397 protein-coding genes, 2 tRNA genes, 4 pseudogenes and 2 riboswitches (2 of these 405 cut by a window edge) are annotated in these 458321 nt (G+C 63.4%); of the genes and pseudogenes, 172 read left to right on the top strand and 231 right to left on the bottom strand.

The features are described 5' to 3' along the window. The 8 genes in view from ABOC32_RS06120 to ABOC32_RS06085 are tightly spaced (at most 43 nt apart) and all read right to left on the bottom strand, a layout consistent with a single transcriptional unit that may run on beyond the window. Window positions 1–501, bottom strand: the start of a protein-coding gene (locus tag ABOC32_RS06120; RefSeq protein WP_426810418.1) for a septal ring lytic transglycosylase RlpA family protein. It extends 501 nt beyond the left edge of the window; 501 of the gene's 1002 nt are visible here — the first part of the coding sequence; it begins with the start codon at window positions 499–501; the stop codon falls past the left edge of the window. Further along, window positions 501–1511: a lytic murein transglycosylase B gene (gene mltB, locus ABOC32_RS06115; RefSeq protein WP_234229135.1), complete on the bottom strand. Its 1011-nt coding sequence runs from the start codon at window positions 1509–1511 to the stop codon at window positions 501–503. The genes ABOC32_RS06120 and mltB overlap by 1 nt, the downstream gene beginning before the upstream one ends. Before the next feature lie 17 nt (window positions 1512–1528). Beyond that, entirely contained in the window at window positions 1529–2632 is a 1104-nt protein-coding gene (gene rodA, locus ABOC32_RS06110; RefSeq protein ID WP_176393885.1) for a rod shape-determining protein RodA, read from the bottom strand. A 38-nt stretch (window positions 2633–2670) separates the two neighbouring features. Then, window positions 2671–4560, bottom strand: a complete 1890-nt coding sequence (mrdA, locus tag ABOC32_RS06105; RefSeq protein WP_426810417.1) for a penicillin-binding protein 2 — start codon at window positions 4558–4560, stop codon at window positions 2671–2673. Window positions 4561–4576: 16 nt separating this feature from the next. Beyond that, window positions 4577–5044, bottom strand: coding sequence for a 23S rRNA (pseudouridine(1915)-N(3))-methyltransferase RlmH (gene rlmH / locus ABOC32_RS06100; protein ID WP_003249722.1), 468 nt, complete (start codon window positions 5042–5044; stop codon window positions 4577–4579). 9 nt (window positions 5045–5053) lie between these two features. Next, window positions 5054–5485 (bottom strand): ribosome silencing factor, encoded by a 432-nt coding sequence (gene rsfS, locus ABOC32_RS06095; RefSeq protein WP_016489366.1) that lies wholly within the window; start codon window positions 5483–5485, stop codon window positions 5054–5056. Between the two features lie 43 nt (window positions 5486–5528). After that, window positions 5529–6188 carry a nicotinate-nucleotide adenylyltransferase gene (nadD, locus tag ABOC32_RS06090; RefSeq protein ID WP_043200783.1) on the bottom strand — a complete coding sequence of 220 codons (660 nt, stop codon included), beginning with the start codon at window positions 6186–6188 and terminating at the stop codon, window positions 5529–5531. Window position 6189: 1 nt separating this feature from the next. After that, window positions 6190–7461 (bottom strand): glutamate-5-semialdehyde dehydrogenase, encoded by a 1272-nt coding sequence (locus ABOC32_RS06085; RefSeq protein ID WP_426810416.1) that lies wholly within the window; start codon window positions 7459–7461, stop codon window positions 6190–6192. 489 nt (window positions 7462–7950) lie between these two features. On the opposite strand from ABOC32_RS06085, the gene ABOC32_RS06080 reads away from it, so the two are divergent. Continuing rightward, on the top strand, window positions 7951–8619 hold the full coding sequence (locus ABOC32_RS06080) for a DNA-3-methyladenine glycosylase (RefSeq protein ID WP_426810415.1): 669 nt from the start codon (window positions 7951–7953) through the stop codon (window positions 8617–8619). Window positions 8620–8621: 2 nt separating this feature from the next. Further along, window positions 8622–9938, top strand: coding sequence for a bifunctional DedA family/phosphatase PAP2 family protein (locus ABOC32_RS06075; RefSeq protein WP_426810414.1), 1317 nt, complete (start codon window positions 8622–8624; stop codon window positions 9936–9938). Window positions 9939–10049: 111 nt separating this feature from the next. Here ABOC32_RS06075 and ABOC32_RS06070 read toward each other — a convergent pair whose 3' ends face one another. From ABOC32_RS06070 to ABOC32_RS06060, 3 genes are read right to left on the bottom strand one after another with little or no spacing between them, the layout of a single operon-like run. Continuing rightward, complete coding sequence (locus ABOC32_RS06070) at window positions 10050–10640, bottom strand: LON peptidase substrate-binding domain-containing protein (RefSeq protein WP_016501812.1); 591 nt, start codon at window positions 10638–10640, stop codon at window positions 10050–10052. Window positions 10641–10649: 9 nt separating this feature from the next. Continuing rightward, entirely contained in the window at window positions 10650–11366 is a 717-nt protein-coding gene (locus ABOC32_RS06065; RefSeq protein ID WP_426810413.1) for an LrgB family protein, read from the bottom strand. Then, a complete protein-coding gene (locus tag ABOC32_RS06060; RefSeq protein WP_426810412.1) occupies window positions 11363–11725 on the bottom strand; it encodes a CidA/LrgA family protein in 363 nt (120 codons plus the stop codon). The genes ABOC32_RS06065 and ABOC32_RS06060 overlap by 4 nt, the downstream gene beginning before the upstream one ends. A 143-nt stretch (window positions 11726–11868) precedes the next feature. Here ABOC32_RS06060 and ABOC32_RS06055 point away from each other — a divergent pair, with 143 nt between their 5' ends. From ABOC32_RS06055 to ABOC32_RS06015, 9 genes are all read left to right on the top strand, one after another. Beyond that, window positions 11869–12324: a MaoC family dehydratase gene (locus tag ABOC32_RS06055; protein ID WP_426810411.1), complete on the top strand. Its 456-nt coding sequence runs from the start codon at window positions 11869–11871 to the stop codon at window positions 12322–12324. 200 nt (window positions 12325–12524) lie between these two features. Further along, window positions 12525–13403 (top strand): 50S ribosomal protein L11 methyltransferase, encoded by an 879-nt coding sequence (prmA, locus tag ABOC32_RS06050; protein WP_234229143.1) that lies wholly within the window; start codon window positions 12525–12527, stop codon window positions 13401–13403. A gap of 42 nt (window positions 13404–13445) precedes the next feature. Then, window positions 13446–14804 carry a DUF3426 domain-containing protein gene (locus tag ABOC32_RS06045; protein WP_426810410.1) on the top strand — a complete coding sequence of 453 codons (1359 nt, stop codon included), beginning with the start codon at window positions 13446–13448 and terminating at the stop codon, window positions 14802–14804. A 201-nt stretch (window positions 14805–15005) separates the two neighbouring features. Further along, window positions 15006–16019, top strand: coding sequence for a tRNA dihydrouridine synthase DusB (dusB, locus tag ABOC32_RS06040; RefSeq protein WP_016501818.1), 1014 nt, complete (start codon window positions 15006–15008; stop codon window positions 16017–16019). Next, entirely contained in the window at window positions 16016–16336 is a 321-nt protein-coding gene (fis, locus tag ABOC32_RS06035) for a DNA-binding transcriptional regulator Fis (protein WP_003249693.1), read from the top strand. Before dusB ends, fis begins: the two co-directional genes overlap by 4 nt. 81 nt (window positions 16337–16417) lie before the next feature. After that, window positions 16418–18025, top strand: a complete 1608-nt coding sequence (purH, locus tag ABOC32_RS06030) for a bifunctional phosphoribosylaminoimidazolecarboxamide formyltransferase/IMP cyclohydrolase (RefSeq protein ID WP_086977175.1) — start codon at window positions 16418–16420, stop codon at window positions 18023–18025. Window positions 18026–18160: 135 nt separating this feature from the next. Then, window positions 18161–19456 (top strand): phosphoribosylamine--glycine ligase, encoded by a 1296-nt coding sequence (purD, locus tag ABOC32_RS06025; RefSeq protein WP_019472784.1) that lies wholly within the window; start codon window positions 18161–18163, stop codon window positions 19454–19456. Window positions 19457–19606: 150 nt separating this feature from the next. Beyond that, a complete protein-coding gene (locus ABOC32_RS06020; protein ID WP_426810409.1) occupies window positions 19607–22378 on the top strand; it encodes a response regulator in 2772 nt (923 codons plus the stop codon). Window positions 22379–22552: 174 nt separating this feature from the next. Next, on the top strand, window positions 22553–23149 hold the full coding sequence (locus tag ABOC32_RS06015; RefSeq protein ID WP_086977177.1) for a MarC family protein: 597 nt from the start codon (window positions 22553–22555) through the stop codon (window positions 23147–23149). Here the strand turns inward: ABOC32_RS06015 and ABOC32_RS06010 are convergent. The 7 genes from ABOC32_RS06010 to cobG form a co-directional block, all read right to left on the bottom strand. Then, window positions 23146–23769 carry a hypothetical protein gene (locus ABOC32_RS06010; protein WP_234226727.1) on the bottom strand — a complete coding sequence of 208 codons (624 nt, stop codon included), beginning with the start codon at window positions 23767–23769 and terminating at the stop codon, window positions 23146–23148. The two genes, ABOC32_RS06015 and ABOC32_RS06010, sit on opposite strands and share 4 nt — an antisense overlap. Continuing rightward, window positions 23762–24454 carry a hypothetical protein gene (locus tag ABOC32_RS06005; protein ID WP_426810408.1) on the bottom strand — a complete coding sequence of 231 codons (693 nt, stop codon included), beginning with the start codon at window positions 24452–24454 and terminating at the stop codon, window positions 23762–23764. The genes ABOC32_RS06010 and ABOC32_RS06005 overlap by 8 nt, the downstream gene beginning before the upstream one ends. A 59-nt stretch (window positions 24455–24513) precedes the next feature. Beyond that, the gene (locus ABOC32_RS06000) at window positions 24514–25194 is read right to left on the bottom strand and encodes a hypothetical protein (RefSeq protein WP_426810407.1); all 681 of its coding nucleotides are present in this window, start codon (window positions 25192–25194) and stop codon (window positions 24514–24516) included. Window positions 25195–25287: 93 nt separating this feature from the next. Then, window positions 25288–26985, bottom strand: coding sequence for a precorrin-3B C(17)-methyltransferase (cobJ, locus tag ABOC32_RS05995; RefSeq protein ID WP_426810406.1), 1698 nt, complete (start codon window positions 26983–26985; stop codon window positions 25288–25290). Next, on the bottom strand, window positions 26973–27707 hold the full coding sequence (locus tag ABOC32_RS05990; protein ID WP_426810405.1) for a precorrin-2 C(20)-methyltransferase: 735 nt from the start codon (window positions 27705–27707) through the stop codon (window positions 26973–26975). The genes cobJ and ABOC32_RS05990 overlap by 13 nt, the downstream gene beginning before the upstream one ends. Further along, window positions 27704–28330, bottom strand: coding sequence for a precorrin-8X methylmutase (locus ABOC32_RS05985; RefSeq protein WP_016489386.1), 627 nt, complete (start codon window positions 28328–28330; stop codon window positions 27704–27706). Before ABOC32_RS05985 ends, ABOC32_RS05990 begins: the two co-directional genes overlap by 4 nt. Then, window positions 28323–29654, bottom strand: a complete 1332-nt coding sequence (gene cobG / locus ABOC32_RS05980) for a precorrin-3B synthase (protein WP_426810404.1) — start codon at window positions 29652–29654, stop codon at window positions 28323–28325. Before cobG ends, ABOC32_RS05985 begins: the two co-directional genes overlap by 8 nt. A gap of 244 nt (window positions 29655–29898) precedes the next feature. Between cobG and cbiE the strand changes: the two genes are divergently transcribed. The 17 genes from cbiE to ABOC32_RS05895 all read left to right on the top strand — a co-directional run bounded on the left by cbiE (window position 29899) and on the right by ABOC32_RS05895 (window position 47916). After that, window positions 29899–31110, top strand: a complete 1212-nt coding sequence (gene cbiE, locus ABOC32_RS05975; protein ID WP_426810403.1) for a precorrin-6y C5,15-methyltransferase (decarboxylating) subunit CbiE — start codon at window positions 29899–29901, stop codon at window positions 31108–31110. Then, the gene (locus tag ABOC32_RS05970; protein WP_426810402.1) at window positions 31103–32197 is read left to right on the top strand and encodes a cobalt-precorrin-5B (C(1))-methyltransferase; all 1095 of its coding nucleotides are present in this window, start codon (window positions 31103–31105) and stop codon (window positions 32195–32197) included. Before cbiE ends, ABOC32_RS05970 begins: the two co-directional genes overlap by 8 nt. Continuing rightward, window positions 32194–32985 (top strand): cobalt-precorrin-6A reductase, encoded by a 792-nt coding sequence (locus ABOC32_RS05965; RefSeq protein WP_426810401.1) that lies wholly within the window; start codon window positions 32194–32196, stop codon window positions 32983–32985. The genes ABOC32_RS05970 and ABOC32_RS05965 overlap by 4 nt, the downstream gene beginning before the upstream one ends. 441 nt (window positions 32986–33426) lie before the next feature. Then, a complete protein-coding gene (locus ABOC32_RS05960; protein WP_426810400.1) occupies window positions 33427–33864 on the top strand; it encodes an NfeD family protein in 438 nt (145 codons plus the stop codon). Between the two features lie 26 nt (window positions 33865–33890). Further along, window positions 33891–34745, top strand: a complete 855-nt coding sequence (locus ABOC32_RS05955) for an SPFH domain-containing protein (protein ID WP_426810399.1) — start codon at window positions 33891–33893, stop codon at window positions 34743–34745. Between the two features lie 207 nt (window positions 34746–34952). Further along, window positions 34953–35342: a DUF2946 domain-containing protein gene (locus ABOC32_RS05950; RefSeq protein ID WP_086977194.1), complete on the top strand. Its 390-nt coding sequence runs from the start codon at window positions 34953–34955 to the stop codon at window positions 35340–35342. A 46-nt stretch (window positions 35343–35388) separates the two neighbouring features. Beyond that, window positions 35389–35874, top strand: a complete 486-nt coding sequence (locus tag ABOC32_RS05945) for a copper chaperone PCu(A)C (protein WP_426810398.1) — start codon at window positions 35389–35391, stop codon at window positions 35872–35874. Between the two features lie 22 nt (window positions 35875–35896). Continuing rightward, window positions 35897–36328, top strand: a complete 432-nt coding sequence (locus ABOC32_RS05940; protein ID WP_426810397.1) for a DUF2946 domain-containing protein — start codon at window positions 35897–35899, stop codon at window positions 36326–36328. A gap of 66 nt (window positions 36329–36394) precedes the next feature. Then, window positions 36395–38461, top strand: coding sequence for a TonB-dependent copper receptor (locus tag ABOC32_RS05935; protein WP_426810396.1), 2067 nt, complete (start codon window positions 36395–36397; stop codon window positions 38459–38461). A 58-nt stretch (window positions 38462–38519) separates the two neighbouring features. Then, window positions 38520–39887: a PepSY-associated TM helix domain-containing protein gene (locus ABOC32_RS05930; RefSeq protein ID WP_426810395.1), complete on the top strand. Its 1368-nt coding sequence runs from the start codon at window positions 38520–38522 to the stop codon at window positions 39885–39887. A gap of 221 nt (window positions 39888–40108) precedes the next feature. Further along, window positions 40109–41515: a D-serine/D-alanine/glycine transporter gene (gene cycA / locus ABOC32_RS05925; protein WP_043200829.1), complete on the top strand. Its 1407-nt coding sequence runs from the start codon at window positions 40109–40111 to the stop codon at window positions 41513–41515. A gap of 185 nt (window positions 41516–41700) precedes the next feature. After that, a complete protein-coding gene (urtA, locus tag ABOC32_RS05920) occupies window positions 41701–42966 on the top strand; it encodes an urea ABC transporter substrate-binding protein (protein WP_016395201.1) in 1266 nt (421 codons plus the stop codon). 138 nt (window positions 42967–43104) lie between these two features. Next, window positions 43105–44592, top strand: coding sequence for an urea ABC transporter permease subunit UrtB (gene urtB / locus ABOC32_RS05915; RefSeq protein ID WP_426810394.1), 1488 nt, complete (start codon window positions 43105–43107; stop codon window positions 44590–44592). Beyond that, a complete protein-coding gene (gene urtC, locus ABOC32_RS05910) occupies window positions 44592–45671 on the top strand; it encodes an urea ABC transporter permease subunit UrtC (RefSeq protein ID WP_043200835.1) in 1080 nt (359 codons plus the stop codon). The genes urtB and urtC overlap by 1 nt, the downstream gene beginning before the upstream one ends. Next, window positions 45668–46525 carry an urea ABC transporter ATP-binding protein UrtD gene (gene urtD / locus ABOC32_RS05905; protein ID WP_258654150.1) on the top strand — a complete coding sequence of 286 codons (858 nt, stop codon included), beginning with the start codon at window positions 45668–45670 and terminating at the stop codon, window positions 46523–46525. The genes urtC and urtD overlap by 4 nt, the downstream gene beginning before the upstream one ends. 145 nt (window positions 46526–46670) lie before the next feature. Next, on the top strand, window positions 46671–47369 hold the full coding sequence (gene urtE, locus ABOC32_RS05900) for an urea ABC transporter ATP-binding subunit UrtE (RefSeq protein WP_043200837.1): 699 nt from the start codon (window positions 46671–46673) through the stop codon (window positions 47367–47369). 31 nt (window positions 47370–47400) lie between these two features. Beyond that, window positions 47401–47916 carry an N-acetyltransferase family protein gene (locus ABOC32_RS05895; protein WP_426810393.1) on the top strand — a complete coding sequence of 172 codons (516 nt, stop codon included), beginning with the start codon at window positions 47401–47403 and terminating at the stop codon, window positions 47914–47916. 126 nt (window positions 47917–48042) lie between these two features. Here the strand turns inward: ABOC32_RS05895 and ABOC32_RS05890 are convergent, their stop codons facing one another. After that, a complete protein-coding gene (locus ABOC32_RS05890) occupies window positions 48043–48348 on the bottom strand; it encodes a chaperone modulator CbpM (RefSeq protein ID WP_019098566.1) in 306 nt (101 codons plus the stop codon). A 2-nt stretch (window positions 48349–48350) separates the two neighbouring features. After that, the gene (gene cbpA / locus ABOC32_RS05885; RefSeq protein WP_426810392.1) at window positions 48351–49307 is read right to left on the bottom strand and encodes a curved DNA-binding protein; all 957 of its coding nucleotides are present in this window, start codon (window positions 49305–49307) and stop codon (window positions 48351–48353) included. A gap of 164 nt (window positions 49308–49471) precedes the next feature. Between cbpA and ABOC32_RS05880 the strand changes: the two genes are divergently transcribed. Then, the gene (locus tag ABOC32_RS05880) at window positions 49472–50743 is read left to right on the top strand and encodes an Hsp70 family protein (protein WP_426810391.1); all 1272 of its coding nucleotides are present in this window, start codon (window positions 49472–49474) and stop codon (window positions 50741–50743) included. Window positions 50744–50877: 134 nt separating this feature from the next. On the opposite strand, the gene ABOC32_RS05875 is transcribed toward ABOC32_RS05880, so the two are convergent. The 3 genes from ABOC32_RS05875 to ABOC32_RS05865 all read right to left on the bottom strand — a co-directional run bounded on the left by ABOC32_RS05875 (window position 50878) and on the right by ABOC32_RS05865 (window position 53094). After that, window positions 50878–51885 (bottom strand): AI-2E family transporter, encoded by a 1008-nt coding sequence (locus tag ABOC32_RS05875; protein WP_086977211.1) that lies wholly within the window; start codon window positions 51883–51885, stop codon window positions 50878–50880. 70 nt (window positions 51886–51955) lie between these two features. Continuing rightward, the gene (locus tag ABOC32_RS05870) at window positions 51956–52243 is read right to left on the bottom strand and encodes a PsiF family protein (RefSeq protein WP_043200853.1); all 288 of its coding nucleotides are present in this window, start codon (window positions 52241–52243) and stop codon (window positions 51956–51958) included. A 62-nt stretch (window positions 52244–52305) separates the two neighbouring features. Beyond that, window positions 52306–53094 carry an AraC family transcriptional regulator gene (locus ABOC32_RS05865; protein WP_426810390.1) on the bottom strand — a complete coding sequence of 263 codons (789 nt, stop codon included), beginning with the start codon at window positions 53092–53094 and terminating at the stop codon, window positions 52306–52308. Window positions 53095–53344: 250 nt separating this feature from the next. Between ABOC32_RS05865 and ABOC32_RS05860 the strand changes: the two genes are divergently transcribed. Further along, window positions 53345–54217: a DMT family transporter gene (locus tag ABOC32_RS05860; RefSeq protein ID WP_426810389.1), complete on the top strand. Its 873-nt coding sequence runs from the start codon at window positions 53345–53347 to the stop codon at window positions 54215–54217. Here the strand turns inward: ABOC32_RS05860 and ABOC32_RS05855 are convergent. Then, entirely contained in the window at window positions 54214–55104 is an 891-nt protein-coding gene (locus tag ABOC32_RS05855; RefSeq protein WP_426810388.1) for an alpha/beta fold hydrolase, read from the bottom strand. The two genes, ABOC32_RS05860 and ABOC32_RS05855, sit on opposite strands and share 4 nt — an antisense overlap. Window positions 55105–55227: 123 nt before the next feature. Here ABOC32_RS05855 and osmE point away from each other — a divergent pair, with 123 nt between their 5' ends. Then, the gene (gene osmE / locus ABOC32_RS05850; RefSeq protein WP_027592558.1) at window positions 55228–55569 is read left to right on the top strand and encodes an osmotically-inducible lipoprotein OsmE; all 342 of its coding nucleotides are present in this window, start codon (window positions 55228–55230) and stop codon (window positions 55567–55569) included. 48 nt (window positions 55570–55617) lie between these two features. Further along, entirely contained in the window at window positions 55618–56148 is a 531-nt protein-coding gene (locus ABOC32_RS05845) for a ferritin-like domain-containing protein (protein ID WP_426810387.1), read from the top strand. A gap of 113 nt (window positions 56149–56261) precedes the next feature. Here the strand turns inward: ABOC32_RS05845 and ABOC32_RS05840 are convergent, their stop codons facing one another. Beyond that, complete coding sequence (locus ABOC32_RS05840; protein WP_426810386.1) at window positions 56262–58328, bottom strand: AsmA family protein; 2067 nt, start codon at window positions 58326–58328, stop codon at window positions 56262–56264. A gap of 340 nt (window positions 58329–58668) precedes the next feature. Between ABOC32_RS05840 and ABOC32_RS05835 the strand changes: the two genes are divergently transcribed. The 3 genes from ABOC32_RS05835 (at window position 58669) to ABOC32_RS05825 (ending at window position 61015) form a co-directional block, all read left to right on the top strand. Next, window positions 58669–58986, top strand: a complete 318-nt coding sequence (locus ABOC32_RS05835; protein ID WP_426810385.1) for a hypothetical protein — start codon at window positions 58669–58671, stop codon at window positions 58984–58986. A gap of 122 nt (window positions 58987–59108) precedes the next feature. Beyond that, the gene (locus ABOC32_RS05830) at window positions 59109–59741 is read left to right on the top strand and encodes a TetR family transcriptional regulator (protein ID WP_016501858.1); all 633 of its coding nucleotides are present in this window, start codon (window positions 59109–59111) and stop codon (window positions 59739–59741) included. 176 nt (window positions 59742–59917) lie between these two features. Then, a complete protein-coding gene (locus ABOC32_RS05825; RefSeq protein WP_426810384.1) occupies window positions 59918–61015 on the top strand; it encodes an AGE family epimerase/isomerase in 1098 nt (365 codons plus the stop codon). Window positions 61016–61133: 118 nt separating this feature from the next. On the opposite strand, the gene ABOC32_RS05820 is transcribed toward ABOC32_RS05825, so the two are convergent. The 6 genes from ABOC32_RS05820 to ABOC32_RS05795 form a co-directional block, all read right to left on the bottom strand. Further along, window positions 61134–61901 carry an SDR family oxidoreductase gene (locus ABOC32_RS05820; protein WP_019471449.1) on the bottom strand — a complete coding sequence of 256 codons (768 nt, stop codon included), beginning with the start codon at window positions 61899–61901 and terminating at the stop codon, window positions 61134–61136. Between the two features lie 693 nt (window positions 61902–62594). Next, window positions 62595–63311 carry an ABC transporter ATP-binding protein gene (locus ABOC32_RS05815; protein ID WP_043198088.1) on the bottom strand — a complete coding sequence of 239 codons (717 nt, stop codon included), beginning with the start codon at window positions 63309–63311 and terminating at the stop codon, window positions 62595–62597. Then, window positions 63308–64183: an ATP-binding cassette domain-containing protein gene (locus tag ABOC32_RS05810; protein WP_016489420.1), complete on the bottom strand. Its 876-nt coding sequence runs from the start codon at window positions 64181–64183 to the stop codon at window positions 63308–63310. The genes ABOC32_RS05815 and ABOC32_RS05810 overlap by 4 nt, the downstream gene beginning before the upstream one ends. Then, window positions 64180–65481 carry a high-affinity branched-chain amino acid ABC transporter permease LivM gene (gene livM, locus ABOC32_RS05805; RefSeq protein ID WP_233689492.1) on the bottom strand — a complete coding sequence of 434 codons (1302 nt, stop codon included), beginning with the start codon at window positions 65479–65481 and terminating at the stop codon, window positions 64180–64182. Before livM ends, ABOC32_RS05810 begins: the two co-directional genes overlap by 4 nt. 2 nt (window positions 65482–65483) lie before the next feature. Beyond that, the gene (locus tag ABOC32_RS05800; RefSeq protein ID WP_016489422.1) at window positions 65484–66398 is read right to left on the bottom strand and encodes an ABC transporter permease subunit; all 915 of its coding nucleotides are present in this window, start codon (window positions 66396–66398) and stop codon (window positions 65484–65486) included. Between the two features lie 154 nt (window positions 66399–66552). Beyond that, complete coding sequence (locus ABOC32_RS05795) at window positions 66553–67689, bottom strand: branched-chain amino acid ABC transporter substrate-binding protein (RefSeq protein WP_025752459.1); 1137 nt, start codon at window positions 67687–67689, stop codon at window positions 66553–66555. A gap of 524 nt (window positions 67690–68213) precedes the next feature. Here ABOC32_RS05795 and pncB point away from each other — a divergent pair. Both pncB and nadE read left to right on the top strand, forming a co-directional pair. Then, window positions 68214–69419: a nicotinate phosphoribosyltransferase gene (gene pncB, locus ABOC32_RS05790; protein ID WP_086977232.1), complete on the top strand. Its 1206-nt coding sequence runs from the start codon at window positions 68214–68216 to the stop codon at window positions 69417–69419. Window positions 69420–69422: 3 nt separating this feature from the next. Next, complete coding sequence (nadE, locus tag ABOC32_RS05785; RefSeq protein ID WP_426810383.1) at window positions 69423–70250, top strand: ammonia-dependent NAD(+) synthetase; 828 nt, start codon at window positions 69423–69425, stop codon at window positions 70248–70250. A 111-nt stretch (window positions 70251–70361) separates the two neighbouring features. On the opposite strand, the gene azu is transcribed toward nadE, so the two are convergent. Next, window positions 70362–70811, bottom strand: coding sequence for an azurin (gene azu, locus ABOC32_RS05780; RefSeq protein ID WP_043198099.1), 450 nt, complete (start codon window positions 70809–70811; stop codon window positions 70362–70364). A gap of 350 nt (window positions 70812–71161) precedes the next feature. Here azu and ABOC32_RS05775 point away from each other — a divergent pair, with 350 nt between their 5' ends. Then, complete coding sequence (locus ABOC32_RS05775) at window positions 71162–71749, top strand: TIGR00730 family Rossman fold protein (RefSeq protein ID WP_426810382.1); 588 nt, start codon at window positions 71162–71164, stop codon at window positions 71747–71749. A gap of 135 nt (window positions 71750–71884) precedes the next feature. Here the strand turns inward: ABOC32_RS05775 and ABOC32_RS05770 are convergent, their stop codons facing one another. The 9 genes from ABOC32_RS05770 to rnr form a co-directional block, all read right to left on the bottom strand. Beyond that, window positions 71885–74188 carry a YgiQ family radical SAM protein gene (locus tag ABOC32_RS05770; RefSeq protein WP_426810381.1) on the bottom strand — a complete coding sequence of 768 codons (2304 nt, stop codon included), beginning with the start codon at window positions 74186–74188 and terminating at the stop codon, window positions 71885–71887. A gap of 503 nt (window positions 74189–74691) precedes the next feature. Further along, a complete protein-coding gene (locus ABOC32_RS05765; RefSeq protein WP_426810380.1) occupies window positions 74692–74955 on the bottom strand; it encodes a DUF3077 domain-containing protein in 264 nt (87 codons plus the stop codon). Window positions 74956–75506: 551 nt separating this feature from the next. Beyond that, entirely contained in the window at window positions 75507–76904 is a 1398-nt protein-coding gene (dnaB, locus tag ABOC32_RS05760) for a replicative DNA helicase (RefSeq protein ID WP_426811571.1), read from the bottom strand. Window positions 76905–77017: 113 nt separating this feature from the next. Beyond that, on the bottom strand, window positions 77018–77464 hold the full coding sequence (gene rplI / locus ABOC32_RS05755) for a 50S ribosomal protein L9 (RefSeq protein WP_075804740.1): 447 nt from the start codon (window positions 77462–77464) through the stop codon (window positions 77018–77020). Window positions 77465–77484: 20 nt separating this feature from the next. Next, window positions 77485–78348, bottom strand: a complete 864-nt coding sequence (locus tag ABOC32_RS05750) for a hypothetical protein (RefSeq protein ID WP_426810379.1) — start codon at window positions 78346–78348, stop codon at window positions 77485–77487. 33 nt (window positions 78349–78381) lie between these two features. Continuing rightward, the gene (gene rpsR / locus ABOC32_RS05745) at window positions 78382–78612 is read right to left on the bottom strand and encodes a 30S ribosomal protein S18 (RefSeq protein ID WP_003249563.1); all 231 of its coding nucleotides are present in this window, start codon (window positions 78610–78612) and stop codon (window positions 78382–78384) included. Between the two features lie 28 nt (window positions 78613–78640). Continuing rightward, entirely contained in the window at window positions 78641–79066 is a 426-nt protein-coding gene (rpsF, locus tag ABOC32_RS05740) for a 30S ribosomal protein S6 (RefSeq protein ID WP_003249557.1), read from the bottom strand. A 306-nt stretch (window positions 79067–79372) separates the two neighbouring features. After that, on the bottom strand, window positions 79373–80119 hold the full coding sequence (gene rlmB, locus ABOC32_RS05735) for a 23S rRNA (guanosine(2251)-2'-O)-methyltransferase RlmB (RefSeq protein WP_016501874.1): 747 nt from the start codon (window positions 80117–80119) through the stop codon (window positions 79373–79375). Continuing rightward, the gene (rnr, locus tag ABOC32_RS05730) at window positions 80116–82701 is read right to left on the bottom strand and encodes a ribonuclease R (protein ID WP_426810378.1); all 2586 of its coding nucleotides are present in this window, start codon (window positions 82699–82701) and stop codon (window positions 80116–80118) included. Before rnr ends, rlmB begins: the two co-directional genes overlap by 4 nt. 272 nt (window positions 82702–82973) lie before the next feature. Here rnr and ABOC32_RS05725 point away from each other — a divergent pair. The 5 genes from ABOC32_RS05725 to ABOC32_RS05705 all read left to right on the top strand — a co-directional run bounded on the left by ABOC32_RS05725 (window position 82974) and on the right by ABOC32_RS05705 (window position 87214). After that, window positions 82974–83060, top strand: a tRNA-Leu gene (locus ABOC32_RS05725). 88 nt (window positions 83061–83148) lie between these two features. Then, window positions 83149–83235, top strand: a tRNA-Leu gene (locus ABOC32_RS05720). Window positions 83236–83375: 140 nt separating this feature from the next. Next, the gene (locus tag ABOC32_RS05715) at window positions 83376–84401 is read left to right on the top strand and encodes a methyltransferase (RefSeq protein ID WP_426810377.1); all 1026 of its coding nucleotides are present in this window, start codon (window positions 83376–83378) and stop codon (window positions 84399–84401) included. Between the two features lie 234 nt (window positions 84402–84635). Further along, window positions 84636–85649, top strand: a complete 1014-nt coding sequence (locus tag ABOC32_RS05710; RefSeq protein WP_264360945.1) for an extracellular solute-binding protein — start codon at window positions 84636–84638, stop codon at window positions 85647–85649. Then, window positions 85649–87214 carry an ABC transporter permease gene (locus ABOC32_RS05705; RefSeq protein WP_426810376.1) on the top strand — a complete coding sequence of 522 codons (1566 nt, stop codon included), beginning with the start codon at window positions 85649–85651 and terminating at the stop codon, window positions 87212–87214. The genes ABOC32_RS05710 and ABOC32_RS05705 overlap by 1 nt, the downstream gene beginning before the upstream one ends. Window positions 87215–87246: 32 nt before the next feature. On the opposite strand, the gene ABOC32_RS05700 is transcribed toward ABOC32_RS05705, so the two are convergent. The 14 genes and pseudogenes from ABOC32_RS05700 to ABOC32_RS05635 form a co-directional block, all read right to left on the bottom strand. Then, window positions 87247–87714, bottom strand: a complete 468-nt coding sequence (locus ABOC32_RS05700; RefSeq protein WP_426810375.1) for a DUF2867 domain-containing protein — start codon at window positions 87712–87714, stop codon at window positions 87247–87249. A gap of 205 nt (window positions 87715–87919) precedes the next feature. Then, on the bottom strand, window positions 87920–88624 hold the full coding sequence (locus ABOC32_RS05695) for a methyl-accepting chemotaxis protein (RefSeq protein ID WP_426811570.1): 705 nt from the start codon (window positions 88622–88624) through the stop codon (window positions 87920–87922). 201 nt (window positions 88625–88825) lie between these two features. Further along, window positions 88826–89038, bottom strand: a pseudogene (locus ABOC32_RS05690) (methyl-accepting chemotaxis protein); the annotation flags it as partial. 1112 nt (window positions 89039–90150) lie between these two features. After that, window positions 90151–91443 (bottom strand): adenylosuccinate synthase, encoded by a 1293-nt coding sequence (locus ABOC32_RS05685; RefSeq protein ID WP_234226687.1) that lies wholly within the window; start codon window positions 91441–91443, stop codon window positions 90151–90153. 56 nt (window positions 91444–91499) lie between these two features. Next, window positions 91500–92687 carry an ATP phosphoribosyltransferase regulatory subunit gene (locus tag ABOC32_RS05680; RefSeq protein WP_016501880.1) on the bottom strand — a complete coding sequence of 396 codons (1188 nt, stop codon included), beginning with the start codon at window positions 92685–92687 and terminating at the stop codon, window positions 91500–91502. Window positions 92688–92988: 301 nt separating this feature from the next. Further along, the gene (gene hflC, locus ABOC32_RS05675; protein ID WP_234226686.1) at window positions 92989–93858 is read right to left on the bottom strand and encodes a protease modulator HflC; all 870 of its coding nucleotides are present in this window, start codon (window positions 93856–93858) and stop codon (window positions 92989–92991) included. After that, the gene (gene hflK / locus ABOC32_RS05670) at window positions 93858–95039 is read right to left on the bottom strand and encodes an FtsH protease activity modulator HflK (protein WP_426810374.1); all 1182 of its coding nucleotides are present in this window, start codon (window positions 95037–95039) and stop codon (window positions 93858–93860) included. The genes hflC and hflK overlap by 1 nt, the downstream gene beginning before the upstream one ends. 96 nt (window positions 95040–95135) lie before the next feature. After that, complete coding sequence (gene hflX, locus ABOC32_RS05665) at window positions 95136–96437, bottom strand: ribosome rescue GTPase HflX (RefSeq protein WP_426810373.1); 1302 nt, start codon at window positions 96435–96437, stop codon at window positions 95136–95138. Between the two features lie 12 nt (window positions 96438–96449). Further along, window positions 96450–96710 (bottom strand): RNA chaperone Hfq, encoded by a 261-nt coding sequence (gene hfq, locus ABOC32_RS05660; protein ID WP_016489445.1) that lies wholly within the window; start codon window positions 96708–96710, stop codon window positions 96450–96452. A 94-nt stretch (window positions 96711–96804) separates the two neighbouring features. After that, on the bottom strand, window positions 96805–97776 hold the full coding sequence (gene miaA, locus ABOC32_RS05655) for a tRNA (adenosine(37)-N6)-dimethylallyltransferase MiaA (protein WP_086975256.1): 972 nt from the start codon (window positions 97774–97776) through the stop codon (window positions 96805–96807). Between the two features lies 1 nt (window position 97777). Further along, complete coding sequence (mutL, locus tag ABOC32_RS05650; RefSeq protein ID WP_426810372.1) at window positions 97778–99676, bottom strand: DNA mismatch repair endonuclease MutL; 1899 nt, start codon at window positions 99674–99676, stop codon at window positions 97778–97780. Beyond that, complete coding sequence (locus tag ABOC32_RS05645; RefSeq protein ID WP_086975254.1) at window positions 99676–101106, bottom strand: N-acetylmuramoyl-L-alanine amidase; 1431 nt, start codon at window positions 101104–101106, stop codon at window positions 99676–99678. The genes mutL and ABOC32_RS05645 overlap by 1 nt, the downstream gene beginning before the upstream one ends. 11 nt (window positions 101107–101117) lie before the next feature. Next, complete coding sequence (gene tsaE / locus ABOC32_RS05640) at window positions 101118–101591, bottom strand: tRNA (adenosine(37)-N6)-threonylcarbamoyltransferase complex ATPase subunit type 1 TsaE (RefSeq protein ID WP_426810371.1); 474 nt, start codon at window positions 101589–101591, stop codon at window positions 101118–101120. Next, window positions 101579–102439 carry an NAD(P)H-hydrate dehydratase gene (locus ABOC32_RS05635; RefSeq protein WP_426810370.1) on the bottom strand — a complete coding sequence of 287 codons (861 nt, stop codon included), beginning with the start codon at window positions 102437–102439 and terminating at the stop codon, window positions 101579–101581. Before ABOC32_RS05635 ends, tsaE begins: the two co-directional genes overlap by 13 nt. A gap of 65 nt (window positions 102440–102504) precedes the next feature. On the opposite strand from ABOC32_RS05635, the gene queG reads away from it, so the two are divergent. Next, window positions 102505–103569, top strand: a complete 1065-nt coding sequence (gene queG, locus ABOC32_RS05630; protein WP_426810369.1) for a tRNA epoxyqueuosine(34) reductase QueG — start codon at window positions 102505–102507, stop codon at window positions 103567–103569. A gap of 124 nt (window positions 103570–103693) precedes the next feature. Here queG and ABOC32_RS05625 read toward each other — a convergent pair whose 3' ends face one another. Both ABOC32_RS05625 and orn read right to left on the bottom strand, forming a co-directional pair. Beyond that, window positions 103694–104305, bottom strand: coding sequence for a trimeric intracellular cation channel family protein (locus tag ABOC32_RS05625; RefSeq protein WP_003249516.1), 612 nt, complete (start codon window positions 104303–104305; stop codon window positions 103694–103696). A 91-nt stretch (window positions 104306–104396) separates the two neighbouring features. Next, the gene (orn, locus tag ABOC32_RS05620) at window positions 104397–104939 is read right to left on the bottom strand and encodes an oligoribonuclease (RefSeq protein ID WP_426810368.1); all 543 of its coding nucleotides are present in this window, start codon (window positions 104937–104939) and stop codon (window positions 104397–104399) included. A 127-nt stretch (window positions 104940–105066) separates the two neighbouring features. On the opposite strand from orn, the gene rsgA reads away from it, so the two are divergent. Then, window positions 105067–106098, top strand: a complete 1032-nt coding sequence (gene rsgA, locus ABOC32_RS05615; RefSeq protein ID WP_426810367.1) for a small ribosomal subunit biogenesis GTPase RsgA — start codon at window positions 105067–105069, stop codon at window positions 106096–106098. Between the two features lie 171 nt (window positions 106099–106269). Here the strand turns inward: rsgA and motB are convergent, their stop codons facing one another. Further along, window positions 106270–107304, bottom strand: a complete 1035-nt coding sequence (gene motB, locus ABOC32_RS05610) for a flagellar motor protein MotB (protein WP_426810366.1) — start codon at window positions 107302–107304, stop codon at window positions 106270–106272. Window positions 107305–107307: 3 nt separating this feature from the next. Continuing rightward, entirely contained in the window at window positions 107308–108159 is an 852-nt protein-coding gene (gene motA / locus ABOC32_RS05605; RefSeq protein ID WP_234226678.1) for a flagellar motor stator protein MotA, read from the bottom strand. A 130-nt stretch (window positions 108160–108289) separates the two neighbouring features. Here motA and ABOC32_RS05600 point away from each other — a divergent pair, with 130 nt between their 5' ends. Genes ABOC32_RS05600 through asd form a run of 3 tightly spaced genes read left to right on the top strand, consistent with a single transcriptional unit; the run spans window position 108290 to window position 111552 of the window. After that, window positions 108290–109825: an HDOD domain-containing protein gene (locus ABOC32_RS05600; RefSeq protein ID WP_426810365.1), complete on the top strand. Its 1536-nt coding sequence runs from the start codon at window positions 108290–108292 to the stop codon at window positions 109823–109825. 44 nt (window positions 109826–109869) lie between these two features. Next, the gene (locus tag ABOC32_RS05595; protein WP_086975246.1) at window positions 109870–110679 is read left to right on the top strand and encodes a rhodanese-like domain-containing protein; all 810 of its coding nucleotides are present in this window, start codon (window positions 109870–109872) and stop codon (window positions 110677–110679) included. Between the two features lie 9 nt (window positions 110680–110688). Then, window positions 110689–111552, top strand: a complete 864-nt coding sequence (gene asd, locus ABOC32_RS05590) for an archaetidylserine decarboxylase (protein ID WP_426810364.1) — start codon at window positions 110689–110691, stop codon at window positions 111550–111552. Window positions 111553–111851: 299 nt separating this feature from the next. On the opposite strand, the gene serB is transcribed toward asd, so the two are convergent. Then, complete coding sequence (gene serB / locus ABOC32_RS05585; RefSeq protein ID WP_426810363.1) at window positions 111852–113066, bottom strand: phosphoserine phosphatase SerB; 1215 nt, start codon at window positions 113064–113066, stop codon at window positions 111852–111854. A 134-nt stretch (window positions 113067–113200) separates the two neighbouring features. On the opposite strand from serB, the gene ABOC32_RS05580 reads away from it, so the two are divergent. After that, window positions 113201–114658 (top strand): AhpA/YtjB family protein, encoded by a 1458-nt coding sequence (locus ABOC32_RS05580; RefSeq protein ID WP_086975243.1) that lies wholly within the window; start codon window positions 113201–113203, stop codon window positions 114656–114658. Between the two features lie 161 nt (window positions 114659–114819). On the opposite strand, the gene ABOC32_RS05575 is transcribed toward ABOC32_RS05580, so the two are convergent. From ABOC32_RS05575 to ABOC32_RS05530, 10 genes are all read right to left on the bottom strand, one after another. Beyond that, window positions 114820–116039, bottom strand: a protein-coding gene (locus ABOC32_RS05575; protein WP_426810362.1) for an IS3 family transposase whose coding sequence is annotated in 2 segments (ribosomal slippage) — window positions 114820–115691 and window positions 115691–116039 — 1221 coding nt in all. Because the reading frame shifts where the segments join, the coding sequence is not laid out codon by codon here. 108 nt (window positions 116040–116147) lie between these two features. Beyond that, on the bottom strand, window positions 116148–116858 hold the full coding sequence (locus ABOC32_RS05570; protein WP_426810361.1) for a PqiC family protein: 711 nt from the start codon (window positions 116856–116858) through the stop codon (window positions 116148–116150). Window positions 116859–117029: 171 nt separating this feature from the next. After that, the gene (gene parC / locus ABOC32_RS05565; RefSeq protein WP_086975241.1) at window positions 117030–119288 is read right to left on the bottom strand and encodes a DNA topoisomerase IV subunit A; all 2259 of its coding nucleotides are present in this window, start codon (window positions 119286–119288) and stop codon (window positions 117030–117032) included. A gap of 10 nt (window positions 119289–119298) precedes the next feature. After that, window positions 119299–119817 carry a retropepsin-like aspartic protease family protein gene (locus ABOC32_RS05560; protein ID WP_426810360.1) on the bottom strand — a complete coding sequence of 173 codons (519 nt, stop codon included), beginning with the start codon at window positions 119815–119817 and terminating at the stop codon, window positions 119299–119301. Further along, complete coding sequence (locus ABOC32_RS05555; protein ID WP_234226671.1) at window positions 119814–120800, bottom strand: esterase-like activity of phytase family protein; 987 nt, start codon at window positions 120798–120800, stop codon at window positions 119814–119816. Before ABOC32_RS05555 ends, ABOC32_RS05560 begins: the two co-directional genes overlap by 4 nt. Continuing rightward, a complete protein-coding gene (parE, locus tag ABOC32_RS05550) occupies window positions 120797–122701 on the bottom strand; it encodes a DNA topoisomerase IV subunit B (RefSeq protein ID WP_300028396.1) in 1905 nt (634 codons plus the stop codon). The genes ABOC32_RS05555 and parE overlap by 4 nt, the downstream gene beginning before the upstream one ends. Window positions 122702–122736: 35 nt before the next feature. Continuing rightward, window positions 122737–123345, bottom strand: a complete 609-nt coding sequence (locus ABOC32_RS05545; RefSeq protein ID WP_426810359.1) for a YqiA/YcfP family alpha/beta fold hydrolase — start codon at window positions 123343–123345, stop codon at window positions 122737–122739. A gap of 268 nt (window positions 123346–123613) precedes the next feature. Then, the gene (cpdA, locus tag ABOC32_RS05540; RefSeq protein WP_426810358.1) at window positions 123614–124411 is read right to left on the bottom strand and encodes a 3',5'-cyclic-AMP phosphodiesterase; all 798 of its coding nucleotides are present in this window, start codon (window positions 124409–124411) and stop codon (window positions 123614–123616) included. A gap of 1 nt (window position 124412) precedes the next feature. Next, window positions 124413–124865, bottom strand: coding sequence for a DUF1249 domain-containing protein (locus ABOC32_RS05535; RefSeq protein ID WP_086975235.1), 453 nt, complete (start codon window positions 124863–124865; stop codon window positions 124413–124415). Further along, window positions 124856–125473, bottom strand: coding sequence for an NUDIX domain-containing protein (locus tag ABOC32_RS05530; protein WP_086975234.1), 618 nt, complete (start codon window positions 125471–125473; stop codon window positions 124856–124858). Before ABOC32_RS05530 ends, ABOC32_RS05535 begins: the two co-directional genes overlap by 10 nt. A 185-nt stretch (window positions 125474–125658) precedes the next feature. On the opposite strand from ABOC32_RS05530, the gene ABOC32_RS05525 reads away from it, so the two are divergent. Next, entirely contained in the window at window positions 125659–126405 is a 747-nt protein-coding gene (locus tag ABOC32_RS05525) for an RsiV family protein (protein WP_174370321.1), read from the top strand. On the opposite strand, the gene cytX is transcribed toward ABOC32_RS05525, so the two are convergent. Continuing rightward, complete coding sequence (gene cytX, locus ABOC32_RS05520) at window positions 126374–127657, bottom strand: putative hydroxymethylpyrimidine transporter CytX (protein ID WP_426810357.1); 1284 nt, start codon at window positions 127655–127657, stop codon at window positions 126374–126376. The two genes, ABOC32_RS05525 and cytX, sit on opposite strands and share 32 nt — an antisense overlap. 164 nt (window positions 127658–127821) lie before the next feature. Further along, complete coding sequence (gene thiC / locus ABOC32_RS05515; RefSeq protein WP_426810356.1) at window positions 127822–129702, bottom strand: phosphomethylpyrimidine synthase ThiC; 1881 nt, start codon at window positions 129700–129702, stop codon at window positions 127822–127824. Window positions 129703–129857: 155 nt separating this feature from the next. Next, window positions 129858–129964: riboswitch (TPP riboswitch) on the bottom strand. Between the two features lie 160 nt (window positions 129965–130124). On the opposite strand from thiC, the gene ABOC32_RS05510 reads away from it, so the two are divergent. Further along, complete coding sequence (locus ABOC32_RS05510) at window positions 130125–131558, top strand: TolC family outer membrane protein (RefSeq protein WP_234226665.1); 1434 nt, start codon at window positions 130125–130127, stop codon at window positions 131556–131558. Window positions 131559–131710: 152 nt separating this feature from the next. On the opposite strand, the gene waaA is transcribed toward ABOC32_RS05510, so the two are convergent. Next, window positions 131711–132982, bottom strand: coding sequence for a lipid IV(A) 3-deoxy-D-manno-octulosonic acid transferase (gene waaA / locus ABOC32_RS05505; protein WP_426810355.1), 1272 nt, complete (start codon window positions 132980–132982; stop codon window positions 131711–131713). Window positions 132983–132993: 11 nt separating this feature from the next. After that, entirely contained in the window at window positions 132994–133884 is an 891-nt protein-coding gene (locus tag ABOC32_RS05500) for a LysR family transcriptional regulator (protein WP_043198168.1), read from the bottom strand. An 87-nt stretch (window positions 133885–133971) separates the two neighbouring features. Between ABOC32_RS05500 and ABOC32_RS05495 the strand changes: the two genes are divergently transcribed. The 4 genes from ABOC32_RS05495 to ABOC32_RS05480 all read left to right on the top strand — a co-directional run bounded on the left by ABOC32_RS05495 (window position 133972) and on the right by ABOC32_RS05480 (window position 137492). Continuing rightward, window positions 133972–134304 (top strand): DMT family transporter, encoded by a 333-nt coding sequence (locus ABOC32_RS05495; RefSeq protein WP_008095055.1) that lies wholly within the window; start codon window positions 133972–133974, stop codon window positions 134302–134304. A gap of 179 nt (window positions 134305–134483) precedes the next feature. After that, complete coding sequence (locus ABOC32_RS05490; RefSeq protein ID WP_426810354.1) at window positions 134484–135659, top strand: NAD(P)/FAD-dependent oxidoreductase; 1176 nt, start codon at window positions 134484–134486, stop codon at window positions 135657–135659. Further along, on the top strand, window positions 135656–136468 hold the full coding sequence (locus ABOC32_RS05485; protein ID WP_426810353.1) for an aldo/keto reductase: 813 nt from the start codon (window positions 135656–135658) through the stop codon (window positions 136466–136468). Before ABOC32_RS05490 ends, ABOC32_RS05485 begins: the two co-directional genes overlap by 4 nt. A gap of 55 nt (window positions 136469–136523) precedes the next feature. Beyond that, complete coding sequence (locus ABOC32_RS05480) at window positions 136524–137492, top strand: metal ABC transporter ATPase (protein WP_426810352.1); 969 nt, start codon at window positions 136524–136526, stop codon at window positions 137490–137492. A 120-nt stretch (window positions 137493–137612) separates the two neighbouring features. Here ABOC32_RS05480 and hldE read toward each other — a convergent pair whose 3' ends face one another. The 3 genes from hldE to ABOC32_RS05465 all read right to left on the bottom strand — a co-directional run bounded on the left by hldE (window position 137613) and on the right by ABOC32_RS05465 (window position 142164). Then, window positions 137613–139034: a bifunctional D-glycero-beta-D-manno-heptose-7-phosphate kinase/D-glycero-beta-D-manno-heptose 1-phosphate adenylyltransferase HldE gene (hldE, locus tag ABOC32_RS05475; RefSeq protein ID WP_426810351.1), complete on the bottom strand. Its 1422-nt coding sequence runs from the start codon at window positions 139032–139034 to the stop codon at window positions 137613–137615. 130 nt (window positions 139035–139164) lie between these two features. Continuing rightward, window positions 139165–140973, bottom strand: a complete 1809-nt coding sequence (gene msbA, locus ABOC32_RS05470) for a lipid A export permease/ATP-binding protein MsbA (protein WP_234226660.1) — start codon at window positions 140971–140973, stop codon at window positions 139165–139167. Between the two features lie 15 nt (window positions 140974–140988). Continuing rightward, complete coding sequence (locus ABOC32_RS05465) at window positions 140989–142164, bottom strand: O-antigen ligase family protein (RefSeq protein ID WP_426810350.1); 1176 nt, start codon at window positions 142162–142164, stop codon at window positions 140989–140991. Window positions 142165–142265: 101 nt separating this feature from the next. Here ABOC32_RS05465 and ABOC32_RS05460 point away from each other — a divergent pair, with 101 nt between their 5' ends. Next, window positions 142266–142871 carry a toluene tolerance protein gene (locus ABOC32_RS05460; RefSeq protein WP_426810349.1) on the top strand — a complete coding sequence of 202 codons (606 nt, stop codon included), beginning with the start codon at window positions 142266–142268 and terminating at the stop codon, window positions 142869–142871. Between the two features lie 3 nt (window positions 142872–142874). On the opposite strand, the gene ABOC32_RS05455 is transcribed toward ABOC32_RS05460, so the two are convergent. The 10 genes from ABOC32_RS05455 to ABOC32_RS05410 form a co-directional block, all read right to left on the bottom strand. Next, a complete protein-coding gene (locus tag ABOC32_RS05455) occupies window positions 142875–143966 on the bottom strand; it encodes a glycosyltransferase (protein ID WP_426810348.1) in 1092 nt (363 codons plus the stop codon). 37 nt (window positions 143967–144003) lie between these two features. Beyond that, on the bottom strand, window positions 144004–144777 hold the full coding sequence (locus ABOC32_RS05450; RefSeq protein ID WP_426810347.1) for a glycosyltransferase family 2 protein: 774 nt from the start codon (window positions 144775–144777) through the stop codon (window positions 144004–144006). A 64-nt stretch (window positions 144778–144841) separates the two neighbouring features. Beyond that, window positions 144842–145798: a glycosyltransferase family protein gene (locus ABOC32_RS05445; RefSeq protein ID WP_426810346.1), complete on the bottom strand. Its 957-nt coding sequence runs from the start codon at window positions 145796–145798 to the stop codon at window positions 144842–144844. Between the two features lie 48 nt (window positions 145799–145846). Beyond that, on the bottom strand, window positions 145847–147250 hold the full coding sequence (locus tag ABOC32_RS05440; protein ID WP_426810345.1) for a PIG-L deacetylase family protein: 1404 nt from the start codon (window positions 147248–147250) through the stop codon (window positions 145847–145849). Next, window positions 147247–148143: an antimicrobial resistance protein Mig-14 gene (locus ABOC32_RS05435; protein ID WP_426810344.1), complete on the bottom strand. Its 897-nt coding sequence runs from the start codon at window positions 148141–148143 to the stop codon at window positions 147247–147249. Before ABOC32_RS05435 ends, ABOC32_RS05440 begins: the two co-directional genes overlap by 4 nt. After that, window positions 148143–149273, bottom strand: a complete 1131-nt coding sequence (locus ABOC32_RS05430) for a glycosyltransferase (protein WP_426810343.1) — start codon at window positions 149271–149273, stop codon at window positions 148143–148145. Before ABOC32_RS05430 ends, ABOC32_RS05435 begins: the two co-directional genes overlap by 1 nt. Next, entirely contained in the window at window positions 149257–151014 is a 1758-nt protein-coding gene (locus tag ABOC32_RS05425) for a carbamoyltransferase family protein (protein WP_264360982.1), read from the bottom strand. The genes ABOC32_RS05430 and ABOC32_RS05425 overlap by 17 nt, the downstream gene beginning before the upstream one ends. A 220-nt stretch (window positions 151015–151234) precedes the next feature. Further along, window positions 151235–152071 carry a 23S rRNA (adenine(2030)-N(6))-methyltransferase RlmJ gene (locus tag ABOC32_RS05420; RefSeq protein ID WP_016501929.1) on the bottom strand — a complete coding sequence of 279 codons (837 nt, stop codon included), beginning with the start codon at window positions 152069–152071 and terminating at the stop codon, window positions 151235–151237. A gap of 185 nt (window positions 152072–152256) precedes the next feature. Continuing rightward, the gene (gene putP, locus ABOC32_RS05415) at window positions 152257–153735 is read right to left on the bottom strand and encodes a sodium/proline symporter PutP (protein WP_426810342.1); all 1479 of its coding nucleotides are present in this window, start codon (window positions 153733–153735) and stop codon (window positions 152257–152259) included. Between the two features lie 106 nt (window positions 153736–153841). Next, window positions 153842–154024 carry a hypothetical protein gene (locus ABOC32_RS05410; protein ID WP_426810341.1) on the bottom strand — a complete coding sequence of 61 codons (183 nt, stop codon included), beginning with the start codon at window positions 154022–154024 and terminating at the stop codon, window positions 153842–153844. 68 nt (window positions 154025–154092) lie between these two features. On the opposite strand from ABOC32_RS05410, the gene putA reads away from it, so the two are divergent. Continuing rightward, the gene (putA, locus tag ABOC32_RS05405) at window positions 154093–158046 is read left to right on the top strand and encodes a trifunctional transcriptional regulator/proline dehydrogenase/L-glutamate gamma-semialdehyde dehydrogenase (protein ID WP_426810340.1); all 3954 of its coding nucleotides are present in this window, start codon (window positions 154093–154095) and stop codon (window positions 158044–158046) included. Between the two features lie 402 nt (window positions 158047–158448). On the opposite strand, the gene ABOC32_RS05400 is transcribed toward putA, so the two are convergent. The 3 genes from ABOC32_RS05400 to ABOC32_RS05390 form a co-directional block, all read right to left on the bottom strand. Then, complete coding sequence (locus tag ABOC32_RS05400) at window positions 158449–158712, bottom strand: DUF3077 domain-containing protein (RefSeq protein ID WP_043198192.1); 264 nt, start codon at window positions 158710–158712, stop codon at window positions 158449–158451. 155 nt (window positions 158713–158867) lie between these two features. Next, window positions 158868–159110, bottom strand: a complete 243-nt coding sequence (locus ABOC32_RS05395) for a hypothetical protein (RefSeq protein ID WP_426810339.1) — start codon at window positions 159108–159110, stop codon at window positions 158868–158870. Between the two features lie 600 nt (window positions 159111–159710). Continuing rightward, the gene (locus ABOC32_RS05390; protein ID WP_426810338.1) at window positions 159711–160271 is read right to left on the bottom strand and encodes a hypothetical protein; all 561 of its coding nucleotides are present in this window, start codon (window positions 160269–160271) and stop codon (window positions 159711–159713) included. 382 nt (window positions 160272–160653) lie between these two features. Between ABOC32_RS05390 and ABOC32_RS05385 the strand changes: the two genes are divergently transcribed. The 8 genes from ABOC32_RS05385 (at window position 160654) to yccS (ending at window position 172683) form a co-directional block, all read left to right on the top strand. Beyond that, window positions 160654–161145, top strand: a complete 492-nt coding sequence (locus ABOC32_RS05385; RefSeq protein ID WP_426810337.1) for a hypothetical protein — start codon at window positions 160654–160656, stop codon at window positions 161143–161145. A gap of 335 nt (window positions 161146–161480) precedes the next feature. Continuing rightward, window positions 161481–163283 (top strand): acyl-CoA dehydrogenase, encoded by a 1803-nt coding sequence (locus ABOC32_RS05380; RefSeq protein WP_426810336.1) that lies wholly within the window; start codon window positions 161481–161483, stop codon window positions 163281–163283. A gap of 32 nt (window positions 163284–163315) precedes the next feature. Beyond that, on the top strand, window positions 163316–164758 hold the full coding sequence (locus tag ABOC32_RS05375) for a TldD/PmbA family protein (RefSeq protein ID WP_426810335.1): 1443 nt from the start codon (window positions 163316–163318) through the stop codon (window positions 164756–164758). After that, complete coding sequence (locus ABOC32_RS05370; protein ID WP_426810334.1) at window positions 164758–166077, top strand: TldD/PmbA family protein; 1320 nt, start codon at window positions 164758–164760, stop codon at window positions 166075–166077. The genes ABOC32_RS05375 and ABOC32_RS05370 overlap by 1 nt, the downstream gene beginning before the upstream one ends. 127 nt (window positions 166078–166204) lie before the next feature. After that, a complete protein-coding gene (gene mdtD / locus ABOC32_RS05365) occupies window positions 166205–167632 on the top strand; it encodes a multidrug transporter subunit MdtD (protein ID WP_019473080.1) in 1428 nt (475 codons plus the stop codon). A gap of 113 nt (window positions 167633–167745) precedes the next feature. Beyond that, on the top strand, window positions 167746–169083 hold the full coding sequence (gene dbpA / locus ABOC32_RS05360; protein ID WP_231995348.1) for an ATP-dependent RNA helicase DbpA: 1338 nt from the start codon (window positions 167746–167748) through the stop codon (window positions 169081–169083). Window positions 169084–169234: 151 nt separating this feature from the next. Continuing rightward, on the top strand, window positions 169235–170416 hold the full coding sequence (locus ABOC32_RS05355) for an NAD(P)/FAD-dependent oxidoreductase (RefSeq protein WP_426810333.1): 1182 nt from the start codon (window positions 169235–169237) through the stop codon (window positions 170414–170416). 83 nt (window positions 170417–170499) lie between these two features. Beyond that, window positions 170500–172683 (top strand): YccS family putative transporter, encoded by a 2184-nt coding sequence (gene yccS, locus ABOC32_RS05350; protein WP_426810332.1) that lies wholly within the window; start codon window positions 170500–170502, stop codon window positions 172681–172683. A gap of 160 nt (window positions 172684–172843) precedes the next feature. Here the strand turns inward: yccS and ABOC32_RS05345 are convergent, their stop codons facing one another. Further along, window positions 172844–173581: a substrate-binding periplasmic protein gene (locus ABOC32_RS05345; protein WP_426810331.1), complete on the bottom strand. Its 738-nt coding sequence runs from the start codon at window positions 173579–173581 to the stop codon at window positions 172844–172846. Between the two features lie 152 nt (window positions 173582–173733). Between ABOC32_RS05345 and ABOC32_RS05340 the strand changes: the two genes are divergently transcribed. Next, entirely contained in the window at window positions 173734–174186 is a 453-nt protein-coding gene (locus ABOC32_RS05340; RefSeq protein WP_086975204.1) for a GNAT family N-acetyltransferase, read from the top strand. Window positions 174187–174318: 132 nt separating this feature from the next. Here ABOC32_RS05340 and ABOC32_RS05335 read toward each other — a convergent pair whose 3' ends face one another. The 9 genes from ABOC32_RS05335 to tkt all read right to left on the bottom strand — a co-directional run bounded on the left by ABOC32_RS05335 (window position 174319) and on the right by tkt (window position 183824). Then, complete coding sequence (locus ABOC32_RS05335; protein ID WP_003249396.1) at window positions 174319–174615, bottom strand: winged helix-turn-helix domain-containing protein; 297 nt, start codon at window positions 174613–174615, stop codon at window positions 174319–174321. Between the two features lie 12 nt (window positions 174616–174627). Next, window positions 174628–175128 (bottom strand): M48 family metallopeptidase, encoded by a 501-nt coding sequence (locus tag ABOC32_RS05330; RefSeq protein ID WP_426810330.1) that lies wholly within the window; start codon window positions 175126–175128, stop codon window positions 174628–174630. Window positions 175129–175167: 39 nt separating this feature from the next. After that, a complete protein-coding gene (locus ABOC32_RS05325; RefSeq protein WP_426810329.1) occupies window positions 175168–177300 on the bottom strand; it encodes a putative bifunctional diguanylate cyclase/phosphodiesterase in 2133 nt (710 codons plus the stop codon). 215 nt (window positions 177301–177515) lie between these two features. Next, on the bottom strand, window positions 177516–178580 hold the full coding sequence (gene fba, locus ABOC32_RS05320) for a class II fructose-bisphosphate aldolase (protein WP_012274520.1): 1065 nt from the start codon (window positions 178578–178580) through the stop codon (window positions 177516–177518). Between the two features lie 100 nt (window positions 178581–178680). Further along, window positions 178681–179010: an MliC family protein gene (locus tag ABOC32_RS05315; protein ID WP_012274521.1), complete on the bottom strand. Its 330-nt coding sequence runs from the start codon at window positions 179008–179010 to the stop codon at window positions 178681–178683. 177 nt (window positions 179011–179187) lie between these two features. Next, window positions 179188–179439, bottom strand: a complete 252-nt coding sequence (locus tag ABOC32_RS05310; RefSeq protein ID WP_426810328.1) for a hypothetical protein — start codon at window positions 179437–179439, stop codon at window positions 179188–179190. Continuing rightward, a complete protein-coding gene (locus tag ABOC32_RS05305) occupies window positions 179439–180602 on the bottom strand; it encodes a phosphoglycerate kinase (RefSeq protein ID WP_426810327.1) in 1164 nt (387 codons plus the stop codon). The genes ABOC32_RS05310 and ABOC32_RS05305 overlap by 1 nt, the downstream gene beginning before the upstream one ends. 12 nt (window positions 180603–180614) lie before the next feature. Beyond that, complete coding sequence (gene epd / locus ABOC32_RS05300; RefSeq protein WP_426810326.1) at window positions 180615–181676, bottom strand: erythrose-4-phosphate dehydrogenase; 1062 nt, start codon at window positions 181674–181676, stop codon at window positions 180615–180617. Between the two features lie 150 nt (window positions 181677–181826). Then, window positions 181827–183824, bottom strand: coding sequence for a transketolase (tkt, locus tag ABOC32_RS05295; RefSeq protein ID WP_426810325.1), 1998 nt, complete (start codon window positions 183822–183824; stop codon window positions 181827–181829). A 228-nt stretch (window positions 183825–184052) separates the two neighbouring features. On the opposite strand from tkt, the gene ABOC32_RS05290 reads away from it, so the two are divergent. The 4 genes from ABOC32_RS05290 (at window position 184053) to ABOC32_RS05275 (ending at window position 188625) form a co-directional block, all read left to right on the top strand. Beyond that, window positions 184053–185045, top strand: a complete 993-nt coding sequence (locus tag ABOC32_RS05290; protein WP_426810324.1) for an ArsR/SmtB family transcription factor — start codon at window positions 184053–184055, stop codon at window positions 185043–185045. Between the two features lie 18 nt (window positions 185046–185063). After that, window positions 185064–186254: a methionine adenosyltransferase gene (gene metK, locus ABOC32_RS05285; RefSeq protein ID WP_043198231.1), complete on the top strand. Its 1191-nt coding sequence runs from the start codon at window positions 185064–185066 to the stop codon at window positions 186252–186254. Between the two features lie 145 nt (window positions 186255–186399). Next, window positions 186400–188100 (top strand): NAD-dependent DNA ligase LigB, encoded by a 1701-nt coding sequence (gene ligB / locus ABOC32_RS05280; protein WP_426810323.1) that lies wholly within the window; start codon window positions 186400–186402, stop codon window positions 188098–188100. Window positions 188101–188232: 132 nt separating this feature from the next. Then, on the top strand, window positions 188233–188625 hold the full coding sequence (locus tag ABOC32_RS05275) for a DUF1090 domain-containing protein (protein ID WP_426810322.1): 393 nt from the start codon (window positions 188233–188235) through the stop codon (window positions 188623–188625). A 128-nt stretch (window positions 188626–188753) separates the two neighbouring features. On the opposite strand, the gene ABOC32_RS05270 is transcribed toward ABOC32_RS05275, so the two are convergent. Next, complete coding sequence (locus ABOC32_RS05270; protein ID WP_426810321.1) at window positions 188754–189200, bottom strand: c-type cytochrome; 447 nt, start codon at window positions 189198–189200, stop codon at window positions 188754–188756. A 119-nt stretch (window positions 189201–189319) separates the two neighbouring features. Here ABOC32_RS05270 and mltA point away from each other — a divergent pair, with 119 nt between their 5' ends. Then, on the top strand, window positions 189320–190471 hold the full coding sequence (gene mltA, locus ABOC32_RS05265) for a murein transglycosylase A (RefSeq protein ID WP_426810320.1): 1152 nt from the start codon (window positions 189320–189322) through the stop codon (window positions 190469–190471). Window positions 190472–190582: 111 nt separating this feature from the next. Here the strand turns inward: mltA and ABOC32_RS05260 are convergent, their stop codons facing one another. Both ABOC32_RS05260 and ABOC32_RS05255 read right to left on the bottom strand, forming a co-directional pair. After that, window positions 190583–190969, bottom strand: a complete 387-nt coding sequence (locus ABOC32_RS05260) for an MAPEG family protein (RefSeq protein ID WP_426810319.1) — start codon at window positions 190967–190969, stop codon at window positions 190583–190585. Between the two features lie 27 nt (window positions 190970–190996). Continuing rightward, entirely contained in the window at window positions 190997–191830 is an 834-nt protein-coding gene (locus ABOC32_RS05255) for an EamA family transporter (RefSeq protein ID WP_426810318.1), read from the bottom strand. Window positions 191831–192130: 300 nt separating this feature from the next. Between ABOC32_RS05255 and ABOC32_RS05250 the strand changes: the two genes are divergently transcribed. After that, a complete protein-coding gene (locus ABOC32_RS05250; RefSeq protein WP_086974231.1) occupies window positions 192131–193366 on the top strand; it encodes a cation:proton antiporter in 1236 nt (411 codons plus the stop codon). 116 nt (window positions 193367–193482) lie between these two features. Here ABOC32_RS05250 and ABOC32_RS05245 read toward each other — a convergent pair whose 3' ends face one another. Beyond that, window positions 193483–193884, bottom strand: coding sequence for an acyl-CoA thioesterase (locus ABOC32_RS05245; RefSeq protein WP_426810317.1), 402 nt, complete (start codon window positions 193882–193884; stop codon window positions 193483–193485). Window positions 193885–194062: 178 nt separating this feature from the next. Next, window positions 194063–194159, top strand: a riboswitch (S-adenosyl-L-homocysteine riboswitch). 21 nt (window positions 194160–194180) lie between these two features. Between ABOC32_RS05245 and ahcY the strand changes: the two genes are divergently transcribed. From ahcY to ABOC32_RS05220, 5 genes are all read left to right on the top strand, one after another. Further along, window positions 194181–195590, top strand: coding sequence for an adenosylhomocysteinase (gene ahcY / locus ABOC32_RS05240; protein ID WP_043198243.1), 1410 nt, complete (start codon window positions 194181–194183; stop codon window positions 195588–195590). A gap of 108 nt (window positions 195591–195698) precedes the next feature. After that, window positions 195699–196544, top strand: a complete 846-nt coding sequence (metF, locus tag ABOC32_RS05235) for a methylenetetrahydrofolate reductase [NAD(P)H] (RefSeq protein ID WP_012274536.1) — start codon at window positions 195699–195701, stop codon at window positions 196542–196544. A gap of 91 nt (window positions 196545–196635) precedes the next feature. Beyond that, window positions 196636–197712 carry a hypothetical protein gene (locus ABOC32_RS05230; RefSeq protein ID WP_426810316.1) on the top strand — a complete coding sequence of 359 codons (1077 nt, stop codon included), beginning with the start codon at window positions 196636–196638 and terminating at the stop codon, window positions 197710–197712. Window positions 197713–197941: 229 nt separating this feature from the next. Then, window positions 197942–198730: a substrate-binding periplasmic protein gene (locus ABOC32_RS05225; protein ID WP_426810315.1), complete on the top strand. Its 789-nt coding sequence runs from the start codon at window positions 197942–197944 to the stop codon at window positions 198728–198730. A 217-nt stretch (window positions 198731–198947) separates the two neighbouring features. Next, window positions 198948–200840: a DEAD/DEAH box helicase gene (locus ABOC32_RS05220; protein WP_426810314.1), complete on the top strand. Its 1893-nt coding sequence runs from the start codon at window positions 198948–198950 to the stop codon at window positions 200838–200840. Between the two features lie 93 nt (window positions 200841–200933). Here the strand turns inward: ABOC32_RS05220 and ABOC32_RS05215 are convergent, their stop codons facing one another. The 3 genes from ABOC32_RS05215 to ABOC32_RS05205 form a co-directional block, all read right to left on the bottom strand. Continuing rightward, complete coding sequence (locus tag ABOC32_RS05215; RefSeq protein WP_426810313.1) at window positions 200934–201512, bottom strand: YceI family protein; 579 nt, start codon at window positions 201510–201512, stop codon at window positions 200934–200936. Between the two features lie 34 nt (window positions 201513–201546). Beyond that, window positions 201547–202098: a cytochrome b gene (locus ABOC32_RS05210; RefSeq protein WP_086974225.1), complete on the bottom strand. Its 552-nt coding sequence runs from the start codon at window positions 202096–202098 to the stop codon at window positions 201547–201549. Window positions 202099–202354: 256 nt separating this feature from the next. Continuing rightward, window positions 202355–204220 (bottom strand): flavin monoamine oxidase family protein, encoded by a 1866-nt coding sequence (locus ABOC32_RS05205; RefSeq protein ID WP_426810312.1) that lies wholly within the window; start codon window positions 204218–204220, stop codon window positions 202355–202357. A gap of 210 nt (window positions 204221–204430) precedes the next feature. On the opposite strand from ABOC32_RS05205, the gene ABOC32_RS05200 reads away from it, so the two are divergent. The 3 genes from ABOC32_RS05200 to ABOC32_RS05190 all read left to right on the top strand — a co-directional run bounded on the left by ABOC32_RS05200 (window position 204431) and on the right by ABOC32_RS05190 (window position 207258). After that, the gene (locus ABOC32_RS05200) at window positions 204431–204922 is read left to right on the top strand and encodes a hypothetical protein (protein ID WP_426811569.1); all 492 of its coding nucleotides are present in this window, start codon (window positions 204431–204433) and stop codon (window positions 204920–204922) included. Between the two features lie 79 nt (window positions 204923–205001). Next, window positions 205002–206408 carry an adenosylmethionine--8-amino-7-oxononanoate transaminase gene (locus ABOC32_RS05195; RefSeq protein ID WP_426810311.1) on the top strand — a complete coding sequence of 469 codons (1407 nt, stop codon included), beginning with the start codon at window positions 205002–205004 and terminating at the stop codon, window positions 206406–206408. Window positions 206409–206538: 130 nt separating this feature from the next. After that, window positions 206539–207258, top strand: coding sequence for a 16S rRNA (uracil(1498)-N(3))-methyltransferase (locus ABOC32_RS05190; protein ID WP_426810310.1), 720 nt, complete (start codon window positions 206539–206541; stop codon window positions 207256–207258). Here the strand turns inward: ABOC32_RS05190 and trhA are convergent, their stop codons facing one another. The 7 genes from trhA to ABOC32_RS05155 all read right to left on the bottom strand — a co-directional run bounded on the left by trhA (window position 207259) and on the right by ABOC32_RS05155 (window position 216985). After that, window positions 207259–207876 carry a PAQR family membrane homeostasis protein TrhA gene (gene trhA / locus ABOC32_RS05185; RefSeq protein WP_426810309.1) on the bottom strand — a complete coding sequence of 206 codons (618 nt, stop codon included), beginning with the start codon at window positions 207874–207876 and terminating at the stop codon, window positions 207259–207261. 238 nt (window positions 207877–208114) lie between these two features. Beyond that, window positions 208115–208588, bottom strand: a complete 474-nt coding sequence (locus ABOC32_RS05180; protein ID WP_234226625.1) for a chemotaxis protein CheW — start codon at window positions 208586–208588, stop codon at window positions 208115–208117. Beyond that, complete coding sequence (locus tag ABOC32_RS05175; RefSeq protein ID WP_426810308.1) at window positions 208581–213524, bottom strand: Hpt domain-containing protein; 4944 nt, start codon at window positions 213522–213524, stop codon at window positions 208581–208583. Before ABOC32_RS05175 ends, ABOC32_RS05180 begins: the two co-directional genes overlap by 8 nt. 23 nt (window positions 213525–213547) lie before the next feature. Further along, window positions 213548–215572, bottom strand: a complete 2025-nt coding sequence (locus ABOC32_RS05170) for a methyl-accepting chemotaxis protein (RefSeq protein WP_254912531.1) — start codon at window positions 215570–215572, stop codon at window positions 213548–213550. 47 nt (window positions 215573–215619) lie between these two features. Next, entirely contained in the window at window positions 215620–216174 is a 555-nt protein-coding gene (locus ABOC32_RS05165; protein WP_086978675.1) for a chemotaxis protein CheW, read from the bottom strand. Next, window positions 216171–216536: a twitching motility response regulator PilH gene (pilH, locus tag ABOC32_RS05160; protein ID WP_012274551.1), complete on the bottom strand. Its 366-nt coding sequence runs from the start codon at window positions 216534–216536 to the stop codon at window positions 216171–216173. Before pilH ends, ABOC32_RS05165 begins: the two co-directional genes overlap by 4 nt. Before the next feature lie 47 nt (window positions 216537–216583). Beyond that, window positions 216584–216985 (bottom strand): response regulator, encoded by a 402-nt coding sequence (locus ABOC32_RS05155; RefSeq protein WP_234226623.1) that lies wholly within the window; start codon window positions 216983–216985, stop codon window positions 216584–216586. Window positions 216986–217137: 152 nt separating this feature from the next. Between ABOC32_RS05155 and gshB the strand changes: the two genes are divergently transcribed. From gshB to ABOC32_RS05085, 14 genes are all read left to right on the top strand, one after another. Further along, entirely contained in the window at window positions 217138–218091 is a 954-nt protein-coding gene (gshB, locus tag ABOC32_RS05150; RefSeq protein WP_426810307.1) for a glutathione synthase, read from the top strand. 91 nt (window positions 218092–218182) lie between these two features. Next, window positions 218183–219088 (top strand): energy transducer TonB, encoded by a 906-nt coding sequence (locus tag ABOC32_RS05145; protein ID WP_043198277.1) that lies wholly within the window; start codon window positions 218183–218185, stop codon window positions 219086–219088. A 358-nt stretch (window positions 219089–219446) separates the two neighbouring features. Next, on the top strand, window positions 219447–220016 hold the full coding sequence (locus ABOC32_RS05140; RefSeq protein WP_426810306.1) for a YqgE/AlgH family protein: 570 nt from the start codon (window positions 219447–219449) through the stop codon (window positions 220014–220016). Beyond that, on the top strand, window positions 220016–220441 hold the full coding sequence (gene ruvX, locus ABOC32_RS05135) for a Holliday junction resolvase RuvX (protein ID WP_086978670.1): 426 nt from the start codon (window positions 220016–220018) through the stop codon (window positions 220439–220441). Before ABOC32_RS05140 ends, ruvX begins: the two co-directional genes overlap by 1 nt. 49 nt (window positions 220442–220490) lie before the next feature. Then, window positions 220491–221009, top strand: a complete 519-nt coding sequence (gene pyrR / locus ABOC32_RS05130) for a bifunctional pyr operon transcriptional regulator/uracil phosphoribosyltransferase PyrR (RefSeq protein WP_016489547.1) — start codon at window positions 220491–220493, stop codon at window positions 221007–221009. Window positions 221010–221021: 12 nt separating this feature from the next. Further along, entirely contained in the window at window positions 221022–222026 is a 1005-nt protein-coding gene (locus ABOC32_RS05125) for an aspartate carbamoyltransferase catalytic subunit (protein WP_027920654.1), read from the top strand. Continuing rightward, on the top strand, window positions 222023–223294 hold the full coding sequence (locus tag ABOC32_RS05120) for a dihydroorotase (protein WP_426810305.1): 1272 nt from the start codon (window positions 222023–222025) through the stop codon (window positions 223292–223294). Before ABOC32_RS05125 ends, ABOC32_RS05120 begins: the two co-directional genes overlap by 4 nt. Window positions 223295–223507: 213 nt before the next feature. Further along, window positions 223508–224038: an ATP-dependent protease subunit HslV gene (gene hslV / locus ABOC32_RS05115; protein WP_043198280.1), complete on the top strand. Its 531-nt coding sequence runs from the start codon at window positions 223508–223510 to the stop codon at window positions 224036–224038. Between the two features lie 76 nt (window positions 224039–224114). After that, window positions 224115–225458, top strand: coding sequence for an ATP-dependent protease ATPase subunit HslU (gene hslU, locus ABOC32_RS05110; protein WP_426810304.1), 1344 nt, complete (start codon window positions 224115–224117; stop codon window positions 225456–225458). 188 nt (window positions 225459–225646) lie between these two features. Next, window positions 225647–226024 (top strand): gamma-butyrobetaine hydroxylase-like domain-containing protein, encoded by a 378-nt coding sequence (locus ABOC32_RS05105; protein ID WP_026034461.1) that lies wholly within the window; start codon window positions 225647–225649, stop codon window positions 226022–226024. A gap of 268 nt (window positions 226025–226292) precedes the next feature. Then, window positions 226293–227972 carry a class II poly(R)-hydroxyalkanoic acid synthase gene (gene phaC / locus ABOC32_RS05100; RefSeq protein WP_426810303.1) on the top strand — a complete coding sequence of 560 codons (1680 nt, stop codon included), beginning with the start codon at window positions 226293–226295 and terminating at the stop codon, window positions 227970–227972. A gap of 62 nt (window positions 227973–228034) precedes the next feature. Then, the gene (phaZ, locus tag ABOC32_RS05095; protein ID WP_426810302.1) at window positions 228035–228886 is read left to right on the top strand and encodes a poly(3-hydroxyalkanoate) depolymerase; all 852 of its coding nucleotides are present in this window, start codon (window positions 228035–228037) and stop codon (window positions 228884–228886) included. A gap of 42 nt (window positions 228887–228928) precedes the next feature. Then, window positions 228929–230611 carry a class II poly(R)-hydroxyalkanoic acid synthase gene (phaC, locus tag ABOC32_RS05090; RefSeq protein WP_426810301.1) on the top strand — a complete coding sequence of 561 codons (1683 nt, stop codon included), beginning with the start codon at window positions 228929–228931 and terminating at the stop codon, window positions 230609–230611. Window positions 230612–230624: 13 nt separating this feature from the next. Next, complete coding sequence (locus ABOC32_RS05085) at window positions 230625–231239, top strand: TetR/AcrR family transcriptional regulator (RefSeq protein WP_086978667.1); 615 nt, start codon at window positions 230625–230627, stop codon at window positions 231237–231239. 168 nt (window positions 231240–231407) lie between these two features. On the opposite strand, the gene ABOC32_RS05080 is transcribed toward ABOC32_RS05085, so the two are convergent. Continuing rightward, a complete protein-coding gene (locus ABOC32_RS05080) occupies window positions 231408–232187 on the bottom strand; it encodes a phasin family protein (protein WP_426810300.1) in 780 nt (259 codons plus the stop codon). A 10-nt stretch (window positions 232188–232197) separates the two neighbouring features. After that, the gene (locus ABOC32_RS05075) at window positions 232198–232617 is read right to left on the bottom strand and encodes a phasin family protein (protein ID WP_426810299.1); all 420 of its coding nucleotides are present in this window, start codon (window positions 232615–232617) and stop codon (window positions 232198–232200) included. A gap of 176 nt (window positions 232618–232793) precedes the next feature. Between ABOC32_RS05075 and ABOC32_RS05070 the strand changes: the two genes are divergently transcribed. Continuing rightward, window positions 232794–237497: a hypothetical protein gene (locus ABOC32_RS05070; RefSeq protein WP_426810298.1), complete on the top strand. Its 4704-nt coding sequence runs from the start codon at window positions 232794–232796 to the stop codon at window positions 237495–237497. Between the two features lie 12 nt (window positions 237498–237509). Here the strand turns inward: ABOC32_RS05070 and ABOC32_RS05065 are convergent, their stop codons facing one another. Continuing rightward, the gene (locus ABOC32_RS05065) at window positions 237510–237785 is read right to left on the bottom strand and encodes a polyhydroxyalkanoic acid system family protein (protein WP_016712430.1); all 276 of its coding nucleotides are present in this window, start codon (window positions 237783–237785) and stop codon (window positions 237510–237512) included. 124 nt (window positions 237786–237909) lie between these two features. On the opposite strand from ABOC32_RS05065, the gene ubiE reads away from it, so the two are divergent. From ubiE to ABOC32_RS05000, 13 genes and pseudogenes are all read left to right on the top strand, one after another. Next, window positions 237910–238680, top strand: coding sequence for a bifunctional demethylmenaquinone methyltransferase/2-methoxy-6-polyprenyl-1,4-benzoquinol methylase UbiE (ubiE, locus tag ABOC32_RS05060; protein WP_043198296.1), 771 nt, complete (start codon window positions 237910–237912; stop codon window positions 238678–238680). Further along, window positions 238680–239303: a ubiquinone biosynthesis accessory factor UbiJ gene (locus ABOC32_RS05055; RefSeq protein WP_426810297.1), complete on the top strand. Its 624-nt coding sequence runs from the start codon at window positions 238680–238682 to the stop codon at window positions 239301–239303. Before ubiE ends, ABOC32_RS05055 begins: the two co-directional genes overlap by 1 nt. Then, a complete protein-coding gene (gene ubiB, locus ABOC32_RS05050) occupies window positions 239300–240922 on the top strand; it encodes a ubiquinone biosynthesis regulatory protein kinase UbiB (protein WP_426810296.1) in 1623 nt (540 codons plus the stop codon). The genes ABOC32_RS05055 and ubiB overlap by 4 nt, the downstream gene beginning before the upstream one ends. A gap of 72 nt (window positions 240923–240994) precedes the next feature. After that, a complete protein-coding gene (hisI, locus tag ABOC32_RS05045) occupies window positions 240995–241387 on the top strand; it encodes a phosphoribosyl-AMP cyclohydrolase (RefSeq protein WP_426810295.1) in 393 nt (130 codons plus the stop codon). Window position 241388: 1 nt separating this feature from the next. Then, window positions 241389–241724, top strand: coding sequence for a phosphoribosyl-ATP diphosphatase (locus ABOC32_RS05040; RefSeq protein WP_403008425.1), 336 nt, complete (start codon window positions 241389–241391; stop codon window positions 241722–241724). A 165-nt stretch (window positions 241725–241889) separates the two neighbouring features. Then, the gene (locus tag ABOC32_RS05035) at window positions 241890–242159 is read left to right on the top strand and encodes a twin-arginine translocase TatA/TatE family subunit (protein WP_426810294.1); all 270 of its coding nucleotides are present in this window, start codon (window positions 241890–241892) and stop codon (window positions 242157–242159) included. A 3-nt stretch (window positions 242160–242162) separates the two neighbouring features. Then, window positions 242163–242540: a Sec-independent protein translocase protein TatB gene (tatB, locus tag ABOC32_RS05030; protein WP_016501992.1), complete on the top strand. Its 378-nt coding sequence runs from the start codon at window positions 242163–242165 to the stop codon at window positions 242538–242540. Continuing rightward, window positions 242537–243325 (top strand): twin-arginine translocase subunit TatC, encoded by a 789-nt coding sequence (gene tatC, locus ABOC32_RS05025; RefSeq protein ID WP_043198305.1) that lies wholly within the window; start codon window positions 242537–242539, stop codon window positions 243323–243325. Before tatB ends, tatC begins: the two co-directional genes overlap by 4 nt. Continuing rightward, on the top strand, window positions 243322–244029 hold the full coding sequence (locus tag ABOC32_RS05020) for a 16S rRNA (uracil(1498)-N(3))-methyltransferase (protein WP_426810293.1): 708 nt from the start codon (window positions 243322–243324) through the stop codon (window positions 244027–244029). The genes tatC and ABOC32_RS05020 overlap by 4 nt, the downstream gene beginning before the upstream one ends. A gap of 101 nt (window positions 244030–244130) precedes the next feature. Beyond that, window positions 244131–245192, top strand: a pseudogene (locus ABOC32_RS05015) (methyl-accepting chemotaxis protein); the annotation flags it as partial. Further along, window positions 245175–246047, top strand: coding sequence for a methyl-accepting chemotaxis protein (locus tag ABOC32_RS05010; protein ID WP_426811568.1), 873 nt, complete (start codon window positions 245175–245177; stop codon window positions 246045–246047). The pseudogene ABOC32_RS05015 and the gene ABOC32_RS05010, both read left to right, overlap by 18 nt. A gap of 257 nt (window positions 246048–246304) precedes the next feature. Further along, window positions 246305–247345, top strand: a pseudogene (locus tag ABOC32_RS05005) (methyl-accepting chemotaxis protein); the annotation flags it as partial. 9 nt (window positions 247346–247354) lie between these two features. Next, entirely contained in the window at window positions 247355–248248 is an 894-nt protein-coding gene (locus ABOC32_RS05000) for a methyl-accepting chemotaxis protein (protein WP_426811567.1), read from the top strand. Between the two features lie 121 nt (window positions 248249–248369). Here the strand turns inward: ABOC32_RS05000 and ABOC32_RS04995 are convergent, their stop codons facing one another. The 7 genes from ABOC32_RS04995 to pip all read right to left on the bottom strand — a co-directional run bounded on the left by ABOC32_RS04995 (window position 248370) and on the right by pip (window position 257147). Next, entirely contained in the window at window positions 248370–249104 is a 735-nt protein-coding gene (locus ABOC32_RS04995) for an amino acid ABC transporter ATP-binding protein (protein ID WP_426811566.1), read from the bottom strand. Next, entirely contained in the window at window positions 249097–250059 is a 963-nt protein-coding gene (locus tag ABOC32_RS04990; protein WP_043200610.1) for an amino acid ABC transporter permease, read from the bottom strand. Before ABOC32_RS04990 ends, ABOC32_RS04995 begins: the two co-directional genes overlap by 8 nt. Window positions 250060–250137: 78 nt before the next feature. Then, window positions 250138–250935 carry a transporter substrate-binding domain-containing protein gene (locus ABOC32_RS04985; RefSeq protein ID WP_086978686.1) on the bottom strand — a complete coding sequence of 266 codons (798 nt, stop codon included), beginning with the start codon at window positions 250933–250935 and terminating at the stop codon, window positions 250138–250140. Between the two features lie 237 nt (window positions 250936–251172). Then, window positions 251173–253746, bottom strand: coding sequence for a glucans biosynthesis glucosyltransferase MdoH (gene mdoH, locus ABOC32_RS04980; RefSeq protein WP_426810292.1), 2574 nt, complete (start codon window positions 253744–253746; stop codon window positions 251173–251175). Next, window positions 253739–255478, bottom strand: a complete 1740-nt coding sequence (locus ABOC32_RS04975; RefSeq protein ID WP_426810291.1) for a glucan biosynthesis protein G — start codon at window positions 255476–255478, stop codon at window positions 253739–253741. The genes mdoH and ABOC32_RS04975 overlap by 8 nt, the downstream gene beginning before the upstream one ends. Window positions 255479–255741: 263 nt before the next feature. Next, window positions 255742–256179 carry a D-aminoacyl-tRNA deacylase gene (gene dtd, locus ABOC32_RS04970; RefSeq protein WP_426810290.1) on the bottom strand — a complete coding sequence of 146 codons (438 nt, stop codon included), beginning with the start codon at window positions 256177–256179 and terminating at the stop codon, window positions 255742–255744. Then, entirely contained in the window at window positions 256176–257147 is a 972-nt protein-coding gene (pip, locus tag ABOC32_RS04965; protein WP_016489576.1) for a prolyl aminopeptidase, read from the bottom strand. Before pip ends, dtd begins: the two co-directional genes overlap by 4 nt. A gap of 168 nt (window positions 257148–257315) precedes the next feature. Here pip and ABOC32_RS04960 point away from each other — a divergent pair, with 168 nt between their 5' ends. Then, entirely contained in the window at window positions 257316–262808 is a 5493-nt protein-coding gene (locus ABOC32_RS04960) for a dermonecrotic toxin domain-containing protein (protein ID WP_426810289.1), read from the top strand. 62 nt (window positions 262809–262870) lie between these two features. Here ABOC32_RS04960 and hutG read toward each other — a convergent pair whose 3' ends face one another. The 7 genes from hutG to hutC all read right to left on the bottom strand — a co-directional run bounded on the left by hutG (window position 262871) and on the right by hutC (window position 271448). Further along, on the bottom strand, window positions 262871–263674 hold the full coding sequence (gene hutG / locus ABOC32_RS04955; RefSeq protein ID WP_426810288.1) for an N-formylglutamate deformylase: 804 nt from the start codon (window positions 263672–263674) through the stop codon (window positions 262871–262873). A 10-nt stretch (window positions 263675–263684) separates the two neighbouring features. After that, window positions 263685–264890, bottom strand: coding sequence for an imidazolonepropionase (gene hutI / locus ABOC32_RS04950; RefSeq protein ID WP_426810287.1), 1206 nt, complete (start codon window positions 264888–264890; stop codon window positions 263685–263687). A 15-nt stretch (window positions 264891–264905) separates the two neighbouring features. Further along, the gene (locus tag ABOC32_RS04945; RefSeq protein ID WP_234226591.1) at window positions 264906–266309 is read right to left on the bottom strand and encodes an amino acid permease; all 1404 of its coding nucleotides are present in this window, start codon (window positions 266307–266309) and stop codon (window positions 264906–264908) included. Window positions 266310–266460: 151 nt separating this feature from the next. Beyond that, window positions 266461–267993, bottom strand: a complete 1533-nt coding sequence (gene hutH, locus ABOC32_RS04940) for a histidine ammonia-lyase (RefSeq protein WP_426810286.1) — start codon at window positions 267991–267993, stop codon at window positions 266461–266463. A gap of 108 nt (window positions 267994–268101) precedes the next feature. Next, the gene (gene hutU, locus ABOC32_RS04935) at window positions 268102–269775 is read right to left on the bottom strand and encodes a urocanate hydratase (protein WP_016502006.1); all 1674 of its coding nucleotides are present in this window, start codon (window positions 269773–269775) and stop codon (window positions 268102–268104) included. A 393-nt stretch (window positions 269776–270168) separates the two neighbouring features. Beyond that, window positions 270169–270741 carry a HutD/Ves family protein gene (locus tag ABOC32_RS04930; protein WP_426810285.1) on the bottom strand — a complete coding sequence of 191 codons (573 nt, stop codon included), beginning with the start codon at window positions 270739–270741 and terminating at the stop codon, window positions 270169–270171. Beyond that, entirely contained in the window at window positions 270738–271448 is a 711-nt protein-coding gene (gene hutC / locus ABOC32_RS04925; protein WP_169725194.1) for a histidine utilization repressor, read from the bottom strand. The genes ABOC32_RS04930 and hutC overlap by 4 nt, the downstream gene beginning before the upstream one ends. 144 nt (window positions 271449–271592) lie before the next feature. Between hutC and ABOC32_RS04920 the strand changes: the two genes are divergently transcribed. Next, a complete protein-coding gene (locus ABOC32_RS04920) occupies window positions 271593–272957 on the top strand; it encodes a formimidoylglutamate deiminase (RefSeq protein WP_426810284.1) in 1365 nt (454 codons plus the stop codon). A 122-nt stretch (window positions 272958–273079) separates the two neighbouring features. Here the strand turns inward: ABOC32_RS04920 and ABOC32_RS04915 are convergent, their stop codons facing one another. The 5 genes from ABOC32_RS04915 to ABOC32_RS04895 form a co-directional block, all read right to left on the bottom strand. Then, a complete protein-coding gene (locus ABOC32_RS04915; protein WP_234226586.1) occupies window positions 273080–273652 on the bottom strand; it encodes a lipocalin family protein in 573 nt (190 codons plus the stop codon). Further along, entirely contained in the window at window positions 273649–273903 is a 255-nt protein-coding gene (gene bamE, locus ABOC32_RS04910; protein ID WP_043200628.1) for an outer membrane protein assembly factor BamE domain-containing protein, read from the bottom strand. Before bamE ends, ABOC32_RS04915 begins: the two co-directional genes overlap by 4 nt. Window positions 273904–274196: 293 nt before the next feature. Next, the gene (locus ABOC32_RS04905; RefSeq protein WP_426810283.1) at window positions 274197–274793 is read right to left on the bottom strand and encodes a DUF924 family protein; all 597 of its coding nucleotides are present in this window, start codon (window positions 274791–274793) and stop codon (window positions 274197–274199) included. A gap of 3 nt (window positions 274794–274796) precedes the next feature. Beyond that, window positions 274797–275807, bottom strand: a complete 1011-nt coding sequence (locus ABOC32_RS04900) for a class 1 fructose-bisphosphatase (RefSeq protein WP_012274595.1) — start codon at window positions 275805–275807, stop codon at window positions 274797–274799. Between the two features lie 245 nt (window positions 275808–276052). Then, a complete protein-coding gene (locus ABOC32_RS04895; RefSeq protein ID WP_426810282.1) occupies window positions 276053–278503 on the bottom strand; it encodes a glycogen/starch/alpha-glucan phosphorylase in 2451 nt (816 codons plus the stop codon). Between the two features lie 185 nt (window positions 278504–278688). Here ABOC32_RS04895 and ABOC32_RS04890 point away from each other — a divergent pair, with 185 nt between their 5' ends. After that, window positions 278689–279093, top strand: a complete 405-nt coding sequence (locus tag ABOC32_RS04890; RefSeq protein WP_003249225.1) for a YkgJ family cysteine cluster protein — start codon at window positions 278689–278691, stop codon at window positions 279091–279093. Window positions 279094–279276: 183 nt separating this feature from the next. On the opposite strand, the gene typA is transcribed toward ABOC32_RS04890, so the two are convergent. Together typA and thiI are read right to left on the bottom strand one after the other, a co-directional pair. Beyond that, entirely contained in the window at window positions 279277–281100 is a 1824-nt protein-coding gene (gene typA, locus ABOC32_RS04885) for a translational GTPase TypA (RefSeq protein WP_016489590.1), read from the bottom strand. Window positions 281101–281228: 128 nt separating this feature from the next. After that, window positions 281229–282683 carry a tRNA uracil 4-sulfurtransferase ThiI gene (thiI, locus tag ABOC32_RS04880; RefSeq protein WP_426810281.1) on the bottom strand — a complete coding sequence of 485 codons (1455 nt, stop codon included), beginning with the start codon at window positions 282681–282683 and terminating at the stop codon, window positions 281229–281231. Between the two features lie 470 nt (window positions 282684–283153). Between thiI and glnA the strand changes: the two genes are divergently transcribed. The 3 genes from glnA to ntrC all read left to right on the top strand — a co-directional run bounded on the left by glnA (window position 283154) and on the right by ntrC (window position 287435). Then, window positions 283154–284560 carry a type I glutamate--ammonia ligase gene (gene glnA, locus ABOC32_RS04875; protein ID WP_043200634.1) on the top strand — a complete coding sequence of 469 codons (1407 nt, stop codon included), beginning with the start codon at window positions 283154–283156 and terminating at the stop codon, window positions 284558–284560. A gap of 356 nt (window positions 284561–284916) precedes the next feature. Then, complete coding sequence (glnL, locus tag ABOC32_RS04870; protein ID WP_016489593.1) at window positions 284917–286002, top strand: nitrogen regulation protein NR(II); 1086 nt, start codon at window positions 284917–284919, stop codon at window positions 286000–286002. After that, window positions 285999–287435 (top strand): nitrogen regulation protein NR(I), encoded by a 1437-nt coding sequence (ntrC, locus tag ABOC32_RS04865; protein ID WP_019470638.1) that lies wholly within the window; start codon window positions 285999–286001, stop codon window positions 287433–287435. The genes glnL and ntrC overlap by 4 nt, the downstream gene beginning before the upstream one ends. Window positions 287436–287869: 434 nt before the next feature. On the opposite strand, the gene ABOC32_RS04860 is transcribed toward ntrC, so the two are convergent. Then, window positions 287870–288307 carry a hypothetical protein gene (locus tag ABOC32_RS04860; RefSeq protein WP_426810280.1) on the bottom strand — a complete coding sequence of 146 codons (438 nt, stop codon included), beginning with the start codon at window positions 288305–288307 and terminating at the stop codon, window positions 287870–287872. Here ABOC32_RS04860 and trmL point away from each other — a divergent pair. After that, a complete protein-coding gene (gene trmL / locus ABOC32_RS04855; RefSeq protein ID WP_012274606.1) occupies window positions 288306–288767 on the top strand; it encodes a tRNA (uridine(34)/cytosine(34)/5-carboxymethylaminomethyluridine(34)-2'-O)-methyltransferase TrmL in 462 nt (153 codons plus the stop codon). The two genes, ABOC32_RS04860 and trmL, sit on opposite strands and share 2 nt — an antisense overlap. A 163-nt stretch (window positions 288768–288930) precedes the next feature. On the opposite strand, the gene secB is transcribed toward trmL, so the two are convergent. The 3 genes from secB to ABOC32_RS04840 are packed head-to-tail and all read right to left on the bottom strand — an operon-like array spanning window position 288931 to window position 290125. Further along, window positions 288931–289416, bottom strand: coding sequence for a protein-export chaperone SecB (gene secB / locus ABOC32_RS04850; protein ID WP_016489596.1), 486 nt, complete (start codon window positions 289414–289416; stop codon window positions 288931–288933). Between the two features lie 39 nt (window positions 289417–289455). Continuing rightward, window positions 289456–289710: a glutaredoxin 3 gene (grxC, locus tag ABOC32_RS04845; RefSeq protein WP_003249204.1), complete on the bottom strand. Its 255-nt coding sequence runs from the start codon at window positions 289708–289710 to the stop codon at window positions 289456–289458. A 1-nt stretch (window position 289711) separates the two neighbouring features. After that, window positions 289712–290125, bottom strand: a complete 414-nt coding sequence (locus tag ABOC32_RS04840) for a rhodanese-like domain-containing protein (RefSeq protein WP_284353155.1) — start codon at window positions 290123–290125, stop codon at window positions 289712–289714. A 206-nt stretch (window positions 290126–290331) separates the two neighbouring features. Here ABOC32_RS04840 and gpmI point away from each other — a divergent pair, with 206 nt between their 5' ends. From gpmI to ABOC32_RS04820, 4 genes are all read left to right on the top strand, one after another. Continuing rightward, window positions 290332–291867, top strand: a complete 1536-nt coding sequence (gene gpmI / locus ABOC32_RS04835) for a 2,3-bisphosphoglycerate-independent phosphoglycerate mutase (protein ID WP_426810279.1) — start codon at window positions 290332–290334, stop codon at window positions 291865–291867. 228 nt (window positions 291868–292095) lie between these two features. Then, entirely contained in the window at window positions 292096–293412 is a 1317-nt protein-coding gene (locus ABOC32_RS04830) for a murein hydrolase activator EnvC family protein (protein ID WP_426810278.1), read from the top strand. A gap of 78 nt (window positions 293413–293490) precedes the next feature. Beyond that, window positions 293491–294807 carry a S41 family peptidase gene (locus tag ABOC32_RS04825; protein ID WP_016502020.1) on the top strand — a complete coding sequence of 439 codons (1317 nt, stop codon included), beginning with the start codon at window positions 293491–293493 and terminating at the stop codon, window positions 294805–294807. A gap of 8 nt (window positions 294808–294815) precedes the next feature. Then, window positions 294816–295583 carry a divergent polysaccharide deacetylase family protein gene (locus ABOC32_RS04820; RefSeq protein WP_426810277.1) on the top strand — a complete coding sequence of 256 codons (768 nt, stop codon included), beginning with the start codon at window positions 294816–294818 and terminating at the stop codon, window positions 295581–295583. Window positions 295584–295588: 5 nt separating this feature from the next. Here the strand turns inward: ABOC32_RS04820 and ABOC32_RS04815 are convergent, their stop codons facing one another. Both ABOC32_RS04815 and ABOC32_RS04810 read right to left on the bottom strand, forming a co-directional pair. After that, entirely contained in the window at window positions 295589–300259 is a 4671-nt protein-coding gene (locus tag ABOC32_RS04815) for a dermonecrotic toxin domain-containing protein (RefSeq protein WP_426810276.1), read from the bottom strand. 157 nt (window positions 300260–300416) lie between these two features. Continuing rightward, window positions 300417–302363: a BCCT family transporter gene (locus ABOC32_RS04810; RefSeq protein ID WP_258910841.1), complete on the bottom strand. Its 1947-nt coding sequence runs from the start codon at window positions 302361–302363 to the stop codon at window positions 300417–300419. Between the two features lie 536 nt (window positions 302364–302899). On the opposite strand from ABOC32_RS04810, the gene betI reads away from it, so the two are divergent. From betI to trxC, 7 genes are all read left to right on the top strand, one after another. Continuing rightward, complete coding sequence (gene betI, locus ABOC32_RS04805) at window positions 302900–303556, top strand: transcriptional regulator BetI (protein WP_016502023.1); 657 nt, start codon at window positions 302900–302902, stop codon at window positions 303554–303556. A gap of 39 nt (window positions 303557–303595) precedes the next feature. Beyond that, a complete protein-coding gene (gene betB / locus ABOC32_RS04800) occupies window positions 303596–305068 on the top strand; it encodes a betaine-aldehyde dehydrogenase (RefSeq protein ID WP_426810275.1) in 1473 nt (490 codons plus the stop codon). A 77-nt stretch (window positions 305069–305145) separates the two neighbouring features. Then, window positions 305146–306843, top strand: coding sequence for a choline dehydrogenase (betA, locus tag ABOC32_RS04795; protein WP_234226569.1), 1698 nt, complete (start codon window positions 305146–305148; stop codon window positions 306841–306843). Between the two features lie 262 nt (window positions 306844–307105). Beyond that, a complete protein-coding gene (locus tag ABOC32_RS04790) occupies window positions 307106–308848 on the top strand; it encodes a potassium/proton antiporter (protein WP_110745140.1) in 1743 nt (580 codons plus the stop codon). A gap of 35 nt (window positions 308849–308883) precedes the next feature. Further along, the gene (gene mscK / locus ABOC32_RS04785; RefSeq protein ID WP_426810274.1) at window positions 308884–312192 is read left to right on the top strand and encodes a mechanosensitive channel MscK; all 3309 of its coding nucleotides are present in this window, start codon (window positions 308884–308886) and stop codon (window positions 312190–312192) included. 45 nt (window positions 312193–312237) lie between these two features. After that, window positions 312238–313698 (top strand): protein adenylyltransferase SelO, encoded by a 1461-nt coding sequence (selO, locus tag ABOC32_RS04780; RefSeq protein ID WP_426810273.1) that lies wholly within the window; start codon window positions 312238–312240, stop codon window positions 313696–313698. A 131-nt stretch (window positions 313699–313829) separates the two neighbouring features. Beyond that, the gene (gene trxC / locus ABOC32_RS04775; RefSeq protein ID WP_426810272.1) at window positions 313830–314264 is read left to right on the top strand and encodes a thioredoxin TrxC; all 435 of its coding nucleotides are present in this window, start codon (window positions 313830–313832) and stop codon (window positions 314262–314264) included. Here the strand turns inward: trxC and ABOC32_RS04770 are convergent. The 3 genes from ABOC32_RS04770 to ABOC32_RS04760 form a co-directional block, all read right to left on the bottom strand. Beyond that, window positions 314261–314431, bottom strand: a complete 171-nt coding sequence (locus tag ABOC32_RS04770; RefSeq protein ID WP_426810271.1) for a hypothetical protein — start codon at window positions 314429–314431, stop codon at window positions 314261–314263. The two genes, trxC and ABOC32_RS04770, sit on opposite strands and share 4 nt — an antisense overlap. 337 nt (window positions 314432–314768) lie before the next feature. Continuing rightward, the gene (locus tag ABOC32_RS04765; protein ID WP_012274623.1) at window positions 314769–315542 is read right to left on the bottom strand and encodes a ParA family protein; all 774 of its coding nucleotides are present in this window, start codon (window positions 315540–315542) and stop codon (window positions 314769–314771) included. 76 nt (window positions 315543–315618) lie between these two features. Then, a complete protein-coding gene (locus ABOC32_RS04760; RefSeq protein WP_132844982.1) occupies window positions 315619–316518 on the bottom strand; it encodes a LysR family transcriptional regulator in 900 nt (299 codons plus the stop codon). A gap of 165 nt (window positions 316519–316683) precedes the next feature. Between ABOC32_RS04760 and ABOC32_RS04755 the strand changes: the two genes are divergently transcribed. Continuing rightward, window positions 316684–317871, top strand: a complete 1188-nt coding sequence (locus ABOC32_RS04755; RefSeq protein ID WP_426811565.1) for an MFS transporter — start codon at window positions 316684–316686, stop codon at window positions 317869–317871. 81 nt (window positions 317872–317952) lie between these two features. On the opposite strand, the gene ABOC32_RS04750 is transcribed toward ABOC32_RS04755, so the two are convergent. From ABOC32_RS04750 to pilM, 11 genes are all read right to left on the bottom strand, one after another. After that, entirely contained in the window at window positions 317953–318300 is a 348-nt protein-coding gene (locus ABOC32_RS04750) for a YgiW/YdeI family stress tolerance OB fold protein (RefSeq protein ID WP_426810270.1), read from the bottom strand. Window positions 318301–318417: 117 nt separating this feature from the next. After that, window positions 318418–319482: a uroporphyrinogen decarboxylase gene (gene hemE, locus ABOC32_RS04745; RefSeq protein WP_426810269.1), complete on the bottom strand. Its 1065-nt coding sequence runs from the start codon at window positions 319480–319482 to the stop codon at window positions 318418–318420. A 129-nt stretch (window positions 319483–319611) separates the two neighbouring features. Beyond that, a complete protein-coding gene (locus ABOC32_RS04740; RefSeq protein WP_016502038.1) occupies window positions 319612–321030 on the bottom strand; it encodes an FAD-dependent oxidoreductase in 1419 nt (472 codons plus the stop codon). Between the two features lie 123 nt (window positions 321031–321153). Next, on the bottom strand, window positions 321154–325599 hold the full coding sequence (gltB, locus tag ABOC32_RS04735) for a glutamate synthase large subunit (protein ID WP_426810268.1): 4446 nt from the start codon (window positions 325597–325599) through the stop codon (window positions 321154–321156). Window positions 325600–325972: 373 nt separating this feature from the next. Then, window positions 325973–327577: an SPOR domain-containing protein gene (locus ABOC32_RS04730; protein WP_426810267.1), complete on the bottom strand. Its 1605-nt coding sequence runs from the start codon at window positions 327575–327577 to the stop codon at window positions 325973–325975. Window positions 327578–327592: 15 nt separating this feature from the next. Next, a complete protein-coding gene (gene aroB, locus ABOC32_RS04725) occupies window positions 327593–328690 on the bottom strand; it encodes a 3-dehydroquinate synthase (RefSeq protein WP_426810266.1) in 1098 nt (365 codons plus the stop codon). A 97-nt stretch (window positions 328691–328787) separates the two neighbouring features. Continuing rightward, window positions 328788–329306, bottom strand: a complete 519-nt coding sequence (gene aroK / locus ABOC32_RS04720) for a shikimate kinase AroK (protein ID WP_024717571.1) — start codon at window positions 329304–329306, stop codon at window positions 328788–328790. Window positions 329307–329310: 4 nt separating this feature from the next. Further along, window positions 329311–330579, bottom strand: coding sequence for a type IV pilus secretin PilQ (locus ABOC32_RS04715; RefSeq protein WP_426810265.1), 1269 nt, complete (start codon window positions 330577–330579; stop codon window positions 329311–329313). Continuing rightward, the gene (locus tag ABOC32_RS04710; RefSeq protein WP_426811564.1) at window positions 330503–331504 is read right to left on the bottom strand and encodes a pilus assembly protein PilP; all 1002 of its coding nucleotides are present in this window, start codon (window positions 331502–331504) and stop codon (window positions 330503–330505) included. Before ABOC32_RS04710 ends, ABOC32_RS04715 begins: the two co-directional genes overlap by 77 nt. 11 nt (window positions 331505–331515) lie before the next feature. Further along, window positions 331516–332052, bottom strand: coding sequence for a PilN domain-containing protein (locus tag ABOC32_RS04705; RefSeq protein ID WP_426810264.1), 537 nt, complete (start codon window positions 332050–332052; stop codon window positions 331516–331518). Continuing rightward, a complete protein-coding gene (gene pilM / locus ABOC32_RS04700; RefSeq protein WP_426810263.1) occupies window positions 332049–332930 on the bottom strand; it encodes a type IV pilus biogenesis protein PilM in 882 nt (293 codons plus the stop codon). The genes ABOC32_RS04705 and pilM overlap by 4 nt, the downstream gene beginning before the upstream one ends. A gap of 190 nt (window positions 332931–333120) precedes the next feature. On the opposite strand from pilM, the gene ABOC32_RS04695 reads away from it, so the two are divergent. Continuing rightward, window positions 333121–335574, top strand: coding sequence for a penicillin-binding protein 1A (locus tag ABOC32_RS04695; protein WP_426810262.1), 2454 nt, complete (start codon window positions 333121–333123; stop codon window positions 335572–335574). Window positions 335575–335978: 404 nt separating this feature from the next. On the opposite strand, the gene ABOC32_RS04690 is transcribed toward ABOC32_RS04695, so the two are convergent. The 3 genes from ABOC32_RS04690 to rpmE form a co-directional block, all read right to left on the bottom strand. Beyond that, window positions 335979–337247, bottom strand: coding sequence for a malic enzyme-like NAD(P)-binding protein (locus tag ABOC32_RS04690; RefSeq protein WP_086978618.1), 1269 nt, complete (start codon window positions 337245–337247; stop codon window positions 335979–335981). Between the two features lie 178 nt (window positions 337248–337425). Then, the gene (locus ABOC32_RS04685; RefSeq protein ID WP_426810261.1) at window positions 337426–338247 is read right to left on the bottom strand and encodes a thermonuclease family protein; all 822 of its coding nucleotides are present in this window, start codon (window positions 338245–338247) and stop codon (window positions 337426–337428) included. Between the two features lie 2 nt (window positions 338248–338249). Next, window positions 338250–338465, bottom strand: a complete 216-nt coding sequence (gene rpmE, locus ABOC32_RS04680) for a 50S ribosomal protein L31 (RefSeq protein WP_016489630.1) — start codon at window positions 338463–338465, stop codon at window positions 338250–338252. A gap of 167 nt (window positions 338466–338632) precedes the next feature. On the opposite strand from rpmE, the gene ABOC32_RS04675 reads away from it, so the two are divergent. From ABOC32_RS04675 to ABOC32_RS04665, 3 genes are all read left to right on the top strand, one after another. Next, complete coding sequence (locus ABOC32_RS04675) at window positions 338633–340852, top strand: primosomal protein N' (RefSeq protein WP_426810260.1); 2220 nt, start codon at window positions 338633–338635, stop codon at window positions 340850–340852. A gap of 120 nt (window positions 340853–340972) precedes the next feature. After that, entirely contained in the window at window positions 340973–342709 is a 1737-nt protein-coding gene (gene argS / locus ABOC32_RS04670; RefSeq protein WP_086978615.1) for an arginine--tRNA ligase, read from the top strand. A 1-nt stretch (window position 342710) separates the two neighbouring features. Next, window positions 342711–343409: an SPOR domain-containing protein gene (locus ABOC32_RS04665; RefSeq protein WP_043200705.1), complete on the top strand. Its 699-nt coding sequence runs from the start codon at window positions 342711–342713 to the stop codon at window positions 343407–343409. A gap of 127 nt (window positions 343410–343536) precedes the next feature. Here the strand turns inward: ABOC32_RS04665 and ABOC32_RS04660 are convergent, their stop codons facing one another. Continuing rightward, entirely contained in the window at window positions 343537–343953 is a 417-nt protein-coding gene (locus ABOC32_RS04660) for an NINE protein (RefSeq protein WP_426810259.1), read from the bottom strand. A 166-nt stretch (window positions 343954–344119) separates the two neighbouring features. Between ABOC32_RS04660 and ABOC32_RS04655 the strand changes: the two genes are divergently transcribed. Continuing rightward, window positions 344120–344746: a C40 family peptidase gene (locus ABOC32_RS04655; protein ID WP_426810258.1), complete on the top strand. Its 627-nt coding sequence runs from the start codon at window positions 344120–344122 to the stop codon at window positions 344744–344746. Window positions 344747–344858: 112 nt separating this feature from the next. Here ABOC32_RS04655 and ABOC32_RS04650 read toward each other — a convergent pair whose 3' ends face one another. Then, window positions 344859–345857: a type IV pilus twitching motility protein PilT gene (locus ABOC32_RS04650; protein WP_426810257.1), complete on the bottom strand. Its 999-nt coding sequence runs from the start codon at window positions 345855–345857 to the stop codon at window positions 344859–344861. A gap of 65 nt (window positions 345858–345922) precedes the next feature. On the opposite strand from ABOC32_RS04650, the gene ABOC32_RS04645 reads away from it, so the two are divergent. The 9 genes from ABOC32_RS04645 to ABOC32_RS04605 all read left to right on the top strand — a co-directional run bounded on the left by ABOC32_RS04645 (window position 345923) and on the right by ABOC32_RS04605 (window position 352481). Beyond that, on the top strand, window positions 345923–346609 hold the full coding sequence (locus tag ABOC32_RS04645; RefSeq protein WP_043204306.1) for a YggS family pyridoxal phosphate-dependent enzyme: 687 nt from the start codon (window positions 345923–345925) through the stop codon (window positions 346607–346609). Window positions 346610–346647: 38 nt separating this feature from the next. Then, complete coding sequence (gene proC, locus ABOC32_RS04640; RefSeq protein WP_426810256.1) at window positions 346648–347466, top strand: pyrroline-5-carboxylate reductase; 819 nt, start codon at window positions 346648–346650, stop codon at window positions 347464–347466. A gap of 10 nt (window positions 347467–347476) precedes the next feature. Beyond that, the gene (locus ABOC32_RS04635) at window positions 347477–348067 is read left to right on the top strand and encodes a YggT family protein (protein WP_016502058.1); all 591 of its coding nucleotides are present in this window, start codon (window positions 347477–347479) and stop codon (window positions 348065–348067) included. A gap of 88 nt (window positions 348068–348155) precedes the next feature. Next, entirely contained in the window at window positions 348156–349295 is a 1140-nt protein-coding gene (gene metX / locus ABOC32_RS04630) for a homoserine O-succinyltransferase MetX (protein WP_016502059.1), read from the top strand. A gap of 7 nt (window positions 349296–349302) precedes the next feature. Next, on the top strand, window positions 349303–349923 hold the full coding sequence (gene metW / locus ABOC32_RS04625; protein ID WP_003249106.1) for a methionine biosynthesis protein MetW: 621 nt from the start codon (window positions 349303–349305) through the stop codon (window positions 349921–349923). Between the two features lie 22 nt (window positions 349924–349945). After that, window positions 349946–350380 carry a DUF4426 domain-containing protein gene (locus ABOC32_RS04620; RefSeq protein WP_426810255.1) on the top strand — a complete coding sequence of 145 codons (435 nt, stop codon included), beginning with the start codon at window positions 349946–349948 and terminating at the stop codon, window positions 350378–350380. Then, window positions 350377–350973 carry an RdgB/HAM1 family non-canonical purine NTP pyrophosphatase gene (rdgB, locus tag ABOC32_RS04615; protein WP_426810254.1) on the top strand — a complete coding sequence of 199 codons (597 nt, stop codon included), beginning with the start codon at window positions 350377–350379 and terminating at the stop codon, window positions 350971–350973. The genes ABOC32_RS04620 and rdgB overlap by 4 nt, the downstream gene beginning before the upstream one ends. Continuing rightward, window positions 350970–352145 carry a radical SAM family heme chaperone HemW gene (gene hemW / locus ABOC32_RS04610; RefSeq protein ID WP_426810253.1) on the top strand — a complete coding sequence of 392 codons (1176 nt, stop codon included), beginning with the start codon at window positions 350970–350972 and terminating at the stop codon, window positions 352143–352145. Before rdgB ends, hemW begins: the two co-directional genes overlap by 4 nt. A 9-nt stretch (window positions 352146–352154) precedes the next feature. Further along, window positions 352155–352481, top strand: coding sequence for a DUF3392 family protein (locus tag ABOC32_RS04605; RefSeq protein ID WP_086978608.1), 327 nt, complete (start codon window positions 352155–352157; stop codon window positions 352479–352481). Window positions 352482–353112: 631 nt separating this feature from the next. Here the strand turns inward: ABOC32_RS04605 and trmB are convergent. From trmB to ABOC32_RS04585, 4 genes are all read right to left on the bottom strand, one after another. Beyond that, entirely contained in the window at window positions 353113–353835 is a 723-nt protein-coding gene (trmB, locus tag ABOC32_RS04600) for a tRNA (guanosine(46)-N7)-methyltransferase TrmB (RefSeq protein ID WP_060516925.1), read from the bottom strand. A 9-nt stretch (window positions 353836–353844) separates the two neighbouring features. Then, window positions 353845–354657, bottom strand: a complete 813-nt coding sequence (locus ABOC32_RS04595) for a thiazole synthase (protein ID WP_003249091.1) — start codon at window positions 354655–354657, stop codon at window positions 353845–353847. Window positions 354658–354711: 54 nt separating this feature from the next. Continuing rightward, window positions 354712–354912: a sulfur carrier protein ThiS gene (gene thiS / locus ABOC32_RS04590; RefSeq protein WP_033692437.1), complete on the bottom strand. Its 201-nt coding sequence runs from the start codon at window positions 354910–354912 to the stop codon at window positions 354712–354714. A 102-nt stretch (window positions 354913–355014) separates the two neighbouring features. Continuing rightward, entirely contained in the window at window positions 355015–355386 is a 372-nt protein-coding gene (locus ABOC32_RS04585) for a DUF423 domain-containing protein (RefSeq protein WP_086978606.1), read from the bottom strand. A gap of 64 nt (window positions 355387–355450) precedes the next feature. Here ABOC32_RS04585 and mtgA point away from each other — a divergent pair, with 64 nt between their 5' ends. After that, window positions 355451–356161, top strand: coding sequence for a monofunctional biosynthetic peptidoglycan transglycosylase (mtgA, locus tag ABOC32_RS04580; RefSeq protein WP_234226520.1), 711 nt, complete (start codon window positions 355451–355453; stop codon window positions 356159–356161). A 191-nt stretch (window positions 356162–356352) separates the two neighbouring features. Here the strand turns inward: mtgA and rpoH are convergent, their stop codons facing one another. From rpoH to ftsY, 4 genes are all read right to left on the bottom strand, one after another. Further along, a complete protein-coding gene (rpoH, locus tag ABOC32_RS04575; protein WP_016502070.1) occupies window positions 356353–357207 on the bottom strand; it encodes an RNA polymerase sigma factor RpoH in 855 nt (284 codons plus the stop codon). A gap of 111 nt (window positions 357208–357318) precedes the next feature. Beyond that, on the bottom strand, window positions 357319–358344 hold the full coding sequence (ftsX, locus tag ABOC32_RS04570) for a permease-like cell division protein FtsX (RefSeq protein WP_426810252.1): 1026 nt from the start codon (window positions 358342–358344) through the stop codon (window positions 357319–357321). Further along, window positions 358341–359012: a cell division ATP-binding protein FtsE gene (gene ftsE / locus ABOC32_RS04565; RefSeq protein WP_012274659.1), complete on the bottom strand. Its 672-nt coding sequence runs from the start codon at window positions 359010–359012 to the stop codon at window positions 358341–358343. The genes ftsX and ftsE overlap by 4 nt, the downstream gene beginning before the upstream one ends. Before the next feature lie 2 nt (window positions 359013–359014). After that, window positions 359015–360673: a signal recognition particle-docking protein FtsY gene (gene ftsY, locus ABOC32_RS04560; RefSeq protein ID WP_426810251.1), complete on the bottom strand. Its 1659-nt coding sequence runs from the start codon at window positions 360671–360673 to the stop codon at window positions 359015–359017. Window positions 360674–360904: 231 nt separating this feature from the next. On the opposite strand from ftsY, the gene ABOC32_RS04555 reads away from it, so the two are divergent. Genes ABOC32_RS04555 through ABOC32_RS04540 form a run of 4 tightly spaced genes read left to right on the top strand, consistent with a single transcriptional unit; the run spans window position 360905 to window position 365410 of the window. Then, window positions 360905–362260, top strand: coding sequence for a M16 family metallopeptidase (locus ABOC32_RS04555; RefSeq protein ID WP_043204395.1), 1356 nt, complete (start codon window positions 360905–360907; stop codon window positions 362258–362260). Beyond that, the gene (locus tag ABOC32_RS04550; RefSeq protein ID WP_426810250.1) at window positions 362253–363743 is read left to right on the top strand and encodes a M16 family metallopeptidase; all 1491 of its coding nucleotides are present in this window, start codon (window positions 362253–362255) and stop codon (window positions 363741–363743) included. Before ABOC32_RS04555 ends, ABOC32_RS04550 begins: the two co-directional genes overlap by 8 nt. Further along, window positions 363743–364357 (top strand): 16S rRNA (guanine(966)-N(2))-methyltransferase RsmD, encoded by a 615-nt coding sequence (gene rsmD / locus ABOC32_RS04545; protein ID WP_426810249.1) that lies wholly within the window; start codon window positions 363743–363745, stop codon window positions 364355–364357. Before ABOC32_RS04550 ends, rsmD begins: the two co-directional genes overlap by 1 nt. Before the next feature lie 60 nt (window positions 364358–364417). Further along, window positions 364418–365410, top strand: coding sequence for a hydrolase (locus tag ABOC32_RS04540; protein ID WP_426810248.1), 993 nt, complete (start codon window positions 364418–364420; stop codon window positions 365408–365410). 128 nt (window positions 365411–365538) lie between these two features. Here ABOC32_RS04540 and ABOC32_RS04535 read toward each other — a convergent pair whose 3' ends face one another. Next, on the bottom strand, window positions 365539–366393 hold the full coding sequence (locus ABOC32_RS04535; RefSeq protein ID WP_426810247.1) for a sulfurtransferase: 855 nt from the start codon (window positions 366391–366393) through the stop codon (window positions 365539–365541). Window positions 366394–366427: 34 nt separating this feature from the next. Next, window positions 366428–367093, bottom strand: coding sequence for a TetR/AcrR family transcriptional regulator (locus ABOC32_RS04530; RefSeq protein WP_234226735.1), 666 nt, complete (start codon window positions 367091–367093; stop codon window positions 366428–366430). A gap of 151 nt (window positions 367094–367244) precedes the next feature. Here ABOC32_RS04530 and ABOC32_RS04525 point away from each other — a divergent pair, with 151 nt between their 5' ends. The 5 genes from ABOC32_RS04525 to ABOC32_RS04505 all read left to right on the top strand — a co-directional run bounded on the left by ABOC32_RS04525 (window position 367245) and on the right by ABOC32_RS04505 (window position 371741). Next, window positions 367245–368675 carry a coniferyl aldehyde dehydrogenase gene (locus tag ABOC32_RS04525; RefSeq protein ID WP_426810246.1) on the top strand — a complete coding sequence of 477 codons (1431 nt, stop codon included), beginning with the start codon at window positions 367245–367247 and terminating at the stop codon, window positions 368673–368675. Between the two features lie 10 nt (window positions 368676–368685). Further along, complete coding sequence (locus ABOC32_RS04520) at window positions 368686–369171, top strand: twin-arginine translocation pathway signal protein (RefSeq protein WP_426810245.1); 486 nt, start codon at window positions 368686–368688, stop codon at window positions 369169–369171. 20 nt (window positions 369172–369191) lie between these two features. Beyond that, window positions 369192–370790: a GMC family oxidoreductase N-terminal domain-containing protein gene (locus ABOC32_RS04515; protein WP_426810244.1), complete on the top strand. Its 1599-nt coding sequence runs from the start codon at window positions 369192–369194 to the stop codon at window positions 370788–370790. 111 nt (window positions 370791–370901) lie between these two features. Then, entirely contained in the window at window positions 370902–371381 is a 480-nt protein-coding gene (gene coaD / locus ABOC32_RS04510; protein WP_016502083.1) for a pantetheine-phosphate adenylyltransferase, read from the top strand. Between the two features lie 108 nt (window positions 371382–371489). Next, complete coding sequence (locus ABOC32_RS04505) at window positions 371490–371741, top strand: YfhL family 4Fe-4S dicluster ferredoxin (RefSeq protein ID WP_016502084.1); 252 nt, start codon at window positions 371490–371492, stop codon at window positions 371739–371741. A 135-nt stretch (window positions 371742–371876) separates the two neighbouring features. On the opposite strand, the gene mutM is transcribed toward ABOC32_RS04505, so the two are convergent. Next, a complete protein-coding gene (gene mutM / locus ABOC32_RS04500; RefSeq protein ID WP_300027995.1) occupies window positions 371877–372689 on the bottom strand; it encodes a bifunctional DNA-formamidopyrimidine glycosylase/DNA-(apurinic or apyrimidinic site) lyase in 813 nt (270 codons plus the stop codon). Window positions 372690–372692: 3 nt separating this feature from the next. Then, window positions 372693–373511, bottom strand: a complete 819-nt coding sequence (locus ABOC32_RS04495; protein WP_426811563.1) for an HDOD domain-containing protein — start codon at window positions 373509–373511, stop codon at window positions 372693–372695. Window positions 373512–373935: 424 nt separating this feature from the next. On the opposite strand from ABOC32_RS04495, the gene ABOC32_RS04490 reads away from it, so the two are divergent. Then, complete coding sequence (locus ABOC32_RS04490) at window positions 373936–375132, top strand: class I SAM-dependent rRNA methyltransferase (RefSeq protein ID WP_132844928.1); 1197 nt, start codon at window positions 373936–373938, stop codon at window positions 375130–375132. 271 nt (window positions 375133–375403) lie between these two features. Beyond that, the gene (ilvD, locus tag ABOC32_RS04485; RefSeq protein WP_426810243.1) at window positions 375404–377245 is read left to right on the top strand and encodes a dihydroxy-acid dehydratase; all 1842 of its coding nucleotides are present in this window, start codon (window positions 375404–375406) and stop codon (window positions 377243–377245) included. Between the two features lie 174 nt (window positions 377246–377419). On the opposite strand, the gene ABOC32_RS04480 is transcribed toward ilvD, so the two are convergent. Next, window positions 377420–378475: a haloacid dehalogenase-like hydrolase gene (locus ABOC32_RS04480; protein ID WP_426810242.1), complete on the bottom strand. Its 1056-nt coding sequence runs from the start codon at window positions 378473–378475 to the stop codon at window positions 377420–377422. A gap of 244 nt (window positions 378476–378719) precedes the next feature. Between ABOC32_RS04480 and ABOC32_RS04475 the strand changes: the two genes are divergently transcribed. Then, on the top strand, window positions 378720–380111 hold the full coding sequence (locus ABOC32_RS04475; RefSeq protein ID WP_059394485.1) for an L-cystine transporter: 1392 nt from the start codon (window positions 378720–378722) through the stop codon (window positions 380109–380111). A 218-nt stretch (window positions 380112–380329) separates the two neighbouring features. Next, window positions 380330–380551: a hypothetical protein gene (locus ABOC32_RS04470; protein ID WP_154100763.1), complete on the top strand. Its 222-nt coding sequence runs from the start codon at window positions 380330–380332 to the stop codon at window positions 380549–380551. Between the two features lie 66 nt (window positions 380552–380617). Here the strand turns inward: ABOC32_RS04470 and ABOC32_RS04465 are convergent, their stop codons facing one another. Further along, complete coding sequence (locus ABOC32_RS04465) at window positions 380618–381133, bottom strand: dihydrofolate reductase (protein WP_426810241.1); 516 nt, start codon at window positions 381131–381133, stop codon at window positions 380618–380620. A 54-nt stretch (window positions 381134–381187) separates the two neighbouring features. Here ABOC32_RS04465 and ABOC32_RS04460 point away from each other — a divergent pair, with 54 nt between their 5' ends. Continuing rightward, window positions 381188–382579 carry a DUF2868 domain-containing protein gene (locus ABOC32_RS04460; RefSeq protein WP_426810240.1) on the top strand — a complete coding sequence of 464 codons (1392 nt, stop codon included), beginning with the start codon at window positions 381188–381190 and terminating at the stop codon, window positions 382577–382579. Next, window positions 382572–383969: a GTPase/DUF3482 domain-containing protein gene (locus ABOC32_RS04455; RefSeq protein WP_426810239.1), complete on the top strand. Its 1398-nt coding sequence runs from the start codon at window positions 382572–382574 to the stop codon at window positions 383967–383969. Before ABOC32_RS04460 ends, ABOC32_RS04455 begins: the two co-directional genes overlap by 8 nt. Window positions 383970–383997: 28 nt before the next feature. On the opposite strand, the gene ABOC32_RS04450 is transcribed toward ABOC32_RS04455, so the two are convergent. The 7 genes from ABOC32_RS04450 to ABOC32_RS04420 form a co-directional block, all read right to left on the bottom strand. After that, window positions 383998–385245, bottom strand: coding sequence for an IS256 family transposase (locus tag ABOC32_RS04450; RefSeq protein WP_426808794.1), 1248 nt, complete (start codon window positions 385243–385245; stop codon window positions 383998–384000). A 169-nt stretch (window positions 385246–385414) separates the two neighbouring features. After that, window positions 385415–385963 carry a phosphonate degradation HD-domain oxygenase gene (locus ABOC32_RS04445; RefSeq protein ID WP_426810238.1) on the bottom strand — a complete coding sequence of 183 codons (549 nt, stop codon included), beginning with the start codon at window positions 385961–385963 and terminating at the stop codon, window positions 385415–385417. 114 nt (window positions 385964–386077) lie between these two features. Continuing rightward, complete coding sequence (locus tag ABOC32_RS04440) at window positions 386078–387103, bottom strand: putative 2-aminoethylphosphonate ABC transporter substrate-binding protein (protein WP_426810237.1); 1026 nt, start codon at window positions 387101–387103, stop codon at window positions 386078–386080. Between the two features lie 18 nt (window positions 387104–387121). Continuing rightward, window positions 387122–388846, bottom strand: a complete 1725-nt coding sequence (locus ABOC32_RS04435; protein WP_426810236.1) for a putative 2-aminoethylphosphonate ABC transporter permease subunit — start codon at window positions 388844–388846, stop codon at window positions 387122–387124. A 1-nt stretch (window position 388847) separates the two neighbouring features. Continuing rightward, the gene (locus ABOC32_RS04430) at window positions 388848–389906 is read right to left on the bottom strand and encodes a putative 2-aminoethylphosphonate ABC transporter ATP-binding protein (RefSeq protein ID WP_426810235.1); all 1059 of its coding nucleotides are present in this window, start codon (window positions 389904–389906) and stop codon (window positions 388848–388850) included. A gap of 217 nt (window positions 389907–390123) precedes the next feature. Further along, complete coding sequence (locus ABOC32_RS04425; RefSeq protein ID WP_426810234.1) at window positions 390124–390993, bottom strand: LysR family transcriptional regulator; 870 nt, start codon at window positions 390991–390993, stop codon at window positions 390124–390126. A 9-nt stretch (window positions 390994–391002) separates the two neighbouring features. After that, window positions 391003–393255 (bottom strand): heavy metal translocating P-type ATPase, encoded by a 2253-nt coding sequence (locus ABOC32_RS04420; RefSeq protein WP_426810233.1) that lies wholly within the window; start codon window positions 393253–393255, stop codon window positions 391003–391005. Window positions 393256–393338: 83 nt separating this feature from the next. On the opposite strand from ABOC32_RS04420, the gene cadR reads away from it, so the two are divergent. Continuing rightward, window positions 393339–393782 carry a cadmium resistance transcriptional regulator CadR gene (cadR, locus tag ABOC32_RS04415; RefSeq protein ID WP_043198837.1) on the top strand — a complete coding sequence of 148 codons (444 nt, stop codon included), beginning with the start codon at window positions 393339–393341 and terminating at the stop codon, window positions 393780–393782. Window positions 393783–393912: 130 nt separating this feature from the next. Here the strand turns inward: cadR and ABOC32_RS04410 are convergent, their stop codons facing one another. From ABOC32_RS04410 to ABOC32_RS04400, 3 genes are read right to left on the bottom strand one after another with little or no spacing between them, the layout of a single operon-like run. Next, entirely contained in the window at window positions 393913–394884 is a 972-nt protein-coding gene (locus ABOC32_RS04410) for a thymidylate synthase (RefSeq protein ID WP_426810232.1), read from the bottom strand. Window positions 394885–394932: 48 nt separating this feature from the next. Beyond that, window positions 394933–395742, bottom strand: coding sequence for a prolipoprotein diacylglyceryl transferase (gene lgt / locus ABOC32_RS04405; protein ID WP_016489681.1), 810 nt, complete (start codon window positions 395740–395742; stop codon window positions 394933–394935). 16 nt (window positions 395743–395758) lie between these two features. Beyond that, a complete protein-coding gene (locus ABOC32_RS04400; protein WP_016502104.1) occupies window positions 395759–396541 on the bottom strand; it encodes a sulfite exporter TauE/SafE family protein in 783 nt (260 codons plus the stop codon). A 129-nt stretch (window positions 396542–396670) separates the two neighbouring features. Between ABOC32_RS04400 and ABOC32_RS04395 the strand changes: the two genes are divergently transcribed. Beyond that, on the top strand, window positions 396671–397417 hold the full coding sequence (locus ABOC32_RS04395) for an NRDE family protein (RefSeq protein WP_426810231.1): 747 nt from the start codon (window positions 396671–396673) through the stop codon (window positions 397415–397417). 134 nt (window positions 397418–397551) lie between these two features. On the opposite strand, the gene ptsP is transcribed toward ABOC32_RS04395, so the two are convergent. Then, a complete protein-coding gene (gene ptsP, locus ABOC32_RS04390) occupies window positions 397552–399831 on the bottom strand; it encodes a phosphoenolpyruvate--protein phosphotransferase (protein ID WP_426810230.1) in 2280 nt (759 codons plus the stop codon). Window positions 399832–399853: 22 nt separating this feature from the next. Next, the gene (locus ABOC32_RS04385; RefSeq protein ID WP_003249017.1) at window positions 399854–400333 is read right to left on the bottom strand and encodes an RNA pyrophosphohydrolase; all 480 of its coding nucleotides are present in this window, start codon (window positions 400331–400333) and stop codon (window positions 399854–399856) included. 141 nt (window positions 400334–400474) lie between these two features. Between ABOC32_RS04385 and ABOC32_RS04380 the strand changes: the two genes are divergently transcribed. Next, a complete protein-coding gene (locus tag ABOC32_RS04380) occupies window positions 400475–401131 on the top strand; it encodes an HAD family hydrolase (protein ID WP_426810229.1) in 657 nt (218 codons plus the stop codon). 129 nt (window positions 401132–401260) lie between these two features. Here the strand turns inward: ABOC32_RS04380 and ABOC32_RS04375 are convergent, their stop codons facing one another. Then, window positions 401261–401686: a DUF2269 domain-containing protein gene (locus tag ABOC32_RS04375; RefSeq protein ID WP_426810228.1), complete on the bottom strand. Its 426-nt coding sequence runs from the start codon at window positions 401684–401686 to the stop codon at window positions 401261–401263. 148 nt (window positions 401687–401834) lie between these two features. After that, window positions 401835–403349, bottom strand: coding sequence for a threonine ammonia-lyase, biosynthetic (gene ilvA / locus ABOC32_RS04370; protein ID WP_086978573.1), 1515 nt, complete (start codon window positions 403347–403349; stop codon window positions 401835–401837). Between the two features lie 135 nt (window positions 403350–403484). Here ilvA and rpiA point away from each other — a divergent pair, with 135 nt between their 5' ends. Beyond that, window positions 403485–404159 (top strand): ribose-5-phosphate isomerase RpiA, encoded by a 675-nt coding sequence (gene rpiA / locus ABOC32_RS04365; RefSeq protein WP_016502110.1) that lies wholly within the window; start codon window positions 403485–403487, stop codon window positions 404157–404159. Between the two features lie 134 nt (window positions 404160–404293). Here rpiA and ABOC32_RS04360 read toward each other — a convergent pair whose 3' ends face one another. The 4 genes from ABOC32_RS04360 to ABOC32_RS04345 all read right to left on the bottom strand — a co-directional run bounded on the left by ABOC32_RS04360 (window position 404294) and on the right by ABOC32_RS04345 (window position 408473). Then, entirely contained in the window at window positions 404294–405196 is a 903-nt protein-coding gene (locus tag ABOC32_RS04360) for an SdiA-regulated domain-containing protein (RefSeq protein WP_426810227.1), read from the bottom strand. Between the two features lie 89 nt (window positions 405197–405285). Then, window positions 405286–406206 carry an SdiA-regulated domain-containing protein gene (locus tag ABOC32_RS04355; protein ID WP_426810226.1) on the bottom strand — a complete coding sequence of 307 codons (921 nt, stop codon included), beginning with the start codon at window positions 406204–406206 and terminating at the stop codon, window positions 405286–405288. A 182-nt stretch (window positions 406207–406388) separates the two neighbouring features. Beyond that, on the bottom strand, window positions 406389–407054 hold the full coding sequence (locus ABOC32_RS04350; protein WP_086978570.1) for a fumarylacetoacetate hydrolase family protein: 666 nt from the start codon (window positions 407052–407054) through the stop codon (window positions 406389–406391). A 21-nt stretch (window positions 407055–407075) separates the two neighbouring features. Beyond that, window positions 407076–408473 (bottom strand): FAD-binding oxidoreductase, encoded by a 1398-nt coding sequence (locus ABOC32_RS04345; protein ID WP_426810225.1) that lies wholly within the window; start codon window positions 408471–408473, stop codon window positions 407076–407078. Between the two features lie 171 nt (window positions 408474–408644). On the opposite strand from ABOC32_RS04345, the gene serA reads away from it, so the two are divergent. Beyond that, window positions 408645–409874 (top strand): phosphoglycerate dehydrogenase, encoded by a 1230-nt coding sequence (gene serA, locus ABOC32_RS04340; protein WP_016489694.1) that lies wholly within the window; start codon window positions 408645–408647, stop codon window positions 409872–409874. Window positions 409875–410039: 165 nt separating this feature from the next. Here the strand turns inward: serA and ABOC32_RS04335 are convergent, their stop codons facing one another. Further along, window positions 410040–410516 carry a DUF4399 domain-containing protein gene (locus tag ABOC32_RS04335; protein ID WP_426810224.1) on the bottom strand — a complete coding sequence of 159 codons (477 nt, stop codon included), beginning with the start codon at window positions 410514–410516 and terminating at the stop codon, window positions 410040–410042. A gap of 223 nt (window positions 410517–410739) precedes the next feature. On the opposite strand from ABOC32_RS04335, the gene ABOC32_RS04330 reads away from it, so the two are divergent. Next, on the top strand, window positions 410740–411228 hold the full coding sequence (locus ABOC32_RS04330) for a transporter substrate-binding domain-containing protein (protein ID WP_043198861.1): 489 nt from the start codon (window positions 410740–410742) through the stop codon (window positions 411226–411228). A gap of 105 nt (window positions 411229–411333) precedes the next feature. Here the strand turns inward: ABOC32_RS04330 and ABOC32_RS04325 are convergent, their stop codons facing one another. Together ABOC32_RS04325 and ABOC32_RS04320 are read right to left on the bottom strand one after the other, a co-directional pair. After that, the gene (locus ABOC32_RS04325) at window positions 411334–411825 is read right to left on the bottom strand and encodes a DUF523 domain-containing protein (RefSeq protein WP_426810223.1); all 492 of its coding nucleotides are present in this window, start codon (window positions 411823–411825) and stop codon (window positions 411334–411336) included. Beyond that, window positions 411812–412444 (bottom strand): 2OG-Fe(II) oxygenase, encoded by a 633-nt coding sequence (locus ABOC32_RS04320; RefSeq protein ID WP_426811562.1) that lies wholly within the window; start codon window positions 412442–412444, stop codon window positions 411812–411814. The genes ABOC32_RS04325 and ABOC32_RS04320 overlap by 14 nt, the downstream gene beginning before the upstream one ends. A gap of 113 nt (window positions 412445–412557) precedes the next feature. On the opposite strand from ABOC32_RS04320, the gene ABOC32_RS04315 reads away from it, so the two are divergent. Further along, window positions 412558–413310, top strand: a complete 753-nt coding sequence (locus ABOC32_RS04315) for a DUF2059 domain-containing protein (protein ID WP_086978564.1) — start codon at window positions 412558–412560, stop codon at window positions 413308–413310. On the opposite strand, the gene ABOC32_RS04310 is transcribed toward ABOC32_RS04315, so the two are convergent. After that, window positions 413311–414237 (bottom strand): alpha/beta hydrolase, encoded by a 927-nt coding sequence (locus ABOC32_RS04310; protein ID WP_426810222.1) that lies wholly within the window; start codon window positions 414235–414237, stop codon window positions 413311–413313. Window positions 414238–414448: 211 nt separating this feature from the next. Between ABOC32_RS04310 and ABOC32_RS04305 the strand changes: the two genes are divergently transcribed. Beyond that, the gene (locus ABOC32_RS04305) at window positions 414449–415018 is read left to right on the top strand and encodes a DUF6436 domain-containing protein (RefSeq protein ID WP_426810221.1); all 570 of its coding nucleotides are present in this window, start codon (window positions 414449–414451) and stop codon (window positions 415016–415018) included. Here ABOC32_RS04305 and ABOC32_RS04300 read toward each other — a convergent pair. Next, window positions 414997–415563, bottom strand: coding sequence for a sugar O-acetyltransferase (locus ABOC32_RS04300; protein WP_426810220.1), 567 nt, complete (start codon window positions 415561–415563; stop codon window positions 414997–414999). The genes ABOC32_RS04305 and ABOC32_RS04300 overlap by 22 nt on opposite strands. A gap of 86 nt (window positions 415564–415649) precedes the next feature. On the opposite strand from ABOC32_RS04300, the gene ABOC32_RS04295 reads away from it, so the two are divergent. After that, a complete protein-coding gene (locus ABOC32_RS04295) occupies window positions 415650–418013 on the top strand; it encodes a penicillin acylase family protein (protein ID WP_426810219.1) in 2364 nt (787 codons plus the stop codon). Between the two features lie 119 nt (window positions 418014–418132). Here the strand turns inward: ABOC32_RS04295 and ABOC32_RS04290 are convergent, their stop codons facing one another. From ABOC32_RS04290 to ABOC32_RS04205, 18 genes are all read right to left on the bottom strand, one after another. Next, window positions 418133–419005, bottom strand: a complete 873-nt coding sequence (locus ABOC32_RS04290; protein ID WP_426810218.1) for a transporter substrate-binding domain-containing protein — start codon at window positions 419003–419005, stop codon at window positions 418133–418135. Next, the gene (locus tag ABOC32_RS04285; RefSeq protein ID WP_426810217.1) at window positions 419002–419775 is read right to left on the bottom strand and encodes an amino acid ABC transporter ATP-binding protein; all 774 of its coding nucleotides are present in this window, start codon (window positions 419773–419775) and stop codon (window positions 419002–419004) included. The genes ABOC32_RS04290 and ABOC32_RS04285 overlap by 4 nt, the downstream gene beginning before the upstream one ends. Continuing rightward, window positions 419772–420431: an amino acid ABC transporter permease gene (locus ABOC32_RS04280; protein WP_027609997.1), complete on the bottom strand. Its 660-nt coding sequence runs from the start codon at window positions 420429–420431 to the stop codon at window positions 419772–419774. The genes ABOC32_RS04285 and ABOC32_RS04280 overlap by 4 nt, the downstream gene beginning before the upstream one ends. Continuing rightward, the gene (locus ABOC32_RS04275; protein WP_043198873.1) at window positions 420412–421077 is read right to left on the bottom strand and encodes an amino acid ABC transporter permease; all 666 of its coding nucleotides are present in this window, start codon (window positions 421075–421077) and stop codon (window positions 420412–420414) included. Before ABOC32_RS04275 ends, ABOC32_RS04280 begins: the two co-directional genes overlap by 20 nt. 180 nt (window positions 421078–421257) lie before the next feature. Continuing rightward, window positions 421258–422043, bottom strand: coding sequence for a MetQ/NlpA family ABC transporter substrate-binding protein (locus ABOC32_RS04270; protein WP_234226424.1), 786 nt, complete (start codon window positions 422041–422043; stop codon window positions 421258–421260). Between the two features lie 175 nt (window positions 422044–422218). Beyond that, a complete protein-coding gene (locus ABOC32_RS04265; protein WP_086978556.1) occupies window positions 422219–423049 on the bottom strand; it encodes a sigma 54-interacting transcriptional regulator in 831 nt (276 codons plus the stop codon). Window positions 423050–423113: 64 nt separating this feature from the next. Beyond that, window positions 423114–423695 (bottom strand): alpha/beta hydrolase, encoded by a 582-nt coding sequence (locus ABOC32_RS04260; RefSeq protein WP_043198880.1) that lies wholly within the window; start codon window positions 423693–423695, stop codon window positions 423114–423116. Window positions 423696–424000: 305 nt separating this feature from the next. Next, window positions 424001–424402, bottom strand: a complete 402-nt coding sequence (locus ABOC32_RS04255) for an ExbD/TolR family protein (RefSeq protein WP_012274719.1) — start codon at window positions 424400–424402, stop codon at window positions 424001–424003. 1 nt (window position 424403) lies between these two features. Further along, window positions 424404–425123, bottom strand: a complete 720-nt coding sequence (locus ABOC32_RS04250) for a MotA/TolQ/ExbB proton channel family protein (protein ID WP_016502132.1) — start codon at window positions 425121–425123, stop codon at window positions 424404–424406. A gap of 30 nt (window positions 425124–425153) precedes the next feature. Next, window positions 425154–425954: an energy transducer TonB gene (locus ABOC32_RS04245; protein WP_426810216.1), complete on the bottom strand. Its 801-nt coding sequence runs from the start codon at window positions 425952–425954 to the stop codon at window positions 425154–425156. Between the two features lie 383 nt (window positions 425955–426337). Then, entirely contained in the window at window positions 426338–427327 is a 990-nt protein-coding gene (locus ABOC32_RS04240; RefSeq protein ID WP_426810215.1) for a sulfate/molybdate ABC transporter ATP-binding protein, read from the bottom strand. 3 nt (window positions 427328–427330) lie between these two features. Then, window positions 427331–428203, bottom strand: coding sequence for a sulfate ABC transporter permease subunit CysW (gene cysW, locus ABOC32_RS04235; RefSeq protein WP_043198884.1), 873 nt, complete (start codon window positions 428201–428203; stop codon window positions 427331–427333). Between the two features lie 11 nt (window positions 428204–428214). Continuing rightward, window positions 428215–429033, bottom strand: coding sequence for a sulfate ABC transporter permease subunit CysT (gene cysT / locus ABOC32_RS04230; protein ID WP_043198886.1), 819 nt, complete (start codon window positions 429031–429033; stop codon window positions 428215–428217). A 198-nt stretch (window positions 429034–429231) separates the two neighbouring features. Then, a complete protein-coding gene (locus tag ABOC32_RS04225; RefSeq protein ID WP_426810214.1) occupies window positions 429232–430239 on the bottom strand; it encodes a sulfate ABC transporter substrate-binding protein in 1008 nt (335 codons plus the stop codon). A 48-nt stretch (window positions 430240–430287) separates the two neighbouring features. Further along, window positions 430288–430470 carry a sulfur starvation response protein OscA gene (gene oscA / locus ABOC32_RS04220; protein WP_016489716.1) on the bottom strand — a complete coding sequence of 61 codons (183 nt, stop codon included), beginning with the start codon at window positions 430468–430470 and terminating at the stop codon, window positions 430288–430290. A 259-nt stretch (window positions 430471–430729) separates the two neighbouring features. Continuing rightward, a complete protein-coding gene (locus ABOC32_RS04215) occupies window positions 430730–433783 on the bottom strand; it encodes an efflux RND transporter permease subunit (RefSeq protein ID WP_426810213.1) in 3054 nt (1017 codons plus the stop codon). Beyond that, window positions 433780–434847 (bottom strand): efflux RND transporter periplasmic adaptor subunit, encoded by a 1068-nt coding sequence (locus ABOC32_RS04210; RefSeq protein ID WP_234226418.1) that lies wholly within the window; start codon window positions 434845–434847, stop codon window positions 433780–433782. Before ABOC32_RS04210 ends, ABOC32_RS04215 begins: the two co-directional genes overlap by 4 nt. Continuing rightward, on the bottom strand, window positions 434844–435932 hold the full coding sequence (locus tag ABOC32_RS04205; protein WP_426810212.1) for an efflux RND transporter periplasmic adaptor subunit: 1089 nt from the start codon (window positions 435930–435932) through the stop codon (window positions 434844–434846). The genes ABOC32_RS04210 and ABOC32_RS04205 overlap by 4 nt, the downstream gene beginning before the upstream one ends. A 327-nt stretch (window positions 435933–436259) precedes the next feature. On the opposite strand from ABOC32_RS04205, the pseudogene ABOC32_RS04200 reads away from it, so the two are divergent. Then, window positions 436260–436710: pseudogene (locus ABOC32_RS04200) on the top strand (REP-associated tyrosine transposase). A gap of 107 nt (window positions 436711–436817) precedes the next feature. Here ABOC32_RS04200 and ABOC32_RS04195 read toward each other — a convergent pair. The 7 genes from ABOC32_RS04195 to ABOC32_RS04165 form a co-directional block, all read right to left on the bottom strand. Next, entirely contained in the window at window positions 436818–437711 is an 894-nt protein-coding gene (locus tag ABOC32_RS04195) for an ABC transporter permease subunit (RefSeq protein ID WP_012274731.1), read from the bottom strand. Then, window positions 437708–438628 (bottom strand): ABC transporter permease subunit, encoded by a 921-nt coding sequence (locus ABOC32_RS04190; protein WP_019473406.1) that lies wholly within the window; start codon window positions 438626–438628, stop codon window positions 437708–437710. The genes ABOC32_RS04195 and ABOC32_RS04190 overlap by 4 nt, the downstream gene beginning before the upstream one ends. After that, entirely contained in the window at window positions 438625–439767 is a 1143-nt protein-coding gene (potA, locus tag ABOC32_RS04185) for a polyamine ABC transporter ATP-binding protein (protein WP_264361148.1), read from the bottom strand. Before potA ends, ABOC32_RS04190 begins: the two co-directional genes overlap by 4 nt. A 60-nt stretch (window positions 439768–439827) precedes the next feature. Next, window positions 439828–440922, bottom strand: coding sequence for a polyamine ABC transporter substrate-binding protein (locus ABOC32_RS04180; protein WP_043198901.1), 1095 nt, complete (start codon window positions 440920–440922; stop codon window positions 439828–439830). Window positions 440923–441080: 158 nt separating this feature from the next. After that, window positions 441081–442178 carry a polyamine ABC transporter substrate-binding protein gene (locus ABOC32_RS04175; RefSeq protein ID WP_086978546.1) on the bottom strand — a complete coding sequence of 366 codons (1098 nt, stop codon included), beginning with the start codon at window positions 442176–442178 and terminating at the stop codon, window positions 441081–441083. A 169-nt stretch (window positions 442179–442347) separates the two neighbouring features. Then, window positions 442348–443709, bottom strand: coding sequence for an aspartate aminotransferase family protein (locus tag ABOC32_RS04170; protein WP_426810211.1), 1362 nt, complete (start codon window positions 443707–443709; stop codon window positions 442348–442350). A gap of 48 nt (window positions 443710–443757) precedes the next feature. Beyond that, window positions 443758–445116: a glutamine synthetase family protein gene (locus ABOC32_RS04165; protein ID WP_043198908.1), complete on the bottom strand. Its 1359-nt coding sequence runs from the start codon at window positions 445114–445116 to the stop codon at window positions 443758–443760. A gap of 574 nt (window positions 445117–445690) precedes the next feature. On the opposite strand from ABOC32_RS04165, the gene ABOC32_RS04160 reads away from it, so the two are divergent. Continuing rightward, a complete protein-coding gene (locus tag ABOC32_RS04160) occupies window positions 445691–447067 on the top strand; it encodes a glutamine synthetase family protein (protein ID WP_043198911.1) in 1377 nt (458 codons plus the stop codon). A gap of 149 nt (window positions 447068–447216) precedes the next feature. On the opposite strand, the gene argA is transcribed toward ABOC32_RS04160, so the two are convergent. Both argA and argE read right to left on the bottom strand, forming a co-directional pair. After that, the gene (argA, locus tag ABOC32_RS04155; protein ID WP_043198913.1) at window positions 447217–448515 is read right to left on the bottom strand and encodes an amino-acid N-acetyltransferase; all 1299 of its coding nucleotides are present in this window, start codon (window positions 448513–448515) and stop codon (window positions 447217–447219) included. Window positions 448516–448639: 124 nt separating this feature from the next. After that, window positions 448640–449782, bottom strand: a complete 1143-nt coding sequence (gene argE / locus ABOC32_RS04150) for an acetylornithine deacetylase (protein ID WP_426810210.1) — start codon at window positions 449780–449782, stop codon at window positions 448640–448642. Between the two features lie 115 nt (window positions 449783–449897). On the opposite strand from argE, the gene ABOC32_RS04145 reads away from it, so the two are divergent. Beyond that, window positions 449898–451265, top strand: coding sequence for a CYTH domain-containing protein (locus ABOC32_RS04145; RefSeq protein WP_426810209.1), 1368 nt, complete (start codon window positions 449898–449900; stop codon window positions 451263–451265). Window positions 451266–451437: 172 nt separating this feature from the next. On the opposite strand, the gene ABOC32_RS04140 is transcribed toward ABOC32_RS04145, so the two are convergent. Further along, window positions 451438–451908 (bottom strand): Lrp/AsnC family transcriptional regulator, encoded by a 471-nt coding sequence (locus ABOC32_RS04140; protein WP_043198918.1) that lies wholly within the window; start codon window positions 451906–451908, stop codon window positions 451438–451440. Between the two features lie 126 nt (window positions 451909–452034). On the opposite strand from ABOC32_RS04140, the gene ABOC32_RS04135 reads away from it, so the two are divergent. From ABOC32_RS04135 to ABOC32_RS04125, 3 genes are all read left to right on the top strand, one after another. Then, window positions 452035–452340 carry a hypothetical protein gene (locus tag ABOC32_RS04135; protein ID WP_426810208.1) on the top strand — a complete coding sequence of 102 codons (306 nt, stop codon included), beginning with the start codon at window positions 452035–452037 and terminating at the stop codon, window positions 452338–452340. A 216-nt stretch (window positions 452341–452556) separates the two neighbouring features. After that, complete coding sequence (locus ABOC32_RS04130; RefSeq protein ID WP_426810207.1) at window positions 452557–454230, top strand: GspE/PulE family protein; 1674 nt, start codon at window positions 452557–452559, stop codon at window positions 454228–454230. Window positions 454231–454318: 88 nt separating this feature from the next. Next, window positions 454319–454633: a DUF2388 domain-containing protein gene (locus tag ABOC32_RS04125; protein ID WP_060493205.1), complete on the top strand. Its 315-nt coding sequence runs from the start codon at window positions 454319–454321 to the stop codon at window positions 454631–454633. Between the two features lie 119 nt (window positions 454634–454752). Here ABOC32_RS04125 and gcvP read toward each other — a convergent pair whose 3' ends face one another. The 3 genes from gcvP to gcvT form a co-directional block, all read right to left on the bottom strand. Further along, a complete protein-coding gene (gene gcvP, locus ABOC32_RS04120) occupies window positions 454753–457626 on the bottom strand; it encodes an aminomethyl-transferring glycine dehydrogenase (protein ID WP_426810206.1) in 2874 nt (957 codons plus the stop codon). Window positions 457627–457819: 193 nt separating this feature from the next. Further along, window positions 457820–458203: a glycine cleavage system protein GcvH gene (gene gcvH, locus ABOC32_RS04115; RefSeq protein ID WP_426810205.1), complete on the bottom strand. Its 384-nt coding sequence runs from the start codon at window positions 458201–458203 to the stop codon at window positions 457820–457822. Between the two features lie 51 nt (window positions 458204–458254). Then, window positions 458255–458321, bottom strand: the final stretch of a protein-coding gene (gene gcvT, locus ABOC32_RS04110) for a glycine cleavage system aminomethyltransferase GcvT (RefSeq protein ID WP_426810204.1). The gene runs 1016 nt beyond the window's last position; the window shows 67 of its 1083 coding nt (coding positions 1017–1083); its start codon lies off the right edge, out of view — the gene reads right to left on this strand; the stop codon is at window positions 458255–458257.

Below are 458321 nucleotides of genomic sequence, written 5' to 3'. Positions count from 1 at the left end.
GATGATGCGGTCGGAATAGAACGGGCCACGGTCATTCACCCGCAGGATCACGCTACGGCCGTTGGCCAGGTTGGTCACCCGCACATAGGCCGGCAGCGGCAAGGTCTTGTGCGCCGCGCTCATGCCATACAGGTCGTACAGCTCGCCGTTGGCAGTGTTCTGCCCATGGAACTTGGTGCCGTACCACGACGCGGTTCCCTCGGCGCGGTAATTGCGCGAGTCCTGCATCGGGTAGTAGGTCTTGCCCAGCACCGTGTAGGGGTTGGCCTTGTAGTTGCCGGTGTGCACGGTCGGCGTGGCGTCGGGGATCTTGTTCACATCCACGTCCCACCACGGTGCGCCGTCCTTGTGGGCCCGGTTGATGTCCAGCCCCGGCTGGGTACGCACGACGTTGCCACTGCTTTGCTGGGTCGGGCGGCTGGATGAGCAGCTGGCCAGCACCACACCAACGGCGAGGCAGGTCAACAGCTTGAAGGAATTGGCAGAGATGATTGCGCGCATTACTTGACGCCCCGTGCTTGAACCAGCTGTTGCGCAAGCTGATGCACCGCCATGGCATACATCACGCTGCGGTTATAGCGAGTGATCGCGTAGAAATTCTTGAGCCCCAACCAGTACTCGGGACCGTTGTCGCCCTCAAGACGGAAGGCAGTAACCGGCAGATCATCGCGCAGCGAATCATGAACCGACCAGCCAAGCGCGCGCAACTCCCCTACCGTCTTCACCGGCTCGATGCCGGTGGTCAGGCCTTGGTCGGCACGTGCACCGTCCACCCAGGCGCGACTGACCACGCCCCCGCCCGCCACCCAGCCATGGCGCTTGAAGTAGCTGGCGACGCTGCCGATGGCGTCGTCGGGGTTGTTCCAGATATTGATGTGGCCATCGCCGTCGAAGTCCACCGCGTAGTTGCGAAAACTGCTAGGCATGAACTGCGGCAGGCCCATGGCGCCGGCATAGGAACCTTTGAGCGTCAGCGGGTCGAGCTGTTCATCACGGGCCAGCAGCAGGAATTCGCGCAGTTCCTTGCGGAAGAACTCGGCCCGCGGCGGGTAGTCGAAGCCCAGGGTCGACAGCGCGTCGATCACCCGGTAGTTGCCGGTGTTGCGGCCAAAGAACGTTTCCACGCCGATGATCGAAACAATGTACTGCGCCGGCACGCCGTATTCCTGTTCGGCACGGGCCAGCACGGCCTCGTGCTGGCGCCAGAAGTCCACACCACGGGCAATGCGCGCGTCGGTGAGGAACATCGGCCGGTAGTCCTTCCACGGCTTGACCTTTTCGGCCGGGCGCGAGATGGCGTCGAGGATCGACTGCTTGCGCTGCACTTCACGGAACACGCCCATCAGCTGCTCAGGGGCAAAACCATAGTCGCGGCTCATTTCGCCAACAAACTCGGCCACCTGCGGTGAGCCTTGGTAATCGCCGGCATGGGCCAGCTGTACAGCGCCGAACAGGCCCACCGCGCCGATCCACGGCGCACAACGGGCAGCCCAGTTACGCACTGCTTGCATGAAATTCTTCACCTTATTCAAACCTGTGCGATCCACTTGCGGTGCGTGTGGATCGACATGAGAACGCCAAACGCTGAAAGCAGCGTCACCAACGATGTTCCGCCATAGCTGATGAAGGGTAGCGGCACGCCCACCACGGGCAGGAGGCCGCTGACCATCCCGATATTGACGAACACGTATACAAAGAAGGTCATGGTCAGGCTGCCCGCGAGCAGCTTGCCGAACAGGGTCTGCGCCTGGGCGGTGATCATCAGGCCACGGCCGATCAGCAGCAGGTAGACAATCAGCAGCAGGCAGATGCCGACCAGGCCGAACTCCTCGCCCAGTACGGCGATGATGAAGTCGGTGTGGCTTTCCGGCAGAAAATCCAGGTGCGACTGGGTGCCGAGCAGCCAGCCCTTGCCGAACACCCCGCCCGAGCCGATCGCCGCCTTGGACTGGATGATGTTCCAACCCGTGCCCAACGGGTCGCTTTCCGGGTCGAGGAAGGTCAGCACCCGCTGCTTCTGGTAGTCGTGCATGACGAAGAACCACATCGCCACCGCCACCGGCACCGCCGCCGTCAGCACACTGAGGATCCAGCGCCAGCGCAGGCCCCCCATGAACAGCACGAAGGCGCCGGAGGCGAGAATCAGCAGCGCCGTGCCCAGGTCGGGCTGGCGCACGATCAGGATGAACGGCACGCCGATCAGCACCAGGCTGATTGCCACGTGCTTCAAGTGCGGGGGCAAGGTGCGCTTGGACAAGTACCAGGCGATGGTCGCCGGCATGATGATCTTCATGAATTCCGAGGGCTGGAAGCGGATCACCCCGGGGATGTTGATCCAGCGCGTGGCCCCCATGGCGTTGTGGCCCATCACGTCCACCACCACCAGCAACAGCACCCCGGCCAGGTAGGCCAACGGCACCCAGCGGGCCATGAAGCGGGGTTCCAGCTGGGCGATGACGAACATCGACACCAGGCCGATGCCGAACGAGGTGGCCTGCTTGAGCAGCAGGTCCCAGTTCTTGCCACTGGCCGAATAGAGTACGAACAGGCTGCCGGCCGCGAGGGTCAGCAGAATGACCAGCAAGGGGCCGTCGATATGAATGCGCTGCAGAAAGCTGGCGCGCCGACGCATCACATCCTCACTGGAGAGCATGCGATCGAAATTGTTCATCACAGGGCCGACTCCTGGGTAACGGTGGCAGGCGCGAACTCGGACTTGAGCCGGCCGTTTTCGTCGAGCAGCCAGGCGTCCATGATCTGGCGTACCACGGGCGCAGCGACACCCGAGCCGGACTCACCGTTCTCGACCATCACCGAAACCACGATCTTCGGGTTATCGGCCGGGGCAAAGGCGACGAACAGGGCGTGGTCACGGTGGCGCTCCTGCAGCTTGTTGCGGTCGTACTTCTCGCCTTGCTTGATCGCCACCACCTGGGCGGTACCGCTCTTGCCGGCAATGCGGTACTGGGCGCCGGCGGCCGCCTTGCGCGCAGTACCGCGGGCGCCGTGCATCACCTGCTCCATGCCATGGGTGACCTTTGCCCAATCGGACTTGTCACGCAGCACTATATTTTCCATCGGGTTGTCATCCACAGGCGCCTGGCCTTCGATGGTCTTGGCCAGGTGCGGGCGGTTCCACACGCCCTTGTTGGCGATCAGCGCAGTGGCCTGGGCCAGCTGCAGCGGCGTGGCCTGCATGTAGCCCTGGCCGATACCGAGAATCAGGGTTTCACCGGGGAACCAGGCCTGGCGGCGGGTGGCACGCTTCCATTCGCGCGACGGCATCAACCCGGCAGACTCCTCGAACATATCGAGGGAAACCCGCTGGCCGATGCCGAACCTGTTCATGTAGCTGGACAGCCGATCGATGCCCATCTTGTGCGCAAGGTCGTAGAAGTAGGTGTCGTTGGAACGCATGATCGCGGTGTCCAGGTCGACCCAGCCATCGCCGGAGCGGTTCCAGTTACGGTACTTGTGGTCGTAGTTGGGCAACTGGTAGTAGCCCGGGTCGAACACCCGGCTGCTGGCATTGACCACACCACTGTCCAGGCCAGCGATGGCCACCGCCGGCTTGATGGTCGAACCGGGCGGATACAGGCCACGCAGCACGCGGTTGAACAGCGGGCGGTCGATCGAATCGCGCAGTTCGGCATAGGCCTTGAAGCTGATGCCGGTGACGAACAGGTTGGGGTCGAAACTTGGCTGGCTGACCATCGCCAGCACCTCGCCGGTACGTGGGTCGAGTGCCACCACCGCGCCGCGCCGGCCACCCAGGGCGGCCTCGGCGGCTTCCTGCAGCTTGATGTCCAGGCTCAGTACAATGTCCTTGCCCGGTTTCGGGTCGGTGCGCTTGAGCACCCGCAGCACGCGGCCTCGGGCGTTGGTCTCGACTTCCTCGTAGCCGACCTGGCCGTGCAGGTCGTCTTCGTAGAAGCGCTCGATGCCGGTCTTGCCGATATGGTGGGTGCCGCTGTAGTTCACCGGGTCGAGGGTTTTCAGCTCTTTCTCGTTGATGCGCCCCACATAACCCACCGAATGGGCGAAATGCGCACCCTGCGGGTAATGCCGCACCAACTGGGCCACCACTTCCACGCCTGGCAGGCGGAACTGGTTCACCGCCACCCGGGCGATCTGCTCTTCGTTGAGCTCGAACAGGATCGGCACCGGTTCGAACGGCCGGCGCCCTTGACGCATGCGCTTCTCGAACAGGGCCCGGTCGTCGGCCGGCAGCTCCAACACTTCGACGATGGTGTCCAGCACTTCCTGCCAGTTACCCGCACGTTCGCGGGTCATCGACAGGCTGAAGCTGGGCCGGTTGTCGGCAACGATCACCCCGTTGCGGTCGAAGATCAACCCGCGGGTCGGCGGGATCGGCTGCACGTGCACCCGGTTGTTCTCCGACAGCGTCGAGTGATAGTCGTACTGGATGATCTGCAGGTAGTACAGCCGCGCGATCAGCACGCAAATAAGCAGCATGATCGCCACCGCGCCGACCACGACGCGGTTGCGCACCAGGCGGGCGTCTTTCTCGTGGTCCTTGAGGCGGATCGGCTGCGACATCTGACTGCTTACAGGCTCATTTGTGGTAAGGGTGCCCGGACAACACGGTCCAGGCGCGGTAGATCTGCTCGCCGATGAGTATCCTTACCAACGGGTGCGGCAAGGTCAGCGGCGACAGCGACCAGCGTTGCTCGGCGCGCGCGCAAACCTCAGGCGCCAGGCCTTCCGGGCCGCCCACCATCAAATTCACCGTACGCGCATCCAGGCGCCAGCGGTCCAGCTCGGTCGCCAGCTGCTCGGTGCTCCAGGGCTTGCCATGGACCTCGAGGGTGACAATGCGTTCCCCAGGCTGAACCTTGCTCAGCATGGCTTCGCCCTCCTGACGGATCAGGCGGGCGACGTCGGCATTCTTGCCACGGGTGTTCAGCGGGATTTCCACCAGCTCCAGCGACAGCTCGGCGGGCAGGCGCTTGGCATATTCATGCCAGCCTTCCTCGACCCACTTCGGCATGCGCGAGCCGACCGCGATCAGGCGCAGACGCACGACGCTTCCTTATTCCCGGTCTTTGATCTTGTCATCGAAGTAGGCGCTGGCGTTTTCCGGGCTGTGATGCTTGGCATCAGCAGCACGGCTCTGCTCGGCACCCGCCCACAGACGCTCCAGGTCGTAGAACTGGCGGGCAGCGGCGGTCATCATGTGCACGATGACGTCATTCAGGTCCAGCAGCACCCAGTCGCTGTCGCCCTTGCCTTCTTCGCCCAGCGGCTGTGCGCCTTGTTTCTTGACCGCTTCACGGACCTTTTCCAGCATCGCGTTGATCTGGCGGTTGGAGGTACCGGTGGCAATGATCATGTAGTCGGTCAGGCTGTGCTTCTCGCGCACGTCGATGACCTGGATGTCCTGGGCTTTGACGTCTTCCAGAGCGCTAATGGTCAGTTTGACCAGTTCTTCGCCACTGATGCCATTGGTTTTCTGCTTGCTCATATAAAACTCGTTCAACTCGTTGGATGAGGCGCCAGAGGCACCGTCAGTTAGGCGCACGATACAGTTCGTGCGCCTCGATGTAGGCCAGTACGGCGTCCGGCACCAGGAACCTCACCGATTTGCCGCTGGCCAGCAGCTGTCGGATCTGTGTAGCCGACACCGCAAGCGGCGTCTGCCAGACGAACGAAATATTTCCCGCCGGGCCGGACATGGCGGCGGGATCGCTCTCCGAGCGCGCAGCCAGCAGGTTGCGCAGCTCGTCAGGGGGTTCAACGTCGGCATCCGGGCGTTGCAGCACCAGGATGTGACAATGTTGCAGCAATTCTTCCCAGCGGTGCCAGCCAGGCAGGCCACAGAAGGCATCCCAGCCCAGTACCAGGAACAGCTGGTCGTTGCCGGCCAGTTCGGCGCGGATCGATTCCAGCGTATCGATGGTGTACGACGGCTTGTCCCGCTCCAGCTCGCGGGCATCGACGCTCAGGCAAGCAACGCCCTGGACCGCTTCGCGGACCATGGCCAGCCGATCCTGCGCGGCTACCTGCGGGGTGTCGCGGTGCGGCGGCCGGGCGTTGGGCAACAGGCGCAGCTCGTCCAGCCCCATGAACTCGGCCACTTCCAGCGCGCTGCGCAGGTGGCCGATGTGCACGGGGTCGAAGGTGCCGCCTAGAATGCCGATGCGCCGGACTGCCTGGGCCTTGCTCAACTCAGCAGGACCCCTGGCCGCGCAGCTGGCCGTCGCCGATCACTACGTACTTCTCGCAGGTCAGGCCTTCCAGGCCGACCGGGCCACGGGCATGCAGCTTGTCGGTGGAAATACCGATTTCCGCGCCCAGCCCGTACTCGAAGCCGTCAGCGAAGCAGGTCGGGGTGTTGAGCATGACCGACGCCGAGTCGACCTCAGCCATGAACTGGCGGGCTTCACCCTGGTGTTCGCTGATGATCGAGTCGGTGTGGTGCGAGCCATAGTGGTTGATGTGCTCGATGGCCTGGTCCAGGCCATCGACGACACAGATCGACAGGATCGCGTCCAGGTACTCGGTGTGCCAGTCGTCTTCAGTGGCCGGTTTGGCCTCGATCAGCGCGCGGGTACGCTCGCAGCCACGCAGCTCCACGCCCTTCTCCTGGAAGCGGCGGGCCATTTCCGGCAGGAAGCGCTCGGCCACCTGCTGGTCGACCAGCAGGGTTTCCATGGCGCCGCAGATGCCATAGCGGTAGGTCTTGGCGTTGAAGGCCACGTTCCAGGCCTTGTCCAGGTCGGCATGCTGGCTGACGTAGATGTGGCAGATACCGTCCAGGTGCTTGATGACCGGGACGCGGGCATCGCGGCTGATGCGCTCGATCAGCCCACGGCCGCCACGCGGCACGATGACGTCGACAAATTGCGGCATGCTGATCAGCGCACCCACGGCTTCGCGGTCGGTGGTCTCGACCACCTGCACCACCGCGGCCGGCAGGCCTGCGGCAGCCAGGCCACGCTGGATGCAGGTGGCGATGGCGCGGTTGGAATGGATGGCTTCGGAGCCGCCACGCAGGATGGTCGCGTTACCCGACTTCAGGCACAGGCTGGCGGCATCGATGGTCACGTTCGGGCGCGACTCGTAGATGATCCCGATCACCCCCAACGGCGCGCGCATCTTGCCGACCTGAATACCGGATGGGCGGTAGCTCATGTCGCGGATGGCACCGACCGGGTCCGGCAGGCTGGCTACCTGGCGCAGGCCGGTGATCATGCCGTCGATGCGCGCAGGGGTCAGCGCCAGGCGGTCGAGCAGCGCCGGCTCCAGGCCACTGGCGCGACCGGCGGCCAGGTCCAGCTCATTGGCGGCAGTCAGTTCGGCGCGGGCAGCATCCAGCGCATCGGCAGCGGCTTGCAGGGCGCGGTTCTTCTGCGCGGTGCTGGCACGGCCGATCACCCGGGAAGCCTCACGGGCAGCGCGACCCAAACGGGTCATGTAGTCAAGAACGGACTCAGTCATGGGTTCGGTGTCTTGGCGAAGGGGAAATCGGCTGATTATAACTGCCGCGCAGGTGTACGCCCAGCGGCGGGTGGCGGATGGTAGGAAATGAGGTGTTCGTCTTTGGCTTTTCTGCGCCTGGGAGATCGAGCGCCGCCCGCGCGGCGCATCGCGAGCTGCGCTCGCTCCTACGTTTGTTTCGGGCCAGTCACGCCTGCACCAACGCGCGCGACCGCCTTGTTTGTACGACACGATATCGAGCCATGCGCCAAGGCGTTCGCGCGCAAATCCCGCAGGAATAATTGGCCCGAAACAAACGTAGGAGCGAGCGCAGCTCGCGATGCGCCGCGCGGGCGGCGCTCGATCTCAACGACAACGAATAGCCCAAGGCGAGCAAACCGAAACCCCACCAATGAAACATACAGATACCATTCAATCGCAACCCCGGTTCAGCCTTGATTAAGCCATTCATTGCTATCATCCCCGCCTCCCCAGCCACGAACTGCCCGCATGCCAGCCCTGCCCGACAGCTTTTTCGACCGTGATGCCCAGACCGTGGCCAAGGCCCTGCTGGGCAAGGTAATCCGCCACCGCCACGGCGACCTGTGGCTGGCTGCGCGCATCATCGAGACCGAGGCCTACTACCTGACCGATAAAGGCAGCCACGCCTCGCTTGGCTACACCGAAAAGCGCAAGGCGCTGTTTCTCGATGGCGGGCACATCTACATGTACTACGCCCGTGGCGGCGACTCGCTGAACTTCAGCGCCCAAGGCCCGGGCAACGCGGTGCTGATCAAGTCTGCCTATCCTTGGCAGGACGCCCGCTCGGGCCCGAACAGCCTGGCGCAGATGCAACTGAACAACCCCGACGCCAGCGGCAAGCTGCGCCCGGATGAGCGCCTGTGCGCCGGCCAGACCCTGCTGTGTCGGGCCCTGGGCCTGAAAGTGCCCCACTGGGACGCCCGGCGCTTCGACGTCGACCGGCTGTATGTGGACGATTGCGGCAACGCCGTACCCCGGGTGATCCAGACCGCAAGGCTGGGCATCCCGCACGGGCGCGACGAGCACCTGCCCTACCGCTTCGTCGACGCCGAGTACGCCCGGTTCTGCACGCGGAACCCGTTACGTCGCGGCCAAGTCGAAGGCCGTGACTTCTTCATTCTCGAACAAGGAAGCTGAACATGGGCCAATGGCTCGACAGCCTGACCGGCTGGCTCAGCGCCAACCCGCAGTGGCTTGGCGTGGCGATTTTCCTGATAGCCTGCATCGAGTGCCTGGCCATTGCCGGCATCATCGTGCCTGGTACCGTGCTGCTGTTCGCCGTGGCGGTCCTGGCCGGCAGTGGTGCCTTCACCCTGGGCGAAACCCTGCTACTGGGTTTTCTGGGTGGCTTGCTGGGCGATGCCTTGTCGTACACGGTGGGCAAGTACTTCCACCAGAACATTCGCCGACTGCCATTGCTGCGCCATCACCCTGAATGGATCGGCAGCGCCGAAACCTACTTCCAGCGCTACGGCATCGCCAGCCTGCTGGTGGGGCGCTTCATCGGGCCGCTGCGGCCCATGTTGCCAATGGTCGCCGGCATGTTCGACATGCCCCTGCCGCGCTTCATCGCCGTCAGCCTGGTGGCCGGCGCCGGCTGGTCGGTGGCCTACCTGCTGCCAGGCTGGGCCACCGGCGCGGCCATGCGCCTGCCGCTGCCGGAAGGCTTCTGGCTGGATGCCGGCATCATCGCCGGCACGCTGGCCGTACTGATCGGCCTGAGCCTGAACAGCAGCCTGCGTGACCAACGCCACGGCACCCGGCTGGTCGCCGGCCTGAGCTTCATCGCCCTGGCCGGGGTATTCCTCGGCTGGCCGTACCTGCACGAATTCGACCAGGGCGTGATGACGTTGGTGCAGGAGCACCGCAGCCAGGTCATCGATGGCGCCGTGGTGCTGGTGACCCGACTGGGTGATTTTCGTACCCAACTGTTTCTTGGCGGGCTGCTGACCGGTCTGCTGCTGCTTGCCCGCCAGTGGCGGCACGCATTTTTTGCTGCTGGCGCGCTGATGGGCACGGCAATCGCCAACGGTACGCTGAAATGGCTGTTCGCCCGCGCACGGCCGGAAGTGCTGACCGACCCACTGACCAGCTACAGCATGCCCAGCGGGCACAGCTCGGCTTCGTTTGCGTTCTTCCTGGTGATGGCGGTACTGGCAGGGCGCGGCCAGCCGCCGCGGATGCGCCTGACCTGGGTGATGCTGGGTTGTATTCCCGCGCTGGCGATTGCCCTGTCACGGGTGTACCTGGGCGCGCACTGGCCGACCGATATCCTGGCGGGGGCCCTGCTGGCGTGCTGCGTGTGCGCGCTTAGCCTGGCAGTGGTGCAGCGCCAGCAGACCCTGCCGGCCCTGCCGCTGCGGGTGTGGTGGCTGGTATTGCCGGCCTGCATCGCGCTGCTGGCGTTTTTTGCCATGCATGCGCTGCCGCAGGCTTTGCTCAGGTACCAATATTGATGTCGCCTGCCCCGGCCTCTTCGCAGCACAAGGCTGCTCCTACAGGCTAACGAGCCCCCTGTAGGAGCAGCCTTGTGCTGCGAAGAGGCCGGTACAGGCAACAAATCACTGTCATGCAAACAGCTCACCCTGAATCCGCTCCAGCAATTTCTGAATCTCGCCCAGCCGCTGTTGCGGCGAGTCGAGGGTCAGCAGGTCCAGCTTGTCTTCTTCCATGAACGGCAGCAGGTACGCCAGCTGGTTGGCCAGCGCCTGGCGCCCGTCCACCGGGCGCGGCATGTCCAGCGCCTCGACCATCGGATGCTCACCCAACGCCACCAGCAGCGCCAGCAGGTCGTCATCGGCCTCAAGCAGCGGGCTGTCGGCCTGCTCCGGCAGCCATTGCACCTGCCCCACCAGCAACTGGTCCTTCTGCACCTCGGTGCTTTCCAGGTTGAAGCGCCGTACGCCCTCGACGCGGATACCCAGCAAACCGTTGTCCTGCTGCACGAAGTCGCGGATCACCGCTTCACAGCCGATCGACGCGACCATCGGTGGCGCCTTGCCAACCTGCTCGCCCTCCAGGATGCAGACCACCCCAAAGCCTTCGCCCTGCTTCATGCAGCGCCCGATCATGTCCAGGTAGCGCGCCTCGAAAATCTGCAAATCGAGAAAGCAACCCGGGAACAGCACGGTATTGAGCGGAAACAGCGGTAGTGTCATCACAACTCCTCAAGCCACCAGGCTGACTGCCAGCGGCAGGAACACTGCCGTGGCTACCCCCATCAAGCTCATCGCCAGCGCGGCAAAAGCGCCGCATTCGTCACTTTCCTGCAGGGCGACCGAAGTACCCACAGCATGCGCGGTCACACCCAACGACATGCCGCGCGCCTCAGGGCTGTGCACGCCGAAGCGGCTCAGCAGCGCCGGGCCGAAGATCGCGCCGATCACCCCGGTGATCAGTACGAACACTGCCGCCAGGGCCGCCACACCGCCAATCTGCTCTGCCACCAGCATGGCGATTGGCGAGGTCACCGACTTGGGCGCCATGGTCATCAGGATCATGTGTTCTGCACCGAACCACCAGCCTAGCAACAGGCAGCAGAGCGTGGCGAACAGGCCCCCGATTACCAGCGTAGTAAATGTGGGCCAGAACAGCTGCCGGATACGCCGCAGGTTGAGATAGAGCGGCACAGCCAGTGCCACAGTGGCGGGGCCCAGCAGGATGTTCATGATTTCGGTGCTTTTGCGGTACTCGCTGTATTCGATGTCGCACAGCAGCAACACGCCGATGACCAGCAACATCGACACCAATACCGGCTGCAGGAAGATCCAGCGGGTTTTCTCGTAGGCCGCCAGCACCACCTGGTACGCACCGAGGGTGATACCGATACCGAACAAAGGATGGTGCACCACGGCATCCAGCGCGCCTTGCCAGTCGAGCATCATGGCTGCTCCTCGCGCTTGCCCTGGCGGTGGATGAGCTTTTGCATCAGCACACCCACAAACACCAGCGTCAACAGGCAGGAAATCAGCAAGGCACCGGCAATCGCCCAGAAGTCGGCGGCGATGTCCTTGGCGTATACCATCACCCCCACTGCCGGCGGCACCAGCAACAGCGGCAGGTAGCGCAGCAGGCTGCTGGCCGCCTCGTTCAGCGGTTTGCCCACCTCACCGCGGGCCATAAGGAAGAACAACAGCAGCACCAGGCCGATGATCGGCCCCGGCAGAAACGGCACCACCAGGTGGTTGATCGCCGTCCCCAGCAGCTGGAACAGGACCAGCCAGGTCAAACCACGCAACAGCATAAGCTTCTCCCTCGGGCATGGCCGCCATTATAAGCACGCACGGCTATATACCGATATTCGCCGAAAAGCAGACAACTTGACTGAAACGGTTCGCCGTGCTGATCTTGCACTTTCGTACCAACTGACAACCTGGAGAGTCCGCGATGCCCTATGTACCGGTTACAGAGCTTTCGCAATACGTTGGTAAGGAACTGGGGCGCTCCGCCTGGCTGAAAATCGACCAGCAGCGCATCAACCTGTTCGCCGAGGCGACGGGCGATTTCCAATACATCCATGTCGACCCCGAAAAAGCGGCAAAAACCCCGTTTGGCGGCACGATCGCCCACGGTTTCCTGACATTGTCACTGATCCCCAAGCTGATCGAGGACATCCTGGTCCTGCCAGAAGGGCTGAAGATGGTGGTGAACTATGGGCTGGACAGCGTGCGCTTCATCCAGCCGGTCAAGGTCAACAGCCAGGTCCGGCTGAAGGTGGAACTGGCCGAGGTGGTGGAGAAGAAGCCGGGGCAGTGGCTGCTCAAGGCGATTGCCACGCTGGAAATTGAAGGTGAAGACAAGCCTGCCTATATAGCCGAGTCGCTGTCGCTCTGTTTCGTCTGATTTATCGCCGGGGGCGCTATGCGCCCCATTCGCAGCACAAGGCTGCTCCTACAGGGGTATGCGATCTCCTGTAGGAGCAGCCTTGTGCTGCGAATGGGCTGCACCGCAGCCCCCGATCCACAAATCCCCCGCACTCGCGTAAACTGCCAGCCTTCGCGCAGCCTAGGGCTGCCCCTGTCGATTTACCAAAGGTGCCCGCCATGCCCTGGCTGCAAGTACGCCTGGCCATCAGCCCGGAACAAGCCGAAACCTACGAAGATGCCCTGCTCGAAGTAGGCGCCGTCTCGGTCACGTTCATGGACGCCGAAGATCAACCGATCTTCGAACCAGACCTCAACACCACCCCGCTGTGGTCGCACACCCACCTGCTGGCACTGTTCGAGGCCGATGCCGAGCCCGAGCAGGTGTTTGCCCACCTGCGCCTGCTGACCGGCGCCGAGCTGCCACAGCACCAGGCCGAAGTGATCGAGGACCAGGACTGGGAGCGCAGCTGGATGGACAACTTCCAGCCCATGCGTTTCGGCCGCCGCCTGTGGATCGTGCCAAGCTGGCACGAGGCCCCGGAAAAGGACGCCGTCAACCTGCTGCTGGACCCGGGCCTGGCCTTCGGCACCGGCACCCACCCCACCACGGCCCTGTGCCTGGAATGGCTAGACGGCCAGCAACTCGAAGGCACCCAGGTGCTGGACTTCGGCTGCGGCTCGGGCATCCTGGCCATCGCCTCGCTGCTGCTGGGCGCCCGTGAAGCGGTCGGAACCGACATCGACGTGCAGGCCATCGAGGCTTCGCGCGACAATGCCCAGCGCAACGGCATCGCCGATGAAAAGCTGGCGCTGTACCTGCCCGAGCACATGCCGGCCATGCAGGCAGACGTGCTGGTCGCCAACATCCTCGCCGGCCCGCTGGTGTCACTGGCGCCGCAGTTGTCCGGCCTGGTCCGCCCAGGTGGCCTGCTGGCGCTGTCCGGCATTCTGGCCGAACAGGGCGAGGAGGTGGCCGCGGCCTACGCCGCCGACTTCGAGCTGGACCCGATCGTCGTCCGCGACGGCTGGGTGCGCATCAGTGGTCGCCGCCGCTAAGCGGGCCTAGAATATCTTTCTGCACAGCTCCCGGATTGCCGCATGACCGACAGTTTCGTCACCCAGTGCCCGCATTGCCAGACCAGCTTTCGCGTCACCCACCATCAGTTGAGCGTGGCCCGCGGCGTGGTTCGCTGCGGCCATTGCCTGCAGGTGTTCAATGCCGCCAAGCAACTGCTGGAGCAGAACCGTGCCAGCGCACCTGAGGTGCCGGTACCGGCGCCTGTGCCAGCGGCACCTGCCGAGCCCGTGGTCGAGCCGCAGATTACGCCCGAGCCTGTCACCCGCGAGCGCAGCATCACGCCTGACGAGGACTGGGCACTGACCGCCCAGGCCCTGGACGCACTCGACCTCGACCAGGAACTGGCCCGCCTGGAGCGCCGTGGCCAGCCGGCCACGGCACGCCCCGCCAACCTGGATGGCGGGCTGCAGGCGCGGCGTGACGAACTGCAACCGGACGAGCATGCGGACGACCTGTTCGGCAACGCAACCGATGAGCCGTTCGAGCCACAAACACCGGCAGAGCCCGCACCTGTGCTGCTGGAGCCGCAGCCCTTGGAGCTGGACCTGGGGCCTGTACCCGGCGACCGCACCGAGCCGACCCTGGGCCGTAACCTTGACCTGGACATCGATGACGAGCCGCCCGTACACCGCGCAGCCGACATCGATGACCAGCCCGCCTTCAGCGAACCGCTGCGCCCCCGTGATGACGAAATCCCGGAAAAAGGCCTGAGCGCCCGCGACGATGAACCGCTGGCGCTGCACCTGTCGGCGCGTGACGACGACCCTGTCGAGCCGCTGCCGGGCGAGCGCCTGGAGCCAGGCCTTGCCAGCAAGCCCGAGCGCCCGGCGCGCAAGGAGCCGCTGGTCGATGTAGTCGACGACCCGCTGCAACTGGGCTGGGAAAAACCCGCGCCCAACTGGGGCAAGCGCCTGCTGTGGGGCTTCCTCACCCTGCTGGCCGCTGGCCTGCTGGCGTTCCAGTATGTGTGGTTCCACTTCGACGAAATGGCCCGCCAGGACCAGTACCGGCCGTTCTTCCAGCAAATTTGCCCGATTGTCGGGTGCCAGGTGCCGACCCGCGTCGATATCGCAAGAATCAAGAGCAGCAACCTGGTGGTGCGCAGCCACCCGGACTTCAAGGGCGCACTGATCGTCGATGCGATCATCTACAACCGTGCACCGTTTGCCCAACCGTTCCCGCTGCTGGAACTGCGTTTTGCCGACCTCAATGGCCAGCTGATCGCCAGCCGGCGCTTCAAGCCCAGCGAGTACCTGTCTGGCGAGTTGGCCGGGCGTGGCGACATGCCAAGCCAGACGCCGATCCATATCGCCCTGGACATCCTCGACCCGGGGCCGAAGGCCGTGAACTACAGCCTCAGCTTCCGTTCGCCGGACTAAGCGACAAGCGGCAAGCTTCAAGCCACAAGACAAGCGAGCCGATAGCCGGTCCGCTCCCTCTTGCAGCTTGGAGCTTGCTGCTTGCAGCTCCCCCGATTGTTCAGATTTTATCCAAATCCATCTTTATCCGGTCACCGAGAGCGGGTATCATGCCCACCCTTTTTCGAACTCCAAGATTCGGCCCCACAACAGGGATCACCTATGTCGGCGGTACGCATCGGCCCATACACACTACGTAACAACCTGATCCTCGCGCCCATGGCCGGGGTCACGGACCAGCCTTTCCGTACACTTTGCAAGCGCCTGGGCGCGGGCATGGTGGTGTCGGAGATGGTCTCCAGCGACATGAGCCTGTGGAACAGCCGCAAGTCGAGCCTGCGCCGCATCCATGAAGGTGATCCCGAGCCTCGCTCGGTGCAGATCGCCGGTGGTGATGCGCAGATGATGGCTGCGGCAGCAAAGGCCAACGTCGAAGCGGGGGCCCAGATCATCGACATCAACATGGGCTGCCCGGCAAAAAAAGTCTGCAACAAAGCTGCAGGCTCTGCTTTATTGAGAGATGAAGCCTTGGTCAGCGAGATCCTCCACGCCGTGGTCGGCGCTGTGGACGTCCCGGTGACCCTGAAGATCCGCACCGGTTGGGACCGGGCAAACAAGAACGGCCTGAACGTGGCGAAGATCGCCGAACAGGCCGGCATCCAGGCGCTGGCGGTGCATGGCCGCACACGCGCCGACCTGTACACCGGCGAAGCCGAATACGACACCATCGCGGCCATCAAGCAAGCGGTGTCTATCCCGGTCTTTGCCAATGGCGATATCACTTCGCCAGAAAAGGCCCGGGCGGTGCTGGATGCCACCGGGGTCGACGGCCTGTTGATCGGCCGGGCTGCCCAGGGGCGGCCATGGATCTTTCGCGAGATCGAGCATTACCTGCGCACTGGCGAATACCTGCCAGCGCCGCAACTGGACGAAGTGGAACGCATCCTGCTGGAGCACTTGGCCGCGTTGCATGCCTTTTATGGCGATGTGATGGGCGTACGTATCGCCCGCAAGCACGTTGGCTGGTACCTGGCAACACGACCCGGCGGCAAGGAGTTTCGCTCCCGGTTCAACGCTTTGGAAGACACACAAGCGCAGTGCGCCAACGTTCGTGCGTTTTTCAGCGAGCGTCGACAGAGCCTTGAGACAGAGGACGGACAAGGGGTGGCCGCATGACGATGATGACCGAGAATTTTGTGAGTGGAACAACGCCCGTGAGCGACAACGCCAACCTGAAACAGCACCTCAACACGCCAAGCGAAGAGGGCCAGACCCTTCGCGACAGCGTCGAGAAGGCGCTGCACAACTACTTCGCCCACCTGGAAGGCGCGACCGTGACGGACGTGTACAACCTGGTGCTCTCCGAAGTGGAGGCGCCCCTGCTCGAAAGCGTGATGAACTACGTCAAGGGCAACCAGACCAAGGCCAGCGAGATGCTCGGGCTGAACCGAGGCACCCTGCGCAAGAAGCTCAAGCAGTACGACTTGCTGTAAGCCAGAATCCCAACCAGAAAAGGCGGCTCCCTGAACAGAGGCGCCTTTTTTGCAGACTCCACCGCGTTATTGGAACCCGAAATGACCGACCAGACTACCCGCCTGCCAGTCCGCCGCGCCCTGATCAGCGTCTCCGACAAGACCGGTATCCTCGAATTCGCCCGTGAGCTGCAGCAGCTCGGTGTCGAGATCCTGTCCACCGGCGGCACCTACAAGCTGCTCAAGGACAACGGCGTAAACGCGGTGGAAGTGGCCGACTACACCGGCTTTGCCGAAATGATGGATGGCCGGGTCAAGACCCTGCACCCGAAAATCCACGGCGGCATCCTCGGCCGTCGCGGCACCGACGACGCCATCATGAACGAGCACGGCATCAAGCCGATCGACCTGGTTGCGGTCAACCTGTACCCGTTCGAAGCCACCATTTCCAAGCCTGGCTGTGACCTGCCGACCGCCATCGAGAACATCGACATCGGCGGCCCGACCATGGTCCGTTCGGCAGCCAAGAACCACAAAGACGTTGCCATCGTGGTCAACGCCAGCGACTACGCCGGCATCGTCGAAGGCCTGAAGGCCGGCGGCCTGACCTACGCCCAGCGCTTCGACCTGATGCTCAAGGCGTTCGAGCACACTGCCGCCTACGACGGCATGATCGCCAACTACATGGGCACCATCGACCAGGCCAAAGAGACCCTGAGCACCGAAGAGCGCAGCGAATTCCCGCGCACCTTCAACAGCCAGTTCGTCAAGGCCCAGGAAATGCGCTACGGCGAGAACCCGCACCAGAGCGCGGCGTTCTACGTAGAAGCCAAAAAAGGCGAAGCCAGCATTTCCACCGCCATCCAGCTGCAGGGCAAGGAGCTGTCGTTCAACAACGTGGCCGACACCGACGCCGCGCTGGAGTGCGTGAAGAGCTTCGTCAAGCCAGCCTGTGTCATCGTCAAGCACGCCAATCCGTGCGGCGTGGCCGTTGTGCCTGAAGACGAAGGCGGCATCCGCAAGGCCTACGACCTGGCCTACGCCACCGACACCGAGTCGGCCTTCGGCGGCATCATTGCCTTCAACCGCGAACTGGACGGCGAAACCGCCAAGGCCATCGTCGAGCGCCAGTTCGTCGAAGTGATCATCGCCCCGAAAATTTCCCAGGCTGCCCGCGACGTGGTGGCTGCCAAGCAGAACGTACGCCTGCTGGAGTGCGGCGAGTGGCCCGCTGAGCGCGCTGCCGGTTGGGACTTCAAGCGCGTCAACGGTGGCCTGCTGGTGCAAAGCCGCGATATCGGCATGATCACCGCAGACGACCTGAAGATCGTCACCAAGCGTGCCCCGACCGAGCAAGAGGTCCACGACCTGGTGTTTGCCTGGAAAGTGGCCAAGTTCGTCAAGTCCAACGCCATTGTCTACGCCAAGCAGCGCCAGACCATCGGCGTCGGCGCTGGCCAGATGAGCCGCGTCAACTCCGCCCGTATTGCTGCAATCAAGGCCGAGCATGCTGGCCTGCAAGTGCAGGGCGCAGTCATGGCATCGGATGCGTTCTTCCCGTTCCGTGATGGCATCGACAATGCGGCTAAAGTGGGTATCAGCGCCGTGATCCAGCCGGGTGGTTCGATGCGTGATGCCGAGGTGATTGCTGCCGCTGATGAAGCCGGCATCGCCATGGTCTTTACTGGCATGCGCCACTTCCGCCACTAATCAAGATGGCCGGCCGTACCTCGGCCCCTGTGGGAGCGGGTTCACCCGCGAATGCGATGTTGGGCTTACCGCCGCATTCGCGGGTGAACCCGCTCCCACAGGGGGCGAAGTACGCCGCCAAACAGAGGTTTTGACATGAAAGTTTTGATCATCGGCAGCGGCGGCCGTGAGCACGCCCTGGCCTGGAAAGTTGCCCAGGACCCACGCGTCGAGAAAGTCTTCGTTGCCCCAGGCAACGCCGGCACCGCCATTGAAGCCAAGTGCGAGAACGTCGCCATCGACGTATGCGCCCTGGAACAACTGGCCGACTTCGCCGAGAAAAACGTCGACCTGACCATCGTCGGCCCGGAAGCACCGCTGGTCATCGGTGTAGTGGACCTGTTCCGCAGCCGTGGCCTGGACTGCTTCGGCCCAACCAAGGGTGCGGCCCAGCTGGAAGGCTCCAAGGCCTTCACCAAGGACTTCCTGGCGCGTCACAAGATCCCGACCGCCGACTACCAGAACTTCACCGAAATCGAGCCGGCTCTTGCCTACCTGCAAGAAAAAGGCGCGCCGATCGTGATCAAGGCCGACGGCCTGGCTGCGGGCAAAGGCGTGATCGTCGCCATGACCCTCGAAGAAGCCGAAGCCGCCGTGCGTGACATGCTGGCCGGCAACGCCTTCGGTGAAGCCGGTTCGCGTGTGGTGATCGAAGAGTTCCTCGACGGCGAAGAAGCCAGCTTCATCGTCATGGTCGACGGCCACAACGTGCTGCCCATGGCCACCAGCCAGGACCACAAGCGCGTCGGCGACCAGGACACCGGCCCGAACACCGGCGGCATGGGTGCCTACTCCCCTGCCCCGGTCGTTACTGCCGACGTGCACCAGCGCGTGATGGACCAGGTGATCTGGCCAACCGTGCGCGGCATGGCCGAGGAAGGCAACGTGTACACCGGCTTCCTGTACGCTGGCCTGATGATCGACAAGGCAGGCAACCCCAAGGTCATCGAGTTCAACTGCCGCTTCGGCGACCCAGAAACCCAGCCGGTCATGCTGCGCCTGGAATCGAGCCTGGTGCTGCTGATCGAAGCCGCCTTCGCCAAGGCGCTGGACAAGGTCGAAGCCCAGTGGGACCCGCGCCCGAGCCTGGGCGTGGTGCTGGCAGCCGGTGGTTACCCGGGCGACTATGCCAAGGGCGACGTGATCAGCGGCCTGGACGCAGCAGCCAAGATCGAAGGCAAAGTGTTCCATGCCGGTACTTCGCTCAAGGACGGCCAAGTGGCCACCAACGGCGGGCGCGTGCTGTGCGCCACGGCAATGGGCAGCACGGTTGCCGATGCGCAGCAGCAGGCTTACCGCCTGGCCAAGGAAGTAAGCTGGAACGGTAGCTTCTACCGCACTGACATCGGCTACCGGGCCATCGCCCGCGAGCGCGGTGAGCACCAGCAGTAAGCACTACCGGAACGCCGTGCCGCCCAGGGCTGTCAATCGCCCGGCGCACGGCATCCGGCTCGTCGACAAGGCCCGGTACGGGCCTTGCCTTGGACTTGGCGCGCCGCGCATAGTTAGTACCCGGCACATCGGCTAAGAAGGGATTTCGTAGTGCGTCGGCTTCGGATTGCCTCAGCTCTTATCGTCACCTTGCTGACCTTGCTCTGCATGTTCCCGGCTGCAGCCGAACATGACGGAGGCTGGACCGTCTTGCTCGACGAACAGGCCAACCTGCAACTGAGCGATGTACGCTCGGAGCGCTACCGCAACCAGTTCAGCCCGCTGGTACTTGGCGACCTGGATGCCGCCCTGCCGGAACAGGCCTTGTGGCTGCACTACCGCCTGGAACCAGGCGACCAGGAGCAACTGCTACGGGTATTCGCACCCGACCTTTCTGGCCTTGATCTCTACGCCCTCGAAGGCGACCAACTTCTGCGTCAGCTGCACCACGGGCGCCAGGCCGGCAATGCCAGCCCGACCCTGCGTGGCAGCGACCATGTACTGCCCCTGCCCAACAGCAAGCAACCGCTGGATATATACCTGCGCCTGGTCTCCGAGCACCAGTTGCGCCCGGCCATCAGCCTGGAACCTGCGGCCGTAGCCGCCTCGGACGAGAGCCAGCCACTGCTGTTCGGCATGCTGTTCGGCGGCCTGATCATGTTGATCCTGCACAACCTGATCCGCTTCCTTTACAGCCGCTCCACCACCACCCTGATCCTGGCGCTGTACCACGGCCTGATGCTGCTCAGCGGCCTGATCCTGCTGAACCTCAGCGGCCCCTGGTGGCACGTCTGGCACAACGCGCAAACCCCGGCCGCCTACCTGACACTGGTACTGGCCGGCCTGTCGGGGCTGTATTTCACCCAGCACTTCTTCAACCCGTGCAAGTCACCGCGGCTCAACCGCCTGCTGCAGGGCGAAATGCTGGTGGTCGGGGTCAGCGGGCTGGTGCTGTTGTTCGTCGACACCCTGCCCCTCAACCTGATGACCTACGCCCTGATGGCCTTGGGCAGCGTGAGCATGCTGCTGGTCAGCAGCTACCACTGGTACCGGGGTTACGCACCCGCGCGCCTGTTCAGCCTGGCCATGGTGGTGTTCAACCTGGGCGGCCTGGTGCTGCTGCCGGCACTGCTGGGCCTCACCCGCACCTCGACCCCGTGGCTGCTGTGCGTCCTGCTGGGGCTGGCCGTGGCCAGCGGCCTGCTGCTCAACCTGGCGGTCAGCGAGCGCCTGCGCCGCATGAGCGAGGAGCGCTTCAGCGCCAGCCGCGCCCTGGCCGCCAGCGATGCCGAAATAAACGCCAAGGCCGAGTTCCTGGCCAAGATCAGCCACGAAATCCGCACCCCCATGAACGGCGTGCTGGGCATGACCGAACTGCTGCTGGGCACACCGCTGTCCGTCAAACAACGTGACTACGTGCAGACCATCCACAGCGCCGGCAACGAGCTGCTGACGCTGATCAACGAAATTCTCGACATTTCCAAGCTGGAGTCCCGGCAGATCGAACTGGATGACGTGCAGTTCGACCTCAATGCGCTGATCGAAGACTGCCTGAACATCTTCCGGGCCAAGGCCGAACAGCAGAACATCGAGCTGATCAGCTTCACCCAGCCGCAAGTACCGCGGGTGATCAGCGGCGACCCGACACGCCTGCGCCAAGCCTTGTCGAGCTTGCTGGAAAACGCCCTGAAAAACACCGACCAAGGCGAGATCCTGCTGGTCGTGGCGCTGGACCAACGGGGTGAGCTACCGCGCCTGCGCATCGCCGTGCAGGACAGCGGCGAGCCGCTGGCCGCCGCAGACCGCGAAGCCTTGTTGCAGGCCGAGCTGCACAGCCACCACTTCCTGTCCAGCAACAAGCTGGGCGGCCACCTTGGGCTGGTCATCGCCAAACAGCTGATCGGCCTGATGCAGGGCGAGTTCGGTATCAAGAGCAGCACCGGCATGGGCAATACCCTGTGGCTGACCCTGCCGCTTGACCCTTCTCGCCTGGAACAACCCCCGGCCGACCTCGACAGCCCGCTGCGCGATGCCCGCGTGCTGGTAGTAGACGACAATGACACCTGCCGCAAGGTGCTGGTCCAGCAGTGCAGCGCCTGGGGCATGAACGTCAGCGCGGTGCCGTCGGGCAAGGAAGCCCTGGCCCTGTTGCGCACCAAGGCGCACCTGCGCGACTACTTCGATGCCGTGCTGCTGGACCAGAACATGCCCGGCATGACCGGCATGCAGCTGGCCGCCAAGATCAAGGAAGACCCGAGCCTGAACCACGACATCCTGGTGGTGATGCTCACCGGCATCAGCAATGCACCGAGCAAGGTCATCGCACGCAACGCCGGGGTCAAACGCATACTTGCCAAGCCGGTGGCCGGCTACACGCTGAAGACCACCCTGGCCGAAGAACTGGCCCAGCGCGGCCGCGATCAGGCGGTTCCGGCCAGCCTGCCCGGCATCCCGCAGGCACTGGACCTGCCCGGCGACTTCCGCGTGCTGGTCGCCGAGGACAACAGCATTTCGACCAAGGTGATACGCGGCATGCTTGGCAAGCTGAACCTTGAGCCTGACACCGCCTGCAATGGCGAAGAGGCCCTGCAGGCGATGAAAGCCCAGCGCTATGACCTGGTGCTGATGGACTGCGAGATGCCGATTCTGGACGGTTTCTCGGCCACCCAGCAGCTGCGCGCCTGGGAAACCGCCAACCAGCGCCAGCGCACCCCGGTGGTGGCGCTGACTGCGCACATTCTGACAGAACACAAGGAACGCGCCCGTCTGGCGGGCATGGACGGGCACATGGCCAAGCCGGTCGAGCTCTCGCAGTTGCGCGAGCTGATCCAGTACTGGGCCAACCAGCGCGAAGCCAAAGCAGACCCGGCGCACACTTCCTGATCTGTAGTGCCTGTACTGGCCTCATCGCCGGCAAGCCAGCTCCCACCTCGATCGCATCGTTCTCAAGCCATGTGCAGTACCTGTGGGAGCTGGCTTGCCGGCGATGAGGCCAGTAAAGACAACCACAATGCTGCTGATACACTTTCCGTCAACTTCCCTGCAAGGGGCTACCCCATGCTCCATGAGTTGTTCAGCGTCTACCTGAAAATGCTCGTGCTCTACAGCCCGTTCTTCGTGCTGTCGTGCTTCATCAGCCTGACCCGCGGCCACTCCAGCAAGGAGCGCAAGCAACTGGCCTGGAAGGTAGCCTTTGCGGCACTGGTCGCCAGCGTGCTGCTGTACCTCTTCGGGCGGGCGATCTTCGGCATTTTCGGGATCACCGCCGACGCCTTCCGCATCGGCGCTGGCAGTGTGCTGTTCATCTCGGCATTGGGGATGGCCCAGGGCAAGCCGGCGGTGCAGGCCGACAATGTGCAGCAGGATGTGACCATCGTACCGCTGACCATCCCCCTGACCGTCGGCCCGGGCACCATTGGTGCCCTGCTGGTGATGGGCGTCGGCCAGCCGCATTGGGACGACAAGTTGCTGGCTATCATCAGCATCGCCCTGGCCAGCTTCACGGTCGGCCTGGTGCTTTACCTGTCACACGGTATCGAACGCATTCTCGGTGACCAGGGCCTGCAGATCGTCAGCCGGCTGATGGGGCTGTTCGTCTGTGCCCTGGCGGCGCAGATCATCTTTACTGGGATCAAAGGCTACATGCTGCTTTAGAGGGCGTAATCCAGAATGCGCTGCAAAGAGACCTGCACGACGCGGTCCTGAACCTTGGGCAAAAAACTGTGCTCGAACGCCAGAAGGTTGAAGCGGATCAACTCCGCCCGTACGTTGCGATGGCTGCGCTTGCGGCTGATGAAACCAGCACTGAATGCCGAGCGCACATCGGTCTCATGGTAAAGGACCATATCCAGGCGATTGGCACCCGCGGGTGCACAGGGCAATAACTGAAAATGCTGGCGTTCGTAAGCACGTCGCTCAAGCTCCTGCAGCACCGACGGGTTGGCCAGCAGCTTCTGCATGGATATACCGATTGCCGAGGCAAAGTGCTCGCCAGCCGTTGCGGCAATGGTTTCCAGCACCTGGTCGGCCTGCCTGGCGCGGCGTTGGTCCGGCCAATGAACCTGCTCGGCAGACACGGCATCCCAGCCCATGTATTTGAGCTGGTTGCGGTAGTAGGCAAACCAGTCCTCGACCAGCCCTTCCCTGTACGCCGTCTCGGTAGCCCGTTCAGCCATCGCCAGGGCCAGTTTCACCTTGTTTTTCTGCGTGGCAGAAATGCCCGGCAAGAACGAGACGATCCCCGCGCCGATCACGGCAGATGTGGCATCACTCATGGTGTGCTCCCGTTACCGGCGCATGAGGGTCGAAGCGGTAATCCCCTTGTGCATCCTTGGTTTTCATCAACGCCTGCAGCTCATCGCGCTGGCGTTGGAAGCGCCCGTTATCCAGCGCCAGCGAAACCCCGTTGAACTCCGCCTCCCCTTGCAGCACTCGCTCGCGAAGCAATGTGTCCAGCGGGATACCGGAAATCAACGTGTCGACTTGCATCGAGATACTGCAAAGGTCCAGCACCGGCCCGGGCTTGAGCAGGCCCAGTTCGATGACAAGCTTCGATCCCTGCGCCTGGTCCTGCGTACTGAATTTCAGCAAGTGGCCGAAACCCTCCACTGACCGGCTCAAGCCCGTCTTCACCGCTGCCAGCACGGCCTCGTGACGGATCGAGCGCATTCTCAGCCATGCCTCGAGTGGCTGTACCGGCGCGCTGCGCACGGGCTGGCCCAACTGCTTGAGGTCGTGGGTACTGGCCAGTTTTATCCAGCCCAGTTGACGGTACGCGTCCCTGTAGGCGGCATACCAACGCTCATGGTCGTCAAAGCGCGACCCGGCATTCTTGTTGGCCAACAACTGTGCGTAAAGTATCGAGTCGAACGCAGCCTGGCGTTGTGCCTCGACAGCCCCCGTGGAATACAGCAATGCCGTTCCGCCAATCAACATCAGCTGCTCAACTGCACTATTCATGGTCTTGTCTCATCACAAATAAGTGAACAAGGCGGCGTCGGTGCAACGCCGCCGCGCCATCAGATGTCGTATTGCAGAACGTTCTCGACGCTGCGCACGCCGAGTTTGTTTTCCACGGTTTCGCGGACTTTGTCGTAGACGAAGGTGTTGAGCGTGAGCACAGCCGTGCCGGCGTAGTACTCGGTCTTGTCCAGCTTCCACTGGATACCCAGCACGTCACCGTCCACGTTCGGCGCCGACGCCTGGATGCAGCTCACCACCATGACCACATCGTTGTTTTCGGTTTCGATGCAAGCGGCCAGGCCGACCATGCCCCTGGCCTTGTTCTTGCGTTTGTGATCGATAACCTTGGCGTCATTTTCGAGCGTGGTCAGCTTGTCGAAAGCGCGCTTCGCCAACTCGCCCAATGCCGTACCGCCAAACATGGCATTGCCCGCCGCTCCGATTGCCCTTACAGCGACGGCACCTACGGTGACAGAAAGGTCTGCCGAGGTTTCCAGCTCGAAGGTGCGTCGCGGGATGGTAAAGCCAAGATCACGCATGACATCAACGAATTTGTCGTACCACTCGCGGCTCTGCTTTTCTGCATCAAAGGCTTTGTCGGCCACCAAGGTGGCAAAGTGGAAGGCATTCTTCACATCGTGACGGTTTTGCGCAGACATGCCTGCACCGTAGGCAAGCAGGTTGCCTTCGATCAGGACGACAGTGTTGGAGGCAGTGACTTGTGTTTCATCGGACATGTGGAAACTCCTTGATGGTTGCCCTTTGAGTCAGGGGCAACCACCTTAGCCAGCGCGCTCGCCATGCAACGCGCTGAAGGGTTTCCGGAGCAACTAGCTTGCCGTGGGGTACCAACGCGGCGTGTAGGCCCACACCCCACCCGACAGGCGAGGAAACACGCAGGTTGTAGAGGAGCCGACCAAGACCATGGTGCGCATGTCGACCATTTCTGGCAGCAGTTCAGCCAAGGTGACTACCTTCAGCGTCTGCCCCGGCCTACCGATGTCACGGCCAAGGACTACAGGCGTGTTCCCCTCGCGGTGCCGACGCACTACCTCCAGCGCCACCCCTAGCTGGTGCGGCCTGGACTTGGAAATCGGGTTGTAGAAGGCCAGCACCAGGTCAGCCTGGGCTGCCAGGTCCAGGCGTTTTTCGATGATCGACCAAGGCTTGAGGTTGTCCGACAGCGACATCACGCAGAAGTCATGGCCCAGCGGTGCGCCGGCCTGGGCGGCCGTTGCAAGCGAAGCCGACACGCCCGGCAGGATCTCGAGGTCGACGCGATGCCACGCCGGGTCACTGGATTCGTGCAAGGCTTCAAGCACTGCGGCGGCCATGGCGAACACGCCCGGGTCCCCCGACGACACCACCACCACCGAACGGCCCTGGGCCGCCAGCTCGAAGGCATGCCGGGCGCGCTGCATCTCTTCACGGTTGTCGGTGCAGTGCATGATCTGGTCGTCACGGAACGGCCCGGCCATGCGCACGTAGGTTTCGTAGCCAAGCACATCTTCGGCCTGCGCCAGCTCGGCCTTGACCGCCGGCACCATCAGCTCGGCAGCACCTGGGCCCAGGCCGATGACGGCCAGCCGACCACGGCGGCGGCCAACCTGCGCCACCTCTACCGGGGCGGGCGCCACGGCAATGACCACATCTGCCTGCTCGATCAACTGCGCACCGGGCAATGCCGCGGCAAGCATGCCGACCACGTCGTGCGGCTTGGCAGCGAAGCGCAAGGCAACACCCAACGCCTGCGCGGCCTCGTGCAGGGCGCTGTCAGCCATCGCTTGCTCGTCCGCCAGCACGCAGGCGACGGATGGCTCGGCGATGCCGGCCTGCTGCAATGCAGCGCGAATACCGTGCAGGTTGCCAGCTGCGACACCCACTACCACCGAGCGCGGGTGGATCAGCAGTTCGTCGCGCTTGGCCGGGCGGGCCTGATGCCCCACATGGATGGTACGCAGCGCCGCTTCGCTGGCAGGCAACTGCGCCTGTTGCAGCCACGGTGCGTCGCCTTCGATGCGTACCGACTCGCCAGCCAGCAAATCAGAAACAAAGCGCTTGCCTTGCTCGATATCCGCCAGGGCATACCCTTGCGGCGGGTTCAGCAGGCAAGTGCCGAAACGCAGCTCGCCGCTGGTGGTGATCGCTGCGGCAACGCCCAGTGTTTCGGCGATTTCGCGTGCCATCACGTTCACGCCGCCCAGGCCACCCAGCAGCGGCACCACCGCACTGCCGTCCTCGGCCACGGCCAGTACCGGCGGCTCGCTGCCTTTCTCGCTGAGCAGGGTGGCCAGGCTGCGGATGACAATGCCCGCAGCGCACAGCGCGATGATCGGCGTGTCCTGCTGGTACAGCCCGCGCAGGGTATCGCCGAACGAGGCGTACGACTGGTCGGCACCCTCGACACGCCCCTCCAGGCCATGGATGGCGGCCTGTGGATAACACTGCTGGATACGCTGCGCCGTCGCCAGGCTGCCCGGGCCGAGAATGACGATTGCCGGTGCCTTGTGCATGCTCATCCCTGCCATTTTTCCCCCGGCACGATGATCAGCGAGAAGTACGGCGACGACTGCGGGTCGACCTGGTCCAGCGGCACGATCTTCTGGTTGGCCATGGTGGCCCGTTCCACATACAGCGCACGCCCGTCCAGGCCCAGTTCGGCCAGCACGTCGCGGACTTTGGGGAAGTTGCGGCCAAGCTTCATGATCACCGCTGCATCGGCGTCGGCCAGGCGGCGCTTGAGCTCATCGGCCGGCAGTACGCCAGACAGCACCGACAGGCTCTGGTTGCGGTACACCAGCGGCGCGCCCAGTACCGAGGCGCCACCGAGCATCGAGCAGACGCCAGGGATCACTTCGGCGTCATAGCGCTGCGCCAGGCGGTCGTGCAGGTACATGTAGGAACCGTAGAAGAACGGGTCACCTTCGCAGATCACCGCCACGTCGCGACCGGCATCCAGGTGCTCGGCCACCTGCACGCTGGCTTCGTCGTAGAAGTCGCTGATCACCTGCTCATACGACAGCGGCGCCGGCAGGGCCTCGGTGGTGACCGGGTAGACCAGCGGCAGCAGCGTCTGCTCGGCTTGCAGGTGCGCCTCGATGATGCCGAAAGCGTTGCCACGCTTGCCCTTGGCCACGAAGTAACCGACCACCGGCGCTTCGCGCAGCAGGCGCAGGGCCTTGAGGGTGATCAGCTCAGGGTCGCCCGGGCCCACGCCCAGGCCCAGCAGTCGTCCACGCGGCGCCATCATTCCACCTCCGTGGCGAGGGCGTTGACCGCGGCGGCGGCCATCGCACTGCCCCCCAGGCGGCCTTGCATGATCACGAACGGCACACCACGGCTGTCGGCGGCGAGCATCGCCTTGGACTCGGCTGCACCGACGAAACCGACCGGGAAGCCCAGAATCAGCGCCGGCTTGGGGGCGCCAGCGTCAATCATTTCCAGCAGGTAGAACAGCGCGGTAGGCGCGTTGCCGATCACCACCACACTGCCTTCCAGGTACGGGCGCCACAGCTCCAGGGCTACGGCAGAGCGGGTATTGCCGGCGTCCTTGGCCAAGCCTGGCACGCTAGGGTCGCGCAGGGTGCAGATGACTTTGTTGTCTGCTGGCAGGCGGGCCCGGGTGATGCCTTCGGCCACCATGTGCGCATCGCACAGGATCGGCGCGCCGTTGAGCAGGGCTTCGCGCCCGGCCCGGCCGGCACCTTCGGAGAACTGCAGGCCATCGATGGCATCGACCATGCCGCAGGCGTGGATCACGCGCACGGCGAGCTTTTCGAGGTCTGCGGGGATCCGCTCGAGTCGGGCTTCCTCACGGATGATCCGGAAGGAATTGCGATAGATCTCCTGACCATCGCGGATGTAGTCAATCATCAAGGTGCTCCGTCGGCAGGTCGAGCATGGCGCCTGCTTCATTCAAGGTAAGGTCGGTGGCGCGCAGGGTACCGAAGCCCGGCTGCTGCGGGTCACGCAAATAGAGGTCATAACGGCCCGGCGAGCGGGCCAGCAGGGTGGCCGGGGCAACATGGGCCACGGCGCAGGAACGGGGGCAGCCAGACAAGTGCACGCTGGCGGGCACGCCAGGGCCCAGCAGCGCGGCCAGGGCAACCGCGTCGGCCTTGGTCTCGCCAAGGGCCTTGGCGCAGCCGCTGGCACCGGTGCAGGCGCTGATGCGCGCCAGGGGTTCATGGTCGTGGCACAGCAGGCCCAGCGCAGACAGCTCGGCCTGGACCTGGTCGATGTGGTGTGCTTGCAGGTTGGTCAGCACCAGGCTTTGCCAGGGGCTCAGGCGCAGGCTGCCGTCGCCCCGCTCACGGGCAATGCGCGCGGCACCGCGCAGCATGGCCGGGGTCAGGCGGCCTTGCGGCGGGGCTACGCCAAGGGCCACACCCTGCGCCTGCGGTAGCTTGCCCAGCCACGAGGCGTGATGCTGTTCACGGCGCCAGGCAAGCACGGCGGCATCGCGGCGGATATCCAGGCCAAGCCCTTCGACGAAATCGGTCGCCGAGTACACCTCAAGCAACTGGCGCATGCGCGACTGCGCCTGGGTTGCCAGGTCGAGAAAGCGTTCCAGCACCGCGCGCACCAGCGCCAGGCCTTGCGCCAGCGGCACCGCGCCGAGCACCTGGCCATCCGCCGGGCAGCCCGCAAGGCCAAACGCCAGCCAGGTCTGCTGCTCCAGGCGCAGGGCAGATAGCCACAGGTCGTGGGGGTGTTCGAGCATGGCCAGGCGTTCACCGGCATCCAGCTGCACGGCGAACTTGGCCGACAACTGGTGAAAGCGCGGGGTCCCTTCCAACAGGTCGAGGATCTGCCCTGCCAAGGGCCGGGCGTCCAGCAGCATCGCCGGGTCATGCCCGGCCAGCGGGCTGAGCATCAGGTTGCGCACATCGTCACCGGCCGCGTCGCGCGGGCCCAGGCCGGCGGCGAGCAATGTCTCGACCAGGGCGCGATGCTCGTTACCAATGCCGCGGATCTGCAGGTTGCCACGGTTGGTGGCCTCGATCACGCCGCCGGCGAAGCGCTCGGCTGCCGTCGCCACCGCTTCGGCCTGGTCGGCCAGCAGCAGGCCACCCGGCAGCTTGATGCGGCAGATGCCGCCATCACGGGCACTGACAATGCGCCACAACCCCGGGCAGGCCGAGGGGCGGGGCGAAACGTTGGGGGCAAGGGCCTGCGTCAAAGGGGCGTCCGGCAATCTGTGAAAATGCGCTTGAGTGTAGAAGGCGCGGTATTATGCCTGCTTTGTCCGGCGGCATGAAAAGCCGGTGGTCGAGCATCCTCAGCGATTGAGGAAAAATTCCGGACCGCGCCGCCTTCTTCGCGGGCTCGCCCGCTCCCACAGGATCACCGCTGCCCACAGAGGCTGCGGTGATCCTGTGGGAGCGGGCAAGCCCGCGAAGGGGCGCGAAGCGGCCCCAAAAACTGGCGGAATGAATTACATGGCACCCTGGCTGACAGTAGTAGGCATCGGCGAAGACGGCTTCAGTGGCCTGGGCAAACAGGCCCGGCGCGCGCTGCTGGGCGCTGCGCGGGTCTTCGGCAGCCCGCGCCAGCTGGCCCTGCTGCCGCGCTGCGTGCCCGGCGAGCGGCTGGGCTGGCCAAGCCCGTTTTCCTTAGCCCCGGTGCTGGCCCTGCGTGGCGAGCCTGTGTGCGTGCTGGCCAGCGGCGACCCGATGTTCTACGGCGTCGGCGCCAGCCTGGCGCGCCAAGTACCCGCCGATGAAATGCGCGTGCTGTCGATGCCCTCCTCCTGCGCCCTGGCCGCCGCCCGCCTGGGCTGGCCGTTGCAGGAGGTGCAGGTGGTGTCGCTGGTGGCCCGCCCCTTGGCGGCGCTGAATGCCCACCTGCACAGCGGCGTGCGCCTGCTGGTGCTGAGCAACGATGGCGACAGCCCGGCGGCCATCGCCGCGCTGCTCCGCGAGCGTGGCTTCGGGCCAAGCCGCCTGCGGGTTTTCGAACACCTGGGTGGCCAGGAAGAACGCGAGTTGGCCGGCACCGCCCAGGACTGGCCGCACGTCGATACCGCAGCGCTCAACCTGGTGGCCATCGAGTGCCTGGCCGCGCCCGATGCCCCACGCCTGCACCGGCTGGCCGGGCTGCCGGACAGCGCCTTCCGGCACGACGGCCAGCTGACCAAACGCGATGTCCGCGCCATCACCCTGGCGCGCCTGGCGCCCCAGCCCGGCGAGCTGCTGTGGGACGTGGGCGCGGGCTGCGGCTCGATCGGCATCGAATGGATGCGCGCCCACCCGGCCTGCCGCGCCCTGGCCATCGAGGCCGACGAAGGCCGCCAGGCTTTCATCGAACACAACCGTGACGCGCTGGGTGTACCCGGCCTGCAACTGGTCTGCGGCAAGGCGCCTGCGGCACTGCAAGGCCTGGAGCCGCCCGATGCAATCTTCATCGGCGGCGGCGTCACCCGCGAAGGCGTGCTGGACCTGTGCTGGGCAAACCTGCGCCCCGGCGGGCGGCTGGTGGCCAACGCAGTGACCTTGCAAAGCGAACTGGCCCTGGCGCATTTTCGCGAACAGCACGGTGGTGAGCTGACCCGTATCCATGTCGCCCATGCCCAGCCCCTCGGCGCGTTCGACACCTGGCGCCAGGCGCTGCCGATCACCCTGCTGGAAGTGGTGAAACCCGCCGATGCGTGAAGAAACCCGTGAACAGCCCGCGCCCCTGCGCAGCGGCCTCACCACCGGCAGCTGCGCCACCGCCACCAGCCTGGCAGCCGCTCGCTTGCTGCTGAACGGCGAAAGCAGCGACGCCGTCAGCATCACCCTGCCCAAAGGCAAGGTGGTGCAGATGCGCCTCGAATTCTGCCGCCTGATTGGCGAACGCGCCGAAGCCGGCACCCTCAAGGATGCGGGCGACGACCCGGACGTGACCCACGGCGCCCTGCTCTACAGCCAGGTACGCCTGCTGGGCGAACCGGGTATCCGCTTTGTCGCCGGCACTGGGGTCGGTACCGTGACCCGCCCGGGGCTGGTGCTGGCGGTGGGTGAACCGGCCATCAACCCGGTGCCACGGCGCATGATCACTGAGCACCTGCAACGCCTGGCCGAAGAATGCGGCTACCTCGGGGGCTTCGAGGTCACGGTCAATGTGCAGGGCGGCGACCAACTCGCCCTCAAGACCATGAACCCGCGCCTGGGCATCCTCGGCGGGCTGTCGATCCTCGGCACCAGCGGCATTGTGCGGCCGTTCTCCTGTGCGGCCTACATCGCCTCGATCCACCAGGGCATCGACGTGGCCCACACCAACGGCTACACGCACATCGCCGCGTGCACCGGCAACGCCAGCGAAGACACCATGCGCCGGGTCTACGGCCTGCCGGAAATCGCCCTGATCGAAATGGGCGACTTTGTCGGCGCAGTGCTCAAGCACCTGCGCAAGGTGCCAGTGCCACGCCTGACCCTGTGCGGTGGCTTCGGCAAGATCAGCAAACTGGCCGCGGGGCACATGGACCTGCACAGCCGCCATTCCAGCATCGACCTGCCGCAACTGGCCGGCTGGGCTGCAGACGTGGGTGCTGACGAAGCGCTACAGGCGGCCATCATCGGCGCCAACACCAGCCAGCAAGCGCTCGCGCTGGCTCATGCGGCTGGCGTTGCCCTCGGTGACGCGGTGTGTGCCCACGCCCTGGCCTTCGCCCGCAGCGTTGTGCCGGCGCAGGTGCACGTTGAAGTGTTCGCCATCGACCGCCAGGGCGGCATCGTTGGCCAGGCAGGTGTGCAATGACCGCGCGCATCCTGCTGCTGGGTGGTGTGACCGAGGCCTTGGCCATCGCCCGGCGCCTGGGCCCGCAGCATGTCTACAGCCTGGCGGGCATCGGCCGCGTGCCGCAGGACCTGCAATGCCAAGTACGGGTCGGGGGCTTTGGCGGTGCCGAGGGCCTGGCCAGCTACCTGCACGAAGCGGGCATCACCCTGCTGATCGACGCTACCCATCCCTACGCCGCGCAGATCAGCCGCAATGCCGCCAGTGCTGCACGCAGTGCCGGCATCCCGTGCTGGGCCTTGCGCCGCCCGGCCTGGCAGGCGCAAGCGGGCGACGACTGGCGCGAGGTCGAGGACTGGGCAGGGCTGATCGAAGCACTCAAGCCGTTTCGCAGGCCGCTGTTCACGTTGGGGCGTGAGCCACTGCAACATCTGGACGAGATTCCGCCGGAGCAGTTCTGGACCTTGCGGGCGCTGGAGGCATACGCTGGGAACGAACGGTGCGAAGTCATTGGTGCGCGAGGTCCATTCCACATCGAAGATGAGCGCAGCCTTTTTGATGAGCGGGGTATTGATGTGCTGATCAGCAAGAACAGCGGCAGCGTGGCGACGGAACCGAAACTGGAAGTGGCTCGAGAACGGGGGGTTCCGGTTCTCATTTTGAAGCGTCCGCTATTACCTGGCGTGGATTGCGATTTCGATTCTCAGGAATTGCTGGTGGCTGCATTGGAACGCTTCGATGATGACGCCCGCGCAGACTTCATGGTCACCCGCGATCAACCGGAAGAGCAAAAGCGGGAAGATTTGTAGGTCGCTGCACTTTCTGCTCGGTACGACGACAGTTATTTATCGCCCTCAAGATCGAGCGCCGCCCACGCGGCGCATCGCGAGCTATGCTCGCTCCTACGTTTGTTTCGGGCCAATTATTCCTGTGAGCCTTTCGCGCGAACGCTTTGGCGCATGGCTCGATATCGCGTCGTACAAACAAGGCGGTCGCGCGCGACTGATACAGGCATGACTGGCCCGAAACAAACGTAGGAGCGAGCATAGCTCGCGATGCGCCGCGCGGGCGGCGCTCGATCTCATAAGCGCTGCATACCTGTCGACAAACACCCGTCAGCCTTACACCTTTTCTATCAGCCCACAGCCATTATCAGAACACTCCTACAGCCCAATCGGTCTCACCTGAATAGCCTTCGCACACCCCACTGAATTAAGCTTTAGCCCCCTCCCCCGGAAGGTTTCACCCATATGGAAATGCAATGGTGGATCTGGCTGGTCTTCGGCATCGCGCTGATCCTGCTCGAACTGGTCCTGCCGACGTTCTTCATCCTCTGGTTCGGCATCGGTGCCGTGCTGGTCTCGCTCATCTCGCTCGCTGCACCCAGCCTGCAACTGGACATGCAGGTCCTGCTGTGGGTGCTGCTGTCATCCGCCACCACTGCGCTGTGGTTCAAAGTGGTCCGGCGCAAGCAGCCAGACGTGCGCTGGACCGCCGACAGCGTGATCGGTGAAGTGGGCTTGCTGACTGCGGGCGTTTCGGAATTCCAGAAAGGCCGCGTGCGTTTCCAGAAGCCGATCCTGGGCAGCGAAGAATGGACCTGCATCGCCGACAGCGAGATCCCGGTCGGTGAGCGGGTGCGCCTTACCGCCATCGAAGGAAACACCGCCCGCGTCATCCGGGCCTGAACCTGCACTAAAAGGAATTTCGCATCATGACCAGCCTCATCGTCGTCGCCGCCATCGCCTTGTTCGTCCTGATCACCGTGTTCAAGGGGGTACGCATCGTGCCCCAGGGCGAGGAATGGATCGTCGAACGCCTGGGCCGCTACCACAGCACGCTCAAGCCCGGCCTGAACATCCTCATCCCGTACATGGACGTGGTTGCCTATCGCCTGCCGACCAAGGACATCATCCTTGATGTGCAACAGCAGGAAATCATCACCAAAGACAACGCCGTGATCGTCGCCAACGCCCTGTGCTTCGCTAAAGTGGTCGACCCGCAGAAAGCCTCCTATGGCGTGCAGAACTTCTCGTTCGCCGTCACCAGCCTGACCATGACTTCGCTGCGCGCCATCGTCGGTGCCATGGACCTGGACGAAGCGCTGTCCAGCCGCGAGCAGATCAAGGCACGCCTGCGCGAGGCGATGTCGGAGCAGACCGAGGACTGGGGCGTGACCGTGCGCTCGGTGGAAATCCAGGACATCAAGCCTTCGGAAAACATGCAACTGGCCATGGAACGCCAGGCGGCGGCCGAGCGTGAGCGCAAGGCCGATGTGACCCGCGCCGAAGGCGCCAAGCAGGCAGCAATCCTCGAAGCGGAAGCACGCCTGCAGGCGGCCAGGCTGGATGCCGAAGCGCAGATCAGCCTGGCCGAGGCCTCGGCGCGGGCGATTTCGCTGGTCAAGGAAGCGGTAGGCAACGAGACCGTGCCAGCCATGTACCTGCTGGGCGAGCGCTATATCGGGGCCATGGAGAACCTGGCGGGCAGCAACAATGCCAAGGTGGTGGTGTTGCCGGCTGACCTGCAAGAGACCGTGCGCGGGTTGATGGGCCGCAACAAGGCCTGAGATTGATTTTACCTTCTTCGCGGGCACGCCCGCTCCCACAGGTACCCCGCAGCTCTCAAGGTTGTTGGTAATCCTGTGGGAGCGGGCGTGCCCGCGAAGCAGGCGACACCCGTTCAACTGCCCACCTGCGTCACTTCACCGCACCCCGCCATTTTTACCTATACTCCGCCTTACAATACCCGCCACGATTCCTGACCGGATCTCTCCATGCCCCCACGTCGGCACATCGCCTGGATAGCCTGCCTTGCAGTGCTGTTCAACCTGCTGGCCATGCCGCTGGCCTCTGCCGTGCCCAAGGGCCCGGCCGAGCAGCTGCTGTGGGGGGCTTTCTGTTCCAGCATGGCCAACAAGGCCAAGGTTGATGTCCAGGCCCTGGCCAAGATCGACCTCGGCCCGCAAAGCGACGACAGCGCCAGCATGATGAATTGCTGGTGCTGCTCGGGCGCCGCACCGCTGCTGGCCCTGCCCGGCTACCCGCCGCAGCTGCACAACCCGCCAACACGGTTTGCCGGCCTGCTGCCGCCCCCCGCCGACTACCAACCCACGCCGCGCCAGCTCTGGCCTGCGTTAAACCCCCGTGCCTCTCCGCTGGCCTGAGTTCATCACGCTGTCTGCCTGAACCTGAACAGAACGGAGATTCACCATGCTCAAGCACGCCCTCGTCATGGCCGCCCTGCTGCTGCCCGGCGCCTTTGCCAATGCCCACGAATACAGCGTGGGCGACCTGCACATCGCCCACCCCTGGTCGCTGCAGTTGCCGCCCAACGCCCCGAATGTCGCCGCGTATTTCGTGGTGCACAACAATGGCACGGCCGATGACCGCCTGCTCAGCGTCGACAGCCCCATCAGCAATGATGCGCAGCTGCACGAGCATGCCATGAGCGCCAGCGGTGCCATGAAGATGCAGCAAGTACCCAGCGTGGTCGTGCCTGCCGGCAAGGACCTGACCTTCGCCCCCAGCGCCTACCATGTGATGCTGATGCAGCCCACCGACCGCAGCCTGCTCAGCGACGGCAAGCGCTTCCCGTTGACCCTGCATTTCGAAAAGGCCGGCGACATTACCGTCGAAGTGGCCGTGCAGAAGCAGGCGCCAGCGGACCAGCCGCAAAGCCACGAACACGCACACTGACAACTGCTGACAGGCACTCGCCATGAGCCTGCCGCGCAACAGCATCAGCCGTACCACCCGCCCTGACCGCAGGCGCGCCGGTGGCGGATGGCTGAGCCTGTTCGCCATGTGGATGATCTTCATCGGCCCGCTGATTTCGCAGTCGATGCCGATGGAGCACCACGCCGGCATGAGCATGCCGATGGACATGCCGATGGCGGCTGCCCATCAGCATGGCGGCGACAGCCATCACGGCCACGGCGGCGATGGCCAGTTGCACGTGATGTGGGAAAAGTGCGGTTACTGCAGCCTGTTGTTCAATTGCCCGGCCCTGCCCCAGGCCCTCAGCCCCCTCAGTGCCGGCAGCGTCGTCCCCTCCACCCACCTGCTTGCGCCAACACACCAGGGCCATGCCCGGCAGGCTGTATTCCCCGGTGCGCGCAGCCGCGCCCCGCCTTCCTCGATCACCGTCTGAACCGACATTTTGCGCACGGAGCCAGGAGGCTTCGCGCTAACTCATGACTGATCGACTGGAATCATTATGTCCGGCTGCACCCCTGTTTTTGCCTTGTCCCTGCGTGGGACCATCGCCGCCATATGCGGCTCGCTGCTCGCGCCCGTGGCCCTGGCCGCCGACCCTGGCCATGAAGGCCACGCGCACGACGCACCCGAGCTGAGCCCGACGGTGATCACCGCCGTGGCCCCGAGCTCGCCGCTGACCGTGGTCACCAACCCGAAAGACCCGCGCCAGCCCGTGCCGGCCAGCGACGGCGCCGACTACCTGAAGACCATTCCCGGCTTCTCGGCCATTCGTGCCGGCGGCACCAACGGCGACCCGGTATTGCGCGGCATGTTCGGCTCGCGCTTGAACATCCTCACCAATGGCGGCCTGATGCTGGGCGCCTGCCCCAACCGCATGGACGCACCCACCTCCTACATTTCGCCGGAAACCTACGACCGCCTGACCGTGATCAAAGGCCCGCAAAGCGTGATCTGGGGCCCGGGCGGCTCGGCAGGCACCATCCTTTTCGAACGCGAACCGGAGAAGTTCGGCACCCTCGGCAGCCGGGTAAACGCCAGCCTACTGGCCGGCTCCAACGGCCGCTTCGACAAGGTGCTGGATGCCGCCGCCGGCAACAACCAGGCTTACGCCCGCTTCGTCGGCAACCAGTCACGTTCGGATGACTACCACGACGGCAACAACGACACCGTGCCGTCGCGCTGGGAAAAATGGAACGGCGATGTCGCCCTCGGTTGGACGCCCGACCAGGACACCCTGCTGGAGCTCACCGCGGGCAAGGGCGATGGGGAGGCCCGCTATGCCGGGCGCGGCATGGACGGCTCGCAGTTCAAGCGCGAAAGCCTGGGCCTGCGCTTTGAAAAGTCCAACCTCGGCGAGGTGCTCGACAAGGTCGAGGCACAGGTCTACTACAACTACGCCGACCATGTGATGGACAACTACAGCCTGCGTACTCCGTCGGGCAGCGGCATGATGGGCATGCCGATGGTGAGCAACGTCGACCGCCGCACCCTGGGCGCACGCATCAAGGCCACTTGGCGCTGGGCTGACGTACAACTGATCAGCGGCATCGACGCGCAGACCAACGAACATCGCCAGCGTGGCGGCATGGGCGTGGACGCACACAAGGGCCAGGCCTGGACCAAGGACGCCGACTTCCACAACTACGGCGCTTTCAGCGAACTGACCTGGTACGTCAGCGGTGAGGACCGGCTGATTACCGGCGCCCGCCTGGACCGCGCCTCGGCCCGTGACTTCCGTCAAGGCAGCGCCACTGAAGGCGATACCCGCGCCGACACCCTGCCAAGCGGTTTCATCCGCTACGAGCACGACCTGGCGGCCATCCCGGCCACCACCTACATCGGCCTCGGCCATGCCCAGCGCTTCCCCGATTACTGGGAGCTGTTCTCGCCCAAGCTGGCACCGCCCGGTGCAGCCAACGCCTTCGACGGCATCAAGCCAGAGAAGACCACCCAGCTCGATTTCGGCATCCAGTACCGCACCGAGCGCCTGGAAGCCTGGGCTTCGGGCTATGTCGGGCAAATCCGCGACTACATCCTGTTCGACTACCGCACCGGCATGATGGGCATGAGCACTTCCCAGGCACAGAACATCGACGCCCGCATCATGGGCGGCGAACTGGGCGCCGCCTACCAGCTGACCGAAAACTGGAAGGCCGACGGCACGCTGGCCTACGCTTGGGGCAAGAACAGCAGTGATGGCAAAGCGCTACCGCAAATGCCACCCCTGGAAAGCCGCCTGGGCCTGACCTACAGCCGCGATGTGTGGAGCGTCGGCGCACTGTGGCGGCTGGTGGCCGCGCAAAACCGCATCGCCGAGAACCAGGGCAACGTGGTCGGCAAGGACTACGACAAGAGCGCCGGCTTCGGCGTGTTCTCCCTGAACGGCGCCTACAAGGTGAACAAAAACCTCAAGCTCAGCGCGGGGGTCGACAACCTGTTCGACAAAACCTACGCCGAGCACTTGAACCTGGCCGGGAACGCCGGGTTCGGCTACCCGGCTACCGATCCACAGCCGGTCAACGAGCCAGGCAGGACCTTCTGGACCAAGGTCGACTTCAGCTTCTGACAACAACCACGGGCGCAGCTTCGGTTGCGCCCATCTGCTGGTCAAACAGGAGGTTCCCATGAGAGGAACACGCATCAATTTCTATAACCTGGCCTGGCGTTGGCACTTTTATGCGGGGCTGTTCGTGGCCCCGTTCATGATCCTGTTGGCGATCACCGGGATCATCTACCTGTTCAAGCCGCAGCTCGACCCGCTGCTGTACCGCGACCTGATGGTGGTCGAAGCCGGCCACCACCGACAGGGCGCCGATGCGATGCTGGCCGAAGTGCGCCAGGCCTACCCCAAGGGCCACGTCGGCCAGTACCTGCCGCCCATCAACGCCGAGCGCAGTGCGCAGTTCGTGGTGCATGACGGCGGGCGCGAACTGAACGTGTTCGTCGACCCGTACAGCGGCAAGGTGCTCGGCGAGCAGGACGGCAAGCAGAACCTGCAGGCCATCGCCCGCGCCCTGCATGGCGAGCTGATGGTCGGCACGGTCGGTGACCGCCTGGTGGAGCTGGCTGCAGGCTGGGGCATCGTGCTGGTGGTGTCGGGCCTGTACCTGTGGTGGCCGCGCGGTCGTAACGGCGCTGGCGTACTGTGGCCCAGGCTGTCGGCACGCGGTCGGCTGTTCTGGCGCGACCTGCACGCGGTTACCGGCTTCTGGGGTTCGGCCTTGCTGTTGATGATGCTGGTCAGCGGCATGACCTGGACCGGCCTGTGGGGCAAGCAGTACGCCGATTTGTGGAACCGCTTCCCGGCGGCCATGTGGAACGACGTGCCCAAGTCGGACCAGCAGGCGGGTGAGCTTAACAACGCACACCGCCAGACCGTGCCCTGGGCGATGGAAAACACGCCGATGCCACAGTCCGGCGCACACGCCGAGCACGCCGGGCACCACATGATGTCGGACATGCCCGCCGCGCCCCAGGTGAGCGTGCAGCAGGTCGAGGACATCGCCACCTCGCGCCAGGTCGAGCCGGGCTACAGCATTACCCTGCCGACCACGGCAGACGGGGTGTTCACCATTGCCGTGTTCGCCGACGACCCGCGCAACGACGCCACCCTGCATGTCGACCAGTACACCGGCAAGGTGCTGGCCGATGTGCGCTGGCAGGATTACAGCCCGGTCGCCCGCGCCACCGAGATGGGCGTGATGCTGCATGAGGGCAAGATGTTCGGGGCGTTCAACCAGATCGTCATACTGCTGGTGTGCCTGATGATTCTGCTGGGGTCGGTGAGCGGGCTGGTGATGTGGTGGAAGCGCCGGCCTGAAGGCGGCCTGGGCGTACCGCCGCTGCGCCATGACCTGCCGCGCTGGAAGGCGGCGGTGGGGGTGATGCTGGTGCTGGGGGTGATGTTCCCGCTGGTGGGGGTGTCGATGGTGGTGATGTGGGTGGTGGATAGCCTGGTGGTCAGGCGCCGCCGGGTTCTGGCCAGCGCCTGAGTTCTGTACTGCCTGTACCGGCCTCTTCGCGGGTGAACCCGCTCCCACAGGTTCTGCGCCAGACCTGTGGGAGCGGGTTCACCCGCGAAGAGGCCAGTGCAGGTTGTCGAACTATTCCTACGAAACGCAGGCTGCTATCGAAAAATCGTGGCGATCTGTCGCGATCTCGAACTGGAACGACCGTGTTAGCCTAGCCGGCGACTTTCAAGGGAATGCAGCTTATGACCGCAACTTCACCAAAACCACAAGAAGAGCAGCACCTGCAACGCAACCTGACCAACCGCCACATCCAGCTGATCGCCATCGGCGGCGCCATCGGCACCGGCCTGTTCATGGGCTCGGGCAAGACCATCAGCCTGGCGGGTCCCTCGATCATCTTCGTCTACATGATCATCGGCTTCATGCTGTTCTTCGTCATGCGCGCCATGGGCGAACTGCTGCTGTCGAACCTCAACTACAAGTCGTTCATCGACTTCTCCGCCGACCTGCTCGGCCCCTGGGCCGGTTACTTCACCGGCTGGACCTACTGGTTCTGCTGGGTGGTCACCGGCATTGCCGACGTGGTCGCCATCGCCGCCTACACGCAGTTCTGGTTCCCCGACCTGCCACAGTGGATACCGGCGCTGACCTGCGTGGGGCTGCTGCTGTCGCTGAACCTGGTGACGGTAAAAATGTTCGGCGAGATGGAGTTCTGGTTCGCCCTGGTCAAGATCGTCGCCATTCTCGGCCTGGTCGCTACCGGCCTGTACATGGTCATCACCGGCTTCACCTCGCCCAGCGGGCGCACTGCACAGCTGGCCAACCTGTGGAATGACGGCGGCATGTTCCCCCATGGCCTGATGGGCTTCTTCGCCGGGTTCCAGATTGCCGTGTTCGCCTTCGTCGGCATCGAGCTGGTGGGCACCACCGCCGCCGAAGCGAAGAACCCGGAGCGCACCCTGCCACGGGCGATCAACTCGATCCCGATCCGCATCATCGTGTTCTATGTACTGGCGCTGATCGCGATCATGGCCGTGACGCCTTGGCGCGACGTGGTACCGGGCAAGAGCCCGTTCGTTGAATTGTTCGTGCTGGCAGGCCTGCCGGCGGCGGCCAGTATCATCAACTTTGTGGTGCTGACCTCGGCGGCTTCGTCGGCCAACAGCGGCGTGTTCTCCACCAGCCGCATGCTCTTCGGCCTGAGCCAGGAGGGTGACGCACCCAAGGCCTTCGAGAAACTGTCGAGCCGCTCGGTGCCGGCCAACGGCCTGTACTTCTCCTGCACCTGCCTGCTGCTGGGGGCGGTGCTGATCTACCTGGTACCGAACGTGGTCGAGGCGTTCACGCTGGTGACTACCGTTTCGGCGGTGCTGTTCATGTTCGTCTGGACGCTGATCCTGCTGTCGTACCTGAAGTACCGCAAAAACCGCGCGGCGCTGCACCAGGCGTCGAAGTACAAGATGCCGGGCGGGCGTTTCATGTGCTACGTGTGCCTGGTGTTCTTTGCCTTCATCCTGGTGTTGCTGAGCCTGGAGGCGGATACGCGCTCCGCTCTGGTGGTGACGCCGATCTGGTTCGTGCTTTTGGCGGTGACCTACCAGTTCGTACGCAGCAGGCGCCATCCGCGCACGGCAGTGCGTAACGGCTGATGGCCTCGGGGCCGCTGTGCGGCCCCAATCCTGTGCACACAAATATTTCAGGCACCAACCTGGACCTCGCAAACGCCCCAACACCTCGCACAACCCCTCTATTACGCCAATTTCGCCACTAGGCACACCCCTTGCAACGCCCCTCCCCGCTTGCCCAACACATAAAAACTCAGCGGAGAGAGCACATGAAGCGTCGCAGTCTGATCAAGGCTTTTACCCTCAGCGCATCGATTGCGGCGATGGGCCTGAGCTGGAGTATCCAGGCCGCCGAGACCATCAAGGTTGGCATCCTGCATTCGCTGTCGGGGACCATGGCCATTTCCGAGACCTCGCTCAAGGACATGGCGCTGATGACCATCGACGAGATCAACGCCAAAGGTGGCGTGAACGGCAAGATGCTTGAGCCGGTGGTGGTCGACCCGGCGTCCAACTGGCCGCTGTTCGCTGAAAAGAGCCGCCAGCTGCTGACCCAGGACAAGGTCGCGGTGGTGTTCGGCTGCTGGACCTCGGTGTCGCGCAAGTCGGTGCTGCCCGTGTTCGAAGAGCTCAACGGCCTGCTGTTCTACCCGGTGCAGTACGAGGGTGAAGAGATGTCGCCGAACGTGTTCTACACCGGCGCCGCCCCCAACCAGCAGGCCATTCCTGCCGTTGAATACCTGATGAGCGAAGACGGCGGCAGCGCCAAGCGCTTCTTCCTGCTGGGCACCGACTACGTCTACCCGCGCACCACCAACAAGATCCTGCGCGCCTTCCTGCACAGCAAAGGCGTGGCCGACAAGGACATCGAAGAGGTCTACACGCCATTCGGCCACGCCGATTACCAGACCATCGTTGCCAACATCAAGAAGTTCTCCGCCGGCGGCAAGACGGCGGTGATTTCCACGGTCAACGGCGACTCCAACGTGCCGTTCTACAAGGAACTGGCCAACCAGGGCCTGAAGGCCACCGACGTGCCGGTGGTGGCCTTCTCGGTGGGCGAAGAAGAGCTGCGCGGTATCGACACCAAACCATTGGTGGGCCACCTGGCCGCCTGGAACTACTTCGAGTCGGTGGATAACCCGGTGAACCAGAAGTTTGTTGCCGACTGGAAAGCCTACGCCAAGGCCAAGGGCCTGCCAGGCGCTGACAAGGCGGTGACCAACGACCCGATGGAAGCCACCTACGTGGGCATCCACATGTGGGCGCAGGCCGCCGAGAAGGCCAAGTCCACCGATGTCGACAAAGTGCGTGAGGCACTGGCCGGGCAGAGCTTCAAAGCGCCGTCGGGCTTCACCCTGACCATGGACAAGACCAACCACCACCTGCACAAGCCGGTGATGATCGGCGAGATCCAGGATGACGGGCAGTTCAGTGTGGTGTGGGAAACCGAGCAACCGCTGCGGGCGCAGCCTTGGAGCCCGTTCATTCCGGGCAATGACAAGCGCCCTGATTACGCAGTGAAAGGTAACTGAGTGCACTGGGGCCGCTATGCGGCCCATTCGCGGGCTTGCCCGCTCCCACAGGTCCCCACTGCCCTCTGGACCGGTGAAATACCTGTGGGAGCGGGCAAGCCCGCGAAGAATCCACCACTGTATTCCAGGATTACCCGCATGCTCAGACTCCTGCTCACCCTGCTCCTGCTACTGCCCCTGGCAACCCAGGCCAGCGAGGGCGAATTCTTCCTCACCGCCAAGCCCGCCGAGCAAGCCAGCCTGCTCGAAGGCTGGGCGGCGCAACCCGATGCCGCGCGCCTGCCGCTACTGGAAAACCTGCGCCAAGGCCGCATCGCCGAGGGCGACACCCGCAAGGTACGCCTGAACAACCGCCTGCGCGGCCTGATCGACAACGCCCTGGCCAGCCACCAGTTGCTCAGCGACAACAGCGACACCCGCCTGATTGCCGCCCAACAACTGCAAAAAAGCGCACAACCCGCGCAAATGGCCTTCCTCGACCGGCGCTTCGCCAGCGAGCCGGATGCCGCCGTACACGCCGCCCTCGGCCTGGCCCTGGCCAACCTGCAACTGGGCGCCAGCGAGCCAGCGGTACGCCTGGCCGCCGTGCGCCTGCTGGGCGAAACCGGTGACCCGGTGGCCCGCACCCGCCTTGAAGCGCTGCTGCAACCCGGCGCAGAAGCCGACCCGGGCGTGCGCACCGCTGCCGAAACCAGCCTGGCCCAGGTCAAGCGCAAGCTGCTGGTCGGCGAACTGCTCGGCCAGGCCTTCAGCGGCCTGTCGCTGGGCTCGATCCTGCTGCTGGCGGCGCTGGGCCTTGCCATCACCTTCGGCCTGCTGGGGGTGATCAACATGGCCCACGGCGAGATGCTGATGCTCGGCGCCTACAGCACCTACATGGTCCAGGTGCTGGTGCAGCGCTACGCCCCGGGTGCCATCGAGTTCTACCCGCTGATTGCCTTGCCGGTGGCCTTCGCTGTCAGTGCCGGGGTCGGCATGGCGCTGGAACGCACCGTGATCCGCCACCTGTACGGCCGCCCGCTGGAAACCCTGCTGGCCACCTGGGGCATCAGCCTGATGCTGATCCAGGCCATCCGCCTGCTGTTCGGCGCGCAGAACGTCGAGGTGAGCAACCCGGCGTGGCTGTCGGGCGGCATTCAGCTGCTGCCCAACCTGGTGCTGCCGTACAACCGCCTGGTCATCATCGGCTTCGCCCTGGCCGTGGTGCTGCTCACCTGGCTGCTGCTCAACCGCACGCGGCTGGGCCTGAACGTGCGCGCGGTCACCCAGAACCGCAACATGGCCGCCTGCTGCGGCGTGTCCACCGGGCGCGTCGACATGCTCGCCTTCGGCCTGGGCTCCGGCATCGCCGGGCTCGGCGGCGTGGCCCTGAGCCAGGTCGGCAACGTCGGCCCGGACCTGGGCCAGAGCTACATCATCGACTCGTTCCTGGTGGTGGTGCTGGGCGGTGTCGGGCAACTGGCCGGCAGCCTCTGGGCCGCGTTCGGCCTTGGCATCGCCAACAAACTGCTGGAGCCGCAGATCGGCGCCGTGCTCGGCAAGATCCTCATCCTTGCGTTGATCATTCTGTTCATCCAGAAGCGCCCGCAAGGCCTGTTCGCCCTCAAGGGACGGGTAATCGACTGATGAACCAGCCTCTGCTTGTCACCGCTACGCAAAAGGCCGGGCCGCGCCTGACCCTGGCCATCGGCGCCCTCGTCGTGCTGCTGTTGCTGGCCCTGCCGCTGCTGTCCCTGCTGCCGGCGGATCACGCCCTGCAGGTGTCGGCCTACACCCTGACCCTGGTCGGCAAGATTCTCTGCTACGCCATCGTCGCCCTGGCCCTGGACCTGGTCTGGGGCTATGCCGGCCTGCTGTCGCTGGGGCACGGCCTGTTCTTCGCCCTGGGCGGTTACGCCATGGGCATGTACCTGATGCGCCAGGCGGCCGGTGACGGCCTGCCGGGGTTCATGACCTTCCTGTCATGGACCGAGCTGCCGTGGTACTGGGCCGGTACCCAGCATTTCGCCTGGGCCCTGTGCCTGGTGGTGCTGGCACCCGGGCTGCTGGCGCTGGTGTTCGGGTTTTTCGCCTTCCGCTCGCGGATCAAGGGCGTGTACTTCTCGATCATGACCCAGGCCCTGACCTTCGCCGGCATGTTGCTGTTCTTCCGCAACGAAACCGGCTTTGGCGGCAACAACGGCTTCACCAGCTTCCGCACCATCCTGGGCTTCGACATTGCCGCCCAGGGCACCCGCGCGGTGCTGTTCCTGCTCACCGTCGGCCTGCTGCTGGCCAGCCTGTACCTGTGCTGGCGCCTGACCCGCAGCAAGTTCGGCCGCCTGCTCACTGCGGTGCGCGACGCCGAGAACCGCCTGATGTTCTGCGGCTACGACCCGCGCGGCTTCAAGCTGCTGGTGTGGGTGCTCAGCGCCGTGCTGTGCGGCCTGGCGGGCGCGCTGTACGTGCCGCAGGTGGGCATCATCAACCCCAGCGAAATGTCGCCGACCAACTCCATCGAAGCCGCCGTGTGGGTGGCCCTGGGCGGGCGCGGCACGCTGATCGGCCCGCTGCTCGGCGCCGGGCTGGTCAATGGCATGAAGAGCTGGTTCACCGTGGCCTTCCCGGAGTTCTGGCTGTTCTTCCTCGGCGCGCTGTTCATCCTTGTCACCCTGTACCTGCCCAAGGGCGTGGTCGGCCTGTTGAAGAAAAGGAGCCAGCCATGAGAGGCGTGCCCCCGGTCCACCCGGAATTCATGCTGGAGCCTGTGTTCGACAACCTCGGCGCCGGCCGCGATGCCATCGGCCTGGGCCAGAGCCGCAAGGCCGGCCTCGACACCCGCCACGGCACGGTGCTTAGCCTGGAAGACATAAGCGTCAGCTTCGATGGCTTCAAGGCGCTCAACGGGCTGAACCTGTACATCGGCGTGGGCGAGCTGCGCTGCATCATCGGCCCCAACGGCGCCGGCAAGACCACGATGATGGACGTGATCACCGGCAAGACCCGCCCCGACACCGGCAGCGCCTACTTTGGCGACACCCTCGACCTGACCCGCATGAGCGAATACCAGATCGCCCAGGCCGGCATTGGCCGCAAGTTCCAGAAGCCCACGGTGTTCGAGGCACTGACGGTGTTCGAAAACCTGGAGCTGGCGCTGAAGACCGACAAGTCGGTGTGGGCCAGCCTGGCCGCGCGGCTGGGCGGTGAGCAACGCCAGCGCATCGAAGAAGTGCTGACCACCTTGCGCCTGCTGCCCCTGGCCCAGCGCCAGGCCGGCTTGCTGTCGCACGGGCAGAAGCAGTTTCTGGAGATCGGCATGCTGCTGGTGCAGGAGCCGCAGTTGCTGCTGCTGGATGAGCCGGTGGCCGGCATGACCGATGCCGAGACCGAGTTTACCGCCGAGCTGTTCAAGGGCCTGGCTGGCAAGCATTCGCTGATGGTGGTGGAGCATGACATGGGCTTTGTCGGCAGCATCGCCGACCATGTGACCGTGCTGCACCAGGGCAGTGTGCTGGCAGAAGGGTCGCTGGAGCAGGTGCAGGCGGATGAGCGGGTGGTCGAGGTGTACCTCGGCCGCTAGACATGGATACCTGTACCGGCCTCTTCGCGGGTAAACCCGCTCCCACAGGTACGGCGCAGGTATCAAGACTTACGCGGTCCCTGTGGGAGCGGGTTTACCCGCGAAAGGGCCGGCATAGGCAATGCAAAATTCCCAGGAACCACACATGCTCAAGATCGACACCCTGCACCAGTACTACGGCGGCAGCCACATCCTGCGCGGCCTGTCCTTCGAAGCCAAGGTCGGCGAAGTCACCTGCCTGCTGGGCCGCAACGGCGTGGGCAAGACCACCCTGCTGCGCTGCCTGATGGGCCTGGTACCCGCCCGCGACGGCAGCATCGAATGGGAAGGCAAGCCGATCACCAGCCTCAAGCCCCAGCAACGGGTCCAGGCCGGTATCGCCTATGTGCCCCAGGGCCGCGAAATTTTCCCGCGCCTTACCGTCGAGGAAAACCTGCTGATGGGCCTGTCACGCTTCCCGGCCCGTGAAGCCCGCGAAGTCCCCGCCTTCATCTACGAACTGTTCCCGGTGCTGGAGCAGATGAAACAGCGCCGGGGCGGCGACCTGTCGGGCGGCCAGCAGCAACAGCTGGCCATCGGCCGCGCCCTGGCCAGCCGCCCGCGCCTGCTTATTCTCGATGAGCCGACCGAAGGCATCCAGCCCTCGGTGATCAAGGAAATCGGTGCCGTCATCCGCCGCCTGGCACAGCGTGGCGACATGGCGATTCTGCTTGTGGAGCAGTTCTACGACTTTGCCGAAGAACTGGCCGACCAGTACCTGGTCATGGCCCGTGGCGAGATCGTGCAGCACGGGCGCGGCGAAAACATGCAAGCTGAAGGTGTGCGCGGGCTGGTAACCATTTAATCTGCGAGCAACGACCCTGCGAGACGCTGTCATGAGTTACGAAATCCGCGACGCCCTGCCCACCGACGTGCCGGGCATCCTCGACATCTACAACGACGCGGTGCGCAACACCACGGCGATCTGGAACGAAACCCCGGTGGACCTCGGTAACCGGCAGGCCTGGTTTGAAGCCCGAGCACAGCAGGGCTATCCGATTCTGGTGGCGGTGGATGAGACGGGTGTACTGGGGTATGCCTCGTTTGGCGACTGGCGGCCGTTCGAAGGGTTTCGCAACACCGTGGAGCACTCGGTGTATGTGCGTAGCGATCAGCGCGGCAAAGGGCTGGGGCCGGTGTTGATGGCAGCGCTGGTGGAGCGCGCGCGTGGTTGTGGCAAGCATGTGATGGTAGCGGCCATCGAGAGTGGCAATGCGGCGTCGGTGCGCCTGCATGAGCGGCTGGGCTTCGTGGTGACAGGGCAAATGCCGCAGGTGGGGGTGAAGTTTGGCCGCTGGCTGGACCTGACCTTCATGCAGCTGGTGCTGAACCCCGGAGCCGAACCGACCTGAGATTGATGTTGCCTGTACTGGCCTCTTCGCGGGTAAACCCGCTCCCACAGGGACCTCACATGTCTTGGGCAATGTGGGATCCCTGTGGGAGCGGGTTTACCCGCGAAGAGGCCGGGCCTGCAAACCTCACATCTGGGTAAACCTGCCCAGCCGCTGGCGCAGCATGTTGTTCTCGCTGCGCAACTGCTGCACTTCCTGCAGCAGTTCCAGCGCCAGCGCCACCCCTTCCCACTCCAGTTCCAGCTCCTGGTGCAGCTTCGCCGCGCGCTTGGCCACCAACGGCGCCTGATCGTCGAACAACCAGTCCTCAGGCGTTCGCCCGGAGGGTTCGACAATGCCGTGTTCGACGATCTCGATCACGCAGTCCGCCGTGACATCGGCTTCCTGACACAAGGTACGCATGTCCAGTTGAACGATCAGGGTGCTGCTCATGATCACTTACTCCATTGTGTCCTCGGGTTGAACGCCGCTTTCTCGGAAAGCTTGGTCCACAGTTCGCGGGCAGCCTCGTCGGAGGTCGGCGGCATGACCACTTTCAGTTGCGCGTAAAGGTTGCCGCGCTCGCCGCTCTTGTTCGCCAGGCCCTTGCCCGGTACGCGCAGGCGCTGGCCGCTCTGGCTGTCGGGGCGGATGGTCAGGTTGATCTTGCCTTCCAGGGTCGGTACCGCCACCTTGGTGCCCAGGGCCGCCTCCCACGGTGCCAGCGGCACGGTGATGATCAGGTCATGACCTTCGACATCGAACAGCGGGTGCGGTGCCATGCGGATGGTCAGGAACAGGTCGCCATTGGCCCCGCCACCACTGCCCGGCGCGCCCTGGCCTTTAAGGCGGATACGCTCGCCGTCCGTCACACCGGCCGGAATCTTCACGTTCAGGGTCTTGGTGGTGAAGCCGGTGCGTTGGCCCAAGGCATTGGTTTGCGGCACCTGGAAGCTGATCTGCTTGGACTCCTTGCTCAGGGTCTCTTCAAGGAACACCGCCAGTTCAAGCTCCACATCCTGCCCTCGCCTGCCGGCACTACGTTGCTGCTGCCGGGCACCACCGAAGGGGTTGCCACCCCGCCCACCGAAGACCGAGCTGAAGAAGTCGGAGAAGTCGCCGCCCTCGAAGCCGCCACCGCCACCGCCACGGCTCTCCCAGCCCGGTGGTGCCTGGAACGGCCGGCCATGCTGGCCGCCATACTTGCGAATTTCGTCGAACTCGGCACGTTTCTGCGCGTCGCCCAGCACTTCGTAGGCCTCGTTGGCCTCCTTGAACTTGTCCTCGGCGTCGCGCTCCTTGCTGACATCGGGGTGATACTTGCGCGCAAGCTTGCGGTACGCGGCCTTGATCGCCTTGTCGTCCGCCGTGGGCTCTACGCCGAGTATCTTGTAATAGTCTTTGAAGTCCATCTGTGGATCACCAATGTGAATGTGCGTGTTGCAACAGAAGATAGGGGTCAAGCATAGCCTTTCAAGACCGCCTTGGGTTTGCGCCATGGCAGACGACTGGTCTTGATTCTGTAGCCAAGTGGCATAAACTGCGCGGCCGTTTTCGCTCCGGAAGCTGATTTCCCATGTCTGACGTATCCCCGGCCCGCGCCCTGGGCATCGACTTTGGCACCTCCAACTCCACGGTCGGCTGGCACCGCCCTGGCGTGGAGTCGCTGATTGCCCTGGAAGACGGCAAGATCACCTTGCCCTCGGTGGTGTTCTTCAACATCGAAGAGCGGCGCCCGGTATATGGCCGCCTGGCACTGCACGAATACCTGGAAGGCTACGAAGGCCGCCTGATGCGCTCGCTGAAGAGCCTGCTGGGCTCCAAGCTGATCAAGCACGACACCAGCGTGCTGGGCAGTGCCCTGCCGTTCAAGGACCTGCTGGGCATGTTCATCGGCGAGCTGAAAAAGCGCGCCGAAGCCGCCGCTGGCCGTGAATTCGACCAGGTGGTACTGGGCCGCCCGGTGTTCTTCGTCGACGAAGACCCGGCTGCCGACCAGGAGGCCGAGGACACTTTGGCCGACGTGGCGCGCAAGATCGGCTTCAAGGATGTGTCGTTCCAGTACGAGCCGATTGCCGCGGCCTTCGACTACGAGTCGGGTATCGGCCGTGAAGAACTGGTGCTGATCGTCGACATTGGCGGTGGTACTTCGGACTTCACGTTGATCCGCCTGTCGCCCGAGCGCCACCTGATCGCCGAACGCCAAAGCGACATTCTCGCCACCGGCGGCGTGCACATCGGCGGTACCGACTTTGACAAACAGCTGAGCCTGCAGGGCGTGATGCCGCTGTTCGGCTACGGCAGCCGCATGAAGAGCGGCGCGCTGATGCCCACCAGCTACCACCTCAACCTGGCCACCTGGCACACCATCAACGCCCTGTACTCGCAGAAGTCGCAGCTGGCGCTGGGCAGCATGCGCTACGACATCGAGGACAGTTTCGGCATCGACCGCCTGTTCAAGCTGATCGAGCAGCGCGCCGGGCACTGGCTGGCGATGGAAGTGGAGGCCAGCAAGATCGAGCTGACCGAGCAAGACAGCCGCCACATCGACCTGCGCCGTGTCGAGCCCGAGCTGACCGCAGTGCTGACCCGTGCGCTGTTCGAAGACGCGATCGAAGGCCTGCTGGAGCGCGTGCGCGGCAGTGTGACCGAGCTGCTGGCCAAGGCTGGCGTGAGCGAAAGCCAGGTGGACACGGTGTTCTTCACTGGCGGCTCCAGCGGCATTCCGGCGCTGCGCAACAGCGTGTCGGCGATGCTGCCGAATGCGCGGCATGTGGAAGGCAACATCTTTGGCAGCATTGGTAGCGGCCTGGCCATCGAGGCGCGCAAGCGTTACGGGGCAGCCTGATTCATCTGGTTAGCCTGTACTGGCCTCTTCGCGGGTAAACCCGCTCCCACAGGGATCGCACAGTATCCGAGACTTGTGCAGTCCCTGTGGGAGCGGGTTTACCCGCGAAAGGGCCGGTGCAGGCTGAAGCAGAATCAGACCAGCTCTTCGCGCTTCAGCTCACTCTTCAGGTAGGCATAGTAGATCGGCCCCGCCACCACCCCGGGCAGCCCGAACGCCGCCTCGAACACCAGCATCGCCAGCAGCAGTTCCCACGCCTTGGCACTGATCTGCCCGCCAACAATCCGCGCGTTGAGGAAGTACTCGACCTTGTGGATGACGATCAGATAACCCAGCGCCGCCGCTGCCACCCAGATCGACAGCGACAGGCCCACGATGGTGATCAGGGTGTTGGACATCAGGTTGCCGATCACCGGCAGCAAGCCCAGCAGGAAGGTCAGCACGATCAGCGTCTTGGTCAGCGGCAGGTGCACGCCAAACAGCGGCATCACCACCGCCAGGAAGATACCGGTAAAGGCCGTGTTGAGCAGCGAGATCTTGATCTGCGCGAAGACGATGTTGCGAAACGCCTTCACCAGCAGGTTCAGACGCTCGAACAGCGCCGCCGCCAGGGGCTTGCGCCGGGAAACATCGGGAATACGCTGCAAGGCGATGATCGCGCCAAGGATCATGCCGATCAGCAGCGTCACGAACATGTGCGCCATGCCCTTGCCCACCAGCTGCAAGTCGCTCAGGTGGCTTTTGATCCAGTCACCGATGGCCACCTTGAACTCAGCGGCACTGGCGGGCAGGTAGCCCTCGATGAACGGTGGCAACTGGCCGCGGGCGCGCTCGACCAGGGCCATGAACTTGTCCAGCGAGGCGCCGGGGTTTTCCGCCTCGTGCAGCAGGAAGCTGAAGGCACCGGCAATCAGCAGCGTCAGGGTAGTGACCACCAGCGTGCCGAGCAGCGCCACGGCCAGCCAGCGCGCGCGTTGGCCGGCCAGCAACGGTTGCAGGCGCGGGGTCAGCATGTTGACCAGTTCGAATACCAGCAGGCCGGCTAGCAGGCTGGGCAGCAACTTCAGGGGCAAAGCCAGCAGCAGCCCGCCCATGACGATGATCAGGCTGGCCAGGGTGATCTGACGGGGGGTAAAGGTCATACAGCCTCGACGGCAGACAGCGGGAATGCCCGCAGTCTGCCAGCCTTATGCCTGCAGGCATAGGCGCGGGTCATTTCTTCTTCAGGCAGTCGCTCATGAAGGCCTTGCGCTCATCACCCTTCAGGGTCTTGGTGGTGGCGTCGGCGTTGCAGGTTTTCATCTTCTCTTGCTGGGTTTGCGGTACGTCTTTCTTCAGGCAGGTGCTCATGAAGGCCTTGCGTTCATCGCCCTTGAGGGTTTTGGCAGTGGCGTCGGCGTTGCAGGTTTTCATTTTTTCCTGCTGCGCGGTATTGGCCGCGAAGCCTTGGGCGCTGAACAACACCGCCAACACCAGCAATGGAATTTGCAGCACTTTCATGGAGTGGTCTCCTTGGCTCCGTGCCCGACGCACGGGGGTCGAGCTGAGTGTAGCCAAGAATTTCAGCGCCCCGCCCGTGCCTGCCGGCGGTACTGCTCGGGCGTGCACTGGGCCTGGCGCTGGAACATGGCGATAAACGCCGACGCGCTGCTGTAGCCAAGGTCGAAAGCAATGGCCTGAATCGGCAGGCCGGCCTCCAGCGCTTCGATGGCCCGCAGAAAACGCAGGCGCAGGCGCCATTCGCCAAAACTGATGCCCAGTTCGCGCAAAAACTGGCGGGCCAGGGTGCGTTCGCTGACATGCACGCGGGCAGCCCAATCGGCCAGCGGGCGGTTGTCACCAGGCTCGGCACTGAGGGCGTCGAGCACCTGGGCCAGGCCATCGCTGTGGGCAAACGGCAGGTAGCAGGCCTGGGTAGGCGCCAGCAGCAGCTGGTCGAGCAGTACCTGCACCAGGCGCTGGTCGCGCTCGTCTTCGGCCACCTTCAGGTCGCGCCGGGCGAAGTCGCCGAGGATGGCCTTGAGGATATCGCTGATCATCAGGCTGCACGGTTTCTGTGGCAGAGCAGTGCACAGGCTGCGGTCGAGGTAGATGGAGCGGTAGACGATGGCCTGCGGGTTGTAGCAGCCATGCGCGGTATCGGGCGGTACCCATACGGCGTATTGCGGCGGCGACAGGAAACGCTGGCCGGCCACATCCAGGTGCATCACGCCGTGAGCGGAGTAGTTGAGCTGGCCCCAGGCATGGCAGTGCACGGCGCTGTGGGTGTCGGCAACGAACTCGTCGTGGCGAAAGTACACCGGGGCCGGGAGCTGGGTGAACTGGGGGATATCGAGGTATTTGCGCTGCATGCTGTCTGCTTTGCGGGGCGGGTTGTCTGGATAGGAGTATAGGCTTATGGACAGACAGCTGATAATGATTGGTACCGGGGCCTGCAGACACACTGCCCCCTGTAGGAGCAGCCTTGTGCTGCGAAGAGGCCGGCACCGCCATTAAAGATCTTTCGCCCACACTGGCCCTTTCGCAGCAGAAGGCTGCTCCTACAGGGACCGCGCAAGCAGTGCGACTCGCCCCAAAACCGCCATACCGAGTACCCGCAACATGAATTACCTGTTCCCCCTCACCGCCATCCTCATCTGGGCCGGCAACACCGTGGTCACCAAGATGTCCGCCGGTGCCATCCACCCTGCCGAGATCGGCTTCTATCGCTGGCTGCTGGCCGGCTTGCTGTTCACCCCGTTCCTGCTGCCCGCCATGTGGCGCAACCGTGCAGCCATCCGCCCGCACCTGGGCAAGGTGCTCGTGCTCGGCGTGTTGGGCATGGCGATGTATCAGAGCCTGGCCTACTTCGCCGCCGGCATCACCAGCGCCACCAACATGGGTATCATCCTCTCGTTGATGCCGCTGATGTCACTGGCACTGTCCATCGCCTGGCTGGGCCAGCGCCTGAGCTACGGCGCCCTGCTGGGCGCGGTGGTGTCATTCTTCGGCGTGCTGGAAGTGGTCAGTGCCGGCCACCCCGCCAGCCTGCTGGAACACGGCCTGAACAGCGGTGACCTGTTGATGCTGGTGGCCACCCTGGCCTACGCGCTGTACAGCTTCCTGCTGAAAAAATGGCAGTTGCGCCTGCCACCGCTGCAGTTGCTGTACTTGCAGGTGCTGGTGGCCATCGTGGTGCTGCTGCCGCTGTTCCTGCTGTCGGACAAGACCGGCCTGAGCAGCCGTAACATCGGCCTGGTGCTGTACGCCTGCGTGCTGGCCTCGATGATTGCGCCGCTGCTGTGGATGCAGGCCGTGCATCGCCTGGGGCCAAGCCGCACCACGCTGTTCTTCAACCTGCTGCCGCTGGTCACCGCGCTGATCGCCGCCGTGGTGCTTGACGAGCAACTGGCCAGTTACCACTTGGTCGGTGGCGTGCTGACCCTGGCCGGTGTGGTGCTGGCCGAGCGCTGGACCACGCCGATACGCCGCTAAAGCCCGGCAGCCTTGAGCCGGGCGGCGTGCTCGGTGAACAGCCGCACCGGCTCGGCGCCCTTGCCCACGGCGCCGAGCGACTGGTTGACGATATCCAGGTGATCGAGCGGGTAGTCGTCGCCGATCACCTGCCCCAAATGCGAACTGAAACGCCCGACCATGCCGTCGCAGTGGCCCTTTTCCTTGACGAAGCTGCGGGCGAACAGGCGACAGAATCGGTTGCTGCCGTCAAAGCGGTTGCGCCCTTGGTCGGTCAGGCCGGGCTGCAAGGTGCCGGACCACGAGTAATAGCGCACGCCATTGACCTCATAGGCCCCTTCCCCGCCCCATATGTCCGGCAGGCCCTGTGGATAAGCCTGGTTGAACAGCGCGACCCCGTCGCTGGTCAGCGATTGGTGCGAGGCATGCACATCGACCGGCAACCGGTCGCGGCGCCAGCCGGTTTCCAGCCACACCAGCAACACGGCAAAACCATGCAGCACGGCCTTCAGGATGCGCCCCTGAGGTGAGTCTCCGGGTGCCGTGCGCTCCAGGTGGTCGGCCAGTTCCGAGCCGTGGTTGGGGCCGGCCACCGAGGTGACCGACGCCACCCGCCCAGGCCGCTTCGCCGCTGCATACCGTGCGCTCAGGGCGCCCTGGCTGTGGCCGATGAGGTTGACCTTGTCGGCACCGGTGCGCTGGCAGATGTCTTCGATGATCGCCAGCAACTGCTCGCCGCGCACCTCGCTGGAATGCAGCGGCGAAACCTGGACCGGGAACACCTGCGCCCCGCCCTTGCGCAGGGCCGGCACGATGCCGAACCAGTAGGGGTAGAGCACTACCCGGACAAACCCGAGCATGCCCGGCACCAGCACCAACGGGTATCGCGTGGCCAATTCCTGCTGCATTGCCCCAGCCCCTTTCCGTGGACGACCGGCCAACACTACAGCGCCAATCATGACCATCGCAATCGAACTCCCGGCGCGCGCTGTGGTTCCAAACCACACAGACCCTTTGCAAGGAGCGGGACCATGTACAAGCAGACCCTGGCAATCCTTCTGGCAAGCGCCACCCTGGCCGCCTGCGGCAGCCGCCCGGAAAACCCGGTGGACTACGTCACCTATCGCGACGAACCGCTGGTCAAGCAGGTGGAGCACGGCATGACCATGCAGAAGGTCATCGCCATCGGCGGCAGCCCGTCGAACGTGATCGACCTGCCGCACGGGGGTACCTGCAACGACTACATCCTCAACCGCGACGGCAAGCAACAGCCCTACTACGTGCGTTTCGACGCCACCGGCCATGTCGATGCCAAGGGCTTCAAGACCTGTAAACAACGCCAGGAGGACAGCGACGCCGTCCATGGCGCCTAAGTCTGTGCCTCACCCTCACCTACCGTACTGATCTGTGTGGAGATAACCATGAGCAACGTTGAACTGACCGATGTGAAAACCCTGCGCGAGCGTGCCCGCCAACATGTCGAGCAAGGCGCGGTGACCGAGGGTTATCATGCCGATCGCGAGGAAATCCTGCGCCTGCTGAACGAGTCGCTGGCCACCGAGCTGGTCTGTGTACTTCGCTACAAGCGCCACTACTTCATGGCCAGCGGCATCAAGGCCAGCGTGGCTGCCGAGGAATTTCTGGAGCATGCCAAACAGGAAGCCGAACATGCCGACAAGCTGGCCGAGCGTATTGTGCAGTTGGGCGGCGAGCCGGATTTCAACCCCGACAACCTGACCAAGAATTCCCATGCCCAGTATGTGGCGGGGAATTCGTTGAAGGAGATGGTGCTGGAAGACTTGGTGGCAGAGCGGATCGCCATTGATAGCTACCGCGAGATCATTCAGTACATCGGCGATAAAGATCCGACTACGCGGCGCATCTTTGAGGACATCCTGGCGCAGGAAGAAGAGCACGCGGACGACATGTCCGACCTGCTGCAAGGGCTGTAATCGTAAGGGGCTGCTTTGCAGCCCATTCGCGGCACAAGGCCGCTCCTACAAGGGATCGCGTACCCCTGTAGGAGCGGCCTTGTGTCGCGAATGGGCCGCAAAGCGGCCCCCTGCTATTTCCGCCCTTTCACCGCAGCCGGCGCCTTGCCGGCCTTCATCTGCTGCAACAGCGGCGTGCACTGATTAGGATCATCCCCACTGCTAGGCGCAATCAGCGCCAGCAACCCTGCCGCCGGCCCGGCCACCACACCCAGCGCCACCATTCCCGCACCACGTAGCGCCAGCGGCACCGCCTGCACGCCGGCGTTGGGCTTGGCAAACGGCCCGCGCACATACAGCGGCGAACGCAGCGAGAACAGCCGCAGGCCTTTCGATTCCGGGGTCACCTTCAAGTCCAGCTGCTCGGAGCCAAAATTGGCCGTGCCGTTGATGTAGATGATTGCGTTCTCGGTATCGAAGATGAACAGCCGCGTAGTCGCCAGGCCATCCTTGATCCCCACGTCAGCCGCCGCGCAATTGATCTTCACATCCTCATCACCAAACAGCTTGCCGACCACGTAGTTGCCCACGTTCAAGCCGGCGATCTCCATCAGGCTGCGGCTGATCGCGCCATCGTTGATCAGCATGCGCAGGTCGCCATTGGCTGTCCCCAGCAACGCCGCCACCGAATTGCCACGGCCGCTGATGTCGGCATCGCCGTTCAGCTCACCAAAGCTGGTCTGCATCGGCGCGAAAGTGGGGAACAGCTGCTTGAGCTTGAAGCCTCGGGCAGTCAGCTGGGCGCGGCCCTGCAAGGGCACGCTGCGACCGTCCAGGCGAATTTTGGAGGCCAGGTTGCCGCCGGCCACGCCAAAACGCAGGGGCTCCAGGCGCAGCAGGCCGTCTTCAAGCATCACGTGGGCCGACAGGTCATTGAACGGCAGCTGCGTGCTGTGCACGATGCGCTTGCCGGCGAAGGTGACGTCGGCGTCCATCGCGCGCCAGCGCTCGGTGCGGAACTCTTCTACCGGCAGCACCTTGCCCGTAGGCTGCTTGCTGGCACCCCCACGGGCCTTCTGCTCGGCGTTGGAGTCGGCGCCGATCAGCGGCGCCAGGTCCTTGAACAGCAATTGGTTGGACACCAGGTTGCCGGACAGCTTGGGCCGTGGCTGGCTGGCGACGAAGGCCAGGTCACCGTGAATGTCGCTGTCACCGATCTTGCCGTTGAAGCCCTGGTAGTTGAACGTCGCGCCTTGCGCGGCATGCAGGTTGGCGCTGAGGCGACCGTCGGTCGAGTAGGCCGGGGTGTCTGGCAGGGTTACCCCGGTCAATGGGTAGAGGTTGCCCAGGCTGGCACCGGACAGGCGCAGGCGCAGGTCGAGCGCGCCCAGGTTACGTGGGTCGATCAAGGTGCCGGCGAGCACCACATGGGTGTCGGCGATGCGCACGTCGGCTTGCAGCGGGAATGGCTGGCTGGCGTCCTGCAAGGCCAGCAAGCCGCCGATCTTGCCGGTGCCGGACACCGGCTGTCCTTTGTAACGGCCCTGGGCCTTGAGCCCGAAGGCGTAGTCCTGTGCACCGCCGGCCTTCTCGGCGCTGGCCTTGCCGACAATGTCGCTGAACGGGATCGGCTTGCCCAGCGGGTCGATCTGCACCTTCATGCTGGTTTTCAGGGTCTGGTCGTCGAAGCTGACATTCCCCTGGTCGAAACCGATCGCTCCGATATCCAGCTGCCATTTGGAAGGTTCTGCGTTTTCATCCTTGGGGCCGAAGTCGAACGTCCAGTTGGCACGGCCATCGGCCAGGCGAGTGAGGCTGGCAGTGGGCCTGGTCAGGTCGATGCGCGGGATGCTGATCTGCTGGAACAGCAGCGGCAACGGCGCCAGGCGGAACTCCACGCGCTCCAGGCCGACCATCTTCGGCTCCTTGAGCCACTCCGGGTTGCCCAGGGTCAGGTCTTCGGCAATGAAATGCGGCCATGGCACCCACGCACGCCAGCCACCCTCTTCAGGCTCGGTACGCCAGTGAACGGCCAAGTTGCCGTTGATTGCGAAAGGCCGGTGCAGGGCCTCGGAAACCTTTTCGTTGAGCAGGGGCTTTACGCGGTTCCAGTCAAAGGTGGCGATCACCACCACCAGAATCGCCAGCAGGGTGAGCAGGGTGGCGAGGGTCCAGACGAGGATTCTGGCGGGACGCGTCATTGCGTGATTCTCCTTGCGGCATGGCACAAAACGGGTGCAGCGATGGCAGTCAATATGTCGGACTGTGGAAAACCCGTGGGGTTTTATCGAGAGCGGCATGATAGCGAAGTTTTCCTGGCCTTTTGCTCAGCAATACGTCGCGCCAGGCGGTGCCTGCTACCCGGCAACAGCCCAGCCAGATCGTCGTCAGCCGTTCTGTAAGGCGCTTTCCAGAGCGGTTGCAAACCTCTATCAATGCGGTCGATTGTTACCATTACCCGTATGAACTTCTCTCTGGCGTTACCGAGCGTAGCATTGGCTCCGTACCCACTTTCCAGCCCCCGAGAGGAGCACCGAAATCATGAAACGCCATCTGCTGACCCTTACCCTGTCCATCCTGGCTGCCAACGCTTTTGCCCTGCCAGCCGACGACCAACACCTGACCGCCGAATCCCGCTCCAGCGCTGCCGAGATCGCCCAGCCGCTGAAAACCGTTGCCGAAGGTGGTTCTGATCGCCTGATCGAACGCAGTGGCCGCGTTGCCGAAGGTGGTTCTGATCGCCTGATCGAACGCTCTGGCCGCGTTGCCGAAGGTGGTTCTGATCGCTTGATCGAACGCAGTGGCCGCGTTGCCGAAGGTGGCTCCGATCGCCTGGTTGAACTCAGCCGTGTGAGCTGATCACCATGGCCCAAAAGAACAACCTGGGTCACACCGCTTGCTCCCCTCCAGGCCCGGTCCATTGACCGGGCTTTGTTTTTTTATCTAGAGTGCCCAGCCTTACCGTCACAGAAGCCCGCACCATGCTGCCGCGCGCCGAACAGAAACTACAGACCCGCCAGGCCCTGCTCGATGCCGCCTGCCTGCTGATGGAGAGTGGCCGTGGTTTCGGCAGTATCAGCCTGCGTGAAGTGGCGAAGACGGCCGGCATCGTGCCCACCGGCTTCTACCGGCATTTTCCCGACATGGACGCCCTGGGTCTGGCCCTGGTGGCCGAAATCGACACCACTTTCCGCCAGACCATCCGCCTGGTGCGCCAGAACGAATTCGAACTGGGCGGCATCACAGACGCTTCGGTGCGCATTTTCCTCGACGTGGTAGCTGCTCACCGCGCGCAGTTCCTGTTCCTGGCCCGCGAGCAATACGGTGGCTCACAGGCCGTGCGCCAGGCCATTGCCCGCCTGCGCCAGGACATCAGCGACGACCTGGCCACCGACCTGGCGCGCATGAAGCGCTGGCAGCACCTGGACAACGCCGCGCTGGCAGTGATGGCCGACCTGGTGGTGAAGACCGTGTTCGCTACCCTGCCCGAGCTTATCGACAGCCCCGAATCGGGTTATCCACAGGCGCTGACGGCGCAGGAAAAGATCACCCAGCAGCTGCGCTTCATCTTTGTCGGCGCACGGCACTGGCAGGGGCTCGGCAACCCGGGTTGATGGGTTGCCTGTACCGGCCTTTTCGCGGGTGAACCCGCTCCCACAGGGACGGCAGCGAACCTGAGGGCAGCGCAATACCTGTGGGAGCGGGTTCACCCGCGAAGGGGCCGGCACAGGCTACCGAAAACCCCAGTTCTGCTACCATGGCGCCCTGCCCGACAGCGACGAGCGCCGAAATGTCCAACCCCCGCCCCACCCTGCCTGAACTGGCCCGCTTCACCCAGCACTTCGCCGAGTGCATCGTGCCGTTGTGGCAAGGCCCGGGCTGGAATGTCGACATGGCCCTGCCCTACGAGGCCCTGGACGCCCAGCACCAACCGTTGCCGGCGCAGCGCTACCGGGCCATGGCCTGCGCACGCCAGCTGTACCTGTTCAGCAGCCGTATCGGGCAACCGGGCGCGGCCGAGCGCGCGGCGGCGTTGTTCCGCTCGCTGCAAAAGCACTTCCACGATGCCGAGCACGGTGGCTGGTTCTACAGCATCGATGCCCAGGGCAAGCCGCTGGACCGGCGCAAGGACCTGTACACCCACGCGTTCATCGTCTTTGCCTGCGCGCACTACTGGGGCAAGGTGCGCGAAAGCCTGGTGGAATCCACCCTGAATGCTGCGCTGGATATCATCGACCAGCAGTTCGCCCGAGACGACGGCCTGTACGAAGCCAGCCTGGGCGAAGACTGGGCCGACCTTGGCAGCGGCCCGCTGCAAAACCCGCAGATGCACCTGGCCGAGGCGTTTTTGCAAGTGCTGGCGGTGCGTGACGATGAGCATACCCAGCAGTCGCTGCTGCAGCTGTGTGAAGCGCTGCAGGCGCACTTCGTCGAACCGGCCCATGGCCTGATGCTGGAAAAGCCACGCGGGGCTGTGGATAACTGGTTCGAACCGGGGCACCAGTTCGAGTGGTTCTACCTGCTGCACACCTCGCCGCTGCTGCGCGACACGCCGCTGCATGCGTCCATCGACCGGGCTTTCGGCTTTGCCGAGCAGTACGGGGTGAAGGATGCGGCTGTGCTGGCGATGCTGGATGTGGATGGCCGTGTGCTGGATGCCACACAGCGCATCTGGGCACAGGCGGAATACCTACGGGCGCTCGTGCTGCGCGCGGGGAGCGAGGCGAAGCTGGTTGAACAGTTGCAGGCGCTGGAAGCGCGGTTCTTGCGGGAAGCGGGCTGGTATGAGTGCCGGGATGGTGAGGGCAACGTCAGCCGGCATGATATGCCTTCTACTACGCCCTACCATCTGGCGACTTGCCTGGAAGGGTTGCAGCGCCTGAGCTGACGCTTTCGCAGCACAAGGCTGCTCCTACAGGTATTGCGCAGGTTTCAGAGGCACCGCTTTCCCTGTAGGAGCAGCCTTGTGCTGCGAATGGGCCGCAAAGCGGCCCCGCTTTCCTGAATCAGCCCTTGACCGAACGGTCGATGGAGAACCCTGCCCAATCCTGGCTCACCGGCATCAGTTCCAGGCTGTTGATGTTGATGTGCGCCGGCTGGTTGAGGATCCAGAAGATGGTCTCGGCAATGTCCTGCGGCTGGATCGGCTCGGCACCGGCGTAGGTGGCGTCATACTTGGCCTGGTCACCGCCGAAACGCACCAGCGAGAACTCGCTTTCACACAGGCCCGGCTCGATGTTGCTCACGCGCACGCCGGTGCCGCGCAGGTCGCAGCGCAGGCTCAGCGAGAACTGGCCGACGAAGGCCTTGGTGCCGCCATACACGTTGCTGCCCGGGTACGGGTAGTTGCCCGCCACGGAACCCACGTTGAGGATCGACGCGCCGCGGCCATGGGCAATCAGGCGTGGCAGCAGCAGGCGGGTGGTGTACATCAGGCCCTTGATGTTGGTGTCGACCATGGTTTCCCAGTCGTCCAGGCTGCAGTTCTGCGCCGCGTCCACCCCCAGGGCCAGGCCAGCGTTGTTGACCAGGCCGCGAATCTTTTCGAACCCGGCCGGCAAGCTGGCGATGGCCTGCTCCATGGCCTTGCGGTCACGCACGTCGAGCACCAGGCCGTGCACTTCGGTCTTGGCCGACAGTTCGGCGCACAGGGCGTCCAGGCGCTCCTTGCGGCGGCCAGTGAGCACCAGCTTCCAGCCAGCTTCGGCAAAGCGGCGGGCGGTGGCCTCGCCGAATCCGGAAGTGGCACCAGTGATGAATACGGTGGACGTCATGCTCTGTTCCTCACGGTAGGTTGTCATCGGCAGCTTCGCAGCATGCCCGCGCCGCGCGCTGTCAGCAAGCCGTTCAAGGCGCTGTTCATTTTTTGTTCATATCCGGCAAACCCTTGCGGCAGAAGGCCCGCCGCCAGCTATGCGCATGTTATCCACAAGGCTTTCCCCACGGATTGGGGGCAACTTGTCCACCGTGCGGAACCCTTTCAGCGATGTGTGGTCGGTGGATATCTTTTCGGTGATGGCGCCAGGCTTTCAAGCATGCCGCCTGTAGCGGTCTGTCCAAGGTTTTTACACAGAGTTATCCACAGGGCTGACTTTGATTTAGGCGGGCTTTCAGGACTGTGAAAAACTTCGGAAAACCATCCACAAGGCGTATGTGATCAAAAAATGATCGCATCGCTACAGGGCTTGGTATCAAAGGGCTGGAGCGAGGTGCCACCATGTTTTCCACAGGCGGTTCCACATTATCCGTGGACAAGATTCAGCCTGTGGAAACAAGGGCTTGCGAGGGGATATTGACAGGTATCGAGAGAGAGGCGTGGCAAGTTGTCCACATTGGAAACGGGGCTGCTGTGCAGCCCATCGCCGGCAAGCCAGCTCCCACAGAGATCGCACACACTTTGAAGGCAGCGCAGTACCTGTGGGAGCTGGCTTGCCGGCGATGGGCCGCAAAGCGGCCCCGGTTGCAACTCAGTGGCCGCCAAGATAGGCGTTGCGCACTTCCTCGTTGACCAGCAGCTCCTGCCCGGTGCCAGTCATGCGGATCTCCCCGTTGACCATCACATAAGCCCGGTCGGACAGCTTCAACGCATGGTTGGCGTTCTGCTCCACCAGGAAGATGGTCATCCCGGTCTTGGCCAGCTCACGCAGGGTCGAGAAGATCTGCTTGACCACGATCGGCGCCAGCCCCAGCGAGGGCTCATCCAGTAACAGCAACTTCGGCCGGCTCATCAGCGCCCGGGCAATTGCCAGCATCTGCTGCTCGCCACCGGACATGGTCATGGCCCGCTGGGTACGCCGTTCCTTCAGCCGCGGGAACAGCTCGTACATGCGCTGCATGTCTTCAGCGGCATGCTTGTCGCCGATGGGGATGGTGCCCATCATCAGGTTTTCCTCGACGGTCATGTCGGGGAACACCCGGCGCCCTTCCGGCGACTGGGCAATGCCGTTGGAAGCAATGTAGTGCGAGGACTTGCGGGTAATGTCGGTGCCGCGATAGACGATATGCCCGGACGCCGCCCGCGGCTGGCCGAAGATCGACATCAGCAGGGTCGACTTGCCGGCACCGTTGGCCCCGATCAGGCTGACCGTCTCGCCCTCGTTGATGTGCATCGAAACCTTTTTCAGCGCCTGGATCGGCCCGTAGAACACGTCCAGGTCCTTCAGTTCGAGAATGGGTGCACTCATACCAGTTCCTCTTCGTCTGCACCCAGGTAGGCGGCGATCACCGTCGGGTTGTGGCGGATTTCCTGCGGCGCGCCTTCGGCAATCACGTTGCCGTGGTCCAGCACCACGATATGGTCGGAAATGCTCATGACCATGCCCATGTCATGCTCGATCAGCACCACAGTGATGTCGTGCTCGTCACGCAGCACGCGGATCATGCGGCTGAGGGCCTCGGTTTCCTGAGGGTTCAGGCCCGCCGCCGGTTCGTCCAGGCAGATGATCTTCGGCCGCGTGCACATGGCCCGGGCAATTTCCAGGCGGCGCTGCTGGCCGTACGACAGCTCGCCGGCCAGGCGGTTGGCGCAGTCGACCAGGTCGACCACTTCCAGCCAGTAGAACGCATGGTCCAGCGCGTCACTTTCGGCCTTGCGGTAGGCCTTGGTGTTGAGCACCCCGGCCAGCAGGTTGCGGTTGACCCACATGTGTTGGGCCACCAGCAGGTTCTCCACCACCGACATTTCCTTGAACAGGCGAATGTTCTGGAAGGTGCGCGCCAAACCTGCGCGGTTGACCAGGTGGGTGCCGCCGAACATCTTGTAGTACAGGCGGTTGGCAAAGCGTGCCGGGGACACGAAGTCCGCTGCCTGGAAGCGCTCGCCAAGCAGCTGGATGACGTTGGTGTGGCTGCCACGCACATTCAGCTCGATGCGCCCGCCACTGGCCTTGTAGAAGCCGGTCAGGCAGTTGAACACCGTGGTCTTGCCGGCGCCGTTGGGGCCGATCAGGGCGAAGATCTGGTTGCGCCGAACCTTCAGGCTGACATCACTGAGCGCCTTGATGCCACCGAACTGCATCATCAGGTTGTCGACAGAGAGAATGATATCGTCGCTCATGGCGCCACTCCTTTACGCGGGGTCACACCGGTACGGCTGATGCGGATCAGCCCACGCGGTCGCCAGATCATCATCAGCACCATCAGCACGCCGAACAGCAGCACCCGGTATTCGGAGAAGCTGCGCAGCAGCTCCGGTGCCACGGTCAGCACGAACGCTGCGATCACCACGCCCACGGTCGAACCCATGCCACCCAGCACGACAATGGCGAGTATCAGCGCCGACTCGAAGAAGGTGAACGACGACGGGTTGACGAAGCCCTGGTAGGTGGCGAAGAACACCCCGGCCAAGCCGGCAGTGGAGGCGCCCAGGGTAAAGGCCGAAAGCTTGACCAGCACGTGATTCAGGCCCATCGAGCGGCAGGCGATCTCGTCTTCGCGCAGCGCTTCCCAGGCGCGGCCTACCGGCATGCGGGTCAGCCGGTGCTTGATGTACAGCACGGCCAGCACCACCAGGAACAGTACCGCGTAGATGAACACGAACTTGAGGTTGGCGTTGTAATCGAAGCCGAAGAACTCGTGGATCGGCACCCCGCCATCCTTGGCCCGGCGGCCGAACTCCAGGCCGAAGAAGGTTGGCGAAGGCGCCGGCATGCCGTTGGGGCCACCGGTGAACGACAGCCAGTTGTTCAGCACCAGGCGGATGATCTCGCCAAAGCCCAGGGTCACGATTGCCAGGTAGTCACCGTGCATGCGTAGCACCGGGAAGCCGAGGATGCACCCCGCCAACGCGGCGGCGATGGCCGCCAGGGGCAACACGCTCCAGAAACCCAGGCCGAGGTACTGGTAACCCAGTGCCAAGCCGTAGGCGCCAATGGCATAGAACGCCACGTAGCCCAGGTCGAGCAGGCCAGCCAGGCCGACCACGATGTTCAGGCCAAGGCCCAGCAACACGTAGATCAGCCCGAGGATGACCACGGTCAGCAGGTACTTGTTGGCGAAGATCGGGAAGACGATGGCAATCACCACCAGCGCCGGGATGATGTAGCGCAAGCGCGACTTGTAGTCCGGCGCGTTCACATGCACGCCCGAGCCACCGCTATCAAAGCCCTGGAGCATGCGCACACCAGCGGCAGTCTGCAGGTACAGGCTGAGCAGGAAGCGCCCCAGCATCACCCCGCCGACCAGCCAGGCCACCCGGCGCGGCTCGGCATTGAAGGTGTAGCCGTCGAGCACCACGCCGACGACCGGGCCAAACACAATGAGTGCCAGCAGGCCGGCGACGAGGGTCTCCAGCAGGCTGCGTTTAAGGTCGAAACCCTTGGTTTCGGAAGCAGAGGCAGTTTTGGCAACGGACATGTTCACACCTTAGCCACGAGCGGGCGACCCAGCAGGCCTTGTGGGCGGAAGATAAGGATCATCACCAGCAGCGAGAAGCTGAACACGTCCTTGTAGTCGGAGTTGATCAGGCCAGAGAACAGCGACTCGGAAATACCCAGGATGATGCCGCCGAGCATGGCGCCAGGCAGCGAGCCGATACCGCCGAGCACCGCGGCGGTGAACGCCTTGATGCCGATGATGAAGCCGGCATAGAAGTCGAAGGTGCCGTAGTTCATGGTAATCAGCACACCGGCCAGGGCGGCCATTACTGCACCGATGACGAACACGTACGAAATCACCCGGTCGGTGTTGATGCCCAGGATCGAGGCCATCTTGCGGTCTTGCTGGGTGGCACGGCACATGCGGCCGAGCTTGGTGTACTTGATCACGTAGGTGAGCAGGCCCATGCCCACGAAAGCGGCAATCAGGATGAAGATCTTGGTGTAGGTCAGTTGCACGAAGCCGGTACCGACTTCGACACGCAAGGCACCTTCAAGCAGGGTTGGCACGCCTTGCTGGCGGGCGCCCTGGCTGATCTGTGCGTAGTTCTGCAGGATCAGCGAGATGCCGATGGCACTGATCAGCGGTGCCAGGCGGGTGGAGTTGCGCAGGGGTTTGTAGGCGATGCGTTCGATGGTGAAGCCATAGACGCCCGTGACGACGACGGTGAACAACAGCGTACCCAACATCAGTAGCGGGAACGACTCGACGCCGAAATAGGCCAGCAATGCCAGGCTGATTGCCGCGAGGTACGCGGAAATCATGTACACCTCGCCGTGCGCGAAGTTGATCATGCCGATGATGCCATAGACCATTGTGTAGCCGATGGCGATCAGGCCGTAGACCGACCCGAGGGTCAGGCCGTTGACCAGTTGCTGCAGGAAAATACCATCCATAACGCAATCTCACCTGATTGAGATTGCACGAGCGCCGACCACGGCGCGGGCCACCGGTGCGGGGCCCTCGCAGCGCAGAACTGTGCAGATCTACGAATAAAGACAGGTACAGCGGGGCTTGGGCCCGGGCATCAGCCCGGGCCGTGGGCCGTTATTATTTTTGTTTTTCCAGCTGGTGGTATTTACCGTCTTTGTCCCACTGGTAGACCACGTAGTCGGACACGGTCAGGTCACCCTTGCTGTCCCACTTCTTCTCGCCCATGACGGTCTTGACCGGGTTGGCCTTGAGCCACTTGGCCGCGTCTTCGCCCTTGTTCGACTTGGCGCCATTGAACGCAGCAGCCAGGGCTTCCAGCGAGGCGTAGGCGTAAAGGGTGTAGCCTTCAGGTTCGGTACCGGCCTTGCGGAACTCCTCTACCACCGCCTTGCTGTCGGGCAGCAGGCGTGGGTCGGCGCCGAAGGTCATGTACACGCCATCGACGTATTGCGCGCCGCCGGCAGTGGAGACCAGTTCGTCGGTGACGATGCCGTCATCGGACATGAACTTGACGTCCTTCAGGCCCTGCTCGCGCAATTGGCGTACCAGCGGGCCGGCCTCTGGGTGCAGGCCACCGAAGTAGACCACGTCGGCACCGGTGGAGCGGATCTTGGTGACCACGGCGCTGAAGTCTTTCTCGCCACGGGTCAGGCCTTCATACAGCACAGGCTTCACGCCGCGTTTTTCCAGCTGCGCCTTGGTCGCGTCGGCCAGGCCCTGGCCGTAAGTGTCCTTGTCGTGGAGCACTGCGACTTTCTTGCCCTTGAGCACGTCGACGATGTAGTCGCCAGCGACGATACCCTGCTGGTCGTCACGGCCACACATGCGGAACATGGCGCTGAGGCCGCGCTCGGTCACTTGTGGGTTGGTCGAGCCCGGGGTAATGGCGATGATGCCCGCTTCGTCATACACCTCAGAGGCTGGAATGGTGTTGGAAGAACAGAAGTGCCCCACTACGCCGATCACCTTGTCCTGATCGGCCAGGCGGTTGGCCACAGCCACGGCCTGCTTCGGTTCGCAGGCGTCATCGCCTTTGACCAGGACGATTTTCTCGCCGTTGACGCCACCGGCGGCGTTGATCTTGTCGGCCGCTGCCTGCGCACCTTTCATGTACTGCTCGCCAAACGCTGCGTTAGCCCCGGTCATTGGGCCCGCTACACCGATCTTGACGTCGGCCTGAACATACGAAGAAACACCTAGGGCCGTAGCTACAGCCAGAGCCAGGAAACCTTTCTTGTAAAACGTCTGCGACATGAGGTGGTGCTCCTAGAGTTTTTTTTGGTTGGCACTACAACTTCTCAACCCTGTGCTCAGAGCAAGGGCCGTGCCATAGGTTTTGTCTTCCGGGAAAACACACTGCGCAGGTGCACCGCAGGCGACCGACGGCCTTTTCTTTATTGAGCGTGCAACCGTCTGCCGCGCGGCAGGCGCCACCACACGTACAGACAAGGAGCAACCGCCATGTGCCATCATTGCAACCCTGGCAAGTGTTTACGTGCAACCGCCCTGTAACAGCGGACGTCACCGAAGTGCACACCGCTGGTGCGCGACTGCTACAGGCGGCACCGTTTGAAGGCTAGCCGGTGCACGGAAAAACACCTCTGTTTTGGCTGTTCCGGCCTCTTCGCGGGCTCGCCCGCTCCCACAAGTATGGCATTGGCCTTGGACTCAGCGAAGTGCCTGTGGGAGCGGGCAAGCCCGCGAAGAGGCCAGAACAGCCACACACGATGCAAAGGCTGGCACAATGTCGGCCATTCGCCGCTTCCGGAGCCCCATTGATGAGCGAGAGCGCATTCGCCGAGCGCATCGTGCACAACCTGCTCGACACCGACTTCTACAAACTCACGATGATGCAGGGCGTGCTGCACAACTACCCGGACGCCGACGTCGAATGGGAATTCCGCTGCCGCAACGGCGAGGACCTGCGCCCCTACCTGGGCGAGATCCGCCACCAGCTCGAACTGCTCAGCGACCTTACCCTGGATGATGGCCAGCTGGCTTTCCTCGAACGCATCAGCTTCCTCAAGCCCGACTTCCTGCGCTTTCTGCGCCTGTTCCGCTTCAACCTGCGCTATGTGCGTATCGGCATTGAAAACGACCAGCTGTTCCTGCGCCTGAAAGGCCCGTGGCTGCATGTGATCCTGTTCGAAGTGCCACTGCTGGCGATCATCAGCGAAGTGCGCAACCGCCAGTTGCACCCGCACATGCGCCTGGCCGAAGCCCGCGACCAGCTGTACCGCAAGTTCGACTGGCTGCGAGCGCATGCAAGCGACGACGAACTGGCCAACCTGCAGGTAGCCGACTTCGGCACCCGCCGGCGCTTTTCCAGCCGTGTGCAGGAAGACGTGGTACGGGTGCTGCGCGACGACTTCCCGGCCCGCTTCGTCGGTACCAGCAACGTCGACCTGGCATGGAAACTGGATATCAAGCCGCTGGGCACCATGGCCCACGAGTGGATCATGGCCCACCAGCAGCTCGGCCCGCGCCTGATCGACAGCCAGATCGCCGCGCTGGACTGCTGGGTGCGCGAGTACCGCGGCCTGCTCGGTATCGCCCTGACCGACTGCATCACCATGGATGCCTTCCTCGGCGATTTCGATTTGTACTTCGCCAAGCTGTTCGACGGCCTGCGCCACGATTCGGGCGAGCCGGTGGCCTGGGCGGAGAAGGCCATTGCCCATTATCAGAAACTGGGTATCGACCCGATGACCAAGACCCTGGTGTTTTCCGACGGCCTCAACCTGACCCGCTCACTGGAGATCTTCCGAGCCCTGCGCGGTCGCATCAACGTCAGCTTTGGCATCGGCACCAACCTGACGTGTGACATACCGGGTGTGGCCCCAATGAACATCGTGCTTAAAATGACCGACTGCAACGGCGCGCCAGTGGCCAAGATCTCGGACGAAGCCGCCAAGACCCAGTGCCGTGACGAGAACTTCGTCGCCTACATGCGCCACGTATTCAAAGTCCCCAGCAAGGAGTAACCCATGCAAGCGGTTCAGCAAGAGATTGCCCAGGCGCTGAAGGTACAGCCGCCGTTCGCCGACGCTACCGCGCTCGAGGCCGAAGTCGCCCGGCGCGTGGCATTCATCAAGGATTGCCTGGCCAACGCCCGGCTCAAGACCCTGGTGCTGGGCATCAGCGGCGGTGTCGACTCGCTGACTGCCGCCTTGCTCGCCCAGCGCGCCGTGAATGAACTGCGCGCCGACACCGGCGACAAGGCCTACACCTTCATCGCCGTGCGCCTGCCCTACCAGGTGCAGCATGACGAGCATGACGCCCAGGCCTGCCTGGACGTGATCAAGGCCGATGAAGTGCACACGGTGGACATCGCCCCGGCAGTCCGGGCATTGGCGACTGAAGTGGTGGAGTTGAAGAACGGCTCGCCGACGCTGGTGGACTTCGTGGTGGGCAACGTCAAGGCGCGCACGCGCATGGTTGCCCAGTACACCATTGCCGGTGCCCGCGCAGGCCTGGTTATCGGCACCGACCACGCCGCCGAGGCGGTGATGGGCTTCTTTACCAAGTTTGGTGATGGTGCCTGCGACCTGGCGCCGCTGAGCGGGCTGGTGAAGAACCAGGTACGGGCCATTGCACGCAGCTTTGGCGCACCGGAGGCACTGGTGGAGAAGGTGCCGACGGCCGACCTTGAAGACCTGGAACCGGGCAAGCCGGACGAAGCGTCCCATGGCGTGACCTACCAGCAGATCGACGCCTTCCTGCATGGGTTGCCGGTTGACCAGGCAGCGTTCGACATCATCGTCGCCACCTACCGCAAGACCCAGCACAAGCGCGAACTGCCGTTCGCCCCTTGATCAGGCTGTAGTAAGACCTGTGGGAGCGGGTTCACCCGCGAATGCGTCGGTGAAGTCACCATTGCATTCGCGGGTGAACCCGCTCCCACAGTGTTCGGCGTCAGCCTTCGATTACTTGACTACCACCTTGCCTTTCATCATCGAGATGTGGCCCGGGAAGGTGCAGAAGAAGCTGTAGTCACCACCGGCTTCCAGCTTGGAAGTGTCGAACTTCACTTCGGTTTCTTTTTCCGGCGCGCCGATCATCGCGGTGTGGGCGATGATGTTGGCGTTATCTTCTTTCAGATAACCCTTTTCGATGCCCTGGCTCATGCCTTCAGTGGCAATGCCCTGCATGTCGGCTGTCTTGCTGATCACCAGGTTGTGACCCATGACGTTCTTCGGCAGGTTGCCGGAGTGGGTCAGTTTGACGGTGAATTCCTTGCAGCTCTTGTCGACGGTGAATTCCTTGGTGGTGTAGGACATCTGGTCCGTCGATTCGACAGTCACCGAGCATTCGGCTGCAAAGACAGAGGCGCTGGCGAGGGTCAGCAGGGATACCGCTACAGCTTTCGCAAACATCATGAATCTCCTTGGCAGGGTTTTATCAATTGCGAGACTGCCTGAAACCGCTCGGCCCCTTTCTGATATGAGTCAAGGGGGGCGTCAAGAGGCCAGCCAGTAGAATTGTTCAATGGATTGTATACAACCAATCTAAGAGCACATCATGCCCTTTTAATAGACGATGGGACAACCTCTCATTTAGGAGCAATACCAAATGCCCATCTCTGCATTCATCAACAGCCTGCTCGCCGCCTACGCCCACGGAGCCACGGGCGCCATCTGCGACTTCTCCCGCCCGGAATGAACGCGGCCTTGGAAGCGACGGGCATGCGCCGTAACCTGTCCACCTGAGTGACAGGAGATGAGCAATGCCCGTACGTTCCGTTTGTGTGTTCTGCGGCGCCAGCATCGGCGCCAACCCTGCCTACCGTGAAGCAGCCATCGCACTTGGCCAGGCCATTGCGCGTCGCGGCCTGACCCTGGTCTATGGCGGCGGTGCGGTGGGCCTGATGGGCACCGTTGCCGACGCGGCCATGGCGGCCGGTGGCGAAGTGATCGGGATCATCCCCGAAAGCCTGATGAACGCCGAAATCGGCCACAAAGGCCTCAGCCGCCTGGAGGTGGTCGACGGCATGCATGCACGCAAGGCACGCATGGCCGAGCTGAGCGATGCCTTCATCGCCCTGCCGGGTGGGCTGGGTACGCTGGAAGAATTGTTCGAAGTGTGGACCTGGGGGCAACTGGGCTATCACGCCAAGCCGCTGGGGCTGCTGGATGTGAACGGCTTCTACGAGAAGCTGGGCGGGTTCCTCGACCATATCGTCGAAGAAGGCTTTGTGCGGCCGCAACACCGGGCGATGTTGCTGCTGGGGCAGCAGCCGGACGCGCTGCTGGACGGCATGGACAACTTCGTTGCGCCGGTGGCGCCGAAGTGGGTCGACAAGAAGCCTGATTGACCTTGAGATCCAGGGCTGCTTTGCAGCCCAATCGCCGGCAAGCCAGCTCCCACAAAGATTGCACAAAGCCCAAAGCTTGCACTGTACCTGTGGGAGCTGGCTTGCCGGCGATTGGGCCGCAAAGCGGCCCCAAATTCAGCGCGGGATGACCGGCTGACGCGGCTTCTTACCCTTGCCACCACCGCCTTTAGCCGCTTCCTTACGCTCCTTGGCCGCCTGCTGGTTCCGCGCAAACGCGTCGGCCTTGGCCTTCTCACGCTTGTCCCACGGCTTGCTGCCATCGCTGCCACGCGGTGGCAGGCCGGTGTGCTGGGTCAGGATCTTCTGCTCCTTGCCCACCTTGTGGCTGCCCGCCGGCGTCGAGTTCTTGCGGCGCGCGCTCTGGTACGTATCCGATTGCGGCTGGTGCAGCGGGATCAGCTGGTGCTTGCCCGGCCCGATCAGGTCGGCACGCCCCATACGCTCCAACGCTTCACGCAGCATCGGCCAGCCCTTCGGGTCGTGGTAGCGCAAGAACGCCTTGTGCAGGCGGCGTTGCTCGTCGCTCTTGACGATCTCCACCCCTTCACTCTTGTAAGTCACCTTGCGCAGCGGGTTCTTGCCCGAGTGGTACATGGCCGTGGCCGAGGCCATCGGCGACGGGTAGAACGCCTGCACCTGGTCGGCGCGGAAGCCGTTGCCCTTCAGCCACAGGGCCAGGTTCATCATGTCTTCGTCGGTGGTGCCCGGGTGCGCGGCGATGAAGTACGGGATCAGGTACTGTTCCTTGCCCGCCTCTTTCGAGTACTTCTCGAACATACGCTTGAAGCGGTCGTAGGAGCCGATACCCGGCTTCATCATCTTGTCCAGCGGGCCACGCTCGGTGTGCTCCGGGGCAATCTTCAGGTAGCCGCCCACGTGGTGGGTAACCAATTCCTTGACGTACTCCGGCGACTCCACGGCCAGGTCGTAACGCAGGCCAGAGGCAATCAGGATTTTCTTCACACCTGGCAGGGCACGGGCCTTGCGGTACAGCTCGATCAGCGAACTGTGGTCGGTGTTGAGGTTTTCGCAGATGCCCGGGAACACGCACGACGGCTTGCGGCAGTGCTTCTCGATTTCATGGCTCTTGCAGGCGATGCGGTACATGTTGGCGGTCGGCCCACCAAGGTCGGAGACCACGCCGGTGAAGCCCGGTACCTTGTCGCGCATCTCTTCGATCTCGTGCAGGATCGACTCGTGCGAGCGGTTCTGGATGATGCGGCCTTCGTGCTCGGTGATCGAGCAGAAGGTGCAACCACCGAAGCAGCCACGCATGATGTTCACCGAGAAACGGATCATCTCGTAGGCCGGGATGCGCTCCTTGCCATAGGCCGGGTGCGGCACACGGGCGTAGGGCATGCCGAACACGTAGTCCATTTCTTCGGTGGTCATGGGGATGGGTGGCGGGTTGAACCACACATCCACTTCGCCGTGCTTCTGCACCAGGGCGCGGGCGTTACCCGGGTTGGTCTCCAGGTGCAGCACGCGGTTGGCGTGGGCATAGAGCACCGGGTCGTTACGCACTTTTTCAAACGACGGCAGGCGGATTACCGACTTTTCCCGGGTCACGCTCGGGCTGTCGAGGATCTGCACGACCTTGGCTTCGTTCGGGTCTTCCTGTTCACCCTTGGCCTGCTCGATGGCGCAGGCCTGGGTGTCCTGGGTGTTCACGTACGGGTTGATGATCTTCTCGACACGGCCCGGACGGTCGATACGCGTGGAGTCGATCTCGTACCAGCCTTGCGGGGTATCGCGGCGCACGAAGGCGGTGCCACGGATGTCCGTGATGGTTTCGATCGTCTCGCCATTGGCCAGGCGCTGGGCCACCTCGACCACCGCGCGCTCGGCGTTGCCGAACAACAGGATGTCGGCGCTGGCGTCGATCAGGATCGAGTGACGCACCTTGTCCTGCCAGTAGTCGTAGTGGGCGATACGGCGCAGCGAAGCCTCGATGCCGCCGAGTACGATCGGCACGTGCTTGTAGGCTTCCTTGCAACGCTGGCTGTACACCAGGCTGGCGCGGTCCGGACGGCTGCCGGCCAGGCCACCAGGGGTGTAGGCGTCGTCGGAACGGATCTTCTTGTCCGCGGTGTAGCGGTTGATCATCGAGTCCATGTTGCCCGCGGCCACGCCGAAGAACAGGTTCGGCTCGCCGAGCTTCATGAAGTCGTCTTTCGACTGCCAGTTCGGCTGGGCAATGATGCCCACACGGAAGCCCTGGGCTTCCAGCAGGCGGCCGATGATGGCCATGCCGAACGACGGGTGGTCGACGTAGGCATCACCGGTCACGATGATGATGTCGCAGGAATCCCAGCCGAGCAGATCCATCTCCTGCCTGCTCATTGGCAGGAAAGGTGCTGGCCCGAAGCATTCGGCCCAGTACTTGGGATAGTCGTAGAGTGGTTTGGCTGCTTGCATGTCAGTGACCGGTTCTGGTGTGCAGGGAAATCGCGGGCGCGGAATATAGCACAAATTTTGACCAAATCCGACTGTCTTCGTGGGGATTGGTGGGTTGGGCGACCATTGGGTGTGGGCTGCCAGGTGCCTGGCTTGGGGTTGGCGGTGAGGTCGCCAAGTGTTCGGCGCAGCAGTTTCAGCGCCTGTGAGATCGAGCGCCGCCCGCGCGGCGCATCGCGACGCAAGGCCGCTCCCACATTTGTTTCGGGCCAGTCTCTCCTGTGCCTTTGGCGCGCGTACCCTGGATGCATGGCTGGAGATCGATAAAGAGCGACTGCGTCCCCTTCAATTCCGCATGGAACAAACAAGGCGGACAGCGGTGGTTCACAGGATGGACTGGCCCGAAACAAATGTGGGAGCGGCCTTGCGTCGCGATGCGCCGCGCGGGCGGCGCTCGATCTCATAGGCGCAGAAAATGTTGTGGCGAACACCTGTCAGCCCTCATGTGATCCGAAGGCGACCACTCACTGCCTCATGCCCAACTCAGCATCATCCATCAGTGCCTTGGCCATCGCACTCAGGTAATGGGCAGCCCATATCATCATCGGCTTCTCATCCATCAGCCCGGTGATGGTCAGCTCGCGCACATAGCCCATCAATTCCGACGATTGCTCGCGAGCGTCCCTGCTGGGAATGCCTGGCTCGATACGGAACAGTGGATGGGTGCCGTTTTCGCCTTGGTAGAAAGTGGTCTTGCCGACGGTGAACTGGGTGTCTTCTGCTGTCATTGTTCGATCCCCTGAAAATTCTCTAGTGACTGGGCGGGCCCTTTCGCGGGTAAACCCGCTCCCACAGGTACTGTGCAAAACTTGAAAGCTGTGGTGATCCTGTGGGAGCGGGTTCACCCGCGAAAGGGCTCGGCCAGGCGCACTATCAATCGAGCCTTACAGTGGGCATCTGCCTCTGAATAGAGCCGTCTTCAAGGAAAGGGGAACGAGGGGTGAACCGGGAATAATCTTGAGCATGGCGTAATCTCGTCTGATTCCGAAAGGACAGCCAAGACATCACTTGCATTTGATGGGTGGCGGCTACGTACGGGTCTGCAAGACCGGACAGACGAGAACCGGCAGATCCGAAGAAGATCGCTCAGGACGCCGGCCTAGCGGGTGCTCGCACATAACCTACATTGCATTCACAGGCCCTGTAGGAGCGGCCTTGTGTCGCGATGGGCTGCAAAGCAGCCCCTGGATTTCAGCACAGGTGCAAAATTGCCGGGGCTGCTACGCAGCCCATCGCGACGCAAGGCCGCTCCTACAAGGGCCCCCGCTAGCTCAATGAGTTACTCGTCGTCGTCGAAGTTGTACATGCCCGGCGCAAGGTTCTCGAAGCGGGTGTACTTGCCGATGAATGCCAGGCGGACGAAGCCGATGGGGCCGTTACGCTGTTTACCGATGATGATTTCGGCAATGCCCTTGTGCTCGGTTTCCGGGTGATACACCTCGTCACGGTAGACGAACATGATCACGTCGGCGTCCTGCTCGATTGCACCGGACTCACGCAAGTCGGAGTTGATCGGGCGTTTGTTTGGCCGTTGTTCAAGGGAGCGGTTCAGCTGTGACAGTGCTACGACCGGGCAGTTGAACTCTTTGGCAAGGGCCTTGAGGGAGCGAGAAATCTCGGAAATTTCGTTGGTCCGGTTATCACCACCGGAGCCCGGAATCTGCATCAACTGCAGGTAGTCGACCATGATCAGGCCGATATCGCCGTGCTCACGCGCCAGGCGGCGCGTCCGCGAACGCATCTCCGAGGGGCTGATGCCCGCGGTATCGTCGATGAACAGCTTGCGGTCGTTGAGCAGGTTGACTGCCGAGGTCAGGCGCGGCCAGTCGTCGTCGTCCAGCTGGCCGGAACGCACCTTGGTCTGGTCGATCCGGCCCAGGGACGACAGCATACGCATGATCAGCGATTCACCTGGCATCTCGAGGGAGAACACCAGCACAGCCTTGTCGCTGCGCAGCACGGCATTCTCGACCAGGTTCATGGCAAACGTGGTCTTACCCATCGAAGGTCGGCCGGCGACAATGATCAAGTCCGCCGGCTGCAGGCCGCTGGTCTTCTCGTCCAGGTCGGTGTAGCCGGTGGAAACACCGGTAATTTCGCTGTCGGAGTTGAACAGCGTATCGATGCGGTCGATGGCCTTGGTCAACAGCTCGTTGACGCCTACCGGGCCGCCGGTCTTGGGCCGCGCCTCGGCAATCTGGAAAATCTGCCGCTCGGCGTCGTCGAGGATTTCCTCGGCGTTGCGACCTTGGGGGTTGAAGGCATTGTCGGCAATATCGGTGCTGATGCTGATCAGCTGGCGCAGCGTGGCCCGCTCGCGAATGATCGCGGCGTAGGCCTTGATGTTGGCCACCGATGGCGTGTTCTTGGCCAGCTCCGCCAAGTAGGCCAGGCCGCCGACCTGCGTCGAAACGCCTTCCTTGTCCAACTGCTCGTGCAACGTGACCACGTCGAACGGGTGGTTGAGGTCCACCAGCTTATGGATGGCACGGTAGATCAGGCGATGGTCATGCCGATAGAAATCGCCATCCGATACCTGGTCCAGCACCCGCTCCCAGGCGTTGTTGTCCAGCATCAGGCCACCGAGCACGGCCTGTTCGGCCTCGATGGAATGCGGCGGCACCTTCAGGGCTGCGGTTTGCAGGTCAAGCTGTTCGGAGGTGGTGATCTCGTTCATGGCCACGAAGAAATTCTGGAGGATGAAAAAGACAAAGGGCACGGCCTGTACAAAACAGGACCGTGCCCGATGTTAACCGCCTGACCCTCAAGGAGCCAGCCAGTTAGCGCAGCTTAGGCAGCTACGACGACCACACGTACGGTGGCTTCAACGTCGCTGTGCAGGTGCACGGCTACGTCGTATTCGCCAACCTGACGGATGGTGCCGTTCGGCAGACGAACTTCAGCTTTGGCCACTTCAACGCCGGAGGCGGTCAGGGCGTCAGCGATGTCGTGGGTGCCGATCGAACCGAACAGCTTGCCTTCGTCGCCAGCGGTGGCAGTGATGGTCACTTCCAGCTCGGCCAGTTGGGCAGCACGGCTTTCAGCCGAAGTTTTCTTGTCAGCAGCTGCTTTTTCCAGCTCGGCGCGACGTTCTTCGAACGCAGCCAGGTTGGCGGCGTTGGCAACGGTGGCCTTGCCGAATGGCAGCAGGAAGTTACGGCCGTAACCAGCCTTAACTTTTACTTTGTCGCCCAGGTTGCCCAGGTTAGCGACTTTTTCCAGCAGGATCAGTTCCATTTGGTAAAACCTCTTAACTTTTAACCTTCACCGTTCGCGGAGTCATTCCCCTTGGGGGACTTGCGACCGCGAAAATCAATCAGGCTGTCGACAATGGCCAAAACCACCAGAAACGGATAAATCAGCTGCATGATCAGCGGGAGCGTCACGTACATGCCCACCAGCCAGAAACCGGCCAGTCGGCCCTGTGCCACCAGCCCGTGCATCAAAGCGATGCCGGCCAGTACCAGTACCAGGCTTGACGCCGATGCCAGGACGATGAACTGCGGTCCGATGAACGGAGCCACCACCATCACTGCCACCAAGACCGCCATGGTCTGTTTTGGCAGCTTCAGGGCGCGAAACTCGCGACCGAAGCCTCCAGGGTTGTACAACGCTGCCTGCCAGTAGCGCGCCAGCACCAGGGCCAGCACACTGAACAATTGCACCGTCACTGCTGTGGAAGCGACCAGCACAGGGCGGATCAGCTCACCGGAGAGCACGGGTTGCCCCTCGATTTTCGGCATGGCTTCGGCAAACGCCTTGGCCAGCACATCGAAGGTTTGCGCCAGCGCCAGATCGAGCACGAGGCTGAAAGCCACGGCGAACACGGCACTGACCACCAACACCCGGCTCCAGGGATGCTCGGCTCGCAACAGGGCGGCCAGGCTCAGGGCTCCTGCAATCACCAGAAAGGTGATGGGATCGCCCATGACCCACACGGCCAACCCGGCCAGCAGGCCGCCGGCGATGACCGTTGTAGCATCCTTGAAACCACGCCGCAGCAGCACAAAGCTGCATGCAGCGGCACTCAACCAGAACAGCAGCGGCAGTACCGCGCTGATGACCACCACGAGGGTGGCCTGCACACGACCGCGCATGATGAAACTTGCTAACGCTCGCATGCTAATCCCTTACTGCTTGTCGACGACCCGGTCTCAGCGGCCGTGGCTGTCGGTGTAGGGCAGCAGGGCCAGGAAGCGGGCGCGCTTGATAGCGGTAGCCAGCTGACGCTGATAACGAGCTTTGGTACCGGTGATGCGGCTTGGAACGATCTTGCCGGTTTCGGATACGTAAGCTTTCAGGGTGTTGAGATCTTTGAAGTCGATCTCTTTCACGTCTTCAGCAGTGAAGCGGCAGAATTTACGACGACGGAAGAAACGTGCCATTTAATAGGCTCCTCTAAAGGTCCGTGGATTACTCGTCAGCGTTATCGCTGGAGTCGCTGTCATTGCTGTCGTCGCCTTCGGCGGAGTCAGCATGCTCAGGACGCTCACGACGCTCACGGCGCTCGCTGCGGTTTTCTTCAGCCTTCAGCATCTCGGACTGGCCGGTAACGGCTTCGTCGCGACGGATGACCAGGTTACGGATAACGGCATCGTTGTAGCGGAAGTTGTCTTCCAGCTCGGCCAGGGCCTTGCCGGTGCACTCAACGTTCAGCATCACGTAGTGAGCCTTGTGAACATTGTTGATTGCGTAGGCCAGTTGACGACGGCCCCAGTCTTCCAGGCGGTGGATTTTGCCACCGTCTTCTTCGATCAGCTTGGTGTAACGCTCAACCATGCCGCCGACTTGCTCGCTCTGGTCCGGGTGAACCAGGAAGATGATTTCGTAATGACGCATGAATGCTCCTTACGGGTTAGTAGTCTGCCAGCGAATCTGGTCAGACAAGGAGTGAATGACACTGTATGTCTTGCACGGAGGGGAGGCACATGAGCGCCTGCCAGCTCGGCAAGGGGCGCAATTGTAGAGAAGGCGTGGCGCACAAGCAAGGCAATTGGCGAATATTTGAACAGCCTGAAACATATTCACAGGCTACCGGCCCTTTCGCGGGTAAACCCGCTCCCACAGGGACCCCACCGCCTTGAAAGCCAGTGAAAACCCTGTGGGAGCGGGCTTGCCCGCGAATAGGCCGGTACAGGCCGAAGATCAGCGCTTGGCCTGACGCTGGCGCACAGCCTCGAACAGGCAAACCCCGGTCGCCACCGAAACGTTCAGGCTGCTGACGCTACCGCCCATCGGCAACTTCACCAGGAAGTCGCAATGTTCGCGGGTCAACCGGCGCATGCCTTTGCCTTCGGCGCCCATGATCATCACCAGAGGCCCGGTCAGGTCCTGCTGGTAGATTTCCTGCTCGGCCTCGCCGGCGGTACCCACCACCCACAAGCCACGCTGCTGCAGCTTCTCCAGCGTGCGCGCCAGGTTGGTCACGGCCACCAGCGGAATCACCTCTGCCGCGCCGCACGCCACCTTGCGCACCACAGGCGTCAGGGTCGCCGACTTGTCCTTGGGCACCAGCACCGCCGTGGCACCGGCCGCATCGGCCGTGCGCAGGCATGCGCCGAGGTTGTGCGGGTCGGTGACACCGTCCAGCACCAGGATCAGCGGCGGCGTTTCGGTGCGTTCGAGCAACTCTTCGAGCATCAACTCGCCCCACACCTGGCTTGGGCTCACCTCGGCGACGACGCCCTGGTGCACGCCTTCAACCCAGGCATCCATCTCACGGCGCTCGGCCTGGCCAACTTGCACGCGGTTTTCCGCAGCCAGCGCCAGCAGTGTCTGCAAGCGTGGCTCGCTGCGCCCTTCCGACAGCCAGATCTGCTTGACCCGCTTCGGATGGTGCTTCAGCAATGCCTGCACGGCATGCACGCCGTAGATCTTTTCCAGCTGACTCATGACTTGCTCTTGCTCTTGCGTGGCGCACCGGACTTCGGCGGGCCTTTACGGTGCTTGGTCGGCTTGCCGGCGGGCTTGCCACCTTTGTCCGACTTGCTGCTGGACGCGCTGCCGGTGCGGGCATCGCTCATCAGCGCCTTTTTCATTTCACGGCTCTTGCGCACTTCGGCGTTACGCTGCACGGCGTCTTTCGGGAAATACGCCTCGGAGGTTTCGCTCTTGCGGCTGCGCGGCTTCGGTGTGGCCTTGGCTTCGACCGGTGCTGGCTCGGGCTTGTCGGCTTTGTCGGCAGCCGGCGCGGCGCCGCGCTGCTTGCGGCCGATCGGCGCAGCCAGCGTCTTGTCGGCCACTTCGAAGTCGATCTTGCGCTCGTCCAGGTCAACACGCATGACCTTGACTTCAATCGTGTCGCCCAGGCGGAAGCTGCGCCCGGTGCGCTCACCGGACAGGCGGTGGTGGACCGGGTCGAAGTGGTAGTAGTCGCCCGGCAGCGCACTGACGTGCACCAAGCCTTCCACATAGATGTCGGTCAGCTCGACGAACAGGCCGAAACCGGTCACCGCGGTGATCACACCCGGGAAGGTTTCGCCCACGCGATCCTTCATGTACTCGCACTTGAGCCAGTTGACCACGTCACGGGTGGCTTCATCAGCCCGGCGCTCGGTCATCGAGCACTGCTCGCCAAGCTGCTCGAGGGTGTTCTCGTCGTACGGGTAGATGCGCGCCTTGGGGATGCTCATGGCGCCGGCACGCTTGACGTGCGGGGTGTCGACCTTGGAACGGATGATGCTGCGGATGGCGCGGTGCACCAGCAGGTCCGGGTAACGGCGGATCGGCGAGGTGAAGTGGGTGTAAGCCTCGTAGTTAAGGCCGAAGTGGCCGTTGTTCTCGGTGCTGTACACGGCCTGGCTCAGCGAGCGCAGCATCACCGTCTGGATCAGGTGGAAATCCGGGCGCCCGGCGATGCTCGCCAGCAGGGCCTGGTAATCCTTCGGCGACGGGTCCTTGCCTTTGTGCAGGCTCAGGCCCAGCTCACCCAGGAAGGCACGCAGTTTTTCCAGGCGCTCCGGCGGCGGGCCGTCGTGCACGCGGTACAGGGCCGGCACGCCGTGCTTCTGCAGGAACTCGGCGGTGGCCACGTTGGCCGCCAGCATGCATTCCTCGATCAGCTTGTGGGCCTCGTTGCGCACGGTCGGGCGGATTTCCGCGATCTTGCGCTGGTCACCGAAGATGATGCGGGTTTCCTGGGTCTCGAAGTCGATGGCACCCCGGGTGTGACGGGCATCCAGCAGCACCTTGTACAGGTTGTACAGGTTCTTCAGGTCCGGCACGACATCCTTGTACTCCTCGCGCAGCGCCTTGCCCTCGCGGGTGCGGGCGTGCTCGAGCATGCTGCTGACCTTGTTGTAGGTCAGGCGGGCGTGGGAGTGGATGACGCCTTCGTAGAACTGGTAGTCGACCATCTGGCCGGCTTTGTTCATGGTCATTTCACAGACCATGGCCAAGCGATCGACGTGCGGGTTCAGCGAGCACAGGCCGTTGGACAGCTCTTCGGGGAGCATCGGCACCACGCGCTCGGGGAAGTACACCGAGTTACCGCGTTGCTGGGCCTCGACGTCCAGGGCCGAGCCCAGGCGCACATAGCTGGACACGTCGGCGATGGCCACATACAGGCGCCAGCCACCGGAGAACAGGCGCAGCTTGCCCAGCGGTTCGCAATAGACAGCGTCATCGAAGTCGCGGGCGTCTTCACCGTCGATGGTGACGAACGGCAGGTGACGCAGGTCGACGCGCTTCTCTTTGTCCTTCTCTTCGACTTCGGAGCGGAACTTGCGCGCTTCCTTGACCACATCTTCGGGCCAGACGTGCGGGATGTCGTAGCTGCGCAGGGCAACGTCGATTTCCATGCCCGGTGCCATGTAGTTGCCGATGACCTCGACCACATCGCCTTGCGGCTGGAAGCGCGGGGTTGGCCAGTGGGTGATCTTGATCTCGACGAACTGGCCAATCTTCGCGCCGCCGTTACGCCCGGCGGTCACCAGCACTTCCTGCTGGATCTTCGGGTTATCCGGGGTTACGTAGCCAATGCCGCCTTCTTCGAAGTAGCGGCCGACCACGCTTTCGTGGGCACGGGAGATGACCTCGACGACCACGCCTTCACGGCGCCCGCGGCGGTCGGTCCCGGACACTCGCGCCAGCGCGCGGTCGCCATCGAAGGCCAGGCGCATCTGCGACGGGCTGAGGAACAGGTCATCGCTGCCATCATCAGGGATGAGGAAACCAAACCCGTCGCGGTGGCCGGAGATACGGCCGCAGATCAGGTCGAGCTTGTCTACCGGGGCATAAGTGCCGCGCCGGGTATAGATAAGCTGGCCGTCGCGTTCCATGGCACGCAGACGGCGGCGCAGGGCTTCGATCTGGTCTTCTTCATACAGACCAAACTCTTTCGCCAGCTCCTCGCGCGCGGCGGGCTCGCCACGGTCGGCAAGGCGCTGCAGGATCAGCTCACGGCTGGGAATGGGGTTGTCGTATTTTTCCGCTTCGCGAGCGGCCTCGGGATCGAGGGATTGCCAATCGGCCATCAGAAGGGGTTCACCTTGGGGTATATAGATAGGAATTCTGGCATAGGCCTATTGAAACCGGAAATGTCTGGCTTGGACAGCCCCCACTGCTGTGCTTCCAGAGCAGTAATAGGCCTGTGGAATCAACAAGTTGAATTTTTTGAAATTTTTTTTGATTGGGGGGTTTACAGCCCTGGGGAGCGTCCGTATAGTGCGCACCACAACGACGGACAACCCCGACGTTGTAGTAGAGATGAACGGCGCTGTAAAGCATCTTGTAATCTCGAATGTGTGCCCAGGTGGCGGAATTGGTAGACGCGCTGGTTTCAGGTATCAGTGACCGCAAGGTCGTGGAAGTTCGAGTCTTCTCCTGGGCACCAAATATTTTCAAGTAATAGATGACCAAGGATCTGTTACTACTGTATGAAAGCGAACAATAGTCGCCTTCATCAGATGATGCAAAGCTTTGCCCAGGTGGCGGAATTGGTAGACGCGCTGGTTTCAGGTATCAGTGACCGCAAGGTCGTGGAAGTTCGAGTCTTCTCCTGGGCACCATACAAAAACCCACTAGCTTGCTAGTGGGTTTTTTCTTGCCTGCGTTTTTTGTCCATCCCTCCCTCCCTATCATCTCTTCCATTGCAATCCAGAATGATTCCTATCTAGGATTGAGCTTTCTCTCATGGAGCGAGCGAACGATGAGCATGGACCTGACCACCCCTCACCCGCTGCAGGCGTGTTGGGACCTGCAATTGGCGGGCCTCGCCGCCGATGCCCTGCGCGTGGCACTGACGATCAACCTGTTCGACCACCTCGAGCAATACATCGCCCCGGCTCAGCTGGCTACAGAGCTGGACCTGGAAACTTTCAATACTGGCTACCTGCTGGAAATGCTCTGGGCCCAAGGCTTGCTCGAGCGCGACGAACGGGGCAGGCACTACCGCAATGGCGAAACCGCCCGACGCTTTTTGACTCGAAGTGCCAGCGACTACTGCGGCGACGCCCTGCTCTTCCGCCATCAGGTGCTACGCCAGGCTGGCCAGCCACTGGAGCAAGCACTGCGCAATGGCTTGCCACCCGCATCAGCCCCCACCCCGGAAATGGCTCAACGCTGGGCCGAGGCGGCTCGCGTGCAGATTACCCAGGAGCAGCAGGCGGTTACTGTGGATGTGGCGCGCGCGCTGATCGAACGCTTGCCGCAGGCACCGCGCCTGCACCGGATGCTGGACCTGGGCGGCGGGCCGGGCCTGGTTACCATCGCCCTGGCCCGGCAGCTACCCGATTTGCACGGTGTAGTGTTCGACTTTGCCGAGACTGCGGCAGTGGCCCAGGAAAATATTGTTCGCGCCGGGCTGGAGAAGCGCCTTGGGGTCATTGGCGGGGATCTGGATCGTGGTGATTTTGGCAGTGGCTATGACCTGATCTGGTGTTCGTCGGTATTCCACTTTGCCCATGATCTTGACGGGTTGCTGCGACGGCTGCACACGGCGCTGAACCCAGGCGGGGCACTGGTGTGCTGCCATGCCGAGGTACCGGAAGACAAACAGACTGCGGCGCGAGTACTGCCTTATTACCTGCATATGCGCATGCAGGGGCGGCATGTATTGCCAGCCGGGGGGTTGGCCGAGCGGTTGCGCCACACGGGGTTTGTCGACGTGCGGCAGGAAGATGGCCTGAGGTACCCGGTTGCTCCGGTCACTGCGGTGATTGCCAGCAAGGTGTAATCCTGTTCCGGCCTCTTCGCGGCTAAAGCCGCTCCCACAGGGCCACCACAAACCTTGCGAGCTATACAGTACCTGTGGGAGCGGCTTTAGCCGCGAAGAGGCCGGCACAACCAGCGCACCTTCAGAACCCTGCACCATGGTCTGCCCATGAATTTCTCGTCACGCGGCCACTTGAGAAACAATTTCGTTTACCATTGTTTCCAAATATGTAGCCGTAAGCGAGGAAGTACCCGCATGACGATCCGCCCGCAACCGCTGATGCGCACCTTGGCCGCCGCCGTGCTGAGCCTGGTCATCGGCGCTCCGGCCGCCATGGCAGACGCACCGGTCACCCTGACCATGTACAACGGTCAGCACAAGGAAATCGGCGAAGCCATCGCCAAGGCCTACGAGGCCAAGACCGGTATTCACATCGACATTCGCAAGGGTAGCAGCAACCAGCTGGCCAGCCAGATCATCGAGGAAGGCGACCGTTCGCCGGCCGACATCATCTACACCGAAGAGTCCCCGCCCCTGAACAACCTGGGCGAGCTGGGCCTGCTGGCGAAGATCGACGACGCCACCTCGAACATGATGCCCAAGGAGTACGTTGGCGCCAACGGCACCTGGATGGGCATCACCGCCCGTACCCGCATCGTGGTGTACAACCCGAAGAAGGTCGACGAAAAAGACCTGCCAACCACGGTGATGGACTTCGCCAACCCTGAGTGGGAAGGCCGCGTCGGCTACGTACCCACCAGTGGTGCGTTCCAGGAACAGGCCGTGGCCATCCTGAAAATGCACGGCCGTGAAGCCACCGAGGAATGGCTGACCGGCCTGAAAGCCTTCGGCAAGACCTACACCAACAACATGGTCGCCCTCAAAGCAGTGGAAAAAGGCGAAGTGGCTGCGGTACTGGTGAACAACTACTACTGGTACGCACTTGAACGCGAACGCGGCAAGCTGGACACCAAACTCTACTACCTGGCCGACGGCGATGCCGGCAACCTGGTGACCATTTCCGGCGCGGCCGTGGTCAAGGCCAGCAAGCACCCGAAAGAAGCCCAGGCCCTGCTCAACTGGATGGCCAGCGAAGAAGGCCAGCGCGTGATCACCCAGACCACCGCCGAGTACCCGCTGCACAAGGGCATGGTTTCTGACCGTGGCCTGAAGCCGTTCGACGAGCTGCGCCCGCCGAAGATCTCGCCGGCCGACCTGGGTAACGCCGAAGAAGCCATCGAGCTTGAGCGCGAGGTCGGCCTGCTCTGATGACTGCCGCCCTGTCCGAACCGGCGCCGGTACGCTTCGTACCGCGCCGCAAGCGCCCCTCCATCTGGGTGGTGCTGCCTGTGCTGTTCCTGGTGGCGATGAGTTTGCTGCCACTGGCGTATGTCGCCATCAAAGCCTGGGAAGCCGGCTGGCGCGAAGCCTTGCACCTGCTGTGGCGCCCCTTTGTCTGGGGGCTGATGCGCAACACCCTGATGCTGATGGTCGGGGTGACGCTGACCTGCATGGTGGTCGGCCTGGCGCTGGCCTGGCTGCTGGAACGCAGCAACCTGGCCGGCCGTCGGCTGTGGGGCGTGGTGCTGTGCCTGCCATTCGCCGTGCCGTCGTTCGTCAGCAGCTTCACCTGGGTGTCGCTGAGTTCGGACTTCGAAGGGCTCGGCGGGGCGATCATGGTCATGGCCTTGTCCAAGTACCCGCTGGTGTTCCTGCCGGTGGCCGCGACCCTGCGCAACCTCGACACCTCCCTGGAGGAATCGGCGCGCACCCTGGGTTGCAGCCGCTGGGGCGTGTTCAGCAAGGTCACCCTGCCACTGCTGTGGCCGTCGATGCTCGGCGGTGCGCTGCTGATTGCCCTGCACATGCTGGTGGAGTTCGGCGCCTTGTCGATCCTCGGCCTGCAAACCTTCACCACCGCGATCTACCAGCAGTTCGAACTGGAGTTCAGCAACGCCAACGCGGCCATGCTGTCTGCAGTGCTGCTGGCGATGTGTCTGGTGATGCTGTGGCTGGAACTGCGGGTGCGCGGCAAGGCCCGCCATGTACGCATTGGGCAGGGTGTGGCACGCCGCGCGCAACCCGTGCGGCTGCGTGGCTGGGCAGTACCGGCACAGCTGCTCTGCGTGGCCCTGGCAGTGCTGGGCAGCGGTATTCCGCTGGCCATGCTCGGCTACTGGCTGAGCGTGGGTTCGTCGGCAGCGTTCCCGGTGGGGGCCATCTCCAAGGCGCTGTTCACCTCGCTGTCGGTGTCGCTTGGTGGTGCCGGCTTCTGTGTACTGCTGGCCCTGCCGATCAGCTTCCTGGTGGTGCGCTACAAGGGTCGGCTGGCGATCTGGGCCGAGCGCCTGCCGTACCTGCTGCATGCGCTGCCCGGCCTGGTGATTGCCCTGACGCTGGTGTTCTTCGCCCTGCACTACGTGCCGGCGCTGTACCAGACCACTGCATTGCTGCTGCTGGCCTATGCGCTGCTGTTCCTGCCGCTGGCGCAGTCGCCAGTGCGCACCGCGCTGAACAAGGCCTCGCCAACGCTGGAGGAGGCCGCACGCACGCTGGGTGCGAGCAGCTTTGCGGCGTTCTGCCGGGTAACCCTGCCGATCATCTTCCCGGCCATGGCCGCGGCTTTCGCGCTGGTGTTCCTGGATGCCATGAAGGAGCTGACTGCCACGCTGCTGCTCAGCCCGACCGGGATGACCACGCTGGCTACCGAGGTGTGGGCGCATACGGCCAACGTCGAGTTCGCGGCAGCGGCGCCTTATGCGGCACTGCTGATCGTGGTGTCGGGGCTGCCGGTTTATCTGCTGACTACGCGGATGTACCTGAACAAGGCGTAACCTTCTTCGCGGGCGTGCCGGCGATGAGGCCATCAGATGTTACGCAGCATCCGGCGCACGATTGGCCCATGCGCCTTGCCGACGGGCAGCATGTAGAGGCGGCCGAAACGATTGAAGCACTGCACCGAGGTGGTCACATTCAAGCGTTGCCGGCCCTGCCCTGCTTCATCCAGATCCATGCTCACCATCACCGCCAGGTGCGTATCACGCGAGGTCAGGACCAGTTGCTGGTCGCTGATTGCCTCGACGGTAAAGAAATCCAGCAGCTCACCCACCGCCGGCACCCGCTCGGGGTTGCGCGATGAGAAACCGTGGATAGTGGCAACGTTGAACCGGCGCGAGATGAAGTCGCGCAGGCGGAAGGCCATGGCCAGCCAGCCCGGAACGTCCGAGGTCATGGCGCAGTAGGCCTGGAGGGCGGTCATGGGTGCGGTGACGCAGATGCCATCGCTATGAAGAAAATCCAGTTCGGCCGGAGCGGCGACCAGTTGGGCGGACATGAACAACTCCCTTTGCCATGTGTCGCCGCCATCATAGCAACACCGCTTTGCCGAAACCCAACCGCTTTAAGCAGACACACAAGCCTGCACCAACCCTGTGGGAGCGGGTTTACCCGCGAACACCGGCGAAGCCGGTGCCATCCACCGCGCCGCCCTCTTCGCGGGTGAACCCGCTCCCACAGAGATCGGGATTCACCCGCGAATTTTATGCGCGGAATTGGCCAAGGCTTGCCCGTAGCTGCGCGGCCAGGTCATCCAGCACCTTGCTGCTGGCCGTGGTCTGCATCACCACTTCCGCCGAACGCTCGGCCTGGGCATGGATCGTCTCCACCCGCCCACGCACTGCCTGCGCCCCGCTCGCCTGTTGCTCGGCTGCGCGGGTGGCCAGGCCAATGGCCGCATGCACCTGCTCCACCGCTGCCTGCACAGACTGCTGCCGCCGCTCGTTGTCGCGCAGCACCAGCAGCCCTTCGCTGGCCTTCAGCCCGGCCTGGCTGATGGTCGCCACGGCCTCCTTGGCACCCTTCTGCAGCGCGGCGATGTGCGACTGGATATCCCCCGTGGAGCTTTGCGTCTTGCTCGCCAGCGCCCGCACCTCATCGGCCACCACGGCAAACCCGCGCCCGGTCTCACCTGCCCGAGCGGCTTCGATGGCCGCGTTCAGCGCCAGCAGGTTGGTCTGCTCGGCAATGCCGTGAATCACCGTCAGCACCACTTCGATCTGCTCGCTTTGCTTGGCCAGCCGCTCGATCACCTGGGAGCCCGCTTCCACCTGGCCTGCCAGGTTTTCGATCAAGCCTGCGAGTTGGGTCGAAGTGCGGCTGTTTTCGTCGGTGGCCTGGCGGATGTCCACCACCTGTTTCAAGGCCGCCTGCATCGCATGGCTTTCGGCCTGGGCTTCGTCGGCCATGCTCGAAAGGTCGCGCAGGCTGGCCGCCACCTCATCGCGCTGCAGTGCCGCAGCCGCATCGGCGCCGGCATTGCGCTGGGCCATCGCGCCAATCTCCACACCGGTACGCTGCGCCACCTCGCCCGCCTCACGCACGATCGGTTGCAGCTTGTCGACAAAGCGGTTCACCGCCGAAGCCATGTCGCCAATTTCGTCGCGGCTGTCGAGCGGCACGCGCTTGGTCAGGTCGCCCTCGCCCGCCGCCAGGTCGTCCAGGGCAGCAATCAACAGACGCAGCTTGCTCAGCACGCGGCGGCCAAGCACCACAGCCACCACCAACAGCACACCGAGGCCGACCAGCACCAGGCCCAGGCCAATGCGCCAGCGCAGTTCGGCAGCGGCATCGCGCACGGTCTGTGCGGTATTGGCCTGCATCGCGGCAGCACTGCCTTGCGCCTTCTCCAGGCGCTCACGCAGGGTTTTGCCGCTGTCGGCAGCAGCACCCACCAAGCTGTCGCCAACCAGTTGCTCACCGCTGGCAATCAGCGCCGCGAAGCGCTGGTCCAGGGCCTTGAGCTCCTGGTCGATACCGGCCGTGGAAACCCCCATCACCACCTTGCCGATTTCTGCGCCATTGGGGTTGATCGAAGCTTCGACAAAGTACACCGCCGGGTCGCGCCGGGCGGCCTCGATCACTTTGTCCAAAGCGCGCTCGCCCTGGCCCTTGTCCATCAACGCCTGGTTGATCGGGTTTTGCCGGTTCAGGTAACGGGTCAGGTGCTGGCCCTGGGCATCGTCGTAAACCACGAACAGCACGTTGGGGTTGCGCTGGGCACGCCGGGCAAAGTCGGAGAGCACTGGCACATCGTTGTCCCAGATTGCCCGCGGCGCAACCGAAGCCAGCAGCTCGGCCATGTCGTTGGCGGAGTCCTTCAGGTTCTTTTCCAGGGTGCTGCGCAGTTGCTGCTGTTCGCTTTTCAGGCGCTCCGACAACCCGGCGCTCAGGCGCTGGCGGGTGCTGCTGGACAGGCCGTCGAGGCCCGAGCGCACATCTTGCCCGGCTTGCTCCAGGTCATTGGCCAGCTGGCGGCTGTCGTTGCCCAGGCGTTCGCCAAGGTCGGCCTCCAGGGCGGTGACCGTGCTTCGGGTGAGCGCAACGGCAACCAGCACCTGCACCAAAAGAGCGATACCAAGGGCAACAAACACAGGCCGCAAAAGGCGGCTTCGTAACAGTGAGAGGATGGCAGACACGGTGTAACCCTCGTGTTTTCTGGCGCCACTATTTTGATGGCATCTACAGAAACTTCTTACAGCAAGGGTTGTGCCGGGGACAGGAGGGATAAACGCCAAGGTTCAGCAAGGTGGTTATCTGTGCCGGCCCTTTCGCGGGTAAACCCGCTCCCACAGGGTCACCCCATATTCCGAGATCTGTGGTGATCCTGTGGGAGCGGGTTTACCCGCGAAGGGGCCAGTACAGGGATACCCCACAAATGAAAACGCCGCAGCCCCTTTCAGGGCCACGGCGTCAGATCAGCCTGGAGGGCAGATCAGGCGAACGGATGACGCAGCACGATGGTCTCGTTGCGGTCCGGGCCGGTCGAAATGATGTCGATCGGCGCGCCAACCAGCTCTTCGATGCGCTTGATGTAGTTACGCGCAGCTTGCGGCAGCTCTTCCAGGGTTTTTGCACCCAGGGTCGACTCGCTCCAGCCTGGCATCTCTTCATACACCGGCTCCAGGCCGATGTAGCTGTCGGCATCGGAAGGCGCGTCAATGACAGCACCGTTCTCGTTCTTGTAGCCAACGCAGATGTTGATGGTTTCCAGGCCGTCCAGTACGTCCAGCTTGGTCAGGCAGATGCCCGAGATGCTGTTGACGTCGATGGCGCGACGCAGGATGACGGCATCGAACCAGCCGCAACGACGGGCACGGCCAGTGGTGGAACCGAACTCGTGGCCACGCTTGGCCAGGGTAGCGCCGGTCTCGTCGAACAGTTCGGTCGGGAACGGACCGGAACCCACGCGAGTGGTGTAGGCCTTGGTGATACCCAGGATGTAGTCCAGGTACATCGGGCCAACGCCGGAACCGGTGGAGATACCGCCAGCAGTGGTGTTGGAGCTGGTGACGTACGGGTAGGTACCGTGGTCGATGTCCAGCAGCGAGCCCTGGGCACCTTCGAACATGATGTCCTTGCCGGCGCGACGCAGGTTGTGCAGCTCGGCGGTGACGTCGAGCATCATCGGCTTGAGCTGTTCAGCGTAGGCCATGCACTCGTCCAGGGTTTGCTGGAAGTCGATGGCCGGCTCTTTGTAGTAGTTCACCAGCTGGAAGTTGTGGTAGTCCAGCAGCTCACCCAGCTTGGCAGCGAAACGCTCGCGGTGGAACAGGTCGCCCACACGCAGGCCGCGGCGCGCGACCTTGTCTTCGTAGGCTGGGCCGATACCACGGCCGGTGGTGCCGATCTTGGCTTCGCCACGGGCTTTTTCGCGGGCCTGGTCCAGGGCCACGTGGTACGACAGGATCAGCGGCGCAGCCGGGGAGATGCGCAGGCGCTCGCGCACCGGTACGCCCTTCTCTTCCAGCTTGGTGATTTCGCGCATCAGGGCGTCCGGGGCAACGACCACGCCGTTGCCGATCAGGCACTGTACGCCTTCACGCAGGATGCCGGACGGAATCAGGTGCAGAACGGTTTTTTCACCGTTGATCACCAGGGTGTGACCCGCGTTGTGGCCACCCTGGTAGCGCACTACGGCGGCAGCATGTTCGGTCAGCAGATCGACGATCTTGCCTTTGCCCTCATCACCCCACTGGGTGCCCAGGACGACGACATTCTTACCCATTACATTGGTCCTCATTCACGCAAACTTGGTTGCCGGCCTGTTGCCGACGCAGAAACTCACTGGGCCAGCGGCAGAACCTGCCAGCGCCCGTCTTGCTGAATCAATTGCCGATCACAATCCGCCTCGAGAGCAGCACTCAACGGCTGGCCAGGCAGGGCCTGGACCACACGCTGGCCCTCGTTGCGCAACTGGCAGACTTGCTGCCAGAGGGCCGCGTCGCCACTGTCCGGCATCCAGATGCCGCCCGTTGGCAATACGACCTCCGCTCGCCCCAGTGTGACCAGGGTCTTCAAATCCGTGGAGAAACCGGTGGCCGGGCGTGCCCGGCCAAAGTCGGCGCCGATGTCGTCGTAGCGCCCGCCCTGGGCGATCGATTGACCCTCGCCCGGCACGAACACCGCGAACACCACGCCGGTGTGATAGTTGTAACCGCGCAGCTCGCCGAGGTCGAAGTACAGCGGCAGGTCCGGGAAGCGCGACGCCAGGCGATCAGCAATCGACAGCAGGTCGTCCAGCGCCGCCAGCACGCCGGCCGGGGCACGGCCCAGGCGCACGCGGGCTTCGGCCAGCACTTCACGGCCACCGCACAGTTCGACCAGTGCGCGCAGCATGTTGCCCAGGTCTTTCGGCAGGTCGGCGGTCAGCGCCTGCACTTCGTCGACGGCCTTGCGCTGCAGGGCGTCGAACAGCTGCTGCTCGACCGCACCGGACAGGCCGGCAGCACGGGCCAGGCCGCGGTAGATACCGACGTGGCCCAGGTCCATGTGCACGTCCGGCACGTCGGCCAGTTGCAGCGTGGCCAGCATCAGGCTGATGACTTCCACGTCGCTGGTCGGGCTGGCATCGCCATACAGCTCGGCGCCCAACTGGATCGGGCTGCGCGAGGTGGACAGTGCACGCGGCTGGGCGTGCAGCACGCTGCCGGCGTAGCACAGGCGGCTCGGACCTTCACGGCGCAGGGTGTGGGCGTCGATGCGCGCCACCTGCGGGGTGAAGTCGGCGCGGAAGCCCATCAGGCGGCCGGACTGCGGGTCCACTACCTTGAAGGTGCGCTGATCCAGGTCCTGGCCGGCGCCGGTGAGCAGCGACTCCAGGTACTCGATATGCGGGGTGACGACCAGCTCGTAGCCCCAACTCTGGAACAGGTCCAACACCTGACGGCGCGCGATCTCGATGCGCGCAGCCTCAGGTGGCAGTACTTCCTCGATGCCATCTGGCAGCAGCCAGCGGTCTACCGTTGCCATTACGCCTTTTCCCCTCTGGTCCGGGCGGCTAGCCAGCAGGCGAGCCGTCAGTAAAGCCGGTATCGCGCACAGCAGCGGGCAGCACTGATCCCAGCGCAGCCACCGTACCCGATACCCTCGAATTGCCTTGCGAGCTGACCAAACCGTCAACTGGCGCTGTGCCAATCAACCTTTCAGACGCAAAAAAGCCGGGAAATTTCCCGGCTGCCTCATCATACACCCCTTTTCATTCAGGATGCACCCCGCCTGGTGTTTTAGCTGCCAGGCGGGGCGCCGCTGCATGAAAATCAGGGCCTGAGCATCACGGCCTGCTCTTGTCCAGGTAACGGAAGAACTCGTTCTTCGGGTCCAGGACCAGCACGTCGCTCTTGCTCGAGAAGCTCTCGCGGTATGCCTGCAGGCTACGGTGGAACGCATAGAAATCAGCGTCCTGGCTGTAGGCCTTGGCATAGATGGCGGCCGCCTGGGCGTCGCCGTCACCACGGGTTTCTTCTGCTTCGCGGTAGGCCTCGGCCAGCAGCACACGGCGCTGACGGTCGGCATCGGCACGAATACCTTCAGCCAGCTCGTTACCCTTGGCACGGTGCTCGCGAGCTTCACGCTCACGCTCGGTGCTCATACGGTCGAACACGCTGCGGTTGACTTCCTTCGGCAGGTCGATGGCCTTGACGCGCACGTCGACCACCTCGATACCCAGCTCCTTGTTGGCCATGCGGTTCAGCGATGCAGTGATGTCAGCCATCAGTGCGTCACGTTCACCGGAAACCACCTCGTGCAGGGTACGTTTACCGAACTGGTCGCGCAGGCCGCTTTCCAGACGACGCGACAGACGCTCGTCGGCGATCTGCTTCATGCCGGACGTGGCGGTGTAGAAGCGCTCGGCATCCTTGACGCGCCACTTGGCGTAGGCGTCGACCATCACCGCTTTCTTCTCCAGGGTCAGGAACCGCTGGGTCGGGGCGTCGAGGGTCATGAGGCGGGCGTCGAACTTGCGCACCTGGTTCACGTACGGAATCTTCACGTGCAGGCCTGGCTGAACATCTGCCTGGACCACCTTACCGAAGCGCAGCAGTACCGCACGCTCGGTCTGGGACACGATATAGAAGCTGTTCCAGGCAACGATGCCCAGAACGACGGCGGCGATCAGGGCGATCAGCGATCTATTGCTCATCAGCGGCTCTCCCTAGTACGCAGCGGCTGCTGTTGCTGTTGCAGGTCCTGCGCCGCACGGGCGGCCGCATCGTTGACCGATGGCGACACGCTGGTGGTTGGCGCGGACGGGTTGCGGCTGCCTTCGACCATCTTGTCCAGTGGCAGGTAGAGCAGGTTGTTCTGCCCGTCCTTGGTCGCCACCATGACCTTGCTCGAATTGCTGTAGACCTCTTGCATGGTCTCCAGGTACAGACGCTGACGGGTCACGTCAGGTGCCTTGTGGTACTCGGTAACCAGCTTGGTGAAGCGGTCGGCCTCACCCTTGGCCCGGGCGATGACTTCGTCGCGGTAACCGTTGGCGTCCTCGATGATGCGCTGGGCCTGACCACGGGCTTCCGGCACCACGCCATTGGCGTAGGACTCGGCCTGGTTGCGGGCACGCTGCTCGTCTTCGCGGGCACGGATCACGTCGTCGAAGGCTTCCTGCACTTCACGCGGGGCTGCCGCGCTCTGTACGTTGACCTGGGTAACGGTGATACCGGTACGGTAGTTGTCGAGGAAGCGCTGCAGGCGTTCGCGGATATCCACGGCCATCTGCTCACGGCCTTCGGTCAGTACCTGGTCCATCGAGGTGGAACCCACCACGTGGCGCAGGGCACTGTCGGTCGCGTGCTGCAGGCTTACCTCAGGCTGGTCGACGTTAAGCACGAAGTCCTGCAGGTTGCTGATCTTGTACTGGACGGTCAGCGGCACCTCGACGATGTTCTCGTCTTCGGTCAGCATCTGGCCCTGTTTGGTGTAGGCACGCTCACGCGTGACGTTTTCCATGTACTTGCGATCAATCGGCGGGAAGTAGATGTTCAGGCCGGGACCGACCGTCTCATGGTACTTGCCGAAGCGCAGCACCACGGCCTGCTCCTGCTCGTCGACCACGTACACGGCACTGTACAGCCAGATGGCAGCCAGTACCGCCAGGCCGATGCCCAGCAGGCCCAGGCCACCGCCCTTGCCGACATTGCGGTCAGGGCCGCCACGTTTCTTGTTGCCGCCGAACATGCCGTTCAGGCTGTCCTGCAGTTTGCGGAAGGCCTCGTCCAGATCCGGCGGACCTTTCTTGTCACCACCACCGCCACCGCCACCACGGCGGCCGCCCCAGGGATCCTGATTGTTCGAGTTGCCACCCGGCTCGTTCCAAGCCATAGCGCTCTCCATCTGATAAAGCAAAGACGCGCCCACGGCGCGCCGTCCAATGCTACAGAATGCCTGTCACTGCTGCCCGGCGACCTCGTCGAGCATTTATTGCAAAGTGTGTTGCCGGACAAACACTTGCGGCTCCATGCCTTCGCGGCTGACCAGGCGATTCAATTCGACCATGGGCAGTCGCACGCTCAGCAGGCTGCGCCCTTCTTCATCATGCTCTTCACTCTGCACGGCACCCAGTGCAAAGAATTGCGCGCGCAAGCGGGCAAAACGCTGCTCCAGGCACAGGGTACCAACAAACAGATCATTTCCCAGCAACTCGGCAATCGCCTGGCCAACCAGCTCCAGGCCACGCCCATCGCGTGCCGATACCCAGACCCGCTCCGGCTTGCCATCGGCATTGCGCTGGATCTGCGGCTCGACATCTTCGAGCAGGTCGAGTTTGTTATACACCTCGAGGATCGGCAAGCCTTCAGCGCCAATCTCGCCCAACACGGCCAGCACCTGTTCGATCTGCTCCATGCGCTCTGGCTCATGGGCGTCGATCACATGCAGCAGCAGGTCGGAGTTGCTCGACTCTTCGAGCGTAGCCCGAAATGCCTCGACCAGCTTGTGCGGCAGGTGGCGAATGAAGCCCACGGTGTCGGCCAGCACGATCGGCCCCAGGTCGTTGAGCTCGAGCCGGCGCAGGGTCGGGTCGAGGGTGGCGAACAACTGGTCCGCGGCGTACACCTCGGATTCGGTCAGGGCGTTGAACAGCGTGGACTTGCCGGCGTTGGTGTAACCCACCAGCGACACTGAAGGGATATCCGCGCGCTTGCGCCCGCGACGCGCCTGCTCACGCTGGCTGCGTACCTTCTCCAGGCGTGACTTGATCTGGCGAATGCGCACCCGCAACAGGCGGCGGTCGGTTTCCAGCTGGGTTTCACCCGGGCCACGCAGGCCGATACCCCCTTTTTGTCGCTCAAGGTGGGTCCAGCCGCGCACCAGCCGCGTGCTCATGTGATCAAGCTGGGCCAGTTCGACCTGCAGCTTGCCTTCATGGGTACGCGCCCGTTGGGCGAAAATATCGAGGATCAGCCCGGTACGGTCGAGCACACGACACTCGAACACACGTTCAAGGTTGCGCTCCTGACTGGGCGTGAGGGTGTGATTGAAAATCACCAGGTCTACCTGTTCGGCATGGACCAGGTCGTGCAATTCCTCGACCTTGCCGCTGCCAATCAGGTATTTAGCCGTAGGCTGATGCCTTGTCACTGTCACCAGCGAGACGATATCCGCCCCGGCCGACAATGCCAGCTCCCGAAACTCCTGCGGATCTTCGCGCGCCTCAGGGTTCTGACCTTCCAAGTGAACGAGCAACGCCCGCTCACCACCACCGTGGCGCTCAAAGAACAATGCAGGCTCCTATCAGGCGTTGCCTGGCTCGCTGTCGCCGAGGTCGGAATCGGACGGGCTTGGCAGGCGAACCGGACGGGCAGGCACGACAGTCGAAATAGCGTGTTTGTAGACCATTTGGCTGACGGTGTTCTTCAGCAGTACCACGAACTGGTCGAACGATTCGATCGAGCCCTGCAGTTTGATGCCGTTGACCAGATAGATCGATACCGGAACCTTTTCTTTTCTCAAGGTATTCAAGTAAGGGTCTTGTAGCGAATGCCCTTTTGACATATGCCGCACTCCTGTAAGGATAAATAATAGAAAATCAAGAAAATCGATAAATTAGGCCGCCCCTTCGCAAGAATAGACGGCAATCAGCAGGGACTCAGCTCAATATGGAGATGGCCCCAAGGTATTTCAAGGTGCGGGACAGATTGTCGCAGGCCATGCTGTCAAGCCAGTGCACATCAGGCCAGCCACGCAACCAGGTGAACTGCCGCTTGGCCAGCTGCCGGGTCGCAATGATACCGCGTTCTCGCATCTCATTCTCAGTCAGCGTGCCGTCCAGGTAATCCCAGACCTGCCGATACCCCACAGCCCGTATAGACGGCAGCCCGGTGTGCAAGTCACTTCTGGCTCGCAGCGATCGGACCTCGTCAACGAAGCCCTGTTCCAGCATCTGCGAAAATCGTAACGCAATTCGCTGATGCAAAATGTGACGATCTGTAGGAGCAATCGCTAAACTCGCGACAGTATAGGGCAAATGTCCGCCAGCGCCTGCGTCTGCGCCGCGACTTTCCGCGAATTGACGCTGGCGATGAGCCGTCATGCTCTCGCCGCTCACCCGGTACACCTCCAGCGCGCGAATCAACCGTTGCGGGTCGTTGGGGTGGATGCGTGCCGCCGATTCCGGGTCGATTTCGGCCAACTGGCGGTGCAGTTCGGCCAGCCCCAGCGCCTCGGCCTGGGCTTCCAGGTCGGCTCGCACCGCGGCGTCAGCTGCCGGCATGTCGGCCAGGCCATCGATCAACGCCTTGTAATAGAGCATGGTGCCGCCCACCAGCAGCGGAATCTTGCCCCGTGCGGTGATGTCGGCCATGGCCTCCAGGGCATCGGCGCGAAATTGCGCGGCCGAATAGCTCTCGGCCGGGTCGCGGATGTCGATCAGCCGGTGCGGGTGCGCGGCGAGAATTTCTTTCGACGGCTTGGCCGAACCGATGTCCATGCCGCGATAGACCAGCGCCGAGTCGACGCTGATCAGCTCGCACGGCAGCACTTTGGTCAGTTCGATAGCCAGGTCGGTCTTGCCGGCCGCCGTCGGGCCCATCAGGAATATTGCAGGGGGCTTGCCGCTCATTTCATCGACCGCGCAGGAAGAGTTTGTCCAGGTCGTCCAGGCCCATCTGGGTCCAGGTGGGACGGCCATGGTTGCACTGGCCACTGCGCTCGGTGTTTTCCATGTCGCGCAGCAGGGCGTTCATTTCAGGGATTGCCAGGCGCCGGTTGGCGCGCACGGCGCCGTGGCAGGCCATGGTGCCGAGCAGTTCATTGAGGTGCGCCTGGATACGGTCGCTGGTGCCGTACTCCATCAGGTCGGCGAGCACATCCTGCACCAGGCGGTTGGCCTCGGCCTGCTTGAGCAAGGCCGGGATCTGGCGGATCGCCAAGGTCTCGGGGCCCAGGCGCTGCAGCTCGAAGCCCAGGCGCTGGAACCACTGCGCATGTTCTTCGGCGCAGTCCGCTTCCCGCTGGCTCAGGGCCAGGGTTTCAGGCACCAGCAGCGGCTGGCCGCTAAGGCCTTCGCTGGCCATGGCCACCTTGAGACGCTCATACATGATGCGCTCGTGGGCCGCGTGCATGTCCACCAGCACCAGGCCAACGGCGTTCTCGGCCAGGATGTAGATGCCCTTGAGCTGCGCCAGTGCATAGCCCAACGGGGGAATGTCACCCTGGCTTTCGGGCAGCGCGGTTACCGGTGCCGCTGCGCCTTCCAGCGGTTTGTAGAACTCGCGATACACCGCCTGCGCCTCGGCGGCCGGCACGGGCTGCGAAGGGCGTGGGGTGTATTGATACTGATAACCGGCGCCACTGCCGCCATTGGAAATCGCATGCTGCGGCGCCTGGGGCCGCTCAAGCACTGGCGAGGCCAGGCGCATTTCGCCCTGCGGGCCGAACTCTCCAGCCTGCTGGCCAGTGGGGCGGACCATTTCAGGGACGGCGGCAGGCGCAGCCAAATGGTCTTCCGGGCGCACATCGGCCAGCGCGCGGTGCAGGGTGCCATACAGGAAATCGTGCACCGAGCGCCCCTCGCGGAAGCGCACTTCGTGCTTGGTCGGGTGCACATTGACGTCGACGCCGTTGGGCTCCAGCTCAAGGAACAGCACGAATGTCGGGTGGCGACCATTGAACAGCACGTCACGGTAGGCCTGGCGCACCGCGTGGGCGACCAGCTTGTCGCGCACCGCGCGGCCATTGACGAAGAAGTACTGCAGGTCTGCCTGGCTGCGTGAGAAGGTCGGCAGGCCGACCCAGCCCCACAGGCGCAGGCCGTTGCGCTCGACGTCAATCGGCAGCGCCTGCTCCATGAAGCCCGGGCCGCAGATGGCGCCCACCCGCCGCGCCCGGGCGGTTTCATCGTGGGCCTCGTGCAGGCTGAGGATGCTCTTGCCGTTGTGACGCAGGTGGAAGCCGACGTCGAAACGCGCCAGCGCCAGCCGGCGAATGACTTCCTGCAGGTGATCGAATTCGGTTTTCTCGGCCTTGAGGAACTTGCGTCGGGCCGGGGTGTTGAAGAACAGGTCGCGCACTTCCACCGAAGTACCCACCGGGTGCGCCGCCGGCTGCACCCGCGGGGTCATGTCACGGCCTTCGGTTTCCACCTGCCAGGCTTCGCTGGCACTGGCAGTGCGTGACGTCATGGTCAGGCGCGCCACCGAGCTGATCGAAGCCAGCGCCTCGCCACGGAAGCCCAGGCTCATCACGCCTTCAAGGTCTTCCAGCTCACGGATCTTGCTGGTGGCGTGACGCGCCAGGGCCAGCGGCAGGTCGTCAGCAGAAATACCACTGCCATCGTCCCGCACTTTCAGCAGCTTGATGCCGCCCTGTTCCACTTCCACGTCAATGCGCCGGGCACCTGAGTCCAGGCTGTTTTCCAGCAATTCCTTGGCCACGGAGGCAGGCCGCTCGACGACCTCGCCGGCGGCAATCTGGTTGGCCAATCGCGGGCTGAGCAGCTCAATGCGCGAACCACCACTCATTATTGCGCGGCCAAGGTTGTGGCGGGCACATCAAGGCGCTGGCCAACTTTCAGCTCATCGGTCTTGAGGCTGTTGGTGCTGCGCAAGCTGGCCACGCTGACCTGGTAGCGCACGGCGAGCATCGCCAGGGTTTCGCCTGGGCGCACCGTGTGCTCACGTGGGCCGGCGGCAATCTTGCCGGTGTCGCGCAGCCAGGCGATGTAGGTGCCCGGCGGCGGGTTTTGCTGGAAGTACTGGCGCACACCGGTATGGATCGAACGGGCCAAGGCCTGCTGATGGCTGGCGGTGGCCAGCTTGGCCGCTTCGTTGTTGTTCGAGATGAACCCGGTTTCAACGAGGATCGACGGGATGTCCGGCGACTTCAGCACCATGAAGCCGGCCTGTTCCACACGCTGCTTGTGCAGCGAAGTGACACGGCCCATGTTGCCCAGCACTTTCTGCCCCACGTTGAGGCTAGAGCTGAGCGTGGCAGTCATCGACAGGTCCAGCAGCACGCCGGCCAGCATGCGGTCTTTGTCATCGAGGCTGACGTTGCCGGCACCGCCGATCAGGTCGGAACGGTTTTCCGTGTCGGCCAGCCAGCGCGCGGTCTCGGAGGTGGCGCCGCGGTCAGACAGTGCGAACACCGAGGCGCCAAAGGCAGCGCGCGACGGTGCGGCGTCGGCGTGGATCGAGATGAACAGGTCGGCGCCCTTCTTGCGGGCGATTTCCGTGCGTTTGCGCAGCGGAATGAAGTAGTCGCCCGTACGGGTCAGCTCGGCACGGAAGCCCCTTTCGCTGTTGATCTGGCGCTGCAGCTCTTTGGCAATCTGCAGCACGATGTCTTTTTCATGCTGGCCGCGCGACCCGGACGCACCCGGGTCTTCGCCACCGTGGCCGGCGTCGATGGCAACCACGATTTCACGCTTGCCGCTCGGTACCGGCGGCAACTTGATGGCGGGCTGGGCCGGGGATACCGGCACCGCTGGCGTGGTCGCCGGCGTCTGTACCGGCGCCGGGGCCGGCGGCGGCGCGCTGGCCGCAATGGCGTCGGCTTCCTGATCGTACAGGTCGACTACCAGGCGATTGCCGTATTGGGCATTCGGCGCCAGCGTGAAGCTTTTCGGGGTAACCGACTTTTTCAGGTCGACCACCACGCGCAGGTCGGTCGGGGTGCGCTGGGCCGAACGCACGCTGCTGATCGGCGTGTTGGAGGTGGCCACGTTCAATGGCGCGGCCAGGGTTGCGCCATTGATGTCGATAACCAGGCGATCAGGCGCGCTCAAGGTGAAGACGCTGTGCTGCACGGGGCCAGACAGGTCGAAGACCAGCCGCGTGTTGTCTGGCGCGCGCCACAGGCGCACGCTCTTGACTTGAGTGACGGCCAGAGCCTCAACGGTCACCGTTGTCAGCAGCAGACCAACGATGGCGACCAGTGCGCGTATGCGCATACCTACCCCACTTACTGTTTATAGTGTTTGGCCAGTGCCATGCACCAGGCCTCGCCGCGAGCCCCCTGCGGCGAAAGGATCAGCGAGCGTCCGCCCGCTTGGGGGCTTATGGTAATGGTCAGGTCAGGCTTTGGCAAAACGCCCGCACCCTTTTGTGGCCACTCGAACAGGCACAGCGGGTCGCCCTCGAAATAGTCACGAATACCCATGAACTCCAGTTCCTCCGGATCGACCAGGCGATACAGGTCGAAATGGAAGGCTCGCACCTCACCGATTTCGTAGGGTTCGACCACGGTGAAGGTCGGGCTTTTCACTGCACCCGTATGGCCCAGGCCACGGATCAGCCCTCGGGAAAGCGTAGTCTTGCCCGCACCCAGGTCGCCTTCAAGAAAGATCACGCCGCGACCGCCGGTCACATCGGCCAGTGCTGCACCGAACTTGACCGTGGCGTCTTCATCGGCCAGAAACAGGGTTATGCCAGACACGCAGAATGCTCCTCCAGTAACTCACGAATGACCGGCGCCAGATCACTGGCCGCCAGGCCTCTACCTTTCACACCCAGCCGCTCGCCCGCACAGGCATGCAGCCACACCCCCAGGCCAGCGGCCTGCCAGGCATCCAGCCCTTGGGCCAGCAACGCCGCCAACACACCGGTCAGCACATCGCCAAAGCCGGCCCCGGCCATCGCCGGGTGGCCCCGCTCGCACAGCATCAACTGCCCGGCCGGGTCGGCCACCAGGGTGCCCGCCCCCTTGAGCACGCACACGCTGTGGTAACGGCGCGCCAGCTTGCGCGCAGCGCCCTGGCGGTCGGCCTGCACCGCCTCGGTGGAAATGCCCAGCAAACGCGCCGCCTCCCCCGGGTGCGGGGTGAGGATGCTGCCACTGGGTAGGGCGAGGGGGGTACGCGCCAGCAAATTCAGGGCATCGGCGTCCCACACCTGCGGCCGCTCGGCGTTGGCCACTGCCGACAGCAGGCTACGCCCCCACGCCGCCTGCCCCAGCCCCGGGCCCACCACCAGCACCGAGGCGCGCTCCAGCACGCCCACCAACTGGTTGGCCGAGCTGACGCCCAGGCACATGGTTTCGGGCAGGCGGGCCAGGCTCGCGCCGACATGCTCGGGGCGCGTCGCCACGCTGACCAGCCCGGCGCCACAGCGCAGGGCGGCTTCAGCGCTCAACAACACAGCGCCGCCTGTGCCCAGGTCACCACCGACCACCAGCACATGGCCGAAGTCGCCTTTATGGGCATGCGCAGGCCGCGTCGGCAGGTGCGCGACGGTCACGCTGCTGAGCAATTGCGGGGCATGGCTGGGGTGTTTGGTCTGCGGCATGGGGTCAAAGGCTCCAATGTCTGGCAGAATTATACGCACCTGAGCCCGTATTGCCTTGCCCATCCATGTCCAGCTGCACACCTGACCTCGCCCAACTGGCCCAATCGATCAAGATTTGGGGCCAGGAACTCGGTTTTGCCCACGTTGGCATCGCCGGGGTCGACCTTGGCGAACACGAACACCACCTGCAGCGCTGGCTCGATGCCGGCTACCAGGGCGAAATGGAGTACCTGGGCGCGCACGGCAGCAAGCGCTCGCACCCCGACCAACTGATCCCCGGCACGGTGCGGGTGGTCTCGCTGCGCATGGACTACCTGTCTGGCGACACACAGATGGCGCAGCGCCTGGCACAACCGGAAAAGGCCTACATATCGCGCTATGCGCTGGGCCGGGACTATCACAAGCTGGTGCGCAAGCGCGTGCAGTTCCTGGCCGACCGCATCCAGGAGGCCATCGGCCCGTTCGGTTACCGCGCATTCGTCGATAGCGCCCCGGTGCTGGAGAAGGCCCTGGCCGAACAGGCCGGGCTGGGCTGGATCGGCAAGAACACCCTGCTGCTCAACCGCAAGGCGGGCAGTTACTTCTTCCTTGCCGAGCTGTTTGTCGATTTGCCGCTGCCGGTGGACGAAGCGACTACCAGTGAGCACTGCGGGCGCTGCCAGGCCTGCCTGGACATCTGCCCGACCCAGGCGTTTGTCGGGCCCTATGTGCTGGATGCTCGTCGCTGTATCTCATACCTGACCATCGAGCTGAGGGGCGCGATCCCTGTCGAGTTGCGCGCAAAGATGGGCAACCGGGTGTTCGGCTGCGATGACTGCCAGATCGTCTGCCCGTGGAACCGCTTTGCCAAGCACAGCCAGGAACAGGACTTCCAGCCACGCCATGGGCTGGAGAATGCCGAGTTGGCGGAGATGTTCCTGTGGGATGAGCGCACCTTCCTGCGCAAAACCGAGGGTGGGCCGTTGCGGCGGGCGGGCTATGAGCGATTCTTGCGCAACCTGGCGGTGGGGTTGGGCAATGCGCCTTCCACCATTCCAGTGATCGAGGCGCTGAAGGCCCGGCGCGGGGATGAATCGGAGCTGGTGCGCGAGCATGTGGAGTGGGCGCTGGCCCGGCATAACACTCAGTAGCCACATGCCCTCTGTGGGAGCGGGTTCACCCGCGAACACCGGCGGAGCCGGTGCCATACACCGAGTTGCATTCTTCGCGGGTGAACCCGCTCCCACAAGGACTGCATCAGGCCTGAAAAATGACCTATTGCTGGTCGTTGTAGTGAAACTTGGGCATTTCCCAGTGGAAGCGAATCGCCAATAGCCGCACCAGGAACCCGCCAAACAAGGTCAGCAGCATGGCCTGCTCTGCCGGCACCTTGAAATACACACACCCCAGGTAGAACCACGCCGCCGCAAACGACACGCTGGCATACAGCTCGCGGCGGAACACCAGTGGAATGTCGTTGCAGAAGATATCCCGCAAGATCCCGCCAAATACCCCGGTGATCACCCCGCTGATCGACGCCACCAGCATGCCCTGCCCCATCTCCAGCGCGGTCATGCAGCCGATCAGGGTAAAGGCCACCAGCCCCAGGGCATCGAGCACCAGGAACAGCGAGCGCAGGCGGCGCATCATCGGGGCAATGAAAATGGTCAGCAACGCAGCAAAGCTGGTCAGCACCAGGTACTCCGGGTGCTTCACCCAGGTCAGCGGGTAATGCCCGAGCAGCACGTCGCGCACCGAGCCGCCACCCAGGGCGGTGACGCAGGCAATCAGCACCACGCCGAACCAGTCCATGCCGCGACGCCCGGCAGACAACGCGCCGGTCATGGCTTCGGCGGTGATAGCGATGAGGTAGAGCATCAACAACATGGCGCGGGTCCGTGCGAGAAAGGCGCGCAGTCTAACCAGTTGCCCAGGGCACCAAAAGGGGGCGCAGATACAATATCTGCGCCTTTCCGGCTCACACCTTGATGAAGTGCTCGCGGTAGTGGCGCAGTTCGGCGATCGATTCGCGGATATCGTCCAGCGCCAGGTGGGTGTTGCCCTTCTTGAAGCTGTCACGCACGTCCGGCGCCCAGCGCGCGGCCAGCTCCTTCAGGGTGGAGACATCCAGGTTGCGGTAGTGGAAGTAGTTTTCCAGGTTGCGCATGTGACGATAGAGGAAGCGACGGTCCTGGCAGATGCTGTTGCCGCAGATCGGCGACTTGCCTTTCGGCACCCACTGCTCGAGGAAGGCGATGGTCTGCACCTCGGCTTCAGCCATGCTGACCTTGCTCTCGCGCACGCGCTGGGTCAGGCCCGAAGCACCGTGGGTGCGGGTGTTCCATTCGTCCATGCGCGCCAGCACTTCGTCACTGTGGTGGATGGCGATCACCGGCCCTTCCGCCAGGGTGTTCAGCTCGCTGTCGGTGACGATGGTGGCCATCTCGATGATGACATCGCTGTCCGGATCCAGGCCGGTCATTTCCAGGTCGATCCAGATCAGGTTCTGTGGGTTTTGCATGCAGGGCTCCTCATATAGGCCGTCATATTAGCCTAGTGGCCAAAGCACGCCCATTCGTCCAGCGCCTGGCGTGCTAAACTGCCAGCCGTTTTCAATGCCCTACCCGGGCCTTTCTCACGGTACCTTCATGGCCAAACGCCAGCTCAATCGCCGCCAGAACTGGCGGATCGAAAAAATCCAGGGTGAGCGCGCCGCTCGCGCCGCCAAACGCGAGCAGCACGCACTGCAAGAACTGGAGGGCGGCGACCTGGGGCCGGAGCAACTGGGCCTGGTGATCGCGCACTTTGGTGTGCAGGTAGAAGTTGAAGCCCAGGATGGCGAATCCGCAGGCCAGGTGTTCCGCTGCCATTTGCGCGCCAACCTGCCAGCGCTGGTCACCGGCGACCGTGTGGTGTGGCGTGCGGGCAACCAGGGCATCGGCGTGATCGTGGCGCAGATGCCGCGCAGCACCGAGCTGTGCCGGCCCAACAACCACGGCCAACTCAAGCCGGTGGCCGCCAACGTCGACCTGATCGTGATCGTGTTCGCCCCGGCCCCCGAGCCGCACCCGAACCTGATCGACCGCTACCTGGTAGCGGCCGAGCACGCTGGCCTGCGCCCGCTGCTGCTGCTGAACAAGGCCGACCTGATCAACGACGAGAATGGCCCCGGCCTGCATGCGCTGCTGGAAGTCTACCGTGAGCTGGGCTACCCGCTGCTGGAAGTATCGGCACACCAGGGTGACGGCATGCAGCGCCTGCAACAGCAACTCGACGGCCACATCAGTGTGTTTGTCGGCCAGTCGGGGGTGGGCAAGTCATCGCTGGTCAACAGCCTGCTGCCAGATGCAGGTACCCGTGTCGGCGACCTGTCGGAATGGTCGGGCCAGGGTACGCACACCACCACCACGGCGCGGCTGTACCACTTCCCTAACGGCGGCGATCTGATCGACTCGCCGGGCATCCGCGAGTTCGGCCTTGGCCATGTCAGCCGCGACGACGTGGAAGATGGCTTCATCGAGTTCCGCGACCTGTTCGGCACCTGCCGCTTCCGCGATTGCAAGCACGACCGCGAACCGGGCTGCGCGCTGCTCAAGGCACTGGACGAGGGGCGCATCAAGCCGCAGCGCATGAACAGCTACCGCTCGATCATCGCCAGCCTGACGGAAGACAGCTACTGAAACGCTCGAAATGAAGCTTAGCGCGATCGCACTGTGGGAGCGGCTTTAGCCGCGAACACCGGCAACGCCGGTGCCATCCATCGCGCTGGATCCTTCGCGGGTGAACCCGCTCCCACAGTGATCGCGCCAACTTTCAGGTTTTGTGTAGAGCTGTGCACCACAAGAAACCGTTTACTGCTCCTTGGCCTCATCCATCTTCAGCGTGCCATCTTCAAAGATGTTCAGCTTCTGGCGCAGCTCACGCGGTTGCATCGGTGCTTGTTCAGTTGCCCCTGGCGCAACCGGTGCCGAAGCCCCTGGCGCAGCGCCGCTGGCCGGCGGTGCAGCAGGCTCGGCGGCCGGCGCTTCCGGTGCGCCCTGCTCACCCTCGATATTGCGCTGGGCCTTCTTGGTCAGCACGATGATATCGATACGGCGGTTGACCGGGTTGAACGGGTTTTTGCGGTCGAACAGCGACGACGAGGCATAACCCACCACCCGCGCCACCTGCCTGTCCGGGTAACCACCGGCCACCAGCGCACGGCGCGCAGCGTTGGCACGGTTGGCCGACAGTTCCCAGTTACCGAACTCACCACTGCCGGCATACGGCTTGGCGTCGGTGTGGCCACTGATGCTGACCTTGTTCGGCACCGCCTTGATGGTGTCGGCCATGGCCAGCAGGATGTCTTCAAAGTACGGCTGCAAGCGGGCACTGCCGATGTCGAACATCGGCCGGTTCTCGGCATCCATGATCTGGATGCGCAGGCCGTCCTGGGTGATCTCGAACAGGATCTGGTCCTTGAACTTCTGCAGCTGCGGGTTCTCTTCCACCTTGTTCTGCAGTTCCTGCAGCAGCAACTCCAAGCGCTCGCGCTCGACCTGCTCGGCCATGGTCTCGACCTGGTCCTTGCTCAGCTGGGTCGTGCTTTCCTGCGTTGGCTCGGACTTGACTTCCGGGTTGATGGTTTTCTCCGGCGCCATCTCAGGCGAGCCGCCCAGGTCGATGACATAGGGCGTGCCGCTTTCCGAGAAGCCGATCGGGTCCTGGAAGTAGCCGGCAATGGCGATTTTCTGCTCGGGCGTGGCCGTGGACATCAACCACAGCACCAGGAAGAACGCCATCATTGCCGTAGCAAAGTCGGCAAATGCGATTTTCCAGGCGCCGCCGTGGTGGCCGCCGCCAAAGCGCTTGACGCGCTTTACGATGATGGGCTGATTGTTTTCCATGACTCAGCGACCGCGAACCGCTTGTTCCAGCTCGGCGAAACTTGGGCGATGCATGGGGTACAGCACCTTGCGCCCGAACTCCACGGCCAGCGAAGGTGGCATGCCCGAGGCCGAGGCAACCAGCGAAGCCTTGATCGATTCGTAAAGGTTCAGCTCTTCCTTGGCATCGTGCTCCAGGCACTTGGCCAGCGGGCCGAAGAAGCCGTAGGCAGCCAGAATACCGAAGAAGGTACCTACCAGCGCCGCACCCACGTGCATGCCGATGGCCGCCTGGTCACCCTCGCCCAGCGAGGCCATGGTCACCACGATACCCAGTACCGCCGCGACGATACCGAAACCGGGCATGCCGTCAGCGATGCCGGTCACCGCATGGGACGGATGCTCCAGCTCTTCCTTCATGCTCAGCAGCTCCATGTCGAACAGGCCCTCGAGCTCGTGCGGGGCCATGTTGCCGGTGGACATGATGCGCAGGTAGTCGCAAACGAACGCGGTCATGCGTGCGTCAGCCAGTACCGTCGGGTACTTGGCGAAGATCGGGCTGGCGGCGGCGTCTTCGATGTCGGCCTCGATGGCCATCATGCCTTCGCGACGGCTCTTGTTGAGGATCTCGTACACCAGGCCCAGCACCTCCAGGTAGTAGGCATGGGTGAAGCGCGAGCCGAACATCTTCATCGACTTCTTGATGACGTGCATGGTCATGTGGCCAGGGTTGGCCTGCAGGAATGCACCAAAGGCTGCACCGCCGATGATCAGTACTTCGAACGGCTGGATCAGCGCTGCGATCTTGCCGTGGGAGAGCACGTAGCCGCCGAGCACGCTCGCGAATACGACGATGATGCCGATAATTTTAGCCATAGGTTCAAAGCACTTGCTGTCGTGGTCAGGGGAAGAGACGGGAGCTTTAAAACTCTTCTTCTACTTATCGGCAGAACTGCGCCAGACTATAGCCACTCAATGCGAAAAGCCAGTTCGGACTGATGTCAAAATGCCAATTGAAACCAAGGTGCCCGCTCAGGCCCCGCGTACGCTAGAGGCCTGGGTCAAGCTGCTAGAGAGTGTTCGCATCCCCGTGCCGAAGCACAGCTACGACCGGGTCATGGCTGCCATCCACGATAGCCGCCGCTCGCTGCGCGACATCGCCGAACTGATGCAGGATAGCCCGGCACTGGTGCTTTCGGTGATGCGCGAAGCGAATCACCCCACCAACGCCAGCCAGGCCGAGCCCGCCGAAAGCCTGGAGGTCGCCCTCAACCGCCTGGGCCTGGAGCGCAGCGGGCAACTGCTCAAGCGCCTGCCCTCGCTGCCGGTCGAAGAAATCCCGCCGGTGCTCAGCCAGTTCCAGCTGATCAGCCAGCACGCTTCGCAGCAGGCCAATGGCCTGTTTGCCAGCCGCCTGGCACGGCTGTGGCAGGAAATTCACTGGGGCAGCCTGCTGTTCCTGTCACCCCTGTGGCCGCTGGCACTGGCCTACCCCAAGCTGCTCGACACTTGGGAGCTGCGGGTTATCCACAAGGGCGAGGACGCCGCCCAGGTAGAGGAAGAGCTGTTTGGCGTGCGCATCATGGCGCTGTGCCAGACCATGGCTGAGTACTGGCGCCTGCCGCAGTGGGTGACCCAGGGTTACCGCCTGCTGCTGGAAGAACGCGAGCAACTGGCCCAGGTGCTGAGCATCGCCCGCGACGAAGACCTGCTCAGCCAGCAACACCGCCTGGATGCCGAGCCCGGCCTGCGCCGCTGGTTCAACCAGCCGGCCAACACCGTACTGCTGGCCAACAACCTTGCGCTGGCGGCGCAGGTGGGCTGGGACAACCCGCACCTGCTGCGCTGGCAACTGCTGACCGCGCTGTACCTGCAGACCTCACTGGAAGACGTGCAGCAGCAAGTGCACCAGCAGGCCGCCGCCAGCGCCCGCCGCCACGCCAGGCATGCCCTGTTCCACCCGGCTGAAGCCCTGATCTGGCCTTGGCACCAGCGCCGCCCGCACCCGGACATGCTGGCCCCGCCGCCGCCCAGCAGCGACGACCTGGCGCGCTGGCGCAAACTGTGCCAAGACCTGCTGGCCCAACCCAGCCCGTTCACCAATACCGTGCACCTGGCCACCCAGGCCCGCGAAGCTCTACTGGCCTGCGGCATGCAACGCGTCCTGCTGCTGAGCCTGGACAAGGCCAGCGACTACCTGCGCGTGCAGCAGATTGCCGGCTTGCCGAAAGAAGCCGCGGCCCTGGCCCTGCAGGTGTCGCAAAGCAAACTGCTGCAAAAGCTGATGGCCCAGGCCGGGCAGCTGCGCATCACCCCGGAAAACCACAGCCAGTTCTCGGCCCTGCTGCCAGCCCCGCTGCGTGCGCTGTTCCGCAGCGAGCACGTGCTGCTGCGCTCGCTGGCGGTAAACGACCAGGTGCTGATGCTGATGGTCGCCGACCAGGGCTGCCGGCCTTTGGCCGATATCAGCGTGCAGGCCTTCGGCAAGACCGCGCAATGTACCGAGCGCGCCCTGTCGGTGTTTGCCAACCGCAAGGGCTGAGCCTTGCGCTACAATCGCCCCTCTTTCCACACTGGAGACCGTGGATGACTGACTTTTCCGGCCTGCCCCTGGTGATCGAAGCCGCAGACCTGCTGCCACGCCTGGGTTCGCCACAGCTGATCCTGGTCGACCTGAGCAGTGCCAACCGCTATGTCAGCGGGCATATCCCCGGCGCACGCTTTGTCGAAGGCAAGCGGACCCAGCTTGGCCAGCCTCCAGCGCCCGGCCTGCTGCCGGCCCTGGGCGAGCTGGAAAAACTGTTCAGCGAACTCGGCCACCGCGACGACGCCGTCTATGTGGTGTATGACGATGAAGGCGGTGGCTGGGCCGGGCGCTTCATCTGGTTGCTCGACGTGATCGGCCACAAGGCTTGTCACTACCTCAATGGCGGCATCCAGGCCTGGCCGGCAGACAAGCTGACCACTGAAGTGCCCGCCAGCGGCAACAGCCCGGTGCACCTGCACATCGACAACGCGCCCACTGCCACCCGCGAGTACCTGCAAAGCCGCCTGGGCGCCGATGACCTGGTCATCTGGGACGCGCGCGGCCCGCAGGAATTCAGTGGCGAGAAGGTATTGGCTGCCAAGGGCGGGCACATTCCCGGCGCGATCAACTTCGAGTGGACCGCCGGCATGGACCTCAACGACCACTTGCGCATTCGCCATGACATCAAACAGGTCCTCGAGCAACTGGGCATCACCCCTGACAAGGAAGTGATCACCCACTGCCAGACCCACCGCCGCTCCGGCTTCACTTATCTGGTGGCCAAGGCCCTCGGCTACCCACGCGTCAAGGCCTACGCCGGCTCGTGGAGCGAATGGGGCAACCACCCGGACACGCCTGTAGAAGTTTAAGGAACCCGCATGAAATCCCGTTTGTTCATCATCAGCCAGTACCTGCTGCCGCACCACCTGCTGTCGCGGTTGGCCGGCTGCGTTGCCGAGTGCCGCGCGCGCTGGTTCAAGAATGCTTTCACTGCCTGGTTCGCCAAGCGTTACCAGGTGAACATGTCCGAAGCGCTGGTCGAGGACTTGAGCGCCTACGAGCACTTCAACGCGTTCTTCACCCGCGCCCTGAAGCCGGGTGCCCGCCCGCTGGACGAAACCCCGGGCGCCATCCTGTGCCCGGCCGACGGCGCCGTCAGCCAGCTCGGCCCGATCGAGCACGGCCGCATCTTCCAGGCCAAAGGCCACGGCTTCAGCGCGCAAGAGCTGCTGGGCGGTGACCCGGCCATGGCAGCGCCGTTCATGGGCGGCGAGTTTGCCACCATCTACCTGTCGCCCAAGGACTACCACCGCGTGCACATGCCGCTGGCCGGCACCCTGCGCGAAATGGTCTATGTGCCGGGCCGTCTGTTCTCGGTCAACCAGACCACCGCAGAGAACGTACCCGAGCTGTTCGCCCGCAACGAGCGTGTGGTCTGCCTGTTCGACACCGAGCGCGGGCCGATGGCCGTGGTGCTGGTGGGTGCGATGATCGTCGCCTCGATCGAAACCGTGTGGGCCGGGCTGGTGACGCCGCCCAAGCGCGAGCTGAAAACCTTCCGTTACGACGACGCCAGCCGCGCGCCGATCCACCTGGAGAAAGGTGCCGAGCTGGGCCGCTTCAAGCTGGGTTCGACCGCCATCGTGCTGTTCGGGCCGGAGCAGGTGAAGTGGGCTGAAAACCTGGGCGCTGGTTCTGCAGTGCGCATGGGGCAGCTGTTGGCAGCGCCTGCACAGGCTTGACCGTAGTTTTTGCTTCGAGGTGATTGGCGCGGGTTCTTCGGCGCCTGTGAGATCGAGCGCCGCCCGCGCGGCGCTTCGCAGCACAAGGCTGCTCCTACATCTGTTTCTGGCCAGTTAAGCCTGTACCAGCGCACGCGACCGCCTTGTTTGCCCCACGCGACATCGCGGCGGACGCCAAGGGGCCGCGCGCCGTCGCCTCAGAAATTATTGGCCCGAAACAAATGTAGGAGCAGCCTTGTGCTGCGAAGCGCCGCGCGGGCGGCGCTCGATTTCACAGGCGCTGAAGATACAACGGCAATCTAGCCGCGGGCGTCGCGGTCGCGCAGGCCCAGCAGGTACAACACGCCATCCAGCCCGAGGGTGGAAATGGCTTGCTTGGCCGACTGGCGCACCAGCGGCTTGGCGCGGAACGCTACGCCCAGGCCGGCCAGCGACAGCATCGGCAGGTCGTTGGCGCCATCACCCACGGCAATGGTCTGCTCCAGCTGCAAGCCTTCTTCGTTGGCCAGCTTTTGCAGCAGCTCGGCCTTGCGCTGGGCATCGACGATCGGCTCGACAGCCACACCGGTCACCTTGCCGTCGACCACTTCCAGCTCGTTGGCGAACACATAGTCGATACCCAGGCGCGCCTGCACCTGGCGGGCAAAGTAGGTAAAGCCACCGGACAGGATCGCAGTCTTGTAACCCAGGCGCTTGAGCTCGGCGAACAGGTTTTCGGCACCCTCGGTCAGGCGCAGCGAGGCACCGATTTCGTCCAGCACACCCACATCCAGGCCCTTGAGCAGCGCCATGCGCTCCTTGAAGCTGGCGCGGAAGTCCAGCTCACCGCGCATGGCGCGCTCGGTGATCGCGGCCACCTGCTCACCCACACCGGCCGCCTTGGCCAGTTCGTCGATGACTTCGGCTTCGATCAGCGTCGAGTCCATGTCGAACACCGCCAGACGGCGGTTGCGGCGGAACAGGTCGTCCTTCTGGAAGGCGATGTCGATGCTCAGCGCTTCGGCCAGGGCAAAGAAGTCGGCACGCAGGGCCTGGGCATCGCTCGGCGCGCCGCGCACGGAGATTTCGATGGCCGCTTTGCCCTTGTCGGTTTCGGCATCCAGCGCCACACGCGCCGACAGGCGCTCGATACGCTCGATGGTCAGGCCGTACTGGCTGATCACCGCACTCACCCGCTGCAGTTGCTCGGGGGTGATCTTGCGGCTGAGCAGGGTGACGATGTGGCGCGCTTCGCCCTGGCCGTCAGCCCAGTGCTGGTAGTCCGCCTCGGAAATCGGCGTGTAGCGGGCCTGCAGGTTCAGCTCGTGGGCCTTGCCCTGCACGCTTTGCAGCAGGGCGGTAGCCACTTCGTTGTCCGGGATGTCGACCAGGATACCGAACGACAAAGTGCCGTGCATGACCGCCAGGCCGATGTCGAGGATGCTCACACCGCCCTGCAGCAGGACGCCGGTGATAGCCGCAGTGAGACCGGGACGGTCCTCACCGGTGATGTTGATCAGGACGATTTCGCGCACAACCTGGCTCCGACTTCGATGAAAAATGCGCATTCTACCGATTTTCCGTGACCATCGGGCGCCAACGATACTTTGCCGACAAAACCCGGGTCGCTATACTGCCCCACACTTTCTGCCATTAAGAGCCGAGCTCAGTGAACCGGCCCACGCCCGTCAAACCAGACAACTTCTTCCTGATGATCTATCGTGCCCTCAGTCAACGTCGCGTGCCGCTGGCGCTGCGAATCGCCTGCACCAACATCTTCCTGGTCGCGCTGGCGCTGGTGATCTATGCCTGCGTGATGGGCCTGCAGTTCAAGCAGGCCATGCACGAGCAGGCCGACGCCCTTGGCCAGAGCCTGACCACGCAGACCGCCACCTCGGCGACCGAGCTGCTGGTGTCCAACGACATCCTCAGTCTCAACGTGCTGCTGGGCAACCTGGTGAAAAACCCGCTGGTGGCCCACGCGGCCATCTACAGCGTGGACAACCGCATCCTCGCCGAGGCCGGCCAGCGCCCGCGCAACAGCCTGCTGGGCGAGGCCGAGGGCCTGTACCAGACCAAGATCACCTTCCAGGACGTGACGGCCGGGCAACTGCGCATCAGCCTGGACATGAGCCAGTTCCAGCAGCCGATGCTGATCAGCCTGCAGAGCATGGGCATCATGGCGGCCATCCTGCTGGCGCTGGCCCTCAGCCTGAGCCTGCGACAGGGCCGTTTCATCACCCTGCCGCTGCTGCAGTTGCGGGTGTGGCTGCGTGACCCGCAGCCCTATACCCCGGCCACCGACCGCCAGGACGAGATCGGCGACATCGCCCGCCAACTGCATGCGCGCCTGGCTCCGCCGCCGCCGCCGGAACCAGAGCTGGAGGAAGAGGACGACGAGCAGTTTGACGACTTCCACGACGCAGCGCCGGCCCCCAAGGCCGCACCGCGCCCCAAGGTTGCCGCACTGGCTGACGAAGATGACGACGAAGCCTTTGCCGGCCTCATGGACGACGAGAGTGCGCCCAAAGCCGCCCCGGTCGAATCTGACGAGCCGCAGTACAGCGCCGTACTTGCCGTGCAACTGGGCTCGCAGGAACAACTGCGCCGCCTGCCGCGCACACGCCTCACCGAGCTGACTGACCGCTACCGCGATTGCCTGGAGCATGCTGCCTCGCTCTACGACGGTGAAACCCACACGCTCAACGATGGCAGCACCCTGGTGCTGTTCCATAGCCGCGACTGTGGCGAGGATTACCTGACCAACGCTATCTGCTGCGGTGAGCTGCTGCGTGCCTTGGGCCATGCCCTGCAGATCGAAGTGGCCGACAGCGGCATCACCCTGCAATTGCAACTGGGCCTGGTGCTGGGCAACGACCTGCAAGGGCTGGAGCTGGTGGACCTGCTGATGGCCGAAAAGGCCCAGGATGCCCTGGCGCTGTCGCAGCACAGCCGCAACCTGTTGCTGGTGGAGCGGCAGATCAGCGATGACGCACTGATTCGCCAGCGTGCCCGCATTCGCCCGATTGCCAGCCCTGAGGGTGCCTGCTGCGTTGAGCGCTTGATGGAGCCTTACCCATCGATGCTGGAACGGCAACTGGCCCGCATGCACGAGCGCAGGGCCTGATACCGCGCCGGCTTCTTCGCGGGTAAACCCGCTCCCACAGGTCCTGCGCAGGCCTCAAGGGTAGTGATATCCCTGTGGGAGCGGGTTTACCCGCGAAGGGGCCGGCACAGGCTGTCTAGTCCTGAAATAGGTTTACACCTGTTCAGGTAGGCCGACAGGCCTCAAAACGCCCGATGCACTGCATCGGGCGTTTTGTTTTTCAGGGCCATATGGGGCCGTTCTGTGTTGTAGATCTGCACTGCCTCGTCAACCATCTGCCTCGCCTGCTCAAGATCTTCAGGGCTGCTCAACAGCAGCTCCATCTTGATGATTCCGTTGATTCGCTCGGCCAGCGCGTTCTGGTAGCAGTCATACCCATCAGTCATGGAGCACTGAACATCGTGCCGTTGGTGCAGTGACTGGTACAGCGCCGAGCAATATTGGATGCCTCGATCCGAATGGTGGACTAATGGCTGGCGACGACGTCGCTTTCGTAATGCCTGCTTGAAGGCTTGCGCCACTGACTCGGCATGCAGGCTTTCATGGACATGGTGGCCAACAATTTTCCTGGAGTACGCATCCGTTACCAGGCTCAGGTACAGCGGGCCGTTACGTGCGGGCAGGTAAGTAATATCGGCAACCCAGACGTGCTCTGGCCTTGTCGGAACGACTTGGCTTGGGCCCGGCTTGAGTAAGTTGGGATGGCGGTAAAAGCGATGAAAGCTTTGTGTTGTCTTGTGGTAGGCCCGCTTAGGCAGCACTAGCAAACGGCGCTCTCCCAAAACCTGGAACAGCCTATCTCGGCCGACTTGGAATCGTTTGTCAGGTTGGCAATGCAGCAGATAGTGCAATTTGCGTGTACCCAGACGAGGCTGGCGCATCCGGACTTGCTGAACAAACTCAACCACCCGATCAGCCTGGCGCTCTTTGCCATCAGCCGCTCGGTTGCGCTTGTAGTAAGCCTGTCGACTGATGCCTAGAAACTGACAAGCCCTGGCAATGCTCAGTCCTACGACTTGACCTTGCGAGAGGACTTGCCGGATCGCTTTTTTACGACCGAGACACCATAGTCATTTTTCAGAACATCAACGACCGTCTCAAAAAACTGGGCCTTCTGGCTCATCAGTTCAAGCTGTTGCTCAAGCTCTTTGATCCGCTGCTCTGGAGTGAGCGTTTTCGGGTCAGACATCGCGCAGCTCCTCTCGTCTCGGATCGAGGCACCTTGGCTCCAATCCTGGCGACCATGCTTACGCAACCATACCAGAACCGTCGACCGACCCTGGATGCCATACCGCACCTGGGCCTGCTTGTAGGTAAGTTCGCCTTTTTCGATCTGATCAACGACGGCCAGTTTAAAAGACAGCGAGTAATCTCGCTGCGTGCGCTTTACACCTTGCTCCATCTGCTTCTCCGGAAATTCGGGATGGGAGGTGTAAACCTTATTCAGGACGGGACAGGCAGCACAAAAAAGCCCGCAAAGATGCGGGCTTTTTTGTGGCTGGCAGTTCGATCAGAACCGATAGACTTCCATATCGGTGCGAACCGGCGAGGCCATCGGGATCTTGGATTTCTCCGGTTCCTTCTTCACCTGCACTGGCGCTGCGGGCTTTTTCGGTGGCTCCTCGGCAATCGCCGGCTGGTTGGCCAGCGGTTTGACCGCGGTGCTCAGCTGTTCGGCCAGCTTCTGCAACAGTTGGCCCTGGGCCTGCACCTGCGACGCCTCGCTACCTCCGTGCGGTTGCTCGAGGTGAATGATGCGGTTGTCACGTACATGGCCACGGCGGTCCAGCAGGCGCCACTGGGCATCCAGGACTGCCGGCTGGTTCGTGCCCGAGTCCAGGCGGGTAATCGACAGCAACACTTGCACGTCCGGGTTGAAGCCGGCCGTTGCCGGGGACAGCACCACACGCTGGCTGTCCAGGCGCCAGGCGAGCTGGCGCACCAGCAGCTGGTCGATATCCGACGAAAGGCTACCCGCCCAACGGCCGTCAGTCGCCGCGCTCAGGCTGCCGTCGGCCTGACGCTGCAGGAACGTTTCACGCTGAAGGTAATCGGCTACCGATACCGGGCCAAGTACCACGGCCATGCCTGCACTCTGCGAAGGCTGGCCAGGATCACCACTGTCGAGCTGGTACAGGGCAACCGGCTGATGCATGGTGCACCCGCCAAGGCCCAGCAGGCCAGTCATCAACAGCGCAAATGGAAGGCGCAGAAGTTTCATCATCCCATCCAGGCGGTCGCCTACAGGCCACCGCAGTGATACATATAGATTCAAACGGGCACACGACTACGTCGGCACCGCAAGGGCCATATCATCCGCGAAATAACCGTCCGACTCCAGCATTTATGCCCGGAACGGCGCTGAAATTGCCGTTCCAGACATTTCTGCCCGTTACGCCGGCACTTCCACCTGCAACCCATCGACGCGCTGGAAGCCGCGTGGCAGCTTGCTGCCTCGCCGTCCGCGCTCGCCCTTGTAGTGCTCCAGGTCGTCCGCTTTCAGAGACAGGGTACGCTTGCCGGCTTGCAATACAAGGGTCGCGCCTTCGGCAATCACGGCCAGATCGGTGACAAATTCTTCACGGCTGGCTACCCGGTCGCCCGGCACGCCAATGATCTTGTTGCCCTTGCCCTTGCCCAACTGCGGCAAGTCGCTGACCTTGAACACCAGCAGGCGGCCTTCGGTGGTCACCGCGGCCAGCCAGTCCTGCTCGCGATTGGCCACCGGGCGCGGGGTCATGACCTTGGCCCCGTTGGGCAGGCTGAGCAAACCCTTGCCGGCCTTGTTCTTGGCCTGCAAGTCTTCACCCTTGACCACGAAGCCGTAGCCCGCATCCGAGGCAACCACGTACAGCGCGTCGTCATCCGGCAACAGCACACACTCGAAAGTGGCCCCTGGCGGTGGCGTCAGGCGGCCGGTCAGCGGCTCGCCCTGGCCACGTGCCGACGGCAATGTGTGAGCAGCCACCGAATAACTGCGGCCCGTAGAGTCGATGAGCACGGCAAACTGGTTGGAACGCCCGGCTGCGGCGGCCTTGAAGCCATCGCCGGCCTTGTACGACAAGCCGGTGGCGTCGATGTCGTGGCCTTTGGCGCAACGCACCCAGCCCTTCTCCGACAGCACCACGGTGACCGGCTCAGTCGGCATCAGCTCGTTTTCCGACAGGGCCTTGGCTTCGACGCGCTCGACGATTGGCGAACGGCGTGCGTCGCCGTAGGTTTCGGCATCCTTGATCAGTTCGCTGCGCACCAGCTTGCGCAGCTTGGCCTCGCTGCCCAGCAGCGCCTGCAGCTTGGCCTGTTCCTTGAGCAGTTCGTCCTGCTCGCCGCGGATTTTCATCTCCTCCAGGCGCGCCAGCTGACGCAGGCGGGTCTCGAGGATGTACTCGGCCTGGATTTCGCTCAGCTCGAACCGGGCAATCAGGGCCTGCTTGGGGTGCTCCTCGGTACGGATGATGTGGATCACTTCATCCAGGTTGAGGAATGCGGTGAGCAAACCATCCAGCAGGTGCAGGCGCCGTTCCACCTTGTCCAGGCGATGCTGCAGCCGGCGGCGGACAGTGTTGGTGCGAAACTCCAGCCATTCCACCAATATTGCCCGCAGGTTCTTCAACTGCGGGCGGCCGTCCAGGCCAATGATATTGACGTTGACCCGGTAGCTGCTTTCCAGGTCGGTGGTGGCGAACAGGTGCTGCATCAGTTCGTCGGCATCCACACGGTTGGAGCGCGGGATGATGACGATGCGGCACGGGTTTTCGTGGTCGGATTCGTCACGCAGGTCGGCGACCATTGGCAGCTTCTTGGCCTGCATCTGTGCGGCGATCTGCTCCAGCACCTTGGCCCCGGAGACCTGGTGCGGCAGCGCAGTCACAACGATGTCGCCATCCTCGACGCGGTAAACGGCACGCATGCGGATCGAGCCGCGGCCGCTTTCGTACATCTTGAGGATTTCTGCCCGTGGCGTGATGATTTCCGCCTCGGTCGGGTAATCCGGCCCCTGGATATGCTCGCACAGCTGCTCGATGGTGGCCTTGGGCTCGTCGAGCAGGCGCACGCAGGCGCTGGCCACTTCACGCAGGTTGTGCGGCGGCACGTCGGTCGCCATGCCCACGGCGATACCGGTGGTGCCGTTGAGCAGGATGTTGGGCAGGCGCGCCGGCAGCACCGCCGGCTCCTGCAGGGTACCATCGAAGTTCGGCACCCAATCCACGGTACCTTGGCCCACTTCGCTGAGCAGCACTTCGGCGTAGCGCGACAAACGCGCCTCGGTATAACGCATGGCGGCGAACGACTTCGGATCGTCCGGCGCACCCCAGTTGCCCTGGCCGTCGACCAAGGTGTAGCGGTAGCTGAACGGCTGCGCCATCAGCACCATGGCTTCGTAGCAGGCCGAGTCGCCGTGGGGGTGGAACTTGCCGAGCACGTCACCGACGGTACGCGCCGACTTCTTGTGCTTGGCATCGGCATCGAGCCCCAACTCGCTCATGGCATAGACGATGCGTCGCTGCACCGGCTTAAGGCCATCGCCGATGTGCGGCAAGGCGCGGTCCATGATCACGTACATGGAATAGTTGAGGTAGGCCTGTTCGGTGAAGTCAGCCAGCGAGCGGCGTTCGACGCCGTCCAGGCTGAGTTCCAGTGAGTCGCTCATGCGGGCCTCGTCATTTCAGGTTCTGGCGCAACAGCATGGTGCCGCCGCGCTGGGTAAATTCAAGTTGTTTCAGGGCACTCATGCCCAGCAGTACGGTGGGCCCGTCCAGGCCCGGCACCACGGTGGCGCGCACGTCCTGCAGGCGGATGTCGCCCAGTTGCAGGCTGGCCAGGCGCGTGCGGTAGCCTTCAGCGCGGCCATTGGCAGTGCTGAGCAGCACCGGGCTGCCGCGCTCAAGGCTCAGCTCACGGGCCAACGCCTCGGGGATCGCCACATCGGTGGCACCGGTGTCGAGCATGAAATGCACCGGCTGGCCGTTGATGGCGCCATCCACCACGAAGTGGCCCTGGCCGTTGCCCAGCAGGCGCACTTCGACAAAACCCTCGCCGTGTTCGGATTGCACCTGGGCATTGGGGTTGCGCTTGCTGTCTTCCCACTGGCCGAAAAAGCGCGTGGCAAGGAACATCGCCGCCGCCCAGGCGAGGACCATCAGCACCCTGCCCGCCCGCTTGCCCGGGGCCTGGCTCATGGCTTGGCGCTCCAGCCACCTTCCGGTGCATCAAAGCGCCAGACGATCGGGCGTGTCTCGCCATCGGCACGGGCACCGTTGTTGTTGTCCAGGCCGATCCAGGCGCCCTTGGCATCGATCACAAGCGCTTCGGCCAGGCCGAACGGTTGCGGGTAACGGCGCGCCTCGACCAGGGCGTCGGCAGCAAACGACCAGCAGCGCTCGACCTTGCCGCTGTCGGTATCACGCCGGCAGACCCGGTAGGCATTGCGTTCGAGGGTGAACAGCTTGCCTTCGAACCAGGCCAGGTCGGCAAAATCGCGCGACAGTGCCCGGGCATTGGGCATTTGCGCCGGCTGCATCTCGACCCCGGCCTCGCTCAGCAGCACGCAGCTGCGTCCGCAAGTCCACACCGATTGCTGGCGCTCGATGGCCACCAGGCCACGGCGCTCGCGTTCGGCGGCCAGCCACAGGCGGTCGCCCGCCGGGTTGATCGCCAGGCCTTCGAACAGGGCATTGAAGTTCAGCAGCATGCCGCTGGCACGGGCCTGGCGCACCATGGCCGGGTCGATCTTCAACCAGTCCGGCTCGCCTTCCACCGGCAACTGCAACACAGCGGCATGGGCTTCGCTGGCCAGGTACAGGTTACCCGCCTGGTCACAGGTGATGCCTTCGAAATCCAGCTCGCCCCCGCGAATGTACGACGCCGCCCAATTGCGCGACTTCAGCCCCCATGGCAGGCCACTTTCCGGCGGCGTTGGCGGGGTAAAGGTGAGCGGTTGCGCGCGCCAGGTCGGGTTCTGCTGGTCGAAGCGGTAGATGCGGTCGTCGTCACGGTCGGACACGCCCCACAGCCCGCCCCGGCATTCCACCAGGCCAGACAGGTTGCCACCGCGCATGCCGTCGATCGGGTGCTCGGCACTGAGCTTCAGCTCCGGCCAGTTACCCGCCAGGGCAGGCAGGGCAACCAGCGCTAGGCAAACGGCAAGTACTTGCCGAATCAAACCATGACCTCTGCCAGGTTGCCTTTGGTCTCCAGCCAGCTCTTGCGGTCACCGGCGCGCTTCTTGGCCAGCAGCTTGTCCATCAGCTCGCAGGTGGCCTCAACGTCGTCCAGGGTCAGTTGCACCAGGCGCCGGGTGTTCGGGTCCATGGTGGTTTCACGCAGCTGTGGCGGGTTCATCTCGCCCAGGCCCTTGAAGCGGGTGACCTGCGGCTTGCCGCGCTTCTTCTCGGCCACCAGCCGGTCGAGGATGCCGTCACGCTCGGCTTCGTCGAGGGCGTAGTAGATTTCCTTGCCCAGGTCGATGCGGTACAGCGGCGGCATGGCCACGTACACATGCCCGGCCTCGACCAGCGCCCGGAAGTGCTGGACGAACAGCGCGCACAGCAGCGTGGCAATGTGCAGGCCGTCGGAGTCGGCGTCGGCGAGGATGCAGACTTTACCGTAGCGCAGCTGCGCCAGGTCTGTGGCACCCGGGTCGACGCCGATGGCCACGGCGATGTTGTGCACTTCCTGGCTGGCCAGGACTTCGCCACCGTCCACTTCCCAGGTGTTGAGGATCTTGCCGCGCAGCGGCAGGATCGCCTGGAACTCCTTGTCCCGTGCCTGCTTGGCCGAGCCACCTGCCGAGTCCCCCTCGACCAGGAACAGTTCGGCCCGCATCGGGTCCTGGCCGGCGCAATCGGCCAGCTTGCCAGGCAGTGCCGGGCCCTGGGTGATGCGCTTGCGCTCGACCTTCTTGCTGGCCTTGAGGCGGCGCCCGGCGTTGCTGATGGCCAGCTCGGCCAGTTGCATGCCCAGCTCGGGGTGGGCGTTGAGCCACAAGCTGAATGCGTCCTTGACCACGCCGGAGACGAAGGCAGCCGCCTCACGCGAGGACAGGCGCTCTTTGGTCTGGCCGGAGAACTGCGGCTCCTGCATTTTCATCGACAGTACGAAAGAAATGCGCTCCCACACGTCCTCCGGCGCCAGCTTCACGCCACGCGGTAGCAGGCTGCGGAACTCGCAGAACTCGCGCATGGCATCCAGCAGGCCCTGACGCAGGCCGTTGACATGGGTGCCGCCCTGAGCGGTGGGGATCAGGTTGACGTAGCTTTCCTGGACGCTGTCGCCACCTTCTGGCAACCACAGCAAGGCCCAGTCTGCGGCTTCCTTGTTGCCCGCCAGGCTGCCGCAGAACGGCTCGTCAGGCAGGCGCTGGAACTCGCTGACCGCATCGACCAGGTAGGAACGCAGGCCGTCTTCATAGTGCCACTCGACCTTCTCGCCGCTGGCCTTGTCTTCGAAGCTGACCAACAGGCCCGGGCACAGCACGGCCTTGGCCTTGAGCACATGCTTGAGGCGGCTGATGGAGAACTTGGGCGAATCGAAGTACTTCGGGTCGGGGCTGAAGTACACGCTGGTGCCGGTGTTGCGCTTGCCGACCGAGCCGACCACTTCCAGCTCGCTGGCCTTGAAGCCATCGGCGAAGGTCATCTGGTATTCGTTGCCGTCACGCTTGACGCGCACGCGCACCTGGGTCGACAGGGCGTTGACCACCGAGATGCCCACACCGTGCAAACCGCCGGAGAACTGGTAGTTCTTGTTGGAGAACTTGCCGCCGGCGTGCAGCTTGGTAAGGATCAGCTCGACCCCGGATACGCCCTCTTCCGGGTGGATGTCCACCGGCATGCCGCGGCCATCGTCGCTGACTTCCAGCGAGTGGTCGGCATGCAGGATGACCTGCACCGAACGGGCGTGGCCGGCCAGGGCTTCGTCGACACTGTTGTCGATGACTTCCTGGGCCAGGTGGTTGGGGCGGCTGGTATCGGTGTACATGCCCGGCCGCTTGCGGACCGGGTCAAGGCCCGAGAGGACTTCGATGGCGTCTGCGTTATAGGCGCTAGCGCTGGGATTGGCCATAGGGTCTCGTCGTCAGTCTGGTGAGTGCAAAAAAGTCAAAATACAGAAAAATCGAGCGCCGCATACTGCCCGCGAGCAATGCCGGCAAAGGCCAGCAGGGCCGGCAGGCGCTCGGCGAAGCCCTGGAAACTGTGGTCGCCACCGGCCTGGATACGCAGGGCACATGCACGGTAATAGCGCTCGGCGTGGCGATAGTCCAGGGTTTCATCGGCAGTCTGCAGCCACACTTGATAGCGGCTGGCATCTACCGGGGCCGGCACTTCCAGCTCGGCCAGGGCCTTCACGTGATCGTGGGTCAATTCCCAGGTTTCACCGCTGTAGTGGTTGCGCTGAGTGCCCAGGTACCCGTCGAAATGCTTGTGCGGCGTTACCGCAGGGTTCACCAACAGGGCCTTGAGGCCATGGCGCTCGGCCAGATGGGTGGCATAGTAGCCGCCGAGCGAACTGCCCACCAGCAGCGGCGCGCCCAGTTCGGCGATGGCCGCTTCGAGCTGGGCGATGGCTTGGCGCGGGTGGTGATGCATGGCGGGCACGCGTAGCTGGGCCGACAGGCCCAGTTGCTGCATCACGGCTTCGAGCTGGCGCGCCTTGGTTGAAAGCGGCGAGCTGTTGAAGCCATGGATATAGAGGATGGAACCCGACATGCTGCCCCCGAAATCTGTGGCTTCGCGCCTGATGATGCGGGCGCAGGGACGCGCAGTGTAGCGCGTTCGCCGGGTTTTGACGCATTACAACGGGTTTCGCAATAATTTCTTCAAATTGCCAGAATCGACCTCTGGGCATGCACTGCCTTTGTAGGAGCAGCCTTGTGCTGCGAAGAGGCCGGCATGACAAAAGATGGTCTGTGCCAGGAAGGGCCTCTTCGCAGCACAAGGCTGCTCCTACAAAGGGATGTGCGTGCAATAACCAGCCCTAATAACCTGGGCTATCGAAGTCGAGCTTCACATCGAAATCCACCGCCCGCTCCACTCCGGTTTCCAGCCGCCCGTCGGCATGCAGGCGCAGCCAGCGGTACCCCGGCTGCTCTTCGCTCACCTTGAAGTCCTCGCTGCGTGGCGCGAACTGGATGCAGGTCGAAGGCGTAGCCAGCAGGCGCCGGCCATCGCGCAGCTCATCCCATTCCTGGTGCACATGCCCCCACAGCAACGCCCGCACCTGCGGATAAGCCTCGACGATAGCGAACAGGGCCTGGGCATTGCGCAAGCCGATCGGCGCGATCCAGGCGCACCCGATGTCCACCGGCTGATGGTGGAAACACACCAGGCAATGCCGCTCACCCGCCTCGTTCAAGGCGGCTTCCAGCACGGCCAGCTGGTCATCCTCCAGCAGACCGTGTGTCGCCCCATGCACCGCGGTGTTGAGCATGACGATACGCCAGGCGCCAACATCGGTCACCGCCTGCACCAGCTCCGGGGCCACTTCGGCCATGACCCGGGCCTCGTCATGGTTGCCCGGCAACCAGCGGGTGGGCACGGCAAACGGCGCAGTCAGCTCACGGAACGCTTCATAAGAGGCAACACTGGCGTCCTGGGACAGGTCGCCGGTACACAACAGCACGTCGACAAGCGGTTGCTCCCGCCGCACCTGGGCCACCACATGGCGCAGGCTGTCACGAGTATTCAGGCCCAGCATGCTGCCGGCCGGGTCGGCGAAAAGATGGGCGTCGGTCAGTTGCACAACATGTACAGGGCGTGTCTGAACTGGCTGCATGTCAACGAACGCTTGCCAGTTCGTGGCCACAGGCCAGGCAGTGGCTCAGCCATTCACCGAGGAACAGGTTGAGCTGGGCCTTTTCGTCCGGCTGATGCCCGGCCTCGTTCGGATACGGGTAGATGCTGCGCAGGCGCCGGGTGTGTTCGGCGCTGACCACTTCGGCCATGCGTGCATCATGGTACACCTGCACCTCCAGGTGCGGCACCGGCAGCCACGGCAGGCTGTGCTCCTGGCGCACATGCAGGGTGGTGGTGTACGGGCAGGCCAACACCACGTCCAGCACCAGCACGCCGAGCATCTGGTCGCCCTGGGTCATGCCGATGCGGCGCGAGCTCTGGGTGGTGCGCATGTCGGGCAACAGGCGCATCAGCCGGGCGTAGTTGGCCTCGCAGGCAGCCTGCAGCCCGACCAGGTCGACTCGATAGCGCTCGCGCAGCAAGTTCACTTCCACATACCTCGTACTTCGTCACGGTTCAGCGCCAGCCATTGCAAGCCGATGATAGTCGCCGCGTTGCAGATGCGCCCGTCGCGCACCGCCTGCAGGGCATCCTCGAACGACCACACGCGCACACGGATGTCTTCGCCCTCTTCTTCCAGGCCATGCAAGCCCCCGGCGCCCTCGCTGCTGCAACGGCCGAGGAACAGGTGAACGTATTCGTCACTGCCGCCCGGCGACGGGAAGTAGCGGGTCATCGGCCACAGGGCGCTGAACGCAAGGCCAGCTTCTTCCTCGGCTTCGCGGTGGGCGACTTCCTCGGGTTGCTCATCCTTGTCGATCAGCCCGGCCACCATCTCGATCAGCCAAGGGTTGGCAACCTTGTCCAGTGCGCCGACGCGGAACTGCTCGATCAGCACCACTTCATCGCGCAACGGGTCGTAAGGCAGCACACACACCGCATCATGGCGCACAAACAGTTCGCGGCTGATCTCGCGGCCCATGCCACCAGCAAACAGCTCGTGGCGCAGGTGCACCTTGTCGAGCTTGTAGAAGCCCTGGAAGCAGTTGGCCCGCTTGACGATCTCGACCGCCTTGGGCACCGAATTCAACGTGTCTGACATGGAAATCCTCGTTACCTCAATTACCGCATCGCGCCATCCTACTCTGCACGCTTTCGCGTTTCACCCCTTTCCGGCAACCGTTCGCACACTCGGGACAGCGCGTCTTCACTCTGTTAGCTTAGTGGCGAACTGAAGGCCGCGCAGACGGTCAAAGGCCGACTTTTCCCTGTTCTGCAAGGATCATCATGACACTTGTCAAACTGACTTCCGTGGCCGTGCTGGCACTCGCTCTGGGCGCCTGCCAGAGCCTGTTCACGCCCAACTACCGGACCCCGCTCGAGGTCAAGCGCGACGCCTGGGAGCATGTCAAACCCGGCTGCAGCGAGAGCGACTGCCCGCTGGTGAACATCGACATGGTCCACTTCCCGGCCCTGCCCGCGCTCGACGGCATCGTCGAAAAACGCCTGCTGCAACTGACCGAAGACAATCAGCATGGCACCGCGCCAAGCACCTTGCAGGCCTACGAACAGCAATACCTGGCCAGTGCCGACAAACGTAACAGCAGTTACCTGCAAGCCAAGGTACGCGAGCAGCATGACGGGCTGGTGATCATCGAGTTGTCCAGCTACCTGGACAGCGGTGGCGCCCACGGCATGCCTGGGCGCGGCTTCATCAACTATTCGCGCAAGCTGGACAAGGTGCTGACCCTGCAGGACATGCTGGTGCCAGGCCAGGAGGACACCTTCTGGAAAACCGTGGAGGAGTCGCACCGCGCCTGGCTGATGAGCGTGGGCATGGACAAGGACGCCGAGTTCGTCAAAACCTGGCCGTTCAAGAAGTCGCCGCACATCGCCCTGACGTACGGCGCAGTCGTGGTCAAGTACGAGGTCTATGCCATCGCGCCCTATTCCATGGGCCACGTGGAACTGAAGATCCCCTACCCGCGCCTGAATGGCGTCCTCAAGCCTGAACTGTTTCCCGGCCGCGGCTAAGGCTCAGTAAACCATGCAGCACACCTGCCAGCAGCAACGCTGGCAGGGTAGCCCCCAGCTCCGGTGCCTGCGCGGCGATCAGGTGATAGACCGCCACCCCTGTAAACCAGGCCACCAGCGCCTGCCAGTGCAAGCCGCCGACCTGTGCCGGCAAGCGGCGGCGACGAACCACGTAGTGGTCCATCAGCACCACGCCAAACAGCGGCGCGAACACCGAACCGATCAGCAGCAGGAAGTTCTCGTACTGGGCCAGCGGCGCCAGCAGGGCGATCAGGGTGCACAACACGCCGATGGCCAGCGCCAGGTGCTCGACTTTCACAGGCAACAGCACGCCAGTGGAAACCGCTGCCGAGTGGATGTCGGCAAAGGCCTTTTCCGACTCGTCCAGCAAAATCAACAGCAACGGAATACCCATGCCGGCGCCGGCCAGGGCCAGCAGCAGGGCATTGACTTCACCACTGGCAGCGAAGGCCAGGGTGTAGGCCACGCCCAGGCTCATCAGCCAGGTGTTGCCGATGAAATAGCCAATGACCGTGCCGCCGAATACATGCTTGCCATTGCGGGCGAAGCGCGAGTAGTCGGCGATCAGTGGCAGCCAGGACAGCGGCATGGCGATGACGATGTCGAAGCCCACGGCCAGCGACATCGAACCGTCCCCGGCGCGGCCCCACAGTGCAGCCAGGTCGGCCTTGGCGAACAGGTTCCAGGTCAGCCACAGGCAAGCGCCCAGCAACACCCAGATACCCCAGGCGCGCAGCACCTTGCGCACGAAGGCCAGCGGCCCGCTGACGGCCAGCAGGGTGGCCAGGGCGCCGAAACACAGGGTCCAGAGCATCGGGCTGTTCCAGGCACTGTCCTCGCCGAACGCTCGCGCACCCAGCAGGCTGGCGGCATCGCGCATGACGATGATCTCGAACGCGCCCCAACCGACCAACTGCAGCAGGTTGAGCACAGCCGGCAAGCGCGCGCCATGGCCGCCCAGGCTGAGTTTCAGGGTGCCCATGGCGGACAGGCCGGTGTCGCTGCCGATGACACCGGCGGCGCCCAGCAACAGCACACCCACGCCGGTGCCCAGGGCAATGGCCAGCACCGCGCCGGCAAGGCCCAGGCCTGGGGCGAGCATGGCGCCGACTTGCAGCACCATCAGGCCGATGCCGAGGGAGAACCACAGCGAGAACAGGTCGCGGGCGCCGAAGATGCGCTGGTGGGTGGGGACCGGGTGGTCGGGGGAGAATTGGCTGGGGGTGGTCATTGTTATGATCGCCGAAAGGTTTGAGATTTGCGCTGAATCGGCCGGCCCTTTCGCGGGTAAACCCGCTCCCACAGGGACCGCACAATGCTGAAGGCAGTGGGGAACCTGTGGGAGCGGGTTTACCCGCGAAAGGGCCAGCCGGATCAATGCAGGTGTAAGGTCAGTTACACTTTCTGGTACAGCTGGCTGCCTTCCTGGCGGAACCGCTCGGCCTGCTCGCGCATGCCTTGCTCGACCGCTACGTCCACGGTCTCGATCCTGGCGGCGTATTCACGCACTTCCTGGGTGATCTTCATCGAGCAGAACTTCGGCCCGCACATCGAGCAGAAGTGCGCGACCTTGGCCGATTCCTTCGGCAGGGTCTCGTCGTGGAAGGCACGGGCGGTGTCCGGGTCCAGGCCGAGGTTGAACTGGTCTTCCCAGCGGAACTCGAAACGCGCCTTGGACAGGGCGTTGTCGCGAATCTGCGCGCCCGGGTGGCCCTTGGCAAGGTCGGCCGCGTGCGCGGCGATCTTGTAGGTGATGATGCCGGTTTTCACGTCGTCCTTGTTCGGCAGGCCCAGGTGCTCCTTGGGCGTGACGTAGCAGAGCATGGCGCAACCGAACCAGCCGATCATCGCCGCACCAATGCCCGAGGTGATGTGGTCGTAACCCGGCGCAATGTCGGTGGTCAGCGGGCCGAGGGTGTAGAACGGCGCCTCGTCGCAGCACTCCAGCTGCTTGTCCATGTTCTCCTTGATCAACTGCATCGGCACGTGACCCGGGCCTTCGATCATGCACTGCACGTCGTGCTTCCAGGCGATCTTGGTCAGCTCGCCAAGGGTTTCCAGCTCGCCGAACTGCGCGGCGTCGTTGGCATCGGCAATCGAGCCAGGGCGCAGGCCGTCACCCAGCGAGAAGCTGACGTCGTAGGCCTTCATGATTTCGCAGATCTCGTCGAAGTGCGTGTACAGGAAGTTTTCCTTGTGGTGCGCCAGGCACCACTTGGCCATGATCGAGCCACCGCGGCTGACGATACCGGTGACGCGCTTGGCAGTCAGCGGCACATAGCGCAGCAGCACACCGGCGTGGATGGTGAAATAGTCCACGCCCTGCTCGGCCTGTTCGATCAGGGTGTCGCGGAACAGCTCCCAGGTCAGGTCTTCGGCCACGCCGTTGACCTTTTCCAGGGCCTGGTAGATCGGCACGGTACCGATCGGCACCGGCGAGTTGCGGATGATCCACTCGCGGGTTTCGTGAATGTGCTTGCCGGTGGACAGGTCCATGACCGTGTCCGAACCCCAGCGGATGCCCCAGGTCAGCTTGGCCACTTCTTCCTCGATCGAGGAACCCAGCGCGCTGTTGCCGATGTTGCCGTTGATCTTCACCAGGAAGTTGCGGCCGATGATCATCGGCTCCACTTCCGGGTGGTTGATGTTGGCGGGAATGATCGCGCGGCCACGGGCGATTTCCTGGCGGACGAATTCAGGGGTGATTTCTTTCGGGATGTTGGCACCGAAGCTGTGGCCGGCGTGCTGCTCATCAAGCAGGCCAGCGGCGCGGGCCTCTTGCAGCTTCATGTTTTCGCGGATGGCAACGTATTCCATCTCGGCGGTGATGATGCCCTGGCGGGCATAGTGCATCTGCGAGACGTTGGCGCCAGCCTTGGCACGGCGCGGGTTGCGCACGTGGGCAAAACGCAGCTTGGCCAGTTCGGCGTCGTTCAGGCGCTGCTGGCCGAAGTCGGAGCTGAGCCCGCCCAGGCGCTCGGTGTCACCGCGGGCGTCGATCCAGGCCGAACGCACGTCGGCCAGGCCCTTGCGCACATCGATGATCACGTTGGGGTCGGTGTACGGGCCGGACGTGTCGTAGACCAGTACCGGCGCGTTGGTTTCGCCGCCAAAATCGGTCGGGGTATCGTCCAGGCTGATTTCACGCATGGGCACGCGGATGTCCGGGCGCGAGCCTTCGACATAGATCTTGCGCGAGCGCGGGAACGGTTGCACGGACTGCTGATCGACTTGTGCCGATTCGCTGAGGTTGATCGCTTTTTCTTGTTTGGTCATCACAGGCTCTCCAGACGGCTTCCTAGCAGTGGAATGTCGGGGAGAACCTGAAAAGCGCGGACGCACCCATGGACGGGTGCAGTGCCGGATATGGGGGTGCCTGAAGCTGCATGCAGCTGCGACATTCCCGGACCTGGCACAAGAGGCTCCCCGGGAAGGCGAGCAATCTTGTTCCCTACGCAGGCGCTAACCTGATCAGGTTCAACGGGATCCGCACCTCTGCGATCTCAGCCTTTGCTTCAAGGCACCCCGACAAGAACATGCGCAGTCTAGACTGGAGTGGTCGGCAAAGCCAAGCGGGTAAATGCGCGGTTGATGAAAGGCACACCGGGCGATTGTTGCCAGGGGCGCATCGCACTACACTGGCCCATCGCTCGATACTCAACAGTTCAGTAATTAAATTTCGTACAAGGATTGCCTCTATGCTGCGCAAACTCTCACTGGCGATAGCCGTGTCTTGTGCGTCCAACGGAGTGGTCTGGGCAGCGGACATGCCCACTACAGTCAAAACCGACCTCGTGAGCGTCTACCAGGAAGCAGTAGACAACAACGCCGACCTGGCTGCGGCACGCGCCGATTATGGCGCCCGCCGCGAAGTGGTGCCGCAGGCCCGCGCCGGGTTGCTGCCAAACCTGTCAGCCGATGCCGAGATGCTGAACACCCGCACCAAGCTGGATGAGCCATCCATTACCTCCAACCGCAGCGGCAACTCATGGAGCGCGACCCTGGCCCAGCCGATCTTCCGCGCTGATCGCTGGTTCCAGCTGCAGGCAGCTGAGGCAGTCAACGAGCAGGCCGCGCTGGAGCTGTCGGCCACTGAACAGAACCTGATCCTGCAAACCGCACAAAACTACTTTGCCGTGCTGCGCGCGCAAGACAACCTGGCCGCCACCAAGGCCGAGGAAGCCGCGTTCAAGCGCCAGCTGGACCAGTCCAACGAACGGTTCGATGTGGGCCTGTCGGACAAGACCGATGTGCTGCAATCCCAGGCCAGCTACGACACTGCCCGGGCCAACCGGATCATCGCCGAGCGCCAGGTGCAGGATGCCTTTGAAGCGCTGGTCACCTTGACAAATCGTGAATACACCTCGATTCAAGGCGTGGTGCATACCCTACCGGTGCAGGTACCGACGCCAAACGACGCCAAGGCCTGGGTCGAAACCGCCGGGCGCCAGAACCTCAACCTGCTGGCCACCAACTATGCGGTTTCCGCCGCCGAAGAAACCCTGCGCCAGCGCAAGGCCGGCCATGCGCCGACCCTGGATGCAGTGGCCAAGTACCAGAAGGGTGACAACGACAACCTCGGCTTTACCAACCCTTCGCAACTGGGCGTGCGCTACAGCGGCGACGTCGAACAGACCAGCGTTGGCCTGCAACTGAACATCCCGATCTACAGCGGTGGCCTGACCAGCTCGCAGGTCCGCGAGGCCTATCAGCGGCTGAGCCAGAGCGAGCAGCAACGTGAAAGCCTGCGCCGCCAGGTGGTGGAAAACACCCGTAACCTGCACCGCGCGGTGAACACCGACGTGGAACAGGTGCAAGCACGCAAGCAGTCGATCATCTCCAACCAGAGTGCGCTGGAAGCCACCGAAATCGGCTACCAGGTGGGTACCCGCAACATCGTCGACGTGCTCGATGCCCAGCGCCAGCTGTACACCTCGGTGAGGGATTACAACAACAGCCGCTATGACTACATCCTCGACAACCTGAGCCTGAAGCAGGCGGCCGGCACCCTGAGCCCGCAAGACCTGCAGGACCTCAAGCGTTACCTGAAACCGGACTACAACCCGGACAAGGACTTCCTGCCGCCAGACCTGGCTGCGGCAGCGGCCAAGAACTTCGAGCGCCGCCCGTGAGACAAGGGTGATTCTTTTACCAGCTGGGTTATCTTTTCTGGCCTCATCGCCGGCAAGCCAGCTCCCACAAGTTCTCCACTGGCTTTAAGCCTTGTGCAGTACCTGTGGGAGCTGGCTTGCCGGCGATGAGGCCAGGAAATCCAGTGCAAAAATCAGCGAATGAGCGCGCCCAGTCCATCGAGCAAGCGCTGCAACGCGCCTTGATTGGCCCGCATCACCGCCCTGCCCGCCTCGCCCATGCGCTGCGCATCCTGCGGCAACTCGACCAGCCGCCGCACTTCCCCGGCCAGCCCGTCGGCATCGTCCACCAGCTGCAGCGCCCCTGCCTCACGCAACATCGCGCTGATTTCAAGGAAATTGAACACATGCGGCCCCATGAGCACCGGCAAAGCCAGCGCTGCCGGCTCCAACGGGTTGTGGCCACCGGTCGGCACCAGGCTGCCACCGACGAAGGCAATGTCGGCCAGGGCATACAGGAACAGCAGCTCACCCATGGTATCGCCCAGCAACACGCGGGTTTGCGCCTCGACCGGCGTACCGGCAGAACGGCGCACAGTGGTGAATTGCTCGCTGCACAGCGCATGCACAGCGTTGAAGCGCTCGGGATGGCGCGGCACCAGGATCAGCAAGGCATCGCCATGCACCTGCAACAACTGCCGGTGCGCCTGCAGAATCAGTGCATCCTCACCGTCATGGGTACTGGCGGCAATCCACACCGGGCGCTGCTGTGCCCCCCACTGCTCACGCAACGCCCTGGCACGCGGCAGCAGTTGCTCATCAATCTTCAGGTCGAACTTGATCGAACCGGTAACCTTTACACACTCCAGCCGCGCGCCCAGGTCACGGAAGCGTTGCGCCTCGGTTTCGGTCTGCACGGCGATCAGGTTCATTTCCGCCAGCATCGGCCGAGTCAGCTTGGCAAAGCGCCCGTAGCCGCGTGCCGAACGCTCGGACAATCGCGCGTTGGCCAGCGCCACCGGAATGCCGCGTTTGGCGCACTGGTGGATGTGGTTGGGCCATAGCTCGGTTTCCATGATGATGCCCAGCTTTGGCTGCACATGGTCAAGAAATCGCCCGGCCGTCCACGGCAGGTCGTAGGGCAGGTAGCAATGCTGCACACGCGGTTCGTCGGCGAACATGGCGCGAATACGCTCGGAACCGGTCGGCGTCATGCAGGTAAGCGTGATCGGCAATTCAGGGTAGGCCTTGAGCAAGGCACGCACCATGGGCGCCGCTGCAATGCTCTCGCCCACCGACACTGCGTGCACCCAGATACCGCCCCGGCGCATGGCCGGCAGTTTGAAGGCAAAACGCTCGCCGATGCGTTGCCCATAGGCAGGCGACTTGCGCGCGCGCAGGTACAGGCGCAGCGCAACCAGCGGCAGGCCCAGGTGAAACAGCAAGGTATAGAGTGTTCTGTTCATGGCGCCGGAGTTTACCCGATCGCGCGCAGGTGCACCGCAAAGCGCTCGGCCAGCCACTGCGCGGCCGGCCCCAGCGGCGCATCACGGCGCCAGGCCAGTTCCGCCACCAGCGCCGGTGGCCGCCATTCGCTATCAAGCTCGACCATGTGCGCCTGGTAGGTCGGGTACTGCACCACGTGCCGCGGCAACCAGGCCCAGCCCAGGCCGCGCATCAGCAGTTCAGCCATGGCGTAGAAGCTGTCGGCACGCCATACCTGCGGGCTGATCGCTTCCCCACCGGGGTAACCGCTTTGCTGTGGGGTGATGAGCAATTGACGGTGGCGCGCCAGTTGCTGGCGGGTGACCCGGCCTTCGCCCGCCAGCGGGTGGCCGACCGCGCAGACCGTGACCATCTCCACACTGCCCAGCGCCCGCCGCTCCAGCGATGCCGGGATGCTTTCGTGGTGGAAGAACAGGCCCAGGTCGGCACGCCGCTCCACCAGCTTGCGCGCCACGTCGCCCTGGGCACCGCTGGCCAGTTGCACCTCCAGGAACGGGTAGCGGCTGGCCAGTTCGTCGAGGCTGTCGATCACCGGCTGGTAAGGCATGGCTTCGTCCTGGGCAACCCGCAGCAAGGCTTCCTGCCCGCGCATCAGGGCCAGGGCACGGCCATCCAGGTGTTCGCACTGGCGCAACAGCTCGCGGGCATCTTCCAGCAACGCGCTGCCATTTTCGGTCAGCTTCGGTTGCCGCCCGCTGCTGCGCTCGAACAACGTGACACCCAGGTCTGCTTCCAGCAGGGCGATGGCATTGCTGATGGCCGATTGGGCCTTGCGTTGTTCGCGGGCAACAGCAGAAAACGAGCGTAATTCGGCGACGCGCAGAAAAATTCGCAGCTGCTCCAGGTTCCATTGCTCAGCCATCAACCTATCCCCATATCTGATAGGTAATGACTTTACCGCATCTGGGCAAGGTCTAGAATGCCCGACCAGTCACCAGAGGATCCCGCCATGAATGCCTATACCTATCTCGCCATCGCCATCTGCGCCGAAGTCATCGCCACTGCTTCCATGAAAGCGGTGAAAGGCCTGAGCACGCCGTTGCCACTGCTGTTGATGGTGGTCGGCTACGGCATTGCGTTCTGGATGCTGACCCTGGTGGTGCGCAGCATTCCAGTGGGGATCGCCTATGCCATCTGGTCGGGGCTGGGGATTGTGCTGATCAGTGTGGCGGCGCTGGTGATCTACGGGCAGAAGCTGGATGTGCCGGCGATGCTCGGCATGGCCATGATCGTCGGTGGGGTGGTGGTGATCCAGCTGTTTTCCAAGACAGCCGGGCATTGAATTTCCGGGGCCGCTTTGCGGCCCATTCGCGGCACAAGGCCGCTCCTACAGGGACCGCGTATGTCGGGGATTGCGCGATCATTGTAGGAGCGGCCTTGTGCCGCGAATGGGCTGCAAAGCAGCCCCCTCGAGCCCGACCCTGTATACTTGCCAGCTGTCCCAGTCTTCGAGGTACCGCCATGCCATCTGCCATTTCCACTGACGTGCTGATCGTCGGCGCCGGGGTCGCAGGCCTCTGGCTCAATGCCCGCCTGCGCCGCCAGGGCTACTCGACAGTGCTGGTGGAACGCGCCAGCCTTGGCGGTGAGCAGACGATCAAGTCGCAGGGCATCATCCACGGTGGCACCAAGTACGCCCTGCACGGTGCCCTGACCGGCGCCTCGGAAGCCATCGCCGATATGCCGCGCCGCTGGCGCGAGGCCCTGGCTGGCGACGGCGAACTCGACCTCGGGCGTACCCGCCTGCTCTCCGATGCCCACTACCTGTGGTCACCCGGCACCCTGGCCGGCAACCTCACCAGTTTCTTCGCCAGCAAGGCCGTGCGCGGCCGGGTCGACCAGGTCAAGGGCGACCAGTTGCCGCCCGCGCTGCAGGACCGAGCCTTCAAGGGTAAGGTCTATCGCTTGGCAGAACTGGTAATCGATGTCCCGAGCCTGCTGGCCAACCTGGCCGCGCTGGCCGGCGACTCCTTGCTGGCAGGTGAGCGAATCGAACCCTTGCGTGAGGGTGATGCCTTGGTCGGCCTGCGTGTGGATGGCCGCGACATCCGTGCCCAGCGCATCGTGCTTAGCGCCGGTGCCGGCACCGAGGACCTGCTGCTTGCCCTGGGCCTGGACCAGCCAGCCATGCAAACCCGCCCGCTGCACATGGTCATGGCCAAGGGCCCGAACCTCAAACCGTTGTACGCCCACTGCCTCGGTGGCGGGCCCAAGCCACGGGTTACGGTGACCACCCACCCCGCCGCCGATGGCCAGTGGGTGTGGTACCTGGGCGGCGACCTGGCCGAAGCCGATGGCGTAGCGCGCGAACCTGCAGCGCAGATTGCTGCAGCACAAAAGGAAATCGCCAACCTGCTGCCGTGGGTTGACCAGAGCCTGGTGCGCTGGGCCACCCTGCGCGTCGACCGCGCCGAACCTGCGCAATCGGGCCTGGTACGCCCGGACAACGCCTTCCTTGCCGACCAGCAGCGCCTGCTGGTCGGCTGGCCGACCAAGCTGGCGCTGGCGCCGGACTTCAGCGACCGGGTCATCGCCCACCTGGAGCGCGACGGCATCCGCCCGCAGGCACAAGCCGACCTGGCCGACCTGCCACGCCCACCGCTGGGCGTTCCAGCCTGGGAGCAACTGCTGCCATGAGCCTGCCCACCCTGCACGACTTCCACCGCCCGCTGGGCAGCACCGGTTTCCAGGTTTCGCCACTGGGCCTGGGCACGGTCAAGCTGGGCCGCGACCAAGGTGTGAAGTACCCCACCGGTTTCACCATCCCCGGCGATGACGAAGCCCGCATGTTGCTGGCCCAGGCCCGCGAGCTGGGCATCAACCTGATCGACACCGCCCCCGCTTATGGCCGCAGTGAAGAACGCCTGGGCCCGCTGCTGCGCGGCCAACGCGATGAGTGGGTGATCGTCAGCAAGGTCGGCGAAGAATTCGACAACGGCCTGTCGCACTTCGACTTCAGCGCCGCCCACACCCGCCGGTCTGTGGAACGCAGCCTGCGCCGCCTGGAAACAGACCGCATCGAACTGGTGCTGGTGCATTCCGACGGCAACGACCTGGCGATCCTCGAACAGCAGGAGGTGTACCAGACCCTGGCGGCGCTCAAGCAAGAGGGCAAGATCCTCGGCTTCGGCCTGTCCGGCAAGACCGTGGCCGGTGGCCTGAAAGCACTGGAACAGGGCGACTGCGCCATGGTTACCTACAACCTCAACGAGCAGGCAGAACGCCCGGTGCTGGACTACGCTGCCGAACACGGCAAGGCCATCCTGGTAAAGAAGGCGCTGGCCAGTGGGCATGTCTGCCTGGCCCCGGGCGTTGACCCGGTGCAGGCAAGCTTCGAGCTGCTGTTCGCCCATCCGGGTGTCAGCAGTGCTATCGTCGGCACCATCAATCCGCTGCACCTGGCCCACAACGTGGCCACCGTCGCCCGCATCCTGGGCCAGCACTGAGTTGCCCCTGGCCCAACAAGGGCCGGGAGAATGACCCGACGCAAGGAGGAGCCTCGTGGCGCGAACGCTGATCCGCAAGAACCCGAGCAACTTCAAGACACTGCCACTGCATGTCGAAGCCACACCCGAAGGCCTGGCGTACCAGAGCATCGGCATGCCGCTGAACTTTGCCCAGACCCAACAGCGGCGCAAGGCCATCCAACTGCCCGACACGCAGCGCTTCGTGGTCGAACTGGCCAACCTGGGTGTGTCGGTGCGCCTTACCCTGCATTGGCAAAACCGTGACTACTGGGTGTTGGTGCGTCAGCGTCGGCAAGACCGGGGCGACGTGGTGCTGAAACTGATTTCTGGCTATGTACCCGCGCAGGAGCTGAACCTGCCGTTGCACACGGCCGTTCAGGAAGTGGCCGAGGAATGCCTGCTGGAAACCCCGGAAGGCTGGCTGGGCGGGCGCTTCAACGATACCTGGCTGCCTGTCCCGTACGCCGCTGCCCTGCACTACCGCGAAACACCGCCCTTCCTGCTGGCCCCGGAGTCCGGCGCCGCCCGGCCCGTGCACTGCGGCAACCTGATGCTGCTGGAGCGGCCAAGGGCCTATGTGCACTTGCCCACTGCTTCGCTGCAACTGATCTACGACATGCGCCTGCAGGTGCCCCGTGAAGCCAAGAAACTCAGCCTGTTCCACGTCGATGAGCGGCTGGAGGGCGGCCAACTGGTAGCGCGGCTCAACCGCAAACGGCCAGACCTGTACCTGATGCCGTTGAAGGACGGCCACCCGCTTGCGGAGCTGTATACGCTGAAGAAGGACGAGCTGGTGCCGGCGAGCACACGCGGGCTGTACCTGGCCGAAAGTTTTGCCCGGCAGGAAGGCTGGGTAGTGACGGACGAGCGGGTACGCTGGAAGGACTGGGTGAAGCAGCAGGGGTTGGTGGAGAGCAAGCCGGCGCGGGCGTCGCACCTGCAGCGCTTTGGCGACAAGGCGCGGGCACTGCTGGAGCGGGCGCGTACTAGCCTGAACAAGTGATATTGGGGCTGCTTTGCAGCCCGTTCGCGGCACAAGGCCGCTCCTACAGGGACCGCGTTAACCATGGCTTACGCGACCCCTGTAGGAGCGGCCTTGTGCCGCAAAGCGGCCCCAGCGGTATCAGTTCTTGCGAATCTTCTCGACAATCGCCGTGGTCGAGCTGTTCTCGACCAGGCCCAGCACCTTCACGGTGCCGCCGTACGCCTTGACGATATCGGCACCCACCACCTGGTCGATGCCATAGTCGCCACCTTTGACCAACACATCCGGCTTGACCTGGCTCAGCAGGTTTTCCGGCGTGCCTTCAGGGAAGCTGATTACCCAGTCCACCGCGCCCAAGCCGGCCAGTACAGCCATGCGCCGGTCGACGCTGTTGATCGGCCGACCCGGCCCTTTCAGGCGGCTGACCGAGGCGTCGTCATTGACCGCGACGATCAGGCGATCACCCTGGGCCCGCGCCTGTTCCAGGTAGGTGACATGCCCGGCATGCAGGATGTCGAAGCAGCCATTGGTGAAGACGATCTTCTCGTTGTGCGCCCGCGCGTCATCGATGGCCAGCAGCAGTTGCTCCAGGCCCAGCACGCCGCGCTCGGAACCTTCCTCACGCTGGATCGCCCGGCGCAATTCCGGGGCACTGATCGCAGCCGTACCCAGCTTGCCGACCACGATGCCGGCCGCCAGGTTGGCCAAGGCCACCGCGTGGGGCAGGTCCTCGCCAGCCGCAATGGCCGCCGCGAGGGTGGAAATGACGGTATCACCGGCACCGGTCACATCGAACACTTCACGCGCCCGCGCCGGCAGGTGCAGCGCCGGCTGGCCAACGCGCAGCAGGGTCATGCCGTGCTCGCCACGGGTGACCAGCACGGCGCCCAGGTCCAGGTCCTGCAGCAGCTGCAAGCCTTTGGCGACCAGTTCGGCCTCATCGGCGCAACGGCCGACGATGACCTCGAACTCGCTGAGGTTCGGGGTGATCAGGCTGGCGCCGCGGTAGATGGAAAAATCCTTGCCCTTGGGGTCGGCCAGCACCGGAATGCCCTTGGCCCGCGCCGCCTGGATCAGGCTTTGGTGATTCTTCAGTGCGCCCTTGCCATAGTCGGACAAGACCAGCACCTTGACGCCTTCGAGCAGGCTGTCGACTTCGGCACCCAGCGACAGCGGGTCGGTGGCGAACGGCTCTTCGAAATCGATACGCAGCAGCTGCTGGTGACGGCTCATGACCCGCAGCTTGACGATGGTCGGCTGGTGCGCGATGCGCTGGAACACCGAGCGCACGCCCGCAGCCTGAAGGCTGTTGGCGAGGCTGTCGGCGGCCTCGTCCTGGCCGGTAACGCCGATCAGCGACGCCGGTGCGCCCAGGGCGGCGATGTTCAAGGCAACGTTGGCCGCGCCGCCGGGGCGATCCTCGATCTGATCGACCTTGACCACCGGCACTGGCGCTTCAGGCGAGATACGCGAAGTACCGCCATGCCAGTAGCGGTCGAGCATGACATCGCCGACCACCAGAACCGGGGCTTGATCGAAACGCGGCATGGACAACTTCATGGGCAACCCATATGGAAATAATGAACAGGGGCAGGATATTAGCACAGGGTAGACGACGGCTTTATGGCCAGATCGCCCCCGGAAAATTCCCGTGACAATCGGGGCCGTTACGGCCCCGATCAGGGAGGACTCAGGTGATATCGGCCTTGACCGGCTCATCCAGGCCCATGGCATGCAGGCGGGCATAATGGCCATTAGCCGCGAGCAGCTCGGCATGGGTGCCACGCTCGACCAGACGGCCCTGGTCCATGACCAGGATCTGGTCGGCCTTCTCGATGGTCGACAGGCGGTGGGCGATCACCAGCGTGGTGCGGCCTTGCATCACATGGTCCAGGGCAGCCTGGATGTGCCGCTCGGATTCGGTATCCAGGGCCGAGGTAGCCTCGTCGAGAATCAGCAGCGGCGCGTTCTTCAGCAGTGCCCGGGCAATGGCCAGGCGCTGGCGCTGGCCGCCGGAGAGCAGCACGCCGTTTTCACCCACGTCGGTGTCGAAGCCCTTCGGCAAGCGGTCGACGAACTCCTTGGCGTAGGCATCGGCCGCAGCGGCTTCGATGTCTGCGCGCGGGGCACCCGCCAGGTCGCCATAGGCGATGTTGTTGGCCACGGTGTCGTTGAACAGGGTGACGTGCTGGGTCACCTGCGAAACGTGGCGGCGCAGGTTGCGCAGGCGGTAGTTCTCGATCTCCACGCCATCGAGCAGGATCTGCCCCTGGTCGTGGTGATAGAAGCGCGGAATCAGCGCCGCCAGGGTCGACTTGCCGCTGCCCGAGCGGCCAACCAGGGCGATCATCTGCCCGGGCTCGGCGACAAAGCTGATGTCGCTCAGCACTTCACGCTCGGTGCCCGGGTAGGTGAAGCTCAGGTTGCGCACTTCCAGGCGCCCTTCCACGCGTTCCTTCTCGACAGTACCGGTGTCCAGCTCAGGCTCTTCGTCCAGTTGCTCGAAGATGCTTTCTGCACCCGCCAGGCCCTTCTGGATGGTAGAGCTGACTTCCGACAACTGGCGAATCGGCTTGGGCAGCAAGCCGGCAGCGGTAATGTAGGCCACCAGGTCACCGGCGGTAGACTCACCGCGCAGGAACAGCACCAGGAACATCAGCGCGGCCATGGCGCTGTAGATCACCAGCTGCAGCATCGGCGTGTACAGCGAGCCGGTCTTGGTCATGCGCAGCTGCTTGTCGGTATTGCTCTGGCTGGCCCGGCTGAAACGCTGCTCCTCGTAGGCCTCGCCGCCGAAGCTGCGCACCACGCGGTAACCCTGAATGGTTTCCGAGGCGACGTGGGTGACGTCGCCCATGGCCACCTGGATCTTCTTGCTCTGCTTGCGGAATTTCTTGCTGGCAATGCTCACCATCACCGCAATGACCGGGAGGATGGCAACCATGACCAAGGTAAGGTGCCAGTTCATCCACAGCAGGTAGGCAAACAGGAACACCACGGTCAGGCCTTCACGGATGACCACCTTGATGGCATCGGTGGCAGCACCGGTGACCATGGTCACGTTGAAGGTGATACGCGAAATCAGGTGCCCGGAGTTGTGGTTGTCGAAGTAGCGGTTGGGCAGCACCAGCAGCTTGTTGAACAACTCAACGCGCAGGTCGTGCACCAGACAAAGGGAAACCTTGGCCAGAAAATAGTTGCCAAGGAACGACCCCAGGCCCTGCCACGCCGCGATCAGGATGATCAGCAGCGGCACCGCCTGCAGCAATTGCAGGTCGCGCAGGTAAGGGACGTTGGGGAACAACACTGCTTCAGGGTTGCTCAGCCCGTCGACAAAGTACTTGAGGATGCCGGCCAGCATCGGCTGGGTCGAGGCAAAGATCACGAAACCGACAATGCTCAGCAGGAAAATGCCGACATAGGGTTTCACATAGCTCAACAGCCGGAAGTAGATCTTCAGGCTGGAGGTGTGCTCCGCTGGTCGCGGTGTTTCGGCCATTATCGAGCTCGCTGTTCAGGTTGAACCGGAAATTTTACCACAGGCGTCATTTTCGGCACGCCCCCATGGCAGCATCATGGCAAGGCCGACAGGCAGCCAGCTGATGAACCATTCTGCACGTGGCGTACCGGTGAGGCTGGCGGCATCGAACTGCATGGCCAGGGTCGAGTAGACCCAGAAGCCCAGCAGGATCTTGCCGAACAAGGTGGCGCGGGCGCGGATGATTTCACCCAGGGTGTACAACCACACCATGATCCACAGCAACATGCCAGGCAGGCCCATCTCCACGGCAACGTGGGTGAACATGTTATGGGTGTGGTCAAAATGTCTGCCCACTGCACTTACGTTGTAGGCAGCGCCCAGGCCCAAGCCGGTCCAGGGGTGCTCGGCAATCATGTCGACCACGGCATGGAAAATTTCCGGCCGGTAGGATGAGCCGCGCAGCGCGATCAGGTCGTACACCGCATAGAAAGCCAGGCCGGTAGCAATGACTGCCAGGAGGGAAAACACCCGGCTGTGGCGGTCACGGAACCACAGCGGCGCCATGATGACGGTGAGCACCAGTGCCATGAGCGCGCCACGGCTTTGACTGAGCATGGCAAACGCCCCCAGGCAAACCAGTGCCAGCAGCCACAACAGCTGCTGACCACGTTGCCGAGGTGGGTCATAAAGCATGAAAAGCACGGCCGAACCGACCACATAGGCGCCCAGAATAGGATGCGAAATCTCGCCGATACCAGCCAGGCGGGTCAGCAGCGACTTGCCCTGTACCCCATAGAAGTTGATGATCGAGACCAGCGCAGCAATGGCCAGCAGCCCGCTACCCAGCAGCAGCAACTGGCGAATCCGCGCCTGGCCCAGCTGCGCCAGCAATGGGAAAGCGAGCAGGAATACCAGAATGTAGAGCAGGCGCTTGATCTCGCGCCCCCAGTCCTCTGCGGGCGACCAGGCCAGGCTCACGCCACTCCAGGCCAACAGCAGCAGCAAACTTATCCACAGCGCCGGTTGACGCTTCCAGGCTTGCACCAGTACCGCGCGGGCAGACCACGCCAGCACCAGCGTTGGCAGCCACAGGAACAACACCAGGCCTTGCTGATAAATCTTGTTGCTCGGTGCCAAGGCAATCGCCGCCAGGAACCAGACCAGACCCAAGCCTAACCAGGCCCGTGTCCAGTTTTTTTGATACAACATCCTTTTCCCCCGATGAATCAAAGACACCATCCATGGTGCTACCGCATTATTTTCGGCATTATTGCCGGTCATTTTGCTCGCCAGACGACAAGGCTCTATTCATGCAATGCTCCCGGCTCACCCAGGTCGACTTCGATCAGCTGACACAAGGCGCACAGGTGCTTGAGGCAGACAGCCATGGCGCCAAAGTCTACCTGCTCGCGGATGGTAATTTCCTCAAGGTTTTTCGCAGGAAGCGGCTGATTTCATCTGCGCTGCTGCGCCCCTACTCGCAGCGCTTCGTCGATAACGCCGCGCGCCTGGCGCAACTGGGCATCCCCACCCTCGAAGTGATCAGCCAGCACAAGCTCGACCTGCCAGGCCGCACCGCCGTGCTGTACCGCCCGCTACCCGGGCGTACCTTGTTGCAGATGTCGCGCGATGAAGGCTTCAGCTGGGACACTTACCTGCCGGAACTGATCCAGCTGGTTCGCCAGTTGCACCGCAGCGGCGTGTATTTCCGCTCGCTGCACCTGGGCAATGTGGTGGTCACGCCTGACCAGCAACTCGGCCTGATCGATGTGGCCGACATGCGTTTCCTGCGCCCGCCGCTGTCGGCACGCATGATTCGGCGCAATGTGCAGCACATGGTGCGTTATATCGAGCGGGAGAACCTGGGTGACAGGTTCCCCCTCGCCGCCTTCGAAGCAGCCCTGCTGGCGCGCTGACCTTCAGTTGCGCAACAGGCTCTGCGAGCCGCTGCAGAAGGCCTGCCAGGCCTGCTCCGGCGCCAGCGCCTGGCGCTGCCTGGCGGCTACCGCCGAGGCGCCGAGTGCCGTACAGCGCTCAATCGCCTCAGCCCAGGCGCCTTCGTCGGCAATGGGCAGGTAGCCACCCGTATCGCGCAACTGCTCACGGAACACCTGCAGGTCACTGCACACCACCGGCACATCGGCCATCACTGCCTCTTGCACCACCAGCCCGAGGCCTTCGGAGCGCGAAGGCACCAATAGCCAGTCGAATGCCCGATACAGCTGCTGCAGGTCTTCGCGGTGACCGCGCAGGTGCACACGCCCGGCAAGGCCCAGCGCGTCGATACGCGCCTGCAGCACGGCATGCTGCGGCCCCTCACCTATGATCGCCAGCTGCAGGCCCGGTTGCCGTGCACTGGCCTTGGCGAATGCCTCGATCAGCATTTCGAAGCCTTTGCTCTCTACCAGCCGCCCTACCGCGCCCAGCATCACCCCGTCGGCCTGAGGCAACTGCAGGGCCTGCCTGGCCTGGTCCCGGCTCAGCAACGGCTCAACGAACGCCAGCGGATCGAGCGCCATGCGCAAGGTTTGCACTGGCCTGCCCAGGTCATGCTCCAGCGATTCTGCCAGGGTATGCGACACGGCCGCGATGCTCAGCCGCTCGGCCGGGAGCATCCGCAGCAGGCGAATATCGCTGCTGTTCAAGCGCGTCTTGCCATGGAACAGCACCTTGGCCCGCACCTGGGGAATGTTCTGCAGCAGCGGCAGCACCAGCCGCGCGACACCAATACCGTCGAGCAGCACGATTTCTGCCTTGGCCTCGGTCAACGCCTTGCGCAAACGCATGCGCAACCACGGCCGCAGCAGGCGCCACAGGTGTCGCCCTTTCAGCGCACGCGGCGGCATGTGCCACTCCCGGGTCGAACCGAGCCCACAGCACAGCCCGCTACCCAGCAGCAACCAGTTACTGATCCGGGCATCGGTACCGGCGTGCGACAGCACTTGCCGATGTACTTTGTGGATGGACATGTACGGCGTTCCGCCCGCCCACATCATATTGACGATGTTCATGGGCCCTCTCCCGCTCATGTCAGGTGGGACAGCGACTTCATTGAACAAAAAGGGTGATACCCATGCCGATCACGGCACCTGTCACCAGCGTCAATGCCAGTTTGATCCGATCACGTTGGCGACGCTTGGCCTTGCGCTCCACTTCTATGGGCAAGGTCACGTGATTGCCAAATCCAGTGTGCAATACTGCATCACCCTCCAAGGTGACCGCTGTCAGATTTAACTCAGCGTAGCGTCGGGAAAGCGCCTTCTCTCCAGCATAGGCGGCAAATGGCGCACAGCGCTGGTAATCGCTCAATCGACGCAGGCCAGGGTTGAGCGAAAACGCTTGCCATTCGGCCTTGTCGGACAGCAGCGGGTAGCACGGCACACCGGCGATGATCTGGCGATCGCCCAGGTGGATGTACGGGCTGTGGACGGCCAGGTCATGGGCATGGCTGCGCAGCCATACCTGCAACAGGTTGGGGCTGACATCCAGGATGGCCCGCGAGTCTTCGACAAAGCCCTGGCGGTAGAAATGCCAGTCGTCTTCGCAGTGGAAGATGTACGGCGTCTTCACGTGGCTGTAGGCCAGGTCGATTGACGGCAACTGGCCGAGCTTGGGCCGGTTGACGAACACCTTGCAGTACGGTTTCCAGTGCTCTGGCACAGCGCCATGCACGGCATCGTCACCGGAATCTTCGGTGATGAACACTTCGCGAACGGGCGCAGTGTTGTAGCGATCGAAACTCTCAAGGGTGTCTTTGAGCAGATCGAACCGCCCACAACTGGTCACGACAAGCGTGACGTCACTCTCTTCTGAAAAGCGCACCGGACTCCCTCCGCATTGCGACTATCGGCTTTCAACACCCGCTCCTGGGCGCGAAAGCTCTTATTTAGATGCCCAGCTTCAGGCGCAGCCGCTGCCACGCAGACAACGGCGGGTGGGGCCTGAGCGCCGGGCGCATATGGTCGACGATGCTACGTCCAACTGCGGCGAAACTGAAACGGGAAACCGCCAGATGGCGGCCATTTTCTGCAATCTGCCGGGCCAGTTCAGGGTCTGTCCGCAAACGGCGGAGCTTTTCCTGAAGGATCGGGATGTTGTCATAGAACACCACGTTGTGCATGTCCTGCAGGCCCAATGCGCGGTTTTCTTCCTCGCCCTGGTCGTACGCCAGCAACACACAGCCACAGGCCATGGCTTCGAAGTTCTTGATCATGTATTCGCCCATGCCGACGTCGGCGCTGACGAAGAAACGAATACGGTTGAGCGTGTTGCAATAGTCTTCACCCGACTTGGTGCGGGTTACCAGCAGGTTCTCGACCTGCCCCAGTTCGCCCAGCAACGCCTTGCGACCACTGTAGGCCACGCTGTTGACACTGCCGACGAAGGCCAGTTCGATGTCGCGCTCACGCCCCTGGTCAGTCAGCAGTTGCTCGTCGTAGCCCTTGGGCACGAACACCGCGTCAAAACCTTCCTGGCGCAGGCGCTCGCTGACCATGTAACCAGAGCTGATCACCCGCGCCCATGGCAATTGGCGGTAATGAGCGCTGAATTTTCCGGTGTACTTGCACGGAATGTAGTTCTGGTAGGCGTCGTGCTCGAGGATGACCAGGTTGGGTACGGTGCGGATGAAGGCCACCTGGCGGATTTCCTGCTTGAAGCGCAGGAAAAACACGATGCGATCATAGCGCTCGGCCTGCACTTCGCGCTTGAAATAGCGACGCAGGTTGCGCTGGTCTTCGCTGGTCAGCCAACGCAGGTCGCACTCGCAGTTGGCCGCGACGCCATCGTACAGGCGGTCGAGAATCGCCCGCTGTTCCTTCTGCACCAGAAATAGGACTTTCATTGCTTTCCTTGGGCGCTCTGCGCCATCGCGGTCAACCATGCGGCGTGCTTACAGCTCGCGCCGCCAGAACATCTCGTGTCGGCGCACGGCCTTGCGGAAGAACTCGTTCTCCCCGTAAGGCGACGGCCGCCGCCCGGCCAGCCAGCGCTGCAGCAAGCGGCGCAGGCGGCGCTTGAACGGCGAGGGCGGCTGCAGGTCGTGCATCATGCCCAGGGCCATGGCCTTGTCATGCTGGGTAGCCAGGTTCAGCACCAGGCTGCAAGGTGCCCAGGCCTGCGCAGCACTCAACTGCGGAGGCAAGGCCACGCCATCGCCGCTGTCGCCCATGGGCCAGCGGTCGTTGTCATGCAGGTGGTTGGCATAGCACAGCAGGGTTTGCGGCTGCCAGGCCAGGCCCTGCAAGGCTTCAAGCACCGCTGCCTGAGCGCAGATGTGATCAGGGTGCGGGTCGAGCTGCGGGTGCGGCATCACCAGTACTTCTGGCTTGGCCATTTCCAGCAGGGCACGCAGGTCGGCCAGCAGGTTGTGCCAGGTTGGAGCGCCATCGCGGTCGGCCGGCAGCGGGAACGGGTTGAACTGGCGGAACACGCGGATATCGGCGAGGTCGGCTTCGCGGGAGGCGGCCGGCTGGTCGGGCGCGGCCTGCATGGCAGGCAGTTGCAGGCAGAAGTAACCCAGTTGCACGCAATGCGACTCCGGCACACCGGCCCAGCGCGGTACGGCGATGCTGTCCCAGGCGCGCAGGCGACCCTTCAGGCGCGCGGCCTCGGCCTTGGCCAGGCCCATCTGCTGGTAATGCTCGGCCTCGATTTCACCGGCGGTCAGGGTCACTACCCAGGTTTCATCTGCCTGGCTATAAAGGCCATACGCAGCCAGCTCGGCGTCGTCGGCATGCGGCGCAATCACCATCACCCGGCGCCGTTGCAGCTCGACCGCCGGGGTTATCCACAGGCGTGGCTCGCCCAGCAGCCGGCAATGACGACCACGCAGGCGCAACGTGCCGGCTTGCAGCGGCGCAGCCAGGCCGGTCAGGTTGAGAAAGCGCACGCCATCGACGCCACGCTCGAAGGTTTGCCGGTCGGCCTGCTCAGCCGCCACCAGCACAACCTGCGGGTCGAAGAACCGCCCGAGCCAGCTGGCTTTTACCCGCAGCTCAAGCACAAGGGTTTCATCGCCCTGTAGCTCGCAGTCGGCCTTGAGCACGCCATCGTGCAGGCTGGCAGCAACCTGCCGCGCCTGGTCACCGAAGTCGTAGGCGTAGTCCTCGCCTGGCGCATAGAACAGGTGGTCGGCAAACCAGGCCTCGTGGGCGGCCCAGAACAGCGGCAACAGCAATAGCGGCAGCCACCACCAGGCCAATACACCGAGGGCGATCATCGCAACCAGGCCGGCCAGCAAGCCCAGGCGCTTGTTGCGCCGGTGGCGCTTGAGCAACTGCTGCTTGCGGCTCACGCCTGATACACCGGCACAGGGTTGCACCAACGGTCCTTGTATTCGCGGTCGGCACGGCCGAACGAGAAGCGCAATGGCTTGTTGCGCGCCCGGGCATCTTCCCAGGCGGCCTGGGTATTGAGGAAGCTCAATACGCTGCCGGGGCTGAAGGCCTTGGTTTCAGGGTCTACACCGCCATTGATGTACTCGACGCTGACCCATTCCGGCGCTTCGACGCGGTACACCAACTGGATGGCAATCGGCTTGCCGTCCAGCATCAGCACCGAGCCGATCAGCAGCTCGCGCAGGCGCTCCAGCACCTCGGCCATGCGCTCGGCGCCGGTGGCCGGGAAGCCCCAGCGGCGCTGGAACAGGTCGCAGTACATGCTGGCGATTTCCTGCGCACTGAAGTCGCTGATCGGGCGTACCACGCCACCCGCCTCTTCCAGCAGGCGCAGTTCGCGGCGCTGGTTGTAGCGGAATTTTTTCGACAGGTCTTCGTGTGCCCGCGCCATCGCCAGCTGTTCCTTCTGCGCCTTGAGCCCACTGAAGCGGCCTTGGTTCAGTTCGGACAGGTAGCGCGCGGTATGGCGCAAAGGTGCTGCGGCATCGGCCGCCGCGGGCAGGATGATTTCGGCATTGCCCAGGTCGAACAGGGCTTTTTTGCCGGCACGCTTGAGCACGTCCTTGGCCAGCGCCAGGTGGCGCCCCCAGGTCGGGATGGCGGCTTTCAGCTCGCCGGCCTGGTACCAGCCCAGGTAACGCACCGGGATCTGCGCCAGGTCAGCCAGTTGCTCGACCACCAGCGGGTGGGTGGCAACACTCCCACCAAAGCGCGCCCACGCCTCGGCATAGGCCTTGGCGTCGATGGTTTGCCAACCGCGCTCGCGGAAGGCCTGGATACGATTGAGCATCAGGCCTGCCCCACCAGCGCACGTACCTGCGGCAGCTGCCAGAAGGCCTCGCGTACCGCTTGATCGGAAAAGCGCTCATGCAGGCGTTGCAGCATGTGCCCGGCACAGGCCTGGCGCTGTTCAGCGTCCAGCGTGGCCATATGCTTCAGCCCCTGAGCCAGCTGTGCGGCATCGCCCAGCGGGAACAGCACACCCACGCCTTCAACCACTTCGCGCGCCCCGCCGCAGGCCGTGGCCAACACCGGCACGCCGGCAACCATGGCTTCGAGCAGGACCATGCCGAACGGCTCATGGTCGGAGCTCAGGGCGAACACGTCAAAGGCCTGGAAGTAGCGGCGTGCATCCGGCACCTGGCCCAGGAAATCCACCTCCCCGGCAATGCCCAACTCGGCGGCCAGGGCCTTGAGGTCGGCCTCCAGCCGGCCCTTGCCGAGGATCGCCAGACGCGCGCCAGCCGGCAGCCCGGGCAGCGCCTGGGCAAAACCACGCAACAGCGTGGCCTGGTCCTTGTCCGGGTGCAGGCGCCCGACGTTGCCGACGACCCACGCCTGCGCATCCAGGCCCAGGGCCTGGCGGGCCTCGGCGCGCGGCACCAGGGCCGCTTGCAGGGCGTCGATGTCGATGCGGTTGTACAGGGTCTGGATGCGTTCGGCCGGCCACTGCGGCAGGCAGCGGCGCATGTCGTCACGCACCGCGTCCGACACGCCCAGCAGGCTCAGGCGCTTGCTGAACAGGTTGGCGAACAGCCGACGGCCTTTGCGCTCATAGTCGCCAAAGGCATGGTGCACGCCAATGACCGGCAGGCCGGTACCCAGCAGGGCCACGTAGATGGGCTTGAAGCGGTGGGCGATGCAGAAGGCGAAATTGCGCTCGGCTGCGATGCGTCGCAACGCCCGGATGGCGCCAAGCTTCAGGCCACGCACGGCCTTGGAGCTGAACTCCAGGAACAGCACCTCGTCCGACGCGCAGCCGACCGCTACCTGCGGGTCGGCTGCACCGGTGAGAAACACCGTGGTGACCTGGTAGCCACGCCCCTGGAACAGGCTGGCGTACTGACGGGCGCAGTCGAGGAACGGCCCGTCATAGCCATGGCAGAACTGCAGGATGCGCGGTTCAGAGCGGCTGGTCATACGCGGCCGCGCCGTCCTTCACAACCAGGATGTCTTCCATGATCAGGTACTGCAGGTCCGAGCCAAAGAACATGTTCAGGGCGTCGGTCGGCGAGCAGATCATCGGTTCACCACGGCGGTTCAGCGAGGTGTTCAGCGACACGCCGTTGCCGGTCAGGTCTTCCAGCGCCTTCATCATGTCGTAGTAGCGCGGGTTGTACTCGCGCTTGAGCACCTGGGCACGCGAAGTACCGTCCTCGTGTACCACTTCCGGTACGCGGGTCTTCCACTCTTCAGCCACTTCGAAGGTGAAGGTCATGAACGGCGCCGGATGGTCGACCTTGATCATCTGTGGGGCGACGGTGTCGAGCATCGACGGGCAGAAAGGTCTCCAGCGCTCGCGGAACTTGATCTGGTGGTTGATGCGGTCAGCCACCCCTTCGACGCTCGGGCAGCCGATGATCGAACGGCCACCCAGGGCACGCGGGCCGAACTCCATGCGGCCCTGGAACCAGGCCACCGGGTTGCCATCGACCATGATCTGGGCGATCTGCTGCGGCATGTTATCGAGCTTGCGCCACTTCGGCTGGTTCGGGTGGCGGGCGCAGGCGGCGATCACGTCTTCGTTGGAGTACGACGGGCCGAGGTAGACGTGTTCCATCTTCTCGACCGGTACGCCACGGGCGTGGGACACATAGGCTGCGGCGCCAACGGCAGTACCGGCATCGCCGGAGGCCGGCTGGACGAACAGCTCTTTCACGTCCGGGCGGGCGATGATCTTCTGGTTGAGCTTGACGTTCAGCGCACAGCCGCCGGCGAAGGCCAGCTTGCCGGTTTCACGCAGGGTGTCGCCCAGGTAGTGGTCGATCATCTGCAGCGCCAGCTTCTCGAACAGCGCCTGCATGCTGGCCGCGTAATGAATGTAAGGCTCGTCGGCGATATCGCCTTCGCGCTTCGGGCCCAGCCATTCGATCAGCTTCGGCGAGAAGTAGAAGCCCTTGCCCTTCTCTTTATAGCGGCGCAGGCCGATGACGTTGGCGTACTCGGTGTTGATCACCAGTTCGCCGTTTTCGAAGCTGGCCAGGCGCGAGAAGTCGTACTTGCTGGCGTCGCCATACGGCGCCATGCCCATGACCTTGAACTCGCCGTCGAGCATCTCGAAGCCGAGGAACTCGGTGATTGCGCCATACAGGCCGCCCAGGGAGTCCGGGTCGAAGAATTCCTTGATCTTGTGGATCTTGCCGTTTTCGCCGTAGCCAAAGAAGGTGGTGGCGTATTCGCCTTTACCGTCGATGCCAAGGATGGCGGTTTTTTCCTTGAAGCCCGAGCAGTGGTAGGCGCTGGAGGCGTGGGCCAGGTGGTGCTCGACCGGCTCGATCTTGACCTTTTTCGGGTCGAAGCCCAGCTGCTCCAGGCACCAGACGATCTTCTTGCGGTAGCGCTTGTAGCGACGATTGCCCATCAGGATGGCGTCGAGGGCGCGATCCGGGGCGTACCAGTAACGCTTGGCATAGTGCCAACGCGCCTTGCCGAACAGGCTGATCGGGGCGAACGGGATGGCTACCACGTCGACGTCGGACGGCTTGATGCCTGCCTGCTCCAGGCAGAACTTCGCCGACTCGTAGGGCATGCGGTTCTTCGCATGCTTGTCACGCACGAAGCGCTCTTCTTCGGCGGCGGCAATCAGCTTGCCGTCAATGTACAGGGCCGCGGAAGGGTCATGGCTAAGGGCGCCGGACAGGCCAAGAATCGTCAATGCCAAGGGATTAGCCTCTTCATTCGGTAAAAATGCGCCAGCGGCCTCTTGGGCGGGTGGCGGCTAAAGGGCGGGATTATAACGCAAACATCAGGGACTGCGCGGTCGTTGTAGGAGCAGCCTTGTGCTGCGAAGAGGGCCTAAAGGGCGACGCAAATGCATGGCCTGTTCCGGCCTCTTCGCAGCACAAGGCTGCTCCTACAAAAACTGTACAGCCACAACCTGGTTACTCGGCAATCAGCCAGTCCATGCGGTAGCTACCGTCCGTCTGCGCCAGTTCCTTGGCCAGCCACGGCAGCAGCTCCTTGAGCTCTTCTTCCAGGCCCCACGGCGGGTTGGCGATGGCCAGGCCCGAGCCATTGAGACCCTGCGGGCTGTCCTGGTGGTGCACATACAGCTCGACCCGCAGCAGCTTCGGCGCGCCGGTACTGGTCAGGTCCTGGTAGTAACGCGTCAGCGAGCGCTGGTCCTTGATCGGGTACCAGATGGCCGCGACGGTCTGGCGCATGCGGCTGATCGCCTCTTTCATGGAATTGGTGCAGCGCTTGAGCTCATCGGCCTGCTCGAACGGCGGGTCGATCAGCATGATCGCGCGCTTTTCCTGCACTGGCAGCAAGGCCCGCGGCACATGCCACCCTTCGCCCAAGTGCACGACCACACGCGGGTCTTTTTTCATGTTTTCTTTGAGCAGCGGCCCGTCTTCAGGGTGCTTCTCGTTGAGCAACGCGCGATCTTGCTGGCGCATCAGGCGGCGAGCCAGCTCAGGCGAACCGGGGTAGTAACGCAGCTCACCGTCGGCGTTCAGGCGCTTGATCACGCGCAGGTAATCGGCAGCCATGGCCGGCACATCATCACGGCCCCACAGGCGGGCGACGCCTTCCAGGTACTCGCCGGTGCGGGTTGCCTGGTCGCCTTGCAGGTCGTACAGGCCGAGCCCTGCGTGGGTATCGATGTAGGCGAACGGCTGCTCCTTGCGCGACATCAAGGCGATGAGGCGGGTGAGCACGATGTGTTTGAGGACGTCGGCGTGGTTGCCGGCGTGGAAGGCGTGACGATAGTTCATGGCAACTCCTGCGAAGGCGGCAAGTTTACCTTGCCTTGCAGGCGGAGTCAGGCCTGGCTGCTGATCGGCGGCGCCTGCTTCGCGAGTGAGCCCGCTCCCACAGGGGCTGCACAGCTTTTGAAGGCCGTGGAGTTCCTGTGGGAGCGGGCAAGCCCGCGAAGCAGGCGCCGCCGATTCAACGGGTATTACTTGTCAGCGTGATACGCCGCATCGGCAGTTTCGAAGCGCTGCACCATCGCCTGCGACGGGCTGCCCAGCTTGCTCACCAGCACGATGGCGATGCTCGCCAGCAGGAAGCCCGGGATGATTTCGTACAGGCCCCAGGTATCGATCTGCTTCCACACGATCACGGTCAGTGCACCGACCACGATACCGGCCAGCGCGCCGTTACGGGTCATGCCTTTCCACAGCACCGAAATCAGCACCACCGGACCAAAGGCAGCACCGAAGCCGGCCCAGGCGTAGGCCACCAGGCCCAGTACGCGGTTTTCCGGGTTGGCAGCCATGGCGATGGCAATCAGGGCCACGGCCAGCACCATCAGGCGGCCGACCCACACCAGCTCGACCTGCGAAGCGTTCTTGCGCAGGAAGGCCTTGTAGAAGTCTTCAGTCAGTGCGCTGGAGCACACCAGCAGCTGGCAGCTCAGGGTGCTCATTACCGCCGCCAGAATGGCCGACAGCAGCACACCGGCGATCCATGGGTTGAACAGGATCTTGGCCAGCTCGATGAAGATACGCTCATGGTTCTCGGTGACCGGGCCTGCCAGGTCAGGGTTTGCCGAGAAGTAGGCGATGCCGAAGAAGCCCACGGCGCAGGTACCGGCCAGGCACAGGATCATCCAGGTCATGGAGATGCGGCGGGCGTTGGCGATGGATTTCACCGAATCGGCAGCCATGAAGCGCGCCAGGATGTGCGGCTGGCCGAAGTAGCCCAGGCCCCAGCCCATCAGCGAGATGATGCCGATGAAGGTAGCGCCCTTGAACATGTCGAAGTTCGCCGGGTTAACCGCTTCGATGGCAGCAAAGGTGGTGTCGAAGCCGCCGGTGGAGATCAGCACGATCACCGGCGTCAGGATCAGCGCGAAGATCATCAGCGAAGCCTGCACCGTATCGGTCCAGCTCACCGCCAGGAAGCCACCGACGAAGGTGTAGGCGATGGTAGCCGCGGCGCCAGCCCACAGGGCAGTCTCGTACGGCATGCCGAAGGTGCTCTCGAACAGACGGGCACCGGCAACGATGCCAGAAGCGCAGTAGATGGTGAAGAACACCAGGATGACGATGGCCGAAATGATACGCAGCAGGCCGCTGTGGTCTTCGAAACGGCTGGAGAAGTAGTCCGGCAGGGTCAGTGCATCACCGTTGTGCTCGGTTTGTACGCGCAGCCGGCCGGCCACGAACAGCCAGTTCAGGTAGGCACCAACGGTCAGGCCGATGGCGATCCAGGCCTCGGACAGGCCAGAGAAGTAGATGGCGCCCGGCAGGCCCATCAGCAGCCAGCCACTCATGTCGGATGCGCCGGCAGACAGCGCGGTAACCACGCTACCCAGGCTGCGACCGCCCAGAATGTAATCGGAAAGGTTGTTGGTGGAGCGATAGGCGGCGAAGCCGATCAGCACCATTGCCGCGATGTAGATCACGAAAGTGATCGTTAGTGGATTGCCCATGCGTGTGCCCTGGCGTTTGTTTTTATCTCATGCACAACCGCAGCCATGGCGGTTGCACCCAGGCCGCGAATCCTATGCAACAACGTAAAGCAGGTGCAACCATTTTTCATTTGCAAGTTGCACCCGCTTGAGCATTTTTTGTAAAAGCCGCTTTTTTGCTCCTTTTTGGCGCATCAACCCGGTTTTTCAGAATAAAACGCACCGCAAACGCCCCTTTTAAGGGTGTGGAAATGTCTGTCAGACGAGTTGCACCTTTTACACAAAAAATTCGGGTTGCACCTGGTTGCACCCGAATTGTCCTACAGCTACTCTTGGCGCCAGCTTAGGCCACAGCCGTGGCAATAACGAGGATAAGAAATGGCGACGACCACCCTTGGGGTCAAACTCGATGACCCGACCCGTGAGCGACTCAAGGCAGCTGCGCAGTCGATTGACCGCACGCCCCACTGGTTGATCAAGCAAGCGATCTTCAACTACCTGGAGAAGCTCGAGGGTGGTGCCACCCTGACCGAACTCAACGGCCACGCCACCAGCCTGGCTGATGACGCCGGTGATGTTCAGGCCGACCACAGCCACCAGTGCTTCCTCGAATTTGCCGAAAGCATCCTGCCGCAGTCGGTACTGCGCTCGGCGATCACCGCCGCCTACCGCCGCCCCGAGCAGGAAGTGGTGCCAATGCTGCTGGAGCAGGCGCGCCTGAGCGCCCCGCTGGCCGAAGCCACCAACAAGCTGGCCGCCGGCATCGCCGAAAAACTGCGCAACCAGAAGAGCGCTGGCGGCCGTGCCGGCATCGTCCAGGGCCTGCTGCAGGAGTTCTCGCTGTCGTCCCAGGAAGGCGTGGCGCTGATGTGCCTGGCCGAAGCGCTGCTGCGCATCCCCGACAAGGGCACCCGTGACGCGCTGATCCGCGACAAGATCAGCACCGGCAACTGGCAGCCGCACCTGGGCAACAGCCCGTCGCTGTTCGTCAACGCCGCCACCTGGGGCCTGCTGCTGACCGGCAAGCTGGTCAGCACCCACAACGAATCCGGCCTCACCTCCTCGCTCACCCGCATCATCGGCAAGAGCGGCGAGCCGATGATCCGCAAGGGCGTCGACATGGCCATGCGCCTGATGGGCGAGCAGTTCGTCACCGGCGAGACCATCGCCGAAGCCTTGGCCAATGCCAGCCGTTTCGAGGCCAAGGGTTTCCGCTATTCCTACGACATGCTCGGCGAAGCCGCACTGACCGAGCATGACGCGCAGAAGTACCTGGCGTCCTACGAGCAGGCCATCCACTCGATTGGCAAGGCCTCCCATGGCCGCGGCATCTATGAAGGCCCGGGCATCTCGATCAAGCTGTCGGCGCTGCACCCGCGCTACAGCCGCGCCCAGTACGAGCGCGTGATGGAAGAGCTGTACCCGCGCCTGCTGTCGCTGACCCTGCTGGCCAAGCAGTACGACATCGGCCTGAACATCGACGCTGAAGAAGCCGACCGCCTGGAGCTGTCGCTCGACCTGCTCGAGCGCCTGTGCTTCGAGCCGTCGCTGGCGGGCTGGAACGGTATCGGCTTTGTCATCCAGGCCTACCAGAAGCGCTGCCCGTACGTGATCGACTATGTCATCGACCTGGCCAAGCGCAGCCGCCACCGCCTGATGATCCGCCTGGTAAAAGGTGCCTACTGGGACAGCGAGATCAAGCGCGCCCAGGTCGAAGGCCTGGAAGGCTACCCGGTCTACACCCGCAAGGTGTACACCGATGTGTCTTACGTCGCCTGCGCCCGCAAGCTGCTGGCCGTGCCAGAAGCCATCTACCCGCAGTTCGCCACCCACAACGCCCACACCCTGTCGGCCATCTACCACATTGCCGGGCAGAACTATTACCCGGGCCAGTACGAGTTCCAGTGCCTGCACGGCATGGGCGAGCCGCTGTACGAGCAAGTGGTCGGCAAGATTGCCGATGGCAAGCTGAACCGCCCGTGCCGCGTCTATGCACCGGTCGGCACCCACGAAACGCTGCTGGCCTATCTGGTGCGTCGCCTGCTGGAAAACGGCGCCAACACCTCGTTCGTCAACCGCATCGCCGACCACTCGATCTCCATTCAGGAACTGGTCGCCGACCCGGTCGCCAGCATCGAGCGCATGGGTACCCAGGAAGGCAACATCGGCCTGCCGCACCCGCGCATCCCGCTGCCGCGTGACCTGTATGGCAGCGAGCGGGCCAACTCGGCCGGCATCGACATGGCCAACGAACACCGCCTGGCGTCGCTGTCCTGCGCCATGCTGGCCACCGCCCACAACGACTGGAAGGCCGCCCCGCTGCTGGCCTGCGCCGCCAGCGAAAGCGCTGCCGCGCCGGTGCTGAACCCGGCAGACCACCGCGACGTGGTCGGCCACGTGCAGGAAGCCACCGTTGCCGACGTCGACAACGCCATCCAGTGCGCACTGAACGCCGCACCGATCTGGCAGGCCACCCCGCCCGCCGAGCGTGCCGCCATTCTGGAACGCACCGCCGACCTGATGGAGGCCGAAATCCAGCCGCTGATGGGCTTGCTCATCCGCGAAGCCGGCAAGACCTTCGCCAACGCCATCGCCGAAGTGCGTGAAGCCGTGGACTTCCTGCGCTACTACGCAGTGCAGGCACGCAACGACTTCAGCAACGACGCCCACCGCCCACTGGGCCCTGTGGTGTGCATCAGCCCGTGGAACTTCCCGCTGGCAATCTTCACCGGCCAGGTGGCTGCGGCCCTTGCCGCCGGCAACCCGGTGCTGGCCAAGCCCGCCGAGCAAACCCCGCTGATCGCCGCCCAGGCCGTGCGCCTGCTGCTGGAAGCCGGCATCCCCGAGGGCGTGCTGCAACTGCTGCCAGGCCGCGGCGAAACCGTCGGTGCCGGCCTGGTCGGTGACGAGCGCGTCAAAGGCGTGATGTTCACCGGTTCCACCGAAGTCGCCCGCCTGCTGCAGCGCAACGTCGCCGGCCGCCTGGACAATCAGGGCCGCCCGATCCCGCTGATCGCTGAAACCGGCGGCCAGAACGCCATGATCGTCGACTCCTCGGCACTGACCGAGCAGGTGGTGATCGACGTGGTGTCTTCGGCCTTCGACAGCGCCGGCCAACGTTGCTCGGCCCTGCGCGTGCTGTGCCTGCAGGAAGACTCCGCCGACCGCGTGATCGAAATGCTCAAGGGCGCCATGGCCGAAAGCCGCCTGGGTTGCCCGGACCGCCTGGCCGTGGACATTGGCCCGGTGATCGACGCCGAAGCCAAGGCTGGCATCGAGAAGCACATCCAGGGCATGCGTGAGAAAGGCCGTTCGGTCTATCAGGTGGCCATTGCCGATGCTGCCGAGGTCAAACGCGGCACCTTCGTGATGCCGACCCTGATCGAGCTGGACAGCTTCGACGAACTGAAGCGCGAAATCTTCGGCCCGGTGCTGCACGTGGTGCGCTACAACCGCCGCAACCTGGACCAGCTGATCGAGCAGATCAACGCCTCCGGCTACGGCCTGACCCTCGGGGTGCATACCCGCATCGACGAGACCATCGCCAAGGTGGTGGAAAACGCCAACGCCGGCAACATGTACGTCAACCGCAACATCGTCGGTGCGGTGGTGGGCGTGCAGCCGTTCGGTGGTGAAGGCCTGTCTGGCACCGGCCCGAAAGCCGGTGGCCCGCTGTACCTGTACCGCCTGCTGTCGACCCGCCCGGCCGACGCAATTGGCCGCCACTTCCAGCAGCAGGATGGCGAAGGCAAGCCGGACCGTACCCTGCACGAACAGCTGGTCAAGCCGCTGCACGGCCTGAAGGCCTGGGCCGAGAGCAACCAGCTGGCCGACCTGGCTGCGCTGTGCGACCAGTTCGCCAGCCAGTCGCAAAGCGGCATCGCCCGCCTGCTGCCAGGCCCGACCGGCGAGCGCAACAGCTACACCATCCTGCCGCGCGAGCACGTGCTGTGCCTGGCGGACAACGAAGCCGACCTGCTGGCGCAACTGGCTGCGGTACTGGCCGTTGGTAGCTCGGCGGTGTGGGCTGACAGCGAACCGGGCAAGGCCCTGCGTGCCCGCCTGCCGCGTGAACTGCAGGCCAAGGTCAAGCTGGTGGCAGACTGGAACAAGGATGACGTGGCGTTCGACGCCGTGATCCACCATGGCGACTCGGACCAGCTGCGCGGCGTGTGCCAGCAGGTGGCCAAGCGCGCCGGGGCGATCGTCGGTGTGCACGGGCTGTCCAGCGGGGATCACCAGATTGCGCTGGAGCGGTTGGTGATTGAGCGGGCGGTGAGTGTGAACACTGCGGCGGCGGGGGGTAATGCCAGCTTGATGACCATTGGCTGAGGCTGAGGGTTGTTGAGAGAAAGGGAGGGCTTCGGCTCTCCTTTTTTTATGAGCGGTTGTCTTGAGATAGGGTTGGGCTGACAGGTGCTCGCCACAGCATTTTCTGCGCCTGCAAGACCGAGCGCCGCCCGCGCGGCGCATCGCGAACTGCGCTCGCTCCTACGTTTGTTTCGGGCCAATCATGCCTGTGCCAGCGGCGCGCGACCGCCTGGTTTATACGACGCGGAATCGTGTCATGCACCAGGGCGTTCGCGCGCAAATCTCACAGGAACAACTGGCCCGAAACAAACGTAGGAGCGAGCGCAGCTCGCGATGCGCCGCGCGGGCGGCGCTCGATCTCACAGGCGCAGAATTTGTTGTGGCGAACACCTGTCAGCCTTCATGCGATCCGAAGGCGGCCACTCACTGCTTCATGCCCAACTCGGCATCATCCATCAGCGCCTTGGCCATGGCACTCAGGTAATGCGCAGCCCATATCATCATCGGTTTCTCGTCCATCAGCCCGGTGATGGTCAGTTCGCGTACATAGCCCATCAATTCCGATGACTGCTCGCGGGCATCCCTGCACGGAATGCCGGGCTCGATTCGGAACAGTGGATGGGTGCCGTTTTCGCCTTGGTAGAAAGCGGTCTTGCCGACGGTGAACTGGGTGTCTTCTGTTGTCATTGTTCAATCCCCTGAAGTTTCTCGGCTGCCAGGCCCGGCCCTTTCGCGGGCTCGCCCGCTCCCACAGGCACTGTGCAAGCCTTGAAGGCTGTGGTGACCCTGTGGGAGCGGGCATGCCCGCGAAAGGGCCGGCCCTGGCAACACATTAATCAGCCTTAGTGTGAAGTCCTGGGCCCTACGGGCATCTGCACCTGAACCAATGCCGACTCAAGCAAAGCCCGCAGCGCCTCCAGTTCATGCATGGAGGTCATCATCAGGATCGAAGCCGGTGATCTGGGCTGAAGCAGCAACGCCTGATGCACCACGGTGGCTGCGCATAACGCGTAGTCCGTGGCCTGGATCAGGGTGTCTTCAAGGGAATGGGCGTTATAGGGTGGATCGGGGACTATCTTCAGCATTGGATTTTTCTCGGTAAGGACCACCACCATCTGCTGTCAAACAAGAGGGTGGCAGCTGTGCATGGGTTGACAGACCGGCAGAAAAAACCAAAAACCCGGCGCACACGAAGTGCCCCATACACAGCCGCCATAAAGACGAAGGCCATGAGAATTTTCTGGACGGCCTGTCAAAGCCGGTCACTGATTTGGCAGCGACCACCCGAGACTAGGGCCCGATCCAGAGCACCGCAATGGCTGAAGGGGGTTGGGAGTATGTTTGGGAAATGGACTACATGGAATAGGTGAAAACCTTAAATTTCTGCCGAAACCGGCCGGAATGCGGTGAGGCTGGAAGGTGTTCGACTCACCCTTTGCAGCGCCTGTGAGATCGAGCGCCGCCCGCGCGGCGCATCGCGACGCAAGGCCGCTCCTACATCTGTTTCGGGCCAGTCTCTCCTGTGCCTATGGCGCGCGCACCCTGGGTGCATTGCTGGAGATCGATAAAGAGCGACTGCGCCCCCTTCGATATCGCATGGAACACACAAGGCGGACAGCGGTGGCCTCACTGGATGGACTGGCCCGAAACAAATGCGGGACAACAAGTGGCCCCACTGACAGGCATCAAGCTATTGCAATTACAACCAGAGCGAACACCATCATCAACTGAAGCCCAATACCGGGCAGCATCCACAACCAGTTGGCCAGCGTCAGGCGGTTGTTGGATTGCCCCGACACATCCCCCGCACTGAGGTTGATGCCGTTCTGCATCGCGATAAAGAGCATTATCCACGCTGCCTGACACACAAACGACGCCAACAGGACAGCTGCCGGTCGCCCTTCGAGCATCGCGTTGACGGCGACTCCGGTCACGGCCAAAGCGTATTGCGCAAGCGTTAACCCGAGAATGGACCACTCACTGGACTTTCCCGACTCACGAATACAGTCGTTCACCCGCCTCAACAGTGGGTAGATGAAGAGAAAAGCGAAAAAGCAACGCCAGAAAGGGCTAACCTCCTCACCGGTTCTGGTTTTGTGCAGTTTCCAGTTTTGATAAAAGCAATAAAGCCAGTACATGCCAAAGGTAAAGAACCCCATGACAGCCACCTTGCCCGGTGAAACCACGAAGAAAGGCGGTTGTTCAGCTTGATTATCAGCCGTGACGCCATTTGCGAAATCACTCATATGAAATGTTTCCCCTTTGAATACGCGAACGCGCATTCAAAGCCATGGGGTACTCCATCCGCAGCAGTCCGGCGCCAGTGGACTGCGTGGGAAACATCGCTCCAGTTTGTAAGATAAACTGGCGCTTTTTGTATCGTCGTGTGTGGCCGCGCGCGCACGGCGGGATCGGAGGTCTCTGCCCCACACATTACAGCCTTCAGCAGTCCACGCATGGCACGACCGAAAGTGGTCTCTAAAGCATACTCACAAAAATATCTATAATAGATTCCACTGCGGCAAGTAAGAAATTTCCTATTGACATTCCGCTACAATATTGAGCGGGCCAATCGTTGACCTTCAGCGCTGCGCATATTTTCATAACCACTCTCAAAGGGTGGTTGTCATGCGCTGGAAGAACTTAATCATCAACGGCAAAGAACATTGCATGGCACACTTGAGGCCTGCTACCCATTCATTCAACACTGTCTCACGTGTCATAAGCGTGGACTTCATATTCGGATTCCACTGCTTCACCGACAACAAGGACGAAGGCCCGCTACTCACCCACCCTCGATCAAAAGAGAAGCGCAATTTCAGCCAGAGACGCTATGAGTGCTCAAAACAGCTGCCAGAATTCATTGCTCGGCGATTCATCGACGCCAAAGTCAGAGCCCATTTCGCTGGCAAAAATAATCGCCGTTACTTTTGCCTGGACACTTTTGATTACGCGATATTTTTCGAAGTACGTAAATTGACAAATACAAAAGACAACCTCAAGATTAATATAATATCAGCTTATGAGGTAGATCCATGGGGGCGAGCGAGCATGCCTAAAGGCCAACTTCTTAATGTTCGTTATGTATTAGAAAAGCGCAATGAGGGATTGATAATTTAACGGCCTATCAAACTTCTAAAAACCCCACAAACAAAAGGCCCCGAAACGTTTGTTTCGGGGCCTTTTGCTAAATCAGAATATCGGCCTGGCCTTTCAAATCCCGCTCACTGGCTGGGGGAAATCAGTATCAGCTGATTCCCGGCATCGCTACCCCCTGATTCAGGGTTCCGGTCTGTAGCAACATCGCAATGCTATCCAAGCGGAGACTGGGCGTCAAAGGGATGAACACTCAAAAATGTTTCTGTCTGTTCCGCACTATCAACTGGATCAATCATGGTAGTCGCCTCCACCTGGTGATACCTACACTCGCAGCATCCCGCCTCAGGACCGCCCTCATGCCCGAGACCCTGCTCAGCCCCCGCAACCTGGCCTTCGAGCTCTACGAAGTACTCGACGCCGAAGCCCTCACCCAACGCCCGCGCTTCGCCGAGCACAGCCGTGAAACCTTCGACGCGGCCCTCACTACCGCCCGCACCATCGCCGAAAAGTACTTCGCCCCGCACAACCGCAAGGCCGACGAGAACGAGCCGCGCTATGTAGACGGCCGCGCAGAGCTGATCCCCGAAGTGAAGCCTGCCGTCGACGCCTTCCTCGAAGCCGGCTTCCTCAACGCCAACCGGGACTTCGAGGTCGGTGGCATGCAGCTGCCCAGCCTGGTCTCGCAGGCCTGTTTCGCCCACTTCCAGGCTGCCAACGCCGGCACCACGGCCTACCCGTTCCTGACCATGGGCGCGGCCAACCTGATCGAGAGTTTCGGCACAGAGGAACAGAAGCGTCTGTTCCTGCAGCCAATGATCGAGGGCCGCTACTTCGGCACCATGGCGCTGACCGAGCCCCACGCCGGCTCGTCTCTGGCCGACATCCGCACCCGTGCCGAACCTGCGGGCGACGGCAGCTACCGGCTCAAGGGCAACAAGATCTTCATCTCCGGTGGCGACCACCAACTGTCGGAAAACATCGTGCACATGGTGCTGGCCAAGCTGCCGGACGCACCGCCTGGGGTGAAGGGCATCTCGCTGTTCATCGTGCCGAAATACCTGGTGAACCCGGACGGCAGCCGTGGCCCGCGCAATGACGTGCTGCTGGCCGGGCTGTTCCACAAGATGGGCTGGCGCGGGACCACCTCCACCGCGCTGAACTTCGGCGACAACGGCCAGTGCGTCGGTTACCTGGTCGGCCAGCCGCATCAGGGCCTGGCCTGCATGTTCCAGATGATGAACGAGGCACGCATCGGCGTTGGCATGGGCGCAGTGATGCTGGGTTACGCCGGCTACCTGTATTCGCTGGAATATGCCCGCCAACGGCCACAAGGCCGGCTGCCGGACAGCAAGGACCCGCTCAGCCCGGCAGTACCGATCATCGCGCACACCGATGTGAAACGTATGCTGCTGGCACAGAAGGCTTACGTGGAAGGCGCCTTCGACCTGGGCCTGTACGCCGCGCGCCTGTTCGACGATACCCACACCGCCGATGACGAAACGTCCCGCACACAAGCGCAGGCGCTGCTCGACCTGCTGACCCCGATCGTCAAGTCGTGGCCCTCGACGTTCTGCCTCAAGGCCAACGAACTGGCGATCCAGATTCTCGGTGGCCACGGCTATACCCGCGAATACCCGGTGGAACAGTACTACCGCGATAACCGCCTGAACCCGATTCACGAGGGTACCGAGGGCATCCAGTCGCTCGACTTGCTCGGGCGCAAGCTGGCACAAAACAACGGGGCCGGGCTCAAGCAGCTGATTCGCCTGATCGCGGGCACCGGCGAACGTGCCAGCCATCACCCAAACCTTGATCCTCTGCGCCAGCCGCTGGAACAAATGGTCAACCGCCTGCAAAGTGTCACCTTGGCCCTGCTCGGCGACCTGGCCCAGGGTAAGGTCGCTGGCGCCTTGGCCAACTCGGCCCTGTACCTCAAGGCCTTCGGCCACTGCGTGATCGGCTGGCGCTGGCTGGAGCAGGCGATTCACGCCGAGCTTGGCCTACTCAAGGGCAACCCCGCCGACCGCGACTTCTACCTCGGCAAGTTGCAGGCCGCGCGTTATTTCCTGACCTGGGAAGTACCGGGCTGCCATAATGAGCTGGCATTGCTAGAGGCGCGCGACAACACTTGCCTCACCATGCAGGACGAGTGGTTCTAAGGGGGAGCCACCGTGTACACGGAGGCTATTGCATGTTCGATTCCAGCGCCCTGCTGCGCCAGCGCTTTGCCGCGCTGCGCAGTACGGCCGAGTTGTTTTCCCTGCGCCATGTGAAACAGTCGCACCAGGCGCTGTCGGTTCGTCGCAACGTTGCCGAACCACCGTTCTTCAGCCAGGACGAAGGCGCCATGCTCACCGTGCGGGTCAATGGCGTGGAGGCCTACGCGGCCACCGCCGACCTGTCCCAGGCCGGCCTGCAACGCGCACTGGAACAAGCCGAGGCCCTGGCCCGGCAAATCGCCCCGCACAGCCTGCTCGACCTGCGCGACCAGCCAGTGACCGACGCCCGCCACGACCACCTTTCGCCCAATTTCGAGCAACCCGTGCCCTCTTTCGCCGACTGCCTTGGCCTGCTGGCTGCCGAATCGGCCAGCGTGCCCAAGGACAGCCGCCTGGTGGACTGGCAGGCCAGCCTGGGCCTGAGCCTGGTGGAGCAAACCTACCTGAACTCGGCGGGCGCCGAACTGCGCCATGCACAGCGTTTCCTGTTCCCGGGGCTGGGCGTAACCGCCAGCGATGGCCAGGACAGCCAGAGCCGCAGCCTGGGCCGCGACAACTTCGGCCAGCAGGGCGGTTTCGAGGTCATCGAGCGCTGCGGGCTGGTTGGCGCCGCCCGGCAGGTGGCCGACGAGGCACTGCAACTGCTGCTGGCCCCCAACACCCCCAGCGGTCCGCGCGACCTGCTGCTGATGCCCGACCAGATGATGCTGCAGATCCACGAGTCCATCGGCCACCCGCTGGAGATGGACCGTATCCTCGGCGACGAGCGCAACTACGCCGGCACCAGCTTCGTCAAAGCCAGTGACTTCGGCCACCTGCAGTACGGCTCCAGCCTGTTGAACGTGACCTTCGACCCGACCATCGGCGAGGAGCTGGCCAGCTACAGCTTTGATGATGACGGCACCCCGGCCAGCAAGCAGTTCCTGATCCGCGATGGCCTGCTGCTGCGCCCACTGGGCGGCGCGCTGTCGCAGTTCCGTTCCGGCCTGGACGGCGTGGCCAACAGCCGCGCCTGTGGCTGGAACCGTGCCCCGATCGACCGCATGGCCAACCTCAACATCGAACCGGGTGACCAGAGCCTGGAGCAACTGGTGCAGGGCATCGAGCACGGCATCCTGATGCGTACCAACCGTTCCTGGTCCATCGACGATGCGCGCAACAAGTTCCAGTTCGGCTGTGAATGGGGCCAGTTGATTGAAAACGGCGAGCTCAAGGGCATCGTCAAGAACCCCAACTACCGCGGCATCTCCGCCCAGTTCTGGCGCAACCTGTCGGCCGTCGGCGACCGCAGCACCTTCCAGGTACTGGGCACGCCCAACTGTGGCAAAGGCGAACCTAACCAGGTGGTGCGGGTCGGCCATGCCTCACCGGCCTGCGTATTCCGCCAGATTGACGTATTCGGGGGGGACGCCTGATGAAACACACTTTCGAAGCCTTGGTCGGCGATGTGCGCGCGGCATTACAAGCAGGCGAGCAGTTCACCCTCGGCTACAGCGCCGAACAGTCGCAATTTGTGCGCTTCAACCACGCCAAGGTGCGCCAGGCGGGTGAGGTGAGCCAGGCCAGCGCGCAACTGCGGCTGGTCCGCGACGGACGCCAGGCGGAACAGCAGCTGACGTTGAGCGGTGACGCGCAAGTGGACCGCCAGCGCCTGGCCGATGCGCTGGCGCAGCTGCGCCAGACCTTGCCGTTGTTGGCCATCGACCCTTACCTGCGCCTGGACGAAACCGCCTGGCACAGCCACAGCCTGCAGGAACAACCCCTGCCCGAGCTGGACGAAGTGCTGGCCCTGCTCGACCGCGAAGCAGGCGACCTGGACCTGGTCGGCATCTACGCCGCCGGCCCGATCTGCCGAGGGTTTGCCAGTTCGTTCGGCGCTTTTGGCTGGCACCAGGCCAACAGCTTCAACGTCGACTGGAGCCTGTTCCACGAAAACGGCCAGGCAGTGAAGGCCAACTATGCCGGCCAGGTATGGAGCGCCGACGACTTCACCGAGCGCCTGCGCCAGGCACGTGAACAACTGGGCTTTCTTGGCCGCCCGGCAGTCACCCTCAAGCCCGGCAGCTACCGCGCCTACCTGGCGCCTGCGGCCATGGATGAAATCGCCGGCATGCTGTGCTGGGGCGGCTTTTCCGCACAGGCCCTCGCCACTGGCAACAGCGCCTTGCAACGCCTGTACAACGGCGATGCACGGCTGAGCCCGCTGGTGAGCTTTACCGAGCAGGTCAGCGGCTCGCTGAGCCCGGCGTTTTCGGATGAAGGCGCACCACGACTGGATGTGCCGTTGATCCAGCAAGGCGAGGCGCAGCAACGCTTGATCTGCGCACGCAGCGCGGCCGAGTTCGAGTTGCTGGCCAATGGCGCCGACAGTTACGAGTCACCCTGTGCGCTCAGCCTGGCGCCGGGCAACCTGGCCAACGGGCAGATCCTTGAGCGGCTTGGCACCGGGCTGTACATCAGTAACCTGTGGTACCTGAACTACTCTGACCTGCCGGCAGCACGCATGACCGGGCTTACCCGCTTCGCCACCTTCTGGGTGGAAAACGGGCAGATCCAGGGGCCGGTGAGCACCATGCGCTTCGACGACAGCCTGTACAGCCTGCTGGGTAGCCAGCTGGAGGACCTGACCCGGGAGCGCGAGATGATCCTGTCGACCAGTACCTATGGGCAGCGCAGTACCGGGTCGAGTCATTTGCCCGGGGCACTGGTCAAAGGCCTGACCCTGACATTGTGACTGGACTTGCCGGCCCTTTCGCGGCTAAAGCCGCTCCCACAGGATCTCCACTGCCCTCAAATGTGGTGATATTCCTGTGGGAGCGGGTTCACCCGCGAAGGGGCCGGCACTGACAAACGAGGAAGTCATGCCCGAACGCACCCCGCTGGACCCCGTCACCGCCCGCTGGATCCCCTGGGTGGTGGCCATCGCTTTCTTCATGCAGTCCCTGGACGGCACCATCCTCAACACCGCGCTGCCGGCCATGGCCCGCTCGCTGGCCGAAGACCCGCTGCGCATGCAGGGCGTGATCATCGCCTACATGCTCACCGTAGCCTTGCTGATCCCCGCCTCGGGCTGGATCGCCGACCGCTTCGGCACCAAGCGCATCTTCTTCAGCGCCATCCTGCTGTTCAGCTTCGGCTCGCTGCTGTGCGCAGCAGCCAACAGCCTCGGTTTCCTGATCTTCGCCCGCGTCGTGCAGGGCCTGGGCGGTGCGCTGATGCTGCCGGTCGGGCGGCTGGTGGTGCTGCGCGCCTACCCGCGCAGCGAGCTGGTGCGGATCATGAGCTTCATCACCATCCCCGGCCTGCTCGGCCCACTGCTGGGCCCGACCGTCGGCGGCTGGCTGGTGGAAATCCTCAGCTGGCACTGGATCTTCCTGCTCAACCTGCCGGTCGGCCTGATCGGCTGCATTGCCGTATGGAAGTTCATCCCGGACCTGCGCGGCGCCGAGCGCACCACGTTCGACGGCCCTGGTTTCCTGCTGTTTGGCGCGGCGATGGTGCTGATCACCATTGCCATGGAAGGCCTGGGCGAATTGCACCTGCCGCACCTGCGGGTGATGTTGCTGCTGTTCGCCGGCATGGCCTGCCTGGCCGCCTACTGGCTGCGTGCCGGGCGCGACCCGGAGCCGCTGTTCTCGCCCAGCCTGTTCCGCGTGCGTACCTTCGCCATCGGCATCCTCGGCAACCTGTTCGCCCGCCTGGGCAGCGGCGCCCTGCCGTTCCTGGTGCCGTTGCTGCTGCAGGTGGCGCTGGGCTACTCACCCGCCCAGGCCGGCATGAGCATGATCCCGCTGGCGGCAGCGGCCATGCTGGCCAAGTCTGTCGCAAGGCCGCTGATCGAACGGTTTGGCTACCGCATCATCCTTACCGGCAACACCCTGCTGCTGGGGCTGCTGCTGGCCAGCCTCGGCCTGGTCGACGAGCAAACACCCTACGCCGTGCTGCTGATCCAGCTGGGCCTGCTGGGCGCGGTCAACTCCATGCAGTTCACGGCCATGAATACGGTCACCCTGATCGACCTCGATGACGCCAGTGCCAGCAGCGGCAACAGCCTGCTGTCGGTGGTCGCGCAGCTGGCGCTGAGCCTGGGCGTGGCCTGTGCCGGCGCCTTGCTTGGAGGCTTTACCGCCGCCGGTAGCGCCGAGGGTGTGGAAAGCACCCTGGGCGCCTTCCAGCTGACCTTTGTCACCATCGGTGTGATGGCCATGCTGGCGGCAGCGATCTTCCTGCAACTTGCGCCGACGGACGGAAGGCGTGCCCGTCGTCCGGAACAACACATGGAACCGTAGGGCGAATGGCCACGAGGCTGGTAGACTGTGCGGCATTTTTTCGCTTCGCAACGCAGGCCCGCCTCGTGACCACCGAATCCACCGCCTTTGCCACTCTGCCGTTGTCCGCCGCCATGCTGGCGAACCTGGACGCCCTCGGCTATGCCTCGATGACGCCGATCCAGGCCCAGAGCCTGCCCGTCATCCTCAAGGGCCAGGACCTGATCGCCCAGGCCAAGACCGGCAGCGGCAAGACCGCCGCCTTCGGCATCGGCCTGCTGAACCCGATCAACCCGCGCTACTTCGGCTGCCAGGCCCTGGTGCTGTGCCCTACCCGCGAGCTCGCCGACCAGGTGGCCAAAGAACTGCGCCGCCTGGCCCGCGCCGAGGACAACATCAAGATCCTCACCCTGTGCGGTGGCGTTTCGCTGGGCCCGCAGATCGCTTCGCTGGAGCACGGTGCACACATCATCGTCGGCACCCCGGGGCGCATCCAGCAGCATCTGGACAAAGGCACCCTGGTGCTCGACGGCCTGAACACGCTGGTGCTGGACGAAGCCGACCGCATGCTCGACATGGGCTTCTTCGACGCCATCGCCAGCATCATCGGCAAGACCCCGTCGCGCCGCCAGACCCTGCTGTTCTCGGCCACCTACCCGTCCGGTATCAAGCAACTGGCCGCCGACTTCATGCGCAACCCGCAACAGGTCAAGGTCGAGAGCCTGCACACCGACAACCAGATCGAACAGAGCTTCATCGAGATCGACCCACAGCACCGCCTGGAAGCCGTCACCCGCGTGCTCGGCCACTACCGCCCGCAGTCCTGCGTGGCGTTCTGCTTCACCAAGCAGCAGTGCGAGGACGTGGTTGCCCACCTGACGGCCAAGGGCATCGTCGCCCAGGCCCTGCACGGTGACCTGGAGCAGCGCGACCGCGACCAGGTACTGGCCATGTTCGCCAACCGCAGCAGCTCGGTGCTGGTGGCCACCGACGTGGCCGCGCGCGGCCTGGATATCGATGGCCTGGACATGGTCATCAACGTGGAGCTGGCGCGTGATGCCGAAATCCACGTGCACCGCGTGGGCCGTACCGGCCGTGCCGGCGAGAAAGGTGTTGCGGTAAGCCTGGTTGCGCCGGCCGAAGGCCACCGTGCCCAGGCTATCGAAGACCTGCAGAAGAGCCCGCTGCGCTGGGACTCGCTGGACAGCCTGAAGAACAAGGGCGGCGAACCCCTGCTGCCGGTGATGACCACGCTGTGCATTGCCGCTGGCCGCAAGGACAAACTGCGCCCTGGTGACATCCTGGGGGCACTGACCGGTGATGCCGGCATCCCGGGCAAGCAGGTGGGCAAGATCGCCATCTTCGACTTCCAGGCGTTCGTTGCCGTGGAGCGCGCACTGGCCAAGCAGGCCATGCAGCGGCTGAACAGCGGCAAGATCAAGGGCCGCGCCCTGAAAGTCCGCATTCTCTAACGTCCAGCAAGGTCCCTGTGGTAGCGGGTTAATCGGAGCGCCGAACCGCCGCGAATGCGGCAGTGTATGCACCATCGCATTCGCGGCGGTTCGGCGCTCCGATTAACCCGCTACCACAGGGTTCAGCATTTCAAATCTGAAGGTTCATACCGTGCACTCCACCGACGTGATCATTCTCGGCGCCGGCGCCGCCGGCCTGATGTGCGCCCAGCTCAGCGCCCGCCGTGGCCGCCGCGTTCTGCTGCTCGACCACGCCAACAAGCCGGGCAAGAAGATCCTCATGTCCGGCGGCGGGCGTTGCAACTTCACCAACATGTACACCGAGCCCGCCAACTTCCTGTCGCACAACGCGCATTTCTGCAAGTCGGCCCTGGCCCGCTACACCCAGTGGGACTTTATCGAACTGGTGTGCAAGCACGGCGTGGCCTACCACGAGAAGAAACTCGGCCAGCTGTTCTGCGACAACAAGGCCAGCGACATCCTCGACATGCTGCTGGCCGAATGCGACGAGGCTGGCGCCGAGATCCGCATGCACACCAGCATCGAGCAGATCGAGAAGACCGAAGGCGGCTACCTGTTGCAGACCAGCGGCGGCCAATTCGCCTGCCAGTCGCTGGTGATCGCTACCGGCGGCCTGTCGATCCCGACCCTGGGCGCGACCGGTTTCGGCTACCAGGTGGCGCGCCAGTTTGGCCACACCTTGCTGCCGACCCGCGCCGGGCTGGTGCCGTTCACCATCACCGAGCCCCAACTCAAGGCACTGTGCACCGAGCTGTCCGGCACCTCGCTGGACTGCACCGCCAGCTGCAACGGCACCAGCTTCCGCGAGAACCTGCTGTTCACCCACCGCGGCCTGAGCGGCCCGGCAATCCTGCAGATTTCCTCGTTCTGGGAAGCCGGTGACACGGTCGAAATCAACCTGCTGCCCGACCGCGATGCGCTCACCTGGCTGCAACAGATGCAGGCCGAACGTGCCAACGCCGAACTGAAGACCGTGCTGGGCGAGGTATTCACCCGCAAGCTGGCCAACCTGCTGGCCGAGCAATGGTTCGAGTCCAGGCCGATGAAGCAGTACACCCTGGCGGAACTGGCGCAAATCGCCGAAAAACTGGCGAACTGGCAAATGGTGCCGGCCGGCACCGAAGGCTACCGCACCGCCGAAGTGACCCTGGGCGGCGTGGACACCCGCGAAGTGTCGTCCAAGACCATGGAATCGCTGAAAAGCCCCGGGCTGTACTTCATCGGGGAAGTGCTGGATGTCACCGGCCACCTGGGCGGTTTCAACTTCCAGTGGGCCTGGGCATCGGCCAACGCCGCAGCGCAGTTCGTGTAGAGTAGAATCCATTCAGCAGCACGGAACGCTTCTTGCTGGCCCGTGCTGCAATGCATTCTTCGCTCACTGCCTAGCAGGCCATCATGTCATCGAGCTCGTTCCGTCAGTCACTGCGTCGCCTGTGGGGCCAAGACAAGTTCAGCTACAGCATCCGGGTCACCATCGCCCTCACCGGCAGCCTGGCCCTGTGCTGGTACCAGAACGAGATGGCCCTGCTGATTCCGCTGTTCCTCGGCATCATCGCCAGCGCCCTGGCCGAAACCGACGACAGCTGGCAGGGCCGCCTCAGCGCCCTGGCCGTTACCTTGGTGTGTTTCGCCATCGCAGCACTGGCGGTCGAGTTGCTGTTCCCCTACCCCTGGATCTTCGCCGTCGCCCTGGCGTTGGCGGCGTTCGGCCTGACCATGCTTGGCGCCCTGGGCGAACGCTACGGTGCGATTGCCTCGGCGACACTGATCACGGCGGTGTACACCATGATCGGTGTGGACCAGCGCGGTGGCCAGGTGACGGACTTCTGGCACGAGCCGCTGCTGCTGGTGGCGGGCGCGGCCTGGTACGGGCTGCTTTCGGTACTTTGGCAGGCGCTGTTTTCCAACCAGCCGGTGCAGCAGAGCCTGGCCAAGCTGTTCTTCGAACTGGGCAGCTACCTCAAGCTCAAGGCCAGCCTGTTCGAGCCCATCCGCACCCTCGACGTCGAGGCCCGGCGCCTGGAGCTGGCCCAGCAGAACGGCAAGGTGGTGGCAGCGCTCAACGCGGCCAAGGAAATCATCTTGCACCGGGTGGGCAACAGCCAGCCGAACTCCAAGGTCAGCCGTTACCTCAAACTGTACTTCCTGGCCCAGGACATTCACGAGCGGGTCAGTGCCTCGCACTACCCCTACAACGGCCTGACCGAGGCGTTTTTCCACAGCGACGTGATGTTCCGCTGCCAGCGCCTGCTGCGTAAGCAAGGTTCGTCCTGCCAGGAGCTGGCCCGCTCGATCCGCCTGCGCCAGCCGTTCGTGCTGGCCAGCGGGTATCCAGAAGCCCTCGAAGACCTCAACGCCTCGCTTGAGCACCTGCGTATCCAGAGCAACCCAGCCTGGCGCAGCCTGTTGCGCTCGTTGCGGGCACTGGCCGCCAACCTGGCAACGCTGGACCGCCTGCTAAGCGCCGCCAGCAACCCGGACACCCTGGCCGATGCCAGCGACAGCAGCCTGCTCGACCGCTCGCCACGCTCGCTGAAGGACGTGTGGAAGCGCCTGCGCACCCAGCTCACGCCGACCTCGCTGCTGTTCCGCCATGCCCTGCGCCTGCCGCTGGCGCTGTCGATCGGCTATGGCATGGTGCACCTGATTCACCCGACCCAAGGCTACTGGATCATCCTCACCACGCTGTTCGTGTGCCAGCCCAACTACGGTGCAACCCGGCGCAAGCTGGTGCAGCGAATCTTCGGCACCGCCGTCGGCCTGACAGTGGGCTGGGCGTTGTTCGACCTGTTCCCCAACCCGGTCATCCAGTCGCTGTTCGCCGTGGTTGCCGGGGTGGTGTTCTTCGTCAACCGCACCACCCGCTACACCCTGGCCACGGCCGCCATCACCCTGATGGTGCTGTTCTGCTTCAACCAGATCGGCGATGGCTACGGCCTGTTCCTGCCACGCCTGTTCGATACCCTGGTGGGCAGCCTGATCGCCATCCTGGCGGTGTTCCTGTTCCTGCCGGACTGGCAAGGGCGACGGTTGAACAAGGCGCTGGCCAATACCCTGGCCTGCGCCAGCGTGTACCTGCGCCAGATCATGCAGCAGTATGCCCATGGCAAGCGCGACGACCTGGCCTACCGCCTGGCCCGGCGCAATGCCCATAACGCCGACGCGGCGCTGTCCACTACCCTGGCCAACATGCTGATGGAGCCTGGGCACTTCCGTAAGGAAGCAGATGTCGGCTTCCGCTTCCTGGTGCTGTCGCACACCTTGCTCAGCTACCTCTCGGGGCTGGGCGCGCACCGCGACACGGCCTTGCCGGCAGAGGTGCAGGAGCAGTTGATCGAGGGTGCCGGGCAAAGCCTGGCCAGCAGCCTGGACGAAATCGCCAATGGCCTGGCCGCACGGCTACCGGTAGCGATTCACAGCGATGCCGAAGAAGCGCTGGCCAATGCCCTGGAACAGATGCCGGAAGAGCTGGATGAGCATCAGCGGTTGGTGCAGACACAGTTGGCGTTGATCTGCCGGCAATTGGGGCCGTTGCGGACCTTGGCCGCACATTTGATCAAGGAAGGTGCCCCAGCCTGATTTTTTCGGGGCCTGTAATGGCCTCTTCGCGGGTAAATCGGATCGCCGCACCGCCGCTCCCACAGGGATTTCACAGGGCTTGAGACATTTGGAGTACCTGTGGGAGCGGCGGTGCGGCGATCCGATTTACCCGCGAAGAGGCCGGCACAGGCGATAGAGATCAGAAGCCATGCTGGCGCATCAGCCGGGCATAGCTGCCATCGGCCTTCATCGCCGCAATCGCCTGCTCGAAGCGCTCGACGATGCGCTGATGCTCCGGGTGCTTCAGGCTGACCAGGATATGCAGGGTGTTTTCCCCCAACGGCGGCTCCACCAGCATCACCCCGTCACGCACCTCCTGCGGTTCACGCTGCAGGTTGTAGCGCGCCACATACTCGTCTTCCACCGCCAGGCTCACCCGCCCTGCCGCCAGCATGCGCACCGCCGACGAAAAGTTGCGCACCGGCACCTTGTGCAGGCGGCTATCGCCGTCAAATTCCGGTGAATACGCGTAATCACGCACCACGGCGATGCTGTAGGGGTACAGGTCCGACTGGCCTTTGTAATGGAACGCTTCGCCCTTGCGTTGCAGCAGGCGAATGCGGTTAGTCAGGTAGGCGTTGGAAAACTGCCCGATGTTGGCGCGCGCGTCGTTGTACCAGGCATTGATCAGTACGTCGTAGCGCCCCTCACTTACCCCCAGCAGCGCCCGCGCCCAAGGCGCCTCTTCATAGCCGCTGCTGTAGCCGGCACGGGCCAGCGCCGTGGTGACGATGCTGGTCGCCAGGCCGCCACCCGGCATGTTGGCATCCGTGAACGGTGGCCAGCTGTCAGCCACCAGGCGCAGCTTGTCATGGCCCTGGGCAGCCGTTGCCACCATCATTGCCAGTAATCCCAGAACACAAAGCAGTGGCCGCATGCTCAAGTCCTTTCGCATTGGAGGGCACACACTGCGAGGAGATTACACAAAGCCAATGCTCAGGGCAGCGGCCAATAGTGTCATTTAGCCTCTATTTTGGCCGAAGCTCAGATGTCGTGCGATGATCGACCGCCCACCCAAGGAGTTCGCCAATGTCCATCGACTGGCTCTGCAAGCACCACACCGACCTCGGCAAGGACCAGCTCTACGCCATCCTGCAATTGCGCACCGAAGTATTTGTGGTCGAGCAGCGTTGCGCGTACCAGGAAGTCGATGGCCAGGACCTGAGCGGGGATACCCTGCACCTGATGGCCTGGCAGGACGACAAGCTGGTGGCTTACCTGCGCTTGCTCGACCCGCAGTCCCAGGGTGGGGATGTGGTTATCGGGCGGGTGGTGACCGCCCCCGAAGCGCGCGGCCTGAAGCTGGGGCACCCATTGCTGCTGAAGGGGCTGGAGGCGGCAGAGCATTGCTGGCCGGGAGTACCGGTTTACCTGTCGGCGCAGGCGCATTTGCAGGGGTTTTATGCCCGCCATGGGTTTGAGGTGGTGGGTGAGGAATACCTGGAAGACGACATTCCGCACATCGGCATGCGCAAAGGCTGAAATTGCCGGGGGTGCTTTGCACCCCTTTCGCCGGCAAGCCAGCTCCCACAGGAATTGCGTGTTTCTCAGGCCTGCACAGAACCTGTGGGAGCTGGCTTGCCGGCGATGAGGCCGGTGCAGACGCCAGAAACCTTAGGGGTAACCCAGCACTTCGCGGATCTGGCGCAGGTGGCGGATGATCCACTGCTTGTCGATCGCCCCCCAGTCATGAATGCGGTAATGCCCGGCGTGGTTGCGCGCACCTTCCTGCTGTTCGAACTCGCAGACGATGTCCAGGTCGGCCAGGGCGGCGATGGTGTCCTGGGCCGTGCGCCGCGGCATGCCGGTGGCTTCCATCAGGGCGGGCACGCTGGTCGCGGTCTGGCTGTCGATCAGCCAGGCGACATACAAGCGACGGTAGAAGCTGCTCTTGGTCTTGCTCACTTCCATGCTGCGTGGTCCTTAGCAGTTGCCCGGCAGCTCCCGATAGGTCAGGTAGACGCGCAGGTCAAATTCCAGTTGGTGGTAGTCCGGCTCCATGTGCTGGCAGAGCTGGTAGAACGCCTTGTTGTGATCGCGCTCGCGCAGGTGCGCCAGTTCGTGCACCACGATCATGCGCAGGAACTGGGGCGCAGCCTCCTTGAACAGCGAGGCAATGCGGATTTCCTTCTTCGCCTTGAGCTTGCCGCCCTGCACCCGCGACACCGCCGTGTTCAGGCCCAGAGCCCGGTGGGTCAGGTCGAGACGGTTGTCGAACAGCACCTTGTCCAGGTTCGGCGCACTGCGCAGAAATTGCTGGCGCAAGTCCTGGGCATAGCCGTACAGCGCCTTGTCGCTTTGCACGTCATGGCGGTCGGGGTAGCGGCGCTGCAGGTATTCGCCCAGGCGGTCGCTGTCGATCATCTGCCGCACCTGCGCTTGCAGGTGCGGGGGGTAGGCTTGCAAGTAACGTAATACGGTCATGGCGCTGCATTCGGCGTAACGAATGCCGATTCTAGCCAATCAAGGCCCAGGCCAGGAGAAAATCGCCGGGAAGCCGCTGGCATCCGCCGAGGTCATCGGGTACGCCACCAGGAAACCCTGCACGTATTCGCAACCATTGGCCTTCAGCCAAGCCGCCTGGGCCGGGGTTTCCACGCCCTCGGCGATCACCGTGATGCCGTAGTCGGCGCACAGGCCGATGACGCTGCGCACCAGGGCGGCATCCACCGCGGAATCGGGCAAGCGTGCCACCAGGTGGCGGTCGAGCTTCAAGGTGTCGATCGGCAAGTCACGCAGCATGCGCAACGAACAGTCGCCTGCGCCAAAATCGTCCAGCGCCACCCGCACCCCCAGCTCGCGCAAGCGGTGTATCTGTTTGACGGCCGCATCGATGTTGTACATCAGCGAGGTTTCCGCGACTTCCACCTCCAGCTGCGTCGGGTCCAGCTGGTAAATCTGGATCACCCGCTGCAGCTCTTCGACCAGGCCGGGCATGACAAACTGCGCGCGGCTCAGGCTGATGCCGAGCACAAGGTCGGCGGGAAAGCGGTCGTACCAGGCTTGGCGCTGGGCCGCCCCCTGGCGGTAGATCCAGCTGGCCAGGCGGTTGATCAGGCGGGCTTCTTCCAGCAACGGAATGAACAGCCCCGGCGGCACGTCGCCGACGCTGGGGTGCTGCCAGCGCAACAAGGCCTCGAAGCCACGCAGTCGGCCATCAATGAAGGACACCTGCGGCTGGTACACCAAGGTAAAGTCCTGCTGCTCGATGGCGGCGCGCACACTGTCTTCCAGCATCAGCCGCGAGCGCGCCCGGCCGTTGAGCTCCTGGTCGTAGAAACGGTACTGCTGGCGCCCGGCCTGCTTGGCGGCGTACATCGCCGCATCGGCTGCGCGCAGCAGGCCTTCCACATTGGCCCCGCAGTCCGGGTAGGTGGCGATGCCGATGCTGACCCCAAGGCATACATCAAGCCCTTCGATCTGGTGGCTGATCGAAATACGCTCAAGCAACTGCTCGGCATAGCGCCCGGCCTGTTCGGGATACGGCAGGCTGTCGAAAAGCGCCGTGAATTCATCACCGCCCATGCGTGCCAGCAAGGCCTCGCTGCCCAGGCAATCCTTGAGTTGCTCGCCCACCCAGCGCAGCACACGGTCACCGGTGTCGTGGCCCAGCGAGTCATTGATGCGCTTGAAACCGTCCAGGTCCATGTACATCAATGCCTGCGCCTTGTCCGAGCGCTCGTTGCGCAGCAGCGCGCCTTCGGCAGCCTGGTAGAAACCACGGCGGTTGAGCAGGCCGGTGAGCGGGTCGGTCACGGCCTGGTATTCCAGCTGCTGGTGCAGGTTGCGCACCACCGACATGTCCAGCACGGTGACCACCATGGCCTGCTGGTCGGCCGGCAGCGGCGCACAGGACAACGCCACCGGCACCAGTTCGCCACCGAGGGTACGCAGCTGGGCATCATGCACGCGGAAGATGCGCCGCCCCAGGTAGGCCTGGTAGAAGTCAGAATCACCCCAAAGGCTGGCGCTGGCCAGTTGCACCAGATCCAGCAGGTGCACGCCCTGCAACTGCTGCACCGGGGCCGACAGCAAGCGCGAAATGGCCGGGTTGGCAAAACTGATGACGCCTTGGGCATCCACCACCAGGATGCCTTCGGCGGCATTCTCCAGGATCGATGCATTGAACGCTCTGGCCGCCTCCAGCTCGCGGCTCAGGCGTTGCAGCATGCGCCGGTTGCGCTGCTGGTCGAGCAAGGCCTGGACCTTGGGCTTGAGAATTTGCGGGTCGAACGGTTTGAACATGTAGTCCACAGCGCCACTGGCGTACCCTTTGAGCACGGCGGCTTCGGACTGTTCGTTGGCGGTGAGGAATATGATCGGTGTCAGCCGGGTGCGCTGGCTGCCACGCATCAGCCGGGCGACTTCGAAACCGTCCATCTCCGGCATCTGTACATCCAGCAAGACCAGGTCGACATCGTGTTCGAGCAACGCACTCAAGGCTTCCATCCCCGAGCTTGCCGTCAACACTTGCCAATCCTGCCGGGCCAGCAATGCCCGCATGCTGATGAGGTTCTCCGGGTAGTCATCCACCACCAGTAGAACCGAGCTGCCATCCAGTGGCTGTGGTTGAACTTGAGCTTGAGCGCCATCCATGCTGCTTCTCGATTATGTGACCGACTTCAAAATACGGTTGGATCCATTTAGTACTCTAGACCTGAGGTGGTAACACGCAATGCAATCAGAACGCTATCAGCGGTTCAACTGTACGGTAGCCGACTAACGGTCGGTCTGCCGGATTTATGCTCCGGCTTTTTGTCGCCCATAAAAAAACCCGCATCACTGCGGGTTTTTTTACGGCTGCCAGTCGATCAGTTGACCTTGGCGGCCAGTTCACCTTTCAGGTAGCGCTGGTACATGCCTTCCAGGGAGATCGGCTTGATCTTCGAGGCATTACCGGCAGTGCCAAAGGCTTCGTAACGGGCGATGCACACGTCACGCATGGCCTTGACGGTTTCGCCAAAGAACTTGCGTGGGTCGAACTCGCTCGGGTTGGTCGCCATCAGGCGGCGCATGGCACCGGTGGACGCCAGACGCAGGTCGGTGTCGATGTTGACCTTGCGCACGCCGTACTTGATGCCTTCAACGATCTCTTCGACCGGCACACCGTAGGTTTCCTTGATGTCGCCGCCGTACTGGTTGATGATCGCCAGCCACTCTTGCGGTACCGAGGAAGAACCGTGCATCACCAGGTGGGTGTTGGGGATGCGCTTGTGGATTTCCTTGATGCGGTCGATGGCCAGCACGTCACCGGTAGGTGGCTTGGTGAACTTGTAGGCACCGTGGCTGGTACCGATGGCGATCGCCAGGGCGTCGACCTGGGTCTTCTTGACGAAGTCGGCCGCTTCTTCCGGGTCGGTCAGCATCTGGCTGTGGTCCAGCACGCCTTCGGCGCCGATACCGTCTTCTTCACCGGCCATGCCGGTTTCCAGCGAACCCAGGCAGCCCAGCTCGCCTTCTACCGAAACGCCGCAGGCGTGTGCCATGGCAACGGTCTGCTGGGTAACGCGGACGTTGTACTCGTAGTCGGTCGGGGTCTTGCCGTCTTCACCCAGCGAGCCGTCCATCATCACCGAGCTGAAGCCCAGCTGAATGGAGCGCTGGCAGACGTCAGGGCTGGTGCCGTGGTCCTGGTGCATGCACACCGGGATGTGCGGGAATTCTTCGATGGCAGCCAGGATCAGGTGACGCAGGAACGGGGCACCGGCGTATTTGCGGGCACCGGCCGAGGCCTGGACGATCACCGGGGAGTCGGTCTTGTCAGCCGCTTCCATGATGGCGCGCATCTGCTCAAGGTTGTTGACGTTGAAAGCTGGTACGCCGTAACCGAACTCGGCGGCGTGGTCCAGCATCTGGCGCATGCTAATGAGTGCCATTGTGTATCTCTCTCCCGACAAGCGTCGTTTGTTTCGTGCAAGCCTGCCGCAGGGGCGGTTGCTGTTCAAGTAGTGTGGGCCCTTCACGCGGCCCGGCCAGTCACGGTGCCTTGCAGCCCCGCCCAATCAGATCGTTGGTTGCCACCCAGTACACCAGGCCTTCTTCGCCCTTGGTGTGGAAGGCCAGCATGCCATCGCTGTACAGCGCACCCGAAGCACCCGGCTCGGACTTGAGCCGGTAGACCTGGTCACCGCCGCCAAGGCGCACGTCGACCTGGTCGCGTTGTGCATCGGCGAAGCGCCACAGCACTTCGGCCTGGGTGTCGCAGACCCAACGGGTCCAGTTGTCTGCCGGGGCGGGTTGCGCCGGCTGCAGCAGTGAGCATCCTGCCAGTGTCGCCAGGGCCGTTACGGCCAAAAGCGCTTTCATTCAGTTTCCTCGATTTGGGGCTGCTTTGCAGCCCTTCGCGGGCATGCCCGCTCCCACAGAGACCGCACATTCTTGAACGTGACACTATACCTGTGGGAGCGGGCAAGCCCGCGAAGGGCCGCACAGCGGCCCCTTCTTCAAGACCACAAATCAACCTTCAGGTTGCCTACCACCCGATCAAGGGCAACCCGGCGCCTTGCGCTGGTGGTCTTCGTCGTACTTTTCCAGGCCTTCCGGGCCCACGCGCTTGCTGATGACCGGCACGGTTTCGGCCTGCCACTCGGACTGGTAGCAACCGCCCTTGGGCGGCTGCGCCGGGTCGTCATCAGAGGCCGGGCTGCCGGAGCAGGCGCTCAGCAGGCCCGCCAGCAGCATCACAGGCAATTGCTTGACCATCAGGCCACTCCCTTTGCCAAGCGCCGACATCATCAGGCCTTGGCCCGCTCTTCCAGGATTGCCACCGCTGGCAGGACCTTGCCCTCGACGAACTCGAGGAAGGCACCACCACCGGTAGAAATGTAGGAGATTTCCTTGCTGACGCCATATTTGTCGATGGCGGCCAGGGTGTCACCGCCACCGGCGATGGAGAATGCGGCGCTGTCGGCGATGGCCTTGGCCAGTACCTTGGTGCCGTTGCCGAACTGGTCGAACTCGAACACGCCGACCGGGCCGTTCCACAGGACGGTCTTCGACGACTTCAGCAGCTCGGCGAAGTTGGCCGCGGTTTGCGGGCCGATGTCCAGGATCATGTCGTCGGCAGCAACGTCGGCGATGGCCTTGACGGTGGCCTCGGCAGTTTCGGCGAACTCCTTGGCAACCACCACGTCGACTGGCAGCGGTACGTTGACCTTGGCGGCGATGGCCTTGGCGGTCTCGACCAGGTCAGGCTCGTACAGCGACTTGCCCACCGGGTGGCCGGCGGCAGCCAGGAACGTGTTGGCGATGCCACCACCGACGATCAGCAGGTCACAGATGGCGCTCAGGCTGTTGAGCACATCCAGCTTGGTCGACACCTTGGAGCCGGCAACGATGGCCGTCATTGGCTTGGCCGGGGCTTTCAGTGCCTTGCCCAGGGCATCCAGCTCGGCCGCCAGCAGCGGGCCGGCAGCGGCAACCTTGGCGAACTTGGCCACACCATGGGTCGAACCTTCAGCGCGGTGAGCGGTGCCGAAAGCGTCCATGACGAACACGTCGCACAGGGCAGCGTACTTCTGCGCCAGCTCGTCGGCGTTCTTTTTCTCGCCCTTGTTGAAGCGCACGTTCTCGAACAGCACCAGCTCACCGGCCTGTACCGCGACACCGTCCAGGTAGTCGGCAACCAGCGGCACGTCACGGCCCAGGGCCTTGCTCAGGTAGTCGGCAACCGGCTTGAGGCTGTTCTCGGCAGAGAATTCGCCTTCGGTCGGGCGGCCCAGGTGCGAGCAGACCATTACCGCCGCGCCCTTCTCCAGGGCCAGCTTGATGGTCGGCAGCGCTGCCAGGATACGCGCGTCGCTGGCTACCACACCGTCCTTCACAGGCACGTTGAGGTCTTCGCGGATCAGTACGCGCTTACCTTGCAGGTCGAGGTCGGTCATCTTCAACACGGTCATGAATGCAGTCCTTCAGGGCTGTTTGTTGCGGGTTGGGTGAACGACGTGCAGAAAGTGTTCGGCAACGTCGAGCATACGGTTGGCAAAACCCCATTCGTTGTCGAACCAGGCCAGCAGGTTCACCAGGCGGGGGCCGGAAACGCGGGTCTGGCTGGCATCGACAATCGCCGAATGCGGGTCATGGTTGAAATCACAGCTGGCGTGCGGCAGCTCGGTGTAGGCCAGCAAGCCTTTCAGCGGGCCTTCCAGCGCGGCCTCGCGCAGCACCCGGTTGACCTCGGCCGCACTGGTGTCGCGGGCGGTCTGCAGGGTGATGTCCAGGCACGAGACGTTGACGGTCGGTACACGTACCGCTTTGGCCTGGATTCGCCCGGCAAGTTCCGGGAGCAGGCGCTCGATGCCACGGGCCAGACCAGTGGACACCGGGATCACAGACTGGAAGGCCGAACGCGTGCGGCGCAGGTCTTCGTGGTGGTAGGCGTCGATCACCGGCTGGTCGTTCATCGCCGAGTGGATGGTGGTGATCTGCACGTATTCGATGCCGAACGCCTGGTCCAGCACACGCAGCAGCGGCACGCCGCAGTTGGTGGTACACGAGGCATTGGACACCAGGCGCTCGCTGCCGGTCAGGCAGCCCTGGTTGATGCCGTAGACCACCGTGGCGTCAACGTCGGCCTCGCTGGCCATGGGCTGCGAAAACAGCACACGCGGCGCACCGGCATCGAGGAAGCGCTGGCCATCGGCACGGGTGTTGTAGGCACCCGAGCACTCCAGTACCAGGTCGATGCCCAGCGAGGCCCAGTCGATGCCTTCGGGGGTGGCACTGCGCATCACCTTCACGCAGTCGCCATTGATATGCAGACAGTCGCCGTCGACCTTCACCTCACCGGGGAAACGCCCGTGGGTGGAGTCGAAGCGTGTCAGGTATTCCAGGCTGGCCTGGTCGGCCAGGTCGTTCAGCGCGACGATCTCGAAACCGGCCTTCGCCCCCCGCTCGAACAGCGCGCGCAGGACACAGCGGCCGATGCGGCCATAACCGTTGAGTGCAACTTTGTAGGGACGCAGGTGGGGCATAGGTAGCTCTTGAACTCCGGCAGTTGAACGGGGCCGCTGCGCGGCCCATTCGCGGCACAAGGCCGCTCCTACAGGGGACGGCGTATGCAATACCCTGTAGGAGCGGCCTTGTGCCGCGAACGAGGGCCAAAGGCCCTCGCCTTCCTTGTATCAGTCTTCCAGCAGCTCTTCGGCAGTACCCAGGATGTTCTCCAGGGTGAAGCCGAACTCTTCGAACAGTGCCGAAGCTGGCGCCGACTCACCGTAGGTGGTCATGCCAATGATACGGCCTTCCAGGCCGACGTACTTGTACCAGAAGTCGGCGTGGGCGGCTTCGATGGCGATGCGCGCACCCACTTCCAAAGGCAGCACGGACTGCTTGTAGGCAGCGTCCTGGGCGTCGAACACGCTGGTGCTCGGCATCGACACGACGCGCACCTTGCGGCCTTGCTCGGTCAGTTTGTCGAAAGCCTGAACGGCCAGGCCCACTTCGGAACCGGTGGCGATCAGGATCAGCTCAGGCTCGCCTGCGCAGTCCTTGAGTACGTAACCGCCACGGGCGATGTCGGCGATCTGCGCATCGCTGCGCACCTGGTGCTGCAGGTTCTGACGCGAGAAGATCAGCGCCGACGGGCCGTCCTTGCGCTCCAGGGCGTGCTTCCAGGACACGGCGGATTCCACCGCGTCGGCCGGGCGCCAGGTGTCCAGGTTCGGCGTGCAGCGCAGGCTGGCCAGCTGCTCGATCGGCTGGTGAGTCGGGCCGTCTTCGCCCAGGCCGATGGAGTCGTGGGTGTAGACGTGGATCACACGCTGCTTCATCAGGGCAGACATGCGCACGGCGTTGCGGGCGTATTCCATGAACATCAGGAAGGTCGCGCCGTAAGGCACTAGGCCACCGTGCAGGGCAACGCCGTTCATGATGGCGGTCATGCCGAACTCGCGCACGCCGTAGTACATGTAGTTGCCATTGGCATCTTCATGGCTGACGCCCTTGCAACCTTTCCACAGGGTCAGGTTGGAGCCGGCCAGGTCCGCCGAGCCGCCCAGCAGTTCCGGCAGCAGCGGGCCAAAGGCATTCAGGGTGTTCTGGCTGGCCTTGCGGCTGGCAATGGTTTCGCCCTTGGCCGCGACTTCAGCAATATAGGCAGCGGCTTTTTCTGCGAAGTCGGCTGGCAGCTCGCCGTTCAGGCGGCGCTTGAGCTCGCTGGCCAGTTCCGGGAAGGCAGCGGCGTAAGCGTCGAAACGCGTGTTCCATTCGGCTTCGGCCTTGGCACCGGCTTGCTTGGCGTCCCACTCGGCGTAGATGTCGGCAGGGACTTCGAACGGCGCGTGGTTCCAGTTCAGTTCCTTGCGGGCCAGGGCGATTTCGTCGTTGCCCAGCGGAGCACCGTGGCAGTCTTCCTTGCCCTGCTTGTTCGGCGAACCGAAACCGATGATGGTCTTGCAGCAGATCAGGGTCGGGCGATCGCTCTTGCGGGCGGTCTCGATGGCGGTACGGATCTCTTCGGCGTCATGGCCATTGACGTTGCGGATCACCAGCCAGTTGTAGGACTCGAAACGCTTCGGCGTGTCGTCGGTGAACCAGCCTTCCACTTCACCGTCGATGGAAATGCCGTTGTCGTCATAGAAGGCAACCAGCTTGTTCAGGCCCAGGGTGCCGGCCAGCGAGGCGACTTCGTGGGAGATGCCTTCCATCATGCAGCCGTCGCCCAGGAACACGTAGGTGTTGTGGTCTACGACGTTGTGGCCGTCACGGTTGAACTGGGCGCCCAGCACTTTTTCGGCCAGGGCAAAGCCCACGGCGTTGGCCAGGCCCTGGCCCAGCGGACCGGTGGTGGTCTCGACACCCGGGGTGTAGCCGAATTCCGGGTGGCCCGGGGTACGGCTGTGCAGCTGGCGGAACGACTTGAGGTCATCGATGGTGACGTCGTAGCCGGTCAGGTGCAGCAGCGAGTAGATCAGCATCGAGCCGTGGCCGTTGGACAGCACGAAGCGGTCACGGTCGGCGAAATTCGGGTTGCTCGGGTTGTGCTTCAGATAGTCGCGCCAAAGCACTTCGGCGATATCCGCCATGCCCATGGGGGCACCTGGGTGGCCGCTGTTGGCCTTTTGCACGGCATCCATGCTGAGGGCACGAATGGCGTTGGCACGTTCACGACGGCTGGGCATCGCTGATCTCCTGGGGGCTTGAATAGATAGTGTTACGAAAAAAGGCGGCCATTTTCGCCCACTGGGGGGGCTTGGGGCAATGACGTATGGTCGCAGTCGGGGGATTTTCCTGTGATTGGCATTCAATTCGGGGTAAAACCGGGTTAATCGTCCCGCCCATCACCCAATATCAAAACTTTTTGATATTGGCCTTGCTAGGGCATCGATGCCTGTCTAGACTGCCGCCCCATGAACCTCCGTGCGCAATCGATCCCCGAGCAACGCGAAGCATTGGCCGCCCTGTGCAAAGCCAGTGGCGACGCGCTGCGCCTGAACGTTTTGCGCGCACTGGCCAACGATTCGTTCGGCGTGCTGGAGCTGGCGCAGATCTTCGACATCGGCCAGTCGGGCATGAGCCACCACCTGAAGGTGCTGGCCCAGGCCGAGCTGGTGGCGACCCGCCGCGAAGGCAACGCCATCTTCTATCGCCGTGCCCTGCCCGACGGCCTGCGCATGGGCGGGCGGCTACATGCGGCGCTGCTCGATGAAGTCGACGACCTGGCCCTGCCGGCCGATGTGCAGGCCCGGATCGCCCAGGTGCAGCAGCGCCGCGCGGCCACCAGCCAGGACTTCTTCCTGCGCGTTGAAGAAAAGTTTCGCGCCCAGCAGGATCTGATCGCCGGCCTGCCACAGTACCGCGAAAGCCTGCTGGCACTGCTCGACAAACTGCATTTCGACCCGGCCGCCAGCGCCCTGGAGGTCGGCCCCGGTGACGGCGGCTTCCTCCCCGACCTGGCCCGGCGCTTCGCCCAGGTGACTGCCCTGGACAACAGCCCGACCATGCTCGAACTGGCGCGCCAGGTGTGCCAGCGCGAGGGGCTCGACAACGTGAACCTGCAGCTGGCCGATGCACTGGGTGCAACGGATGTGGCCGCCGACTGCGTTGTGCTGAACATGGTGCTGCACCATTTCAGCGACCCGGCCCTGGCCTTGCGCCAGCTGGCCAAACGGGTGAAGGCAGGCGGCAGCCTGCTGGTCACCGAATTGTGCAGCCATGACCAGGGGTGGGCGCGGGACGCCTGCGGCGACCTGTGGCTTGGCTTTGAACAGGACGACCTGGCCCGCTGGGCCAACGCTGCCGGGCTGGCCCATGGGGACAGCCTGTACGTAGGCTTGCGTAACGGTTTCCAGATCCAGGTCCGCCATTTCCAGCGGACGGCTGGCGACATACACCATCGGTAAATTTCAGGAACCTTCGAGATGAGCGAATACTCCCTTTTCACCTCCGAGTCCGTGTCCGAAGGGCATCCGGACAAGATCGCCGACCAGATTTCGGACGCCGTCCTTGATGCCATCATCGCTCAGGACAAATACGCCCGCGTAGCGTGCGAAACCCTGGTCAAGACCGGTGTCGCCATCATCGCCGGCGAAGTCAGCACCTCGGCCTGGGTCGACCTGGAAGACCTGGTGCGCAAGGTCATCATCGACATCGGCTACAACAGCTCCGACGTCGGCTTCGACGGCGCCACCTGCGCCGTGATGAACATCATCGGCAAGCAGTCGGTGGACATCGCCCAGGGCGTTGACCGCTCCAAGCCGGAAGACCAGGGCGCCGGCGACCAGGGCCTGATGTTCGGCTATGCCAGCAACGAAACCGAAGTGCTGATGCCTGCACCGATCTGCTTCTCGCACCGTCTGGTCGAGCGCCAGGCCGAAGCGCGCAAGTCCGGCCTGCTGCCGTGGCTGCGCCCGGATGCCAAGTCGCAGGTCACCTGCCGCTACGAAAACGGCAAGGTAGTCGGTATCGACGCCGTGGTGCTGTCGACCCAGCACAACCCGGAAGTGTCGCAGAAAGACCTGCAAGAAGCCGTGATGGAGCTGATCGTCAAGCACACCCTGCCTGCCGAGCTGCTGCACAAGGGCACCCAGTACCACATCAACCCGACCGGCAACTTCATCATCGGTGGCCCGGTGGGTGACTGTGGCCTGACCGGCCGCAAGATCATCGTCGACTCGTACGGCGGCATGGCCCGCCACGGTGGTGGTGCGTTCTCCGGCAAGGACCCGTCCAAGGTCGATCGTTCCGCCGCCTATGCCGGCCGCTACGTCGCCAAGAACATCGTTGCCGCCGGCCTGGCCGAGCGCTGCGAGATCCAGGTGTCGTACGCCATTGGCGTGGCCCAGCCGACCTCCATCTCGATCAACACCTTCGGTACCGGCAAGGTCTCCGACGACAAGATCATCCAGCTGGTGCGTGAGTGCTTCGACCTGCGTCCGTACGCCATCACCACCATGCTCGACCTGCTGCACCCGATGTACCAGGAAACCGCTGCCTACGGCCACTTCGGCCGCGAGCCGCAGCAGAAGACTGTCGGCGATGACACCTTCACCACCTTCACCTGGGAGCGCACCGACCGCGCCCAGTCGCTGCGCGACGCTGCCGGCCTGTAAGTTTCCTACAGCGCCAGGCGAAAGCCCCTGCCGAGCAATCGGCAGGGGCTTTTTTGTGACATATCGGCTGACAATCGTACGGCGGCAAGCCCCTGCGAACCTGCCTAGGCTGGGGGCTCCCGCCCGCCACGCAAGGACGCTGGCCATGCCGTACACACTGTTGTTCACCCTGTTGCTGTTGCTACACGCCCCGTGGGCCCGGGCCGAACAGTGCCCCGACTGGGCTCCACAGCAGATCGACGCCGAAGTAGCGCAACTGCTGGCCACACTTGCCCGCTGGGACGACCAGTACCATCGCCAGGGCATCTCGCCGGTGGCCGACGAACTGTACGACCAGAGCCGCCAGCGTCTGGGGTACCTGCAGCAGTGTTTTGGCCTCACCGCCAGCCCGTCCCCCTTGGCCAGCGCTGGCGGCCCAGTCCTCCACCCGGCACCGCATACCGGCGTCGACAAGCTGGCAGACCGCCAGGCCGTGGCGCAGTGGATGGCCGGCAAGACCGGCGTTTGGGTACAGCCCAAAGTCGACGGCGTTGCCGTTTCTCTCATTTACCGAGAAGGGCGATTGGCACAGCTGATCAGCCGCGGTGACGGGGTGCACGGCCATGACTGGAGCCGGCACATTCCCCAGCTCGGCGCAGTCACCCGGCATTTGCCCAAGGCGGTTGACCTGCAATTGCAGGGTGAGCTTTACCTGCGTCTGGACCAACATGTGCAGGCCCAGGCAGGCAGCGCCAACGCCCGCGGCACCGTGGCCGGGTTGCTCGCACGCAAGCAACTGACCGCTGAGCAAGGCAACGCTATCGGCCTGTTCGTGTGGGGCTGGCCGCTGGGCCCCGACCAACAGGCCGAGCGCCTCGCACAGCTGGCACACCTGGGTTTCCCGGACAGCCAGCGCTACAGCATCGCCATCGACACGCTGGAGGATGCAGCACACTGGCGTGAGCACTGGTACCGCTCCCCCCTGCCCTTCGCCAGCGATGGCGTGATCCTGCGCCAGGGCAGCCGGCCGCCCGCGCAGCGCTGGCAGGCCAAGGCGCCGTACTGGATCGCGGCCTGGAAATACCCCTATGTGCAAGCCTTGGCCGAAGTGCGCGACGTGCGCTTTCGGGTTGGCCGCACCGGCAGGGTCACGCCCATTGTGCATGTGCAGCCGGTAACCCTCGATGACCGGCGCATTACCCAGGTAAGCCTTGGCTCGCTGGCGCGCTGGCAAGCCTTGGATATCGGCCCCGGCGACCAGGTCGCCATCAGCCTTGCCGGGCTGACCATTCCACGCCTCGACCACGTCGTGCACCGCGCTGTCGAACGCCAGCCAGTGGCCGCGCCTGCACCCGACCAGCATCATGCCCACAGCTGCTGGCACGCCAGCGAAGGCTGTGAAGAGCAGTTCATTGCCCGGCTCACCTGGCTTGGCGGCAAGCAGGGCCTGGCCTTGCCGCGCACCGGGCCCGGCACATGGCGCCGCCTGGTCGAAGCGGGCCAGGTAACGTCGATGACCGATTGGCTGCACCTCGATGCCGAACGCCTGCAACAGGTCCCCGGAATAAGCAGCCTGACGGCGGCACAACTGCTGGAAAGTTTCGACCAAGCCCGCTCGCGCCCCTTCGATCAGTGGCTACGCGGCATTGGCGCACCGGTAAGCAAGGCTCTACAACTGACGGGCGACTGGCCCGAGCTGGCTTCACGCAGTGCCGGGCAATGGCAATCCTTGCCCGGCATCGGCGCAAAACGCTCGCGCCAACTTGTGGATTTTTTCACAGTAAATGAGGTGCAGGCCATTGCCGCACAATTGGCGGAAGCCGGCATAGAATGGTTCCTCGCCACGCCCCAGCCGAATGAGCAATGATTTTTTACCAATTTACTTGTAAGAAAAACCCGAGATTCAGTCGGAAAACTTCACCAAGGGTTTCTAAATGGGCAAAACCAAGGCAGGATTTCCACCAACTTTTGCTGCCCCGCCCCGTTCAGGAGGCTTTTCATGAAACGTATTTCGACTCTTTTCCTGCTCGCATCACTGGGATTAGCTGCGGGGGCTGTACAAGCGGCCCAGCCAGACCCAGGCCTGACCGGTTGCGCCGCCAAGCGCAGCGCCATCGAGAACCAGTTGAAAATCGCCCGCGACCACGGCAACAGCGACCAGGTCGCGGGGCTGGAAGAAGCACTGCGCGGCGTAAACAACTGCACCGATGCAAGCCTGCGCAAAGAGCGTGAGCAGAAGGTGCTCGATGCACGTCACGAAGTGGCGCAGCGGGAAAAAGACCTGAAGAAAGCCGAGAAGAAAGGCGACGCGGAGAAGATCAACAAGCGCAAGGACAAGCTGGCCGAATCGCGCAAGGAACTGCAGGAAGCCGTGGACGACCTCGACCGCTGACAGCGATTCGCGTTGCCCTTACTGGCCTCATCGCCGGCAAGCCAGCTCCCACAGGTATCACACTGCCTCCAATTACTGCGCAGTACCTGTGGGAGCTGGCTTGCCGGCGATGAGGCCACAGCAGGCCATCAATGATTACGAAACTCGGTATGGCACGCCTTGCAAGCCGCTTCGACCTTGTCCATCGGCGCTTTCAACTGCGCAGCGTCCAGCGGCTGGCTGCGGCTGACATCGACCAGTTCGCCCGTGACGCTTTCCAGCTGCCGGGCCAGGTCATGAAAACGCGCCTGGCGCTCCCATACGTCTGCGCGCGCAGCGCTGTCACCACCATCGCGTACTTGCGGAAAGTGCTGCCAGGGTTGGTGCGACAGGCTGGCCAGCTTCAGCGCACCGTCGGCAAACTTCAGCCCGTCGAACGGCAACCGGCCACGCAGCATGCCGCCCAGGTCTTCGCTGGTCTTGAGCATGTCCTTGAAGATCACCTTGCGTTTGCCCAGTGGCGAATTCGGGTCAACCCGGTCACAACCACTCAGGGCCAGGGCTGCCAGCAGAACAACGGTCAATCGCTTCAACATCACGCTCACTTCGGCCTACGCAAATGGGCGGCCAGTATCGCTGCCCAAGGGCCAAACACCAATAGCCACATAAAAAACAGGGGCGAATCTTCATGTTCGCCCATGACAGGAATGCACACATGACATCTGCCCTGCGCCACCTGGCCTGGACACTCCCGGTGCTGGCTTTGCTGGCCGGCTGCAACGGCGGCGAGAGCGCCAAGCCCGAGCCCCACGCCATCGCCACCTACGCCCCGGCCACCTGGAAAGACCTGCCCGCAGTCAGCGACGAAGACCTGCTGGCCGGTTTCTACGCCTGGCGCAGCGGCTGTGAGAAGCTCAAGCGCGACCCGGTGTGGGCCGCCACCTGCGAAGCCGCCGGCAGCGACACGGCGAGCGCAGCCCAGGTGCGTACCTTCCTTGAGCAGAACCTGCAGGTGTATGGCCTGCGCTCGGCCGAAAACAATGCCAACGGCCTGATTACCGGTTACTACGAGCCGGTCTACCCCGGCAGCCTGAGCCAATCGGCGACCAACCATGTGGCGGTTTACGGCACCCCGGATGACATGGTCGTGGTCGACCTGGCCAGCGTGTACCCCGAACTCAAGGGCAAGCGCCTGCGTGGTCGGCTTGATGGCCGGGTGCTCAAGCCATACGACACGGCCGAAGTGATCAACCGTAACGGCGTCAAGGCACCGGTGCTGGCCTGGCTGACCGACCCGATGGACCTGCAGTTCCTGCAAATCCAGGGTTCGGGCCGGGTGCAACTGGAAGACGGCCGTCAACTGCGCCTGGGCTACGCCGATCAGAACGGCCACCCCTACCGGCCGATTGGCCGCTGGCTGGTGGAACAGGGCCAGCTGAAAAAAGAAGAAGTGAGCATGGGTGCCATTCATGCCTGGGCCCAGGCCAACCCGCAGCGCGTACCGGAACTGCTGGCCAGCAACCCCAGCTACGTGTTCTTCAGCACCCGCCCGGACAGCAACGAAGGCCCGCGCGGGTCACTGAACGTACCGCTGACAGCGGGCTACAGCGTGGCCATCGACCGCAAGGTGATTCCGCTGGGCAGCCTGTTGTGGCTGTCCACCACTCGCCCGGACGGCTCGCCAGTGGTGCGCCCGGTGGGTGCGCAGGACACCGGTGGGGCGATTGCGGGCGAAGTGCGTGCCGACCTGTTCTGGGGCACCGGGCCGGAAGCCGGCGAGCTGGCCGGGAACATGAAGCAGCAGGGGCAGATCTGGATGTTGTGGCCGAAGGGCCAGCCACTGCCCGAGGTACCTAAGGTACCTTGATCGGCGGTGGATTCTTCGCGGGCTTGCCCGCTCCCACAGGTACACCACAGCCCTTGAGTACTGTGGTGTACCTGTGGGAGCGGGCAAGCCCGCGAAGAAGACAACCCGGTTTCAGACAGAAACCGCGAAGAACGACACGATAATTGCCAACCCGGCAAACCACACCAGCGAGCGCAAGGCCGCCCAATCGGCCAGGTAGCAGATGATGTAAAGCAAGCGGCTGGTGATGTACATCACCCCCAGCACATCCTGCGTCACCTGCTCGGCATTGCCGACGATATCTGCCACCAGCACCGCAGCCGCAAACGCCGGGAATGCCTCGTAGCCATTCTGCTGCGCGGCATGGGCACGCCGTGGCAGGCCCGCCAAGTTATCAAGGAAGGCGCGAGGGTCGTGATTGTCCTTGAGGCCGAACCGGCCGCTGCTCACCTTGGCGATCAAGGCACAAAGCGGGTTCAGCAGCAGCGCGATCAGGATGCACCACAGGGCAACGGTCATGCTCAGGACTCCTTGTTCAAAAATGGGTTAGAGCTTCATCACCAGCATGCCAGCCAGGACCAGCCCGCAAGCTAGGAGTCTCGGCCCGCCAAAAGGTTCTTTGAGGTAGCGCATACCCAGCAGCACCACCAGAATCACGCTCAACTCCCGCAACGCGGCCGCCTCGGCCACCGACCCCAGGTGCATGGCCCACAACACCAGGGCATAACTGAACAATACGCAAAAGCCTACCGCCAGCCCCAGGCGCCATTGCGTTCGCCAGAACAGCACGAACGGTGCCCGCCGCGCCACACTGGCCAGCAGCGGAAACTGCCAGGCACTGAGCAGGGTCAGCCAGACCAGGTAGTCCCACGGCTTGCCCCACAAGCGCACGGCCTGGCCGTCGAACCAGGTGTAGCAACCGATGCACAGGCCGATCAGGGCGACCACCGGCAGCATCGACCAGGGCAGCCGGTCACCGCCGCCGCCCTGCCACAACAGGCAGGCCATGCCACAGGGGATCAGCAGGATGCCGATGATCTGCTGCTGGCTCAGCGACTCCCCGGCAAAGGCCAGCGTCAGCCCCAGCACCACCAGCGGCGACAGCCCGCGCATCAGAGGATAGACCAGCCCCAGGTCGCCCACGCGGTAGGCCTTGATCAACAGGTAACGGTACAGCTGCTCGGCCAGCGCCGAGGCTATCAGCCAGGGCCATATCTGCGCCGGCGGCACATCGACGAAGGCCACCGCCAGCACTGCGAACAGCAGCGCCACCGTGTCCATGCTGGCGATCACCAGCAAGCGCTCGCCGCTGAATTTGATCAGGGTATTCCAGGTCGCATGCAGCAGGGCGGCGACCAGCACCAGGGATGTTGCCAACACGCCTTCTTATCCTTGTCAGTTTTTTCAGGGGTTGAATATATAGCGTTCCGTGGGGCCGTTGTGGGAGCGGGTTCACCGAGGCGTCGAACCGCCGCGAAGAATGCGACGCAGTGTATGGCACCGGCTTTGCCGGTGTTCGCGGGTAAACCCGCTCCCACAGGGAATGCAGAGTGCCCACTGGATGGGAACGATTTGGACTAATTGGGTCAAACCCTGTGTCCCGAACCCCGCGCAAGGTCATCAAAGAACTGCCCGAGCCATTCGGGTAACGACTTGGAAGCCACTGTCACAGGATTCGGGATGCTTGAATTAGTTGCCGCGTTTATCTGCCTCACCACCCTCCTTACCTATGTAAATTACCGCTTCATCGGCCTGCCACCCGCCATCGGCGTGATGGTCACGGCGTTGCTGTTCTCCCTGATGCTGCAGGGCCTGAGCCTGATCGGCTTCCCTGGGCTGGAAGAACGCGTCGAAGGACTGATGAACCAGATCGATTTCAACGACCTGCTGATGCACTGGATGCTGGCGTTCCTGCTGTTTGCCGGCGCCCTGCACGTGAACCTCAGCGATTTGCGCAGTTACCGCTGGCCGATCGGTTTGCTCGCAACGATCGGGGTGCTGATTGCCACCGTGGTCATCGGCTACCTGTCGCACTGGGTATTCGCCATGTTCGGCTGGCAAGTGCCGCTGATCTACTGCCTGCTGTTCGGTGCGCTGATCTCGCCCACCGACCCGATTGCCGTGCTGGGTGCGTTGCGTACCGCCAACGCCTCCAAACCGCTGAAAACCACCATCGTCGGCGAGTCGCTGTTCAACGACGGCACCGCGGTGGTGGTGTTCACCGTGTTGCTGGGCATCATCCAGCTGGGTGAAACGCCGAGCATGACCGACACGGCGATCCTGTTCGCCCGCGAGGCCATCGGCGGCGTGGTGTTTGGTGGCCTGATCGGCTACGCCACCTACCGCATGATCAAGAGCATCGAGCAGTACCAGGTGGAAGTCATGCTGACGCTGGCGCTGGTCATCGGTGGCTCGGCCATGTGCTACGAGCTGCACGTCTCGGCGCCGATCGCCATGGTGGTGGCCGGCCTGATCATCGGCAACCTGGGGCGCAACCTGGCGATGAACGACATGACCCGTCGCTACATGGACGGTTTCTGGGAACTGATCGATGACATGCTCAACGCCCTGCTGTTCGCGCTGATCGGCCTGGAGCTGCTGCTGTTGCCGTTCAACTGGATGCACCTGGCGGCCGGCAGTGTGCTGGCGCTGGCGGTGCTGCTGTCAAGGCTGCTGACCGTGGCGCCGGCCATCGTGTTGCTGCGCCGCTGGCGCCCGGTGCCGAAAGGCACGGTGCGGGTGCTGACCTGGGGTGGCCTGCGTGGCGGGGTGTCGGTGGCCCTGGCGCTGTCGCTGCCACTGGGCGAGGAGCGGGACCTGCTGCTGTCGATCACCTACATCGTGGTGTTGTCGTCGATCCTGGTGCAGGGCTTGAGCATCGGCCGGGTGGTGCGCAAGGTCAGCGCCCAGCCTTGAGATTGCCGGGGCCGCTTTGCGGCCCTTTCGCGACACAAGGCCGCTCCCACAGGAGTACGCGATCCCCTGTAGGAGCGGCCTTGTGTCGCGATGGGCTGCAGAGCAGCCCCAGAAAATCACTCGACTGCCGAATCCGGGAACTGGTCCTGGACATACTTGATCTCGGTACGCCCATGCGCTACCGGCAAGCCATCATCACCCAGGTTGACGAACACCATCTTGTCGACGGTCAGAATGCTCTTGCGGGTGATCTTGTTGCGCACTTCGCACTTGAGGGTGATCGAGGTGCGGCCAAACTCGGTGGCGGTGATGCCCAGCTCGATGATGTCGCCCTGGCGCGAAGCACTGACGAAGTTGATTTCCGATATGTACTTGGTCACGACGCGCTGGTTGCCCAGCTGGACGATGGCGTAGATGGCCGCCTCTTCGTCGATCCAGCGCAACAGGCTGCCACCGAACAGGGTGCCGTTGGGGTTGAGGTCTTCGGGTTTAACCCACTTGCGGGTGTGAAAGTTCATCTGTACTCCTGACCTGCTTGGCTAACGTGTAGCAATGATGGCAGAGCGGCCGCCATCGCTCCATTGAACATCGACTATCGTCTCGATTAATCGACAGAAAACCTTGGGCAAGTAGCCGCGCGCAGCTATAATCTGCGCCGTTTCACATGGTCGCCCACTGCGGCGCCATGCCCGCCACCTGTCCGAGGGGCGCTGCAGCAGGCTAGGCCTGTCAGGCTCGGATGGGGCGTTGTCCGCTGCTGCGGACGCTCAACGCACAACGGCGCCCATTCGCACACTACGAATGGAGGCTCTTCATGAGCGCTGTAAACACGCCTGCTGGTTTCACCGATTTCAAAGTCGCCGACATCTCCCTGGCCGCCTGGGGCCGTCGCGAAACCATCATCGCCGAATCGGAAATGCCAGCCCTGATGGGCCTGCGTCGCAAGTACCTGACCGAGCAACCGCTCAAGGGTGCGAAGATCCTGGGCTGCATCCACATGACCATCCAGACCGCCGTGCTGATCGAAACCCTGGTTGCCCTGGGTGCCGAAGTACGCTGGTCGTCCTGCAACATCTTCTCGACCCAGGACCAGGCCGCCGCCTCGATCGCCGCCGCCGGCATCCCGGTATTCGCCTGGAAAGGTGAAACCGAAGAAGAGTACGAGTGGTGCCTGGAACAGACCATCCTGAAAGATGGCCAGCCATGGGACGCCAACATGATCCTCGACGACGGTGGCGACCTGACCGAACTGCTGCACAAGAAGTACCCGCAGGTACTGGACCGCGTGCACGGTGTAACCGAAGAGACCACCACTGGCGTACACCGCCTGCTGGACATGCTGGCCAAGGGCGAGCTGAAAGTCCCGGCGATCAACGTCAACGACTCGGTCACCAAGAGCAAGAACGACAACAAGTACGGCTGCCGTCACAGCCTGAACGACGCCATCAAGCGTGGTACCGACCACCTGCTGTCGGGCAAGCAAGCCCTGGTGATCGGCTACGGTGACGTGGGCAAGGGCTCGGCCCAGTCCCTGCGTCAGGAAGGCATGATCGTCAAGGTCACCGAAGTTGACCCGATCTGCGCCATGCAAGCCTGCATGGACGGTTTCGAGCTGGTCTCGCCGTTCATCGACGGTATCAACGACGGCACCGAAGCCAGCATCGACAAGGCCCTGCTGGGCAAGATCGACCTGATCGTCACCACCACCGGTAACGTCAACGTCTGCGATGCCAACATGCTCAAGGCCCTGAAGAAGCGTGCCGTGGTCTGCAACATCGGCCACTTCGACAACGAGATCGACACCGCCTTCATGCGCAAGAACTGGGCGTGGGAAGAGGTCAAGCCGCAGGTGCACAAGATCCACCGTACCGGCGCTGGCAGCTTCGACCCGCAGAACGACGACTACCTGATCCTGCTGGCCGAAGGCCGCCTGGTCAACCTGGGTAACGCCACTGGCCACCCAAGCCGCATCATGGACGGTTCGTTCGCCAACCAGGTGCTGGCACAGATCTTCCTGTTCGAGCAGAAGTACGCCGACCTGTCGGCCGAAAAGAAAGCCGAGCGCCTGACTGTTGAAGTACTGCCGAAGAAACTCGACGAAGAAGTGGCCCTGGAAATGGTCCGCGGCTTCGGCGGCGTGGTCACCCAGCTGACCAAGCAGCAAGCCGACTACATCGGCGTGACCGTCGAAGGCCCGTTCAAGCCGCACGCCTACCGCTACTAAGTAGTCGCAGGCAACGCTTCGCAACGATGCCCAAGCCAGGCCGGCCCACACCGCCCTGGCTTTTACTTGCAGCCTGCCGCCTGAAGCAGGCTGCTTGAGGAACGAGTAATGTCACAAGAGCGCCGCTACAGTTTCGAGTTCTTCCCGACCAAGACCGACGCCGGTCACGAAAAGCTGATGGGCGTCGCCCGCCAGCTGGCCACCTACAACCCGGACTTCTTCTCCTGCACCTACGGTGCCGGTGGCTCGACCCGCGACCGCACGCTGAACACCGTGCTGCAGCTGGAAAACGAAGTGAAGGTACCGGCCGCACCGCACCTGTCGTGCGTGGGCGACTCCAAGGACGACCTGCGCGCCCTGCTGGCGGAATACAAGGCTGCCGGCATCAAGCGCATCGTTGCCCTGCGTGGCGACCTGCCATCGGGCATGGGCATGGCCAGTGGCGAACTGCGCTACGCCAGCGACCTGGTCGAGTTCATCCGCCAGGAAACCGCTGACCACTTCCACCTGGAAGTGGCCGCCTACCCGGAAATGCACCCGCAGGCGCGCAACTTCGAAACCGACCTGGCCAACTTCGTGCACAAGGTCAAGGCTGGCGCCGACAGCGCCATCACCCAGTACTTCTTCAACGCCGACAGCTACTTCTACTTCGTCGAGCGCGCACAGAAGCTGGGCGTGGACATCCCGGTGGTGCCCGGCATCATGCCGATCACCAACTACAGCAAGCTGGCCCGCTTCTCCGACGCCTGTGGCGCCGAGATCCCGCGCTGGATCCGCAAGCAGCTGGAAGCCTACGCCGACGACACCGCCAGCATCCAGGCATTCGGCGAAGAAGTGATTACCCGCATGTGCGAACAGCTGCTGCAAGGCGGCGCACCGGGCCTGCACTTCTACACCTTGAACCAGGCCGAGCCGAGCCTGGCGATCTGGAACAACCTGAAGCTGCCGCGCTGAAACTTTTTGGCAAAGTCTGCTTAAGAAATGCTTAAGGCTTTGGTCATAGACTAAAGCCTTATTCATTTCCGGGTTACAGGTCTTGCCAGCCATGCAGCATCCCCAGCCATCGCGCCCACAGCTTGTCTACCTGGCTTTTGGCCCGGCAACCTACCATCAGGAAGCCTGCTTCAGCATCGTCAGCGCCCTCGCCCACCTGGGGCCGGCAGCAGGCGAAGCCATGGACATCCAGGTGTACACCGACAACCCGCAGCCCTATGCGAGGCTGCCGGTCACCGTCCACTTGCTGGACGCAGCCACGCGCCAGGCATGGAACGCCCCACACGGTTATCATTTTCGCAGCAAGCATGTGCTGCTGCGCCAAGTGCTGCAGCAACACCCGCTGGCCGTGCTGATCGACACCGACACTTTCTTCCGCACATCGCCGCTGCAGCTGTTCGCCCGGGTGGCCCCTGGCAAGCTGCTGTGCAATGCCATCGGCCCGCGCTATGGCGCAAACCAGAAGTGCCTGCTGTACAAGAACCTGCTGTCCATATTGCAAGCCCGGGGCCTGGCCGACTGCCAGATGCCACTGGTCAACTCTGGGGTAATCGGCCTCACAGCCGCGGACGCCAGCACCCTGGACCGCTCCATCGACATGATGGACGAGTTCCACCCGCTGGCGCGCGAGGCGTACACCCTCGAAGAGTTCTGCCTGGCGGTGGCGGCCTACCGCAAACTGGAGCTGGCCGAGTGCACCGATGTCATCCACCACTACTGGAGCCGCAAGGCGCAGTTCCGCGCCAAGATCCAGGCGTGGTTGCGCAAGCACGAGCATGACCCACTGAGCCAGGCGGCACTGGCCGACGTCACCCTGGTCAACGACCAGCTGCCACGGCCTCCTGCCCTGCACCGCCTGGGCTACAGGGCGCTGAGCCTGACCCTGCCCCGCCACGAACGCCAGTTCGCCCGCGAGCTGCTGTATGGCTGCTACCCCTACCCCAATGAGTTCGACCGCGCCTGCGCACCGGCCTGGTGGGACAAGGCCCTGGAAAACCTCAATGCCCGTCATGGCCGCATGGAGCCCGAGCGGCTGCGCCAGTGCCTGCGCCATCCGGGGTTGCGCCTGTCACTGGGGGAACGGCGCAAAGATATCGAAGTGCATCTGCTGAGAACATCCCAAGGCTGATACGCCCGCAAACCCATAGCCTTGCACAACCCCTGTGGGAGCGGGCATGCCCGCGAAGCAGGCAACACGGTAGATGGCACCGGCTTCGCCGGTGTTCGCGGGCATGCCCGCTCCCACAGTGATCGCGCGGGCCTTCAGCATTCGAGCAAGGCAACTGGCCCAAAGGATCGCGGCCGCTTTGAATATCAGGCCTCTGGCCTTGATTCCGCCGAGCGCGTAATCTCCGGCCATGCCACTCGTCGCCCGCCTGTTCTGGATCCTGCTGCTCGCCTGCCTGAGCCCGTTGGCCCTGGGCGAGCGCCTGCGCCTGGTGTCCGATGACTGGGCGCCCTACATTTATCAGCACGATGGCCAGCCCCGCGGTATCGACTACGAAGTCACCACCGAGGTGTTCAAACGCCTGGGTGTCGAGGTGGAATGGCAGTTCCTGCCGTGGAAGCGCTGCCTGGCCGTGATCGAGCAAGGCCTCGCCGACGGCATTCTGGACATTTTCCAGAGCGAAAACCGGCGCCCCTATCTGATATACGCACCCGAGCCCATGTCGGAGGTCGAGTTCGTGCTGTTCCAGGCCCACGCACGCCGCCATGCCGTGGCCGGGCCTGACGACCTCGCAGGCCTCACCGTAGGCACCTCGCCCGGCTACGCCTATGGCGCCGCGTTCAACCAGGCCACACATTTTCGACGTGAAGCGGCGCCGACCCAGGAGGCCAACTTCGGCAAACTGCTGCTGGGTCGTATCGACCTGGCCATCACCGACCGCAGGGTCGGGCATTACCTGATCCGGCATCTGGGCCTGGAGCAGCAAGTCGAGGAACTGCCGCTGGTGATCAACCGCCAGGCCCAGTACCTGGGGCTGGTGCGCAAACCGGGGCGCGAAACACTGGCCCTGGCCTTTGCCGAAGAACTGCAGCGCTTCAAGCAGGAACCGGCCTTTGCCGCCATCAGCCACCGGTACACAGGCGACATCGGAAACATTCTCAACGCCGTTGAGCAGCAGGAAAGCAGCACAGCGCGATAGCTCTGTTATACTCGGGCCTTCCCGCCCGGCTCACGCCCGGACGCTCGGCCTCGCAACAGGCATCCCGATCGGCACCGACGCCCCTTGGCGTTACCCTTCGTTTCCCGGATGTGCAGTGAAAGCCCAGCTGGACCGGACGCGATCGCATCCCACCGATGCCCGTCGCGCCAGGCAGAACATCCCAACGGGCCCAGCCCACACGAGAACAGGATCGCCCATGTCCTTTGCTTCCCTCGGTCTCTCCGAGGCTCTTGTCCGCGCTATCGAGGCTGCGGGCTATACCCAGCCGACCCCCGTGCAACAGCGGGCGATTCCCGCCGTGTTGCAAGGCCGCGACCTGATGGTTGCCGCACAGACAGGTACTGGTAAAACCGGCGGCTTCGCCCTGCCGATTCTCGAGCGCCTGTTCCCGGCCGGCCACCCCGACAAGTCGCAGCGTCACGGCCCGCGCCAGCCGCGCGTGCTGGTCCTGACCCCGACCCGCGAGCTGGCAGCCCAGGTGCACGACAGCTTCAAGGTCTATGCCCGTGACCTGCCACTGGTCAGCGCCTGCATCTTCGGCGGCGTTGGCATGAACCCGCAGGTCCAGGCGATTGCCAAAGGCGTTGACGTGCTGGTTGCCTGCCCGGGCCGCCTGCTCGACCTGGCCGGCCAAGGTAAGGTCGACCTCGCCCACGTGGAAATCCTGGTGCTCGACGAAGCCGACCGCATGCTCGACATGGGCTTCATCCACGACGTCAAGAAGGTGCTGGCACGCCTGCCATCCAAACGCCAGAACCTGCTGTTCTCGGCCACCTTCTCCAAGGACATCACCGACCTCGCCGACAAGCTCCTGCACAACCCGGAGCGTATCGAGGTCACGCCGCCGAACACCACCGTCGAGCGTATCGAGCAGCGCGTCTACCGCCTGCCCGCCAGCCACAAGCGTGCGCTGCTGGCACACCTGATCACCCTGGGTGCCTGGGAACAGGTATTGGTGTTCACCCGTACCAAGCACGGAGCCAACCGCCTGGCCGAGTACCTGGAAAAGCAAGGCCTGACCGCCGCCGCGATTCACGGCAACAAGAGCCAGAACGCCCGCACCAAGGCCCTGGCCGACTTCAAGGCCAACAGCGTGCGCGTACTGGTCGCCACCGACATCGCCGCCCGCGGCCTGGACATCGACCAGTTGCCCCACGTGGTCAACTTCGAACTGCCGAATGTCGAGGAAGATTACGTACACCGTATCGGCCGTACTGGCCGCGCCGGTCGTTCGGGCGAGGCCATTTCGCTGGTCGCACCGGATGAAGAGAAACTGCTCAAGAGCATCGAACGAGTAACCCGGCAGAAGATCGCGGACGGCGACCTGATGGGCTTTGACGCCAGCCAGGTGGAAGCCGAGAAACCGGAAGTACGCGAGCGCCCGCAGGGCAACGGCCGTGGCGGTCGCAACCAGCAGGCCCGTGGCGAAGGCGGTAAAGACTCCAACGGCGGCCGCAAGGACAAAGGCAAGGATAAAGGCAAGGCCAAGCCACAGGCTGCCGACAAGCCGGCCGACAAGGAAAAGAGCGGCGACAGGCAGCAGCAGGCGCGTAAGCCGCGTGACAAGAAGCCGCGCCAGCCACAGCAGCAGGCCAGCAGCAACAGCGCGCCTCAAGCCCTGGGTAACCGTGACCCGGAAGTGTTCCTGGACGACGACGTCGACAACTTCGGCAACCGTGCCGACTATGTCAGCCCGTACCAAGGCAAGAACCAAGGCCGCAATCGCCGCCCAGGTGGTGGTGCTGGCCAAGCTCAGGGTACCGGCCAACGCAGCAACACTGGGGGCCAGGGCCAAGCGCGCAGTGGCGGCCAGCAACGCAATGGTGGCAGTGCCGGCGGCGAAAAACGCCCGCCCCGCGCCAACAACGGTGGCGGTGCCCGTCGTGATGGCGGTGGCCGTGGTCGCCCGGCCCGTGACGATGGTGCCCGGCAAGAGCCGGCCGTGAGCAACCAGCGCCAGCCGGAAAAACAGCCGGTGATCATCCGCAAGGAGTCCAAACTCGACCGTTTCCCGACGCCAGAGCAACTGGATGACCTGCCGAGCCGCCCGCGCGGTGAGCGCCCTGCCCTGTTGACCCGAAAGGGTTGAGCCAGAGGTAACCTGTAGCGGCCCTGCCAGGGCCCTGAACGGGAAATGAAAACGCCGCCCAATGGGCGGCGTTTTCTATTGCCAAGGCAATGCTTACTTCTGCTTCACACCTTCAACACTGATATCCAGGTCCAGGGTCTGCGAAGTCGGGCCTGGGCCTTTGATGCCGAAGTCGTTCAGGTTAAGGGTGGTGGTGGCGTTGAAACCAGCGCGCTCACCGCCCCATGGGTCCTTGCCTTCACCGTTGAAGGTAGCCTTGAAGGTAACCGGTTTGGTCACGCCGTGCATGGTCAGGTCGCCGGTCACGTCAGCAGTCTTGGCGCCCGTCGACTTGACGGCGGTAGAGACGAACTTGGCTTCAGGGTACTTCTTCACGTCGAGGAAATCGGCACTGGCGATGTGCTTGTCACGCTCGGCATGGTTGGACGTCAGGCTGGCGGTTTTCAGGTCGACGCTGATCTTGCTGGCTTCTGGCTTGGCGCTATCCCAAGTGAAGTTGCCGTCGAAGTCCTTGAAGGTACCGTGGATGAAGCTGTAGCCCAGGTGGCTGATTTTCCAGTCGACGAACGCGTGCTGGCCTTCCTTGTCGATCTTGTACTCGGCAGCCATGACCTGGCCGGCGGAAAGCAGAGCGGTACCGAGCGCCAGAGCGGCAAAAGTCTTTTTCAACATCCTTATTTCCTTCCTATGCAATTGAGGTTGAGAGTCAAGCTTTGCGGCCCAACATGCGAGTCAGGGTCGCGTCACGGTCGATGAAGTGGTGCTTGAGCGCTGCCAGGGCATGCAGCACGGCAAAAATCACCAAGCCCCAAGCCAGCCAGAGATGAATCACACCCGCCACATCTGCCTGGTCAGGCAGGTCGCTGATCAGTGCCGGCACTTCGAACAGGCCGAACACCGGAATGCCGACGCCGTCGGCGGTTGAAATCAGGTAACCGGCACCCATTACCGCAAACAGACCCAGGTACAGCGCCAGATGGCCAAGCTTGGCCGCCAGGCGTGTGACTGCGCCATGGTTGGCGGGTGCCGGTGGTGGCGGGCTGATGAAACGCCAGACTACCCGCAGCAGCATCACCGCCAACAATACCAGGCCGATGCTTTTGTGCAGGTCCGGGCCGGCTTTGCGCCAAGGGCTGTAATAGTCGAGGCCGACCATCCACAGGCCCAGGCCGAACAGGCCGAAGACTGCCAGCGCCACGCCCCAGTGCAGGATGATGCTGACCACGCCGTAGCGAGAAGGTGAATTGCGCAGTTGCATGTTGGCGTGTATCCCCGTGAAAGCTGTGCACAGACTAACGCGTAACGTATCGAATAAAAGCGGAAAAAGTTGCTTCGGTTTATCGAGAAATCCGATATGTATTCTGAAAGCTTCCCATTAAGGAAACATTAACGATAGTCGGGGAAATAGAGGTTGCCAGTACTGGCCTCTTCGCAGCACAAGGCTGCTCCTACAGGGGGATGCGGTGCCTGTAGGAGCAGCCTTGTGCTGCGAAGAGGCCGGCACTGGCGATCAATCAGCCAGCCTTGGCCTGGTTATTGACCACAGCCTTCTTCGCAGGCTCGGATTTGGCGGTCGCCTTCTTCGTCTCGGCAGGCTTGTGCACTGGTTTGTGCGCAGGCGCATGCTTGGCCGGCGCGGCCTTGGTTGCCGCAGGCTTGGCAGCCGCTTCCTTGACCACCGGCGCTGGTGCTACCGGGGCCGGCGCGGCTTGTGGAGCAGGTGTAGGCACCGGCGCCACCTCCTCGGCCTTGGCAATTGGCTCAGCCTTCACCTCTGGCGTTTCAGCCCCGCCAAACAGGCGCTTGAAGAAGCCTGGCTTGTCCTGCTTGGCCTCTTCGACCTTCCTCGGCTCGGATTTGACAGGCGCCTTGTCAGCCTTGTCGCCCTTGTCGGACGAACCACCAAACATATTGGAGAAGAACCCGCCCTTGCTGTCCTTGGCCGCCGCCGCACCTGCTGCAGTTGCCGCCGCAACCGGCACCGCCTTGGCGGGGTCGAACGACTTGCCGGCCAACAGGTCCTGTGCCTGGCTGGCCGCACGCTGGCCACTGCGCAGGGCGCCTTCCAGGGTGCCTGGGTAAAGGGCATCGGTGTGTTCACCGGCAAAGGTGATGCGCTGCACCGGGCGCTCCCACAGGCGCCAGTATTTGCTGATCTGCCCCGGGCCATAGGCCAGGTAGGCGCCGCCGGTACCGGCGTCAGTGCTGTAGCGCTTCACCTCATAACCGGTGAAGGCACCACGGGCCTGCGGGTAGAACGCATGCAGGCGGATCAGCACCTGGTCGACCATCTGCTTGTCGCCGAATGCCTGCAGCAGGCGGGCGTTGTCACCGGAAAGGTTGATCACCACGTTGGCGCCGCCCTTGAGGGCCGGCTCGATCCACAGCATGCCGAGGCCGGCGTTACTGAAGATTTCGCCCGACATGCGCGCGCGGCTTTCCCACACGGGCTTCTTGAACTTGAGCATCAGCTGGTCGCGCCAGCCATAGTTGGTGCCTTTGAGCGCCGCCACGTGCTGGTTGTCCAGGCCCGGGGTCATCTGGATCTTGGCCAGGGCCCGCAGCGGTACGGCCATGACCAGGTAATCCGCCTGGTAGCCGACGCTGCCGACTTTTACCGTTACGCCATCCTTGTCCTGGACGATGGCGGTGACCGGCGAGCTGGTCTTGATGGTCTTCAGCTGCTTGACGAAGGCCTGGGCCAGCACCGGGCTGCCGCCGGGCAGCCGCGCGGCACGCAGGTCGCGGTCGCTGACACCGCGGTACACGCGGTTCTGCTGGGCGAAATACAGCAGCGACAGCCGCGACGGCTCATCGTAGCGGGTACGGATCTGCTGGTTGACCAGCTGACGGGCGGTGGCCGGCAGTTGCAGTTTGTCCAGCCAGGTGGAAACGTTGATCTGGTCGAGGGCGAACAGCGTGCTGGTTGCCTGCGGGTTCAGCGGGTCATCGATCGAACGGGCCAGGTCATCGAGGGTTTTCTCGTAGCGCTTGAGCGCTTCGGCGGTAGCGGGTTGCTTGGTGGCCAGGTCGGTGGCGCTAAAGTACTCACCGTCGATCAGGTAACCGGGGGTACGCACGAACTCCGGCGCCGGCAGTGTTTCAAGCTTGAAACGGTCAAGATACTGGTTGAGCACCGGCTGCGCCTTGGCATTGCCGATCCACTCGCTGGTGGCCAGGCCCGAACGCCCGCCCATGCCCGACTTGGCCTCCAGCAGGGTCACCTGCCAGCCTTTGTTCTGCAGTTCGTAGGCTGCCGTCAGGCCCGCCAGGCCGCCACCCACGACAATCGCCGTGGGCGTCTTGTCCTTAGCCAGCGCGGCGCCGCTGGAGACACCAATCAATACCAACGCGCACAGGCGCACCCAAGCAGCAGCCATGTCGGCGAACTCCGAGTCAGAGGTTACAGAAACGGGGAGAGGCAGGAATGCCCCGGGAAGATGCGTTAAGAATACGTCAGGTCCGACCACCCTGCCAGCGCAGTGACATCAAGTCCTTTTGGCAACTGACATTTTTGCCAGTAGCCATGTCACACGGCAGCAAGCCAAGCTGGCGAAACTGGCCAGAAGCCCCGCCAGGAGGGCATGCGCATGATCTTCGAGGAGCACTTTCAACACGTCGAACGGCAGTTTCTATGGCACAAGCAGACGCTTCACACAGCGTCCGGCCTGAGCATCCGCTCCAACAGCACGTCGTGGACCGGCTTTCATGAAGCCTTCAAGGGTGAAGACGGCACCGAGCTGGTCATTGGCGAACACAGCGACGTGGAAATCGTCTTCGCCCAGGAAGTCGAGTGCCTGCGCCTGGAATACTACGTGGTCAGCGACTTTCTCTGCGACGACCTGCACATGCTGTTCGATGCTGAAAAGATAGATTACGACCTGGCCGCCCCGGTCCCGCGCAACTTCTACTGGCTTACCGTGGAAGGCAGCGGGTTTCGCGACCTGCGCCCCGGCCCCATCGCCACGCACCCCTACCACCAGCTGATCGACGGCCCCTTTCGCCGCCTGACCATCTCCACTTCGCAGGCCGGTACCGTGCACATCCGCCGGCTGGAATGGACCGGCACCCACCGCCATTGAAAGGCAGCGGTTGTCCTGCCTTGCGGCATTGCTTAGGCTTACGCGGTCGAACCACGCCGCAAAGCCAGGAGAAGTGCCCATGGGCCTCAACGATCAGTGGATGCAACGCGACCTCAAGGTCCTGTGGCACCCCTGCACCCAGATGAAAGACCACGAGCAGCTGCCGCTGATCCCGATCAGGCGCGGCGAAGGCGTGTGGCTGGAGGACTTCGAAGGCAAGCGCTACCTGGACGCGGTGAGCAGCTGGTGGGTCAATGTGTTCGGCCACTCCAACCCGCGCATCAACCAGCGCATCAAGGACCAGGTCGACCAACTGGAGCACGTGATCCTGGCTGGTTTCAGCCATCAGCCGGTGATCGAGCTGTCCGAGCGCCTGGTGGCCATGACCCCGGCCGGTCTCGACCGAGTGTTCTACGCCGACAACGGCTCGTCGTGCATCGAAGTGGCGCTGAAGATGAGCTTCCACTACTGGCAGAACGTCGGCAAGCCGGGCAAGAAGCGCTTCGTCACCCTGACCAACAGCTACCACGGCGAAACCATCGCCGCCATGTCGGTAGGTGATGTGCCGCTGTTCACCGAAACCTACAAGGCGCTGCTGCTGGACACGATCAAGGTGCCCAGCCCCGACTGCTACCTGCGCCCCGAGGGCATGAGCTGGGAAGCGCACTCACGCAACATGTTCGCCGCCATGGAACAGACCCTGGCAGAGCACCACGCCTCGATCAGCGCCGTGATCGTCGAGCCGCTGATTCAGGGTGCCGGCGGCATGCGCATGTACCACCCGGTTTACCTCAAGCTGCTGCGCGAGGCCTGCGACCGCTACGACGTGCACCTGATCCACGACGAAATCGCCGTGGGCTTTGGCCGCACCGGCACGATGTTCGCCTGCGAACAGGCCGGCATCCGCCCGGACTTCCTGTGCCTGTCCAAGGCCCTGACCGGTGGCTACCTGCCGCTGGCCGCGTGCCTGACCACCGACAAGGTGTACCAGGCGTTCTATGACGACTACCCGACCCTGCGCGCGTTCCTGCACTCGCATAGCTACACCGGCAACCCGCTGGCGTGCGCTGCGGCACTGGCGACCCTGGACATCTTCGAACAGGACAACGTGATCGAGGCCAACAAGGCCCTGGCCACGCGCATGGCCACTGCCACTGCACACCTGGCCGATCATGCACACGTTGCCGAAATCCGCCAGACCGGCATGGCCCTGGCCATCGAGATGGTCAAGGACAAGGCTGGCAAGGTGGCCTACCCCTGGCAGGAGCGGCGCGGCCTGAAGGTGTTCGAACACGCCCTGACCCGCGGCGCCCTGCTGCGCCCGCTGGGCAGCGTGGTGTATTTCCTGCCGCCGTACGTGATCACCCCGGAGCAGATCGACTTCCTGGCCGAGGTGGCCAGCGAAGGCATCGATATTGCCACCCGCGACAGCGTCAGCGTTGCCGTGCCGGCCAACTTCCACCCCGACTTCCGCGACCCGGGCTAGCCACCGTAAGCCCGCCTCCGACCCTGTGGGAGCGGGTTTACCCGCGAATGCGGTGTTGCCCCCACCATCGCATTCGCGGGTAAACCCGCTCCCACAGGGTCACATGATCCCTTTTCGTCCGAGCTGAACCATGAGACTGTCCCGCTTCTTCATCGACGCCCCCCTGAGCCTTGGCGAGCACGACCTGCCCGAAGCCCAGGCCCACTACATCGGCCGTGTACTGCGCATGGCCCCCGGCGACGCCGTACAGCTGTTCGACGGCAGCGGCCAGGAATACCTCGGCCAGTTGCTTGAAGTGGGCAAGAAAACCGTCCGCGTCAGCCTTGACCAGGCGCTCGCCGGCCAGGCCGATTCCCCCCTGCACGTGCACCTCGGCCAGGGCCTGTCCCGTGGCGAGCGCATGGACTGGGCGATCCAGAAAGCCACCGAGCTTGGCGCCAACGAAATCACCCCGATCGTCAGCGAACGCTGCGAGGTGCGCCTGAAAGACGAACGCGCCGACAAGCGCCTGGCGCACTGGCGCCAGGTGGCGATCAGTGCCTGCGAACAGTGCGGCCGCTCCACCTTGCCGGTCATCCACCCACCCGTGACCCTGGCCGAATGGCTGGCGGGCAGCAAGGCGGACCTGAAACTGGTGCTGCACCCGGTGGCCGAGCCGCTTACCAGCCACGACAAACCTGCGACCCTGGCCTTCCTGATCGGCCCCGAAGGCGGCCTGAGCGATGCTGAAGTCGAGCAGGCCAAAGCGTCTGGCTTCCACGCCGCCCGCCTTGGGCCACGCGTGCTGCGCACCGAGACAGCCCCCGTGGTGGCGCTGTCGGTGGCACAGCAACTGTGGGGCGATTTTTAACTAGCGCACGTAGAACGACACCGCCACGAAGTGCAGCAGGCTGCCGGCAATCACGAACAGGTGCCAGATACCGTGCCCGTGGCGCAAGCGGCTGTCGAGCGCGAAGAAGATGATGCCCACGGTGTAGAACACCCCGCCGGCGGCCAACCAGGCAAAGCCGGCGCTGCCCAGTGAGTGCAGCAACGGCTTCACCGCCACCAGCACGATCCAGCCCATTACCGCGTAGATGATGATGGACAGGACCCGCGCCTCGGAGCGCGGCTTGATCTCCTGCAGCATGCCGATCACCGCCAGCCCCCAGACCACGCCGAACAGGCTCCAGCCCCAGGGGCCACGCAGGCTGACCAGGCAGAATGGCGTGTAGCTACCGGCGATCAGCAGGTAGATCGACAGGTGATCGAGCTTGCGCATGATCGCCTTCGCCCGCCCGCGCGTGCTGTGGTACAGGGTGGAAATGCTGTACAGCAACAGCAGCGTGCTGCCGTAGATGGAGAAACTGACGATCTTCCACGGGTCGCCTTGCAGGCCCGCAACCACGATCAGCCAGATGGCACCGATACAGGCCAGGACAGCACCGACCAGGTGGGTCCAGGCGTTGAAGCGTTCACCGTAATACATGCAAACACAGACCTCCTCAGGTGGGCTGGGTTCCTGATGTGATGCTGATGGCCTCACCCGGTGTCGATTTCAAGGTAAACACAAGCCCTGTAGGAGCAGCCTTGTGCTGCGAAGAGGCCATAGCAGCCGAAGATGACCTTCAGCCTTACCGGCCTCTTCGCAGCACAAGGCTGCTCCTACAGGGTGTTGCGGTAGCCCGATTCCCACATCCAGACGACCAGGCCCGATGCCTTGCATCCTACCCAAGGTCAGGTTGCAGATCCGCGTCACGCACCAGCCTTTCCAGTGCAACCAGGTCCGGCACCCGTGCCACCTGCTCGCCCACCTGCACTGCCGCCAGCTCCAGGCGGCCCAGGGCCACATCCACGTAGTTCAACTGGCTGTCGAGCTTGCACGAGCGCGGGATGTCTTGCAGCAACAGCGCCAAATAGCGCAGGCCGGTGTCGCCCAGCGCATTGAGCACCACCACCCGGGCCCGCTCACCGCACGGCGTCTCACCCCCGCACGCAGCCTCGAAGCCGATCAGCGGCAGGCGCTGTTGGCGCCAGTCGATCCAACCCAGGTGCCAGGCCGGCTCACCGCGTTGGCACAGCGGATTGCGCTGGCCGCACAGTTCGGCCACCGCCACGTTGGGCAGTACCAGGGTGCGGTCGCCCAACGGCAGCAACAGCCCGGTCAGGCTGCTGCGCTGGCCGGAGATCAGTTCAAGCATGGGTCTGGCTCCAGTGGGCAATGCTCTGCAACAGCAGCGACTCCTGATACGGCTTGCCCAGGTATTCGTTGACGCCAATGGCCATGGCACGGTCGCGGTGCTTCTGCCCGGTACGCGAAGTGATCATGATGATCGGCAGGTCTTTCAGACGGGCATCACGGCGGATGCGTGTGGCCACCTCGAAGCCGTCCATGCGTGGCATTTCGATGTCCAGCAGCAACACGTCGGGGCGGTGTTCCTCCAGCAGGGCCATGGCATCGACCCCGTCCTTGGCCGTCAGCACACTCATGCCGTGGCGCTCCAGCAGGCGACTGGTAACTTTGCGCACGGTCACCGAATCGTCCACCACCATCACCAGCAACGCACGCCGCGGCGCCGGGCCAAGCAACTGGCGCTGGGTGCCGCCACCGGGCAAGCGGGCCAGGCGCCGCTGCTGGCCGCGCAACTGGCCAAGCAGGTCGAGAATCAGCACCACCCGGCCATCGCCCAGCAACGTCGCCCCCGACAACCCTGCAACCGCAGCAAACTGCGGCCCCAGGCTCTTCACAACGATCTCGCGGCTGGGCGACAGGCTGTCGGCCTGGATGGCGAACGACTGCTCCTTGGAATGCACCAGCAGCACCGGCAAAGGCACGCTCTGCCCCAGCAGCGCGGGGCGCGGCAGGCCTTGCAACAACTCGCCCAGGTAGCGCAGCTCGTATTCGTGGCCGGCGTAGACATAGCGGGGCGTGTCCAACTGATAGCACGCCGCCAGCTCTGCCGGCGGCACGCGGACGATGCCCTCGATGGTGTTGAGCGGGATGGCGTATTGCTCTTCGCCCAGGTGCACCATCAGCACACGGTTGATCGATACGGTGAACGGCAGGCGGATCAAGAAGCGCGCGCCCTTGCCCTGGGCCGACTCGATGCTCATCGCGCCACCCAGCTGCTTGACCTCCTCATGCACCACATCCATGCCCAGACCGCGCCCGGAAATCTGGGTGATCTTCTCGGCGGTGGAAAACCCCGGGCGCAGGATGAACTGCAAGATCTCGTGATCACTCAGGTTCGCCTGCGGGTCCAGCAGGCCGCGCTTGATTGCCTTGCGCCGCACCGCTTCCAATGGCACACCGGCACCGTCGTCGGTCATTTCGATAACGATATCTGCACCTTCGTGCAGCAAATTCAGGTGAATGGTGCCCTGCTCCGGCTTGCCGGCGGCCAGGCGTGCTTCACGGCTTTCCAGGCCATGGTCGACCGCGTTGCGCAGCATGTGCTCAAGCGGTGCCACCATGCGTTCAAGCACACTGCGGTCCAGTTCGCCTTCGGCGTTGCCGACCACCAGCTCCACCTGCTTGCCCAGTTCGCTGGCCACCTGCCGCACCACACGCTGCAGGCGTGGTACCAAGCGTTCGAAAGGCACCATCAAAGTGGCGGTCAGGCCTTCCTGCAACTGGCTGTTCACCCGCGCTTGCTGCTGCAGCAGGCTGTAAGCCTCCTGGGCGCGCTGGGCCAGGGTTTCTTTCAGGTCGAGCAAGTCCGAGGCAGACTCGAACAAGGCCCGCGACAGTTGCTGCAACTGCGAGTGGCGGTCCATCTCCAGGGGGTCGAAGTCGTCATAGGCATCAGTTTCGAACGGCTGCCGGCTGGAGATCCGCCCCTGGGTCTCGATGTCCAGGCGCAGCAACTGGTCGCGCATGCGCTCCAGGGTGGTTTCCATTTCGTTGAGGGTGAACTGCGCATCGTTGACCTGCTGCTCGATGCGCCCACGAATGATCGAGTGTTCGCCAGCGAGGTTGCCCAGATCATCGAGCAACTCGGCATCAACCTTGACCATGTCGCCAGGCGCCCGCTCTGGCGCTGCCGCCGGCATTTCGCTGGCAGCGGCTTCGATCGGCCCTTGGCCGGCAGCGCTGTCGGTCAGGGCTGCGCTGCTGAAGTTGCGGATATAGTCGATCAGCGCCGTGGCGGCATGCAATGGCTGCCCCAGGCGCACCGCATCAAGCATGTGCGCCAGGCGGTCATGGCAATTCTGCAGCAGGGCGAACAGGGGCGGGCTCGGCGGCAAGCGCCCGGCAGCCAGCAGTTCGTAAAGGAATTCCAGTTCGTGGGCCAGGTCACCGATCGGGGCAATTTCGACCATGCGCGCCACGCCCTTGAGGGTGTGCAGGTCGCGCATCAGGTTGTCCACCTCGACGCTGCTGCGCGGGTCCGCCTGCCAGCGCGCCAGGGATGCGGCGGCGCTCTCGACGATGTCCGAGCTTTCTTCGAGGAACACTTCCAGCAGCTCTTCGCCGGCGCTTTCCGGCTCTTCAGGCAGTGGCTCGCCCACCTCTGGAAGCAGAGGGTTGTGCGACAGCCCCAGGGTATCCGTCAGGTCCATGTCCGGGTGCAGCGGGGTAACCGTGTCGATGCCCACCAGGCCGGTGGCATCCGGTGCCAAGGCCTGGTCCAGCAGGTTGCGCAGGCTGTCGACAAGCTCTGGCCGTGACGCGATGTCCTGCCCGGCCGCCACTTCATCGAGCATGTCCAGCAGGGCTTCATGGGCGCGCTGCGCCTGGGCGAAAAAGCGTGCATCGGCGGGCAGGCTGCCCTCTTCCACCGCGCCGTACAGGTCCAGCAAGGCCTCGCACACCTCATCCATCTGCCACAGGTCGGCCAGGTGCGCGGCGTGGCCCAGGGTGGTCATCTGGTCAAGCAGGGTATCCAGTGCATCACGCTGGCCAGGCTGTTGCTGCCAGCGCGACAGCAATGACTCGGCATCGAGCAGAATGTCCATGGCCTGGGCCAGGAAACTGGCCACCAACTGCGGGTCGCGCTTGCTGCGCCGGGCATGCTGCGGGTCGTCATGCACGCTGGCCAGGCGGTTATCCACTGCCTGGCCAACTGTTTCGATCAGCTCCGCAGCGCCAGGGATGGCTGCCAGCGGCGTGCTGTCCAATTGCGCCAGGCCCAGATGGAACAACGAGCGCGCAGCTTCCAGCCATTCGATCTCGGCCATTTGCAGGGGCAGTTGATGGCCTTTGTATTCACGGGCCAGGCGGTCGAAGGCGGTGGCCAGCTCGGCGACCGGCATCACCCCGGCCATGGCGGCACTGCCCTTGAGCGTGTGCAGGGCACGTTGCAGGCCATCGCTGACCGGCGTGTCGTGGCCGTCGGCGCCCTGCAAAAAATCATCCAGGCTGGCCAGATGGCCCAGCGCCTCACTGCGGAAGATATCCAGCAACTGCGGATCGAGGCCATCGATATGGGCCGCCGCCGGTACGTCGTTTTCAGCCAGGGCATGCAGGTGCCCGGCCAGTTGTTCGATTTCGGTCAGTTGCGGCAGCTGGCCGGCGGCAAAGTCGGCCAGCAGATCGGGCAGATGGACAAACACCTGTTGCAGGGCCACCACGCCTTCAGGGCTGAGCACACTCCGGCCCTCCAGCACCCGGTTCAGCAGGTGCTCGGCGCCCCAGGCCAGTTCGGCCACCGCCTCTGCATGTACCATGCGGCCACTGCCTTTGAGCGTATGCAGCGCGCGGCGCACTTCCCCCAGTGCCCCGCGCTGCTGGTTGTCGGCACGCCAGCGCAACCAGTGGCGCTCGATATCCGGCAGCAACTCGCCCGCTTCTTCGAGGAACACCTCACGTAGCTCGTCATCGATGCCATCGCCATCGGCATCCAGGCCCGCTCGGGCATCGGCCTGCGCACAGTGCACGCCCAACGCCGCCAGGCTGGCACGCGCCATGTCGATGAATGGCTGGCCGTCCGCCAGCGGGTCGGCCACCCGCCACTGCAAGTAGCACTCAGCGGCGCTCAGGGCCTCGGCCAGGTGGGCCAGCTCGTCGGCGGGCGGCTCATCTTCCAGGTGCTGCAACCAACGCTGCACATAGCTTGCGCAGCCGGCAATCAGTTCGGCCACGGCGGGCAGCATCAACATGGCCAACGCCCCGCGAACCTGCTGCAACAACCCTGGCAAGGGTTGCAGCCGCTGCCGGGGCCAGTCGGACTCCAGGTAATCGCCGATCAGGTCCTTGGCCTGCTGCAACACGTTCAGCGATTCGTTCAGCACCAGCTGGCGTATCTCGGCCAGGTCGGAGCCTGGCAGGCCGCCTTGGCCGTTTTCCTCCAGCGGGCCGACCATGCCGTTCAGGGAGGCTTCCACATACAACAGGGCGCCCGCCACATCCATCAACACCGCGTCGTCCACCGCCCGCTCGCCCTGGGCCAAGGCCTGTAGCGCCAGCACCTGGTCGATGATCACCCGTCGTGGTTGCTGGAAGCCCAGCACAGCCAGGGTGTCGGCCACGTGGCGCAGCGGTGCCAGCAGGGCATCGAGCTGCTCGCTGTGCTGACGGTCGCTGCGCACGAACTGGTCGAGGCGCTCCTTGATGCGCATCAGGTCGTCGCACAGTGCGGTCACTACCGAGCGCAGGGCATCGCGCCCCGGCCCGGCCTGTAATTGATCGCGCCAGTTGCCCAGCGACAGGTCGAGGTTGGCCAGGTCGTCGGAGCCGGCAAAGCGCTGCGCCGCACCGCTGATCAGGCTGGCCTGGGCCAGCGGCTCGATGCCACGGCAGGCACGCAGCTGGTTGAGCAGCGGCAGCATCACCAAGGGCAGGTCGTGGCGGGCACCGCGCAAGCGCTCCAGGTAGGAGGGCAGTTGCTCCAGGCCGCGGAACAACGCACCCAGGCAATCACCCCGCGGGCTCACCTGGCCGTCGGCCAGGGCCTTGGCGAACAGCTCCAGCTCTTCGGCCAGGCGCGTCGCACCTCGCAGTTCGAGCATCCGCAGGCAGCCGTGCACCTGGTGCAGGTTGTCGACCACGAAGGCCAACATCGACAGGTCGCCGGGTTCGCCGGCAAAACGCTCCAGCGCCTGGCGCGCCTGGCCCAGGCAGTCGAGGATGGCAGCCTTGGTCCAGGCCAGTGCCACCGTGTCGTGGCGCTCGGGGCTTACAGCAGCAGATGCCATGGTCACTTCCTCGGCGCGGCGTTTCACTTGGGCTCGGCAGGTGGCGGCAGGGTGAAACCGGACACCGAACGGCGCATCTCGCTGGCCATGCGGGCCAGGTGGCGGATGCTGTCGGCAGTGGCCCCGGAACCGGCGGAGGTCTGTGCGGTAATCTGCTGAATGACCGCCATGGTGTGGGAGATCTGCCCGGCCGACGAGGTTTGCAGCTGGGCAGCATCGGAGATGCTGTGGATAAGGTCGGCCAGGTTCTGCGATACCCCTTCGATCTCGGCCAGCGCCACCCCGGCATCCTGGGCCAGGCGCGCGCCGCGCACCACTTCGGCGGTGGTCTGCTCCATGGAGATCACCGCCTCGTTGGTGTCGGCCTGGATGGTGCGCACCAGCGCCTCGATCTGGCGGGTAGCCGATGACGAGCGTTCGGCCAGGCGCTGCACCTCGTCGGCGACCACGGCAAAACCACGGCCGGCCTCACCGGCCAGCGAGGCCTGGATCGCCGCGTTTAGTGCGAGGATGTTGGTCTGGTCGGCAATGTCGTCAATCAGGCTGACGATGTCGCCGATTTCCTGGGAAGACTCACCCAGGCGCTTGATCCGCTTGGCGGTGTCCTGGATCTGCTCGCGAATGTTGTCCATGCCATTGATGGTGTTGTGCACCACCTCGTTGCCCTTGTTGGCGATGGCCACCGAGCGTTCGGCCACCTTGGCCGATTCGTAGGCATGCGCCGATACCCGGTCGATCGACTCGACCATGTCGCCGACCGCCTCGGAGGCCTCGCTGATCTGCGCGGCCTGGTGCTCGGAAGCCTTGGCCAGCTGGCGCGCGGTGTTCTGCGTGTCCTGCACGGCGGCGGCCACCTGCACGGCGCTGTGGTTGATGGTGGCCACAAGGTCGCGCAGCTGGTCCACGGAATAGTTGATCGAGTCGGCAATGGCGCCGGTAAAGTCTTCGGTTACCGATACGGTCACGGTCAGGTCGCCATCGGCCAGCTCTTCGATTTCGTCGAGCAGGCGCATGATCGCCTGCTGGTTGCGTTCGTTCTTTTCCGCCGTTTCGCGCAGCTGGCGGTTGGTGGTGCGCACCATGACCAGGCCGATGAGGATGATCGAGGCCAGCGCCAGCACGCCCAGGGCATAGCCGCCAACGGTGTCGAGGGTGCGCCCGCCGGCCAGGTTCTCGAAACCGTTGGCCAGGTGCGACGCTTCGTCGAGCAGGGTTTGCGACAGGCTGAAGATGTTGCCGGCAGCTTCGCGCACGCGGAACAGTTCGGGCGAGGTTTCGAGGATTTCATCCACAGAGCCGGCGACGAACTGGAACAGTTCGGCGATTTCAGCCAGCCGCGCGCGCGCATCGGCGTCTTCGACACGGGTGACCTGAATGGCCGCGTTGCCGCTGAGCATGCCCTCCAGCACCTGGCCAAAGCGCCCGGCATCACGGCCAAAGGCGTCGGCCGCCTGGGCTGCGGTGTCGTCACCGGCCAGCACGGTGTTGACCGAACCGAGGATGCGCTCGGCCAGCAACAGTTGGCGCTGGGCCACCGCCACCTGGTTGGCCGGGGCGCCGCTTTGCAGCAGGATCTCGACCACCTTCTCGTATTCCACCTGCAACTGCGGCACGGTTTCGGCCAGCGTCGCCGCTACCTGGTGCAGCGACAGCACGGTCTGCTCGCTGGCCAGGATGGTGTCGGTGTTCTTGCGCAGGTTTTCCCAGTCGCGGCGTACCGATTCCATCTCGTCTCGCACCGTGGGCGGCGCGGGCGGCAGGCCGGTGGACTTGTCGCCCTGGCGCAGGTAGCCCCAGCGCCGTTCAAAATCGTTGCGCGCATCCGACAGCAGCTTGAAGGCCAGGGCCTTGCCGGCAGCGGCTTCGGTGGCGTTCTTGGCGATGCGTTGCGACAGCACCCGCAGTTCGCCGGCATGGCCGATGTACTGCTTGTCGTAGTTGGACTGGGTGTTGAGGTACGCGAAGTTGGCGAACAACAGGATGATCGACAGGATCAGGATCAAGAACAGCACAGTGATCTGCGCGATGCTGCGGGTACGCGGGCTCACGGTGGTGGCGGTAACGGAGGTGGCAGGCTTGTTCACGTTCGCAGGTCCTATAACGCCACATCAAGAAAGCCCGGCGCCTGGGCCAGGGCGAAGGGGCTGAAGATCGCCCAATTTCGTTCACGCGGGAAATGCCCCTGCACAAAACGAGCAGCGGCGCGCAGCAGTGGCTGCGGTGGCGACAGCTGCAGGCTGTCCAGGTCAAAGTGCTGCAGGCCCAGTACCTCGTCCACCAGCAGGCCGACGAACAGCGCCTCGTGGTCCAGCACCAGCACCCGCCGTTGCTTGCCCGGGGCGACGTGGCCCAGGCCGAAGAAGCTGCTCAGGTCGATCACCGGCAACAACCGGCCGCGCAGGTTGGCGACCCCGCACACCCAGGGCTGCACACCGGGGACGCGGCTGCTGCGCGGTTCACGCAGCACCTCGGCCACCTCGCCCATGGGCGCAACAAACCACTGCCCGGCAATGCGAAAACCGATACCGCTCCACTGTTGCAGGCGGTTGTCCTGCGGCGGTTGGTCGGCGACCAGCAGGCGGCAGCGCCGGTCGATGTCCAGCAACAGCTCGAAGGCGGTCAGCGACGCGCCTTGCGGGCGGGTGGTCAAGCCCCCAGCACTTCTTTGAGCTTGGCGATCAGCGCGTCTTCTTCCACCGGTTTGGTCAGGAAGTCACGGGCACCCTGGCGCGTGGCCCAGATGCGGTCGGTTTCCTGGTCCTTGGTGGTGACCACGATCACCGGAATGGCGCTGGTTTCCGGGTCTTTGCTGAGCTGGCGGGTAGCCTGGAAGCCGTTCATGCCAGGCATGACGATGTCCATCAGCACCGCATCGGGCTTGTCCTGCCGGGCCAGGGCCACGCCGTCGGCACCGTTGCTGGCCTTCAGCACCTGGTAGCCGTGCTTTTCCAGCCATTCGGTCAATCGGTACATCTCTGTCGGCGAGTCGTCGACAATCAGAACTCGGGCCATGCTGTTTCCCCATCAGGAAAGTAAGGCCGTGCCATGGCGGGGCGCGGTCAGGGTGCGTGTTGTTGAGGCGCGGAAAACCCGGGCACGTGGGCGCGGATCGCGTCGAGCAGCTCTTCCTTGCTGAACGGCTTGGTCAGGAACTGATCAGAGCCGACCACCCGGCCGCGGGCCTTGTCGAACAGCCCGTCGCGCGACGACAGCAGAATGACCGGGGTGTCCTTGAAAGCACTGTTGTGCTTGATCACGGCGCAGGTCTGGTAGCCGTCCAGGCGCGGCATCAGCACATCGACGAAGATGATGCTGGGCTGGTGGTCGACGATCTTGGCCAGGGCATCGAAGCCATCGCTGGCGGTGATCACCTCGCAGCCCGCTTCACCGAGCAACATCTGCGCGGTGCGGCGGATCGTGCGCGAATCGTCGATCACCATCACCTTCAGGGGTTGTTCCATAGACGCCTACCAATGGAAATTAGCTGCACTTTTAGCATACTCCGGGTGGCCATTCCATCTGCGCCGCCCCTTGACCGGCGGCGTTCGCGGCGCCACCCTGAGCCACTTTTCTTTCGCCATCGCGGCCACCTGCCGCCAAGAGGAACCACCCCATGAGCGTTCGCCTCGGCATTGTCATGGACCCCATTGTGTCCATCTCCTACAAGAAGGACAGTTCGCTGGCCATGCTGCTGGCCGCCCAGGCACGCGGCTGGAGCCTGTTCTACATGGAGCAGCAAGACCTGTACCAGGGCGAAAGCAAGGCCCGCGCCCGCATGCGCCCGCTGAAGGTGTTTGCCGACCCCGCGCGCTGGTTCGAGCTGGGCGAGGAGCAGGACAGCCCGCTGGCCGAGCTGGACGTGATCCTGATGCGCAAGGACCCGCCCTTCGACATGGAGTTCGTCTACAGCACCTACCTGCTGGAGCAGGCCGAAAATGATGGCGTGCTGGTGGTCAACCGCCCGCAGAGCCTGCGCGACTGCAACGAGAAGATGTTCGCCACACTGTTCCCACAGTGCACCACCCCTACCCTGGTCAGCCGCCGCCCGGACATCATTCGCGAATTCGCCGCCAAGCATGTTGACGTGATCCTAAAGCCGCTGGATGGCATGGGCGGTACGTCGATCTTCCGTCACCGCGCTGGCGACCCCAACCTGTCGGTGATCCTGGAAACCCTGACCGCGCTGGGCACCCAGCAGATCATGGCCCAGGCCTACCTGCCAGCGATCAAGGACGGCGACAAACGCATCCTGATGATCGACGGCGAGCCGGTGGACTACTGCCTGGCACGTATCCCGGCCAGCGGCGAAACCCGTGGCAACCTGGCCGCTGGCGGGCGTGGCGAAGCGCGCCCGCTGACCGAGCGCGACCGCTGGATCGCCGCCCAGGTCGGCCCGACCTTGCGGGAAAAGGGCCTGCTGTTCGTGGGCCTGGACGTGATCGGCGACTACCTCACCGAAATCAACGTCACCAGCCCCACCTGCATCCGCGAGATCGATGCTGCCTACAACACCGATATCGGTGGCAAATTGATGGATGCCATTGATCGCAAGCTCAAGGCGCGCTGACAGCCAACGCGAAGCAAAACCGCAGAGTGGGGTATGATGCCGGTCCTATTCGACTGTGCTGCTGCCCCGCCCTGCGGTTGCTGGATACCTGATGACGCTGCCCGCTGACATCCCTGCCGACCTGCTGCCTCCCCGTGTTCGCCCGGTGGACCGGCTTGGCTTTACCCTGTTCCTGGCTGCCCTGGTGCACCTGGCGCTGATCCTTGGCGTCGGCTTCACCGTGGTCAAGCCTGCCGAAATCCGCCACACCATGGACATCACCCTGGCCACCTTCAAGAGCGAGAAAGCGCCCGAGAAGGCCGATTTCCAGGCTCAGGAAAACCAGCAGGGCAGCGGCACGCTGGACAAGAAAGCGGTACCCACCACCACCGAACTGGCGCCTTTCCAGGACAGCAAGATCAACAAGATCACGCCACCGCCTGCGGCCAGGCCCGAGGTGGTACCGCCTCCTACCCCACAAAAGTCGGCGGTAGTGACGACTGCGCCCAAGCCGCAGAAGGTCGAACCCAAGCCCAAGGAAAGCAAGGCACAGCCCAAACCGGCGGCGCCCGCGCCAGACTTCGACAGCTCACAGCTGTCCAGCCAGATCGCCAGCCTGGAGGCGGAGCTGTCCAACGAACAGCAGATGTACGCCAAGCGCCCGCGCATCCACCGCCTGAACGCCGCGTCGACCATGCGCGACAAGGGCGCCTGGTACAAGGAAGAGTGGCGCAAGAAGGTCGAGCGGGTAGGCAACCTGAACTACCCCGACGAAGCCCGTCGGCAGCAGATTTACGGCAACTTGCGGATGATGGTGTCGATCAACCGCGATGGTTCGCTGTACGAGGTGCTGGTGCTTGAATCGTCCGGGCAACAGGTGCTGGACCAGGCGGCGCAACGCATCGTAAGACTGGCGGCGCCGTTTGCGCCGTTTACCGGGGATTTGGCTGAGTTTGACCGGCTGGAGATTATTCGGACATGGCGGTTTGCCCGTGGGGACCGTTTGTCCAGTAACTGAGTGTTGGCCTTGGGTGTAGGGCTTGCGATGTGCGGTGGCGCGGATATCGAGCGCCGCCCGCGCGGCGCATCGCGAGCTGCGCTCGCTCCTACGTTTGTTTCGGGCCAATTATTCCTGTGCCATTTGCGCGCGAACCCTTTGCGCATGGCGCGATTTCGTGTCGTACAAACAAGGCGGTCGCGCGCGCCTGCCACAGGCGTTACTGGCCCGAAACAAACGTAGGAGCGAGCGCAGCTCGCGATGCGCCGCGCGGGCGGCGCTCGATCTCACAGGCGCCAAAAACCTCAAGACAGTCGCCAACCAAGCGACACGAATCCGCACCTTGTCAGCCTCGCCACCTGGCGCCACACTATCCCCCATGAAAACCCTCGCCCCGAGCTACCTCAAGCACCAGTTCCTGATTGCCATGCCGCACATGGCCGATCCGAACTTCGCCCAGACCCTCACGTACATCGTCGAGCACAATGAGCATGGCGCCATGGGCCTGGTGGTCAACCGGCCGCAGGAACTGAGCCTGGCCGACATCCTCGAGCAACTGCGCCCGGACGAAACGCCGCCGGCCAGCACCTTGCAGATGCCGATCTACCAGGGTGGCCCGGTACAGACCGACCGCGGCTTCGTCCTGCACAGCAGCGAATGCAGCTTCCAGGCCACCGTGGCCCTGGAAGGGCTGTCGCTGACCACCTCGCAGGATGTGCTGCTGGCCATTGCCGCCGGGGTAGGCCCGAAACAGAGCCTGATCACACTGGGGTACGCCGGCTGGGAAGCGGGCCAACTGGAAGCCGAACTGGCCGACAACGCCTGGCTCAACTGCCCGTTCGACCCACAAATCATCTTTGACCGGGCCAGCGACCTGCGCCTGGAAGCTGCGGCCGCCAGCCTGGGGATCAACCTGCACCTGCTGACCAGCCAGGCGGGCCACGCCTGATGGCCGAACTACGCCTACTGCTGGGTTTCGACTACGGCAGCAAACAGATCGGTGTGGCCGTTGGCCAGGTGATCACCGGGCAGGCCCGCGAGCTGTGCACCCTGAAGGCGCAGAACGGCGTGCCGGACTGGGCCCAGGTGGAAAAGCTCATCCATGAGTGGAAGCCCGATGCCATTGTCGTCGGCCTGCCGTTGAACATGGACGGCACCCCCAGCGAAATGAGCGCCCGCGCCGAAAAGTTCGCCCGCCGCCTGAACGGCCGCTTCAACCTGCCCGTGCATACCCACGACGAACGCCTGACCACCTTTGAGGCCAAAGGCGAGCGCATGGCCCGTGGTGGCCAGCGTGGCAGCTACCGCGACAACCCGGTCGATGCCATCGCCGCCGCCCTGTTGCTGCAAGGCTGGCTGGAGGCCAATACCTGATCATCTTTGCCGCCGGCCCCGCCCGGCGCACCCTTCCGAGGAGCCCGCAATGAGCCTACCCAATCCCGCCGACCTGATTCGGCAGATGGCTGTCGACCTTCGTGCCCACCTGGCGCGCCGGGCAATCACCGAGCCCCGTTACATCGGTATCCGCACTGGCGGTGTCTGGGTTGCCCAGGCGCTGCAGGAAGCCATGGGCGACAGCAGCCCCATGGGCACCCTGGACGTCTCGTTCTACCGCGACGACTTCAGCCAGAACGGCCTGCACCCACAAGTGCGCCCGTCCGAGCTGCCGTTCGAGGTGGAGGGCCAGCATCTGGTGCTGGTGGATGACGTGCTGATGAGCGGTCGCACCATCCGCGCGGCGCTCAACGAACTGTTCGATTACGGCCGCCCGGCCAGCGTCACCCTGGTCTGCCTGCTGGACCTGGATGCCGGCGAATTGCCGATCCGTCCGAATGTGCTCGGCGCCACCCTGTCGCTGGCCGCCCATGAACGGGTAAAATTGACCGGACCCGCACCGCTCGCCCTCGAGCGCCAGGACCTCGCCTCCGCTTCCGCCCTTTAAGAGTCCCCCGCGATGACGCCAATCGACGCCAAGCGCCCGCTGCAGCTCAATGATCAGGGCCAGCTGCGCCACTTCCTCTCGCTCGACGGTTTGCCCCGCGAACTGCTCACCGAGATCCTCGACACCGCCGACTCGTTCCTGGAAGTCGGTGCCCGGGCCGTGAAGAAAGTCCCGTTGCTGCGCGGCAAGACCGTGTGCAACGTGTTTTTCGAGAACTCGACCCGTACCCGCACCACCTTCGAACTGGCGGCCCAGCGCCTGTCGGCCGACGTGATCAGCCTGAACGTGTCGACCTCCTCGACCAGCAAGGGCGAGACCCTGTTCGACACCCTGCGCAACCTTGAAGCCATGGCTGCCGACATGTTCGTGGTACGCCATTCCGACTCCGGCGCCGCGCACTTCATCGCCGAGCACGTGTGCCCGGACGTCGCCGTGATCAACGGCGGTGACGGCCGCCATGCGCACCCGACCCAGGGCATGCTCGACATGCTCACCATTCGCCGTCACAAGGGCAGCTTCGAGAACCTCTCGGTGGCCATCGTCGGCGACATCCTGCACTCTCGCGTGGCCCGCTCCGACATGCTGGCGCTCAAGGCGCTGGGCTGCCCGGACATCCGCGTGATCGGCCCGAAAACCCTGATCCCTATCGGCATCGAGCAGTACGGCGTGAAGGTCTACACCGACCTCGCCGAAGGCCTGAAGGATGTCGACGTGGTGATCATGCTGCGCCTGCAGCGTGAGCGCATGGCCGGCGGCCTGCTGCCCAGCGAAGGCGAGTTCTACCGCCTGTTCGGCCTGACCACCGCGCGCCTGGCCGGGGCCAAGCCTGACGCCATCGTCATGCACCCGGGCCCGATCAACCGTGGCGTGGAAATCGAGTCGGCGGTGGCCGACGGCAAGCACTCGGTGATCCTCAACCAGGTCACCTACGGCATCGCCGTGCGCATGGCCGTGCTGTCCATGGCCATGAGCGGGCAGAACGCGCAACGTCAATTCGACCAGGAGAACGCCCTGTGACCATCAGTATTCTTGGCGCCCGGGTCATCGATCCCAAGACCGGCCTGGACCAGGTCACCGACCTGCACCTGGACGGTGGCCGCATTGCCGCCATCGGCGCCGCGCCGGCCGGTTTCAGCGCCAGCCGCAACATCCAGGCCGATGGCCTGGTCGCCGCACCTGGCCTGGTCGACCTTGGCGTGTCGCTGCGCGAGCCGGGTTACAGCCGCAAAGGCAACATTGCCAGCGAAACCCGCGCGGCCGTGGCCGGCGGTGTCACCAGCCTGTGCTGCCCCCCGCAGACCAAGCCGGTGCTGGACACCTCGGCGGTGGCCGAGCTGATCCTGGACCGCGCCCGCGAGGCCGCCAACAGCAAGGTGTACCCGATCGGCGCCCTGACCAAAGGCCTTGAAGGCGAGCAACTGGCCGAGCTGGTGGCCCTGCGCGACACCGGTTGCGTGGCCTTCGGCAACGGCCTGAAACAAATCCCCAACAACCGTACCCTGGCCCGCGCCCTGGAGTACGCCGCCACCTTCGACCTGACCGTGGTGTTCCATTCCCAGGACCGCGACCTGGCCGAGGGCGGCCTGGCCCACGAAGGTGCCATGGCAAGCTTCCTCGGCCTGCCGGGCATCCCGGAAAGCGCCGAAACCGTGGCCCTGGCGCGCAACCTGCTGCTGGTGGAACAAAGCGGCGTGCGTGCGCACTTCAGCCAGATCACCAGCGCCCGTGGCGCACAGCTGATTGCCCAGGCGCAGGAACTCGGCCTGCCGGTGACCGCCGATGTGGCGCTGTACCAGCTGATACTCACCGATGAGTCGCTGCGCGAGTTTTCCAGCCTGTACCACGTGCAGCCACCGCTGCGCACTGCCAAAGACCGCGATGGCCTGCGCGCCGCCGTCAAATCGGGCGTGATCCAGGCGATTTCCAGCCATCACCAGCCCCATGAGCGCGACGCCAAGCTGGCCCCGTTCGGCGCCACCGAGCCGGGCATCAGCAGCGTCGAGTTGCTGCTGCCACTGGCCATGACCCTGGTGCAGGACGGCCTGCTCGACCTGCCGACCTTGCTCGCCCGCCTGAGCAGCGGCCCGGCTGCCGCCCTGCGCCTGCCGGCCGGTGAGCTGAAGGTGGGTGGTGCGGCCGACCTGGTGCTGTTCGACCCGCAAGCCTCCACCGTTGCCGGCGAGCAGTGGTTCTCGCGTGGCGAGAACTGCCCGTTCATCGGCCACTGCCTGCCGGGTGCGGTGCGTTATACCTTGGTCGATGGGCACGTCTGCCACGAGGCCTGAGTAACCCTCACTGGCCTCATCGCCGGCAAGCCAGCTCCCACAGGAAATCATTGCCCTCAAGGCCTGTGATATCTCTGTGGGAGCTGGCTTGCCGGCGATGAGGTCAGTGCAGGACGGCACCAACCATTCATCCCCCACGGTTGAAATCTTTCCCCCCACCCCCATATGAGTCTGCATCAGGCACTTTCGCCCCGCTGCGTGGAGACTCTCCCCTTGACCACCATCGTTTCTGTCCGCCGTAACGGCAAAGTCGTCATGGGCGGCGACGGCCAGGTATCCCTCGGCAACACCGTGATGAAAGGCAATGCCAAGAAAGTGCGCCGCCTGTACCACGGCCAGGTCATCGCCGGCTTCGCGGGTGCCACCGCCGATGCCTTCACCCTGTTCGAGCGCTTCGAAGCCCAGCTGGAAAAACACCAGGGCCACCTGGTCCGCGCCGCCGTCGAGCTGGCCAAGGAATGGCGTACCGACCGTTCCCTGAGCCGCCTGGAAGCCATGCTGGCCGTGGCCAACAAGGATGCCTCCCTGATCATCACCGGCAACGGTGACGTGGTCGAACCCGAAGACGGCCTGATCGCCATGGGTTCCGGTGGCGCCTACGCCCAGGCCGCAGCCCGCGCCCTGCTGAACAAGACCGACCTTTCGGCCCGTGAAATCGCTGAAACTGCCCTGAACATCGCCGGCGACATCTGCGTGTTCACCAACCACAACCTGACCATCGAGGAGCAGGACCTGGCCGACTGATTCAGCTGCTCTGGCGCCTCTTCCCGGTGAAGGGGCTTTTCCACGCTGACTCATCTGCCCCAGGACCCTATTGATCATGTCCATGACCCCCCGCGAGATCGTCCACGAACTCAACCGCCACATCATCGGCCAGGACGACGCCAAGCGCGCCGTGGCCATCGCCCTGCGCAACCGCTGGCGCCGCATGCAGCTGCCTGCCGAGCTGCGTGCCGAAGTGACCCCGAAGAACATCCTGATGATCGGCCCTACTGGCGTCGGCAAGACCGAAATCGCCCGTCGCCTGGCCAAACTGGCCAACGCGCCGTTCCTCAAGGTCGAAGCCACCAAGTTCACCGAAGTGGGCTACGTGGGCCGCGACGTCGAGTCGATCATCCGTGACCTGGCCGACGCCGCGCTGAAGATGCTGCGCGAGCAGGAGATCATCCGCGTGCGCCACCGCGCCGAGGACGCCGCCGAAGACCGTATCCTCGATGCCCTGCTGCCGCAGGCGCGGGTCAGCAGCTTCTCCGAAGAAGCCGCGCAGACCAGCAGCGATTCCAACACCCGCCAGCTGTTCCGCAAGCGCCTGCGTGAAGGCCAGCTGGACGACAAGGAAATCGAAATCGAAGTAGCCGATGCCGTTGGCGTCGAAATTGCCGCGCCGCCCGGCATGGAAGAAATGACCAACCAGCTGCAGAGCCTGTTTGCCAACATGGGCAAAGGCAAGCGCAAGGCGCGCAAGCTGAAGGTGAAAGAAGCGCTGAAGATGGTTCGCGACGAAGAAGCGGGCCGCCTGGTCAACGAGGAAGAGCTCAAGGCCAAGGCCCTGGAAGCGGTCGAGCAACACGGCATCGTGTTCATCGACGAAATCGACAAGGTTGCCAAGCGTGGCAACGTTGGCGGCGCAGACGTTTCCCGTGAAGGCGTGCAGCGCGACCTGCTGCCACTGATCGAAGGCTGCACGGTCAACACCAAGCTGGGCATGGTCAAGACCGACCACATCCTGTTCATTGCCTCGGGTGCGTTCCACCTGAGCAAGCCAAGCGACCTGGTGCCCGAGCTGCAAGGCCGCCTGCCGATCCGTGTCGAGCTGAAGGCACTGACCCCGGAAGACTTCGAGCGCATCCTGCAAGAGCCGCACGCTTCGCTGACCGAGCAGTACCAGGCGCTGCTGAAGACCGAAGGCCTGAACATCGAGTTCATCGGCGATGGCATCAAGCGCCTGGCCGAGATTGCCTACCAGGTCAACGAAAAGACCGAGAACATCGGTGCCCGCCGCTTGCACACCCTGCTTGAGCGTTTGCTCGAAGAGGTGTCGTTCAGCGCTGGCGACCTGGCCAGTGCCCATGACGAAACGCCGATCCGGATCGACGCTGCGTATGTGAACAGCCACCTGGGTGAACTGGCACAGAACGAAGACTTGTCGCGTTACATCCTGTAAGCCCGCACGGGGCCGCTTTGCGGCCCTTTCGCCGGCAAGCCAGCTCCCACAGGAATACCACAGGCCTGAAACCTGTGGAGTCCCTGTGGGAGCTGGCTTGCCGGCGAAAGGGCTGCAGAGCAGCCCCCTTGCACATTGGTCCGAATCTCCCGAAGCTGTGCACTATCAGCTCCCGAGAGATTCCAGCCATGGCCCGCCTGCCCACCGCCATAAATCTGCACAAAGCTTCTAAAACCCTCACCCTCACCTACGCCCCCGGCGAGGTCTACCACCTGCCCGCCGAACTCCTGCGCGTGCACTCCCCTTCCGCCGAGGTCCAGGGCCACGGCAACCCCATCCTGCAATTTGGCAAGATCAACGTCGGCCTGGTCGGCCTGGAACCTGCCGGCCAATATGCACTGAAACTGACCTTCGACGACGGCCATGACAGCGGCCTGTTCACCTGGGAGTACCTGGAGCAGCTGTGCCTGCGCCAGGAACAGCTGTGGGCCGACTACCTCGACGAGCTGCACAAGGCCGGAAAATCCCGCGATCCGGCCGAATCGGTGGTCAAACTCATGCTCTAGCGCAAGGCCTTCAGGTTTTAGAGCGCATTTTCTAAATTCATCTGTTTGAATGACTTACAGACAGCCCAGTGAAGGGGTGTCTTGCGCAATACATGAAAGTCGGGTAACCAATGGGTATGGCAAGTTCCCTGCATCACTTTGCAGGCAGTCAGCACCCCCGCAGCACCGCTGTTCCTTATCACTGGTCACCCGAGTAGCAGTACCGGGCTCAGGGCTGTGCACCTGTCACAGCAACCGGTACTCGTCTCAGGACAACGGAGCGTCGTAGATGAGTAACAAGAACAACGATGAGCTACAGCGGCAGGCCTCGGAAAACACCCTGGGGCTGAACCCGGTCATCGGCATTCGCCGCAAGGACCTGCTGAGTTCTGCACGCACCGTGCTGCGCCAGGCCGTGCGCCAACCGCTGCACAGCGCCAAGCATGTGGCCCACTTTGGCCTGGAGCTGAAAAACGTGCTGCTGGGCAAGTCCAGCCTGGCCCCGGAAAGCGACGACCGTCGCTTCAACGACCCGGCCTGGAGCAACAACCCGCTGTACCGCCGCTACCTGCAAACCTACCTGGCCTGGCGCAACGAGTTGCAGGACTGGATCGGCAACAGCGACCTGTCCCCCCAGGACATCAGCCGCGGCCAGTTCGTCATCAACCTGATGACCGAAGCCATGGCGCCGACCAATACCTTGTCCAACCCGGCAGCGGTCAAACGCTTCTTCGAAACCGGCGGCAAGAGCCTGCTCGACGGCCTGTCCAACCTCGCCAAGGACATGGTCAACAACGGCGGCATGCCCAGCCAGGTGAACATGGACGCCTTTGAAGTGGGCAAGAACCTGGGCACCAGCGAAGGCGCGGTGGTGTACCGCAACGATGTGCTGGAGCTGATCCAGTACAGCCCCATCACCGAACAGGTGCATGCCCGCCCGCTGCTGGTGGTGCCACCGCAGATCAACAAGTTCTACGTGTTCGACCTGAGCCCGGAAAAGAGCCTGGCGCGCTTCTGCCTGCGTTCGCAGCAGCAAACCTTCATCATCAGCTGGCGCAACCCGACCAAGGCCCAGCGTGAATGGGGCCTGTCCACCTACATCGATGCGCTCAAGGAAGCCGTCGACGCGGTGCTGGCGATTACCGGTAGCAAAGACCTGAACATGCTCGGCGCCTGCTCCGGCGGCATCACCTGCACCGCGCTGGTGGGCCACTATGCCGCCAATGGCGAAAACAAGGTCAATGCCCTGACCCTGCTGGTCAGCGTGCTGGACACCACCATGGACAACCAGGTCGCATTGTTCGTCGACGAGCAGACCCTGGAAGCCGCCAAGCGCCATTCCTACCAGGCGGGCGTGCTGGAAGGCAGCGAAATGGCCAAGGTGTTCGCCTGGATGCGCCCCAACGACCTGATCTGGAACTACTGGGTCAACAACTACCTGCTCGGCAACGAGCCGCCGGTGTTCGACATCCTGTTCTGGAACAACGACACCACGCGCCTGCCGGCCGCCTTCCACGGCGACCTGATCGAAATGTTCAAGAGCAACCCACTGATCCGCCCGGATGCACTGGAAGTGTGCGGTACCCCGATCAACCTGAAGAATGTGCAGTGCGACATCTTCAGCGTTGCCGGCACTGCCGACCACATCACCCCGTGGCAATCGTGCTACCGCTCGGCGCACCTGTTCGGCGGCAAGATCGAGTTCGTGCTGTCCAACAGCGGCCACATCCAGAGCATCCTCAACCCGCCAGGCAACCCCAAGGCGCGCTTCATGACCGGCGCTGACCGCCCGGGCGACCCGGTGGCCTGGCAGGAAAACGCCACCAAGCATGCCGACTCCTGGTGGCTGTACTGGCAGAGCTGGCTGGGCGAGCGTGCCGGAGAGCTGAAAAAAGCACCGACCCGCCTGGGCAACCGCGCTTATGCCGCTGGCGAAGCCTCACCAGGCACCTACGTTCACGAGCGTTGAGTTGCGTTGCCGTGGTCGCCATGAGGGCGCCACGGCACTTTTTTCACGACAGAGTCGAACGCATGCCGGAACCCTACATCTTCAGGACCGTCGAACTGGACGACCAGTCCATTCGCACCGCCGTCCGCCCGGGCAAGCCGCACCTGACACCGTTGCTGATCTTCAACGGCATCGGCGCCAACCTGGAGCTGGTGTTCCCGTTCATCGAGGCGCTGGACCCGGACCTGGAGGTCATCGCCTTCGACGTGCCCGGTGTGGGGGGGTCATCCACTCCGCGTCACCCCTATCGCTTTCCTGGCCTGGCCAAGCTCACGGCGCGCATGCTCGACTACCTGGACTACGGCCAGGTCAACGTCATCGGCGTGTCTTGGGGCGGCGCCCTGGCCCAGCAGTTTGCCCACGACTACCCGGAGCGCTGCAAGAAACTGGTGCTGGCCGCCACGGCCGCCGGCGCAGTCATGGTGCCGGGCAAGCCTAAAGTCCTGTGGATGATGGCCAGCCCCAGGCGCTACGTGCAGCCCTCCCATGTGATCCGCATTGCACCGCTGATCTACGGCGGCGCCTTCCGCCGCGACCCGGACCTGGCCATGCACCATGCCTCCAAGGTTCGCTCCGGTGGCAAGCTAGGCTACTACTGGCAGCTGTTCGCCGGCCTGGGCTGGACCAGCATCCACTGGCTGCACAAGATCCACCAGCCGACGCTGGTGCTGGCCGGTGACGACGACCCGCTGATCCCGCTGATCAACATGCGCCTGCTGGCCTGGCGGATTCCCAATGCCCAGCTACACATAATCGACGATGGCCACCTGTTCCTGATTACCCGGGCCGAGGCCGTCGCACCGATCATCATGAAGTTTCTCCAGGAAGAACGTCAGCGCGCGGTCATGCACCCGCGCCCCGCCTCTGGCGGTTGATTGTCGCTGCCCAGACATCGGGTAAGACGAGGGAGTGTTGCCATGACAGACAAACCGGCCAAAGGAACGAAAACGCTTCCCGCCACCAGCATGAACGTGCAAAACGCCATACTCGGCCTGCGCGGGCGCGACCTGGTGTCGACACTGCGCAGGGTCGGCCGCCACGGCTTGACCAACCCGCTGCACACGGCGCGCCACCTGTTGGCGTTCGGCAGCCAGCTGGGCCGCGTGATGCTGGGCGACACGCCCTACCAGCCCAACCCTCGCGACAGCCGCTTCAGCGACCCGACCTGGAGCCAGAACCCGTTTTATCGCCGAGGGCTGCAGGCCTATCTGGCCTGGCAGAAGCAGACGCGCCAGTGGATCGACGAAAGCCACCTGGACGACGATGACCGGGCCCGTGCGCACTTTCTGTTCGGCATGATCAACGACGCCCTGGCACCGAGCAACTCGCTGCTCAACCCGCTGGCGGTCAAGGAGCTGCTGAACACCGGTGGGCAAAGCCTGGTGCGTGGCGTGGCCCACTTGCTCGACGACCTGCGCCACAACGACGGCCTGCCGCGCCAGGTGGACGAACGCGCCTTCGAGGTGGGTGGCAGCCTGGCGGCAACGCCCGGCGCGGTGGTGTTTCGCAACGAGCTGCTGGAGCTGATCCAGTACAAGCCGATGAGCGAAAAACAGCACGCCAGGCCCTTGCTGGTGGTGCCGCCGCAAATCAACAAGTTCTATATCTTCGACATGCAGGCGCACAACAGCTTTGTCCAGTACATGCTCAAGAACGGCCTGCAGGTGTTCATGATCAGCTGGCGCAACCCCGACCCGCGCCACCGCGAGTGGGGCCTGTCCTCCTACGTACAGGCCCTGGAAGAAGCACTGAACGCCTGCCGCAGCATCAGCGGCAACCGCGACCCCAACCTGATGGGTGCCTGCGCCGGCGGCCTGACCATGGCCGCACTGCAAGGCCATCTGCAGGCCAGGCATCAGTTGCGCAAGATCCGCAGCGCCACGTACCTGGTCAGCCTGCTCGACAGCAAGTTCGACAGCCCGGCCAGCCTGTTCGCCGACGAACAGACGGTAGAGGCCGCCAAGCGCCGTTCCTATCAACGGGGCGTGCTGGACGGCGGCGAAGTCGCCAGGATTTTCGCCTGGATGCGCCCCAACGACCTGATCTGGAACTACTGGGTCAACAACTACCTGTTGGGCAAAGCCCCGCCCGCGTTCGACATCCTCTACTGGAACGCCGACAACACACGCCTGCCCGCAGCACTACACGGCGACTTGCTGGACTTTTTCAAGCACAACCCGCTCACCCACCCGGCAGGCCTTGAAGTGTGCGGCACACCCATCGACCTCAAGCAGGTCGACCTGGACAGCTTTACCGTAGCCGGCAGCAACGACCACATCACCCCATGGGACGCCGTGTACCGCTCGGCCTTGCTGCTCGGAGGGGACCGGCGTTTCGTGCTGGCCAACAGCGGGCACATCCAGAGCATCATCAACCCGCCGGGCAACCCCAAGGCCTACTACCTGGAAAACCCCAAACTGTCCGGCGACCCGCGCGCCTGGTTCTACGAAGCCAAGCGCAGCGACGGCAGTTGGTGGCCCTTGTGGCTGGAGTGGATCACACCGCGCTCCGGCCCGCTCAAGGCTCCCCGTACCGAGCTGGGCAACAGTACCTATCCACCGCTCGGCCCGGCGCCAGGCACCTATGTCCTGACCCGATGAGCCCTACGACTGGATGAAGACCCGCGACCGTATCCTCGAATGCGCCCTGCAGCTGTTCAACCAGCAGGGCGAACCGAACGTATCCACCCTGGAGATTGCCAACGAACTGGGCATCAGCCCAGGCAACCTGTACTACCACTTCCATGGCAAGGAACCCTTGGTGCTGGGCCTGTTCGAGCGCTTCGAAGAAGCGCTGATGCCCCTGCTCGACCCACCCCTGGACGTGCGCCTGGATGCCGAGGACTACTGGCTGTTCCTGCACCTGATCGTCGAGCACATGGCCCAGTACCGCTTTCTGTTCCAGGACCTGTCCAACCTCACCGGCCGCCTGCCCAAACTGGCGCGCGGCATGCGCAGCCTGATCAATGCACTCAAGCGTACGCTGGCGGCGTTGCTGGCCAGCCTCAAGGGCCAGGGGTTGGTAGAGAGCGGGACCCAGGCGCTGGGGCAACTGGTGGAGCAGATCACGATGACGCTGCTGTTCTCGCTGGATTACCAGCGGGTGCTGGGGCGCGAGGCGGATGTGGGGATTGTGGTGTACCAGGTGATGATGCTGGTGGCGCCGCATCTGCAGGCACAGGCGCGGGCGGCGGCGGAGCAGCTGGCGGTGCGCTACCTGGAGGGATAAACCTGCTGTTTCGGCGCTGGGGCCTTCGCGGGCATGCCCGCTCCCACAGGGCCCGCGCTGACCTGCTGATCGGCGCTGTTCCTGTGGCTCCCACAGGGACTGCACTGACTGGCTGGTCGGCGCTGTACCTGTGGGAGCGGGCAAGCCCGCGAAGAAGGCGACGCGGTATCAGATCAGGGTACCGGTGCCCGTTGGTGCCGATGGTGCGCTGCTGGCCGGGGCGGCGGCAGGTGCCGGTGCTGCGGTAGCAGCCGGGGCGGCGCTGGCAGCGGGTGCTGCTGGCTTGGCGGCGGCCGGTTTGGCCGGGGCTTTCTTCACCGCTGGTTTCTTGGCTGCCGCGGGCTTGGCCGCTGCCGGTTTCGCCGCAGGCTTGGCGGCTACAGGCTTGGCCGCAGGTTTCGCCGCTGCCGTTTTAGCCGCAGGTTTGGCCGCCGCGGTTTTCGCCGCAGGCTTGGCCGCTGCTGCTGCCTTGGCCAGTGGCTTGGCCGCAGCCTTGCTCGCAGCCGGCTTCGCGGCGGCAGTGCGCGACGAAATCGGCGTAACCGAAGCACCGGTCAGCTTCTCGATCTGCTTGGTCAGGCTGTCCACTTGTTGGTGCAGGGCCTTGATCTCGTTGCGGCTCGGCACGCCCAGGCGCGAGATGGCGCTGTTCAGGCGCTTGTCGAAGGCCTCTTCGAGTTCGCTCCACTTGCCCAGCGCGAGGTCCTTCACGCCAGACACGCGCGAAGTGGTCGACGACTTGGCGGTTTCGGCTACATCTTCAGCCGTCTTCTTCGCCTGCTTCTCGGCCTTCTCGCCATCTTTCACCAGCGAGTCGAACAGCTTCGGGCCGTCCTGGTCGACTTTGGAATAGATACCCAGCCCCGCCAGCCAGATCTTGCGGGAGTACTTCTCGATCCCGCCGACCCAGGAGCTGCCGTCTTTATCGGTGTTCTTCTTGCCAGCCATCCTGCTCTCCTTATGGTTTGTGCGCGACGCGCTCAAGCAGCTCGTGCAACTGTTCAAGCTTGATCGACAGCGCCTCAACGTCATGTTTAGACGGAATGCCGATGCGATTCAAGGCGCGTCCTACCCGTGCGTCGAAAGCTTTTTCGATCTTGTCGAGTTGAATTTCTACCTTGCCGCGTACGCGGCTGACTTCTTCAGCGGCTTCGTCGATCTGGTGGTTGGCAGCATCGAGCTCTTTGTCGATGCGTTTCTTGCCACGCTTCTCGACGCCTTCGCCGGCCTTGACCAGCTCCTGGAAGTAGTCGGAGCCTTCCTGGCCCACCCGCGCATAAGCGCCGATGCCAGCCAGCCAGATCTTGCGCGCGTAGCCGCGCACTTCGCCCAGCGTACCCGGAGCGTCGTCCTTTTTCTTCACAGTCACTTTGGTCATGCTCTGTACCTCATGCTCATGAGTGGAGGAGAACCGCCCATGAAGGTTGGGCTTGAGCATAAGGTAGGGGCAGGAATTAGAATCTTCACCCTAAGATCGCTGCACTGATGTATCTACCGCAACGACTCAAGGCTGGCGTTTCAGCATTCAGCTCCCTTAGACCGGAGCCTAATGCCATGTCCCAATCGGTGCCCACGCCATCCCTATCGTTCAAGCAGCTGGTAGCCACGCAGTTCGCCAACCGCCCCAGCCTGCGCGAAGTCGTGGCCACCGCAGGCTTCGACGCACTCGCCGCACGCTACCCGTGGACACGCAAGAACCACCCGCAACTGCAATCGCTGACAGGCTTCTTCATCCTGCCCGGCCCGGATGAAGAATTACCGGCACAGCCAGGCGACCTGGTCGACACATTGCTCGTGCATTTCCTCACCGGCCAGCCCATGGCGCTCAAGCCCACGGACCAGCTCAGCCTGGCCCCTCCCGCCATCTTTCGGCCCCAGGAAGCAGCGCCGGCCATCGACATTCGCATGGCCGACCTGAACACGGCCTTCGACGATATGCTGGCGACCCTGAGCGAGGCATTTCAGCAGGCACAGGTCAGTTTCTGGACCAGTCGCGAGGGTGACGCGGATGTGACCCGCCTGCGCTGGATGCAGCAGGTGCTGAAGGCCGCATTGCTCGCCGCGCTTGAACGGCAAGGCCTGGACAGCGACCAGAAGGCCTTGCTGTACGCCGTGCTCGCTCAAACGGGCACATCGGCCAAGGTGCAGGGTGTGCAGGTTTCGTTGAACACCCAAGGCAGCACGATGCATGAGGTATTGCCAGACCTGCTGATCACTGGCAAACAAGCGGCGCGCGACCTGGTCTTGTGGTGCAAGCCCTCTGGCACCGTACGCGCCTTCAACGGGCTGCCCGCCTTCGCCGTCGCCTTGCGCGACGAGCTTTCCGGGCGCCATGCATTCGACACGATGTCCTGGGCCTGCACGGCAGTTGCCGAAGACCCATTCGGCTATCAGGCCCGGCAACTGCTCAACGCAATGCTGCAACAGATTGACCGCGTGCAGCTTGGCGGTATCGAACATGCCAGTGATCTGGAGGCGGTCTTCAGCCTGCTGAGCGATCCTTCCTCGACATTCCCGGCGTGCTTCCACCTCGAACAATCCACGCCCGCGATCACGCTGCCTGACTGGCTCGGGAGCGCCACGGTAACGGACCGTTTCCAGTACCACATGGCACTGCTGGAGCTGTCGGCAGGGCAAATGCTGGCACAGGGCGAAACTTCACTGGACGGGATCGAAGACTTGCAGCAATACACTGTTCGCCGTCTGCGTGAGCAAATGCGCCATGACCATCCGAGCCAGCAGCCTTGTGATCCGGACCAGGTACAGATAACGGTTTCACAAGTTGTGCAGGTGTCGTCTGTGGGGCCAGCAAATCTTGAATACCTGAAAACCATCAGCCTGACCGAACTGGCCATCTCTCGCCTGCCATTGGGTGGCGACCAGGTGGCCTCGGCCATCCAGGTGGCCGGGCCACAGGCACCGGAAAACTGGATGACCCTTGATTATGCCCATGCAGTGGTCGCCGCCGTGGATGTCGGTGGCCAGTACCCGCACTATGTCCATGACCAGTTGCGGACCGCCACCGATCAACGCCGCCAGCGGTTTGCCGAGGAATGGCGTGCTGCCTTGCTGCTGAGCGCGCTGCAGGCCAAGATTACCGGGCAGCTGAACGAACGTACCTGGCAGCTGGTCGCCGACTTTTGCCGCCGTCAGGCCCACGCCAGCGCATCGCTGAAACTGGCGCCGCTGTCATTCAACAGTGTGCCGGACGCCCCGAAGGCAAACCGGGTGCATGGCATGTTCGTCATCGAGGTACCTGCCACAAGCGCCTGGCTACTCTACCGGCCCATGAGTACCACGCAGGCTGTCATGCAGTTCGACAGCCGCAACCAGTTGATGACCAGCATCCGGACCGACCAATCCCTGCAGCAGGGCATCCTCCCCTGGCTGGATGACGACGCCCGCCCCATCTACGCCGATGATGGCTTCAACCACCCGCACCTGCAGGCCGGCCTCACGGAACTGGCGCACCTGCTGGGGCCCGCGTCCGGGCTGGCCGCGGATGCCATCGAGCGCTTGAGGGCCCCGGTCACATTGGCGTTCACGCCATGGCCCGATGAACCGGACAAGAGGATGTTCGAGGCCAGGGCCGACATGCTACTGCTACTGGCTTCATGGCAAAGCGTCTCCAATGCCCAGCAACGCTGGGCGTTGTGCGCGCAGTTTGCCTGGCTGGCGTTCAATACGGTCACCCCCCTGCTGCCCGGGCCTGTGGGCGTGCTGGCCTGGTTGCTGGCCGCGCTGTTCGGTATCAAGGATGACCTGGCCACACTGACCCAAGGCAGTACCGAGGAAAAGTTGCTCGCGGGCGCCGACCTCCTGCTGAACCTGGCCATGCTGCTGGCCCATGGCCCCGCTACTGCCAACCCTGAACCCGAACGGCCTGTTCGCAGCACACCACGCCGTGTTCTGCGCCCAGTTGCAGCGCAGCCACCCGAGCAGACCACCTGGCAAGCCCCAGCCGAACACCCCCGGCCTGCAGCGCTGAACGTCAACCACTGGGGCCACGACCAGCGGCTCGGCAACCTGCCTGGCGAGGCCCGTACGGCCCTCGATGCCTTACGCGCCAAGGTCAGCCTGGAAGGGCACAGTGCGCTGCCCGGCGGCCGCATGCGCGGCCTGTACAAGGTAGACGGGCACTACTACGTGAACTTGCAGGGTGTCGCCTACGAAGTCGAAGAGAGCTATAGCGGCACCCGCATCATTGGCCCGCAAGTCAGCCAGAGTGAATGGTCGCAAACCTGGGGCGCAGAGCCCGATGGCTACTACATTGTGGGCCGCGAACGCAGCCGCGGCCCTTGGCTTACGCGTTGGAACGGCGAATGGATGCTCGATTTGAACCTGTCGGGCGGCATGCCGAAAACGGCCAAGGCGTTGGTCGATGAAAAAAAGGAAGCCTTCAGGAACATGCTGGAAAGCAGAGTCGCAAATGACAAAAGGCTTACCAGCATCGAAACGTTCATCGACGGCTACCTGGAACGGGTAAAAGCCTACGACCAGGCGCACCTGGCGTTCGAACAGGCTCTGGACGAGCACCCTGATGTCACCCTCGACAACCTGCCACCGGCACTGCAAGAACAGCGGCAGGCGTTACGCACACTGCGTAACGAGGCACGGGCAAACTTTGATGTCCTGGCGCTTACCTACGAAAAGCAGGCCGGGCTGATAAGTGAACAGGCACAGCTGTATACCCGCATGAGCGACCCGACATACGCCCGGTTCGACCCCAAGGCCGCTGCCGCGTTCGCCCGTGGGCAGTGGTGGGAACAGCTGCTGACCTGTGACTTGCACCAATTCCGCCGCCTGCTCGACATGAATGATTATGACGCACTGAAAGAGCAATCCCGTCGGCTTGTGCAACTGCCTTCAGGCGAGGAGCAGGCAGAGCTGTACCTGAATTACAGCAAGCGCGTCGAAGCCGCACTGGCTACCCACAGGCGCATCTTCAACGTCAGCCAGCGCCTTGACCAGAACCTCGGCGAGGCACTGACAGACGGGCAGATCCAGTTCTCGGGCAAACGCAAGAAGCTCGATACCATCATCAACACCAGGCGTTACTCGACCCTGATCACCCGCGCCCAGATCCTGAGCGACGTGTATCAGCTGATCGTGAAAAGAGAAGAACTGACCGCTGACAACTTCGAAAGCATCCTGCTCGCGCAGAAAACCCTGCGCAGCAGGGACCTGCATGAGGCACTGCTGAGCCACGACAGCCTGCCTGCGGCCAAACTGAAGCCTGGTGAGCAAAAAGCGCCGCTGGAGAGCGCGTTACGCGAATACAAGCTGTCGCTGGGCAATGCCGAATACCTGCTTTCACGTAACATTCCGGCTGTGGACAGCACCAGGCTCAATGAATACATCGCTGAATTGCATGCACTTATAAGCCTGACCGAAAATGACCTTGCCACTGTTTCTGCTGAAGCTGAAGCCGAAGCTGATGGGCAGAGTGCAGTGGCCGAACAACCTCTGACCCATAAAGTGCGCGCCGTCAGGCGCAAGGTGATCCATACCACCCGGGGCAGATCCCTGGTCGTCGAGGAGGCTGGGCTGGGCAGCGAAACAGTGCAGGTCGACCCTTTGACCGAACAAACCGTTGCGCGCTACCAGCTGAAAGATGATCACTGGGAGGCCGTGACGCAGGCTGTGCCGGCACCTGGATATGCTCGCCTGCGCCGCACAGGCAATGACCTGCTGGCCCAGAAAACCGCCAGGATCGTCCACGCCTCCCGCCATCTGGACGGGCCCAACAGCCTGGGGGACCTGCTTGATTTCTATGTTCAGGACATGTCGGAGGTGGCCGTGCAGTTACGTACCGGCCCGGAGCAAGGCCATGCACTGGCCACCCGCCTGGATCAGGCGATCATCGAGGTACAGGCAGAAAAACAGCGTCTGCTGACCAGGGCCTACCTTGCTAGCCTGCACCCGGACAGCAAGGCGCTGCGTTTTCTGATGGAAACAGGCGAAGTCGAAATCAAATTGAGCAAAAGCCGCAAGAAGCTCAAGGCCAAGGACTTTCTGGATGTCTATGACGTTTATCGCCTGCAACCCAGGCAAAAGCTCTGGGAAGCGCATTTCCACTACACCAGCGTCAATGCCGATGCCCGGCGCTTCGCCAAAGGCCATTTGAAGTTTCCGGACGCCATGAGCCGTGACGAGCAGTTGCAACGGGCCCTGGCGCCCACGGAGCGCTATCAGATCTATCGGGGCGACCTGCGTCTGGAGCAGATCGAGGACCTTGTCCCGTTCCCCGACAACTGACCGCAGTGGGTGTCAGGCCAGCGCCTTGTCCAGCGCCCGCTCGATTTCACCCTTGATGGTGCCGCTCATCATCGACAGCATCATGCCGAGCTTCAGTTCCACACGGATGCTGTCTTCGCCAATGTGCACGCTGCCGTTGGCGCCGCTGCGTGCCACATCGACCCGGTCACCGTTCCAGGTGGCCTTGAGGTCGTATTCGCGGCTGAGCTTGTCCACCAGCGCTTCAGCCTTGGCCCGGGCGGCATCACGGCCGAGGGAGTGTTTGCGTTCGACGCTGATCTGGGTCATGCGGGTGTTCCTGAGGATGAAGACATAATTGGCATTATGCCCGCCCCTGCCCACTGGCACACCCCGCCAAGACAAATCCGCCCGTTCGCCCTAGAATGGCGGTAATTTTTTCCGGTGAAGCGATATGAACGACCAGCGCAAAGGCGACCACGCCGAACCCACCACCCACTTTGGCTACCAGGACGTACCTGAAAGCCAGAAGGCGAAAAAAGTCGCCGAAGTGTTCCACTCGGTGGCAGCCAAGTACGACCTGATGAACGATGTGCTGTCAGGCGGCATGCACCGCCTGTGGAAGCGCTTTACCATCGAGCTGTCGGGCGTGCGCAGCGGCAACCGGGTGCTGGACATCGCCGGCGGTACCGGTGACCTGGCTGCCAAGTTCTCGCGTCTGGTCGGCCCGACGGGTCAGGTTGTACTGGCCGACATCAACGATTCGATGCTCAAGGTTGGCCGTGACCGCCTGCTGGACCGTGGTGTGGCCGGCAACATCGAGTTCGTCCAGGCCGACGCCGAAAAGCTGCCGTTCCCGGACAACCACTTCGACTGCGTGACCATCGCGTTCGGCCTGCGCAACGTCACCCACAAGGACGAAGCCATCCGTTCGATGCTGCGCGTGCTCAAGCCCGGTGGCCGCCTGCTGATCCTGGAATTCTCCAAACCGACCAGCAAGCTGATGTCCAAGGCCTACGACGCCTATTCGTTCGCCTTCATGCCGCTGGCCGGCAAGCTGATCACCAACGACTCGGAAAGCTACCGTTACCTCGCCGAATCGATCCGCATGCACCCGGACCAGGAAACCCTGAAGAGCATGATGGTCGAGGCCGGTTTTGACCGCGTCACCTATCACAACATGACCAGCGGCATCGTTGCCGTGCACCGGGGGATCAAACCCTGATGCTGCTGGCCGGGCTGCTCGCCAGCGTCGAACATGGCCTGAACCGCGTCCTGCGCATGGACAGCACGGCCCTGCCGCGGCTGGCCGCGCTGGAAGGCAAGGTCATCGAGATCGACTGCCGCCAACCGGCCCTGCAGGTCTTCATCCTGCCCGATGAAGACGGCCTGATGCTCGCCGCCCACTGGGAAGGCGAGGTCGACTGCAGCCTGCGTGCTCCGGCCGGCAGCCTGGTGCAACTGGCCCTGGCCAGGGACAAGACCGCCGTGCTGCACAGCCCGCAGGTCGAACTGCATGGCGACAGCGCCGTGCTGCTCGACCTGTTCGGCGTGCTGCAGGACCTGGAGCTGGACTGGGAGCACGAGCTGCAACGCTGGCTCGGCCCGGTCGCCACGGCCATGCTGGCAGGCCACATCCGCCTGCGTGCACGCTGGACCCGCCAGGGCCTGGCGCGCTTCAGCCAGAACCTTTCCGAGTACCTGGCCGAAGAGTCCCGCACCCTGGTCGGCAAGCGCGAAGCCGAAGCCGCCTTCAGCGAACTCGATGCCCTGAAGCTCGACACAGAACGCCTCGAGGCGCGCCTCAAGCGCCTTTCCCGAACCCTTGATACCAGCGATAACGCATGAAGCTGCTCGCCGTCCGCCGTCTTTTTCGCATCCAGCGTGTGGTGATCCGCTACCGTCTCGATGACCTGCTGTTCGAACAGCCATTGCTGCCCTGGTGGCTGGCCAGCCTGCGCCTGCTGATGCCGTGGCGCTGGCTGCCACGCAAACCCACCGAACTCAGCCGTGGCGCGCGCCTGCGCCTGGCGCTGCAGGACCTGGGGCCGATCTTCATCAAGTTCGGCCAGTTGCTGTCCACCCGCCGCGACCTGCTGCCCACCGACATCGCCGACGAGCTGATGCTGCTGCAGGACCGGGTGCCGCCGTTCGACCCGAAACAGGCCGTGGCACTGATTGAAGCGCAGCTGGGCGCCAAGGTTGGCGAGGTGTTCAGCCGCTTCGACGTCGAACCGCTGGCCTCGGCCTCGGTGGCCCAGGTACACGCCGCGCGCCTGAAAACCGGCGAAGAGGTGGTGGTCAAGGTGGTACGCCCGGGCCTGAAGCCGGTGATCGCCCAAGACCTGGCCTGGCTGTTCCTGATCGCCAAGGCCGCCGAGCGCGCCTCGGCCGATGCCCGCCGCCTGCACCCGGTGGAAATCGTCGGCGACTACGAAAAAACCATCTACGACGAGCTCGACCTGCTGCGCGAGGCTGCCAACGCCAGCCAGCTGCGGCGCAACTTCGAAGGCTCCGAGCTGATGTACGTGCCCCAGGTCTACTGGGACCTGTGCCGCCCCAAGGTGCTGGTGATGGAGCGCATCTACGGCGTGCCGGTCACCGACATGGCGACCCTGGCCGACCAGCGCACCGACATGAAGCTGCTGGCCGAGCGCGGCGTAGAGGTGTTCTTCACCCAGGTGTTCCGCGACAGCTTCTTCCATGCCGACATGCACCCGGGCAACATCTTCGTCAGCACGGTCAAGCCGTGGAGCCCGCAGTACATCGCCATCGACTGCGGCATCGTCGGCAGCCTCACCGCCGAAGACCAGGACTATCTGGCGCGCAACCTGATTGCCTTCTTCAAGCGTGACTACCGCCGCGTCGCCCAGCTGCACATCGACTCGGGCTGGGTGCCGGCACATACCAAGGTCAACGAATTCGAAGCGGCAATCCGCACCGTGTGCGAGCCCATCTTCGAAAAACCGTTAAAGGATATTTCGTTCGGCCAGGTGCTGATGCGCCTGTTCCAGACCGCCCGGCGCTTCAACATGGAAGTGCAGCCGCAGCTGGTACTCCTGCAGAAGACCCTGCTCAACATCGAGGGCCTGGGCCGCCAGCTGTACCCTGACCTGGACCTGTGGAGCACCGCCAAGCCCTACCTGGAACGCTGGATGCGCGACCGCTACAGCCCCAAGGCCGTGTTCGGCAACATTCATGGCCAGGTCGAGCAGTTGCCGCACCTGGCCAACATGGCCCGAGACCTGCTCGAACGCCTGTCGCAGCCACACCTGAACGATCCGCAACTGCCGGAACGCCGCCGCCAGGGTGACCGCTGGGCCCTGCGCCTGCTGGGCGCCGGCCTGCTTGGGGGCGGCGCGGTGCTGGCCGCTGGCGCCGCCGAGGCCGCCAGCCTGGCCGCCCCTGCTGCCTGGCCGGCCTGGCTGATGCTGGCCGCAGGCCTTTACCTGATCGTGCGCCAATAGCCAGCCGCGCCTGTGGCTGGCACACTAGCGCAAAGGGCCCGATACAGGAGCGGGCCCGCTTTGGAGTCGACGATGAAAGACTGGCTGGACGAGATCAAGTGGAACAGCGATGGCCTGGTACCGGCAATCGCCCAGGACCACAAGACCGGACGCGTGCTGATGATGGCCTGGATGAACCGCGAATCGCTGGCGCTGACCGCCACCGAACAGCGCGCCATCTACTGGTCGCGTTCGCGTGGCAAGCTGTGGCGTAAAGGCGAGGAATCCGGGCATGTGCAACAACTGCATGAGCTGCGCCTGGACTGCGACGCCGACGTGATCATCCTGATGGTCGAGCAACTGGGCCATATCGCCTGCCATACCGGCCGTGAAAGCTGCTTCTACCGCGTCTTTGAAGACGGCCAGTGGAAAATCGTCGACCCGGTCCTCAAGGACCCGGATGCCATCTACAGCGCAGGACACTGACATGAGCGACACCCTCAACCGCCTGGCCGAAGTGCTTGAAGAACGCAAGCAAGCGGCGCCTGACAGCTCCTACGTGGCCAGCCTGTACCAGAAGGGCCTGAACAAGATCCTCGAAAAGCTCGGCGAAGAGTCGGTCGAAACGATCATTGCCGCCAAGGATGCTGCTGTCAGCAAGGATTACAGCGATGTCATCTACGAAACCGCCGACCTGTGGTTTCATAGCCTGGTGATGCTCAGCGCGCTGGGGCAGCATCCACAAGCCGTGCTCGACGAACTGGATCGCCGTTTCGGGCTTTCGGGGCATGATGAGAAGGCTGCACGCCAGCCATCTGCCTGATGTATTTTTGGGGCACTGCATGCCCCTGTGAGAGCGGGTTCACCCGCGAAGAATGCAACGCGGTAGATGGCACCGGCTACGCCGGTGTTCGCGGGTAAACCCGCTCCCACAAGGAATCGCGCTGCCAGACAGATTTGCTGTACCTGTAAATTTCAGGAGTACGAAATGGGTATTTTTGACTGGAAACACTGGATCGTCCTGCTGGTCGTCGTGGTCCTGGTGTTCGGCACCAAGAAGCTGAAAAACTTCGGCAGTGACCTGGGCGAGTCGATCAAGGGCTTCCGCAAGGCCATGAACGAAGAAGAGAACAAGCCGGCCGAGCAAACGCCGCCGCCTGCCCAGCCTGTGCCGCCCGTGCAAAACACTGCGCAGCCGCAAGGCCACACCATCGAAGGCCAGGCCCAACCGGTCCAAGAGCCGCAACGGAAAGACTGACCCATGTTCGGCATCAGTTTCAGCGAGCTGCTACTCGTAGGTTTGGTCGCCCTGCTGGTGCTCGGCCCCGAGCGCCTGCCCGGTGCCGCGCGCACGGCAGGCCTGTGGATCGGCCGGCTCAAGCGCAGCTTCAACAGCATCAAGATGGAAGTCGAGCGCGAAATCGGCGCCGACGACATCCGCCGCCAGCTGCACAACGAACACATCCTGCAGATGGAAGAGGAAGCCAAGCGCATCCTCAACCCGATGACACCCCCTGCGCAGCCGCCGGTAACCACGGCCAGCGTGCAGCCACCTGCCGGGCTCGAGGCCAGGCCGGTCGAGGCACCTGCCACCCCGGTCGCATCCTCTGAACCGCCTCAACCGCCGCGAGCCCCATGAGCGAGAATCCGGAACACGACCAGCCAATGCCGCTGGTCTCGCACCTGACCGAACTGCGCACCCGCCTGCTGCGCTGTGTTGCTGTCATTTTCCTGATCTTTGCCGGGCTGTTTTCCTTCGCCCAGCAGATCTACACCCTGGTCTCGGCGCCGCTGCGCGACCATTTGCCGGCCAACGCGACGATGATCGCCACCGACGTGGCCTCGCCGTTCCTGACGCCGTTCAAGCTGACCATGATCGTCTCGCTGTTCCTGGCGATCCCGTTCATCCTGCAGCAGATCTGGGGTTTTATCGCACCGGGTCTGTACCGCCACGAAAGGCGCATCGCCATTCCGCTGCTGGTGTCGAGCATTCTGCTGTTCTACGCCGGCATGGCCTTTGCCTATTTCCTGGTGTTCCCGCTGATGTTCAGCTTCTTTGCCGCCGCCACCCCGGCAGGCGTGGCAATGATGACCGACATCGCCAACTACCTCGACTTCGTGATGACGCTGTTCTTCGCCTTTGGCGTCGCCTTCGAAATCCCGGTGGCAGTGGTGCTGCTGGTGTGGATCGGCGTGGTCGACGTGAAGTACCTGAAGAAGATCCGCCCTTACGTGATCATCGGCTGCTTCGTGGTCGGCATGATCCTCACCCCGCCGGACATCTTCTCCCAGACCCTGCTGGCGGTGCCCATGTGGCTGCTGTTCGAGGTCGGCGTGCTGTGCGGTAGCCTGATCCGCAAGCGCAGTGCCCACGACGAAGAAGCCAACGACCACAACGACCAGCCACCAGCGACCCAACCGTGAACCTGTTGCTTCTTGAAGAGGCCGACTTCGTCTCGGCCGACCGCGTCGTTCTTGCTGATCGGCGCTTCACCCACATGCAGGACATCCACCGCGTAGCAGTGGGCGACAACCTGCGCGTGGGCCGTATCAACGGCCTGATGGGCAAGGCCACGGTGCTGCGCCTGGAACAGCACGAAGCCGAACTTGAAGTGGCCTTTGACCAGCAACCACCGGCCAAGCTGCCGCTGACCCTGATACTGGCGGTGCCGCGGCCGAAAATGCTGCGGCGGCTGTTCCAGACCGTGGCCACCCTCGGCGTATCGCGGCTGATCCTGGTGAACAGCTACAAGGTCGAGAAAAGCTTCTGGCAGACGCCTTTCCTGCAGCCCGAGAGCATTCGCGACAACCTGATCCTCGGCCTGGAACAGGCGCGTGACACGGTGCTACCCGAGGTGATCATCGAGAAACGTTTTAAGCCTTTCGTCGAAGACCGCCTGCCCGCCATCGCCGCTGGCACCCTGGGCCTTGTGGGCCACCCCGGCCCTTACCCCGCCTGCCCGCGTGCCGTGGAACAAGCCGTAACCCTGGCCATCGGCCCCGAAGGCGGCTGGATCCCCTACGAAATCGACCTGCTGGGCAAGGCTGGCCTGGCACCGGTGCAATTGGGTGATCGCATCCTGCGGGTAGAGACCGCCGTGACTGCGCTGCTTTCGCGTATTTTCTGACGTAAACGCCACTTTCTCGCCCATCAAGTTTCCTTCTCCGGGGCCGATGGCCTTGGCAACACAACAATTATTTGTGCTGCCAAGCCGCCCGGGAGTCGTACATGTATCAATGGTTAGCCCAATCGCTGGGCAATGTGAGCGTCAATCGCAAACTGGGGCTGGGTTTCGGCCTGGTGCTGCTGTTGACCCTGGCTATTACCCTGGCCGGCTGGCACGGCATGGACAGCATCATCGACCGTGGCGACAAGCTGGGTAACATCTCGGTCATCCAGCAGTACACCCAGGAACTGCGCATTGCCCGCCAGCATTACGAGCGCCGCAGTGATGACGCGTCGGTGGCCGAGCTGGAAAAAGCCCTGGCCAACCTCGACCGCCAGGTACAACTGATGCTGGGGCAGATCGAACACCCCGCCGACCGCCAGCGCCTGGAGCAGCAGCGCGAGGCCGTGCGCATTTACCAACAGGCATTCAACGAGCTCAAGCAGGCCGGCCAGCGCCGCGAGGCCAGCCGTAGCGTGCTCGGCGACAGCGCCGACAAGGCTGCAGAGCTGATCGGCCGCGTGCAGCGGGGCCTGCTGCAAGGTGGCGATATCAACCAGTACCAGCACGCGGTAGACGTCAGCGCCCTGCTGCAACAAGCGCGTTTCCAGGTGCGTGGCTACACCTACAGCGGCAATGCCGAGTTCCAGCAAACGGCGCTGAAAGCCATCGACCAGGCCCTGGCCGAGCTGCGCGCACTGCCGGCCAAAGTGCCGGCCGAACATGCCGCCGGTCTCGACGATGCTGCCACCGCCATGGGCGGCTACCGCGATGCGGTCACTCAGTTCGGCAATGCCCAGGCCGCCAGCGAGCAGGCCCTGCAGCACATGGCCGAGCAAGGCACGCTGTTGCTACAAACCAGCCAGGCGATGACCACTTCGCAAACCGAGGTACGGGATGCCGGTGCGGCCCAAGCCAAGACCCTGCTCGCTGCGGCCACGGTAATGGCCCTGGCCCTCGGCCTGCTGGCCGCCTGGGCCATCACCCGGCAGATCATCATCCCGCTGCGCCAGACCTTGCGTGCCGCCGAGCGTGTCGCCAATGGCGACCTGACCCAGAGCCTGCCGGTGCAGCGCCGCGACGAGCTGGGCCAGCTGCAGGCCAGCATGCAGCGCATGACCCAGGGCCTGCGCGAGCTGATCGGCGGTATCGGCGACGGGGTAACGCAGATCGCCAGCGCCGCCGAAGAGCTGTCGGCCGTCACCGAGCAGACCAGTGCCGGGGTCAACAACCAGAAGGTCGAGACCGACCAGGTGGCGACCGCCATGAACCAGATGACCGCCACCGTGCACGAGGTAGCCCGTAACGCCGAGCAGGCCTCGGAAGCCGCATTGATGGCCGACCAGCAAGCCCGCGAAGGCGACCGGGTGGTGGGCGAGGCTGTGACGCAGATCGAGCGCCTGGCCGGCGAAGTGGTCAACTCCAGCGAAGCGATGAACCAGCTCAAGGCCGAAAGCGACAAGATCGGCAGCGTGCTCGACGTGATCAAGTCGGTGGCACAGCAAACCAACCTGCTGGCCCTGAACGCTGCCATCGAAGCCGCCCGCGCCGGTGAGGCCGGGCGTGGCTTTGCCGTGGTGGCCGACGAAGTACGCAGCCTGGCCCAGCGCACCCAGCAGTCGACCGAAGAAATCGAAGAGCTGATTGCCGGCCTGCAAAGCGGCACCCAGCGGGTGGCCAGCGTGATGGACAACAGCCGCCAGCTGACCGACAGCAGCGTCGAACTGACCCGCCGTGCCGGCAGTTCGTTGGAGACCATTACCCGCACCGTGTCGTCGATCCAGGCGATGAACCAGCAGATTGCCACGGCAGCCGAGGAACAGACAGCCGTGGCCGAAGAGATCAACCGTAGCGTGATGAATGTGCGGGATATTTCTGACCAGACGTCGGCAGCCAGCGAAGAGACGGCCAGTTCGAGCGTGGAGCTGGCGCGGCTGGGGACCCACCTGCAAGGGTTGGTGGGGCGGTTCAAACTTTGATCTGATTAGTTGCCAGGACTGGCCTCTTCGCGGGTAAACCCGCTCCCACAGGTATCGCGCAGGCTTCGAAGGTTGCGCATTACCTGTGGGAGCGGGTTTACCCGCGAAGAGGCCAGTGCAGGCAGAACCATCCTACGGTTCGCAGCGAAATTTCCTACCTGATTTTCAGGTCAAGTCCTACAGCTCCGCTGCCGATTGGCAGAGGTGATGCCAGCAATGCGCTTGCATCCCCTTTCTCGAATGGACGGAGACTCACCATGCTCGGTTACCTCAACCGCAAGCTCGGCAACATCAGTGTCGCTGCCAAGCTCGCCCTCGGCTTTGCCGTGGTCCTGCTGCTTACCCTGGCCACCACCCTCAGCGGCTGGCGCGCACTGGATGACGCCACTACTCGCTCGGAACAGCTCAGCGACATCGAAGCGATAAACGGTCTTGCCAAAGACCTGCGAGCAGAACGCATCACCTATCGCGTGCTCAGCGACGACAACAGCAAGGCGCGTGTTCTGCAGGTCCTGCAACAGCTGCAAGGCTTGATAACCCTTTTACAGCAACGCAGCAACGTTGATGAGTCGCGCCAATTACTGACTCAGAACCTGCAGTTGCTGCAACGCCTGCACGACGACTTCAGCGAATTGCAGCGCACCGTCGCCAGCCGTACCGCCCTGCGCGAAGCCATGCAGTTTCAGGAAGAAAAACTGAACGACGTCATCGATGACCTGCAGACCCAAGCCTTGTTGAAAATGTCGGCCGAGGGTCGACAAAGCAATGCGCTTGGCGTTATGGAAACCCTCAGCCGACATGTCGATGGCGCCAACCAGCAAAGCCTGATGCCAGCCTATACATTCACCAACGTAGAGGACTTCGCCAAGGTGGGCGACAGCGCGCTGAATGCTGGTGAAACCAGCCTTGCGCTACTGCTCGAAGACCTTGCACCGCTGGGTTTGCCACGTGCTCTGACCGAGCAGCCGGGTGTCGAACTGGCCAAGTACCGAACCAGCCTGGACCAGTACCGCCGCGCCGCCGTGCGCGCCGAACAATTACAAATCAGCATGGAGAAAATGGGCGATGAGCTGGCGGCTGCAAGTGTCGAGCTGGGCGAGCGCACGGTCGAGCAACGCGACAGGGAAGCCTTGGCAGCCCGTTCGTTGCTGAGCGGTGTGGCGCTATTGGCGTTGGCAGTAGGTGTATTGGCCGCCTGGGTGATCACCGTTCAGATCACCCAGCCCTTGCGGCACACGCTGACGGTGGCCGCACGCATCGCCAAGGGCGACTTGAGCCAAGTGGACACCGTGCAGCGGCGTGACGAAATGGGCAAGTTGCAAAACAGCATGCGCGAAATGACCTTGAGCCTGCGCGAGCTGATCGGGGGCATCGACCAAGGCGTCGGCCAATTGTCGCAGGCAGCCACAGAGCTGGCAGCGAGTAGCGAAGACACCAGGCTGCGCATCACTCAGCAGCGCGAGGAAACCGACCAGGTGGCCACCGCCATGAACCAGATGAGCGCCACCGTTCAGGAAGTGGCACAGAACGCCGAGCAGGCCTCACTGGCTGCAACCAACGCAGACCAGCAGGCCCAGGTGGGCGACCAGGTGGTGGCCCAAGCCATCAGCCGCATCGAGCAACTGGCCGGGCAGATGGACAATTGCCTGGCGGCCATGCAGCACCTGGCGGGCGAGAGCCAGCGGATTGGCAGCATCCTCGATGTGATCAAGTCGGTGTCCGAACAAACCAACCTGTTGGCGCTGAACGCGGCCATTGAAGCGGCACGGGCGGGTGAAGCCGGACGCGGCTTTGCCGTGGTGGCCGATGAGGTGCGCGGCCTGGCCCAGCGCACCTCGACGGCGACCGAAGAGATTGGCCAACTGATCGACAGCCTGCACAACGGTACCGACGAAGTGACCCGACTGCTCGATAGCAGCAAGAACCTGACCGAGCAGAGCGTGGAGCTGAGCCGACGCGCGGGGCATGCACTGAGCCAGATCACCGACACAGTGTCGAGCATTCAGGGCATGAACCAGCAGATCGCCACGGCCAGCGAGGAACAGAGCGTGGTGGCCGAGCAAATCAACCGAAGTGTGATCAATGTGCGGGATGTATCGGATCAGACCAGTGCGGCCAGCGAACAGACGGCAGCCTCGAGCGGGGAGCTGGAGCAATTGGGGCAGCAGTTGCGGGGGATGGTCGGGCGGTTCAGCATTTGAAATTGCGGGGGCTGCTTTGCAGCCCAATCGCCGGCAAGCCAGCTCCCACAAAAAACAGGTCGGCGCCATCCCTGTGGGAGCTGGCTTGCCGGCGATTGGGGCGCGAAGCGCCCCCGCCTTTTTACAGCACCTGGCGCAGGAACGCCTGCGCGCGCGGGTCCTTCGGCGCATCGAAGAACGCCCCTGGGGCGGCGTCTTCCAGCAGCTTGCCATGGTCGAAGAACAGTACCCGGTCCGCGACTTCGCGAGCAAAGCCCATTTCATGGGTGACGCAGACCATGGTCATGCCTTCCTGGGCCAGGGTCTTCATAACGTCCAGCACCTCGCCGACCATTTCCGGGTCAAGCGCCGAGGTCGGCTCGTCGAACAGCATCACTTTCGGGTCCATGGCCAGGGCCCGGGCAATCGCCACGCGCTGCTGCTGGCCGCCGGACAGGCGCGACGGGTACTCGTTGGCTTTCTGCGAAATACCCACCTTCTCCAGCAACGCCAGGGCCTTGGCTTCACGCTCGGCCTTGTTGCGCTTGCGCACCACCTTCTGCGCCAGGCACAGGTTTTCCAGCACGGTCATGTGCGGGAACAGGTTGAAGTGCTGGAACACCATGCCGACTTCGCGGCGGTAGGCGTTGATGTCGGTCTTCGGGTCGGCCAGTTGCAGGCCGTCGATAGCCACATGGCCTTCGTCGAAATGCTCCAGGCCGTTGAGGCAGCGCAGGAAGGTCGACTTGCCCGAACCCGATGGGCCGAGCACCACCACCACTTCGCCCTTGGCGACCTGGGTGGTGACGTTATCCACAGCCCGTACCACTTGGCCACGGGTGTCGAAGACTTTCAGCAGGTCACGGACTTCAATCACTTTGCGCAAGCCTCCGCTCGAGCCGGCTGGCAATGTGCGACAGCGGCAGGTTGATCAGCAGGTACAGGCCTGCCACGCAGAACCAGATTTCGAAGGTAGAGAACGAGGTGGTGATGGCCTCACGGCCGCTCTTGGTCAGTTCGGTAATGGCGATCACCGAGACCAGCGAGGTGTCCTTGACCAGGCTGATGAACTGGCCAGCCAGTGGCGGCAGCACACGTTTGAACGCCTGCGGCAGGATCACGTGGCGCATCGACTGGCCAGCGTTCAGGCCCAGCGAGCGGGCGGCTTCGTTCTGGCCCTTGGTGATGGACTGCACGCCAGCACGGACGATTTCAGCCACGTAGGCGCCCGTGAACAGTGCCAGCGCTGCCACCCCGGCGAACTCGCGGGACAGGTTGAGCACGGTGCCAATGAAAAAGTAGAAGATGAAGATCTGCACCAGCAGCGGCGTGCCACGTACCAGCTCGACATAGACGGTCGACAGGTCACGCAGGGTCGGGTTGCTGGACAACCGGCACAAGCCCGCGAACAGGCCGATGACCAGGCCCAGTGCACCGGACACCACCGACAGCCACAATGTGGTCCACAGGCCCCAGGCCAGCGGGCCGGCTGCCCAGTGGCGGGTGACGCCAATCTGGTCGCCTTCGGCCACATCGTCGCCGCGGCTGAGTTGCAGGCTGTCCTTGGCCACGTCGAGCACCTGCTCGTCACCTTGCTCGTCCTTCAGCGTGACGCGAGCGTTATCGCCGGCAATGACGATCTCCTGCACGGTGCCATAACCGGCAGCGCGCTGAACGTCTTCGGCCTTGTAGGCGAAGTACTGCGGTACGCGGTTCCAGCGCCACTCGTAGGACATCATCGAGGTGGCCATGTACAGGCTGATCGCCAGGCCGACCAGCACCAGGGCGGTCAGCCCGTGCCAGGGCCACTGGGCTTTCTTGTGTTTGATCACGTGGGGTACTTCCGTAAATGCGAACGCGCAGGGTTTGCCTGCGCGTCGGGGTCAAAAGCCGGGCTTGTGGCCTGGGCCTTATTCCATGTCCTTCAGCCAGTCTTTGTTCTTGAACCACTTGTCGTGAATACGATCGTAGGTCCCGTCGTGCTTGATCTGGTGCAGGAAGTTGTTGATGAAGTTGATGCTGTCGTAGTCGCCTTTCTTCAGGCCGAAGGCCAGCGGCTCGTAGGTGAAGGGTTCTTCGAGGAACAGCAGCTTGCCGGCACCGGCCTTCTCCACGGCTACCACGTTGTATGGGGCGTCGTAGACGAAGGCGTCAGCCTTGCCGTTGACCACGTCCATTACCGCTTCCTGTTCGTTGTCGTAGCCGTGGTACTTGGCTTTGCCGATCAGCTTCTTGGAGACCATTTCGCCGGTGGTGCCCAGCTTGGAGGTCAGGCGGTACTTCTCGTTGTTGAGGTCTTTGTACGACTTGATCTCGCCCGCCAGTTCCTTGCGGATCAGCAGGGTCTGGCCAACCACGATGAAGGGTTCGCTGAAGTTCAGGCGCAGGTTGCGTTCCTGGGTCAGGGTCATGCCGCTGCCGATCATGTCGAACTTGTCGGTCAGCAGGGCCGGGATGATGCCGTCGTAAGCCGTGGAGACTGCCTCGAACTTGACGCCCATGGACTTGGCCATGGCCTTGAGAATGTCGACTTCGAAGCCGATGATCTCGCCACGCTTGTTGGTCATCTGGAACGGCATGTAGGTCGGGTCCATGCCCACCTTCAGGGTGCCGCGCTTGACCGCGTCATCGATGGCGCCTGCCTGGGCCGCAGTTACAGCGACCAGGGCGGTTACACCGACCAGCAGTCGCGAAAGGTATTTCTTGATCATCACCAAGTCCCCTAGCAAGAAAAGTAGCGAATCTTATTGTGTTGGCACGGCCGTGCTGGCCGAGGCGTCGTATCGGAATGGGATGCTAACGCATGGCGGCTCGGGGACCTAGCGCCGGGGGGGACTTTGTTGGCCAAAATCGGTATGGGCCCTGAAAAGCTTCGCGGGTAAACCCGCTCCCACAGGGACTGTGTATAGCCCTGTGGGAGCGGGTTTACCCGCGAAGAGGCCCGATCAGGCGCCGACGAGTGCCGGTTGGCCTTCGTTCTCTGGGTGCAGCGGCAACAGCGGCGAGTGCGGGTCGTTCTTGATGGAAGCGCGCCACACATCGATCCACGCCGCGTTGTGCTCTGCCCACACCTGCTCGTGCAGGCGGGCCAGCGCCACCGGGTCGCTGAGCAGGGCCAGGCGGGTGTTCAGGTCCAGCCCTTTCGGCCCGACTTCCATGGCCTTGGCCACGCGCTCGGCACGCAGCGCTTCGATCGGCGCCGCCTGGCCATGACGGGCAGTGGCCATGGCGCAAGCCAGGGCGTTCTGCCGTGGGTCGACCACCGCCCGCACGAAGCCGTCATGCAGGGCATGCCAGCGGTTTTCGTGGGTGTACTGGTCGGTAGCCAGCAGCTCTTGCGGGGTGGCGTATTCCTCGGGGATGAGGAACAGCTTCTCGTCCTTGGCTGCCAGGCCCAGGCGGGTGCGGCTGGAGATCACCGACACCGGGATCGACAGCATCAGCGAGCCAACGATTGGCGCCAGCCACCACAGGAAGGCCGGGTTCAGCCAGGCCACCAACCCGGCCCAGGCAATGCCCAGCAGGGTTTGCGGGCCATGGCGGCGCACAGCCTCGCTCCACGGCGTGGAGTCGTCGTCACGCTGCGGCGAGTTCCAGGTCGCCGCCCAGCCGAGGAACGCGGCCAGCACGAAGCGGGTGTGGAAGATCATGCGCACCGGTGCCAGCAGCATGGAGAACAGCATCTCCATCAGCATCGACAGGGTGACCTTGACCCGCCCGCCAAACTCGACGGCGCCCTTGGCCCAGATCAGGATGATGCTGAGCAGCTTGGGCAGGAACAGCAGCACGATGGTGGTGGAGAACAGCGCCACGGCCTTCTCCGGGTGCCACTGCGGCCATAGCGGGTAGAGCTGGTACGGTTCGATGAAGTATTGCGGCTCCATCAGGGTGTTGGTCGCCAGCAACGCCGTCGACAGCACCAGGAACAGGAACCACAGCGGCGCCGACAGGTACGACATCACCCCGGTAAGGAACACCGCACGGTGCACCGGGTGCATGCCCTTGACCAGGAACAGGCGGAAGTTCATCAGGTTGCCGTGGCACCAGCGACGGTCGCGCTTGAGCTCGTCCAGCAGGTTGGGCGGCAGCTCTTCGTAGCTGCCCGGCAGGTCGTAGGCGATCCACACGCCCCAGCCGGCACGGCGCATCAGCGCAGCTTCGACGAAGTCGTGGGAAAGGATTGCACCGGCGAACGCGCCCTTGCCCGGCAACGGCGCCAGGGCGCAGTGCTCGATGAACGGCTTCATGCGGATGATCGCGTTGTGGCCCCAGTAGTGCGACTCGCCCAGCTGCCAGAAGTGCAGGCCGGCAGTGAACAGCGGGCCGTACACGCGGGTGGCAAACTGCTGCATGCGTGCATACAGGGTGTCCATGCCCGAGGCTTTCGGCCCGGTCTGGATGATGCCGGCGTCCGGGTTGGCCTCCATCAGGCGCACCAGGCTGCTCAGGCACTCGCCGCTCATGACGCTGTCTGCGTCGAGCACGACCATGTACTTGTACTCGCCACCCCAGCGACGGCAGAAGTCGTCGAGGTTGCCGCTCTTGCGCTTCACCCGGCGCCGACGGCGGCGGTAGAAGATGCGGCCAAAGCCCTTGGTTTCGCGGCACACGTCCAGCCAGGCCTGTTGTTCGGCCACGGCGATGTCGGTGTCGTTGGTGTCGCTGAGCACAAAGAAGTCGAAACGGTCGAGGTTGCCGCTGGCGGCCACCGACTCGAACGTTGCGCGCAGGCCGGCAAACACGCGCGGCACGTCTTCGTTGCAGATCGGCATCACCAGCGCGGTACGCGCCTCGGGTGCAATCGGCTCGTTACCGGCGCTGCTGCCCGAAATCTTGTATTTGTCACGCCCGGTGAGCAGCTCGAGGAAGCCCATCAGTGCCGTCCAGAAGCCCGCCGACACCCAGCAGAACAGGATGCCGAAGAGGATCAGGATGGAGGTTTGCAAGGCATACGGCCACACCTGCACGACGGTATCCCACAGCGACTGGCTGAGGATTTCGTCGAGGTCGACGAACGACCAGCCCTGGTACGGCAGGATGCCCTTCATGTACCAACCGGCGACGATGGTCTGGCCGATCATCAGGGTCAGCAGGATGTAACGGCGGATCGAGCCAACCGTGCGCCAGCGTGCCGGCGGCAGCTCGCGCTTGGGTGGCTGCGGCGCGTTGGGGCGACCGGTCATTCGCCGCCACATGCGGATCAGCACGTTGGTGCGCCAAGGCTCAGGCACGACTTTGGTGCGCTTGATCGGTGGGGCGATCTTCAGGCACAGGCGGCCGCTGCCGTCGACGCCGAGCATTTCGGCATCTTCCAGTTCGGCGGCGCTGCCCACGGTGAGGCGCGGGCCCACCGAGGCCTGCACGGCCTCGGCAGCGTCGGCGGCCGGGTTGGCCGCCAAGCGTTGGTGCAGCTCACTGAATGACGTGCAGCTGGCGAGTTCCGCCCGTTGCTCGTCGCTCAGTGGTAGGTGAGCCAGGTACTCGCCAAGCGATACTGGCCTTGCGTTTGAGTTACTCATCGGCAGGCAACTGATAGCTCCAGGTCTCGGTCAGCACTTTCTCGGTGGTGGCCGGGGTCCCGTTGGTGGGCGCCGCATCGGCGGCAGGTTGTTCGGCCTTGGCAGGTTGCTCAGCCTTGACGGCTTTCTCGGCCTTGGCATGCTTGGCTGCGGCCTTGTCCTGCTTGGCGTCCTGGGCAGGCTTGGCGGGCTCGACCGGCACATCACGCACCAGCGCGGCACGCATGCCGGTGGATTTGTTGGCTTCCTTGACCTTCAGGCGCAGGGTCAGGCGCCAGCCCTTGGTCTCAGGGTTATAGCGCAGATTGTTCTCGACCACCTCGGCGTTGTCGTCAACGCTGATCTGGCTGCGCACTGCGGCGTCTTCCGGCAATGCGGCCAGGGCCGGGCCGGCGAAGTCGACCAGGAAGGCCACGCTGCCGTCTGGCTGGCGGATCAGGTTGGACTGTTTGACGTCGCCGGTGGAACGCAGGGTCTGCTTGACCGAGCCCAGATCAGGCGCCTGGAACTTCGCTTCGTCGATGGTCCAGTGCAGGCGGTAGGCGTACTCGATCGGCTTGCCTGCCTCCGGCAGCTTCTCCGGGCTCCAGAAGGCCACGATGTTGTCGTTGGTCTCGTCGGCAGTCGGGATTTCGACCAGGTCGACGGTGCCCTTGCCCCAGTCACCCTTCGGCTCGATCCAGGCGCTTGGGCGCTTCTGGTAGTTGTCGTCGAGGTCTTCATAGTCGCTGAAGGCGCGCTGGCGCTGCATCAGGCCGAAACCACGCGGGTTCTCGACGCTGAAGTTGCTCACGGCCAGGTGTTTCGGGTTGTTCAGCGGGCGCCACAGCCACTCGCCATTGCCGGCGTGGATCGACAGGCCTTCGGAGTCGTGCAGGGCCGGACGGTAGTTGAGGACCTTGGACGGCTGGTTGGGGCCGAACAGGTACATGCTGGTCAGCGGGGCGATGCCCAGGCGGCTGACCTGGTCACGCAGGAACACGCGGGACTGTACGTCGACCACGGTGTCGTTGCCCGGACGCAGGGTCAGCTTGTAGGCGCCGGTGGAGCGCGGCGAATCCAGCAGGGCGTAGATCACCAGGTGCTTGTCGGCCGGCTTGGGCTTCTCGACCCAGAACTCGGTGAAGCGCGGGAATTCCTCGCCCGACGGCAGCGCGGTGTCAATGGCCAGGCCACGGGCCGACAGGCCATACACATGGCCCTTGCCGACCACGCGGAAGTAGCTGGCACCCAGCAAGGTCATGATCTCGTCTTGCTTGTCCGCCTTGTTGATCGGGTACAGCACACGGAAACCGGCATAACCCAGGTTCTTGGTGGTTTCCGGGTCATGGGGCACGTCACCGAACTCGAAACGGCTCGGGTCGTACTTGATTTCCTCGACCTTGGAAGCGGTGACCTCGTTGATCTTCACCGGGGTGTCGAAGTGCATGCCCTGGTGGTAGAACGACAGCTTGAACGGGGTCTTGTCCTTGGCCCACTCGGCTTTTTCCTGCAGGAAATGAATTTTCTGGTAGTCCGCGAACTTCATGTCGCGGAACACGGCCGGCAGGTTGCTTTTCGGTGCATCGTACTTCTGGCCGGCCAGATCCTTTGCCTTGGCTGCAACATCGTCAAGATTGAATGCCCACAGCTGGCCCGCGCTCATCAGGCCGACCACTGCCACACTGGCCATCAGGGCCTTGCGTAGCCGGATGCCGGGGATTCTTGATGCTTTTTGGGGACTAACAATCACGAGCAACCCTCGCCGAAAACAGATCATGAAACCAACGGCCAGCGACTAATGCCGGGTTGGCGAGCACTGTTCGGACCCCGTGAGGGCGTAATGATTCCCCAAACGGATCCAGACAATGCTCGAGTCAGAGTGAAACGAACCTGCGAACGCAGGTCCATGCAGCGCGCGATTATCCAGCAGGTCGCGTTACAACGCATCAGGCTGGAAGAACTATTTATCGTACAAAACCCCTTGTTTTCCTATAAACAAAGGGTTTTTTGACCTCATATTTGTAACATAAATGTTACGGGGCCATCATTGACCAGATGCACCTGCATGTCCGCGCCGAACTGCCCGCTCGCCACGTCGGCATGCTGGCTCTTCGCTTGCTGCAAAAGATAGTCGAAGATTTCAGCACCGAGGGCCGGCGGCGCTGCCGTCGAGAAGCTCGGGCGCATGCCGTTGCGGGTGTCCGCCGCCAGGGTGAACTGCGACACCAGCAACAAACCACCCCCGACATCCTTGAGCGACAGGTTCATCTTGCCCTGCTCGTCGCTGAACACACGGTAGTTCAGCAGCTTGTGCAACAGCTTATCGGCCTGCTCGCGGGAATCTTCAGGCTCGACGGCCACCAGCACCAGCAAACCCTGGTCGATGGCGCCGACCACCTCCCCCGCGACTTCAACCCGCGCACCGCGCACGCGCTGCAGCAAGCCCCTCATGCTTCTTCCAGGGGCAGGTCGAGCAGGCGGCGGGCCATCTGGTCGGCGGCACGCACCAGGGCATCGGTGATGCCTGGTTCGGACGCGGCGTGGCCGGCGTCGCGGATCACCTTCAGTTCGCTGTTCGGCCAGGCCTGGTGCAGCGCCCAGGCGTTGTCCAGCGGGCAGATCACGTCATAGCGGCCATGCACGATCACCGCTGGCAGGTGGGCGATTTTCGGCAGGTCGCGGATCAGCTGGTCCGGTTCGAGGAAGGCGTTGTTCATGAAGTAGTGGCATTCGATACGGGCAATCGACAGCGCCCGCTGCGGCTCGGAGAAACGGTCGACCACCAGCGGGTTCGGGCGCAGGGTGGCGGTACGGCCCTCCCAGGTAGACCACGCCTTGGCGGCGTGCATCTGGGCAATCTGATCGTTACCGGTGAGGCGCTTGTGGAAGGCCTTGACCAGGTCGCCGCGCTCTTCCGGCGGGATCGGCGCGATGTAGTCCTGCCAGTAGTCGGGGAACAGGCGGCTGGCGCCTTCCTGGTAGAACCACTCGATCTCCTGCGGCCGGCACAGGAAGATACCGCGCAGGATCAGCCCATGCACACGCTCGGGGTGAGTCTGGGCGTAGGCCAGGGCCAGGGTCGAGCCCCACGAGCCGCCGAACAGCACCCATTTGTCGATGCCAAGGTGCTCGCGAATGCGCTCCAGGTCCTCGACCAGGTGCCAGGTGGTGTTGTTCTCCAGGCTCGCATGGGGCGTGGAGCGACCACAGCCGCGCTGGTCGAAGGTGATGATGCGGTACAGGTTGGGGTCAAAGTAGCAACGGCTCTGGGCGTCGCAGCCAGCACCCGGGCCGCCGTGGATGAATACCACGGGCAGACCTTCCGGCGAGCCGCTTTCGTCGACATACAGCACATGCGGCGCTTCCACGGCCAGATCGTGCCGGGCGTAGGGTTTGATCTGCGGGTAGAGGGTCTGCATTGCGCACTCCGTGTGAGGATATTGACTGCCGTTGGGCATCATAAACCTGAATTGCGCTTTGAGCACCGTCCTCTAGGACACGGCTGCAAGCCGGGCACACATATTTACCTCCAGCGCGCCAGCCAGACCCCCGATAGTCCCTTGCCCCATACCTAGCAAGGGCCCGCCATGCCAACCTCAGCCACCACTTCGCCCGGTGTTCATTACACCACCATCGAGCGCAAGATCCCCAGCTGGCTCAAGCACGCCCCGCCAGAGACTCATCGCGCCCTGCGCAACGGGCAGCAGGCCCCAACCTGGCTGGCCACAGCGATCCAGCGGCTACCGAACATCGCCAAGGCGTGGCAGGAAGAACATGCCCGTCACCGCGAACACCAGGCACAGGTGCAGAAACTGTTCGAACAGCTACCCGACCTGCAAGCCTACGCGGCCCAGACCCTGACTGAAGCCATCAAGCAGCGATTCGGCCTCGACCTGGATGTGCACAACACCTACCTGGTCGATGCCCGCCTGATCGACATGGCCCACACAAGCGACGCGCGCATGGCCGTGAACCAGGCGAGCCGCTCACTGCTGCACAGTGCCCTGCACAACTTCGACCAGGACGCCGTTGCCGAGCATGGCATGGATGCGCCCGAGGCGCTGTTGAAGAAGTCCGTCATCCTCGATCATCGGCGCTTCATGGGTACCGTCCCCATCACCAACGCAGTGGATATCCGCGCCGAAGACTTCGCCGACCTGTGCCGCACGCTGGACATCGGTGGCAAGTACCATGAACGGGTGCATGCGATCTATTACCCGGCGGCCACGGCGCAGCGCAGCGCCGATGAAGCCAGATTGTCCGTGTACCAGGCCTTGGGCCAAGCGGAAGTCTCGGCCTTCCGGCAGTCTTTGCATTTCGCCCGCCTCAAAGGCGATATCGGTGAAACGCTGTACACCGCAGCACTCGCCGTCCCGGTTGACCAGCCGCTATCGGCAACCTCGCCCGTGACGTTCAGCTACCTCGGCTTATGGGAAGCCGAGCTGACCGGGGTTGTGCTGATTTCCGTGCAAGCCGAAGGGCATCAGGCCGTGGCCTTGTATATCCCGGAGGACAGCGCCGAGCCCCTCAAGGAATTTACAACCCTGGAGGCCTTGCAGGCCGACTTGCGCGACAGGCTCCAGGCCAACATCAGTTACCTGGACAAACACATCGCCGACCGTGACAAGCCGTCGACGATCACCCGTCTCAAGGACCGGCTCACGCCCATCGCGTGGAGTGTTCGCGGGGTACGTGAGCGTGTTCCTGACCCGCATGCCACCCTGTATCCGGTTGAAACGCCATTTAGCCACGCGTTCCAGGGCGTCATGGCCTTCCAGAAAGCCGAACGGCATGAAAAGGATGTTCTGTTCAACGCAACCCCGACTGAAATCGTCGACCGGCGCACCGCCCAGGCTCACCGGGAATTGATCGCCGGTCGCGTGCTGACGGCCCTGAACATCGCCGGTTTTTTCGTGCCTGGGCTGGGCGAGTTGATGCTTGCCGTCTGCGTGACCCAACTAGCTCACGAGGTATACGAAGGCATCGAGGCCTGGAAGAACGACGAGCGCGACATAGCTTTCACCTACATGGTCGATGTCATTGAGAACGTGGCAATCATGGCCGCTTTGGCCGCAGCAGCCAAAGCGGTGAGAAACGCAGAAGGCAGCGAAGCAGCCGGTGCGCTGGAAGAGCCCGAGGTAGAACATATTGCTGTGCCAACCCCCTCCTTCATCGAAGAGCTGGTGGAGGTCGAGCTACCGGATGGCAGCACGCGCCTGTGGAACCAGGACCTGACCCCCTTCGAACAAGACGTCACGCTCCCCTCACAGGCCAGCCCGGATGAGCTAGGGCTGTACCGCCACAATGGCAAGATCTGGCTACGCCTCGAAGGCAAGGCCTTCTCACTCAAATGGAATGCCGACACCGGCACCTACAGCATCGAGCACCCCGGCAAAACAGGCGGTTATGAGCCACCACTGCGGCACAATGGCGCCGGGGCCTGGCTGCAGGTAACAGACAAGCCGCTGAGCTGGTCGGGCATGGCACTGCTGCGCCGCATCGGTCACTTGAATGCCCACTTCGACGAACCGACGCTGCAACGGATACTTGCCGTCAGCGACACCCACGAAGACGTACTGCGCCGGGCCTTGGCCGAGAACCAGCGGCTGCCGGCCTTGCTGGAAGACACGCTGCAACGCTTCAAGCTGGACGAAACGATCCGCCGGTTGCCGGACGCAGGCAGCTGGCCCGCCGAGTTTTCCCGGGCTTACGCCCGCCTTTCGAGCGAACTGTCGCCGGAAGCTGAGGCCATACGGCGGGTGTACCCGAACCTGCCAGTCGCCATAATCGCTGAGCTGGAGCGCGGCGCCAGCGCCAGCGAACGGCAAATGCTCGGCAGCGGCAAAGTGCCCATACGCCTTGGCGAGGAGATCCGCGTCTACCAGCAACACATCCGCCTTGCTCGCGCCCGCGAAGGGATATACCTGTCGTGCGTACCAAGCTGGGACAGCGACCGCCTGATCATGCACACGCTTGAACGCCTGCCAGGCTGGCCCGCCGAAACAAAACTGCAGGTGCTCCAGCGCATGTCCTGGCCTGCGCAGGCGCAGGGTATCGGCCCGCAGGACACGCGCCCCTACCCGACCATCACCCATGCCGGGGCAGGCTACATCGTCCACGATGAAAGCCGCCCCAGTGCAGCGGTAACAGCGTACCCAGACCTTTATGCCGCGTTGTACCAGGCACTGCCAGAGGCCATGACGCAGCTGGGCGTCGCAGATCAGCCAGCGCTGAAGCGCCTGGTGCAGGAAAGCCCCCTGCTGCCGCGTTCGGCCATGAGGACGATACTGGGCATGCAGCCGGTGCGCCCCGGCTACCGTTCGCCCATGCGCTTGGCCGATGGGCGCCTGGGCTATCCGCTGAGTGGGGGCGGCCTGACAACACAAGGCGTTACCCGCCAGCACCTGATCGACGCGGTCGAAGCAACAGGGCTCGTCGCACATACCGGGCTGTCGGCGGACCAGGTACTGCTTTCGCTGGCCAGTCGCGGCCGTACGCAGTTGCAGATACTCGAACATGTGCAGGGGCTGCTGGAGCAGCGCAGCGAACTGCAAAGCAGGCTGGCAGACTGGAGCGAGGGCATTTCACCTGAAACAGAGCAGGCTGCACGCGACTACAACGCCCTGCGCGAGTCGATCATGCAACACTGGTATGACACCGCCCTGGCGGATGGCACCCAGCACACGGCCGAGCTGCGTATTACCCACGTCCCCTTGGCCGATATCCCCCTCACCCTGCCCGATTTTTTCAACATTCGCGTGCGCAGCCTGAGCCTGCTCGACCTACCGTCAGGCAGCCTCTCCGGCTGGGCACAGCACGAACGCTTGCTGCAACGCCTGCTCAGGCAGATGCCGCAGCTCGAATCACTGGAAATCAGCCGGCCATACAACCCCAGGTCCACACCTTCTCTCTTTCTGCTCAGTGTCCCTTCCATCACCCAGATCCTGCCCGAGCTGCAACGGCTGGTGCTCAACAACCAGAACCTGCCGCTCTCCGAAAACGACCTCAACCTGTTGGCGGAGCTTCGCCAGTTGAGGTACCTGGACCTGAGTGGCAATCGCCTGGCCCAGAACAACAGCCCCAGCTTCCATGAACTGTCCCTGGATTTCCTGGGCCTGGATCACATGCAACTGGCGCAGTGGCCGATCGGGATTGGCAGTGATGCCCTGGGGCGTATCGCCCACCTGTCCATGCGCAACAACAACCTCAGGTCATTGCCATCGTTCCTGCTCAATGAAGCCGACGCACTGCCCAACCCGACGGTAATCGCACTGGAAGGCAACCCTGTCAACGAAACCCATTTACAGCGTTTGCTGCTGAACGAGCGGGCCGAGACAGCCGGTATTACCGTGGATGTGCCTGCAGAGCTGACCGGCCGGCTTGCCCGCATTCGCGATGAGCGCCAGCAGATGCGCGACGCCATCGACGGCTGGGCCCAGGCGTCCAGTTCGAGCAACCCGCTGACCCAGGCCGCGCTGGCGGACAGGCAACGTATCCAGGCAGCGATCAGCCAGTTCTGGGAGCAACAGGAGCAGGGCCAGCGATACCTGCGCCTGCAACTGGAGGACGTGGCCGTCGAACAGTTCCCCAGGCGGCTACCACCATTCTTTGAAGAGCGCGTTCAGGCACTCGTCCTGACCCGCACCAGCGGCACCGCGTCGCAACTGGACGAGCTGCTCAGCCGCTTCCCCAATGTCACCCGGTTGACCCTCGATGCACATCAGGCGGCCACGTCCTCGCTGGCGTCTGCCTTGGCACGTCTTCCCCAACTCAACTACCTGGAGTTTCGCAACATGGGCCTGGAAGTCGATCAGGCCATGCTGGAAGCCTTCGCGGGGCTGGAGCACCTGACGTCGCTGGACCTGTCAGGCAACCGCGTAGGTACCATCAGCCAGGTACCCGCACGGTTCGCCAGCAACCTGCAATCACTTGCGCTGACCAACATGAACCTGCAAGCCTGGCCCAGCTGGTGCGACAGCTTGCTGCCGCTGGAACTGCTGGACTTGAGTACCAACAGCATTACCCAATTGCCCGAGCACATTCTCTCGAACCTGAACAATCCCATGCCGATTTCGTCGATCTCGCTGTTCGACAACCCGTTGCCCCTTGAGACCATCCTGCGTGTCCGCGCGTTCTCGGACAGCCAGCACAGTTTTTCCTTCGCGCTGGATATCCCGGACAACCTGATGCTTGTCGATTCTTCGAGCGAAGGATCACTCGATCACCCTCACTTCCCTCTGATGAGCGACGATACGCCCAGGCTCGAAGACTGGATGCTGGGTAACGAGGCCCAGAACGAGGCCTTGCGCGACTGCTGGGAAATGCTCGAAGGCAGTGATCTGCTGCGCCTGGCAGGCCGTTTGCGCAATGCTGCGCCCTATATGGACCCGGCCTCGCAAGCCAGTTTCTGCGAGCGGGTACGCATGGTGCTGGTTGTGGCCGCAAGCAACGAAGCCGAGCGCCCGCTGATGGAGACTATCGCCGCGGCCGCCTTGCCTCACCCTGAAACCGGCTCGCAAACTTGCCACGATGGTGCGCTGCAGGAGTTCAACAATATCGAGTTGTACCTGATGGCGCAGCGCCTGCTGATCGAGGCTGGCGATACCCTGCAAACGCTGCGCAGGCGCCTGTTGCAGCTGTTCAGGGTCGAACAGCTGGAACTGCTGGCCCAGCAGCGATCCGGCTCGGGCGACAGGGTTTCGGTGCGACTGGCTTATCGCCGGGAGCTGGCCAGGGAGCTTGACCTTCCAATGGCCGACAGCATGCGTTTTCGAAGTGCCGCGAATCTGGCACCTGATGAACTGTCGCAGGTGCTGGAAAAAGTCCGCAAAAGTGAACTGGGCGATGCCCTGGTCGACTACATGCTGGCGAACACGGACTGGGTTGCACGCCTGCGAGCCGAGCATGCCGACCGCTTTGCCGAAATAGAGGCGCGCTTCCGCCTGCTGGTACTTGAACTGGCTAACAAGGACCACTCGCTTCAGGAGGAACTGAGACTGCAACAGCAACTACAGACCGATAAGGATCAGGAGCAGCAGGAGCTGTTGCGTGAACTCACGATAGCGCAGATCAACAACTGATTACGCCCTGCAACTGGCGACGCGCATGGCCCGCAGCGCGTCGCCAGCTTCACGGGCGAACTTCAACGCCCGTACCGCTCCCTGCCCCAATCCAGCAGTGCCTGCAAAAGCTGCGTCAATACCTGCTGCGTCGGTTGCGCCAGGTCTTCGCGGTAGGCAAATGGCTCGGTCTCATTCATGTAGGTGCACTGCGCCAGTTCCAGCTGCACCGCATGGATGTGATTGGCCGGGTCGCCGTAAAGCCGGGTAATGTGCCCGCCCTTGAAGCGCCCATTGAGTACATGGCTGTAGTTCCGGGCTTCGGCACAAACGCCCTGCAAACGCTCGGCCAGCACCGGATCGCAGCTGGCGCCATTGAAGGTACCCAGGTTGAAGTCCGGCAACTTGCCATCGAACAGGTGCGGGATGTGCGAGCGGATCGAGTGGGCATCCCACAGCAGGGCATAGCCGAACTGCTCGCGCAACCGGTCCAGTTCGCGACGAAGGGTGCCGTGATACGGGCGCCAGATCTGCTCCAGGTAGCGTTGCCGTTCTTCGCCAGACGGCGCCAGCCCCTCCTTGAACAGCGGCTCGCCTTCGAACAACGTGGCCGGGTACAGGCCCGTGGTGGCGCCGGCGTACAGCGGCTTGTCGTCATCCGGGCGGTTAAGGTCGATGACGAAACGCGAGTACTCCGCGGCTACTACACTGGCGCCCATGCCACGGGCGAAGTCGTACAGCTGCGGGATGTGCCAGTCGGTGTCCGGCAAGCTGCGCGCCTCGTCGACCAGGCCGTCGCGCACGGCGTCGCTCAGGCGCAGGCCGGCGTGCGGCATGCTGATCAGCAGCGGCAGGCGGCCTTGGTGAAAACTCAGTACCTTGTCCATCGTGCCTCGCTCAGTTGGAGATTTCGTGGCCCTTGCGCACCACGCGCTTGGGCAGGTCGCCACCCAGCCAGTAGGCCAGGTCGGCAGGGCGTTCGATTTGCCAGGCGACGAAGTCGGCGACCTTGCCCACTTCCAGCGAGCCGTGGCTGTCGCCCAGGCCCAACGCCGTGGCGGCATGCACGGTAACGCCGGCCAAGGCTTCTTCTGGCGTCATGCGGAAACAGGTGCAGCCCATGTTCAGCATCAGCCGCAGCGACAGCCCTGGCGAAGTGCCGGGGTTGAGGTCGCTGGCCAGGGCAATCTTCACCCCGTGACGGCGCAATGCATCCATGGGCGGCAACTGGGTTTCGCGCAGGAAGTAGAAGGCGCCCGGCAGCAGCACGGCGACCGTGCCGGCTGCGGCCATGGCAATGGCGTCTTCCTCGGTCATGAACTCCAGGTGGTCGGCCGACAGCGCCTGGTAGCGTGCCGCCAGGCTGGAGCCATGCAGCGACGACAGCTGTTCGGCGTGCAGCTTGACCGGCAGGCCCAGCTCATGCGCCTTGATGAACAGCCGCTCTACCTGGGCCGGGGAAAACGCCAGGTGTTCGCAGAACGCATCGACCGCATCCACCAGGCCTTCGGCGGCCAGGGCCGGCAGCATCTCGTCACAGATGTGCGTGATGTAGTCGTCGGCCCGGCCGGCGTACTCCGGCGGCAGGGCGTGCGCGGCCAGGCAGGTGGCGCGCACCGCCAGCGGCAGCTCGTCGGCCAGGCGCCGGGCCACGCGCAGCATCTTGCGCTCATTGGCCAGGTCCAGGCCGTAACCGGACTTGATCTCGAGGGTGGTCACACCATCGCGCATCAGCGCCTGCACCCGCTGGCGGGCACTGGCGAACAGCTCGTCCTCGCTGGCCGCGCGGGTGGCCCGCACGGTGCTGGCGATACCGCCGCCCTGGGCGGCGATGTCGGCGTAGCTGACGCCTTGCAGGCGCTGTTCGAACTCGCCGCTGCGGTTGCCACCGAACACCGCGTGGGTGTGGCAATCGATCAGCCCGGGGGTGACCCAGGCGCCGCCCAGGTCCACCGTGCGGTCAGCGTCGACCGGCGCCAGCTCGGCGCGTGGGCCGATCCATTCGATCAGCCCGGCGCTGGTGACGATGGCCGCGTCTTCGATGGCCGAGTAACGGCCCTCGGCCATGGTTGCCACATGGCAATGCTGCCAGAGGGTTCTCATGCACAATCTCCTTTGCTAGCGGTGCAGCTCGACAGGCTCTGCTACCGGCTGGCCCTGCCCTGCGCGCGGCTTGCACCACAGCAGATAGGACGCCACCAGGAACACCACCCAGACCACGCCGACGATCAATGCCGCCTGGGTGTCCGGGAAGTAGCCGAGCACGCCAAAGATGAACACCATGAACGCAATGGCCATGGCCGGGCCATATGGCCAGAACGGTACCGGGAACTTGAGCTGGGCCACTTCCTCGCGGCTCATGCTGCGGCGCATGGCCACCTGGGTGACAAGGATCATCAACCACACCCACACGGTGGCGAAGGTGGCGATAGACGCGATCAGCAGGAACACGTTTTCCGGGATCAGGTAATTGAGCAGCACGCCGATGAGCAGCGCGGCGCCCATCACCACCACGGTCATCCATGGCACGCCGTGTTTCGACAGCTTGCCGAAACTGCGTGGCGCATGGCCTTGATGGGCCAGGCCATACATCATGCGGCCAGCACCGAAGATGTCACTGTTGATGGCCGAGATCGCGGCAGAGATCACCACCACGTTCAGCACCGCGGCGGCAGAGCCAATCCCCAGATTGCTGAAGATCTGCACGAACGGGCTACCTTCGCTGCCGATCTGCGGCCACGGGTATAGGCACATCAGCACGAACAGGGTGAGCACATAGAACAGCAGGATGCGCAGGGGCACGGCGTTGATTGCCTTGGGGATGACCCGCTGCGGGTCCTTGGCTTCACCGGCGGTCACGCCAATGATCTCGATGCCGCCGAAGGCGAACATCACCACGGCAAAGGAGGCGATCAGCCCGCTTACGCCATTGGGCATGAAGCCACCGTGGTCGAACAGGTTGCTCACACCGACGGCGTGCCCGGTACCCACCTGGCTGAAACCGAAGGCCATGATGCCGAGGCCGGCCAGGATCATCGCGACGATGGCGCCAACCTTGAGCAGCGACAGCCAGAACTCCATCTCGCCGAACACCTTGACGTTGCACAGGTTGAGGCCGCCGATCAGGAAGACGATGCCCAGCACCCAGATCCAGCGGGCGACTTCCGGGAACCAGAAGCCCATGTAGATACCGAAGGCGGTGACATCGGCGATGGCGACAATGACCATCTCGAAGGCGTAGGTCCATCCGAGGATGAAGCCGGCCATGGGGCCGAGGTAGGTGCTGGCGTAGTGGCCGAAGGAGCCGGCCACCGGGTTGTGCACGGCCATTTCGCCGAGGGCGCGCATGACCATGAACACAGCGGCGCCGCCGATCAGGTAAGCCAGCAGCACGGCCGGGCCGGCCATCTGGATGGCTGAGGCGGAGCCGTAGAACAGCCCGGTTCCGATGGCAGAGCCGAGGGCCATGAAACGGATGTGGCGGGCATTTAGCCCGCGCTTGAGACCTTGAGCTTGTTGCATGTCACGTCCTTATTTTTGTTCTGGTCGTGAAATCGAAAGGGGCCGCCTTGCGGCCCATTCGCGGCACAAGGCCGCTCCTACAGGGAATCGCATCGCCTTTGTAGGAGCAGCCTTGTGCTGCGAATGGGCCGCACAGCGGCCCCAGGGGGCATTACAGGCTTGGCAGCACACCTGCCGGCAGCAAACCGGTCAAACTACCCTTGGCCAACAGTTCCACAGCCTTTTCGATGTCCGGCGCGAAGAAACGGTCACGGTCGTAGTGCGCCACTTCGCTGCGCAGCGCCTGGCGGGCTTTCTCCAGCTTGGCCGAGGTCTTCAGGCCTTTGCGCAGGTCCAGGCCCTGGCATGCGCCCAGCCATTCGATGGCCAGTACACCACGGGTGTTTTCGGCCATTTCCCACAGGCGCTTGCCGGCAGCCGGGGCCATCGATACGTGGTCTTCCTGGTTGGCCGAGGTCGGCAGGCTGTCGACGCTGTGCGGGTGCGACAGGGCCTTGTTCTCGCTGGCCAGGGCAGCAGCGGTGACCTGGGCGATCATGAAGCCGGAGTTGACCCCACCGTTTTCCACCAGGAACGGCGGCAGCTGGGACATGTGCTTGTCCATCATCAGCGAGATGCGGCGCTCGCTGAGCGAGCCGATTTCGGCGATGGCCAGGGCCAGGTTGTCGGCGGCCATGGCCACCGGTTCTGCGTGGAAGTTGCCACCGGAAATCACATCACCTTCGGCTGCGAACACCAGCGGGTTGTCCGACACGGCGTTGGCTTCGATGCCCAGCACCTCGGCGGCCTGACGCAGCTGAGTCAGGCAAGCGCCCATGACCTGCGGCTGGCAGCGCAGCGAGTACGGGTCCTGGACCTTGTCGCAGTTTTTGTGCGACAGCGACACTTCGCTGGAATCGCCCAGCAGGTCACGGAAGCAGGCGGCGGTGTCGATCTGGCCGCGCTGGCCACGCGCTTCGTGAATACGCGCATCGAACGGCGAACGCGAACCCAGTACGGCTTCGACGCTCAGGCCGCCACAGGCGATGGCGGCTGCGTACAGGTCTTCGGCATAGAACAGGCCACGCAGGGCATAGGCGGTGGACGCCTGGGTACCGTTGAGCAGGGCCAGGCCCTCTTTGGCAGCCAGGGTCAGCGGTTCGAGGCCGGCAACCGCCAGGGCTTCGGTGGCCGACAGCCATTGGCCCTTGTAGCGGGCTTTGCCTTCGCCCAGCAGTACCAGCGACATGTGCGCCAGCGGCGCCAGGTCACCGGAAGCACCCACCGAGCCTTTCAGCGGGATGTGCGGGTAGACTTCGGCGTTGACCAGGGCGATCAGCGCGTCGATGACTTTGCGGCGAATGCCGGAGAAGCCGCGGCTGAGGCTGTTGATTTTCAGCACCATGATCAACCGCACCAGGTCGTCATCCAGCGGCGCACCGATGCCGGCGGCGTGGGACAGCACCAGCGAGCGCTGCAGGTTTTCCAGGTCGTGGCTGGCGATGCGGGTCGACGCCAGCAGGCCGAAACCGGTGTTGATGCCGTAGGCGGTGCGGTCCTCAGCGATGATTTTCTCGACACAGGCGACGCTGGCGTCGATGGCCGGCGCGGCGCTGGCATCCAGTTGCAGGCGCACGGGGGCGGCGTAGATCGCGCGCAGCTGGGCCAGGGTCAGGGTGCCGGGCTTGAGGGTGAGTTCGGTCACGTTACTACTCCAAATCGCGTGGAGCCGCAGGCCCGTTCGTGGGTGCCTGCGCGCTCCTTCTTGTTGTTCAGTATCACCCCTGGCGGGGTGCGATCCAAAGCGTGGCAATCAGCCAGTGATCATCGGCAGGTCCAGGCCCTGCTCCTTGGCGCAGTCGATGGCGATGTCATAACCGGCATCGGCGTGGCGCATGACGCCAGTCCCTGGATCGTTGGTCAGTACACGGGCGATGCGCTCGGCAGCTTCATCGGTGCCGTCGCAGACAATGACCATGCCCGAGTGCTGCGAGAAGCCCATGCCCACGCCACCGCCATGGTGCAGCGACACCCAGGTAGCGCCGCCTGCGGTGTTCAGCAGGGCGTTGAGCAGCGGCCAGTCGGAAACAGCATCCGAGCCATCACGCATGGCTTCGGTTTCGCGGTTGGGGCTGGATACCGAACCCGAGTCCAGGTGGTCACGGCCGATCACCACCGGCGCCGACAGCTCGCCACTGCGGACCATTTCGTTGAAGGCCAGGCCCAGCTTGGCGCGCAGGCCCAGGCCAACCCAGCAGATACGTGCCGGCAGGCCCTGGAAGCTGATGCGCTCGCGGGCCATGTCCAGCCAGCGGTGCAGGTGGGCGTCGTCGGGGATCAGTTCCTTGACCTTGGCGTCGGTCTTGTAGATGTCCTCGGCCTCGCCAGACAGCGCCGCCCAGCGGAACGGGCCAACGCCGCGGCAGAACAGGGGGCGGATATAGGCAGGGACGAAGCCCGGGAAGTCGAAGGCATTGGCCACGCCCTCTTCCTTGGCCATCTGGCGGATGTTGTTGCCATAGTCGAAGGTCGGGACGCCCTGCTTCTGGAAGTCCAGCATGGCCTGCACGTGCACGGCCATCGACTGCTTGGCAGCCTTCACCACTGCAGCCGGTTCGGTCTGCGCGCGGTCGCGGTACTGTTCCCAGGTCCAGCCGGCAGGCAGGTAGCCGTTCAGCGGGTCGTGGGCGCTGGTCTGGTCGGTGACCATGTCCGGGCGCACGCCACGCTTGACCAGCTCTGGCAGGATTTCGGCAGCGTTGCCGTGCAGGGCGATGGAGATGGCCTTGCCTTCGGCGGTGTATTTGGCGATGCGCACCAGGGCGTCGTCGAGGTCGGTGGCCTGCTCGTCGACGTAGCGGGTTTCCAGACGGAAGTCGATGCGGCTCTGCTGGCATTCGATGTTCAGCGAGCAGGCGCCGGCCAGGGTGGCGGCCAGTGGCTGGGCGCCGCCCATGCCGCCCAGGCCTGCGGTGAGTACCCACTTGCCTTTCAGGCTGCCGCCGTAGTGCTGGCGACCGGCTTCGACGAAGGTTTCATAAGTGCCCTGGACGATGCCCTGGCTGCCGATGTAGATCCAGCTGCCGGCGGTCATCTGGCCGTACATGGCCAGGCCTTTGGCGTCCAGTTCGTTGAAGTGTTCCCAGTTGGCCCAGTGTGGCACCAGGTTGGAGTTGGCAATCAGCACGCGCGGGGCGTTGCTGTGGGTCTTGAACACGCCGACCGGCTTGCCCGACTGCACCAGCAGGGTTTCGTCGTCTTCCAGGCGGGTCAGGGTTTCGACGATCTTGTCGTAGCATTCCCAGTTACGGGCGGCGCGGCCGATACCGCCGTACACCACCAGTTCTTTCGGGTTTTCCGCAACCTGTGGGTCGAGGTTGTTCATCAGCATGCGCAGTGGCGCTTCGGTCAGCCAGCTTTTGGCGGTCAGCTTGTTGCCACGTGGGGCACGGATTTCAACGTCACGGTATTTGTTGTTGTCGGTCACGGGAAAGGTCCTCTGCGGTCGTCCGCGGGCGGGTATGTCGTGGTCAATATACAAACATACCTTTACTTGTATGTACAAGCATGGACAACCAAAATATTCGGACCTTGTCGTTCCTGACTTGAGTTGTGTGGTGGGGCGGAGATCGAGCGCCGCCCGCGCGGCGCATCGCGAGCTGCGCTCGCTCCTACGTTTGTTTTGGGCCAATTATGCCTGTGGCAGGCGCGCGCGACCGCCTGGTTTGTCGACCCGATATCGTGCCATGCGCCACAGCGTTCGCGCGCAAATCCCACAGGCAAAATTGGCCTGAAACAAACGTAGGAGCGAGCGTAGCTCGCGATGCGCCGCGCGGGCGGCGCTCGATCTCACAGGCGCCAAAAATTTACTGGCGAACCCTCAGCGTCCAACCAACTCGATCAGGCAGAACCGCCCCTGAACCTCCAGCCCCAGCAACTCGTCGTTGCCCTCCAGCCGCAGGCAGTCATACAGCCCCAACCGCTGCACCTCGCGCCCCTCCAGGGTCACGTCCACCTGGCTGCCGGCAGCAAACAACAGCACCGTCGACGCCGAGCAGTACAACCGGCTGGTGCCATCAAACCACTGCAACCGCGCCCGGTAGCGCTGCGGGGCATAGATCAGGTTGAAATCGCGGATCGGCCCGCCCAGCAGCTTGCAGCTGACCTGGCTTTCGCCGCTGAAGGCAAAGGCATCGAACGGCAGCAACGGCCGGCTTTGCTGGCCATCGACCAACAGGCGCATGCCATCGCCCTGCAGCACGGTGATGATCCGCTGGTAACCGGCGAAGGTGGAAAAGCCGCCAGAATCCTCGATGTCGGCAATCGACAGGCGCCAGCCAAAACCGTCCAGGCCCTCGCCACTGTCGCGGGTGATCTCCTCGGTGAAACCGCCACCGTTCTTCCACGGCATGCGCGGGTAATCCTGCGCACGCAACAACTGCAGCTGGCTCATTTGCTGAAACGTCCTTCCAGGCGATGACGGGAACCGGGGTGGATCAACCGCGCAGCGGTCACCGGCTGGCGGCCGGACCAGGTGCGGCGGCGGATCAACAGGCAAGGTTCTCCCCGCTCGATCTGCAGCAGGCGGCATTCTTCCGGCTCGGCCAGAATGGCTTCGACCACGTGTTCACCCTCGGTCAGCGGCGCTACCTGGGACAGGTAGGCGTAAGGCGTCTGCCGAGTGAAGTCCTGCTTGAGGTAGTCGGGTGCGATCGCGGCGTTGACGTAGCGGTCCTCGATCTGCACCGGCACGCCGTTCTCGAAATGCACGATCAGCGAGTGGAACACCCGCTGGCCTTCGCGCATGTCCAGGGCCAGGGCCCGTTCGGAACCGGCGGCTTCCTCGGTGAGGGTGATCACCTGACAGCTATGCTGGTGACCACGCGCGGCAATTTCATCGGCAATGTTGTTGACTTCGAACAATGCCGAACGGCCCTTGGGCTCGGCCACGAAAGTGCCGACCCCTTGCATGCGCACCAGCAAGCCGTCGGCCGTGAGTTCGCGCAGGGCACGGTTGATGGTCATGCGGCTGAAACCCAGCTCGTTGACCAGTTCACTCTCCGAGGGGACCCGGTGGTGCGGCGGCCAGCTGCCGTTGTCGATCTGCTGGATGATCATCTGTTTGACCCGGGCATACAGCGGCGCCGGGCCCTCGCCCATCTGGGCAACCAGCGCGGAGACAGGAGGTGTCGGCACGGCGTTGGATCCTTGTGCATAGGGAATGAGCGGTAGCTTGCCGCAGTTTACCCGGCAGGCAAACGCCTGTATATGTATATACAAGTTAACAATAACAGGATTTCACCGATGTCCGCCTACTTCGCCGAACGCGCTTTGCTACCTACAGGCTGGGCCAGCCATGTCCGTATCGAGGTCGCCAGCGATGGCCATGTGACCCGCATCGAGCCGGGTGCTTCGGCCGAAGGCGCCGAGCGCCTGGCCGGCCCGTTGCTGCCCGGCATGCCCAACCTGCACTCGCACGCCTTCCAGCGCGCCATGGCGGGCTTGGCGGAAGTCGCCGGCAACCCCAACGACAGCTTCTGGACCTGGCGCGACCTGATGTACCGCCTGGTCGGGCAGATCAGCCCGGAGCAACTGCAGGTCATCGCCCGCCAGCTGTACATCGAAATGCTCAAGGCCGGCTACACCTCGGTGGCCGAATTCCATTACGTACACCACGACCAGGCGGGCAAGGCCTACGCCGACCCGGCCGAACTGTCCCGCCGCATCAGCGCGGCTGCGACCGACAGTGGCATTGGCCTGACCTTGCTACCGGTGCTGTACAGCCATGCCGGGTTCGGCGGGCAGGCACCGAACGACGGCCAGCGGCGCTTCATCAACTCCACCGAACAATACCTGCAACTGCAGGCACAACTGGCCCCGCTGCTGGCCGCGCAACCCGCGCAGCAACTGGGCCTGTGCTTCCACTCGCTGCGTGCGGTGACGCCGGGGCAGATCGCCGAAGTGCTGGCGGCCAGCGACACGCACTGCCCGGTGCATATCCATATTGGCGAGCAGCAGAAGGAAGTGGACGACTGCCTGGCCTGGAGCGGCCTGCGCCCGCTGCAATGGCTGTACGAGCATGTGGAGGTGGACCGCCGCTGGTGCCTGGTACATGCCACCCATGCCAAGCCGGATGAAGTCACCGCCATGGCCCGCAGTGGCGCAGTGGCCGGGCTGTGCCTGACCACCGAGGCCAACCTGGGCGACGGGATTTTCCCGGCGGTGGACTTCCTGGCCCAGGGCGGGCGTATGGGCATTGGCTCGGACAGCCATGTGTCGCTAAGCGTGGTGGAAGAACTGCGCTGGCTGGAGTATGGCCAGCGCCTGCGAGACCAGCGACGCAACCGCTTGTACCGTGGCGACCAGCCGATGGTCGGGCGCACGCTGTACGACGCCGCGCTCGCGGGCGGTGCACAAGCACTGGGGCACGCGGTCGGGGAGCTGGCCGTGGGCAAGCGCGCCGACTGGCTGGTGCTGGATGGCCAGGACCCCTACATCGCCCTGGCAGATGGCGATGCCATTCTCAACCGCTGGCTGTTTGCTGGCGGGGATCGCCAGGTGCGCGATGTGATGGTGAATGGGCAATGGGTGGTGCGCCAGGGGCGGCATGCCCAGGAAGAGGAAAGCGCGCGGGCGTTTGCCGGGGTGTTGCGGCAACTCTTGGGCTGACTGGTTGCCTGTTCCGGCCCTATCGCCGGCAAGCCAGCTCCCACAAGGTCACCACGGTTATTGAGAACTGCGCAGTACCTGTGGGAGCTGGCTTGCCGGCGATGAGGCCAGCAAAGCCAACCTCAGTGCATCTTGACGATCTGCTGATCCGAAGCCCGCCAGATCAGCCGGCTGGTGTCATACCCTTGCTGCCGCGCCTTGGACAGCAGGTTCTCGCGCTCCCAGGCCGGTAGCGTCGGCGTGCGCGACAGAATCCACAGGTGCTTGCGGTCCGGGCTGCCGACCACTGCCGTGCGGTAGCGTTCGTCCACGTACAGAATCCAGTATTCGCCCCGAGCCACGCCAGGCACCAGCTTGGTGAACCAGTTATCGAACTCTACCCACAGCTTGTCGGTGTGCCCCGGCTCCTGGATGCTTGCGTGCCCCTCGGCACGCAGCCACTCATCACCCATGGTGCGGCAGCGGTTGAGCACACCAAAGGTGCCATCAGGCTTGAGGTTGTAGTGCGCCTCGGACTGCTCGCAGCCGGTCTGGTAGCGCATGGGCAGGCGCGCCAGTTCGAACCATTTGCCCTGGTAGCGCTTGAGGTCGACATTGCCAGCGGTCTTCGGCGCCAGCGGGTCGTGCACGGAGCCGGCACACCCCCCCAGCAGCAACGCCAGGCATACCCCCATCAGCAGGTACAAACGCCTCATTTGAGGCCCTGCCCTGAATACATCAGCACCTTGTCAGCCGCGTACTGCACGCTGATGAAGCTCTTCTCGTCCCCCCAGGTGCAGCTGCTCATGCCCAACGCGCCAGAGCACTCGGTCGGCGTACCGAGCAACTGCTCGACCTCGGCCTTGTTCATACCGGCCTTGATCCTGGAATAGTTTTCCTGGTTGATCTTGCTGCAGGCAGTCAGGACGACGCACAGCGACAACAGGGCGAGGGAACGCAACGACATGAAGGACACTCCTGAAGAGGGGAAACAGGCGAGTGGCCTGCAGTGACCTTCGACGGGAAAATCCCTCCCAGGTTCCCTGCCCTCCCCCCTTTGCACCTACACCATTGGTCGGATGGCCATTACTGTGCGATTAATCACAAAGTAATAGCCCCTAAAACACAAAAGGCCGCCCCTACACACTGTAGGAGCAGCCTTGTGCTGCGAAAGGGCCGGTACGGCCAATCGAACTGTGCTGCCAAGGATGGCCTCTTCGCAGCGCAAGGCTGCTCCTACAGAGGCCATTCAGTCATGGCTCAGAACCTGGACCCAGGCTCCAGCAAAAAGTCCATCTCTTCGCTGGTGCTCGGCCGCTCCAGCACCAGGTTGCGGTGCGGGAAGCGCCCAAACCGGGCAATCACCCGCTGGTGCTGCTCGGCATAGTCAAGGAAGCCTTCGAACAGCCGCCGGCTGGCTTCGGGCTGCTCGTCCAGCAACAACTGATAGCGCTCGACGCACAGGTTCTGCCAGTCCAGCACCTCGGCATGCTCCAGCACCAGCAGCACGAACACGCGCTGGATCGGCAGCAACTGGTAGTCCCAGCCCTTCTGCAGGCCCTGCATGGCCACCACCTGGGCACGCCGGTCGCCTTCGAAGGCGCGCGGTGTGTCGCGATAGAGCATGCGCGGCAGCTGGTCCAGCAAGATCAGCAGGCCCAGCCAGCCCTGCGGGCTTTGCTGCCATTCGTCGAGCCCACCCGCCAGGGCGTGCTCGACCAGGTCGCCAAACAGCGCATGGGCATCGGCATCGTGATGCTTGCCGAACCACAGCGTGCTCTTCTCGTCAGCCACGGCCTGGGCACTGGTGCCCCAACCGAACCACCACTCCAGCAACGGCTGCCAAGGTGCGAGCATGACTTACTCCTTGTGGTAGGCGGTGACGCGCTCTACTTCTTCCTTCGAACCAAGGATTACCGACACGCGCTGGTGCAGGCTCTCTGGCTTGATGTCGAGGATGCGGTCGTAACCGTTGGTAGAGGCGCCGCCTGCCTGTTCGATAATGAACGACATCGGGTTGGCTTCGTACATCAGGCGCAGCTTGCCTGGCTTGCTTGGCTCGCGGGCGTCACGTGGGTACATGAACAGGCCGCCACGGGTCAGGATGCGGTGCACGTCGGCCACCATCGAGGCAATCCAGCGCATGTTGTAGTTCTTTTTCAGCGGGCCGGTTTCGCCGGCCAGCAGTTCGCCAACGTAGCGTTGTACCGGGGCTTCCCAGTGACGCTGGTTGGACATGTTGATGGCGAACTCGGCGGTGGTCGCCGGTACCTGGATGTTTTCGTGGGTCAGCACGAAGCTGCCCAGTTCGCGGTCCAGGGTGAAGCCCTTGACGCCGTTGCCCAGGGTCAGGATCAGCATGGTCTGCGGGCCGTAGATGGCATAACCGGCGGCGACCTGCTCGGTGCCTGGCTGCAGGAAGGCTTCTTCGTTGAGGCTTTCGTTCTGGCTCAGGTACTGGTTAGGGCAACGCAGCACCGAGAAGATGGTGCCGACCGAGACGTTGACGTCGATGTTCGACGAACCGTCCAGTGGGTCGAAGACCAGCAGGTACGCGCCTTTCGGGTACTTGCCGGGGATCTGGTAGGCGTTGTCCATTTCTTCGGAGGCCATGCCGGCCAGGTGGCCGCCCCATTCGTTGGCTTCCAGCAGGATATCGTTGGAAATCACGTCCAGTTTCTTCTGGACTTCGCCCTGCACGTTTTCAGTGCCCATGCTGCCCAGCACGCCGCCGAGGGCGCCTTTGGACACGTGATGGCTGATTTCCTTGCACGCACGCGCCACCACTTCGATCAGGAAGCGCAGATCGGCAGGGGTATTGTTGCTGCGGGTCTGCTCAATCAGATAGCGACTCAGGGTAACGCGGGACATGTATGGCTCCGAAAGGATTGGGGAGTAAAAAACCCCCGCAGTTTACAGGGAGAGTGGCGGGCTAGCGAGCAATGAGACTCGCCACGGCTCTCAGACGGCACAATAGGTCGCTAGTTCAGCCTTCGCCAGGCCGATGGTCCGGTTGTGGGCCCATTCGCGGGCACGCCCGCTCCCACAGGTGTCTCGCAAGCTTCGAGGCCTGCGCTGTACCTGTGGGAGCGGGCGTGCCCGCGAATGGCCTCACATCAATCCAGTGCCTTCCAGATCTCGGTAGCATATTCGCGAATGGTCCGGTCCGACGAGAACCAGCCCATCCGCGCCGTGTTCAGCACCGCCATGCGCCACCACTCCTGCGGCGTGTGCCACAGGTCTTCGACCCGCCGCTGGGCATCCCAGTAGGCATCGAAGTCGGCGCACACCAGGAAGCGGTCGTAGGCCACCAGCCCGTCGATCAACCCGGCATAGCGTGAAGGGTCGTCTGGCGAGAACACACCGCTGCGAATCGCCTGCAGCACGTCGCTCAAGCGGTTGGAAGCGGCTATGGCGGCATTGGCACCAAAGTCACCGGCACGCTTGCGCGCCTCGACCTGCTGCGCGGTCAGGCCGAAGATGAACATGTTGTCGGCGCCCACCTGTTCGCACATTTCCACGTTGGCACCGTCCAGGGTGCCGATGGTCAGCGCGCCGTTCAGGCCGAACTTCATGTTGCTGGTACCGGAGGCTTCATAACCGGCCGTGGAAATCTGCTCGGAAAGGTCGGCCGCCGGAATGATGCTTTCAGCCAGGCTGACGTTGTAGTTGGGCAGGAACACCACCTTGAGCAGGCCGCGCACGGTCGGGTCGTTGTTCACCACCCGGGCGATGTCGTTGGCCAGCTTGATGATCAGCTTGGCCTGGTGGTAACTGGCCGCCGCCTTGCCGGCGAAGATCTTCACCCGCGGCACCCAGTTGGTGCCAGGGTCGTTGCGAATGGCCTGGTACAGCGCCACGGTGTGCAGCAGGTTGAGCAGCTGGCGCTTGTACTCGTGGATACGCTTGACCTGCACATCGAACATCGCCTCGGGGTTGACCGTGACACCAATGCGGTCCTGGATGATGCTGGCCAGGGCGCGCTTGCTGTGCAGGCGCTGGGCGGCGAACTGCTTGCGGAAACCCGCCTTGTCGGCGAATGGCACCAGGCCGGCCAGAAGCCCTTCAGGGTCGTCCTTGAGCCCCGGCCCAAGCGCTTCGACCAGCATCTCGGTCAGCTGTGGGTTGGACTGGTACAGCCAGCGGCGGAAGGTAATGCCGTTGGTCTTGTTGTTGATGCGTTGCGGGTAGAGCTTGTGCAGCTCGGAGAACACGGTGCTCTTCATCAGCTTGCTGTGCAGCGCCGACACGCCGTTGACGCTGTGCGAGCCAAGGAACGCCAGGTTACCCATGCGCACCCGGCGGCCGTTGTCTTCCTCGATCAGCGACACCGCGCGCAGCACGTCGAAGTCGTGCATGCCTTTGGCCCGCAATGCGTCGATATGGTAGGCGTTGATCAGGTAGATGATCTGCATGTGACGCGGCAGCATGCGCTCCATCAGGGCTACCGGCCAGGTTTCCAGGGCTTCGGGCAGCAGGGTGTGATTGGTGTAGGCGAGCGTGCCAACGGTCAGCTCCCAGGCCTTTTCCCATGGCACTTCATGCTGGTCTACCAACAGCCGCATCAACTCTGCCACGGCAATCGAAGGGTGCGTGTCGTTAAGCTGGATGGCCGCCGCATCGGGCAGGTTGAGCAGGTCCTTGTGCATGTTCAGGTGGCGTCGCAGCAAGTCCTGCAGCGAAGCCGACACAAAGAAGTACTCCTGGCGCAGGCGCAGTTCCTGCCCGGCCTCGGTGCTGTCGGCCGGGTACAGCACGCGCGAAATGCTCTCGGCCCGCGCCACTTCAGCCACCGCCCCCAGGTGGTCACCGGCGTTGAAGCGCTCCAGGTGCAGCTCTTCCAGTGCCCGCGCACGCCACAGGCGCAGGGTGTTGACGCTGGACCCGCGCCAGCCGACCACGGGCGTGTCGTAGGCCACCGCACGCACCGTTTCGCCAGGCGACCATACCTGGCGCTGGGTACCACTGGCGTCGTTCACGGTTTCGACACTGCCGCCGAAGCTGATCGGGTAGATCACCTCGGCACGCTCGAACTCCCAGGGGTTACCGAAGTCCAGCCAGTTTTCGGTCTGCTCCTGCTGCCAGCCATCGACCACGGCCTGACGGAACAACCCATGCTCGTAGCGGATGCCGTAACCATGGGCGGCAATGCCCAGGGTGGACATGCTTTCCATGAAGCACGCCGCCAGGCGGCCGAGGCCACCGTTACCCAGCGCGGCGTCGGGTTCGAGCAGGCGGATGCGCTCCAGGTCCACGTCCAGCCCTTGCAGCGCCTCACGGGCGACGTCCAGCAGCCCCAGGTTGCTCAGGCTGTCGTACAGCAAGCGGCCGATAAGGAATTCGAGGGAGAGGTAATAGACCCGCTTCTGGCTTCTACGGTAAGCCTGGCGGGTGTGGTCCATCCAGTGGTCGACCATGTGATCGCGCGCGGCCAGGGCAATGGCCTCGAACCAGTCGTGGTCGAACGCATGCTCCGGGTCCTTGCCGACCGCGTAGGTCAGCTTGTTCAGTACTGCGGCGCGAAATTCGGCCACCTCGGCGTCACGTGCTTCGGGTTCCTGGGACATGCGGCATCCTCTGGGCAAGTTGACGAAAGCGGAGGGAGAGTGATGAGACTAGACCCTTCGACAGGGAGTGACAGTTACTGTTCGCAGTTTTCATGCCCACTTTGCCAATCCGGCAAAAGGTTGTTCATAAATTGAACAATTCCGGTATGATCGCGCGCCCCAAGACCGTGATCCACCCTATAAAGATGAAAACGACCCTGATCGCCGCGGCCGAAGTCGACCGCCTGGAGACCTGGCAGCGCTATACCAGCAACATGTGCCATGGCTGCCATTCGACCTGCTGCACCCTGCCGGTGGAGGTGAAGATCAAGGATCTGATCCGTATCGGCGTGGTAGACGAGTTCGAGAAAGACGAACCGCCGAAGAACGTGGCCAAGCGCCTGCAAAAAGAAGGCATCATCGAGCGCTTCAACCAGAAGTCGGGCATCTTCACCCTGACCCGGATGAGCAACGACGACTGCATGTACCTGGATCGTAAAAGCCGGCTGTGCACCATTTATGACAAGCGCCCGGATACCTGCCGCAACCACCCCAAGGTCGGGCCGCGGCCGGGGTATTGCGCCTATAAGCCCAAGGTGGTTGGGCGCTGATCGTCAGCCTGATCCGGCCTCTTCGCGGGCTTGCCCGCTCCCACAGGATCTCCACAACATTCAGAACCTGTGCAGCACCTGTGGGAGCGGGCAAGCCCGCGAAGAGGCCAACGCAAATCCTGAAGGCAAAAAAAACGCCCCCGGCCTTTCGACCGGGGGCGTTTTCATTCAGCCAAAGCTAACTTAGCTGTTTTTGGCTTTCTTGGCAGCGCGGGTACGCTCGCTTTCGTCCAGGATCTTCTTGCGAAGACGGATGGACTTCGGCGTTACTTCGCACAGCTCGTCTTCCTGGATGTATTCCAGAGCCTGTTCCAGGGTGAAGCGAACCGGCGGAACCAGGGCGATGACTTCGTCTTTACCCGAAGCACGCATGTTGTCGAGCTTCTTGCCCTTGGTAGGGTTGACGCCCAGGTCGTTGTCGCGGCTGTTCTGGCCGATGATCTGACCGTTGTAGATCTCCTGGCCGTGCTCGACGAACAGCTTGCCGCGCGCCTGCAGGGTTTCCAGCGAGTAGGTCAGCGCCTTGCCGGTTTCGACCGAAACCAGTACGCCGTTCTGACGGCCGGACATGTGACCGGACTTCACTGCGTCGTAGCGATCGAAGATCGAAGTCAGGATGCCTGCACCGTTGGTCAGGGTCAGGAACTGGTTACGGAAACCGATCAGACCACGCGCCGGGATGTTGTATTCCAGGCGTACACGGCCCTTGCCATCCGGAACCATGTTGGTCAGGTCGCCTTTACGCAGGCCCATTTCTTCCATGACCTTGCCCTGGGATTCTTCAGGGATGTCGATGGTGACGTTTTCGAACGGCTCTTGCTTGACGCCGTCGACTTCGCGAATGATCACTTCCGGGCGGCCCAGGGCCAGCTCGAAGCCTTCGCGACGCATGGTTTCGATCAGTACCGAGAGGTGCAGCTCACCACGGCCCGAGACCTTGAACTTGTCTGGGGAGTCGGTTTCTTCAACGCGCAGGGCAACGTTGTACAGCAGCTCTTTGTCCAGACGGTCCTTGATGTTACGGCTGGTGACGAACTTGCCTTCCTTGCCGCAGAACGGCGAGTCGTTGACCTGGAAGGTCATCGAAACGGTAGGCTCGTCGACGGTCAGCGGCTTCATCGCCTCAACGGCAGTCGGGTCGCACAGGGTGTCGGAGATGAACAGCTCGTCGAAACCGCTGATGCAGACGATGTCGCCAGCCTGGGCTTCTTCGACGTCGACGCGGTGCAGGCCGTGGTGGCCCATCAGCTTGAGGATACGGCCGTTACGCTTCTTGCCGTCGGCGTCGATGGCGACAACCGGGGTGTTCGGCTTGATGCGACCACGGGCAATACGGCCAACACCGATCACACCCAGGAAGCTGTTGTAGTCCAGTGCGGAGATCTGCATCTGGAACGGGCCGTCACGGTCAACAGCTGGCGCTGGAACGTGGTCGATGACAGCCTGGTACAGGGCAGTCATGTCTTCGCCCATTTCGGTGTGGTCCAGACCGGCAATGCCGTTCAGGGCCGAGGCGTAGACGACTTTGAAGTCCAGCTGTTCGTCGGTGGCACCGAGGTTGTCGAACAGGTCGAAGATCTGGTCCAGAACCCAGTCAGGACGCGCGCCCGGACGGTCAACCTTGTTGATCACGACGATTGGCTTCAGGCCGGCTTCGAAGGCCTTCTTGGTCACGAAGCGGGTTTGCGGCATCGGGCCGTCTTGGGCGTCGACCAGCAGCAGCACGGAGTCGACCATCGACATTACACGCTCAACCTCGCCACCGAAGTCGGCGTGGCCGGGGGTGTCGACGATGTTGATGTGGTAGCCGTTCCAGTTGATGGCGGTGTTTTTCGCCAGAATGGTAATACCGCGCTCTTTTTCCTGGTCGTTGGAGTCCATGACGCGCTCGTCGTTGAGCTCGTTACGCTCCAGAGTGCCGGACTGACGCAGGAGTTTGTCGACCAGGGTGGTTTTACCATGGTCAACGTGGGCGATGATGGCGATGTTACGCAGATTTTCGATCACAAGTGTATCTCGATCAGAGGATTCGGTTGCCGCCCATTGTAGGCGGCCAATATGTACTGTTTAAGGCTCAGCGGGCCCGGCGGTCGGGAGGGCGATGGCGGATACTGCCGCCATACAGCCCCGGCGTCTTATGTCGGACGATAAACACGCACATTGGCATGTCCCTCACTGAGCAGATGGTGTGCGTGCAAACGGCTCATCACACCCTTGTCGCAATACAGCAAGTACTGGCGCGTCGGGTCCAGGTGCTTGAACTTGCTGTTGATGGCATAGAACGGCATGGCCTGGACTTCGATACCTTCCAGCACCAGAGGTTCGTCTTCCTGGGCATCGGGGTGACGAATGTCGATGACGATCTGGCCCGACAGCGCCTCGGTCACTTCCTCGATTTCGACGTCCTTGCCCAGCTCATCGATCACATGGTCGATGGAGATCAGCCTGGCGCGCTCCAGGGCGCGCTCCAGCACGGCCATGTCGAACTGCTTCTCTTCATGCTCCATGCGGTGGCGCTTGGCGTGAGTGGTCGGGTTTACCGAAATCACGCCGCAGTATTCTGGCATGTGCTTGGCGAAGTCGGCGGTGCCGATTTCGGTAGCCTGGTCGATGATGTCCTGCTTGTGGCTGGCCAGCAGCGGGCGCAGCACCAACTTGTCGGTGGCCGAGTCGATGATCGACAGGTTCGGCAGGGTCTGGCTGGACACCTGGGAAATGGCTTCGCCGGTCACCAGCGCATCGATCTCCAGGCGGTCAGCCATGTGGGCGGCACCGCGCAGCATCATGCGCTTGAGGGTCACGCCCATGTAGCTGTTGTCGACCTTGTTGAGGATCTCGCCGACCACTTCTTCGAACGGCACGCTGATGAACAGCACGCGCTGGCTGCTGCCGTACTTCTTCCACAGGTAGTGGGCCACTTCCATCACGCCCAGCTCGTGGGCACGGCCGCCGAGGTTGAAGAAGCAGAAGTGGGTCATCAGGCCGCGGCGCATCATCTGGTAAGCCGCCACGGTGGAGTCGAAGCCACCGGACATCAGCACCAGGGTCTGCTCCAGGGCGCCCAGCGGGTAACCGCCGATGCCCTGGTGCTGGTTGTGGATCACGTACAGGCGCTGGTTGCGGATTTCGATGCGTACCAGCACTTCAGGCTTCTTCAGCTCGATGCCGGCGGCGCCACACTGCTGGCGCAGCTGGCTGCCGACGTAACGGTCGACATCCATCGAGGTGAAGTCATGGTGGCCACCGCGCTTGCAGCGCACGGCGAAGTGCTTGCCGGCCAGCAGGTGGCCGAAGTGGTGCTTGCACTTGGCAACGATGTCGTCGAAGTCACCCAGCGGGTATTCCTCGACCTGCAGGAAATGGGTGATACCCGGCGTGCAGGTGAGGCGCTCGATGATCTCGCGCTGGACCTTTTCGTCCTCGATGCGGGTGACCACTTCGAGATTGTCCCAGACACCATCGACCGCGAGCTCAGGATCGAGGTCCTTGAGCACGTTGCGGATGTTCTTGGCGAGCTGGCGGATGAAGCGCTTGCGCACCGGCCGGCTCTTGATGGTGATTTCTGGGAAGACTTTGACGATAAGTTTCATTGGTTAACAGCGCGCGCAGGGCCTGCCGAAAATGAGGGGCGCGAATTATATCGGAAATTGCTCAGGATTTGACCAACTTTTGTACAGAAGGTTGGATTTATATTGCCTGTACTGGCCTCATCGCCGGCAAGCCAGCTCCCACAGGACATCGGCAGGCCCCGAGACCTGCGCCTGATCTGTGGGAGCTGGCTTGCCGGCGATGAGGCCCCTAAAGGAAACACACAGCCCAACCAATGCACACTATTGGTGCATTGATGCCGAAAACCGCATCTTAAGGGTGCACTTTTCCCCGCCAACCCACTGCCAAATGCCCGCAAACGCCTGCTTTTATCCCACCCTCGCCATTTTCGGGCACTGGCATGCAATTTGCTCCCTTGTGAGGCAGGTAAGCTTGGCCGACTATCCGCGCCCGGCAACACCCTTTTTCCAGGGCAGCGGCCCACCGCGCTCTAGACCCTCCGGAGGACAACATGTCGAAGTCGGTTCAACTCATCAAAGATCATGACGTCAAGTGGATTGATCTGCGTTTCACGGACACCAAAGGCATTCAGCACCACGTGACCATGCCGTCGCGCGATGCGCTGGACGAAGACTTCTTCGAAGTCGGCAAGATGTTCGACGGTTCCTCCATTGCTGGCTGGAAAGGCATCGAAGCTTCCGACATGATCCTGATGCCGGTTGACGACACTGCCGTCCTGGACCCGTTCACCGAAGAACCTACCCTGATCATCACCTGCGACATCGTCGACCCGTCGAGCATGCAGGGCTACGATCGCGACCCACGTGCGATCGCCAAGCGCGCCGAAGAGTACCTGAAGAGCACCGGCATCGGTGACACCGTGTTCGCAGGCCCGGAGCCAGAGTTCTTCATCTTCGACGAAGTGAAGTTCCACTCGGACATCTCCGGCTCGATGTTCAAGATCTTCTCCGAGCAAGGCTCGTGGATGACCGGCGCTGACGTGGAAGGCGGCAACAAAGGCCACCGTCCAGGCGTGAAAGGCGGCTACTTCCCGGTTCCGCCGTTCGACCACGACCACGAAATCCGTACTGCCATGTGCAACGCACTGGAAGAAATGGGCCAGATCGTTGAAGTTCACCACCACGAAGTGGCGACTGCCGGCCAGAACGAAATCGGCGTCAAGTTCAACACCCTGGTGAAGAAAGCTGACGAAGTACAGGCCCTGAAATACGTCGTGCACAACGTTGCCGACGCCTACGGCCGTACCGCCACCTTCATGCCGAAGCCACTGTACGGCGACAACGGCTCGGGCATGCACGTGCACATGTCGATCTGGAAAGACGGCAAGAACACCTTCTCGGGTGAAGGCTATGCCGGCCTGTCCGACACTGCCCTGTACTTCATCGGCGGCATCATCAAGCACGGTAAGGCCCTGAACGGCTTCACCAACCCGTCGACCAACTCCTACAAGCGTCTGGTCCCAGGCTTCGAAGCCCCGGTAATGCTGGCCTACTCGGCTCGCAACCGTTCCGCATCGATCCGTATTCCTTACGTCGGCAGCCCGAAAGCCCGCCGTATCGAAGCACGCTTCCCGGACCCATCGGCCAACCCGTACCTGGCCTTCGCGGCCCTGCTGATGGCTGGCCTGGACGGCATCCAGAACAAGATCCACCCAGGCGATGCTGCCGACAAGAACCTGTACGACCTGCCACCAGAAGAGGCCAAGGACATTCCGCAAGTGTGCGGCAGCCTGAAAGAAGCCCTGGAAGAGCTGGACAAAGGCCGTGCGTTCCTGACCAAGGGCGGCGTGTTCTCCGACGACTTCATCGATGCCTTCATCGAGCTGAAGTCGGAAGAAGAAATCAAGGTCCGCACCTTCGTACACCCGCTGGAATACGAGCTGTACTACAGCTGCTGATCTGATCGGCGCCTCGCGCCGGTGACATGATCACGACGGCCTCCTTCGGGAGGCCGTTTTCGTTTACGCCCCACGCAGAAACCTCGCCACCCACGCTATGCTCTATCTTGGTGCAAGATTGAGTGCAGTGCCCCGATTTGCTCCCCAATCTGGTTCACATTAAACGTTTCACCAAGACTTTCTGATCCGAATTTGCGCAGATCCAGGCCTTTATCGGCAAATCCCGCTTCTTTTCGGAGCTTTGGTTTGTTTCTTGCATTTTTTCTGCAAAGAGACACGCATCAGCCGATGCACCCCGAGCCCGGCCCTGGCCAAGAAAGTGCCAGGCAAGCGCCAAAAGAGGTCAACGACGCCTTATGACCATCAGCGATGCGCAGCACCGTCTGCTTCTGGACAACCTGACCACCGCCACGTTGCTGCTCAACGCCGAGCTGCGCCTGGAGTACATGAACCCGGCCGCGGAAATGCTGCTCGCCGTCAGTGGTCAACGTAGCCATGGGCAGTTCATCAGCGAGCTGTTTACCGAGTCGACCGAGGCCCTCAGCTCGTTGCGCCAGGCGGTCGAGCAGGCGCACCCGTTCACCAAGCGCGAAGCGCAGCTCACCTCGCTGACCGGGCAGACCATCACCGTCGACTACGCGGTAACCCCCATCCTGAACCAGGGCCAGACCCTGCTGTTGCTGGAGGTGCACCCGCGCGACCGGCTGCTGCGCATCACCAAGGAAGAGGCCCAGCTGAGCAAGCAGGAAACCACCAAGATGCTGGTGCGTGGCCTGGCCCACGAAATCAAGAACCCACTCGGCGGCATCCGTGGCGCAGCCCAGTTGCTGGCCCGCGAGCTGCCCGAAGAAGGCCTGCGCGACTACACCAACGTGATCATCGAAGAGGCCGACCGCCTGCGCAACCTGGTCGACCGCATGCTCGGTTCGAACAAGCTGCCATCGCTGGCCATGACCAACATCCACGAAGTGCTGGAGCGGGTCTGCAGCCTGGTCGACGCCGAAAGCCAGGGTTGCATCACTTTGGTGCGCGATTACGACCCAAGCCTGCCGGACGTGCTGATCGACCGCGAGCAGATGATCCAGGCCGTACTCAACATCGTGCGCAATGCCATGCAGGCGATCAGTTCGCAGAACGAACTGCGCCTGGGCCGCATCACCCTGCGCAGCCGCGCCTTGCGCCAGTTCACCATCGGCCATGTTCGCCACCGCCTGGTCGCACGGGTGGAGATCATCGATAACGGCCCGGGCATTCCGCCGGAACTGCAAGACACCCTCTTCTATCCCATGGTCAGCGGCCGCCCGGACGGTACCGGGCTGGGCCTGGCCATTACCCAGAACATCATCAGCCAGCACCAGGGCCTGATCGAGTGTGAAAGCCACGCAGGCCACACCGCCTTCTCGATCTACCTGCCCCTGGAACAAGGAGCCACCGCCTCATGAGCCGAAGTGAAACCGTATGGATCGTCGACGATGATCGCTCCATCCGCTGGGTCCTGGAAAAAGCCCTGCAACAGGAAGGCATGACCACCCAGAGCTTCGACAGCGCAGACGGTGTGATGGGCCGCCTGGCACGCCAGCAACCGGACGTGATCATTTCCGACATTCGCATGCCGGGTGCCAGCGGCCTCGACCTGTTGGCACAGATCCGCGAACACCACCCGCGCCTGCCGGTCATCATCATGACCGCCCATTCCGACCTCGACAGCGCCGTGGCGTCGTACCAGGGCGGTGCCTTCGAGTACCTGCCCAAGCCGTTCGATGTGGACGAAGCCGTCTCGCTGGTGAAGCGCGCCAACCAGCACGCCCAGGAGCAACAAGGCCTGGATGTGCCACAGAACCTGGCGCGCACCCCGGAAATCATCGGCGAAGCCCCGGCGATGCAGGAGGTGTTCCGCGCCATCGGCCGCCTCAGCCACTCCAACATCACGGTACTGATCAACGGTGAGTCCGGCACCGGTAAAGAACTGGTGGCCCACGCCCTGCACCGTCACAGCCCGCGTGCGGCGTCGCCGTTCATTGCCCTGAACATGGCGGCCATCCCCAAGGACTTGATGGAGTCCGAGCTGTTCGGCCATGAAAAAGGCGCCTTCACCGGTGCTGCCAACCTGCGCCGGGGCCGCTTCGAGCAGGCCGATGGCGGCACCTTGTTCCTCGACGAAATCGGCGACATGCCCGCCGACACCCAGACCCGCCTGCTGCGGGTGCTGGCCGATGGCGAGTTCTACCGCGTTGGCGGCCATGTGCCAGTCAAGGTCGACGTGCGCATCATTGCAGCGACCCACCAGAACCTGGAGTCGCTGGTGCAGGCGGGCAAGTTCCGCGAGGACTTGTTCCATCGCCTGAACGTGATCCGCATCCACATTCCGCGCCTGGCTGACCGCCGCGAGGACATCCCTGCCCTCGCCCGCCACTTCCTCGCCCGCGCCGCCCAGGAACTGGCGGTCGAGCCGAAGATCCTCAAGCCGGAAACCGAAGAGTTCATCCGCAACCTGCCGTGGCCAGGCAACGTGCGGCAGATGGAAAACACCTGCCGCTGGATCACCGTGATGGCGTCCAGCCGCGAGGTGCTGATCGGCGACTTGCCGCCCGAGCTGCTGAACCTGCCACAGGACGCCGCACCGGTAACCAACTGGGAGCAGGCCCTGCGCCAGTGGGCCGACCAGGCGTTGGCGCGCGGGCAGTCGAACCTGCTGGACAGCGCGGTGCCGAGTTTTGAACGGATCATGATCGAGACGGCGCTCAAGCACACCGCCGGTCGGCGCCGGGATGCGGCGCTGTTGCTGGGCTGGGGGCGTAATACCCTGACGCGCAAGATCAAGGAGCTGGGGATGAATGTGGCGGGTGGGGATGATGAGGAAGGTGACGACCACTAATTCATAACTGCCTGCACCGATACATTCGCGGGTAAACCCGCTCCCACAGGTACGGCGCCAGCCTCAAGGTCGGCGCTGTACCTGTGGGAGCGGGTTTACCCGCGAATGCGTTTGTGGCGCAAAAAAATACCGGCTCCATGCACCGATCCTGTGCCCGATGCACCTCGCGAAGGCACAAACCCCCTCAAAACCCGGCCAAATCCCCCTCAAAGCCCAATATTCACGGGCTTTTCAAAACTGGCACGCCCCCTGCAATAGCTAATACATACCCAGTTTCGGGGGCCCTGGTACAGGCAGGCCGGGTGAACCCCTCTTTTATTCGCAACACCGCCCGTTTTGGGGACCTCGGTACAGGCAGGCCGGGTCATCCCCCCTTTATACGCAGTAACCCCTTTTGGGGACCCTGGTACAGGCAGGCCGGGATATCCCCTCTTTTATTCGTGCAGTTTCACCTGCACCCGCCAACGCCCATCGTCCTCTGCACCGGCCCATTCGCCGTGCAGGGGACGCGCGGCAATCACCGTCAGCAGCAGCCCTTCGTCACTCTTCTGCACCCGCCAACTGACCGGTTTACCCTGCAGGCTCAATTGCCCTTGCTGGGCCTTGCCCTGGGCCTGGAACAGCAGCGCAACCGTGCCTTCCACGTTCTCGCCATGCAGCTTGGGTTCTTCGTTGAACCACAGCGTCAGGCCATCCTGTACCACCTCCACCTGCTGCAGCTCACGCTCGTCGGGGGCGGTGATGCGGCCGATCATCAGCCCTACCATCAAACCGACAATCGCCAGTGACAGCATTACCCGTGGGAAGGCCTTCGAACGCACGTCCGGTTCAGGGGTAGAATGCCCGTCATCTTCACGCTTGGAGCCGTGCATGTTTCACGTCATCCTTTTTCAACCAGAAATTCCGCCGAATACCGGCAACATCATTCGCCTGTGCGCCAACAGCGGCTGCCACCTGCACCTGATCGAACCCATCAGCTTCGAACTGGATGACAAGCGCCTGCGGCGCGCGGGGCTGGATTACCATGAGTATGCCACGCTCAAGCGCCATGAGAGCCTGGCCGGATGCCTGGAAAGCCTGGGTAATCCAAGGCTGTTCGCCTTTACCACCAAGGGCTCGCACCCGTTCCATGAAGTGGCCTATCAACCGGGCGACGCTTTCCTGTTCGGGCCAGAGAGCCGCGGGTTGCCGGCCGAGGTGCTGGACAGCCTTCCAGCTGAACAACGCCTGCGCCTGCCGATGCGGCCGGGGTGCCGGAGCCTGAACCTGTCCAATACCGTGGCGGTGACGGTGTATGAGGCCTGGCGGCAGAACGGGTTTGCCGGGAGCTGATGCGCTGCCTGCACTGGCCCTATCGCCGGCAAGCCAGCTCCCACAGGGACCGCACCAGCCTTGGAACCTGTGCAGTACCTGTGGGAGCTGGCTTGCCGGCGATAGGGCCGGAACAGGCAATAAAAAAGCGCCCCGAGAGGCGCTTTCTTGATACCGGCAGCGATTACTGCACAGTCGGCACTTCGCCCGCTTCCTGCATGCGCTGCATTTCTTGCGCGTACAGGGCGTCGAAGTTGACCGGCGACAGCATCAGGGCCGGGAACGAACCGCGGGTCACCAGGCTGTCCAGGGTCTCACGGGCGTAAGGGAACAGGATGTTCGGGCAGAACGCACCCAGGGTGTGGCTCATCGAAGCCGCATCCAGGTTGGCGATCAGGAAGATACCGGCCTGCTGCACTTCAGCGATGAACGCCACTTCGTCACCGTTCTTGACGGTTACCGACAGGGTCAGCACCACCTCGTGGAAGTCACCTTCCAGGGCTTTCTGCTTGGTGTTCAGGTCCAGCGCAACGCTCGGCTCCCAGGTCTGGCGGAAGATCTGCGGGCTTTTCGGGGCCTCGAACGACAGGTCGCGCACATAGATGCGCTGCAGGGAGAACTGAGGGCTGTTGTCTTCTGCAGCAGCGCCGTTGGTCTGTTGGTCAGTCATGGCAGATCCTTATCCTAATGTTTTTGAATGCAGTGCAAATCAGGCCGCCAGCAGCGCGTCGAGCTTGCCGGCGCGCTCCAGGGCATAGAGGTCATCGCATCCACCGACATGGGTGCTGCCGATCCAGATCTGCGGCACCGACGTACGGCCGGCCTTCTGGCTCATCTCGGCACGAACCTGCGGCTTGCCGTCGACCTTGATTTCCTCGAAGGCCACGCCCTTGCTCTCGAGCAGGTACTTGGCGCGCATGCAGTAGGGGCAGTAGTCGCTGGAATAGACGATGACGGGCTTCATATCACTTCACCAGGGGCAGGTTATCGGCTTTCCAGCTGGAAACGCCACCGCTCAGTTTGGCAGCGGTGTAGCCAGCCTTGAGCAGTTCGCGGCAGTGGGTGCCGGACTGCTGGCCCATTGCGTCGACGACGATCAGGGTCTTCTCTTTGTGCTTGTCCAGCTCGCTCATGCGCGCGGCCAGCTTGTCCTGCGGAATGTTGATCGCACCGACGATGTGGCCGGCGGCGTATTCCTTGGCAGTACGGATGTCGAGGACCAGGCCCTTGTCGGCATTGACCAGGGCGGTCAGTTGGCCATTGCTCAGGCTCTGGCCGCCACGGCGGATTTCATTGAGCAGCAGCAGGACCAGCAGAACAACGAAGATCGCAACCAGGATGTAGTGATCTGTCGCGAATTGAATCAGGTGAGCAACCATCAGCGGTGTTCCAGGCGATTGAAAATGCCGGCCAGTATACACAGCCCCCCAGTACCACCAAAGCCCGGCGGGCCGGCCGCAAAGGTACCTTCATGTTGCCGAATGGGCTGCGCTGGTCAGGGAACAGGACGAATATTCGCCGCAGGTGGCGTATTTGCCCTAAAATGCGTGTCTTTATCATCTTTGAACAACCGTGAGTTTGATTGATGACGAGTACGCCCAAACCTCTGGTCCTGATCATCCTGGATGGCTTCGGCCACAGCGAGATCCCCGAACACAACGCCATTTTTGCCGCCAATACGCCGGTCTATGATCGCCTGCGCGCCACCCAGCCGCATGGCCTCATTTCCGGCTCGGGCATGGATGTCGGCCTGCCGGACGGGCAGATGGGCAACTCCGAAGTCGGTCACATGAACCTGGGGGCCGGCCGCGTCGTCTACCAGGACTTCACCCGCGTCACCAAAGCCATCCGCGATGGTGAGTTCTTCGAGAACCCGGTGCTCACCGCTGCCGTGGACAAGGCCGCCGGTGCCGGCAAGGCCGTGCACATCCTCGGCCTGCTGTCCGATGGTGGCGTGCACAGCCACCAGGACCACCTGGTGGCCATGGCCGAACTGGCGGCGCAGCGCGGTGCAGACAAGATCTACCTGCACGCCTTCCTCGATGGCCGCGACACCCCGCCACGCAGCGCACAGTCGTCCATCGAACTGCTCGACGCCACCTTCGCCAAGCTGGGCAAGGGCCGCATCGCCAGCCTGATCGGCCGCTACTTCGCCATGGACCGCGACAACCGCTGGGACCGTGTCAGCGCCGCCTACAACCTGATCGTCGACAGCGCCGCCGAGTACACCGCCGACACCGCCCAGGCCGGCCTGGAAGCGGCCTACGCCCGTGACGAGAGCGACGAGTTCGTCAAGGCCACGCGCATTGGTGAAGCGGTCAAGGTCGAAGATGGCGATGCCGTGATCTTCATGAACTTCCGCGCCGACCGCGCCCGCGAGCTGTCGCGCGCGTTCGTCGAAACCGACTTCAACGAGTTCCCGCGTGCCCGCCTGCCAAAAGTGGCGGCCTACATCGGCCTGACCCAGTACTCGGCCAAGATCCCGGCCCCCGCAGCCTTTGCACCGTCCAGCCTGGACAATGTGCTGGGCGAGTACCTGGCCAAGAACGGCAAGACCCAGCTGCGCATCGCCGAGACCGAGAAGTACGCCCACGTCACCTTCTTCTTCTCGGGCGGGCGTGAAGAGCCGTTCGAAGGCGAAGAACGCATCCTGATCCCGTCGCCGAAGGTTGCCACCTACGACCTGCAGCCGGAAATGAACGCGCCGGAAGTGACCGACCGCATTGTCGAAGCCATCGAGCAGCAGCGCTACGACGTGATCGTGGTCAACTACGCCAACGGCGACATGGTCGGCCACACCGGCGTGTTCGAGGCGGCGGTCAAGGCGGTCGAAGCGCTGGATACCTGTGTAGGGCGCATTGTCGAAGCGCTGGACAAGGTGGACGGCGAAGCGCTGATCACCGCCGACCACGGCAACGTCGAGCAGATGGAAGACGAATGCACCGGCCAGGCGCACACCGCGCACACCACCGAGCCGGTACCGTTCATCTATGTGGGCAAGCGCAACGTCAAGGTGCGCGATGGCGGCGTGCTGGCCGACGTGGCGCCGACCATGCTGAAGCTGCTGGGGCTGGAGAAGCCGGTGGAAATGACCGGTACCTCGATCCTGGTCGACGCCTGATTCGGTGTATTGGGGCCGCTTTGCGGCCCATTCGCAGCACAAGGCTGCTCCTACAAGGGCTCGCGTGATGCCTGTAGGAGCGGCCTTGTGTCGCGATCGGGCTGCGCAGCAGCCCCAATAACACATGAATTCCAGACAAACGCCCCCCTGCACCCGCAGCGAGGCGTTTTTTTTGCACGCCCGGGCGGGCATACTAGGCCAGTCTCCATCCTTGGTACGCCAAACCCCATGCTTCGCGCCCTGATCCTCCTAGCCCTGTCTTGCCTGCTCAGCCCGGCCTTCGCCGATGAGCGTGTGCAGACCCAGCAGCAACTGGACGCCACCCGCCAGGACATTGCCGAGCTCAAGAAGACGCTGGGCAAGCTCCAGGAAGAAAAGGCCGGTGTGCAAAAGGACCTCAAAGCCACCGAGACCGACATCGGCGATCTCGAAAAACAGGTGGAGGCTCTGCAGCAAGAGCTAAAAAAGACCGAGGGCGATCTGGAGCGCCTTGATACCGAGAAAAAAAAACTCCAGAGCGCCCGCGTTGAACAACAACGACTGATCGCCATTCAGGCCCGTTCGGCCTACCAGAACAACGGCCGCGAGGAATACCTCAAGCTGCTGCTCAACCAGCAGAACCCCGAGAAGTTCGCCCGCACCCTGACTTACTACGATTACCTGAGCAAGGCGCGCCTGGAACAATTGCGCACCTTCAACGAGACCTTGCGCCAGCTGGCCAACGTCGAGCAGGACATTGCCGGCCAGCAGCAACAGTTGCTTACCCAGCGCGCCGACCTCGACAGCCGCCGCCAGGCCCTGGAAACCGAGCGCGGCAAGCGCCAGCAGGTGCTGGCCAAGCTCAATGGCGACATGAAGGACCGCGACCAGAAGTTGCAGGCCCGCGAGCAGGACCAGGCCGACCTGGCCAAAGTCCTCAAGACCATCGAGGAAACCCTGGCCCGCCAGGCCCGCGAAGCTGAAGGAGCGCGCAAGAAAGCCTTGCTGGCCCAGCAGGAAGCAGAAAAACGCCGCCAGCAGGAGGCCCTGGCCGCCGCCGCTGCCCGCGAACGGGCCCAGGCACCCGTGGAGCCGGTGGAGCCACCGAAAAAGGCTCGCACCACCCTCGGCCCAATGGTTTCCACCGACGGCGCAAGCTACGGCGGCGCATTTTCTTCGGCACGGGGAAAACTTCCGTGGCCGGTCAACGGTCGATTGCTGGCACGCTTCGGTGATGCCCGCGGCAGCGACGCCCGTGCCAAGTGGGACGGGGTGATGATCAGCGCCAACCCGGGCACCCAGGTACGTGCGGTGCACGGCGGGCGCGTGGTGTTCGCCGACTGGTTGCGCGGCGCCGGGCTTCTGGTCATTCTCGACCATGGCAACGGTTACCTGAGCCTGTACGGCCACAACCAGAGCCTGCTCAAGAGCGCCGGTGATATCGTCAAGGCCGGTGAAGCCATTTCCACCGTTGGCGACAGCGGTGGCCAGGACGCGGCAGGCTTGTACTTCGCCATCCGCCAGCAGGGTCGGCCTACCGACCCTTCGCAGTGGTGCCGGGGCTAGTCAAATTTCTACGGCGTAGCCTGAATGCTGCGCCGATGCTCCCCAAGGAGCGCTTACAGGATCAGGAGTTCGTTCGACATGCTGCACTCGCCTCGTCTCACCCAGCTGGCCCTGTCCATCGCCCTGGCGGTCGGCGCGCCCCTGGCCACCGCCGCAGAGCCGGCCAAGGCCGCCGCAGTGCCAGCCACCGAGGTGACCGCCAAGGCGCCGCTGCCGCTGGAAGAGCTGCGCACCTTCGCCGAGGTCATGGACCGCATCAAGGCCGCCTACGTGGAACCTGTGGATGACAAGACCCTGCTGGAAAACGCCATCAAGGGCATGCTCAGCAACCTCGACCCGCACTCCGCCTACCTCGGCCCCGAGGATTTCCAGGAGTTGCAGGAAAGCACCAGCGGCGAGTTCGGCGGGCTGGGCATCGAAGTGGGCCAGGAAGACGGCTTCATCAAGGTGGTCTCGCCAATCGATGACACCCCGGCTTCGCGTGCCGGTGTGCAGGCCGGCGACCTGATCGTCAAGATCAACGGCGCCCCGACCCGTGGCCAGACCATGACCGAAGCGGTCGACAAGATGCGCGGCAAGATCGGCGAGAAGATCACCCTGACCCTGGTGCGCGACGGCGGCAATCCGTTCGACGTGACGCTGGCCCGCGCGGTCATCCAGGTCAAGAGCGTGAAGAGCCAGTTGCTGGAGAACGACTACGGCTACATCCGTATCACCCAGTTCCAGGTCAAGACCGGCGACGAAGTGGGCAAGGCGCTGGCCAAGCTGCGCAAGGACAACGGCAAGAAGTTGCGCGGGGTAGTGCTGGATCTGCGCAACAACCCGGGCGGGGTGTTGCAGTCGGCAGTAGAAGTGGCCGACCACTTCCTGACCAAGGGCCTGATCGTTTACACCAAGGGCCGCATCGCCAACTCCGAACTGCGCTTCTCCGCCGACCCGGCCGACGCCAGCGAAGGTGTGCCACTGGTGGTGCTGATCAACGGCGGCAGCGCCTCGGCCTCCGAGATCGTCGCCGGCGCCCTGCAAGACCAGAAGCGCGCCGTGCTGATGGGTACCGACAGCTTCGGCAAGGGCTCGGTGCAGACCGTGCTGCCGCTGGCCAACGACCGCGCCCTGAAGCTGACCACCGCGCTGTACTACACCCCCAACGGCCGTTCGATCCAGGCCCAGGGCATCGTGCCGGACATCGAAGTGCGCCCGGCCAAGCTCACCGCCGAAGTCGACACCGAAAACTTCAAGGAAGCCGACCTGCAGGGCCACCTGGGCAACGGCAACGGCGGCGCCGACCGCCCGACCGGCAGCAGCAAGCGCAAGGAACGCCCGCAGGACGATGACTTCCAGCTGAGCCAGGCCCTGAGCCTGCTCAAAGGGCTGAACATCACCTCGGGCAAATGATCCACACGATGCGTTACCTGCTGTGTCTGTTGTTCTGCCTGTTGGCCGGGGTCGCGCAAGCGGCGCCGGCCGGCAAGGCCTACATGAGCATCATCATCGACGACCTGGGCCAGAGCCCTGACCGTGACAGCCGCACCCTGGCCCTGCCTGGGCCGGTGACCATGGCGATCATGCCCGACACCCCGCACGCCACCACCTTCGCCCGCCAGGCCCACAAGGCCGGCAAGACGGTGATCCTGCACATGCCCATGGACCCGGCGACCGGGCCCTATGCCTGGCACCCGGGCCTTGCCATCGAGGAACTGGCACGCCGGCTGGAGGCGGCCTTGGCGAAGGTGCCCTACGCCGCCGGCATCAACAACCACATGGGCAGCCGCATGACGGCGCAGCGTGAACCCATGGCCTGGTTGATGGGTGAGCTGCAGCAACGTCACCTGTTCTTCGTCGACAGCCGTACCAGCGCCGCCACCGTGGCCGCAGCCGAAGCTCAGCGCATCGGCCTGGCCCACGTTTCGCGTGATGTGTTCCTCGACGATGTGCGCACTACCGAGGCGATCACCGGGCAATTGCAACAAGGCATCGCCCTGGCGCGCAAGCAGGGTTCGGCGGTGCTGATCGGGCATCCTTATCCGCAAACCCTCGAAGTGTTGGAGCGGGAAATACCTCGCTTCAAAAGCCAGGGAATCGAACTTGTACGCCTGCAACAGATGATCGCCGAGCGAGGCAACCTTGCCATGCCGGCCCATGGCAAGCACGGGCAGTATCAAAACCGCTGAGCACGTCACTCAAAGGGTATGATGCCCTCCATCTCGCTCAACCGTACCTCACCCCGGTAGATCGCCAGCAGGTCCCTGCCACTGGATGCCGCCTGGAGTTGCGCCTTGCGTCCCAATTTACGCTGCGACCACAGCTTCAGATGGCCTTTACTGAACTGCCGAGTGCCGCTGTCCGCCTCTGGGTAGTGAAAGTGCGCTTCCCACAGCCCTTCGCCCTGCACTTCTCCCACACGCATGCGGCGGCGAATCTCGTAGACGTCCAGATAGTCCTTTGCCGACAACATGCGCCGCGGTCCGGCACGGTTAACAGTGACTTCATTGTGTTCGAACAGAAAACGCAGGCTCTTCGCCGTGGGGTGTGAGGTAACGAGGTACATGCCCGTCAGCAGGTCGCGCTGTGTCGCCTGCAAGCGCCTCACCGCCTGGCTCAGGCTATCGAACAGCTCATCTTCAGGTGTCAGCCGAGGCAAATTGGCCTGTGACTCCACAAGCTTGCCGATATGCCCTTCCATCACCGTGGACAACCCAAGGGCCTCATCAGACTTCACATACAACCGGCCCAGGGAAATGACCGAGTCCACTTGGTCGATCAGGGCCTGAGCACGCTGACGGGCAATGCGGGGTTCCCTGGGCGAGAGCGGCGACTTGTCTTGCGCATCTCCCTTGGAGGCTTGCTCGACCCAGTCTTCCCCCTGTTTGTGAAACGTCTTGATGACATGCTGGGTGCGAAAGTCTCGCTGCTGAATCACTGCAACGCCATCGACCTCGACTTCCTCCCCTACGATGCTGCGCCCGCGGCTGGTTTTCACTACCCGCCGCCTGCCCCCCCGGGCAGCATAGGTTGGCGTCCGGCCCAGCAGAGGCAGGTCCAGCTCTTTCTCTTCGACAGCCTCAGCCATGTCTTTTTCTGCCAGGCTCCTGAGGCGTTCGAGGGTTTGCTTGTATTGCTGCAAACGGTCCTGGCGGATTGCCGGGCCACCGAGGCTGCTCAGGTAGTCCGCCATACCCTTGGCCTCTTCGTAAGCCTCCAGGATCCCCGTCAAGACATCGATCCGTTCATTGATGGAAAGATCACTCCCTGCCAAGTCACCATGGGCATTGCCAGCACTCTTCAATGCTTCGCTGGCCAGGTAATCGAGGTACTGCTCCAAGGTGCGCTCCTCGACATCCACCAAACGGTCGAGGCTGATTTCGGCCAGGTCGAGTAACAAGCGAAAGTCCAGGTCGATACCAGACAGGCGACGTCTATCGATGACCTGCTTCAGTTCGGCATTCTTGTTGATCCTGACCTCGCCCTTTTCATCCATGAAGACGATGGAAGTATCGTTCAGCGTATCGGTCAGTAGCTTGTCCATCACCCGGGAGATGTCGGCCAGATCTGTTTCCCACCTGGTCACCTGTTCAAGCGATGCCAGAAACGCCTTGTAGTGGGTTATTTCCCGCTCGTGCTCAGGACGTATGGCAATATCCCTGGACATCTCATCCAGCCCCTCGGCGTTGATCATCCAGGCCATTTCGTTGTAGTAAACCGTAAGGTTCTCGATAAGGGCCTGGCGGACGCTGCTACGCTGCGCCCGGAGCGCGGTAAGCAGTGCCTCATCGTCGATGCGCATGTCGTGCAGGCGGGCAATGTGCCGGTCATGCGCGATGCCGTTCTCCACCACGGCCTTGAGTTCGTAGATAACCTTTTCATTGATCTTCTTGCGCAAGCGCCGGGTCAGGTCAAGCACGCTCTGGTTCAGCTCATCCAGTTCGGGCAGCGCTTCCAGTGCTGCAATCTGCCTGTCCTTCTCCTTCAACAACGCTTGATGGCTATCCAGCTGTTTGCCAAGCCGGTTGTTGTTCAATGCAAACTCGGTCTCCTGGTGGCGCAGGTTTTCAAGAACCTTCTCATTTTCTTCCTTCATGGCCTTCAACCGGCTGCGAGGCATGCCGCCGCGTAGCCGGAGCATGGGGTCGATTCGCCACTGGTCGTCGACGAATGACACCCAAGGCCCAGGTTGCCCCGCACGGTCGACAATACGAACCCCATCCACTGACACGCGCGCCATGTACACATCACCGGCCAAGGGCAGGTAGTGATAACCAGCGGCCGCATACAGCCCTCGATGGTCACCGCTCTCGATCACATCAAGGCCGCTGAGCGACTGGCCGACACGCAAGGCGTGCAGCGCGTTGCGCCGCTCGGCAGAAAGCACATTCAGCCCCTGGGCGCCACGCCACGAGAAGTCCAGTTGCGTGGCGACCTCACTCAGCTCGCCGGGTGGCCCGACGTTGCCTTGCACAGGCATGATTGCCTGCACGCGACTGCCAGGCTGTACCGGGGACCGCTGCTCGAGGACCGATGCCGGGAACATCGACGGCACAACCGTTGATGCCCCCGGCAAGCGCAGGTGCATCATCGCCATCGACGCATTGAGCACCAGGTCCACCACCGCTGCAGAGCGCTCGAATGCGCTGTCGCCTCGCAATGCTGCAAGGTCGCCCTGCAACCCGATGATGCCCTGGACCAGCCAGGCGACCGTAGCCACAGGCCCACGCAACAAAAGGCTACCGACATCAAATAGCAGCCAGGCCCCTTGGATAAGAAGTGCCCAGCGGCTTTCCCGGCTGGAAACCGATTGACGGTCAGCCAGCTCCACCAGCAAGTCGCGGTTGGCCTGGTATAGCGTTGCATCGACATCGTGCTGCCAGAACTGCGCGGCGAACGCCGCGGGCCTCACCCGCGACGGCAGCACCGAGGTATCAATGATCGGCTGCAGCAGGTGCGGCTCAAGAAAGCCGCCCCGGCCGTACACGCGACGCGCCTCTGGGGTAAGCCAGTCGAGGATGCTGGCTTGCAACGCGCCGTCCTGGGCGATCGCCGCCATCATCGTATCGATGCGGGTGAACTCGGTGACCGCAGCAGCACCGTACAATGGCCGATACAGCAGCACACACTGGGGCTGAGTGGAAAAAAGCACATACATTCCCGCCACAGTGTCACTGAAGGACGCATCGGGCGAGCGCTTGAACGCCAAGGGCATAAGCATTTGTGCCGGCAGCTGTTGATCGACGATACCGCGGCAGTAGTCGACCACACATTGCAGGGCCGCTTCACTCAAGGTACCGGCCAAGGCCGCCGATAGCGCACTGAACAACATCGAACACCGCCACTCCCGCCCAAACCGCTCGACCCGCTGCGTGCGCCCGGAAGGTTCGTCCAGGCACTGCGCCACATAGCCCGGATAGCGCCCGCCAATGTCAACTTTCTGGACCAGTGACTGCACGTAGCCCGGGTTCATCCAGTCCATGATCAACTGCCCCTCCCGGTGCCTGACGGCGCTCAACACCGCCCCTTGCAGCGAGCTGAGGTTACCGATGGCAAACTCGGTCAGGTTCATGCACCGGTGCGTTACGCTGCCACCGCCAACCCCCGCACCCGCTCCGCCGGGTGTGCCGCGAGCCGTGGTGAGCGTCAGCTCAAGGTCGTCCGGGAAGTAGTTGGCATCGTCAGGATGGTCTGCCAGTAACTGCTCGCGCAGTTGCTGACGTGCGTAGGCGTGCAGGTCCAGCACACCGTCCAGTGCAGCGACGCCATCGGACAGCGCCTGCGCCAAGGCCAGGTCGAACAGGGCGCACTGGCAAGCAAAGCTTTGCGCGGGTTTCGCCTGCCGGAAACTCGGCGGTAACGCCGTGATGGCTTGCGGCTCGCTCACCCGGTAGCCCTCGATGAAGGCGTGCGAAGGATCACTCAGAGCGGCGAAGTATTGCTCCAGCTCGCCCACGTCAGTCAGTGTTGAGTACCGTACCTGCTGCAGGGGCTGCAGCAACGCCTCGAGCATCAAAGTGCTCAATTGAGCAAACACATCCCCCTCGAGTTCGTAGCGCTTCCAGACGAAGGTATCGAATGCCTGGCCCTGCGCGACGCTATCGCGCAGGGCCAGGGCCAGGTCGTCAAGCGAATCGAACGCGCGGATCACGCTGGACGGGGCGCACCAGATAAACACCCTGCGCGCATCGCTTTCGCCCATGACCAGCAGGTTCGGCAACAGCGCATCGTAATGCGCCGCCCCCTGGCTCAACCGCACCTGCACGACACTCACGCTGGGTGACTGATCGCCGCCCTGTAGCAGGCCATGGATGTAGCTTTGCTGCTCGGCATCCAGGCCTTGCAACGGCAGGTTCGCCAACCAGGCTGACTTCATTGTCTGCTGCAGCCAGCGGTCACGGCTGACGCCAGCACTGCCTGTTGCCTGCCAATACTCCACCTGGGCTTGACCAAATTGCTCGGGAAGCAGCACAAGCAGGTCGTTGAGGGCGTCTGTCAGCGACTCTACCCTGATCACATCGCCGTCCTGGCTCTCGAACGGACCGGGGATGGCGTACAAACGATGCGGTAGCTCGAGGCTGAGACGGTAATCCAGCCCCGCAACCAGGGAAAAGTCGAGAACGCGCCGATCCAGCAGTGCTTGCAGGAAGTAATCGACGAAGCGCTGATTGCACCAGCTGCCATTGACCTGGGGAATCATCAGGTACAGTGATTCGGCAGAGGTCAGTTCCGGGCGAGACGCGGCAATCAGCGGGTAGTGTTCGATCAGCACCTGCATCAACCGCTGCCCCGCCACTTGGCGCAAGGTCGGGCGGCCGGCGAAGTGCATCGCCACAGCGTGCTTGTCATCAATCGGAAGGGTCATTGGCAGCTAGCTCCAGGCGAAGTGGCCCAGGAGCGTATACAGCCAGTAACCACTGGCCGGACTACATAATGCTCAGCGGCCAGCAAATCCGCTGATACCCGGAAACAACAAGGGCCCGGCGCTTTCGCGCCAGGCCCTTGTGCACTACAGCTATTCGTCAGCTGTACACACGCCCCAGCAACTGGCGGTGGCTTTCGAACTGATCCAGCACATCACGCACGATCTGCTCCGGCGCAAAGCCCATCAGGTCATACTCCTGGCTGCCATCGTGCAGGTACACCTCGGCACGGTAGTAGCGCTGGCGCACTTCCGGCTCGCCCTCCACCGGTGCTTCGCTCGGCGCGGCCATGTAGCCGTCAAGGCTGACTTCGTAAACGAACGGGTTGCCCTCGTCCATCATCACCCGCAGGCCCATCATGTTGCGCGACTGGCCAACGCGGGTTTCCACCTCGAAGCCCAGGGTCTGCAACTGCGCGGCCGCTTCTTTCAGCGCCGGGCTGACCTGCTTGTCCATGAAACGCTGCACCACAGCCTGGGTCGGCTGCAGCTCCAGCTGGGTCAGGCGCTCGCTGAAGCCACGACGGCCACGGGCGGCCAGCTCGGCGCGCTCGCTTTCCACCGCAACGTCCTGCTTCATGGCCTTGTACAGGCCGAACATGAACAGCACCAGCACCACCGAGAACGGCAGGCCCGCCAGCACGACCATGGTCTGCATGGCTTCGAAGTTACCGGCAAACAGCAGGCCGATGGTGACCAGGGTGATGACCACCGACCAGAACACCACCATCCAGTGCGGGGCGTCTTCGTCGACCTTGCCGCCTTTGCACGACAGGTTGGCCATCATCACCGCACCGGAGTCGGCCGGGGTAAGGAACAGCACAAAGCCGACAAATACCGCCACACCAATCACGATCTTCGCCGCCGGGAAGTATTCCAGCAGCTGGTAGATCGACATTGACGGCTGTTCCAGCGCGGTCTTGCCAAGCTCCACCGCCCCTTGGTTGATCACCAGGTCCAGTGCGGTGTTGCCGAAGATCGACAGCCAGGCCAAGGTGAAGCCCAGCGGGATCAACAGCACGCCGCTGACCAGTTGGCGCACGGTACGGCCCTTGGAGATACGGGCAATGAACATGCCGACGAACGGGCCCCAGGAGATCCACCAGGCCCAGTAGAACACGGTCCACAGCCCCAGCCAGCGCTCGGACTTGCCGGCTTCGCCTTCGTACACGTACAGGTCGAAGGTTTTCAGCACGATGCCGTTCAGGTAGTCGCCAACGTTCTGCACAAAGCCATTGAACAGGTGCAGGGTGTTGCCCGCCAGCAGCACGAACAGCAGCAGGCCGCTGAACAGCAGGATGTTCAGGTTGGACAGGCGGCGAATGCCGTTTTCCACACCCGATACCGCCGCCACGGTAGCCACGCCGGCCATGACCAGGATCACCACCAGCAGGTTGGTCTGGCTGTGCTCCATGCCGAACAGGTATTCAAGGCCCGAGGACACCTGCATCGAGCCGATCCCCAGGTTGGTCACCAGGCCCAGCAGGGTCACGAACATGCCGAAGATGTCCACGGCGTTGCCGGCAGCACCCTTGACCCAACGCTCACCCACCAGCGGATACAGCGCCGAACGCAGCGCCAGCGGCTGGTTGTGACGGTAGGCGAAGTACCCCACGGCCAGGCCGACCAGAGCGTAGATCGCCCAGCCATGCAGGCCCCAGTGCAGGAAGGTCAGCTGCAGGCCCTGGCGCGCAGCTTCGAGGCTGGCCGGGGTGCCTTCTGGTGGGTTGAAGTAGTGGTCCAGCGGCTCGGAAGCGCCGAAGTACAGCAGCGAAATGCCGATGCCGGAGGAGAACAGCATGCCGGCCCAGGCGCCGTAGCTGAAGTCAGGCTGGTCGTCCTTGCCGCCAAGCTTGAGCTTGCCGTAATCGGAGAAGGCCAAATAGACGACGAACAGCAGGTAACCGCAGATCACCAGCATGTAGTACCAGCCAAAGGTGCGCGTCAGCCATTTCTGGGCCACGCCCAGCACTTGGCCGGCGGCATCGGGTACAGCGATCAGCAAGGCAGTCAGAACAAGGATCATCAGCGCGGAGGTGAAGAACACCACGCGGTTGACCCGTACCCTCTCGGCGGGGGGCTTGGTAAGTGAGGCAGAACTCATTGCACGAATGCTCCGGGCAGTACGGCTTTGTGGAGGCTAATCAATCTTTCCCGAGCAATTGGTGGAATATCCCCACTGCGTCAGGTGTTATAAAAGCACCCTGGAAACCGTGATCCCGAATCGATACGTTGCAAAAAAACAGACAGGTGGCCTGCTGAAAATGCCCACGCATCCGCAGAGGTGCGCGCATTCGTCACAGATCACCCCGCCCGCTCCAAGGGCCTGTCGCAGGGCCAGTGGCCGTACGGCAGAATCTGCATTTCGCATCGCTCATGCCCGTCAACGCCTTGTATTCCGGGGGTTACGCGATTTCCTGGGGTGTCAATCCGTGCCTTCTCGACCGCCTGAAAAACTGTCAATGGCACAAATTGTCGCAGAGCTTATTCTTTATTGATTGAACGTTCAATCAAAACAAAATAGACTGGCCTTCGCCGAGTCAGCCGCCCGTCGTCTGCTCGCAGGCCTGAGGAGATAGCAAGATGCCCAAGGTCGGTATGCAACCCATCCGCCGCCAGCAGTTGATCGAAGCCACGTTGCAGGCGGTCGATCAGGTCGGTCTGGGGGACGCCAGCATTGCGCTGATTGCCCGTTTGGCCGGTGTGTCAAACGGCATCATCAGTCACTACTTTCGGGACAAGAACGGCCTGATCGCAGCGACGATGGGTTACATCATGAGCATGCTCAACGAAGGCGTCAGAGCACGCCGTCAGGCCCTGACGGACGACAGCCCGCGCGCTCACCTGAAAGTGATCATCGAGGGCAACTTCGATGCCAGCCAGGTGAACGGCCCGGCAATGAAAACCTGGTTGGCCTTCTGGGCTTCCAGCATGCACCAGCCCGATTTGCACAGGTTGCAGCGGATCAACGACCACCGCTTGTATTCCAACCTGTGCTGCCAGTTCCGCCGCGCCCTGCCGCTCTACCATGCGCGTAAGGCAGCCCGCGGCCTGGCAGCCCTGATCGACGGCCTGTGGCTGCGTGGCGCCCTGTCGGGTGATGCATTCGACACCGGCCAGGCGATACGGATTGCTTACGAATACATGGATCTACAACTGGCTAAACAGCACACCCTGGGCACAAACGACCAGGCCGCTGAACAAGCACGCACGGCCCTTGCCAACCCGGCAGGAGCGTGACGCGCAAGCCAAACCACACACTGCACTTGCGAGGACACTATGGCCCGTTTCGGAACGCAAAAACTCTACATTGATGGCGCTTACGTCGACGCTGGCAGCGATGCCACTTTCGAAGCCATCAACCCGGCGACCGGCGAAGTCCTCGCCCACGTACAACGTGCCACCGAGGCCGATGTCGAGAAGGCTGTGGAAAGCGCCGAACGTGGCCAGAAAGTCTGGGCTGCGATGACCGCCATGCAGCGTTCGCGCATCCTGCGCCGCGCCGTCGACATCCTGCGCGAGCGCAACGATGAGCTGGCCCAGCTGGAAACCCTGGACACCGGCAAGTCGTACTCCGAAACCCGCTACGTCGACATCGTCACCGGCGCCGACGTGCTGGAATACTACGCAGGCCTGGTACCGGCCATCGAAGGCGAGCAGATCCCGCTGCGCGAATCGTCCTTCGTCTACACCCGCCGCGAGCCGCTGGGCGTGACCGTGGGTATCGGCGCCTGGAACTACCCGATCCAGATCGCCCTGTGGAAATCCGCCCCGGCCCTGGCCGCCGGCAACGCGATGATCTTCAAGCCGTCGGAAGTCACTTCGCTGACCACCCTGAAACTGGCCGAGATCTACACCGAAGCCGGCCTGCCGAATGGCGTGTTCAACGTGCTGACCGGCAGCGGCCGCGAAGTCGGCACCTGGCTGACCGAGCACCCGCGCATCGAAAAAGTCTCCTTCACCGGCGGCACCACCACCGGCAAGAAAGTCATGGCCAGCGCCTCCAGCTCCTCGCTGAAGGAAGTCACCATGGAACTGGGCGGCAAGTCGCCACTGATCATCTGCGCCGACGCCGACCTGGACAAGGCCGCCGACATCGCCATGATGGCCAACTTCTACAGCTCGGGCCAGGTGTGCACCAACGGCACCCGCGTGTTCATCCCGGCTGAAATGAAGGCTGCCTTCGAAGCCAAGATCGCCGAGCGCGTTGCCCGCATCCGTGTTGGCAACCCGGAAGACGAAAACACCAACTTCGGCCCGCTGGTCAGCTTCGCCCACATGGAAAACGTGCTGGGCTACATCGCCAAGGGTAAGCAAGAAGGTGCCCGCGTGCTGTGCGGCGGCGAGCGTCTGACCGAAGGTGACTTCGCCAAGGGCGCCTTCGTGGCCCCGACCGTGTTCACCGACTGCACCGACGACATGACCATCGTCAAGGAAGAGATCTTCGGCCCGGTCATGAGCATTCTGTCCTACGAGACCGAAGAAGAAGTGATTCGTCGTGCCAACGACACCGAGTACGGCCTGGCCGCCGGTGTGTGCACCAACGACATCACCCGCGCCCACCGCATCATCCACAAGCTGGAAGCCGGCATCTGCTGGATCAACGCCTGGGGTGAATCGCCGGCCGAAATGCCGGTCGGTGGCTACAAGCAGTCGGGCGTCGGCCGTGAGAACGGCGTCAGCTCGCTGGCTCAATACACTCGCATCAAGTCGGTCCAGGTCGAGCTGGGCGGCTACAACTCGGTTTTCTAAACCCTGTCTAGCCACGCCCGTGCCGCCGCGCACGGGCGTTCCCGCTCCCTGATCACCGCCAACACGAGGGTACTTTCATGTCCCAAGAATTCGATTACATCATCGTCGGTGCCGGCTCGGCCGGTAACACCCTGGCTACCCGCCTGACCGAAGACGCCGGCGTCACCGTACTGCTGCTGGAAGCCGGTGGCCCCGACTACCGCTTCGACTTCCGCACCCAGATGCCAGCCGCCCTGGCCTTCCCGCTGCAGGGCCGCCGCTACAACTGGGCCTACGAGACCGACCCGGAGCCGCACATGGACGGCCGCCGCATGGAATGTGGCCGTGGCAAGGGCCTGGGTGGCTCGTCGCTGATCAACGGCATGTGCTACATCCGCGGCAACGCCATGGACTTCGACGGCTGGGCAGAACTGCCAGGCCTGGAAGACTGGACCTACCTCGACTGCCTGCCGTACTTCCGTAAAGCCGAAACCCGCGACATCGGCCCGAACGATTACCACGGTGGCGAAGGCCCGGTCAGCGTTGCCACGCCAAAAGCCGGCAACAACCCGCTGTTCCACGCCATGGTCGACGCCGGCGTGCAAGCCGGTTACCCGCGCACCGAAGACCTCAACGGCTACCAGCAGGAAGGCTTCGGCCCGATGGACCGTTCGGTCACCAAGAACGGCCGCCGCTCCAGCACCGCCCGTGGCTATCTGGACCAGGCCAAGAAGCGCCCGAACCTGACCATCGTCACCCACGCCCTGAGCGACCGCGTACTGTTCGACGGCAAGCGCGCCGTTGGCGTGACCTACCTGGTCGGCGACAGCGAAGAGCGTGTTGAAGCCCGTGCCCGCAAGGAAGTGATCGTCAGCTCCGGCGCCATCGCTTCGCCGCAGCTGCTGCAGCGCTCCGGCGTCGGCCCGCGCCACCTGCTGGAAAGCCTCGACATCCCGGTTGTACACGACCTGCCGGGTGTTGGTGAAAACCTGCAGGACCACCTTGAGCTGTACCTGCAGTACGCCTGCACCCAGCCGGTATCGCTGTACCCATCGCTGCTGTGGTGGAACCAGCCGGCCATCGGTGCAGAGTGGCTGTTCAACGGCACCGGCATCGGCGCCAGCAACCAGTTCGAGGCTGGCGGCTTCATCCGTACCCGCCCTGAATTCAAGTGGCCGAACATTCAGTACCACTTCCTGCCGGTGGCCATTAACTACAACGGTTCCAACGGCGTGAAGGAACACGGCTTCCAGGCGCACATGGGTTCCATGCGCTCCCCTGCCCGTGGTCGCATCCAGACCAAGTCGAAGAACCCGCGCCAGCACCCGAGTATCCTGTTCAACTACATGTCCACCGAGCAGGACTGGCAGGAATTCCGTGACGGCATCCGCCTGACCCGCGAAATCATGGCCCAGCCGGCGCTGGACCCGTACCGTGGCCGCGAAATCAGCCCGGGCGCCGACGTGCAAACCGACGAGCAGCTGGACAAGTTCATCCGCGAGCACGCCGAAACCGCCTTCCACCCGTCCTGCTCGTGCAAGATGGGCACCGATGACATGGCAGTGGTCGACGGCGAAGGCCGCGTGCATGGCATGAAGGGTCTGCGTGTGGTCGATGCCTCGATCATGCCGCTGATCATCACCGGCAACCTGAACGCCACCACGATCATGATCGCCGAGAAAATCTCGGACAAGATCCGTGGCCGCAAGCCACTGCCGCGCAGCACTGCCAAGTACTATGTGGCGGGCGAGGCACCGGTGAAAGGCAAGCCGATGCGTGAAGTGAAGCAGGCCTGATAACCCTGGGGCCGCTTTGCGGCCCATTCGCAGCACAAGGCTGCTCCTACAGGAATGCGCATTCCCCTGTAGGAGCAGCCTTGCGCTGCGAAGAGGCCCGCCCAGGCAACACTTGAAAAGGCACCCACCGCGGTGCCTTTTCTACATCTGCAGAAACGCTTTACATGCTGCCAATTCATCAGGTTAGAATCGATTGGCACGCGACCTGCTAGCAGCATGCTACCAAGTCCTATTTCCCCGCGCTGTCCCGGAGTACCTGCCTTTGGATGCAAGCACCATCAACAGCCTGTTCCTGATCGGCGCATTGCTGGTGGGCGCAAGTATCCTGGTCAGCTCGCTGTCGTCGCGCCTGGGCATCCCCATTCTGGTCATCATCCTCGCCGTCGGCATGGTCGCCGGTGTAGATGGTGGCGGCATCATCTTCAACAACTACCCGACCGCCTACCTGGTGGGCAACCTGGCACTGGCCGTGATCCTGCTCGACGGTGGCCTGCGCACGCGGGTGGCAAGCTTCCGCGTGGCGCTGTGGCCGGCACTGTCGCTGGCCACGGTCGGGGTGATGATCACCACAGCCCTCACCGGCCTGGTCGCCGCCTGGCTGTTCAACCTGAGCCTGATCCAGGGCCTGTTGATCGGCGCCATCGTCGGCTCCACCGACGCCGCAGCGGTGTTCTCGCTGCTGGGCGGCAAGGGCCTGAACGAGCGGGTTACCGCCACCCTGGAGATCGAGTCGGGCAGCAACGACCCGATGGCCGTGTTCCTCACCGTCACCCTGATCGACATGATCGCCAGCGGCCAGACTGGCCTGCACTGGAGCCTGCTGGGCCACCTGCTGCGCGAGTTCGGCATCGGCGGGCTGCTGGGCCTGGGCGGCGGCTGGCTGATGCTGCAGCTGGTCAACCGCATCAACCTGGCCGGTGGCCTGTACCCGATCCTGGTGGTGGCCGGCGGTCTGGTGGTGTTCTCGCTGACCAACGCCCTGCACGGCAGCGGCTTCCTCGCCGTGTACCTGTGCGGCCTGGTGCTGGGCAACAAGCCTATCCGCAGCCGCCACGGCATCCTGCATATGCTCGACGGCATGGCCTGGCTGGCCCAGATCGGCATGTTCCTGGTGCTGGGGCTGCTGGTCACGCCCCATGACCTGCTGCCCATCGCCTTGCCGGCGCTAGGCCTGGCGTTGTGGATGATCCTGGTAGCGCGGCCGCTGTCGGTGGTCGCTGCACTGCTGCCGTTCAAGGCCTTCCATGGCCGCGAAAAGGGCTTTATTTCCTGGGTAGGGCTGCGCGGCGCGGTGCCGATCATTCTGGCGGTGTTCCCGCTGATGGCCGGCCTGCCGGACGCCCAGCTGTTCTTCAACCTGGCGTTCTTCATCGTGCTGGTGTCGCTGCTTGTGCAAGGCACCAGCCTGCCGTGGATGGCCAAACTGCTGAAAGTGACCGTACCGCCAGACCCGGCACCGATCTCCCGCTCCGCCCTGGAAGTGCACATCACCAGCGAGTGGGAAATGTTCGTCTACCGCCTGGGCGCCGAAAAATGGTGCATCGGCGCCGCCCTGCGCGAGCTGAAAATGCCCGAAGGCACGCGGATTGCCGCCCTGTTCCGTGGCGAGCAACTGCTGCACCCGTCCGGCAGTACCGTGCTGGAAGTGGGCGACATGCTCTGCGTGATCGGTCACGAGCATAACCTGCCGGCGCTGGGCAAACTGTTCAGCCAGGCGCCGCAGCGTGGCCTGGACCTGCGCTTCTTTGGCGACTTCGTGCTCGAAGGCGATGCCGAACTGGGCGCGGTGGCAGCGCTTTACGGCCTGAAACTCGATGGCCTGGACGCGAAAATGCCGCTGGCGCAGTTCATCCGACAGAAGGTCGGAGGCGCTCCAGTAGTAGGCGACCAGGTCGATTGGCATGGCACGATCTGGACCGTGGCGACCATGGACGGGAACAAGATCCAGAAAGTAGGCGTCAGATTCCCCGAAGGAACGCGACCCGGACCAGGATTGTTCCTCTAAACTTCGTTTCTGCCGGATCCACAAGTAGTCTGCCTATGTCCCTGCGCGTGTACCTTCGCACAGCCCTGCTCGGGCTGTGCCTGTCCCTTTCTTTTGCGGCCACCGCGGCAGAAGCCCCGACCACCGCCAGCATCCAGAACAGCCTCGACAAGATCGCCGAGCGCAAACTGCCCGAGGCTGACCAGAAGGCCGTGCAGCAAGTGCTCGAACAGACGTTGAGCCTGCTTGCCAGCAAGGAAGACAACGAAAGGAAGCTCGCCGCGCTCAAGCAGCAGCTGACCGGTGCCCCCAAGGAAACCAGTGACAGCCAGAAGGAGCTCGCCAGGCTCAAGGAAACCAAGGCGCAGCCTGTCGCTCAGCGCTACGCCGCCCTCAGCGTGCCACAGCTCGAGCAAATGCTCAGCGAACGCAACACCCAGCAGGGCGAGTTGCAGAAGGCGCTGTCCGAAGCCAACAGCCTGATCATCAATTCGCAAACCCGCCCGGAACGCGCCCAGGCCGAAATCAGCAACAGCCAGGCCCGTACCCAGCAGATCAACAACATCCTCAAAACCGGCAAGGACGGCGGCAAATCGATCAACGCCGACCAGCGCAACCAGCTCAATGCCGAGCTGGCCTCGCTCAACGCGCTGACCTTGCTGCGCCGCCAGGAACTGGCCGGCAACAGCCTGCTGCAAGACCTGGGAAATGCCCGTCATGATTTGCTGATCGAGCGCGCCGCGCGCCTGGAGCAGGAAATCCAGGACCTGCAGACCCTGATCAACGACAAGCGCCTGGCCCAGTCCCAGGAAGCGGTCACCCAGCAGTCGATCGAGGCCCAGAAGGCCGGCGGCAGCAGCCTGCTGGCCACCGAAAGCGCGGTCAACCTCAAGCTTTCCGACTACCTGCTGAAAAGCACCGACCGCCTCAACGAGCTGACCCAGCAGAACCTGCGCACCAAGCAGCAGCTGGACAGCCTGACCCAGGCCGACCAGGCACTGGACGAGCAGATCAACGTGCTCAAGGGCAGCCTGCTGCTGTCGAAAATCCTCTACAAGCAGAAGCAGACCCTGCCGCACCTGAAGGTCGACCGCGACCTCGCCGACCAGATCGCCGACACCCGCCTGTACCAGTTCGAGGTCAACCAGCAACGCGAGCAGATGAGCAGCCCGGTCACCTACGTCGACAAGCTGCTGGCCGCGCAACCGCAGGAAGACGTGACCCCGCCGCTGCGCAAGGCCTTGCTGGAGGTGGCGATCACCCGCAGTGACCTGCTGGAGCGGCTGAACCGCGAACTGTCGGCGCTGCTCAATGAATCGATCACCCTGCAGCTGAACCAGAAGCAGCTGCTGGGCACCGCGCAGAGCCTGCGCACCACCCTCGACGAACAGATGTTCTGGATCCCCAGCAACAAGCCGCTGGACTGGGACTGGCTGAGCTATGTACCCCAGCGCCTGGCCGACCAGGTTGCCAACCTGCCGTGGGGCTCGGGCCTGAAAGAGCTGGCCGACGGCCTGAGCCAGCGCCCGCTGCTGTTCCTGCCGCTGCTGCTGGTCATCGGCGCCCTGTTGTGGCGGCGCAAGTACCTGTACCAACGGTTGGGCAAGGTGCACCAGGACATCGGCCACTTCCGCCGTGACAGCCAGTGGCACACGCCCCAGGCGATCCTCATCAACATCCTCCTGGCGATGCCGGTCAGCCTTGGCCTGGCGCTGTGCAGCTACGCCCTGCAGATCGACGCCCGCGGGCAAAACGCCAACCTGGGCGCCGCCCTCTGGCAACTGGCCCAGGCCTGGCTGGTGTTCTACACCGCCTACCGCATCCTCGCCCCCGGTGGCGTGGCCGAAATCCACTTCCGCTGGCACAAGCCGCAGGTCGAGTTCCTGCGGGGCTGGGTACGCCGCCTGGGCACCGTGGTGCTGGCACTGGTTGGCGTGGTGGCGGTGGCCGAGCACCAGCCTTCGGCGCTGGCCGACGATGTGCTGGGTATCGGCGTGGTGCTGACCTGCTACGCACTGATGGCCTGGCTGCTCAGCCGCCTGCTGCTCAGCAGCCCCGCGCACCGCGACACGTCGCTGTTCCGCAGGGCCGTGGGCGTGGCCTTCACCGCCCTGCCCATCGCCCTGTTCGTCGCCGTGTGCTTCGGCTACTACTACACCGCGTTGAAGCTCACCGACCGGCTGATCTACACCCTGTACCTGCTGCTGTTCTGGCTGGTGATCGAGGCCGCCTTCGTGCGTGGCCTGTCGGTGGCGGCACGGCGCCTGGCCTACCAGCGAGCGCTGAGCAAGCGGGCGGCGGCCAAGGAAGGGCTGGATGGCGAAGTCATCACCGAAGAGCCGACGCTGGACATCGAGCAGGTCAACCAGCAGTCGCTGCGCCTGATCCGCCTGGCCCTGCTCGGCGGCTTCATCGCCGGTCTGTACTGGGTGTGGGCAGACCTGATCTCGGTGTTCGCCTACCTCAACAACTTCGTCCTGTACGAATACACCAGCGGCACCGGCACTGCCGCCAGCATGGTGCCGATCAGCCTTGGCGACCTGCTGGGTGCGCTGGTCATCGTCGGCATCACCTTTGCCCTGGCCGGTAACTTGCCGGGCCTGCTGGAAGTGCTGGTGCTGTCACGCCTGAACCTGGCCCAGGGCAGCGCCTACGCCACCACCACGCTGCTGTCGTACACCATCGTCGGCGTCGGCATCGTCAGCACCCTGTCGACCCTGGGGGTGAGCTGGGACAAGCTGCAATGGCTGGTGGCCGCGCTGTCGGTGGGCCTGGGCTTCGGCATGCAGGAAATCTTCGCCAACTTCATCTCCGGCATCATGATCCTGTTCGAGCGCCCGGTACGGATTGGCGACACCATCACCATCGGCAACCTGTCGGGCACGGTGAGCAAGATCCGCATCCGCGCCACCACCATCACCGACTTCGACCGCAAGGACATCATCGTCCCCAACAAGACCTTCATCACCGGCCAGTTGATCAACTGGTCGCTGACCGACACGGTCACCCGGGTAACACTGAAGCTGGGCATCGACTACGGCTCCGACCTGGACCTGGTGCGCGACCTGCTGCTCAAGGGTGCACACGAAAACCCGCGCGTGCTCAAGGACCCGGAGCCGATCGTGTACTTCCTCAATTTCGGTGAAAGCTCGCTGGACCATGAGTTGCGCATGCATGTGCGCGACCTGGGCGACCGCAACCCGACGCTGGACGAGATCAACCGCTACATCAACCGCGAGTTCAAGGCCCACAACATCAAGATCTCGGTACGCCAGGTCGAGGTGTTCCTGATGGACCAGAAGGGCGGCAAGCAGCAGCTGATTCCGCTGGAGCAACCTAAACCGGATGGCACTGCACAGGCCTGAGTGGGTTCGAATGCTTTATTCTGTGCTGAACCTCAGGAGCAGCCCGTGAAAGCCCTCGACCAACTCACCTTCGACAACCGCTTCGCCCGCCTGGGCGATGCGTTCTCCACCCAGGTGCTGCCCGAGCCCATTGCGGACCCGCGCCTGGTGGTAGCCAGCGAGTCGGCCATGGCCTTGCTCGACCTCGACCCCGCCCAGGCCGACTTGCCGGTGTTCGCCGAGCTGTTCAGCGGCCACAAGCTGTGGGAAGAAGCCGACCCACGCGCGATGGTCTATTCCGGCCACCAGTTCGGCTCGTACAACCCACGGCTGGGCGATGGCCGCGGCCTGCTGCTGGCCGAAGTGCTTAATGAAAAAGGCGAGCACTGGGACCTGCACCTCAAGGGCGCCGGCCAGACTCCGTACTCACGCATGGGCGATGGCCGCGCCGTGCTGCGCTCGTCGATCCGCGAATTCCTTGCCTCCGAAGCCCTGCACGCCCTCGGCATCCCCAGCAGCCGGGCGCTGTGCGTGATCGGCTCCAGCACCGCGGTGTGGCGTGAAACCCGCGAAAGTGCCGCCATGCTCACGCGCCTGGCGCAGAGCCATGTACGTTTCGGCCATTTCGAGTACTTCTACTACACCAAGCAGCCCGAGCAGCAGCGCGTGCTGATCGACCATGTACTGGAGCAGCACTACCCCGAATGCCGTGATGCCGAGCAGCCCTACCTGGCCATGTTCCGCACCATTGTCGAGCGCAACGCCGAACTGATCGCCCGCTGGCAGGCCTATGGCTTCTGCCACGGGGTGATGAACACCGACAACATGTCGATTTTGGGCATCACCTTCGACTTCGGCCCTTACGCCTTCCTCGACGACTTCGACGCCAACTTCATCTGCAACCACTCCGACGACCGTGGCCGTTACAGCTACGCCAATCAGGTGCCCATCGCCCACTGGAACCTCAGCGCGCTGGCCCAGGCCCTGACCACGGTGATCGAGGTTGAGCCACTGAAGGAAGCGTTGGGGCTGTTCCTGCCGCTGTACCAGGCCCATTACCTGGACCTGATGCGCCGGCGCCTGGGCCTGACCACTGCCGAAGATGACGACATGGCGCTGGTCGAACGCCTGCTGCAGAGCATGCAGCGTGGCGGCGTGGACTACAGCCTGTTCTTCCGCAAGCTGGGCGAGCAGCCCGTTGCCGAGGCGTTGAAAGTGGTGCGCGACGACTTCATCGACCTGGCCGGCTTCGATGCCTGGGGCGCCGACTACCTGGCCCGCTGTGACCGCGAACCCGGTAATGCCGAAGGCCGCCGTGAGCGGATGCATGCGGTGAACCCGCTGTACGTGCTGCGCAACTACCTGGCGCAGAAAGCCATCGAAGCGGCTGAAGCGGGGGATTACAGTGAAGTGCGGCAGCTGCATCAGGTGCTGAGCCGGCCATTCGAAGAGCAGGCCGGCATGCAGGCCTACGCCGAGCGGCCGCCGGAGTGGGGCAAGCACCTGGAAATCAGCTGCTCTTCATGATTAACGCCCAACCCTGTGGGAGCGGGCGAGCCCGCGAAACAAGCGACGCGGTGCATGGCACCGGCTTCGCCGGTGTTCGCGGGCGCGCCCGCTCCCACAAGGAAATCCGTGAATCCAACCCCGGAGATGAAATGTCCGACCCACTGGTAATCCCCTGCCCCCACTGCAACGGCCTCAACCGCCTACCCGCCGAACGCCTGGGTGATGCGCCGAAATGCGGCCGCTGCAAACAGGAGGTGCTGTTGAGCACCCCCTTCGAGCTCACCGAAGCCAGCTACGCCAGCCAGATCAAAGGCGACCTGCCGCTGCTGGTAGACATCTGGGCCGACTGGTGCGGCCCGTGCAAATCCTTCGCCCCCACCTTCGAACAGGCAGCCCGCCAACTTGCCGGCCGCTGCCGCCTGGCCAAGCTCGACAGCGAAGCCAACCGCAACCTCGCCGGGCAACTGGGCATCCGCTCGATCCCCAGCCTGCTGCTGTTCAAAAACGGCCGCGAAGTCAGCCGCCAGGCCGGGGCATTTCCACTCCAGTCGTTGCTGGAGTGGCTGCGTAGCCAGGGGGTTTAGAGAACGCCAGAAATGGAAGGATGAGTTTTCTCATACCGTTCTATCTCGATCACGAGTAAATCTCTTTCCTCAGCTTCCCGGGTACCCTCTTCTGCCTGAAAAATGACTTCAAGTCGTTGGAAGGCTGCCTGAAGTTCGTCATCAGTGTGGATCTGTTTAATGCTCATGGGTTGTTTCCAGGTCTGACTGTCTCACTGCTAACAAGGGTTTGTCTTGAGAGGTGTGGCGCCTGCAATATCGAGCGCCGCCCGCGCGGCGCATCGCGAGCTGCGCTCGCTCCTACGTTTGTTTCGGGCCAATTATTCCTGGGGGATTTGCGCGCGAACGCCTTGGCGCATGGCTCGATGTAGCGTCGTACTAACAAGGCGGTCGCGCGCGCCTGTCACAGGCATGACTGGCCCGGAACAAACGTAGGAGCGAGCGCAGCTCGCGATGCGCCGCGCGGGCGGCGCTCGATACCCGCCCAACCACAAGAACCAAGTCCTACACTTGGCCCGCTCAGTCCTAAGCGTTCTCTTCCAACAACGAATGCAACTCGACAAACTGCTGGGTCAGCTTGTGCTTCGGCTCCAGGTGAATCAGCGGCAAGCTGGCGTGGTGCGATTCGCGCATTTTCACCGAGCTGCCCAGGTACACCGGTAGCACAGGAAGGCCTTCGGCCAGCAGTTCGTCAAGCATCTGCTGCGGCAGGCTGGCACGGGACTGGAACTGGTTGACCACGATGCCTTCGACCATCAGGTCTTCGTTGTGGTCTTCCTTGAGGTCTTCGATCTCGGCCAGCAGGCCGTACAGGGCCTGGCGCGAGAAGCTGTCGCAGTCAAAGGGGATCAGCACGCGATCAGCGGCGATCAACGCGGAAACCGCGTAGAAGTTCAACGCCGGCGGGGTATCGATGTAGATACGCTCGTAGTCCTCGTCCAGCTCGTCGAGCAATTTACGCAGCTTGTTGATCTTGTGCTTGGCCTCAAGCTTGGGCTGCAAATCGGCCAACTCGGCAGTGGCCGTGACCACGTGCAGGTTGTCGAACGGGGTTTCGTAGATATCGACCTTGTTCTTCTTGCTGAACGGCCCACTGGACAGGCTTTGCTTGAAGAAGTCGGCAATACCCATGGGGATGTCCTCGCCGGTCAGGCCGGTGAGATACTGGGTCGAGTTCGCCTGGGCATCCAGGTCGATCAACAAGGTCCGATAGCCTTCATTGGCACTGACCGCCGCCAGGTTGCAGGCGATGCTCGACTTGCCCACGCCACCTTTCTGATTGAACACCACGCGCCGCATGATTGACCTCCGTGTTTCAACGAATGCCCGAGTATGTGGCGGCACTGCGGCAATGGCCAGCGCCATTTGGCCTGTACTACCCCTGGCCGACCACCTGCCCCGTCAACAGCTCGGCAAACGCCTTGGCCATCACCGAATTGCCGCGCTCGCGCTGCACCAGCCACACCGCCGACATCGCCCCTTCATCCAGCAGCGTGCGGTACACCACACCTTCGATACGCATGCGCTGGAACGACGCCGGCAACACCGACACCCCCAGCCCCGCCGACACCAGGCCGATGATGGTCATCGCCTCCCCGGCCTCCTGGGCAAAGTGCGGGCTGAAGCCTGCCTGCCGCGCCAGGCTGAGCAACTGCGCATGCAGGCCGCTGCCATAACTGCGCGGGAAGAACACGAACGGCTCGTGGGCCAACGCCGCCATGTGCACTCCTTGTTCGGTGCCTTCAGCCAGCGGGTGCGATGCGTTGATCACTGCCACCAGTGGCTCGCGGAACAACTCGGTAGCCAACAAGCCTTCCGGCAAAGGCATCGGCCGCATCAGCCCCACTTCGATGGACTCGTCGAACACCCCTTCGGCGACATCGCGGCTGCTCATTTCCTTGAGGTTCAGGTGCACCGCAGGGAAGCGCTGGCGGAAGGCATGGATGGCCTTGGGGATTTTCGAGGTAAACGGAGCCGACGAGGTGAATCCGATTTTCATCTCGCCCAATTCACCCAGTTGCGCTCGCCGGGCCACATCAGCAGCCTTTTCCACCTGCGCCAGCACCTGCCGGGCCTCTTCAAGGAACAGCCGCCCCGCCTCGCTCAACTCGACCCGACGGTTGGTACGCTCGAACAGCCGAGCCCCCAGCTCTTGCTCCAGCGCCTGGATCTGCTGGCTCAGAGGTGGTTGCGAAATACCCAGCTGCTGGGCGGCACGGCCAAAGTGCAGCTCTTCGGCCACGGCGATGAAGTAACGCAGATGGCGCAGTTCCATGAATGGCTCCAAACAGGTCGCAAAACGTCTTAAATAGGTCGAACAATATATTGGATCTAATCATTAGCCAGCTATATGCTTTTTTCATTGCGCCAGAGGTACCCGCCCGTGAAAACTGCTGTAGCCCCCCTTCCCGCTGAGCCAGAGCCTGCTCTACTGAACGAAATGTGGATCGAAAAAGGCACCCCCGCCTTCATGAAGACCGTGCTGGCCCTGTTCAGCGGCGGCTTCGCCACCTTCGCCCTGCTGTACTGCGTGCAGCCGATGATGCCGCTGCTGTCGAAAGAATTTGCCATCAACGCGGCCCAGAGCAGCCTGGTGCTGTCGGTTTCCACCGCCATGCTGGCGTTCGGCCTGCTGATCACCGGCCCCATTTCTGACCGCATCGGGCGCAAGCCGGTGATGGTCTTTGCCCTGGTTTGCGCCGCCCTCTCCACCCTGGCCAGCGCGGTGATGCCAAGCTGGGAGCTGGTACTGGCAACCCGCGCCCTGGTTGGCCTGTCCCTGAGCGGTCTGGCGGCTGTGGCCATGACCTACCTGAGCGAAGAGATTCACCCGCAGCACATCGGCCTGGCCATGGGCCTGTACATCGGCGGCAACGCCATTGGCGGCATGAGCGGACGGCTGATTACCGGCGTGCTGATCGACTTCGTCAGCTGGCACACGGCGATGCTGACCATCGGTGGCCTGGCCCTGGTCGCCGCACTGGTGTTCTGGAAGGTGCTGCCGGAATCGCGCAACTTCCGCCCGCAAATGATGAGCCCGCGCAGCCTGCTGGACGGCTTTGTCATGCACTTCAAGGATGCCGGGCTGCCCTGGCTGTTCCTCGAAGCCTTCCTGCTGATGGGTGCGTTCGTCACCCTGTTCAACTACATCGGCTACCGCTTGCTGGCCGAGCCCTATCACATGAACCAGGCGCTGGTCGGCTTGCTGTCGGTGGTCTACCTGTCGGGTATCTACAGCTCGGCGCAAGTCGGCGCCCTGGCGGACAAGCTGGGCCGGCGCAAGGTGTTCTGGGCCAGTATAGTGGTGATGGCGGGTGGCTTGCTGATGACCCTGGCGAGCCCACTGCCGATGGTGATCGTGGGCATGCTGGTGTTCACCTTCGGCTTCTTTGGCGCGCACTCGGTGGCCAGCAGCTGGATCGGCCGCCGGGCGCTTAAGGCCAAGGGGCAGGCGTCGTCGCTGTACCTGTTCAGCTATTACGCCGGGTCGAGCGTGGCCGGTACTGCGGGCGGGGTGTTCTGGCACCAGTGGGGCTGGAACGGGATCGGGCTGTTCATTGGCAGCCTGTTGACGGTGGCATTGCTGGTGGCGCTCCACCTGAGCAAGTTACCGCCCAAATCGGTGTGAAGCATTCGCGGGCACGCCCGCTCCCACAGGGTTCGGTGCAGTCCCTGTGGGAGCGGGCGTGCCCGCGAACAGGCCATCAGATCAGTTGATGATCTCGACAATGTCCACATCCACTTCCCGGCTCATCAGGTGCTTCTCCACCTCACCGGTCAGTTTGACCTTGGTCTTGTCGTTGAACGGCGTCGGCGGCAGGTCTTCGTCATCGATCTCGACGGTAATGGTGCCGGTGCTGTCCTTGAACTCGTACTTGTCGTCGTTGTTGATCTTCTTGGTCACGAAGCCTGTCAGTACCACCGGCGTGTCATCGGCAGCATCGTTGGCAGCGGCCACGGTGGTGACCGACTGGGCGCCGGGGCCGGTATAGGTCGCAGCCAGTGCGGCGGTGCTGAACAGAGGGGCGAGGATCAGGGCGAGATAACGTGCTTTCATGAGGATCGGGTCCTGTTTCGGTTTCGATGAGACCAGATTAGCGACGTTCGCTGAATTAAAACTTAATGCAACAAAAAAGCCCGGCACAGGGCCGGGCTTTTGTTTTCAGCAATCAATTCACTGATGGTACTGCGCCGACAGCTCATGCACGGCGTTGATGAACACGCCAGCGTGCTCCGGGTCGACCTCCGGGGTAATGCCATGGCCGAGGTTGAAAACGTGGCCGGTACCCTTGCCATAGCTGGCCAGAATGCGCGCCACTTCCTGGCGAATAGCCTCCGGCTTGGCGTACAGCACAGTCGGGTCCATGTTGCCTTGCAGTGCCACTTTGTCACCCACGCGGCGGCGGGCGTCGCCGATCTCGCAGGTCCAGTCCAGGCCCAGTGCGTCGGCACCAGCGTCGGCAATGCTTTCCAGCCACAGGCCGCCGTTCTTGGTGAACAGAACCACTGGCACCTTGCGCCCTTCGTGTTCACGAATCAGCCCGCTGACGATCTTGCGCATGTAGGCCAGGGAGAACTCCTGGTAGGCCGCGGCAGACAGGTTACCGCCCCAGGTGTCGAAGATCTGCACAGCCTGTGCGCCGGCCAGGATCTGGCCATTGAGGTAGCTGGTGACCGACTGGGCCAGCTTGTCCAGCAGCAGGTGCAGGGCTTGCGGGTTGTCGTAGGCCATGGCCTTGGTCTTGCGGAAGTCTTTCGACGAGCCGCCTTCGACCATGTAGGTGGCCAAGGTCCAGGGGCTGCCGGAGAAACCGATCAACGGCACGCGGCCATTGAGCTCACGGCGAATGGTGCTGACCGCATCCATTACATAGCCCAGGTCTTTCTGCGGGTCGGGGATCGGCAGTGCTTCGATGTCGGCGGGGGTGCTGATGACCTTCTTGAAACGCGGGCCTTCGCCGGTTTCGAAGTACAGGCCCAGGCCCATGGCGTCGGGGATGGTGAGGATGTCCGAGAACAGGATCGCCGCGTCCAGCGGATAGCGCTCCAGCGGCTGCAGGGTGACCTCGCAGGCGAACTGCGGGTTCATGCACAGGCTCATGAAGTCGCCGGCCTTGGCGCGGCTGGCGCGGTACTCTGGCAGGTAGCGGCCGGCCTGGCGCATCATCCACACCGGGGTGACGTCTACGGGTTGCTTGAGCAGTGCACGCAGGAAACGGTCGTTCTTCAGGGCAGTCATGTCGGCATCCGGAAAAATAGTGCGGGCATTTTCTCAGACGCACAAAGAAAAGGCACGGCTGTTTGCCGTGCCTTTTCTCTATGGGTATGTCCTGGATCAATAGATTTTGTATACAAAATCTAAATAACTTCAGACTTCGAGGTAGTCCAGGATGCCTTCGGCAGCGGTTCGGCCTTCGAAGATAGCCGTTACCACCAGGTCCGAACCGCGCACCATGTCGCCACCGGCAAACACTTTCGGGTTGCTGGTCTGGTGCTTGAACTTGCCTTTCTCCGGGGCTACCACACGGCCCTGGCTGTCCAACTGGATGCCATGCTGCTCGAACCACGGCGCCGGGCTCGGGCGGAAGCCGAAGGCGATCACCACGGCATCGGCCGGCAGGATCTCTTCGGAACCCGGGATCGGCTCCGGGCTGCGACGGCCACGGGCATCCGGCTCGCCGAGGCGGGTCTCGACAACCTTCACGCCTTCTACCTTGTCCTCGCCGACAATGGCGATGGGCTGGCGGTTGTAGAGGAACTTCACGCCCTCTTCCTTGGCGTTCTTCACCTCTTTGCGCGAACCCGGCATGTTGGCTTCGTCACGGCGATAGGCGCAGGTGACCGCTTGCGCGCCCTGGCGAATCGACGTGCGGTTGCAGTCCATTGCGGTGTCACCACCGCCCAGCACCACGACCTTCTTGCCCCGCATGTCGACGAAGTCTTCCGGCGACTTCTCGAAGCCCAGGTTGCGGTTGACGTTGGCGATCAGGAAATCCAGCGCGTCATGCACGCCCGGCAGGTCCTCGCCCGGGAAGCCGCCCTTCATGTAGGTGTAGGTACCCATGCCCATGAAGACGGCGTCGTACTCGGCGAGCAACTGCTCCATGGTGATATCGGTGCCCACCTCGGTGTTCAGGCGGAACTCGATGCCCATGCCGGTGAACACTTCACGGCGGTTGCTGAGCACGGTCTTTTCCAGCTTGAACTCGGGGATGCCAAAGGTCAGCAGGCCGCCGATTTCCGGGTTCTTGTCGAAGACCACCGGGGTTACCCCGGCGCGCACCAGCACGTCGGCGCAGCCCAGGCCAGCCGGGCCGGCACCGATGATGGCGACGCGCTTGCCGGTTGGCTTGACCTTGGACATGTCCGGGCGCCAGCCCATGGCGAAGGCGGTGTCGGTGATGTACTTCTCCACCGAACCGATGGTCACCGCGCCGAAGCCGTCGTTCAGGGTGCAGGCACCTTCACACAGACGGTCTTGCGGGCACACGCGGCCGCACACTTCCGGCAGGGTGTTGGTCTGGTGCGAAAGCTCCGCCGCCGCCAGGATGTTGCCTTCGGAAACCAGCTTCAACCAGTTGGGGATGAAGTTGTGCACCGGGCACTTCCATTCGCAATACGGGTTACCGCAACCCAGGCAGCGGTGCGCCTGGTCTACGGACTGCTGCGGCTTGAACGGTTCGTAGATTTCCACGAACTCCTTCTTGCGCTGGCGCAGCAGCTTTTTCTTCGGGTCCTTGCGGCCCACTTCGATGAACTGGAAGTCGTTGTTCAGACGTTCAGCCATTTTTCAAAACCTCTTTACAGCAGCTGCAAGCTACACGCTGCAAGCCGCAAGACGATCACTTAAGCCGGGCAAGCCTCGTACTGCCATTACGTGCAGCTTGAGGCTTGCCACTTGCAGCTGTTTTTACTGCGGGTTGGCACGCGTGCTGGACAACAGTTGCTTCAGGTTGGCTGCCTTCGGCTTCACCAGCCAGAAGCGCCGCACGTAGTCGTCCAGGTTCTCCGAGAGCTCACGCCCCCACTCGCTGCCGGTTTCTTCCACATACTCGCCAAGGACGCGCGCCAGGTGGCTGCGGTAGGCCTCCATCGCTTCACCACTGATACGCTGGATTTCCACCAGCTCGTGGTTGAGCTTGTCGACGAAGCTATTGTCCATGTCGAGCACGTAGGCGAAGCCGCCAGTCATGCCAGAACCGAAGTTGTAACCGGTCTTGCCCAGGACGCAGACAAAGCCGCCGGTCATGTACTCACAGCAGTGATCGCCAGTGCCCTCGACAACAGCGTGGGCGCCGGAGTTACGCACAGCGAAGCGCTCGCCCGCAGTACCCGCGGCAAACAGCTTGCCGCCAGTGGCACCGTACAGGCAGGTGTTGCCGACGATGGCGCTGTGCTGGGTTGCGAACGGGCTGCCGGCTGGCGGCACGATGGTGACCTTGCCACCGGTCATGCCCTTGCCGACGTAGTCGTTGGCATCGCCTTGCAGGTGCAGGTTCAGACCACCGGCATTCCACACGCCGAAGCTCTGGCCCGCAGTACCCTTGAAGCGGAAGGTGATCGGGTTGGCGGCCATGCCCTGGTTGCCGTACAGCTTGGCGATTTCGCCAGAGATACGGGCACCGATGGAACGGTCGCAGTTGCAGATGTCGAGGTCGAACTCGCCACCGGCCTGATCGCGGATCGCCGGCAGGGCCATGTCAACCATCTTCTCGGCCAGCTCACCCTTGTCGAACGGCGGGTTCCTGTCGACTTCACAGAATTGCGGCTTGTCTGCCGGGATGTGCGAGCTGCCCAGCAGCGGTGACAGGTCCAGGTACTGCTGGCGCTCGGTATCGCCTGGCAGCATTTCGAGCAGGTCGGTACGGCCGATCAGCTCGCCCAGGCTGCGCACGCCCAGCTTGGCCAGCCACTCACGGGTTTCTTCAGCGACGAAGGTGAAGAAGTTGATCACCATGTCGACGGTGCCGATGTAGTGGTCCTTGCGCAGCTTGTCGTTCTGGGTGGCTACGCCGGTGGCGCAGTTGTTCAGGTGACAGATGCGCAGGTACTTGCAGCCCAGGGCGATCATTGGCGCGGTACCGAAGCCGAAGCTTTCGGCGCCGAGGATGGCCGCCTTGATCACGTCCAGGCCGGTTTTCAGGCCGCCGTCGGTCTGTACCCGTACCTTGCCGCGCAGGTCGTTGCCGCGCAGGGTCTGGTGGGTTTCGGCCAGGCCCAGTTCCCACGGGGCGCCGGCGTACTTGATCGAGGTCAGCGGCGAAGCGCCGGTACCACCGTCATAACCGGAGATGGTGATCAGGTCGGCATAGGCCTTGGCCACGCCAGCGGCGATGGTGCCTACGCCGGCTTCTGCTACCAGTTTCACCGACACCAGGGCCTGCGGGTTGACCTGCTTGAGGTCGTAGATCAGCTGGGCCAGGTCTTCGATCGAATAGATGTCGTGGTGCGGCGGTGGCGAGATCAGGGTCACGCCCGGTACCGCATAACGCAGCTTGGCAATCAGGCCGTTGACCTTGCCGCCCGGCAGCTGGCCGCCTTCACCCGGCTTGGCGCCCTGGGCAACCTTGATCTGCAGCACTTCGGCGTTGACCAGGTATTCCGGGGTCACGCCAAAGCGGCCGGTAGCCACCTGCTTGATCTTGGAGCTTTTGATGGTGCCGTAGCGCGACGGGTCTTCACCGCCCTCACCGGAGTTGGAACGCGCGCCCAGGCGGTTCATCGCCTCGGCCAGCGCTTCGTGGGCCTCTGGCGACAGTGCGCCCAGCGAGATACCGGCGGAGTCGAAACGCTTGAGGATGGCCTCCAGCGGCTCGATCTGCTCCAGCGCCAGTGGCTGGTCGGCGACTTTCACCTTCAGCAGGTCGCGGATCATCGACACCGGGCGCTGGTCGACCAGCGTGGTGTATTCCTTGAACTTGGCGTAGTCGCCCTGCTGCACGGCGGCTTGCAGGGTGTTGACCACGTCAGGGTTGTAGGCGTGGTACTCGCCACCGTGGACGAACTTCAGCAGGCCACCTTGCTGGATCGGCTTGCGCGCGCTCCAGGCTTCGGCCGCCAGCAGCTTCTGGTCGCTTTCCAGGTCTACGAAGCGCGCACCCTTGATGCGGCTGGAGACGCCCTTGAAGCTCAGGCCGACCACTTCCTCGGCCAGGCCGATGGCTTCGAACAGCTGCGCACCGCGGTACGAGGCTATGGTGGAGATACCCATCTTCGACAGGATCTTCAACAGGCCCTTGGAGATGCCCTTGCGGTAGTACTTGAACACTTCGTCCAGGTCGCCCAGCACTTCGCCGGTACGGATCAGGTCGGCCAGCACTTCATACGCCAGGTACGGGTAAACGGCCGAGGCACCGAAGCCCAGCAGCACGGCAAAGTGGTGCGGGTCACGGGCGGTGGCGGTTTCCACCAGGATGTTGCTGTCGCAACGCAGGCCCTGTTCGGTCAGGCGGTGGTGTACCGCGCCAACGGCCAGCGAAGCGTGCACCGGCAGTTTGCCCGGGGCGATGTAGCGGTCGCTCAGCACCAGCTGGGTCTTGCCAGCGCGCACGGCTTCTTCAGCCTGGTCGGCGATGTTGCGAATGGCCGCTTCCAGGCCGACGCTCTGCTCATAGTTGAGGTCGATCAGCTGCCGGTCGAAACCTTCGCGCTCCAGGTTCATCAGCGAACGCCACTTGGCGGGCGAGATGACCGGGGAGCTGAGGATGACCCGCGAAGCGTGCTCCGGGGACTCCTGGAAGATGTTGCGCTCGGCGCCCAGGCAGATCTCCAGCGACATCACGATGGCTTCGCGCAGCGGGTCGATCGGCGGGTTGGTGACCTGGGCGAACTGCTGGCGGAAGAAGTCGAACGGCGAACGCACACGCTGCGACAGCACGGCCATCGGCGTGTCGTCACCCATCGAACCCACGGCTTCCTGGCCCTGCTCACCCAGCGGGCGCAGCACCTGATCACGCTCTTCGAAGGTGACCTGGAACATCTTCATGTATTGCTTGAGCTGGTCAGCGTCGTAGCTGGCCGCGCCCTGGTCGTCGGTCAGCGTCGCCTGGATGCGGGTAGCGTGCTGACGCAGCCAGCGCTTGTACGGGTGGCGCGACTTCAGGCGGTTGTCGATGGCGTCGGTGTCGAGGATCTGGCCGGTTTCAGTGTCCACGGCGAGGATCTGGCCCGGGCCGACACGGCCCTTGGCCAGCACTTCCTCAGGCTGGTAACCCCATACGCCGATTTCCGAGGCGATGGTGATGTAGCCGTTGGTGGTGGTCACCCAACGTGCCGGGCGCAGGCCGTTGCGGTCGAGCAGGCACACCGCGTGGCGGCCTTCGGTCATGACGATACCGGCCGGGCCATCCCACGGCTCCATGTGCATGGAGTTGTACTCGTAGAAGGCGCGCAGGTCGGCGTCCATGGTCTCGACGTTCTGCCAGGCTGGCGGTACCAGCATGCGCACGCCGCGGAACAGGTCGATGCCACCGGTCACCATCAGTTCCAGCATGTTGTCCATGCTCGACGAGTCGGAACCGACGCGGTTGACCAGCGGGCCGAGCTCTTCGAGGTCGGGGATCTGGTCATTGGCGAACTTGGTGCGACGGGCCATGGCCCAGTTGCGGTTGCCGGTGATGGTGTTGATCTCGCCGTTGTGGGCGAGGAAGCGGAACGGCTGCGCCAGCGGCCATTTCGGCAGGGTGTTGGTGGAGAAGCGCTGGTGGAACACGCAGATCGCGGTTTGCAGGCGCTCGTCACCCAGGTCTGGATAAAACGCCGCGAGATCGCGCGGCATCATCAGGCCTTTGTAGATGATGGTCTTGTGCGAGAAGCTGCAGATGTAGTGGTCGCTGTCGTGGGCGTTGGCCACCGACGAACGGCGACGGGCACTGAACAGCTTGATGGCGAATTCCTGGTCGCTCAGGCCTTCACCGCCAATGAACACCTGCTCGATCTGCGGCAGACGCTCCAGGGCCAGGCGGCCGAGTACGCTGGTGTCGATCGGTACCTTGCGCCAGCCGACCAGTTTCAGGCCAGCGGCGAGGATCTCGCGGTCCATGTTGGCGCGGGCAGCTTCGGCTTTGACCGGGTCCTGATTGAAGAACACCATGCCGACGGCGTACTGCTTGGGCAGCTCGACGGCGAAGTGTTCCTGGGCCACGGCTCGCAGGAATTGATCGGGCTTCTGCATGAGCAGACCGCAACCGTCACCGGTCTTGCCGTCGGCGTTGATACCGCCGCGGTGAGTCATGCAAGTCAGTGCCTGCATGGCGGTTTGCAGAAGGTGGTGGCTCGGTACGCCCGTCATATGGGCGATCAGGCCAAAACCACAGTTGTCCTTGAATTCTTCGGGATGGTACAGACCTGTTTTCATAGACACATTCTCACCAGGTTCACCTCTCAACGGAGGTAAATCTCTTTTTTAACAATCACTTACCATCCACGCCGATCAAACGCCAGCTTTTTTGCGGTGGTCATGGAAAACCATTGTTGCACAGCGACAGCGATGCCCACAAATTTTCATGTCTCACCATTGAAAATTTATGTCGCAATTTTGAATGTTTTTGCGCCATGCGCCGTGATAGCGGCTTGGCTCGAGTCTGAAGCGTTTCAGCCATGACTGCAACTAGGGGCTTGTGGCCGGCAGTCTGGGACAGAAAAGCCTGCCGCGTTGAAACGCAGCAGGCTATTCGAAAGTCAGTAATCGCTCAGCAACTGGGCGGCGGGGTGATGCCGCCCGGAAGGTATCAGCGGGCCGTGGCCAGCTCTTGTTGGACGCTGCCGACGGTACGTGGCCAAGGTTTACCAGCCTGGACCTTCTCTGGCAAGTTCTTGATTGCCGCAACCGCTGCATCGCGGTTGGCGAAGCTGCCGTAGGTGACTACGTACAGTGGCTTGCCCTGCAGGTTTTTCTTGAAGTAGCGATAGTCGCCACCCTGGCTCTTGACGAACGCCTGGGCCGAGGCCTCGGAGCTGGTACCCAGGATCTGCACCACGTAATTGCCCGGTTTCTGCCCGGCGTACCAGCCGCTGTTGCCGCTGCCAGTGGCTGCGGGTTTCTCGGCAGGCTTGGCGGCCGGCTTGGCCACGGCGACCTGGGTAGGCGCAGGAGCAGGCTTGGCAGGTGCAACCGACTTCGCAGGCTGGGTTGCGACAGGTTTTGGCGCAGGCGCAACCGGCTGTACCGGCGCAGTGGCCACAGGCTGTGCAGGCGCAGGCGCCGGGCCAGCCGGCACACCTTGTGGCGGAGCAATGGTGGTCACGGTTGGCGGCGGGTTGCCAGGCTGCAGGGCAGTGTCACCCGCCGGGCTGCCTTCCTCACCCTCACCCATGCCCGCGGCCTGGGCCAGCGGTTCACGCATGACAGGCTGGGATTGGCCAACCAGCGGCAGCGGCATCGGCTGGGAAGAGCCGGAGAACTCGATATTGGCACCCTGCTTGCCGTCACCAAGCGGCAACTGGGCCTGGGCGGTCGGCGCCTCAGCGGGTGGCTTGTCGCCTTTCTTGGGCATCAACACCGCGGCCGCAACAGCGACCACGACCACAGCGGACAGCGCGAGCACATGTTTTTTAGGCATCTTGAACCCCATGGATGGTCGCTTGACCGTCGAACGGCTGGCGATCATGGCTTCGATCAAAGTGTCACGGGCGACCTGGTTGATGTTGCCAGGCCAGCCGTCGGAGTGTTCATGGATATCGACGATCTGTTCACGGCTGAACACCTCGATGCCCCGGCCAGCCCCTTCCAGGCGCTGCTCCAGGTACTCGCGGGTTTCTTCTTCACTGTAGGGGGCTAGCTCGATGATGTGGAAGCGCTCTTCCTCGACATTGAGCTCGTCCAGCCCGGCAATCAGTGAAGGCTCACCGAACAGGAACACGTGCGGGCGCCCTTCCGGTACCCCCGCCGCCAACTCCAGCAACGCTTGGAGTGCCGACTCGTCGAGTTGTTCCGCATCGTCTACCAGCAAATACACTTCCTGCCCGGTCAGTGCCAGCTGCACCACCTTGGACAGGATCGCCTGCACTTCGGGCTGGGCCACGCCCAGGTCCTGAGCGACCTGGGCAAGCATGCTGGAAGCATCGCTGGCACTGCGGGCAGACACCACCACACTCTGCACAGCCTGCTTGTTGGTGCTGGCCACCAGGGCCTGGCGCAACAGCGACTTGCCGCTGCCCAGCGGGCCGCTGACCACTAGCATCAGCTGGCTGTAACGCGCCAGGTGGTGCAGCTGGCCAAGCACGGGCTTGCGCTGGGCCGGGAAGAACTTGAAGCCGGGCACACGGGGCGCGAACGGATCGTGGCTCAACTGGTAATGGTCGAGAAAGGCCTCATCGGCATGCAAACTGGTCATTGCGCTGTCACAACCTCAAAGCTGGGCCACGATCGCGCGGTAATCCGCCGACAGCGTGGCCTGAAGAATCTCTTTCGGATAGTCGTCGGTCACAACGGCCTCGCCCATCTGGCGCAACAGCACCAGACGCAGGCGGCCGTCGATCACTTTCTTGTCGACCGCCATGTGCTCCATGAAATGCGCCGGGGTCATTTCCTGTGGTGGCACCACCGGCAAACCTGCGTCCTGCAACAGGCGGATTCCGCGATCGCGCTCGGCCTGGTCAATCCAGCCAAGGCGCATGGACATTTCCAGGGCCATCACCGTGCCCGCTGCCACGGCTTCGCCGTGCAGCCACACGCCATAGCCCATGTGGGTTTCGATGGCATGCCCGAAGGTATGCCCCAGGTTCAGCGTGGCCCGTACGCCAGACTCACGCTCGTCGGCACCGACCACTGCGGCCTTGGCCGCGCAGGAACGGCGGATAGCCTCGGTCAAGGCAGCCGAATCGAGGGTGCGCAAGGCCTGCATGTTGTCTTCGAGCCAGCCGAGAAACGGCTTGTCGCAAATCAGGCCGTACTTGATCACTTCGGCCAGGCCAGCAGAAAGTTCGCGCGCCGGCAGGGTCTTCAGGCTGGTGGTATCGATCAGCACCGCATTGGGCTGATAGAAGGCACCGACCATGTTCTTGCCCAGCGGGTGGTTGATACCGGTCTTGCCGCCCACCGACGAATCGACCTGGGAAAGCAGGGTGGTCGGCACCTGGATGAAGTCGACACCGCGCTGGTAGCAGGCGGCAGCGAAGCCGGCCATGTCACCGATCACGCCGCCGCCCAGGGCAACCACGGTCGTGCGACGATCATGACGGGCTTTCAGCAGGCCATCGAAGATCAGCTGCAGGGTTTCCCAGTTCTTGTGGGCTTCGCCATCGGGCAAAACCACCGGCAGCACCGAGTAGGCACCCAGGGTCTTGCTCAGGCGTTCGAGATACAGGGGCGCGACGGTCTCGTTGGAAACGATGGCGACCTGCCGGCCGGCAATGTGCGGCGCCAGCAGTTCGGGCTGGTCCAGCAGGCCTTCGCCAATGTAGATCGGGTAGCTGCGCTCGCCCAGGTCGACCTTAAGTGTCTGCATGTATCCCCACAATGTACTTGGGCGCGGCGCCGTTCGGGCAACCCACGCGCTATCGTTGAACCTCGCCTCGGCGCTGGTGGCCGAGAATAGTCCCGGGTTAACGGGGCGGCAACTGCTGCAAGCGTTCGAGAATATCGATCACCACCATGCGCGGCGGCCGCTCGTCGGTTTCCACCACCACGTCGGCGATCTCGCGGTAGAGCGGGTCGCGGGCTTCCAACAGGGCGCGCAGGGTCGCCTCGGGGTTGGCGGTGCGCAGCAGCGGGCGATTGCGATCCCGCGCGGTACGGCCAACCTGCTGTTCCACCGACGCATGCAGGTAGATCACCCGGCCGCCCCGGCGCAATGCCTGGCGGTTGGCTTCGCGCATCACCGCGCCACCGCCGGTGGCCAGGACCACGCCGTCAAGTGCGCACAGTTCGGCGATCATCGCCTGCTCGCGTTCACGGAAACCCGGCTCGCCTTCCTTGTCGAAAATCCACGGGATGTTGGCGCCGCATCGCAGTTCGATTTCCTTGTCGGAATCCTTGAACAGCAGGCGCAGCTCTTTGGCCAATAGGCGTCCGATGGTGCTTTTACCAGCGCCCATGGGCCCCACAAGTATCAAATTTCGCACAGAATCAACGACTCACAGCAATCGCCTGGTCACTCATGATACGCGGAGTCAGGAAGACCAGCAGCTCGGATTTTTTCTCTTGTAATGCATCGCGTCGAAACAGCCGCCCAACATACGGCAGATCGCCTAAAAATGGCACCTTGTCGACCACATTGTTTTGCGAAGTCGAGTACACGCCACCGATCACGATCGTTTCGCCGTCCGCCACGCGAACCTTGGCATTGACCTCGTTCTTGCGGATCGGCGGTACGTTGTTCAAGGCATTGACGTAATCCGGCTCGTCCTTGGTCACCCTGACCGCCATGATCACCTTGTTGTCCGGGGTAATCTGCGGGGTCACCTCCAGCGACAGCGAGGCTTCGCGAAAGGCGACCGAGGTGGCGCCGCTCTGGCTGGTTTCCTGGTAGGGCACTTCGGTGCCTTTGAGGATCCTGGCCGTTTCCTTGTCGGCCGTGACCACCTTGGGCTGCGAGATGATTTCGCCGTTGCCGCTTTTTTCCATGGCGCTGAGTTCCAGGTCAAGCAGCACGTCGCCGCGCAGCAGGCCCAGGCCGACACTGCTGCCCGGGCGCTCCACGCCGAGATCGATGAACAGCTCCTTGCCCGGCCGCAGGTTTTCACCGTACAGCGGCCCGCCCCAGCGCACCCCCAGGCTTTTCTCGTAATCGACGTTGGCCTCGACGATTCGCGCCTCGATCGCCACCTGGCGCACCGGCACATCCAGCTGCGCGACCAGTTGCCGCAAGTCGGCCAGTCGATCGGCGGGCTGGTGCGCCACCAGGGTATTGGTGCGTTCATCAACACCCAGGCTGCCACGAACGGCGAGCGTGCTGTCATCCGCCAGGCTGGTCAGCAACAGCTCAACCAGCTCGGCGGCGTTGGCATGGTGAATCGGTATCAATTCACGGTGTAACGGCAGCAGCTGCGCATCCGGCAACAGGCCCACAGGGGCATCCAACGGTTGCGAGGCAAACGCTGCCGCAGGCGCCACCAGCAGCACATTGCCCTCCTGCTGCCGGGCCAGGCCCTTGCTGCGCAGCACCAGGTCAAGCGCCTGGTCCCAGGGCACGTCCTGCAAACGCAGGGTCACGTTGCCCTGCACGTCATCGCTGGCAACCAGGTTGACGCCCGCATAGTCGGCCAGCACCTGCAGCACCGAGCGCACCTCCACGTCCTGGAAGTTCAACGACAGGGGTTCACCCTGGTAAGGCGTCGCCGACACCAGCGGGATCGGCAGCAGGGCTGCCAACACCCATTTCATCACTCTCTTCATTCGGGTTCAGGGCCTCCTTGCCCACGCGCTTTGCAAGGGTGATGAACGCCGTGCGCTCGTGCCACACCCCTGCCATGAATAGCCGTTCGTGCACTTCGACCTGGCTTTGGTCGATCCGCGCCACCACACCGTGGTTACGCCCCAAGCGCTCACCGGCACGCACGCGGTAGACCCTGCCAGCCGCCATCAGCAGCGCCTCATGCGCCGCACCTCGCGACAGGCTGCCGACCATTTCCAGTTGCGCCAGCGGCAGGCTGGCCAGCCCGGAGCCAGCCCTTCGGGTCGCCCCTGGCGCGAAGGGGTCGACCACAGGCACTGGCGTAGCGGCCATGGCCGGCAGATGCGCAAGCACCTCCGGTGCGGGTATGGGGGCGAGGGCCTGGAAGGCATCGACTCGCAGTTGCAGACGCAAAACCCCGGGCTGACCCTCGACTGCGGCCAGGTTCATGTCACCGCTGCGCAGCAGGCGTGCCTGGCCCAGCCAGTCGCCCAGCCACTGACGCAAGTCCACGTAACGCCCGACCACCTGCACTTGCAGCGGTACTTTTCGATAGCCTGCCTGTTGCTCGGCTTCTTGTACGTCGAACCGCTCGACCAGCAACCCGTGCGCATGCCCCGAAGCCGCCAGGCGGTCAAGCAGGTCGCTCATGCCCTCCCCAGCCGCCAGGTGCCAGAGGGTCTCCAGCAACCGCCGCTCGGCAGAAGCCAGAGACGCCCGTAGTCGCTCCAGCTCGACCAGTTGCGCCGTACTGGCTGCCTGCTGCCCGTTCAATGTGGCGTGCCTGGCCGCCTCCTGCGCCTGCTGCTGTAACCCTGCTGGCAGGCGAAACGCGCCACCCAGGCCGAACACCAGCACAGCGACCAGCACCGGCGCGATACGCCTGATGCTTCTGGAACGCTCGGCTACCGCCAGCCAGGCGAGGATCGGCGCTGCATTCACGACCAGAACGCCGAAACGCGCGCAACCAGCAGAAATTCATCGCCACCCGCCATGCTCCTGACGCGCTTGAGCGCCAGATCGCGCAGAACCCCCGACCGATCCAGATCGCGCATGAACTGCGCAACCAGGGCGCCAGACGTAGCCAGCCCGGTCACTTGCAGGTGGCCGTTTTCCACGCTGAGGTCGATTAGCTGAACCCCTACCGGTAGCGCCCCTTCGAGGTCAGCGAACACATCGCCCAGAACACCCTGCCGGGCACGCAAGCCCTCCAGCGCAGCCGAACGGGCGATGAGTGCGTCATGCTGTGCACGCACATCAGCCAGCGGCTGCAGTTGCTCGGCCAGCACCTCAAGGGCGGCCTGGTGCTGGGCATTGGCCAGCGCCTGCTGCTGCCCGCGCTGACGGGCCAACTGGTCGACCAGCGTCACGGCGCACAGCGCCAGAAGTGCGCCGGCAATCAGCTGGGTGCGAAAGCGCCGCAGCGCCGCCTCGCGCTGCCGCTCACGCCAGGGCAACAGGTTAAGGCGCATCATGGGCGCAACCCTCCAAGTGCCAGGGCGCATGCCAAAAGCATCGTGCCATCAACGTGTTCCAGCCCCTCCAGGCCAGGTAAATGCCGGCACGGCGTAGTCAGCTGGCGGCCAAGGTTTTGCAACCAGCTCGGGTCCACCGATGAACTGCTGGTAATCCACAAGCCACCAGGCAAATGCTCATCGGCAAGCAGCGCGTGCAACTGCTGCGACAACTGCCCCATGTCGTTCAGCCCCTGCACTTGAAGTTCACGACGCTGGTAAGGTCGACCGGGATGCCAGTCATAAAGCACTGCGCTGTGCGCTTCGAGCCGCAGCATTGCCGAACCTTCGAGGCAGCCCTGAGGCAACATGCGGCACAAGGCAATGTTGTCGACCTCGATGGCCTCCAGTTGCAACCCGGCCTCTTCGACGATGGCATCAAGAGGCGCCAACGCACTTTGCCGACATGCGGCCACCATCACTTCAGCGCACCCCGGTTGCGTGCGGGACGCTCCCAAGACCTGAAAGTCCAGGGCCAGGTCCTCCAACGGAAACGGAAACAGCCGCTCGGCATCGGCCAGCAACTGCGTCTCCAGTTCTGCCCCGGCCTGCTCCATCGGCAAATGACACCGCTTGCAGATCACCTGGCTGGCCGGTAACGCCAACGCTACCCGACGCTGCCTGAGGCCGCTGCGCAGGTATGCACGGCGCAGGGCTGCCACCACGGCAGCGGGCTCCGCGACCCAATCATGGCCTGCCGGTAATTCGAACGGCTCTTGTGCCGATGCAAGCAACCGGCAGCGCCGATTGCGCCGCTGAAGTTGCACAATACGAACAGCGTCAGGGGCAATTTCCACCCCCACGAGTGAACTGGCATCCTTGCCAAAGCGTCCTAACATGCGGCTTCCTTGCTGCCTGCGGCAGCGATCGGTCGCAACCCCGCGTCAACACTTGCCCCGGCCTGCCCATCGAGGCGACGGGCAGCCTGGCCGGTAACCCGGAGAGGCGAAAAAATGCTTATAATGCCCAGCGCTTTCTGGTCCGCCGGGCCTGCGTGCAACCCACTCTCAACCTGGACACCGAAAAGCCTTGATACGTCTGCTGAAGTTCTTCTGGTGGTCTTCCGTCGCAGTCATTTGCGCGCTCGTACTCGGTGTGAGCGGTGCGTTTCTGTATCTTAGCCCCAGCCTGCCCTCGGTCGAGTCCCTCAGAAGCATCCAGTTGCAGATCCCCCTCAGGGTGTACAGCAGCGACGGCAAACTGATTGCCGAATTCGGCGAAATGCGCCGCTCGCCGATCCGTTTCGCGGAAATTCCGCCACAGTTCATTCAGGCGCTTCTGTCAGCCGAGGACGACAATTTCCTCAATCACTACGGTGTCGACCCCAGCAGCCTGATGCGCGCAGCGACCCAGTTGGTGAAAACCGGCCATATCCAGACCGGCGGCAGTACCATCACCATGCAGGTGGCGAAGAACTTCTTCCTCACCAGCGAACGCAGCTTCTCGCGCAAGACCAACGAGATCCTGCTGGCCCTGCAGATCGAGCGTGAACTGACCAAGGACGAAATCCTTGAGCTGTACGTGAACAAGATCTACCTGGGTAACCGCGCCTACGGCATCGATGCTGCCGCGCAGGTGTACTACGGCAAATCGATCCGCGACGTGAGCCTGGCGCAGATGGCGATGATCGCGGGCCTGCCCAAGGCACCGTCGCGCTTCAACCCGCTGGCCAACCCGGTGCGCGCCAAGGAGCGCCGCGACTGGATCCTCGGCCGCATGTACAAGCTGGGCAAGATCGACCAGGCCAGCTACCAGACCGCCCTGGCCGAGCCGCTCAATGCCAGCTACCACGTGCCGACACCTGAGGTGAATGCGCCTTACATCGCCGAAATGGCCCGCGCCGAAATGGTCGGCCGCTACGGCAGCGACGCCTACACCGAAGGCTTCCGCGTCACCACCACGGTGCCCAGCGACATGCAGGACATGGCCAACAAGGCCATCCTCAAAGGCCTGTCTGATTACGACGAGCGCCACGGCTACCGCGGCCCCGAAGCACGCTTCCCGGGGCGCACCCAGGCAGCCTGGCTGCAGGAGCTGGGCAAGCAGCGCATCCTTGGCGGCCTGGAGCCGGCCATCGTCACCCATGTCGATAAAGCCGGCCTTCAGGTACTGACCCGCGATGGCCAGCAAGCCGAAGTGGCTTGGGAGACCATGAAATGGGCGCGCCCGTTCATCAACAGTAACGCCCAGGGCCGCTCACCGCAGTCGCCGGCAGACGTGGCACAGATCGGCGACCTGGTGCGCCTGCAGCGCCTGGAAGATGGCAAGCTCAAGTTCAGCCAGGTGCCGGGGGCGCAAAGCGCCCTGGTCACCCTCGACCCTTACAACGGCGCCATCCGCGCGCTGGTTGGCGGCTTCTCGTTCGAGCAGAGCAACTACAACCGCGCCATGCAGGCCAAGCGCCAGCCGGGTTCGAGCTTCAAGCCGTTCATCTACAGTGCCGCGCTGGACAGTGGCTACACCGCCTCCACCCTGGTCAACGATGCGCCGATCGTGTTCGTCGACGAATCCGTGGACAAAGTGTGGCGGCCGAAGAACGACACCAACACCTTCCTCGGCCCGATCCGCATGCGCGAAGCGCTGTACAAGTCGCGCAACCTGGTGTCGATCCGCTTGCTGCAGGCCATGGGTGTAGACCGCACCATTGACTACATCGCCAAGTTCGGCTTCAACAAGCAGGACCTGCCGCGCAACCTGTCGCTGGCCCTGGGCACCGCCACCCTGACCCCGATGGAAATCGCCACCGGCTGGAGCACCTTTGCCAACGGCGGCTACAAGGTCACCCCGTACCTGATCGACCGTATCGAAAGCCGCAACGGCGAAACCCTGTTCACCGCCAACCCGCCCCGCGTACCGCAAGGTGCCGAGGACCAGGCGGGCCTGGCAGCGCCCGAACAGCCGATCAGCACCGCTGCCATGCCAGGTGAGGCACCTTCCGCCTTCAACCCGGTGGCCGCTGCGCCGCAAGCGCCGGCTGTGGCCGAACGGATCATCGACGGCCGTACCTCCTACATCCTCACCAGCATGCTGCAGGACGTGATCAAGCGCGGTACCGGCCGCCGGGCCTTGGCCTTGGGCCGCACCGACCTGGCGGGCAAGACCGGTACTACCAACGAGTCCAAGGACGCCTGGTTCTCCGGCTACAACGCCGATTACGTGACCACCGTGTGGGTCGGTTTCGACCAGCCGGAAACCCTCGGCCGCCGTGAGTACGGCGGTACGGCGGCGCTGCCGATCTGGATGAGTTTCATGGGCGCGGCGCTGAAGGACAAACCGAATCACCCACCGGCAGAACCGGAAGGCATCCTCAGCCTGCGGGTCGACCCGATCAGCGGCCGCGCTGCCTCGCCGAGCACGCCGAATGCCTACTTCGAGCTGTTCAAGGCCGAAGATTCGCCACCGTCGGTGGACGAACTGGGCAACGGCGCAGCACCGGGCAGCCCGCTGCCGGCGGATGAAGCGGCACCGATGGATCTGTTCTGAGGCAGGGTGCCTGACTCGAGTTATGTGGGGCTGCTGACATCGAGCGCCGCCCGCGCGGCGCTTCGCGGGTGAACCCGCTCCCACATTTGTTGCAACGTGCCGAACCTGTCGGGCCATGGTTGCCCGCCTTGGTGCATGCCTTGAGACAGGCGGGGCGGCACCAATGCCCACCTCCAATTCCAGCCATGCCACCAAGGCTGACAACCATGGCCTGACAGACATGGCCACGTTGCAACAAATGTGGGAGCGGGTTCACCCGCGAAGCGCCGCGCGGGCGGCGCTCGATCTCATAGGCGCCAAAAATGTTATGGCGAACACCTGCCAGCCCTGACACATCCCCATCGCCCACAAAAAAGCCCCGGCTCATACGAGCCGGGGCTTTTTCATGACAGCTACAACAGCAATCAGCCGTTGAACACTTCATCCACGCTGGTCAGCGGGTAGTGCTTCGGATACGGCAGGGTAGCCACGCCGGATTCGATGGCGGCCTTGGCCACAGCGTCGGAAACGACGGTGATCAGGCGTGCGTCCAGCGGCTTCGGAATGATGTACTCACGACCGAACTCCAGGCCTTCGACACCGTAGGCTTCGCACACTTCTTTCGGCACTGGCAGCTTGGCCAGGTCTTTCAGGGCGATGGCGGCGGCGATCTTCATTTCTTCGTTGATACGCTTGGCACGAACGTCCAGGGCACCGCGGAAGATGAACGGGAAGCCCAGTACGTTGTTGACCTGGTTCGGGTAGTCGGAACGACCGGTGGCCATGATCACGTCGTTGCGAGTGGCGTGCGCCAGCTCTGGCGAAATTTCCGGATCCGGGTTCGAGCAGGCGAACACGATCGGGTTGGCAGCCATCGACTTCAGGCCTTCAGGGCTCAGCAGGTTCGGGCCGGACAGGCCTACGAACACGTCGGCACCGTCGAGTGCGTCAGCCAGGGTGCGCTTGTCGGTAGCGTGGGCGAACTGAGCCTTGTACTGGTTCAGGTCGTCACGGCCAGCGTGGATTACACCGCTGCGGTCGATCATGAAGATGTTTTCGACCTTGCCACCCATGCTCACCAGCAGCTTCATGCAGGAGATGGCAGCAGCACCGGCGCCCAGGCAGACGATCTTGGCGTCTTCGAGCTTCTTGCCAGCGATTTCCAGGGCGTTGATCATGCCGGCCGCGGTAACGATGGCGGTACCGTGCTGGTCATCGTGGAATACCGGGATGTCGCACTGTTCGATCAGGGTGCGCTCGATTTCGAAGCACTCAGGTGCCTTGATGTCTTCGAGGTTGATGCCACCGAAGGTGATCGAGATGCGGCGAACGGTGTCGATGAACGCTTGCGGGCTTTCCGATTCGACTTCGATGTCGAACACATCAATACCAGCGAAACGCTTGAACAGAACGCCCTTGCCTTCCATGACCGGCTTGGAAGCCAGTGGGCCGAGGTCACCCAGACCGAGGATGGCGGTGCCATCGGAAATCACCGCAACCAGGTTGCCTTTGCCGGTGTATTTGTAAGCCAGCTCTGGATCACGGCCGATTTCACGCACGGGCTCAGCAACACCTGGGCTGTAGGCCAGGGCGAGGTCACGGGCGGTGGCAGTGGGCTTGGAGAGTTCGACGCTCAGTTTCCCCGGACGAGGTTGAGCGTGGTATTCGAGAGCGGCGGTTTTCAGGTCTGACATGGTGGGCATTCCGCTATTTACTGTTCTGACGGACCGCCGAGGATACGCAAAGAGCCGGGGAGTCACAAGACTGGTCGGTCACTTGTGTCAAGGCCTTTAGCCTACGACTTTACGCTATAACCCACGGGGGCATACGGCTAACAGTGTGTACAATCCAATAGCGAAATGTCTACATCTTTTAGCCTAAAAAACGCTCCAACATGCTCGGATCGGTCAATGGCAACACCCAGCGTCGCTGCCCAGGCTTCAGGCCACCCTTGCGGGAACGGTCCAGCACCCAGCCACGCGCTTCGACCTGGCGCCCCTTGAGATTATCGAAGAAGCTGGCGGGGAAGTTGCGTTGCAGACGAGCGGGAACCTGCAGCACCACCGCATCGTCCAGGGTCAGCCAGACCCCGCCACGGTTGCGCTCGATACCCTTGATGCGGCCACCGACCACCGCGAACCCCGATTGCCTTACATCACCGGCAGGCACCACCGGCGAACGGCGCCACAAACCGTTGCCGGCCTTGCGCGCCGCTTGCTCGGCAAGTTGCTGGCAGCCGCTGAGGCTTACATTGGGGGCAACTGCCACGCGGTAACCCAAACCCTCGCTGAGCAACCGTGCTTCCAGATTGTCGCCATTCTGCCCGTAGATATGCGCCAGCGTGCGGCCATACTTGTCTTTTCCCTCAACGCCCGGCACCAGCCCGACGCGGCCGTCACTGGCATTGACCAATGCTTGAAGGCGCCGCTTGGCGGCCTCGGCATAGGGCTCGCTAGTGCGCCCTTTGCGGCCGACTTCCGGGGTATTGATGCCGATCAGGCGCACGCTGCGGCCATCGGCCAGGCGCAAGGTATCGCCATCCACCACCTGGCGTACCTGCACTTGCTGTGGCTGCTCCGGCAGTGGGCAGAACGCCAGGGCGGGAAAATGCCAGATGACGCCCATAAAAAAAGCGCCCACAAGGGGCGCTTTTTTTTGCAGCAATGCGAAACCCGAGGGGTTCGCCATGCGCATGATTACTTCTTGGCACCGAACATGCCGAAGCGATCGGCGAACTTCTGTACGCGACCACCGGTGTCCAGGACTTTCTGCTTACCGGTGTAGAACGGGTGGCACAGGTTGCAAACGTCGATCGACAGGGTGTTGCCCAGGGTCGAACGGCTTTCGAACTTGTTGCCGCAGCTGCAGGTGACTGCAACTACTTCATAGTTCGGGTGGATACCTTCTTTCATGGTCGCTTCCTCGAGCTGCGTGCCGCCATCCAACACCAATTGTTGAATACCGCACGTAATTAGGCGGCAAATAATACCAGAGCGCTGCGCCAGTGCAAGTTGTCGCTTGCACCGACCGTCGTCTGCTAGGCTCGCCAGTCTTTGATACGCCCTCCGAGACCTTCCGCGTGCCCGACGTCATCCTGCGCCTTGCCCTGCCCTCCCCGCTGCGTCGCCTGTTCGACTACAAGGCACCCGCGAACATGGCGCGCCAGGCCTTGACCCCGGGCATGCGCATTCGCGTGCCATTCGGCCGCCGCGAAATGATCGGCGTGCTGGTGGAGGTGTGCGCACAAAGCGAGGTGCCCGCTGACAAGCTCAAGCCGGCCAGCGCCCTGCTCGATCCGGTATCACCGATCCCGCCATCGCTGTTCAAGCTGTGCCTGTGGACCGCTCAGTACTACCAGCACAGCCTGGGTGACACCCTGAGCTGGGCCCTGCCGACGCTTTTGCGCCAGGGCGAACCCGCCGAGATGCGCCAGGAGCGCTTCTGGCACGTCGCCCCCGGCGCCCGCCTGGAAGACCCGCGCATCGCCCGCGCGCCGCGCCAGCGCGACGCCCTCAAGACCCTGGCCCAACACCCACACGGCGTGGCCCACAGCCTGCTGGCCAAGCTCAACCTGAACAAGGACAGCCTCGACCTGCTGCTGGCCAAGGAGCTGGCACAGATCGAAGTCCGCCGGCACTTGCCGGCGCTACGCCACGAACACTGGCTGGCGCAGCCGGAATTGCCGCTCAACGAAGAGCAGCGCGACGCTTTTGACGCCGTGCGCGAAGGCTTTGGGGGCTTTGGCGCGTTCCTGCTGGCCGGCGTCACCGGCAGCGGCAAGACCGAGGTCTACCTGCAGTTGATTCGGGAAACCCTGGAAGCCGGGAAGCAGGCGCTGGTGCTGATCCCGGAGATCAACCTCGGCCCACAGACCCTGGCGCGCTTCGAGCAACGCTTCAACGCCCGCATCGCCCTGCTGCATTCGGCGGTGAATGACCGCGAGCGCCTGGACGCCTGGCTGGCCGCCCGGGACGGCGAGGCCGACATCATCATTGGCACCCGCTCGGCATTGTTCACGCCGATGAAAAACCCCGGCCTGATCATCATCGACGAGGAGCACGACGGCTCCTATAAACAGCAGGAAGGGCTGCGCTATCACGCCCGCGACCTGGCACTGGTACGCGCCCACCAGGAGAACATCCCGATCCTGCTCGGCTCTGCCACGCCGTCGCTGGAAACCCTGCACAACGCCCTGACCGGTCGCTACCGCCTGCTGCGCATGAACCAGCGCGCAGGTGGCGCCCGCCCGCCGCGCATGCTGCGCCTGGATGTGAAGAGCCTGCCACTGGACAGTGGCATCAGCGGCCCGTTGCAACAAGCCATCCGCCAGACCCTGGAGGCAGGCCAGCAAGTGCTGGTGTTCCTCAACCGCCGCGGCTTCGCGCCGACCTTGCTGTGCCACGATTGTGGCTGGCTGTCCGAGTGCCCGCGCTGTGATGCGCGCATGACCGTGCACCAGCGTTCTGGCGTGCTGCGCTGCCACCACTGCGGCTATGACGAACGCCTGCCGCACCAGTGCCCGCAGTGCAACCACGTGGACCTGCGCCCGGTCGGCGCGGGCACCGAGCGCGCCGAAGAACGCCTGAAGGTGCTGTTCCCGGACTACCCGATCCTGCGGGTGGACCGCGACAGCACGGCGCGCAAGGACGCCATGCACAACCTGTTCACTACCATTCAGCGCGGCCAGCCGAGCATCCTGGTCGGTACGCAGATGCTTGCCAAGGGCCACCACTTCCCCCGGGTGACCCTGGTGGCCATCCTCGATGCCGATGGCGGGCTATTCTCGGGTGATTTTCGCGCCAGCGAGCGCATGGCGCAGCTGATCGTGCAGGTGGCCGGCCGTGCCGGGCGCGCCGAGGAGCCGGGCAAGGTCATCATCCAGACCCATCTGGCCGACCACCCGCTGCTGGTGCAGCTCACCGAGCAGGGCTACTTCGCCTTTGCCGAACAGGCCCTGGACGAACGCCGCGCTGCCGGGCTGCCGCCTTACTCCCACCTGGCCCTCCTGCGTGCCGAAGCGCACAAGCCGGGGCAGGCCGAAGGTTTTCTCGACGAAGCCTGCGCCGCCGCCGAGCGCCTGGTGGCCGAGCAGCGCCTGCCAGGCATCGAACTGCTGGGCCCGGTGCCGGCGCCCATGGAGCGCCGCGCCGGGCGCTTCCGCGCGCAACTGTTGATACAGGCCAATACCCGGGCGCCTTTGCATCGACTGATCAGCGCGTGGTTGCTAGTGTTGGAGCAGATGCCGAGCGGGCGCCAGGTACGCTGGTCGCTGGACGTCGACCCGGTCGACCTGTACTGACGTCCGGGGCTGCTTTGCAGCCCCAAAGGTTGGCAACCCGCTCCCGGCAACGGATAATGCCCAGTTTTTCCACCTGCGCATCCAGGCGCTCACCGCGCTTGCGGTCGAAAAGAGATCCCCATGAAAGACACCATTCGCCAGCTGGTCCAGCAAGCCCTCACCCAACTCGTCACCGACGGTGTGCTGCCTGAAGGGCTGTCGCCGGCGATCCAGGTGGAAAACGCCCGGGACAAGACCCACGGCGACTTCGCCAGCAACATCGCCATGATGCTGGCCAAGCAGGCAGGCATGAAGCCACGCGACCTGGCCGAAAAACTGATCAACGCCCTGCCGGCCAGCGCTGACATCAGCAAGGTGGAAATCGCCGGCCCCGGCTTCCTCAACTTCTTCCAGAACACCGACGCCCTGGCCAACCGCCTGGACGCCGCCCTGGCCGATGACCACCTGGGCGTGCGCAAGGCCGGCCCGAGCGAAAAGGTCGTCATCGACATGTCGGCGCCGAACCTGGCCAAAGAGATGCACGTCGGCCACCTGCGCTCGACCATCATCGGTGACAGCGTCGCACGCGTGCTGGAATTCCTGGGTGACAACGTCATTCGCCAGAACCACGTCGGCGACTGGGGCACCCAGTTCGGCATGCTGATGGCGTACCTGCAGGAAAACCCGATCACCAGCGACGAGCTGTCCGACCTGGAAAACTTCTACCGGGCAGCGAAGAAGCGCTTCGACGAATCGGAAGAGTTCGCCACGCGCGCCCGTGGCCTGGTGGTCAAGCTGCAAGCCGGCGACCCCGAGTGCCTGGCCCTGTGGACCCGCTTCAAGGACATCTCGCTGTCGCACTGCCAGAAGACCTACGAGCTGCTCAACGTCAAACTGACCATGGCCGACGTGATGGGCGAAAGCGCCTACAACGACGACCTGGCCAACGTGGTGGCCGACCTCAAGGCCAAGGGCCTGCTGGTCGAGGACCAGGGCGCCCAGTGCGTGTTCCTCGAAGAATTCAAGAACAGCGAAGGCGAACCCCTGCCGGTGATCGTGCAGAAAGCCGACGGCGGCTACCTGTACGCCACCACCGACCTGGCCGCCGTGCGCTACCGCAGCAACGTGCTCCACGCTGACCGCGCCCTGTACTTCGTCGACCAGCGCCAGGCCCTGCACTTCAACCAGGTGTTCGAAGTGGCACGCCGCGCAGGCTTTGTCGGCCATCCGATGCAGATGGAGCACATGGGCTTCGGCACGATGAACGGCGCCGACGGCCGCCCGTTCAAGACCCGCGACGGCGGCACCGTCAAGCTGATCGACCTGCTCACCGAGGCCAAGGAGCGCGCTTACGCGCTGGTCAAGGAAAAGAACCCGAGCCTGGCCGACGAAGATCTGCGTCACATCGGTGAAGTGGTGGGCATTGGCGCGGTGAAATACGCCGACCTGTCCAAGCACCGTACCAGCGACTACAGCTTCAACTTCGAGCTGATGCTCAACTTCGAAGGCAACACCGCCCCGTACCTGCTGTACGCCTACACCCGCGTAGCCGGCGTGTTCCGCAAGCTGGGCAAGGGCTTTGACGAAGTCGACGGCAAGATCGTGCTGCAGGCGGCCCACGAGCAGGACCTGGCTGCGCGCCTGGCGCAGTTTGGCGAAACCCTCAATAGCGTCGCCGAAAAAGGCACGCCGCACGTGCTGTGCAGCTACCTGTACGACCTGGCCGGCCTGTTCTCCAGCTTCTACGAGAACTGCCCGATCCTCGCCGCCGAAACCCCGGAGCAACAGCAAAGCCGCTTGCGCCTGGCCGCCCTGACCGGCCGCACCCTCAAACAAGGTCTGGAACTGCTCGGCCTGGAAACCCTGGAGCGCATGTAAGTTGGCTGCCAAGAAAAAACCCGCCCCAAAACGCGGCGCAAGCCGCCAGACAGCGCCGGCCAAACAGCCGATCCCTGGTTGGGTATGGATGGCGGTCGGCCTCACCGTAGGCGCGTTCATCGTGTTCCTGATGAAGCTCGAGCCGGGTGGCGATGACATCAAACGCACCAAGCCCGAGCAGCAGAAGCCGGAAAAAGTGGCCGAAGCCAGCAAGCCTGCGCAGGCCACCCCACTGCAGCCGGTGAAGCCGAAGTACGACTTCTACACCCTGCTGCCGGAGTCTGAGGTGATCGTGCCGCCAGAAGCGGTACCGGAGAAGACGCCACCGGTACCGGCCCAGCCGGTGACCCCGGTGACGCCGGCAGAAGCGGCGAAGATCGACACCGCGCGAGCCCAGGCGGCGTTGTTGGGCCAGACCCCGCCACCGCCACCACCGGTGATCAAGCCGGCTGCGACCACCCAGTACTTCCTGCAGGCCGGCTCGTTCCGCAAGCAGGCCGATGCCGACAAGGTCCGTGCGCAGATCATCCTGCTGGGCCAGTCGGTGAAGGTGGAGTCGGGTACGGTCAAGGATGAAACCTGGTACCGCGTACTGGTCGGGCCATTCAGCAACCGTGAACAGCTGACCGGGGCGCAGAAGCAACTGGCCGGGGCCGGGTTCAGCAACCTGTTGCTGCAACAGCGCCAGACCCGTCAGTAACAAAGAAGGCCTTACCGCTTCGGTGCGACAAGGCCTTTTTTATGGGCGCTTCTGGCCTCTTCGCGGGTGAACCCGCTCCCACAAGGTTCTACGGCTCCTGTGGGAGCGGGTTCACCCGCGAAGCATTTCAACGCGAGGCATTGCGCTCGGACACCTGGCTGTTCAGCGTCCAGAAGTCATACAGCACCCCCACCAGAAACAGCCCGCCGGTGAAGAAGTAGATGATCGCGGTAATCCACTTGCCCTGATACAGCCGGTGCAGGCCAAACACCCCAAGGAAGGTCAGCAGGATCCAGGCGATGTTGTAGTCGATACGCCCGGACTGGAACCGCAGGTCTGCTTCGCGGTCCATGGCCGGGATCAGGAACAGGTCGATCAACCAGCCAATGCCCAACAGGCCCAAGGTGAAGAACCAGATGGTGCCGGTGATGGGCTTGCCGTAGTAGAAGCGATGCGACCCGGTGAAGCCGAAAATCCACAGCAGGTAACCGATGACCTTGCTGTGAGTGTCGTGATAGGGCGCCCCCTGTTGATAAGTATTCATTCATAGCCCTCGTGGGTTATCCGAAAATTTTCTAAAAAAAAATGTGACTTTCTCGTTTCAGGCCGACGTACGGCAGCTGGGCAATCGACCAACGGATCAAAGATTGATCAAAAAGCTGTTATAAAGTTGCGCGCCCAACACATAACTATTCATAAGAGCTTCATCTATGCCGACTTTTTTCAAGACATGGCTGACCCTCTGTCTATTATTGCCCCTGGCCGCCCACGCCACCAATCGTGAGCAACGTCTTCCCAATGGTTTCACCGGCTATACCACCAATGCCTCGGTGAAACACGCGCCGGTCAAGCAGTCCGCCCTGCGCGCACGCCCGAGCAATGCCGCCAACAATCGCGGCCTGGCAGTCGCGGCCATGTCGCCGAAGCAGAGCAGCGATGTGCTCAGCCGTGCGGTGAATGTGCTCGGTACACCTTACGTTTGGGGTGGCAGCAGCCCGAAAAAAGGCTTCGACTGCAGCGGGCTGGTGAAATACGCCTTCAACGATGTCGCCGACGTCGACCTGCCGCGCACCTCCAATGCCATGGCCCAGGGCCACGGCGTCAAGGTGGCCAAGGGTGACCTCAAGCCTGGCGATTTGATCTTCTTCAACATCAAGAGCCGCCGGGTGAACCATGTGGCCATCTACCTGGGCAACGACCGCTTTATCCACGCACCACGGCGTGGCAAGCGGGTGAGCATCGACAACCTCAGCAAGCCCTATTGGCAGAAGCACTACGTGGTGGCCAAGCGGGTGCTGCCGAAGGAACAACAGCAACTGAACCTGGCCAAGCGCTAAACAGGCCCGGCCTCTTCGCGGGCAAGCCCGCTCCCACAGGTACCCCACAGCCTTCCAGGGCTGCGCCGTACCTGTGGGAGCGGGTTTACCCGCGAAGAGGCCAAAGCAGGCACTACAGATCTCTGATCAGTCCTTTCTCCTTCAGCCCACGCATCGCCGCCTCCATCGTCCGCATCCCCTCAGCCGCCCCGCCCTGCATCACCGAACACAACTGCGCCATCCGCCCCTCCCGAACCAGATTCCGCACCGCCGGCGTCGCCACCAGCACTTCCCGCGCCGCCACCCGCCCGCCGCCCACGCGCCTGACCAGCACCTGCGCCACCACAAGGCGCAACGACTCGGCCAACATCGCCCGCACCAACGGCTTTTCCTCGGCAGCAAACACCTCCACCAACCGGTCAACGCTGCTGGCCGCCGAACGCGTATGCACGGTCGCCAGCACCAGGTGCCCGGTCTCGGCTGCGCGCAAGGCCAGGCGAACGGTCTCCAGGTCCCGTAGCTCACCGATCATGATCACATCCGGGTCCTGGCGCAGTGCACTGCGCAGCCCCTGGGCGAAGCCGCCGCTATGGCGGCCAATCTCACGCTGGTTGACCAAGCTGCGCTGGCTGCTGTGGATAACTTCCACCGGGTCTTCGAGGGTGATGATGTGCAGCGCCCGCTCCCGGTTCAGCTGGTCGAGCAACGTCGCCAGGGTGCTGGACTTGCCACTGCCGGTAGGCCCACCTACCAGGATCAGGCCATCCGTGCATTGCGCAACAGCTTGATACACATCCCCCAGGTCGAGCTCATCCAGCGTGGCGATCCGCCCTGGGATCAGCCGGAAGGTAGCCCCAGGGCCGTTCAGCTGGCGAAACAGGTTCAGCCGAAAGCGCCCCAGCGCGGGCAACTCCAGCGCCAGGTCCAGCTCATCGCCCTGGGCCCACTGCCGCCGTTGGTGTTCAGCCAGCAAGGGTGCCATGCCTTCGGCCAGGTCTGCCGGCACCAGCGCCGGCAAATTCATGCGCTGCAAGTCACCCTCAAGGCGCAGCATCGGTATCTGGCCCGCCGCCAGGTGCAGGTCCGAAGCCCCCGCATCCACGGCCCGGGCCAACAGGTCGGTCACATCCATGAGACTCCCCAAAGGCCTTCAAGTAGGTAGAATGCCGCAAACCCTACAGCCGCCGGCATCCGTCCATGTCCACCCTAGCAGACAACCTTTCCGCTATTTCCGCCCGTATCGCCAGCGCTGCCCAGGCTGCCGGGCGCGATCCGGCCAGCGTGCAGTTGCTGGCCGTGAGCAAGACCAAGCCCGCCAGCGCCATTCGCGAAATCCACGCCGCTGGCGTGCGCGATGTCGGGGAAAACTACCTACAGGAAGCGCTGACAAAGCAGCAGGCGCTAAGCGACCTGCCCTTGATCTGGCACTTCATCGGCCCCATTCAGTCGAACAAGACCAAAGCCATCGCCGAGCATTTCGACTGGGTGCATTCCGTGGACCGCCTGAAAATTGCCCAACGCCTGTCCGAGCAGCGCCCTGCCGGCCTGGCGCCACTGAACCTCTGCCTGCAAGTGAACGTGAGCGGCGAGGACAGCAAGTCTGGCTGCGCCCCCGCCGACCTGCCGGCCTTGGCCAAGGCCGTGGCCGGGCTGCCCAACCTGCGCTTGCGCGGGCTGATGGCAATTCCCGAGCCCACCGACGACCGCGCCGCCCAGGAGGCTGCCTTCGCCCGTTTGCGCCAGTTGCAGGAAAGCCTGGGCCTTGGCCTGGACACCCTGTCCATGGGCATGAGCCACGATTTGGAAGCGGCTATTGCACAGGGTGCGACCTGGGTACGCATCGGCACCGCCCTGTTCGGTGCCCGCGACTACGGCCACAGCTGACTCCATGCTTTACTCACTCTTCCCCACAAGGACCTGACATGAGCAAGACACGTATTGCCTTTATCGGCGCCGGCAACATGGCCGCCAGCCTGATCGGTGGTTTGCGTGCCCAGGGCCTGGACGCCTCGCAGATCCGCGCCAGCGACCCGGGCGCCGAGACCCGCACCCGCATCCAGGCCGAGCACGGCATCGACACGTTCGAGGACAACGCCCAGGCCATCGACGGCGCCGACGTCATCGTGCTGGCGGTCAAGCCACAGGTCATGAAAGCCGTGTGCCAGGCCCTGCAACCCAACCTGCAGGATGGCCAGCTGATCGTTTCCATCGCCGCCGGCATCACCTGCGCCAGCCTGCAAAGCTGGGTAGGCGCTCGCCCGGTGGTGCGCTGCATGCCCAATACCCCTGCGCTGCTGCGCCAGGGCGTAAGCGGCCTGTACGCCACCGCTGAGGTATCTGACGCGCAGCGCCAGCAGGCCGAACAACTGCTGTCGGCCGTAGGCACGGCCCTGTGGCTGGAGCAAGAACAACAACTGGACGCCGTGACCGCAGTGTCCGGCAGCGGCCCTGCGTACTTCTTCCTGCTGATCGAGGCCATGACCGCAGCAGGCGAAAAGCTCGGCCTGCCACGTGAAACCGCTTCCCAGCTGACCTTGCAGACCGCCCTTGGCGCTGCCCGCATGGCGGTTGCCAGCGATGTCGACGCTGCCGAACTGCGCCGCCGCGTCACCTCGCCCGCCGGCACCACGGAAGCAGCTATCAAATCGTTCCAGGCCAGCGGCTTCGAAGCCATCGTCGAGCAGGCGCTGCAGGCTGCGGCCACGCGCTCTGCCGAGCTGGCCGAACAACTGGGCAAATAAGGAGTTTTAGATGAATGCACTGTCCGGCGCCGCGATCTTCGTGGTGCAAACCCTGGTCAGCCTTTACCTGGTGATCGTTCTGCTGCGCTTTGTCCTGCAACTGGTCAAAGCCAACTTCTATAACCCGCTGTGCCAGTTCGCAGTGCGTGCCACGCAGCCGCTGCTCAAGCCGATCCGCCGGATCATCCCCAGCATCGGTGGGCTGGACACCTCGTCGCTGCTGCTGGCGGTCATCATCCAGGCGCTGCTGATGGGCTTCGTGCTGATGGTCACCTACGGCACCTTCGGTGACGTTCTGCACCTGCTGATGTGGGCGATCATCGGCATCACCTCGCTGTTCCTGAAGATTTTCTGGGTGGCGATGATTGTCATGGTGATCGTGTCCTGGGTTGCCCCCAACAGCCACAACCCGGCCGCCGAACTGGCCTACCAGATCAGCGAGCCAGTGCTGGCACCGTTCCGCCGCCTCGTGCCCAACCTGGGCGGCATGGACATCTCGCCGATCTTCGCCTTCCTGGCGATCCAGGTGATCCAGTCGTTCGTCATGCCCCCGCTGGCCGCCTACGCAGGCATGCCACAAGAACTGTGGCGCATGATCTGACCCTGGTTGCTTCCAGCGGCAAGCCTTTGCTTGCCGCTGGGGGTAGCGCTCTTTAGACTTACGCCTCCGTCAAGCGTGAGCAGGGTCGATGTCCACTGTCTTTCCCGAAGATTCCGTCGGTCTGGTAGTACCGCAAACCGCCCGGTTCGATGAACCGCTGGCTTTGGCTTGTGGCCGCTCCCTGGCCAGTTACGAGCTGGTCTACGAGACCTATGGCACCCTGAACGCCAGCGCGAGCAACGCCGTGCTGATCTGCCATGCCCTGTCCGGCCACCACCATGCCGCCGGCTACCATGCCGCCACCGACCGCAAACCGGGCTGGTGGGACAGCTGCATCGGCCCAGGCAAACCGATCGACACCAACCGCTTCTTCGTGGTCAGCCTGAACAACCTCGGCGGCTGCAACGGCAGCACCGGCCCCAGCAGCGTCAACCCTGCCACCGGCAAGCCGTATGGCGCCGACTTCCCGGTACTGACCGTAGAGGACTGGGTGCACAGCCAGGTGCGCCTGGGCGAGCGCCTGGGCATTCAGCAATGGGCCGCTGTCGTCGGCGGCAGCCTGGGCGGCATGCAGGCACTGCAATGGACCATCAGCTACCCGGAGCGTGTGCGCCATTGCGTCGACATCGCCTCGGCACCCAAGCTGTCGGCACAGAACATCGCCTTCAACGAAGTGGCTCGCCAGGCCATCCTCACCGACCCCGAATTCCACGGCGGTTCGTTCCAGGACCAGGGCGTCATTCCCAAGCGCGGCCTGATGCTGGCGCGCATGGTCGGCCATATCACCTACCTGTCCGACGACTCGATGGGTGAAAAATTCGGCCGTGAGCTGAAAAGCGACAAGCTCAACTACGACTTCCACAGCGTCGAGTTCCAGGTCGAAAGCTACCTGCGCTACCAGGGCGAGGAGTTTTCTGGCCGTTTCGACGCCAACACCTACCTGCTGATGACCAAGGCGCTGGACTACTTCGACCCGGCCGCAGCCCAGGGCGGCGACCTGGCCGCCACCTTGGCCCACGTCAAGGCGCAATACTGCATCATGTCGTTCACCACCGACTGGCGCTTCTCGCCGGCCCGTTCGCGCGAGATCGTCGACGCGCTGATGGCTGCGCGCAAGAACGTCTGCTACCTGGAGATCGAATCGCCTTACGGGCACGATGCCTTCCTGATCCCCACACCTCGCTACATGCAGGGTTTCTCGAACTACATGAACCGCATTGCCATCTGAGGACAGCATGAGAGCCGATCTGGAAATCATCCACGACTGGATCCCCGCCGGCAGCCGGGTACTCGACCTGGGCTGCGGCAGCGGCGAACTGCTGGCCTCGCTGCGTGACCGCAAGCAGGTCACCGGCTATGGCCTGGAGATCGACGCCGACAACATCGCCGCCTGCGTGGCCAAGGGCGTCAACGTCATCGAGCAGGACCTGGACAAGGGCCTGGGCAACTTCGCCAGCAACAGTTTCGATGTAGTGATCATGACCCAGGCCCTGCAGGCCGTGGAGTACCCCGACCGCATCCTCGACGAGATGCTGCGCGTGGGCCGCCAGTGCATCATCACCTTCCCCAACTTCGGCCACTGGCGCTGCCGCTGGTACCTGGCGACCAAAGGCCGCATGCCGGTATCGGACTTCATGCCGTATACCTGGTACAACACGCCGAACATACACTTCTGCACCTTTGCCGACTTCGAAGAACTGGTGCACGAACGCAGGGCCAAGGTGCTCGACCGCCTGGCCGTCGACCACTTGCACCGCAACGGGTGGGGTGGCCGGCTTTGGCCTAATCTTCTAGGTGAGATCGGCATCTACCGCGTCAGCAGCCCGGGCCTGCAAGAGCACCAGCTCGCTGTCTGACGCCCACCGGAGGAATTGCCCCATGCGTCGCCTAACCCTGTTCCTCATCAGCCTGTGCCTGGCATTGCCGGTGCTGGCTGCCGATGCCGCCCGGCCCGAGCGCAAGGAAGTGTTTGGCGACGTGACGGTGCATTACAGCGCATTCACTTCGAGCATGCTCACACCCGAGGTGGCCGCTGCCACCGGCTTGGTGCGCAGCAAGAACCAGGGTGTGCTCAACATTGCTGTGCTAAAGGCCAACAAGCCCGCCCCGGCACTGGTCAGCGGCACAGTCAAGGACCTCACCGGGCGCAGCAGCCCGCTGTCGTTCAAGCAGATTACCGAACCGGGCGCGGTGTACTACATCGCCCAGTTCAAGATCGAACAGCCAGAAACCGTCACCTTCGACCTGAACATCGAAACCGGTGGCGTCAGCAACTCCCTCAGCTTCAACCAGGACGTGTATCCAGGCGAATGATGAATTTCCAGCAACTCGTATTGGCCAGCCATAACGCCGGCAAACTCAAGGAACTCCAGGCCATGCTCGGCCAGTCCGTGCAGCTGCGCTCGATTGGTGAGTTCAGCCAGATCGAGCCGGAAGAAACCGGCCTGTCGTTCGTCGAAAACGCCATCCTCAAGGCACGCAACGCCGCGCGTATTTCCGGCCTGCCGGCCCTGGCCGACGATTCCGGCCTGGCTGTGGACTTCCTCGGTGGTGCGCCCGGCATCTACTCGGCGCGCTATGCCGACGGCAAGGGTGACGCGGCGAACAACGCCAAGCTGCTCGATGCCCTGAAGGACGTGCCCGAGGCCGAGCGCGGCGCGCAGTTCGTCTGCGTCCTGGCACTGGTGCGCCATGCCGACGACCCGTTGCCGATCCTGTGCGAAGGCCTGTGGCACGGCAGCATCCTGTTCAAGGCCAGCGGCGAGCACGGCTTTGGCTATGACCCTCTGTTCTGGGTACCGGAGCGCAACTGCTCCAGCGCCGACCTGGCCCCGGCAGACAAGAACCAGCTCAGCCACCGCGCCCGTGCCATGGCCCTGCTGCGCCAACGTCTGGGCCTGGCATGATCGAAATGCTGGCCTCCCCTGGCGCGGCGGCCTTTACCAGCCTGCCGCCGCTGGCGCTATACATCCACATTCCGTGGTGCGTACGCAAATGCCCTTACTGCGACTTCAACTCCCACGCTGCCGGGCCTGAGCTGCCGGAAGACGCCTACGTCACGGCCCTGCTGGACGACCTCGACCAGGAACTGCCCGCCGTACAGGGTCGCCCGATCAGCTCGATCTTCTTTGGTGGCGGTACGCCCAGCCTGTTCAGTGCCAACGCCCTGGGCCGGCTGTTGCGCGGTGTGGAACAACGCATCCCGTTCGCGCCAGACATCGAAATCACCCTGGAGGCCAACCCGGGCACGTTCGAGCAGGACAAGTTCAAGGCCTACCGGCAAACCGGCATCAACCGCCTGTCCATCGGCGTACAGAGCTTCCAGCCCGCCAAGCTGGAGGCGCTGGGGCGCATCCACAATGGCGACGAAGCCGTCCGTGCTGCTGGCATGGCGCGTGCCGCGGGCTTCGACAACTTCAACATGGACTTGATGCACGGCCTGCCTGACCAGTCGCTGGATGATGCGCTGGGCGACCTGCGCCAGGCCATCGACCTGGGGCCGACGCACCTGTCGTGGTACCAGCTGACCGTGGAACCGAACACGGTGTTCTGGAACCAGCCGCCAGTGTTGCCCGAGGACGACATCCTCTGGGACATCCAGGAGGCCGGCCAGGCACTGATGGCCGAGCACGGGTTCCGCCAGTACGAGGTCTCGGCCTACGCCCAGACGGACCGCGCCGCGCGGCACAACCTCAACTACTGGCGCTTTGGCGACTTCATCGGCGTTGGTGCCGGTGCCCACGGCAAGCTGACCTTCGCCGACGGGCGCATCCTGCGTACCTGGAAAACCCGCCTGCCAAAGGACTACCTGAACCTGGCCAAGCCGTTCAAGGCCGGCGAGAAGCTGCTGCCGGTCGATGAACTGCCGTTCGAGTTCCTGATGAACGCCCTGCGCCTGACCGATGGCGTGGAAGCCGAACTGTTCACCCAGCGCACCGGCTTGCCGCTGGCACAGCTGCGCGAGGCACGCCGCGCCGCCGAACAAAAAGGCCTTTTACAGGTCGAACCGGATCGACTGGTAGCCACGCCAAGGGGCCAGTTGTTCCTCAATGACCTGCTGCAGTATTTCTTGACCTAAGGATGACCCATGGATCTGGTACTTGACCTGCTCGCGACGGTTTCCCGCTGGAGCCGCGGCAACCTGTCGGAGATTTCACTGGCCTTGGTAGGCTGCCTGCTGGTGCTGTTCGGCAGTGATGTGAAAGCCTGGGCCGAGCAACGCCTGGGTGGCCTGGCGGGCGCACTGCGGGTGCCGTTCATGGCCCTGATGGTGATGATCGGCAGCGGTGCGGCGCTGATCTACGCCACGCCGTGGGTGGTGAAGGGGTTGGGCCAGTTCAACAACTATGCGCTGGCACCGGTGTTGCTGGTGGTGCTGGTGTTGATTGGCGTGGTGGCTGATCGCCGAGGGTAAGCATTGCAAAAAGCTGCCCCGGGTAACCAGGGCAGCCCTACCACCTGACTAGCCCTTAGCGGGCATCATCGAAGTGGTCGCGCATGAAGTCCCGAACGGTCTTGAGCACAGTCAAGATCCGGACAAGCTTCCAGACGCGGCTCAGCGCATCAAGCAAACGCTTCATATGCCTTGGCCTCCGTGTTGGCGGGCCAATCTTCCAGCATCTAACCGGCACTTCGATGCCTTCGAAAACCACGTGAGTGTTTTCGGTGAAGTGGCCAGGTTAATGGCCCTTCGAAGTCAGTTGCCGGCACGGTTCTCAGGCCATGTCGAAGGGGCCGGAAAGCAGAATTCTTCTCCTACCCGGCCCATCACCGAACACATCCACAATGGGAGCAGCGCAATGATACTTGGCAACTGCGCACAAGACTGTTAACCGTTCCGACACACGTGATGCCGGATATTTCGGAGCATTGACGCCCCCTTACACCCTGCTTATGATCTTTTTACCACGTGAGTGTTTTCGGTGAAGTCCCAGAGCGAAGGATACTCAGTCCTGTCGCTCACAAAAAAACCGCCTTTCTCAAGGCGGTTTTTTTTCGCCTGCATTTCTGCAAGCACCAGCACATCGAACGGCCAGATCAGCCGATCAATCCGCCTTCTCGAACTTCAAATCCCACACCCCATGCCCCAGCCGCTCGCCGCGGCGTTCGAACTTGGTGATCGGGCGCTCTTCGGGGCGTGGCACGTAGGTGCCGTCGGCCGCACGGTTGCGATAGCCCGGGGCGGCGCTCATCACTTCCAGCATGTACTCGGCATACGGCTCCCAGTCGGTGGCCATGTGGAACACGCCACCGGGCTTGAGCTTGCGCCGTACCAGCTCGGCAAACTCCAGCTGGACGATGCGGCGCTTGTGGTGACGCGCCTTGTGCCATGGGTCCGGGAAGAACAGCATCAGGCGGTCGAGGCTGTTGTCCGCCACGCAGCGGTTCAGCACTTCGATGGCATCGCAGTCGTACACCCGCAGGTTCTTCAGGCCCTGGGTCAGTACGCCGTTGAGCAGCGCGCCGACACCCGGGCGGTGTACTTCCACACCGATGAAGTCCTGTTCAGGGGCGGCAGCCGCCATTTCCAGCAGGGAATGGCCCATGCCGAAGCCGATCTCCAGGGTGCGCGGCGCCGAACGGCCAAACACCTGGTCGTAGTCCACGGGGCTGTCAGCCAGCGGCAGGATGTACAGCGGGCCGCCCTGGTCCAGGCCGCGTTGCTGGCCTTCGGTCATGCGCCCGGCGCGCATCACGAAGCTTTTGATGCGGCGGTGTGGGCGGGCTTCGCCGTCGGGGGTGATCGGCGTATCGTGCGATTCAGTCATCAGGAGCTCTTACTTGATCAGACCATCCAGCGGCGAAGAGGCGCTGGCATAGAGTTTCTTCGGCATACGGCCGGCCAGGTAGGCCATGCGACCGGCGACGATGGCGTGCTTCATGGCTTCGGCCATCAGCACCGGCTGCTGGGCGTGGGCGATGGCCGAGTTCATCAGCACTGCCTCGCAGCCCATTTCCATGGCGATGGTGGCGTCAGAAGCGGTACCTACGCCGGCATCGACCAGCACCGGCACCTTGGATTCTTCCAGGATGATCTGCAGGTTGTAGGGGTTGCAGATACCCAGGCCGGTGCCAATCAGGCCAGCCAGCGGCATCACCGCGATGCAGCCGACTTCGGCCAGCTGGCGGGCGATGATCGGGTCGTCGCTGGTGTACACCATCACGTCGAAACCTTCCTTGACCAGCACTTCGGCGGCCTTGAGGGTTTCGATCACGTTGGGGAACAGGGTTTTCTGATCGGCCAGCACTTCCAGCTTCACCAGCGTGCGGGATTCGTGCGACTTGCGCCCGTCCAGCAGTTCGCGGGCCAGACGGCAGGTGCGTACCGCTTCCACCGCGTCAAAGCAGCCTGCGGTGTTCGGCAGGATGGTGTACTTGTCGGGCGACAGGACGTCGAGCAGGTTCGGCTCGCCCGCATTCTGGCCAAGGTTGGTGCGGCGCACGGCGACGGTGACGATTTCGGCACCCGAGGCCTCGGTGGCCAGGCGGGTTTCTTCCATGTCACGGTACTTGCCGGTGCCGACCAGCAGGCGCGACTGGAAAGTACGCCCGGCCAGGGTGAAGGGCTTGTCGCTACGAACGTTGCTCATCGTTGTTCCTCGGGAAAAGGTTGCTGGGCTTGCTTGTGAACCACCGGGTCGCTGTCAGCCGCCACCGATGGCGTGGACCACTTCGACCTGGTCGCCGTCGTTCAGCAGCGTGCTGTCGTGCTGGCTACGCGGCACGATATCCAGGTTCAGTTCCACTGCCACACGGCGCCCGGTCAGTTCCAGGCGTGTCAGCAGGGCTGCAACGCTTTCGCCAGCAGGCAGTTCGTAAGGTTCACCGTTCAGTTGAATGCGCATGCGCACGGCCACCATTGTTCTTTGGGGCCCGCATTCTAGCGCCGAACCCACCTGCAACCCAAGGCCGGTGCACGCCATTAGTCGCGATTGTGGACCACTCGGTCAGCCCAGCCGCCAGGCTGCCAGGCCCAGGCACAGCCAGCCGGCCAGGAAGCACAGGCCGCCAATCGGCGTGATGATGCCCAGCTTGCCCAGGCCGCTGAGGGTCAGCAGGTACAGGCTGCCGGAGAACAGCACGATGCCTACGGCAAACAGGCCGCCAGCCCAGCCGACCAGGCGCCCGGGCAGGTGCGCCGAGAGCACGGCGACGCCGAAGATCGCCAGGGCATGCACCAGTTGGTAGGTCACGCCCGTGTGGAAGATCGCCAGGTAGTCTGCCGTCAGCCGGCTTTTCAGGCCGTGGGCGGCAAAGGCACCCAGGGCGACCCCGGTAAAGCCGAAAAAGGCGGCAAGCATCAGGAAGCTGCGAAGCATGGGACGACTCCTTGTATCGGGTCTGTATAATGGCCCCTTCCACCCGTACGGCCAAGCCATCGCCATGCTGCCAACTCTTCTGCGCCGCCTTTCCCGTGCCCTGCTATGGTTCGCTGCCGGCAGCATTGTGCTGGTACTGGTGTTCCGCTGGGTGCCACCGCCCGGCACGGCCTTGATGGTCGAGCGCAAGGTGCAGTCCTGGGTGAATGGCGAACCAATCGACCTGCAACGCGACTGGGAGCCGTGGGAGAACATCTCCGATGAGCTGAAGGTTGCCGTCATCGCCGGCGAGGACCAGAAGTTCGCCAGCCACTGGGGGTTCGACATCCCGGCTATCCAGGCGGCGCTGGCCTACAACGAGCGCGGCGGCAATGTTCGCGGTGCCAGCACCCTGACCCAGCAAGTGGCCAAGAACCTGTTCCTGTGGTCCGGGCGCAGCTGGTTCCGTAAAGGGTTGGAGGCCTGGTTTACCGCGCTGATAGAGCTGTTCTGGTCCAAGGAGCGGATTCTTGAGGTTTACCTGAACAGCGCCGAATGGGGCAAAGGCGTATTTGGCGCCCAGGCGGCAGCGCGCTATCACTTTGGCGTTGATGCCAGCCGGCTCAGCCGCCAGCAGGCGGCGCAGCTGGCAGCGGTGCTGCCTAGCCCCATCAAGTGGAGCGCCAGCCGACCGAGTGCCTATGTGGCTAGCCGGGCGGGATGGATTCGCCGGCAGATGAGCCAGTTGGGCGGGCCCAGCTACCTGATGCAGCTCGATACTTCGCGCAAACTTTGAATGTGTTGCTGGTTTTTCTGGCCTCTTCGCAGCACAAGGCTGCTCCTACAGGTACAGCGCTTGCCTTCAAAGCTTGCGCTGTACCTCTGTAGGAGCAGCCTTGCGCTGCGAAGAGGCCGGTACTGCAAACGCAAATAAAAAAGCCGCTCACCCCATCAGGGCAAGCGGCTTTTCAATGCAGGCAGGCTCGATCAGATCGCGATCAGTGCCTTGACCTTGTTCATCGCATTCTTCTCCAGCTGGCGAATCCGCTCAGCCGATACGCTGTACTTGTCTGCCAGCTCATGCAGCGTGGCCTTCTCTTCCGCCAACCAGCGCTGGTAGAGAATATCGCGGCTACGCTCGTCCAGCCCTTGCAGCGCTTCGTGAAGGTTGCTGGTGGAGTTATCGCTCCAGTCGGCATCCTCCAGCTGCACCGCCGGGTCGTAACGGTGGTCTTCCAGGTAATGCGCAGGCGACTGGAAGGCGCTGTCGTCGTCAGCTTCCGCTGCCGGGTCGAAGGCCATGTCCTGGCCACTCAGGCGGCTTTCCATCTCACGCACTTCACGTGGCTCGACGCCAAGGCTTTCTGCCACGCGATGCACTTCATCGTTGTTCAACCACGCCAGGCGCTTCTTCTGGCTACGCAGGTTGAAGAACAGCTTGCGCTGGGCCTTGGTGGTGGCCACCTTGACGATGCGCCAGTTGCGCAGGATGAACTCGTGGATCTCTGCCTTGATCCAGTGCACGGCGAACGACACCAGGCGCACGCCCATTTCCGGGTTGAAGCGCTTGACGGCTTTCATCAGCCCGACGTTGCCTTCCTGGATCAGGTCAGCCTGAGCCAGCCCGTAGCCTGCATAGCTACGGGCGATGTGTACGACGAAACGCAGGTGGGCCATCACCATTTGACGAGCGGCCTCGACATCCTGCTCATAATAGAGACGCTCGCCCAGATCACGCTCCTGCTCGACCGTCAGCAGCGGGATGCTGTTGACCGTGTGCACATAGGCTTCCAGGTTTGCACCGGGTACCAGGGCATATGCAGGTTGCAACGATGTGGTCATTCAAGAACCTCCGACTTACAAAACTCGCGCCTTGTGGGCGCTGCCAACATTGACCTGGAACGACGGTACAAGTTCCGTAGTGAAGAAAATGTCAATGCTGGCACGTAAAAACTATCGCGGCGCCAGCTCGTTCAGATGACGAGCGACGGCAATCCATGCACCGATATACCCCAACAGCACCGCTCCGATCAAGAGCGACAGACCATCGGACGCCGGCACCCCGCCCAGGGCGAAGTCACTGCCGTACAGCCCGGAAAGCCCTACAACCGCGTCGTTGAGCCAGTTCAGGCCAAACGCCAGGATACCCCACGCCAGCAGCCCCGCACCCAGGCCATACAAGGCGCCCATGTACAGGAAAGGCCGGCGTACGTAGGCGTCTGTGCCACCTACCAGCTTGATCACTTCGATCTCGACGCGGCGGTTTTCAATATGTAGACGAATTGTGTTACCGATTACTAACAGCAGGGCAGAAATCAGCATCACGGCCAGGCCGAAGACAAAGCGGTCACCCAGTTTGAGGATGGCCGCGAGGCGCTCGACCCACACCAGGTCCAGTTGCGCCACTTCCACCCGTGGCAGCTCCGACAGGCGCTGACGCAAAGCATCCAAAGCCGGTTTGTCGACTTCGGTCGGGGTTACCACCACCACGCCGGGCAGCGGGTTGTCGGGCAGCTCGCGCAAAGCCTCGCCCAAGCCTGACTGCTGCTGGAATTCTTCCAGCGCCTGCTCGCGACTGACAAATTGCGCGTCCGACACCCCAGGCATGCCCTTGATCTCGTCGCGCAGGGCCTCACCATCGCGGCTGCCGGCATCGAGCTTGAGGTACAGCGAAATCTGGGCAGCACGCTGCCACGAGCCGCCAAGCTGCTCGACGTTCTTCAGCAGCAATGACAAGCCCATGGGCATGCTCAGCGCCACCGCCATCACCAGGCAGGTGAAAAAGCTGCCGATCGGCTGCTTGCCCAGGCGACGCAGGCTGTCGGCCATGCTGGCACGGTGGCTTTCCAGCCAGGCATGCAGCAGTGTGCGGAAATCCGGGCCGTCATCGTCCTCGCCGCGCTTTTTCTTCTCCGGTTGCGGGTCGGCCGGCTTTGGCGCAACCCGTTCGGAAACCTTCGGCGTACGTATAGTGCTCATTGCCCGGCCTCCCCATCGCCGATCAAGCGGCCGCGCTGCAAGGTCAGCATACGGTGGCGCATGCGCGCAATCAGTGCCAGGTCGTGGCTGGCGATCAATACCGTGGTGCCCAGGCGGTTGATGTCCTCGAACACCCCCATGATCTCTGCGGCCAGGCGCGGGTCGAGGTTACCGGTGGGTTCGTCGGCCAGCAGCAGGGCCGGCTGGTGCACGATGGCGCGGGCGATACCCACCCGCTGCTGCTGCCCGGTGGACAGGTCGGCCGGGAACAGTTCGCCCTTGTCGGACAGCGACACACGCTCCAGCGCCGAATCCACACGCTTGGCGATCTCGGCCTTGGACAAGCCGAGAATCTGCAGTGGCAAGGCGATGTTGTTGAACACGGTACGGTCGAACAACAGCTGGTGGTTCTGGAACACCACGCCGATCTGGCGACGCAGGAACGGGATCTGCGCATTGCTGATCTGGCCCAGGTCCTGCCCGGCCAGCATGAGCTTGCCGCTGGTCGGGCGTTCCATGGCCAGCAGCAGGCGCAGCAAGGTGCTCTTGCCCGCGCCCGAATGGCCGGTGACGAACAGGAATTCGCCCCGGCGCGCCCGAAAACTCAGCTCATGCAAACCCACATGACCATTGGGATAGCGCTTGGCAACCTGTTCGAATCGGATCATGGTCAGTCTCGCTCGGCGAACAGAGCCTTGACGAACGGCTCGGCTTCGAAGGTACGCAGGTCGTCGATGCCTTCACCCACACCGATGAAGCGGATCGGGATGTTGAACTGCTTGGCCAAGGCGAAGATCACCCCGCCTTTGGCGGTGCCGTCCAGCTTGGTCAGGGCCAGGCCGGTCAGTTCGACGCTCTGGTTGAAGTACTTGGCCTGGCTGATGGCGTTCTGGCCGGTGCCGGCATCGAGAACCAGCAGCACCTCGTGTGGCGCATCGGCGTCGAGCTTGCCGATCACCCGGCGGACCTTCTTCAGCTCTTCCATCAGGTTGTCTTTGGTGTGCAGACGACCGGCAGTGTCGGCGATCAGCACGTCGGCGCCACGGGCCTTGGCGGCCTGCACGGCGTCGAAGATCACCGACGCAGAGTCGGCGCCGGTGTGCTGGGCGATCACCGGAATCTGGTTACGCTCGCCCCACACCTGCAACTGCTCGACCGCTGCGGCACGGAAGGTGTCACCGGCAGCCAGCATGACTTTCTTGCCTTCCAACTGCAGCTTCTTGGCCAGCTTGCCGATGGTGGTGGTCTTGCCGGCGCCGTTCACGCCAACCACCAGGATCACATAGGGCTTGCTCTGCGCCTGCACTTTCAGCGGCTGCTCGACCGGGCGCAGCAGCGCGGCCAATTCTTCCTGCAGCGACTTGTAAAGCGCGTCGGCGTCGGCCAGCTGCTTGCGTGCGACTTTCTGGGTCAGGTTCTGGACGATGGCCGAGGTGGCTTCCACACCGACGTCGGCGGTCAACAGGCGCGTCTCGATTTCGTCGAGCAGGTCGTCGTCGATGACCTTCTTGCCGAGGAACAGGCTGGCCATGCCCTCGCCGATACTGGCGCTGGTCTTGGACAGGCCCTGCTTGAGGCGGGCGAAGAAGCCCGGCTTGGCTTGTTCGGTAACGGTTGCGACGGCTGCGGGCGCTGGCTCGGGTTCTGGCTGCGCAGGTTCTGCCACCTGACGCTCGGGGATCGCTGGCGGGGCTTTTGGCTCCAGGTCAGGGACGAGAGCGACAGGCTCCTCGGCAACCGGCAGGACCAGGTTGCTGACAGGGGGTTCGACGGCTTGAATGACCGGGGCTGCTACTGGCGCAGGGGTTTCGACCTGCGGAGCGGCAGGCTGCGCATTCGCGGGCACGCCCGCTCCCACAGGGACCGGGGCAGGTTGAAGGGTCGGGGCAACCTCTGGAGCGGGTGCAGGCTCAAGGACCGGAGCAGCAACTGGAGCGGGTGCAGGCTCAGGGGCCGGGGTAACCACTGGGGTGGGCACAGGCTCAGGGGCCGGTGTAACCACTGGGGCGGGCGCAGGCTCGAAGACCGGGGCGGCCACAGGGGTGGGCGTTGGCTCAAGGACCGGGGCAACCACTGGGGCAGCTGCCTGCTCGGCGGCCCGAGGCGCCTCAGTTGCAGGTGCGGGGGTTTGTGCAACCGCCGGCTCGACCGGAGCAGCTTCAGGGTGCTCGACGGCGGGCTGCGGTGCTACAGGCTCTGCAGCCTGGGGTTCGGGGGCTTGTGGCTGTTCGGCGACAGGTTGCTGCGGCTTCTTTCGAAACCAGCTGAACAGGCCTTTCTTCTCGCCAGCCTCGGCCGGCGCTTTCTTGTCGTCGTTGGAACCAAACATGGAGGACGGCTATCTCAGGGTAGCGATGAGCCAGCAATGGCACATCGGGAATTCTCTCTACGCAGAACAGACTATCTTGAAGCCTGCTGGTTCATGCGCAACGTTTTGTCTTAGTGTCCTGCGGGCCAGAACGGCGACAGGCATGGTCGCCAGGCAACCGGATCAGTATCCTAGCACCTCCTGGCCCGCCGACGCTAAACCCAGCGGGCCGCCGAACAGGTTAAACACCTTATGAATGCTCTAGCCCGCCGCGCCGCTGGCCTGTTGCTCGGCACGCTCTGCCTGCCGCTCGCGGCCTTCGCCGCCGATGTGCAACCCACCCACGAATTCATCCTCGACAATGGCCTGAAGGTGGTCGTGCGCGAAGACCATCGCGCGCCGGTGGTGGTCTCGCAGATCTGGTACAAGGTCGGCTCCAGCTACGAAACCCCGGGCCAGACCGGCTTGTCCCATGCGCTGGAACACATGATGTTCAAGGGCAGTGCCAAAGTCGGCCCCGGCGAAGCTTCGCGCATCCTGCGTGACCTGGGCGCCGAAGAAAACGCCTTCACCAGCGATGACTACACCGCCTATTACCAGGTGCTGGCCCGCGACCGCCTGCCGGTCGCCCTGGAACTGGAGGCCGACCGCCTGGCCAGCCTGCGCCTGCCGGCCGACGAGTTCAGCCGCGAAATCGAGGTAATCAAGGAAGAACGCCGCCTGCGCACCGACGATCAGCCCAATTCCAAGGCGTTCGAGCTGTTCCGCGCCATGGCCTACCCGGCCAGCGGCTACCACACGCCGACCATCGGCTGGATGGCGGACCTGGAGCGCATGAAGGTCGAAGAACTGCGCCACTGGTACGAATCCTGGTACGCCCCCAACAATGCCACCCTGGTAGTGGTTGGCGACGTCACCGCCGACGAGGTCAAGGGCCTGGCGCAGAAGTACTTCGGCAGCATTCCCAAGCGCGCCGTACCGCCGGCCAAGCTGCCACTTGAGCTGGCCGAGCCTGGCCAGCGCCAGCTGACCCTGCACGTACGCACCCAGTTGCCCAGCCTGATCTATGGTTTCAACGTACCCGGCCTGCCCACCGCCAAGGACCCGCGCACCGTGCATGCCCTGCGCCTGATCTCGGCACTGCTCGACGGCGGCTACAGCGCCCGCATGCCGGCACGCCTGGAGCGTGGCCAGGAGCTGGTGGCCGGCGCTTCGTCCAGCTACAACGCCTTCACCCGCGGCGACAGCCTGTTCCTGATCTCGGCCACGCCGAACGTGCAGAAGCAGAAAACCCTCGCCGATGTCGAGAAAGGCATCTGGCAGTTGCTTGAAGAACTCAAGACCACCCCGCCCAGCAGCGATGAGCTGGAGCGCGTACGCGCCCAGGTCATTGCCGGCCTGGTCTACGACCGAGACTCCATCAGCAGCCAGGCCACCACCATCGGCCAACTGGAAACCGTCGGCCTGTCCTGGAAGCTGATCGACAGCGAGCTGGACGAGCTCAAGCGCGTCACCCCGCAGGACATCCAGGACGCCGCGCGCACCTATTTCACCCGCGAACGCCTGAGCGTTGCCCATGTACTGCCCGAGGAGTCCGCTCATGAGTGATCGTCGCGCACCGCGCCCAACCCTGCTGGCCACGGGCATCCGTGCCCTCGCGCTGGCGGCAGTGCTGGCCGCACCGGCCATGGCCGACAACGCCGCCAAGGCAGACACCAGCGCCGCCCGCCCGGCCAACACCTTGCAGTCGCTGGCCGAGCTGGATGGCAAGGCACCCAGCCGGCGTCAGCTGAACATCCAGCACTGGAACACCGCTGAAGGCGCCCGGGTGCTGTTCGTGGAAGCCCGCGAACTGCCGATGTTCGACCTGCGCGTCACCTTTGCCGCCGGCAGCAGCCAGGACGCCGGAACCCCCGGCGTAGCGGCGCTGACCAACGCCATGCTCAACGAGGGTGTGGCCGGCAAGGATGTCACCGCCATCGCCGAAGGCTTCGAAGGCCTGGGCGCAGACTTTGGCAACGGCTCCTACCGCGACATGGCCGTGACGTCGCTGCGCAGCCTCAGCATCAAGGACAAGCGCGAACCTGCGCTCAAGCTGTTCACCGAAGTGGCCGGCAAGCCGACCTTCCCCGAGGACGCCCTCAAGCGCATCAAGAACCAGATGCTGGCCGGCTTCGAATACGAGAAGCAGAACCCCGGCAAGATCGCGGGCAAGGCGCTGTTCGGCAACCTCTACGGTGACCATCCCTACGCCCACCCCAGCGACGGCACCGCAGAAAGCATCAACGGCATCACCCTGGCGCAGCTGCGCGCCTTCCATGCCAAGGCCTACACGGCCGGCAACGCGGTCATCGCCCTGGTCGGCGACCTCAGCCGCAGCGAAGCCGAAGCCATCGCCGCCCAGGTGTCCGCCGGCCTGCCCAAAGGCCCGGCGCTGGCCGCACCGGCCCAACCCGCTGAAGCCAAGGCGGGCCTGACACACATCGACTTCCCGTCCAAGCAGACCCATCTGATGCTGGCCGAACTGGGTATCGACCGCCAGGACCCGGACTGGCCAGCCTTGTCGCTGGGCAACCAGATCCTCGGTGGTGGTGCCTTTGGTACCCGGCTGATGAGCGAAGTGCGTGAAAAGCGTGGCCTGACCTACGGCGTGTATTCGGTGTTCAGCCCCATGCAGGTGCGTGGCCCGTTCATGATCAACCTGCAGACCCGCGCCGAACTCAGTGAAGGCACGCTCAAGCTGGTGCAGGGCATTCTTGCCGACTACCTCAAGACCGGCCCCACCCAGCAAGAGCTGGACGATGCCAAGCGCGAACTGGCCGGCAGCTTCCCGCTGTCCAATGCCAGCAACGCCAGCATCGTCGGCCAGTTGGGCGCAATCGGCTTCTACAACCTGCCGCTGACCTGGCTGGAGGACTTCATGCAGCAGTCCCAGGCCCTCAGCGTCGAGCAGGTCAAGGCGGCCATGAACAAACACCTGTCAGCCGATAAACTGGTGATTGTCACCGTTGGCCCGAAAGTGCCACAAAAACCGCTGCCAGCACCTACTGACAAGCCCTCCGAGCAAGCGCTCGGGGTACCGGAGCACTAATGCCAAGATCCACCCCTCCCGCCCGCCCGCAATCGGGCCAAAGCAAGGGCCAGGGCCACCTGCGCATCATCGCCGGCGAGTGGCGCAGCCGCCGCCTGGCCGTGCCGGAAGGCGAAGGCTTGCGGCCAACGCCTGACCGCGTGCGCGAAACCGTATTCAACTGGCTGGCGCCGCACATCGAGGGCGCCCGCGTTCTCGATGCCTTCACCGGCAGTGGGGCCCTGGTACTCGAAGCCCTGTCTCGCGGCGCCAAGGATGCCGTGGCACTGGACAGCAACCCGGCGGCGATCAGCAACCTGAAGAACAACCTCGAGATCCTGCGTTGCCCGCGTGGGCAAATCCTGCAAACCGACGCCCTGCGCTACCTGCAAGGCCCGGCCAAGCAGCAGTTCGACGTGGTGTTCCTCGACCCTCCGTTCCACAAGGACCTGCTGGCCAACACCTGCAACCTGCTGGAGCAGAACCAGTGGCTGGGCGAACGGGCGCTGATCTACACCGAAAGCGAAGCGGCGCCGTCGACACTGCCGATGCCCGGCAACTGGCGCCTGCACCGCGAGAAGAAAACCGGCCAGGTGCATTACGCGCTCTGGCAAAGGGCCACAACCGACCAATAGCGCAGGTACGGTGGCGCTTTTTCATGGCACTCTAGGCAGGCACATCACGAGTCGCCCAGCATGCCCAGCCTCAACGCCACCTTCCGTCCGGCCATCGGCCTGTCCAACCCCCACCTGCAAACGCTGTGGGGGCCGCTGTGGCGCAAACTGCCAGACCTGCAGCGCGACCGCGAGCGGCTCTGGCTGGCCGACGGCGACTTCATCGACCTCGACTGGCATGGCCCGCATCAGGCCCATGCGCCGTTGGTACTGGTGCTGCACGGGCTGACCGGCTCGTCCCACTCGCCCTACGTCAAAGGGTTGCAGCAAGCGCTGCAAACCCGCGGCTGGGCCAGTGTGGCGGTGAACTGGCGCGGATGCTCGGGGGAGCCGAACCTGTTGCCGCGCAGTTACCATTCCGGTGCCAGCGAAGACCTGGCCGAAATCGTCAGCCACCTGCGTGCCCAGCGCCCATTGGCGCCGCTGTATGCGGTGGGTTACTCGCTGGGTGGCAATGTGCTGTTGAAATACCTGGGCGAGAGCGGCGTCGCCAGCCAGCTGGAGGCGGCAGTTGCGGTGTCGGTGCCCTTTCGCCTGGACCATTGTGCCGACCGCATCGGCCAGGGCTTTTCCAAGGTGTACCAGGCGCACTTCATGCGCGAGATGCTGGCGTATGTTCAGCTCAAGCAGCGGCACTTCCACGAGCAGGGCCAGCATGAACGGCTGGCGACGCTGGAGCGCCTGGGGCAACTGACCAACTTGCGCACGTTCTGGGACTTCGACGGCAAAGTCACGGCACCGCTCAACGGCTTTCGCGATGTGCACGACTACTATCGCCGCTCATCGAGCCACTATTTCCTGGGCCAGAACCGCACACCGACGCTGATCATCCATTCCAGCGATGACCCCTTCGTGGCCGGCCAGAGCCTGCCTACGGCCCGTGAACTGGCACCACAGACCCGTTTCGAACTGCACCGCCGCGGTGGCCATGTGGGGTTTGTCGATGGCAGCCTGCGCAACCCGGGGTATTATCTGGAGCGGCGGATTCCGCAGTGGCTGGTAGAGGGCCAATGAGAACTGCCGTTTTCATTGGCAGTACCGGCCTCATCGCCGGCAAGCCAGCTCCCACAGGTAGGGCACAGGCCTGATGAGCAGTGAAGTACCTGTGGGAGCTGGCTTGCCGGCGATGAGGCCAGGCCTGATTACTCGCCGGTGGCCACACCATGCTGCGGGTTGTTGATCCACTCGCTCCACGAGCCGGCATACAGCTTGCCCAGCGGGTACCCCGCCAGCGCCATGGCAAACAGGTTATGGCAAGCCGTCACCCCAGACCCGCAGTAAGACACCAGCTGCTCCGGCGCCCGCCCGGCCAGTTTTTCGGCAAAGCGCTGCTTGAGTTGATCCACAGGCAAGAAGCGCCCATCAGCCCCCAGGTTGTCGGTAAACGCCGCGCACTGTGCGCCGGGAATATGCCCCGCCACCGGGTCGATCGGCTCCACCTCACCGCGAAAACGCGGCAAGGCACGCGCATCGATCAAGGTCAGGTCTGTGCTGCCCAGGCGCTTGCCCAGGTGGTCGGCATCGATCAGCAGCTTTGCATCCGGCTCACCACTGAAGGTGCCTTCGCGTTTGGACGGTGAGTCCAGGCTCAACGGCAGGTGCGCCGCATGCCAGGCCTTCAGGCCACCATCGAGGATCGCCACGCCGTCGCGCTTGCCCAGCCAGGCCAGCAGCCACCAGGCCCGGGCGGCAAAGGCGCCGGGGCCATCATCGTACAGCACCACCTCGCTGTCATTGTCCAGGCCCCACTCGCGCAGGCGCTCGACCAGCCGGTGCGCATCGGGCAGCGGATGGCGCCCGGTGCGCCCCTTGCTCACCGGCCCGCTGAGGTCGCGGTCCAGGTCGGCAAAATGCGCCCCGGCAATATGCCCCTGGGCATAGCTGCGTTGGCCGTAGTCCACATCCTCGAGGGCAAAGCGACAGTCGAGGATCACCAACTTGGGCGAGTCCAGACGCTCGGCCAACTGCTGCGGGGTGATCAATTGCGCAAGGGGCATGACAATCTCCTGATCGATGGCACTACGCTCTGGGTCAATGTTCCAGAGCTTGGTTGAACGGTACATGGAATTCCTGGCACAGGGCGTCCACAGCACTGCGCGCACGGTCGGTGACGTAGCCGAGCTCCAGCACCAGTACCTGGTAGACGCCCCTCTTGAAGGCTTCTTCACCCAGATGCGCGGAATGTTCACGCGTGGTGCTGAGAAAACGGACCCAGGACGTCAGCACGATCCAGGCATTGATGGTCAGCGATTCGATCTGCGCCGGCGCCATGGCCAGGATGCCCGCCTCGACAAAGCCGCGGTAGATCGCCTGGCCCTGGCGCAGGCAGCGCTCGGAAAAACGCCGGTAACGGGCGGCCAGCTCCGCGTCGCTGTCCAGCAGGTGCTCCAGGTCGCGGTGCAGGAAGCGGTAGTTCCACATCGCCGCCAGCAAGGCCTTGAGGTAGAAGCGCTTGTCCTCCACGGTTGCCTGGCGGCCTTGCGGCGGGCGCAGGAAGCTGTCTACCAGCTCTTCATACTGGCTGAACAACAGGGCAATGATCGCCTGCTTGTTGGGGAAGTGGTAATACAGGTTGCCGGGCGAGATTTCCATGTGCGCGGCAATGTGGTTGGTACTGACGCTGCGTTCGCCCTGCTCGTTGAACAGCTCCAGGCTGTTCTGCACGATGCGCTCTCGGGTCTTCATGCGCGGGGCCATGCTCAGCTCCCAGTCTGCGGGCTTTCATCAAAGGGTCATCTTACGGCGTATTACAGGTGGAATGCACCGTTCGGCGGTGCGGAAAAATTCGCACCATCGTCCCGATTAGAGTATAGGCTCTAGACATTTCCTGCCCGGATCAAACGCCGCCATGAACGCGCCCAGTGCCTTGACCCCTGTGCAATCCGACCTCGACCTTGCGGCGATGTTCGCTGCTCAGCGCCAGGCCTTTGCCGGCAACCCCCTGCCACCGGCCGCCCAGCGGCTGCAATGGCTGAGAAGCCTGCGCGAAGCCTTGCTGGCCCACCAGCCTGGGTTGATCGAAGCCATCAGCGAGGATTTTTCCGGGCGTAGCGCCGACGAGACTTTGTTGGCCGAGCTGCTGCCCTCGATACAGGGCTTGCGCCACGCCGAAAGGCACCTGCATCGCTGGATGCGCGCCAGCCGACGACGGGTCGGCCTGGCCTTCCAGCCTGCCAGCGCGCAGGTGCGTTATCAGCCGCTGGGGGTGGTCGGCATCATCGTGCCGTGGAACTACCCGCTGTTCCTCGCCATCGGCCCGCTGACCTGCGCCTTGGCCGCCGGCAACCGGGTCATGCTCAAGCTCAGCGAAGCCACGCCCGCCAGCGCCCAGGCCTTGAAACAACTGCTGGAGCAGGTGTTTCCCACCGACCTGGTCAGCGTGGTGCTGGGCGAGGTCGAGGTGGGCCAGGCCTTCGCCCGCTTGCCCTTTGACCACCTGCTGTTCACCGGCGCCACCAGCGTGGGCCGGCAGGTGATGCTGGCGGCGGCGCAGAACCTGACCCCGGTCACCCTGGAGCTGGGCGGCAAGTCACCGGCTATCGTGTCGGCCGACGTACCGCTGGACAGTGCCGCCGAGCGCATCGCCTTTGGCAAGACGCTCAACGCCGGGCAGACCTGCGTCGCCCCCGACTATGTGCTGGTGCCGCGCGAACGGCTGTCGGCCTTCAGCGACGCCTACCAGCGCGCCGTGCGCCGCCTGTACCCGCGCATCGCCGACAACCCCGACTACACCGCCATCATCAACCCCCGTCAGTTGCAGCGCTTGCAGCACCTGCTGGACGATGCCCACGGCAAAGGTGCGCAGGTGCTTGACCTGTACCCCGGCGAAACCCGCCAGGGCCGGCGCCTGCCACCGCACCTGCTGCTGGACGTGAACGACAGCATGCAGGTGATGCAGGACGAAATCTTCGGCCCGCTGCTGCCGCTGGTACCCTACGACAGCCTCGACCAGGCGCTGGCCTACATCAACCAGCGCCCACGCCCGCTGGCGCTGTACTACTTCGGTTATGACCGGGCCGGCCAGGAGCATGTGCTGCGCCACACCCACTCCGGCGGGGTATGCCTGAACGACACCCTGTTGCATGTAGCCCAGGACGACCTGCCCTTCGGCGGCATCGGCCCTTCGGGCATGGGCCACTACCATGGCCACGACGGCTTCCTGACCTTCAGCAAGGCCAAGGCCGTACTCGCCAAGCAACGCTTCAACGCCGCACGGCTGATCTACCCGCCTTATGGCAAAGCCTTGCAGCGCCTGGTCTACAAGCTGTTCATCCGCTGAGCGCCGGCCTGTGCACCGCCGCGACCTGCTGCGTTTCAGCCTTGGCGCCAGCGCTTTTCTGGCGGGCGCCAGCCTGGTTGGCTGCAGCGCACAAACAGTTGCAACGGGCTATCAGGTTCTGCGCGACGACGACCTGCCGCTGCTGCGTGCCCTGATCCCGGTGGTACTGGCCGGTACGCAGGCCGCCGAACCCCTGGTGCTGCACAGCCTCGACCACAAGCTGGCGGCGTTGTCGCCGGAAATGCTCAAGCTCACCCGGCAACTGTTCGACGTGCTCAGCCTGCCATTCACCCGCGGCCCACTGACCGGTGTCTGGGGCGCCTGGGCACAGGCCAGCCCTGCGCACGTCACGGCCTTCCTGCAGCGTTGGCAGGGCAGTTCGCTGAACCTGCTGCGCATGGGCCACGCCTCGTTGCTGCAGTTGCTGCAGATGGCCTGGTACGAACGCCCCGAGTCCTGGGCCGCCTGCGGCTACCCGGGGCCCCCGAAAATCTGAAAACAACAAGAGCATCGCCAATGCCTGTCCCCGACCCGTTTCGCCAAGGCCTCGAACGTGGCTGGATCACCCATGACGCTTCGCGCCTGGCGCAGGACCTTACCCTGGAGGCCGACGTTGCCGTGATCGGCAGCGGTGCCGGCGGTGCCACCAGCGCGCAGATGCTCAGCGCCGCAGGCTTCAAGGTGCTGCTGATCGAAGAAGGCCCGCTCAAGACCAGCAGCGATTTCCACCTGCTGGAGAGCGAAGCCTACGCCAGCCTGTATCAGGAGGGCCTGGGGCGCATGAGCAAGGATGGCGCCATCACCATCCTGCAGGGCCGCGCCGTGGGCGGCACCACGCTGGTGAACTGGACTTCAAGCTTTCGCACCCCGCCCCAGACCCTGGGGCACTGGGCTTCAGCCCACGGCGTGACCGGCCTGGGTGAGGATGAGCTACGGCCCTGGTTCGAACGCATGGAGCAGGAACTGGGCATTACCCCCTGGGCCCTGCCGCCGAATGCCAACAACGACGTGCTACGTCGGGGCTGCGAGCAGCTGGGCTACCGCTGGGCGGTGATCCCGCGCAACGTGCGCGGCTGCTGGAACCTGGGCTACTGCGGCATGGGCTGCCCGGTGAATGCCAAGCAATCGATGCTGGTGACGCGCATTCCCGCCACCCTCGAACAAGGCGGCGAACTGCTGTACCTCGCCCGGGCCGAGCGCTTCACGCACAACGGCGAGCGCATCCAGGGCCTGACCTGCCAGGCCCTGGATGCCCAAGGCATACACCCCACCGGCAGGCAGGTCAGCGTACGCGCACGGCATTACCTGCTGGCTGGCGGCGGCATCAACAGCCCGGCCCTGCTGTTGCGCTCCGCCGCGCCCGACCCGCATGGCCGCCTGGGCAAACGCACGTTCCTGCACCTGGTGAACTTCAGCGCAGCGCGGTTCAAAGACCGTGTCGACCCCTACTACGGTGCCCCGCAGTCCATCTACAGCGACCACTTCCAGTGGCAAGGCGGCACAGATGGCCCGGTCGGCTACAAACTGGAAGTACCACCGCTGCACCCGGCGCTGGCCAGCACCCTGCTGGGTGGGCACGGCCACGAAAATGCCCGGCGCATGGCCGAGCTGCCGCACACCCATGTAATGCTCGCGCTGCTGCGCGACGGTTTTCACCCCGAGAGCCAGGGTGGCGCCGTGGAGCTGCGTGGCGACGGTTCTCCGGTGCTCGATTACCCGGTCACCGACTACCTGCGCGACGGCTTGCGTCGCGCCTACCACAGCATGGCGCAGATCCAGTTCGCGGCCGGGGCCACGCAGGTAACACCCGTGCACAGCGATGCCAGCGCTGCCTCCAGCCTGGAACAGGCCCTAGGCATGATCGACGCCTTGCGCCTGGAGCCCTTCAGGACGCGCCTGGGCAGTGCCCATGTGATGGGTGGCTGTGCGTTGGGCGAAGACCCGCGCCAGGCGGTGTGCGACAGCCTGGGCCGCCATCACCAGCTGGAAAACCTGTCGGTCCACGACGGCTCGCTGTTCCCCACCAGCGTCGGCGCCAACCCGCAACTGTCGGTGTACGCCATCAGCGCCAGGCTCACCGATGCCCTGATTGGCCGCCTGGCACACAGCGCATGACAACGAATACACCGCCTGTCTATAGTGCCATCAGCTGGCCGCATGACTTGGCCGGGCGCAATCGCTGCGCTACCATCCGACTCCCCAACGCACTCCAGCCAGGATGACGCGATGAACCGAGTGTTGTACCCGGGTACTTTCGACCCCATTACCAAAGGCCATGGCGACCTGGTCGAGCGCGCCTCGCGGCTGTTCGATCACGTGATCATCGCGGTGGCGGCCAGCCCGAAGAAAAACCCCCTGTTCCCCCTGGAGCAACGGGTGGCGCTAGCGCGTGAGGTCACCAAGCACCTGCCCAATGTCGAAGTCATCGGCTTCTCCTCCCTGTTGGCGCATTTCGCCAAGGAACAGGGCGCCAACGTCTTCCTGCGTGGCCTGCGTGCGGTGTCCGACTTCGAGTACGAGTTCCAGCTGGCGAACATGAACCGGCAACTGGCCCCCGATGTCGAGAGCCTGTTCCTTACGCCTTCGGAGCGTTATTCGTTCATTTCCTCGACGTTGGTCCGGGAAATCGCCGCACTGGGCGGTGATATCAGCAAGTTCGTCCACCCGGTGGTGGCCGACGCGCTGACTGAACGTTTCAAGAAGTAAGCCCGATCGCCTGATTATCGCGCCCGCGTGCACTGCGGGCGCGAATGCGGCACAATTGTGCCCACTGCGTTGAACATGCCCGGGCCATGAGCCCCGGCCGGAGTCCCCATGTCCCTGATCATCACCGACGATTGCATCAACTGCGACGTCTGCGAACCCGAGTGCCCGAACGAGGCCATCTCCCAAGGCGAAGAGATCTACGTGATCGACCCTAACCTGTGCACCCAGTGCGTGGGCCACTACGACGAGCCGCAGTGCCAGCAGGTCTGCCCGGTCGACTGCATCCCGCTGGATGAGGCGCACCCAGAGTCTGAAGAACAGCTGATGGCCAAGTACCGCCGCATTACCGGCAAGGACTGATCGCCGTCTGGCAAGGGCTTCGCCCTTGTTCGCGGGTAAACCCGCTCCCACAGGTAACTCACTGGCCTACAGGCCTGCACCGTACCTGTGGGAGCGGGTTTACCCGCGAATTGGGCCGCAAAGCGGCCCACAGCCTTACCGCTGGCAGCGCGGGCAGAACACGCTCGCCCTTTGTCCCAGCTTCACTTCGCGCAACTCCGTGCCGCACACCTTGCACGGCTGCCCGCCTCGCCCGTAGACGAACAATTCCTGCTGGAAGTACCCCGGCTGCCCATCGCCACCGATGAAGTCACGCAGGGTCGTACCGCCCCGTTCGATCGCCGCCGCCAGCACCCGTTTGATCTCGATCGCCAGCTTCAGGTAGCGCGCCCGGGAAATCCCGCCCGCCTCCCGACGTGGGTCGATGCCTGCGGCAAACAACGCTTCAGTGGCGTAGATGTTGCCCACCCCCACCACCACCGCGTTGTCCATGATGAACGGCTTGACCGCCATCGACCGCCCGCGGGACAGCTGGAACAGGCGCTCACCGTCGAACAGGTCCGTCAGCGGCTCAGGCCCAAGGCGCAGCAGCAGCTCGTGGTTCAGCGGGTCCAGGCTCCACAGCATGGCACCAAAGCGGCGCGGGTCGGTGTAGCGCAGCATCAGCCCCGACTCCAGCTCGATGTCGACATGTTCATGCTTGGCCGCCGGCAACCCCAGCTCGACCAGCCGCAAGTTGCCCGACATGCCCAAGTGGCTGATCAGCGTGCCGACCTCGGCATTGATCAACAGGTACTTGGCGCGCCGCTCGACACTGACAATGCGCTGCCCCGACAGGCGCACATCCAGGTCTTCGGGGATCGGCCAGCGCAAGCGCCGGTCACGCACCACCACGCGGCTGACGCGCTGGCCTTCGAGGTGGGGCGCAATACCGCGCCGGGTGGTTTCTACTTCTGGCAATTCCGGCATGTGTCAGTGCCCGCTCAGCTCGCGAATGTTCTGCTTGAGGTTTTCGAAATCGTATTCCGACAAGCCGATGTAATCGAGCACCAGCGGGCCGACCACGTTCCATTCGTGGTCCACCGCCTGGTTGCCCAGCACCCGGTAGGACGCGCAGATGTGCTCGGCCATCTTCAGCACCGCCAGCAGGTTTTTCAGCTGGCTCTGGGTATTGCGCGCGCTCTCGTCGCGGAACACGGCCAGGGCGTTGTGGTGGTTGGCAATGGCTGCCGTGAGGTGCTCGGGCAGGCGCCAGGACTTGGCGGTGAAATAGCCGACCACCGAATGGTTGGTGTTGAACACGCGGTTTTCGGTGTCGACCACGCGCGTTTCTTCGTCGGCCTGGGCATAGGCCTGCACCAGCACATCCATGTAGTCGGGGAAGCGCTTGAGCATCAGCGGCACGCCACAGTCATGGAACAGGCCCAGGGTGTAAGCCTCGTCCGCAGCCTGCACACCGGTGCGCTTGGCCAGCGTCAGGCAGGTGTTTGCCACGTCCTGGGCGGTATCCCAGAAACGGTTGAGGGTGACGATGGTCTCGTCGCTCATCTCGCCCTTGATCGACTGGGCGTTGATCAGGTTGATGATCGAACGGCTGCCCAGCAGGTTTACCGCGCGCTGGATCGAGCCGATCTTGTTCGACAGCCCGAAGTGAGGGGAGTTGACCAGCTTGAGCAAGGCGCCCGAGAGGCCCGGGTCCTGGGAAATCAGCTTGGCGATGGTTTCCAGGTCCGGGTCAGGCATGTACTGCTCGAACTGCAGGTCGACCATGATCTGCGGTTGCGGCGGAATGGTGATGCCTTGCAAGGCTTGCTGGATCTGTTCGGCGCTGAGTTCTTGGGACATACGTGCACACTCGTTTAGGACCGGGGATTTTAACCCTCTCTTTGCTCGCCGTGACAGGTGCAGCGCCTGGGAAATCGAGCGCCGCCCGCGCGGCGCTTCGCAGCACAAGGCTGCTCCTACATCTGTTTCGGGCCAGTTATTCCTGCAGCAATGGCGCGCGGGCCTTTGGCGTTCACCTCGATATCGCGTCGGACAAACAAGGCGATCGCGTGCATTGGCACAGGCGTGACTGGCCAGAAACAGATGTAGGAGCAGCCTTGCGCTGCGAAGCGCCGCGCGGGCGGCGCTCGATCTCCCAGGCGCTGCACCTCTAAAGGCGAAAGCACCGCAGACACGCTATACTCCCGCTCTTTTTTCCCGGAGCGACGTCATGTCCCTGCCCAGCCTTCGCCTCAAAGCCAATGCCGACCGCCGCCTGCGCGCCGGCCACCTGTGGGTCTACAGCAACGAAGTCGACGTCACCGCGACCCCGCTGCAAGGCTTCCAGGCCGGCCAGCAGGCCGTTCTCGAGGCAGCCAACGGCAAGCCGCTGGGCATCGTCGCACTCAGCCCGAACAACCTGATCTGCGCCCGCCTGCTGTCGCGCGACATCAAGCTGCCGCTGGACAAGTCGCTGCTGGTACACCGCCTGAACGTCGCCCTGTCGCTGCGCGAGCGCCTGTTCGACAAGCCGTGCTATCGCCTGGTCTACGGCGATTCCGACCTGCTGCCGGGCCTGGTGGTCGACCGCTTCTTCGACATCCTCGTGGTGCAGCTGGCCTCGGCCACCATGGAAGCGCACAAGGATGACGTGATCGCTGCCCTGGTGCAGGTGCTCAAGCCTAGCGGCATCCTGTTCAAGAACGACTCCGCCGCGCGTGACGCCGAAGGCTTGCAGCGTTATGTCGAGACCGTCTACGGCGAAGTGCCGGACTGGGTACCGCTGGAAGAGAACGGCGTCAAGTTCGAAGCCCCGGTGCGTGAAGGCCAGAAGACCGGCTGGTTCTACGACCACCGCATGAACCGTGCGCGCCTGGCGCCGTACGTGAAGGGCAAGCGTGTACTCGACCTGTTCAGCTACATCGGTGGCTGGGGCGTGCAGGCCGGCGCGTTCGGCGCCAGCGAAGTGTTCTGCGTCGATGCCTCGGGCTTTGCCCTGGATGGCGTGGAGCGTAACGCTGCACTGAACGGCATCAGCGAGAAACTGACCTGCATCGAAGGCGACGTGTTCGAAGCCCTGCGCGAGCTGAAGGCTGCCGAAGAACGCTTCGACGTGATCATTGCCGACCCACCCGCCTTCATCAAGCGCAAGAAGGACCTGAAAAACGGCGAAGCGGCCTACCGCCGCCTGAACGAACAGGCCATGCGCATGCTGAACAAGGACGGCATCCTGGTCAGCGCCTCGTGCTCGATGCACCTGCCCGAGGACGACCTGAACAACATCCTGCTGACCAGCGCCCGCCACCTGGACCGCAACATGCAGCTGCTCGAGCGCGGCGGCCAGGGCCCGGACCACCCGGTACACCCGGCCATCGCCGAGACCCGCTACATCAAGAGCATCACCTGCCGCTTGCTGCCAAATAGCTGAAATCTGCTGCAAAGGGCCGCCCAGCGGCCCTTTCCTGCTGCAATCTCCCCGCCAACCATCCACATCTGCATTCCCTCACCGCGCCAGCGGTGTAGAATCGGCCTATTCATCGCCAGTCATCCCCGGCGGGTTTATGAGCTCTGGCCAAGCACGCGGCGATCCCGTGGTGTCTTCGGCCCCATCCGTGCCAGTGGCAACAGGCCTGCGGCACAAAGGACAAGAGAAGCTCACTCCCCTTTATGTGACCTGATTAAGCCGCCAGGAGTGTTTCATGCCTGATTATCGTTCCAAGACTTCCACCCATGGCCGCAACATGGCCGGCGCCCGTGCCCTGTGGCGCGCAACCGGGATGAAGGACGAAGATTTCAAGAAACCGATCATCGCCATCGCCAACTCGTTCACCCAGTTCGTCCCGGGCCACGTGCACCTGAAGGACCTGGGCCAGCTGGTTGCCCGCGAGATCGAACGCGCCGGTGGCGTGGCCAAGGAATTCAACACCATCGCGGTCGATGACGGCATCGCCATGGGCCACGACGGCATGCTGTACTCGCTGCCAAGCCGCGAGATCATTGCCGACGCCGTGGAATACATGGTCAACGCCCACTGCGCCGACGCCATCGTGTGCATCTCCAACTGCGACAAGATCACCCCCGGCATGCTGATGGCCGCCCTGCGCCTGAACATCCCGGTGATCTTCGTTTCCGGCGGCCCGATGGAAGCCGGCAAGACCAAACTGGCCAGCCACGGCCTGGACCTGGTCGACGCCATGGTCATCGCCGCCGACTCCACGGCCTCCGACGAAAAAGTCGCCGAATACGAGCGCAGCGCCTGCCCGACCTGCGGTTCGTGCTCTGGCATGTTCACCGCCAACTCGATGAACTGCCTGACCGAGGCCCTGGGCTTGGCCCTGCCGGGCAACGGCTCGACCCTGGCCACCCACGCCGACCGCGAGCAGCTGTTCCTCACCGCCGGCCGCACCATCGTCGAGCTGTGCAAGCGCTACTACGGCGACAACGATGAGTCGGTACTGCCGCGCAACATCGCCAACTTCAAGGCGTTCGAAAACGCCATGATGCTCGACATCGCCATGGGCGGCTCGACCAACACCATCCTGCACCTGCTGGCCGCAGCCCAGGAAGGCGAAGTAGCGTTCGACCTGCGTGACATCGACCGCCTGTCGCGCAAAGTGCCGCAGCTGTGCAAAGTGGCGCCGAACATCCAGAAGTACCACATGGAAGACGTGCACCGCGCCGGCGGCATCTTCAGCATCCTCGGATCGCTGGCCCGTGGCGGCCTGCTGCACACCGACCTGCCGACCGTGCACAGCGCCAGCATGGAAGAAGCCATCGCCAAGTGGGACATCACCCAGACCGATGACGAAGCCGTGCACACCTTCTTCAAGGCCGGCCCTGCCGGTATCCCGACCCAGACGGCGTTCAGCCAGTCGACCCGTTGGGAAACCCTCGATGACGACCGTGAAAACGGCTGCATTCGCAGCTTCGAACACGCCTACTCGCAGGAAGGCGGCCTGGCCGTGCTGTACGGCAACATCGCCCTCGACGGCTGCGTGGTGAAAACCGCCGGTGTCGACGAGTCGATCCACGTGTTCGAAGGCAACGCCAAGATCTTCGAGAGCCAGGACAGCGCCGTGCGCGGCATCCTCGCCGACGAAGTGAAGGCCGGCGACATCGTGATCATCCGCTACGAAGGCCCGAAAGGCGGCCCGGGCATGCAGGAAATGCTGTACCCGACCTCGTACCTGAAGTCCAAAGGCCTGGGCAAGGCTTGTGCCCTGCTCACCGACGGCCGCTTCTCGGGCGGCACCTCGGGCCTGTCGATCGGCCACGCCTCGCCGGAAGCGGCTGCTGGCGGCGCCATCGGCCTGGTGCGCGACGGCGACAAGGTATTGATCGACATCCCTAACCGTTCGATCAACCTGCTGGTCAGCGACGAAGAGCTGGCCGAGCGCCGTATCGAGCAGGACAAGAAGGGCTGGAAACCGGTCGAAGTACGCCCACGCAAGGTGACCACCGCGCTGAAGGCCTACGCCCTGCTGGCGACCAGTGCCGACAAAGGTGCTGTGCGTAACAAGGCGATGCTCGAAGGGCTGTAAGGCACTTTGGGTGTGAAAGAAGAACCGGCGCGCTGAGCGCCGGTTTTTTTATGCCTGTAACGACCCTTTCGCGGGTAAACCCGCTCCCACAGGTACAGCGTAAACCTTGAAGACTGTGGCACTCCTGTGGGAGCGGGTTCACCCGCGAAGAGGCCAGCACAGACAACACAACAACTACTGGATCTGCTCCGGCGTCACGATCACCCAGTTCTTGTCCGCCGTCACCGGCAACCCTTCCCTGGCCTGCGCCGCCGCATTCCTGGTAATCATCCCGTTGAGCTGGTCCATGTACTTGGCCTTGCGGTTTATCCACAGGTGGATGCCACCTTTGCCCACATCCACCCCGTGGAACTGCATGTAGCCATCGCTGGTCGGCGTGTCGCCGCCCACCAGCACCGGTTTTTTCCACTCGTCGATGTAGGTCAGGATCGCCGCCTGCTTGCCCGCCATCCAGGTGGCCGGGGTCCACAGGTACGGGGTCAGCTCCAGCCCTTCGTTGGCCTTGGCATCATAGTGGCCGGCAGTAATCTGCTTGCGGGCCGTGGTCAGTTGCCCATTGCTGCGGTCCTTTAGCAGCAGGCTCACGCCAATCACGTTCTGCGGCTTCACGTTGTAGCCGTACCTGGGGTCCGAAGCGACCATGCGCACCAGCTCTTCGGAGGCCGCCGAAATCACGTACACCTCGATGCCATTCTCCATCAGCTTGTTGTACAGCTCGGCCTGGCCCTTGAAGACCTTGGGCGGCGGTACCTCGATAGTCTTGACCTGGTCGCCTTCGTAATACGTACTGGGGATCGGCTTGGTAGAAGCCATCAGCTCATCCACCTGCACCTTCAACTCCTTCAGGGTAAAACCCGAGAACACCTGGGCCACCCACGGGTAGCAGACCATGTCGTCGACTTCACACAACCGGTAGTAGTAGCTGAACAGGCTTTCCTTGTGCTCGGCAGTGTCCTTGAACGGCATCAGCTTCAGCGAAGGGTCGAGCTTGTCGCGGCTCAGCAGGCCCTTGTTTTCCATGAACGGCAGCAAGGCTTCTTCAAGGTCATAGCGGTAGCTGGTGTTGTCCATGTCGAACGCCGCGTAGTTACCCTTGTTGGCATTGGCAGCGATCATGCTGTCGAGCTGCCTGGCGGCCTCGGCCGGCCAATGCTTGAGCTCGGTGGCGAAGGTTTCGATACTGAACAGCAGGGACAGGCCGATGGCGGCGGCTTTCACAGCGACTTTCATGTACGAATCTCCTGAAATGACCCAGAAACGCTAGTGCAACAATCCCCACTGCCGACCCTCGATAACGACCTCCATGCAGCCGCAAACGCCGCGTTCATTGCAATCTGCGACACTTCGTTATTCCATAAACGACTATGCAAATTCCATTTGGGTATAAATTCGTTTGTTTTCAGGCTGTTAGCATTTCCGTTCGCAATCGCTCACAGAGGCGATGCCACTTCTGCTTTTTTCTGCTGGAGCTTCAATGAACCTGCCGCTGTCTCTTAACCTGCTGGCGTTCCTGGCCCTGTTGCTGGGCCTGGCACAAACCCGCCGCACTGACTGGAGCCTGGCCAAGAAGGTACTGCTGGGCCTGGTGCTTGGCGTCGTCTTCGGCCTGGCCCTGCACACGATCTACGGCGCTGGCCACCCCGTGCTCAAGGCCACCATCGCCTGGCTCGACCTGGTCGGCAACGGCTATGTCGGCCTGCTGCAGATGATCGTCATGCCGCTGATCTTCGCCTCGATCCTCAGTGCCGTGGCGCGCCTGCACAATGCCTCGTCGCTGGGCCGCATCAGCGTGCTGAGCATCGGCACCCTGCTGCTGACCACCGCCATCGCCGCGCTGATCGGCATCGTGCTGACCAACCTGTTCGGCCTGAGTGCCGAAGGCCTGGTGGCCGGTGTGCAGGAAAGCGCCCGCATGCAGGTTATCCACAGCGACTACGCCGGCAAGGTCGCCGACCTCAACATCCCGCAGCTGCTGCTGTCGTTCATCCCCAGCAACCCGGTGGGTGACCTGGCACGGGCCAAGCCGACGTCGATCATCAGCGTGGTGATCTTCGCCGTGTTCGTCGGCCTGGCCGCGCTGCAGCTGATCAAGGACGACGCCGAGAAAGGCGAGCGCGCCCTGTCGGCCATCGACACCCTGCAAGCCTGGGTGATGCGCCTGGTACGTGTGGTGATGAAACTGACCCCGTATGGCGTGCTGGCGTTGATGACCAAGGTGGTTGCCAGCTCGAACATGGAAGACATCCTCAAGCTGGGCAGCTTTGTGGTGGTGTCGTACCTGGGCCTGGGGCTGATGTTCGTGGTGCATGCCCTCATCCTGGCTGCGACCGGTGTGAGCCCGCTGCGCTTCTTCCGCAAGGTGTGGCCGGTGCTGACCTTCGCCTTCACCAGCCGCTCCAGCGCCGCCAGCATTCCGCTGAACATCGAAGCGCAAACCCGCCGCCTGGGTGTGCCGCAGTCGATCGCCAGCTTCAGCGCATCGTTCGGCACCACCATTGGCCAGAACGGCTGCGCCGGCCTCTATCCCGCCATGCTGGCGGTGATGGTGGCACCGGCGGTGGGCATCGACACCTTCGACCCACTGTGGATCGCCACCCTGGTGGCCATTGTCACGCTCAGTTCGGCAGGGGTTGCCGGCGTGGGTGGCGGTGCCACCTTTGCCGCGCTGATCGTGCTGCCGGCCATGGGCTTGCCGGTGGAGCTGGTGGCGTTGCTGATTTCGGTGGAGCCGCTGATCGACATGGGCCGCACGGCGCTGAACGTGAACGGTTCGATGACCGCGGGCGTGGTGACCAGCCAGTTGTTGAAAGAGACTGACAAGGATGTGCTGGCCGGCGATGAACATGCCGAATTGAGCCATTCCTGACGGATTGCCGGGGGCGCTTCGCGCCCCTATCCGACCGGTCCGGCGCCCCGGCAAGGCCGCTCCCACGCCGATCAATGTGGGAGCGGCCCTCGCGTCGCGATGGGCTACAACCAGGATTCAATATCCGGTAACGCAAAGGCACGGCAACCGACGCGTGGCTGCCTTGGGGCTTCGCTATACTTCTGGGCGGTACTTGTAATGCGCCTGAAGGAAACACCATGCCCCAGTACGACATGACCCAGGCCGAGGCGGAAAAGCTCCGCATTGAGGTGGCCAAGATCCGCGTCGAGGTCGACAAACTGATTGCCGAGACGCGCAAGCTGAATGCCGAAGCCGTAAAGATGACCCGCGAAACCTTCTGGTACCCGGTTGCCATCGCCGTCGGTTTCGTCACCACAGTAGCGACGGTCACCGCCCTGATCATCAAGCTGCTCACCTGAGCACCACTGGTTCTCTGTAGGAGCGGCCTTGCGTCGCGAAAGGGGCGCAAAGCGCCCCCGGCAATCTCAAACCTTGTCCCAAACCTCAAAATGATAAACAGGCTTACCCTCCTCAGCCTGTGCCTCACTCGACTCCAGCTTCCAATGCGCCTCATCAAACGCTGGGAACCAGGCATCCCCTTCCGGCGCCATTTCCACCCGCGTCAGGTACATGCGGCTGACCAGCCCTTTCTCCAGCGCCTGCCCATACAACTGCGCCCCGCCAATCAGCATCAGCTCTTCAACGCCCTGCTCGCGCGCCCACTGCTCGGCCCGCACCAGCGCCTCTTCTAGCGACGCGAACACCTCGGCACCCGCCAGTTCAAGCCCCGGTTGGCGGCTGACGACGATATTCAACCGCCCAGGCAGCGGCCTCCCCAGCGAGTCCCAAGTCTTGCGACCCATGATGATCGGCTTGCCCAGGGTGGTGGCCTTGAAGTACTTGAAATCCCCCGGCAAGTGCCAGGGCATGGAATTGTCGATGCCGATCACGCGGTTCTCGGCGTACGCCGCGATCAGGCTGAGGGGGAGTGATGTATTCATGCCAGCGAGGATAGCACCGGGCGTGTGGGTTATGCTTCTGCCCTGACCTGTGCAATGGAAGACCTTGTGACTGGACCGACTCCACTGGACAAGCGCTGGCTCACCGAAGCGGTACGCCTGCGCGAGGAACATGCCGGCCCCCTGGAAGACCAGGAAGCCAACCGCCGCGCCCGCCAGACGGGTGGCGACCTGGCCGCCCGCATCGAAACCCGTGCGCTGTTCCTGGCCGAACGCGATGGCATGAGCACCGCCCTGCGCCACTGGAAGCAAGGCGCACGCCTGGCGCTGCTGGCCTTGCTGCTAATGGCCGTGCTCAGCGGCGCCGGCCTGGCACTGGCCGCCCTGGGCGACGGGCAGCGGCCGGTGAACGTGTTCTGGGCCTTGGGCAGCCTGCTCGGGCTGAACCTGCTGATGTTGCTGGGCTGGGCCATCGGTTTTGCCGTAAGCGGCGAGCATGGCGCGGGGCTGGGCCGCGTGTGGCTATGGCTGAGTGAACGCTTTGCCCGCGATGCCAAGGCCGCACACCTGGCACCTGCGCTGCTGGTGCTGCTGCAACGCCAACGCCTCAACCGCTGGCTGCTCGGCCTGCTGGTGCACGGCCTGTGGCTGCTGGCCATGCTCACCGCCCTGGGCATGCTGCTGGCCTTGCTGGCGACCCGGCGCTATGGCTTTGTCTGGGAAACCACGCTGCTTGCCGCCGACCCGTTCATCCACCTGACCCAAGCCCTGGGCGCCCTGCCTTCGCTGCTGGGCTTTACCGTGCCCGACGAAGCCATGATCCGCGCCAGCGGCGACACCCTGCCGGCCCTGGAGCAAGCCCGGCAGGCCTGGGCCAGCTGGTTGCTCGGGGTGGTGCTGGTGTATGGCCTGCTACCACGCTTGGTACTGGCCGCATTGTGCCTGTGGCGCTGGCGCCAGGGCCGCGAGCGCCTGGCACTGGACCTGAGCCTGCCCGGCTACGCGCACCTGCGTGATCCACTGATGCCACGCAGCGAACGCATCGGCGTGCAGGACGCCGCGCCCGAGGCCTTGCCGCAGTTTGCCGCCGGCCAGCTGGAAAGCGGCAGCAGCGGTGCCCTGCTGGTGGGCCTGGAGCTGGACGACCAGCGCCCCTGGCCACCTGCCCTGCCGAAAAGCGTCATCGATGCCGGCGTGCTCGACAGCCGCGAATCGCGCAACCGGCTGCTCGAACAACTCAGCCGCTTCCCCCCGGCACGTCTGGCCATCGCCTGCGACCCCCGGCGCTCGCCTGACCGCGGCAGCCTGGCGTTGCTCGCCGAACTGGCGCGCAATGCCGGCGCAACCCGTATCTGGCTACTGCAGGGCGCACCGGGCCAGGCCTTGGATGCCCAGCGCCTGGGCGATTGGCACGAAGCCCTTGACCGCCTTGGCCTGCAGCACGCCGATACCTCACCGCTGACCTGGCTGGAGCATGGCCATGACTGAGCCACTGAAACTGGCCGTGGTCGGCCATACCAACGTCGGCAAGACCTCGCTGCTGCGCACGCTGACCCGTGACGTCGGCTTTGGCGAAGTGTCCCACCGCCCCAGCACCACCCGCCATGTAGAAGGTGCGCGCCTGTCGGTAGACGGCGAACCCCTGCTGGAGCTGTACGACACCCCGGGCCTGGAAGACGCCATCGCCCTGCTCGACTACCTCGAACGCCTGGAGCGCCCGGGCGAGCGCCTGGACGGCCCGGCCCGCCTGGAGCGCTTTCTGCAGGGCAGCGAGGCGCGCCAGCGGTTCGAGCAGGAGGCCAAAGTGCTGCGCCAGCTGATGGCCAGCAATGCCGGGCTGTATGTGATCGACGCGCGCGAGCCGGTGCTGGCCAAGTACCGCGATGAGCTGGAAGTGCTGGCCAGTTGCGGCAAACCGTTGCTGCCGGTGCTCAACTTCGTCGCCAGCCACCAGCACCGTGAGCCGCAATGGCGTGAAGCCCTTGCCCGGCTTGGGCTTCACGCGTTGGTGCGGTTCGACAGCGTGGCCCCGCCCGAGGATGGCGAGCGCCGTTTGTACGAAAGCCTGGCCCTGCTGCTGGAGGACGCCCGCCCTGCCCTCCAGCGGCTGATCGACGACCAGCAGGCACAGCGCCTGGCGCGCCAGCACAGCGGCAAGCGGCTGATTGCCGAGTTGCTGCTGGACTGCGCAGCCTGCCGGCGCAGTGTAGAGGCCGAACCAGCGGCCGAAGCCAAGGCCATAGAGGCGCTGCGCCAGGACATACGCCAACGTGAACAGCGTTGCGTCGAAGCCTTGCTCAAGCTGTATGCCTTCCGCCGCGAGGATGCCCATGCCAGCGACTTGCCGTTGCTCAATGGCCGCTGGGGCGATGACCTGTTCAATCCTGAAACCCTGAAGCTACTGGGCGTGCGCCTGGGCAGCGGCGTGGCGGCCGGAGCCGCAGCCGGGGCCGGGGTCGATTTGCTGGTCGGCGGGCTTACCCTCGGCGCAGCGGCGCTGGCCGGGGCAATTGCCGGCGGTGCGCTGCAAACGGCGCGCAACTATGGCTCGCGGTTGATGGGCAAGCTCAAGGGCAAGCGCGAGCTGACCGTGGACGACACGGTGTTGCGCCTGCTGGCTTTGCGTCAGCAGCAGTTGATGGTGGCGCTGGATAACCGCGGGCATGCGGCGCAGGACAGCATCAGGCTGGGTGAGCTGGATGAAAAGGCCTGGCGCGAGGGCAAGTTGCCGGAGGCACTGGTGAAGGCGCGGGCGCACCCGCAGTGGTCCACCCTCAACCCTGGGGCGAAGCTGAATCAGGCTGAGCGGCAGGAGCAGCTGGAGGCACTGGTTTCACAATTTTGGGGACTGTCAGATTTTTTGTGTGCGGGCCGGTAACGGCCTGCCGTTAGGCAGGCCCTGATTTTCACCAGGTTGGCCTGATGAACCGATCTCCGTACAGAATCGCAAATTGATTCATCGCGCTTTTCCAATCATGGGCCGGTTTTCCCCAATTGGCTGTTATGTTGCGCAATCCCAGCCAAATCAGTTTGGTCGCTGCATCATCATTCGGGAAATGCCCGCGAGTCTTGATGACCTTGCGTAGCTGGGCGTTGATGCTCTCGATGGCGTTGGTGGTGTAGATCACCTTCCGGATGGCGGGCGGGAAAACAAAGAATGGAATCACGCGATCCCAAGCCCGTCGCCAAGCAGCCACCACCGTTGGATATTTCTCACCCCATGGCCCGTTCTCGAACTCATTGAGTGCCTGCTCAGCCGCTTCGGCATTGATGGCTTGGTAAATCGGCTTTAGCTCCTTGGCCAGAGCCCGCCGCTTGTCCCAGGCTGCGTATTCCAGGCTGTTGCGGATCAGGTGCACGATGCACGTCTGCAACGTCGTCTCTGGAAACACCGCACTGAGGGCCTCCGGCATGCCTTTGAGGCCATCGGTCACGGCAATCAGCACATCTTCGACACCACGCGTTTTGAGATCGTTAAAGACCTTCATCCAGAACTTCGCACCCTCGGTGTTCTCGATCCAGATGCCCAGGATGTCACGCGTCCCGTCGGGTAGAACGCCCAAAGCCAAGTAAATGGCTTTGTTGCGCACCAGGCCTTCTTCGCGAATCTTCACCCGCAGCGCATCAAAGAAAATGACCGGGTACATCGGCTCCAGTGGCCGCTGTTGCCACGCGCCAATTTCTTCCATGACCTCGTCTGTTACAGAGCTGATGAAGTCGGGTGAAACGTCGGTGCCGTATTGCTCGGACAGAAATGCCCGGATCTCTCTGACCGTCATTCCCCGGGCGTACATGGCGATGATCTTGTCATCGAAACCGGTGTACCGCCGCTCATGCTTAGGAATCAGGATGGGCGCAAAACTGCCGTCTCGGTCGCGAGGAATTTCCAGTCGCAGCGGGCCATCGCCGGTCAAAACCGTCTTGCTACTCTTGCCGTTACGCTGATTGGTTTCATCCTCTGGGCGCTGCGCGCCCGGCGGATAACCTAGGTGGTGGCCAAGCTCGGCATGCAGAGCACGTTCGATCAGGGCCTTCTTGAATGCCGCAGAGGCATCCTCGATAGCTTCTGCGGTCATCAGGCCCTCACCGAACTGCTCCAGCAGCTCTTTGGGGATTTTGGGCAGGTCACGCAAGGGTTTCTTTTTGGTTGGCATACATGCACCTCTTACTCATGTTATGCCCGAACACAAAATTTCTGACACCCTCCAATTTTGAGTGAACAGGTCTGGCCCCTTCGCAGCACAAGGCTGCTCCTACAGGCGGACGCAATACCTGTAGGAGCAGCCTTGTGCTGCGAAGAGGCCGGCACAGGCAGCCCACATCTCAAAGCTGTGCCAATGCCTTCTGCTTCAACCCATCCAGATCAACCACCGGCACCCCGACCTCCTTGGCCCGCTCATCCCACTCCCGCATCCGCAGGCTCACCTCGAACAACGGATCCCGCTCGAACGCATCCGCCTCGGCCTCGCTCATTACACCCCCCTGATAGTCCAGGGTCCGCCGGCTCGCCTCACTCAACCGCTGGTAATACCCCGGCTGGCGCAACGTCAGGTAGCGCTTGGCCTCCACGTGATACTGCACCAGCCGCGCCATGCGCTCGCCAAAGCCGCAACGGCGCAAGTATTCGGCACCGATGCGTTCATGGCTGACCACGCCGTAACCGCCCATGCTGGCGTCACCACCACACAGGTGGCCGATGTCGTGGAAAAACGCCGCCAGCACCACCTCATCGTCGAAGCCTTCGTCCATGGCCAGTTGCGCGGCCTGGGACATGTGTTCGAGCTGGGTGATGGCTTCGCCGATGTAGTCGTCGCTGCCATGGCGCGCGTACAAGGCGAAGGTGCTGTCGATGATCTGTGCTGGGGTGGGCATCGGTAGCTTATCCTGGCTTGATGATGAGTTGGCTTCTTCGCAGCACAAGGCTGCTCCTACAGGTATCGCGCCCCCTGTAGGAGCAGCCTTGTGCTGCGAAGAGGCCGGTACAGGTTACTGCTGGGCCACCTTCTCCGACTTGCCGTCATAGCGCTTGCGCCACTCGGCCAGGATCTGGTCACGGTTTTTCGAAGTCCAGGCAAAGTCGTTCTTGATCAGGCGCTGCTCATAGTCCGCCGGCAGCTCGGTCTGTGGCTTGGCAATGCCCGGCGCAGCCAGCACGGCGAAGTTTTCTTTGTACAGCTCCATGGCCGCCGGGCTGGCCGAAAAATCAGCCAGGCGCTTGGCCGCATCCGCCTTGAGCGAGCCCTTGATCACCGCAGTCGCCTCGATCTCCCAACCCAGGCCTTCCTTCGGCAGCACGATATCCAGCGGCGCACCCTGGCGCTTGAGCTGCACAGCCGGGTACTCGAACGAGATACCGATCGGGAACTCCCCTGCAGCTGCCAGCTTGCACGGCTTGGAGCCGGAGTGAACATACTGGCCGATATTCTGGTGCAGCGCGTCCATGTAGGCCCAGCCTTGCGGCTCACCAAAGGTCTGCAACCAGGCACTCACGTCAAGGAAGCCGGTACCCGACGAGGCCGGGTTCGGCATGACGATCTTGCCCTTGTACTCAGGCTTGGTCAGGTCCTGCCAGCTCACCGGCTTGCTCAGGCCCTGCTTCTCGGCCTCGATGGTATTGAAGCAGATGGTCGCGGCCCACACGTCCATGCCCACCCAGGCCGGTGGGTTGGCCGCGTCCCGGTAGTTGCCGGCGATCTTGCCCAGGTCCTTGGGTGCATAGGCTTCGAGCATGCCGTTCTGGTCGAGGATGGCCAGGCTGGACGCTGCCAGGCCCCATACCGCGTCGGCTTGCGGGCGGTCTTTCTCGGCCAGCAGCTTGGCGGTAATGATCCCGGTGGAATCGCGTACCCACTTGATCTCGATGTCCGGGTTGGCCTTCTCGAAGGCCTGCTTGTAGCTCTTCAGCTGCTCGGCTTCCAGCGCGGTGTAGACCGTCAGCTGGGTACCCGCGGCCGAAGCCTGCAGGCTGAATACGGCGGAAACGGCAGCGGCAAGTGCAAGGTGCTTGTACATGGGTAGGTTCCTTACAGGTCAGACGGTCGCGGCGCGTTGGCGCCAGGCTTGGGAGCGGCGCAGCAGGCCGCGTGAGGCTGCGGCCAGCAGCAGTGAAGCGCCGGCACTGGTCAGCAGGATCAGGGTGGACATGGCAGCAGCACCGCCAACGTTGCCGGCATCGTCCATGTTCAGCACGGCAACGGCAGCCAGGATGGTGTCGGGGCTGTACAGGAAGATCGCCGCCGACACCGTGGTCATGGCCGAAACGAACAGGTAGCGGATGATGTCCAGCAGCGCCGGCAGGCAGATCGGCACGGTCACCCGCAGGAAGTGCTTGTACAGCGGCGCCTTCAGCGACAGCGCCGCGGCCTCGAACTCGCCATCAAGTTGGCGCAACGCGGTGGTTGCGGTCATCTGCGCGGTGGTCAGGTAATGGGCGATGGTGCACACCACCAACAGCCCCATGCTGCCGTACAGCACATGCAGCGGGTTGCCGTTCAGGTTGAAGAAGAAGACGTAGCCCAGGCCCAGCACCAGCCCCGGCACGGCCATGGGGATGAAGCTGAGCAGGCGCAGCACCTGGTTGAGCAGGCGTTGGCCCTGGGTTTTCTCCATCAGGTAGGCACCGGTGAAAATCACGATGCTGCCGATCAGCGCGGTGCCGATGGCCATGGTCACGCTGTTGCGGTAGGCCAGCCAGCCGCCACCGGCGGTGTCTTCAAACATGTAGTGACGCAGCGACAACGACAGGTTGTATGGCCAGAAAGTGACCAGCGACGAATACACCGCCATGCCGATCACCAGCAGCAACGCCGCACACACCAGCAGCACGATGGCCAGGAAGCAGGCATCGCGGCCACGCGATGGCTTGGGCTCGAACACCTGGGCACGGCCGCTCATGGCCTCGCCCTGGCGCCGGCGCAGCCAGGCATCGACGCTGAAGCTGAACAGGGCCGGCAACAGCAGCACCATGCCGATCAGCGCACCCCGGCCAAACTGTTGCTGGCCGACCACCGCCTTGTAGGCCTCCAGCGCCAGCACCTGATAGTCGCCACCGACCACCACGGGTACACCGAAGTCGGTGATGGTCAGGGTGAACACCAGGCAGAACGCCGCAAACACCGCCTGGCGCGTGGCCGGCCAGGTGATGCTGGTAAACGCCCGACCTGCGCCGGCGCCCATGCTGGAGGCAGCATCGAACAGGCGAGCATCGGCCAGCGACAGCGCCGACAGCAGGATCATCAGCGCATGCGGGAAGGTGTAGATGGCCTCGCCCAGCACAATGCCCCAGAAGCCGTAGATGTTGTCGCTGAGCAAGCCGCGCAACAGCCCCTGGTTACCGAACAGGTAGACCAGGGCGATGGCCGGCAGCATCGACGGCGCCAGCAGCGGCAGCAGCGAAATCCCCCGCCACAGGCCCTTGGCCGGGATCAGCGTACGTTGCAGGGCGTAGGCAAACAGGTAGGCCAGCGGCACCACGATGGCCGCGACGGTGAAGGCCACCGACAGGCTGTTGCCCAGCAACCAGTGGAAGCTGTCGCTGGCGAACAGTTCGCGGGCTGCCAGCAGGCCGCCACCCTGGCCCGCGTCAGCGCTGAAGCCACGCCAGAAAATCGCCAGCAGCGGCATCAGCACGGCCAATACCAACAGGATCAGCAGCAGGCTCTTGCCACCGACGACGAACAACCGGTCACCCAGGGCAACGCCAGCACGCGGCGCGGCTTTGGCCTGGCTCAGCGGCAGGGACATTGGCGCGGCCATCTCAGGCAAACACCTGCAGGCTCTGCGGCGGCAATGCCACCCAGATGTCCTGCGAACCCAGGCGCGGCATGGCCTCGGGGGCCACCTCGGCCAGCAGGGCGTGGCCTGGCAGGGCCTTGAGTTCAAAGCTCATGCGGCAGCGGTTACCGAGGAAGGTGATTTCGCGGACCTTGGCCGGGAACAGGTTTTCTTCGTGTACCACCGGGTTGACCGTGATCGCCTCCGGGCGGCAGAACAGCCGGCCGCTGCTGGCCTGGGCCGACCCCGGCGCCAGGCGCATGTTCATGCCGCCAACCTGGGCATGGCTGTCGCTGCTGCGCTGGAACGGGAGCCAGTTGCCCTGGCCGACGAACTCGGCAACGAATGGCGTGGCCGGCTGGTCGTAGATTTCCTGCGGGGTGGCGTACTGCTCGACCTGGCCGTTGTTCATCACCGCAATACGGTCGGCCATCAGCATGGCCTCGTCCTGGTTGTGGGTCACCATCAAGGTGGTGATGCCCAGCTGGCGTTGCAGCTGGCGCAGCTCGGTGCACAGGTGCTCGCGTACCCGGGCGTCCAGCGCCGACATCGGCTCGTCGAGCAGTAGCAGGGATGGCGAAGGCGCCAGCGCGCGGGCCAGGGCCACACGTTGCTGCTGGCCACCGGAGAGCTGGCCGGGGTATTTCTTCTCGCTGCCAGAAAGGCCTACCAGTTCGAGCATTTCGGCCACCCGCTGGCGGGCCTGCTCGCGGCCACTGCCAGTCAGGCCGTAGGCGATGTTGGCTTCGACGGTAAGGTTGGGGAACAGCGCGTAGGACTGGAACAGGATGCCGTAGTCACGGGCCTGGGGCGGCAGCTCGGAGATATCGCGCTCGCCGATGTACAGCGTGCCGCGGTCCTGGCGCTCCAGGCCGGCGATGCAGCGCAGCAGCGTGGTCTTGCCACAGCCGGACGGGCCGAGCAGGCACACCAGTTCGCCAGCGGCGATGTCCAGCGAGACATCGTTGAGCGCCGTAAAGGCACCGAAGCGCTTGTGGATGTTGCGCACTTTCATCTGTGCGCCGGGGGTGGTGTGGTTCATGGCAAGGCCTCATCGAAGAGATGGGGCCATGCTAGGAAGGCTGTGCGAAGGTTCTGTGGCGTTAAGGCAAAAGCGGGTGATAGTGGTATAGGCAGATTTTGTAATGGCTGTGAGGGCCTCTTCGCGGGCTTGCCCGCTCCCACAGGATCTCTACACATCTCAAAACCTGCGCGGTACCTGTGGGAGCGGGCGAGCCCGCGAAGAAGCCAACACAGGCCTAGAAATGCGAACCGGCCACTTCCTGCGCCACCCCCAGGAATGCCGCTGGCAACCGGGCCTGGCGCCGCTCCTTCAGGCAATACAGGTACTCATGCATCACCGGCGCATTCTCCAGCGCCAGCACCCGCAGCTCCGGGTTGTGCGGCACCTCATGGCGGGCAATCACGCTGATGCCGATATTGCGCAGCACCGCTTCACGGATCGACTCGCGGCTGCCGATTTCCAGCAAGGCGCCGGCCTTGACCCCGGCCTCCTGCATCATCTGCTCGGTCAACTTGCGCGTGGTCGAGCCTTTCTCGCGCATCAGCAGGCAATGCCCGGCCAGCACATCGATGGACACCATCTGGCGATGGGCCAACGGGTGGTTGCGGTGCACCGCCACCACCAGCGGATCGGTGCCCAGCACCCGCCGCACCAGCCGGGCGTCCTCCACCAGTTGCGACGAAGCGGCAATATCCACCCGGTAGTCTTCGAGCATTTCCAGCACCTGCTGCGAGTTGCCGATCTCCACCGCCACATCCACCTGCGGCAAACGTTCGCGGTAGATCTTCACCAGGTCGAGAATGTAGTAAGGCGCCGTGGCCGCGATGCGCAAGCTGCCTTGGGCCTGGCCGCTGTTGCGCAGTTCGAACTCGATGTCGGCCTCCTGCTGCAGCAGCGCCTTGACCATCGGCAGCAGGCGCACGCCCTCTTCGCTCAGCACCAGGCGCCGCCCGCCGCGGTAGAACAGCTCCACCGCGTACTGGCTTTCCAGGTTGCGGATCTGCGTGGTCACCGTGGGCTGGCTGAGCCCGAGCTTCTTCGCCGCCAGGGTGATGCTGCCCAGGCGGGCCACCATGTAAAAGGCTTTAAGCTCCGAACTCAGCATGCACGTCCTCTATTTGCACAAAAGGCGCAAGCCGTTGAACACCACCAGCAGGCTCACGCCCATGTCGGCGAACACCGCCATCCACAGGGTGGCCATGCCGGCAAAGGTAATGGCCAGGAATATCGCCTTGACGCCCAACGCCAGAACGATGTTCTGCATGAGGATCGCCGCACTTTGGCGCGACAGCCTGACGAAGGCCGGGATTTTCCGCAAGTCGTCGTCCATCAGCGCCACATCGGCAGTTTCGATGGCGGTGTCGGTGCCGGCAGCGGCCATGGCAAAACCGATCTCGGCACGGGCCAGGGCCGGGGCGTCGTTGATGCCATCACCCACCATGCCCACCCGATGGCCCTGTGCGTACAGGGCTTCGATGGTTTTCAGCTTGTCGGCAGGCAACAGGTTGCCCTCGGCGCGGTCGATACCCACCACGGCGGCGATGGCCTGCGCAGTATGCGGATTGTCGCCGGTCAGCATGACAGTCTTGATGCCCAGTTCATGTAGCTCGGCAATGGCTTGGCGGCTGCTGTCCTTGACCGTATCGGCCACAGCGAACAGGGCCAACGGGCCGTTGCGGTCAAGCAGCAGGACCACGGTCTTGCCCTGACGCTCCAGCGCATCCAGTTGGGCTTCAAGCTCGGGTGAGCACAGCCCCAGTTCCTCCACCAGGCGGTGGTTCCCCAGGTGGTAGACCTCGCCGGCGATGGCGCCACGCACGCCGCGCCCGGCCAGGGCGGCAAAGTCATCGACCTCGCTCAGGGCCAGGCCTTGCGCCTTGCCGAACTGGGCGATGGCGCGGGAAACCGGGTGGTCGGAGCGCTCGCCCAGGCTGGCAGCCAGGGCTTGCGCGCGGCCTTCGAACACCGGCTCCAACACTTTGGCGTCGGTCTGGACCGGCTTGCCGTGGGTGATGGTGCCGGTCTTGTCCAGGGCTAGGTAGTCCAGGTGGCGGCCGCCTTCCAGGTACACACCGCCCTTGATCAGGATGCCTTTGCGGGCCGCAGCGGCCAGGCCGCTGACGATGGTCACCGGGGTCGAGATCACCAGGGCGCACGGGCAGGCAACCACCAGCAGCACCAGGGCGCGGTAGACCCAGTCGAACCAGCCTGCGGCCATGAACAGCGGCGGAATCACCGCCACGGCCAGGGCGATGGCAAACACCACCGGGGTATAGATACGTGAAAACTGGTCGACGAAGCGCTGGGTAGGCGCCCGCGCGCCTTGCGCTTCCTCCACAGCCTTGATGATCCGCGCCAGGGTCGATTGCCCGGCGCCGGCGGTAACGCGAAACTCCAGCGCACCCGCCTGGTTGATGGTACCGGCGAACAGCTTGTCGCCTACGGCCTTCTCCACAGGCAGGCTTTCCCCGGTGATCGGCGCCTGATCGACGCTGGATTGCCCCCTAGTCACTTCACCGTCCAGGCCGATGCGTTCGCCGGGGCGCACCCGCACCACGGCGCCGATGGCCACTTCGCGCACCTCCACTTCGCGCCATTGGCCGTCTGCCTGCTGCACGGTGGCCATGTCCGGGGTCAGCTGCATCAACCCGCCGATGGCATTGCGCGCGCGGTCCAGCGAGCGGGCTTCGATCAGCTCGGCAACGGTAAACAGCACCATCACCATGGCCGCTTCCGGCCACTGGCCGATCAGCACGGCGCCGGTCACGGCGATGCTCATCAGCGCGTTGATGTTGAGGTTGCGGTTTTTCAGGGCAATCCAGCCCTTCTTGTAGGTGCCCAGGCCGCACCCAAGTATGGCTGCCAGCGCCAGTGCCGCCACCAGCCATTCCGGGGCCAGCGCGGCAAAGTGCACGATTTCGGCGGCGATGGCGGCCACACCCGACAATGCCAGCGGCCACCAGCGGGTCTTGGCCGGTTCGGGCGCGGCGGCGGTAGCGTCGCCTTCGCCACCCAGCGGCTCGGCCTTCATGCCCAGGCTGTCGATGGCCCGCTCGATGTCGCCAGTGCCGTCCAGGGTGTGGCGTACGCCAAGCACGCGGTTGATCAGGTTAAATTCCAGCTGCTCGATACCGGCCAGCTTGCCCAGCTTGTCCTGGATCAGGGTCTGCTCGGTCGGGCAGTCCATGGCGTCGATGCGGAAGCGGCTGAGCTGTGCCTGGGCACTGGCCGTTTCAGTCAGCTGCACCAGCGCCGGCGCGGCTTTGGACCCGCAGCAGCTGTGGCCGTGGTCCGCATGGCCATGGTCGTCATCGCCATGGGCGTGATCGTGCGGGTGCTTGTGTTCGTGGCTGACAGGCTGGTTCATGGGGTCGTCCTTAAAGTGAGCCTGTTGCCAAGTGAACACCCTGTAGCCACTATAGGGTCAAGCCACTTGCTGGAGATTTCGTGATGAAGATCGGAGAACTGGCCAAAGCCACCGACTGCGCGGTGGAAACCATCCGCTACTACGAGCGTGAAAACCTGTTGCCCGAGCCTGCCCGTACCGAAGGCAACTACCGGCTGTATACCCAGGCCCACGTGGAGCGGCTGACCTTCATCCGCAACTGCCGCACCCTGGACATGACCCTGGAAGAAATCCGCAGCCTGCTACGCCTGCGCGACAGCCCCGACGATTCGTGCGGCAGCGTCAATGCGCTGATCGACGAACATATCGAGCATGTACAGGCGCGGATCGATGGCTTGGTGGCGTTGCAGGAGCAGCTGGTGGAGCTGCGGCGGCGCTGCAATGCGCAGGGGAGTGAATGCGCGATCTTGCAGCAACTGGAGACGAACGGGGCGGTATCGGTGCCGGATACCGAGCATTCGCATGTGGGGCGAAGCCACGGGCATTGAAAGATCAAAGGGCCTAATCGCCGGCAAGCCAGCTCCCACAGGTTTTGCACAGGCCCTACTGGCAGCGCTGTCCTGTGGGAGCTGGCTTGCCGGCGAAAGGGCTGCAGAGCAGCCCCGGCAATCTAAAAGATCACACCGCCATCGGCGCTGTCATCGGCGCATGGTGCTCATACCCTTCCAGCCAGAAATCACTCGGCTCGATCTTCTCCAGCCACTCCGGCTCATACTTGCCCGTCTCGGCAAACGCCGGCACGCGGTCGCTGATCACCAGCTTCGGTGCTTCCAGCGGCTCGCGCTTGAGCTGCTCGTTCAGCATGTCCAGGTGGTTTTCATACACATGGGCATCGCCGATGAAGTAGGTGAACCAGCGTGGGGTGTAACCGGTCAGGCGGCCGAACAACGACAACAGCGCCGCGCCTTCGGTGAGGTTGAACGGTGTGCCCAGGCCCAGGTCGTTGGAGCGGATGTAAAGGGTCAGGGAAATTTCCCTGGTCTCTACATTCGGGTGGAACTGGTACAGCAGGTGGCACGGCGGCAGGGCCATCTCGTCCAGCTGGGCGCAGTTCCAGCCGTGGAACAGGATGCGGCGGCTGCCCGGGTCGTTGGCGATGGTATCCAGGCACTGGCGCACCTGGTCGATGGCCTTGTACAGCACCACAAACGCCTCGCCGTCTTCTTCGTCCTCGGCAATACGGCGGAAGCCGGCCTTCTCGGCCATTTCGATGGCAGCCGGGTTGCTCAGCGGGATGCGCTTGTAGCCCGGCCACTGGCGCCATTGCACGCCGTAGATCTCGCCCAGGTCGTCATGGCCCTGGCGGAACGGGTTGGCCAGCCACTGGGCGTTTTCGTTGGCGTTCTGGTCCCAGACCTTGCAGCCCAGCTCGCGGAATTCACAGGCGTTTTTCACGCCCCGCAGGAAGCCGACCATCTCGCCGATCGCCGACTTGAACGCCAGCTTGCGCGTGGTGATGGCCGGGAAGCCCTTCTGCAGGTCGAAGCGCAGCATGGCGCCCGGCATGCTGATGGTACGGATGCCGGTGCGATTGCCTTGCAACGTACCGTTCTCGATGACTTCACGGACCAGATCTAGATACTGTTTCATGACGTTCCTGTAACAAGAACGGCAGGGGGATCACCCCTGCCGTGAAAATCATACGGCTGGTTTTGCCGTAGGTTTGCGGTTGTAGGCCAACCAGATCAAGAAGATGCCGCCGACGATCATCGGCACGCAGAGCAACTGACCCATGGTCAACCAGCCGAATGCAATGTAGCCAAGCTGGGCATCAGGCACCCGCACAAACTCCACGATAAAGCGGAAAATACCGTAGAACAGCGCGAACATGCCGGAAACGGCCATGGTCGGGCGTGGTTTGCGCGAGTACAACCAGAGAATCACGAATAATGCCACACCTTCCAGGGCAAACTGGTACAGCTGCGACGGATGACGGGGCAACTGGGCAGGGTCGCTGAACGGCGGGAACACCATCGCCCACGGCACGTCGGTCGCCTTGCCCCACAGCTCGGCGTTGATGAAGTTGCCGATACGCCCGGCACCCAGGCCGATCGGCACCAGCGGGGCAACGAAGTCCATCAGCTCGAAGAACGACTTGTTGTTGCGCTTGCCGAACCACAAGGCCGCCAGCATCACGCCGATAAAGCCCCCGTGGAACGACATGCCGCCTTTCCACACCTCGAAGATCAGCGTCGGGTTGGCCAGGTAGGCATGCAGGTCGTAAAACAGCACGTAACCCAGGCGGCCACCGACAATCACCCCCATCGACAGCCAGAACACCAGGTCGGAAAGCTTCTCGCGGCTCCAGGTGGGGTCAAAGCGGTTCAGCCGGCGCGAAGCCAGCAGCCAGGCGCCGCCGATGCCGATCAGGTACATCAGCCCGTACCAATGGATTTTCAGCGGCCCGATGGCCAGGGCCACGGGGTCTATCTGCGGGTAAGGCAGCATGGAACTTCCTCTCGATTCAAATCAAAAAGCTGAGGCCGACACAGAACAGCAGCGCTGCGAACAGGCGTTTCAACAAACGGGGCGACAGCTTGTGCGCCAGGCGCGCGCCAAAGCGGGCGAAAAACATGCTGGTCACGGCAATGCCGACCATCGCCGGCAGGTACACGTAACCCAGGCTATGGGCCGGCAGGTGCTCCTCGTGCCAGCCCAGCAGCATGAAGCTCAGGGCACTGGCCACGGCAATCGGCAAGCCACAGGCCGAGGACGTGGCCACCGCCTGCTGCATGGGCAGGCTGCGCCAGGTCAGGAACGGCACGGTCAGCGAACCCCCGCCGATGCCGAAAATGGCCGAGGCCCAGCCAATCACCCCACCGGCCCCGATCAAGGCGGGTTTGCCGGGGATGCCGCGGCTGGCCTTGGGCTTGAGGTCCAACGCCATCTGCGCGGCGATGACCAGGGCGAACACGCCGATGATCTTTTGCAGCAGCGGGCCCTGGATCAGCGAGGCGGTCTTGGCACCGACACCGGCCCCCAGCAGGATGCCGAGGGTCATCCAGGCGAAGATCGGCCATTGCACCGCGCCCTTGCGGTGGTGCTCAAGCACGGCGTTGATCGAAGTGAACACGATGGTTGCCAGCGACGTGCCGACTGCCAGGTGGGTCAGTACCGAGGCGTCGAAGCCCTGCAAGGTGAAGCTGAACACCAGCACCGGCACGATGATGATGCCACCGCCCACGCCGAACAGCCCGGCCAGCACACCGGCACAGGCGCCCAACAGCAGATAGAGCACGAATTCCATTCGGCTTCCCCAGGAAAACAATCCGGCATGGTAACGGAAGCCGGGCTCGGGGCTCTAGTGAACTCTGTGTCAGGATGGATCGGCCACGCCGCTGTGGGTACAGTGGCAGAAAACACAGAGGCCAAACCGATGTGCCTGATCGTATTCGCCTGGCGGCCGGGGCATGCCCTGCCGCTGATCGTCGCGGCCAACCGCGACGAGTTCTATGCCCGCCCCACTCAACCCTTGGCGGCCTGGGAGGATGCGCCTGGGGTGCATGCCGGGCGCGACCTAGAGGCCGGTGGCACCTGGCTGGGCGTGGGGCCGCAGGGGCGGTTTGCGGCGCTGACCAATATCCGCGACCCGGGCCAGCCACTGGGCCCGCGCTCGCGGGGTGAACTGGTGGCGGCGTACCTGCAGGGTGAGCTTGGGGTCGAGGCTTACCTGGACCAGGTGGCCAGCCGCAGTGGGCAGTATTCGGGGTTCAACCTGCTGGTGGGTGATGGGCGGCAGCTGGGCTACCTGCATGCCCGTGACGCTACGCCGTGCCTGCTGGACGCCGGGGTGTACGGGTTATCCAACGCCGGGCTGGACACGCCGTGGCCGAAGCTGGTGAAGGCACGTAGCGGGTTGGAGGGGTTGCTGGAAACGCCAGAACCGCGCCGGTTGCTGGATTTGCTGGCGGATAACGAGCCGGCCGCCGATGGTGACCTGCCCGAGACGGGTGTGGGGGTAGCGACCGAGAAACTGCTGTCGAGCGTGTTCATCGCCAGCCAGAATTACGGGACCCGGGCGAGTACGGTGCTGATTGTGGATGATCAGGGCAGAAGACAGCTGATCGAGCGCAGTTTCGGGCCCTTTGGCGGGCATCTTGGGGAAATCGAGTTGCTGGTCTGAATATTTGATGCTGCCTGTGCGGGCCTCTTCGCGGGCTTGCCCGCTCCCACAGGAAGTCCACAGGTCTCAGGCCTTGTGCAATCCCTGTGGGAGCGGGCAAGCCCGCGAAGAGGCCGGAACAGGCAACCTCATATTCAGAGGGTTTTATTGGCCCCAGGCCCGATCATCCGCGCCAACCCAAGGTTTTTAAGGGCCAGCTGCAGCGAGCTGTGGATAACCTGCGGGTTGTCATGGCTCAGGGCCTCGGCCAGCAGATCCTTGGCCTTGCTCATGTTTACCTGACGCAGCATCCACTTCACCTTCGGCAGGTTGGTGGCGTTCATCGACAAGCTGTCGAAGCCCATGGCCATCAGCAGGATCGCCGCCGCCGGGTCACCGGCCATTTCACCGCAGATGCTCACCGGCTTGCCTTCACCATGGGCATCGCGCACCACCGTGCTCAAGGCTTGCAGCACCGCCGGGTGCAGGTAGTCGTACAGGTCGGCGACCCGTGGGTTGTTGCGGTCCACCGCCAGCAGGTACTGGGTCAGGTCGTTGGAGCCGACCGACAGGAAGTCCACCTGCCGCGCCAGTTCCTTGGTCTGGTACACCGCCGCAGGAATTTCCACCATCACGCCCACCGGCGGCATCGGCACGTCGGTGCCTTCGTCACGCACCTCGCCCCAGGCGCGGTGGATCAGGTGCAGCGCTTCTTCCAGCTCGTGGATGCCGGAAATCATCGGCAGCAGGATGCGCAGGTTGTTCAGGCCCTCGCTGGCCTTGAGCATGGCGCGGGTCTGCACCAGAAAGATTTCCGGGTGGTCGAGGGTGACACGGATGCCGCGCCAGCCCAGGAAGGGGTTTTCTTCCTTGATCGGGAAGTATGAAAGCGCCTTGTCACCGCCGATGTCGAGGGTACGCATGGTCACCGGCAGCGGGTGGAACGCCGCCAGCTGCTCGCGGTAGATGGCCAGCTGTTCTTTCTCGCTGGGGAAGCGCTGGTTGATCATGAACGGCACTTCGGTGCGGTACAGGCCTACCCCTTCGGCGCCACGCTGCTGGGCACGGGCCACGTCGGCCAGCAAGCCGGTGTTGACCCACAGCGGCATGCGGTGGCCGTCGGGGGTGACGCACGGCAGTTCACGCAGTGCATCAAGGCCCTGGGCCAGCTGGCGTTCTTCCTCGACCACTTCGCTGTACTGCTTGCGCAACACTTCGCTGGGGTTGGTGAAAACCTCGCCCTTGTAGCCGTCGACGATCAGTTCGATACCGTCGACCTTGGAGTACGGCAGGTCGACCAGGCCCATCACCGTGGGGATGCCCATGGCGCGAGCGAGAATGGCGACGTGGGAGTTACCCGAACCCAGTACCGAGACCAGGCCCACCAGCTTGCCTTCCGGCACTTCGCCGAGCATGGCCGGGGTCAGCTCTTCACTGACCAGGATGGTGTTGTCGGCATACACCAGCGACTGCGAGCGGGCTTCCTGCAGGTAGGCCAGCAGGCGCCGGCCCAGGTCCTTGACGTCGGAGGCGCGCTCGCGCAGGTAGTCATCGTCCATCAGCTCGAAGCGGTTGACGTGCTCGCCAACCACCTGGCGCAGGGCGCCCTGCGCCCACTGGCCGGTCTTGATGACTTCGGTCACCTCGCCGCCCAGGGCTGCATCTTCGAGCATCATCAGGTACACATCGAACAGCGCGCGCTCTTCAGGGCGCAGCTGGGTGGCCAGCTTGGCCGACAGCTTGCGCATATCGTCGCGCACGCCTTCAAGGGCGTTTTGGAACAGCTTGAGTTCAGCGTCGATGTCATCGACGGTCTTGTCCGGCACCACTTCCAGGTCGGCCGGCGGCAGCATTACCACCGCACGCCCTACGGCAGCGCCAGGCGAGCCAGGCACACCGACGAAGCGCGCTTCCTGGATACCCTTGCCCTGGCGGCCAAGGCCACGGATCGAGCCAGTGGCTTCGGCGTGGGCAATTACCCCGGCAAGCTGGGCGCTCATGGTGACCAGGAAGGCTTCTTCGCCCTCGTCGAACTGGCGGCGCTCCTTTTGCTGGATGACCAATACCCCGACCACGCGGCGGTGGTGAATGATCGGCGCACCCAGGAAGGAGGCGAATTTTTCTTCACCGGTTTCGGCAAAGTAGCGGTAACGCGGGTGGTCCGCGGCGTTTTCCAGGTTCAGCGGCTCTTCCCGGGTACCGACCAGGCCAACCAGGCCTTCGTTGGGGGCCATGCTGACCTTGCCGATGGAGCGCTTGTTCAGGCCTTCGGAAGCCATCAGCACAAAGCGGTTGGTTTCCGGGTCGAGCAGGTAGACCGAGCAGACCTGGCTGCCCATGGCCTCCTTGACGCGCAAGACAATGATCCCCAACGCCGACTTGAGATCTTTGGCGGAGTTTACTTCCTGGACGATCTTGCGCAGCGTATTGAGCATGGCTCGGGGTCGAACTCCGTCGTCAGTCGCGCGTCAGAAGACGCGGTGCTAGCTCTTTCAGGGCGCGTCGGTACACCTCGCGCTTGAATGTCACAACCTGGCCCAGCGGATACCAATAGCTCACCCAGCGCCAGCCGTCGAATTCCGGTTTGCCGGTCAGGTCCATCCGCACCCGCTGTTCGTTGCTGACCAGCCGTAGCAGGAACCACTTCTGCTTCTGGCCGATGCACAGCGGCTGGCTGTGGGTACGTACCAGTCGCTGGGGTAAACGATAACGCAACCAACCGCGGGTGCAGGCAAGAATTTCCACATCATCGCGTTCAAGGCCAACTTCTTCGTTCAGCTCGCGGTACAGGGCATCTTCCGGCGTCTCGTCAGGGTTGATACCCCCCTGGGGAAACTGCCAGGCATCCTGGTTGATCCGGCGAGCCCATAGCACCTGCCCGGCATCATTCGTGAGAATGATCCCGACATTGGGGCGAAAACCATCCGGGTCGATCACGGCAGCAACCTCGCAAACGCATGTCACCGCATTGTTCCACAAAGCTTGCGAGCGCAGCAACGCGCCCGCCAAGCTTATGTGCAGCAGCGTGAAAACTCCGTATTCTGCGGGCCTACCCTGTAGCTGATGCGAGTGACCGCAATGCGCCTGGCTTTATTCGACCTGGACAATACCCTCCTCGGTGGCGACAGCGACCATGCCTGGGGTGATTACCTTTGCGAGCGCGGCATTCTCGACCCGGTCGCCTACAAGCAACGCAACGATGGTTTCTACCAGGACTACCTCAACGGCACCCTGGACCTGCAGGCCTACCTGGCCTTTTCCATGGAGATCCTGGCGGCAACGCCTGTGGCCCAGCTCGACGAATGGCACCGCGACTTCATGCGCGACTGCATCGAGCCGATCATCCTGCCCAAGGCCCTGGCCTTGCTGCAGCAACACCGCGAGGCGGGCGACCAGCTGGTGATCATCACCGCCACCAACCGCTTCGTCACCGCACCGATTGCCCGGCGGCTTGGGGTTCGCGTACTGCTGGCAACCGAATGCGAGATGCACAACGGCCGCTACACCGGGCGCAGTACCGATATACCGTGTTTCCGTGAAGGCAAAGTGACGCGGCTGGAGCGGTGGATGCTGGAGAACGGCTTCGACCTGGAAGACAGCTACTTCTATAGCGACTCGATGAACGATTTGCCGTTGTTGCAGCGGGTGACGCATGCGGTGGCGGTGGACCCGGCCCCAAACCTGCGGGCCGAGGCCGAGAAGCGCGGGTGGCCGGTGGTTTCGCTGCGGGATTGAGGTTTTTCTGTGCCGGCCTCTTCGCGGGTGAACCCGCTCCCACAGGGACCGCACAAGGCCTGAGGGCAGCGCAATAACTGTGGGAGCGGGTTCACCCGCGAAGAGGCCGGTACAGGCAACCCTGAACTGTCAGACTGGCTTGGCACCCATCAACCCGGCAATGGACAGGAAGCAGACCCCGCTGAACACCGCCAGCGCCAGGGTAAAGCGCAGCCCCACCACTTCAGCCTTACGCAGCCGGTTCAGCCGCACCAGCAGCCACCACACCGCAAAGGCGCCGAAGGTATAGATGACGCTGGACGCCAGCACCCAGGTCTGCCCCAGCGGCCAGCCCACCAGGTGCACCAGCCACCAGCCGGTGAACGGCATGCTCACCAGGCACAGGCCCATCACCAGCCAGATGAACACCAGCGGCCGGCGCAACAGCTTGGCGTAGGCCTCGGCATCGCCTTGGCGGCGGGCCCGCACGGTCCAGACCGCCAGGCCCAGGGCGCCCAGAAGCAGCAGGGCGGTGGCGATGATGTGCAGGGTCTTGAGGGTGGTCAGGTGTTCCATGTCTCGATTGTCCTTGAGCAGGCCATTTGGCGGTGGCTTCTTCGCGGGTGAACCCGCTCCCACAGGTAATGCACTGGCCTCAAGCCGTGTGATTTCCCTGTGGGAGCGGGCAAGCCCGCGAAAGGGCCATCAGGCCTAGCTTAGCCGCTCAGCCCAGGAACAGTTTGTAGGCCGGGTTTTCGGTCTCGTCCCAGTAGGGGTAACCGATCTTGGCCAGCGCCGCCGGCACCAGGTGGCGTTCGTCCTCCGGCACCTGCAAGCCCGCCACCACGCGCCCGTCAGCCGCGCCATGGTTGCGGTAATGGAACATCGAGATGTTCCAGCGCCCGCCCAGCTTGTTGAGGAAGTTGAACAACGCCCCTGGCCGCTCTGGGAATTCGAAGCGCAGCACCATCTCATCGCTGGCACCGGCCGAATGGCCGCCAACCATGTGGCGAATGTGCAGCTTGGCCAGTTCGTTGTCGGTCAGGTCGGTAACCGGGAAGCCCTGCTCGGTCAGATGCTGCACCAGCGCCGCACGCGGGTCGTTTTCCGGGTGGGTCTGCACGCCAACGAAGATATGTGCCTCGTCGGAGGTGTGCTTGCGGTAGTTGAACTCGGTGATCTGGCGCTTGCCGATCGCCTCGCAGAAGGCCTTGAAGCTGCCCGGGCGTTCCGGGATGGTCACGGCGATGATCGCTTCGCGTTTCTCACCCAGCTCGGCACGCTCGGCCACGTGGCGCAGGCGGTCGAAGTTGACGTTGGCGCCGGAGTCGATCGCCACCAGGGTTTGCCCGGTCACGCCGTACAGCTCGACATACTTCTTGATACCCGCCACGCCCAAGGCGCCGGCAGGTTCGGTGATCGAGCGGGTATCGTCGTAGATATCCTTGATCGCCGCACAAATCTCATCGGTGCTGACGGTCACCACTTCATCCACATGAAGGCGGCAGATGTCGAAGGTGTGCTGGCCGATCTGCGCCACAGCCACACCGTCGGCAAACAACCCGACCTGGGGCAGCACCACGCGCTCACCGGCAGCCATGGCCGCCTGCAGGCAGTTGGAGTCGTCCGGCTCGACACCAATCACCTTGATTTCCGGGCGCAGGTACTTCACATAGGCGGCAATACCGGCAATCAGGCCGCCACCGCCCACGGGCACGAAGATCGCGTCCAGCTGGCCAGGGTGCTGGCGCAGGATTTCCATGGCCACGGTGCCCTGCCCGGCAATGGTGTGCGGGTCGTCGTAAGGGTGGACGTAGACAAAGCCCTTTTCATCGACCAGCTTCAGCGAATAGGCCAGCGCCTCGGGGAACGAGTCGCCATGCAGCACTACCTTGCCACCGCGTGAGCGCACGCCTTCGATCTTGATCTCCGGGGTGGTCTTGGGCATCACGATAGTGGCCTTGATGCCCATCTCGCGCGCGGCCAGGGCCAGGCCCTGGGCGTGGTTGCCGGCCGAGGCGGTGACCACGCCACGGGCCAGCTCTTCGGGGGTCAGCTGGGCCAGTTTGTTGTACGCCCCTCGTATCTTGAACGAGAACACCGGCTGCAGGTCTTCACGCTTGAGCAGAATCTGGTTGCCCAGGCGCTTGCTCAGCTGCCCGGCGCTCTGCAGCGGGGTTTCGACGGCAACGTCATAGACGCGCGAGGTGAGGATCTTCTTGACGTACTGTTCGAGCATCGGGAAAGCATCACTGGGCCGCGGGACGAGGGCTGCGAGTCTACCCCAGCGCTACGTCGGGCGACCACAGCAAAGCCGCCCAAGCCGTTATACTAGGCAACTTTGAAAACCGCCCTGCCCCTTTTCGGAGCCCGCATGACCCAGGACCAACTCAAACAGGCCGTCGCCCAGGCCGCTGTCGACTTCATTCTGCCCAAGCTGGATGAAAAGAGCGTCGTCGGCGTCGGTACCGGTTCGACTGCCAACTTCTTCATCGACGCCCTGGCTCAGCACAAGACCGCCTTCGACGGCGCGGTTGCCAGCTCCGAAGCCACCGCCCAGCGTCTGAAGGGCCATGGCATCCCGGTGTACGAGCTGAATAGCGTCAGCGAGCTGGAATTCTACGTGGACGGCGCCGACGAGAGCGACGCGCACCTGAACCTGATCAAGGGCGGCGGCGCGGCCCTGACCCGCGAGAAGATCGTCGCCGCTGTGGCCAAGACCTTCATCTGCATCGCCGACGGCAGCAAGCTGGTGCCGGTACTGGGCGCTTTCCCGCTGCCGGTCGAAGTGATTCCGATGGCGCGCAGCCATGTGGCCCGTCAGCTGGTGAAGCTGGGCGGCGACCCGGTGTACCGCGAAGGTGTGGTCACCGATAACGGCAACGTGATCCTTGACGTGCACAACCTGCAGATCACCAACCCGGTGGAGCTGGAAGCGCAGATCAATGCCATCGTTGGCGTGGTGACCAACGGCCTGTTCGCGGCGCGGCCGGCGGATTTGCTGCTGCTGGGTACCGCTGAAGGTGTGAAGAGCCTGAAGGCCGAGTAACCTTCGGCGAGGGCTTTGCCCTCGATTCGCAGCACAAGGCTGCTCCTACAGGGGACCGCATCAGGTTCAGGCCCTGCGGTGTCCTGTAGGAGCAGCCTTGTGCTGCGAATGGGCTGCAAAGCAGCCCTACCTGCTCACTCCGCCGGCTGCTTGAACACATAGAACAGGTTCGGCTCACTGACGAGGTAAATGGTCCCCGTCTCATCCATCGCAATCCCCTCCGCCTGCGGCACCGTCGCCTGCAACCCCTGGAAGCCCTTGCGCAATGACAAGGTGCTCAGCGGCCTGCCTTCCACATCCAGCTCCAGCACCAGCCGCGACTCGTCCGACAGCGCCAGCAAATGCCCGCTGCGCTCATCAAACTGCAAACTCGACAGGTCCCGCACAAACAGGCGTGAATCGCGCTTGCGGTCCTGCACCACATGCACGGCGTAGGGCTTTTCCGGGTTGTCATGGGGAAAGCCATGCACCTCATAGATCAGCATCGGGTCACGTTCCTTCGCCACGAACAGGCGTTTGCCCGCCGAATCGTAGGCCAACCCTTCGAAACCCTTGTTGCCGTTCAGGCCGATGCCCAGGCTGAGTTGCTCGGCATCACCGGCATCGAGGAACATCGTGTCGTCTTCCAGGCGCACGCGAATCAGCCGCTGCTGACGTTCGTCAGTGATCACGTAGCTATTGGGCCCCACGTATTCCACGGCTTCCGGGTCGCCGAAGCCCGTCAGCGGCACCCGGCGCAGGATGCAGCCGTCCAGCGACAATTCGATCAGTTCCGAACGGGCATTGGTGACCGTGAACAGGGTTTTGCGGTCGGGGTCGTAGGTCAGCGCCGAGATGTCGTCATCCAGCCCTTCGACCGGCTGCGCCTCCACCACCACCCGGTAGCGGTCCAGGCCGATGCTCTGCTCGGCAGGCTGCCACCAGGTCTTCAGGTTGAACCAGCCACGCTCGAACAGGCGAAACTCCTGCCCGGCCAAGCCAAGCAGGAGCAGGCCGAGGGCGGCCAGGACAAGAAACAGGCGAACAAAACGACGCATAGGGCAGACTCGGCACAGGGGTGGCGAATCTAACCATTAACGGCTGAAGCAAAGCTTAATGCCAGCGTCAGGTAAATCTGATGATGCTGTCAGTTCTTCTTGAAGCGATAGAACAGCGCCGGCTCGCTGACCATGTAGAGGTTGCCCTTGTCGTCCATGGCTACCCCTTCGGCGCGCGGGATGGTGTCTTCAAGCCCGTTGAAGCCGCCCAGCAAGGTCATGAAGCTGACTTGCTGGCCCTGCTCGTCCAGCTCCAGCAGCATGTTGGAGTCCGCCGAGAGCACCAGCAGGTGGCCGGTACGCGGGTCGACACCCAGTGCAGACAGGTTACGCAGGTCAAGCTCATCGCTAGGCAACGGCTGCTTCTGGCCCTTGAGCGGGCTGCGGCCATCGGTGTTCCAGGTGTACAGCGTGGGCGGGCGTTCCTCGCCGATGACCAGGCGCTGACGCAGCGGGTCCCAGGCCACCGCCTCGAAGCCCTTGTTGCTCTTCACCGACGGGCCCAGGTCGTGGCTCTGGAAGTCGCCGTGGTTCAACGCCGTGGTCTGCGCATCTACCTTGACCACGGTCAGGTCATGCAGGCGCTCGTCGGTGATGGCCAGGTAGCCATCTTCCAGCACGGCGACGCCTTCCGGGTTGCTCCAGCCGTTGAGCGGGATCTTGCGCAGCACATCGCCGTCCAGGCTCAGCTCGACCAGGATCGGGTTTTTGCCCATGACCGCGAACAGGGTGCGGGTATGCGGGTTGAAGGCCAGGTCCGAGGCTTCGTCTTCGTCCATGCCCGGTAACGGCTTGGCATCGATATCGACCTGATAGTCCGGCAGCCACACGCTTTCGCTGCGCTCGGCGGTGCTTTCGAAGCTTTCCTTTACCCACAGCGCGCCGCGGTCATCCCAGTGCATGGCCACCGCCACGCCATAGCCGATCACCGCCGCCACGGCCAGGCCGAAGGGCCAGCGCAGGTAGAAACGACGCTTGGGGGTTGCCGGGGCGCTGGAGGGTGATGGCATGCGGGTTTCCTGGGGGAATGGGCGTAGGTCCGCGCATTATCCGGATGGGGTGTGAAAAATCAGTAAACAGGTCCGGCCCCTTCGCGGGTAAACCCGCTCCCACAGGTGCTGCACAGCATTCAAGGCCTGTGCAATCCCTGTGGGAGCGGGTTCACCCGCGAAGAAGGCGACGCGATGTCGAGTCAGAGCACCCGGCTTTCGAAGCGGCTGACGCCCGGCAGCTCCAGCACCAGCTCATCACCAACATTGAAAGGCCCCACGCCCGCCGGGGTGCCGGTGAGGATCACATCCCCCGCCTGCAGCGAGAACTGCGCCGCCATGTACTGGATCATCGGCACGATCGGGTTCAGCATCATCGCGCTGTTGCCGTCCTGGCGCACTTCGCCGTTGACGGTCAGGCGCACCGGGATGTCGGTCACGTCCTCGAAGCTGGCAGCGGAGACGAACGGCGGCAGTACGCAAGCACCGTCAAAACACTTGGCCAGCTCCCACGGCAGGCCCTTCTCTTTCAGCTTGGCCTGCACGTCACGCAGGGTCAGGTCCAGCGCCGGGGCGTAACCGGAAATGGCGTCCAGCACCTCTTCCTCGCTCGGGTGAGTCGACAGCGGCTTGCCCAGCAGCACGGCAATTTCGGCCTCGTAGTGCACCGAACCACGCTCGGCCGGGATCTTGAAGCCGCCCTCGGCCGGCACCACGCAGCTGCCCGGTTTGATGAACAGCAGCGGTTCGGTGGGGATCGGGTTGTCCAGTTCCTTGGCATGCTCGGCATAGTTACGGCCGATGCACACCACCTTGCCCAGCGGGAAGTGAATGCGCGTGCCGTCTACGTACTGGTGCTGGTAACTCATGGCCGACTCCTCTACTGCTTTTTATACGGGAGCGAAGATCTTACCCGGATTCATGATGCCGTTAGGGTCGAAGACGGCCTTTATTGCCTTCATGCAGGCGATTTCTTCCGGCGAGCGGCTGTAGCCCAAATAGTCGCGCTTGGTCATGCCCACGCCGTGCTCGGCCGAGATCGAGCCGTTGTAGTGCTTGACGATATCGAACACCCATTTGTTGACCTTGGTGCACGAGGCAAAGAAGTCGTCCTTGCTCATGTGCTCGGGCTTGAGGATGTTCAGGTGCAGGTTGCCATCGCCGATGTGGCCGTACCACACGACTTCGTAATCCGGGTAGTGCTCGGCGACGATGGCGTCTATATCACGCAGGAACGCGGGCACTTTCGACACGGTGACGGAAATGTCGTTCTTGTAGGGCGTCCAGTGCGAGATGGTTTCCGACAGGTACTCGCGAAGCTTCCACAGGTTTTTCAGCTGGGTGTCGCTCTGGCTCATCACCCCGTCCAGCACCCAGCCCTGCTCGACGCAATGCTCGAAGGTGGCCAAGGCTTCGTTGGCGACTTCTTCGGTGCTGGCCTCGAACTCCAGCAGTGCATAGAACGGGCAGTCGGTCGCGAACGGGGCGGGTACATCGCCGCGCGCGAGGATCTTGGCCAGGCCTTTATCGGAAAAGAACTCGAAGGCGGTCAGGTCCAGCTTGCCCTGGAAGGCGTGCAATACCGGCATGATCGAGTCGAAGTCCGGCGTGCCCAGCACCATGGCAGTGAGGTTGCGCGGGGCACGGTCCAGCCGCATGGTGGCCTCGACCACGAAGCCCAGCGTGCCTTCGGCGCCAATGAACAGCTGGCGCAGGTCATAGCCGGTGGCGTTCTTGATCAGGTCTTTGTTCAGTTCCAGCAACTCGCCCTTGCCGGTGACCACCTTCAGCCCGGCCACCCAGTTGCGGGTCATGCCGTAGCGAATCACCTTGATGCCACCCGCGTTGGTGCCGATGTTGCCGCCAACCTGGCTGGAGCCGCTGGAAGCGAAGTCCACCGGGTAATACAGGCCCTGTTCTTCGGCGTAGGCTTGCAACTGCCGGGTGATGACCCCCGGCTGGCAGACCACGGTGCGGTCGAAGGCATTGAAGCCGAGAATCTGGTTCATGTAGTCGAAGGAAACGACCACCTCGCCATTGGCCGCCACGGCGCCGGCAGAAAGCCCGGTGCGCCCACCCGATGGCACCAGGGCCACCTTGTGCGCATTGGCCCAGCGCACAATGGCCTGCACCTGTTCTACGGTCTTGGGGAAGACGATGGCGCTGGGCGCCGGGGGGTAATGCTTGGTCCAATCCTTGCCATACGCTTCGAGGGAAGCCGCGTCGGTCAGGACCTTGCCAGGGTCGACAAGGGTCATCAGTTCTTCAATAACAGCGGGGTGGGTCATCGCTGGAACTCTCGACTTATTCATAGTCACCCTGAGCACTCTTCACCTGTCGGGATAAGCTCAGATTGTGTCGCGTATGCTAGCATAGCCCTCCCGCTGTTCATGCTAAGGCTGCCCTCGCGCCTGGCATCACCCCTCGCCATTTTTTCTCCGGGATACAGGTTTACGCAGATGAGCAAGACTTCTCTCGACAAGAGCAAGATCCGGTTCCTTCTTCTTGAAGGTGTGCACCAGAACGCGGTCGATACCCTCAAGGCCGCCGGCTACACCAACATCGAATACCTCACTGGTTCGTTGCCGGAAGCCGAGCTGAAGGAAAAGATCGCCGATGCCCACTTCATCGGCATCCGTTCGCGCACCCAGCTCACCGAAGAGATCTTCGACTGCGCCAAGAAACTGGTAGCCGTTGGCTGCTTCTGCATCGGCACCAACCAGGTTGACCTGGAAGCTGCCCGCGAGCGCGGTATCGCCGTGTTCAACGCGCCATACTCCAACACCCGTTCGGTAGCCGAGCTGGTGCTGGCCGAGGCCATCCTGCTGCTGCGCGGCATCCCTGAGAAAAACGCCTCCTGCCACCGTGGCGGCTGGATCAAGAGCGCGGCCAACTCGTTCGAAATCCGTGGCAAGAAACTGGGCATCGTCGGCTACGGCTCGATCGGCACCCAGTTGTCGGTACTGGCCGAAAACCTCGGCATGCAGGTGTACTTCTACGACCCGCTGACCAAGCTGCCACTGGGCAACGCCGTGCAGGTCACCAGCCTGAACGAGCTGCTGGGCCTGGCCGACATCGTCTCGCTGCACGTGCCTGAGCTGCCATCCACCCAGTGGATGATCGGCGAGAAGGAAATCCGTGCAATGAAGAAGGGCGCGATCCTGATCAACGCCGCTCGTGGCACCGTGGTCGAGCTGGACCACCTGGCCGCCGCCATCAAGGACAAGCACCTGATCGGCGCCGCCATCGACGTGTTCCCGGTTGAACCACGCTCCAACGACGAAGAGTTCGAAAGCCCGCTGCGTGGCCTGGACAACGTGATCCTGACCCCGCACATCGGTGGTTCTACTGCCGAAGCCCAGGCCAACATCGGCCTGGAAGTGGCCGAGAAGCTGGTCAAGTACAGCGACAACGGTACCTCGGTGTCCTCGGTCAACTTCCCGGAAGTGGCCCTGCCGGCCCACCCAGGCAAGCACCGCCTGCTGCACATCCACGAAAACATCCCGGGCGTGCTCAGCGAGATCAACAAAGTCTTCGCCGAGAACGGCATCAACATCTCCGGTCAGTTCCTGCAGACCAACGAGAAAGTCGGTTACGTGGTGATCGACGTCGACGCCGAGTACTCGGACCTGGCGCAAGAGAAGCTGCAACAGGTCAAGGGCACTATCCGTTCCCGCGTCCTGTTCTAAGTTTGCTTGCTGCATGAAAAAGGGAGGCCCTGATGGCCTCCCTTTTTTTGCCTGTGAAATTGGCGTCGCCTGCTTCGCGGGCTTGCCCGCTCCCACAGAGACCCCACTAGCCTGAAACTTGCGGTGATCCTGTGGGAGCGGGCATGCCCGCGAAGGGCCCGGCGCTTATTTCACTTCGACAGTGATCTTCTTCGACTCTACGCTCGGCTTGAACGGCACGTGATACTGGTCACCCAGGATCAGTTGCAGGGTGTGCTTGCCCGGCGTCAGGGTGATGCTGGTTTCGGTCTGTGCCTTGCCGAAGTGCAGCACCTGCGGGCCCGCCGGCAGTGCGGTGCCAGCTTCTGGCATCAGGCTGGTCGGCAGCGGCATGTCGGCCACGGGTTCTTTGTCCACATCCACCAGCAGGTGGTGGTGCCCGGTGTGCGGGGTCTGGTCACCCGCTGGCTTGAGTGCCATACCCTCGATGCCGAACTTGACGGTGAAGGTTTTGTCGACCGTTGCACCATCGGCGGGGGAAACGATGAAGACCTTGGCCTCCTTGGGCGGCTCCTGGCTCTTCAGGGCGTCCGCAGCAACGGCGAAAACCGAGGTTCCCATCAGCAGACCGGCAACGGCAGCACGCGAAAATAGGCTGTTCATTCACTTCTCCTGTGATTCACTTATTGACCGCAGCCTGTCATCCAGTGGCGGCGGTAGTTCACCTTAGTTGAATTATTCGCCAAGGTGTTCCCATTGTCTGACAGAAATATTTCGGTCAGGGTTAAACAATGCCGAGGCTTCAAGGTCATAGGCTGCGCTCGATCACGGCGAGGAAGAAAGCCGTGGCGAAAGTTATTCACCTGCTAAAAGAAAAGGGGCATTCATGCGTTCGACCATTGGGGTACTGCTGGCAGTACTGATCAGTCCATTGGCCCAGGCGGAGCTGATAGACGAAATCGCCGACCGGGGCGAACTGCGCATTGCCGTACAGGCAGACAATTCGCCGTACGCGTTCAAACAAGACGATCATCTGACGGGTTTCGACATCGAATTTGGCCAGGACCTGGCCAGGGAACTGGACTTGCGCGCCGAGTTCGTCGAGGCCCCGGCTGCCGAAGTATTGAGCGGTGTCGAGAGTGGTAAATATGACGTCGCACTCACACCCTCGAGTGATGCGCCCAAGGGCGACGGCCCGCTCGATGTGAGCCTGCCGTTTGGCGAGAAGAAGCTGGTGATCCCGTTCCAGAAGGACAACCCGGCGTTCGAAAGTGCGGTGAACAATGCGCTGCAGCGCTTGAAAGACAGTGGCCGAACTGCCGAGCTTGAGCAGAAGTGGTTCAAGGGTGTGCAGGAGACTGCGGCCGGGCAGTAGGTTCTTTATGGCCTGTACCGGCCTCTTCGCAGCACAAGGCTGCTCCTGCAAGGGTACGCGATCCCTGTAGGAGCAGCCTTGTGCTGCGAAGAGGCCGGTACAGGTTTACCCCAAAGCCCGCTGCGCCTGTTCCAGCTCCAGCTCGCTGAACACCAGCACCCCGGCCCGCCGCAACAGCGCCGTGGTCACCCCTTCCCCTGCCACCTTCACCCCACTGAACGTGCCGTCATAGGTCAGCCGGTTGCCACACGAGGGGCTGCCAGACTTCAGCACCGCCACGCGGATGCCATGCCGACGCACCAGTTCCAGCGCCAGCTGCGCCCCGGCCAGAAATTCGGCACTGACATCTTCGCCCGTCACCGTCAGCACCTGCGCGCTGCCATCGAGCACTGCACCGCCCTGCCCGCCCGGTATCTCGGCGGGCGGGCGCGGGGTCGGCAAGCCACCGGCTACCTCCGGGCACAACGGCACCACGCGCCCTTCGGCCTGCCATTGCTGCAACAGGTCCGGGTGCCCGCTGGCCCGGCCGTCATAGCGCACCGGCTGCCCCAACAGGCAGGCGCTGACCAGCACCTTGGGCAAATCAGAACGGGTCATTGCCACGGCGCCTGAACCAGCCGGTCAACGAAAGCCGCTCACGGCCAGCCGGCAGCACTTCGTGGGGCACGTCACCCGACAGAAACACCACCAGGCAGCCCGCCACAGGCTCGACGTCGAGCACTACGTCGTCTGCCAGGAACATGCGCAACTGGCCACCGTCCTGCGGCTGCCAGCCTTCATTCAGGTACAGCACGGCCGAGACCATGCGCCGGTCATCGTCGCGAAAGCGGTCCAGGTGCCGGCGATAGAACGCCCCCGGTGGGTACAGGGCAAAATGGCATTCAAAGTCTTCCAGGCCCAGGAACAGGCCCTGGTTGATGGCCAGGCGCAGCTGGTCCATGGCCACCAGGTACCGGTCGCAGGCCTCGGCCTGCCCCGGGTCGATCCACTGGATCTGGTCGCCGCGAATGGCTTCGCGCACCTCCTGGGTAACACCGCGCCCAACCCCCGCAGGGTTGAGTTCGCCTTCGGCATCACGCCGCCGGCATTCGGCCGCCAGCGCGCGCACCAGTTCGCCAGGCAGAAAGAGCGCCTGCCGGGACCAGCCATGGGTGGCCAGATCGTCGACGACGGCCGCAAGCATCGGGTGTTCAGGGGAGATGTGCATGGCGCGCATCATATCCATTAGCCATGCCGGCGCACAGCGCCACTTGGCCGAGAAACACGCGGATAACTCGACAAACCGGCGCCGGGCCAAGGACAATAGCCACCTGCCGACAGGAGTCCTGAATGCGCCGTCTGTTTTCCCTGATTCTGCTGATGATCTGCACCATGCCTGTCTGGGCAGACAACCTGGATCAACTGTACAAGGCCGCCGGCTGGCCCGACCAGCGCGCCCACTTCAACGATGCCCTGAGCGCCGCCCAGGAACGCTACCGCAACAGTTTGCCACCCGCCGTGTACCAGGCGCTGGTCAACAACAGCAACCAGCGCTTCCAGGCCCAGGCGGTGGACCGTCGTGCCCAGGCGCAACTGCGCGCCACCTTGGCCAACCCCTCGCCGGCCCTGGCCTTTTTCCAGTCGCCGTTGGGGCGCAAAGTGGTGGCCGCGGAACTCAAGGCCACCCGCAAGGACGAGCTGGCCAAGCATGCCAAAGGCCTGCCGAAGGTCCAGGCCAGCGACGACCGCCTGCTGGTCATCGGCCACCTGGCCCAGGCCCTGCCGGCGCGTGAAGCCGGCGCCGAAGTCAGCCTGGCCATCGCCGGCGTGGCCGCCGACAGCCTCAGTTCGATGATCCCCGGCCTGTTCGGCGGTGGCCAGGCCCAGGGCCTGCTCGACGGCCAGCGCCAGCGCCTGATGAACCAGATCGGCGAAGACCTCAACAACACCTTGTTGTACGTCTACCGCGATTTGTCCGACGCCGAACTGGAAGAGTTCGCCACCTTCGCCGAGTCGCCCGACGGCAAGGCCTACTACCAGGCGGCCTTGGCCGCTGTCCGCGCGGGCCTGGCGGTTGGCCAGAGCACCAACGACCTGAAGTGATCAGCCCAGGCGCTGGTCGATGAAGTCAAAGTAGCGCTGGCGAATGCCCGGCAGCTCGTTGGCCAGGTGGTGACGGGCCTCGGGCAGCATCAGGATTTGCGGCTCGGCAAACTTGGCCTTGAGCACTTCAAGGTTGTAGGGCCAGTCCACCGTGCCATCGGCCTCCCCCTGCACAATCAGCGGCCGCCGCAAACTGCGCGGCGCCGCCTCGATGCGTTTGACCCAGGCGATCAGTGCGCCCACCCAGGCCGTTGGCAGACGACGCGGTTGCAGCGGGTCGGCCTCCAGAAACGGCAGGAAGGCCGGGTCGTTGGTGTTCTCGCTGAAGCGCCGCTCAATGCCGTTGACGAAATGCCGCAGCACCCGATAACTGAACTTCGACCAACGCCAGGAACACGGCCGCACCAGCGGTGCCAGCAGGATGACCTGCCCATCGACGGGGCTGCGCGCGCCCTGGTGCAGCAAGTGATCCACTGCGATGGCGCCGCCCGTGCTCTGCCCGCACAGGTGCCACGGGCGCGGCAGTTGCAGCGTGCGCACCTGTTCGAACAGCGCCTCCAGCACCTGCTGGTACACCGCGAAATCACTGATGCTGGCCCGCTCACCGCTGGACAGGCCGTGGCCGGGCAGGTCGCAGCTGATCACGGCGAAACCCTGCTTGAGTGCCCATTCGATCACGTGCCGGTAGAGGCCCATATGGTCGTAATAACCGTGCAACAGTAACAGCGTCGCGGTGGGCTGCTCGGGTAACCACGCCTGCCCGACCAGGTCGAACCCCGCCGCCTGGAAGCCGCCCAGCCAGGTTTGTACCGGCAAGTTCAGGCCGTAGAAGCGCTGGTAGTCCTGGGCCTCGACCGACAACGGCTGGCGAGCGGTCAACGGCAGAAGGCTGTGGCGCAGGTGGTCGGGGTGAAAAGCAGCGGGCATCGAGCACATCCACGTTGATGCAATGTATTGATCTGGAATCTTCAGCTCTGGCCGGCGTCATGGCAAGCTTGCTCACCTCGAACAACCAGCACCGTTCCCTTGTAGGAGCAGCCTTGTGCTGCGAAGAGGCCGGCACTGGCACAACAAATTCATCAGCCATGCAGGCCCTTTCGCAGCACAAGGCTGCTCCTACAGGGACTGCGGATACCCTATGAAATCGCGAATTATCAAACCGCTGTGCACGGCAATCGCCTTGTTGGTCGGCGGCGCCATCCTCTGGCAGGCCTACACCACCTTCCAGGCCCGCTACCTGCGCCCGTTCGACAACCAGACCACGCTGTTCGACGGCAGCCAGCTGCAACTGCCTGCCGAGCTGGCCGGTCCCGGCCCGGTCCGGGTGGTGCATTTCTGGGACCCGGCGTGCCCGTGCAATGTCGGTAACCAGCAGCACCTGGGCGATCTGGTCAGCCAGTTCGCAGACAACGGCGTCACTTTCCTCGTGCTGCAAAAGCCCGGCAGCCACGGCCAGCTACCGGCCAACCTCGCCGCCCTCAAGCCCATCCCCAACCTGCCCGGCAGCGAGCACCTGCCCGCCTCCCCGGCCGTGGCCATCTGGGACCGGCAAGGCCGCCTGGCCTACTTTGGCCCGTACAGCGAAGGCGCCGTGTGCAACGCCAGCAACAGCTTCATCGAGCCAATCCTCAAGGCCTTGCTCGACGGGCGCCAGGTCAGCGCCTCCAATACCTTGGCGGTGGGCTGCTACTGCCCATGGGCGGGCTGACGCACCCGCGCCGGGTTGCCCACCACCGTCGCGCCCGCCGGCACATCCCGGGTCACCACGCTGCCGGCACCCACCACCGCGTTGTCGCCAATGGTCACCCCCGGCAGGATGATCGCCGCACCGCCGATCCACACGTTGTTGCCGATGGTCACCGGCCGCCCACTCTCCAGCCCGCTGCGCCGCACGTCAGGGTCAAGCGGATGGTCGGCGGTGTAGATCTGCACGTTGGGGCCGATCTGGCAGTCGTCGCCGATGCGCACCTTTACCACGTCGAGGATCACGCAGTTGAAGTTCATGAAGGTGTTGCGGCCGACGCTGATGTTGTAGCCATAGTCGCAATAGAACGGCGGGCGGATCACCGCGCCTTCGCCGGCCTGATTGAAGTGCTCGGCCAATAGCCCATGACGCGCATCGTTGAGCAGTTCGGCACTGGTGTTGTAGCGGTGCATCCAGTGCTTGTTGGCGATCTGTTCGGCCTGCAGCTCAGGACAGCCAGCGTGGTAGAGCTGGCCGGCAAGCATTTTCTGTTTTTCGCTGAGGGACATGGAAACTCCTTCCTGGGGCTATGCTCTGTTCGCGAATCCGCCGATGATCGGACCACATTTTCCGCTTGAACGCACAAGGAGTCTGCATGAAGCGCAGCCTGACCCTGTTAGCCGTGGTTGTTGCCGTGGCCGTCGGTGCCGGTTACTGGTACGTGCAGGGCAAGCTGCCGCAGCGCGAGGGCGAGGTGGCCATTGCCGGCCTGCAAGCGCCGGTGAGCGTGCGTTACGACGCCCGTGGCGTGCCGCACCTGCAGGCGCAGAACGAGCCGGACCTGTACCATGCACTGGGCTACGTGCATGCCCAGGACCGACTGTTCCAGATGGAGATCCTGCGCCGCCTGGCCCGGGGTGAGCTGGCCGAGGTGCTGGGCGACAAGCTGCTGCCCACCGACACCCTGTTCCGCAGCCTGCGCATCCGCGAACAGGCTGCGATCATGGCCAAGCGTCAGGACCCGCAGTCACCGGCCTCGCAGGCCCTGCAAGCCTACCTCGACGGGGTCAACAGCTGGCAGGCCAGCCACCCCAAGCCCATGGAATTCGACCTGCTCGGCATCACCCCGCGCCCGTTCACCGCCGAGGACACCCTGAGCATCGCAGGCTACCTGGCCTACAGCTTCGCCGCCGCGTTTCGCACCGAGCCCGCACTCACCTTTATCCGCGACCAGCTGGGCCCCGAATACCTGAGCATTTTCGACCTCGGCTGGCAGCCCGAAGGCGCGCTGGGCACGCCGCTGGCCGCTGCCGACTGGAAAAACCTGGAAGCCCTCGCCCGGCTCAGCCATGAAGCACTGGGCGACGCCGGTATCCCACAGTTCGAAGGCAGTAACGCCTGGGCGGTGGCCGGCAGCCATACCCGCAGCGGCAAGCCGTTGCTGGCCGGCGACCCGCATATCGGCTTCGCGGTGCCGGCCGTGTGGTACGAGGCCGAACTGTCGGCGCCCGGCTTCAACCTGTATGGCTACTTCCAGGCGCTCAACCCGTTCGCCTTGCTGGGCCATAACCGCGACTTCGGCTGGAGCCTGACCATGTTCCAGAACGACGACGTCGACCTGATCGCCGAGCGCACCAACCCGGCCGACGCCAACCAGGTCATGGTCGATGGCAAATGGCAGGCGCTGGAAAAGACCGAACAGCAGATCGCGGTGAAAGGCGAAGCGCCGGTCACCCTCAGCCTGCGCCGCTCGCCCCATGGCCCGATCGTCAACGACGTGCTGGGCGCCACGGCCGGGCCTACGCCAATCGCCATGTGGTGGGCGTTTCTGGAAACCGAAAACCCGATCCTCGAAGGTTTCTACCAGCTCAACCGTGCCGACACCCTGGGCAAGATGCGCGAAGCCACTGCCAAGGTTCACGCGCCGGGGCTGAACTTTGTCTGGGCCAATGCCCGTGGCGATATCGGCTGGTGGGCGGCGGCAAAGCTGCCGATCCGCCCCGACGGCGTCGACCCCGCGTTCATCCTCGACGGCGCCAGCGTGCAGGCCGACAAGCTCGGTTTCTACCCCTTCAACGTCAACCCGCAGCAGGAGAACCCGGCGCGCGGCTATATTGTCTCGGCCAACTACCAGCCCCCGGCAGTGGTGCCGGTACCGGGCTACTACAACCTGCCCGACCGTGGCCGCCAGCTCGACCGCCAGCTGGCCAACCCTGAGGTGAAATGGGACACGCAGAACAGCCAGGCACTGCAGCTAGACACCGCCAGCGACCATGGCCCGCGCACCCTTGCACCACTGCTGGCAACGTTGCGCGCGGTGGCCGAAGGTGACGAAGAGAAGGAACTGGTCGAGCAACTGGCTGCCTGGCGCGGCGACTACCCGCTGGACTCGACCAGCGCCACGCTGTTCAACCAGTTCCTCTACGAACTGGCATTTGCTGCCCTGCATGACGAACTGGGCGACACCTGGTTCCCGGTGCTGATCAGCACCCGCGCCATCGACGCCGCCTTGCCGCGCCTGGCGGCGGATGCCGATTCACCCTGGTGGAACACCCGCGGCGGCAACCTGCGTACCGACCGGACCGCCATCGTGCGCCAGGCCTGGCAGCACAGCTTGAAGCACCTGCGCGACACCCTGGGCAGCGACCCGGCCAGCTGGCAATGGGGCAAGGCCCATACCCTGACCCACAACCACCCACTGGGGGTGAAAAAGCCGCTGAACCTGCTGTTCAACGTCGGGCCGTTCGCCGCACCCGGCACCCATGAAGTGCCGAACAACCTCTCGGCGAAGATCGGCCCGGCGCCCTGGCCGGTGACCTATGGGCCGTCGACGCGGCGGCTGATCGACTTTGCCGATGCCGGGCAGGCACTCACCAGCAACCCGGTCGGCCAGAGTGGCGTGCCGTTCGATCGGCATTACGCGGACCAGGCCGAGGGGTATGTGCAGGGGCAGTACCAGCGGGCACAGATGGGGGTGATTCCGGCGAAAAGTACCCTGAGGCTGGTACCGGGTGGGTGACCGAGGGGGCTGCTTTGCAGCCCATTCGCAGCACAAGGCTGCTCCTACACAAGACCGCGCACTCCTGTAGGAGCAGCCTTGTGCTGCGAATGGGCCGCAAAGCGGCCCCAATTACACGGTCAACCCTGCCACTTGCCCCCTTCGACGATCACGCTTTCCGGCTTGGTGTCATCGCTCAGTTCCTTGCGCACATACTGGTCATACAGCTTCAGCAAGAACTTCTCTTCCCCAAGCTTGGCCAGCTCGGCATTCACCCAGTCACGCAGCTCGGTGTTGCCCTTCTTCACCGCCGGCGCAATCGGTGCTTCTTCACCCAGCAACTCAGGCAGCACGCGGAAGCCCGGGTTCTGCTTGGCCCAGCTGAACAGGATCAGGTTGTCCTGGGCATAGGCATCGCCACGGCCGGTGGCCAGGGCTTGCAGCGACTCGCTGTTCTTCTCGAACTTGAGCAGTTTCCAGCCAGGGTGATTTTTGGTCAGCCAGATATCGGCCGTGGTGCCGGTGGTGACGATGATGGTCTTGTCGGCCAGGTCGTCAAGCTTCTGCACCGGGCTGCCATCGGCCACGATGGCCTGCACGGCAACGCGCAGGTTGGGGTTGGTGAAGTCCACCGCTTCCTTGCGCTCCGGGGTTACGGTCATGTTGGCGAGGATCAGGTCGACCTTGTCGCTCTGCAGGAAGGGAATACGGCTGGCCGGTTCCACGGCAACGAACTCGACCTTGTTTTCATCACCCAGCAGGTCCTTGGCCAGGCGCCGGCCAATGTCGGTGTCAAAGCCCACATAGCGGCCTTTTTCATCGACGAAGCCGAACGGAGGTTTATCGGTGAACACCCCGACAATCAGTTTGTCGCGGGCCTTGATGGTTTCCAGGTAGCTGGTGGCTGGCGATGCCGCTGCCGGCTTGGGCGGTTCTTCGGCCTTGTTGCAGCCGGCCAGCAGGGCCAGGCCGAACAACGGCGCCAGCAGTTTGGTGAGGTTGGCAGTTTTCATGACAGTTCCTTGTGCAGTTTCTTAGGCAGGCTTTCTACGAAGGAGAATTTCTCCAGGAACTGCTGCGCGCGTGCGGTCTGCGGTCGGGTGAAGAAGCTCTCGGGGTCGCCCTGTTCAAGGATCCTGCCGGCCTCCATGAACACGATGCGGGCGGCCACCGCGCGAGCGAAGGCCATTTCGTGGGTAACGATGAGCAGGGTCATGCCGTCGCGGGCCAGGCCCTGGATCACCTGCAGCACTTCCTTGACCATTTCCGGGTCGAGGGCGGCGGTAACCTCGTCGAACAGCATCACCTCGGGGTTCATGCACAGTGAGCGCACGATGGCGATGCGCTGTTGCTGGCCCCCGGACAACTGCCGGGGGAAGGCGTCGCGCTTGTCCAGCAGGCCGACCCGCGCCAGCAGCGCCTCGGCCTGGGCCTGCGCTTCGGCACGTTCGCGTTTTTGCACCTTGAGCGGGCCGAGCAGCAGGTTGTCGATCACGCTCATGTGGCCGAACAGGTGGTAGCTCTGGAACACCATGCCCACCCGCTGGCGAACGTCACGCCAGTCGGTGCGCGGGTCCAGCAGCTCTTTCCCGGCCAGGCGCAGATGGCCGCTGTGGGCCTGCTCCAGGCCGTTGAGGCAGCGCAGCAGCGTGCTCTTGCCGCAACCGCTGGGGCCGAGGATGACCACCACTTCGCCAGCCGCCACCTTGAGGTCGACGTCCTTGAGCACCTGGTGCTCGCCAAAAAACTTGTTGAAACCCTGGAATTCGATCAATGCGCTCATGAGTGTGCCCAGCGGCGTTCCAGCACGCGCGAAGCGGCGGACAGCGGATAACAGACGATGAAGAAGAACAGGAACAAGGCGCCGTAGATCAGCACCGATTCGTAGGTGCGTTCGATGATCTGCTGGCCGGCCTTGATCACCTCGACCACGCCGATCAGCACCGCCAGCGAGCTGGTCTTGATGATCCGCGTGTAGATGTTGATGGTCGGTGGGGTCATGCGCTTGAGTGCCTGCGGCAGCAGCACGTAGCCATACAGCTGCCAGCCGGCCAGGCCGATCGACAGCCCGGCCTCGCGTTGGCCACGCGGCAACGAAGCCAGTGCACCGCGCACCACCTCGCCCACCTCGCTGGCACCCCACAGGGCCAGTACCAGCACGGCGCACCAGAAGCTGGGGATGCTCAGGGCAAAGAAGATCGGCAGGCCGAAAAACACCAGGTACAGCCAGACCAGCACCGGGATGGCGCGGAACAGCTCCAGGTACACCTGCAAGGCGATGTTCAGGGCACGGTTGCCCAGGGTTGCCAGCACGCCGTACAGCACACCACCCAGCGTCGCGAAGAGGATGCCCAGCGCCGAGATGGCCAAGGTCTGCGCGGCGCCGCCGGCCAGCTGCGGCAACGCCTGCAGCAACAGGTCAAATCCCGAACTGGCCATGTTGCAGCCTCCTTTCCACATAGCGCAGCAACAACGACAGCGGCAGGAACAGCAGCACACAGAGCAGGGTCAGCACGGTGAGCATTTCGTAGGTCTTGTAGTACAGCGCGATGTAGTTCTTGGTGGTGTAGAGGATTTCCGGCACGGCCACTGCCGACACCACGGTGGTTTCCTTGAGCAGGAAGATGAAATTGGCGAACAGTGCCGGCAGGCTGAGGATGCCGGCCTGGGGCAGCACCACATGGCGCAGCAGCTGGCCTTCGGACAGGCCGATGGAGCGCCCGGACTCAAGCTGGGCACGCGGCACGGCCTCGATGCCAGCCCGCAACACCTCGGTGAGGTAGGCACCGCCCATGAAGGTCATGGTGATGATCGCTGCGGAAAAACCGGAAATCTTCAGGCCCAGGCTGGGCAAGGCGAAGTAGACGAAGAACAGCTGGATCAGCAGCGGCGTGTTGCGGGCCAGCTCCACGTAGGCTTTGACCAGGCGCCACAGATAGGGGGTGCGCAGGACCAGCAGGGTGGCGTTGACCAGGGCGACCAGCAGCGAGGTGGCGATGGCGATCAGGCCTACCTGCAGGGTCACACCCACGGCCTTGAGAAAGGCGGGTAGCGTGCTGAGGATGAATGCGATGTCGAGGGTCATGGGTAGAGCAAGTCTGCAGGGTGCGCGGCGGCACAATTACTAGACTCTAATGATCTAAAAACTTTTTAATAAATAACATTAATGAATAAACATATCACCGGTTGGCGAGTAGGACCCTGTGGCCAGATACAAAAACGCCGGCACAAATGCGCCGGCGTTTTTCCTGTCACTGCAAGCGCATCAGAACGCCGGCAGCACAGCACCTTGGTACTTCTTGGCGATGAATTCTTTCACTTCCGGGCTGGTCAGGGCCTTGGCCAGTTTCTGGATGGCTTCGCTGTTCTTGTTGTCCGGGCGGGCAACCAGGAAGTTCACGTATGGCGAGTCGGCGCCTTCGATCACCAGTGCATCCTTGGCCGGGTTCAGGCCGGCTTCCAGGGCGTAGTTGGTGTTGATCATGTCCAGGTCGACCTGGTCCAGCACACGCGGCAGCATGGCCGACTCAAGCTCGCGGAACTTCAGCTTTTTCGGGTTCTCGGCGATGTCCTTGGGGGTGGCCAGGGCATTCTTCGGGTCTTTCAGGGTGATCAGGCCAGCCTTCTGCAGCAGGATCAGGGCGCGGCCGCTGTTGCTGCCTTCGTTAGGAATGGCAACCGTGGCGCCTTCTTTCAGCTCGGACAGGTTCTTGATTTTCTTCGAGTAGCCACCGAAGGGTTCGACGTGTACGCCAATGACCGTTTCCAGGTGGGTGCCTTTACCTTCGTTGAAGCTCTTCAGGTAGGGCAGGGTCTGGAAGTAGTTGGCGTCCAGACGCTTCTGGTCCACCTGCACGTTCGGCTGCACGTAGTCGGTGAAGACCTTGATCTGCAGGTCCACACCCTCTTTGGCCAGGGTCGGCTTGATCAGTTCAAGGATTTCGGCGTGCGGTACCGGGGTAGCGGCAACCACCAGTTTCTCGGCAGCGGCGGCCAGGCCGGAGAACGACAGGGCAGCGGCCAGGGCGGTGGTCAGCAGGGTCTTCTTCATGGTGGTCCTTGTTCTGAATCTGGGCCATCGGCGATGGCGAATCGGTTGCCCAACCGGTTCACCAGCGGGCGTGAGGCGGACAATACCTAGATTTTTTATTCCGTAACAATATCTTTTATTTAGCTGCTTATTCCAAAAACAAACTGCCACCAGCCACTTTGCTTATGAGCGATGTCTAGCGTGCGGTGTTGGGCAAGTCGAGGTCCTCTGGCTGGATCTCTTCGCCGTCATTCACCAGCAAGGCAAAGTGGATGACGTTCTCCAGTTCGCGGGTATTGCCAGGCCAGAAATGCGCTTCCAGCACCTGCTGCGCCGCCTCGCTCACCAGCGGCACAGGCCGCTGCAGGCGCACGCTGTAGATGCCCACGAAGTACTCAGCCAGCGGCAGAATATCGCCCGGCCGCTCGCGCAGCGGCGGCAGTTCCAGCGCGCCCTCGCGCAGGTACTGGTACAGGCGCTCGTTGAAGCGCCCCGCACGCACCACCCGCGCAAGGTCAATGCTGGTGGCGGCGACCAGGCGCACATCCACCGGCTGTGGCTGCTGCGCGCCCACCCGGGTGACCTCGCGGTTTTCCAGGGCCGCCAGCAGCTTGCCCTGGATGGCCAGCGGCAAGTCGGCAATTTCGTCCAGATACAGCGTGCCGCCGTTGGCCGAACCGAACCAGCCGGCGCGGCTGCTGGCCGTACCGCCATGGCTGCCGGCGCTATAGCCGAACAGCTCGGCATCGGCGTAAGTAGGGCTGATGGCCGCGCAGTTGACCGATACGAACAACCCACCACGGTCGCTGGCTCGGTGGATCTGCCTGGCCAGCAGCTCCTTGCCGGTGCCGGTTTCGCCACGGATCAGCACCGGCAACGGCTGCGGCGCCAGGCGCTCGAGGTCTTCGCGCAACTGCTGCGAACGCGGGTCGATGAACACCAGGGCCTTGGCGCGAATGCTCAGCGGGCTCTTGTCCAGCTCGGGGAAGGTCAGCAGTGGCTGGCCAAACGGGTTTTGAAACGTCATGACGAACTCCCGCCCCAGGCCTTCATTGGCCGGGCGTCAGGTAAACGGAAAACGGTAAGGGCTATCAGGCGCGACGCAGTGCGCGCTGCTCGACCCGGCTCTGCAAGCGATACAAGTAGGCGAAACCTTGTTCCCAGCGCTCATGGCCGGACTTGACGTTGATGTGCCCGGCATTGCTCAGCAACCCTGCTTCGGCGCCCCACGCCTGGGCCAGGTACAGCGCCCGCGGCACGCTCACGGCCGGGTCGTTGTCCGAGCTGACGACCTGGCTGGGGAACGGCAAGGCTTCGGTCGGGATCGGCGCAAAGTTGCGCAATGCCGGCGCGCAGGTGGGCCGTTCGACGTCTGCCGGTGCCACCAGCAGTGCACCACGCACCCGTCGCCGCAAGGCCGGGCTGGCCTGCGCGGCCCAGTGGGCGACGGTGACGCAGCCAAGGCTGTGGGCAATCAGGATCACTGGCGAGCGCTCGGCGGCAATCGCCTGCTCCAGCGCCTGCACCCAATCCTGCCGTTGCGGGGTGAGCCAGTCGTGCTGCTCGACCCGCGCACTGTTGGGCAGGGTGCGCTGCCAGTGACTTTGCCAATGGTTGTCTGGCGATCCTTGCCAGCCCGGCACAATCAGGTAACGAATCGACTCATTGCGCATGGGGACGCCTCCAGTAAGTTTGCGTGCTTGGAGACAAGTATAGGGAGGGAGTTATATTCGTAAAGGAATAAGAAGCTATTTATTAATAACCAAAATAATCATGATAAGGAGCTGGATCTTTGTGGGAGCGGGTTCACCCGCGAACACCGGCGCAGCCGGTGCCAGCCACCGCGCTGGATTCTTCGCGGGTGAACCCGCTCCCACAGGAAACTCTGATCGGCAGGAAGTACGGGCAAAAAAAGGAGGGCCAACCCCTGCCAAGAGATGTGGCCCATAAGCACTTGCCTGAAGAGGTTTTACAGCGATCAGCGCGCGGTTATCACCGCCAGCTTGCTGATACCCGCACGTTCGATGGCTGCCATGGCCCGCGCCACTTCGCCGTAGTTCACGCCGTCATCGGCCTGCAGCTGCACGCGCACGTCCGCGTCCTTGTCCTTGGCAGCCTTGAGGTTGGTTTCCAGCAGGTCGGGCTGGATCTGGTCCTTGTTGATGAACAGCTTGCCTTCACCGTCGATGCTGACCACCAGCGGGTCCTTCTGCTCCACCGGGGCCACGGCCTCGGTCTTGGGCAGGTTGATGGGGATGGCGTTGGTCAGCAATGGCGCGGTGACGATGAACACCACCAGCAGCACCAGCATGACGTCTACCAAGGGCGTGACGTTGATTTCACTGAGGACTTCGTCGCTGTCCTGGGTCGAAAAGGCCATATCAGGACGCCTCCTTCACGGGTTGGGTGAAACCGGGCTGGGCTTTTTGCACAGCCGGGTGCACCAGCACGCGGAAGGCACTCTTCTGCGCCAGGCTGTAGAAGTCGTGGGCGAAGTCATCGAGGTCGGCAGCGGTCAGCTTCAGGCGACGCAGGAAGTAGTTGTAGACCAGCACCGCAGGCACCGCGACGGCGATACCCACACCGGTAGCCACCAGTGCCGCACCGATGGGCCCGGCGACGGTTTCGAGGCTGGCGGAGCCGGCGGCACTGATGCCCTTGAGCGCTTCCATGATGCCCCACACGGTGCCGAACAGGCCGATGAAAGGCGAGGTGCTGCCGATACTGGCGACCACCGCCAGGCCGGTTTCCAGCGAGCGGCGCTCACGCACGATCTGCTGACGCAGGGCACGCTCCAGGCGGTCCTGGTGGTTGATGGCGTGGCTCAGGTCATTGGCCTGGGTATCGCCAACGGCAATCGCGGCGTAGCCGGACTGGGCAACGCGGGCGGCCGGGCCGGGCAGCTCATGGCTGAGTTCGGCAGCCGAGTCCAGGCTGGAGGCAGCCCAGAACTGCTGGTGGAAGCGCTTGTCCTGGTTTTTAAGGCGCACGAACTGCGCGACCTTGACCAGGGCCAGGCCCCAGGTGACGACAGAGAAACCGACCAGCAGCCAGATGACTGCGCTTTCAACGGATTCGAGGGGGGATGCCAGCAGGCTCATGATGGTGTCTTCCTGTGTTCTGCGAAATAGTTAGCGAAGCTTGAAATCGATCGGCACGCTGACCCAGCCGGTCTGGGCCACGTCGCCCTGCTTGGCGGGCACGAAGCTCCAGCGCTTGACTGCGGCCAGCGCGGCGGCGTCGAGGGCATCACGGCCGCTGCTCTTCTGCACCTGGATCTGCCCGGGCTTGCCGCTTGGCAGCACCTCTACACGCAACAGCACGGTGCCTTCCCAGCCACGGCGCTGGGCCATTTGCGGGTATTCCGGTGCCGGGTTCTTCAGGTACGCGGCGTTGGCCGATGCCGGGGTTATCGGGGCCGGCGCGGGTGGTGCTGGCGCAGGCGGTGCAGGGGCGGCCACCGGCGCTGGCGGTGGTGCTTCGACCGGCTTGGGCTGTGGCTTGGGCGCCTGCTTGACCACAGGCTTAGGCACGGGCTTTGGCTTGGGTTTGGGCTTGGCAGCCAGCTCGTCGACTACCGGTGGCGGCGGTGGTGGCTCGACCACAGGCGGCGCGGGCGCGGGTGGCGGTGGCTCGACCACGGGCGGCGCGGGCGCTGCGAACTCGATGGTCATGGGCGGCACCTGCGGCGGCACCACTGGCAGCGCTGGCGTTGGCGCCTGGCTGACCCAGTACGCCGCAGCGCCATGCAGCACCAGCACCAGCAGGCCCAACGCCAGCTTGTCGCGGCGCTTGAGCCCGCTGACGGGCGTGCGTTGCAGGCGCAGCTGGCCAAGCGGGAGGCGAAGCGTGCGTCCAAGCTCGACCAGGTCGCCCGGGGCCGGGCGCCATGGCTGGTCGTAGGCCCTGACGGCCGACTGGACATTACCCATTGATCAAACTCCTGGGGTCTCGATTCAGGTGTGTGGCTGAATCATCGGGGCCAGAGGCTTATCTCTTAAAGTAATGTTTAAAATTATAGTTAGAACTTAATTGAATATTGTTTTTGAGGGGGTCCGTGAAAGCCACGGATTGCGTGGGCTGCGGCTTTCATGGCTAAAGGCTATGCATTGGGGGCATGCAAAATATTCGCGTAAGGCATGAGATTGCCGCGAGGGCTGCGCCCTCGATCGCGACGCAAGGCCGCTCCCACAGGAGATTGCAGTTCCCTGTAGGAGCAGCCTTGTGCTGCGATGGGCTGCAAAGCAGCCCCGGCAATCCGACAGGCATAAAAAAGCCCGAGACCAAGCCCGGGCTTCTCATCATCAAGGGCAGATCAGATATCCGCCACCTTCTGCCAAACCTTCGGCCGGAAGAACAACGTCTCCCCCCGCGCCAACCCGGTCAAGCTGTCATGGTCCTTGACCACCTCGGCCTCGATCAGCTCGCTCTGCCCTTCCACCTTCAAGGTCACCCGCGTGGTGGCGCCCAACGGCCGGATATCCCGCACCTCGGCAGCATGGTGCCCTTCGGTCTCATGCCGCGACAGCGACACCTCGTGCGGACGGAACAGCACATGATGCCCTTCGCTCACCGCCAGGCGGTTGGAATCGCCCAGGAAGTGGTAGACGAAATCGTTGGCCGGCTTTTCGTACACCTCGCCCGGCGAGCCGATCTGCTCGATCACGCCCTTGTTCATCACCACGATGCGGTCAGCCACTTCCATGGCCTCTTCCTGGTCGTGGGTGACGAACACCGACGTCAGGTTGATGTCCTCGTGCAGCCGCGCCAGCCAGCGTCGCAGCTCCTTGCGCACCTTGGCGTCCAGCGCACCGAACGGCTCGTCCAGCAGCAGCACCTTGGGCTCCACGGCCAGGGCGCGGGCCAGGGCGATACGCTGACGCTGGCCGCCAGACAGCTGCTCCGGGTAGCGGTCGGACAACCAGTCCAGCTGCACCATGTTCAGCAGCTCGTGCACTTTCTCGGCAATCTTGCTCTCGCTCGGACGCTCGCCCTTGGGCTTCATGCGCAGGCCGAAAGCGACGTTGTCGAACACGCTCATGTGGCGGAACAGCGCGTAGTGCTGGAACACAAAACCGACGTTGCGATCACGCACGTCATGGCCGGATACATCCTCGCCATGGAACACGATGCTGCCCTGGTCCGGTGTTTCCAGGCCGGCAATGATGCGCAGCAGGGTGGTCTTGCCGCAGCCGGACGGGCCCAGCAGCGCCACCAGCTCGCCGCTGTTGATGTCCAGGTTGATGTTGTTCAGGGCCTGGAAGCTGTTGAAGCGCTTGCTGACATTACGAACTTCGATCGACATGAATCATTCCTCCGCGGCGCTGTGGCGCAGGCGGTTAATACGGTTCTCGCTCCACTGCTTGAGCAGCAGGATGAAGAGCGCCAGGATCAGCAACAGGCTGGCCACGCTGAAGGCCGCGACGTGGTTGTACTCGTTGTAGAGGATCTCTACGTGCAGCGGCAAGGTGTTGGTCACGCCACGAATGTGGCCCGACACCACCGACACCGCGCCAAACTCGCCCATGGCCCGTGCAGTACACAGCACCACGCCATAGATCAGGCCCCATTTGATGTTGGGCAAGGTCACGTGCCAGAACATCTGCCAGCCATTGGCACCGAGCAAGCGCGCAGCCTCCTCTTCTTGCGTGCCCTGCTCCTGCATCAGCGGGATCAGCTCACGGGCCACGAACGGCACGGTGACGAAAATGGTCGCCAGGACAATGCCCGGCAGGGCGAAGACAATCTGGATATCATGGTCCTGCAGCCAGGGCCCGAACAGGCCCTGTGCGCCGAACATCAGCACGTAGACCAGGCCGGCGATGACCGGCGACACCGAGAACGGCAGGTCGATCAGGGTGACCAGGATACTTTTGCCACGGAAGTTGTATTTGCTCACGCACCAGGCGGCGCTGACACCAAACACCAGGTTCAGCGGTACCGAAATGGCCACGGCGAGCAGGGTCAGCCTCAGCGCCGACAAGGCATCAGGCTCGAAGATCGCCTCGAAGAAGGTGCCAAAACCGTTCTTCAGCGCCTGCGACACCACGATCACCAGTGGCAACAGCAGGAACAGGGCGAACACCAGCCAGCCAAGGCCGATCAGGATGCGCCGCGAGGTTGCACTGCTACGGCGGGCTGCGTTGGCGGCGGCGCTTGCACTCAGGGATGAACTGGACATGCCGGCCTCCTTCAAGGGGTTTCGATGCGGCGCTGCAGCAGGTTGATCAGCAGCAGCAGGATGAAGGAAACCACCAGCATCAGCACGCCGATGGCGGTCGCGCCGGTGTAGTCGTACTGGTCGAGCTTGACCATGATCAGCAGCGGCAGGATTTCGGTCTTCATCGGCATGTTGCCGGCAATGAAGATTACCGAACCATACTCGCCCACGCCGCGAGCGAAGGCCAGGGCAAAACCGGTGAGCCAGGCCGGCAGCAAGGCCGGCGCCAGCACATGGCGGAACACCTGCAGCGGCTTGGCGCCCAGGCAGGCGGCGGCCTCTTCCACTTCACGCGGGATGTCGGCCAGTACCGGCTGCACCGTGCGCACCACAAACGGCAGGGTGACGAAGGTCAGCGCCAGGGTGATGCCCAACGGGGTGTAGGCGATCTTGAAGCCCAGGTCGGCGGCGAACTGGCCTACCCAGCCCGCTGGCGCGTACAGGGCGGTCAGGGCGATACCTGCAACGGCGGTGGGCAGGGCGAACGGCAGGTCGATCATCGCGTCGATGATCTTGCGCCCGGGGAAGGTGTAGCGCACCAGCACCCAGGCCAGCAGGGTGCCGATCACCCCGTTGATGATGGCGGCGAACAGGGCGGTGCCGAAACTCAGCTTGAGCGCGGCGATCACCCGCGGCGCACTGATGATGTTCCAGAACTGCTCCCAGGTCAGCTGCGAGGCATGAATGAACATGGCTGCCAGCGGTATCAGCACGATCAGGCTGAGGTACACCAAGGTGTAGCCCAGCGTCAGCCCGAAGCCGGGTATGACGGGGGAAATACGACGTGACATAAGTATCCCTGGTTGAACGCACGAAGCCCGGGAAAAATCCCGGGCCGGTGCAAGACTCTGAATCCCGGGGCTGCTGCGCAGCCCATCGCAGGCAAGCCAGCTCCCACAGGATTACCACAGGCCTGAGAGCTGCGCGATCTTGTGGGAGCTGGCTTGCCTGCGATGGGCCGCAAAGCGGCCCCGCTTTTTCATGGCCGGTTACTGTGCCTGATAGATCTGGTCGAAGACACCGCCATCATTGAAGAACTTAGGTTGTGCAGTTTTCCAGCCACCGAAGTCCTTGTCGATGGTTACCAGGTCCAGTTTCGGGAATTGCTTGCCGAATTCGGCAGCAACCTTCTCGTCACGCGGGCGGTAGAAGTTCTCGGCGGCAATTTTCTGCCCGGCCGGGCTGTACAGGTGCTTGAGGTATTCGGTGGCAATGTCGGTATTGCCCTTCTTATCTGCGTTCTTGTCCACCACCGCCACTGGCGGTTCGGCCAGGATCGACAGCGACGGCACGACGATGTCGAACTTGTCGGCGCCACCGTCTTCCTTCAGCGCCAGGAAGGCTTCGTTTTCCCAGGCCAGCAACACGTCGCCCTGGCCGTTGTTGACGAAGGTAATGGTCGAGCCACGGGCGCCGGTATCCAGTACGGGTACGTGCTTGAACAGCTCCTGTACGTACTCCTTGGCCTTGTCTTCGCTACCACCGGTTTTCAGGCCATAGGCCCAGGCCGCCAGGAAGTTCCAGCGCGCACCGCCAGAGGTTTTCGGGTTGGGGGTAATGACCGAGACGTCCTTCTTGATCAGGTCGCCCCAGTCCTTGATGCCTTTCGGGTTGCCCTTGCGCACCAGGAACACGATGGTCGAGGTGTACGGGGTGCTGGCGTCCGGCAGGCGGGTCTGCCAGTTGTCCGGCAGGGTCTTGCCGAGCTTGGCCACTTCGTCGATGTCGCCGGCCAGGGCCAGGGTCACCACGTCGGCGCGCAGGCCGTCGATCACCGCACGGGCCTGCTTGCCCGAGCCACCATGGGATTGCTGGATCTTCACCTTGTCGCCCGGGTGGGCCTGCTGCCAGTGCTTGATGAACTCGGCGTTGTACTGCTGGTACAGCTCGCGGGTCGGGTCGTAGGACACGTTCAGCAGTTCGTAGTCCTTGGCGATGGCGGAACCGGCAAAAACAGCACTGGCCAGAGCGGCAAGCGCATAACGGCGAATGGACATGGTGAAGCTCCCGATTGGCATTTTTCTAATTTTGGATGTGAGGCGCGATCAGCCGGACTTGTTGCCGGGCTGTTGCAGGCGGAACTTCTCCTTGCGCTCGATCTGTACGACCTGAGCGTTGTGCACAGTGATCTCCACCGCACCAAACCGCAGGTCGCGCAGGGCGCTCTGGATTTCACGCAGAATGGTGGCTTCGTCCTGACCGTCGATGCTACGCAGAGATGCACTCATGCTCGTTCTCCTTGGAGTGAGGGTGCCGGGCAGAGGTTTGAAGGGGATTTGCGCCTGGCTTGAGGGCAATAGTAGTGAGGCGGAGTTATTCTTAAAAATACTGTTTAAGAATGTTTATATAACTGTTTTAACAATCAGCACATTTCCCTTTGTAGGAGCAGCCTTGTGCTGCGAAGAGGCCGGTACATACCCCATCAAATGTCGATGGGTGTACCGGCCTCTTCGCAGCACAAGGCTGCTCCTACAAAGGGATGTGCTGTCAGGATGATTGTTTTTCAGGCTCGCGGATTTTGTACCAGGCCACATACAGCGCCGGCAGGAACAGCAGCGTCAGCAGGGTCGCCACGATGATCCCGCCAATCATGGCGTAGGCCATCGGCCCCCAGAACACCTCGCGGGCAATCGGGATCATGCCCAGGCTGGCCGCCGCGGCAGTCAGCAGGATCGGCCGGCGCCGATGGTTGGTGGCCTCCACCACCGCATCCCATTGCGAAAAGCCTTGCGCCACGAACTCATCGATCTGGGTTACCAGGATCACCGAGTTACGGATGATGATGCCCGCCAACGCCAGGATGCCGAGAATCGCGACAAAGCCCATGGGCGTGCCCGTCGGCACCAGTGCGATGATCACGCCGATCAGCCCCAGCGGCGCCACGCTCACCACCAGGAACAGCTTCTGCACGCTGTGCAGCTGGATCATCAGGAACGTCGCCATAAGGAACAGCATCAGCGGGATGACCTTGCGGATCGGCCCTTGCGCCTTGGCACTCTCCTCCACCGTACCGCCGGTAGCCACTTCGAAGCCCACCGGCAGCTTGCTGGCGAACTCGTCGATCTTGGGTTTCAACTGGGCCACCAGGTCAGTGGGCTGGATGTCGCCGTTGACCGAGGCCTTGATGGTAATGGTCGGCTTGCGGTCGCGACGCCATACCAGCGGCTGCTCCAGCTCGTAACGCACGGTGGCGAACGAAAGCAGCGGAATCGAAGTGCCGCTCGGGGTGAGTATCTGCAGGTTCTGCAGGGTATCGGGCGAACCCCGCTCGCTGTCCTCAGCCCGCGCAACCACATTGACCAGGTAGATGTTGTCATTGACCTGGGTGATCTGCACGCCGCTGACGATGCTGTTCATCACATTGGCCACATCTTCGGACGACAGCCCCAACTGGCGTGCCTTGTCCTGGGCGATTTCCACGCGCAATACCTTACCTGGCTCGTTCCAGTCGTAGATCATCTCGCCGATGTGCTCGTTCTGGTCGAGCAAGGTGGCCAGCTCGATGGCGTGTTTGCGCACCTCGTCGATATTTGCGCCGCTGACCCGATACTGGATCGGCCGCCCTACAGGCGGGCCCATTTCCAGCGACTGAACGTTGGTACCTATGCCGACGAACTCTTCATGCAGGATCTTCTGCAAGCGATCCATCATGGCCTGACGCTCTTCGAAGCCTTTGCTGACGATCACCAACTGCGCGTAGTACGGGTTTTGCAATTGTTGGTCGAGGGGCAGGTAGAAACGAATGGCACCTTGGCCAATATAGGTGCTCCAGTGCACCAGGTCCGGGTCATCCTTGATCCGCGCCTCGAAGCGGTCGACCACCTTGCGCGTCTCCTCGATCGAGGCGTTCTGCGGCAGGTTGAGGTCGACCAGAATTTCAGGGCGGTCCGAGGACGGGAAGAACTGGTTCTGCACGAAACGCTCGCAGAAAATGGCCAGCACGAACAGCAGCACCGTACCGATGATGGTCAACCAGCGGTTGCGCATGCACCACAGCAAGCCACCTTCGAATGCTCGCCCTACCCGCCCGGTCTGCGCCTCGTGCGCCTTGAGCTTGCTGTTGAGGATATGCACGCCCAGTACCGGCGCGAAGAACACCGCCACCACCCACGACACGATCAACGCCACGGCAATTACCGCGAACAGGGTATAGGTATACTCACCCGCCGAGCTGGCATTGAGCCCGATGGGCACGAAGCCGGCAACGGTCACCAGGGTGCCGGTGAGCATGGGGAATGCGGTCGAGGTATAGGCGAACGTCGCCGCCTGCTCCTTGCTCTCGCCCATCTCCAGCCGCGTGACCATGACCTCCACGGTGATCATCGCATCATCCACCAGCAGGCCGAGGGCGATGATCAACGCGCCCAACGAGATCCGCTGCATGGTGATGCCGCTGTACTCCATGAACACGAACACCATCGCCAGCACCAACGGGATCGAGCAGGCCACCACCAACCCTGCACGCACACCGAGGCTGATAAAGCTCACCGCCAATACGATCACCACCGCTTCGAACAGCGCACTGGTGAAGCCGCCAACGGCCTGTTTCACCACCACCGCCTGGTCTGAAACGGTGTGCACACCCACCCCGACCGGCAGGTCGGTGATCACGCTGTCCATTTTCTTCTTCAGCGCCGCACCGAATACCTGCATGTTGCCACCGGCTTTCATGCCAATGGCCAGGCCGATCGCGGTCTGGCCGTTGAAGCGGAACATGGGCGTAGGCGGGTCGACGTAGCCGCGCTCGATATCGGCAATATCGGCCAGGCGGAAGAAGCGGTCGTTGATCCTCAGGTTGACGGTTTGCAGGTCTTTCTCGGATGCGAACTGGCCGGTGGTACGCACCGAAATGCGTTCTGGCCCAGCCTCGATCACCCCGGCCGGGGTTACCGCGTTCTGTGATTGCAGGGCCTGCATGACCTGGCGCTGGTCGATGCCCAGCGCTGCCAGTTTGCGGGTAGAGAAGTTCAGGTACAGCACTTCGTCCTGGGTACCCACCAGTTCGATCTTGCCGATGTTGGGCACTTCGCGCACTTCGGAGCGGGCCTGTTCAACGTAGTCGCGCAGCTGGCGCAGGGTCAGGCCGTCAGAGGTAAAGGCGTAGATCGAGCCGAACACGTCACCGAATTCGTCGTTGAAGGCAGGCCCTTGAATACCCTGCGGGAACTGGCCGCGGATGTCCTGGATTTTCTTGCGCACCTGGTACCAGATTTCCGGTATGTCCTTGGCTTTGGTGGTGTCGCGCAGGTACACGTACACGGTGGACTCACCCGGGCGGGTGTAGCTTTTGGTGTAGTCGAGGGAATCGAGCTCCTCGAGCTTCTTCTCGATGCGGTCGGTGACCTGGTACAGGGTTTCGTCCTGGGTCGCACCTGGCCAGCGGGTCTGGATGACCATGGTTTTGATGGTGAATGAAGGGTCTTCTTCACGCCCGAGGTTGAAGTACGAAAAAATCCCCATCAGCAGGCCGACGAACATCAGGTACCACACGAATGACTGGTGCTTGAGCGCCCATTCGGAGAGGTTGAAGCTTCCTTTCATTGCGCATCCTCGTCGAAGGTGACCTTCTGGCCAGGCTTCAGGCTGTTCACACCTGCGGTAACGACGCGCTCACCAGGCTGCACGCCCGACGTCAGCACGATGCTGTCGGCGGTACGTTCGATCAGCGCCACGTCCCGGGTTGCCACGGTCTTCTGCTGCGTATCGATCACCCACACCTGGGTCTTGCCGTCACGTTCGAGCAAGGCACTGCGGGGCAGTTCGCTGCGGGGCGTGACTTGCGAGCTCAAGGTCACGCTGATGGCGGTGCCCAGGTGAAAGGCCGCAGGCGTGCCGGCCAAGGTCAGGCGGGCGCGGCGGGTGCGGGTGGTGGCGTCGGCCTGAGGTTCCAGTTCGCGCAGCGTGGCGGTGGTGTTGATGGTGGGGTCGAGCTGCGAGGCGACGGTGAAGGTCAGGCCACTGCTCAGTTGTTCGGCCAGGCCGATGGGCAGGTCGATCACCGCTTCCTTCACGTCCGGACGGGCCAGCGTCACCACGGCCTGGCCGGCCGTGACGGTTTGCCCGGCTTCGGCCTGCCAGGCAGTGATCACGGCGGCGTGATCGGTGCGCAGGGTGCTGTAGTCGAGCTGGTCGCGGGCCTGGCTGAGCGCAGAGCGCGCCTGCTCCAGCGCTGCGCTGGTGGTTTTCAGGTTGGTCTGGGCGATATCCAGCTGGGCCTGGGCGCCAACGCCGCGGTCATACAGCTGTTGCTGGCGACGGGCATCGGCCTGGGCATTGATCCACTGCGCCTGCACCTTGGCCAGGTCCCCTTCGGCAGCGCGCAGCTGGTTCTGCTGGTCGGTCGGGTCGAGGGTGGCCAAGGTATCGCCCGGCTTCACCTGGGCGCCGACGTCCAGCCAGCGCCGGGCGATACGCCCGGACACCCGGAAGCCCAGGGTGCTTTCGAAACGCGCCTGGATACTGCCGGCGAAGCGGCCCAGTTGCGACTGCACCTGGGGTTCGACCTTGACCGACAGCACCGGCCGAACCGGCTCTGGTGCTTCTTCCTCGCTACTGCAGCCAGCCAGCAGTACGCCGGCCGACAGCATCAGCAGCAGGCGCTTCATAGCTCACCCCCTTGGGCCTTGGCATCGACCTTCTGCACCTGCATGCCGGGGTGCAGCAACTGGCCGCCATTGACCACCACGGTTTCGCCGCCCTTCAGGCCGCTGGCAACCACGATCTTGCCGGTGAGGTAACGGCTGACTTCGACTTTGCGCAATTCCACTTTGTCGCCCTCGCCCACCACCCACACGGCGGGCTCATGCAAGGCCTTGGTCAGTGCCGACCATGGCAGCTCGATGCTGGGCCGGCCCTGGGCATTGGTGGAGGCGGTCACCGGGGCGCCCAGTTGCATGCCGGGTGGCACGTCTTTCAGGCCTACCTTGACCTGCACCGTGCCGCTTTGCGCCGACACCGTGGGCGTGATTTCGCGCACGAACCCCTGCGCCTGGACCTTGGGGTCGTCCAGCAGGCGGACGATCACCCCGGCATCGCTGGGTGGCGCCACCAGCAGGGATTCGTAGACGTTGAATACCGCATCACGGTCGCCGTCAGTGGCCAGGCTGAAAATCGGCATGGTCGCCTGCACCACCTGGCCGACTTCGGCCTGGCGCTCGGTAATCACCCCGGCGGCCTCGGAGACCAGTGCGGTATAGCTGAGTTGTTCGTTGGCATTGGCCAATTGCGCCTGGGCGGCCTTGAGCGCGCTCTGGTTGCTGCGCAGCGCGGCTTCGGCAGAATCGTATTCGCTCTGGCTGGTATAGCCCTTGGGCAGCAGTTTTTGCTGGCGCACGAAGGCGGCGCTGGTCTGGGTAACCCGCGCCTGCGCGGCGAACACCTCGGCCTTGGCCGAGTCGACGTTGTTCTGCAGGTCTTTGGGGTCCAGCCGGGCCAGCACCTGGTTGGCCTTGACGTGATCGCCCACGTCCACACTGCGCGAAATGATCTTGCCGCCAACGCGGAACGACAGATCGGTCTGCACCCGCGCCTGCACGTCACCGGTCAGGGTGACCCTGGCAGCGAAATCGGTGGACTGGACCTGTTGCACACCCACCCGAGGCAGCGTCTCGGGAACCTCTTCCTTGCTACAGCCGGTGAGCATGGACAGCAAGCCCAGGCCTGCCAGCAACAGTGGACGCGTCACCCTCATGCAGGCTCCTAGCTTGCGCACAAATGATTTGTGAGATGCGACTGTCAGCGTAGTTCAGGGTTCGGTAAACATCACTGATGGAGATCACTCAGGCATTTTCAGCGCCTGCGCGGGCCTCTTCGCGGGTGAACCCGCTCCCACAGGGAATGTGCACATGCCGAATCTTGCGCAGTACCTGTGGGAGCGGGTTCATCGGGGCGCCGAACCGCCGCGAAAAGGCCGGTACAGCCACCCACAAGCCCCCTGCCATATCCAGAAACTATCCAAAGCACTTTCGCGGGTTCACAGCCACTACCTTGGAGAGGTCACTTTTCAAGGAAGAAACCAATGCCTCGGGCCCAATCTCATCTGCTGCGCCGTGGTCGCTATTCAGAACTCGGCAGGCTGTACCTGCTTACCACTGTTACCCATCCACGCAAGCCACTGTTCCATGACTTTCATCATGCAAGGCTGGTCATCCACCAACTGCGGCAATCCGATCATGAGCACGCATGCCGCTCAATGGCCTGGGTACTGATGCCGGACCATCTGGCTGATCGAGTTGAAAGGCACGACGCTGGGTACGTTGATGCGCAGATTCAAATCCAGATCCAGTCTGGTTTTGCATCAGGCGGGGGTTGAGCATGACCCGGTGTGGCAGCCTGGGTATCAGGACCGGGCATTGAGAAGGGCGGAAAGCATGGTGCATGTCGCCAGATACATCGTTGCTAACCCCTTGCGGGCTGGGCTGGTCAGAAGTGTCAGGGACTATCCACACTGGGATGCAATATGGCTTTGAATCGGTGTTAGGGCATTCGCGGGTGAACCCGCTCCCACAGGGACCGTGCACAATTTGAAGGTTGTGCAATTCCCTGTGGGAGCGGGTTCACCCGCGAATAGGCCGGGTCAGGCGGACGCAGCCACCTGCGCCGGGCGCTTCACTTGCGGCTGCGAAGCGTTGGCCGCTGCGCCTTCCTCGATGGCCTGCTGAATCGCCTTGCGACGACGCTCTTCGCTGCGGCGGCTGAAGTACCAGACAAAGAAGGTCACCAGCGATACCGACAGCAGGATCAGGCTGGCCACGGCGTTGATCTCTGGCTTCACGCCCAGGCGCACGGCCGAGAACACTTCCATCGGCAAGGTGGTCGAGCCCGGGCCGGACACGAAGCTGGCCAGCACCAGGTCATCCAGCGACAGCGCGAACGACATCATGCCGCCCGCTGCCAGCGACGGCGCGATCATCGGGATGGTGATCAGGAAGAACACCTTCCACGGCTTGGCACCCAGGTCCATGGCCGCTTCTTCGATCGACAGGTCCAGCTCACGCAGCCGCGCCGATACAACCACCGCCACATACGCTGCACAGAACGTGGTGTGGGCGATCCAGATGGTGACGATGCCGCGCTCCTGCGGCCAGCCGATCATCTGCGCCATGGCCACGAACAGCAGCAACAGCGACAGACCGGTAATCACTTCAGGCATTACCAGCGGCGCGGTGACCAGGCCACCGAACAGCGTGCGGCCCTTGAAGCGGGTGACCCGGGTCAGCACGAAGGCCGCCAGGGTACCCAGCGCCACCGCTGCCACCGCCGTGTAGCAGGCGATTTCCAGCGAGCGCATTACCGAACCCATCAGCTGGGTGTTGTCGAGCAGGCCGACGTACCACTTGATCGACCAGCCACCCCACACCGTCACCAGCTTGGAGGCGTTGAACGAATAGATCACCAGGATCAGCATCGGCAGGTAGATGAACAGCAAGCCGAGCACCAGCATCAGCTTGGAGAAACTGAAGCGTTTCATGCGCGGCCCTCCATTTCTTTAGCCTGGCTGCGGTTGAACAGCAGGATCGGCACGATCAGGATCGCCAGCATCACTACCGCAAGCGCAGAGGCTACCGGCCAGTCACGGTTGTTGAAGAACTCTTGCCACAGCACCTTACCGATCATCAGGGTTTCCGGGCCGCCCAGCAGTTCAGGGATCACGAACTCACCCACCACCGGGATGAACACCAGCATGCAGCCGGCAATGATGCCGTTTTTCGACAGCGGTACGGTGATCTTCCAGAAGCTGTTGAAGGTGCTCGAACCTAGGTCAGAAGCGGCCTCCAGCAAAGAAGGGTCATGCTTCACCAGGTTGGCGAACAGCGGCAGGATCATGAACGGCAGGTACGAATAGACCACACCGATGTATACCGCCAGGTTGGTGTTGAGGATCTGCAGTGGCTGGTCGATCAACCCGGTCCACAGCAGGAAGCCATTGAGCAGCCCGTTGTTGCTGAGGATGCCCATCCAGGCGTAGACGCGGATCAGGATCGCGGTCCAGGTCGGCATCATGATCAGCAGCAGCAGGACGGTCTGGGTTTCCTTCTTGGCGTTGGCGATGGCGTAGGCCATCGGGAAGCCGATCAGCAGGCACAGCAGGGTGCTGAAGAAGGCCATCTTCAGCGAGCCCAGATAAGCCGAAAGGTACAGCTCATCCTCGGTCAACAAGCCATAGTTGGCCAGGTTGAGCACCAACTGGATCTTGTCTTCGACGTAGCTATAGATCTCGGTGTACGGCGGGATCGCCACGTCGGCTTCGGCGAAGCTGATCTTCAGCACGATGAAGAACGGCAGCATGAAGAACAGGAACAGCCAGATGAACGGCACGCCGATCACCACGTGCCGCCCCTTCGGGGTCAGGCGCTGGAAGGCTCGCTTGAGCTTGCGCAGTTTCATGACCGCAGTACCACGCCGCTGTCGTCTTCCCACCACACGTACACTTCATCGCCCCAGGTCGGGCGGGTGCCCTGGCGCTCGGCGTTGGCGACGAACGACTGCACCACCTTGCCGCTCGGCAGCTCGACGTAGAACACCGAGTGGCCGCCCAGGTAGGCGATGTCGTGGACCTTGCCGCGCGACCAGTTGTGCTCGCAGGTCGGCTGCTGGGTGGTGACCAGCATCTTCTCCGGCCGCAGGGCGTAGGTGATGTGCTTGTCCTCCACCGAGGTGGTGATGCCGTGGCCCACGTAGATCTTGCGCTCCAGCTCCGGGCTGGCAATGATCGCGTAGCCTTCGGCGTCGTCGACCACTTCACCTTCGAACAGGTTGACGTTGCCGATGAACTCGCACACCAGGCGGCTGGTCGGCGTTTCGTAGATATCCACAGGCGAGCCGATCTGGGCGATCCAGCCCAGGTGCATGATGGCGATACGCTGGGCCATGGTCATGGCCTCTTCCTGGTCGTGAGTCACCATCACGCAGGTCACGCCCACGCGCTCGATGATCTCCACCAGCTCCAGCTGCATCTGCGAACGCAGTTTCTTGTCCAGCGCACCCATCGGCTCGTCGAGCAGCAGCAGCTTGGGGCGCTTGGCCAGCGAGCGGGCCAGGGCCACGCGCTGACGCTGGCCACCGGACAGCTGGTGCGGCTTGCGCTTGGCGTACTGGGTCATGTGCACCAGCTTGAGCATCTCGGCCACACGGGCGTCGATGTCAGCCTTGGGCAGCTTGTCCTGCTGCAGGCCGAAGGCGATGTTCTGCGCCACGGTCATGTGCGGGAACAGCGCGTAGGACTGGAACATCATGTTGATCGGCCGCTCGTAGGGCGGCATGTCGGTGATGTCGACGCCGTCGAGCAGGATCCGCCCTTCGGTAGGGCGCTCGAAGCCGGCCAGCATGCGCAGCAGGGTCGATTTGCCGGAACCGGAGCCACCCAGCAGGGCAAAGATCTCGCCCTTGCGGATTTCCAGTGACACATCGTCTACGGCGATGGTTTCGTCGAACTTCTTCGTGACCCGGTCGATTTTGACCAGCACCTGCTTGGGTTGCTGGCCACCCTCGAGGGCTTTCTTATAGGCACCGGAGGCAACTGCCATGAGTGAAACTCCCAACAAGATTTGTGTGCCCGCCCCGGCTTGGGCGGCGGGCCTGGATTGTTACTTGCCCGACTTGACCTTGGTCCAGCTACGGGTCATCAAACGTTGTACCTTGGGCGGCAACTCTGAATTCACGAACATCTTGTCCAGCACTTCCTGCGGTGGGTAAACCGCAGCGTCAGTCCTCACGGCCTGGTCCATCAGGTCGCCAGCCTTGGGGTTCGGGTTGGCGTAACCGACGTAATCACTGACCTGGGCAATAACCTCAGGCTTCAGCAAATAGTTGATGAAGGCATGCGCCTCTTTGACGTTCTTGGCGTCCGCAGGGATCGCCAGCACGTCGAACCAGAGGTTGCCGCCTTCCTTGGGAATGGCGTAGGCCAGGTTCACGCCCTTTTTCGCTTCTTCAGCGCGGGCCTTGGCCTGGAAGATATCGCCCGAGAAGCCTGCCGCGACGCAGATGTCGCCGTTGGCCAGGTCGGTGATGTACTTGGACGAGTGGAAGTAGGTCACGTACGGGCGCACGGCCAGCAGCTTCTGCTCGGCTTTTGCATAGTCCTTGGGGTCGGTGCTGTTGGGGTTGAGCCCCATGTAGTTGAGCACCGCCGGCAGCATTTCGTCCGCCGAGTCGAGGAAGGCCACGCCGCACTTGGAGAGCTTCTTCATGTTCTCGGGTTCGAACAGCACGGCCCAGGAGTCGATGGTGTCCACGCCCAGCGCAGCCTTCACCTTGTCGACGTTGTAACCGATGCCGTTGGTGCCCCACAGGTAAGGCACGGCGTACTGGTTGCCCGGGTCGTTCTTTTCCAGGCGCTTCATCAACGCCGGGTCCAGGTTGGCATAATTGGGTAGCAGGTTCTTGTCGAGCTTCTGGAACGCGCCCGCCTTGATCTGCTTGCCGAGGAAATGGTTGGACGGCACTACCACGTCATAGCCGGTGTTACCGGCCAGCAGCTTGCCTTCCAGGGTTTCGTTGGAGTCGAACACGTCCTGCACGGGCTTGATGCCCGTGGCTTTCTCGAAGTCCGCGAGTGTGGTCGGGCCGATATAGTCGGACCAGTTGTAAAAGTGCACCGTAGGCGCCGCTTGGACGCTGCATGCCAGCGTCAGGCCCGCACCAGCCATCAAGGCCTTGCGGAATACAGAAATAGACAAGTGGGTGCTCCTCACAATCAGTGCCTGGGTAGCGACAATGCTGCCGCACACGCAAAACCGGCGCGCAACTTACCTTCGCAGCTTCGATGCCGCAATCATCAATTGCCTTTCACTGGCTCCGGGCCGGAAAAGCCCGGCCCAGAGATGTCGCATGGGGCTTATTTGCCCGACTTGATCTTGGTCCAGCTGCGGGTGATCACACGCTGCACGGAAGCGTCAGGCGCAGCGATCGCGTATAGCTGCTTCTTCACTTCGGCAGGCGGGTAGATGCTCGGGTCACCGCTGATGTCTTTGTCCACCAGCGCAGTGGCAGCCTCGTTGCCGTTCGGGAAGCGCACGGCGTTGGTGATCTCAGCCATGATTTCCGGCTGCATCAGGAAGTTCATGAACTGGTAAGCGGCGTCTTTATGTTCGGCATCCTTGGGGATGGCGACCATGTCATAGAAGGTACCGGCACCTTCTTTCGGAATGACGTAGTCCACTTTGACCTTGTCGCCAGCTTCGTGGGCGCGAGCCTTGGACTGCTCCAGGTCACCCGAATAACCGACGGCCACGCAGATGTTGCCGTTGGCCATGTCGCCGATGTACTTGGAGGAGTGGAAATAGGTGATCGAAGGACGAATCTTGAGGAACAGGTCCTCGGCGGCCTTCAGGTCTTCTTTCTTGGTGCTGTCGCTCGGCAGGCCCAGGTAGTGCAGCGCGGCCGGGATCATTTCGGTCGGTGCATCCAGGAAGCTCACGCCGCAGCTTTTGAGCTTGGCGATGTTCTCAGGCTTGAACACGACATCCCACGAGTCGATCTTGTCCACGCCCAGCGCGGCCTTGACCTTCTCCGGGTTGTAGCCGATGCCGATCGAGCCCCACATGTACGGGAAGGCGTGCTTGTTGTCCTTGTCGCTGGCATCGCCAACGGCTTTGAGCAGGTCCGGGTCGAGGTTCTTCCAGTTCGGCAGCTTGGAGCGGTCCAGTTCCTCGTACACCCCTGCCTTGATCTGCTTGGCCAGGAAGTTGTTGGACGGCACCACGATGTCGTAACCCGACTTGCCTGCCAGCAGCTTGGCTTCGAGGGTTTCGTTGCTGTCGAAGACGTCGTACTTGACCTTGATACCGGTCTGCTTCTCGAACTTGGCGATGGTGTCCGGCGCGATGTAGTCCGACCAGTTGTAGACGTTCAACACCTTGTCGTCAGCCTGTGCAGCAGTAGCCATGGCACCCATCAGGGCTGCGGCCAGCAACGTCTTGCCCATTTTATTCATGCGTCATGCTCCAGAATTTTTATTTAGCCATCTGTTCAGCAGCCAGGACCTACGGTGCAGAGCGCGCGGCGACTGAATCAGTCGCTAGTCTGGCAAGTTACAAGGCGCTGTTTCAAGGAAAGCAGAGCCTTGTAACGACTTAATGTCACATCGCTAGCCTAGCAAATGCTTACCGAATCGCCTCAAGGGTCAGGTCGAGGCATTTGCGGGCCTTTTCCACCAGTTCGTCGATCTCCGCGTGGCTGATGACCAGCGGCGGCGCGATGATCATGGTGTCACCCACCGCCCGCATGATCAGGCCGTTTTCGAAGCAGAAGGTGCGGCAGATCATGCCCACGCCCTTGCCCTCGTAACGGCTGCGGGTGGCCTTGTCCTTGACCAGCTCGATCGCGCCAAGCATGCCAAGGCCGCGTACTTCACCCACCAGCGGGTGGTCCTGCAGCTCACGCAAACGCTTTTGCAAATACGGTGCCGCTTCAGTGCGCGCCTTCTCGACAATTTTCTCGTCGCGCAGGATGCGCAGGTTCTCCAGGCCCACCGCGGCCGCTACCGGGTGGCCCGAATAGGTGAAGCCGTGGTTGAAGTCGCCGCCTTCGCTGATCACCTTGGCCACGGTGTCACGCACGATCACACCGCCCATGGGGATGTAACCGGAAGTCAGGCCTTTGGCGATGGTCATCAGGTCGGGCTTGAGGTCGTAGTAGTCAGAGCCGAACCACTCGCCGGTACGGCCGAAACCACAGATGACTTCGTCGGCAACGAACAGGATGTCGTACTTGGCGAGAATCTCCTTCACCTTCGGCCAGTAGGTTTCTGGCGGGATGATCACGCCGCCGGCGCCCTGGATAGGCTCGGCGATGAAGGCGGCGACGTTGTCTTCGCCGACTTCGAGAATTTTCTGCTCCAGCTGCTCGGCCGCCCATACACCGAATGCATCCGGGGTCATGTCACCGCCTTCGCCGAACCAGTACGGCTGCGGGATATGCACGATGCCCGGGATCGGCAGGCCGCCCTGCTCGTGCATGCCGCTCATGCCGCCCAGGCAGGCACCGGCGAAAGTGGAGCCGTGGTAGCCGTTGATACGGCCGATGATGGTCTGCTTGTGCGGCTTGCCCTTCAGCGCCCAGTAGTGGCGCACCATGCGCAGCACGGTGTCGTTGCCTTCGGAGCCGGAGCCGGTGAAGAACACATGGGTCATGCCCTCGGGCGCCACATCGGTAATGGCCTTGGCCAGTTCCAGTGCAGGCGGGTGGGCAGTCTGGAAGAACAGGTTGTAGTACGGCAGCTCGCGCATCTGCTTTTCTGCCGCCTGCACCAGCTCTTCACGGCCGTAACCGACCGCCACGCACCACAGGCCCGCCATGCCGTCGAGGATCTTGTGCCCCTCGCTGTCCCACAAATGCACCCCCTGGGCCTTGGTGATGATGCGCGGCCCCTTCTCTTTCAGCTGCTTGTAGTCACTGAAAGGTGCGAGATGGTGCTCCCCGCTCAGGGTTTGCCATGCACGGGTTTGCGGGTTGTTGGTGCTCATGTGCTTCTCCGTTGTTCGACAGCCGCGCTCCAGCGGCCCCAGGGTTTATCAGACAGCGAACAGCAGGAACTCACGCTCCCAGGAACTGATGACGCGTTTGAAGTTTTCGTGCTCGGCGCGCTTGGTTGCGACGTAGCCGGTGATGAACTTCTTGCCCAGGTACTGCACCAGCGCACGGCTGTTTTCCATGCGTTCCAGGGCGTCTTCGATGGTCAGCGGCAGGCGCAGGTTGCGGCGTTCGTAGCCACGGCCCTGTACCGGCGCGCTGGCCTGAATGCCTTCGACCATGCCGATGTAGCCACACAGCAGGCTGGCAGCAATGGCCAGGTATGGGTTGGCGTCGGCACCCGGCAGGCGGTTCTCGACCCGGCGGCTTTGCGGGCCGGCATCCGGTACGCGCAGGCCGACGGTGCGGTTTTCTTCGCCCCACTCCACGTTCACCGGCGCCGACGTGTCGGGCAGGAAGCGGCGGAACGAGTTGACGTTCGGGGCGAACAGCGGCAGCGCCTCGGGGATGAACTTCTGCAGGCCACCGATGTGGTGGAGGAACAGCTCGCTCATGCTGCCGTCTTCATTGCTGAAGATGTTCTTGCCGGTGGCGACGTCGACCACGCTCTGGTGCAGGTGCATGGCACTGCCCGGCTCGCCGGTCATCGGCTTGGCCATGAAGGTGGCGGCCACGTTGTGCTTGAGCGCCGCCTCGCGCATGGTGCGCTTGAACACCAGGATCTGGTCGGCCAGGTGCAGTGCGTCGCCGTGACGGAAGTTGATTTCCATCTGCGCCGTGCCGTCTTCGTGGATCAGCGTGTCCAGGTCCAGCTGCTGCAGTTCGCACCAGTCGTAGACGTCTTCGAACAGCGGGTCGAATTCGTTGGCAGCTTCGATCGAGAACGACTGGCGGCCGGTTTCCGGGCGGCCCGAACGGCCTACCGGGGGCTGCAACGGGAAGTCCGGGTCTTCGCTGCGCTTGGTCAGGTAGAACTCCATCTCGGGCGCGACAATCGGCTGCCAGCCCTTGTCTGCGTAAAGCTGGAGGACTTTCTTCAAGACGTTGCGTGGCGACAGTTCGACCGGGTTGCCCTTCTTGTCGTAGGTGTCGTGGATCACCTGCGCAGTAGGCTCGATGGCCCACGGTACAAGGAACACGGCATTCTCGTCGGGCCGGCAGATCATGTCGATGTCGGCCGGGTCGAGCAATTCGTAATAGATGTCGTCGTCGACGTAGTCGCCGGTCACGGTCTGCAGCAGCACGCTCTCGGGCAGGCGCATGCCTTTTTCGGCGATGAATTTGTTGGTGGGCGAAATCTTGCCGCGCGTAATGCCGGTCAGGTCACTGATCATGCATTCGACTTCGGTGATCTTGTGCTCTTTCAACCAATCGGTGAGCTGGTCGAGGTTGTTACTCATAAATACCTCAGGAGGTAAGGTGGGCCGCGCATTGATTCTGGATGGAGTAGATTGCTAAAGCAAAAACCCCCGCGCAGCGCCGCAGTGGATACACTGAAAACGAGTGTGTCCGTAATGAGTTCGAAGGGCAGGAAGACGAAGCGAAGGGCGGCAAGCCGCTACGAGGGCAGGCCCAGGAGCGCCAAACGTCAATTATTGCGGCCAGGGCGACCACGCCATTGACGAAGCTTGCAAAAACGACAGAGGTACCCGTTGGCACTGCGCAGGCAGTGCTTTCAGGTCGCGGCAAGCGGACCATGTGACCCTCGTATTATTGTGTTCTGGGTTGTGACCGAGCTTAGCCTTGTTCATTTTTTTACACAACACCCGCGTAAAAAATAAAAGACGGTACGCTTGAGATAGCCCTTCACACGTGAAATAGCGGATAATGGCACGCCCCGATATGCAGCAAATCTGCCGTAGATGTGCCATTTCAGGGCATCATTGGGTTGGCTTGACATCAGTAGGGCTTTTCGATTGACTGGTCCTGCAAGCCCCCCTTGATTGATATTTTTAACAACAAAGGTGTTGCATCATGTCGGTACCCCCGCGTGCCGTTCAGCTTAACGAAGCGAACGCGTTCCTTAAGGAACATCCTGAGGTTCTCTACGTTGACCTTCTGATTGCAGATATGAATGGTGTGGTGCGTGGCAAGCGCATTGAGCGCACCAGCCTCCACAAGGTTTACGAGAAAGGCATCAACCTGCCGGCCTCCCTCTTCGCCCTGGACATCAACGGTTCCACCGTCGAAAGCACCGGGCTTGGCCTGGACATCGGCGATGCTGACCGCATCTGCTACCCGATCCCCGACACGCTCTGTAATGAGCCGTGGCAAAAGCGCCCCACTGCCCAACTGCTGATGACCATGCACGAGATCGAAGGCGAGCCGTTCTTCGCCGACCCTCGTGAAGTGCTGCGTCAGGTAGTGAGCAAGTTCGACGAGCTGGGCCTTACCATCTGCGCTGCATTCGAGCTGGAGTTCTACCTGATCGACCAGGAGAACGTGAACGGCCGCCCACAGCCGCCGCGCTCGCCCATTTCGGGCAAACGCCCGCAGTCGACCCAGGTGTACCTGATCGACGACCTCGACGAATATGCCGACTGCCTGCAGGACATCCTTGAAGGCGCGAAAGAACAAGGCATCCCGGCCGACGCCATCGTCAAGGAAAGCGCTCCGGCGCAGTTCGAAGTCAACCTGCACCACGTGCCCGACCCGCTCAAGGCCTGCGACTACGCGGTACTGCTCAAGCGGTTGATCAAGAACATCGCCTACGACCATGAAATGGACACCACCTTCATGGCCAAGCCCTACCCGGGCCAGGCAGGCAACGGCCTGCATGTACACATTTCCGTGCTGGACAAAGATGGCAACAACATCTTCACCAGCGAGGATCCCGAGCAGAACGCCGCGCTACGTCACGCTGTCGGCGGTGTGCTCGAGACCCTGCCCGCGTCCATGGCGTTCCTTTGCCCGAACGTCAACTCGTACCGCCGCTTTGGCGCGCAGTTCTATGTACCGAACGCGCCAAGCTGGGGCCTGGACAACCGCACCGTAGCGCTGCGTGTGCCAACAGGCTCTGCCGATGCCGTGCGCCTCGAGCACCGGGTGGCCGGCGCCGATGCCAACCCGTACCTGATGATGGCGGCCGTACTGGCCGGCGTGCACCATGGCCTGACCAACAAGATCGAGCCGGGCAAGCCGATCGAAGGCAACTCGTACGAACAGCTGGAGCAAAGCCTGCCGAACAACCTGCGCGATGCCCTGCGCGAGCTGGACGACAGCGAGATCCTCAACAAGTACATCGATCCGAAGTACATCGACATCTTTGTCGCGTGCAAGGAAAGCGAGCTGGAGGAGTTCGAACACTCGATCTCCGACCTCGAGTACAACTGGTACCTTCACACCGTGTAAAAAAACGCCGCCCACAAGGGCGGCGTTTTTCATTCCGGACCGCGTCGCCTGCTTCGCGGGTAAACCCGCTCCCACAGGGACCGCGCCAGCCTCAGGTCCGGTGAAGATCCTGTGGGAGCGGGTTCACCCGCGAAGAGGTCGGCACAGGTTTACAGGGATTTCTCGAAAATCTTCGAATTGCGCTGGTAGTTGTACAGCGAAGCCCGCGCCGAGGGCAGCCGCTCCACACCGCTAGGTGCAAACCCGCGCTCGCGGAACCAGTGCGCCGTTCGCGTCGTCAGCACGAACAGGGTATTCAACCCCATCTGCCGCGCCCGGCTCTCGATACGCTCCAGCAATTCATCCCCGCGCCCGCCGTGGCGGTATTCCGGGTTCACCGCCAGGCACGCCAGCTCCCCTGCTTCAGAATCGGCAATCGGGTACAGCGCCGCACAGGCGATGATCATGCCCTCGCGCTCGACCACGCTGAACTGCTCGATCTCACGCTCCAGCACTTCACGCGAGCGGCGCACCAAAATGCCCTGCTCTTCCAGCGGGCTGATCAGCTCCAGCAAGCCGCCAACGTCCTCGATGGTCGCTTCGCGCACCACTTCGAACTGCTCCTGCGACACCAGTGTACCGCCACCGCCACGGGTGAACAGCTCGGTCAGCAGCGCACCGTCTTCGGCATAACTGACAATGTGGCTACGTGCCACACCGCCCTTGCAGGCCTCGGCGGCGGCGTCCAGCAGCTCGCCCTGGTAGTCGCTGCCCAGGCGCTGCAAGTGCGGGGCAACCTGCTGCGGGCGCAGTTCCCGCACCAGCTTGCCGTCCGCGTCCAGCAGGCCCGGCTCGGCGCCGAACAGCAGCAACTTGTCGGCCCCCAGTTCGATGGCGGCACGGGTGGCCACGTCTTCGCAGGCCAGGTTGAAGATTTCGCCGGTGGGCGAGTAACCCAGCGGCGACAGCAGCACGATGGAACGCTCGTCGAGCAGGCGGCTGATGCCCTTGCGGTCGACGCGGCGCACTTCACCGGTGTGGTGGTAGTCCACCCCTTCGAGCACGCCGATCGGCCGCGCGGTGACCAGGTTGCCCGACGCCACGCGCAGGCGCGAACCCTGCATCGGCGACGCGGCGATGTCCATCGACAGGCGTGCCTCGATGGCCAGGCGCAGGGCGCCAACGGCATCGATCACGCAGTCCAGGGTGGCGGCATCGGTAATGCGCAGGCCATGGTGGTAGTGCGGGGTCAGCCCGCGATCGGCCAGGCGGCTTTCGATCTGTGGGCGCGAGCCATGCACCAGCACCAGGCGCACGCCAAGGCTGTGCAGCAACACCAGGTCGTGGACGATGTTGCCGAAATTAGGGTGTTCCACCCCATCGCCAGGGAGCATGACCACGAAGGTGCAGTCGCGATGGGCATTGATGTACGGGGAGGCATGACGCAGCCAGTTGACGTAGTCGGGCATGACAGGGCCTGTGGATAAGTGGACGGAGAACGGCGATACAAGGGGCGTTCAAGATCATCGTCGGAACAGGCTTGCGGTCACGCGCGGTCTCCTCTAGGCAGGAACGAATCAACTCGATTGACGTTTAGTGCAGGCAATAGTGCCGGATCAGGTCACGCAATAGACGCACGGTAGGCTCGATTCGTGACATTTCAAGGTATTCGCCGGGCTGGTGGGCACAGGCGATGTCGCCAGGGCCCAGCACGATGGTCTGGCAGCCCAGCTGCTGAAGATAAGGCGCTTCGGTGCCGAACGCCACCGCTTCGGCGCGATGGCCGGTCAGGCGTTCCGCCACTTGCACCAGCTCGGCATCGGCAGCCTGCTCGAACGGCGGCACCTCCGGGAACAGGGGTGCGTAGTCGATGCGCACATCATGGCGCTCGGCCACGGGCACCAGCTTCTCGCGAATGGCGGCGCGCAGTTGCTCTACATCCATGCCCGGCAGCGGCCGCAGGTCGAATTCAAGCGCACACTGGCCGCAGATGCGGTTGGGGTTGTCGCCGCCGTGGATACAGCCAAAGTTCATTGTCGGGGTCGGCACGGTGAACTGTGGGTTGCGATAGGTTTGCTGCCATTGCTGGCGCAGGCCCATCAGCTCGCCCATTACCGCATGCATGGCCTCCAGGGCGCTGCGGCCCAGGCTTGGGTCCGACGAATGGCCGCTGCGCCCAAGGATGTCGATGCGGTCCATGAGAATGCCCTTGTGCATGCGGATCGGCCGCAAACCGGTAGGCTCACCGATGACCGCCGCACGGCCCAGCGGCTGGCCAGCCTCGGCCAGGGCGCGGGCACCGGACATGGAGCTTTCTTCGTCGCAGGTGGCGAGGATCAGCAGTGGTTGCTTGAAGTCGTGCGCCAACAGCGGGATGACCGCTTCGATGACCAGGGCAAAAAAGCCCTTCATGTCGCAACTGCCCAGGCCGACCCAGCGGCCATCGACCTCGGTCAGCTTCAGCGGGTCGCTGGCCCACAGTTGTTCGTCATAGGGCACGGTGTCGCTGTGCCCGGCCAGCACCAGGCCACCCGGGCCGCTGCCACGGCTGGCCAGCAGGTTGAACTTGCCCGGCGTGACCTGCTGGATGTCGCATGTGAACCCCAGGTCGCCCAGCCAGCCGGCCAGCAGGTCGATGACCTGGCGGTTGGACTGGTCCAGCGCGGGCTGGGTGCAGCTGACCGAAGGCGCGGCGATCAAGGCGGCAAACTGGTCTTTCAGCGTCGGCAACGGCATGCGCGTACTCCTCGGAAGCGTTGCCCATCATAGGACTATCCGCCGTCTGGAATAAACCGTTGGCGGCGGACTGCTGTAGACTCTCCGGCAACCACGCCCCTCTTTCGAGTCTGTGATGCACAAAGAAACCGAACTGAAGCTCCGCGCCAGCCGCGAGACCCTTGCCGCCCTGCGCGAGCACCCTCTGCTGAAAAAGCGCAACAAGTCCGGCTGGCAGACCCGTGAACTGCTCAACCAGTACTTCGACACCCCCGAGCGTGAGCTGTCCGCCGCCCGTGTCGCCCTGCGCCTGCGCCGCGATGGCGATGCCGTCATCCAGACCCTCAAGTGCCGCGGCACCAGCGTGGCCGGCCTGTCCGAGCGCAATGAGTACGAATGGAACCTGGACAAGGTCAAGCTCGACCTGAAAAAGCTGGACGCCACCTGCTGGCCCGAGCAACTGGCAGGCCTGGACAAGAAAACCATCAAGCCGCTGTTCACCACCGACTTCAGCCGTGAATACGCCGAAATCGCCTGGGGCCGTGGCAAGAGCAAGGTGGTGATCGAGGCCGCGCTGGACCAGGGCTTCGTGATTGCCGGCAAGCGCAAGGAAGAGATCTGCGAGCTGGAGCTGGAACTGCGCGAAGGTGACCCGCAAGCCCTGCTGGAGCTGGCCGCAGAACTGGCCGCCAGCCTGCCGCTGATGCCCTGCGACATCAGCAAGGCCGAGCGTGGCTACCGCCTGCTGGAGCCGGACAGCTACGAGCTGGGCCTGCCGCACACCGAGCTGGAAGCCGAAATGGCCCTGGACGACGCCTACGCCGCACTGGCCTGGCAGCTGCTGGGCAGCAGCCAGCGCCTGGCCGAGCAGTACCGCCACAACGGCCACTGGCGCCTGCTGCAGGACTGGGTCGAGTGCCTGAGCGAACTGCGCGCCCTGACTGCCAGCCTGGGCCAGGCCGCGCCGCGTGCCAGCACCCGCGACCTGCGCAGCAGCCTCGACGCCCTGCTGGAAGACTGGCGCCCACTGGTGCAGGCAGGCAACGATGACGAAGACATCCGCCGCGCCGCCCCCGAGCAGTTCGCAGAAGAACTGGAAGACGTGCGCTGGGGCCAGTTCTCGCTGGAAACATCGCGCTGGTTGCTGGCCCGTGCCTGGACCGTGGAGCGCAAAGGCCGTGGCGAACGCCAGGGCAAGGCGCAGCTGGTCAGCTGGCTGGCACACCTGCTGGGCGAGGAAGGCCGGGCGTTGAAGCTGCCGCTGTACACCCAGCGCCCGGAAGACCTGGCCGAGCAGCTGCCACGTATCGAGCAACTGCTGGCCTGGCTGCACCACGCCCGCCAGGTGCTGGAAGCGCCGCAGATGGACCGCCTGTATGGCGACCTGAAGAAGCTGCACGAGCTGGCCGAACTGCCGATCAGCGATGAAGTGCTGGAAGCCCGTATCGAACAGGCTCGGGCTGTTGACCAGAGCCGCGGCTGGAAGCACCTGCTCAAGGCTTGATACCGCGTCGCCTTCTTCGCAGCACAAGGCTTACAGGTGGACGCAATCCCTGTAGGAGCAGCCTTGTGCTGCGAAGAGGCCCGTTTTGCCACAGATTTTTTCATGTCAGACAGGCCCCTTCGCAGCGCAAGGCTGCTCCTACATTTACCGCATCTGCCTTGCAATGTGTGTCCTACCGCGACAGTGGCAGGCTGGTGGTGGACTTGATCTCCGACAGCGCCACAATCGAATTCACTTCCTGAATGCCCGGCACGTTCGACAGCTTTTCGAAGAAGAAGCGCTCGTAAGCTTCGATGTCCGATGTGACGATGCGCAGCAGGAAGTCCACCGACCCCATCAGCACATAACACTCCAGCACCTCCGGAAACCCGCGGATCGCCTCGGTGAATTCGGTAAAGTTGGAGCGCCCGTGAGCATTGAGCTTCACCTCGGCGAAAATCTGCGTGTTCAGGCCGACCTTCTTGCGGTCCAGCAAGGTCACCTGCCCACGAATCACCCCCTCTTCCTTCAAGCGCTGTATGCGCCGCCAGCACGGCGATTGCGACAGCCCCACGCGCTCGGCGATCTGGGCGCTGGACAACGAAGCGTCTTCTTGCAGCAGTTCGAGAATACGGCGGTCGTAAGCATCCAGCTCGCTGTGCATTATTCAATCTCCTGAAAGCCTGTATCTGAATCAATCAATTCGCCAACACAGCGAAATGACCAAATCATAGCGAAAAAATGCCGCCGCCAACGTGCAAGAATTTCTCCCACATTTGCGGAGACCAGCATGAACGCACAGCCCCGTACCGACGCCTGGGCCGCCAGCAACGCCCACAGCACCGTGCACTATCGCCTGCAGGCCGACGCCGAGCCCGACAGCCTGTGCCGCGTGCTCAACCTGTTTGCCCTGCAGTTCCTGACCCCGCACAGCGTGCACGTCAGCCAGCAGGATGACTGGCTGGATATCGAAGTCGGCATTGGCGGCCTGAGCTGGCACCGGGCCGAGGTGATTGCGCAGAAACTGCGTAACCTGGTGTGTGTGGGTGAAGTGAGCCTGAGCAATGCCCAGCGGGTGGCGTTGGCGGTGGTCTGAGCCCTCTGCTGCGGCTGTACCGGCCTCTTCGCGGGTAAACCCGCTCCCACAGATATCGCGCAGACCTTGGATCCTGTGCAGTACCTGTGGGAGCGGGTTTACCCGCGAAGAGGCCAGCACAAGCGCTGCAAAACCCCGAAACCCTTCACCTCCGATGCCCTTCCACCGCCCGGCTAGCCTTGATCAGCACCTCCCCATCAGGCACGGACGCCAACCATGCACACCCCCGACAACCCCGCACTCGACCTCAAGCGCGTGCTCCAGGCCCTGCTCACAGACAAGTACCTGCACGCCACCGACGCCCTGCAAGTACTCGAACACGCCGCCGCCCACGCCACCGGCCACCCGCTTGAGCAAATCGCCGCCTGCGGCCTGGAAGACCGCCGCCAACCCGGCCGACTGCTGGACCTGGACCCCCTCTGTCAATGGCTGGCCAACAAGGTCGGCCAACCCTACCTGCGCATCGACCCCATGCAACTCGACCTGCCCCAGGTCGCCGGCCTGGTATCCCCCGCTTTCGCCCAGCGCCATGGCATCCTCATCGTCGCCGACGATCCCTCCGGCATCACCGTCGCCAGCGCCCAGCCCTACCAGGACGACTGGCAGGCTGACCTTGCGCGCAGCCTGGGTCGGCCGATTCGCCGCGTGCTGGCCAACCCGATGCAGATTCGCCAGTCAGGGCAGTCGTTTCACCGCCTGGCCCAGTCGGTAAAGGGCGCACAGCACCAGCAATCGACCAGCCTGGGCGAACTCGAACAATGGCTGGAGCTGGGCAAGCGCCAGGCCGAGGCCAGCGCCGACGACGCGCACATCGTGCATATCGTCGACTGGCTGCTGCAGTACGCCATTGAACAGCGCGCCAGCGATATCCACCTGGAACCCCGGCGCGAACAGGGGCAGTTGCGCTACCGCATCGATGGCCTGCTGCACACCGTGTATGCCTTCCCCGCCGGTGTCACCCTGGCACTGGTCAGCCGCCTGAAACACCTGGGCCGCATGGACGTTGCAGAAAAGCGCCGCCCGCAGGACGGCCGCCTGCAAAGCCGGCTACCGGGTGGCGGCGACGTGGAGCTAAGGCTGTCGACCCTGCCGACCCCGTTCGGCGAAAAGCTGGTACTGCGCCTGTTCGACCCGCACCAACTGCACGAGGGCTTCGAGCGCCTCGGCCTGGAGGGGCCGCAGCTGGCCCAGTGGCAAGGCCTGCTGCATCAGCGCCAAGGCATCATCCTGGTCACCGGCCCCACCGGTTCCGGCAAGACCAGCACGCTGTACGCCAGCCTCAAGCTGCTGGCCACGCCGCAGGTCAACCTGTGCACCATCGAAGACCCGATCGAGCGCCTGGAGCCCGCCTTCAACCAGTTGCAGGTGCAGCCCGCACTCGACCTGGGTTTTGCCAGCGCCGTGCGGGCCATGCTGCGCCAGGATCCGGACATCATCATGGTCGGCGAAATCCGCGACCGCGAAACGGCCTTGGTGGCGGTGCAGGCAGCCCTGACCGGGCATCTGGTGCTGTCGACTTTGCATACCAACGACGCCTGCGCCGCAATCACCCGCCTGCAAGAGCTGGGTGTGGCCGACTACCTGATCAAGGCCACACTGGTCGGGGTCATGGCCCAGCGCCTGGTGCGCACTGTGTGCCCGGACTGCCAGGCGAATGCATCAGCAACCTGCCGAACCTGCCGTGGCACCGGCTTTCATGGGCGCACCGGCCTGTTCGAACTGCTGCAGCCCAGCGAAAGCCTGCGTGCGTTGATTGGCCCGAACGCCGACCTGACCCTTTTGCGGCGCCAGGCGCTGGCCGACGGCCTGGTTGACCTGCGCCGTTGCGGCGAGGCCAAAGTGGCTTGCGGGCTGACCCGAGCGGAAGAAGTGCTGCGCGTCTGCAACTGACGAAAAGTCCTTTGTATTCAAGGAACTTGCCTTGCCCGGAAAGATCCAACGGCGCATCTTCAACCCTCACCCTTCGAGGTGTTTCAACATGCGTCTCAAAACCGCCATCGCCGCCGCTGCCTTGCTCTCGCTGCCTATCGGCTCGGCCATGGCCGATACCTTCTGGCGTAACGTGATGACTTCCGGTGCTACCACGGCATCGAGCTACCTGACCTCGCGGGATCACAAACTGGTCGTGGCCGCGCAGGATGACGCCAGCAGCTTCGTCGCCAGCGAAGGTGCGATCCGCGGGCCGTTCCTGGAAGCGGCCATGCGCCAGGCGCGGGCAGAGAACCCAGGGATGCAGGCTTCCGACATGGAGTTGGCCAATGCCATCCTGGCCAAGAATGCGGTAGCCGAATAACCGCTGCGGGGGCTTCGCCCCCGATCGCCGGCAAGCCAGCTCCCACAGGATCGCACCGCCCTCCAGGCCTGTGCAGTACCTGTGGGAGCTGGCTTGCCGGCGATGAAGCCACACCGATCTTAGCGGTAAGCCTCCACCGGCACACACGAACAGAACAGGTTCCTGTCCCCATACACGTTGTCGACCCGGTTCACCGCCGGCCAGTACTTGTGCTGGCGCACGTGAGCACTGGGCGCCACCGCCTGCTCCAGGCTGTAGGGCCTGTCCCACACCCCCAGCACATCAGCCAGGGTATGCGGCGCATGCTTGAGCGGGTTGTTCTCCGCCGGCCAGTTGCCCTCCTGCACCTCGCCAATCTCTGCACGAATCGCCAGCATCGCCTCGACGAACCGGTCCAGCTCGGCCTTCGACTCGCTTTCGGTCGGCTCGACCATCAGTGTGCCCGGCACCGGGAATGACATGGTCGGTGCGTGGAAGCCATAGTCCATCAGGCGCTTGGCCACGTCCTCCTCGCTGATGCCAGTCAGTGCCTTCAACGGCCGCAGGTCGAGGATGCACTCATGCGCCACCCGCTGGTTGCGCCCGCGGTAGAGCACCGGGAAGGCGCCGCCCAGCTGGCTGGCCAGGTAGTTGGCCGATAGGATCGCCACCTCGCTGGCATCGGCCAGCTGCGGCCCCATCATGGCAATGTACATCCAGCTGATCGGCAGGATGCTCGCGCTGCCCCAGGGCGCAGCGCTGACCGCGCTGTTGTTCGGGTCCAGGCCGGGCACCGGTACCACCGGGTGGCTAGCGACGAACGGTGTGAGGTGCGCGCGGATGCCGATCGGCCCCATGCCTGGGCCGCCACCGCCGTGGGGGATGCAGAAGGTCTTGTGCAGGTTCATGTGCGAGACATCGGCACCAATGTCGGCCGGACGCGTCAGGCCCACCTGGGCATTGAGGTTGGCGCCATCCATGTACACCTGGCCGCCGTGCTGATGGACCACTTCGCAGATTTCGCGAATGCCCTCTTCGTACACCCCGTGGGTGGACGGGTACGTGACCATCAGGCACGACAAGCGCTGCCCGGCCGCGTGGGCCTTGGCCTTGAGGTCGGCCAGGTCGACGTTGCCGTGCTCGTCGCAATCCACGATCACCACCTCCATGCCCGCCATTTGCGCGGATGCCGGGTTGGTGCCGTGGGCAGACGACGGAATCAGGCACAGCGTGCGCTGTGGCTGGTGGCGGCTGCGATGGTAGCGGGTAATGGCCATCAGGCCTGCGTACTCGCCCTGGGCACCGGAGTTGGGCTGCATGCAGATGGCGTCGAAGCCGGTAATTGCGCACAGCCAGCGTTCCAGCTCGTCGATCATCGCCTTGTAGCCCGTGGCCTGGGCGGCCGGGGCAAAGGGGTGCATCTGGGCAAAGCCGGGCCAGGTGATGGGGATCATCTCACTGGTGGCGTTGAGCTTCATGGTGCACGACCCCAGAGGGATCATCGACTGGTTCAAGGCCAGGTCCTTGTTCTCCAGCTGCTTGAGGTAGCGCAGCATCTCGGTTTCGCTGTGGTGCAGGTTGAACACCGGGTGAGCGAGAAACGGCGTGCGCCGCACCAGGCCGGCAGGAATGCCTTCGGGCAGGGCCAACTGATCGAGGGCAGCGATCTCCAGGCCGTGGTCCACACCGAGGAAGATGTCGAGCAGGCGCAACACCGTGTGCTCGTTACAGGTTTCATCCAGGCTGACGCCCAGGTGCCCGCGGCCAAGTATGCGCAAATTGATATGCGCGGCTTCGGCACTTTCGATGATGGCCGCCTGGGCGCCGCCGACATCTAAAGTGAGGGTGTCGAAGAAATGCTGGTTTAGCCGCTGGATGCCTTTGGCTTCAAGGCCAGCCGCCAGGATAAAGGTCAGCCGGTGCACGCGCTGCGCGATGCGTTGCAGGCCTTCAGGGCCGTGGTACACCGCGTAGAAGCCGGCAATGTTGGCCAACAGCACCTGGGCCGTGCAGATGTTGGAGTTGGCCTTCTCGCGGCGGATATGCTGCTCGCGGGTTTGCAGGGCCATGCGCAGCGCCGTGTTGCCACGGGCATCGCGCGACACGCCAATGATGCGCCCCGGCATTGCACGCTTGTAGTCATCGCGACAGGCGAAGTAAGCCGCGTGAGGGCCACCGTAGCCCATCGGTACGCCGAAGCGCTGGGTCGAGCCCAGTACTACATCGGCGCCCAGCTCGCCGGGGGGCGCCAGCACCACCAGGCTGAGCAGGTCGGCAGCCACGCAGGCCAGCGCCTGCTGGCTGTGCAAGTGGTCGATCAACGGGCGCAGGTCGCGCACCTCGCCGTGGGTGTCGGGGTACTGCAGCAACGCGCCGAACACCGCGTGTTTGCCAAGGTTATCCACAGCGTCGACGATCAGTTCGAAGCCAAAGCCCTCGGCGCGGGTCTTCAACACCGACAGGGTCTGCGGGTGGCAATGCTGGTCGGCAAAGAAGGCGTTGCTCTTGTTGCGCGCCATCCGCTTGGCCAGGGCCATGGCCTCGGCGGCGGCGGTGGCTTCATCGAGCAGCGAGGCGTTAGCCAGGGCCAGCCCGGTGAGGTCGACGACCATTTGCTGGAAGTTCAGCAGCGCCTCTAGCCGGCCCTGGGCGATTTCGGGTTGATACGGCGTATAGGCGGTGTACCAGCCGGGGTTTTCCAGCACGTTGCGCAGGATGACCGTGGGGGTGATGGTGCCGTGGTAGCCCATGCCGATGAGGCTGGTCCACACCTGGTTCTGCTCGGCGTAACCGGCGAGTTTGGCCAGGGCGGCCTGCTCGTCCAGCGCTGCGGGCAGGTCGAGGGGGCGATTGAGGCGGATGTCTGGCGGTACGGTCTGCTCGATCAGCTCGTTGCGGCTGGCAACACCCAACACGTTGAGCATGGCCTGCTGCTCTGCGGCATCGGGGCCCAGATGGCGACGCAGGAAAGGGTTGAGCTCTTGCAGTTGATGCAGGGATGGCGACTGGGACATGACGACGCTCTCTTCCTAGACCAGGTCTCATGGAGACTTATAAGTCTAGGAAGGATTGCCGATTCTGCGGGGAATCTTGTTTGCAGGCCCGGCCTCTTCGCGGCTAAAGCCGCTCCCACAGGGATCACACCGGACTTAGATGCGGTGCAGTACCTGTGGGAGCGGCTTTAGCCGCGAAGAGGGCCACGCGGTCTTACTCGCCGATAGCGGCGGCGTAGCCAGCGGCATCCAGCAACTTGTCCAGCTCGGCCGGGTTGCTTGGCTTCAGTTTGAAGATCCAAGCACCGTAAGGTTCTTCATTGAGCTGCTCCGGGCTGTCGGCCAGTTCTTCGTTGACCGCGATCACTTCGCCACCGATCGGGGCGTAGATGTCGGAAGCGGCCTTGACCGACTCGACCACACCGGCCGCATCGCCAGCGGCGAATACCTTGCCGACTTCAGCCAGCTCGACGAACACCACGTCACCCAGGGCTTGCTGGGCGTGGTCGCTGATACCCACGGTCACGCTACCGTCGGCTTCCAGGCGAGCCCACTCGTGGCTTTCGGCAAAACGCAGGTCGGCGGGGATATTGCTCATGTCTTGAATTCCTCGATTGGCTCAGCGGTACGCCCGCCGGTTAATAAATATTCAGATCAGGATTTTGCCGTGGCGCACGAACGTCGGTTTGACCACCCGCACCGGGTACCATTTGCCG

It is taken from the genome of Pseudomonas sp. WOUb67 (genome assembly GCF_050058005.1).
In the GTDB taxonomy this organism is placed as follows: Bacteria; Pseudomonadota; Gammaproteobacteria; order Pseudomonadales; family Pseudomonadaceae; genus Aquipseudomonas; species Aquipseudomonas putida_R.
Note: the sequence above shows the minus strand (reverse complement) of the source record. Positions and strands in the feature narration are given on the sequence as shown.

Coding starts and splice junctions, on each gene's coding strand:
- mltB (WP_234229135.1), bottom strand. CDS start 1,511: ATGCAAGCAGTGCGTAACTGGGCTGCCCGTTGTGCGCCGTGGATCGGC.
- rodA (WP_176393885.1), bottom strand. CDS start 2,632: ATGCGTCGGCGCGCCAGCTTTCTGCAGCGCATTCATATCGACGGCCCC.
- mrdA (WP_426810417.1), bottom strand. CDS start 4,560: ATGTCGCAGCCGATCCGCCTCAAGGACCACGAGAAAGACGCCCGCCTG.
- rsfS (WP_016489366.1), bottom strand. CDS start 5,485: ATGAGCAAGCAGAAAACCAATGGCATCAGTGGCGAAGAACTGGTCAAA.
- ABOC32_RS06085 (WP_426810416.1), bottom strand. CDS start 7,461: ATGACTGAGTCCGTTCTTGACTACATGACCCGTTTGGGTCGCGCTGCC.
- ABOC32_RS06080 (WP_426810415.1), top strand. CDS start 7,951: ATGCCAGCCCTGCCCGACAGCTTTTTCGACCGTGATGCCCAGACCGTG.
- ABOC32_RS06075 (WP_426810414.1), top strand. CDS start 8,622: ATGGGCCAATGGCTCGACAGCCTGACCGGCTGGCTCAGCGCCAACCCG.
- ABOC32_RS06070 (WP_016501812.1), bottom strand. CDS start 10,640: ATGACACTACCGCTGTTTCCGCTCAATACCGTGCTGTTCCCGGGTTGC.
- ABOC32_RS06065 (WP_426810413.1), bottom strand. CDS start 11,366: ATGATGCTCGACTGGCAAGGCGCGCTGGATGCCGTGGTGCACCATCCT.
- ABOC32_RS06060 (WP_426810412.1), bottom strand. CDS start 11,725: ATGCTGTTGCGTGGTTTGACCTGGCTGGTCCTGTTCCAGCTGCTGGGG.
- ABOC32_RS06055 (WP_426810411.1), top strand. CDS start 11,869: ATGCCCTATGTACCGGTTACAGAGCTTTCGCAATACGTTGGTAAGGAA.
- prmA (WP_234229143.1), top strand. CDS start 12,525: ATGCCCTGGCTGCAAGTACGCCTGGCCATCAGCCCGGAACAAGCCGAA.
- ABOC32_RS06045 (WP_426810410.1), top strand. CDS start 13,446: ATGACCGACAGTTTCGTCACCCAGTGCCCGCATTGCCAGACCAGCTTT.
- dusB (WP_016501818.1), top strand. CDS start 15,006: ATGTCGGCGGTACGCATCGGCCCATACACACTACGTAACAACCTGATC.
- fis (WP_003249693.1), top strand. CDS start 16,016: ATGACGATGATGACCGAGAATTTTGTGAGTGGAACAACGCCCGTGAGC.
- purH (WP_086977175.1), top strand. CDS start 16,418: ATGACCGACCAGACTACCCGCCTGCCAGTCCGCCGCGCCCTGATCAGC.
- purD (WP_019472784.1), top strand. CDS start 18,161: ATGAAAGTTTTGATCATCGGCAGCGGCGGCCGTGAGCACGCCCTGGCC.
- ABOC32_RS06015 (WP_086977177.1), top strand. CDS start 22,553: ATGCTCCATGAGTTGTTCAGCGTCTACCTGAAAATGCTCGTGCTCTAC.
- ABOC32_RS06010 (WP_234226727.1), bottom strand. CDS start 23,769: ATGAGTGATGCCACATCTGCCGTGATCGGCGCGGGGATCGTCTCGTTC.
- ABOC32_RS06005 (WP_426810408.1), bottom strand. CDS start 24,454: ATGAATAGTGCAGTTGAGCAGCTGATGTTGATTGGCGGAACGGCATTG.
- ABOC32_RS06000 (WP_426810407.1), bottom strand. CDS start 25,194: ATGTCCGATGAAACACAAGTCACTGCCTCCAACACTGTCGTCCTGATC.
- cobJ (WP_426810406.1), bottom strand. CDS start 26,985: ATGGCAGGGATGAGCATGCACAAGGCACCGGCAATCGTCATTCTCGGC.
- ABOC32_RS05990 (WP_426810405.1), bottom strand. CDS start 27,707: ATGATGGCGCCGCGTGGACGACTGCTGGGCCTGGGCGTGGGCCCGGGC.
- ABOC32_RS05985 (WP_016489386.1), bottom strand. CDS start 28,330: ATGATTGACTACATCCGCGATGGTCAGGAGATCTATCGCAATTCCTTC.
- cbiE (WP_426810403.1), top strand. CDS start 29,899: ATGGCACCCTGGCTGACAGTAGTAGGCATCGGCGAAGACGGCTTCAGT.
- ABOC32_RS05970 (WP_426810402.1), top strand. CDS start 31,103: ATGCGTGAAGAAACCCGTGAACAGCCCGCGCCCCTGCGCAGCGGCCTC.
- ABOC32_RS05965 (WP_426810401.1), top strand. CDS start 32,194: ATGACCGCGCGCATCCTGCTGCTGGGTGGTGTGACCGAGGCCTTGGCC.
- ABOC32_RS05960 (WP_426810400.1), top strand. CDS start 33,427: ATGGAAATGCAATGGTGGATCTGGCTGGTCTTCGGCATCGCGCTGATC.
- ABOC32_RS05955 (WP_426810399.1), top strand. CDS start 33,891: ATGACCAGCCTCATCGTCGTCGCCGCCATCGCCTTGTTCGTCCTGATC.
- ABOC32_RS05950 (WP_086977194.1), top strand. CDS start 34,953: ATGCCCCCACGTCGGCACATCGCCTGGATAGCCTGCCTTGCAGTGCTG.
- ABOC32_RS05945 (WP_426810398.1), top strand. CDS start 35,389: ATGCTCAAGCACGCCCTCGTCATGGCCGCCCTGCTGCTGCCCGGCGCC.
- ABOC32_RS05940 (WP_426810397.1), top strand. CDS start 35,897: ATGAGCCTGCCGCGCAACAGCATCAGCCGTACCACCCGCCCTGACCGC.
- ABOC32_RS05935 (WP_426810396.1), top strand. CDS start 36,395: ATGTCCGGCTGCACCCCTGTTTTTGCCTTGTCCCTGCGTGGGACCATC.
- ABOC32_RS05930 (WP_426810395.1), top strand. CDS start 38,520: ATGAGAGGAACACGCATCAATTTCTATAACCTGGCCTGGCGTTGGCAC.
- cycA (WP_043200829.1), top strand. CDS start 40,109: ATGACCGCAACTTCACCAAAACCACAAGAAGAGCAGCACCTGCAACGC.
- urtA (WP_016395201.1), top strand. CDS start 41,701: ATGAAGCGTCGCAGTCTGATCAAGGCTTTTACCCTCAGCGCATCGATT.
- urtB (WP_426810394.1), top strand. CDS start 43,105: ATGCTCAGACTCCTGCTCACCCTGCTCCTGCTACTGCCCCTGGCAACC.
- urtC (WP_043200835.1), top strand. CDS start 44,592: ATGAACCAGCCTCTGCTTGTCACCGCTACGCAAAAGGCCGGGCCGCGC.
- urtD (WP_258654150.1), top strand. CDS start 45,668: ATGAGAGGCGTGCCCCCGGTCCACCCGGAATTCATGCTGGAGCCTGTG.
- urtE (WP_043200837.1), top strand. CDS start 46,671: ATGCTCAAGATCGACACCCTGCACCAGTACTACGGCGGCAGCCACATC.
- ABOC32_RS05895 (WP_426810393.1), top strand. CDS start 47,401: ATGAGTTACGAAATCCGCGACGCCCTGCCCACCGACGTGCCGGGCATC.
- ABOC32_RS05890 (WP_019098566.1), bottom strand. CDS start 48,348: ATGAGCAGCACCCTGATCGTTCAACTGGACATGCGTACCTTGTGTCAG.
- cbpA (WP_426810392.1), bottom strand. CDS start 49,307: ATGGACTTCAAAGACTATTACAAGATACTCGGCGTAGAGCCCACGGCG.
- ABOC32_RS05880 (WP_426810391.1), top strand. CDS start 49,472: ATGTCTGACGTATCCCCGGCCCGCGCCCTGGGCATCGACTTTGGCACC.
- ABOC32_RS05875 (WP_086977211.1), bottom strand. CDS start 51,885: ATGACCTTTACCCCCCGTCAGATCACCCTGGCCAGCCTGATCATCGTC.
- ABOC32_RS05870 (WP_043200853.1), bottom strand. CDS start 52,243: ATGAAAGTGCTGCAAATTCCATTGCTGGTGTTGGCGGTGTTGTTCAGC.
- ABOC32_RS05865 (WP_426810390.1), bottom strand. CDS start 53,094: ATGCAGCGCAAATACCTCGATATCCCCCAGTTCACCCAGCTCCCGGCC.
- ABOC32_RS05860 (WP_426810389.1), top strand. CDS start 53,345: ATGAATTACCTGTTCCCCCTCACCGCCATCCTCATCTGGGCCGGCAAC.
- ABOC32_RS05855 (WP_426810388.1), bottom strand. CDS start 55,104: ATGCAGCAGGAATTGGCCACGCGATACCCGTTGGTGCTGGTGCCGGGC.
- osmE (WP_027592558.1), top strand. CDS start 55,228: ATGTACAAGCAGACCCTGGCAATCCTTCTGGCAAGCGCCACCCTGGCC.
- ABOC32_RS05845 (WP_426810387.1), top strand. CDS start 55,618: ATGAGCAACGTTGAACTGACCGATGTGAAAACCCTGCGCGAGCGTGCC.
- ABOC32_RS05840 (WP_426810386.1), bottom strand. CDS start 58,328: ATGACGCGTCCCGCCAGAATCCTCGTCTGGACCCTCGCCACCCTGCTC.
- ABOC32_RS05835 (WP_426810385.1), top strand. CDS start 58,669: ATGAAACGCCATCTGCTGACCCTTACCCTGTCCATCCTGGCTGCCAAC.
- ABOC32_RS05830 (WP_016501858.1), top strand. CDS start 59,109: ATGCTGCCGCGCGCCGAACAGAAACTACAGACCCGCCAGGCCCTGCTC.
- ABOC32_RS05825 (WP_426810384.1), top strand. CDS start 59,918: ATGTCCAACCCCCGCCCCACCCTGCCTGAACTGGCCCGCTTCACCCAG.
- ABOC32_RS05820 (WP_019471449.1), bottom strand. CDS start 61,901: ATGACGTCCACCGTATTCATCACTGGTGCCACTTCCGGATTCGGCGAG.
- ABOC32_RS05815 (WP_043198088.1), bottom strand. CDS start 63,311: ATGAGTGCACCCATTCTCGAACTGAAGGACCTGGACGTGTTCTACGGG.
- ABOC32_RS05810 (WP_016489420.1), bottom strand. CDS start 64,183: ATGAGCGACGATATCATTCTCTCTGTCGACAACCTGATGATGCAGTTC.
- livM (WP_233689492.1), bottom strand. CDS start 65,481: ATGTCCGTTGCCAAAACTGCCTCTGCTTCCGAAACCAAGGGTTTCGAC.
- ABOC32_RS05800 (WP_016489422.1), bottom strand. CDS start 66,398: ATGGATGGTATTTTCCTGCAGCAACTGGTCAACGGCCTGACCCTCGGG.
- ABOC32_RS05795 (WP_025752459.1), bottom strand. CDS start 67,689: ATGTCGCAGACGTTTTACAAGAAAGGTTTCCTGGCTCTGGCTGTAGCT.
- pncB (WP_086977232.1), top strand. CDS start 68,214: ATGAGCGAGAGCGCATTCGCCGAGCGCATCGTGCACAACCTGCTCGAC.
- nadE (WP_426810383.1), top strand. CDS start 69,423: ATGCAAGCGGTTCAGCAAGAGATTGCCCAGGCGCTGAAGGTACAGCCG.
- azu (WP_043198099.1), bottom strand. CDS start 70,811: ATGTTTGCGAAAGCTGTAGCGGTATCCCTGCTGACCCTCGCCAGCGCC.
- ABOC32_RS05775 (WP_426810382.1), top strand. CDS start 71,162: ATGCCCGTACGTTCCGTTTGTGTGTTCTGCGGCGCCAGCATCGGCGCC.
- ABOC32_RS05770 (WP_426810381.1), bottom strand. CDS start 74,188: ATGCAAGCAGCCAAACCACTCTACGACTATCCCAAGTACTGGGCCGAA.
- ABOC32_RS05765 (WP_426810380.1), bottom strand. CDS start 74,955: ATGACAGCAGAAGACACCCAGTTCACCGTCGGCAAGACCACTTTCTAC.
- dnaB (WP_426811571.1), bottom strand. CDS start 76,904: ATGAACGAGATCACCACCTCCGAACAGCTTGACCTGCAAACCGCAGCC.
- rplI (WP_075804740.1), bottom strand. CDS start 77,464: ATGGAACTGATCCTGCTGGAAAAAGTCGCTAACCTGGGCAACCTGGGC.
- ABOC32_RS05750 (WP_426810379.1), bottom strand. CDS start 78,348: ATGCGAGCGTTAGCAAGTTTCATCATGCGCGGTCGTGTGCAGGCCACC.
- rpsR (WP_003249563.1), bottom strand. CDS start 78,612: ATGGCACGTTTCTTCCGTCGTCGTAAATTCTGCCGCTTCACTGCTGAA.
- rpsF (WP_003249557.1), bottom strand. CDS start 79,066: ATGCGTCATTACGAAATCATCTTCCTGGTTCACCCGGACCAGAGCGAG.
- rlmB (WP_016501874.1), bottom strand. CDS start 80,119: ATGAGTCAGCTGGAAAAGATCTACGGCGTGCATGCCGTGCAGGCATTG.
- rnr (WP_426810378.1), bottom strand. CDS start 82,701: ATGGCCGATTGGCAATCCCTCGATCCCGAGGCCGCTCGCGAAGCGGAA.
- ABOC32_RS05715 (WP_426810377.1), top strand. CDS start 83,376: ATGAGCATGGACCTGACCACCCCTCACCCGCTGCAGGCGTGTTGGGAC.
- ABOC32_RS05710 (WP_264360945.1), top strand. CDS start 84,636: ATGACGATCCGCCCGCAACCGCTGATGCGCACCTTGGCCGCCGCCGTG.
- ABOC32_RS05705 (WP_426810376.1), top strand. CDS start 85,649: ATGACTGCCGCCCTGTCCGAACCGGCGCCGGTACGCTTCGTACCGCGC.
- ABOC32_RS05700 (WP_426810375.1), bottom strand. CDS start 87,714: ATGTCCGCCCAACTGGTCGCCGCTCCGGCCGAACTGGATTTTCTTCAT.
- ABOC32_RS05695 (WP_426811570.1), bottom strand. CDS start 88,624: ATGGCCGACGAAGCCCAGGCCGAAAGCCATGCGATGCAGGCGGCCTTG.
- ABOC32_RS05685 (WP_234226687.1), bottom strand. CDS start 91,443: ATGGGTAAGAATGTCGTCGTCCTGGGCACCCAGTGGGGTGATGAGGGC.
- ABOC32_RS05680 (WP_016501880.1), bottom strand. CDS start 92,687: ATGGCAACGGTAGACCGCTGGCTGCTGCCAGATGGCATCGAGGAAGTA.
- hflC (WP_234226686.1), bottom strand. CDS start 93,858: ATGAGCAATAGATCGCTGATCGCCCTGATCGCCGCCGTCGTTCTGGGC.
- hflK (WP_426810374.1), bottom strand. CDS start 95,039: ATGGCTTGGAACGAGCCGGGTGGCAACTCGAACAATCAGGATCCCTGG.
- hfq (WP_016489445.1), bottom strand. CDS start 96,710: ATGTCAAAAGGGCATTCGCTACAAGACCCTTACTTGAATACCTTGAGA.
- miaA (WP_086975256.1), bottom strand. CDS start 97,776: ATGAGCGGCAAGCCCCCTGCAATATTCCTGATGGGCCCGACGGCGGCC.
- mutL (WP_426810372.1), bottom strand. CDS start 99,676: ATGAGTGGTGGTTCGCGCATTGAGCTGCTCAGCCCGCGATTGGCCAAC.
- ABOC32_RS05645 (WP_086975254.1), bottom strand. CDS start 101,106: ATGCGCATACGCGCACTGGTCGCCATCGTTGGTCTGCTGCTGACAACG.
- ABOC32_RS05635 (WP_426810370.1), bottom strand. CDS start 102,439: ATGCCGCAGACCAAACACCCCAGCCATGCCCCGCAATTGCTCAGCAGC.
- queG (WP_426810369.1), top strand. CDS start 102,505: ATGTCCAGCTGCACACCTGACCTCGCCCAACTGGCCCAATCGATCAAG.
- ABOC32_RS05625 (WP_003249516.1), bottom strand. CDS start 104,305: ATGTTGTTGATGCTCTACCTCATCGCTATCACCGCCGAAGCCATGACC.
- orn (WP_426810368.1), bottom strand. CDS start 104,939: ATGCAAAACCCACAGAACCTGATCTGGATCGACCTGGAAATGACCGGC.
- rsgA (WP_426810367.1), top strand. CDS start 105,067: ATGGCCAAACGCCAGCTCAATCGCCGCCAGAACTGGCGGATCGAAAAA.
- motB (WP_426810366.1), bottom strand. CDS start 107,304: ATGGAAAACAATCAGCCCATCATCGTAAAGCGCGTCAAGCGCTTTGGC.
- motA (WP_234226678.1), bottom strand. CDS start 108,159: ATGGCTAAAATTATCGGCATCATCGTCGTATTCGCGAGCGTGCTCGGC.
- ABOC32_RS05600 (WP_426810365.1), top strand. CDS start 108,290: ATGCCAATTGAAACCAAGGTGCCCGCTCAGGCCCCGCGTACGCTAGAG.
- ABOC32_RS05595 (WP_086975246.1), top strand. CDS start 109,870: ATGACTGACTTTTCCGGCCTGCCCCTGGTGATCGAAGCCGCAGACCTG.
- asd (WP_426810364.1), top strand. CDS start 110,689: ATGAAATCCCGTTTGTTCATCATCAGCCAGTACCTGCTGCCGCACCAC.
- ABOC32_RS05570 (WP_426810361.1), bottom strand. CDS start 116,858: ATGAAACTTCTGCGCCTTCCATTTGCGCTGTTGATGACTGGCCTGCTG.
- parC (WP_086975241.1), bottom strand. CDS start 119,288: ATGAGCGACTCACTGGAACTCAGCCTGGACGGCGTCGAACGCCGCTCG.
- ABOC32_RS05560 (WP_426810360.1), bottom strand. CDS start 119,817: ATGAGCCAGGCCCCGGGCAAGCGGGCGGGCAGGGTGCTGATGGTCCTC.
- parE (WP_300028396.1), bottom strand. CDS start 122,701: ATGGCCAATCCCAGCGCTAGCGCCTATAACGCAGACGCCATCGAAGTC.
- ABOC32_RS05545 (WP_426810359.1), bottom strand. CDS start 123,345: ATGTCGGGTTCCATCCTCTATATCCATGGCTTCAACAGCTCGCCGCTT.
- cpdA (WP_426810358.1), bottom strand. CDS start 124,411: ATGCAGCCAGTTCAGACACGCCCTGTACATGTTGTGCAACTGACCGAC.
- ABOC32_RS05530 (WP_086975234.1), bottom strand. CDS start 125,473: ATGTCAGACACGTTGAATTCGGTGCCCAAGGCGGTCGAGATCGTCAAG.
- ABOC32_RS05525 (WP_174370321.1), top strand. CDS start 125,659: ATGACACTTGTCAAACTGACTTCCGTGGCCGTGCTGGCACTCGCTCTG.
- cytX (WP_426810357.1), bottom strand. CDS start 127,657: ATGACCACCCCCAGCCAATTCTCCCCCGACCACCCGGTCCCCACCCAC.
- thiC (WP_426810356.1), bottom strand. CDS start 129,702: ATGACCAAACAAGAAAAAGCGATCAACCTCAGCGAATCGGCACAAGTC.
- ABOC32_RS05510 (WP_234226665.1), top strand. CDS start 130,125: ATGCTGCGCAAACTCTCACTGGCGATAGCCGTGTCTTGTGCGTCCAAC.
- waaA (WP_426810355.1), bottom strand. CDS start 132,982: ATGAACAGAACACTCTATACCTTGCTGTTTCACCTGGGCCTGCCGCTG.
- ABOC32_RS05500 (WP_043198168.1), bottom strand. CDS start 133,884: ATGGCTGAGCAATGGAACCTGGAGCAGCTGCGAATTTTTCTGCGCGTC.
- ABOC32_RS05495 (WP_008095055.1), top strand. CDS start 133,972: ATGAATGCCTATACCTATCTCGCCATCGCCATCTGCGCCGAAGTCATC.
- ABOC32_RS05490 (WP_426810354.1), top strand. CDS start 134,484: ATGCCATCTGCCATTTCCACTGACGTGCTGATCGTCGGCGCCGGGGTC.
- ABOC32_RS05485 (WP_426810353.1), top strand. CDS start 135,656: ATGAGCCTGCCCACCCTGCACGACTTCCACCGCCCGCTGGGCAGCACC.
- hldE (WP_426810351.1), bottom strand. CDS start 139,034: ATGAAGTTGTCCATGCCGCGTTTCGATCAAGCCCCGGTTCTGGTGGTC.
- msbA (WP_234226660.1), bottom strand. CDS start 140,973: ATGGCCGAAACACCGCGACCAGCGGAGCACACCTCCAGCCTGAAGATC.
- ABOC32_RS05465 (WP_426810350.1), bottom strand. CDS start 142,164: ATGTTGTATCAAAAAAACTGGACACGGGCCTGGTTAGGCTTGGGTCTG.
- ABOC32_RS05460 (WP_426810349.1), top strand. CDS start 142,266: ATGCAATGCTCCCGGCTCACCCAGGTCGACTTCGATCAGCTGACACAA.
- ABOC32_RS05455 (WP_426810348.1), bottom strand. CDS start 143,966: ATGAACATCGTCAATATGATGTGGGCGGGCGGAACGCCGTACATGTCC.
- ABOC32_RS05445 (WP_426810346.1), bottom strand. CDS start 145,798: ATGAAAGTCCTATTTCTGGTGCAGAAGGAACAGCGGGCGATTCTCGAC.
- ABOC32_RS05435 (WP_426810344.1), bottom strand. CDS start 148,143: ATGCTCAATCGTATCCAGGCCTTCCGCGAGCGCGGTTGGCAAACCATC.
- ABOC32_RS05430 (WP_426810343.1), bottom strand. CDS start 149,273: ATGACCAGCCGCTCTGAACCGCGCATCCTGCAGTTCTGCCATGGCTAT.
- ABOC32_RS05420 (WP_016501929.1), bottom strand. CDS start 152,071: ATGAACTATCGTCACGCCTTCCACGCCGGCAACCACGCCGACGTCCTC.
- putP (WP_426810342.1), bottom strand. CDS start 153,735: ATGGGCAATCCACTAACGATCACTTTCGTGATCTACATCGCGGCAATG.
- putA (WP_426810340.1), top strand. CDS start 154,093: ATGGCGACGACCACCCTTGGGGTCAAACTCGATGACCCGACCCGTGAG.
- ABOC32_RS05400 (WP_043198192.1), bottom strand. CDS start 158,712: ATGACAACAGAAGACACCCAGTTCACCGTCGGCAAGACCGCTTTCTAC.
- ABOC32_RS05395 (WP_426810339.1), bottom strand. CDS start 159,110: ATGCTGAAGATAGTCCCCGATCCACCCTATAACGCCCATTCCCTTGAA.
- ABOC32_RS05390 (WP_426810338.1), bottom strand. CDS start 160,271: ATGAGTGATTTCGCAAATGGCGTCACGGCTGATAATCAAGCTGAACAA.
- ABOC32_RS05385 (WP_426810337.1), top strand. CDS start 160,654: ATGCGCTGGAAGAACTTAATCATCAACGGCAAAGAACATTGCATGGCA.
- ABOC32_RS05380 (WP_426810336.1), top strand. CDS start 161,481: ATGCCCGAGACCCTGCTCAGCCCCCGCAACCTGGCCTTCGAGCTCTAC.
- ABOC32_RS05375 (WP_426810335.1), top strand. CDS start 163,316: ATGTTCGATTCCAGCGCCCTGCTGCGCCAGCGCTTTGCCGCGCTGCGC.
- ABOC32_RS05370 (WP_426810334.1), top strand. CDS start 164,758: ATGAAACACACTTTCGAAGCCTTGGTCGGCGATGTGCGCGCGGCATTA.
- mdtD (WP_019473080.1), top strand. CDS start 166,205: ATGCCCGAACGCACCCCGCTGGACCCCGTCACCGCCCGCTGGATCCCC.
- dbpA (WP_231995348.1), top strand. CDS start 167,746: ATGCTGGCGAACCTGGACGCCCTCGGCTATGCCTCGATGACGCCGATC.
- yccS (WP_426810332.1), top strand. CDS start 170,500: ATGTCATCGAGCTCGTTCCGTCAGTCACTGCGTCGCCTGTGGGGCCAA.
- ABOC32_RS05345 (WP_426810331.1), bottom strand. CDS start 173,581: ATGCGGCCACTGCTTTGTGTTCTGGGATTACTGGCAATGATGGTGGCA.
- ABOC32_RS05340 (WP_086975204.1), top strand. CDS start 173,734: ATGTCCATCGACTGGCTCTGCAAGCACCACACCGACCTCGGCAAGGAC.
- ABOC32_RS05335 (WP_003249396.1), bottom strand. CDS start 174,615: ATGGAAGTGAGCAAGACCAAGAGCAGCTTCTACCGTCGCTTGTATGTC.
- ABOC32_RS05330 (WP_426810330.1), bottom strand. CDS start 175,128: ATGACCGTATTACGTTACTTGCAAGCCTACCCCCCGCACCTGCAAGCG.
- ABOC32_RS05325 (WP_426810329.1), bottom strand. CDS start 177,300: ATGGATGGCGCTCAAGCTCAAGTTCAACCACAGCCACTGGATGGCAGC.
- fba (WP_012274520.1), bottom strand. CDS start 178,580: ATGGCACTCATTAGCATGCGCCAGATGCTGGACCACGCCGCCGAGTTC.
- ABOC32_RS05315 (WP_012274521.1), bottom strand. CDS start 179,010: ATGAAAGCGCTTTTGGCCGTAACGGCCCTGGCGACACTGGCAGGATGC.
- ABOC32_RS05310 (WP_426810328.1), bottom strand. CDS start 179,439: ATGATGTCGGCGCTTGGCAAAGGGAGTGGCCTGATGGTCAAGCAATTG.
- ABOC32_RS05305 (WP_426810327.1), bottom strand. CDS start 180,602: ATGACCGTGTTGAAGATGACCGACCTCGACCTGCAAGGTAAGCGCGTA.
- epd (WP_426810326.1), bottom strand. CDS start 181,676: ATGCCCCACCTGCGTCCCTACAAAGTTGCACTCAACGGTTATGGCCGC.
- tkt (WP_426810325.1), bottom strand. CDS start 183,824: ATGCCCAGCCGTCGTGAACGTGCCAACGCCATTCGTGCCCTCAGCATG.
- ABOC32_RS05290 (WP_426810324.1), top strand. CDS start 184,053: ATGAACCTCCGTGCGCAATCGATCCCCGAGCAACGCGAAGCATTGGCC.
- metK (WP_043198231.1), top strand. CDS start 185,064: ATGAGCGAATACTCCCTTTTCACCTCCGAGTCCGTGTCCGAAGGGCAT.
- ligB (WP_426810323.1), top strand. CDS start 186,400: ATGCCGTACACACTGTTGTTCACCCTGTTGCTGTTGCTACACGCCCCG.
- ABOC32_RS05275 (WP_426810322.1), top strand. CDS start 188,233: ATGAAACGTATTTCGACTCTTTTCCTGCTCGCATCACTGGGATTAGCT.
- ABOC32_RS05270 (WP_426810321.1), bottom strand. CDS start 189,200: ATGTTGAAGCGATTGACCGTTGTTCTGCTGGCAGCCCTGGCCCTGAGT.
- mltA (WP_426810320.1), top strand. CDS start 189,320: ATGACATCTGCCCTGCGCCACCTGGCCTGGACACTCCCGGTGCTGGCT.
- ABOC32_RS05260 (WP_426810319.1), bottom strand. CDS start 190,969: ATGACCGTTGCCCTGTGGTGCATCCTGATCGCGCTGCTGCTGAACCCG.
- ABOC32_RS05250 (WP_086974231.1), top strand. CDS start 192,131: ATGCTTGAATTAGTTGCCGCGTTTATCTGCCTCACCACCCTCCTTACC.
- ABOC32_RS05245 (WP_426810317.1), bottom strand. CDS start 193,884: ATGAACTTTCACACCCGCAAGTGGGTTAAACCCGAAGACCTCAACCCC.
- ahcY (WP_043198243.1), top strand. CDS start 194,181: ATGAGCGCTGTAAACACGCCTGCTGGTTTCACCGATTTCAAAGTCGCC.
- metF (WP_012274536.1), top strand. CDS start 195,699: ATGTCACAAGAGCGCCGCTACAGTTTCGAGTTCTTCCCGACCAAGACC.
- ABOC32_RS05230 (WP_426810316.1), top strand. CDS start 196,636: ATGCAGCATCCCCAGCCATCGCGCCCACAGCTTGTCTACCTGGCTTTT.
- ABOC32_RS05225 (WP_426810315.1), top strand. CDS start 197,942: ATGCCACTCGTCGCCCGCCTGTTCTGGATCCTGCTGCTCGCCTGCCTG.
- ABOC32_RS05220 (WP_426810314.1), top strand. CDS start 198,948: ATGTCCTTTGCTTCCCTCGGTCTCTCCGAGGCTCTTGTCCGCGCTATC.
- ABOC32_RS05215 (WP_426810313.1), bottom strand. CDS start 201,512: ATGTTGAAAAAGACTTTTGCCGCTCTGGCGCTCGGTACCGCTCTGCTT.
- ABOC32_RS05210 (WP_086974225.1), bottom strand. CDS start 202,098: ATGCAACTGCGCAATTCACCTTCTCGCTACGGCGTGGTCAGCATCATC.
- ABOC32_RS05205 (WP_426810312.1), bottom strand. CDS start 204,220: ATGGCTGCTGCTTGGGTGCGCCTGTGCGCGTTGGTATTGATTGGTGTC.
- ABOC32_RS05200 (WP_426811569.1), top strand. CDS start 204,431: ATGATCTTCGAGGAGCACTTTCAACACGTCGAACGGCAGTTTCTATGG.
- ABOC32_RS05195 (WP_426810311.1), top strand. CDS start 205,002: ATGGGCCTCAACGATCAGTGGATGCAACGCGACCTCAAGGTCCTGTGG.
- ABOC32_RS05190 (WP_426810310.1), top strand. CDS start 206,539: ATGAGACTGTCCCGCTTCTTCATCGACGCCCCCCTGAGCCTTGGCGAG.
- trhA (WP_426810309.1), bottom strand. CDS start 207,876: ATGTATTACGGTGAACGCTTCAACGCCTGGACCCACCTGGTCGGTGCT.
- ABOC32_RS05180 (WP_234226625.1), bottom strand. CDS start 208,588: ATGCTTGAACTGATCTCCGGCCAGCGCAGCAGCCTGACCGGGCTGTTG.
- ABOC32_RS05175 (WP_426810308.1), bottom strand. CDS start 213,524: ATGGCATCTGCTGCTGTAAGCCCCGAGCGCCACGACACGGTGGCACTG.
- pilH (WP_012274551.1), bottom strand. CDS start 216,536: ATGGCCCGAGTTCTGATTGTCGACGACTCGCCGACAGAGATGTACCGA.
- ABOC32_RS05155 (WP_234226623.1), bottom strand. CDS start 216,985: ATGGAACAACCCCTGAAGGTGATGGTGATCGACGATTCGCGCACGATC.
- gshB (WP_426810307.1), top strand. CDS start 217,138: ATGAGCGTTCGCCTCGGCATTGTCATGGACCCCATTGTGTCCATCTCC.
- ABOC32_RS05145 (WP_043198277.1), top strand. CDS start 218,183: ATGACGCTGCCCGCTGACATCCCTGCCGACCTGCTGCCTCCCCGTGTT.
- ABOC32_RS05140 (WP_426810306.1), top strand. CDS start 219,447: ATGAAAACCCTCGCCCCGAGCTACCTCAAGCACCAGTTCCTGATTGCC.
- ruvX (WP_086978670.1), top strand. CDS start 220,016: ATGGCCGAACTACGCCTACTGCTGGGTTTCGACTACGGCAGCAAACAG.
- pyrR (WP_016489547.1), top strand. CDS start 220,491: ATGAGCCTACCCAATCCCGCCGACCTGATTCGGCAGATGGCTGTCGAC.
- ABOC32_RS05125 (WP_027920654.1), top strand. CDS start 221,022: ATGACGCCAATCGACGCCAAGCGCCCGCTGCAGCTCAATGATCAGGGC.
- hslU (WP_426810304.1), top strand. CDS start 224,115: ATGTCCATGACCCCCCGCGAGATCGTCCACGAACTCAACCGCCACATC.
- ABOC32_RS05105 (WP_026034461.1), top strand. CDS start 225,647: ATGGCCCGCCTGCCCACCGCCATAAATCTGCACAAAGCTTCTAAAACC.
- phaC (WP_426810303.1), top strand. CDS start 226,293: ATGAGTAACAAGAACAACGATGAGCTACAGCGGCAGGCCTCGGAAAAC.
- phaZ (WP_426810302.1), top strand. CDS start 228,035: ATGCCGGAACCCTACATCTTCAGGACCGTCGAACTGGACGACCAGTCC.
- phaC (WP_426810301.1), top strand. CDS start 228,929: ATGACAGACAAACCGGCCAAAGGAACGAAAACGCTTCCCGCCACCAGC.
- ABOC32_RS05085 (WP_086978667.1), top strand. CDS start 230,625: ATGAAGACCCGCGACCGTATCCTCGAATGCGCCCTGCAGCTGTTCAAC.
- ABOC32_RS05080 (WP_426810300.1), bottom strand. CDS start 232,187: ATGGCTGGCAAGAAGAACACCGATAAAGACGGCAGCTCCTGGGTCGGC.
- ABOC32_RS05075 (WP_426810299.1), bottom strand. CDS start 232,617: ATGACCAAAGTGACTGTGAAGAAAAAGGACGACGCTCCGGGTACGCTG.
- ABOC32_RS05070 (WP_426810298.1), top strand. CDS start 232,794: ATGTCCCAATCGGTGCCCACGCCATCCCTATCGTTCAAGCAGCTGGTA.
- ABOC32_RS05065 (WP_016712430.1), bottom strand. CDS start 237,785: ATGACCCAGATCAGCGTCGAACGCAAACACTCCCTCGGCCGTGATGCC.
- ubiE (WP_043198296.1), top strand. CDS start 237,910: ATGAACGACCAGCGCAAAGGCGACCACGCCGAACCCACCACCCACTTT.
- ABOC32_RS05055 (WP_426810297.1), top strand. CDS start 238,680: ATGCTGCTGGCCGGGCTGCTCGCCAGCGTCGAACATGGCCTGAACCGC.
- ubiB (WP_426810296.1), top strand. CDS start 239,300: ATGAAGCTGCTCGCCGTCCGCCGTCTTTTTCGCATCCAGCGTGTGGTG.
- hisI (WP_426810295.1), top strand. CDS start 240,995: ATGAAAGACTGGCTGGACGAGATCAAGTGGAACAGCGATGGCCTGGTA.
- ABOC32_RS05040 (WP_403008425.1), top strand. CDS start 241,389: ATGAGCGACACCCTCAACCGCCTGGCCGAAGTGCTTGAAGAACGCAAG.
- ABOC32_RS05035 (WP_426810294.1), top strand. CDS start 241,890: ATGGGTATTTTTGACTGGAAACACTGGATCGTCCTGCTGGTCGTCGTG.
- tatB (WP_016501992.1), top strand. CDS start 242,163: ATGTTCGGCATCAGTTTCAGCGAGCTGCTACTCGTAGGTTTGGTCGCC.
- tatC (WP_043198305.1), top strand. CDS start 242,537: ATGAGCGAGAATCCGGAACACGACCAGCCAATGCCGCTGGTCTCGCAC.
- ABOC32_RS05010 (WP_426811568.1), top strand. CDS start 245,175: ATGCAGCGCATGACCCAGGGCCTGCGCGAGCTGATCGGCGGTATCGGC.
- ABOC32_RS05000 (WP_426811567.1), top strand. CDS start 247,355: ATGGGCAAGTTGCAAAACAGCATGCGCGAAATGACCTTGAGCCTGCGC.
- mdoH (WP_426810292.1), bottom strand. CDS start 253,746: ATGAGTAACTCAAACGCAAGGCCAGTATCGCTTGGCGAGTACCTGGCT.
- dtd (WP_426810290.1), bottom strand. CDS start 256,179: ATGAGGGGCTTGCTGCAGCGCGTGCGCGGTGCGCGGGTTGAAGTCGCG.
- pip (WP_016489576.1), bottom strand. CDS start 257,147: ATGCAGACCCTCTACCCGCAGATCAAACCCTACGCCCGGCACGATCTG.
- ABOC32_RS04960 (WP_426810289.1), top strand. CDS start 257,316: ATGCCAACCTCAGCCACCACTTCGCCCGGTGTTCATTACACCACCATC.
- hutG (WP_426810288.1), bottom strand. CDS start 263,674: ATGGACAAGGTACTGAGTTTTCACCAAGGCCGCCTGCCGCTGCTGATC.
- hutI (WP_426810287.1), bottom strand. CDS start 264,890: ATGAGAACCCTCTGGCAGCATTGCCATGTGGCAACCATGGCCGAGGGC.
- ABOC32_RS04945 (WP_234226591.1), bottom strand. CDS start 266,309: ATGCAACAAGCTCAAGGTCTCAAGCGCGGGCTAAATGCCCGCCACATC.
- ABOC32_RS04930 (WP_426810285.1), bottom strand. CDS start 270,741: ATGAGCCAGCTGCAGTTGTTGCGTGCGCAGGATTACCCGCGCATGCCG.
- hutC (WP_169725194.1), bottom strand. CDS start 271,448: ATGGGCGAGGGCCCGGCGCCGCTGTATGCCCGGGTCAAACAGATGATC.
- ABOC32_RS04920 (WP_426810284.1), top strand. CDS start 271,593: ATGTCCGCCTACTTCGCCGAACGCGCTTTGCTACCTACAGGCTGGGCC.
- ABOC32_RS04915 (WP_234226586.1), bottom strand. CDS start 273,652: ATGAGGCGTTTGTACCTGCTGATGGGGGTATGCCTGGCGTTGCTGCTG.
- bamE (WP_043200628.1), bottom strand. CDS start 273,903: ATGTCGTTGCGTTCCCTCGCCCTGTTGTCGCTGTGCGTCGTCCTGACT.
- ABOC32_RS04905 (WP_426810283.1), bottom strand. CDS start 274,793: ATGCTCGCACCTTGGCAGCCGTTGCTGGAGTGGTGGTTCGGTTGGGGC.
- ABOC32_RS04900 (WP_012274595.1), bottom strand. CDS start 275,807: ATGTCCCGCGTTACCCTGAGTCGCTATCTGATTGAGCAGACCCGCAGC.
- ABOC32_RS04895 (WP_426810282.1), bottom strand. CDS start 278,503: ATGTCCCAGGAACCCGAAGCACGTGACGCCGAGGTGGCCGAATTTCGC.
- ABOC32_RS04890 (WP_003249225.1), top strand. CDS start 278,689: ATGAAAACGACCCTGATCGCCGCGGCCGAAGTCGACCGCCTGGAGACC.
- thiI (WP_426810281.1), bottom strand. CDS start 282,683: ATGAAACTTATCGTCAAAGTCTTCCCAGAAATCACCATCAAGAGCCGG.
- glnA (WP_043200634.1), top strand. CDS start 283,154: ATGTCGAAGTCGGTTCAACTCATCAAAGATCATGACGTCAAGTGGATT.
- glnL (WP_016489593.1), top strand. CDS start 284,917: ATGACCATCAGCGATGCGCAGCACCGTCTGCTTCTGGACAACCTGACC.
- ntrC (WP_019470638.1), top strand. CDS start 285,999: ATGAGCCGAAGTGAAACCGTATGGATCGTCGACGATGATCGCTCCATC.
- trmL (WP_012274606.1), top strand. CDS start 288,306: ATGTTTCACGTCATCCTTTTTCAACCAGAAATTCCGCCGAATACCGGC.
- ABOC32_RS04860 (WP_426810280.1), bottom strand. CDS start 288,307: ATGCACGGCTCCAAGCGTGAAGATGACGGGCATTCTACCCCTGAACCG.
- secB (WP_016489596.1), bottom strand. CDS start 289,416: ATGACTGACCAACAGACCAACGGCGCTGCTGCAGAAGACAACAGCCCT.
- grxC (WP_003249204.1), bottom strand. CDS start 289,710: ATGAAGCCCGTCATCGTCTATTCCAGCGACTACTGCCCCTACTGCATG.
- ABOC32_RS04840 (WP_284353155.1), bottom strand. CDS start 290,125: ATGGTTGCTCACCTGATTCAATTCGCGACAGATCACTACATCCTGGTT.
- gpmI (WP_426810279.1), top strand. CDS start 290,332: ATGACGAGTACGCCCAAACCTCTGGTCCTGATCATCCTGGATGGCTTC.
- ABOC32_RS04830 (WP_426810278.1), top strand. CDS start 292,096: ATGCTTCGCGCCCTGATCCTCCTAGCCCTGTCTTGCCTGCTCAGCCCG.
- ABOC32_RS04825 (WP_016502020.1), top strand. CDS start 293,491: ATGCTGCACTCGCCTCGTCTCACCCAGCTGGCCCTGTCCATCGCCCTG.
- ABOC32_RS04820 (WP_426810277.1), top strand. CDS start 294,816: ATGCGTTACCTGCTGTGTCTGTTGTTCTGCCTGTTGGCCGGGGTCGCG.
- ABOC32_RS04815 (WP_426810276.1), bottom strand. CDS start 300,259: ATGACCCTTCCGATTGATGACAAGCACGCTGTGGCGATGCACTTCGCC.
- betI (WP_016502023.1), top strand. CDS start 302,900: ATGCCCAAGGTCGGTATGCAACCCATCCGCCGCCAGCAGTTGATCGAA.
- betB (WP_426810275.1), top strand. CDS start 303,596: ATGGCCCGTTTCGGAACGCAAAAACTCTACATTGATGGCGCTTACGTC.
- betA (WP_234226569.1), top strand. CDS start 305,146: ATGTCCCAAGAATTCGATTACATCATCGTCGGTGCCGGCTCGGCCGGT.
- mscK (WP_426810274.1), top strand. CDS start 308,884: ATGTCCCTGCGCGTGTACCTTCGCACAGCCCTGCTCGGGCTGTGCCTG.
- trxC (WP_426810272.1), top strand. CDS start 313,830: ATGTCCGACCCACTGGTAATCCCCTGCCCCCACTGCAACGGCCTCAAC.
- ABOC32_RS04770 (WP_426810271.1), bottom strand. CDS start 314,431: ATGAGCATTAAACAGATCCACACTGATGACGAACTTCAGGCAGCCTTC.
- ABOC32_RS04765 (WP_012274623.1), bottom strand. CDS start 315,542: ATGCGGCGCGTGGTGTTCAATCAGAAAGGTGGCGTGGGCAAGTCGAGC.
- ABOC32_RS04760 (WP_132844982.1), bottom strand. CDS start 316,518: ATGGAACTGCGCCATCTGCGTTACTTCATCGCCGTGGCCGAAGAGCTG.
- ABOC32_RS04755 (WP_426811565.1), top strand. CDS start 316,684: ATGTGGATCGAAAAAGGCACCCCCGCCTTCATGAAGACCGTGCTGGCC.
- ABOC32_RS04750 (WP_426810270.1), bottom strand. CDS start 318,300: ATGAAAGCACGTTATCTCGCCCTGATCCTCGCCCCTCTGTTCAGCACC.
- hemE (WP_426810269.1), bottom strand. CDS start 319,482: ATGACTGCCCTGAAGAACGACCGTTTCCTGCGTGCACTGCTCAAGCAA.
- ABOC32_RS04740 (WP_016502038.1), bottom strand. CDS start 321,030: ATGGCTGAACGTCTGAACAACGACTTCCAGTTCATCGAAGTGGGCCGC.
- gltB (WP_426810268.1), bottom strand. CDS start 325,599: ATGAAAACAGGTCTGTACCATCCCGAAGAATTCAAGGACAACTGTGGT.
- ABOC32_RS04730 (WP_426810267.1), bottom strand. CDS start 327,577: ATGACCAGTTTGCATGCCGATGAGGCCTTTCTCGACCATTACCAGTTG.
- aroB (WP_426810266.1), bottom strand. CDS start 328,690: ATGCAGACACTTAAGGTCGACCTGGGCGAGCGCAGCTACCCGATCTAC.
- ABOC32_RS04715 (WP_426810265.1), bottom strand. CDS start 330,579: ATGAAGAGAGTGATGAAATGGGTGTTGGCAGCCCTGCTGCCGATCCCG.
- ABOC32_RS04705 (WP_426810264.1), bottom strand. CDS start 332,052: ATGATGCGCCTTAACCTGTTGCCCTGGCGTGAGCGGCAGCGCGAGGCG.
- pilM (WP_426810263.1), bottom strand. CDS start 332,930: ATGTTAGGACGCTTTGGCAAGGATGCCAGTTCACTCGTGGGGGTGGAA.
- ABOC32_RS04690 (WP_086978618.1), bottom strand. CDS start 337,247: ATGTCAGACCTGAAAACCGCCGCTCTCGAATACCACGCTCAACCTCGT.
- ABOC32_RS04685 (WP_426810261.1), bottom strand. CDS start 338,247: ATGCGCATGGCGAACCCCTCGGGTTTCGCATTGCTGCAAAAAAAAGCG.
- rpmE (WP_016489630.1), bottom strand. CDS start 338,465: ATGAAAGAAGGTATCCACCCGAACTATGAAGTAGTTGCAGTCACCTGC.
- argS (WP_086978615.1), top strand. CDS start 340,973: ATGAAAGACACCATTCGCCAGCTGGTCCAGCAAGCCCTCACCCAACTC.
- ABOC32_RS04660 (WP_426810259.1), bottom strand. CDS start 343,953: ATGAATACTTATCAACAGGGGGCGCCCTATCACGACACTCACAGCAAG.
- ABOC32_RS04655 (WP_426810258.1), top strand. CDS start 344,120: ATGCCGACTTTTTTCAAGACATGGCTGACCCTCTGTCTATTATTGCCC.
- ABOC32_RS04650 (WP_426810257.1), bottom strand. CDS start 345,857: ATGGATGTGACCGACCTGTTGGCCCGGGCCGTGGATGCGGGGGCTTCG.
- ABOC32_RS04645 (WP_043204306.1), top strand. CDS start 345,923: ATGTCCACCCTAGCAGACAACCTTTCCGCTATTTCCGCCCGTATCGCC.
- proC (WP_426810256.1), top strand. CDS start 346,648: ATGAGCAAGACACGTATTGCCTTTATCGGCGCCGGCAACATGGCCGCC.
- ABOC32_RS04635 (WP_016502058.1), top strand. CDS start 347,477: ATGAATGCACTGTCCGGCGCCGCGATCTTCGTGGTGCAAACCCTGGTC.
- metX (WP_016502059.1), top strand. CDS start 348,156: ATGTCCACTGTCTTTCCCGAAGATTCCGTCGGTCTGGTAGTACCGCAA.
- metW (WP_003249106.1), top strand. CDS start 349,303: ATGAGAGCCGATCTGGAAATCATCCACGACTGGATCCCCGCCGGCAGC.
- ABOC32_RS04620 (WP_426810255.1), top strand. CDS start 349,946: ATGCGTCGCCTAACCCTGTTCCTCATCAGCCTGTGCCTGGCATTGCCG.
- rdgB (WP_426810254.1), top strand. CDS start 350,377: ATGATGAATTTCCAGCAACTCGTATTGGCCAGCCATAACGCCGGCAAA.
- hemW (WP_426810253.1), top strand. CDS start 350,970: ATGATCGAAATGCTGGCCTCCCCTGGCGCGGCGGCCTTTACCAGCCTG.
- ABOC32_RS04605 (WP_086978608.1), top strand. CDS start 352,155: ATGGATCTGGTACTTGACCTGCTCGCGACGGTTTCCCGCTGGAGCCGC.
- trmB (WP_060516925.1), bottom strand. CDS start 353,835: ATGACTGAATCGCACGATACGCCGATCACCCCCGACGGCGAAGCCCGC.
- ABOC32_RS04595 (WP_003249091.1), bottom strand. CDS start 354,657: ATGAGCAACGTTCGTAGCGACAAGCCCTTCACCCTGGCCGGGCGTACT.
- thiS (WP_033692437.1), bottom strand. CDS start 354,912: ATGCGCATTCAACTGAACGGTGAACCTTACGAACTGCCTGCTGGCGAA.
- ABOC32_RS04585 (WP_086978606.1), bottom strand. CDS start 355,386: ATGCTTCGCAGCTTCCTGATGCTTGCCGCCTTTTTCGGCTTTACCGGG.
- mtgA (WP_234226520.1), top strand. CDS start 355,451: ATGCTGCCAACTCTTCTGCGCCGCCTTTCCCGTGCCCTGCTATGGTTC.
- rpoH (WP_016502070.1), bottom strand. CDS start 357,207: ATGACCACATCGTTGCAACCTGCATATGCCCTGGTACCCGGTGCAAAC.
- ftsX (WP_426810252.1), bottom strand. CDS start 358,344: ATGAGCACTATACGTACGCCGAAGGTTTCCGAACGGGTTGCGCCAAAG.
- ftsE (WP_012274659.1), bottom strand. CDS start 359,012: ATGATCCGATTCGAACAGGTTGCCAAGCGCTATCCCAATGGTCATGTG.
- ftsY (WP_426810251.1), bottom strand. CDS start 360,673: ATGTTTGGTTCCAACGACGACAAGAAAGCGCCGGCCGAGGCTGGCGAG.
- ABOC32_RS04555 (WP_043204395.1), top strand. CDS start 360,905: ATGAATGCTCTAGCCCGCCGCGCCGCTGGCCTGTTGCTCGGCACGCTC.
- ABOC32_RS04550 (WP_426810250.1), top strand. CDS start 362,253: ATGAGTGATCGTCGCGCACCGCGCCCAACCCTGCTGGCCACGGGCATC.
- rsmD (WP_426810249.1), top strand. CDS start 363,743: ATGCCAAGATCCACCCCTCCCGCCCGCCCGCAATCGGGCCAAAGCAAG.
- ABOC32_RS04540 (WP_426810248.1), top strand. CDS start 364,418: ATGCCCAGCCTCAACGCCACCTTCCGTCCGGCCATCGGCCTGTCCAAC.
- ABOC32_RS04535 (WP_426810247.1), bottom strand. CDS start 366,393: ATGCCCCTTGCGCAATTGATCACCCCGCAGCAGTTGGCCGAGCGTCTG.
- ABOC32_RS04530 (WP_234226735.1), bottom strand. CDS start 367,093: ATGGCCCCGCGCATGAAGACCCGAGAGCGCATCGTGCAGAACAGCCTG.
- ABOC32_RS04525 (WP_426810246.1), top strand. CDS start 367,245: ATGAACGCGCCCAGTGCCTTGACCCCTGTGCAATCCGACCTCGACCTT.
- ABOC32_RS04515 (WP_426810244.1), top strand. CDS start 369,192: ATGCCTGTCCCCGACCCGTTTCGCCAAGGCCTCGAACGTGGCTGGATC.
- coaD (WP_016502083.1), top strand. CDS start 370,902: ATGAACCGAGTGTTGTACCCGGGTACTTTCGACCCCATTACCAAAGGC.
- ABOC32_RS04505 (WP_016502084.1), top strand. CDS start 371,490: ATGTCCCTGATCATCACCGACGATTGCATCAACTGCGACGTCTGCGAA.
- mutM (WP_300027995.1), bottom strand. CDS start 372,689: ATGCCGGAATTGCCAGAAGTAGAAACCACCCGGCGCGGTATTGCGCCC.
- ABOC32_RS04490 (WP_132844928.1), top strand. CDS start 373,936: ATGTCCCTGCCCAGCCTTCGCCTCAAAGCCAATGCCGACCGCCGCCTG.
- ilvD (WP_426810243.1), top strand. CDS start 375,404: ATGCCTGATTATCGTTCCAAGACTTCCACCCATGGCCGCAACATGGCC.
- ABOC32_RS04480 (WP_426810242.1), bottom strand. CDS start 378,475: ATGAAAGTCGCTGTGAAAGCCGCCGCCATCGGCCTGTCCCTGCTGTTC.
- ABOC32_RS04475 (WP_059394485.1), top strand. CDS start 378,720: ATGAACCTGCCGCTGTCTCTTAACCTGCTGGCGTTCCTGGCCCTGTTG.
- ABOC32_RS04470 (WP_154100763.1), top strand. CDS start 380,330: ATGCCCCAGTACGACATGACCCAGGCCGAGGCGGAAAAGCTCCGCATT.
- ABOC32_RS04465 (WP_426810241.1), bottom strand. CDS start 381,133: ATGAATACATCACTCCCCCTCAGCCTGATCGCGGCGTACGCCGAGAAC.
- ABOC32_RS04460 (WP_426810240.1), top strand. CDS start 381,188: ATGGAAGACCTTGTGACTGGACCGACTCCACTGGACAAGCGCTGGCTC.
- ABOC32_RS04455 (WP_426810239.1), top strand. CDS start 382,572: ATGACTGAGCCACTGAAACTGGCCGTGGTCGGCCATACCAACGTCGGC.
- ABOC32_RS04450 (WP_426808794.1), bottom strand. CDS start 385,245: ATGCCAACCAAAAAGAAACCCTTGCGTGACCTGCCCAAAATCCCCAAA.
- ABOC32_RS04445 (WP_426810238.1), bottom strand. CDS start 385,963: ATGCCCACCCCAGCACAGATCATCGACAGCACCTTCGCCTTGTACGCG.
- ABOC32_RS04440 (WP_426810237.1), bottom strand. CDS start 387,103: ATGTACAAGCACCTTGCACTTGCCGCTGCCGTTTCCGCCGTATTCAGC.
- ABOC32_RS04435 (WP_426810236.1), bottom strand. CDS start 388,846: ATGGCCGCGCCAATGTCCCTGCCGCTGAGCCAGGCCAAAGCCGCGCCG.
- ABOC32_RS04430 (WP_426810235.1), bottom strand. CDS start 389,906: ATGAACCACACCACCCCCGGCGCACAGATGAAAGTGCGCAACATCCAC.
- ABOC32_RS04425 (WP_426810234.1), bottom strand. CDS start 390,993: ATGCTGAGTTCGGAGCTTAAAGCCTTTTACATGGTGGCCCGCCTGGGC.
- ABOC32_RS04420 (WP_426810233.1), bottom strand. CDS start 393,255: ATGAACCAGCCTGTCAGCCACGAACACAAGCACCCGCACGATCACGCC.
- cadR (WP_043198837.1), top strand. CDS start 393,339: ATGAAGATCGGAGAACTGGCCAAAGCCACCGACTGCGCGGTGGAAACC.
- ABOC32_RS04410 (WP_426810232.1), bottom strand. CDS start 394,884: ATGAAACAGTATCTAGATCTGGTCCGTGAAGTCATCGAGAACGGTACG.
- lgt (WP_016489681.1), bottom strand. CDS start 395,742: ATGCTGCCTTACCCGCAGATAGACCCCGTGGCCCTGGCCATCGGGCCG.
- ABOC32_RS04400 (WP_016502104.1), bottom strand. CDS start 396,541: ATGGAATTCGTGCTCTATCTGCTGTTGGGCGCCTGTGCCGGTGTGCTG.
- ABOC32_RS04395 (WP_426810231.1), top strand. CDS start 396,671: ATGTGCCTGATCGTATTCGCCTGGCGGCCGGGGCATGCCCTGCCGCTG.
- ptsP (WP_426810230.1), bottom strand. CDS start 399,831: ATGCTCAATACGCTGCGCAAGATCGTCCAGGAAGTAAACTCCGCCAAA.
- ABOC32_RS04380 (WP_426810229.1), top strand. CDS start 400,475: ATGCGCCTGGCTTTATTCGACCTGGACAATACCCTCCTCGGTGGCGAC.
- ABOC32_RS04375 (WP_426810228.1), bottom strand. CDS start 401,686: ATGGAACACCTGACCACCCTCAAGACCCTGCACATCATCGCCACCGCC.
- ilvA (WP_086978573.1), bottom strand. CDS start 403,349: ATGCTCGAACAGTACGTCAAGAAGATCCTCACCTCGCGCGTCTATGAC.
- rpiA (WP_016502110.1), top strand. CDS start 403,485: ATGACCCAGGACCAACTCAAACAGGCCGTCGCCCAGGCCGCTGTCGAC.
- ABOC32_RS04360 (WP_426810227.1), bottom strand. CDS start 405,196: ATGCGTCGTTTTGTTCGCCTGTTTCTTGTCCTGGCCGCCCTCGGCCTG.
- ABOC32_RS04355 (WP_426810226.1), bottom strand. CDS start 406,206: ATGCCATCACCCTCCAGCGCCCCGGCAACCCCCAAGCGTCGTTTCTAC.
- ABOC32_RS04350 (WP_086978570.1), bottom strand. CDS start 407,054: ATGAGTTACCAGCACCAGTACGTAGACGGCACGCGCATTCACTTCCCG.
- ABOC32_RS04345 (WP_426810225.1), bottom strand. CDS start 408,473: ATGACCCACCCCGCTGTTATTGAAGAACTGATGACCCTTGTCGACCCT.
- serA (WP_016489694.1), top strand. CDS start 408,645: ATGAGCAAGACTTCTCTCGACAAGAGCAAGATCCGGTTCCTTCTTCTT.
- ABOC32_RS04335 (WP_426810224.1), bottom strand. CDS start 410,516: ATGAACAGCCTATTTTCGCGTGCTGCCGTTGCCGGTCTGCTGATGGGA.
- ABOC32_RS04330 (WP_043198861.1), top strand. CDS start 410,740: ATGCGTTCGACCATTGGGGTACTGCTGGCAGTACTGATCAGTCCATTG.
- ABOC32_RS04325 (WP_426810223.1), bottom strand. CDS start 411,825: ATGACCCGTTCTGATTTGCCCAAGGTGCTGGTCAGCGCCTGCCTGTTG.
- ABOC32_RS04320 (WP_426811562.1), bottom strand. CDS start 412,444: ATGCGCGCCATGCACATCTCCCCTGAACACCCGATGCTTGCGGCCGTC.
- ABOC32_RS04315 (WP_086978564.1), top strand. CDS start 412,558: ATGCGCCGTCTGTTTTCCCTGATTCTGCTGATGATCTGCACCATGCCT.
- ABOC32_RS04310 (WP_426810222.1), bottom strand. CDS start 414,237: ATGCCCGCTGCTTTTCACCCCGACCACCTGCGCCACAGCCTTCTGCCG.
- ABOC32_RS04305 (WP_426810221.1), top strand. CDS start 414,449: ATGAAATCGCGAATTATCAAACCGCTGTGCACGGCAATCGCCTTGTTG.
- ABOC32_RS04300 (WP_426810220.1), bottom strand. CDS start 415,563: ATGTCCCTCAGCGAAAAACAGAAAATGCTTGCCGGCCAGCTCTACCAC.
- ABOC32_RS04295 (WP_426810219.1), top strand. CDS start 415,650: ATGAAGCGCAGCCTGACCCTGTTAGCCGTGGTTGTTGCCGTGGCCGTC.
- ABOC32_RS04290 (WP_426810218.1), bottom strand. CDS start 419,005: ATGAAAACTGCCAACCTCACCAAACTGCTGGCGCCGTTGTTCGGCCTG.
- ABOC32_RS04285 (WP_426810217.1), bottom strand. CDS start 419,775: ATGAGCGCATTGATCGAATTCCAGGGTTTCAACAAGTTTTTTGGCGAG.
- ABOC32_RS04280 (WP_027609997.1), bottom strand. CDS start 420,431: ATGGCCAGTTCGGGATTTGACCTGTTGCTGCAGGCGTTGCCGCAGCTG.
- ABOC32_RS04275 (WP_043198873.1), bottom strand. CDS start 421,077: ATGACCCTCGACATCGCATTCATCCTCAGCACGCTACCCGCCTTTCTC.
- ABOC32_RS04270 (WP_234226424.1), bottom strand. CDS start 422,043: ATGAAGAAGACCCTGCTGACCACCGCCCTGGCCGCTGCCCTGTCGTTC.
- ABOC32_RS04265 (WP_086978556.1), bottom strand. CDS start 423,049: ATGACGTTTCAAAACCCGTTTGGCCAGCCACTGCTGACCTTCCCCGAG.
- ABOC32_RS04260 (WP_043198880.1), bottom strand. CDS start 423,695: ATGCGCAATGAGTCGATTCGTTACCTGATTGTGCCGGGCTGGCAAGGA.
- ABOC32_RS04255 (WP_012274719.1), bottom strand. CDS start 424,402: ATGGCCTTTTCGACCCAGGACAGCGACGAAGTCCTCAGTGAAATCAAC.
- ABOC32_RS04250 (WP_016502132.1), bottom strand. CDS start 425,123: ATGAGCCTGCTGGCATCCCCCCTCGAATCCGTTGAAAGCGCAGTCATC.
- ABOC32_RS04245 (WP_426810216.1), bottom strand. CDS start 425,954: ATGGGTAATGTCCAGTCGGCCGTCAGGGCCTACGACCAGCCATGGCGC.
- ABOC32_RS04240 (WP_426810215.1), bottom strand. CDS start 427,327: ATGTCGATCGAAGTTCGTAATGTCAGCAAGCGCTTCAACAGCTTCCAG.
- cysW (WP_043198884.1), bottom strand. CDS start 428,203: ATGTCCAGTTCATCCCTGAGTGCAAGCGCCGCCGCCAACGCAGCCCGC.
- cysT (WP_043198886.1), bottom strand. CDS start 429,033: ATGTCACGTCGTATTTCCCCCGTCATACCCGGCTTCGGGCTGACGCTG.
- ABOC32_RS04225 (WP_426810214.1), bottom strand. CDS start 430,239: ATGTCCATTCGCCGTTATGCGCTTGCCGCTCTGGCCAGTGCTGTTTTT.
- oscA (WP_016489716.1), bottom strand. CDS start 430,470: ATGAGTGCATCTCTGCGTAGCATCGACGGTCAGGACGAAGCCACCATT.
- ABOC32_RS04215 (WP_426810213.1), bottom strand. CDS start 433,783: ATGAAAGGAAGCTTCAACCTCTCCGAATGGGCGCTCAAGCACCAGTCA.
- ABOC32_RS04210 (WP_234226418.1), bottom strand. CDS start 434,847: ATGAAGCGCCTGCTGCTGATGCTGTCGGCCGGCGTACTGCTGGCTGGC.
- ABOC32_RS04205 (WP_426810212.1), bottom strand. CDS start 435,932: ATGAGGGTGACGCGTCCACTGTTGCTGGCAGGCCTGGGCTTGCTGTCC.
- ABOC32_RS04195 (WP_012274731.1), bottom strand. CDS start 437,711: ATGAAACGCTTCAGTTTCTCCAAGCTGATGCTGGTGCTCGGCTTGCTG.
- ABOC32_RS04190 (WP_019473406.1), bottom strand. CDS start 438,628: ATGAAACTGCGCAAGCTCAAGCGAGCCTTCCAGCGCCTGACCCCGAAG.
- potA (WP_264361148.1), bottom strand. CDS start 439,767: ATGGCAGTTGCCTCCGGTGCCTATAAGAAAGCCCTCGAGGGTGGCCAG.
- ABOC32_RS04175 (WP_086978546.1), bottom strand. CDS start 442,178: ATGAATAAAATGGGCAAGACGTTGCTGGCCGCAGCCCTGATGGGTGCC.
- ABOC32_RS04170 (WP_426810211.1), bottom strand. CDS start 443,709: ATGAGCACCAACAACCCGCAAACCCGTGCATGGCAAACCCTGAGCGGG.
- ABOC32_RS04165 (WP_043198908.1), bottom strand. CDS start 445,116: ATGAGTAACAACCTCGACCAGCTCACCGATTGGTTGAAAGAGCACAAG.
- ABOC32_RS04160 (WP_043198911.1), top strand. CDS start 445,691: ATGTCGGTACCCCCGCGTGCCGTTCAGCTTAACGAAGCGAACGCGTTC.
- argA (WP_043198913.1), bottom strand. CDS start 448,515: ATGCCCGACTACGTCAACTGGCTGCGTCATGCCTCCCCGTACATCAAT.
- argE (WP_426810210.1), bottom strand. CDS start 449,782: ATGCCGTTGCCGACGCTGAAAGACCAGTTTGCCGCCTTGATCGCCGCG.
- ABOC32_RS04145 (WP_426810209.1), top strand. CDS start 449,898: ATGCACAAAGAAACCGAACTGAAGCTCCGCGCCAGCCGCGAGACCCTT.
- ABOC32_RS04140 (WP_043198918.1), bottom strand. CDS start 451,908: ATGCACAGCGAGCTGGATGCTTACGACCGCCGTATTCTCGAACTGCTG.
- ABOC32_RS04135 (WP_426810208.1), top strand. CDS start 452,035: ATGAACGCACAGCCCCGTACCGACGCCTGGGCCGCCAGCAACGCCCAC.
- ABOC32_RS04130 (WP_426810207.1), top strand. CDS start 452,557: ATGCACACCCCCGACAACCCCGCACTCGACCTCAAGCGCGTGCTCCAG.
- ABOC32_RS04125 (WP_060493205.1), top strand. CDS start 454,319: ATGCGTCTCAAAACCGCCATCGCCGCCGCTGCCTTGCTCTCGCTGCCT.
- gcvP (WP_426810206.1), bottom strand. CDS start 457,626: ATGTCCCAGTCGCCATCCCTGCATCAACTGCAAGAGCTCAACCCTTTC.
- gcvH (WP_426810205.1), bottom strand. CDS start 458,203: ATGAGCAATATCCCCGCCGACCTGCGTTTTGCCGAAAGCCACGAGTGG.